The sequence below is a fragment of the Sphingomonas lenta genome, from assembly GCF_002288825.1.
Lineage (GTDB): Bacteria > Pseudomonadota > Alphaproteobacteria > Sphingomonadales > Sphingomonadaceae > Sphingomonas > Sphingomonas lenta.
The window spans coordinates 163,679-608,674 of record NZ_NSLI01000003.1; the positions used below are offsets into that span (position 1 = coordinate 163,679).

Consider the following 444,996-nt stretch of genomic DNA (forward strand, 5'->3'; position numbering starts at 1 on the left):
GCGCGCCTGCCCGACAGCTACCACGTATACATCGCCAGGATCGAGCCGGACGGCTCGCTGGCCGGCTTTTGGCAGGTCTACGTGGCTGGTTCGGTACGCATAACACCCAACGGAGTCGTGCCCAGTACGGAGAAGAAGCTGTCCGCGGTGCGGATGCGCCCCGGTCGCTACGTCTTCACGCGCGTGCTCCAGAACCTTCATTGGCAGGCGTGCATGTGGGCCGGGACACTCACGTTCGAGGTCAGGCCGGGCGTGGCGAGCTATATAGGCGAGGTCGATCCTAGACCGGTGCTGGACGGCATGGTCGCGCATGCGACGGCCGAGGGCTTGACCAGATCGCCCTACTCCGGCGGAGTGCATCAGTTCAGAGAGCGTTTCCCGCCGCTCCGCGCCATCGGCCCGACAGCCGAGCGTGTGTCGGAACTGGACCGCGACCGCGCACGCCTATTCAGGGCATTGTCGGCTCCGGTCGTCGCGCAAACGGCGGCCCCGCTCGAGTTCGCGTCCTACCAAGCATCGGGTCGCCTCTGTAGGTGAACGTAACGCTCGCCGACATCGCTGTCGTGATGCAATCGGACGGCGCGTATATGCGCCAAGAGCTCGCAAGGATAGTTCGACGGATTCGATCAGGTCGGATGAAGGCCGATGAAGCTCGACGAGCCGGCCTGTTCCGCCGACTCGCGCCTCTGCTCGAAAAAACGGGCTTATCGCTGGCGGCCATCTACGTCGCGGGTGCGCGGGCACGGCGAGGCCGTATCTAGTGCGGCGGAGCTGGTCGAGCTTCGGCCGTTCCTACGCGCTCGAACTCGCCGGCGACTCGGTCACGCTCCTGATCGACCGCGCGCCCGCGGTGACGCTGAGTTTGGCGGAATGGAACGCCGTCCGCGCCGGCTTGAACGACCTCGCGCGCGAGCGCGCCGCGGCGAGCGGCCCGACCGACATGGTCGATCGACCGCTCGTGCCCAACAACGGCAAGCCCTGGACGGAGGAACTGGATCGGGAGCTATGCCGCCGCTGGTACGCGGGCGAGGGCCTGGCCTCGCTCGCCGTCGTGCTCGGCCGCACCGAGGGCGGGGTCGCGTCGCGCCTCGTCCGCCTCGACTGCGTGGCCGACCGCGACGAGGCCCGCGCGCGGCGCTGACGGCGGTGGGGCGGGATGCTATATGCCCCCGGCGAGGAGATGACGTGATGAACGCGGTGAGGTTGGGCGACAGTCACTGGGATCTCGACGAGGTGGTCGGGCGCGCGGAGGCGGGCGAGACGGTCGAGATCATGCGCGGGGAGCGGGTGGTGGCGAAGGTCGTGCCGGTCGAGACCGGCGCGGTGATCGCTCCCAAGAAGCTTATGACGCCGGACGAGTGGAAGGCGTTCCTGCGCGAGATCGAGGAGTTCGCGTCGACGCTGAAATATGACCCGACCAACTCGGTCGAGGAGATGCGGAAACAAGCGCGCTACTGATGATCTACGCCGATGCGTCGTTCGTCGTGGCCGTGCTGGCGCAGGAGACCTATTCCGCGCTGGCCCGTGCCTTCCTGGCCGACCATGGCCCGACGGAGCTGGTCGTCAGCGCCTGGGCGATCACCGAGGTGGCTAGCGCGCTGGCCATGAAGGAGCGACGCCGCGACATCGATCGGCGCGAGCGCGAGCGGCTCGCTGCCGAATGGGACCGCCTCCGATCCATGATGACGCCGGCATCGATCGGCGAGGAGGATTTCGTATCGGCCGCCTCCCTCGTCGACGCCGACCCGCGCGGCTTGCGCGCCGGCGACGCGCTCCACCTCGCGATCGTGCGGCGCGCCGGGCACGCGCTCGCCACGCTCGACCGCGACCTCGCCGACGCGGCGGAGGCGATTGGCGTCGAGGTGATGCTGCGGCCACCGGCCTAGGAACCGCGCCGCGAAAAAAGGTACTGTCCTACAGGTTCCGCTTATGTTCCAACCTGGTCCATGAGCGATTCGACACTCCCGCCCGCCAGCGCTCCGGCGCTCCTTCCCACCGAGACGACCGACGTCGTGCCCGACGCGCACGGCTTCGATCCGGAGGCCTATGACTGGTACCCGGTCCTCCGCCGGCCGCGCGCCGACGGCTGGACGCACGCCAAGCAGCGCCTGTTCATCGAGGTGCTCGCCGACACCGCCAGCCCCAGACAGGCCGCCGCCGCGGTCGATATGTCGCTGGGCAGCGCCTACAAGCTGCGCCGCTCGCCGGGCGCGGAGGGCTTCGCCGCCGCCTGGGACGCCGCGATCCAGCAGGCGTCGAAGCGCCTGGTCGACATCGCCTTCGAGCGCGCGGTGGACGGCGTCGAGGAGCCGGTCTGGGACGCCGACGGGCGCGTCGTCGGCCACAAGACGCGCTACAACGACCGCCTGCTCATGTTCCTGCTGCGCGCGCACCAGCCCGAACGCTACCGGCACGCCGCGCGCGAGGTGCGGCAGTCCGATGAAGCACCCCCGCCCGCCTTGCCGCCCGTCGCCGAAGCGGTGACCCGGCTCGATCCCGTCAAGCCCGCGGAACCGCACGCGCGGCTCGAAGAGGACGTGCTCGAATGCCGGTTGCAGGTCGCGGACCTGAGCGGGGGCGAGCTGCCCCGCTGGCACCATCCCGACCCGTGGAACCACTCCTACAACGTTCGCGAGCGCGAACGGCAGGCCGAGGCGGATCGCAAGATCGACGCGCTGCTCGACGAGGCGCGCCGCTTGAACAATCCCCATCATGATCCGGAGGCGATCCGCCGCGAAGCCGAGGAGAGGGACGCGGAGGAGCTGCACGAGCGCCGGTCCCGCCGCGCCAAGCGCCGCGCGCGCGGTCGCGGGTGGTGACGCGTGGCGGGCATACGTTCTTGCGGTGTACTTTAGTGTACTTCCGCCGTGGCGCGCTTGACGGATCGGCCGATCGGGCCTACTGACAATAGTGTTAGTAAGGGATCAACCCCATGTACCAGACCGAAGCCCGCGAGACGTACAAGCGCGACTGGCGCACCGCGCTGTCGGCGCTGCGCAAGCTGCTCAAGAACGGCGACGACACCAGCCAAGTGTTCATCATCATGCGCGCGCTGAACGGCGCGGCGACGCCCAAGAACTACGGGCGGCTGCTGCGGACGGAGGCGGGCGCGCGCCTGGCCTATGAGCGCGTCGAGCTCGCCGCCGAGCGTTTCTCCGACCCCGCGCTGGTCGCGAGCTACGCGCCCGGCACGGTGGGCGCGGCCTATCGCGACTGGCTCGCCGAGACGGGCTATTCGGCGGAAGGACTGGCCGAGGTGTCGAACCTCGACAAGCGCGAGACGCCGATCCCGCACCCCTATGCCTGGTTCGGCCGCCGCACGCGCGACGTGCACGACGTCTGGCACGTGATCACCGGCTACAAGGCGGACGAGACGATGGGCGAGGCGGCGCTGGTCGCCTTCTCCTACGCGCAGACCAAGGGCATGGGTTGGGCGCTGATCGCCGTCGGCGCGGCGCTGAAGAGCATCCGCGAGACGGGCGGGACGCTGTTCGCGAAAGCGGTGCTGGAGGGCTACCGGCTCGGCAAGCGCGCGAACTGGCTGCTCGGCGAAGACTATGAAGCGCTGATGCACGAGCCGCTCGACGCCGCGCGCCGCCGGCTGAACATCGGCGAGCCCGTCGCCTACAAGCGCGCGCAACGCGAGCTGGGCGCGGAGCTCGCCTCTTACGCGAGCAGACAGAAGGCCGCGCTCGCCTAATAAGGACGCGGCGGCTAGGACCGGGCGCGATGCTGTCGCGCCTGGTGCTCACCGACTTCCGCAACCACGCGCAGCTCGCGCTCGAGCCCGGCCCCGGCTTCGTCGTCCTCACCGGCGAGAACGGGTCGGGCAAGACCAACATCCTCGAAGCCGTCTCCCTGCTCGCGCCCGGCAAGGGCTTGCGCCGCGCCGCCCTGTCCGACATGGCGCGCCAGGGCGGGCCGGGCGGCTTCGGCGTCGCCGCCACCGTGGGCTGGGACGTGGAGGTCGCCACCGGCGCGCTCGCCGCCGCGCCCGAGCGCCGCGTCACGCGGATCAACGGCGCGCCCGCGACCGCCGCGACCCTGCCCGAGTGGCTGACGGTGCTGTGGCTTACCCCCGCCACCGACCGCCTGTTCGTCGAGCCCGCGGGCGAGAGGCGGCGCTTCCTTGACCGCCTCACGCTGGCGCTCGCCCCCGCGCACGCCACCCACGCCGCGCGCTACGAGGCGGCGATGCGCGCGCGCAACCGCCTCCTGTCGGAAGACCGCCCGCCCGACCCCGACTGGCTCGCCGCCCTGGAGGCGCAGATGGCCGAGCACGGCGCCGCGCTCGACGCCGCCCGGCGCGAGGCGGTCGCGCTCCTCGCCGAGCGCCTCGCGACCCAACCGCCCGGCCCCTTCGCGCGCGCCGGCCTGGCGCTGGAGGGCTGGACCGGCGACGCTCCCCGCCTGCTCCGCGAGCTACGCGAAGGCCGCGCGCGCGACGCCGCCGCCGGCCGCGCGCTCAGCGGCCCGCACCGCGCCGACCTCGCCGTCACCCACCTCGACAAGGGCCAGGCGGCCGCGCTCGCCTCCACCGGCGAGCAGAAGGCGTTACTCCTGGGGCTGGTGCTCGCGCACGCCGAACTCGTCGCCGACCGCACCGGCCGTCCGCCTGTGCTCCTGCTCGACGAGGTCGCCGCCCACCTCGACCCGCAGCGCCGCGCCGCGCTGTTCGAACGGCTGGCCGGGCGCGGCCAGGTCTGGATGACGGGCACGGAGCCCGCCTTGTTCGAGGGCGTGGACGGCGCCGCGGTTCGTTACGCGCTCGGCTGAACCCCCGCTGTCACCTAAGCTCACGCGCCGTTCAAGCCCGCGCGCCTAATCCGCCGCCCGAGCGTGGGGACGTTCGGAGTGTAGCTTTATGCGTATCCTCGCCACTCTCGGCCTCGTCGCCGCCACCCTGTTCCCCATCGCGTCGGGCGTGGCGGGGCGGTGATCGGAGACGGGCCGGACATGCGCCGCTCCCGCCCCCGTGGCGGGGGCGGTCGCTATCCCCGATCGCCCCGCCGCGGACCGGTGCGCCACCCGCGGCCTGCCATGTCATCAGGGCCGCTTCAGGCGACGCTCAGGCTGTTACGCGCGCTGCTCACGCAGCTGCGGCGCTGAAGTCGGGTGACGTACGGGCCGACGCGGGAGCAAGTCCCGCGTCGTCGGACGGGCTGGAGCCCGCCGACCGGCCCGAGGAGCTGAAGAAGGGCTCAGCCCTTCTTCAGCTCCTCGGGCTTGTGCACCGCCTCCTTGCCCGATTTGTCGCTCTTCACCCGATATTGCGGCTCGCCCTTGGTCGCCTTGGCGGTGTGCCCGCCGGCCTTGGTGGTGCCCGTCTCCTTCTTGACCACCGTGCCCGACGTCTGCCCCTGCGGCGTGTCCCACTTTACATGGTCGCCGGCCTTGAAGCTCTTGGTCATGTCCGTCTCCTCGCGTCTTCCATGACGTGAACAGGGCGGCGATGGAGGGGTTCCGACCGAACATGGAACCAAGAAGTCCCAGCGGCACTGACGCCCATCGGATCGGGAGCGGCGTCATGGACCGAAAAGACCAGCTCGAAGGGGAGAACACGGACCAGCGTCGGCGGATCGGCGCGGTCGAGTTGGCCGGCGGGGCCGCGGTGGTCGTGGGCGGGCTGCTCGCCGCCCGTGCCGTCGCGACGCGGCGTGGTCCGTCAGCCGACAGCGCGTACAGGCCGCTCGACACGCCCAAGCCGGTCGCCGACGGCGTCTGGACCGTCGATAGCGGCCCCTTGAAGCCCGCGGGCGTGCCCGTGCCGCTGCGCATGACGGTGCTCAAGCTCGCGAACGGCGACCTCGTGCTGCACTCGCCGACGCGCTACTCGGCCCGGCTCGCCCGCGAGCTGGAGCCGATCGGGCGCGTGGCGCACCTCGTCGCGCCCAACAGCGCGCACTGGATGTTCGTGCGCGACTGGCAGGCCGCTTACCCCGACGCGACCACCTGGGCGGTGCCGGGCCTGCGCGATCGCGGGCAGGTCAAGCGGTCGGGCGTGCGCCTCGACCATGATCTCGGCGACGACGCGCCGGACGCCTGGGCCGGCGAGGTGCGGCAGGGGATCGTGCCGGGCGGGCTCGGCTTCCGCGAGGCGTGGCTGTTCCACGAGGCGTCCGGCACGCTGGTGCTGACCGACCTGGTCCAGAACATCGAGCGGGAGCGCATGCCGCCCGTCGCCAAGTTGCTCATGCGCTTGGCGGACGGCGACGACGGACGGCCGGCACGACACCTTCGCGCCGTGCTGAGGCTCGGCGGGCGCGGGACCAAGGACGCGCTCCGGCGGCTGCTCGACCTCGATCCCGTGCGCGTGATCTTCTCGCATGGCCGCCCGTTCGAGGAGCGCGCCGCCGAGCGCCTCAGGCGGGCGTTCAAGCCGCTGCTCTGACCGTCCCGCCGCGGCCCGGGCCGGGGCTCATTGCGCTTCCGTATTGCACCCCGAATCCCTATATGCTCGCTATGGCAAGCTCCCCTCAGAACAGCGAATACGGCGCCTCCTCGATCAAGGTGCTCAAGGGCCTCGACGCGGTGCGCAAGCGTCCGGGCATGTATATCGGCGACACCGACGACGGGTCGGGTCTCCACCACATGGTGTTCGAGGTCTCCGACAACGCGATCGACGAGGCGCTGGCGGGGCATTGCGACCGCATCGACATCACGCTCAACCCGGACGGCTCGGTCAGCGTGACCGACAACGGGCGCGGCATCCCGACCGGCATCCACCCGGAGGAGGGCGTGTCGGCGGCCGAGGTCATCATGACCCAGCTCCACGCCGGCGGTAAGTTCGAGAACACCTCGGACGACAACGCCTACAAGGTGTCGGGCGGCCTGCACGGCGTGGGCGTGTCGGTGGTGAACGCGCTTTCCGAGTGGCTCGACCTCACCATCTGGCGCGACGGCGAGGAGCATTACATGCGCTTCGCCCACGGCGACGCGGTGGCGCCGCTCAAGGTCGTGGGCCCCGCGGAGAGCAAGAAGGGGACGCGCGTCACCTTCCTGCCGTCTCCTGAGACGTTCAAGATCACCGAGTTCGATTTCGACAAGCTCGAGCACCGCTATCGCGAGCTCGCGTTCCTCAACTCGGGCGTGCGCCTGTTCCTCACCGACGCGCGCCACGACGAGCCCAAGACCGTCGAGTTGTACTACGAGGGCGGCATCGCCGCCTTCGTGAAGTGGCTCGACCGCGCCAAGACGCCGCTTTTCCCCGCGCCCATCGCCATCACCGGCCAGCGCGAGGCGATCGGCATGGACGTCGCGCTCGAGTGGAACGACAGCTATTACGAGAACGTCCTCGCCTTCACGAACAACATTCCCCAGCGCGACGGCGGCACCCACGTCGCCGCCTTCCGCGCCGCGCTGACGCGCACGCTCAACAACTATGCCGAGAAGTCGGGGCTCCTGAAGAAGGAGAAGGTTACCCTGACGGGGGACGACATGCGCGAGGGCCTGACCGCGATCGTCTCCGTCAAGTTGCCCGACCCGAAGTTCAGCTCGCAGACCAAGGACAAGCTCGTCAGCTCCGAGGTGCGCCAGCCCCTGGAGGCGCTGATTGCCGACAAGCTCGCCGAGTGGCTGGAGGAGAATCCGGCCAACGCCCGCTCGATCGTCCAGAAGGTGATCGACGCCGCCGCCGCGCGCGAGGCCGCCCGCAAGGCGCGCGAACTCACCCGCCGCAAGGGCGCGATGGACATCGCCTCTTTGCCCGGCAAGCTCGCCGACTGCCAGGAGCGCGACCCCGCCAAGTCCGAGCTGTTCCTCGTCGAGGGCGACTCCGCCGGCGGCTCCGCCAAGCAGGGCCGCAACCGCCACTTCCAGGCGATCCTGCCGCTCCGCGGCAAGATCCTGAACACGGAGCGCGCGCGCATCGACCGGATGCTCACCTCCAAGGAGATCGGCACGCTGATCACCGCGATGGGCACGGGCATCCGCGACGACTTCAACCCCGACAAGCTGCGCTACCACAAGATCGTTATCATGACGGACGCCGACGTCGACGGCGCGCACATCCGCACGCTGCTCCTCACGCTCTTCTACCGCCACATGCCGCAGATCATCGAGGGCGGTTACCTCTACATCGCGCAGCCGCCGCTCTACAAAGCGACGCGCGGCCGGTCGGAGGTGTACCTCAAGGACGACGCCGCGCTCGACGACTATCTCGTCGACGCGGGCATCCAGGCGCTGGGCCTGGAGACGGCGGGCGGCATGCGGTCGGGCAATGACCTGCGCGGACTGATCGAGCACGCCCGGCGCATGCGCACGCTGATGCGCTACGTGCCGCGCCGCTACGACCCGGCGATGATCGAGGTGCTGGCGCTGGGCGGCGTGCTCGACCCCGCGAGCGACCGCGCCACGCGCGAGGAGGCGCTGGTCGAGGTCGTACGGCTCCTCGACGCCAACGACCCCGAGGCGCGCTGGTCGGCGCGGCTGACGGAGGACGGCGGCGTGCACTTCCAGCGCCTGTGGCGCGGCGTCACCGACCACCATATCGTCGAGGCCGGGTTCCTGGTGTCGGCGGAGGCGCGCAAGCTCCATGCATTGGCCGCCGAACAGTCGGACGCCTATGCGCGCCCTGCCCAGCTCGTGCCGCTGAAAGGTGCGCCGCAGCCCGCCGAGACGGACGAGGACGGCGAGACGGTGACCGCCACCCGCGCCGGCACGCGCGTGTCGCGGCCGAGCGAGCTGCTCGACGCCGTGCTCCAGGCGGGCCGCAAGGGCCTCGCCATCCAGCGCTACAAGGGCCTGGGCGAGATGAACGCCGAGCAGCTCTGGGAGACGACGCTCGACCCCGCGAACCGCTCCATGCTCCGCGTGTCGTCGGCGGACGTGGAGGGCGCCAACGAGATCTTCACCCAATTGATGGGCGAGGTGGTGGAGCCGCGCCGCGAGTTCATCCAGGACAACGCCTTGAACGTCGCCAACCTAGACGTGTGATGGACCCTCATCGTTCGACGGCGGCGACCGAGGGCGTCGCGGTCCGCATCACCCGCCTACGGTTCGACGACGAGCCGCTGGGAGACGTGGCGCTGCCGAACGGCGCGATGCGGCTCACCCGCGGCCTCGGTTCCGGCCTCGCCGTCCGGCCGGGCGACCCGCCGGGCCGGCTATGGGCCGTCGGCGACCGCGGGCCGAACTTCAAAGCGGACCTGGCCCGAGCGCACGGCCTCGACCTGCCGCCCACGCCGCGCGGGGCGAAGATCATGCCGCGCCTCGACATCGGTCCCGCGCTGGTCGAGCTGGAGCTCGACGGCGACGCGGTCCGCGTCCGGCGCGTGCTGCCGATCACGGACGGGGAGGGGCGGCCGATCGGCGGGCTGCCCGTGCCCGCGGGCTCGCACGCGCGCGCCGAGCCCGCGCTGGGACTCGACGGCCGTCCGCTCGGGACCGACCCGTCGGGCGCGGATACCGAAGGCCTGATTGCGCTCCGCGACGGCGGTTTCTGGGTGGGCGACGAGTACGGCCCCTCGCTGCTGCGCCTCGACGGGACGGCCCGAGTTCTCGTCCGCTGGGTGCCGGAGGGTTGCGAGGCGCACTACGCCGGCGCGCGCTATCCGGTCGAGGGCCGGCTGCCGGCGCTCGCCGCGTCGCGCCACATCAACCGCGGGTTCGAGGCGCTGGCGTCGTCGCCCGACGAGCGGCTGCTCCATCTCGCGTTCCAGAGCCCGCTCGCGCACCCGGACGCCGCCGCGCACGAGGCGGCCCAGCATCTGCGCCTCTGGACGCTCGACGCGGGGACGGGCCGGCCGCTCGCGCAGCACCTCTACCCGCTCGACCCGCCCGAGCGCTTCCGGCGCGACGTGGCGGAGGGGTCGTTCGAGCGGTCCGACATCAAGGTCAGCGAGCTCGCCGCGTTCGCGGACGGTCGGCTCGTCTGCCTGGAGCGCGGCTCCGCCTCGACCAAGCTCTATCTGGTGTCGCCGGACGGCGCGCCGGCGCTGCCGCCCGAGCACCTCGATCCGGACACCCGGCCGACGGTCGAGGAGCTGAGCGCCCGCGACCCGGACATGGCCGGGCTGCCGGTGCTCGCCAAAACGCTGCTGCTCGACACCGACGACCACCCGGAGATCGGGCGCGACCTGGAGGGCATCGCGCTCATCGGCCCGAACGAGCTGGTGCTCGTCAGCGACAACGACTTCGGCGTCGAGGGCGCCGAGACGGGGTTCTGGCGCGTTGAGTGGGCGTGACGCGCGATCCGGGCCGGCGCGTGGTCCGGCCCGGACGGTTGCTCAGCCCGCGGTGACCGCGACGAGGTTGTCGTCGCTGTTGCGGTCGACATACTTATTATACGGGTCCACCCCCGCGAAGGCCGGCTTGGACGCGGTGACGATCCGGACGCGCTGGCGGCCCGAGCCGATCGGGCGGCGTTCGAGCAGCAGCACGTCGGCGCGCGCGAACTCGCCCGCGCCCGGCCGCTTCGCGAAGGCGCCCACCTCGATCTCGTCGGCGAGCCGCGCGCGCGTCTCCGCGCCCTTGCCGTCGGCATAGGCCTTGCCCGCCTCCACGTCGACCGCCGTCTCCCAGCGGCCGTCGGGCAGCCGGCGCGTCGTGGCCCCGCTCGCCTTCAGGTCGTAGATCGTGATGCGGCGGAGCAGGTCGATCACCAGCTCGCGTTCGGCGGGCGTGCGGGCGAGCGACAGAAAGCCGTCCACCAGCTCGGTCGATCGCGGATAGGGCGCACCGCGGAAGCGGTGGCGGGCGATGAGCCCCGCGAGCATGCGGTTCACGCGCGCCTCGCCCAGCCGGTCCTGGAGCAGGTACATGACCACCGATCCCTTGCGGTAGTGGATGTAGCCCTGGTTCTCCATGCGCTCCATGGGCAGCTCCTCCAGCGCCTCGCCGCCGCGCGAGCGGAGATAGTTGTCGAGCTCGTATTTCAGGAAGCGCCGGATCTTGTCGTCGCCGTAGAGCTGCTTCATCACCATCAGCGCCGAATATTGCGCCAGCGTCTCGACCCAGATCGTGCCGCCCTGCTGGTCGGCGCCGACGACCTGATGGCCCCAATATTGGTGCCCGATCTCGTGCGCGGTGACGTAGCTGACATAGTCGATCTTCTCGGGGTCGCTGGCGTCCGCCAGAAAGCCGATGCGCTCCGAGTAGGGGACCGTCCCCGCAAACGCCTGCGCGAAGCTGGCGTAGCCGGGGAACTCCATCACGCGCGCATAGGGGAATTGGTAGGGCCCGAAATTCTCGCGGTAGTAGCGGAGCGACCGCGCCATTGCGTCCAGCATGCGGTCGACATTGTACGGGTGCCGGCGATCGTAGAAGACCGACAGCTGGACGCCGTCCGCGACGGCGTCCTTGCGGGCGTAATCCGCCGACTGGATCGAGAAGAAGGCGAGAATGGGCGCGCTCGACACGTAGCGCGCGGTGCGCCGACCGTCCGCGGTCACGTCGGACACGAGCCGGCCGGGCGCGATCGGCGTCTGGCCCGCGTCGGTCGACACCGTGATGTCCGAGCGGACCCAGTCGGCGTCGGCGATGTAGTTGCGGCGCACGCCCTTCGGGTCCTCCAACCTGGCGGGGCGCAGCTCGGCGGGCAGGCCGTGGGAGCGCCGCTTGACGCGGTCGGAGAGCAGGCCCTGCCGGCTCATGCCGATCTGCGGCAGGATCTCGAAATTGTTGAGGAAGGTGCCGTTGGCGACGAGCTGCGGGTCCTCGGCGTTCGCCACCATGCCGCGGCGCTCGCGCGTGGTGCGGAAGCCTATGGCGCCGCCGGCGCCCGCGGGCAGCGGACGGTCGAAACGGTAGATGCGGTGCTTGAACGCGCGGTCGTCGGAGACGAGGCGCGCGCCGGGGACCGTGATCGCCGCGATCTCCGTCCAGCGGTCGGGCAGGCGGACATGGATGTCGGACAGCGGCGCGCCCGTATCGTTCACGAAGCGGTACTCGCCGGTGGCGACCATGCGGCGCTCGGCCGGCCGGAGGTCGACGTTCATGCGCACGTCGGTCAGCGACGGCTGGGGCAGGTTCTCGTACCGGAGATACTTCTTCTCATAGGCGGCGAGCCGCGCCTCGTCGTCGTCGCGGGTGCGGTACTCGTTCACCACGTTCATGTCGCGGTAGAGGTGCGCGCCCGTGCCGGCCGCGACCAGCAGCGCGGCCGCGAGCGCCGCGCCCGCGGGCGAGGCCAGGCGCGCGGGCAGCTGGCCCACGCGCCGCCGGAGACGCGCCTCCGTGCCGCGTCGCCAGAGCAGGTGCGCCAGCACCGCCAGCGCGATCGCCCAGGCCCCCCAATAGAGGCGCAGCCACCAGGCCCGCGCCGCGCCCAGCCGGTCGCCGTTCATGTCGGACAGCTGCACCTGGCCGGTCGCGCCATAGTCGTAGAGCGGGTGCTCCCAGCCGATGTTGGTGAGCGTGATGCTGGCGACGAGGTAGCCGACCATGATCGCCCAGCCGACATATTTGTTGGGGCTGAGCGCCTGGACGAACACCGCCAGCACGGCGAGGATCACGAAGCTCACCGTCATCGGCAGGACGTACCAGCCGAAATACTGGCCTAGCGCCAGATCGTCGCCGCCGCGCGCGACCTGCACCGCCAGCGCGACCAGCACCGACACCAGCAAGGTCGCGAACAGCACGCCCGCGACCGCCAGCGTCTTGGGGAACATATAGGCCCAGTTCGGAAGCGAGGTCGCGTCCACGATCTCGTGCATGCGCCGCTCGCGGTCGCGCCAGACCAGCTCGCCCGCATAATAAATGGCGATAATGATCGGGATCAGGCTGAAGCTGCCCAGCAATATGTCGATGAGCCAGAAGGTGCGCGGGCGGATGGGCGTGCCGAACATCTCGCCGCCGAAGAGGAGGCCGCCCACGGCGTTGAACGCGCCCACCAGCAGCAGGACCAGGAACGCCGGGCTGCGGAACACGAGCCGCATCTCGAAGCGCACGCGCGCCCAGAAGCGCGCCCATGCGGCGGCGCGCGGGCGGACCGGGGGCAGCCGGTCGACGACGCGCGGCTGGGTCGCTGCGAGCTTCTCCTCGCGGCGTTCGGCGCGGCGGAGCGCCCGCTTGGAGGCGCCGCGCTCGGCGAAGCTGAATCGCCAATAGGCGACGCCCAAGCCGAGCAGGCCCAGGCCGATCGCGAGCAGGCGGTTCCACAGCAGCGCGCCCTCGAAGGGCGGCATGCCCGCGTTCGACTCCGACGCGGTCCAGTATCGCGTCACCTCGCCGAACGCGGCGATGCCGAACGGCTCGAAAAGGGCAGCCGTTTGGCGCAGCTCCGGATTGGAGCCGACCACGCCGTTGATGACGAAGTAGAGCACCAGAAAGACGACCACGCCCATGTAGCTGTAGGTCATCGACCGCGTCATCGTCGCGACCGCGAAGAAGATGGCGGCGGTCAGGAATAGGTCGGGCAGCGCGAGCAGGAAATAGGCGTAGGCGTAGTCGGCGAGGCGGTTCGGCCCCAGCGTCTCCCCGTCGATCCACGGCATGAGCGAGCCGAGGAAGATCGCCAGCGGCACCGCCGCGAAGGCGATCGCCGCCGCGCCGAACGCGCCCAGGAAGCGCGCGAGGAGGTAATCGAACTTCTTGACGCGCGTGGAGCGGACCATCGGCCCGAACCCGCTCTCGTCGTCGCGCACGATCACGTTGGCGACGAAGGCGGTCGTCACGAACATGAAGAACAGGGACATGATCAGCGTGGTCTGCGCGATCGCGACCGGCGCGTTCTTGTGGATGTTCCCGCCGGAGCCGATCTGGATCTGCTCCACCGTGACCGACCCGAAGGTCAGCAGGAAGAACAGGATGGAGACGACCCAGAAGACGGGATTGCGGAGCTGATAGCCGAGCTCGAAGCGGGCGATGGCGCCGAACATGGCTCAGGCCGCCTTGGGAAGGGCGGCGGCGGGGCTGCGGCGCGAGCGCGTGAGCGTCGAGAAATAAACGTCCTCCAGGCCGCCCACCGTGAGCTCGAACCCGTCGCCGGGATGCGTGTCGGACAGCACGTGGATGATCGTGCGCCCGGCGAACAGGCGCGTGGAGATGATCTCGTGGCCCTCGCGGTGCCGCTCCAGTTCGTCGCGGCCGATCGTCTTGGCCCAGACGCGGCCGCGCGTCGCCTCAATCAGCTGGAGCGGCGCGCCTTCGAGCTGGATGCGCCCCGCCGCCAGCACCGCCATGCGCGGGCAGAGGTCGGCGACGTCCTCGACGATGTGCGTCGACAGGATCACCACCACGTTCTCGCCGATCTCGGCGAGGAGGTTGAGGAAGCGGTTGCGTTCCTCCGGGTCCAGCCCCGCGGTGGGCTCGTCGACGATGATGAGCCGGGGGTTGCCGATCAGCGCCTGGGCGATGCCGAAACGCTGCCGCATGCCGCCGGAGAAGCCCGCGATCGCCTTTTTGCGGACGTTCCACAGGTTGGTCTGGTTGAGCAGCGTCTCGACGGTGTCGCGGCGCTCGGACGCGGAGGCTATGCCCTTCAGCACCGCCATGTGGTCCAGCATGTCGTACGCCGACACGCGCGGGTAGACGCCGAAATCCTGCGGCAGATAGCCCAACGTCTCGCGCAACCGCTCCGGCTCCGCGACCACGTCAATGTCGCCGAAAGTGATCCGGCCCGAGGTCGGGGTCTGAAGTGTGGCGACAGTCCGCATCAGCGTCGATTTGCCCGCGCCGTTGGGTCCCAGAAGGCCGAACATGCCCGTCGGAACTACTAAGCTCACATCGTCCAGGGCGCGCGTGCCGTTGGCGTAGACGTGGGTGACGCCGGTCAGTTCGAGCATGTGGTTCCCCCTTGTACCCGATCCACTCTAGCATACGTGTATTAGTTGCATAGGGCGGTACGCGGCTTTTCGGCCGCTACGTGCGGCCGAACTCGAAGCTCAAGGACCTGAGCCATCCGCCCCAGCGATCTATCGGCCGGGACGGCATGAACATCCCTGGCATGTGCGGGAGCGCTTCGTCGCAAGCCCGCCCACAATCGTTTGCTATCGGTTTCGGATCGGATTAACCTGCATCGTACCGATCCACGGCCGCGATCGGAGGGGTATAAGATTTCGGAGGGGACATGATGAGCCAGACCAAGCTGAGCGCGCGCACGGCCCTGCTGCTGAGCGCGTCGCTACTGCCGATCGCGCCGGCGCTGGCGCAGGAAGCGCCGCCCGTGGCGCAGGCGGGCACCCAGGGTCAGACGACCGGCCAAGGTCCCGGCACGCCCGAATCGCCCCAGCCCGTGAGCGAGCAGCCCGTCGACGAGTTCGACCCGCTGACCGAAGTGGTCGTCACAGGACAGACGACGCGCGACCGCCCGCTGATCACCTCGTCGGCCGACATCACCTTCGCCGACCGCGGCGACATCGACCGCCGAGCACCGCGCTCCACCGCCGACCTGCTCGAGCTGGTGCCCGGCATCTTCGTCGAGGGCACGGCGGGCGAGCTGTCCAACAACTACTCGGTGCGCGGCCTACAAGGGGGCGGTCAACGCTTCATCCAGCTGGAGGAGGACGGCTTCCCGATCATCTACCAGGGGGGCGGGGCGGACTTCTTCTTCCAGCAGGATCTGACGATCGACCGGCTGGAAGCGGTCAAGGGCGGCTCGTCGGGCGTGCTCACGGTGAACGGCGCGGGCGCGACCATCAACTTCATCTCGCGCCGCCCGAACTTCACGGAGGAGCAGGGCATCCTGCGTGTGCAGGCGGCCGACTTCGGCCTGAAGCGCGCGGAGTTCTACTATTCGACGCCGCTCGTCGCCGACCAGCTCGCGTTCAACATCGGCGGCTTCGTCCAGAGCAACCCCGGCTTTCGCGAGAACCCGTTCGACTATGACGGCTACCGCCTGAAGGCGATGCTGGAATACCGGTTCGGCGAGGGCGGCTTCTTGAGGTTCACCGGCAAGATCGGCGACATCAAAGCCGCATATTATGCCACACAGCCCTATGCGTTCAATGACGGCGAGCCGGGCGGCATCCCGGGCCTCGATACGCAAAGCGGCAACATCGGCGGCGACGCGTTCACGCGCATCTCGGTGCCCGTGTCGACCTTTGTCGAGGCGGACGGCTTCCGCGATTTCCGTTACTCGGAAGGCGTACGCGTCAAGACCAAGCAGGGCCGCATCGACTTCGAGGCGCCGCTGACCGACTCGATCGACCTGTTCGCGCGCGGCCGCTACCTTGACCTCTCCTACGACTTCAACGGCCTGTTCCCGGGATCGGGCACGGGCAACGCAGGTCTCGCCAGCGCGGTGACGTACCTGACGCCGGGCGCGGCTTCGCCGATCAACGACCTGCTCACCGCGGGCCGCGCGGCATTTCCGACCGCGGCGCGCTTCGGCGTCCGCAACCTGCGCACGGGCGTGGTGCTCGGCTCCAACCAAGCTGCCGAACTCAATGCGCTGAACGGCAACGGCTTCCTGCAGCAGACGACGCTCAACCATGACTTCCAGGAAGGCCACGATTTCGGCGTCAACGCCGGCGCGCGCTGGGAAGCCGATTTCGGCGGCGTCCAGAACTCGCTCACCCTCGGCGTGATCTATTTCGACGTAGCGCGATCGCAGAACCAGTCGGCCACCGCCGCCGTCGTCAACGACGTGCGCACCAACAGCGACATCTACGACATCGTCGCCTTGAACGCCGGCAATCAGGTGATCGGCACGTTGTCGGACAACGGCCTCATCTCCTACGGCAATTGGGGCGCGGGCATACGGCGGCGCGAGGACGAGTCTTTCTCGATCTACGCGAACGACGAGATCGCGATCGGCGACCTGCGCGTGGATGCGGGCATCCGTTGGGAGCAGCTCGACAGCCGCTACGACGAGGGCAACGCCGCCGCGGTGAACCAGCCCGTGCCCGCCGGCGTAGGCGGCGTGGTGCGCACGGTGGGCTTGACGTTCAACGGCACCTTCACGACCGTGGAGCGCGAGCAGGACAAGGTCGCCTGGACGGTGGGCGCGAACTACCTGATCACGCCCAACCTGTCGGTTTACGCCCGTTACGCCGACGGCTTCCAGACCAACAACACGGACCCGATTACGCAGATCGAGCTCTACGAGGCGGGCGTTCGCTTCCAATACGGGCGGGTAATTAGCGCGAGCGCGACTTATTTCGAGACCTACTTTAACGACCAGTTCTACAACTTCATCGACCCGAGCGACCCCACGCGGCAGACGGCGTTCCTCGCGGACCTGCGCACCAAAGGCTTCGAGTTCGACGTCCAGTTCCGGCCCGTCGATTGGTTCCAGATCGACGCGTTCGGTGTGTTCCAGGACCCGACGTTGAACAACCTCAGCCTGAACGGCGTTCCCGACGATACGTTCAACGGCAACCGGCCGGAGCGCACGCCCAAGGAGCTGGTCACCATCTCGCCCATCGTGCGCATTCCGCGCGGGCTGGGCGATATCTTCGCGCGCTTCAAATATGTGGGCGACATCTTCGCCGACTCCGGCAACGGCGTCGCGCTGCCCGACTATTGGGTGACCAGCGCCGGCTTCAACCTGAACCTGACCGAGCGGCTGGAGGTGAACTTCGTGGCGGAGAACATCTTCGACGAGATCGGCCTGACGGAAGGCAACCCGCGCCAAGGCCAGCGGCAGAACATCTCCGACGGATTCTTCTACGCGCGCGGCATCCCTGGGCCCACCTATACGGGCTCCGTGACGTTCAGGTTCTGAGGTGACGACCATGCGGACGGCGGCGCGTCGGCTGCTGGTGGGCGCGCTGCTGCTCGGGTCCGGGGCGGCCGCGCAGGAGGCGGGTCGGCGGCCGGAGTTGGCCTATCAGCTCACCGAAGGGCAGAACATCAACGTCTTCGTGCGCAAAGGCCCGTCCGCCGCGCACATGCTGCTCCGCAACGGCTCGGACCCGCGCATCCTGGTCGCGTTCCCGGCAGGCAATAGCGGGGTGGGGCTGTGGTTCCAGCCCGTGGCCGCGCCCGCCACCTGGACGCTGGACGCGCCGCCGCAGCCGCTGACGCTCGAGGACGGCAAGGGCCGCCCGCTCCACGGCGTGCGTGCGGTCGCGACGGTCGCCGCGCCGAGGCTCCAGGTGAAGGAGGCGGTGCTCTCCAACGTTCGCTACCTGCGCGATTACCAGGCGATCGCGAAATACCCGCCGGAGGTCGCCGCCAAGGCGGTCGCGAGCGCGGACGGCCTGACCTGGGCGCGCGACCGGCTGGACGGTGCGCCCGGCTATCTGCTCCGCTTGCGCGTGCTGGAAGGGCGTGTCGAGGACGGCGCGATCGTCGCGCCCACGAACGGCCGCATCCGGCTGGAGATCATAGCGGCCACGGGCGATCCGCCACTGACCGGCCTGGCCGAGGGCGAACTGCTGAACGAGCGCGCGGCTCCAAACCCCGCCGCGCGCAATGCGCTCCGTTTCCTCAGCTACCGCGAGAAGTTCCTGGCGGGGTCCTGGCGCTTCAACACCTATTTCGGTCGCGACACGCTGATGTCGGTGCGCCTGCTCATGCCCGCGCTCCGGCCCGCGGCGATCGAGGCGGGGCTGAACTCGGTGCTCGCGCGCTTGAACGCCGCGGGCGAGGTCGCGCACGAGGAGGGGATCGGCGAGTTCGCCATCATGGAGCGCCGCCGCGCGAGCGAACGGGGCAACGCGCCCGACCTCGATTACTTCATGGTCGACGACGACTATATGCTCGCGCCCGTGGCGGCGAGCTACCTGCTCGATCGCTCCCCACGCGAGCAGGCGCGGGCGTATCTGGCGCGCTCTATCCCAAGCGAAACGGGTCAGGGCGGCACGGTGCGTGTTGGCGAGGCGATGGTGCGCAATCTCCGCTTCGTGGTGGCCCAAGCGCAGCCTTTCGCCGACCGGCCCGAATGGAGCCGGCTGATCGCGTTCAAGCCGGGCCGCCCCGCGGGCCAGTGGCGCGACAGCCACGAAGGGGTGGGCGGCGGACGCTACGCCTATGACGTCAACGCGGTGTTCGTCCCCGCCGCGCTCGACGCCGCGCGGCGGATGCTCGCGGCGGGGCTGCTCGACCCGTATCTGACGGACGCCGACCGTGCGGCGCTCGGCCAGGCGGCAAGCGCGGCGCAGGTCTGGCGCACCCGTGCGCCCGCGCTGTTCCGCGTGTCGCATCCGGCCGCGGCGGCCACGCCGGCGATCCGCGGCTACGCCCGCACCCTGGGCGTCCCGGCCGAGCCGGGGCTGCAGGCGCTCGGCCGCGGGCCGCTGACGTTCCACGCCATCGCGCTCGACGAGCGGGGGCGGCCGGTGCCGATCATCCACTCGGACGAGAGCTTCGACCTCCTGTTCGGCGAGCCGAGCGCGGCCGATCTCGACACCTATGTCGGCGCGATGATGCGGCCGTTCCCGGCGGGATTGATGACGCCGATCGGCCTACTCGTCGCCAATCCCGCGCTCGCGGGCGATGCGTTGCAGGCGCAGTTCACGCCTGCGCAATATCACGGTGCGGTCGTCTGGTCGTGGCAGCAGGCGCTGCTCGCGGCGGGGCTGGAGCGGCAGCTTGAACGGCGCGACCTGCCGGCCGCGACACGCGCGCGCCTCGAACGGGCGCAGGCGGAGCTGTGGCGCGCGATCGAATCCGCGCGCGCGGTGGCGAACTCGGAGCTCTGGTCCTGGGCGTACGCGCAAGGCCGCTACCAGGTCGTGCCGTTCGGCGCCGGGCGGAAGGACGTGGACGAGTCCAACGCGGCGCAGTTGTGGAGCACGGTGTACCTGGCGGTGCAGCCGCCGGGCGCTACGACGCTTCCAGAAAAGCGGTGATCGTCAATCGCCCGACCGTCGGGTCGGGCGACAGCGCCGAGCCTTCGCTGATCGCGCCGCTGTGGAGCAGCGAGCTCCTGTAGATCAGAGCGCGGTTGTAGCGCGCCTCGGCGTGCGCGAACCGCTCGAACAGCGGCGTGTCGCCCGCGACATAGGCCGGGGGAGGGGGCGAGCGGCGCAGCTCGGCTGCGAGGCGGCCGAAATAGGTCGGCGCGCGCGCCTCGTCGATCGTCTCGAACCCCGTCGAGCGGTGCCGGAAAAAAGCGGTGCCGTCGCCTCCCTCCGGCGACAGATAGTGGACCAGCGCGATCCGGCCCGGTGCGACGGCGTCGACGTGCGGCAGACGCTGCTGCATGGCGAGCTTGTCAGGCGCGGCGGTGACGATCGAGTAGCTCGCGTCGAGCAGGCGCATGCTCCGGGCGCAGCCGAACACCTCGCGCAGCACGGTCGCGATGACGGGCGCCTGAGCGGGCAGGTAGTCGGGTGGGAGCGATGCACGGATGCCGGGATAGTGCCGACCTGCGGGGCCGAAGGACGCGGCAACGGCGGCGGCGCGGAGCGCGTCCGGGTCGGGCGCGAAGCCGTCGACGACGACGAGCGGCTGGAGTTCGCGCCCGATCAGCCGCGCCTTGATGTCGGGTCCGCTCACCGCGCCGTGGCGCGCGCGGGCGTCCCGGCGCCGCCGCCGATGATCTGCGCCACCACCTCGTCGTGCTTGGGCAACGTCGGCGCGGCGCGCGCGACCACAGCCGCGATCTGCTCGAGCTGCGCGCGGTTCGTCGCCGGATCGAGCGTGTCGGCGAGCGGGTTGTAATCCTCCGCCTCGACGCCCTGGCCGTTCAGCACCGCGAGCCAGCTCGCGTCGCGAAACAGGTCGTCGGTGCCGATCATCAGCCGTCCCGACCGCCGATACTGCGCCATCTTCTCGGCCAGCGTGTCGGGGATCGCCATGTGCCGGCAATGCGTCCACAGCGCGTCCGACTTGCCGCTGGTGGCGTGGTAATGGAGGATCAGGAAATCCTTGATGTCGTCCATGTCCGCGCCGAACACCCTGTCGAACCGCCGGGCGAGGCCGGGATCCATGTCGCGGTCGGGGAACAGCGTCAGCAGCTTGGCGATGCCCGACTGGATCAGGTGGATGCTGGTCGACTCGAGCGGCTCCAGGAAGCCGGACGACAGGCCGATCGCGACGACGTTCCCGATCCAGCCGCGCTTGCGCCGCCCCGCGGTGAAGCGGAGGAAGCGCGGCTCCGCCAGCGCCTCGCCGTCCAGCTCGGCGAGAAGCGCCGCCGCCGCTTCATCGTCGGAGATGAACGGGCTCGCGTAGACGTAACCATTGCCCGTGCGATGCTGTAGCGGGATGCGCCATTGCCACCCGGCGGCGCGCGCCGTCGAGCGCGTGTAGGGCGTCGTCTCGGCGACGCGCGCGCAGGGCATCGCGACCGCGCGGTCGCAGGGCAGCCAGTGCGACCATTCGTCATAGCCCGCGCTCATGACTCCCTCGATCAGCAGCGCGCGGAAGCCGGAGCAGTCGATGAACAGGTCGCCCTCCAACCGCTCGCCGCGCTCCGTCGTGAGGGCGGCGATGTGGCCCGTTTCCGGATGGCGCTCGACATCGCGCAGCTTGCCCTCGACGCGCCGTACGCCGTCCGCCTCCGCGAGCGTGCGCAGGTGGCGCGCGTAGAGCCCTGCGTCGAAGTGGTAAGCGTACCCCAGCGTCGACAGGATCGAGCGCGCGTCGCCCTGCGGCTTGGCGAAGCGGTTCTCGTCCGCGAGACGGGTCGCGAGCGAGAAGGCGGAGAGCGGCAGGTCCAGGCCATCGGCGCGCGCCTTCAGCCAGCGATGGTGGAACGAGACCCCCGGCAGCTGCACGCCATAGTGTCCGAAAGGGTGAAAATAACGGTGGCCCGGTCGCGCCCAGTCGACGAACTCGATGCCGAGCTTGAAGCTCGCCTTGGTCGCGCGGAAGAACTCGGCCTCGTCCAACCCGATCAGCTCGTTGAACCAGTGGATCGTCGGTATCGTCGCTTCACCGACGCCCACCGTGCCGATCTCGTCCGACTCGAGCAACGTCACCCGGAGCCGCCGGCCGAAGCTCTTGGCGAGCGCCGTCGTCGTCATCCAACCGGCGGTGCCGCCGCCCAAGATGACCACGCGCTCGATCCGGTCCGTCATCGCGCTACCTCCGCGCGCACCGCCGGGTCGAGGTCGGGATAGCGTTCCAGGAGCGCGCTGGTCACGCCGTTGGTCCAGCCGAACCCGTCCTGCGTCGGATACTCGCCGCCGCCGCCGGGCTTGATCTCCTCCACGTCGTACTTCTCCAGCATGCGGCCCGTTTCGCGATACACCCGACCGACGGTCGCGAGCCAGCGCACGGCCACCTCGCGGGCGAGCGGCTCGTGGCCTGTCCGCGCCAGTCCCTCGACGGCGATCCATTGCAGGGGCGCCCAACCGTTGGGGCGGTCCCATTGCTGGCCGGTGACGACGAGCGTGGTACGCAGGCCGCCGGGCGCCAGCAGGCGCTCGCGCGTCGTCGCGGCGACCGCGCGGGCCTGATCAGCCGAGGCGAGCCCGACGAACAAGGGGTAGAGCGTCGCGGCCGAGAGCACCGTCGTCGGCCCGCGCGCGCTCAGGCTCCAATCGGCGTAGCGGCGCTCGCCCGGCAGCCACAAATAGCGGTCAATCGCCGCGCGCCGCCGGTCGGCGCGGCGGCCGAACTGGGCGGCGCACGCGGCGTCCGCGACCGCGCGGCACCTTTCGGCGATGCGGCGCTCGGCGGCGTAGAGCAGGCTGTTCAGGTCTATGGGCACGATGTCGGTGGTGCGCACGCTCGCCAGCGTGCGCCCGTCGCGGAGCCAGCGCGACGAATAGTCCCACCCGCTCTCCGCGCCCGCGCGCAGGTCGCGGTAGGTCTGCGCCGCCGGCCTGGGCGCCGCCTCGCGCGCGGTCGCGACGTCCTCGGCGTAGGACTCGTCGCGCGGTACGTCGCGATCGTCGCCGTAGCGGTTGAGCAGGCTGCCGTCCGGCATCCGTACCACGCGCGCGCCCTCCATCCAGAAGCCATGCTCGCGCCGCAGCGCCCGGAGCCGCCGCGCCGCCGTCGCCGGCTCCGCGTCGGCACCCAGGTCGAGCATGAGCGCGAAGAAGGGCGGCTGCGAGCGGCTGAGATAGTAGGTTCGCGTGCCGTTCGGGATGCGGCCGTAGCGCTCGACCAGGCTGGTGAAGCCGTCGAGCATGGACTCAACCAGCGTTCCCTGGCCATCGACACGCAGGCCCAGCATGGTGAAGTAGCTGTCCCAATAGTAGATTTCGCGGAAACGCCCGCCGGGCACGACGTAGGGCGCGGGCAGCGCGATCGCGGACCCGCCCGGCTCGGCGGTCTTCGCCGGCCGCGCGAGCGTGGGCCAGAGCCGACGAATGTGCTCGCGCAGAGGCAGGGCGCCAACGTCGTTGACGCCTGGCACGACGAAGTTGGCGAGCACGAAGCGCCGCAGCGCGTCGCCCGCGGGCCGATCGCGCCGGTAATCGGCCATGATCGCCGCGGGCGGGCGCTTAGGGACGACGTCGACGAATGTCTTGCCGTCGGGGAACACGCGCCCGAGCTGCACCGCCCGGAACAGCTCGCCATAGAGGTCGGCGGGCGTGCGCGCCTGCTCGGTCGGCGCGGGCGAGGTCTGGGCCGGCGCGCCAACGGCGGCGCAGGCGATCAGGAGGACGACGGCGTAGGGTATGAAGCGGATCACCGAAACCTCGAGAACGAACGCGCCCGACTCTATCGGCAAGCCGGCGCAAGGGGGAGTGCTTTCCGGCATGGAGCCTACAGGTCGAACGCTCCGCAGCCGCGACGATCGGTGCTATGCTTTCCGCGCGAGGCGAAGATGTTCGCCGTCGTCCCGAGCGGCGCGTCCGCGCCGTCCTGGGCAGGTCCGGAGCCGGCGCTGCGTTAGGCGGTGAGCCCGCCGTCTACGGATAGCGTCGCGCCCGTGATGAACGCGGCCTCCGTAGGACAGGAATGGCGCGATCGGGCCGGGAAAACCCGCGTTGTCGAACAGCAGCGACGAGCCGCGGCCGAGCCGCTCCGCCCCACCGACGCAACGCCCCAGTCCGCCGCGACCGTCACGTCGCCGCGAACCACCGTCGAGCGCCGCGCGCGGCGTTCGACGGCGCGGCCGAGGAAATTGACGGTGGACTCGCGGCCCAGTGCCTCCTCGGACCGGATCGCCTGCGCGACAGGCCGAGTATGAGGTTAGGGACGGTTAGGTGGTCAGACTGACGGACGGCATGCGGCTTATAATTGAGCGCGAAGCGCAGCCCACCCCGCGTACGCAGGCGTAGATCGGCTGACAGGTCGAGCGTTTCGAACCCCACCTCCTCTGCCGCCTTGCGCATGACGCGGGCGAGCAGGGCGGGCGTGGGCCATCCGGCAACGCGGCCATAGAGCACCCTGCGCGAACAAGAGGGCAAGGCCGTGCTCCAGCTTGACGCGCGGCGTCAGCTCGCGTTTGACATGCTCCAGCCCAGCGCTCGACCGTCGCGACGCGGATCGAGAGCGCTTTGCCGGACGCGTCGAGCGGCAGGCCGAGTGAAATCTGTAAGTCGCGCGTGCGGCTCAGAGTGCGCCGTTCCAGCAGAACGACCGCGCCGCTCTCGACGAGGCGGCGGGCGCTACTTCGCCTGCCCGCGGTTGCACGCGGAGATGCACGACATCCGGTGCATTTACCGGCCGCGGTCCGGTCGAACAGCCTTCGCCGGATCCGCGGGCTTCGAAACGCCGGGCAGTCGCACGACGAGCCTCTCGCGGCTGCCGACCTCCGGGCTGTTCTTCCCCAGCGTCGGCTACCTCTTGGACGGTTGGATTCTGCAGACGTGCGCACCGTAAATCGGGACATCGACCCGCGCCTTTTCTCGCGCGAGCTGTTCGCATCGTCCGAGTGGAGCTACAATTTCGGCCCGGTCGCCTTCACCTCGCCGTCCGGCTAACCAGAAGGCGAGGACTGACACGACCGACGACTTCGACCGCTTCGTACCTCACAACCGAGGTCAAGAACTTCCAGTCGGGCGACGAAGGCGACCCCAATGCGATCGCGCCCGGTTCGGTCGTCGCGCGCGACGCCGCGGGCGACCCGCGCCGCACGCCGGGCGGCATCCTGATCAAGGACCTGGCCGAACGAGCTGCCCAACGCCCCAAACTACACGATCAATGTCGGTGCGCAGTATGAGGCGGAGTTCGCGGGCGGGTGGAAGCTGATCCCGCGCGTGGACTAAACCTGGCAGGACCGGTTCTACGGCACGATCTTCAACAAGCCGTCCGACCGGTTCGGCAACTGGAGCCAAACCGACCTCAAGCTCGCGCTGATGTCGCCGAGCAACAAATGGCAGCTGCGCGCCTTCGCCAAGAACGTCGCGGATAATGACGACATCATCCGTATCACGCAGGAGGGACCGCTGGTCGGCCGCTTCCGCTCCATCTACACGCTGGAGCCGCGGACCTACGGCGCGGAGGTAGAGATCCGGTTCTGAGCGCTTCTTCCGCCCGACTCACATCCGGTTGCTGATTGCTACGTCGTTAGCGGTGGTCATGTCGTTCAGCATCGTCCCGTTCTCGCCCATGCTCTCCTCGCTGACGGGCGCGGTGGTGTTGCGCGACAGGCTGTCGTCGCGCGCCTCGCAGGCGGCCAGTCCCAGGACGAGGAGGATCAGGGCGGGGACGCGCGCAGTCATGTCATTCTCCGTGATGAGTGGCGGCCTCCATACGCGTGAGAAGCGTCAGGTGATCCGTTCGACCTGGGCCTCGCCAACCGCGCGCGTCGCGTAGCGCGCGACCGAGCGCGTCGTGAACGGCTTGGCGGTGACGGTGGAGACCGCCTGAAAGTCCGCCACCGCCTGTTCGGGCGTCAGCGTCAGCAACAGGTAGCCTTTGTTGTCTTGATCGCAGAATGCGACCTCCGGGCTCGCCTGCTCGATCAAGGTGCCGATGCCGGGCAGCAGGTCGCCGTAGGAGGGGCTGGTGACCGCGGTCGCGCCGAACTCGGCGGCGACGAGGCGGTCCGACGCGTCGTGGAGGTCGTTGGCCCAGGAGGCGTGACTGTCGCCCGCGAGCACGACGGGGCGGACGCCTGCGCGCGCGAAGCTCTGGTAGAGCCGTTCACGCGCGGGCGGGTAACCGTCCCAGCTGTCGAAGTTGAACGGGAGGCCCGCACGGTACGCCTGGGCGGTCCCCGCGACGCGCGCGCGATAGGCTTCGGGCAGGCGCTCCACTGCGGCGGCGTAGCGCTCGGGACCGAGCTGCTTCTCGAGATCGGGCCCGTTGATCCGCGCCATCAGCACCTGATTGCCCAGCAGCTGCCACGGCTTGCCCGCGCGCTTGGAGCGGGCGAGCGTGGTCTCCAGCCAGCGGCGCTGCCCTTCGCCGAGCAGCTCGCGTTTCGGATCGGCGCGTTCGGCGAGCATGGAGGCGTACTCGTCGGGCGCGGGCGCTGCGCCCTTGGGCGCGACCTGCTCCGACCGGGCGAGGAGGCGCGTCTCGACCATAGCGAGCGTCGCCAAGTCGCCGAACTCGAACGAGCGGTTGATCGCCTCCCAAGGACGGCCGGGCTTGGGATCGCGGATCGGCATCCACTCGAAATAGGCCTGCATGGCCGCGGCCTTACGTGCCTTCCAGTCGCCCTCGGTCGCGGGTTGGTGATTCTGCGCACCGTCGAGCCAGCCGTCGTTGGTGACCTCGTGATCGTCCCAAACCGCGATGGTCGCGGCGCGCGCGTGCATCGCCTGCGCGTCCGGATCGGCCTTCACCTGGGCGTGGCGGGCGCGGTAGTCGGCGAGGGTGACGATCTCGTGGCGCGGCTCGACGATCCGGCCGAGCTTGCGGCCGATCTCCGCGCCGTAGCCGTCCTCGCCATATTCGTAGATGTAGTCGCCCAAGTGCAGCACGACGTCGACGCGCGGCAGGTCGGCGATCGCGCGGTATGCGTTGAAATAGCCGCCCGGGTAGAGCGAGCAGGACGCCACCGCCATCACCAGGTCCGGCGTCGCGCCCACGGGTAAGGTGCGGAAACGCCCTACGGCCGAGCGCACGCCGCCCGGTCCCTCGAACCAGTAATGGTAATCGCGACCGGGCTTCAGTCCTGTCGCCTCCACCTTGACGGTGTAATCGCGCGCGGCGCGGGCGGAGACGCGGCCGGAGCGAACGGGCTCGGCATCTGGCGCGGTCGCGACATGCCAACGGAGCGGCACGTCGGCGGCAGTGTCCCCGGCGGGCGTGGCGCGCGTCCAGATGACCGCGCCGTCCCGCGCCGGATCGCCGCTGGCGATACCGTGATGGAAGTAAGCGGTCGGCGCTTGCGCCGAGCCCATCGAAGGCATCGTCAGCGCGGCACCCGATCCGAGCGTGGCCAAGGCTTGGCGGCGGTTGATCGTCATGAAGCGCACTCCCTCCCCGGACGGGCTAGGATGCGGTGGTGACGCGTCTGTTACGTCAGAGCAACAGCTCTTGCGGCGTGGCGCGGCCGACATGGCCGCCGCTGCGTCGGCGGGCGTACTCGGTCTCGGCGGTGTGGCGCACGTCGGGGTCGCGGTCGGTGAGGAAGCCCGCCAGCGACTCCTCCGTGATCTCGCGCCATTCCTTGCCGCGGTCGGGGCCGTAGCGGACGCGGGGCAGCAGGCCGGGCTCGCGCGACCAGGCGAGGAGCTGGGCCAGGCTCGCCTCGTTCAGCATGTCGCGAAGGTGGTGCGCGGTGACGTACGCGTCGGGAAAGGCGCGGTGGACGGGCAAGCCGCGCTCGTGCTGGAGTCCGTGCGGCTTGCGCCAGTAGCGCAGCACCTGGTTCGAGAAGGCGGGGCTGTCGGGCCAGAGACGGAGCGCGCACTTCCAGGTGCATACCCACTCGGCGTTCCGGGTGAGCGACGGGGTGCAATATTGCTGCTCGAAATCGGCGCGGTGCGCGGCGAGCGCGAGACGCCGGGGCCAGGGATCGAGCACGGGCCGCGCCACGTCGTGCCACCAGGGCGCGTCCGCCACGTCCTCGTCGCGGATATGGTGAACCGCCTGCGTGATCGGCGGGATCGGCCGGCCCGGGTTGACGAGGATGTTGCCCCCGTCGCCGTGGAGCTCCCAGCGGCCGTCCTCGCCCAAGGCGACATCCTGCCAGCCGATCTCGCACACCGCATGGGCGGGTGGCGCGTTGCCGGTGGTCTCTAGGTCGATGACGCGGACGATCTGGGGCTGGGACGCGGGACGCATTGCGTCCGATATGGGCGTCGCCGCGGGATTATCCAGCCAGCGCGGGCGTTCCCACGGGATCCATGTCGAGCTCGCGCACGCCGCGGCGCTGGCGGGCGCGCTCGACCAGGCCGCGCAGCCCCTCGCGCCGGTCGCGCGCCATGGGCACGTCGCGCAGAACGAACGCGCCGCCCACGGTGGACGGGTCGGACGAGGTCAGCGCGATGGTGCCGATGTCGACCATCTGGTTGAGCAGCGAATATTCCAGCCGCACGTCCTTGATGCGGTAGAGCTCGATCTCGTCCACCGTCTTGATCAGGATGCCGCGGCGGATGATGAGCCGCTGGTCGGTGACCTCGTAGCTGCTGCTGAAGTTCCGGAGCCAGCGCCAGCCCAGGATCAGCAGGCCCACGCCCACGAAGCAGAGCAGCAGCGTGCCCCAGCCGGCGAAGCTGCCGAACAGCCATCGCGCGGTCGAAGACCGGAAGCTGTCGATCGCGCGTTCGTGCGGGTAGGTCATGGTGATGACAGGGTAATTAGGGCCGCGGGGGTGTCAATCGGGTCGCGTAACGCCGCTCGCGGCGAGCTCGGCGTCGACCTGCGCCATGAGGCGAGTGAGCGCGGCGTCGTCGCGGGCCTCGGCGCGGACCGTCAGCAGCGCCTCGGTGTTGGACGCGCGGAGCAGCCACCAGCCGTCGGGCGTGGTCACGCGCGCCCCGTCGACCAGGTCGACTTCAGCGCCCTGCGATTTGAGCCGGTCGATGACCTCGTCCACGATGCGCAAACGGCGGATCGGGTCGACGGGGAAGCGCAGCTCCGGCGTGCTGACGTATCGGGGCAGCGCATCCACCAGCTCGGCGAGCGGACGGCCCGTCTCCGCCATGACCTCCAGCAGGCGCACGGCGGCGTATTGCGCGTCGTCGAAGCCGTACCAGCGGTGCGCGAAGAAGATATGACCCGACAGCTCGCCCGCGACCGGCGCGTCTTCGTCGAGCATCTTGGATTTGATGGAGCTGTGGCCCGACTTCCACATCAGGGGGCGACCGCCCAGCGCCTCCACGCGGTCGAACAAGGCGGCGGACGACTTCACGTCGGCGATGACGGTGGCTCCCGGCCGGTCGCGCAGCACGGGCTCGGCGAGGATCGCGAGCAGCAGGTCGGCGCGCACCGCCCGCCCGCGCCCGTCCACCGCACCGATGCGGTCGCCGTCGCCGTCGAAGGCGAAGCCGCAGTCGAGCCCATACTCCAGCACCGCGCGGCGCAGGTCGGCGAGGTTGGCCTCGACGCTGGGGTCGGGGTGGTGGTTGGGGAAGCGGCCGTCGATCCGCGTGTGGAGCAGGCGGTGCTCGCCCGGCAGGCGCGTCGCGAGCCGCTCGACGACGGGCCCCGCCGCGCCGTTTCCGGCGTCCCAGGCGACGCGGAAGGGCCGGCCGCGATGGTGGACGAGCAGGCGGTCGACATAGGCGTCGCAGATCTCGGCCTCGCCCACCGAGCCCGAACCGCTCGTCCAATCGCCCGCGGCGGCCAGCCTCGCGAGGTCGAGGATGTCGGGGCCGAAGAAGGACTGGTGGCGCAGCTTGAGCTTGAAGCCGTTATGGTGGACGGGGTTGTGGCTGCCGGTCACCTGCACGCCGCCGTCCACGCCCAGCGTCGCCTCGGCGTAGTAGAGCATGGGCGTGGGGCCGAGGCCGACGCGGACCACGTCGACGCCGCCTTCGCTTAGGCCGCGGACGAGCGCGGCTTCCAGGTCGGGCGAGGAGAGGCGGCCGTCACGGCCGACCGCGACCGAGCGGCCGTTGACGCGGCGCACGCGGGTCGCAAAGCTGCGGCCGACCGCGTAGGCATCACCGAGTCCGAGCCGGTCGCCCACGGGGCCGCGGACGTCGTACTCGCGCAGGATGGACGGGTCGAGGCGATGCGTCAGGTGCGCCGCCCCAGCAGGAGGTCACGTGCGGCGTTGATGCGGCGGGTAAGGTCCGCGGAGCCGCCGCGGTCGGGGTGGACGCCCGCGATCAGGCGCCGGTGCGCGGCGCGGATCGCGTCGGCGTCGGCGTCCTCCGCCACGCCCAGCACCGCGCGCGCCTCCGCCCGGTCGCGAAGCGCGCGGTGCTTGGCCGCGGGTTTGCGGAGCAGGAACCACACCGCCCAGATGACCAGGGCGGCGACGATCCATTTCATGCGGCGGCTTCGGCCAGCGCTGGCGCGCCCAGCTCCGGCAGCTGGAGCGCCGCCATCATCTCGCGCAGCTCCTGGCGAGCGGCGACGTGGGAGAGGCCCATCGAGCCGAACTCCTTGGAGTCGATCATGGTGAGGCCGGCGGGGAAGAGCTCACGGTAGATGACGCGTTCGCCGAGGCCGGGGATGATGCGGAAGCCGACGCGCTTGGCGAGCTCGGTCAGCGCGTCCGACACGCGCCGCATGTTGCGCGCCTCGATGTGCTGGAGGCGGTTCCTCAGCACGACCCAGTCGATGGTGGTGCCGTCGGCGCGCGCGCGCTGCTTGCGGGCGTCCCAGATGAGCTCGGCGTAGAAGCTCGGGCGCGTGACCTTGAACGTTTCCGGGTCTACCTGGCCGATCAGGTCGAAGTCGACGAAGCTGTCGTTCATGGGCGTGACCAGCGTGTTCGACAGCGCGGCGGCGATGCGGGCGAAGGGGTCGTCGCGGCCGGGGGTGTCGACGACGAAGAAATCCGCGCCGTCCGCCATCTCGTGCCACAAACGCTCGAACACCGCGTCCGTGTGGCCGTCGTGCGTGGCGTGGCGCGGCATGGGCAGGTCGGTGCCCGTGCGCCTGATCGTGGCCGCGCGGTTGTCGAGGTAGCGGCCGACGGTGCGCTGGCGGTGGTCCAAGTCGAGGCACGACACGCGCGCGCCCTTGGCGGCGAGCGCGATGGCGACGTGCACCGCGGTGGTCGACTTGCCGGTGCCGCCCTTCTCGTTGGCGAACACGATGATGTGCGGGCTGCTCACGTCCTGTGAAAACCTTGGTTGATCGGTCCTTATCGGCTCCATAGAGCCGCGCGGTCGAACGAACGAGAGGTTTTTACACGTGCAGACCGTCCGCACCCTCCACGCGCTCCGCGAAGCGGTGGCGGAGTTCCGCGCAGAGGGCGCGCGCGTGGCGCTGGTGCCGACCATGGGGGCGCTGCACGCAGGCCATATGGCGCTGATCGAGGCGGCGCGGGGGCCGGGCGTGCGCGTGGTCGCGTCGATTTTCGTCAATCCCAAGCAGTTCGGGCCGAACGAGGATCTGGCGCGCTATCCGCGGCGGGAGGCGGGCGACGCACGCATGCTGGCCGAGCATGGCTGCGACCTGCTCTGGGCGCCGGCGGTCGAGGAGATGTACCCGGACGGCTTCGCGACGACGGTGTCAGTGGCGGGCGGGCTGACGGACGTGCTCGACGGGGCCGCGCGGCCGGGGCATTTCGACGGCGTCGCGACCGTGGTCCTCAAGCTGTTCAATCAGGTGCGCCCGGATGTCGCCTATTTCGGCGAGAAGGACTGGCAACAGCTCGCCGTAGTCCGGCGCATGGCGGCGGATCTGGACTGCGGCGTGGAGATCGTGGGCGTGCCGACGCAGCGCGAGGATGACGGGCTCGCGCTGTCGTCGCGCAACATCTATCTCGACGAGGGCGAGCGCGCCCGCGCGCTGGCGCTGCCGCGCGCGCTGGGCGTGGCGGCGCGGGCGATCGGGCGGGGTGAGCCGGCGGACGCCGCGCTGGCGGACGCGCGGGGGGCGTTGGAGAGCGCGGGGTTCGACGTCGATTACGTGGCGCTGGTCGATGCGGAGACGCTGGGCGAGGCGGACGCGGGCAGGCCGCGGCGGCTGCTGGCGGCGGCGCGGATCGGGACGACGCGGCTCATCGACAACGTGGCCGTCGAAGAAGTTCAACGCGTTAACCTTTCGGTGACCATGTTCGGGTGAAAGTCGAGTCGTCACAGGCAAGTGACGGGGGGCTTCACATGGGCAACAGCCTGAAGAGCGCGAATTTTCTGATGGAGAGCCGGTTGCGGGACGCGGCGCGCGGGGACGCGCACGCCTTCTACGACCTGGGTGTGATCTATTCGACCGGCACCGGCGGCGCGGACCTCGACCTGATCGAGGCGCACAAGTGGTTCAACCTCGCCGCGGTGGCGGGGCTGGAGCCAGCCCAGGCGGCGCGCGCGGAGATCGCGGAGGATATGTCCGCCCGCGAGATCGCCGAAGCGCAGCGCCAAGCACGGGCTTGGCTCGGCATGACCAGAGCCCGAGCCGCCTAACTCTTCTTCACGGCCGGCTTCTTCGCCGCCGCCTTCTTCGGTGCGGCCTTCTTGGCTGGCGCTTTCTTCTTTCCCTTAGCCGGCGCGGCCGCCGCTCTCGCGTCGAGGAGCTGCGCGGCTTCCTCCAGCGTCAGCTGGGCGGGTTCGACCGTCTTGGGCAGCGTGGCATTGGTGGTGCCGTCCGTCACGTAGGGGCCGTAGCGGCCCTCCATCAGCTTGATCTCGGCCTCGGTGCGCGGGTGTGCGCCTAGTACGCGCAGGGGCTCGCGCGCCTGCCCGCGCTGCGGACGGCCGCCGCTGGCCGCTGCCTCGGCGAGCTTGACGACGGCGGCGTTCATGCCTGTCTCGAACACCTCGGCGGTCGAGGTCAGGCGGGCGTATTTGCCGCTGTGCGCGAGGTACGGGCCGTAGCGGCCGATCGACGCCGTGATCTCCTCGCCCGTCTCCGGATGTTTGCCGATCGTGCGCGGGAGGCTGAGCAGCTTGAGCGCCAGCTCCAGGTCGAGTTCGCCCGCGTCCTTGGGGATCGAGGCGCGCTTGGCGTCCTTGCCTTCGCCGAGCTGGATGTACGGGCCGAAGCGGCCCGCCTTGCGCTCGACGAGCAGGCCGGTGGCGGGATCGACGCCCAGCGTCTCCGGGCCGGTGTCCTCGCCGGCGGCCCCGCCCGCCTGGGCGAAACGGCGGGTGAACTTGCATTCCGGGTAGTTGGAGCAGGCGATGAACACGCCGAAGCGGCCGCCTCGAAGCGACAGTCGTCCTTCGTTGCAGTTGGGGCAGAGTCTGGGGTCCGCTCCGTCGGCGCGCTCGGGGAAGAGGAACGGTTCGAGGAACTGGTCGAGTGCGGCGGTGATGTCGCTCGGCTTCTGCTCCATCACGTCCGCGGTGCGCGGCTTGAAGTCGCGCCAGAAGGCGTCGAGCACCGCCTGCCACTGGGCGCGGCCGCCCGACACCTCGTCGAGCTCGTCCTCGAGCTCGGCGGTGTAGTCGTACGCCACGTAGCGTTCGAAGAAGCGCTCCAGGAACGCGGTCACCAGGCGGCCGCTCTCCTCGGCGAAGAAGCGGTTCTTCTCCGTGCGGACATATTCGCGGTCCTTCAGCGTCTTGATGATCGACGCGTAGGTGGAGGGGCGGCCGATGCCGAGCTCCTCCATGCGCTTGACGAGCGAGGCTTCGGAGAAGCGGGGCGGGGGCTGGGTGAAGTGCTGCTCGGCGTCGACGCCCTGCTTGGCGGGCGCGTCGCCCTCGCGCAGGCGCGGCAGGCGGCGGGAGTCTTCATCACCCTCATCGTCGCGGCCTTCCTCATAGAGCGCGAGATAGCCGGGGAAGAGCACCACCTGGCCGGTGGCGCGCAGCACGTGGCGGCCGGTGCCGTCGGCGAGGTCGATCGTGGTGCGCTCGAGCCGCGCGGACGCCATCTGCGACGCCAGCGCGCGCTTCCAGATGAGCTCGTAAAGGCGGGCGTGGTCGCCGCTCCCTACCCGGTCGCGGCCGAAGTCGGTGGGGCGAATCGCCTCGTGCGCCTCCTGCGCGTTCTTGGCCTTGGTCTGGTACTGGCGCGGTTTGTCGGGGACGTAGTGCGCGTCGTAGCGGTCGGCGACCGCGCGGCGCGCGGCGCTGATCGCCGAGCCGTCCATCTGGACGCCGTCGGTGCGCATATAGGTGATGGCGCCGTCCTCGTAGAGCTGCTGCGCGATTCGCATCGTGTGGTCGGCGGAGAAGCCGAGCTTGCGCGCCGCCTCCTGCTGGAGCGTGGAGGTGGTGAAGGGCGGCGGCGGGTTGCGCGTCGCGGGCCTGGTCTCGACCGACTGGACGGAGAAGCGGCCAGCCTCGACGTCGGCCTTGGCGCGCATGGCGGTGCCCTGGTCGCCGATCGACAGGCGGTCGAGCTTGTCGCCGTTCCACGTGCTCAGCCGCGCCTGGAAGGGCGTGCCGTCCTGCTCGAATCGGGCGGTGACCGACCAATACTCCTGCGCCTTGAAGCGCTCGATCTCCCGCTCGCGCTCGACGATGAGGCGCAAGGCCACCGACTGGACGCGGCCCGCCGACTTGGCGCCGGGCAGCTTGCGCCACAGCACGGGCGAGAGGGTGAAGCCGACGAGATAGTCGAGCGCGCGCCTGGCCTTGTAGGCGTCGATCAGGTCCTGGTCGAGCTCGCGGGGCCTAGCCATCGCCTCGGTGACGGCCTGCTTGGTGATGGCGTTGAACGTGACGCGCTGGACGTCCTTGGGCAGCGCCTTGCGCCCGCGCAGCACCTCCTGGACGTGCCAGGAGATCGCCTCGCCCTCGCGGTCGGGGTCGGTGGCGAGGATCAGCCGCTCCGCGTGCTTAGCCTCGTCGGCGATGGCGCGGAGCTGCTTGGCCTTGTCGGCGTAGTTCTCCCACTCCATCGCGAACCCTTCGTCCGGGTTTACCGACCCGTCCTTGGGCGGCAGGTCGCGGACATGGCCGTAGGAGGCGAGCACGCGGTAGTCGCGGCCGAGATACTTTTCGATGGTTTTGGCCTTGGCGGGCGATTCGACGATGACGAGCTGCATGGGGTGTTTTGGGCGTCCTTACGTGTACGCGCGAGGGTGGGGAGCCGGCGACGGCGGCGTCAAGCGGCGGGGCGAAGGTAACGAAGGTAAGCGGGCGTCGGCGCGAAATCACGACGAACCGTTGCGACGGGGCCGGGTCGATCGCGGAACGACCTTGTCCCACGGTTCGCCGCAAACCGTCTTTTCGCGGCCTGGCCGGGGCGGCTAAACCCTGGGCCACGCGGGTGGGGGGCCATCAGCGGCGAGTGCGTGTCGAAGTCCATGAGTACGAAGTTCGATCCCGAACACCTCCTGGCGGCCGAGCGGGCCGAGGCGGATGCGCGGCAGGCGATCGGCAGGGCGAAGCGGATCGTCAAGCGCTCGCGCGACCTGCTGTTGGGCCGGCATGTGGGTTCCGAGCCGATCGGCGGCGGAACGGAGCCGATCGACGGACGTCGCGGCGCGGGCGAGTCGGCGGTTGACGCGGCCGAGTAGGGTTCGACCGGCCGGCCGAAGTTTACGGACGTTGAGGCGTGGACGCTTACTGTGGCCGCTTGCGCCCGCGACGCCGCCGCGACGCGTCCGGAACGCGACGGTGAAGCGACGCCGGGGCGACCGGCGCGCGACGACGGCGCGACACGGAGGCGACACGGCCGCGCCGCCCGCGCGTCCGTGTCGCGGCACGTTTGTACCTCGACGCGCCGCGTGAGCGACGCACGCAAGGCGGGATTGAAGCGGCGGGAGCGGGGCTCCCGTGTCGAGTCGGGCCGGTGCATGCGCGGACGCTGGCACGGGTCGATGCTTGTAGGACAGGGGAGTGTGAGACGAAAAGAGAGCGTCCGCAATGGGTGGAAAGCGGACGCAACTCGCGCAGCATTCGGTTTGGCTATAGTGTAGCCGATCAGCACGGACCGTGCCAGAAAACATCCTGCAGAGGCTCCGAATAGCAGCCGATCGGCATAGGGAGGCGTCGCTCATTCTGCGCCACGTGATAGCCCCAGCCGCCGTCGAAGTAGGGCTTAACCGAGATATCCACGCCCCAAGAGTGGACAGTAACCGAGTGCGGCTCAAGGCTCGCTATTGTCGGCGGCCACCTACCAACCGGGACGTCTACCCAATCGTTCGGCGGCCTCAGCGGATGATGGGTCGCCAACATGCGAGCCTCGTCCCTGATCGCCCGCAACTTGTCAGGATCGGAAACCGGCGCAACGCAGCCGCCGACCAAAGCAGCGCTGAACAGGCTCGTGCATACGGCCATGAGCTTTCTTCGCTGCTTCATCGCCGAACTTGAGCACATTAGGGTGCATGTCCGCTATGGGTCGAAAGCGGACGGGCGAGTTCCTCCCCGGAACGGGGAGGGGGACCGCGCCCGTAGGGCGTGGTGGAGGGGTCTCTCGACGGGAACCGCCCTTCGCAGCCGCCCCTCCACCATGCTGCGCATGGTCCCCCTCCCCGTTCCGGGGAGGAACTGGGTACGTCACTGCTACGCTGGTGAGGCCCGAGGTCGTCAGCGCCGCGGCGAAGCCGCGTCGTCGATCAGCAGGGCCGGACGAGGGCCGGCCCGCTGTCGGCCGGACCGCGCCTGAAGGCGCGCGGGGCTAAGCTCGCTTAGCCCCGCGCGGCGCGGTCAGAGGATGAGGTCCGCTCCCGTCATCTGCCCGTTCACGTACAGCACCCAGTCCGCCACGCGGTCGCCGTTCACGTCAGCGCTGAGCGTGGTGAGGCCCGTGGAGGAGCTGTAGCTGCCGATCAGCTGGCCCGACACGCCGGTGAAGGACGACACGATCGTGAACGCCTGGTCGCCCGACACGTTGGTGCGCGCGTCGATCAGCGACACGTCGATCTTGTCCGTGCCCGACACGAAGTCGTACACACGGTCGATCGCGCCCGAGCGGCTGTCGGCGGTGGACCTGAACACGAAGCGGTCCGCGCCCGTGCCGCCGTAGAGTGCGTCCGCGCCGCCGCCGCCCTGGATCACGTCGTTGCCGGCGTTGCCGCGCAGCGTGTTGGCGTATTCGTTGCCGATCATCGTATCGGCGCCCGAGCCGCCGTTGGCGTTCTCCACGATCACGCCGACCGCGATGGCGACGTTGCCGGTCAGGCCGCCCACGTTCGAGAAGGCGCCGTCGTTCAGGTCGATGCGCTGCGTCTGCGTGTAGCCGGAGAAGTCGAGCGTATCGACGCCGCCCGCGTCCCACACCGCGAAGATCACGGGCGTGGACGCCGACGTGGCCGTGTAGAAGTCGCGGCCCGTGGTGGAGTTGAACCCGTACACGTCGTTGCCCGTGCGCGTGCTCGTGTTCGCGCCGTAGAGCCGCTGGATCGCGGCGATGTCGTCAACGAGCGGTGCGGCCGCGTAATAGCCGCCGTTGTTGCCGCCCGTGTTCGTCTCCGACCAGTAGCTCATCAGCGTGTACTGGCGCGTGTCCTCGTAGTAGATCGCGCTGTTGCTGTACGTCGGCGAGCCGGTGCCGGCGTTGTAGTCGCCGGGATGGCCCAGGCCCAGCGCGTGGCCGACCTCGTGGGTGAGCGTGTGGCGGCCGTAGTTGAGGTGCGCGGGCGACGCGTTGTAGCTGATCGAGCTGTTGACCCACACGTCGCCGCCCACACCCGAGCCGGGGTAGTAGGCGAACGCCGCCGCGCCGTCCGCGCCGGACGAATAGTTGCCGAACAGCATCTGCGCGGAGTTGCTGTAGCCGGTGGAGTCCTGCTGGCGCGTGAAGGTGAGGTTGGCGACGTCCGACCAGCTCTGGAGCGCGCGCTGCGTTTGCGCGATCTGGGTGGCGTTGAAGCGGGTGAAGCCCGCCGTGTCGTCGGGCATGGTCGCGGGCGCGGTCGAGCGGAACGCGTAGGTGATCGTCGCCGCCTGGCCGATGACGCCCGAGCCGTTCCAGGTCTGGCCCGCGCGGCCGATCTGCGCCGCGGCCTCGGCGGTGGTGAAGCTCTGCTTGTTGTTGGGGCCGTAGCCGCCGCGGTCGTCGGCGTTGAGCGCGTAGTTCGGGCCGGACGCCGCGCCCGCGTCGTCCTCCTCCTTCTTGGCCGCGAACGCGCGTGGGCCGGCGAAGCCCACGGCCGGGCGGGCGATATCCAGGTCGGGCAGGAACTCGCCGTCTTGCAGGCGCGCCATCAAACGTTCAGGTCTCATGCAACCCCTCCTTTTATGTGGCGGTCGTCATGCGCATCGAAGAACATGCCGACCGGGCGTCCCGCCGGTTTCTCGGCCGGTCGGGACACCGGGGTGGAGTGTTCACCCTGTTTCTGGCCCTGGCAATCGGCGCGCAGCCGCTGGGCGCGTGCGGAGGGACGATGAGCGATCAAGCGCCCGGAAAGAACGCCAGCCTGCGCCTGGCCGAGCCCCCCGAGCTGGCGGGCGAATGGCGGATCACCGGCGGGACGGCGGGGCCGTGCTCGGTGCGGCTGGAGGTGGCGCGTGTGGAGGCGGCGAACGCGCACGCGCTGACGGACGCGGGCGGGTGCCTGGAGGGGCTGGTGGGGAGGCCGGTCGCGGGCTGGCGGCCAGCGCCGGACGGGATCGAGCTCGCTGGGCCGGACCGGCTGGCGGTGGTGCTGTTCGCGTGGACGGGCGACGCGGCGGTGGCGAGCGGGCCGGGCGGGCGGGTGCTGACGTTGCGGCGGGTGGAGTAGCGGGTCAGCGCCGCGGCGAAGCCGCGTCGTCGATCGACACGGCGGGACAAGCGCCCGCCGGTCGTCGGCCGGGCCGTCTCCTTTTTGCCGGGGCTAAGCTGCGCCTATCCCTCGGCGGAGGCGGCCAGCGGCGGTGTCTGCTGATGCTGCACGACCCGCCAGACCTCATGCTCCAGCCGCCGGATCACCGAGGTGCAGTGCGCCTCGTAACCGTTATGCCCTTCCTTCTCCGCGCGGACGCGGTAGGCGATGACGATCAGCCCTTCCTGCGGACGCGAGACTTGGCGCTGGTCGAGCTCGGCCCGGTCCCAGACGGGGGTGGACTTGACCGCCTCCTTCGCCTCGCGGCCGGCATAGACGTAAGGCGGGTGGGGGAGGACCATCAGGACCTGGTCGTCGACCTTCTCCTCGTAATTGTCCGGCCCCTCGATCCACAGGCTCTGCTCGAAACCCCAGAGACGTTCGTCGTCCATCTACATGCCTCCATATGTCGAGGCGTAAGCGGGCGGGGGCGGGGGAGGTTCCCGGAGGTCAGCCGGCGAGGCTGACGCGGCCTCCAGCATGGCGTTCCAATCGGCCGGCCAGCTCCAGCTCGAGCAGCACCATGTGGACCACCGCCGGGTCGTGGCCCGATTGGCGGATCAGTTCGTCGGCCGCGACGGGAACGGGGCCGAGCAGGCCTGCGACGTCGCGGCGGGCGCGGTCGTCGGCGTCGGCGGGCGGGGGTGCGCCCCAACGCTCGCCCGGCGCGCGGACGGCGCGGGGGTCGATGGGGCGGATCTGTTGCATCACGTCGTCGGCGTTCTGCACGAGGATGGCTCCTTCGCGGATCAGGAGGTTGCAGCCCTGCGCGCGCGGGTCGAGCGGGCTGCCTGGCACGGCCATGACCTCGCGCCCGGCCTCCGCGGCGAGGCGGGCGGTGATGAGCGAGCCGGACTTGGGCGCGGCCTCCACCACGACCGTGCCGCCCGACAGGCCGGCGATGATGCGGTTGCGCGACGGGAAGTTGCGCGCTCGGGGCTCGGTGCCGGGCGGCTGCTCGGCGACGAGCAGGCCCTGCGCGGCGACGCGCTCCTGCAGCTCGGCGTTCTCCGGCGGGAAGACCACGTCGATGCCGCTGGCGATGACGCCCACCGTGCCGGTCGAAAGCGAGCCGACATGCGCGGCGGTGTCGATGCCGCGCGCGAGGCCGGAGACGACGGTCGCGCCCGCTTCGCCCAGCCTGAGGGCGAGTTCGCGCGCGAACCGGCAGGCGGCCGCCGATGCGTTGCGCGCGCCGACGATCGCGACACAGGGGCGCGCGGTCAGGCCCAAGTCGCCGCGGACGATGAGTGCGGGCGGTGCGTCGTCCAGCTCGGCGAGCAGCGGCGGGTAATCGCGGTCGTCGAGGAGCAAGTACCGCGCGCCGAGCTTGGCGACGCGCGCGACTTCCGCCGCGACCGCGCGCGGGTCGGCGAGCTCGGGCGCGCGCCCGCCGCCGCGCCGGGCGAGCATGGGCAGCGCCTCAATCGCGGCGGCGGCGGAGCCGAATCGGGCGAGTAGCTGGCGATAGGTGACGGGGCCGACGCCGTTCGTGCGGATCAGCTGGAGCTTGTCGGCGATGGTGTCGGCGACTGGCAGGCCTAGGTCAGCCACGCTTGCCGACCTTGGGCTCCGTGCCGTCAAGCAGGCGGCCGATATTGTCGCCGTGCTTCCATAGAACGATCAGCGCCAGCGCGATGAGGAGCAGCGTCAGGTCGAACCGGCCCAGCGCCGCCGAGGCTACGGGCGCGCTGACGGCGGCGGCCATGCCGGCGAGCGACGAGATGCGCACCGTCGCGAGTAGGCCCAGCCATATGACGGCGTAGACCAGCCCGAGCGGCCAGTGGAGCGCGAGCACCACGCCCATCAAGGTCGCCACGCCCTTGCCGCCGCGGAACCCGAGCCAGACGGGGAAGCAGTGGCCGATCAACGCGCCCGCGGCGGCCAGCAGCTGCTCGCCGGGCGCGAACGCCTGGGCGAGCCATACGGCGGCGGCGCCTTTCAGCAGGTCGAGCAGCAGGGTCGCCGCGGCCAGCCCCTTGCGGCCGGTGCGCAGCACGTTGGTCGCGCCGATATTGCCCGAGCCGACCCGGCGCAGGTCGCCCGCGCCGCCCAGCCTGGTCAAGATCACGCCGAAGGGGATCGAGCCGAGGAGATAGCCGCCGACCAGCGCCAACGTCGGGGCGACCCATAGGATTTGCGTCTGCATGGGCCCCTCCTCCTCGTGCGGTGATTATTTTAGCGCAAGCCGTTGCGGACCGGCAACAACTTACCGCAGCCGCTTGCGGGCGGGGGCCGCGCCCGTCAAGGCGTGGGCGCGATGGACGAGCGGCCGATCCTGTTCTTCGATTCCGGGGTGGGCGGGCTGTCGATCGTCGAGCCCGCGCGCGCCGCGCTGCCCGCCGCGCCGTTCGTGTACGCGGCGGACTCGGCGGGCTTTCCGTACGGCACGAAGAGCGAGGCGGAGATCGCAGGCCGCGTGCCGGCGCTGCTCGGGCGGCTGGTCGAGCGCTACCGGCCCAGGCTCGTCGTGATCGCGTGCAACACCGCGTCCACCATCGCGCTGCCCGCGGTGCGCGCCGCGCTGGACCTGCCGGTGGTCGGCACGGTGCCCGCGATCAAGCCCGCCGCCGAACTGTCCGCGACGCGGGTGATCGGCGTGCTGGGGACGGAGGCGACGGTGCGCCAGGCCTATGTGGACGACCTGTCGGCGCGCTTCGCGGGCGACTGCCTGGTGCTGCGGCACGGGTCGGCGGAGCTGGTCGAGTTGGCGGAAGCGAAGCTTCGGGGCGAAGCCGCACCCGCGGACGCGTACGCCCGCGTGCTGGCGGGGCTGTTCGATCAGCCGGGCGGCGACCGGATCGACGTGGTGGTGAACGCCTGCACGCATTTTCCGCTCGTCGAGGCGGAGCTGGAGATCGCCGCCCCGCATCCCGTCCGCTTCGTCGACGGCGGGCCGGGGATCGCGCGGCGGATCGCGCATCTGACGGCGGGACAGGGATGGCCGGCCCAAGATGGGCGAACGGGGCGGCTCGACGGCGTGGCCGTCTTCACGCGGCTCGGCGAACGGGAGCGCGCGCTGCTTCCCGCGCTCGAGAGCCGCGGGTTCGGCAGGGCGGAAGCGCTCTAGGCGTCAGCCGCGGAGAAGCGCGGCGTAGCGGTCGGCGAGCTCGAGATGGATTTGGCGCGCCGCGTCGCTCGACGCGCGCTCGGCGACGGCGCGCTCCTGGCGCTCGCGCCGCGTATAGTAGCTGATCCGCGCCGCCGCGGCTTGGTTCGTCATGACGTTTCCCCGACCCGCAATATGCGTCGAATAATTCCTTACAACACGGAACCGAACGCCGACGCCCGCGTTTTGCGCAGCTTTTTCGTGCTCCGTCAATAACAAGGGACAATTTGCGAGTCGTTAGCGCTGGCGGCGGGGCGCTGGCGGGACTAGATGCGCGCGCATGGACACCCCCGGCCACCAGGCCCGGCCCGTCGATTACGGGCGCGTCTTCAGCCAAGCGATCGACCGGTTGCACGCCGAGGGCCGCTACCGCGTGTTCATCGACATCCTCAGGAACAAGGGCCAGTTCCCCAACGCGCGCTGCTTCGCGGGGCATAACGGCCCGAAGCCGATCACCGTGTGGTGCTCGAACGATTACCTGGCGATGGGGCAGCACCCCAAGGTGATCGCCGCCATGGAGGAGGCGCTACACGACGTCGGCGCGGGCTCGGGCGGCACGCGCAACATCGGCGGCAACACGCACTACCATGTCGATCTGGAGGCGGAGCTCGCCGACCTGCACGGCAAGGAGGCGGCGCTGCTGTTCACGAGCGGCTACGTGTCGAACGAGGCGACCTTGTCGACGCTGGCCAAGGTGCTACCCGGCTGCGTCGTCTTCTCCGACGAGCTGAACCACGCGTCCATGATCGCGGGCATCCGCAACTCGGGCTGCGAGAAGCGCGTGTTCCGGCACAACGACTTGGTGCACCTGGAGGAGTTGCTCGCCGCCGAGCCGGCGGACGCGCCCAAGCTCATCGCGTTCGAGAGCGTTTATTCGATGGAGGGCGACGTCGCCCCCATCGCCGCGATCTGCGACCTCGCCGACAAGTACAACGCGCTCACCTATCTCGACGAGGTGCACGCGGTGGGCATGTACGGCCCGCGCGGCGGCGGCATCTCCGAGCGCGAGGGCGTCGCGCACCGGCTCACCGTGATCGAAGGGACGCTGGGCAAGGCGTTCGGCGTGATGGGCGGCTACATCGCCGCGGACCGCACGGTGGTGGACGTGATCCGCTCCTACGCGCCGGGCTTCATCTTCACGACCTCGCTGTCGCCGGTCTTGGTGGCGGGCGTGCTGGCGAGCGTGCGGCACCTGAAGAGCTCCGCTAGCGAACGCGAGGGGCAGCAGGCGGCCGCCGCGACGCTGAAGGGCATGCTGACGGACGCCGGCCTGCCCGTGCTGCCGGGCGACACGCACATCGTGCCCGTGATGGTCGGCGATCCCGTAAAAGCCAAGCGGATCAGCGACATCCTGCTCGCCGAGTACGGCGTGTACGTGCAGCCCATCAACTATCCCACCGTGCCGCGCGGGACCGAGCGGCTGCGCTTCACGCCGGGGCCGGCGCATGACGAGCGGATGATGCGCGAGCTGACGGACGCGCTCACCGAGATTTGGGACCGGCTGGAGCTGAAGCTCGCCGCGTGAGCGACGGTTGGACGCTCGCCGCGAGGGAGGCGGAGGACGGCGAATATACGGTCCGGACGCGGGCGGCGTTGCCCGATCCGGCGGAGCGCGCCCGCTACCCCGTCGCGATGTGGATCACATGGCCTTGGGGCCCGATCGCGTCCGAGGCCGAGGAGGACGCGATCATCGACGAGATGATCCGTTTCGAGAACGCGGTGCACGAAGCTGCGACACGGGGCGGCTGGGGCATGCTGGTCGCGGTGGTGACGAACGGCGCGGGGCGCGAATGGCTTTGGCACGCGGCGCATGCGGACGAGTTCGTGGGCGAGATGCGCGGCGCGCTGCAAGGTCACCCGACCTACCCGTTCGAGGTGCGCGCCTGGGACGACCCGACGTGGAAGGCGGCGCGCGAGCTGAACCCGCGAGCGGGGATGCACTAGGCGGCGAGCAGGCCCGCCAGGATCGTGAGGCTACCTAGCCCGAGCGAGAGCGGCGCGCGCAAACTCATCCAATCGGGTGGCGCATCTCCGCTGGCGACGAGGCGGCGATCGACGAGGAGGGTCGCGAGGATCGCGATGCCCAGGCCGGTAAGCGCCGCGGCGAATCCGCCTAGGACGATCAGGATGCCGAGCGCCAGCACGGCCAGGGACGGGACGACCGCCACGGCCGCGAGCGCGCCCTGGCCTTGATGACGCCGCATCGCGAACCCCCACCATATGCCGCCCAGGAAGCTGAGAATCAGGCCCGCGTAACCAAAGGCGAGGGCTTCGCCGAAATGGTGCTCCGTGCCCCTCGCGACCAGCACCACGGCCGCAATCTGCGGCAGCAGTCCGGCGTAGCCGAGCAGGTGGGCGGCGCGGGACACGCGCGGGCGGGAGACGTCTGTCACGCGAGCGTGATGACGGCGTCCGCGCCGGGAACCTCGATGGGCTCGCCAAAGGGGATCACGCGCTTGGCACCGTAGTCGCCCGCTTCCGGCTCGGCCATGACGTGCGTCTTGCGGCCGTTCACGTCGACCACCCAGTAATGCGGCACACCCGCTTCGGCGTAACCGGCCCGCTTGCGCCCTAGATCATTGCGCAGAGTCGTGTCGGCGATCTCGACGGCCATGAAGAGGCTGGCGACTTCAAAGATGAAAGGGCCGATCTTCGCGTTCCTGAAGACGCCGACGTCCGGCAGCCGCACGGTCCGTCTGGCGAAGCGTACGGTCGGCTCGGGACCGACGAGCCACTCGGGGCCGAGCGCCGCGAAAATGGAAGTGAGCTGCCGCGAGACGTCCTGCTGCACCATCCAGTGCGGAATGTTGGCTGCCGACATCCGGATGATCTCTCCCTCGATCAGCTCGACCTTGCCCACCCATTCGCTGATCGGGGGATGCTGCGCCAGTTGCAGGAACTCTTCCGCCGTGAAGCGGACGGGAGTCTCCTTGTACTCGGCGATACGCTCCGCGCGGGTCATGCTGTCGACATAACACACGCACACGCGGGGAGGTAGCGCGGCACCGCGTTTCGCCCTAGATGGAGCGCACCCCGACATTATCAGGCCGCACCTTGCGCCGAGGAGCCCGCCCCATGAGCACGCAGCCCGCCACCCTGACCGATCTCCAGCCCGACGGCTTCTTCTCCCGCGACCTCGCCCAGGCGGATCCCGCGATGTTCGGCGGCGTGGACGCGGAGCTTCGGCGGCAGCAGACGCAGATCGAGCTGATCGCGTCCGAGAACATCGTGTCGCGCGCCGTGCTGGAGGCGCAGGGGTCGGTGTTCACGAACAAGTACGCGGAAGGCTATCCGGGCAAGCGCTATTACCAGGGGTGCGGGCCTTCGGACGAGGTGGAGATGCTGGCGATCGAGCGCGCCAAGCAGCTTTTCGGGTGCGGTTTCGCCAATGTCCAGCCGCATTCGGGCGCGCAGGCGAACGGCGCGGTGATGCTGGCGCTGGTACGCCCAGGCGACACCATCCTGGGCATGAGCCTGGACGCGGGCGGGCACCTGACGCACGGCGCGAAGGCGGCGATGAGCGGCAAATGGTTCGACGCGGTGCAGTACGGCGTCGATCCGGAGACGCACCTGATCGACTACGGGCAGGTCGAGCGGCTCGCCGTCGAGCGCCGGCCGAAGCTCATCATCGCCGGCGGCTCCGCCTATCCGCGCGTGATCGACTTCGCGGCGATGCGCGCGATCGCCGACAAGGTGGGCGCGTTTCTCATGGTCGACATGGCGCACTTCGCGGGCATCGTCGCGGCGGGGCTGCACCCCTCGCCGTTCGGGCACGCGCATGTGGTCACCACCACCACGCATAAGACGCTGCGCGGGCCCCGCGGCGGCATGGTGATGACCGACGACGAGGCGCTGGCCAAGAAGATCAACTCGGCGGTGTTTCCGGGGCTGCAGGGCGGGCCGCTGATGCACGTAGTGGCCGCCAAGGCGGTGGCGTTCGGCGAGGCGCTGCGCCCCGACTTCAAGAGCTACATCGCCGCCGTGGTGGAGAACGCCAAGGTGCTCGCGGCCACGCTCAAGGAGCGGGGCGCGGACCTGGTGGCGGGCGGGACCGACACGCACCTAGCGCTGGTCGATCTCAGGCCGCTGGGCATCACCGGCCGCGACGCGGACGAGGCGCTGGAGCGGTCGGGGATCACCTGCAACAAGAACGGCGTCCCCAACGACCCGCTGCCGCCCGTCAAGACGAGCGGCATCCGCGTGGGCAGCCCGGCGGGCACGACGCGCGGCTTCGGGCCGGCCGAATTCCGCGAGATCGGCCACATGGTCGCCGACGTGCTCGACGGCCTGCGCGCGAAGGGCGAGCACGGCGATCCGGCCGTCGAGGGACAAGTGCGCGAGCGGGTCCAGGCGCTGTGCGCGCGCTTCCCGATCTACAACTGAGGAGCGATCCGATGGCGAGCACCGAAGACAAGAAGCTGGGCAAGGACATGGCCAAGTACGGCGCGATCGGCGCGCTGGTCGCGATCCCCGTGCCGTTCGTGGGCCCGATCATCGGCGCGGCGGCGGGCGCGGGTTACGCCTGGTACCGCTCGAACAAGCGGAAGGGCGGGTTCTAAGTTGCGTTCGACGCGCTCGCGCCACCGTAAGGTGGCCGGATAATGCGCTGCCCGTTCTGCGGCCACGACGACAGCCAGGTGAAGGACAGCCGCCCCACCGAGGATGGGGCGGCGATCCGCAGGCGGCGGCAGTGCGAGGGCTGCGCCGCGCGCTTCACGACGTTCGAGCGCATCCAACTGCGCGAGCTGACGGTGGTGAAGTCGGAAGGCCGGCGCGAGCCGTTCGACCGCGATAAGCTGCTGCGCTCCGTCTCGGTCGCCGCGCGCAAGCGGCCGATCGACCCCGTGCGCCTGGAGAAGCTGGTGTCGGGCATCCAGCGCCGCCTGGAGACGAGCGGCGACAGCGAGGTGAGCGCCGAGCGGATCGGCGGGATGGTGATGGACGGGCTGAAGGGCCTCGACTCGGTCGCGTACATCCGCTTCGCCAGCGTGTATCGCGATTTCTCGGAGGCGCGCGACTTCGAGGCGTTCGCGGGCACGGTCAAGGAGGCGGCGCCCGAGTGACCGACACGGCTTCGACCGCGCCGCCGCCTGCGATCGTCCTCGTCCGGCCGCAGCTGGGCGAGAATATCGGCAAGGCGGCGCGCGCGATGCTCAACTTCGGGCTGACCGACCTCCGGCTCGTCTCCCCCCGCGACGGCTGGCCCAACCCGGCGGCGGGCCCTGCGGCGAGCGGGGCGGACTTGGTGCTCGAGCGAGCACGCGTATTCGAGACGGTGGCCGACGCGGTGGCGGATTGCGCGCACGTCTACGCCACCACGGTCAGGAAGCGCGGGGTAACGAAGCCCGTGGTGACGCCGGAAGAGGCCGCGCGCGCGATGCGGGCGGAGCCGGGCCGCTCGGCGTGGCTGTTCGGGCCCGAGCGGTCGGGGCTGGAGACGGACGACGTGGCGCTCGCGCGTACGATCCTGACGGTGCCGATCAACCCCGAGTTCGGGTCCCTGAACCTAGCGCAGGCGGTGATCCTGTGCGCGTACGAATGGTCCAAGAGCCAGGAGTTGACGCAGCCGCCGCAGGTGGAGCTCGACCCGCCCGCGCCGCAAGCGGAGCTGGAGGGCATGATCGCGCAGCTGGAGGGCATGCTGGAGGCGTCGGGCTATTTCTTCCCGCCCGACCGCGTGCCGGCGACCAAGCGGACGCTCAGGACGCTGCTGACCAAGCCGGGCTGGTCGAGCCAGGAGGTCAGGACGTTCCGCGGCGTGCTGTCGGCGCTCGGCGGCGCTAAGAAGCCGAAGCCCTGAGCCGGTCCCAGGCCTCGAGCTCATAGGCGATGGACGCCTCGACGAGGCGGTCCCAGATTGCGGCTATCTCGTCGGCGGGCAGTCCGGCGGCCTCCGCCCGGCCGCGTGCGTTGGCGATCACCTCAGCCTTGCGGCGCTCGTCGCGGACGGCTCCGCGCTCCGGCTTGATGCGCGCGGCGGCGTCCATGTACGCGAAGCGGCGCGCGAGCAGGTCCACGAGCTCGCGGTCGGTCGCGTCGACGCCGGCGCGGACCTCCGCCATAGTCCGGCAGCGCTCGGGCGGTTGGATGGGCATGGCGCGGCCATGGGGCGGCCCGCGACGCCTGTCCAGCGCGCCCGAGCGGGAGACGGGGCCGATTTGCCGGGCGGCGCGCCTGCTGTTATGGTCGGGTGACACGCGTATCTCGGAGGTAAGTCGATGGAGTTGATCGCTGCGATGCTTATGGTCGCCGGCCAGACGGCCGCGACGCCCGCGGAGCCCAAGCCGGTCGAGCCCAAGAAGGTCTGCCGCCGCGAGACGTCGACGAGCAGCCGCCTCGATGTCAGGCGTGTCTGCAAGACGCGTGCGGAGTGGGACGCGCAGGAGCGCGCGGAGCAGCGTAACCTGCAGCGTCAGAACGATTGGGGTCGGGCGGGCAGCGCGGGCTGACGCAGGCGTCCCCCGCCCCGCCGACCCATTCGTTCGACCACAAGGAGTGCCCCGCATGACCGCCCTGTTGCTTCTCGCCGTCCTTCTGCAGACCTCCGGCCAAGCGGCCGACGCGGAGAAGGCGGACCCGGTCGTCTGCCGCCGCGAGGCCCCGATCGGCTCGCACGTCCCGGGCCGGCGCGTCTGCAGGAAGCGGTCGGAATGGGCCGCCAAGAGCACCAGGGTCGGCCAGGACGGGCGCGTGGTGCCGCAATGGCAGGGCAATGCGGGATTCAGCCCCCGCAACTGACCCGCCCGTCGGTTGACCTTCGCCGCCCGGCCTGCTAGCGGCGCACGCTTCGCGATCGGCCCCGCATCCCGGTGAAGCGGCGGCCCCACCCCGACTTGTCGGCCAGTGGAGCGATACCGGGAAGAACGTAGTCGCAATCGTCAAGGAACAGGAAATGTCGAAGCGCGCCAGCGCCAAGTATAAGCTCGACCGCCGGATGGGCGAGAACATCTGGGGTCGCCCGAAGAGCCCGGTCAACAAGCGCGAATACGGCCCCGGCCAGCACGGCCAGCGCCGCAAGGGCAAGATGTCGGATTTCGGCATCCAGCTGCGCGCCAAGCAGAAGCTGAAGGGCTATTACGGCGACGTCACCGAGAAGCAGTTCAAGGCGGCGTACCAGGAAGCCGCCCGCATGAAGGGCGACACCAGCCAGAACCTGATCGGCCTGCTCGAGCAGCGGCTCGACATGATCGTGTACCGCGCCAAGTTCGCCCCCACCATCTGGGCGGCGCGCCAGCTGGTCAGCCACGGCCATGTCCGCGTGAACGGCGTGAAGTGCAACATCGCGTCGCGCCGCTGCTTCGTCGGCGACGAGATCACGCTGGGCTCCAAGGCGCAGGAGATGGCGTTGGTGTTGGAGGCGCAGAGCCTGGCCGAGCGCGACATCCCCGACTACGTCGCGCCGGACGGCGCGGCCAAGGTCACCTTCGTGCGCGTCCCGACGCTCGACGAGGTGCCCTACCCGGTGAAGATGGAGCCGAACCTCGTGGTCGAGTTCTACTCGCGCTAAGGCGCAGGGCGGCTTGCGCCACCCTGGCGCAAGACTCGCCCAAGCCCGGCCGGCGCGAGCGCGCTCGCGACCGACGACGCGGCTTCGCCGCGGCGCTGCCGGGCTCAAGAAACTTGCGAAAGGGCGGTCCCGCTAGGGGCCGCCTTTTTCGTCTGTGGAGGCCGACGCGGGAGCAGGTCCCGCGCCGTCGGACGGGGCTGCGGCCCCGCCGGCCGGGCCGCTCGGATCGTGCGGCGGGGCGGATTTGGAACAGACGGCCGTGCGTTCGGGTTGGACCTGGGTATCTGTTTCCCGCCTTGCACGATCGGAGCGGCCATGGGCACCAACGCCACCATCAACCCCATCCTCCTCACCACGGGCCTGTGCATCCTGGCCTCGATCCTGCTCGCGATCATCGGTTTCGTGCTCCGCAGCCGCGGCAAGCTGCGCGCGCAGGGGCCGGCGCTGGCCTGGGCGATCCTGACGATCCTGCCTCTTTTCGGCGCGGGTGCGGCGATGTTCACCAAGCACGAGGTGGAGCATGCGGTGGGCGTCACCAACTCTGGCGATAATGCGGAAAACGTGAAGTCCGCTCCTTGAGAAGCGGACGTTCGGGGCGGAGAACGTGAAGTCCGCGCCCTGATCTAGTCGGCCCCGCGCGCGGCCGCTAAACGCCTGCGCCATGACGAATGCGCCTCCCCCGCCCGAATGGGCGCCCCATGACGCGGTCTGGATCGGGTTCCCGTCGCATCCCGAGCTCTGGTTGGACGACCTGGAGCCCGCGCGCGCCGAGGTCGCGGCGTTCGCGCGCGCGGTCCACGCCGGCGGATCGGGGGAGCGCGTGATCCTGGTCGCCGCCGACGCGGAGGCCGGCGCGGCGGCCACCGACATGTGCCCCTTCGCCGAGGTGGTGCTGGAGCCGTTCGGCGACATCTGGCTGCGCGACACGGGGCCGATCGTCGGCGGCGAGGGCGGCGCGCACGCGTTCCGCTTCAACGGCTGGGGCGGCAAGTACGACCTGCCGGGTGACGACGACCTCGCGCCCCGGCTCGCGGCGCGGGCGGGGCTGCCGGTGGCCCAGGCCGAGTGGATCCTGGAGGGCGGCGCGATCGACGGCGACGGGACGGGCACGGTCGTCACCACGCGCCAGTGCCTGCTCAACCCCAACCGCAACCCGCAGATGGGCGAGGCCGAGGTCGAGCGTCGGCTGCGGGAGGATCTGGGCTTCAGCCGCGTGGTGTGGCTGGAGGAGGGGCTCTTGAACGACCATACCGACGGCCATGTCGACAACCTCGCGCGCTTCGTCGCGCCCGGCCGCGTGGCGATCCCGGAGGCGACGGAGAACGACCCGAACTGGCAGGTCTATCAGCACGCGGTGCGCGACGCGCGCGCGGGCGGGCTGGAGGTGGTGATCGTGCCGTCGCCCGGACGCGTGCTCAGGGACGAGGAGATCGTGCCGGCGAGCTACATGAACTTCTACGTCGGCAATGCGACGGTGGTGGTGCCGATCTACGGCGCGGCCAACGACGAGGCGGCGGTGGCCGCGATCGGCGCGCTGTTCCCCGACCGGGTGGCGATCGGGTTGAGGGCGGACCATATCCTGACGGGAGGCGGAAGCTTCCACTGCATCAGCCAGCAACTGCCGAGGCGTACGTGACCGAACTGACCGTGGGCGCGCTGCAGCTCGCCTTTTCCAACGACCTGGAACGTAACATCGCCGACGTCTCTCGCCTGGTGCGCGAGGCGGCCGCCAAAGGCGCGCAGGTGGTGCTGCCGCCCGAGCTGTTCGAGGGCGAGTATTTCTGCCGCGTCGAGGACGAGGGGCTGTTTGCCAATGCTAAGCCCGCGGGCGAGCACCGCGCGGTGCTGGCGATGCGGGAGTTGGCGCGGGAGCTCAAGATCCACATCCCGACCAGCTTCTTCGAGGCGGACGGGCCGCACCACTACAACTCGCTCGCGATGATCGGGCCCGCCGGCGAGGTCCAGGGCGTGTACCGCAAGAGCCATATTCCCGACGGGCCGGGTTATGAGGAGAAGTTCTACTTCCGCCCCGGCAATACCGGGTTCAAGGTGTGGGAGGGGCCGGGCGCGAAGCTGGGCGTGGGCGTGTGCTGGGACCAATGGTATCCGGAGACGGCGCGCGCCTTGATGCTGATGGGGGCGGAGATCCTGTTCTACCCCACCGCGATCGGCTCCGAGCCGCACGACACGTCGCTCGACACCGCCAGGCTGTGGCGGCGCGCGATGGTGGGGCATGCCGTCAGCAACGTCGTGCCCGTCGTCGCCGCCAATCGCGTCGGGACCGAGCACGGCCAGACCTTCTACGGCACCAGCTTCATCTGCGACGAGCGCGGGGACGTGTTGGCCGAGCTCGACCGCGAGGAGGAAGGCGTGATCACCGCGACGCTCGACCTCGACCGCGTCAAGCGCCACCGTGCGGCGTTCGGCTTCTTCCGCGACCGGCGGCCGGAACTGTACGGGCGGCTGACGCAGGACGTCTAGGCGGGCCGCAACTCCAGCGCGCGGGCGAACACGGCCTCGAACATGGGCGCCGTCAGCTTGCCCGTGTTCTGGTTATAGCGCGAGCAGTGGTAGCTATCGAGGAGGACGCGGCCGCCGGGCGCGGAGTGCTCCGCCAGGTGGCCGAACTTGGTCTGGGACGGCTTCAGGCCGAGCACGCGCGTGGCGGTGTCGTGGGCGATCTGGCCCAGCGCCACGAACACGCGCGCATGGGCGAGCGCCTGCACGGGGCCTTCCAGGAACGGGCGGCAGGTGCGGACCTCGGCGGGGGTGGGCTTGTTCTCCGGCGGCAGGCAGCGCACGCCGTTGACGATGATCGCGCCGTTCAAGCGGAAGCCGTCGTCGGGGCTGGCGCGGTACTCGCCGGTCGCGAGGCCGAACTTGGCGAGCGTGGCGTAGAGCAGCTCGCCCGCGTAATCGCCCGTGAAGGCGCGCCCCGTCCGGTTCGCGCCGTGCTTGCCGGGTGCCAAGCCCACGATCGCGAGCCAGGCTTGCGGGTCGCCAAAGGCGGGGACGGGCGCGTTCCACCAGTCCGGATGCCCGCGGCGGCACTCTTCGCGGAACGCGACGAGGCGCGGGCAGAGCGGGCAGTCGTGCGGAGGTTCGGTATGGGGAAGCGGCGACGGAGCCGGCCCGTCGAAATACTCACCTTCGTGCTGAGCTTGTCGAAGCACCGCTTTTCTCGCCACCGTGGAAAGAAGAACAGCCGTTGGGCTACGCCCGCCTGCGGCCCGACAAGCTCAGGGCGAACGGATGTATTTAGCTGAAACGAGGCCCTAAGCGCGACGCATGGGGACGGCAACCTATCTGGTGGCCTTAGGCTCAAACCGGCGGAGCAGGTGGGGCTCGCCGGAGCGGACGGTCGCGGCGGCGCTCGACGCGATCGGCGGGGTGATCGCCGCGTCGCCGCTGCTCGGCACGCCCGCCATGGGGCCGTCGTCCAGGCGTTTCGTCAATGCGGTGGCGCTGGTCGAGAGCGCGGAGGAGCCGCCGGCGATGCTCGAACGGCTGAAGCGGATCGAGCGCGGCTTCGGACGGCGGCCCGGCCGGCGCTGGGGCGCGCGGGTGATCGACCTCGACCTGATCGGCTGGTCGGGCGGCACCTGGGCGGGTCCGGGCCTCGTCGTGCCGCACCCGTCCTTCCGCGAGCGTCGCTTCGTGCTCGCGCCCTTGGCGGCGGTCGCACCCCGCTGGCGCGATCCGGTGACGGGGCGGACGGCGCGGCAGTTGCTGGCGCTGGTTGACCGGCGGCGACCGCGCTCCTAGGTCCGGCTCGCCTCGTGGGTCCGTAGCTCAGTCGGTAGAGCAAGCGACTTTTAATCGAGAGGTCCCGGGTTCGAGCCCCGGCGGACCCACCAGGCGACCCGGCCGGACCTGAGCCCGGCCGGAGCCGCATCACATCAGGCCTTCTTGCGGCCGCGCTTCGGGTTGGCGGCGGCTTCCTTGTCCTCCTCTTCGTCGCCCTGCTCCTCGCCGGCCTCGGTCAGCGCTTCGCCCAATGCACGGATCTTGTCGCCGTTCTTGTCGGCGCGGTCGGCGATCTTGACGGTGTTCTGGCCGAGCCGGTGCAGGAGCGCGTGGATGCGGTCGGCATCCGGGTTGTCCTTCTCGAGCTGCTTCCGGAGCGACTGCAGATCGCGCAGGATGCCCTTGGCGCCGGTCACGTCCGTGTCGGCGAGCGCCGTCTCCCAATCCTCCACCAGGTGTGCGCCCTTGTCGGGCTTGGTCTGCTCCAGCCCCTTGTTGACCGCGTTCATGGTGGCCGCGAACTTGATCGCCATTCCTTGTCCTTTCCCTCCGCCGCGTGCGTGCGGCGCGGGGGAGGGAAGGCTTGGGCGAACGGGAGGTTCCGCCGCTTAGGGGCCCATTTCGGCGAGCCGACGCTCCCAGGCGAGCGCGTCCTGGACGATGGTGTCGAGGTCGTCGCGCTCGGGCCGCCAGCTGATCGTTGACAGGATCGCGCCGTTGTCGGCGACGAGCTCCGCCGGGTCGCCCGCGCGGCGGCCCTCCAGCTTGCGCTGAATCTTCATGTTGGTAACCCTGTCCACCGCGTCGAGCACTTCGAGCACGGAGAAGCCGCGGCCGTAGCCGCAGTTGAGCGTGTGGCTCTCGGCCGGGCGCTCGACCAGCAGCGCGAGCGCGGCGACGTGCGCCGCGGCGAGGTCGGAGACGTGGATGTAGTCGCGCACGCCCGTGCCGTCGCGGGTCGGGAAGTCGGTGCCGAACACGGCCACGTGCGCGCGCTTGCCGGTGGCGGCCTCGGCGGCGATCTTGATGAGATGCGTCGCGCCTTGCGTCGACTGGCCCGAGCGGCCCTCGGGGTCGGCGCCGGCGACGTTGAAGTAGCGGAGTGCGCAGTAATTCATCGGGTGCGCGAAGGCGACGTCGCGGAGCATGTGCTCCGTCATCAGCTTCGACATGCCATAGGGGTTGATGGGCCGCTGCGGGTCGCTCTCCTTGATCGGCACGCGCTCGGGCGTGCCGTAGGTCGCCGCCGTCGAGGAGAAGATGAAGTGCGGCACGCCGGTCACGACCGCGCTCTCGATCAGCGCGCGCGAGGCGGCGGTGTTGTTGCGGTAGTATTTGAGCGGATCGCTGACGGACTCGGGCACGACCACCGAACCGGCGAAGTGCATGATGGCGCGGACGCTATGATCTCGGATGACGTCGCGCACGCGCCCGTCGGCGACGTCCGCCACCTCCAGCGTCGCGCGCGGGTCGACGGCCCAGTCGAAGCCGGTGACGAGATTATCGACGACTACGACCTCGTAGCCCGCGTCCAACAGCGCGAGCACGGCGTGGCTGCCGATATAGCCTGCGCCGCCCGTCACCATCACCTTACCGTTCAGCGCCGCCATATCCACTCCCTGGACCGTCGTTGCCGGCCCCCTAGCGGCTTCCTATCTTCGGCGAAACCAACGGAGATCAGACATGACCGAATATGCGACGCTGGCCGGCGGCTGCTTCTGGTGCACGGAGGCGGTGTTCAAGGACGTGATCGGCGTCGAAACGGTCGAGAGCGGCTATATCGGTGGGCGCGTGCCCAACCCCACCTACAAGCAGGTCTGCGGCGGCGACACGGGCCATGCGGAGGCGATCCGCGTCGGGTTCGACCCGAATCAGGTGAGCTACGCCGACCTGCTCGACATCTTCTTCGCGACGCACGATCCGACGCAGCTCAACCGGCAGGGCAACGACGTCGGCACGCAGTATCGCTCGGCGATCTTTCCGCATTCGGCGGAGCAGGAGGCGGAAGCCCGCGCCGCGATCGAGCGGGCGCAGGCGGATAGTCCCAAGCCGATCGTGACGACGATCGAGCCCTTGTCCGAGTGGTACACGGCCGAGGGCTACCACCAGGACTATTGGGAGACGTCCGGGCGGTCTAACCCGTACTGCATGGCGGTGATCCCGCCCAAGCTGCAGAAGCTGCGCAAGAGCTTCGCGGCGCGGGCGAAGTCGATGGCGAACGCTTAGGCTTTCGTAGCTATATTCCTTCACCCCGGACATGGGTCCCCAGCAAAGTATTACTTTGCCGGGCGCCCTGTTCCGGGGTCCATCGTTGTCCGCGCGCATCGGTCGCCGGTGATGAGCGGCCGCTTACCTCTTCCTGGCGACCGGATCATGCGCACCACGATGGACCCCGGAACAAGTCCGGGGTGACGGGACTGTACGTATCAGCGGTACGCCGCCCTGGTCAGCCGATCGTTGATCGCCTCGCCGATGCCGTGCGCCGGGATCGGCGCGACGGCGATGCGAAGTTTCGTGGCCGCGTCGGCGCGGTGCAGCGCGTCGAACAGGCGCGCGGCGGCTTGCGTGAGGTCGCCTCCGGATGAGAGCGTCTCGTCGCCCGCGATCGGGCCGAAACCGATGTGCCACTCGTCCGCGTCGGCGGCGGTCACGTCGAGGCGCACGGGTTTGCTCGGGGCGTAGTGGCTGAGGAGCTGGCCGGGGGCGGTGATCGCGTCGCCGACGCGCTCGGCCAGAGGGCCGAGGACGGCGGCGACCTGCTCCGCGGTGATCGGGCCGGGGCGCAGGATCGTGCGACCGCCGACGATGGTCGACTCCAGCCCCGCCTCCGTCGGTCCGTCGTCGAGGATCAGCGGCACGGTCGCGCCCAGGCTGGCGGCGACGTGCTCGGCGCGGGTGGGGCTGATATGCCCTGAGCGGTTGGCGCTAGGGGCCGCGAGCGGCATGCCGGCGGCGCGGAGAAGCGCCTGCATCGCGCGATGGGCGGGGACGCGGATCGCGACGGAGGGAAGGCCGGCGGTGACGAGCGACGCGACGGGCGCGCCTTCGCGCAACGGCAGCACGAGCGTGAGCGGGCCGGGCCAGAAGGCCTGCGCCAGCGCGCGCGCGTCCGCGTCGAACACGGCCAGCGCCTCCGCCGCCGCCGGGTCGGGCACATGGACGATCAGCGGGTTGAACGAGGGCCGGCCCTTGGCGGCGTAGATGCGGGCGACCGCTTCGGCGCGCGTGGCGTCGGCGGCGAGGCCGTAGACCGTCTCGGTCGGTACCGCGACGGGCTGGCCGTCGATGATCAGGCGCGCGGCTTCGGCCAGGGCGGGCTCGCCGAAGGGCAGGATGCGCGGGGCTGGATCGGGCATGGCGCGCCGCTATATCGGCCGCATCACCCCTTACGCCAGAGGAACGGGCATGGTCTTCACCCCCGCCGTTGCGGAGCAGCGTTTCGTGCTCGATCACGTCGTCGGCGTCGGCGAGCTCGGCGCCGAGCCGGACATCGTCGACGCGGTGCTGGAAGGCGTGGGCCAGTTCGCGGAAGGCGAGTGGGCGCCGTTGAAGCGCGTCGGCGACGTGGTGGGCGCGAAGTGGTCGGAGGATGGCGTGCGTATGCCCGACGGCTTCCCCCAGGCGTACCGCGCGTACGTGGAGGGCGGCTGGGGCACGATCGGGGTGCCGGAAGCTTATGGCGGGCAGGGTCTGCCCTTCGCGATCCAGACCGCCGTTTTGGAGACGCTGGGTGCCGCCAACATGGCGTTCGCGCTCTGCCCCACGCTGACGGTGGGTGCGGTCGAGGCGCTGCAGCACCACGGGACGCCCGAGCAGCAGCGACTCTACCTGCCCAAGCTCGCGACGGGCGAGTGGACGGGGACGATGAACCTGACGGAGCCGCAAGCCGGGTCGGACGTCGGCGCGTTGCGCGCGAAGGCGGAGCCGCGGGACGACGGTACGTGGTCGATCACCGGCACCAAGATCTATATCTCGTTCGGCGACCACGACATGGCGGACAACATCGTCCACCTCGTGCTCGCGCGCACGCCGGACGCACCGGCGGGAACCAAGGGCATCTCGCTCTTTCTCGTCCCTAAGTACCGGTTGAACGAGGACGGGACGGCCGGCGCGTTCAACGACGTCCGCGTGGTGTCGATCGAGCACAAGATGGGGCTGCACGCCTCGCCCACCTGCGTGCTCAGCTTCGGCGATCATGGCGACTGCGTGGGCGAGCTGATCGGGCCGGTGGGCGGCGGCATGCGCGCCATGTTCACCATGATGAACAATGCGCGCCTGAACGTCGGGCTGCAGGGCGTGCAGGTGGCCGAGGCCGCGACGCAGAAGGCGGTGAGCTACGCGCTGGAGCGGGTGCAGGGCGCACGCAACGGCGCTCAGGCGCGCATCGTCGAGCACCCGGATGTGCGCCGTATGCTGCTGCGGATGAAGGCGCAGACGCAGGCCGCGCGCGCGCTCGTCTACTACGCCGCGGGCATGGTCGACCGGGCGTACAAGGGCGACGCCGAGGCGAAGGGCAGGCTCGAGCTGCTGACGCCGCTCGCCAAGGCGCACGCGACCGACATCGGCTGCGAGGTGTCGAGCATCGGCATCCAGGTGCACGGCGGCATGGGTTACGTCGAGGAGACGGGGGCGGCGCAGTTCTTCCGCGACGCGCGCATCACGCCCATTTACGAGGGCACCAACGGCATTCAGGCCGCCGACCTCGTCGGGCGCAAGCTCGGCCTCGACAATGGCGGCGTGTTCGCCAGGCTGGTCGAGGACATGCGCCGCGACGCCGAAGCCGAGGACCTGAAGGCGCTGGTCGAGACGTGCGACACGGTCGGGCGCAGGCTCGCCACGGCGGAAGCGGACGACAAGCTCGCGGCCTCCTACCCCTTCCTGACGATGCTCTCGACGGCCGTGTGCGGCTGGTTGATGGAGCGGCAGCTGCGTGCGGCCGGGGACGACGCGTTCGGGCGCACCAAGACGGCGGTGGCGCGCTTCTACCTCGACCAGGTCGTGCCCGAGGCGCTGGGCCTGCGCGCCGCCGCGACGCAGAGCGCGGCGCCGCTCTACGCGATCGAGCCGGAAGCCTTCGCCGCGTGAGTTTCGACGCCGACGCCTATCTAGCGCGCGTGCGACTGCCCGCGCGGCCGACGGCGGACAGCTATGGGCTGGTCGCCGTGCAGCGCGCCCATAGACTGGCGATCCCGTTCGAGAACCTGGACGTGATCCTCGGCCGCGGGATCGCGATCGACTCCGCGGCGGTGTTCGGCAAGCTCGTGACCGCCAAGCGCGGCGGCTACTGCTTCGAGCATAACCGGCTGTTCCTCGATGCGCTGGAGGCGTTCGGGTTCGAGGCCAGGCCGCTGCTCGCGCGCGTCTGGCTGAACGGGGAGGATACGCCGCCGCTGACGCATACGCTGAGCCTGGTAGCGTTGGACGGACAGGAGTGGATCGCCGATCCCGGCTTCGGCGGCAGCTACGCCCCGCCCATGCCGCTCGCCGACGGCGCGGAGGCGGAAGCGCCCGACGGCGCGCGGTTCCGGCTTCAGCGCGACGAGACGCACGGCTGGATGCTGCTGCGCCGGGGAGACGCGGAGACGACGGACGGGCGTGGGGCGGGCGAGGGCTGGCGGCCGCAGTACAGCTTCACCACGGGCGAAGTATGGGACGCCGATCTGGCGATGGGTAACTGGTGGAGCTCGACCGCGCCCGCCAGCCGCTTTCGCCAGCTGGTGATCGCCTCCATCGTGCTGCCGCGCGGCTTCGCGAGCCTGACCGACCGCCGCTATCGCCGCCGCGCGGGGACCGAGGACGCTGCGGGCGAGATCGACGATCCGCGCGTGTATCGGATGCGCATGAGCCTGATGTTCGGGATCGATCTGTCGAAGGACGAGGTGGCGGGGCTCAAGCTCTTCGCGGACGCATGACGCTCGTCTCCGTCGTCGTGCCCGTGTTCAACCGGGCGCATGTGGTGGGCGACGCGGTGGGCAGCCTCCTGCGGCAGACGCACGCCGAGCTGGAGGTGGTGGTCGTCGACGATGGTTCGACTGACGCCTCGGTTGCGGTCGTCGAGGCGTTCGGCGACGGCCGCGTGCGCGTCGTGCGGCACGAGGCGAACCGCGGCATCCCGCACGCGCGCAACACGGGGCTGGAGGCGGCGCGGGGGCGCTACATCGCTTGGCTCGACAGCGACGACGTGGCGCGGCCGACGCGGATCGCCGAGCAGCTGGCGTTCCTGAAGGCGAACCCGGAGGTCGCGCTGGTGGGCGCGTGCGCGGGCAAGCTCCGCGCCGATGGGCGGCGCAAACGCGGCGTGCGCGTGCCGCCGACCGAGCACGCGGTGATCGCGCCCTGGCTGCTGTTCCGATCCGCCTTCCAGCAATCGGCGGTGATGGCGCGGGCGGACGTGCTGCGACGCTTCCCGTACCGGCCCGACCTGCCGGTGTGCGAGGACCTGGACCAGTTTCAGCGAATCGCGGCCGAGCACCGCGTCGCCAACTTGGCGGCCGTGCTCGTCGATCGGCGCGTGCACCCCGACCAGACGATCCGGCGGCGGCAGGACGCGATCAAGGCGATGAAGCTGAAACTCGCGCCGCCCTGGCTCGAGCGGTTGGGGATGCGGTTCGGGTCCGACGACGTGGCGCGGCACGTGCAGCTGGGGAACCGGAAGCAGGCGAGTGTGCCGGCGGACGCGGACTTCCTGCGCTGGGCGGAGGCGTGGCTGCACGGTTTGCAGGCCGCTAACGCGTGGACGGACGCGTACGACGGGCAAGGGCTGGCGGTGGCGGGCGGCTGGTTCTGGGCGCTGGCCTGCGCGGATGCGGCATCCACAATCGGGCGCGGGCGGGCGTTGGGGCGGTTCGCAGGGTCGGAGCTCGCGCGCGGGTTGACGGGCGAGGCGGGCCGCCGGTGGTTGCGGGCGGCGCTGGGCGTGTGGCGGGGTTAGGCCCGCTCGCGCTCCATCAGCTCGTCGACCTCGAGGCCGAGCAGGCGGATGTGGTCGCGGATGCGCGGCCAGTGCTGGGTGATGAACGTCTCGCGCTCGGCGACGCGCAGGCGGTCGGCGGCGCCGGCGAGGACGAACATGCCCACGCCTCGGCGGACCTCGACGTAGCCGTCGTCCTGGAAGCTCTGATAGGCTTTGGCGACGGTGAGCGGGTTCGCGCCGTACTCGGCGGCGAGCGCCCGGACCGAAGGAAGCTGGTCGCCGGCGCCGTAGCGGCCGCGCAGGATGGCGGCGGCGATATGGCCCCGAAGGCGGAGATAGACCGGGCTGTCCTCGCTGAACGCTGTCATACCGAGTTAGTACAGCAGCCCGGAACTCGCGTCGAGTCCTTCGGCCTCACCATTGCGTCAGTATGCGGGATAGGTCGGGACGCGGCCGTTCCTCCAGCGGCCTTGACGGCGTGCCGATGAAGACGAAGCCGACGATCCGCTCGTGCGGCTTCCCGAACGCGTCGCGCACCGCGTCGCTCTCGGACGCCCAGCCGGTGAGCCAGCCCGCGGCATAGCCGTGCGCGTGCGCGGCGTGGAGCAGGTTCATCACCGCCGCGCCCGCCGACATCTCCTGCTCCCAGCGCGGAATGGGCCGTTCGTCGCTGGGCGACGAGAGCACCACGACCAGCGCGGGCGCTTGAGCCGCGAACTGGGCGAGGCCGTCGAGCTCGCCGGGCTTGGGCTCGCCTTCCGCGGTGCGCGCTTCGACCAGCAGCTCCGCCAGCGCGGCGCGGCGTTCGGGGCCGACCAGCACGAAGCGCCAAGGGGAGAGCTTGCCGTGGTCGGGCGTGCGCGCGGCGATCTCGACCATGGTGCGGAGCTCGTCCGCGGAAGGGCCGGGCGCGACGAGGTCGCGGGGCTTGCCGGAGCGGCGGGTCCGGAGCGCGGACAGGTAGGAGGAGCGGTCGTTGAGCATCGCGCGGGCATGTAGCGCGCGGGGGCGATATTTACACGGGCGTGCGAGCCGCTAGGGTTCAGCGCCTGTAAACAGACCGGGTTCCAGGCCGGACCCGGCGTTTCCTGTTGTTCGGAGAGCGTGCCTTGCCCATCATCCCGTCGATCGCCTTGGGCTTTCTGCTGCTGCTGATCGGCGGCGGCGCCTATGCGGCCACGACCCGCTCGCCAGAGTTCCTGGGCCATCCCAAGGGGCTCTACGTCCTGTTCTTCGCCGAGATGTGGGAGCGCTTCTCCTTCTACGGCATGCGGGCGCTCTTGATCTTCTACCTGACCAAGCACTGGCTGTTCGACGACGGCAAGGCGAACCTGATCTACGGCGCGTATCTCAGCCTCGTCTATGTCACGCCCGTGCTGGGCGGTTGGGTGGCCGACCGCTATCTCGGCCAGCGCAAGGCGACGCTCTACGGCGCGCTGCTGCTCACCTTCGGGCACTTCCTCATGGCGTTCGAGGGCGGCGGCGGTCAGGCCGATCCGGCGATCAACATCTTCTGGCTGGCGCTCGCCTTCATCATCGTGGGCTCAGGCTTTCTGAAGGCCAACATCTCGGTGATCGTGGGCCAGCTCTATCCGCTGACCGACGTGCGGCGCGACGGCGCGTACACGATCTTCTACATCGGCATCAACGTGGGCGCGACGCTGGGCGTGATCCTGGCGGGCTGGCTGGGCGAGACGTATGGCTGGGCCTACGGGTTCGGCGCGGCGGGCATCGGCATGCTTTTGGGCCTGGTCGTGTTCGTGCTGGGCAAGCCGCTGCTGCTGGGCAAGGGCGAGGCGCCGCGGCCGCTCACCAAGTCGACCGAATGGTCGCTCTACGGCGTCGGCCTGGCCGCCGTGGCGGTGATGTGGGCGCTGATCCAGTATCAGGACGTGATCCAGACGCTGCTGATCGTCTCGGGCGTGGCGCTGCTGGGTTACGTGCTGTTCGAAAGCTTCAAGCTCGAGCCGCACGCCCGCGACCGCATGTTCGCGGTGCTGTTCCTGATCGCGCTCAACCCCGTCTTCTGGGGCCTGTTCGAGCAGGCGGGCGGGTCGCTCAACCTCTACACCGACCGCTTCGTCGACCGCGGCGGCGTGCCCGCGTCGCTGTTCCAGTCGATCAACCCGATCTACATCGTGCTCCTGGGGCCGATCTTCGCCGGGCTCTGGGTATGGCTGGGCCGGCGCGGGCTGGAGCCGTCGGCGCCCGCCAAGTTCGGCTTGGCGCTCTTGCAGGTGGGCCTCGCCTTTCTCGTGTTCGTCTGGGGCGCGCGTTCGGTCGGGCTCGCGGTCGCGACGCCCGTCTTCTTCGTGTTCGCGATCTACTTCCTCCAGACCACCGCCGAGCTCTGCCTGTCGCCCGTCGGCCTATCGGCGATGAACCGGCTGGCGCCCAAGCACCTGGCGAGCCTCATCATGGGCGCGTGGTTCTACATGACGGCGGTGGGTAACTTCGTCGCGGGCAAGATCGGCGAGGCCACCGGCGGCGAGTCGGGCGAGATGACCAAGGAGGGGACGCTCGCGGTGTACGACACGATCGGCTGGTGGACGATTGGGATCGGTGTGGCCGTGCTGGCGGTGTCGCCGGTGATCCGGCGGCTGATGCACCTCGATACGCTGCGCGACGACGATACGCGCGTCAGCGACCACGCGATGCTGGGCGAGGCCGAGCTGGCCGAGCCGCAGGCGGCCGGCATCCGCACCCGGGGCGAGACCAAGCCGGCGTGACGGCGGGATGAGCGACCCCGGATGAGCGATTGGGGCTGGGTCGCGGCCGCGGCGGCGGCGTTCGTCGGCTCGCACCTGTCGCTCAGCCACCTGTTCCGAGGTCCGCTCGTGGCGGCGCTGGGGTCGCGCGGGTTCCTGCTCGTCTACTCGCTCGTCGCGGCGGGCACGCTGGGGTGGCTGGTCTCCGCTTACCGGGCGAGCGCGCTGACGCCGCCGTTATGGCCGGTGGGCGACGCGATCTGGGCGGTGGCGACCGTCGTCACCCTGGTGGCGAGCGTGCTGTTCATGGGCTCGCTCGTCCGCAACCCCGCCTTTCCCAGCGGCGGCCCGCCCGCCGAGCCGCCGCGCGAGGCGCGGGGCGTGTATGCGGTGACGCGGCATCCGATGATGTGGGCGTTCGCGCTCTGGGGCCTCGCGCACATCGCCGTTCATCCGGTCGCGGCGCAGATCGTGCTGGCGGGCTCGATCGTGGTGCTGGCGCTGGCGGGGAGCGCGCTCCAGGACCGCAAGAAGCTCGCGCGCGAGCCGGGGTGGCGGGCGTGGGAGGCGCGGACGAGCTTCTGGCCGTTCGCCGCGATCGCGGGCGGCCGCGCGCGGCTGGGCGGGTTCGGGGGGCACGCGCTGGGCGGCGGCGTGGTGCTGTGGCTGGGCGCGACCTGGGCGCACATGCCGCTCGCGGGCTGGGCGGCGGGGGTGTGGCGCTGGATCCATGGGTGAGCGGCGCTAGTCTTTTCGACTATTCAGTATGGCCGGTCAGATTTCCTAAATAGCGTGCGACGTCACCAGAATGGAGCATGGACATGCTGCCCCCGTCCGGCATCCGCGCCGCGTCCGCCGCGCCCTCCTTTCCCAATGACCCGAGCGCCGCGGCGCGTCAGGCGCTGGCCGCCGCCAAGCCGGGCGATGGCGCGGTCGACGTCGCCGAACTCGGGTCGCAGATCGCCGCGCTCCGGGCGCAGAACCCGCAACTGGCCGACTCGGCGCGCGCGCATATCGAGCGGACGTTGACGCCTACGCAGCGCGGCGAGCTGTCGCGCGCGATCGACCGGGTGCCCGCGCCTGAAAAGGGGCCCGGCGCCGGAGAGCTCGCGCTCGACGTGACGCAGATCGGTCTCGACATTGCGGGGCTGCTCGATCCGACGCCGGTCTCGGACGGGGCGAACACCGCCATCTCGCTGTTCCGGGGCGACTGGGCGGGCGCGGGCATCTCCGCGCTGGGGATGATCCCCTATCTCGGCGACGCGGCCAAGCTCGGCAAGCTGGGCAAGTGGGGCGAGACGATCGCCAAAGCGGTCGACTTCGCGCGCGTGAACCCGGGTTTCGCCGCGAGGATCGCGCCCGCGCTCGAGGGGATCGCGTCCGCGATCCGCCAGGCGCCGCTCGACAAGCTGCCCGACGGCGCGCGCCAGGCGCTGGAGGGGATCGCGACCAAGATCGAGGGCCACCTCGCCGAAGGCGCACGGGTCGCGGACGCGGCGCGCACCTCCGGGATCCCGGAGGCGAAAGTCCGCGAGATCGTGGCCACGCCCAAGGGCGAGCGGCCGTCACCGTCGACCTACATGTCGGACGCAGACATTGCGGCGCACCTCAAACCCTTCCAGGAGTCGGGCGCGGTGCGCTTCACGTCCAAGTCCGGCGTCGAGAAGTACGGGACGTTGGGTCCGGCGAACGGCACCTTCACCATCCCGCGCAGCGAGCTCGACCGGGTGCTGAAGGAGACCGGCGGCGATCTCGCCCAGGTGGAGGCGAAGCTGGGCCTCGATCCGGGCACGCTGTCGAACGGCGACACGTTGATCGCGTTCATCAAGCCCGGCGACCTGAACAACCTGCGCGTGCCGAGCGGCAACGAGGCGGGAGCGAACACCTATTGGGTGCCGGGCGGTCGTACGTCGGGTGGCGTGCCCGAGGCCACGGTCGACGTGCCCGCGGGGACGCGCTACACCCCCATCACGCTCGCACCCTGACCCGAGGAGTTGGCCGATGAGGATCATCGAAGGCGAGGAAAAGATCACCACCGGCCCCCGCGCGCCGGACGACGCCGATACGGTGCGCGGCGAGGGCTGGATCGCGGTCCGGCGCGACGGCGGCCATTTCCTGGAGTACGACGCCGGCGAGATCCAGTCGCGCGACGTCTCGCTGCCGATCAGCGCGGAGGAGTTCGACCGGCTGCGCGTCGACCACTCGCAATTCCTGCCGATCGTCTACGCGCACGGCGGATAGGCGGTGATTTAGAGCCGCACCATCGCCATCGCCCTTTCGCCGTATCGCGGCCCCGCCGTCCCGCCTCGGGGAGCGGCCTCGTCCAGCCGCTGTAGGTCATCTGCGCTGAGCTCCAGGTCCGCCGCCGCCATCGAGTCCTCCAGCGTTTGGCGGCGCTTGGAGCCGGGGATGGGGACGATGTCCTCACCCTGCGCGAGCAGCCAAGCGAGCGCGACCTGGGCGGGGCTGCGGCCGTGGGCTTCGGCGACCTCCTTGACGACCTCGACCACGGCCATGTTCTTGGCGAAGTTCTCCTCGGAGTAGCGCGGGTCCTGGCGACGATAGTCGCCCTCCGGCAGGTCGTCGCGGCTCTTGATCTGTCCGGTCAGGAAGCCGCGGCCGAGCGGGGAGTAGGGGACGAAGCCGATGCCGAGCTCGCGGCAGAGCGGCAGGATCTCCTCCTCCACGTCGCGTTCCCAGAGCGAGTATTCGCTCTGCAGCGCGTGGATGGGGTGGACGGCGGCGGCGCGGCGGATCGTGTCGGGGCCGGCCTCGGAGAGCCCCAAGTGGCGGACCTTGCCCTCGACCACCAGCTCGCCCATCGCGCCGACCGTCTCCTCGATGGGCACGTTGGGGTCGACGCGGTGCTGGTAGAAGAGGTCGATCGTCTCCACGCCGAGGCGCTTCAGCGACCCCTCGCAGGCGCGCTTCACGTTGACCGGCGTCGAGTCGACGCCCGACATGCGGCCGCGCTCGTCGTAGCGGAAGCCGAACTTGGTCGCGATGACGACGCGGTCGCGCTTGCCCCGGATCGCTTCGCCGACCAGCTCCTCGTTGCGGCGGGGGCCGTAAATTTCGGCGGTGTCGAAGAATGTGACGCCCAGCTCGATCGCGCGGTGGATGGTGGCGATGCTCTCGCGGTCGTCGGCCTGGCCGTACATGTTGGCGCCCACGCCCGCCATCGGCATGCAGCCCAGGCCGAGTGCGGAGACCTCGAACTCAGGGCCGAGCGAGCGGTACTTCATGGGCGGGTTCCTCCGGCGTGTGGGCGGAAACGACGGTGGTGGCCGCCAGGTCCATCGACACGTTGCCCAACGTCCGGAAGATGTCCGGGAAGGTCTCGACGGCGATCAAGAGGCCTAGCGGCTCGATCGGTACGCCGAGCGCGACGCAGACGGGAGCTACCGAGGCGAAGAAGCTGATCTGCGCGGGCAGGCTGATCGAGCCCAAGGACACGAGCGCGCCGGTGAGCACGGCCGCGGCGAGCGCGCCGGGGGCGACCGGGTAACCGAACCAGCGCGCGATGTAGATGGCGATGGCGACGTTCATCGCGGGCTGCGTCGCGCGGAACATGGCGACCGCGAGCGGGAGGGCGACGCCGGCCTTGGCTTCCGCGATGCCCAAGGTCCGCGCGCCGGCGAGCATGGCGGGGAGGCTGGCGAGCGAGGATTGCGTGGAAATCGCCACCGCCTGCGCGGGCGCCAGCGCGCGGGCGAAGCGGAGCGGCGAGGTGCGGCCTCCGATCCAGGCGATCGGGTAGGCGAGGAGCATGATCACTGCGCCGATCGCCGAGACGATCAGGATGTAGTGGACGAGCGCGCCGAACGCGGTGACGCCCGCGCGCGCGCCCACACCGTAGGCGAGCGCGAACACGCCGATGGGCGCGAGCCACAACACCCAATCGATGATCACCAGCATGGTGTCGCGGATCGCGGCGAAGGCGCGCACCAGCACGCCGCGCGCGGCCGGGTCGATGCGCGTCATCGCGAACGCAAAGGCGAGCGTGAAGATGATGAGCGAGAGCAGCGCGTTGTCGACCGCCGCCTTGACGACGTTGGTGGGCACGATGGTGGAGAAGAACTCCGCGAGCGGCGGGGGCGGCGTCACCTGCTCCGCGCCGCCCAGCGCCTGCCGGAGCGAGGCGGCGGCCTCGGCGGGGACAGGGAAGAGGTCGAGCAGCACGGGCGTCAGCAGCGCGGAGACGGTGCCGGTAACGAACACGAGCGCCAGGATCAGCCCGATCATGCGCGCGGTGACGCGGCCCGCCCCGGCGGCCACGGCCGTGTCGGCAACGGCGGTGACGAGCAGCGCCACGACGAGCGGGATCACCGTCATCTGCAACCCTGCGAGCCAGGCGCTGCCGAGCGGACCGGTGACCAGCAGCGCGCTCTGGGCGGCCGTCGGCGACAGCGCGGCCGCGCCGATGCCGACGAGCAGGCCGGCGACGAGGGACAGGAGGATCAGCGTGGCTCGCGACATGCTCGCTCTTTGGTTATGGAGGGCGCTGGAAAGGCGCGGAAAAGACTGCGCATAGCGAACGGCTCAGGGCGGGAATGGCAAGAAAATATTTCGGGACCGATGGGATCAGGGGACTGACCAACCGGAGCCCCATGACCGCGGAGACGGCGATGCGCGTCGGCATGGCGGCGGGCGCGTACTTCCGGCGCGGGGGACACCGGCACCGCGTGCTGATCGGCAAGGACACGCGCCTGTCGGGCTATATGCTCGAATCGGCGCTGGTGGCGGGCTTCACCAGCGTAGGCATGGACGTGATCATGACGGGGCCGATGCCGACGCCCGCCGTCGCGATGCTGACGCAATCGATGCGCGCCGACCTGGGCGTGATGATCTCGGCCAGCCACAACCCCTATGCCGACAACGGCATAAAGCTGTTCGGGCCCGACGGCTTCAAGCTGTCCGACGAAGCGGAGGAGGAGATCGAGGCGCTGATCGAGGGGGAGGTGCCCCTGTCGGACGCGGGCGACATCGGGCGCGCGCGCCGGATCGACGACGCGCAGGGGCGCTACATCCACTTCGCCAAGGCCACCTTCCCCGAGGACCAGCGGCTGGACGGCATGAAGGTCGTCGTCGACTGCGCCAACGGCGCGGCGTACCGCGTCGCGCCCTCGGCCTTGTGGGAGCTGGGGGCGGACGTGGTCGCGATCGGCGTGGAGCCCAACGGCCGCAACATCAACGACCGCGTGGGCTCGACGGCGCCGCAGACCTTGTCGGAGACGGTGGTGGCGAGCGGCGCGGCGATGGGGATCGCGCTGGACGGCGACGCCGACCGGCTAATCGTGGTGGACGAGCGGGGCCAGGTCGTCGACGGCGACCAGCTGATGGCGACGATCGCGACCGCCTATGCGCGCCAGGGCAAGCTCAAGGGCGGCGGGCTGGTCGCGACCGTTATGAGCAACCTGGGGCTGGAGCGGCACCTGGCGGCGCAGGGCATGGGGCTGGTCAGGACCAAGGTGGGCGACCGGCACGTGCTCGAGGCGATGCGCGCGCGGGGCTACAATGTCGGCGGCGAGCAGTCGGGGCACATCATCCTGTCCGACCACGCCACCACGGGCGACGGGCTGGTCGCGGCGCTGCAGGTGCTCGCCGAGGTCAGGCGCGCGGGCGCGCCGGCGAGCGAGGTGCTGCACCGGTTCGAGCCGCTGCCGCAGCTGCTGCGCAACGTACGCTTCGGGGGCGGCAAGCCGCTGGAGGCGGAGGCGGTCAAGGCGTGCATCGCGGAAGCCGAGGCCGAGCTGGCGGCGCGCGGGCGGCTGGTGATCCGGCCGTCGGGTACGGAGCCGGTAATCCGCGTAATGGCGGAGGGCGAGGATCGGGGCCAGGTCGAGCGTGTCGTGACGCGCATCTGCGACGCGGTGCGGAAGGCGGCGGCTTGAGCGAACACGCTTACAAGCCGCCCCGCGTGCTGATCGTCGCCGGGTCGGACTCGGGCGGCGGGGCGGGGATCCAGGCCGACATCAAGACCGTCACGATGCTGGGCGGTCACGCGATGACGGCGGTCACCGCGCTGACCGCGCAGAACACGTTGGGGGTGCAGGGCGTCTTGCCCGTGCCGGCGACGTTCGTGGTCCAGCAGATGCGCAGCGTGCTCGACGACCTGGGCGCGGACGCGGTGAAGATCGGCATGATCGGATCGGCGGAGACGGCGCACGCCGTCGCCGACGAACTGGAGCGGCTGGACGTGCCGGTCGTGTTCGACCCCGTGATGGTGGCGACGAGCGGGTCGGTGCTGGCGGATGCGGAGACGATCGCGGCGTTCGAGCGGCTGATGCGGATCGCGTCGGTGGTGACGCCGAACCTGCCCGAGCTGGAGGCGCTGGGCGGCGAGGCGGCGGTGCTGGCGCACGGGTGCCACCTCGTCGCGAAGGGCGGGCACGCCGAGGGCTATTATGTCGTCGACCGCGTGCTCGCGCCCAACGGCGAGGAGCTGGCGCGGCTGGAGGCCAAGCGCTTCGACACGGAGGACACGCACGGCACCGGATGCACGCTGGCGAGCGCGCTCGCCTGCGGGCTGGCGGCGGGCATGTCGATCGAGCAGGCGTTCGAGCAGGCGGTGCGGTTCGTGCGGATCGCCATCCTCTCGGCTCCCGGCTTCGGGCAGGGGCATGGGCCGGTCGGGCACACGCTGGGGCATAACCCGTACGAGCAGCTGGAAGGATGAGCAAGGCGCTGGCCGCGTTCGACCGCGGCTTTCCCGGGCCGCTCGCCGGGGTGGACGAGGTGGGGCGCGGGCCGATCGCGGGGCCGGTGGTCGCGGCGGCGGTGGTGCTGCCCGAATCGGGGTGGCCGGAGGGCATCCGTGATTCGAAGAAGTTGAGCGCGAAGGCGCGCGAGTGGCTGGACGGGCTGATTCGCGGGTGCGCGGCGGTGGGCGTGGCGGTGGTCGGGCCGGAGGAGGTGGACCGGCTCAACATCCACCACGCCACGCTCGCGGCGATGGCGCGGGCGGTGGCGGCGTTGCCCGTGCGGCCCGCGCATGTGCTGGTCGACGGCAAGTTCCTGCCCCGACTCGATATTCCCGCGACGGCGTTGGTGGGCGGCGACGCAAAGAGCCTGTCGGTCGCCGCGGCGTCGATCGTCGCCAAGGTGCTGCGCGACCGGATCATGGTCGAGGCCGCCGAATCGCATCCCGAGTTCGGCTGGTCCTCGAACAAGGGCTATCCGTCGCCGGAACACGTCTCGGCGCTAAAACGACACGGTCCGTCGCCGCTGCACCGGCGCAGCTTCGCGCCTGTCGCCGCGCAAATTTTAACCATGATGCAGTCCCGCCACACCCCCACTGATTGAGTATGGATTGAGAGCGGCGGCCCAACATCTAGCGGGGTCGTGCGACGTTCCGCCCCATTAACGCGATCTCAACCCGCGTCGTTAACCAATGCCCGCTTGACGGAATCCGGGGTCGGCGGGGATGGTGGGGCTCAACACGGGTGGGGACGTCATGGGAGCGATCGATACGATCGCGCGGCTCGGTCGCGCGACATGGGAAGACTCGCGCCTAGCGCTTAGCGACGCGCTGCCGCTCGACCAGATCGTCATGGGCGACTGCATCGCGGCGATGAAGGCGCTGCCCGACAAGTCGGTCGACATGATCTTCGCCGATCCGCCCTACAATCTGCAGCTGGGCGGCGAGCTGTTCCGGCCGGACGGCAGCCACGTCGACGCGGTCAACGACGATTGGGACAAGTTCGACAGCTACGCCGCGTATGACGCGTTCACGCGCGGCTGGCTGGCGCAGGCGCACCGAGTGCTCAAGGACACGGGCACGATCTGGGTGATCGGGTCGTACCACAACATCTTCCGCGTGGGCGCGGCGGTGCAGGATTTCGGCTTCTGGATCCTGAACGACATCGTGTGGCGCAAGGCCAACCCGATGCCGAACTTCAAGGGCACGCGCTTCACCAACGCGCACGAGACGCTGATCTGGGCGTCGAAGGGCGAAGGGTCGAAGTACACGTTCAACTACCGCTCGATGAAGACGCTGAACGACGAGCTGCAGATGCGCTCGGACTGGGAGTTCCCGATCTGCGGGGGCGCAGAGCGGCTGAAGAAGGGCGGCGTGAAGGTGCATCCGACGCAGAAGCCCGAAGCGCTGCTGTACCGGGTGCTGCTGGCGTGCACCAAGCCGGGCGACGTGGTGCTCGACCCGTTCTTCGGGACGGGGACGACGGGCGCGGTCGCGAAGCGGCTGGGGCGGCGCTGGATCGGGATCGAGCGCGAGCCGGAATATTGCGCGGCCGCCGTCGAGCGGATCGACGCGGCGCTGCCGCTGGACGAATCGGCGCTGGCGACCATGCAGAGCCCCAAGGCCGCGCCCAAGGTAGCGTTCGGCAAGCTGGTCGAGACGAACATGCTGGCGCCCGGATCGGTGATCACCGACGCGAAGCGCCGCTGGTCGGCGACAGTGCGCGCGGACGGATCGCTGATGAGCGCGTGCGGGCAGGTGGGGTCGATCCACAAGCTGGGCTCGACGCTGCAGGGCGCGCCGGCGTGCAACGGGTGGATCTTCTGGCACTACGAGGGCGCGGACGGGCTGAAGCCGATCGACGAGCTGCGGCAGACGTACTTGCTCGCCACTCAACCTTGAAGCGCCCTCCCGTTCGCCCTGAGCTTGTCGAAGGGCTGTTCTTCTTGCTGTGAGGAGAGCAAGGACGGCGCTTCGACAGGCTCAGCGCGAACGGTAGTTTATGGCGTCCCCCCTCCACCTCCGCCCCGTGCAGTTCGTCGACACGCCCGTGGGGCGCGACGGGGAGGTGGCGCGGCTGGCGGGGGGCATGCAGTGGTTCGCGGCCTATGAGGTGACGGAGGGCGGGGCCAAGCGCACCGTCTCGATCCCCCAGTTCGAGCGGACCTTGTGGGCGGAGGACGAGCGCGCGGCGGCGCTGCATCGCGCGATCACCGCGCCCAGGCCGGCGCTGCAGCTGGGGAGCCGCACGCTCCGGTTCGACCAGAGCCAAGTCATGGGCATCCTCAACGTCACGCCCGACAGCTTCTCCGACGGCGGTCGGCACACGGGCGAGCATGGGGCCGACCCGGTCGCGGCGGGCGTGGGCATGGCGGCTGACGGCGCGGCGGTGATCGACGTGGGCGGCGAGTCCACGCGGCCCGGCGCGCAGCCCATATGGGAAGAGGACGAGCGCCGGCGCGTCCAGCCGGTCGTGGAGGGGCTCGCGGCGGCGGGGACGCTGGTGTCGGTCGATACGCGCAAGGCGTTGGTGATGGAGGCGGCGCTCAGGGGTGGCGCGGCGATCGTCAACGACGTGTCCGCGCTGTTGTGGGACGAGCGCGCGCTGGAGGTGGTCGCGCATGCGGGCTGCCCCGTGGTGCTGATGCACTCGCCCGAACCGGAGAAGGGGCCGCACGGCGGCAGCGGCTATGTGGACGTGCTGACGGAGGTGTTCGACTGGCTGGAGGCGCGCGTGGCGGCGGTGGCGGCCGCGGGCGTGCCGCGCGACCGGATCATCGTCGATCCGGGCATCGGCTTCGGCAAGTCGCTCTCCGACAATCTCGCGTTGCTGAACGGGCTCGAGATGTTCCACGGGCTGGGCTGCCCCCTCGTGCTGGGGGCGAGCCGAAAGCGCATGATCGGCGCGCTGTCGAACGAAGCGCCGGTCGAGCGGCGGCTGGGCGGCTCGGTCGCGCTGGCGCTGGCGGGAGCGCAGGCGGGGGTGCAGCTGCTGCGCGTGCACGACGTGTTCGAGACGGTGCAGGCGCTGCGGGTTTGGCGAGGGATGCGGGATCAGGCGCTGGTCGCACGCGGCTAGCGAGGTAGCCGCGAGACGACCGAGCCTGGCCGGCCTAGCTTCAGCTAGGGTCGACGACGCGGCTCCGCCGCGGCGCTGCTCGCTCAGCTGGTCGGCATCCAAAACATCACGGGCGCGTTCGGCGCGATGATGAGGGGCTCCGCATCCCAGATCGCCTGCGCCGCGGCGAAGCCGCGTCGTCGAACCTCGCTAAAGCGAGGCCGGCCGCGCTTGGGCGAGTCTTGCGCCAGCCTGCTGGCGCAAGCCGCCCTGCGCGCATGATCGTCGATGCCCGCCCACGGCTGACCAAGATCGTCCACGACGTCTGGAAGCCGCTGCTGGTCCTGTTTGTCTGGGACTGCCTCGTCACCGGCTTTTACATCTGGTCGCCCTTCCGCGCGCCGGAACTGCCGCTGACGCTGTTCGGTACGGCGCTGGCGTTGTTCCTGGGGTTCCGCGACAACTCCGCCTATCAGCGCTGGTGGGAGGGGCGCGTGCTGTGGGGGGCGATGATCAACGCGTCGCGGAGCTTGGCGCGGCAGGCGCGCAACTTCTTGCCCGATCCGGACGCGCGCGACCTGAAACGGTCGATCGTGCTTCGGCACGTGGCCTATGTGAACGCGCTCCGGTGCCAGCTGCGCCAGCATGTCGACTTCCGCGAGGGCGAGCTGCTGCGCTTCCTGTCGCGCGGCGAGGCGGAGCCGGCGTTACGACGGACCAACGTCGCCAACGGCCTGCTCGACGGGACGGGGCGTAGGATCGAGGACGCGCGCAAGCGGGGGTGGATCGACTCGATCCAGCAGGCCTCGATGGAGTCGGTGCTGGTGGACATCGCCAACGCGCAAGGGGGCATGGAGCGGCTCAAGAATACGCCGCTGCCCAACCAGTACCGCTTCTTTCCGCAGCTCTTCACGCGATTGTTCTGCTTCGTGCTGCCGATCGGGCTCGTCGAGACGCTGGGGATCGCGACGCCCGTGGGCTCGACGCTGGCGGGGCTGATGTTCCTGGCGGTGCTGCAGATCGGCGACGACCTGGTCGATCCGTTCGCGGACAGCGTCCACGACGTGCCGATGAGCGCGATGTGCCGGACGATCGAGATCGACCTGCTGGAGGCGATCGGGGACCCGGCGCCGGAGCCGCTGAAGCCGGTGAAGGGGGTGCTGTGGTAGGCGCCGGGCGCACGTAGCTAGCGCGAGCTAGCTACGAGACGCCCAAGCCCGGCCGGCCTCACACCGTGAGGACCGACGACGCGGCTTCGCCGCGGCGGTAGTGACTTCCCCACCCACGCCGCGGCAAAGCCGCGTCGTCGATCGACACGCGCGGACTGGGGCCGCGCGGACGGGGCACCCCGCAAAGTAATACTTTGCGGGGACCCCCGTCGGCCGAGCTTGGGCGAGTCTTGCGCCGAGGCGGCGCAAGCCGCCCTGCGCTAGAGCAGATAACCCCCGTCGCTCACCAGCGTCGCGCCCGTGATCGTAGCCGCGGCGTCCGACAGCAGGAACGCGATCTGCTCCGCCACCTCCTCCGCTTTGGCGTAGCGGCCGAGCGGCGTCGCCAGCGCGGCGAGTTCCGCGAACGCCGCGTCGCGGCCGATGGCGCGGGCGCGGTCGGCGAACATGGGGACGACGTCCCAGACGGGCGTCTCCACGCCGGCGGGCGCGATGCCGTTCACGCGGATGCGACGGGGCGCGCCTTCCTTGGCGGCGACGCGGGCGAGGTGGAGGAGCGCCGCTTTGGACGCGCCATAAGCGGCGACGCCCGGTTCGGGCTTGAGGCCCGCGGCGGACGCGACGGCGACGATCGCGCCGCCGCGCTCGTGCATCGCGCGCATCGCGGCGCGGATCGTCAGGAACGCGCCGTCGAGATTGATCGACAGAATGCGCCGCCACTCATCGAACGGGTGGTCGGATAACGGCGCGGCCCCGGCGACGCCCGCATTGACCACCGCCAGGTTCAGGCCGGAGAGGTCGAGCGCGTCCCAGAACGCCTCGTCGCGCACGTCGCCGGGCGCGCGCACGACGGCGCAGGGAAGGCCGACGCGGGCGAGCGCGGCCTCGTCCAGGTCGACCAGGATCAGGCGCGCCGCGCCGTCGGCGGCGAGGCGCTCGGCGGTGGCGAGACCGATGCCTGAGGCTGCGCCGGTGACGAGGGCGGTGCGGTGCGTGAAGCGGGGCATGCACCCGCTTCAGCACGGGCGGTGCGGCTCGGGAAGGGCCGCGTCGACCAGAAGGCGACCTACGCTACGGCGCTTCTCCGATCCGCTTGGACCAACGCCCCGACTTCCTCGGCGGTGAGCGGCACGGCAAACTCGACGCCGAACTGGCGGCCGTCGCGGCGCACCACGCGCGCGGCGCGGGCGCGGTCGCCGACGCGCAGGAACACGGTTACGCCGATCGCGGCGGGCCTGGTCGCGGTGACCAGCGCGCCCGACACCGACAGGTCGAGGATGTTGCAGTGCACGAGCTCGTGGCCCAACCGCATGCAGGTCGGCAGGAACAGCTTGAAGCGCTGGCTCGCGCGGAGCCGCCGGACGTTCGATCCTTCCATCGGAATCACTCCTTCGCTCCCCCTGGGCCACGCTTCTAGCGCGGGAGCGGGTGCCTGAGCCTTTCCGGGATTGGCTAACGCCCCTTTCACCTTGTTTTCCGCAACCTTCGCGCGCGTCGTCGGTTCGCTTGCCCACCGACCGGGCCCGTTGCGCCCGGCCTTCCTGATTCGGCATCGGAGGAAGCATCATGAGCGACACTCGTCCTTTCGCCCCCAAGCCCTTCGCCGTCGTGACCGGCGGATCGAGCGGCATCGGCCTGGAGCTGGCGCGGCAGTTCGCCGACAATGGTTACGACGTGCTCCTGAGCGCGGAGGATGCGACGGAGTTGCAGCAGGCGCGCGCGCAGATCACCGGCGGCGGCGCCACGGTGACGACGCACGCGTCCGACCTGGCGACCGAGGAGGGCGTGGACAGCCTCCTCGGCGCGATTGGCGGGCGCGACGTGGACGCGATCGCGATCAACGCGGGCGTCGGGCTGGGCGGCCGGTTCGCCGAGACCGAGCTCCAGCGCGAGCTCAAGATGATCGACCTGAACGTGCGCGGCGCGGTGCAGCTCGCCAAGCCGATCGTGCAGCGGATGGTCGCGCGGGGCCAGGGGCGCATCCTGTTCACCTCGTCGATCGCGGGCACGATGCCCGGCACGTTCGAGGCGGTGTATGCGGGCACCAAGGCGTTCGACCGCTGGTTCGCGCAGGCCTTGCGCGAGGAGCTGAAGGGCACGGGCGTGACCGTGACGGCGCTGATGCCCGGCACGACCGAGACCAACTTCTTCCGTCGCGCCGACATGATGGACACGGCCGCGGGCACGCAGTCGAAGGACGACGCGGCGCTCGTCGCCAAGGCGGGCTTCGACGCGATGATGGCGGGCAAGGATCATGTGATCCCGACGTCGAAGAACAAGGTGATGGCGTTCATCGCCGAGTCGCTGCCCGATCCGATCGCGGCGAAGATGCACCGCGGGCTGACGGAGCCGGGCTCGGCGGACAAGAAGTCGAACGCGGCCCCGCTCGCGGTCGGCGCCGCGGCGCTGGGCGTGGGCGCGGCGCTGTTCGCGTACTGGCGCAACGGGCGGAACGAGGCGGAGCCTTACGCCGAGGGCGCGGGCGCGCAGGACGCGGCGCGGCCGGCGGTGGGCCAGCCCGCGTCGGGCACGACCACCGCGCCGGATCCGACGGGCGGCCCCGCTTCGGGCACGGGCGCGCAGCCGGGGGCCACGCCGCTGCCGGCGGACGTGCCGACGGCGACGGAGATCCGGGTGGGGGCGTAAGCGCCGCGGCGAAGCCGCGTCGTCGGACGAGTCGGGCGAGAGGGGCTCGCCCGCTCGCCGGCCGGGCTCGGGCGAGTCCTAGCGCGAGGCGCGCTAGGCCGCCCTACGCCGCATTGTCTATCCCGAGCTCGCCGAGCTTTCGGTACAGCGTCGAGCGCCCGATCCCCAGCCTGCGCGCGACCTCCGTCATGCGCCCCCGATAATGCCCGATCGCGAGGCGGATCACGTCCGCCTCGATCTCGTCCAGCTGGCGCATGTTGCCGTCGGGGCGGAACAGCGTGACGCCGCCGCTCGTCGCGAGCCCGCCCGCCGGGCCGGCGGCGACGCGGGAGCTGGCGGCGGCGATCTGGGGGAAGTCGGCGCGGGTGAGCGCCGCACCCTCGCAGAGCACGGCCGCGCGGAACAGCGCGTTCTGGAGCTGGCGGACGTTGCCCGGCCAGTGATAATGGCTGAGCAGCTGCAGCGCCTCGTCGGTGATGCCGAGCGGTTTCAGCCCCGGCTGCTTGGCGATGCGCGCGAGCAGGTGGCGGGTCAGCGCCGGGATGTCGCCGGTCCGTTCGCGCAAGGGCGGGATCGAGACCTGGACGACGTTGAGCCGGTAGTAGAGGTCCTCGCGGAAGCGGCCCGCCTCCACTTCGTCCAAAAGCTTCTTGTTGGTGGCGGCGATGACGCGGACGTCGACGATGCGCGCGTGGCGCGCGCCGATCGGGTGGACCTCGCCGGACTGGAGCACGCGGAGCAGCTTGACCTGCGCGTCCAGCGGCATCTCGCCCACTTCGTCCAGGAGGATGGTGCCGCCGTCGGCGTCCTGGAAGCGACCGATCTTGCGCTCGAACGCGCCGGTGAACGCGCCCTTCTCGTGGCCGAACAACTCCGACTCGACGAGGTTGGGCGGCAACGCGCCGCAGTTGACGGTGACCATCGGCTTCTTGGACCGCGGGGAGGCGGCGTGGACGGCTTCCGCCACCACCTCCTTGCCGACGCCCGATTCGCCTTCGATCAGCACGGGGACACGCGCGCGCGCCGCCTTGGCGGCGATGGCGAGCGCGGCGCGGAACTGGGGGGCGGAGCCGACGATCTCGTCGAACGCGAGCAGCGCCGGGATCTTCTCGGTCAAGGGGCGCAGCTCGCCCGCGCCGTCGCCCGCGACCGCGGCCTCGAGCGCCGCCATGAGGCGTTCGGGCGCGAGGGGCTTCACGAGGAAGTCGGTCGCGCCGCCGCGCATCGCGGAGACGGCGGCGGCGACCGAACCATTGGCGGTGAGCACCAGGATGGGGAGCGCCGGGCGGCGCGCGCGCAGCTCGGTGATGAGCTCCGCCGCCGCGTCATCGTCGGCCCAGTGGTCGAGCAGGATCGCGTCGAGCTGCATCCCGTCCTGCGTGCCGAGCGTGGCGATCGCCTGCTCGCCGGGCGTCGCGAAGATCGTGCGCCACCCCGCGCGCGCGGCGAGCGCGGCGACGAGCCGGCGCTGGGCGGGCTCGTCGTCGATCAGCAATAACAGGCGCTGGCCGTTGCGCGTCATCCACGTGCCTCTTGTGGTTGGACGCGGACGAATAGCGGGCGTCGGTAAAGGCCCGCTTAAACCTGTTCGCGACTAGGTTCGGACGGCGGGCTTGAGGCGGCGGGGGCAGGGCCCTAAGGTCCCCGCCGGCAGGAGTTCAGGACAGACGGGACCGATGGCGCATAACGACGATCTGAAGAGCCACGAACGTACGTACCACCGCATCATGGCGATGTTGAAATGGGGAACGGTCGCGACGGCGGTGATCGCCGCGATCGTGATCTGGCTGATCTCGGGCTGATCGTGAAGATCGCCGTCCTGACCGAACGAGCGGACGGCGAGAAGCGCGTCGCCGCGACGCCGGAGACCGTCAAGAAGCTCGTCGGCTTAGGCGCCGAGCTGGCCGTGGAGGCGGGCGCAGGACGCGCCGCCTCGTCCGAGGACGCCGCCTACGAGGCCGCGGGCGCGCGCGTCGGCGACCGCGCGGGCGTGCTGGCCGGCGCGGACGCGGTGCTGGGCGTGCAGGGGCCGGACCCGGCCTCGCTCGCGGGCGCGAAGCCGGGCGCGTGGGTCGTGGCCATGCTCAACCCGTTCGGCGCGCGCGAGCGGGTGGACGGGTACGCCGCGGCGGGGCTCGAGGCGCTGGCGATGGAGTTCATGCCGCGCATCACGCGCGCGCAGTCGATGGACGTGCTGTCGTCGCAGTCGAACCTGGCGGGCTACAAGGCGGTGCTCGACGCGGCGGCCGAGTACGGCCGCGCGTTCCCGATGATGATGACGGCGGCGGGCACGGTGTCGGCCGCGCGGGTGTTCGTGATGGGCGTGGGCGTGGCGGGCCTGCAGGCGATCGCGACCGCGAGGAGGCTCGGCGCGGTGGTGTCGGCGACCGACGTGCGCTCTGCGACGCGCGAGCAGATCCTGAGCCTGGGCGCCAAGCCGATCTTCGTGGAGGGCGTGGCGGGGATCGAGGGCGAGGGTGCTGGCGGCTACGCGGGCGAGACCAGCCCCGAGTACCAGCGCGCACAGGCCGAGCTGGTGTCGAGCCACATCGCCAAGCAGGACATCGTCATCACCACCGCGCTGATCCCCGGCCGGCCCGCGCCGCGCCTCGTCTCCGACGCGCAGCTCGCGAGCATGCGGCCGGGATCGGTCGTGGTGGACTTGGCCGTCGAGCAGGGCGGCAATGTCGAGGGCGCGGTCGCGGGGCAGGTGGTCGAGCGCCACGGCGTGCGGATCGTCGGGCATCGCAACGTGCCGTCGCGCCTCGCGGCGGACGCGTCGGCGCTCTACGCGCGCAACCTGTTTAATTTCCTGTCCGCCTTCTGGGACAAGGAGCAGGGCCGGCCGGTGCTGCCCGACGGCGACGAGATCGGCGACGCGGTGCGGCTGACGCGCGGTGGGCAGGTGGTGTCGGCGAGGTTGCTCCAGTGATCCTCCCCCGCAGGGGGAGGGGGACCAGCGCAGCTGGTGGAGGGGCGTCTCGACGCGAGATGCCGCCCGAAGTGCTGCGCGCCCGCAAGCTCCGGCGGGAGATGAGCTACCCCGAAGTGCTGCTGTGGCAACGGCTGCGCGGCTCGCCGCTCGGGATCAGGTTTCGTCGGCAGCATCCGATAGGGCTCGACTACACCGCCGATTTCTACTGCCCGGCGGCCAAGCTGGTGGTCGAGGTCGACGGCGAGGCGCACTCGGCGGCAGGCGCGCCGACGCGCGATGCGGTGCGTGAAGCGTACATGCGCTCGCGCAGGCTGACGGTGGTGCGCGTGCCCGCGCGCGACATCCTGCGCGACGCGGATGGGACAGCCGACGCGATCGTGACGCTCGTCGCGACCGCCCCTCCACCACCGCTTCGCGGCGGTCCCCCTCCCCGTTCCGGGGAGGATCGAAGCGGAGCGGATCAGGAGTAGTTCATGGACTTCATCGCCATCTTGTCGATCTTCGTGCTGGCCTGCTTCGTGGGCTACTTCGTCGTCTGGTCGGTGACGCCCGCGCTGCACACACCGTTGATGGCGGTGACCAACGCGATCTCGTCGGTGATCATCGTGGGCGCGCTGATCGCGGCCGCGGCGGCGGGCGCGCCGGGGGCGAAGTGGCTGGGGCTGCTGGCCGTCGTGCTGGCGAGCGTCAACATCTTCGGCGGGTTCGCGGTGACGGAGCGGATGTTGGCCATGTACAAGAAGAAGGGCCAGTAGATGTGCCAAGATCTGCTGTTGAACGGGACGATTTACCACTGCGGCATGGATTCCGCGCCAGAGGAGGTGCGTACTAGTCCCTGGATCGCTTTGGCTTACCTAGTCGCGGGTATCTGCTTCATACTTGCGCTGCGGGGGCTTTCGGGCCCAGCCTCAAGTCGGCGCGGTAATCGCCTTGGCATGATCGGGATGACGATCGCCGTCGTGGTCACGTTCATCACACACGTGCCGACATGGGCGGATCCGGAATTCTACTCGGTCCCCTATGGCCGCGACTATCTGGCGCTGATCGACTGGACGGCGACACTGGAGATCCTCGCCGCCATCGCCCTCGGCGCGGCGATCGGCTTTACTACCGCCAAGCGCATCGCGATGACGGCGATGCCGCAGCTAGTCGCAGCCTTCCACTCGCTCGTCGGCCTGGCGGCAGTGCTGGTCGCGATCGCGGCGTACCTCAACCCGCAGGCGTTCGGGATCGCCGACCTGGTCACGCCCATGATCGGTCAGCCCTTCGCCGTCATCGACCCCGTCAGCCGCGTCGAGATGGGGCTGGGCGTCGCGATCGGTGCGATCACCTTCTCGGGCTCGGTGATCGCGTTCCTCAAGCTGAACGGCAACATGGGCGGCAAGCCGATCCTGCTGCCCGGCCGCCACGTCATCAACATGGGCGTGCTCGCCGCGATCGTGGCGCTGATCGCCTATTTCACGCGCGACCAGTCGCCGGCCGTATTCTGGACGATCACGGTCCTGTCGTTCGCGATCGGCTTCCTGCTCATCATCCCCATCGGCGGCGCGGACATGCCGGTCGTGGTCAGCATGCTGAACAGCTACTCCGGCTGGGCGGCCGCCGCGATGGGCTTCACGCTGCACAACACCGCCATGATCATCACGGGCGCGCTGGTGGGCGCGAGCGGAGCGATCCTCTCCTACATCATGTGCCGGGCGATGAACCGGAGCTTCATCTCCGTCATCGCGGGCGGCTTCGGCGCGGTCGCCGATACGGGCGGCAGTCAGGCGATCGACCGGCCGTGGAAGCGCGGCAGCGCGGAGGACGCGGCGTTCCTGATGCGCGAGGCCGAGCAGGTCATCATCGTCCCCGGATACGGCATGGCGGTCGCGCAGGCGCAGCACGCGCTGCGCGAGATGGCGGACCGGTTGAAGGAGGAGGGCGTGCGCGTGAAATACGCGATCCACCCCGTCGCCGGCCGCATGCCGGGCCATATGAACGTGCTGCTGGCGGAAGCGAACGTACCTTATGACGAGGTGTTCGAGCTGGAGGACGTCAACGCCGAGTTCGCGCAGACGGACGTCGCCTTCGTGATCGGCGCCAACGACGTGACCAACCCCGCCGCCAAGACCGACAAGAGCTCGCCCATCTATGGCATGCCCGTGCTCGACGTGGAAAAGGCCAAAACGGTCCTGTTCATCAAGCGCTCGATGGGCGGCGTCGGCTACGCCGGCGTCGACAACGAGCTGTTCTATCGCGACAACACGATGATGCTGCTCGCCGACGCCAAGAAGATGGTCGAGGAGATCGTCAAGGCGCTCGGGTGATGCAGATTGCTCCGGACCGGATGGAGTTCGGATTGCCTGTCGCGCCCTTGTCCCGGACGAACGGACCCGTGGAAGGACCCGCCGCGCCTATCGGCCGCCGCTTCGACGCGGTGCTGATCGGATCGGACGTCTCCCGCGGCGACGCCTCGGTGCGCGCCGCGGGCGGATGCTCCGTGGCGGCCTTCGGATGGGGCGAGGAAATCCGAATTGCCGGCAGGCCGGTGCTGGTGATCGAAGCGCAGGGGGCGGACGAGCAAACGATTGCTGACGCGCTGCCCGACGTCGCGCGCTTCGCGGTCGAGCGGGGATGCCGCGTCGTCGCCGCGTTCGACCGCGAGGCGATCGACGTCGTCGCGGCGTCGCTGCTCGGCGCGGGCGTCGAGCTCCTGTGCGATCCCGACCTGCCGGAGCGGATCGAAGCGCTGCTGCGCGCGTCCAACGGACGGGACGATCCCGAACCGCTGCTGCGCGAGGAGGGCGGGGAGAACGGCGCGGCGTTCGGCGTGGAGCCGCCGAGCGAGCCCGTCGCGGAGCCGCGCGACCTGCGCCGTGCGATCCGGTCCAGGCGGCTGCGCGACGAGTTCTTCATGCCCGGCCTGTTCGCCGACCCCGCCTGGGACATGCTGCTCGACCTCTACGCCGCCGAGTTGGAGGACCAGCCCGTCTCCGTCTCCAGCTTGTGCATCGCCGCCGCGGTCGCGCCGACCACCGCGCTCCGCTGGATCGCGCGGATGCAGGAGGACGGGCTGCTGCAGCGCAAGCCGGACGCGAACGACCGCCGGCGCGCGTTCATGGTGCTGACGGAGGTCGCGCGCTTGGGGATGCGCCAGTACCTGCTCGCGGTGAAGCGGGCGGGGTTGAGCGTGGCTTGAGGTTGCACGGCGCACGATAGGGTGGCAGGAGCGCGGGGCCGACGGCTAAGCCGCCGGCTTCGGGGCACCCCGCAAAGTAGTACTTTGCGGGGACCCCTCGTCGGTCCGGTTCGACTGCGTCGACCGGCCGGCCGCGGTCGGCCGTGTGCTTCGCGCAGCGGCGCGGTCGTGGCCGCGCCTCGGCCGATCGGGCGCTTAGCTCAGCTGGTAGAGCGGCTCGTTTACACCGAGTAGGTCGGCGGTTCGAACCCGTCAGCGCCCACCATCCTCCGGCTCGAACGCCTCGATGATCGGGCAGGGGCCCGCGCCGCCTCCGCCGCAGCGCCGGGCCAGGCGGGCGAGCGCCGCCCGCGCTTCCTGCAGCTCCGCGATCTTCGCGTCGAGGGTGGCCATGCGGCGTTCGGCCAACGCGTGCGCGCGGGCGCGGTCCTCGGTCGCGTCGAGACTAAGCAGCTCGCCGATCTCGTCGAGCGTGAATCCCGCCCCCTGCGCCGCGCGGATGAAGCGCAGCCGACGGACCGCGTCGGCGTCGTAGCGGCGCACGGAGCCGGGCGCGCGGTCGGGCTCGGGCAGCAGGCCGCGGCGCTGGTAGTAGCGCACCGTCTCCACGCCTACGCCGCCCGCTTCCGCCAGCCCCGCGATCGTCAGCGCCACCTCTTGACTCCGTACCATGCTACGGACCCCATGTGGGTAGGGCGACACCATCGACCAAGCCCGGAGCGCCCCCATGAAGACCGCCACCCTGTACCGCATGGCCATCGGCCACCACGAATGTCCGCACGGATTGAAGGCGCGGGACCTCCTGCGGCGGCGCGGCTACGAGGTGGTCGAGCATCTGCTCGATACGCGCGAACGCGTAGACGCGTTCAAGGCGGCGCACGGCGTCCGGACGACGCCGCAAGCGTTCATCGGCGGCGAGCGCGTCGGCGGTTACGACGACCTCCGCCGCTTCTTCGGCCTTCGCGTGCCCGACCCCGAGAAGCCGAGCTACCGCCCCGTCGCCGCGCTGTTCGCGGTCACCGCGCTGATGGCGCTCGCCGCGAGCCACGCCGCGTTCGGCACCGCGCTGACGGTGCGCGCGGCCGAGTGGTTCGTGGCGTTCAGCATGTGCGTGCTGGCGGTGCTCAAGCTGCAGAACGTCGAGCGGTTCGCGACGATGTTCCTGAACTACGACCTGCTCGCCAAACGCTGGGTGCCTTACGCCTATCTCTACCCGTATCTGGAGGCGCTGGCGGGCGTGCTGATGGTGGCGGGCGCGCTCGACTGGGTGTCGGTGCCCGTCGCGCTGTTCATCGGCGGGGTGGGCGCGGCGTCCGTGTTCAAGGCGGTGTATGTCGATCGACGAGAACTTAAGTGCGCGTGCGTCGGCGGCGACTCGAACGTTCCGCTGGGCTTCGTGTCGCTCACGGAGAATGTCGGCATGGTCGCGATGGCGCTGTGGATGCTGCTCGGCCCGGCCATGCGGATGGCGTGAACGGTCAGTAATCCGTCGGCGGTGCGACGATCGCCACGGGCTGTTCGGCGGGCTCGGGTTCGCTCAAGACCGTCGTCCTCGGCGACTCGATGCGCATGACGGCGGGCATGGGCGTCGGCTCGGCTTCGAAGGGGGGCAGCGGGCCTTCGAGCTCGGCGAGCAGCTCGGAGTCGTCGAACGCGTCCGGTTCGGGTGCGGGCGGGGGTTCGGCGCGGGGCGGCTCGGCGATGACGTCGGGGCCCCAGCCGATCGGCGTGAAGGTGGGCGGCGCAGGCCGCGTGGGCTCGGGCGGCGCATAGGCGGGCTCGCGCCACCCGGCCGGGGCCGCGAAGCGGTAGAAGGGGTTGATCGCCGACACGGTGTGCGTCGCGATCAGCGAGCCGAGCATCATGCTCCCGCTCGCCGCGCCCAGCGCGGCGGCGAGGCGCTTGCCCGTGAGCATCCGGCGGCGGGGGGGCATCAATAGGTGACCAGCTTGACCTTGTCGCCCGGGCGCAGCGCCTGGTTCGGTTCGAGCCGGTTGAGGACCAGGAACCGTTCCAGCCGGTAGTCCGGATAGGCCATGCGCGCGCTCAAGGACGCGGGCGTGTCGCGGGACCCGACGGTGACCACGCGGACGTAGCGCGGGCGGATCTGGGCGGCCTCGCTCGACGACAGGCGGCGGAGCGAGCCGAAGGTCTGCTCCAGCGCGCCGGGTCCGCGGCCGGCCTGCGACAGCGTGACGAAGTGGACCGCGCGGGTGGGGGCGAGCTGGTAGGCGAAGACGGTCACGTCGACGGGCGTGTTGCCGCTCTGCGCACGGAGCTGCGTATAGGCGGCGGGGATGCCGTTCACCGTGGTGCGCTGCGCGGGTGCGGCGCCGGTCGCGCCGCCGCCCAGGCCGCGAACGACGTTGGCGACATAGGTCCCCAGATCGCCCTGGAAGGGCGCGGTCGAGAACTGCGCCTGCCCGCCCGAGCCCTGGATGGAGACGGCCTCCGTGCCGTTCTGCATCGTGAAGCCCTGGGGCACGGTGAAGGCGATGCCGAGGCTGGGGTGGAGGAAGCTGTTGCCTTCGATCACGCCCTGCTTGGGGTCCTCGCCGTACATCATGCCGTCTATCGCGGCGAGGAACGCGTCGCGGTTGCGCGTGGGGGTAGCGACGCGAACCGTCGCGGCCTGCTGCTGCGCGCGGCGGATGCGTGAGGCGGGCTCGGGGTGGGTGCTGGCCCAGCCGGGCAGCGAGCGCGCCTCGCCGCGGAGCGCGCCCTGGAGCTGGTTCTGCTCGGCCAAGGACTCGAGCATGGTCGAGAGCGCTAGCGGGTCGTAGTTGGCGGACGCGAGATAGCGCACGGCTAGGTCGTCGGATTGAGTCTCCTGCGAGCGCGAGAAGCCGAGCGTGTCGAGCTGGAACAGCGAGGGCACGCTGCGCGCGGCGAGTCCGCCGAGGCCGGAGTTGCCGAAGAGCGCGCCCAGGCCGAGCTGGCCCAGCGCGCCCAGGATCGAGTTGCGCTGCGCGCGCGTCTGCCGCGAGCGCGAGTGGCGCGCGGCGACGTGGGCGACCTCGTGGCCCATGACGGCGGCGAGCTCCGCCTCGTCGTTCATCAGCGCGACCAGGTCGCGCGTGACGTACACGTAGCCGCCCGGGATGGCGAAGGCGTTGTTGACGGGCGAGTTCAGGAGCGTGACGTTGAACGCGCCCGGGCTGTTCGAAAGGCCCGACTGCGTCGCGATGCGCTGGCCGATCTGCTCGACGTAAGCCGCCTGCCGGCCCGTCAGCGCACCGCCATATTCCTGGATCAGCCCCTGGTTCGCCTGCGCGCCCTGCTGGCGTTCCTGGGCGGTGATGGGCTGGGCCCGGCCGTACTGGAGCGCGCTGGATTGCGCGTAGACGGGCGCGGCGAGGAGGAGGGAGAGGGCGAGCAGGCGACGCATACGGGACCTCTGGAACGCTGGAACACTGATCCAGGTTGAACCCGAAACGACCGGGTGCGGTTCCGCTACAGCGCCCGCACCAGCTTCACCGCGCGCGCGACCCAGGGCGGGTCGGCCACGACTTGCTGGCGCGCCCCGTGGCCGGGCGGCAGGACGAGCAGCTTCCGCCCGCCCTCGCGCCCGATCAGGCGGCCGAACAGGAAGCGGCCGGCGGGGCGGGGCACGAGCACGTCGCGGTTCATTGCGTCGCCGAAGCGATCGGGCCCGAGCGTCTCGCACCAAATCTCGTCGCCCGCGCGATAATCGCCGACACCCTGGCTCACCATCACGGCGACCGCGCCCGGCGTAGGCGCGGGCGGGAGGGCGGCCTGCGCGCGCCGGGGGGCATGCGCCCCGGCGGCGTCGAGCAGCGCCGCGACCGGCAGCTCGACTCGGTCGGGCAACTTGACCAGGTCGGCGGGCTCGACCTCGAGCGCCGCGGCGATACGGCGGAGCCAGGGCAAGGACACGGTGCGCGTGCCGCATTCGAGCCGCCCAATCGTCTGCGGCGTGGTGGGCGGGTCGCAGCGCTGCGCCACCTCCTCCAACGTCAACCCCTTGGCGCGTCGGACCTCTCGAATGGCGGTGATCAAGGAAACGGCTCCTAACCAGCGTGGTTTCCATCTGTCCTACAGGATCGCCGTCGTGGCAAGCCCGGTGCGACTCGGGCGAAGGAGGGCGTGTGATGCGGGCGTTGGCGGAACGGAGAACGGCGGGCGGGCGGAGCGTGATGGTGAACCTGCGCGAGTCGCCGCTCGCCTGGCTGATGGCGCGCGAGCTCGTCAGCTTGCGGCAGTTCGAGGCGGGGGAGCGGCTGCGCGGTGATTATGAAATGGCGAAGCTCGGGCCGCGCGTGACGATGCGCTGGGTCCCGCGCGTGGACGGGGTGGGGCAGGGGCTCGACCCGACGACGGCGCAGGTCGCGGCCAGGCGCCGGTTCGACGGGACGATGGCGGCCGTCGGACCGGGGCTCAACGACATACTCTGGCGCGTCGTCTGCGCGGGCGAGGCGCTGCCCGCGGCGGAGAAGGCGCTGGCGTGGCCGGCCAGGGCGGGGCGGCTGGTGCTGACGCTGGCTTTGGATCGGGTGGCGGACCACTACCGCTTGCCTTAGTCCTCCCACATGGCTCTTCGAACAATACGAGGTTCGCGATGATCATTTATGGTTCGACCATCTCGCCTTTCGTCCGCAAAGCCGTCGTGTTCGCACGCGAGAAGGGCGTGGAGGTCGAGCTTCGTCCCGGCGGCATGGGCCGAGGCGGCGACGAGTTCGAAGAGGCGTCGCCCTTCCGCAAAATGCCCGCCTTGCGCGATCCGGGCGCGGACGGCGGGCGCGACTTCACGATCTCGGACTCGACGGCGATCGTCCAGTACCTCGAAGCGAAGCATCCGGAGCCGAACCTGATCCCGACCGACGCGATCGGGCGCGCGCGGGCGATCTGGTACGAGGAGTTCGGCGACACGATCGTGATGGCGGTCGGCGGCAAGCTCTTCGGCAACCGCTTCGTGCGGCCCAAGCTCCTGAAGGTCGAGGGCGACCTGGCAGCGGCGGATGCGGCCGAGCGCGACGAGCTGCCGCCGATCCTCGATTATCTGGAGCGCTGCGTGCCCGACAGCGGGTTCCTGGTCGAGGACCGGCTGACGCTGGCGGACATCGCGGTCGCCTCGCCGTTCGTGAACTATGGCTGGGTGGGCGTGGCGGTGGACGGGACGCGTTACCCGCGCACCGTATCGTACCTCGACAACATCCTGGCCAGGCCGAGCTTCGCCGATCTGGTGGCGAAGGACGGCGCGGTCGTGCAGCGGCTGTCGGCGGCGTGAGGCTGCGTTTCACCAAATGCCACGGGTCGGGGAACGACTTTCCCCTGGTGGACGCGCGCGCGCTGACTTTGTCGGACGCGGAGTGGGCGGCGGCGGCGCGGGCGCTCGCCGACCGCGCGGGACCGGTAGGGGGCGACGGGCTGCTGCTGCTGGTCGAGGGCGACGGCGACTGCGCGTTCGGGATGCGGATGTTCAACGCGGACGGATCGGAGGCGGAGACGTGCCTCAACGGACTGCGCTGCGTCGCGCGGGCGGGGTTCGAGGCGACGGGGCTCGACCGGGCGCGGGTGCGGCTGCGCACGAGCGAGGCGGAGGTGGCGCGCGACGCCGAGCTCGCGCCCGGCGTCTACACGGTCGAGGAGCGCGCAGGGCCGGCGGGGCTGGACGTGCGGGACTGGCCGATGCGGTCGGGCGTCGAGCGGATCGTCGACGCGGTCGTGCCGCCCCTGTCGGACATGCTGCGGTTCACGGCGGTGGCGATGCCCAATCCGCACTTGGTGTGCTTCGTGGACCGGGTGGACGAGGCGGAGTTGGTGCGGGTGGGGCTGGTCTGCGAGGCCGCGCCCGATTGGCTGCCGAACCGGGCGAACGTCAGCTTCGTGGAGGTCAGGCCGGGCGGGCTGTTCGTGCGGACGCACGAGCGGGGCGTCGGGCTGACGGACGCGTGCGGGAGCGCGATGGCGGCGTCGGCGGTAGCGGCGGGGCTGACGGGGCGCATCCCGTTCGGGACGAGGTTCACCGTGTGGAACCGCGGCGGGCCGGTGCGTGCGCGGGCGGACGCGGACCTTCGCGTTACGCTGTCGGGTAACGCCACGTTCGAGTGGGAAGGCGAGTTCGACCTTGAGATGGGCGAGTTTCAGGTGCTTCGACGCTTCGACGACGAGGTCGCCGCCTGGAACGCGGCTGCGCGGGAGCCGTTGGTCACCTCCTGAACGAGGAGTTTGAACGATGACCGACCACAAGAAGAAGGGCGAGCACTCGAAGACCGGCGACGCGCGGGGCGGCGGCAACGAGAAGCAGGAGAACGACGGCGGCAACAGCCGCACCGGGCACAAGCAGAACCAGGGTCACGGCGGCCACAAATAGCCGCCCGCGGCTAATCGAGTCGGCGGGCGAGCCGCTGCAGCGCGGGCCTGACGCGCAGGAAGCGCAGATAGGCCCTGTCCAGCACGCGGAGCGCCCGCGGGTTGCGCGCGAGGAGCCCGAGCGGGCGCAACAGCGGGATGGCCCGCCACATGGCGGCGAAAGCGGCCGCGCCCGACAGCATGCGGTCGCCCTCCCGCGCGTGAAGCCGCTCCAGCATCGCCGCCCGGTCGATCGGGCAGGCCGCGCCGTCCGACAAGTCGATGAAGCCGATCCGCCCGCGCCGGTCGAGGCGGCGCATCAGTGCGATCTCGCGCGTGCACAGCGGGCATGCGCCGTCGTACCAGACCGTGACCTGCTCCATGGTGGTCCTATACCGGGGCTGAGGGCAGGCGCATAGGAGCAGCATGTATGGGCGCGGCGGAGGCGGACGCGAGGCGCGCGAGGGTCGAGGTGCGGTCCCGCGCCGAGTGGCGGGCGTGGCTCCTCGCGCACCACGCGCAAGCGGAGAGCGTCTGGCTGGTCGGCTGGAAGAAGGGGCGTGGGCCTTACGTGCCCTATGGCGAGCTGCGCGACGAAGCGTTGTGCTTCGGCTGGGTGGACAGCCGGCCCGCCAAGCTCGACGCGGACCGCTCCATGCTGCTGATGAGCCCGCGCAAGCGCGGCAGCGGCTGGTCGGCGGTCAACAAGGCGCGCGTCGCGGCGCTGGAGGCGGCGGGGCTGATGCACGCGGCGGGGCTCGCCAAGATGGACGCCGCCAAGCGCGACGGGAGCTGGAGCAAGCTCGACGCAGTCGACGCGTTGACCGTCCCTGATGATCTGGCGACGGCGCTCGACGCGCACCCGCCCGCGGCCGAGCGCCTCGCCGCCTTTCCGCCCTCGGTCAGGCGCGGCATCCTGGAGTGGATCGCGCAGGCCAAGCGGGCGAAGACGCGTGCGATGCGCGTCGAGGAGACGGCGCGGCTGGCAGCAGAGAATGTGCGGGCCAACTGGGCGGGTCGGAAGCGGTCAGGCGGAGGGGGCGGCGACCGGCAGGCCTAGCCGCGCGAGCTCGGCGAGCGTGCTCACCGCGTTGCGGTGGTGGACGAACACGCCGCCCATCTCTTCCCACAAGTGGCGGTGGGTGGGCGTGTCGTCGATCAGCACGTCGCCGGCCCGGCCGTGGTCGCGCTTGTCGCGCGCTATGCAGGTGATGATCGGCGTGCCGGGGAAGTGGCGCGCCGCCCAGCGCTCCTTCTGCGCCTCCGCCCAGCCGCCGCGCGGGCAGCCGGTGAGGATGATGGGACGGAGGTGCGCGACGGACTCGAACAGCAGCCTAGCGTCCGGCATCAGGGGTAGGGTGCCGTAGAAGTCGGGCGTGGCGCCGATGCGGGCCCAGAACTTGCCGGGGCCGAAGCGGCGCTGATGATCATGCGGCGGCATGCCGAGCAGCGCGGTGGCGGCGCGGTCGAAGTCGGCGAGCACGCCGTCGCAGTCGAGAAAGAGTTGCACGGTCAAAATCGCGCCGGGATCAGGGTGACCGGCACGGGCTCCGGCAGCGCCTCCCAGCCGAGCCGGGCGAGCACCTCGTTGCTCTGGACCGCTGTGCGGCCGCGGGCGCGGTCGAGCGACCATGTGACATGGTACGTGGAGCCGTCCGGACGATCGGTGGTCCCGCCGATCTCGACCACGAGCGCCTGCAGGCCATCGCCGTCGTCGACGCGGCCGACGATCAGACCTTCGCGATCGGTGGGAAGCGGGCGGGGCCCCGCCTTGCGGGAGGCGAGCGTGACGTGGTCGGCGACCAGGTCGGGCCAGCGCGGCGGGAAGCGGCGGAGCAGCTCCTCGCGCTCGGCGCGGTCGAGCTTCCAGCCGGTGACGAGACCGTCGGCCATGGCCCTCAGCTACCGCGCGGCGGGCCCTTGGGGCCGCGCGGGGGCGGGCGGCGCTTCGTCTCGACGACGGGCGGCTTGCCGGGGCCGCGGGGCGTGCGCGGCGCGGGTCGGCCGGCGGCCGGGCGCGGAGCGGCGGCGCGGGCGGTCGCGGCGGGGGCGACGGCGTAGCCCTCCTTCTGCAGGCGCGTGAAGGCGGCGCGCACGCTGGCGGCGACCGCGGCGCGCACGGGTTCGGGCAAGTCGGCGAGCGTGGTGTTGGGGTGCACCGCGCCGATGTCGCGCACCAGCGCGTTCGGCACGCCTCCCGCCGCTTGGCGGAACGCGGCGACCGCGTCCAAGACCGCGGACACGATCACGTCATGCATGACGTCGGTGGCTGACCTGCTCATGCCCGGGTGAACGGGCGAGCGCCGCCGCGGTTGCGCGGACGCCCGCGCGGGCGCTACGAGCGGGCATGGCTTCGCCCCGGCCCCACACCCTGCGCGGCGCGATCGCGCGGCGGACGGAGGCGATGCTCGGCGCGGACGACGTGGCGTTCGCGGACGGCGACCATGGGCTGTTCGGGCCGGGTTCGGCGAGCTGGCGCGTGCACGGCGACTTCGCGTCCATGCTGATCGGGGGTGTGGCGGCGTTGCTGATGCAGATGCTACATCCCCAGGCGCTGGCGGGCGTTTGGGACCATTCGGACTGGCGTCGCGACATGGCGGGGCGGCTGCGGCGCACTGCCAGGTTCGTGGGCGTGGCGACCTATGGATCGAGCGCGCAGGTGGAGGCGGCGGTGGCGCGGGTCCGGCGCATCCACGCGTCGGTGCGGGGCGTCCTGCCCGACGATACCCCCTACGCCGCGGACGAGCCCGCGCTGCTCCGCTGGGTGCACGCATGCGAGGTCGACTGCTTCCTCCGCGCGCACCTGCGCTACCGCGACCCGCGGATGACGGGGGCGGAGCAGGACCGCTACCTGGCCGAGCAGGCGCGGCTGGCGCGCATGCTGGGGGCCGAAGACGTCCCGGAGACGCGCGACGCGCTCGCCCGCCACCTGCGCAACGTGCGGCCCGAGCTCCGCGCCGACGCGCGCACGCGCGAGGTGTCGCGGCTCATGCTGGCCCAGCCTTCGCCCAGCCTGCTCACCGCGCCGGTGAACGGCGTGCTGCTGCGCGCGGGCGTGGACCTGCTGCCGCCCTGGGCCAAGCGGATGCACGGGCTGAAGCTGCCGCCCGGCCGGGCGGCGGCGGTCAGGCTGGGGGCGCTGGGGTTGGGCTCCGTGCTGCGTTGGGCGACCGCGCCGCGGTGAAGAAGTCGGGCGGGAGCCCGAGGCGGCGCAGCGCCCGGGCGGGCGGGCCGGAGGGGAAGTCCACGCGCTCGGCCAGCGCGCCGAAACGCCGGAGCAGCGCCGCCTCCGACGCGCGAAAGCCGCGGCCCAGCCGGAGATGCGCGCGCAGCGGCTCGGGAACCAGCGCCACCGCGCCGCGCACCATCAGCCGCTGCACGGGCCGCAGCGGGCGCGGCAGCACGGGGGCGCCGCGCATCAGGCCGAGGAACTCCCCGAGCACGGGCGACGGCTCGAGCCGCGGCGCGGCTCGCGCGAGCAGCGCCTCCCAATCGGCGAGCGACCGCGGCGGGTCGGGCACGCCGTAGAGACGTGCGGCGGGCGCGCCCTCGGCGAAGGCGCGCGAGAGGTCGGGCGGCGCGAGCGGCGCGGCATAGGCGTGGTAGGCGCCGGCGAAGCCCCAGACGGCGGTCGCCTGCACCCAGCGGAGCAGCTCGGGATCGTCGGCGCGATAGGGCAGGCCCGCGGCCGTGACGCCCGTCACGCGTTCGTGCGCGCGGCGGACGCCCGCGATCATCGCCTCCGCGGCCGAGCGCGCGCCGTAGACGGTGGCCATGGCGGCGAGCCCCGTGCGCCGGAGGCGGCCGACGGGGTCGGTGCGGAAGCTGGAATGGTCCCACACGCCCGCGCGCACCGCGGGTTCGGCGAGCTCCAGGATCACCGCGGCGACGCCGCCCGTGAACAGCGCCACCGGGTTGCGGAACACGCGCCAGGAGACGGAACGGGCGTCGACCAGCGCCGGCTCGCCCGGCGGCCGCGCGAAGTCGAAGGCGGGCACGCCCGGTCCCTCCAGCATCGCGCGCGCGAGTGGGTCGAGGAGGCGGCCGAGCAGGCGGGCGGGATCCATGGAGGCGTCGAGATGGGCGCGGGCGGGGGCGGGCGTAAGGTCCCCGAATGAGAAGCGCCCCGCCGGGGGGACGGCAGGGCGCTGAAGGGCCGACGCTCGCGGGGGGGGGGGGGGGATTAGAGCATCAGCAAACCCCCAAACGCGCGATCGGCGCATCGGTTCACGCGTCCGCGAAAAAAATTTTCGCCGGACCGTTCGCGCCCCGGCCGCGCGCGTGGCATGGGGACGACGCCGCTCCGACCGCGAGGCCGACCGCTCTTGCCCCAGCCGATGCCTCCTCCCGCCCCGCGCCGCCCGGTCGAGCGGTGGCGCGCCGCGTGGGTCGAGCGGCTGCGCCGGTCCGGGGGGCGACGGGCGGCGGGCGCGGCGCTGGCGCTTCTGACGGAGGCGGCGCTGGTGCTGCTGCTCCTGACGATCGCGCCGCGCCTGTCGGGCGACGAGAAGGAGGAGCGGACGACCGTGTTCGCCTTCAGCCGCGACCGCGAGGAGGCCGTGCCGGCCGAGGCGCCGACGCCGCCCGACGAGGCGCGGCCCGCGGACGAGCGCGCCGCGCTCGAACCGGTATCGGAGCCCGCCGATGCGCCCGCCAACACGCCGGCGGTGTCGGTCCCCGAGCCCGCGCCGCCGCCGCCCGTGCCCACGCCTGCGCCGCCCACCTCGCTTCCCGCGCCCGTCATCCTCCTCACGCGCGAGCAGATGGCGGCGGCCGACATCGCGCGCGGGGCCGCGCGCCCGTCCGCGATCGCGCCGCCGCGCCGCGCCGTGGCGGGACCGCCGAACGTCGGCGGCGCGATGGGCGCGGACACGCCGCGCGTGGACGGGACGGGGCCGAACGGCGAACCGCTCTACGCGGCGTCCTGGTACCGCGAGCCCTATCCGGAGGAGCTGCGCGGCTACCTGTCGACGTCGCGCGGGCCGGGATGGGGGCTGATCGCGTGCCGCACGGTCGCCGACTACCGCGTGGAGGACTGCGTGGCGGTGGGCGAGTACCCGCAAGGCTCCAACATCGCGCGCGCGGTGCTGGCGGCCGCCTGGCAGTTCCGCGTCCGCCCGCCGCGGCTGGGCGGCATGCCCAAGGTCGGCGAATGGGTGCGCATCCGCATCGATTACGAGCTGCGGGGGCGGTGAGGAGGAGGGCGTTCGATCTCGGTCGCGCGCCACAAGCCCGCCTTCGCCAGAGCGGAACGTCCGCTACCGCTGGAGAGCGGAACGGCCGCTTGTAGGCGGCGGACGTAGCAGGCGGCCGCTTGTTCACGGCCGAGAGTCGACGCGACGGCTATGCGGACGAGCGTCACGCCATGCTGAGGCCGGTCGGCCAGAGTCGTTTGTTCGAGAGCCTTCCCTACTTCGCCGGAGCCGGGCAGGCATCGGATAGAGTTGAAGGTTCTAGCCGCACACGCGCCAATGTCGCCGTGAACGAGCCGGCGGTGGCGATGGACAAAGGTGTTCCGACCCTTGCGAGGTTCGCGCCTGCGGAGGCGAAGCAGCGTAGCGGTATGTGTAACGTCGTCGGTCTCCCGAGCGGCACCGTCTTGATCGCCGAGGTCAGGTCGAGCGCGCGACCGCCCAAAGCCACCGACACCGGCGCGGTCGGGGCGGCGTCGACGCGCCAGTCGATCGCGAGCGAGAAGGCGCCCGTCAGCTGGCGCGTGAGGTCGGCGGCGGGGCCGTCGATCGTGACGGCGCCCTGGCCCTTGCCGGTCCAGACGAGCCGACGGGCGTCCTCCTGCGCGCGGAGATCGACCGCGCGGGCGGAGACCGCGCCCGCTGGGCTCGCCTCCGCAGGCGCGGCGACGGGACGCGCGCCGCCCGCGTCGGCCAGCGTCAGCGTCCAGGGCGCCAGCGCACGGCCCGCGTCGAAGTAACGGTCGACGTTGAGCGCCGCGGCGACGTCGATCCCCGGCGCTTCGGGCAGCGCGGGAACGGTCCGCCGGTCGGCGTAGGTTAGGCCGTGTCCATAGGGCCAGAGCGGGTTCGTGACGGGCGCGGCGGCCGTCGCGGGCCAAGCGAAGGAGAGCTTGCCGCTGAAGTCGCGGCGTGGGCGCCCGTCGCGGCCGGCCACCAGCACGTCGGCGACGCCGCCCCCCTCCGACCCCGGCAGCCAGGCCGCGACGAACGCGTCGGACGCGTTCAGCTCGGGGTTGGTCCAGAGCGGGCGGCCCGACAGGAACACGGACACGACCGGGACCCCCGCCGCCTTGAGCCGCTTCAGGAGCGCGAGGTCGGTCGCGCCTGCGGGCTGATAGTCGAGCGTGGGCACGTCGCCCTGGAACTCGGCGTAAGGGTCTTCGCCGTAGACGACGATCGCCACGTCCGGCTTGTCGGCGTACTTGCCGTCGGCGCTGAGCGTGGCGGTGCCGCCCGCGGCGCGGATCGCCTCCGATAGGCCGGCGTAGATCGACTGCGCGCCGGGGAAGTCGGCGGGCGTCGTGCCCGTGCCCTGCCAGGTGACCGTCCAACCGCCCGCCTGCTTGGTCAGGTTGTCCGCGCCGTCGCCTGCAACGAGCACGCGCGCGCCCGGCTTGATCGGCAGGACGCCGCCGTTGTTCTTGAGCAGCACGAGCGACTTCGCCACCGCCTCGCGCGCGAGCGCCCGGTGCGGCGCGGAGCCGATCACCGACACGTCGACCGGTCTACGGCCGCCGTCGAGCAGCCCCAGCTTCACCTTGACGCGCAGGTTGCGGCGCACCGCGTCGTTGAGGCGCGCCATCGGCACCTTGCCTGCCTTCACCTGCGCGACGAGGCTGTCGAACAGACCCTTCCAGCTGTCGGGCGCCATGTATAGGTCGAGGCCTGCGTTGATCGCAGCGGGGCAGTCGGTCGTGGTGCAGCCGGGGATCTGGCCGTGCGCGTTCCAGTCGCCGACGATCAGGCCGTCGAAGCCCATCCGTTCTTTCAGCACGTCGGTCAGCAGCGACTTGTTGCCGTGGTGCTTGGTGCCGTTCCAGCTGGAGAAGCTCGCCATGACGGTGAGCGCGCCCGCTTCGATCCCGCGCGGATAGCCCTGGGCGTGGAGGCGGACGAGCTCGGCTTCGGGCAGGATGGCGTCGCCCTGGTCCTTGCCGCCGCGCGTACCGCCGTCGGCGAGGAAGTGCTTGATGGACGCGGCGACGCGATCGGGCGCGACCGGCTTACCGGCGGCGAGCGGGCCTTGCAGACCCAGCGTCATCTCGCCGGCGTAGCGCGCGACCAGGGCAGGGTCTTGGGCATAGCCCTCGTAGGTGCGGCCCCAGCGCGTGTCCTGCGGCACGGCGAGCGTGGGGGCGAAGGTCCATTCGATGCCCGTCGCTGCGACCTCGGCCGCCGTCGCCTCGCCGATGCGCCGCACCAGCGCCGGATCGCGCGCCGCGCCCAAGCCGATATTGTGCGGAAAGACCGTCGCGCCCGGTACGTTGTTGTGACCGTGCACCGCGTCGACGCCGAAGATGATCGGTATGCCGACACCCGTTTTGGTCGACGCGTCGCGGAACGCCTGGACCATCGCACGCCATTCCTGCGGGCTCGCGCGCTCGTTGCCGTTCGGCCCGGAGTTTCCGCCCGCGAGGATGGACCCGAGCGGGTGGCGGGCGAGGTCGGCCGGGGTGATGGCCGAGATGTCCGCCTGGATCACCTGGCCGACCTTCTGCTCGACGCTCATGCGCGCGAGGAGCGCGTCGATGCGCTTCTCGGTCGCGGGATCGCTGAGCGTGTCGGGACTGCTCGCGGCGGGCCAGAGTGCGGGGTTGGCGGTCGAGCCGCTCTGGCCCGATGCGGGCAGGTGCGCGGCGCTCGCGGCGAGCGCGATCAGCAGGCCCAGACGACGGGACATTATTCCCCTCCCAATCTTGTGAACGTTATCAAGAGCCGTTGTGCCGCAGCTTCGCCGCTACTTCAAGCGCCTTGGCGCATCTCGCCGGACGAGAGCGACGCAGGCGCCCGCGACGACGATCAGCGCCGCCAGGAGGGCGAGGAGCGGGCCGAAGCCGCGGCCCGGCACCAGGGAGATCGCGAGCAGCGGCGCGACGATGGCGGGCAACGTGTTGGCGAGGTTGAGCAGCCCCAGGTCGCGGCCGCGTCGTCCGGGCGTGGGGAGGAGCTGCATGGCGTAACCCGAGTGGAGCGCCAGGAACACGGCGCCGCCGCAACCGAACAGCGCATAGCCGATCGCGGCGGGAAGCTGCGTCGCGCTCGCCGCCATGAGCGCCAGACCCAGCGCAGTCGCCGCGGCGGCGGCGAGGAGGAAGGGCTTGCGCGGACCGAGCCGGTCGGAGATGCGCCCGGCGGCGAGTGCGATCGGAAAGGCGAGCGCCAAGGCCAGCGCGGACAAGCGCGCCACGCCCGCTTCCGACGGGGCGTCGGGCAGGGTCTGGAAATAGTAGAGCAGGAAACCGAACATCACGTTGCCCGCGACCTGCACCAGCAACCGCGCGAGCCACAGCAGCGCGAAATCGCGTCTGGCCGCGGTCCGTCGCGGAGCAGGTTCCGCCAGCGGCTGGTCCGGGTAAGCCGGCGTCCGGAGCAGGAGCAGGGGCGCGGTCAGCGCGAACACGATCGCGCAGACCACGCCCAGCCGCGCCGCCTCCGTCGGCAGGCCCGGCAGGGTGGCGGCCACGCCCGCGAGCGCGCCCGCGGGCGGCCCTGCGCCGAGCAGGCCGCCGAGCAGACCCTTGCGCCGGTCGGGCACCTCGTCGGCCGCCCAGGCGGCGAGCGGCGCGAGCAGGGCGTTGAGCGCGAGCTGGTAGGCGGCGACGGCGGCGACGATCTCCAGCGGCGACGCGGCGGCGTGCAGCAACGCGTAGCTCGCGAGCGTGAGGCACAGGCCCGCCGCCGCCCAGGCGCGGCGCGTGCCCACCACGTCGCTGGCCCAGCCGACGAGCAGGTTGGAGAGGCTCGCGGCGCCCGCGCCCGCCAGCGTCGCCGCGCCCAACCATTCGATCCGCGCCTCGCCCGCGATCGCGGCCAGCTTGACGGGCAGCAGCAGCGTCAGGAAGGGCGCGTAGGCGACGACGCCGCCCGCGTTCGCGAGCGCGAACAGCAGGAGGAAACGGTCGCCCGGCTCAGCGGCGCGGCGGGGCCGTGGATCCACGAACGATCAGATCGAAGGGGAGCACGCTCGGCTCGTCGCCGACCGCCTCGCCCGTGGTGGCGCGGATCAGCAGCTCGGCCGCGCGCGCCGTCATCGCGGCGATGGGCTGGCGGATGGCGGTCAAGGACGGCGCGCTGAACTTCACGATGGGGGTGTCGTCGAAGCTGACGATCGACAGGTCGCCCGGCACGTCGAGCCCGGCCCCGCGCGCGACCTCCAGCGCCGCCAGCGCCATCTGGTCGCTGCTCGCCAGGATCGCCGTCGGCGGTTCCGGGAGCGCGAGCAGCCGGCGCGTCGCGGCGAGGCCGGACGCGAAGGTGAAGTCGCCGGGTGCGACCAGGTCCGGACGCTCGACCGCGCCGCCCGCGCGCACCGCCGCCCGATAGCCGTCGAGGCGCGCGGCGCTCAGCGCGTACTCCTCGCTGCCGGTGATGAAGCCGATGCGGTGGTGGCCCAGGCCCAGCAGATGCTCGGTCGCCGCGGCGGCGGCGCGGGAATCGTCCATGGAGATGGCGAAACCGGGGCCTTCGCCGGTCGAACCGATGCGGGCGAAGGGGATGCCTTTGCTCGTCAGCAACTCCGTAATTTCCGGGTTGTCGCCGTGCGGCGGCGTCAGGATCACGCCGTCGGGGTGCAGCGCGGAGAGCGCGGAGCTGATCTCGCGCTCGACATGCGCGCTGTGCGTGTCGACCAGCTCGAAGATCATGCGGTAGTCGTGCTCGGCGCATTCGAGCATGCCGCCCAGGAGCATCTGGTCGACCCAATCGGTGCCGTCGCCGCTGCGCCAGCCCTCGATGGTGCGGTCGCGGTCGTTGAGCGCGAGCAGCAGGTAGGAGCGCGACCCGCCCATGCGCCGCGCGGCGATGCTGGGGACGTAACCGAGCCTGGTGATCGCCTCGCGCACGCGCTCCTTCACCGCGTCGCGGACGTTGGGGCCGTCGTTGATGACGCGTGAAACCGTTTGCAGCGAAACGCCGGCTTCGGCTGCGACGTGCTTGATGGTGACGGTCCGGGCACGCGTGGGCACGGGAGTTCCTTTCGGGACATGTCTGCCAGCGGAGCGCCGCCGGACGCAAGACGGGCGGATCAGGGTATGGGCGCGGCGCAGTTCTCGGCGATGAAGCGGCCGTGCGGGGGCAGCTGGCCGACGGCGCGGGCGAGGCTGTCGGCCGCGCGGTCGAGCTCGCCGGGCAGGTCGGGGGCGGGAAGCCGGTCGAGCGTCGGGTGGTGGGTGCGCGGGCGCACGCCCATGCCGTCCATCACCGATTGCCAGCTGACCGCACGGAACAGCTCGTCGACGCCGTCCGCAAGCGTGCCGTTGACGCGGAACAGGGCTAGCTTGGCGGCGAGCGTGGGCGGAAGCTCCATGGCCGCGCACTCGCGCCAGAAGGGCGTGTCGTCGCGCTCGGTGGTGCAATAGTGGAGGATGATAAAGTCGCGGATCTCCTCATAGTCCGCGGTCATCCGGCGGTTATACTCGGCCTGCAGCTCGGGCGCGAAGGCGAGGTCGGGCATGAAGCGGAAGAAGAACTCCATGCCGCGGTAGATGAGGTGGATCGCGGTCGATTCGAGCGGCTCGATGAAGCCGGAGCTCAGGCCTATGCTGAGGACGTTGCCGTTCCAGATCCGGTCGCGGACGCCCGTGCGGAAGGGGACGGGCATGGGATCGGTCACGAGCTCGCCTTCCACCTGGTCGAGCAGGCGCGCGGTCGCCTCGTCGTCGCTCATGTGGCGGCTTGAGAAGACGTGGCCGTTGCCGGTGCGGTGCTGGAGCGGGATGCGCCAGCGCCAGCCCGCCGCTTGCGCATGGGCGAGCGTATAGGGCGGGGGCGGGCCGACATTCTCCGTCTGCACCGCGATCGCGCGGTCGCAGAGGAGCCAGTGCGACCAGTCGGTGTAGCCGACGCCCAGCGTCTTGCCGATCAGGAGCGCGCGGAAGCCCGAGCAGTCGATGAAGAACTCCGCCGAAACGGTGCGGCCGTCCTTCAGGATCAGGCGGTCGACCGCGCCGTCGGGGCGCGTCGCGACGTCGGTGACGATCCCCTCGGTGCGCCGGACGCCGCGCGCCTCGGCGAAACGGCGCAGGAACCGGGCCACGCGCTTGGCGTCGACGTGGAGCGCGTAGGCCGCGCCGCCGACCGGTGTGCGCCGCGCGGCGTGGGGCAGGACGAAGCGGCCCTCGCGCGCCATGACGCTGGCCGGCGCGAAGTCCTGGAGCTGGCGCCGGTAGCCGCCGTGCGCGGCGCGGAGCCATAGCTGGTAGAAGTCGCCCTCGATCGGCATGCCGATCGCGCCGAAGGGATGGAAATAGCTGTGCCCGAGCCGCAGCCAGTCGCGGAACTCGATGCCGAGCTTGAAGCTGGCCTGGCACTCGCGGACGAACTCGCTCTCGCTGACGCCCAGCTTGGCGATGAGCTGGAGGAAAGGCGGGATGGTGCTCTCGCCCACGCCGATCGTGCCGATGTCGTCGGACTCGACCAGCTCCACCGCGATCTCCGGGTGGAGGTGCGCGATCATGGCGGCGGCGATCCAGCCGGCGGTGCCGCCGCCGACGATGCAGATGCTGCGTAAGGGGGCGGGGCGGTTGGTCATCGATCGAGCGTCTGGAGAAACTGCGCGTGGGTGGGGGTGCGGCGCACGGCGTCGGCGACGCTCGCGCGCATGCGGTCGAGCGCGCCCGAGACGCGGCCCATGTCCGCGCCGGCCACGGCGGGGTTGATGCTCGCGGGCAGGCGGTCGAAGCCCGTGTACATGGCGAGCCAGCTGGCGGGGTGGAACATCTCCCAACGATAGCGGACGAACTCGCCGCGCGCGTCCCACAGCGCCATCTTGCGTCGGAGCGTCTCGGGCACGGGCATGGCCTGGCAATGCCGCCAGAAGGGCGTGTCGTCGCGGCGGGTAAGCTTGTAGTGGAGGATGATGAAGTCGCGCACGCGCTCCATCTCGCGCGCGGTGGCGTCGTTGAACTCGTCGGCGAGGGCGGGGGCCATGTCGCGGTCGGGGAAGAGCTCCTTGAGCCGTTCGATGCCCGTCTCGATCAGGGCGATGCTGGTGGACTCGAGCGGTTCGAGGAAGCCCGAGGCCAGGCCGAGCGCCACGACGTTGCCGCGCCAAGCCTGCGTGCGGCGGCCCGAGCGGAAGGGGATGCGGCGCGGCTCGATCAGCGGCTCGCCGGGCAGGTCGGCCATGAGCGTGGCGGTGGCCTCGTCCTCGCTCATCAGCGCGCTCGAATAGACGAGGCCGTTGCCTGCGCGGTGGCGGAGCGGGATGCGCCACTGCCAGCCGGCGCTTTTCGCGTGGGCGCGGGTGTAGGGCGGCGGGTCGGCGGCGGCGTTCCCCGTCTGCACGGCGATGGCGGCGTCGCAGGGCAGCCACTCGCGCCAGTCCTCGAAGCCGACGCCCATCGCCTCGCCCAGGAGCATGGAGCGGAAGCCGGTGCAGTCGATGAACAGGTCGCCCTCGACCCGGCGGCCGTCCGCGAGGCGCAACGCGGCGACGCCGGCCGGACCCGGCTCGACCTCGGCTACGACGGCGTCGATCCGCTCGACTCCCGACGCTTCGGCGTAGGAGCGCAGGTGCTTGGCGAAGAGCGAGGCGTCGAGGTGGATCGCCCAGTCGTACACCGCGAGCGGGGTGGGCGGATTGGGCTGGGGCAGCGCCATGCGGCCGTGCTCGGCCAGGCTGGCGCCCAGCGAGTATTCGGTGATCGGGCGGGGGTCGCCCTCCATGCGGCGGCGAAGCCAGAGGTGGTGGAAGGCGACGTCGCCGTAATCCTGGCCGTACAGGCCGAAGGGGTGGATGAAGCCTTCGCCGACGCGATGCCAGTCCTGGAACAGGATGCCGAGCTTGGCGGTGGCGCCTGTCGCCTGCATGACGCTCTGGTCGGTCATGCCGAGCTTGGCGTAGAAGCGGCGGATCGTCGGGATCGTCGCCTCGCCGACGCCGATCGTGCCGATCCCGCTCGACTCGACCAGCGTGATCTTGAGACCCGTGCCGACGAAGTGCCTGGCGAACGCGGCCGCGGCCATCCAGCCGGCGGTGCCGCCGCCGACGATCACCAGTTCGCGCACCCGGTCGGGCGATCGTTCAATCATGCTTCCTCCCGCCGCACCCAGCCTATCCCATCGACGGTTCGGAAAAAACGGCCGGCGGTACTGCGCACGCCGCCGGCCAGGGGGAGAGGATCAGAAGCGGAACCGGACGCCGGCCGAGTAGCGCGGCTCGAACTCGTTGAGGTGGCTCAGCTGCCGCGCGTCGTTGTCGAACTGGTAGTAGTAACGCTCGATCTCGCCGAAGATGTTGGACCCGTTCGCGTAGACCGAGATGTTGGGCGTCACCGCAAAGGTGATGTTCGCGTCGACATACTCCGTCGTGTCCTGGAAGATCGGTATGTCCTGCACCTGGCCCGTCAGGCGCGGGCTGCGCCGGTTATAGGCGATGCGAGCCTGGAGCCGCCCGTCGTCGTAGAAGAGCGCGGCGTTGTAGATGTGCTTGGAGTTGTCGAAGAACGGGAAGTCATCCCCGTTCCGCTGCACGTCCGCATCGCCCCGCGAGCTGTCCGCATAGGTGTAGTTAGCGTCCAGGCCGAAGTTGCGGACGAAGCTGTCCGTCTGGAGAAAGTCGCTCAACGCCAGCTTGGCCGCGACCTCGACGCCCTGGACCTTGCCGCCCTCACCCTGGATCGGGCGAGTGAAGGGCAGGTTGGTGCGGCGGATCACGCCGTCGCTGTCCGGGAATGCGCCGTCGTTGAGCGTCTGCGTGGTGACAAAGCTGTCGATGTCGAGCCGGAACGCGCCGACGTTGAGCAACGAGGCGCGGCCCACATAATACTCGACAGCCAAGTCGTAGTTCTTCGAACGCCAGGGGTTCAGGTTCGGGTTGCCGCTCGAGTTGGCGCTGGTCGCCTCGCGCACGCCGATCGGGGCGCGGCCCGGGCCGCCGGGCGAGTCGTTGGTGGCGATGGTGAGGCCGCCGCCGTAGTTGCCCAGATCGAGCGGGATCATCGTCTCGGCGAACGCGGCGCGCAGCCTCAGATTGTCGGTGACGTTCCACTGGACGTTCACCGTCGGCAGGAAATCGATGTACGTCCGGTCGTCGAAGAAGTCGCCGAGATCCTCGTTGGTGTCGCCATAGGGGATGGTCGGGCCGGTGACGTTCTGGCGCACCTTGAGCTTGGTGCGGATCATCTTGATGCCGGCGTTGGCGACGATGTCCGGGCCGAACTCCATGTTGAGGTTGGCGTAGCCCATCTGCTCGTAGAAGTTCACGTCATAGGTCGAGCCCGGGATGATCACCGGGAAGGCGTTGCCGAAGACGCGCTCCTGGAAGGCCAGCGGATCGTTGAAGTCGCGCGGATCGGCGACCCACACGCCTGGGAACCCCTTGGTGACCGAGCCGAAATCCTCGAGGAAGTAGGTGTTATTGTTCGCCGCGAGGTTGGTCGGGCGGTTGGCGGTGTAGCCCTGGAACACCGTTTGCGGGTTGGTCGCGCTGACCGGCAGGGCGGGGTTGAAGCTGGGATTGGGCACCTGCTCGCCCGCCGTGCAGCCGGCGAAATTGTCGAGGACGACGTCGATCGCCTTCCACTGCACGGCGCAGCCGTTCGGGTCGGACGCGCCGTTCCCGGCGTAGAGCCGCGAGAAGAGATGGTAGACGGAGATCTCCGTCCTGCGGCGGCTGGCGCGCGCGCCGATGTCGACGCGCTTGATGAAGCCGCCGGCGAGCTCGCCTTCCTTTGAATAGTCGTATGCGCCGTCGAAGCGGAAGGCGTAGATGTCGGACTTGTTGCGGTTGTTGCCCTCCGACGAATAGGCGGCGACCGTGTAGCTGTTCAGGTTCGCCATATAGTCGCGTAGGGTCGCGTTGGGGCCGAGGCCGCCGCCGATCGGCCGGTCGAACCCGCTCCACACGATGCTGTTGCGGCCGGAGACGTCGATGTTCAGCTGGGGATCGCGTGCGTAGCCGAGCGGGTTGGGGTCGACGTAGCGGCCGCCGCGCGAGCCCACCACCCCGTTGGTGAAGCGCCCGGCGTACTGGGACGCGATGTTGGCCGGGTAGAAGGGACCGCGCGTCGGGTCGGCCGAGTTGCGGAACAGCGTGAACGTGTGGTCGGTCGATCCGTCGGCCGTGCTCTGCCGCCAGTTGGACAGGTCGCCCTGCACCTGCCCGTTGGTATTGAGATAGTCGGCGTCGGCGTAGATGCCGCGGACCGAGAAGGTGAACGGCCCGCCCTTGTCCCAATCGAGCGCCAGGTTGAAGTTCTTCGACTCCGACTTGATCGAGCGGTTGATGGAGAAGGAGTTCACCCACCATGCATCGAGCGCGTAGGCGTCCACGTCGTACACGGTCTGGCCGTTCGGCCGCCCGGGGAGGCCGGTGTCGTTGAAGCTGGTGGGGTTGGTCCAGCCCAGGCCCGTCCAGCGGTTGGAGATGTTCATGCCCGCGCGCAGGTCGTGCTCGATGAAGCGGGTGTAGAAGCCTTCGCCGGTCAGCGTGACGCCGTCGTCGACCTCCCACTGCACGGCGCCGGACACGCCGAGGCGCTGGCGCTCCACCTCGCGATGGAACGTCTCATAGCCGTGCGGCGCCACCCAGTTGGGGCCGTTGCCGCCCCAGTCGTTGTTGAGAAACTGCCCGCCGCCGAAGCCGGCATAGTTGTTGCCGAGCGTGAAGTCGCTGTACGCCGCCGTCACCAGCGCGCCGAACCGGCCGCGGCGGTAGCTGGCGAGGCCACTGACGAGGTAGTCGTCCTGTCGCGTGTCCTCGCCCGTATGGTACTCCGCCTGGCCGGACAGGGTGAGGCCGTCCTGGAAGTCGAACGGGCGGCGCGTGCGCAGGTCGATCGTGCCCGACACGCCGGACACGGCGTTGCGCAGGTCCTGCGACTTGTACACGACCACGCCGCCGAGCAGCTGCGCGGGGATGTCGTTGAGGTTGGGTTGCGCGGTGCCGAGATTGGCGGGGGAGAGGTACTGCTCTCCGTTCAGGAGCGTGACCACCTGGGGCAGGCCGCGGATGTTGGCGGTGGCACCTTCGCCGGCGGAGCGCTGGATCTGGACGCCCGGGATGCGCTGGATCGAGTCGACGATGGTGACGTCGGGCAGCTTGCCGATGTCCTGCGCGGAGATGGCGTCGACAATCGCGTCCGAGTTGCGCTTGATGTCGATCGCGCGCGCCTGGCTCGCGCGGATGCCGGTGACGACGATGTCCGTCCCCTCGCCGGTGACGGGCGCGCCGTCCTGCGTCTGCTCGCTGGGCGCGCCGGCCTCGACGGGCGGCTCGTTCGTGGGCGGCGACACGTCCTGCGCGAAGGCCGGCGACGCCAGGGCGCTGCTCGCGAGCAGCGTAGCCGCGTGCTTGATGTTCCTCATGACCTTCCGTCCTCCCCTTGCGCTTCTTGCCGGGCCCGGTTCCGCTGGAGAGGCGAGCGGCCGCATCGGCCATCGGCGGCCGCCCGACATCGGTCGCGCCGCCATCTCCTCTCCCGCGCGGAACGCGTTCCGGCGTTTCCACCCGGCCTTTTCAGCACAAGTTGATAACGTTCACAAGTGGAGATTGCTTCGGTCCAAATACGTGGTCGGGGGCGGTCGGGGCCTGACGCGTCACGAGCGCCGGCCCGCGAACGTTGGGCCGATCGACCGGTCGGCGTAGCGCGGTTCGCACCCGGTCACGCGTCGGAACCGATGTCGGGAGCATCTTCTGGTGGGAGCTATCGACGCTAGGCTTCGACGCGTCCGCCGGTCACGCCATCCTCGCCGCCTCGTTTACATCGGGCCCGACCGCGGTCGCGCAAGCGATCCGACCCATGGCGACATAGTCCGGCTTGCCCGTGCCGAGCACCGGCGGCGCGTCCGTCACACGTATGTCGCGCGGCGGCATCAGCTCGGTGACGCCGTTTGCGCGGCCCCACGCCTGCAAGCTCGGCGCATCGGCGTCGCGCCTGGTGGTGAACAGCACGAGCTGCTCGCCTTTTCGCGAATCGGGGCGAGTCACGACCGCGTGCTGATGGCCGGGCCAGGCGCGCGAGGCGTAGCCCTCGACGGCGGGGAGCGACACCATCTCGCCGCCGATCTCGGCGAAGCGCTCGGCGCGGCCGCGGATCGTGACGAAGCCGGCCTCGTCGGTCGTCACGATGTCGCCCGTGTCGTGCCGGCCGCCCTCGGGCGGTTGCAGCAGGCCGGGCGCGTCGGCCTTGAGGTGGCCGGCCACGATATCGGGGCCGCTGACGTGGAGGCGGCCGCCCCCAAGCCCCCCCAAGTCGATGCCGGGCACGGGCTCGACCCGCGCCTCTACGCCGGGCATGAGGCGGCCGACGCTGCCGGCCTGGAAGTGCATGGGTGTTCACCGCGATGACGGGCACGGCCTCGGTCGCGCCGCAGCCTTCCAGGATGCGCGGGCCGAACTTCTCGGCGTAGGTGGCCCGCGTCTCGTCGCGCACGCGCTCGGCGCCCGCGAAGATGCAGCGGAGCGAGTCGGTACGCGTGAACGAGCGTCCGGTTTCAGGGTCGCCCCAAGCGGGACCGAACGTCCGCATCCGGGCCTCCGCCGACGAGGCGGATACTTCGCAGGACCGTGCGGGGCGAGCTATGCTGACCGCCGGATCCAAGCGTCCGCCTTTCCACTGGACAAATCGGTGGTAGCGCTCACAATGGGCTGGGTCCGTACGAATGCACAGCGGCTGCGGCCCTACACGGCCGGAGAAATGGCGTGGGGAGGATGAAGATGGACGCGAAACCCAGAAGAGTCGCTACGTGGCTGACCGGTCTGGCGCTGCTCCTCCAGCCGGCGGTGGCGCCTGCCCAGACCAACGCTTCCCCCGCGGTCCGGCTCAGCGTCCGCGCGGACCAGCCCGGGGCCAAGATCGAGCGCGACATCTTCGGCCAGTTCGCCGAGCATCTCGGCACCGGCATCTACGAAGGCGTGTGGGTTGGGCCGAACTCGGCGATACCGAACATACGGGGCATACGCAGCGACGTCGTCCAGGCGCTGCGCGCCATCAAGGTTCCCAATGTCCGCTGGCCCGGCGGCTGCTTCGCCGACGAGTATCACTGGCGCGAAGGCATCGGGCCGGCCGCCGAGCGGCCCGCCCGCCTGAACGCGAGCTGGGGCGGCGTGATCGAGCCCAACACGTTCGGCACGCACGAGTTCTTCGACTTCGCCGAGCAGCTGGGCGCCGAGGTCTTCCTGTCCGTCAACATCGGTTCGGGCACCGTCCAGGAGGCGGCCGACTGGATGGAGTATCTGACCGCTGACAAGCCCACCGCGCTGGCGCAGGAGCGCGCGCGCAACGGCCGCCGGGCACCGTACAAGGTCAAGTATCTCGGGCTCGGCAACGAGAATTGGGGCTGCGGCGGCGCCATGTCCGCGACGCATTACGTCGAGGAGATGAAGCGGTACGCGCATTACTCACGCAACCTCGACCCGGCCCAGACCGGCGCGAACGCGATGAAGCGGGTCGCCGTCGGATGGGACAGCGGCAACAGCGACTACACCGAAGAGGTGATGAAGGCCTGGAAGGGCAAGGTGTGGAGCTGGGACATCGAAGGCGTGTCGCTGCACGCCTACACGATCCCGAACAGCTGGGAGCGCAAAGGTCCGAGCGTCGGCTTCGGCGAGGACCAATATGCCAAGGGGATCAAGGCCACCCTTCAGATGAAGGACTGGATCGGCAAGCAGAGCGCGATCATGGACCGCTACGATCCCGAAAAGAAGCTCGGCCTGTACGTGGACGAGTGGGGCATCTGGGTCGATCCCAACCCCGGCAGCAATCCCGGCTTCCTCCAGCAGCAGAACACGCTTCGCGACGCGATCATCGCCGCGCTGAACCTCAACATCTTCATGCGCAACGCCGACAGGGTGCGCGGCACCAACATCGCGCAGATGGTGAACGTGCTCCAGGCCATGATCCTGACGGACGGCCCCCGCATGGTGCTGACGCCGACCTATCACGTGTACCACATGTACGTCCCGTTCCAGGGTGCGACCGTCGTTCCGGTGAGCTTCGAAGCCGGCAGCTACCGCTTCGGCGACGTCGAGGTGCCGCGCGTCGACGCCGTCGCCGCCCGCGACGCGTCGGGCGGGCTGTGGCTGGCGCTCACCAACGTCGACCCGAACCGCCCGGCCCGCTTCAGCGCCTCCGTCGCGGGCGTGCCGGCCCGCAGCGCGCAGGGTCGGATCCTCACCGGGACGGCGGTCGACGCCCATAACGGCTTCGCCGATCCCGACCGGGTGGCGCCGCGGCCGTTCAGCGGTCGCGCATCCGGCGGGCAGCTCCATTTCGATCTGCCGGCGAAGTCGATCGCGGTGGTGCAGGTCAGGTAGCGAAGCGCTCGCAACCCCGCTCCACCGACGCGATAGAGACACGCCTCGTGACCGGGAGATCCACCATGAGCATGATGTCGCGAACCCGGTCCGTCCCGCGCCCGCCGCGCCGGGCGGCCACGCTGCTCGCGGCGTTCGCGATCGCCGCGGCCGGCCTTTCCGCGCCGGCATGCGCGCAGGACGACCGCATGACGCCGATCGCGACGCCCGCGCAGCCGGGGGCGATCGCGCTGAACACCGGCCCCTTGCCGGGCGTGATCGCGCAGGAGTCCTGGCATCGCCAATATGGGAGCGTGTTCGCCCGCAACGTGACGGTGGCGACGCTCACGCCGTTCCCGCCCGACCGGGCCAGGGCGACGGGTGCGGCGGTGATCGTCGCGCCCGGCGGCGGCTTCCGCACCCTGTCGATGGAGAATGAGGGCTGGAACGTTGCGCGAGCCCTGGCCGCAAAGGGCGTCGCGGCGTTCGTGCTGAAATACCGGCTCAACCAGACGCCGGCCGACATGGCCGGGTTCGAGGAGTCGATGCGACGCATGTTCTCCGGCGCGCCCCGCGCGTCCCGGACCTCCTCGGGCGATCCGGCCGCGGGCTTGGCTGCGCAGGTCGCCGACGCGCGCGCCGCCTTCGCGCTCGTCCGGGCGCGGGCACCGCAGTGGAACATCGATCCCGACCGGATCGGGATGCTGGGCTTCTCCGCCGGGGCCATGCTGACGGTGGCGACGGCGCTTTCCGCGTCGGACGCCAGGCCGGCATTCATCGGCAACATCTACGGCCCGCTCGCGCCGACGGCGGTGCGGTCGGACGCGCCGCCTTTGTTCGTAGCGCTGGCCGCCGACGATCCCCTGTTCGGCGACGGCGGGTTCGGCTTGGTCGAGAGCTGGAGGCGAGCCAGGCGGCCGGTCGAGTTCCACCTGTACGAGCAGGGCGGGCACGGGTTCGGCATGTACCCGAAGACGACCACCAGCACCGGCTGGTTCGACGCCTTCGTGCGCTGGATCGGGATGCATGGGCATCTCGGTCCGGCCCAGCCCTAACACCCCCGTCGAGCAGCGGCTCGTTCGGACGGTGACCGACCCGCGACGGCGGTTCCGATGCGCCCTGTCGTGCCCGCGGGCGACGACGCCCGACCAGGAGGAGAGGAACGCCCATGTTGAGCCGCCGCGACATGCTGCTCGCCGGAGCCGGTGCAGCCTTGCCGAGCCCGGCCGTCCACGCCGCGGAACCCGGCAGCTGGCCCGCCTATCCGGCCGAGGAGATCGATCTGTGGCCCGGCATCCCGCCCGGCGCCCCATCGGTCCTGCCCAGAGAACAGGTGATCGAGACCGGCAGCGCCCAGCATCCCGGACGCATGGTCAAGGGCATCGTCCGTCCGCGCATGAAAGTGTTCCGGCCCGCCAGGCCGAACGGCGGAGCGTTGTTGGTGACGCCCGGCGGCGGCTATTCGGTCATCGTCATCGACGCCGAGGGCTATCAAGTCGGCCCCTGGCTCAGCGCGCGCGGCTGGACCGTTTTCGTGCTGTACTACCGCCTGCCGGGCGAGGGCTGGGCGAACCGGGCGGACGTACCGCTGGCCGACGCGCAGCGCGCCATGCGGCTGATCCGGTCGCGCGCGGCGCGATACGGCTTCGACCCGGCCAGGGTGGGCGCGCTCGGCTTCTCCGCCGGCGGCCATGTCTGCGGCGACTTGGCCACTCGGCATGACGCGAGCCTCTACCAGCCCGTCGATGCCGCCGACCGGCTGAGCGCGCGACCCGCGATCGCCGCGCCGATCTATGCCGTCCAGTCGATGAGTTCGCCGCTCGCGCACGCCGGCTCACGCGACATGCTGCTAGGACCGGACCCTTCGCCCGCGACGCGGCGGGCGCACGGGCCGGCGCACAACGTCACCGCCGCCACGCCGCCCTTCTTCCTGGCCCATGCCGAGGACGACCCCATCGTTCCGGTCGAGAACAGCGTCGAGATGCGCGCCGCGCTCAGAGCGGCGGGTGTGGACGTCGAAACGCATCTGTTCACCGCCGGCGGGCACGGCCTCGACCTTCCCGGTCCGGCGGGAGAACCCGCGAGGCGTTGGAAAGAGCTGTTCATCACCTGGGCACGGGCACAAGGAATCGGCTGAACCCGCACCGGCCGTCGACTCCGCGCACATGCGGAGACGCGGCATCTTGTGAGCGGATCTCCAGCAGCACCGCTCCTCGGAACGACGCGAGCACGGGCCGCAATGGCGGCAACGGAGCGTGCAGTGCAGTAGAAGGCTAAGGATCGGCGGCCGGGTTAGGACCGGGAGTCCTCAGCCGCCATGCATAGATCACGAACACGGTGCGAACGCCCGCTCGCGACGTATCAGCGCGCATTCACGCCGGATCCTCGCTCCACCGACTATGCTTTTTCATCGTCGGCGGCGTCCGCCAAGTTCTGCCTAAGCCGGTAAGAACGGACGTCCGCTTCTGGGGGAGAGCCCTCGGCGCGCTGTACGTCGGATCGTGGGTTCCTGCCGTCGGAGAGACTTCGACTTCCCCGTTCACCCCGATCGAGGGCCACGGAAGTCCGCTTCCAACCTTTAGCGAACCGTCAGTTCGTCTCCACTACGTTCGATCAGCGACGCCTCGCCGTTGTGGTGTAGATGAGAGAGCGCCATGCGACGGCAACGCATGTCCGAGTTGATCTGACGCTCGACCCAGCGTCGCCAGCCCAGGTCAGCGAGCGCGATCCGCTCTGCCTCCAAGATGCTCGCGTTGTGCGCCTCACGAAGCGACTTGATGTGCATGATCCAGCGGTTTCGTTCGTGCATGGGTCGTAACGCTAGGAGGCCGATGGCCCGCTAGCTACCCCAAGCCGCTATTCGCGCCGGGGTTCGCTTCAGACCCATAGCGGCCTCTCGATGTCTGCGATAAAGTCCGCACGGGCTGAATACTGGGACGACAGAATGGCAGAGAAGATCGGCTCAGGGGAAGATCGCTACCTCGCGCCAGGAACGAGGGTGCGTCGCGACGCCTATTGGAACGGCGACGAACACCTAATGTCGGAGTTCGGCGTTGTTGTTCATTGCTGGCTTGATGACGAGATCGGCTTGTTCGACTGCTATATCGCGTTTTTCGGTGATGCCTTGCCGACTGGGGAGCCAGCCGAGAAGCCGTACGTCCTTAGGTATGCGGCAGTAAGCTTGGCCGCACTTGTGGAATGAACGCTGCTCGCGACGTCTACTCTCCACTCGTAGCGGACGTCCTGTCGGACTTCAGCCAAAGCTCGGCTTGGGTCGGAGCCTGCCAACAGCGTCCATCACCTTCAAACGTCTTCCCGGAACACCGCCATACTCGGTCGTGGAGCGCCGCCCGTTCGCATCCTTGATGGTGATGGCGAACCTGCGATCGAGAGGGGCTGACCAGTAGCGCACCGTTGCTTCGCTTAATTCATCGACAAAACCACCGGCTCTCGTGCACAGCTTCGCAAAAGACTCAGCAAGCCAAGAACAACGGCCGGCATTCGCTCCCACGTCTCAGGAAAAGCGGGTTGCCTTGCGATCATGGCTGCAACCGGATGGAGCACTGCAAGCCCGGTGATCACCGGGACAGGACCGAGCCGCGCCTTTTTCGAACCCGCGACGAAGTTGGCGTCTGGAGCGGGTCGGAAGGCAAGCCTCGCGCGCACTTGGTTCGACCGTTGCCCGCCGGGACGGACATCAGGACGCGCCCGCGTCGACGAACCAGGTGTGGCCGGTGCATCTGCGGCTCTCGTCCGCCGCCAGCCACAGGGCCAACTCGGCCACGTCGACCGGCGCGAGGTGCTCCTTGATGCACTGGCGCTCGAGGTAGTCGGCGAACTTCTTCGGATCCCGGGCGCCCTTGGCGAGCTGGCGCTCGGTCAGCACCCAGCCCGGCGCGATCGAGTTGACCCGGATCCGCCTCGGTCCGAGCTCCCGCGCCAGCGAGCGCGTCAAACCCTCCACCGCCGCCTTGGCCGCGGCGTAGACGGGTACGCCCGGCGCCCCGACCATCCAGCTGATCGAGCCGAGGTTGACGATCGAGCCGCCGCCGGCCGCGGCCATCGCGGGCGCGAGCTCCTGCGCCAGGAAGAACTGGTGCCGCAGGTTCACCGCGATGCGGTCGTCGAAGTAGGCGGACGTCACCGTCCCGAACGCGTGGGCCTCGTCGTTGCCGGCGTTGTTGATCAGCACGGTGAAGGGGCCGAACTCCGCCGCCAGCCGCCGGACTTCGCGGAGCGCGCCGTCGATGTCCGCCAAGTCGACGACCGCGGGCGACGGCCTCACGCCGGTCCGGGCCTCGACCTGCCGGCACAGCTCCTCCGCGGCCGCGGCGTCGCGATCGACCAGCGCGACGCGTGCCCGCTGCGCCGCGAAGGCCTCGACGATCGCGGCCCCGATCCCGCCGCCGCCGCCGCTGACCAGCACCGCGCGCCCCTCGAGCGACGGGTAGGTCGCCACTTCCCTCAGCCCGCGAACGGCGTGACCGGCACGCCGGCGACGTCGGTCGCCATGCTGAACACGCTGCCCGAGAGCGGCGCGGCCGCGAGCTGGGTCGCGGACAGCCGGATGCGCGCGCTGGTCACGTACAGCGTCCTGAGGTCCGGTCCGCCGAACGCGCAGCTGGTCGGTCGCGGGACAGGAACGGCGACCGTGCGGTCGAGCGAGCCGTCGGGGGCGTAGCGGCGCACCTCCCAGCCGTCCCAGATCGCGACCCAGAGGTATCCGTCCTCATCCACGGCCAGGCCGTCGGGGACGCCATGGGACGCGTCGCACTCGACGAGCGCGCGCCGGTTCGCGACCGTGCCGGACGCGAGATCGTAGTCGTAGACGAAGATCGTCGCGGCGCCCGAGTCCGCGAGGTAGAACCGCGTCGCGTCCGGGCTCCAGCCGAGCCCGTTGCAGATGTGGAACCCGCGCTCGACCGCATGGAGCGCGCCGTCGACGTCGAGCCGGTACAGGGTGCCCTGGCCGGGGCTCGCGTCGAGCGCGAGCGTGCCCGCCCACAGGCGTCCGGCGGGATCGCACTTGGCGTCGTTGAAGCGGCGGCCCGTCATGTCGGTCGGGACCGCGACGTCCGTGGTGTCGCCGCTATGCAGGTCGATGCCGCGGATGCTGCCCTGCATCGTCGCGACGAACCCTCCGCGGCGGCGCGGCACGACCGCGCTGACGAGCTCGGGGGTGCGGACCGAGCGGGTGCCGCCGTTGGCGGGCGTCGACACGTTGATCGCAGGCGCGAGGATGTCGACCCAGAGCAGCGCGTCCTGGTCGGGCAGCCAGGCGGGCGCCTCGCCCAGAAAGGCGCCGGACGGGAAGGCGCAGGATAGGGCCGCGTCGACGCCGCGGATCGGTGTGTTGGCGGCAGCGATCGACATGAAGGTCTCACCCACGTTTCCGGACGTCCTGCGCGCGGCCTCGATCACGTCGCGCCCGAGCGTGTGGAGGCGCTCGGCGGTGAGCCGATTGGAGGTGCCCGTGATGCTGATCGCGCCGAGCGCCACGCCGCGGTGATCGAGGATGGGCGCGGCGACCGCGCTCACGCCGATGAACTGCTCCTCGATGGAGACGGCGTAGCCGCGCGCCTTTACCAGGTCGAGTTCGCGCTGGAGCTCGTCGGGATTGCTGATGGTGTTGGGCGTGAGCGCGTCGAGCGGACGGCCGTTCAGGAACAGCCTGAGGTCCTTAGGCGGCAGATAGGCCAGGATCGCCTTGCCGATGGCGCTGGCCGGGGCGGAGAGCCTGCTGCCGACCCCGTTCCCCAGCCGCATCGGCCGCGGGTACTCGCGCTGGTCGATGATGAGCACGGCCTCGCCGTCGAGCAGGCCCAGCCGGGTCGTCTCCGAGACCGCCTCGCGCAGGCGTTCGAGCTCGGGTTCGGCGGCGCCCCTGAGGTCGAACTCGCTCCAGACGCGGTGCGCCATCTCGAACAAGCGGTTGCCGAGGCGATAGGTCTGGTCGCGCTCGTCCAGCTTCAGCATGCGCGCCTCCTGGAGCGCCTGGAGGATGCGGTGGAGCGAGCCCCGCGGCATCCCGCTGTACTGAAGTATTTCCGTGAAGCGCAGCGGCCGCGGCGCGTCCGCGACCATGTTCAGGAGCGAGAACGCCTTGGCGAGAGCCTGCGCCCCGGAGACGCCGCGCGCGTCCTCCGCTCGCTCCCCCCGATGCTCCCCATTGTCGTTCAGCGGCTCCGCCACCGTCTACCCCCTCGACTATGTCCTCTTCGTCTATATGCTGGAACTCTGTTTCCATCAAGGGAGATCGACGATGAGGATAACCGCCGTGCAGCACTGGCTGGTGCGCATGCCGTTCAGCGAGGACATCCTCTGGGCGTCCGGCCGCCGCACGGGGGCCACGCGCCTCGTGGTCAGGATCGACACCGACGCCGGCGTGGTCGGGTGGGGGGAGACGATCTGCCTCATCGAGCCGGTCCGGGCCGTGTTCGAGAGGGTCGTGGCGCGACTCGCGGTCGGCTACGACGTCGCGCAGGTCGAGCGTTTCGGGCGGCACGTGCTGGGCGCCGGCTACTACCACCACAAGCGCGCCGCGGTGATGGCGATGGCCGCCATGGAGATGGCGATGTGGGACGCGCTGGGCCGCCGCGCGGGGCTGCCGCTCCACGCGCTCTGGGGCGGGCTGTGGCGCGACCGCGTGCCGGCCTCCGCCTACCTTTTTCTGCCGACGCCCGCCGAGTGCGCCGACAAGGCGCAAGCGTTCCTCGACCGCGGCTACGGCACGTTCAAGGTCAAGATCGGCTTCGACGAGCGCAGCGATCTCGCCCTGCTGGAGGCGGTCCGCGAAAGGGTCGGCGACCTGCCCTTGCGCGCGGACGTGAACGGCGCCTGGTTCGTCCCCACCGCCAAGCGCCAGCTCGCGCGCATGGCTCCGCTCGACCTCGCCTATGTCGAGCAGCCGCTTCCCCTCGACGACCTTCCCGGTCATGCGGCGCTGAGGGCCGGGTCGAGCGTCCCGATCGCGTTGGACGAGAGCGCGTACACGCTCGAGGACGTGGCCGCGGTGGTGCGCGCGGACGCGGCCGACGTGGTGCTTCTGGACCCGCATGAGGCGGGAGGGCTGTGGCAGACGGTCAAGTCGGCGGCGCTCTGCGAGGCAGCGAACCTGCCGGTGACGCTGCACAGCGGGGCCGAGCTCGCCATCTCGCAGGCCGCTTATGTCCATCTCGCGGCATCCATCCCGAACATGGTGCTCGCGATCGACACGGAGCGGGCGTACCTCGCCGACGACGTCGCGCCGAACGCGGTCGCGCTCAGGGACGGCGCCTTTGACGTGCCGCTCGAGCCCGGGCTCGGCGTCGATCCCGACATCGAGAAGCTGGAGCGGTACCGGGTGGACGCGATCGAGGGCGCGTACCTGGACGACGCGCGACCGGGCTGGTTTCCGACTAAACCGCAGTATTGACCACGATGCGGAACTCTGTTTCTATACAGGTCTGGCGATCACAGCGGCCGGACCACGGCTCGACGGGGGAGGGAACATGAAGACCGCGTTTCTGAGTGGGGCGGCGCTCCTGGCGGTCGCGGGGTCGCCGGCGGTGGCGCAGGAGCTCGGCGCCTCGACGGGACAGGCGACGGGCGCACCGGCCTCACCGGCCGAGCAGACGCCTTCGGAGGCGGGCACGACCGGTCTCGACGCCGACCCGGGGGTCGGCGACATCATCGTCACCGCCCAGCGCCGCGAGGAGAACGTCCAGAAGATCCCGGTCGCGGTCTCGGTCGTGGGCGGAGCCGCGCTCGAGCGGGCGAACATCACCAACCTGGGCGACATCACCGCGCTGGTGCCCAGCGTCACGTTCAGCGCCGGCAACGAGCTGCGCAACAACTCCATCCGCATCCGCGGCATCGGCACCGACGTGTTCTCGACCGGCGTGGAGCCGAGCGTCTCGACGGTGGTCGACGGGGTGGTCCTGCAGCGGCCCGGCTCGGCGTTCAGCGACCTGGGCGACATCGAGCGCATCGAGGTGCTGCGCGGGCCCCAGGGGACGCTGTTCGGAAAGAACTCGTCGGCCGGCGTGGTCAACATCATCACGCGCGGGCTCGATTACGACGCCTTCAACGGCAACGCCCAAGTGCTGCTGGCCGAGGACGCCGAGGTCAGGCTCAACGCCGCGATCGGCGGGCCGATCGCCGAAAACGTGGCGTTCCGCTTCGCCTCGTTCTTCCGGGCGCAGGACGGCATCAGCCGCAACCTCTTCTACGACGACGACGTGAACGGCGCGGAGGCGTTCGGCGCACGCCTGAAGCTCGGCATTCGTGCGACCGGGACGCTGACGCTGCTGCTCCAGGGCGACTATTCCAAGATCGACGCGAACTGCTGCGCGCTGCCGCTGCGGATCGCCACCAACAATCCGCGGCAGATCTCCACCGGCACGGCCGTCGGCCCGACCAACCGGAACGTGAACAACGACGTCGACCCGTTCGTGCGCCAGGAGAACTACGGCGGCTCGCTCACCGCCGACCTCGAGCTGGGCGCGTTCACCCTGACCAGCATAACCGCCTATCGCGAGTTCAAGAACGACAGCGACGTGGACCTGGACAACACCCAGTCGCGGCTCGTCGTGTCCAACTTCAACATCGAGTCGAGCGATACCTTCACGCAGGAGGTGCGACTGACCTCGCCGCCGTCCGACGTGATCGACTTCGTGGTCGGCGCCTATTATTTCGACGGCTCGGCGTACAACTTCCTGGACCGGCGCGGGCTGAACATCTCGGCGGTCACGTCCATCAACCCGGACGGCACCGTCAATCCGATCGCGCCGGGCGACCAGGCGCGGCTGACGGGCTTCTCCATCGTGGACACGGAAAACGTGTCGGTGTTCGGACAGGCCAACCTGCACCTGGGCGAGCGGCTGACGCTGACCGGCGGCCTGCGCTACTTGCACGAGGAGCAGCGCCTGCGCTTCCTGCGCCCGGTCGCGGGCTTCTTCAACGGCCGCAACGCCGCCGTGACCAATCCCGTCCTGGGTCCGCTCGACGGCCGCTACGAGGACGACGCGCTCATCGGCAAGGCGAGCGCCACCTACGAGTTCACCGACACGATCACGGGCTATGTGAACTACAGCACCGGCTACAAGAGCGAAGGCCTGGCCGCGACCCTCGGTCTGTCGGCCGCGCAGTTCGCGAACCTGCCGGCGCCGGCGGAGACCTCCGAGCTGATCGAGGCGGGGCTGAAGACGCAGCTCTTCGACCGTCGGCTGCTGTTCAACGTCACGGCGTTCCGTACGCGGTTCGACGATTACCAGGGCCAGGTCTATAACCCCGCGGCGGGGTTGGTCGTCCTGACCAGTGTGGGCGGCGTCAAGGTCGACGGGTTCGAGGTCGAGTTCCAGGCCCGTCCCGTCGAGGGGCTGAACTTCAGCGGTGGCGTGACCTATCTCGACGCCGAGTTCCAGGACGTGCCGAACGGTCCCTGCTTCACCGGCCAGACCGCCGCGCAAGGCTGTCGTCCCAATCCGCAGGGGGTCAACGTTCAGGATCTCGACGGCAAGCCGTTCGTCAACGCGCCCAAGTGGCGCTACACCGTGTCGGGCCGCTACGAGGTGCCGACCGCGTCCGACATCAGGCCCTACCTCCAAGCCGATTGGCGCTGGCAGTCGCGCGTGCTCTTCGACCTCACGCAGAACCCCAACCAGATCCAGGGCTCCTACGGGGTGTTCGACGCGACGGTCGGCGTCACGCTCCTGGACGACCGCTACGACGTGAGCCTGTTCGTGAAGAACCTGTTCGACAAGCAGTACGTCGCCAACATAACCGCGGTGGGGGCCGCGGGCGGGGCGAACGCCTACGCCCAGCAGCTCCCGCGCGACTTCGACCGGTACTTCGGCGTGTCCGCCCGGACGAGGTTCTGAGGATGCGTCCGGCGCATCCCCGAGCGGGCGGGGCGAGGCCGCCGGCATGACCGCGATCGACGCCTTGGTGGTCGCGCTCTACATCCTGGGCACGCTCGCGATCGGCGTCATGGCCGGGCGTCGCACCCGGACCCCGTCGGACATGTTCGCGGCCGGCGGCCAGTCGCCCTGGTGGATGGCGGGCATGAGCGGTTTCATGACCCTGAAGTCGGCCGGCACCTTCGTCGTGTGGGGTGGCCTCGCCTATCGCGAGGGCGTCGTCGCCATCTCGATCAACACCATGATCGGCTTCTCGGGCCTCGCGGTCGGCTGGCTCGTGGCCGGACGATGGCGGCGGCTGGGCGTCGCCACTCCGGCCGAGTTCGTGCAGCTCCGCTTCGGCGACGGCGCCGTCCAGTTCTACACCTGGTCGATGCTGCTCATCCGCGTCTTCAGCACGGGCGTCGCGCTATACGCCGTCTCGGTCATGTTCGCCGCGCTCGTGCCGCTCGATCCGGGCACTCCGCTCCGCGACGACGCGACCGGCAACCTGTCGGTTTCGGCCACGATCGTCATCTTCGGCGCGATCATCCTGTTCTACACGGTCGTCGGTGGGCTGTGGGCGGTGCTCATGACCGACGTGCTCCAGTTCGTGGTGCTGCAGCTCGCGGTCCTGTTCGTGGTGCCGCTCCTGCTGCTCCACCTCGGCCAGGTGCCGCACGCCCCGGTGCCGGACGGCTTCTTCGAGCCGACCTCCGAGCGCTACGGCCTCCTGTTCCTGGCGGGCTGGGCGGCGGTGCACTTCTTCTTCATCGGGGCCGAATGGGCGTTCGCGCAGCGCTACATCTGCGTGCCGACCGACCGCGACGCGAAAAAGGCGGCCTACCTGTTCGGCGGGCTCTACCTCGTCAGCCCGACCGTGTGGCTGATCACGCCCGTCCTCTACCGCCTGGTCGACGCCAACGCGAACCCCGAGCAGGCCTACATCCTGGCCAGCCGGCTGGTGCTTCCGGTGGGTATGCTCGGGCTCATGATGGCCGCGATGTTCTCGGCGACCGCGAGCGCGGTGTCCGCCCAGATCAACGTGTTCGCGGGCGTCCTGTCCGAGCAGTTCTACCGAAGGCTGGTGGCGCCCCAGGCGTCCGACCGGCACATGATGGGTGTCGGGCGACTGTTCACCTTCCTGATCGGCGCGGCGCTGGTCGGCGTCGCGCTCTTGATCCCCTATGCCGGCGGCGCCGAGAAGATCGTGCTGACGATCACCGCGATGCTGCTCGGACCGCTGATGGCGCCGACGATCTGGGGCCTGCTGACGAGCCGCATCGGGCTGCCCGCGCTGCTCACCGCCGCGCTGACGAGCTTCGCCGCGGGGCTAGCCATCAAATTCGCGCTGGCGCCCGGCACGGCGCTGGCCGGCCTCTGGCTGGCGCAGTGGATGAACGCCAATCCGCGGCTGGCGGAGGTCGTGGTCGGGGCCGTGCTTCCGAACCTCATCCTGGCCGCGGCCCATTTCTCCGCGCGGGGCGTCCGCCCCGGGTGGATCGAGGTCCAGCGCCGCGCGGCGCTGTACCGGCCCTCGCCACCGGCCGAGGGCGGACACGGCTCCGCAGGCGTCGTCCCGCTCTCGCTCGGCGGTTCGGGCCTTCTCATGCTGTTGCTGCTGCTCGTCGGCGACGAGGGCCGCATCGCGCTGGCGCTGTTCGGCACCGCCATGCTCGCGCTCGGAGCCGCGAGCTGGTGGCTCCCGGATCGGCGGCGACGACGCGCCGCGCCGCCTCGACCGCGTCCGGCTTGAAGCGGACGCGGTTGTCCGATCGAGGTGGTTCGGGCGGATCCCGCCTGGAGAGGAAGCCGCGGCGAACCGCGGCGAAGGAGGAGAGGTGACGATGCTTACACGTAGAGGTGCGCTTCGCGTCGGGGCCGCGGCCCTGCTTTCCACGGCGGCCGTTCCGCAGCTCGGCTGGGCGCAGACCGCGCGCTACACGGTCAGGACCGATCTGCCCAAGCAGACGATCCAGGGGCTCGGCGTGGAGATCCAGAGCGATTCGATCGGCTCAGGCAATGACGGCCTTCCCGACGCGCGGACGTCGGTGCCGCACGACCTGACCGCTTCCGAGCGCACCCGGCTGGCGACCGACCTGATCGGGCGCGGCCATGGGTTCCGCTACATCCGCCTGGCCGGCGGGCTGTACCTTCGGGGCCTGAGCGCCGACCGCAAGAACCTGCGGGGCCGGTGGCCCGAGCAGATGCAGGAGCTCGCCTCCCTGATCTCGACGTCGGGCGCCGAGGGCGTCAATTTCGAGTACTGGTCGCCGCCGACCTACTGGAAGACGGGCGACAGCTATATCGGCGGCAAGCTGAAGCGGTTCGACTCGGCCTTCCTGAACGACTTCGGCGACGCCGTGGTCCGCGACATCAGCTACCTCAACAACAACGGCGTGAAGGTGGTGAAGTTCGGCCTTCAGAACGAGGCGCCGCACACGGTCACGACCTATTCGCACGCGAACTACACCGACGCCGAGTACATCTCGACCTTCAACATCGTCGCGGCGAAGGTGCGCGCGGCCCATCCGACGGTCAGGATCCACGCCAACAGCTGGGACGGCCAGAGCCGGGCGAGCCTGCGCAACGGCCTGAACCTCGACCTCGTCGACGAGTGGACCTGGCACCGGATCGGCAAGGACTCCAACGACCAGATCGACAACGCCAGCCTGTTCAACGCGAACAAGCTCGGCAAGCCGGCCTATAACAACGAGTTCGAGTACCTCGACAACATCACGTCCGAATGGCGCATGGTGAACACGGCCCAGTCCATCATGAACTGGTTCACCTTCGTGAACTCGCCGACCTGGTATTGGCTGCACGCCCTCAAGCCGACCTACAACACCGAAGCCCAGGGCTACGCGCTCGGCTATTGGCGGCCGGCCGACGACAACGACTTCAGCAAGTTCGGCAACATCCAGAAGGGCCACTTCGACTACGAGCTGCGCAACTGGCGGGCGATCGTCGGCTTTCTCGAGTGGATGCCCTGGAACTCCGTCCGCTACCAGGTCGATGAGCCCACGGTCCGCCGCGACCAGCGTATCCTCGCCTTCCGGCAGGGAGGTCGGACGGGCAAGATGGTCGTCGTCGTCACGAACCGGGGCACCGCGCCGTTCACGTTCGACGTGGACGCGAACGTCGCGAGCGGCTTCACCGGCTACCGCTACTCGCTCGCCGACTGGAAGCGGAACGTAGGCACGCGCGCGAGCGGGACGTTCTCGGCCACGGTGCCGGCCAAGGCGATCGAGTTCTGGGTGCAGAACTGAGGACGTCGTGACGGCCGGGGCGGCGTGCGCCGCGCCCGGCCGGTGCCGCAAAGGAGGTGGGAACGTCATGCCGTCCACACGCCCGACCATCCGGAAGAGGCAGCGTCGAGCCGCAGCCGGGCAGGTCGTGCTCCTCGTCCTCTCGGCGGCGTGCGTGCTGGCCTGGTTCCTCTGGTCCTCCGGTCTCTTCCGCGAAACCCCGGCGAGCGATGCACGGGACCGAGTGCGGATCGTCCGCGGGTCGGAGCCGGTCCGCGAACCCGAAACCGACGAGATCATCGTCGAGCCGGGCGAGGAGGCCGTGGCGCGTTCCGAACGGACGGCGGCCCCACCTCCTCCAGGCGGTGCCGAGAAGGCCGACATGCGCTCGATACCGTCCGGCGGTGGCGTTCGGTTCGAACCGGTTCGAGACGATGCAGGTCTGCGGGGCTACAGGATGAGCGGCGTTCCTGACGATCTCTCGAACCTCGGCTTCCGTGAAGGCGATCTGCTCGTGCGGATCGACGGACGGGAGTCGGCGTCGGTTCCGGTCGAGCCCGGTCCGGGCGCGCTTCTCGCGCCCGGCATCATCGTCGACGTCGAACGCGACGGCAGGGAGATCTCGTGGCGGCTGGGTCCGAAGCCTCTGTGACTCTTTCGGGATGACGCTCGAGAACCATGCGCCGGCATGCCACGGTCCCAACGCCAGCGGCGCGGCTATGTGCGTGGGACCAGACCGTCAAGCTCATGAGGCCGGGATGCGGATGTGAACTGGACCGCGCGGATGCATCCTCCCGCCGGTCATGCGCACAATCCGGATTCGGCGCATGTGGAGCATGGTGACAGGACGGAGGCGGACGGATGAGCGCCTTCATCGGCCATCCCGAGCTGTTCGAGCAGGACTCGCAGGCCGGCAACCTGCAGCAAAGCCGCGCCGTCGGCTCCGGATCGCTGAGCATGTTCCGATCCCTGCAGCCGGCGGGAACCTATCACGCCTGGCCGCATCCCAGTTCGCCATGATCCTGGTACTGGGCGCTGATTGCTGGTGCGCTCTGAGCCACGATGTCGGGCGCCATCGTTGGCGGGCCTTGCCCGGCAGGGCGTTGGTGCTGCCGCCAGAGATCGCCGCCGATTTTATGGTCGACAGTCCCGTCGAGGACGTGCCGCCGAGGGCGAGGCAATTACCGCCTCCTCGTTTACAAGTCCCCGTCGACCATTGTGGGGGGGGGATCACGGCGATGAGCGGGCCAGCCGCTTCACCGGGAGAACCGCTCCAACACGACCGAGCGCGTTGCGTCCGGCCGTTCGAGATGCGGGAAGTGCCCGACGTCCGCCCAGCGCTCCTCCTTGTGACCATTGAGAAACACTCGCTCCTGGCCGGAGGCCGATGCCGGAACTTCGCGGCCGTTCGAGGCGACCGCATGAACGGCAGCCGTTGGCGGAACCGGACGTAGAACGTTTACGCGTCACGAACGCGGCTCGACGGCATCGGGTGAACGCGTCCAAGAGCGCCCTTAAGTGTGACGTACGCCGGATGCGGGACGGATCGCGCGCGACCGCTCGCCCGCTTGCTCATCGCCTGCGTGCACGGCCATTGCCCGCTCGAGCTCACGGGCGCGTTCGCGCTGATGGAGGGGCCGGATGCGGAGGGCCAAGCGCCGGCGCGCGTGCGCGAGGCGTTGGCGGCGGCTTAGCCGGCGAGCTGCGCCCAGCTCAGATCGAAGCGGGCGAGGTATTTGCGCAGACGATCGGCGTCGTTGGTGGACCCGCGCCGCGCGCGAGAGGCGGCGAACAGCGTGCGCCCGGCCTCCGACAGCGATCGGCTGCGGCGGCAGGTGGCGACGACGTGCGCGAGCTGGACGCGGTCGAACGGGTCGAGCTCGGCGAGCGCCTCGCCGGGCAGCAGCGCCTCGAGGTCGTCCGCCCCGCCGTCCGCGGCGCCCCAGAGCCGGCGGAGGCGGGCGATCTCCGCCTCCGCGCAGTCGAGGTCGATGCGCCCTTTGGGCGCGAAGGTCGCCATGCGCGTGACGCTCGCCGCCAGGTCGCGGAAGTTGCCGGGCCAGCGCGCTTGCACGCCGGTGGCGAAGGCGAGGTAGCGCTCGCGCGCCTCCTTGTTGAAGGTGACGCGCGTGCCCTCGCGCTCGGCGAAGCGCTCGAGCTCGTAATCGAGATTGGGCGCTATGTCCTCGCGCCGGTCGGCGAGGCCCGGCAGCGCGTAGGTCCAGAGGTTCAGCCGGGCGTAGAGGTCGTCGCGGAACGTGCCTTGCGCCACGCACGCGCCCAGGTCGCGGTTGGTGCCGGCGATGAGCTGGAAGTCGGACCCGACCTCCTTGTCGCTACCCACCGGCAGGAAGCGCTTGTCCTCGATCGCGCGGAGGATCATCGCCTGCTCGTCCAGGCCGAGCTCGCCGATCTCGTCGAGGAACAGCATGCCGCCGTCGGCCGAGCGGAGCAGCCCCGGCCGGTCGGCGACCGCGCCGGTGAACGCGCCTTTCCTGTGCCCGAACAGCGCGGACATCGCCCCGTCGCCCTTCAGCGTCGCGCAGTTCACCTCGACGAACGGACCGCGCACCTGATGCTTCAGGCGCTTGAGTTCGTAGATGCGCCGCGCGAGCTGGCTCTTGCCCGCGCCCGTCGGCCCCATCAGCAGCACGGGCGCGCGCGACCGGATCGCCACCTGCTCGATCTCGTCGATCATGCGATTGAACGCGGCGTTCCCCGTGTCGATGCCCGATTTCAGAAACGACGTGCTCTCCGCGCTGGCGGCGGCGAAGCGGGTGGCGATGCTGTCGTAGCGCGACAGGTCGAGGTCGATCGCGGTCCAGGTGCCCGCCGCGTCCGCCGTGCCCCGCTTGGGCTGGGTTTGGAGCAGGCGGCCGGGCAGGTAGTGCGCTTCGGTGAGCAGGAACAGGCAGATCTGCGCCACGTGCGTGCCCGTGGTGATGTGGACGAGATAGTCCTCCGCCTCCGGGTCGAACGGGTAGGCGCGCGCGAAGTCGAGGAGCTTGCCGTACACCTCCTCGAAATCCCAAGGATCGGCGAAGTCGAGCACGTGCGGCTCCATCCGCGTCTCGGGCGAGACGGAGGCGATGTCCGCGGCGACATAGTCCGCGAGCCGCCCGTGCTGCGACCCGTGAAGCAGCACCAGCCGATCGACGCGCAGGTCCTCGTGCATGGTGAGCCCGACGGTGGGCCGCCACTTGCCCCAGCGCGACGGGCCGAACTTGCTCGCGTCGAGCGTGGAGCCGAGAAAGCCGAGAACTACAAGCGGGCGCATGCTGATATGCTAGGATAAGCAGCTATCCGTGTCGATACGGAAGCAGCCTTCGCGAGTTGATGAGCCTGATCCGCTCGCCCGGCCAGTCTTCCGCAGGCCTGCTCGCTGTTTCAGTGACTTACACGATTTCGTCCGCCGTCCCGCAGCGAATTGGCACGCCTTCTGCAAAGTCCTCGGCATCGGATCGGGCATCCCGGTCCGAAGAGGCGGAGAGAAGGGGCGGCCGGAATGGGCCGGCCGCCCCCGAAGCCGAAACAGGGCGTAGCTCAGGTGCGTCAGAGCGCCCGCCTTGGGAGCGGGAAGTCGCTGGTTCGAGTCCAGCCGCCCTGACCAGTTTGGAGGTTGGACGATGGCCAACAAGGGATTGTTCGCGAGCGCGGTGGCGAAGCTGCTGCCCCGCGCCGACACGGTGAACCGGGAGGCGGCGCCGGCCTATGCGCTGGAGCCGCGGGCCCGGCTGGCGCAGCTCGCGGCGACGGGGACGCTCGCCGACAGCTTCTACGCGTCGGCCGAGCAGCACCTGGCGGAGGCGCTGGAGGCGGCGCGCGCGGTCGATCCGCTGTTCGCCGCCAAGGCGGCCGTGTACGCCCGCCGGAGCGGCGCGATGAAGGACATGCCGGCGCTGCTGGCGGCCTATCTTACGGTCGCTGAACCCGACCTCGCGATGGCGGTGTTCGACCGCACGATCGACACGGGCCGGATGCTGCGCTCCTATGTGCAGATCCTGCGCTCGGGCCAGGTCGGGCGGACGTCGCTGGGCACGCGGCCCAAGCGCCTGGTCAAGCAGTGGCTGGAACGCGCGTCGATGCGCGACCTCATGGCGGCCGCGACGGGCACGAGCCCCTCGCTCGCCGACGTGGTCCGCATGGTCCACCCCCGGCCCGCGGACGCGAAGCGGCGCGCCTTTTACGGCTGGCTCCTGGGCAAGCCGTACGACGTGGCGGCGCTCCCGGCCGAGATCGCGGCCTTCGAGGCGTGGAAGCGCGATCCGACGAGCCCGCTGCCGCCCGTGCCGTTCGAATGGCTCACCGCCTATCCGCTGTCGGCGGAGCGGTGGGGCGAGTTGGCGACGCGCATGGGTTGGCAGGCGCTCCGGATCAACCTCAACACGCTGGCGCGCAACGGCGTGTTCGGCGTGCCGGGGGTGACGGAGGCGGTGGCGGCGCGGCTGTCCGACGAGGACGCGATCGCCCGGACCCGCGTGATGCCGTACCAGCTCCAGATGGCGCTGGGCTCGGTAGGCGAGGGCGTGCCGCTCAAGGTGCAGGCCGCGCTGGAGAAGGCGCTCGAGCTGACGCTGTCTTCCGTGCCGGCCGTGCCCGGCCGCGTGGTCGTCTGCCCGGACGTGTCCGGGTCGATGAGCTCGCCGGTGACCGGCTATCGCAAGGGCGCCTCGTCCAAGGTGCGATGCGTCGACGTGGCGGCGCTGGTCGCGGCGGCGGTGCTTCGGTCCAACCGGGACGCGCGCGTGCTGCCCTTCGAGGAGCGCGTCGTCGATGTGCGGCTCGACCCCAACGCCCGCGTCGCGGCGAACGCCGCGAGGCTGGCGGCGGTGGGCGGGGGCGGGACGAACGTGTCCGCCCCGCTGGCGACGCTGAACGCGGAGCGGGCGGCGGTCGACCTGGTCGTGATCGTATCGGACAACGAGTCTTGGGTGGACGCCGGCGCCTCTGGCCGAAATGGGGGAGGCGCGACCGCGACGATGCGCGAATGGGACCGGCTGGTCCGGCGCAACCCGGGCGCGAAGCTGGTGTGCATCGACCTGCAGCCGTACGGCACGACGCAGGCGTCGGGCCGCCCGCAGATCCTTAACGTCGGGGGCTTCTCCGACGCGGTATTCGATACGGTGGCGCGCTTCGCCCGCGGCGAGACGCGCGACTGGGTAGGCATTGTCGAAGCAACGGAGGTGTGAATTCAAAGGCCGTGGCGAATGCGGGCGAGAATACATTGCCTGGCTCGGGTGAGCACCTGGCCCATAACCAGGGACGGCGGTTCGACTCCGTGCGAGAATCTCGTCAACTCCTCGTCGCCACGGCCGATCTTATCAACACGGCGAATGCCGAACGGGACTACATCCTGTCACGATGGCCCCTCGGGGCGGTCTCGTTCGATCCTCGTCGCCGTGACCTGAACATGCCGGCGAATGCCGGCGGGACTACATGGTAAGGCCGCAAGGCCGAGCGGTTCAAATCCGCGCGTCCCGCCAAACCTCGTCGCCGGCACCGAAGAACGATCCGGCGGATGCCGGCGAGACTACATGGCACGCCCGAGACGCCGGTGCGAACCCGGCCGGACCTCCCGGTCCGTCGTCTAGAGAGCAGGACATGGGCCTTACGTCTCGCCACCACCTCGCCGCCGGGGCATGCTGACAAGAAAGGAGGCCCGACATGGCCCAGAGCAACTACGAGTTCCAGCCCGTCGAGGGCGGCGTGCCGATCAAGATGTGGACGCGCGGCGTGCCCGTGGACGACCGCGCGCGCGCGCAGCTGGCGGCGGCGGCGAAGATGCCGTTCATCTTCCGCCACGTCGCCGCCATGCCCGACGTCCATGTCGGCATCGGCGCGACCGTGGGATCGGTGATCCCGACCAAGGGCGCGATCATCCCGGCGGCGGTGGGCGTCGACATCGGCTGCGGCATGATGGCGGCGCGCACCTCGCTCAACGCGAGCGACCTGCCGGACAACCTGGAGGGCGTGCGCGCGGCTATCGAGCGGGCGGTGCCCGTCGGCCGCAGCGTCGGGCGGGGCAAGCGCGACACGGGAAGCTGGGGCTCGCCCCCGCCGGAGATCGTCGCCGCCTGGGCGACGCTTGCGGAGCGGTTCAAGCGGATCGTCGCCAAGTACCCGAAGCTGGAGAAGGCGAACACGCTGGTCCACCTCGGCACGCTCGGCACGGGCAACCACTTTATCGAGGTCTGCCTCGACGAGGAGGCGCGCGTATGGGTGATGCTCCACTCCGGCTCGCGCGGCGTGGGCAATGCGATCGGCAGCTGGTTCATCGAACTGGCGAAGGAGGACGCGCGCCGCTGGCACCTGAACCTGCCGGACCAGGACTTGGCGTACTTCCCGGAGGGGACCGAGCATTTCGACGACTATGTCGAGGCGGTCGGCTGGGCGCAGGACTATGCGGCGCTGAACCGGCGCATGATGATGACCAACGTCATCGCCGCGTTGCGCCGGGAAATCGTCAAGCCGTTCGAGGCGGAGCTGGAGGCGGTGAACTGCCACCACAATTACGTCACGCGCGAGAACCATTTCGGCGAGAACGTGCTGGTGACCCGCAAGGGCGCGGTGCGCGCGGCCAAGGGCGTGATGGGCATCATCCCCGGGTCGATGGGCGCCAAGTCCTTCATCGTGCGCGGGCTCGGCAACCCGGAGTCGTTCCACAGCTGCTCGCACGGCGCGGGCCGCGTGATGTCCCGCACCCAGGCCAAGCGCGAGGTGACGCTGGAGGAGCACGCGGCCGCCACCACGGGCGTGGAGTGCCGCAAGGACGAGGGCGTCATCGACGAGAGCCCCCGCGCCTACAAGCCGATCGAAGCCGTCATGGCCGCGCAGAGCGACCTGGTGGAGATCGTCCACACGCTGAAGCAGGTGGTGTGCGTCAAGGGGTGATCGGGTGAAGGAGGCGTAGGTTCAATCGACGTCGCCTTCACCCGCTCGAAGCATAGGAGGTTCGAATGCGTCGCACGCTGGTCTGCGGCCGCTGCGGCGGGCCGCTTACGCGTCCGTTGATTATCTGGTCGACCAAGGATCCGGCGACGCCCGCACCCGTCCATCGGGACGGCGCGGCGCTCACCGAGCCCGGTGCGGCGTACAAGTCCTGGCAAGCGCAGCAATGGTCGTCCGACGGCACGCGCGTGCCGCTCGACTTTACGCCCCAGTACTGGATCAATCCGCTCGATCTGACCGAGGCGGTGAGGGCGGTTACCGATGCCCGCCGCTTGAACGGCTGCTGCGGCCTGGACGGGTGCGACGGACCGAACCAGCGCTGCGAGTGCGGCGCGGAGATCGGCACGCTGCGGTCGGACTGCTGGACCGACCACGTCTTCATCCCGGAACCGGACGCGACCGATTTGGTCGACGTCGGCGAAAGCAAAGTGACATGATCATCATGGACGGATCGGAGGGCGAGGGCGGCGGGCAAGTGGTGCGGACCGCCTGCGCGCTGTCGCTCGTCACCGGCGAGCCGTTCCGTGTCGTCAACGTGCGGGGCGGGCGGGAGAAGCCGGGGCTGATGCGCCAGCACGTGACCGCGGTCGAGGCCGCGTGCGCGATCGGCGGGGCGACATGCGAAGGGCTGCATGTCGGCTCGGCGGAGATCGGTTTCCGCCCGGGCCGCGTCACGCCGGGCGAGTATCGCTTCCGCGTCGGTACGGCGGGGTCGACGGGGCTGGTGCTGCAAACGGTGTTGCCGCCGCTGATGCTGGCCGATGCGCCTTCGCGGCTCGTGCTGGAAGGCGGCACGCACAACATCTACGCGCCGCCGTTCGACTTCCTGGCGCGGAGCTTCCTGCCGGTGATCAACCGCATGGGGCCGCGCGTCGAGGCGCGGCTGGTGCGCCACGGCTTCTTCCCGCGCGGCGGCGGCCGGATCGAGGTGGATATCTACCCCGCACCGCTTCAGCCGATCGAGTGCGTCGAGCGCGGTGCGCCCGGGGAACGGTCGGCGACGGCCGTGTTCGCCGGCCTGCCGTTCGACATCGCCGACCGCGAGATCAAGGCGGCGCGCAAGGTCCTCGACGACTGGCCGGAGGACGCGTTCGCGGTGCGCGAGCTCCCCGCCGATCAGGGGCCGGGCACGATCCTGCTGCTGGAGGCGGCGTTCGAGCACGTGACGGAGGTGGTGAGCGGCTTCGGCAAGCTGGGCGTCTCGGCGGAGTCGCTGGCCAGGACGGCGGCCGGTCGGATGGCGGGCTACCTCGCGTCGCACGCGTTCGCGGGTCCGTACCTGCAGGATCAGCTGCTGCTGCCCTTCGCGCTGGCCGGGGGCGGCGCGTTCACCACCGTTAAGCCGAGCGGGCACAGCCTGACCGGCCGCGAGGTGATCGAGCGCTTCTTGGGGAGGCGCTGCGTCTTCCAGCAGCAGGGGTCGGGCGCGCATCTGGTGACGGTGCGGTGACCGGATTGCGCGCGTAACGAATTTCGGCTAGGGGCCGCGCGCCGCGCGACACGTGCGGCCCAAGGAGATGAGCATTGCTGGAACCGACCCGTAACGGGTGCGCGGTTCGCGGCGAGGGCCTCCGCTAAGCGTCCGCCGGACGCTGCGGCGACGCCCGCCGCAGCCGATACGCCCTTCGATCCGAACCGAAGAAGACCGGTGCGTTCGCGCGCCGGCTGGTGGACCTATCATGACCGAACACGATATCGTCCGGGGCTTGGTGCTCCGGATCGGGCGCGGCGTCCCCGCGTCCGCGCCGCTCGCCGCGGCGGTGCTGGAATGGGCCGAACCGCACCTCGACTGGCTGCTCGCCGGGAGCGCGCTGGACGGGGACGGGGACGGAGACGGCGCGGCCAAATGGGATCGGTTGCTCGCGCGCTTGGCGCAAGCGGCGGCGCCGGACGAGGCGCGTCCGCACGCGCTGCAGCTCGCGGATGCGCTCGCCGAGCTGTTGACGCTCGAGCCGTTCGACGCGGCGCTGCTCGCGCTGATGGTCGCGTGCGACCGCCTGCCGCGCGTCGGCGCGGTCGCCAGGAGCGCGGGCCGGCACGGCCGCGACCTGCCCGCGCTGCTCGGCGAACTCGCGGGAGCGGAGCCGCACGACGCCGAACGCGCGGTGCGGCGCAGCGCCGTGCTGCGCCTGGGGCTGGTCGGCTTCGTCGTCAATCGACAAGGCGAAGTGGAGGTCGACGTCCGATGGGCGCTCGAACGCCTGCTCGATCGGGCGCCCGGTTCCGGCCCCGAGATGATCGACGCGTTGGTGGGACGGCGCCAGACCGCCGCGCTCGCGCTCGACGATTTCGCACATGTGGTCGACGCCGACCTCCTCGTGCGCCTGCTTCGCGGCGCGGTCGCGGAGCGCGCGCCGGGGGTCAACATCCTCATCCACGGCCCGCCCGGCACCGGCAAGACCGAGTTCGCGCGCGCGCTGGCGCAAGCGGCGGGCGTCGTCCTCCACGCGGTCGGCGAGGCGGACGAGGACGACGAGGAACCGGACCGCTGGCAGCGCGTCGCGGCGCTCGGGCTGGCGCAGCGCTTGCTGGGCCAAGCGGGCGAGGCCGTGCTGCTGTTCGACGAGATGGAGGACCTGATCGGCGAAGCCCGGCCCTCGGGCGGCGACTGGTTCGCCAAGCGCGAGGGCAGCAAGGTCTTCGTCAACCGCCTGCTCGAGGCGAACCCGGCGCCCGTGATCTGGACGACGAACGCGATCGGCAACATCGACGGCGCGATCCTGCGGCGTATGAGCTTCGTGCTGAAGCTCGACCTTCCGTCGCCGGGCGCGGCGCGGCGTATGCTCGCCCGCGTCGCGGCGGACGAGGGGGTGGTCGCCGACCCGGCCGTGGAGCGACTGATCGACGCCGCGCCCGAGGCCGCGACCGTGCTTCGCGTCGCCGCACGCGCGGCCCGGCTCGCGGGCGAGGACGGGAGCGAGCGGCCCGCGCGCGTGCTCGTGGAGGCGCTGCGCGGCGGCGAGCTGCCGCCCGGTGGGGCGGACGCGCCCGACCTGGACCTGTTCGAGTGCGACACGCCGCTGGACGCGCTGTTCGATCGGATCGCGGCGGGCGGCGCGCTGGACGTGTCGCTGCTGCTGACCGGGCCGCCCGGCACGGGCAAGACCGCGCTCGGGCATCATCTGGCGCGACGGCTCGACCGCCCGCTGCTGGTGAGGCGCGCGTCCGACCTCCTGTCGAAGTGGGTCGGCGAAACGGAGGCGCGCCGGCGCGGCGGCGTGCTGCTGCTCGACGAGGCGGACTCGCTCCTGTTCGACCGGACCACGGCGCGGTCGAGGTGGGAGGTGGGGCAGGTGAACGAACTCCTGACCTGGCTCGACCGGCACCCGCTGCCGGTCGTCGCGGCGACCAACCATCCCGGCCGGCTCGATCCGGCGACGCTCCGGCGCTTCGTTTTCAAGCTAGACCTGCGCCCGCTGGGTCGCGACCGCGCGGTGCGGGCGTTCGAGCGGTTCTTCGGGCGGGCCGCGCCGGCCTCGCTCGCCGAGGTGGGGGGGCTCACCCCCGGCGACTTCGCGGTGGTCGCGCGGCAGCTCCGGCATGCGCCGGCCGAGAGCGGCGAGGAGATCGCCGCGCGGCTGGATGCGGAGGTTCGGGCGCGACCGGAAGCGGCGGCGCCGATGGGGTTCTGAGCGATGCGGGTGGGTTAGTGCCGGCTCGTTCGTAGCGAGTTGGGCCAGAACGACATCCCCGGTCGGCGCTTAATCCGACCCGAGCAGCCGTAGCTGAAAGAAGGTCTGATTTCGAGAAGGAGCGCCCGCCCCCGGGTCCTTCTAGCCGCTACATCGCCGGTCTGCCTCAGTTGAAACGCCTTCGCACGTGGCGGCGGGCGATGGCCGCGACGTCATTGATGCCCGCGAGCGTTAAGGTGCGCTCGAACTCCTCGGTAAGTAGCGTTAGTACACGGTCGACCCCGGCCTCGCCGCCTGCCGCCAAGCCGTAAAGATATGGCCGCCCGATCGAGCACGCCGTAGCGCCCAGCGCGATCGCTTTGACCGCGTCCGAGCCTCGGCGGACACCGCCGTCGCAGATGACGTCCGGGCCGCCGCCCACCGCCTCGCGAACCGCCTCGATCTGGTCGACGGGTGCGGGCGCGCCGTCGAGCTGGCGGCCGCCGTGGTTGGAGATCATCACGCCCGTCGCGCCCGACGCGATCGATCGGCGCGCGTCCTCGGGCGTCATCACCCCCTTGATCGCGAGCGGGCCGTTCCACTCCCGCGCGAGCCATTCGACGTCGCGCCACGTGACCGAGCGGTCGAACTGCCCGCCGATATAGTCGAATAGGCTCATCGGGCCGCCGGCCAGCGCGTCGATCTTGTGGCTGACGTTCGCCAGGTCGAACTTCTTGCCCGTCAGCGCCGGCAGCGACCAGGACGGGTGGAGCGCGAAGCTGAGCATCGACCGCCAGGTGAGCCGCGGGGGTAGGGACAGCCCACTCACCCGATCGCGCTCGCGGTTGCCGGCGACAGGCGTATCGACGGTGAGCGCCAAGCCGTGAAAGCCCGCCTCCCGGCACCGCGCGACGAACTCCGCCGTCAGCCCGCGATCCTTGAAGATGTAGATCTGGAAGACCTTGGGTCCGTCGAAGGCGTGGGCGAGATCCTCCAACCGCGTGGTGCCCATCGTCGAAAGGCCGTAGACGAGACCGTGCCGCGCCGCGGCGCGCGCCACCGCCAGCTCGGCATGGTCGTGGAACATGCGGGTGAGGCCGGTGGGGGCCAGCATGAGCGGCCAGCGCGACGGCTGGCCGAAGACCGTCGTTCCCGTTCGGATCGCGGACACGTCGTTGAGGACGTCGGGGACGAGCTCGTAATCGGCGAAGGCGGTTTCGTTGCGACGCAGCGACCGCTCGTCGTCGGCGCCGCCATCGATATAGTCGAATATGGGTCGCGGCAGTCGGCGGCGCGCCAGTAGACGCAAGGCGGCGACGTTGTTGGCGCGCTCGGGCCGTCCTTTGATCAACGATCGCCTTTCGATCCGCGATCAGCGGAGGCTGTCAGAAGCGGGCGCTCAAGTCCAAACCATTCGTGTGAGGCCGCGCCGCCCTGGCGTGGTCGCCCGGGCGGCTGGTCGGATCGGCGCTCCCCATTGTCAGCGCGCAAAAAGGTCGCCGATCGAGGCATCAAAATGGTCGCTCATCGCATGACCAGCGGCGTGAGGATCTCGCGATCGGATCGCGTCGGCGATGGTGTGGTGCTGGCGGAGGATGGCTTCGCGCTGCTCGGGCGTGACGCGGGTGCGCCAGGCGGTCGGTACCGCCACTGTCATCAACGGCTCGAAGGAGCGGACGATCTGGTGGAATAGCGCGTTGCCGCCGGCGCGCGCGATCGCCTGGTGGAAGCGGATGTCGTGGCGCGTGACCTCCCTCAGATCGTCGCCCGCCGCCGCCATCGCGTCTGCGTGGCGGGCGATCTCGCCGGCGTCGGCCTCGGAACGGTGCTGGGCGGCGAGCTCGGCGGTGCGGAGCTCGAGCGTGCGCCGGACGTCCCAGACCTCCGCGACCGACACCTGGGCGGTGGCGACTGCGTGGTCCATCGACGTGCCCATGACCGAGCCGTCGATCGCGCCGACGCGCGCGCGGCGGCCGTTGGCGACGTCGATGACGCGGAGCGCCGCGAGCGCGCCGAACGCCTCGCGCATCACGGCGCGGCTCACGCCCAGCTCGGCGGCGAACCAGCCCTCGCCGGGCAGCGTGTCGCCGACCTTGAGGTCGTTCGCGCGGATGTGCTCGCGGACGCGGCGGAGCGCGTGGTCGACGAGCGAGCCGCCTTCCGTGACGGCGCGGGCGGCCGTGCTCACGCCGCGACCTCGAGCTGGCGCAGCTGGGTGGGCGGCACGCCCCAGCGGCGCGAGAAGGCGCGGGTGAAGCTGGCGTTGTTGTTGTACCCGCAGCGATAGCCGATCGACGACACGGGCAGGTCGGTCGCGAGCAGCAGGCGGCGCGCGCCGGCGAGGCGGTTCTCGGCGAGCGCGTCGGCGACCGAGCAGTCGAACATGAGCCGGAAGCCGCGCGTGAGCTTGGCGCGGTTGAGGCCGCAGGCGCGGGCGATCGCGTCCAGCGTCAGCTTCTCGTGCCAGCGCTCGTCGACCAGGCGGCGCGCGGCGACGATGCGCACCGCATCGCCCTCGCGAAGCTCGCCGGCGCCGTCGGCGGGAACGAGCGCGCCCTCGCCGAGTGCGGTGAAGACGGCGCAGAGCAGCTCGATGCTCTTGGCGAGGCGCATCGTCTCGCGGGCGGGTTCGGGCAGCGAACAATCGCGCACCGCCAGCGCGATCGCGCGCAGGTCGGCGGGCAGGTGCCAGGGCGTGTCCAGGTCGGGCGAGAGGCCGAACAGGCGGCGGCAGGCGGTCTCGGCGACGGCGAAGACGAGCGCGGCCTCCGACAGCTCCGCGGGGTCGGGGTCGCGCGTCGCGGTCACCAGCGCAGGGGCGGAGGCGTCGAGGCCGGTGAAAAGCAGGACGAGCCGGTCGTCGGGCCATTCGGGCGCGACGGTGCCGGAGCCGACGAACGACAGCATCTCCGGCGAGACTTCGATCCTGTGCTTCGCCATTCGTCCCCGGCCTCGCGCTTGTGTACGACGATCAGCTTGGACCTATCCGACAGGTAGGTCAAGACCTGTCGGATAGGTGCTCGGTCGCGGAGGTCGGGGCGTTGCGCACGGCGAGCGCGAACGCGAGCACGGCCATGACGCCGGTCACCGTGCCGACGATCGCCAGCGCGGGCGCGAGATGAGCCTCGCCGCCGAGCAGCTCGCTCACCGCGGTCACCAGCGTGGGCGCGATGCCGAAGCCGATCAGGCCGGCCACCGCGACGAACAGCCCCACGGTGAGCCCGCGCGCCTCGTTGGGGATCAGGGTCGTGATCGCCACGGAGGTGATCAGCCCCGTGATCGTGCCGCAGAGCACGAGCGTCCCGAACAATATCGCGAACAGCGTCACGTCGCCCGCGACGGGGAAGATCGCGGCGGGCGCACCGATCGCGGCGGCGACGACCGCACCGAGCAGGACGCCCCCGCGCCGGCCGCCGCGCTGCCCCCAATCAGCGGCGAGCCCGCCCAGCACGGCGCCGCCGAGGCCGGTGCCGAGGATCAGCGCGCCCATCCAGCCGGCGAACTGGTCGGGCTGGAGCCCGAACTCGCGGCCGAGCACGGGCGCGGCCCAGACCAGGGCGGCATGGTCGGCCATGACGACGCTGACCTGGCCGATGAAGAGCGGCACGAGGAAGGCGGCGCGGGCGCGCAGCTCGCCCGCGACGACGCGCAGCGGCGCGCCCGCGGCGGCGGCGACCTCGCGTCGCGGCGGCTCGCGCAGCGTGAGGAGCGGCAGGAGGGAGACGAGCAGCAGCCCCGCAAGCGCCAGGTGCGCGGCGCGCCAGGGCACGAGGCCGAGCGCGCCGTCGCCGAACAGGCCGAACAGCGCGCCCGTCAGCGCGAAGCCCGCTGCGATGCCGACCGTCTTGCCCAAGGTCACGACCGTCATCGCGCGGCCGCGCCGCTCCGGCGTGCAGAGGTCGGCGCCGAGCGAGAGCGCGGCGGTGAGCGCGCCGGTGGTGCCGATCCCCGTCAGCATGCGCGCGACGAGCAGCGACCCGGTCCCGGACGCGTAGGCGGTCATCAGCGTGCCCGCCGTCCAGACCACCGCGAGCGCGAACAGCAGGCGCACGCGGTTCCAGCGGTCGACCAGGATGCCGACGGGCACGGAGAAGAGCACCAGCGGCAACGCGCCGCTGACGCCCTGCACGAGACCCAGCGCGTGGTCGCTGAGCGCGAGATCGGCCTTGGCGGGCTCGGTCACCGTGCCGAACGAGCCCAGCGCGGCGAACCCGGAGGCCATGGCGATCGCGAGCACGGCGAGCGGCCAGGCGGCGCGGGCGGGGATGGGGGCGGTCTGGGCTGCGGTGGCCATCAGAAAGGGGTTCCGTAGGGGGAAGTGGTCGACGTTAGAACCTAGTCGTCACCCCGGACTTGTTCCGGGGTCCATCGTCGTCCGCGCAATCCGTTTGCGGGCGCGCACGACCGTTTGCCCCCACGCTCGCGGGCGGTTCGTCCGGACAGCGATGGACCCCGGAACAAGTCCGGGGTGACGGAGGCGGGTGGAGAGCGGGGCCGCTGGTGCTCACAGGGCGAAGATCTTGCCGGGGTTGAACAGGTCCTTCGGGTCCAGCGCCCGCTTGAGCGTCCGCATCACGTCCACCGCGTCGCCCAGCTCCGCCACCAGCCAGTCCTGCTTGCCCAGCCCGATGCCGTGCTCGCCGGTGCAGGTGCCGTCCATCAGGAGCGCGCGCTCGACGAGGCGGCGGTTGATCCGCTCCACCTCCTCCATCTCGTGGGGTGCTGCGGGGTCGACCGAGAAGATCACGTGGAAGTTGCCGTCGCCGACATGGCCCAGGATGGTGGCGGGCACCGACGATTGCTCCAGGTCCGCGCGCGTCTCGAGGATGCACTCGGGCAGGCGGCTGATCGGTACGCACACGTCGGTGGTCCAGCCGACCGCGCCGGGACGCATGTTGACCGCGGCGTAATAGGCTTCGTGACGCGCCTTCCAGAGCCGGGCGCGTTCCTCGGGCCGGTTGGACCAGCTGAAGTCGCTTCCGCCATTGGCGGCCGCCAATGCGCCGACATTCTCGATCTGCTCGGCCACGCCCGCGGGCGAGCCGTGGAACTCGAAGAACAGCGTCACGACTTCGGCCAGGTCGAGCTTGGACCAGCGGTTGACGGCGCGGATCTGCGCCTCGTCGAGGATCTCCACGCGGGCGAGCGGCACGCCGAGCTGGATCGACTGGACCACCGTGTCGACCGCGCCTTGCAGCGTGTCGAAACCGCACACGGCCGACGAAATCGTCTCCGGGATTGGATGAAGGCGGAGCGTCACCTCGGTGATGATGCCGAGCGTGCCTTCGGAGCCGACATAGAGGCGGGTTAGGTCGTAGCCCGCCGCCGACTTGCGCGCGCGGCGGGCGGTGCGGATGACCTGGGCGTCGGGCGTGACCACCGTCAGCGACAGCACCGCCTCGCGCATCGTGCCGTACCGGACGGCGTTGGTCCCGCTGGCGCGCGTGGAGGCCATGCCGCCGATCGTGGCGTTGGCGCCGGGGTCGATCGGGAAGAACAGGCCCTGGTCGCGCAGGTGCAGGTTCAGCTCCTCGCGCCGGCAGCCCGCCTGGACGGTGCAGTCGAAATCCTCGGCGTTCACTTCGAGGATCGCGTTCATCTCCGACAGGTCCACGCTCACCCCGCCGCGCACCGCGAGCGTGTTGCCCTCGATCGAGGTGCCCGCGCCGAAGGGGACAATCGGCACGTCCGCTTGCCCGCAAAGGCGGACGAGGTCGACCACGTCCTCCGTCGAGCGCGCGAACACGACGGCGTCGGGGAGCATGGGGGTGAAATGCGCCTCGGAGCGGCCGTGCTGCTCGCGCATGGCGTCGGTGAGGTGCGCTTGCACGCCGAAGCGGTCGACGAGGCGGGCGAGGAACGCCGGGTCGAGCGGCGCGCGGGGCGGGAGCGGGTCGTGGCGCATGGCGCTAGAACCGCACGGTCCCGCGCACGCCGACGCGACGGCGCAGGCCCTGGATGGCGACGTTATTCTGGAGCGGGGCGGGCAGCCCGGCGCGGCGGAGCAGCGAGGCGTCGACGTAGGTCTCGATATATTCCTCGTCGAACAGGTTGGTCGCGTAGGCGGCGACCTCGAACTTGTCGTTGCGCCAGCCGATGCTCGAGTTGACGAGGTAGTAGGGCTCGAGCAGCGGGATCGAGTTCACGTCGAGCGAGCCGCCGACGCGGTCGCCCTTGGCGATCACGTTCGCGTCGAAGAACAGGCGCTGATCGTCGCGGAACGGCACCTCAACGTTCGAGCCGATCGTGTAGTTGGCGTCGGGCACGAACAGGATGCGGTCGCCCGGATAATCATAGCCGGTGATCCGCCGGAACTCGGTCGCGTCCTTCACACGCGCGTTGAGCAGCGTCGCATTGGCGTAGACGCGCCACCAGTCGGTTACGCGGAAGCTCAGCTCGGCCTCCGCGCCGTAGCTCTTCACGTCGCCGGAGTTGAGGTTGACGGCGACGAAGCCGACCGGCTGGCCGGTCGCCGGGTTGCGGATGGTCGACGGCGCCAGTGCGTTGGAGCCGATAAAATCCTTATAGTCGTTATAGAAGACGGCGACGTCCGCCGACAGCCGTCCGCCCAACGCGGTGGTCTTGGCGCCCGCTTCGTAGGTCCACACCTTGTCCGAGCGGTAGACGAGGTTGGGCGCCCCCGGACCGTTCTGGCCGCCGCCGCGCACGCCGCGCGCGACCGACAGGTAGGTCATGAAATCGGGGTTCCAGCGCTTGGTCAGCGTGACGCGGGGCTGAAGGTTCTCGTCCTTGTAGGCGGCGGGGAGCCCCGCGGTGGACGCGTCGAGCGTCTGCCAGTCGTAGCGGAGGCCGACCGCCAGATCGAGGCCGTCGCCGAGCTCGAGGAAGCCCGTGCCGAACACGGCGACGTTCTCGTTCTTCGAGTCCGCGGCGACGGGGGCCGTGAAGTTCAGGGGCACGATCCGTGTGGTGCCCGAGGAGTCGGTGGTCGTGCGGCTGTAGAACACGCCGACGAGCGTGGAGAAGGCGTCGGTCCAGCGTGTGTCGAAGCGCGCCTCGCCCGTATAGGTCTTGAGCGTGCGCCGGTTGGTGCTGCGCAGGAAGTCGACGGGGCCGAAATCGCCGTCGCTGGCGCCTTCCGTGTCGCTCTGGTTGTAGGCGCCGATCAGCGTGGCGGTGGTGTTCAGCGAGTCGATCTCGAACTCGCCCTTGGCGTTCACCGCATAGTATTCGACGGTCGCCAGGCTGCGCTGGTTGGTGCGGCCCTCCAGCGAATAATCGCGCGGGCCACGGACGGGGTAGTAGGGCGTCTGCCCGCCGAACACCTTGTCGTAGCTGCCGTTGACGGTGAACGTGGCCCAGGACGCCGGCAGGAAGCGGATCGTCGCGTTGACGCTCTCGGTCTCCAGCGGGTTCTGGTCGCCGCCCGCCAGCACGTTGCGCGCGAAGCCGTCGGCGGTGGTGTAGCCGGCCGCGACGCGGAACTGGAGCAGGTCGGGGACGATCGGCCCCGACACGCTGCCCGACACGGTGGCGAAGTTGTCACCCGTCGCGAGCGCGCCGTCGACGCGGCCGCGCCACTCGTTCGACGGCTGGCGGGTGATGACGTTGATCGCGCCGCCCAGCGTGTTGTTGCCGAACAAGGTGCCCTGCGGCCCGCGCAGCACCTCCACGCGAGACACGTCCACGAGCGGCGTGTTCAGATAGGTGGTGTTGGGCTGGTAGATGCCGTCGATGAAGATGCCGACGCCCGGCTGCACGGTGTCGATCAGCGTGGTGCCGATGCCGCGGATCGACAGCTGCGCGCGCGTGACGGAGTCCGAGTTGATGTTGAGGCCGGGCGTGTAGGCGGCGACGTCGCGCACCAGCACGATCTGCTGCTGCTTGATCGCGTCGCCGGAGATGGCGGTGACCGCGATCGGCACGTCCTTCAGCGACTCCTCGCGCTGGCGGGCGGTGACGACAATGTCGCTGGGCGCGGGCGAGGTCGGCGCGTCCGCGTCGATCTGCGGATCGGCGGGCGTGCCCTGGTCGCTGGACTGCGCGCCCTGGCTGTCCTGCGCCCAGACAGGCGCCGCGGCGAGCGCGAGGGCGGTGGTGGCGAACAGGGCGGTCAGGCGCATGCAGGTCTCTCCAACGGCGGTGGATCGACGCCCACCTGTCAGAAAGGTCCTAGCAGGCGAGAGTACCTGTCAGAAAGGTCGCACGGCTTTGCCGATCGGCTCGGAGGCTTGGCCGATCGGCGGGGCTCACCAGCAGGTATAGCCGCCGTCGGCGAGTACGATGCTGCCCGTCATGAGGCTGGCGGCGTCGGAGGCGAGGAACAGGACCACGCTCGCCACCTCCTCCGGTTCGCCGAGGCGGCCCTGGGGCGTGCCGTCGATCCAGCGGCGGTACATTTCGCCCGTGCGGTCGGCGAAGGCGTTGAGCGGCGTCGCGATGTAGGTGGGCGCGACCGCGTTCACCCGTACGCCGCGGGGCGCCCACTCGGCGGCGAGGCTGCGGGTGAGCTGGTGCACGGCGGCCTTGGACGCGTTGTAATAGCTCTGCGGCTGGGGACGGTTGACGATGAAGCCCGACATGGAGCCGATGTTGACGATGCTGCCCTTGCCCGCCGCCAGCATGTGGCGGCCGAAGGCGCGGGCGCACCAGAAGGTACCGTTCAGGTTCACGTCGAGGACGTTGAGCCAGTGCTCGTCCGCCACCTCCTCGGCGGGCGTCTCCGAGCGCGCGATGCCGGCGTTGTTGACGAGCACGTCCTGCGGTCCGAGCCGGTCGGCGACCTCCGTGACCTGGTTCGATCGCGTGACATCGAGGACGACGCCGTCGGCGGGATGTTCCTTGGCGCGGAGCTCCTCGAGCGCGCGGTCCAGCAGCGCGGCGTCGCGGTCGGCGATCGTGACGCGCGCGCCGGCCTCGGCGAGCGCGTCGGCGCAGGCGAGGCCGATCCCTTGCGCGCCGCCAGTGACGAACGCGGTCCGGCCGTCGAGGCGGAAGCGGTCCAAGTACATGGGATGATCCTTCAGGGCAGGAAGCGGGCGGCGGGCATGACCGGCTCGTCCACCGTGCGGTCCTGGCCAAGCTGGTGGACGTGCCGACTCTCGCGCGTGAACTCGGGCCAGGGCAGCGTGCCGTCGCGGGCGAACTCGACCCAGATCCGGTGAACGCGGGTCGCGAGCTCCTGCGGCGGGTCCTCGCCCAGGAGCCCTTCCGGGCCCGTGCAGCTGGCGAGGCTGTCGAAGACGAAAGGCAGCTCCACGCCGTGCGCCGCGCCGAGCTCGCCGCCGTAGCGGGGCGAGCGCCAGTCGAACTCGTACATCCAGGTGCGGCCCTGATGCTCCTCGGCGAAGCGGCGCGCGGGCCAGCGGAAGACGAGGTCGTTGAGCGCGCGCGCCAGCACGCGGCCGGGCCGGTCCCGCCCGAGACCGTACGCCTTGAGCACGGCCCAGGCATTGGGCTGCGAACGGCGCAGCACGAGCCAGGCGAGCGCGCGGCCGACCTTCTCCCGCACGCCGGTGGGCACGAGGTAGAGGTTCATCTCTTCGGCGTTCGTGCCGATGAGCACGTCCACCTGCGATCCCGCACCCTTCTTCAACGCCTCCAGCGGGCGGTCCGGCAGCACGTCGTCGCCGTGGACGGGGACGAAGCGGCTGATCCCGAACACGGGCTCGCGGCCGTCGCTCCCCCGCAGGTTGAGGCGCGTGGTGGGCAGCGATATCTTCTCCACCGCGTCCAGCGCGTCGCCCGGCGCGACGGAGGCGAAGCCGGCGCGGTCGGGGGCGACGCGGAGCAGCTTGGCGAGCTTGCGGACGAGGCGCTGGGCGACGGGAATCTCCCGCGTCATCGCGCCGTGGCCGCTCTGGATGACCGCGCGGCGGAACAGGCCGGCGGCGAGCGGGGAGCTGACGAGGTCGGCGATCGCCATCGCGCCAGCCGACTCGCCGAACACGGTGACGTTGTCCGGGTCGCCGCCGAACAGGGCGATGTGGTCGCGCACCCATCCGAGCGCCGCGATCATGTCGCGCAGTCCCAGGTTGGTCGGCACGCCGGGCACGGGCAGGAAACCGTCCACGCCGAGCCGGTAGTTGATCGCGACATAGACCACGCCGTCGCGCGCGAAGGTCGCGCCGTCCTGCACGCTCGCGTTCTTGGACCCGACCAGGAAGCCGCCACCGTGGATCCACACCATGACCGGCAGGCCGCTCGCGCCGTGGGCGGGGCGGAGCAGGTCGAGCGTCAGGTAGTCGCCGCCGGGCGTCCAGCCCGACCCGATCAGCGGCGCGACGTCCAGGCCCGGCAGCCCCCGCCCGCGCTGCGGCGCGTTCGGACCGGGCGCGGTGCAGTCGCGCACGCCGGTCCAGGGCCGGACGGGTCGGGGCGGCTCGAAGCGGTGCGCGCCCACCGGCGGTGCGGCATAAGGTATGCCGGTGAAACGCTCCACGGCGCCGCGCTGCTCGCCGCGAACGGCACCGGCGGGAAGGGTGAGCTGGACGGGCTGGGCGGGGAGCTCAGGCATGCGCCCCCGCTAGCAGATCAACGCGCGGGTGCGCGTCGCGCCGCTTTGCAGCCAGAAAGGAAGACGATGCAGCACGGCTCAGCGGTAGCAGGTCCCGGCGCTCGGCCGCTTCTTGGCGATCGTCGTCGTGCAGGGAGCCCGCCAAGACGGTTCTCATGCTGCGATGTTTAGATGCAAGCGGACAGGCCAGGCCGCGCGGTACGCGTGAACGAGCGTCCGGTTTCAGGGGCGTCCCAAGCGGGACCGAACGTCCGCATCCGGGTCTACGCCGCTCTCGGCGGGAACAGCGCAAGCATGTCGACACGTCGGACCAACAAGTCCTCCAGGGTGTAGCGGTCGAGCACGGCCATAAACGCGGTCAGCGCTTCAGCCAGCACTCCGGTCAGACCGCAAGCCGGCGCGATGACGCAGTCGCCGCAGTCGACCAGATCGAGACCCTCTTCCGTGTGCCGGACCAGCAAAGGCGAGGTCCAGCGGCGAGTGGCCCATCGCTCGTCTCCACGGAGCCGGGTCGGCACGTCGTCGATCACGTGCAGGTCTCGACGACCGGTCAGCGCTCATGGTGCTCGCAAGCGAAGATAGGCTCGTGGACAGCTAAGTCGCCGGGCGGCCATGAAGCTCGATCTCGACGATCACGAAGATGAGCCGGCCTCCGACGAGCGGGCACCCGCTCGTCTGCGCCGACGCAGTTTGGTATCACGCGGGGCGCTTCCCTAGTCTCCGATCAGCCCGCAACGTGAACGGTGGCGAGGCTGCGGGTCACATGCTAATCGGGAGGGATGTCGGGTAGAGCGTCGCCCAGGAACGATCAGGCTCGGCAGCCCACCTCCTACGACGTGGCGCAGGCGGCGGGCGTGTCGCAGTCGGCGGTGTCGCGTTGTTTCCGGCCCGGCGGCAGCATCGCCCCCGAGACTCGCGCGCGCGTGCTGAAAGCTGCGCGCGAGCTGGGGTACCAGCCCAACGCCATCGCTTCAGGCCTGAAAGCGAAGCGGTCTAACCTCGTCGCCGTGCTCATCTCCAACCTCACCAACCTCTATTATCCCGAAGTGCTGGCGGGGTTGTCGCGGCGGCTGAACGCCAGCGACAACCGCGTGCTCCTTTTCGCGCTGGAGACGGAGGACGAGGTGGACGCCGCGCTCGACCAGGTGTGGCGCTACCGTGTCGACGGCGCGATCGTGGCGGCGCGGCTCCAGGCGGCGCAGCTCAGGGCGTTCCAGCGCCACCGCGTGCCCGTGGTCCTCTACAACCGCCTGTCGGACGGGCCCGACCCCGTGCCCAGCGTCGCCTGCGACTCGCCGGGCGGCGAGCGGATGCTGGTCGACCGGCTGCTCGCGGGCGGCCACCGGCGTTTCGGCCTGATCTGCGGGCCGGAGGACAACACGGTCGGCCGGAGCCGCGTGGAGGCGGCGCGGGCGCGGCTGGGCGCGGCGGGGCTGACGCCCGCGGTCACGGGTGGCTCGTTCGACCATGACAGCGGCGCGCAGGGTTTCCGACGGCTGATGACGCAGAGCGGCAACGCGCTGGACGCGGTGATCTGCGCCAACGACCTCATGGCGATCGGCGCGATCGACGCCGCGCGCGAGGTGTACGGCCTCGACGTGCCGCGCGACGTGTCGGTGGTCGGCTTCGACGGCGTGGGACCTGCGGCCTGGGCGAGCTACCGCCTGACCACGGTTCGCCAGCCCGTCGACCGCATGACGGAAGCCGCGGTGTCGATGCTGCTGGAACGCGTCGCCGATCCCGAGCTGCCGCCCGAGGTGCGCACCTTCGCGGGCAAGCTGGTGCCCGGCGGCTCGGCCAGACTGGGCTGAGCCGCCGGGATCCGATCAGAAGCGTATGCCCGCCTTGACGCCGTAGGTGCGCGGCAGGCCGTACACGCCGTTCAGCGAACGGTTGCCGCCGAACGCCACGCGGTTCAGCACGGCCGTGTTCTCGAGGTTCTCGACGAACGCCTGCAACGTCAGCCGCTCGTCCGCCGTGAGGAAGGTGAGGCGCAGGTCGGTGCGCGTGAACGCGTCTTGCCGGCCGAAGTTCGGCGTGAAGGCCGTGTTGATGAAGTCCGACGAGAAATAGGACTGCACGCTCGGCGTCAGCCGGCCCCCGCCGAGGTCGATGTCGTAGGCGACGCCGAGCTGGATGGTGTACTCCGGCGACAGGGGCGTCTGCGACTTCACCTTGCGCCCGTCCGCCAGCCGGCCGGCGATGATGTAGTTGTAGACCGGCAGGTTGCCGCCCTGGGCCGCCGCGACCCCGCCCGACAGGAACACCTGCTGGAAACGCGCGGGATCGGTGACCGGGTTGGGGAAAGGCGCGCCCTGCGGCCCGATGCCGAACGCGTTAGCGTTGAGCTGGGCGTTGTAGGCCGCGATCTGCGCGGCGGTGGCGCCCGCAGGCAGCGCCGCCGGCGCGGGGCAGCCGCCCGCCACCACGGCGCACAGCCCGTTGCCGAACGTGCCGGTGACGAAGTCGGTGTCCTTGGCATTCAGATAGTTGAACGCGGCCTGGAAGGTGAGCTCCGGCACGGGCTTGAAGATGCCGTCGATCTCCACGCCGTATGCCCGGCTCTTGCCGGCGTTGGTGATGATGGACAGCACGGTGAGCCCGTTCGGCGCCGGCACCGAGGTCTGCACCTGCAGGTCGGTAAAGTCGTTGTAGAAGAACGCCAGGTTCAGCTGCACCGTGTCGCCCGCGAAGCGGTTCTTGAAGCCGACCTCGTAGGCGGTGACCTCTTCCGGCGCGAACGGCAGCACCTCGCCCGGCGCAACGCCCGGCGTGCCGGCGGGCGCGAGCACGTTGTTGAACCCGCCCGAGCGCACGCCCTTGGACACGCTGGCGTAGATCATGTTGTCGGGCGTGATCTGGTAGTCGACCGCGCCGCGCCACGTGTCGAAATCGAACTTGGCCCGACCGCAATTGATGCCGATCCCGTTGGCGCTGTTGAGCGCCGTCGAGCCGGGCTGGGCCGGGTTGTTGCCGCCGAGCTGCGTCCCGCCCGCGGGGTTGCAGGCGTAGTTCACCGGCTGGTTCAGGTCGAAGACGAAATAGGGCGCGACCGTCGGCGTCGCCGGGTTCTGCTGCGCGCCCTGGCCGACGCCCGCCGCGTAGCGCTTGCGGTCGCTGGTCCGGCGATAGCCCGCGGTGAAGCGGAGCGAGTCGAACAGCGTGTACGACGCCTGGACGAAGCCCGCGTAGGACTTGGTCCGGACGCGCACCGGCGAGAAATTGTCGGACCGGTTTGAGGCGATGGGCGTGTTGTTCGGGAAGGCCCCGCCCGGCAGCAGCGTGTTGGAAAAGAGCGACAAGGACGGCTGTCCCGCGACCGGATAGCCGGGCACAAAGTTGTCGGAGAAGAAGATCTCCTCCACGTCGTCGTCATAGTAGAAGCCGCCGATGATCCACTGGAACGGCGAGGTCGTGTCGTTCGACAGGAGCTGCAGCTCCTGCGTGATCGTCTGGACCTTGGTCAGGTTGCTGTCCACCGCGATCGGCGCGGGCGAGAAGTCGTTGTCCGATTGCCGCAGGGCGTAGAAGTCGGTGTAGCTCGAAATCGAGCGGAAGCGCACCGGCCCGATGTCGTAGTTGATCAGCGCGGAGAACTGCGTCTGCTCCGTCTTGCGGCGCACGTCCGCGTCGAAGTTGATACGGTACGGGTCCCGCTCGATCGGCACGCCGATGTCGCCGCCCGCCACGTCCGGCACGCCGTCGCGGAAGCGCGAGTTGAACGGCACGGGGATGGGGTTGGCGAAGGTGCTGGGGAAAGCCGTGCCGTTGAACCCGTTGGGGAAGGTCAGCACGCGCCCGCCCGGCAGCGTGATGCTGCCGCCCGGACCGCGCACCAGGCTCGGGTCCGCGAGCGTGCCGATCGACTTGTACCCGAAGGCCGAGATGCCGTTGCCGCCCTGCCGGTAGTAGGAGCCGAGCAGCTGGATCTCGAGGTCGCTTTCCGGCGGCGCGACGCGCAGGATGCCGCGCACGAACGCCGCGTCCTCGTCGCCCAGGTCGTCGCCGGTGGACGTGTTCTTCACGTAACCGTCCTGATACTCGTACGCCCCCGCGACGCGCGCGGCGATGCCGTCGGTCAGCGGCACGTTGACGAAACCCTCGACGCGCGCGCGGTTGAAGCGGCCGTAGAGCGCGTCGACGCCCGCCGAGAACTCGTCCTTGGGCGTCGCCGAGTAGATGGCGATGTTGCCGCCGAAGCTGTTGCGGCCGTAGAGCGTGCCCTGCGGCCCCTTCTGCACCTCCACGCGCTCCAGGTCGACGAAGGCGGCGAGCGCCTGGCTGGTGCGCGACTGGTAGATGTCGTCGATGTAGAAGCCGATGCGCGGGTCGGAATTGGCGCCGATCGCCTCCGTGAACACGCCGCGGATCGCGGGCCGGGCGTCCGATCCCGACCGGCCGATGCGCACGCCGGGCGCGATCTGCTCGATGCGGTTGATGTCGGTGACGTTGGCCTGCTTCAACGCCTCGCCGGAGACCGCGGTGATCGACAGCGGCACGCGCTGCAGGCTTTCCTCACGGCGCTGCGCGGTGACGACGATGTCGCCGATCTGGGCCGAGTCGGGCCCCGTGTCGGTGCTGTTGGGCTGGGCGGCGGCCGCGTCGGCACCCGCGACGCCGGCGCCCGTCTGGCCCTCCTGCGGCGAGGGCGGCGGATCGGTCTGCGCCAGCGCGGGCGACGCCAACAGCGCCAGCACCCCCGCGCCCATGAGGAACGCCGCGCGGCGGCCCCCGTTCGACATGCCGGCGTTCGACGTGCCGGTCGACTCGACGCGCTGCTTCCGCATAGCCCCTCTCCCTGTGTCGCGGGCGTGTCCCATCGCCCTATGTCACCCAGAGGCTATGCCTGTCCGAACAGGATTGCAATCGCAGTCACCAAAGATTGCTGGCGCATGTCGCTTTTCTGACACATGTTGCATCCGCGCGCCTGCGCTGCACAGCTTCTTACGTTTCCGCCTGCGCCGATACGGCTTGATTGCGGATGCAGCCCGTTGCAGGATGTGCGGGAGAACATAGCGGAGGAGGGCGGCCATGGGGGTGACCAGGGCGGAGGACGTGCCGCTGGGCCGCCGCGTCGCGGCGTTCGCGCTGCTCATGGTGTTCGAGTTCTTCTACGGCTGGTCGTGGAACACGGTGGACGTGCTCCGCCCGCAGATCCGCGAAGCGCTGGGGCTCACGCTGACGCAAGCCGGCTCCGCCTACACTGCCCAGAGCATCGGCGCGCTGATCGGCGCGGTGGTGCTGGGCCAGCTCGCCGACCATTTCGGGCGGCGGCGCACGCTCTTCGTGGTGGTGGTCGGCTTCTCCGCCTTCGCGGCGCTGGGCACGATGGTGACGAGCTACCCTCTGCTCCTCGCGCAACGCTTCCTCTTGGGGTTTTTCCTGGGCGCGATCTTCCCCGTGCTGATCGCGACCTACATGGGCCTGTTCCCCAACCATCTGCGCGGCAAGCTCGCGAGCTTAGGCCAGGGGACGTATAACCTGTCGGTGATCGCGCTGGGCCAGGCCTATCGCATCTACGGCGAGGGCGGCGACTGGCCGACCCTGCTCTGGGCGGGCGCGATTCCGTCGCTCGTGCTGGCGCCGCTGCTGTTCGTGATCGTGCCCGACGACCGCCGCGTGCGCGCCTGGGGGGCGGAGGAGGCCGCGCCGCCGCTCGCCAAGCTCCCCGTCATGGACCTGTTCGGGCCGGGACTGCGCCGCACGACCCTGCTCCTGTTCCTGCTCGTAGGCCTCAACTTCTTCGCCTACCAGGCCTTCGCCGGCTGGGTCACGACGTACCTGAAAGAGGTAAAAGGCTTCGACGCGAACATCGCCGGCGACGTGATCTCCTGGCAGTTCATCGGCGCGGTGATCGGCGGCTTCTTCTGGGGCTGGTTCGCGGACCGGTACGGCCGGCGGCTCGCCGGGATCGGCTTCTTCGTCGGCGCGCTCTCGGTCGTACTCTACCTGACCGCGTTCGACTCGCCGGGCGCGCTTCGGATCGGCGGCGCGCTCTGGGGCTTCATGATCACCGCGTCCGTCGCCTGGGCGCCGTGGATGAGCGAGCTGTTCCCGGCGCACCTGCGCTCCACCGCCATGTCAATCTTCAACTGGGGGCGGATCATCTCGATGACCGCGCCCCTGGTGACGGGGTTGATCGCCGACGAGTTCGGGCTTGCGGCGGCGATGCTCCTGTCGGCGATCGGCTTCGGCCTGGGCGGCGTGGTGTGGCTGATGCTGCCCGAGACGCTCAACCGCCGCCGTGCGCCCGGGGCGCAGGCGCTCCCCGCGTGAATATCCCTGAACGCGCGCCCGTCACCCGCCTGCGCGGCCGTACGACGGCCGAGGTGCGGGTAGGGGAGGGCGCGCAGGACCTGCCCGGCTTCGAGCCGAAATGGCGCGACATCGTCCATTATATCGTCGGCATCACCGAGGAGATCTGGACGGACGCCGCCGTCGACCGCATCCGCGCGACCTACGCCGAGGACTGCGTAATCCACACCAGCATGGGAACGACGCGCGGCGTGGACGGCGTGGTCGCGGGCACGGTGCAGTCGCTCTGGGCGTTCACCGACTTCTCGACCGAGCACCTGAACGTCGCCTGGTCCGAGGACGAACGCGGCTTCTACACGAGCCACTTGGGTTTCGCTCGGTCGGTCAACACGGGCGCGACGCTCTACGGCCCCGCGACGAACGCCAAGCTGGCGCGACACTTCGTCGCCGACTGCATCAGCCGCGATAACAAGATCCACACCGAATGGCTCGCGCGCGACAACCGGACGGGCCTCATGCAGATGGGGCTCGACCCGCAGGCGGTCGCGCGCCTGCTCGCCGAACTGCCCGCGCCCGAGCCGCTCCTGTCGCTGCCGCCGGACGCGCCCGGCCTGCCGGAGCCCGGCGATCCCGCGATGCCCGCGGGCTGGGCGGCGCGGCTGTTCGCGCACTGGAACGCGCGCGCCTTCGCGGCCGGCGCGGGCTTCTACGCCGCCGACGCCGTCGCGCACTGGCCAGGCCTGCAGGAGGCCACGGGTCCGCGCGCGATAGTGCAGCTCGTCATCGGCCTGCTCGCCAGCGTCCCCGACGGCCTGTTCCGCGTCGAGCATGTGTGCTGGACGCAGGAGGACGACGGCCCGGTCGTCGCGGTGCGCTGGCGGCTCGACGGCACCTCGTCGCCCTACGGCGCGGTCGGCGACATGCCCGCAGGCCGGCCGGTCGCGATGATCGGCATGTCGCACTTCCGCCTGAACGGCGATCTGATCGTGGAGGAATGGAGCGTGTTCGACGACGTGGCGCTGATCGTGCAGGCCTACCGCGCATGAGCTGGGATCAGGACCCGCAGGTACTGTCGCCCGTCGGCCGCCCCATCGCCGAGCTGCTGGAGGAGGGCCCGCGCCGCCAGGAGCTGCCGGGCTTCGAGCCCGTCTACCGCGACTTCGTCGACTACATCATCCGCTGCACCCACCGCATCTGGGAGGGCAAGAACGCCGGGCTGTGCCGCACGCACTACGGCGAGGACTGCCAACTCCACACGCTGACCGGCCCCGTCGTCGGCGCGGAGGCGGTGGTCCGGAACACGGTGGGCGCGCTCGCCACCTTCTCGGACCGCATCGTCGTGGGCGAGGACGTGATCTGGTCGGAGGACGCGCCCGACGTCTTCTACAGCTCGCACCGGATCATGAGCCGCTCGACGCACATGGGCGACGACGCGGTGTTCGGGCCCGCGACGATGCGCTCGAACGGCGTGATGACGATCGCCGACTGCCTGTGCCGCGAGAACCGCATCGTCGAGGAATGGCTGGTCCGCGACAATCTCCGCGCCTGCTGGCAGCTCGGCCTCGACCCGCGCGAGGTGGCGGCGCGGCTCGCGGCGGCCGATCGCGAGGGCGACCAGTCCCGCCACGCCTGGCGCGCGGAGAAGATTGCGGAGGTGCGTGGGGCGGCCCCCGTCGACGTGCCCGACGGCCACCCGGCCGCCGTCCCCGTCTGCGCGCTCGGCCTCGCGTTCGCGCAAGACCTGTACGGCGACGCCGCGGCCGCGCTGTCGCCCGCCGCGGAGGTACGCTGGCCGTCGAACCGCCACGGCTTCGGCCGCGGCTACTGGATCGGCTGCCTGACGCAGCTCGCCGCCACGCTCCACGACCTCGCCTGGCGGCCCGAGCACGTCGCGGCGCGGCCGCTGCCGGGCGGGGACGTGGCGGCGGCGGTGCGCTGGTCGCTCGCGGGCCGGCACGCCGCACCGGGCGTCTGGGGACCGCCCACGGCGCGCGAGATCCTGGTCATGGCCGTCTCGCATTATCGCTTACGCGGTGGCCGTATCATGGAGGACGTGACCGTGTTCGACGAGCTCGCCATACTGCGCCAGGTCGAGGGAGGGCTGGGGGCGTGAGCGCGGCGGACGATCTCGTGACGCTTTTCGGCGGCCGCCGACCTGCGGGCGGCGTGCTCCAGAACTGCCGCATGGAGGCGGGCGGCGGCGACTTCTACGGTGAGGAGGCGATCCTGGAGCGCTGCCGCGCCGTCCCGGTCGAGTTGGTCGTCGCCGTGCCGGTATCCGGACCGCGCGGGATAGCGCTCTTCGGCGACGGCGTGGCGGTCGTGGCCGATCTCTACGGCGAGCGGATCGGGCGCATCTGGGTGGTGGGCGCGACCGGGCCGGCCGAGCCCGAGCCGGCGGTGGCGGTCCCGTTCGACCCCGACCTCGCCCAGGCGCGGGGCGGCGTGTCGGTGGACGCGGCCGACCACCCGGACGTCGACGAGGCGCTGCTCGACCGCCTCGCCTCGACAGGCATGCGCTTGGTGGAAGAGGCGTCGGCGGACGGCCCCGCCTATCGCGTCCGCGCCTTCCTGATCCGCGCCTGGGGCGAGGGCAGCCGCGGCGCGGGGCTGTTCGCGCTGCATCGCCTCGGGCCGGGACCCGTGCGCACCTCCGGCTTCGGCTACGCCGCCGTGCTGGTCGACGGCGCGGAGGAGCATATCGTGCGCGACGGCGCCGATCGTACCACCGCCTGACCACGTGCGCGCGACGCCCGTCCTGCTCGCCGGCAACATGTGCGACGGTCGGCTCTGGACCGACTCGGTGCGCGCGTCGCTGCCGGGCGCGGTCGACGCCGACCTCTCCTGGGACGACTCGATCCGCGGCATGGCCGAACGCGCGCTCGCGGCGGCGGACGGGCCGCTGCTTCCTGTCGGCTTCTCCATGGGCGGCATCGTCGCGCTGGCGATGGCGGACCTCGCGCCCGACCGCATCGCCGGGCTCGTGCTGCTCGACACCAACGCATCGGCCGACCTGCCCGAACGCGCCGCGGCGCGCCCGCGCCAGCAGGCCGACGTGCTCGGCGGCGGCCTGGAACGGGTCCTCGTGGAGGAGCTCAAGCCCAACTATCTGGCGGCGGCGAACCGCGGCGACCGCGCGCTCCTCGACCTGCTCCGCGACATGGGGATGGCGCTCGGGCCGGACGTGTTCGTCCGCCAAAGCGAGGCGCTGCGCACGCGCCCCGACCTCCGCCACGTGCTCCCCGCGCTCGACGCGCCGGTGCTGCTCCTGTGCGGCGAGGAGGACCGGCTCTGCCCGCCCGACTGGCACCAGGACCTGGCCCTATCGGCGCGCGACGCCGTGCTCCACGTCGTCCCGGACGCCGGCCACATGCTCCCGCTCGAGCGCGCGGACGCGCTCGCCCACCACCTGACCGCTTGGCTGAAGGAACACGCATGACCCGCATCGCCACCACCCATGTCGGCTCGCTGCCCCGGCCCAAGCCGGTGTCCGACATCCTGGTCGCGCTGGAGCGCGGCGAGACGGTCGACGCCGCCGAGGCCGACCGCGCCTTCCAGGCCGGCGTCGACGAGGCGGTGCGTCGTCAGGTGGAGGCCGGCGTGACGATCGTCTCCGACGGCGAGATGGCTAAGATCAGCTACGCCACCTACATCAAGGACCGCATCACCGGCTTCGACGGCGACAGCCCCAGGCGACCGCCCGCCGACCTGGAGGCGTTCCCCACCTTCCTCGAACGCCAGGCCAAAGGAGGCGGCACGCCCACCTATCGCCGCCCCCGCTGCGTCGGCCCGGTGCAACCGAAGACCCTTGCTCCGCTCCACGACGACGTGCGCCGGTTCAAGGCTTCGCTCGCCGCACACGGCGACCCCGCCGGCTTCATGAACGCCGCCTCGCCGGGCGTCATCGCGCTGTTCCAGCCCAACGATTTCTACCCTACCGACGACGATTACCTGGAGGCGGTCGCGGAGGCGATGCGGCCCGAGTACGAGGCGATCGTCGCAGCCGGGCTGATCCTCCAGCTCGACAGCCCCGATCTCGGGCTCGGCCGGCACATGATGTACAAGGACCGGAGCGACCCCGACTATCTCGAGCGCATCGGCCGCCACGTCGCCGTGCTCAACCACGCGTTGCGCAATGTACCCGCGGACAGGGTGCGGATGCACGTCTGCTGGGGCAATTACGAGGGGCCGCACCACTGCGACGTCGAGATGGCGGTGATCCTGCCCACGCTGATGACCGCCAAGCCCGCCGGCCTCTTGTTCGAGACCGCCAACCCCCGCCACCAGCACGACTGGGAGGCGTTCGCCGACCAGCTGTCGACCATCCCCGACGACAAGGTGCTCATCCCCGGCGTGATCGACTCGACCACCAACTTCATCGAGCATCCGCGCGTCGTCGCCAACCGCATCCGCCAGTTCACCGACCTGGTGGGCGCCGACCGGGTGATCGCGGGGACCGATTGCGGCTTCTCGACCTTCGCCGGCTTCGGCGTGGTCGACCCGGAAATCGCCTACGCCAAGCTCGCCGCCTTGGCGGAAGGCGCGGAGATCGCGTCCAGGAGGCTCGCCGCGTGAACCTCAAGGCGAGGCTCGCGGCGGGCGAGTTCCTGCTCGGCACCTTCCTCAAGACGCCGTCGCCGATCCTCGTCGAGGTGCTGAGCGACTGCGGCCTCGACCTGCTCTGCCTCGACGCCGAGCACGCGCCCTTCGACCGGCTGCAGATCGACGCCTGCGTCCACGTCGCGCGCGCGGGCGGGCTGCCCGTGCTGGTGCGCACGCCCAGCGCCGCGCCGGAGCACATCCTCAACGCGCTCGACTGCGGCGCGGACGGCGTGCTCCTGCCGCACATCCGCAGCCGCGCGGAGGCGGAAACGGCGGCCAAGGCCTGCGCCTACGGCCCGGGCGGGCGCGGCTACGCCGGCTCCTCGCGCGCCGCGCGCTACGGCCGCGCGGCCATCCCCGAGCACCTGGCGACGAGCGCGGAGCGCACGGTCGTCGTCGCGCAGATCGAGGACGTGGAGGCGCTGGACGAACTCGACGCCATCGCCGCCACGCCCGGCATCGACGCGCTGTTCGTCGGCCGCATCGACCTGACGATCGCGCTGGGCCAGACCTCGTCCGACGCGCCGGAGGTGATCGAAGCGGTGAACCGCGTCGTCGCCGCCGGCCGCGCCGCCGGCCGACCCGTCGGCATGTTCGTGCCCCGCGACGCGGACGTGGCGGGCTGGCGCGAGAAGGGCGCGACGCTCTTCCTGCAAGGCTCCGACCACGGCTTCCTCCGCACGGGCGCGGCGGCGCTCAGGCGGGCGGTCGAGAGTCATGGTCTGGCCGAGCGAGGCTAAAGCGTCTCAGCCCCTCACGTCACCCCGGACTTGTTCCGGGGTCCATCGCTGTCCAGGCGATCCGCTCGAGGGACGTGGTGCGACCGGGCAGTCATACCCGCTACCGTCTCGCGCGTCCGACGATGGACCCCGGAACAAGTCCGGGGTGACGAAGGGGCAACAAAGGGGGTGACGGGAAGGAGTAGCCGGCTCAGCTGAGCCGGATCGGAGTTCAGGTCCCGCGCACCACGAACAGCACCGCGCCTCGATCGCTCACGAGTCGGCGCGCGGGCCCGACCGGCACCGTCATCGTATCGCCCTGGCCGAGCGCGACCCGCTGGCCCTCGACGTCCACCACCGCCCCGCCGCGATGGACGAAGACCACCTCCGGCCCGGTCGGCACTCCGTCCGCCGCGTCGCCGGCCGCGAGCTCGATGCGTGACAGCGTGAACCCGTCCGTTGCCGCCAGCGCGCCGCCCTCGCCGATCAGCAAGCGCTCGCCCGGCGCGGGTCCGGCGGGCGCGCGGGCGATGACGGCTTCCGCGTCCGCCGGCGTCATGCGGCGGAGCGACTCGACCATCTCGCGGCTGGTCGGCGGCATGGGCGCGACGCCCGGCGGCGGCGTTTCGCCGCGCGTGGTGTCCACGAGGGCGCCGTTCTCCAGCAGCACGAGGCCATAGTCGCGCGCCATCTCGAACACGCGCGGCGCCCAGGTGACGCGGCCGGGATCGTCGCCGCCCAGCACCGACCAGAGGAAACCGGGCTCGTCGTCGGGCGAGCCGATGTTGGTGAAGCCGCGGAACGCCTTGATGGGAAAGCTCACCGCGTCGCCCGGGCTCGCCTCGACGCTCGCGTCCTCGCCGTTCTCGCCGAAGTCGAAGCGCCAGCGGCCCGTGTGTACCACGAACACCTCGGCGGTATCGTGGCTGTGCTGCGAGTTGACGCAGTTCGCCGGCTGACGCGCGCCGCCGATGTTGAAGCCGTGCGGTTCGGCGATATGGACGTGCTGGTCGGGATTTTCGGAGACGCCCGGCCCGATGATGGTGAAGTTCTCCTTCGCCTCCGATCCCGGCGTGCGCGTGTCGATGAAGGCGTTGAGGCAGGGCCGGAGGTCGCGGTAGCGCACGACGCGCCCCTCCAGCGTCTCCGCGGTCCAGCGCGTTCCGACGTCTCCGGTAGCGACCCCGTCCATCTTTTCCTCCCCGCTCGGCCGTTCACACTTGAAGTGCTTTGCATTCGCAGTCAATAACAAGTCATGGGGCGGATGCGGACGGAACCGGCGATTTTCGGGCGCATGTCCGAGCCATGGCTCGCGCCCGACCACCTGCTCCGCGCCGGCGTACCCGTCGAAGAGGGCGTCGGGGCCGATTTCGTTGCCACGCGACTCGCGGGGCCGCTCGCGGCGGCGCTGCCCGGCCACGAAGTGCGGGTCGACCTGACGCTGGCGGGGACGTTCGACGGCGCGCACTGGCGCGCGTGGAGCGGCCACCTGCTCGGCCTGTTCGAGCGGCCGCTCTGGGGCGTGCCGCCGACCGACCGGCTCGCCTACTTACGCTTCGGCTGCTTCGAGCGCGAGGAGGGCGGACATGTCGCCGAGACGCTGCTGCTCCTCGACCTGCCCTCGCTCATGCGCCAGGCGGTATGCTGGCCGCTGGCCGAGCCGCCCGGCCCCGATCCGCTGGCCCCTGCGCCGCGAACGGCTGACGGCGACGCCGCGGCGAGCCTCGCACGCGTCGAGGCGATGATCGCCGGGCTGATGCGCTACGACGGCCGCTCGCTCGCCAGCATGGGTATGCGCGAGCACTGGGTGCCGCAGTTCAACTGGTTCGGCCCCGCCGCGATAGGCTCTTTCCGAGGCCATACGGACTATGAGCGCGGCCACCAGGGCCCGTTCCTCCGCGCCTTTCCCGACCGCGTCGGCGGCAACCACCGCGCGCGCATCGCCGAGGGCGCGCTGGTGGCGTCCACCGGCTGGCCGAGCATCCGCGCGACGCACGGGGGCGACGGCTGGCTGGGGCTGGCCGCGACGGGTCGCGCGGTCACGATGCGCGTGATGGATTTCTGGGCGGTCGAGGACGGGCTCATCACCGACAATTGGGTGATGATCGACGTGCCCGATCTGCTGGCGCAACTCGGCGTCGACCTGTTCGGCGCGCTCAACGGGAGTGGGACGAATGGCTGAATGGCTGAAGCGGGGCGGTGCCATGGCGGGGCGGGCGGAGCTCGACCGGCAGGTGCGCGAAACGGTGGAGCGCACGCTCGCCGACATCGAGGCGCGCGGCGACGCCGCCGTGCGCGAGCTGAGCAACAAGTTCGACCGCTGGGACCGCGACGACTATCGGCTGACCGATCGCGAGATCCAGGACTGCATGGACCAGCTCTCGGGCCAGGACCTGAAGGACATCGAGTTCGCTCAGGCGCAGGTTCGCAACTTCGCGCAGATCCAGCGCGACTCGATGCTCGACGTCGAGCAGGAGACGCTGCCGGGCGTGGTGCTCGGCCACAAGCACATCCCCGTGAATGCCGCGGGCTGCTATGTGCCCGGCGGCAAATACCCGCTGCTGGCCTCCGCGCACATGAGCGTCATCACCGCCAAGGTCGCCGGCGTCGGCCGGGTCATCACCTGCGCCCCGCCGTTCGAGGGCAAGCCCGCACCCGCGATCGTCGCCGCGCAGGCGATGGCGGGCGCGGACGCGATCTACGCGCTGGGCGGCATCCAGGCGGTGGGCGCGATGGCGCTCGGCACGCAGTCGATCGACGCGGTCGACATGCTCGTCGGCCCCGGCAATGCCTTCGTCGCGGAAGCCAAGCGCCAGCTGTTCGGCCGCGTCGGCATCGACCTGTTCGCCGGCCCTACGGAGACGATGGTCATCGCTGACGAGAGCGTTGACGGCGAGATGTGCGCGACCGACCTGCTCGGCCAGGCCGAGCACGGGCCGGACAGCCCCGCGATCCTCATCACCAACTCGCGCAAGCTGGCCGAGGACACGATGCGCGAGGTCGAGCGGTTGCTCCGGATCCTGCCCACTGCGCCCATCGCGTCGAAAGCGTGGGAGGCGTATGGCGAGGTCGTCGTTTGCGAGGACGAGGCGGAGATGGTCCGCGTCGCCGACGACTACGCCAACGAGCACGTCCAGGTCATGACGCGCGACCCGGACTACTTCCTACAGAACATGACCAACTACGGCGCGCTGTTCTTAGGCCCGCGCACCAACGTCGCCTATGGCGACAAGGTGATCGGCACCAACCACACGCTGCCGACGCGCAAGGCGGCGCGCTACACGGGCGGGCTGTGGGTGGGGAAGTTCCTGAAAACCTGCACCTACCAGAAGGTGCTCACCGACGAGGCGTCGACCTTGGTGGGCGAATATTGCAGCCGGCTGTGTGCGCTGGAGGGCTTTGCGGGCCACGGCGAGCAGGCCAACCTCCGCGTGCGCCGTTATGGCGGGCGCAACGTGCCCTATGCGGGCCGCGCCGAGCCGCTGGAGGTCGCCGCCGAGTGACATTGCCCCGAACGCCCTCCTTCCGCCTCGACGGCCGCCGCGCGCTGGTGACGGGAGCGGGTAGGGGCATCGGCCTCGCCGCCGCGGCCGCGCTGGCGGAGGCGGGGGCGGCCGTGACGCTGGTCGCGCGCACGGGCGCGGAGGTGGAGGCGGCCGCCCGCGAGATGGGGAATGCGGACTGGGCGACGCTCGACGTGCTGGACCTCAGCGCAACCGCCGCCTTCTTCGCCGAGCGGCCCGCCTTCCACGTCGTCGTCAACAACGCGGGCACCAACCGGCCCAAGCCGCTCTGGGACGTGACGCCGGACGATTACGACGCGGTGCTCGACCTCAACCTCCGCGCGGCCTTCTTCGTGGCCCAGGGCGCGGCCAAGGCGATGATCCGCGATCGTCTGGCCGGCAGCCTGATCCACATGGGGTCGCAGATGGGTCATGTCGGCGGCCCGAACCGCTCGCTCTACTGCGCCAGCAAATGGGGGCTGGAGGGCATGAACAAGGCGTTCGCGCTCGACCTCGCGCCGCACGGCATCCGGTCCAACACGATCGCGCCGACCTTCATCGAAACGCCGATGACGCGCCCTTTCCTCGACGACGAGGCGTTCCGCGCGTCCGTGCTCGCCAAGATCAAATTGGGGCGGCTGGGAACCGTGGAAGATCTGATGGGTGCAATCGCCTTCCTCGCCTCCGATGCCTCATCCATGGTGACCGGGACCAGCCTCGTCGTCGACGGCGGCTGGACCGCCGATTGAGCTACCGCTTCCACGCCGCCGCGCTGCCAGGCGAGTGGATCAACGACCCCAACGCGCTGTTCTTCGCAGACGGCCGCTACCACCTCTACGTCCAGCATGCCGCCGACGCGCCCGAGTTCAAGGCGGTGGGCTGGGCTCATCTCTCCAGCCCCGACCTTATGGATTGGCGCTGGGAAGGCGTGGTGATGCCGCCCGACGAGCGCGCTTCGATCTACTCGGGCTCGATCGTCGCAGCGCAGTCGCCGCGGCTGTTCTTCACCCGGCACGAGCGCGAGGGTCCCTGGCAAACGCAGCATAGCGCCGTGCTCCGGCCTGACGGCCGGAGCGTCGGCGCGCCGTCAGGGCCGATCGGCCCGGCTGGGCGCAACATGCGCGACCCGTTCGTCTTTCGCGGCCCGGATGGGTGGCGGATGCTCGTCGCACGCCCTTGCGACTGGACCGCGTGGCGCGACGACTCGCCCTCCGTGCTCGAGCTCTGGGGATCGCCCGACCTCGATCGCTGGGAAAGGCTGGCGACGATCGGCTCCTGGTCGCCGCCCGGCGTCATGTGGGAGGTGCCCGCACTCCTCGATTTCGGCTCCGTCCAGGCGCTGATCCTGTCGCTCGTCGACCGGCGCGCGGACACGGCCGAGTGCGAAGTGCGTTACTGGCTCGGGCGAATGACCGACCTGGGCTTCGCGCAAGCGCCGAACTTCCCGCCAGATGGCGTGCTGCTCGACCACGGGCCCGACTTCTACGCCGCCATCCCCAACGCCGCCGAGGGCTGGCCGACGCCCGACCGCGTCGTCGTCGGCTGGGCCTCGAACTGGCGCACGGCGCGGCTGGCGCCCTGGCCCGACGCGCGGGGCGGCGGCCCCATCGCGATGCCGCGCCATGTCGAGCTGGCGGGCGATCGCCTGGCGTCGCGTCCGGCGATCAGCCGGGAACCGACATCTCGCGGTTTCCTGGCCACGGGCGGGCGCGTGCAGGTCTCGCGCGGGGACAGCACGGTCGAGGTCTCGGTGGCGGACCGCCATGTTGTGGTTCGTCGCGTCGCTCCCGGCCTACCTCGCTTCGAGCGCGCTGCCGCCACGGCCCCCACGCGCGGTGGGGAGGCGCTACTCTTCATCGACGGCCCGTTGGTGGAGCTGTTCTGGAACGGCATTGCGGTGACTGCCGCCATACCCGGTGACGGTGACGTTCGGATCGCGTGGGGTCTCGTCAAAGCAGCTGCCGTGGACTGACATCAGTTCATTGGTGAGGGTCGGAAACCGTGCTTCGAACTCGAGGCACTGCGTATTGGAGCTGATTTCCGTCCACGTGATCCACCCGCCATCATCGTAGATGGCGTTCCGGGTTTCTGCATCGACCAGGCGATCGTCCGTAGACAGCCCAGAATGAGCCGAGATCAGCCAGCTGAACGACCATCCGATTTCGGGGAGCGCCTCCTCAGCGCTTGACGGCCGTCATGAGTTCATCGGAGCCGCGACCCGGCCGTCATTCCGATGGGCACTGGTGAGCCGGTCAGCGCCGAAGTGAGCGCTGGGCAGCATTCCAGACATCCTTGGGCAGACTCCTCCGGGCCAGCTTGGACGCCAACGTCGCAGGTTCCAGGCTTGAGGCCATGAATCGGATCATCGCCGCGCTCTTGCTGCTCGCAACCGCATCCGGTCCGAATGCCCGACCGGAACCGAGAACGCCGGGCGAAGCCTTCGCGGTGGAGCGCTAGACTGTATCGATCCGTCCCGACCTCGCGACCACCGCCGTTTCCGGTACGGAGACGATCGTGCTGCGCGCCACCTCCGACCGGGTGGCTCGGCTGGTGTTCTCGGCCAACGCGCTTCGGATCAACGGGGCGAGGGTCGAGGGCGCCGCGGGTTCCGTCTCGTCGGGCAAGGAACGGGTCGTGTTCTACTTAGCCCATACTTTGCGGAAGAGAGGCGAGGTCCCGCTGCGCTTCCGGATCGACGGCACGCCGGCGCGGGACGTCACGATGATGCCGGGCGGCATCTACACCGGCTGCTTCGCGGGCGACTGGATGGTCTGCCTTGAGGACGCGCCGGGCGACGAGACGCATCCGGCGATCGACCCGGCTCTACTCGCCTTACCTCCTTGCGATCGCCGCGGGCGCTTTCGTGCACGGATCGGTCCGGACCGCGCAAGGAGCGCTCGCCCATCTGAACGCCAGGGAAACGAAGGCCGACTTGGCCGAACTGTTCGCGAGCACGCCCACCATGGCGACGTTCTTCTTCCACTCGCAGGTATGAGCCGCCGTTCTGATCCGGGTAGGCTCATCGATGATGCCGTGCGACGAGTCTTCAGCCGCGCCGCGCGACGGTCGCCTCACGCAGCCTGACGAGTACCTCGTGTGCTGGGACGCTGGGACCGCTCTCGACGCTTCAAGCGCGGGAGAAGCAGCGGCATTTCTTCCCACGGAAAACCTTTCACGCTTGCCTGAACTCCGAGGTGCGAGGACTAGCACTCGGCGCCCGCCAACTCATACGGCGAAATCTCCGCCGTTCCGATAAGATCGGGGCGGTAAGCCCGACCAGCGGCGGAACGCTCTGGAGAAGCCGGCCGGGTCCGCGTAGCCGACCTCCTCCGCGATGCGCTCGGCGCTCATGTCCGATGCGCGCAGCAGGTGCGCGGCGCGCGTGAGGCGGAGATGCGCGACATGGCGCATCGGCGAGCGGCCCAGATCGGCGGCCGAGAGCTGGCGCAGCCGCTCCTCGCTCAAGCCCAGCTCCGCCGCGAGCGTGGGCACATTCCAGGGACGCGCCGGGTCCGCCTCCACCTTGGCCCAGAGCCGGTCGAGCCTGCGCTCGCGCCCCGGCCGGCGCAGCAGGCGTTCGAGGTGGAGATGGACGAGCTCGCTCCAGTGCCGCACGGCGACGGGATCGGCGGCGCCGCGGGCCTCGCGCACCAGCCCGAGCAGCGCCGCGCGCAGCGGCTCGGGATCGAATTCCAAGAGCAAGGGCGACGTCTCGGCCGCGACGGGCAGCGTGCCCGCGCCGCGCCCATAGGTGGCCCAGCCGACCGTCCAGCGGGCGCCGGCGCGATAGGCGTGGCCGGATTTGGCGGGCAGCACATAGGCCTGTCCGCGCCGGCACGGTCGCCACCGGCCGTCGACCCAGACCTCGCCTTCTCCCCCGAAGCAGCAGAGCACGGCGGCTTGGCGCGGCCTGCGCCGGACGAAACGGAAGCCGGGGCGGGCGAGCGAGACGCCTGCCGATACGATCGGCCGCTCGCCGAGCGGGCCGCCTGGCGATGCGACGACGTATTGCTCGCGCGTGTCCGGCCCGACGGTTTGGGTTTCGGCAAAGTCGGGTTGGGCCGGGAGCATGGCGCAAGCCTGGCACGACCGGCATATCGGCGCAATCGGAGGTGCCGTTTCCATGTCGGACGTCGATCCTTCCTCCTTGCGCGCCGAACTCCTGGAGCGCGGCTTCGCGCGGGTGCCGGGCGTGCTGTCGCCCGACGAGGTCGGGCGCTTGCGCGAGGTGACGGACGGCCTGCTCTCGGAGCATGCGGCGCGCAACGCGGCCTACAAGGCGCAAGGCAGCATGATCCCCGTCACCAAGCACCCGGCGCTCGCCGACTTGGTGGCGCACCCGCGCGCGCTGGGCGTGCTGGCGCGGCTCGGCTGGCCGCGGCCGAGCTTCACGGACGGCTACGTCATCTCCAAGCCGGGCGGGTCGCCGCCCCTGTTCTGGCATTATGACTGGTTCGCCTGGGAGGACGGCGCGGGTGCGGGCGAGGTGCCGCCGCAGTTGTTCGCCATGTATTACCTCACCGACACGAGGCGGGAGAACGGGTGCCTGCGCGTGATCCCCGGCTCGCACCGCCGACATAACGCGCTCCACGACCTGCTGGTCGAGCCGCACGGGGCGGCGCTGACCGCGGCCGCCGACTTGTCCGATCCCGCCTTCTCCGAGCGGCCGGACGAGGAGGACGTGCCCGTGGCCGCGGGCGACCTGCTCGTCGGCGACGCCCGGCTGCTCCACGCCGCGCACGCGAACGGGACGGCGGAACGGCGCACGCTGATCACCCTCTGGTACCAGCCCGACTTCGCCGCCTTGCCGGAGCGCGTTCAGGCGCAGCTGGCCATGCAGGTGCGCCGACCGGGCGAGGGCTGGCCCCGGCAAGCCCGCGCCAAGCTGGAGGCGCTCTTCCCGAGCTACGCCGGTGGAGCCGAGCCCTATCCGCGCCAGCTCTACCGCCGGCCCGAGGAGGTCGCCGCATGATCGACACGCAAGCGTTGCGCGCCGCCTACGACCGCGACGGCTTCGTCGCGGTCGAGGGGCTGCTCTCCCCGGACGAGGTGGCGGGCCTGAAGGCGGAGGCGGCCGCCATCGCGCGCGGGCTGCGCGGGCCGCTGATCGGCGCGGAGCCGCGCGACGGCGCGTCCGACGACGAGGTCATGGCCGACATCCTGGCGATTCACTTCCCGCACAAGACCTCCGTGGTCGTGCTGGACGCGGTGAAGCACCCGCGCATCGTGGAGGTGGTCACGGCGCTGATCGGGCCCGACGTCAAGTCGATGCAGACCATGTTGTTCATGAAGCGCGCGGGCAAGCCGGGCCAGGCCTGGCACCAGGACGAGCACTTCATCGCGACCCGCGACGGGTCGCTGATCGGTGCGTGGATCGCGCTGGACGACGCGACGGTGGAGAACGGCTGCCTTTGGATGCACCCCGGCTCGCACCGCGACCGCGTGCTCTACCCGATGCGGCCGCACCACGACCCGCGCTTCGACCATTCGGACGAGATGTACGGCTTCCCGTACGCGCGAGAGGGCGGCGTGCCGGTCGAGCTCAAGGCGGGCGGCGTCGCCTTTTTCGACGGCTACGTCCTCCACCGCTCGCTCGACAACCGGGCGGGAGGCGGCTTCAGGCGCGCGCTGGTGACGCACTACATGAACGCCCGGTCGCTGCTGCCCTGGGCGACCGACGGCCGGCGCGCGCCCGTGGACCATCGCGACGTCGTGATGGTGGCGGGCGAGGACCCTTACGCCTGGAAGGGCGTGGAGGACCTGATGTTCCCGTACGTCCGCGCCGACGATCCGGAAAAGGCCAAGACCCTGTTCGCGCAGCTGCACGCGGAGGCGGAGCGCCGTCGCGAGGCGCGCCGCGCCGCGGCTTGAGGAGCACCCCCATGAACATCGACCTCACCCCTGACCAGATCGAGCGCTATCGCCGCGACGGGTTCGTCGTGCTCGAACGCGTGCTGGACGAGGCGGAACTGGAGCTGTGGCGCGCGCAGGTCGGCGAGGCGGTGGACGAGCGCGTGACGCATCAGAACGGGCTCAACAACCGCTTCGACGGCGCGGACCCCTTCTACGCCAAGGTGTTCACCCAGGCGCTGCGCCTGGCGGACACGCACGCCGGCGTGCGCGACTTGGTTGTGGACGAGCGGCTGGGCGCGCTGGCGGGCGAGCTGGTGGGCGCGGACGCGATGCGGATGTGGCACGACCAGGCGCTGGTGAAGGAGCCCTACGCCAACCAGACCGCTTGGCACCGCGACACGCCCTACTGGTCGTTCCACAGCCCGGACGCGATCAACTTCTGGGTGGCGCTGGACGACGCGACGCTCGCGAACGGCTGCCTCTGGTACCTGCCCGGCACGCACCGCATGGGCGACTACCGCCTAGTCAAGATCGGGTCGAACATGGGCGACATGTTCGCCGAATACCCGGAGATGGCGGCGATCGAGGCGGTGCCCGCGCCGTGCCCGGCGGGGTCGATCGTGGTGCACAACGCGATGGTGGTGCACGGGGCGGGGCCGAACATGACGCCGCGCCGCCGCCGCGCGATGACGACGGCCTATTTCCCCGACGGCTGCACGTACAACGGCCGTCCGGACACGCTGCCGCTGGCCTATTCGCGCACGCTGCGCGAGGGCGACCCGCTCGACGACGACCGCTTTCTGCCGCTGGTGTGGAGCCGCGACGGGCGGCGCGGCGTGGACGCGATGCGCCCCGTCGCGGCGCGGGTCGGGGAGGGCGAGGCCACGCTGACGCTCCCCGCGCTGGAGGCGTTGCTGCGCTCGAGGCCCGCGCCGGCGCGCGCGCTGCGGCTCGACTTCGGCGAAGCGGGGGCGATCACCTGGGGGCCGGAGGGAACGGCGCCGGCGGCGACGCTCACGACCGACCTGCTGACCTTGGAGCGCGTCCGCGACGGCGCGCTCGACCCGCGGGTCGCGTACATGGCGGGTCGGCTCAAGGTCGAGGGCGACGAAGAGGCGGTGCGCGAGCTGCGGGCCGTCTATGCCTGACCATCCCGGCTTGCGAGAGAGGAGACGGCATGGCTGAGGCCGATCCCCGGGGCGAAACCAGCGCGTTTCACCGCATCGACCCCGGCGCCTACCCGCGCCCACAGTTGCGCCGCGAAGGCTGGGTGGACCTATGCGGTTCCTGGGGCTTCGCGCACGACGACGGTGACCGGGGCGTGGCGGAACGTTGGTTCGAGGGCGGCGCACCTGCGTTCGACCGTGCGATCATCGTCCCCTTCCCGCCGGAGAGCCGGGCAAGCGGCATCGGCGACCCCGATTTTCATCCGATCGTCTGGTACCGCCGCACGATCCGCGTCGGGCCCGCCCAGCGTACCGGCCGCGTGCTGCTCCACTTCGGCGCGGTCGACTACCGCGCGCGCGTCTGGGTGAACGGACGCCTGGCGATCGAGCACGAGGGGGGGCACACGCCGTTTTCGGCCGACATCACCGGCCTGCTGGAGCCCGGGCCCGAGCAGGTCGTGGTGGTCCGCGCCGAGGATTTGCCCGACGACCTCGGCCAGCCTCGCGGGAAGCAGTACTGGCAGGAGAAGCCGGACTGGATCTGGTATCACCGCACCACCGGCATCTGGCAGCCCGTGTGGCTGGAACCCGTGCCGACGGCGAGGGTGGCGGAGCTGCGCTGGACGCCCGACCTCGACCGCTTCGGCGTCGACCTGACCGTCCGGTTCGACGGCGCGCCGCCCGAGGGCGCGCGCCTTCGCGTTCGGCTCTGGGGCGACCGGCCGCGGCGGCTGCTCGCGGACGACAGCTATCTCGTGGGCGGCTCCGAGCTGTCGCGCACGATCCTGCTCGACCCCAACGAGTCGATGCGGTCGAGGTGGCGGCTCACCTGGGCGCCGCACCACCCGCGCCTCGTCGATGCGGAGTTGACGCTTGAGGACGGGACCGGCCGTCCGATCGACCGCGTGGAGAGCTATTTCGGCCTGCGCTCGGTCGAAGCGCGCGACGGGCGTTTCCTCCTGAACGGCTCGCCCGTCTTCATGCGCCTCGTGCTCGCCCAGAACTACTGGCCGGACACGCACCTGGCGGCCCCCTCGGCGGACGCGCTCAGGGAGGAGGTGCTGCTGGCCAAGTCGATGGGCTTCAATGGCCTTCGCATCCACCAGAAGATCGAGGACCCGCGCTTCCTCTACTGGTGCGACAAGCTCGGCATGATGGTGTGGGGCGAGGCGGCCAACGCCTTCGTGTTCCACGACCGCGCCGTCGAGCGGCTGAGCGCCGAGTGGATGGCGGCGGTCCGGCGCGACTACAGCCACCCGTGCATCGTCGCCTGGGTGCCGCTGAACGAGAGCTGGGGCGTGCCGAACCTCGATCACGACCCCCGCCAGCGCAGCTTCACGCTCGGGCTGTACCACCTGACGCGGGCGCTGGACGGCACGCGCCCGGTGATCGGCAACGACGGCTGGAGCCACGCGGCCGGCGACCTGTTCGGCGTCCACGACTACGCGCCCGACGCCGCGACGCTCGGCGAGCGCTACGGCTCGCGCGAGGCGATCGAGCGGACGTTCGCGCAGGTGCGCCCGCACCATGCCCCGCTGCTGTCGGGCGGCCACGCGCTTTCCGACGAGCCGGTGGTGGTGAGCGAGTTCGGCGGGCTGACGTTCAAGCCGGAGGTGGGCGAGACCTGGTTCGGCTACGGCACGCACGTGGACGCGGACGCGTTGCTCGCGCACTACGCCGAGCTCACCGGCGCGCTGCTCGACTCCACGGCGCTCGCCGGCTTCTGCTACACGCAGCTGACCGACACCGAGCAGGAGACGAACGGGCTGGCCACCGTCGACCGCGTGCCGAAGATCGCGCCCGAGAAGCTCCGCGCGGTCAATGGGCGTCCCAGCCGCGCAGTGCCGAGCGAGATCCTGGACGCAGTGATGATGGCCGAGGTCGAGCGCCGCCGCGCGGCGGGGCGGGACGGGCGGTGAGGCTGTCCGGCCTGAGCGTGGAGGGCCGCGTCGCTGTGGTGACCGGCGGCGCGGGCGGGATCGGGCGCGCGTTGGTCCTCGAGCTACGTCGTCGGGGAGCCGCCCACGTCGCCGTCGTCGACCGGAATATGGCCGGCGCGGACGCGGTCGCGTCGGAGGTGGGCGGCAGCGCCTGGCAGTGCGACGTCGGCCGCGAGGCCGACGTGCGGGGCGTCGTCGAACTGGTCGGGGCGAGCGCGGGCCCGGTGGGGTTGTTCTGCTCCAACGCGGGCGTGCTCGAGCGCGACCCCGACGTCGAGGATCCGACGTCTGCGTCCGAGGAGGCTTGGGAGCGGAGCTGGCGCGTCAACGTCATGGCCCATGTCTACGCCGCGCGAGCTTGCCTGCCCGGCATGCGCGAGCGGGGCGAAGGGTGGTTCCTGCAGACGGTGTCGGCCGCGGGGCTGCTGTCGCAGATCGGCGCCGCAGCCTACTCGACCACCAAGCACGCGGCGCTCGGGTTCGCGGAGAGCCTGGCCATAGCGGTCAGGGAGCACGGGGTCGGCGTCTCCGCGCTCTGCCCGCAGGCGGTCGGCACGGCCATGGTCGAAGGGCGCGAGATGTGGGGCGCGGACGTCGACGGGGTGGCGACGCCCGAGCACGTCGCCGCGTGCGCGATCGACGGCGTGGAGGCGGGGCGGTTCATGATCCTGCCGCACCCGCAGGCGGCCGGGTACGTGCTCGGCAAGGCCCAGGATCACGACCGCTGGATAGACGGCATGGCCAGGCTGAGGGGCCGGCTATCGTGAGCAGCCGTCCCCAAGTCAGGGGTGCGGTCGAACCCTGTTCCCGCTGCCACATCTAAAGTCCCCGCCGAGAGATCGGCGGGGGCGTTCTCGCTGGCGGCACAGCCGGAACGCGTCATCGAGCACGGGGGAGCAGAGGCTGGCCCGAGTCCCGTTCGGCGTACCCGTCACGCTGGACGGGATCGGTCCCAAGCTCGTGAAGCGCGTCGACGGGATGCCGCTCGGTTCCAACGCGCGCGAGCTCCGGGTTGAATTCCAGGGCTTGCGCGCCGCCGGGTCGCGACGGACACCCACGTCGCCGAGCGGCTCCGGAGCCGGTCGTGGCGCTGGCCGGTCGGATCGCGGGAGCCCGCGACCGTCACCTTCGTCTGGTACGCATCCGCCATCCGGCGGCGAGCGTCTCGTAGAAGACGTCGCCGGCGTCCACGAACTCGGCGAAAACGCAGAACGCGAGATGGTAGGGAAAGGGCCGCCTAGGCGGCCATCTCAGCGTGGAGGAGGGCGGCAGCGGGATCGCGGCGAGGACGAAGAGGCGCCGCTCGAGCGGCCTTTCGAGCCGGGTACGGTGCTGGAAACCCGGTAGCGTGTGGGACGCCATGCCGCACGTCCTTGAGTCGGGGTTATGCCGACATGAACGCCCTCGAGGTCTGCCGCCTCGCATGAACCCGTTCCATCTCTCAGGCGAAGTCGCGGTCGTCACGGGCGCCAACACCGGCGTCGGCCAGGCGCTCGCGCTCGCGGGGGCCAGGGCTGACGTGGTCACCGTGGGTCGCTCGCCCGCGCCAACGAATGGGCGGCCCGCGGCGTGCCGGTGAACGCCATCGCGCCGGCCTATATCGCCGCCAACAACACGGCGGCGCTCCAGGCCGGCGAGAACCGCAGCAAGGCAATCCTCGACCCCATCCTCACCGGGCGCTGGGACTCGCCCGCGGACCTGGGCGGCGCGGCCGTGTTCCTGGCGGTGGACGGCTGTTGGCCGGCAAGGTGGTGCCCGTCCCGAGCTCAGTCGAGGGAGGGCGGTTCGTCGCGTTCGGCGAGGTCGTGCTGCGCCTGCTCCCGCCGGGGCGCGAGCTCTTGCTCCAGTGGCCGCAGCTCGACGTCTGGGTCGCTGCGCTCCGCACTCGCGGCGATCGGTGCTATACCGTCGGCATCACAGGCGGGAGATCGTGCGGTGGCGGGAGGGCTTGCGGTTGTCCTGAGCGGCGGGGGCGCGAGGGGCGCGTTCCAGGTCGGCGTGCTCGACGAGCTCGTCACCCGCCGCGGCGTCGAGATCGACATCTTCGCGGGCGTGTCGACCGGCGCGATCCAGGCGCTCGGCGGCGCGCAGGACGACATCCCCGGCCTGCTCGACGCGTGGCTGGGCCTGCGCGGGAACAAGGACGTCTATGTCGGCCGCGGCGGGATCATGGGCGGGCTGCTGGGCAACGACTCGCTCTACGACGCCCGGCCCTTGCGCGCCCGCTTGAAGGCGTTCGCGGACGAGGAGCGGCTGCGCGCCACGGGCAAGAAGCTCAGGCTGGGCGTGGTGAGCCTGACCTCCGGCGCGTTCCGCGTCGTCGCCGAGAACACGCCGGGGATCGCCGACTGGGTTTACGCGAGCTCGGCCATGCCCGTGTTCTTCCGCCCGCTGGTCACGCGCGCCGCCGACGGCGCGGAGGAGCAGTGGGTCGACGGCGGCGTGCGCGACGTCACCCCGCTCGACGCCGCGCTGGAGCAGCGGCCGCGCGCGGTACTGGTCGTGCTGGCGTCGCCGCCGACCCCCGCCGCGTCCGCGCCGCGGCGCTACTCGGACCTCGTCTCCGTGGGGCTGAGGTCGGTGTCGATCCTGCAGTCGGAGGTGGTCGCCAACGACACGGCGAACGCGTCCTTGATCAACGACCTGATCGCCGCGCGCGAGCGTCAGGAGGTGCTGCTGACCCAGGCCGGCCTGAGCGCCGAGGCGCAGCGGCGGATCCTGGCGCCGCTCGACGCGGAGCTCCAGCGCTACCGCTTCGCGCCCATCCGGATCATCGCGCCCGACCGGGAGGTCGCCGAAACGCTGGAGTTCGATCCGGCGCGCATCCGGGCGGCGATCGACGCGGGCCGACGCGCGGCCGCGGCGTCCTGGGCGGGCCTGGAGCCGGTGCTCCGCGGCTGAGCGGCGCGGGCCGGCGATGGTTCGCCCGCTTGCGCCGGGCGTGCGCGCCGACTAACCGGCTATTTGTCCGAGTAGAAGAGGTGAACCGCATGCAGGTCAACGGTGCGATGCTGATCGGGGCGGGCGAGGCGTGGACCGAGCGGCGCTTTTCGGCGCCCGGCGGCGACACCGGTTTCAGCTCCGCGGGGCCGGACGAGGCGGCGCGGGCCTGCGCGCTCGCCGAGGCGGCGTTCCCCGGCTTCTCCGAAACCGATCCGGCCGCGCGCGCGGCGTTCCTGGAGGGGGTGGCGGATGCGATCGGCGAGATCGGCGACGCGCTGATCGAGCGCGCGATGGCCGAAACGGGCCTGCCGCGCGCGCGGCTGGAGGGCGAGCGGGGGCGGACCACCGGCCAGCTCCGCCTCTTCGCCGAAATGCTCCGCCGCGGCGACTGGGCGGACGCGACGATCGATCCCGCCATGCCCGACCGCCAGCCGCTGCCGCGCCCGGACCTGCGCCGCCGCAACGTCGCGCTGGGGCCGGTGGCGGTGTTCGGCGCCAGCAACTTCCCGCTCGCCTTTTCGACCGCGGGCGGCGACACCGCCTCCGCGCTGGCGGCGGGCTGCCCCGTCGTGGTCAAAGGCCACCCCGCGCATCCGGGCACGGGCGAGCTCGTCGCGCGCGCCGTCCGGCACGCGGTCGCGCAGGCGGGGCTGCACGAGGGCGTCTTCTCCTTCCTGCCGGGCGAGACGAACGAGCTGGGCGGCGCGCTCGTCGCCGATCCGCGGATCAAGGCGGTGGGCTTCACCGGGTCGCGGGGAGGCGGGCTCGCGCTGATGCGCATCGCGGCGGCGCGGCCCGAGCCCATTCCCGTCTACGCCGAGATGAGCAGCATCAACCCCGTGATCCTGCTGCCCGCCGCGCTGAAGGCGCGCGCGGAGGCGCTAGGGCCGGCGTTCGTCCAGTCGCTGACGATGGGGGCGGGGCAGTTCTGCACCAATCCGGGGCTGGTGCTCGCCGTGGCGGGCCCCGCGCTCGACCGCTTCGTCCGCGCCGCCGCCGACGCGCTGGCCGCCGCGCAGCCGCAGCGCATGCTCACCCCGGGCATCCGCCAGGCCTATGAGCAGGGCGTGGAGGCGCTGGAGCGGCACGCCGCCGTGGAGCTCGTCGCCAGGGGCTGCGTCGGCGAGGGCCAGGACCAGGCGTCGGGCGCGCTGTTCCGGACGGACGCGGCGGGTTTCCTGGGCGACCAGGCGCTCGGCCACGAGGTGTTCGGCTCCTCGTCGGTCGTCGTCGCCTGCCGCGACCTGGACGAGATCGCGCGCGTTCTGGCGGAGGTCGAGGGCCAGCTCACCGCCACGCTCCACCTCGACCCGGCGGACGAGCCGCTGGCGGCGCCGCTCGTGCCGCTTCTTCAACGCAAGGCGGGGCGCATCCTCGCCAACGGCTGGCCCACGGGCGTCGAGGTCGCGCACGCGATGGTGCATGGCGGGCCTTTCCCCGCCACCAGCGACGGGCGCACCACGTCGGTCGGCACGCTGGCGATGCAGCGCTTCCTGCGCCCCGTCTGCTACCAGGGCCTGCCCGACGGCCTGCTCCCGCCCGCGCTCCGCGACGCGAACCCTTGGGGCCTGCCGCGCCGCGTCGACGGCGAGTGGCGGGGCGCATGAGCCGGCTGTCGCTCGTCCAGTTCCGCGACGCGGACGGCGCGCGCGGCGTCGCGGCGCTGGGCGACGACCGCGCGGCCCGGCGCGTGGAGGGCGTCGCCTCCGTGCTGACGCTCGCCGAGCGCGCGCTGGAGGCGGGTCTCGACCTGGCCGGCGCGGTCGCGCGGCAGGGGCTGGGCGGACCCGTCGACCTCTCCGAGGTCGCGCTGCTGCCGCCCGTCGACCATCCCGATCCCGCGCATCTCTGGCTGACGGGCACGGGGCTCACGCATCTCGGCTCGGCGGAGGGCCGCGACAAGATGCATCGCGACGCGGCCGCCGCGGGCGCGCCGACCGACTCGATGCGCATGTTCCTCATGGGCGTGGAGGGCGGCAAGCCCGCGCCCGGCGCCGTCGGCGCGCAGCCCGAATGGTTCTACAAGGGCGACGGCTCGCAGCTCGTGGCGCCGGGCGCGCCGCTCGCCGCGCCCGCATTCGCGTCGGACGCGGGCGAGGAGCCGGAGATCGCGGGCATATATCTGATCGACCGCGACGGCGCGCCCGTGCGGCTCGGCTTCGCGCTCGCCAACGAATTCTCCGACCACGTCGTCGAGCGCGGCAACTACCTGTGGCTCGCGCATTCCAAGCTGCGGGAGGCGGCGATCGGCCCCGAGCTGCTGGTGGGCGACCTGCCCGCCGACGTGCGCGGCGCGAGCCGCATCCTGCGCGGCGGCGCGACCCTGTGGGAGAAGCCCTTCCTGTCGGGCGAGGCGAACATGAGCCACAGCCTCGCCAATCTCGAGCACCACCACTTCAAATACGCACTGTTCCGCCGGCCGGGCGACGTCCACGTCCACTTCTTCGGCACCGCCACCCTGTCGTTCAGCGACGGCGTCCGGACCGAGCCCGGCGACGTCTTCGAGATCGAGGCCGAGCCCTTCGCGCTGCCGCTCAGGAACCCCGTCGCCGTCGCCGAGTCCGCGCCCGTCACGGTCCGCGCGCTCTGAACGCGCGGGGCGGCCCCGCTCTCGACAAGGGGCGTGCCGGCGGCCTAGCGTCCGCGACGAAAGGGGAGGGGCGCGTGGCGCGTTCGGACAAGCCGCCCGCGGGCAAGCGGATCCACGGCTCCATCGCCGAGGATCTGGGCGTCGCCATCGTGACGGGCCGCTACCAACCCGGCGACGTGCTGTCGGGCGAGGTCGAGTTCTCCGAACGGCTCCGGGTGTCGCGCACCGCGTACCGCGAGGCGGTCCGCATCCTCGCCGCCAAGGGACTCCTTGAGAGCCGGCCCAAGACGGGCACGCGGATCACGGAGCGGAGCCGCTGGAATTTGCTCGACCCCGACGTGCTCGCCTGGACCTTCACCGCCGAGCCGAGCCGCGATTTCATCCGCGACCTGTTCGAGCTGCGCATGGTGGTCGAACCCGCCGCCGCCGAGCTCGCCGCCGAACGGCGCACGGGGCGCGACCTCGCCCGCATGGGCCACGCGCTGGGCGACATGGAGCGCTACGGCCTGGCGACGGAGGAGGGCCGCGCCGCCGACCGCATGTTCCACCACGCCATCCTGGAGGCGACGGGCAATGCGGCGCTGACGACGCTGTCGAGCTCGATCGGCGCGGCGATCAGCTGGACCACGCGCTTCAAGCAGCGCAAGCGCAAGCTGCCGCGCGATCCCATCCCCGACCACCGCGCCATCTACGACGCCATCGCCGACGGCGACCGCGCCGCCGCCCGCGCCGCGATGACCGAGCTCGTCAGGCTGGCGCTGATCGACACGGAGCTGGCGCTGTAAGAGCGAAGCGCCCTTGAAGCTCAGTGATTGTCCCGCGGCAGCCCGGCTTCCTGCGCCAGCCGCTGGAACTGCTCCGCCCCCTCCAGGATCGCCCCCGTCTCCAGCTGCCCGACCAGCGAGCGCTGGATCGCCTGCCAGGGCGTCTGCGACTTGGGGTAGCGATAGCCGCCCGCCTCGGCGAGCGCGCGGCGGCGCTCGGCCAGCTCCTCGTCGGAAATGAGCACGTCCGCCGTGCCGCGCTTCAGGTCGATGCGCACCCGGTCGCCCGTGCGGATCAGCGCCAGGCCGCCCATCGCCGCGGCTTCCGGCGACGCGTTCAGGATCGACGGCGAGCCGCTGGTGCCCGACTGACGGCCGTCGCCGATGCAGGGCAGCGCGTGCACGCCCTCGCGGATCAGATAGGCGGGCGGGCGCATGTTCACGACCTCCGCCGCGCCCGGATAGCCGATCGGCCCCGCGCCGCGCATGAACATCAGCGTTTCCGGCGTGATGTCGAGCGACGGGTCGTCGATGCGCGCGTGGTAGTCCTCCGGCCCGTCGAAGACGACCGCCGGTCCCTCGAAGGCGTCCGGGTCGTCCGGGTTGCAGAGATAGCGTTCGCGGAACTCCGCGGAGATCACGCTGGTCTTCATGATCGCCGAGTCGAACAGGTTGCCGCGGAGCACGATGAACCCGGCCTCCTCCTTTAACGGCTCGGCGAAGGGCCGGATCACGCGCTCGTCCTCGATCACGGCGTTCCGGCAATTGTCGCCGATCGTGCGGCCGTTGACGGTCAGCGCGTCCTCGCGGATCAGCCCCTGGCGCATCAGCTCGGCGACGACCGCCGGCACCCCGCCCGCGCGGTAATAGTCCTCGCCCAGATACTCGCCCGCGGGCTGGAGGTTGACGAGCAGCGGCACATGGTGGCCGTGGCGCTGCCAGTCGTCGATCGACAGCTCGGCGCCGACGTGGCGCGCGATCGCGGCCAGGTGGATGGGCGCGTTGGTGGAGCCGCCGATCGCGCTGTTCACCACGATCGCGTTCAGGAACGCGTCGCGCGTCAGGATGTCGGACGGCTTCAGGTCCTCGTGCACCATCTTGACGATGCGGCGGCCCGTCTCATAGGCGACCTGCTGCCGGTCGCGGTACGGCGCGGGGATCGCGGCGGAGCCGGGCAGCGACATGCCCAAGGCTTCGGTCAGCGAGTTCATCGTCGTCGCCGTGCCCATGGTGTTGCAATAGCCGGTCGACGGCGCGGAGCTCGCCACCAGCTTGATGAAGCCCAGCTCGTCGATCTCGCCCGTCGCCAGCAGCTCGCGCGCGCGCCACACGATCGTGCCCGACCCCGTCCGCTCGCCCTTGTGCCAGCCGTTGAGCATGGGGCCGACCGAGAGTGCTACCGCGGGGATGTTCACCGTCGCCGCCGCCATGAGGCAGGCGGGCGTCACCTTGTCGCAGCCGATCGTCAGCACCACGCCGTCGAGCGGATAGCCGTAGAGCACCTCCACCAGCCCCAAATAGGCGAGGTTGCGGTCGAGCCCCGCGGTGGGGCGCTTGCCCGTCTCCTGGATGGGGTGGACGGGGAACTCGAACGGGATGCCGCCGGCTTCGCGGATGCCCTCGCGCACGCGCTCGGCGAGCACCAGGTGGTGGCGGTTGCAGGGGCTGAGGTCGGAGCCGGTCTGGGCGATGCCGATGATCGGCTTGCCGGAGCGCAGCTCTTCGAGCGACAGCCCGAAGTTGAGGTAGCGCTCCAGGTAGAGCGCGGTCATGTCGACATTGTCCGGATTGTCGAACCAGGCGCGCGAACGGAGCTTGCCTGGCGCCTTCGTCTTCTCGATCATCGTTCCATCCCCGGGCGCGGCGTTGACGCGCCAGGGACCGGCATATAGTCAGACAAAAAGCAGGGCACAACGCCGATCTCGGGCGCAGCGACGGGGAGGGGAGACATATGGCCGGACCGATCGGGACCGCCCCAGCCGACGGGACGCGTCCCGCCGCGTCCGGCTCCAATTACGGCCCCGCGCTGACGCTGCTCGCCAGCCTCTTCTTCATGTGGGGCTTCATCACCGTCATTAACGGGACGCTGCTGCCGCATCTCCGGAGCGTGTTCGACCTCAACTACACGCAGACGACGCTGATCGAGAGCGTGTGGTTCATCGCCTATTTCTTCGCCTCCATCCCGTCCGCCAAGCTGATCGAGCGGATCGGCTATCAGAAGTCGATGGTGGTCGGCCTGCTCGTCATGGCCGCGGGCGCGCTGGGCATGGTACCTGCGGCGCGCATCCCGTCCTTCGAGGTGACGCTCACCGCGCTGTTCGTGATCGCCAGCGGCATCACGCTGCTCCAGGTCGCGGCCAATCCTTACGTCGCGGTCGTTGGCCCGCCCGAGACCGCGTCGTCGCGGCTCAACTTGGTGCAGGCGTTCAACTCGCTCGGCACCACGCTGGCGCCGCTGTTCGGCGGCTACCTGATCCTCGGGCGTACCGCGGGCGGCACGGCGGAGGCAGGGCGCGTGTTGACCCCGGCCGAGCGGCTGGCGGACGCGCAATCGGTGATCCTGCCCTATCTGATCGTAGCCGCGGTGCTGGTCGGGCTCGCGGTCGTGATCGCGCGCTTCCCGCTGCCCGCCATGGGCCAGGCGACCAGCCGGGTCGCGCGCGAGGAGCGCAAGCGCCACTCGCTCTGGAGGCACCGCAACCTGGTGTTCGGCGTCCCCGCCATCTTCATCTACCTCATCGCGGAAATCGGGGTGGGCAATTTGTTCGTGAACTTCGTCAGCCAGCCCGACATCGGCAACCTCACCAACCAGCAGGCGTCCAACTACCTGTTCCTGCTCTGGGGCGGGATGATGGTTGGTCGCTTCGTCGGCAGCGCGCTCATGCAGAAGATTCCCGCGGAAACGGTGCTCGCCGCCTTCTCGGTGGGCGCGTTCGTCGTGATGCTGGCCACGGTGTTCACCACCGGCCCGGTGGCCATGTGGTCGCTGATCCTGGTCGGGCTCTTCCACTCCATCATGTTCCCGACCATCTTCACCCTCGGCATCCGCGGCTTGGGCCCGCTCACCGAAGAAGGGTCGGGCCTGCTCATCATGGCGATCGCGGGCGGCGCGCTGGTGGTGGTGCAGGGCTGGCTCGCCGACCGCTACGGCCTGCAACCGTCGTTCCTGCTGACCGCCGCGTGCGAGCTCTACATCCTGTTTTACGCGCTCTGGGGCGCGAAGCCGACGCGCGCGCTGCCCGACGTACAGGCGGTCCCGCAGAACTGAGCTGCGTCAGCGCAGCCGGCGCGCCCAGATGTTGCGGTACTCGATCAGGTCGCCATGGTCCTGGAGCGTGATCGGCAGCGCGGCGGCGTGCGGCTTGTACTCCGGCTTGCCGATATAGACCGTCGGCCCGGCGAGCTCGGCGTCATGCTGCACCAGCACGCCGTTGTGGAACACGGTGACGCGCGCCGGTCGCACGAGCCGGTCGCCGTCGAAACGCGGCGCGCGGAACACGATGTCGTAGCTCTGCCAGCTGCCGGGCGGGCGCGACGCGTTCACGAGAGGGGCGTGCTGCTTGTAGAGCGAGGCCGCCTGCCCGTTCACGTACGTCTTGGCCCGATACGAATCGAGCACCTGCACCTCGTACAGCCCCATCAGGAACACGCCGCTGTTGCTGCGCGCCTGGCCTTCCTTGTCCGAAGTGGGCGTGCGCCATTCGACGTGGAGCTGCACGTCGCCGAACCGCTCCCTCGAGGCGATGTCGCCCGTCTTGGGCGTCACGCGCATCGCACCGTTCTGGACGGTCCACTTGGCCGGGCCGCCGTCGGCGCCGACCCAGCCGGCGAGCGAGCGGCCGTCGAACAGTACCACGGCGTCGGACGGCGGGCGGCCCTCCGGCGCCTCCACGGCGGGGGGCACGGGCGACCAGCGCTCCGTGTCCTCCGGCTTCATGCCCGCCTGCACAAGCATGAGCAGCGGGGCCGTGAGCAGCATCATTTCAGGCCCGCCAGATAGTCGGCGATGGCGGCGGCGGCCTGCGGCTTCTGCGCGGGCCAGGCCATCTTGTTGCCGGGAACGGTGCCCTTGGGGTTGGTGAGGAAGGCGATCAGCGTCGCGCGGTCCCAGGTCTTGCCGTACTTGGCGAGCGCGGGCGAGTATTTGTAGTTGGGCAGCGACCCCGCGCGGCGGCCGACGACGCCGTGCAGGCCGGGGCCGACGCCCGGCCGTTTGTCGGGGGTGATCGAGTGGCACGCCACGCAGCCGCCGAACTGGGGCGGGCGGGACTGGGCGGCGGCGGGGCTCGCCACGGCGAGGGCCAGGGCGGCGGCGAACAGGCTACGCAACATCGACGGCACTCCTATCGGGGTGGGATACGCGGCGGCGCTCGGCGAGCCAGATCGCGGCGAACACCACCAAGAGCACGAGCGGGATCAGCGCCACCGCCTGGAACGATTGGGTGGCGGCGGCGACGTCGGCCGTGCGCTCGTCCGCGCCGCCGGTCAGCGCCTCCGTCCGCGCTCGGTCGTAGATCGCGCCGAGGCGGGGCAGGACGAGGCTGATCGCCAGCGCGCCCGCCGTGCCCATCAGCCCGACGAAGAAGGTGCCGCCGCGCGGGTAGCGCTCCGACACGGCGGCGATCATGGTGGGCCACATGAAGCACACGCCGGCGCCCCAGAGCGTGGCTGCGACCATGGCGGTCACCGGGCTGTCGGCGCGCGACAGCGCGAACAGCCCGACGGCGGCGAGCGCGGACGAGACCCAGAGCAGCCCCACCGCCGACAGGCGATGCGCGAGCGGGCCGGCGAAGTGGCGCGCGACGAACATGAGCGCGCTGACATAGACGAGGAGCAGGATGCCGCGCATGCCGACCACGCGGCTCAGCGCCAGGTCGACCCACTGGCCGGGCGCGAGCTCGGTCGCGGCGGTCATGAACATGGTCGCGACCCAGACGAGGAAGGTGGGCCGGCGCGCGACTTCGCGCAGCATGTCCGCGAAGGGAACGCCCGCCTGCGCGTGCTCGGTGGCGGGGAAGGGCTCGCGCCACGCCATCGCGCCGAACACGAGCGCGGGAAGCGCGATCACCGCGATCGCCAGCTCCCAGGGCAGCGCCGCGGCGGTGATGGCGAGGCCGCTTAAGCCGCCCGCGATGATGCCCGCCGGCCACCAGGCGTGGAGGATGTTCATGCGCCCCGTCTTGTCGGCGGGGTAGAGCGCCATGACGAGCGGGTTGATCGTCGCCTCCGTAAAGCCCCAGCCGACGCCCTGCAGGCCCATGCCGCTCCAGAGCACCGGGTAGCGTAGGTCCGGCCCGACGGTCGCGGAGGCGAGCGTCAGCGCGGTGCCCGCGACAAAGGCGAGCGCCGCGAAGGTGAGGCCGCGGCGCATGGTGAGGAAGTCGAGGAAGGTGCTCGCCAGGAAGAGCGTGAGCGCGAATCCTAAGAAGCTCGCGCCCAGTGCGGAGGCGGCGAGCGTCGCGGCCTCGAGCGGTGCTACGGGGTCGAGCAGCTCCGCCTTGACCGACGACGCCGTCGCCGCGCGAAGCGACGCGGCGAGCCCGGCGGTGAACAGCGCCAGCGCGGAGACGACGAATAGGCGCCCCGGTCGGATGGTGCGCGTCATGGGCGGTCCTCCTGCTGGTCCAGGCCGAGAAGCCGGCGGTTGAGTCCGGGATCGCTGCCCGCGGCGAAGTCGTCGAAGGCGCGTTCCGGCCGGCGGATCATGTGGCGGCGGATGAAGGGCGCGCCCTCGCGTGCGCCGTCCTCCGGGTGCTTGAGGCAGCACTCCCATTCGAGCACCGCCCAGCCCCGGTAGCCGTACTGCGTCAGCTTGGAGAAGATGCCGCGGAAGTCGACCTGCCCGTCGCCCAGCGAGCGGAAGCGGCCGGGGCGGTCGATCCAGTCCTGATAGCCGCCATAGACGCCCGAACGCCCTGTCGGGTTGAGCTCCGCGTCCTTGACGTGGAACATGCGGATGCGCTCGTGATAGATGTCGATGAACCGGAGATAGTCGAGCGCCTGCAGCACGTAATGGCTGGGGTCGTAGAGGATGTTGGCGCGAGGGTGGCCGCCGACCTCCTGGAGAAAACGCTCGAACGTCACGCCGTCGTGCAGGTCCTCGCCGGGGTGGATCTCGTAACAGAGGTCGACGCCCGCCTCGTCGAACGCGTCCAGGATCGGCCGCCAGCGGCGTCCGAGCTCGGCGAAGCTCTCCTCGATCAGCCCCGCCGGGCGCTGCGGCCAGGGATAGACGAAGGGCCACATCAGCGCGCCGGAGAAGGTGGCGTGCGCGTCCAGCCCCAGGCGACGGCTCGCCCGGGCGGCGTGGCGCAGCTGTTCCTCCGCCCATTCACGCCGCGCGTCGGGGCGGCCGCGCACCTCCGGCGGCGCGAAGCCGTCGAACGCGGCGTCATAGGCCGGGTGGACGGCGACGAGCTGGCCCTGGAGGTGCGTCGACAGCTCGGTGATCTCGACGCCGGCCTCCGCGCAGACGCCCTTGATCTCGTCGCAGTAGTCCTGGCTCTCGGCCGCACGGGCCAAGTCGATGCAGCGCGGGTCCCAGGTCGGGATCTGCACGCCGACATAACCCGCCTCCGCCATCCAGCGCGCCGCGGACGCCAGCGTATCGAACGGCGCCGCGTCGCCCATGAACTGCGCCAGGAAGACGCCCGGTCCCTTCATCCCGCCACCTCCGTCCAGCGTCCGCCCGCCCCGCTGCTCGCCACCACCGCCTCCAGGAACGCCATGCTCGCCACGCCCAGCTCGATGCCTGGCGGGGCGGGGGCGTGAGGATCGCGGATGCGCGCGGCCGTGTCGGCGTAGATGTTGGCGAACGCCTCCAGATAGCCTTCCGGGTGGCCGGGCGGCGTGCGCGTGTAGCGCCGCGCCGCGTCCGACAGGCTGGCCATGCCCGCGATCACGCGCTCGGTCGGGCGGTCGGGCCAGCCGAACCATAGCTCGTTCGGGTTCTCTTGGCGCCAGGTGAGCGAGCCGCGCTCGCCGTAGACGCGGATCGACAGGCCGTTCGCCTCGCCCACGCAGACCTGGCTCGCGGTCACCGTGCCGCGTCCGCCGCCCGCCAGCCGGAACAGCGCCGCGCCGTCGTCGTCGAGCCTGCGGCCGGGGACATGCGTGACGAGCTCGGCCGCGACCTCGACGATCGGTTCGCCGGTGATGAACCGGACGAGGCTCTGCGCGTGCACGCCGATATCGGCGAAGCAGCCGCTAATGCCTGCGCGCGCCGGGTCGGTCCGCCACGCCGCCTGCGCGTTGCCGCCCAGCTCCTCAGGCCGCGAGAGCCAGCCCTGCAGATACTCGACCACCACGCGCCGGATCGGGCCGAGCGCCCCGGCCGCCACGCGCGCGCGCGCCTCCTGCACGAGCGGGTAGCCGAGATAGGTATAGGTGAGCGCGTAGGTCCGCCCGGTCCGCGCCACGCGCCCGGCCAGGTCCCGCGCTTGGCCAAGCGACAGGGTGGGCGGCTTGTCGCAGACGACGTGGAACCCCGCCTCCAGCGCGCGGACCGCGGCGTCGTAGTGGAGGTGGTTGGGGGTGACGATCGCGACGAGCTCGACGCGCTCGTCCGGCGGCAGCGCCGATTCCGCGGCGACGAGCGCGTCCAGGTCGCCGTGCACGCGCTCCGCCGCCAGGCCGAGCGTGCGGCCCGCCTCGCGCGAGCGCTCGGGGTCGGAGGAGAACACGCCGCCCACCAGCTCCAGCCGGCTCGCGATGGCGGCGGCGAGGCGGTGGACGGGTCCGATGAACGCGCCCGCGCCCCCGCCCAGCATCGCCAGACGGACCGGCCGCTCCCGCTCGGCTCCTCCCCCTTCATTTCTCATACAAACCACTTGCTATGTTTCGTCCGCCGGGTTGTAAAGCGTCGAGCGGGTCGGCGGTCGCGGCGGGATGGCGCGGGGTCGGACGACCCGGGGGAGGGTGGCTGGATGAGGCTGACGCGGCGCGCGGTGCTGGGAGCGGCGGGAGCCGCCGGCGTCGCGGCGTGCGGCGCGGCGCAGCAGGCGCGCACCTTCTCGCTCAACTATGCGCCGCACCAGGGCAGCTTCGCGAGCCGCGGCGCGTCGGTGCTCGACCAGATCGCCTACGCCGCGGACCAGGGCTTCCGCGCCTGGGAGGACAACGAAGCGCGCAAGCGGCCCGTAGCGGAGCAGGAGGCGATGGCGCGGCTGCTCGCGCGGCGCGGCATGACGATGGGCGTGTTCGTGGCCAGTATGCCGCAATGGGGCGAGCGGCGGCCCGTGCTGGGCGGCCGGGACGACGCCGACCGCGACGCGTTCCTCGCCGACATCCGGTCGGCCGTCGAGGTGGCGAAGCGGCTGAACGCCCGTTGGACGACGATCGTACCCGGCTTCATGGACGGCCGCGTGCCCGAGCCCATCCAGACGGCGCGCGTGACGGAGGCGATGCGCCGCGCGGCGGACATCATGGAGCCGCACGGGATCGTGATGGTGATGGAGCCGCTGAACACGCTGACCGACCATCCGGGCGTGTTCCTGCGCACGGTCGCGCAGGGCTATGCGATCGCCAAGGCGGTGGGGAGCCCGTCGGTCAAGGTGCTGGCCGACGTCTATCACGAGCAGATCCAGGCGGGTAACCTCCTCAGGACGCTGGAAGCCGCCTGGGACGAGATCGCCTATCTGCAATTCGGCGACAATCCGGGCCGCAAGGAGCCGGGCACGGGCGAGATCAACTACGGCGCGGTCGTTCGCTGGCTCAAGGGCCGCGGGTACAAGGGCGTGATCGGCATGGAGCACGGCAACTCGGTCGCCGGGCCGGCCGGGGAGGCCCGGCTGGTCGCGGCTTACAGGGAGATCGACCGGGCATGACGGCGGGAGAGGAAGGATGATAGATCGGCGTGACGCGCTGAAGGGCGTCGCCGCGATGTTCGGGGCCAATCTGTTCGCGCCGATCGGGCGCGCGCTGGCGCAGACCGCGCCCGCCGCGGCCGGCGCGATGGAGGCGCCGTCCGCGCCCGTGTTCGCGGGTCCGCAGCGCGCGTTGGTGACCGCCTTATCCGAGCGGATCATCCCCACGACCGACACGCCGGGCGCGATCGCCGCGGGCGTGCCGGCCTATATCGAGAAGCTGCTCGCCGACTGGGCGCTGCCGGGCGAGAAGACGCCGATCCTGGCGGGGCTCGACGCGCTGGACGCGCGCTCGCGCGCCGACTTCCGGGTCGCGGCGGCGCAGGCCAGCCCTGCGCAACAGGACGCGCTGCTCACGCTGTCGATGAACGACCAGGTGCCAGGCGCGGGCGCCAAGTTCTTCGAAGCGCTGCGGCAGCTGGTGATCACCGGCTACTACACCTCGGAAATCGGCATCACGCAGGAGCGCGTCTACGTACCGGTGCCCGGCCGCTACGACGGCGCGCACCCATACGCCGAGGTCAATCGGGTCTATTCGGGATGACGACGCATATGATCACCAGGCGGGGGGTGTTGGCGGGCGCGGCCGCGTGCGCGGCGGGCGCCGCTCTCGCGCAAGGGGCCAAGAAGCGCCTCGGGCGTGTCGGGCTCCAGCTCTACACGCTGCGCGAACCCTTCGCGAAGGACCCGCTCGGCACGCTCGAGCGGGTGGCCGGGATCGGCTATCGCGAGGTTGAGTTCGGCGGCGGCGGGTACGAGGCGATGGATCACGCCCGCCTGCGCGCGCGGATGGACAAGGTCGGGCTGACCGCGCCGTCGATCCATGTCGGCTACGAGGCCATGGCGACCGCGCCCGACCGTGCGGTGGCCATGGCGCGGACGCTGGGCGCGCGCACGCTGGTCGTCCCCTATATGGACGCGGCGCTGCGCACGCCCGCGCGCTGGCCGGGCGTCGTGGCGGACCTCAACCGCTTCGGCGCGTACGCGGCCAAGGCGGGGCTGGGCTTCGCCTACCACAACCACGATTTCGAGTTCACGGAGCGCGTGGGCGAGCGCAGCCTGTTCGACGTGCTGCTCGGCGAGCGCGACCCGGCGGTCGTCAAGATCGAGCTCGACCTGTACTGGGCGGTGCACGCGGGGCAGGACCCGATCGCGCTCATCCGGCGGCTGCCGGGGCAGATCTTCGCCTACCACGTCAAGGACCGCCGGCCCGACGGCTCGATGACGAGCGTGGGCGCGGGCGCTATCGACTTCGCGGGCATCTTCGCGCTCAACGACACGGCCGGCGTGCGGCACTTCTTCGTCGAGAACGACCGCGCGCCCGCACCCTTCTTCCCCGACGTGCGCGCGAGCTTCGACCACCTGCGCGCCTTGCGCTTCTAGGACCCGAGACATGGCAACCACGGACAGGTTCGACGCGATCGTGATCGGCTCCGGCGTCAGCGGCGGCTGGGCGGCCAAGGAGCTGACGGAAAAGGGCTTGAAGGTGCTCATGCTCGACCGCGGCGTTATGGTCGAGCACGGCGAGTACGCGCACGAGGGCAAGTCGGACGCCGAGATCCCGAGCCGCGACATCATGCCGCAGCGGCTGGTCGAGAGCGACTATTTCATCGGCAAGCACGGCTATGTCTCGCCCGCCAAAATCCAGCACCACAACAACGACCGGCTGGACCCCTATGCGTACGACGAGGGCAGCAAATTCTACTGGATCCGTCCCGGCGCGGTCGGCGGCAAGTCGCTGATCTGGGGGCGGTGGAGCTTCCGCTGGAGCCCGGAGGACTTCGAGGCCAACAAGCGCGAGAACGTCGCGCTCGACTGGCCGATCCGCTACGACGACCTCGCGCCCTGGTACTCGTACGTCGAGAAATATGCGGGCGTGTCGGGCTCGCGCGAGAACCTGTCCTATCTGCCCGACAGCGAGTTCCAGCCGCCCATGCCGATGAACGCGCCGGAGAAGTGGGTCAAGGCGAACCTCGAAAAGGCGTTTCCCGGGCGCAAGCTCATCAACGCGCGGCTGTCGAACCTGACGGAGGACAAGCCGGAGCAGGGCCGCACCAAATGCCAGATGCGCAACCAGTGCGGGCGCGGCTGCTCGTTCGGCGCCTATTTCTCGACCCAGGCGGTGACGCTTCCCGCCGCGCGCGCGACGGGGCGGCTGACGCTCCGGTCGGACGCGGTGGTGACCGGGCTCGACTATGATCCGGCGAAGAAGCGCGTGACCGCCGTCCGCGTGGTGGACGCGAAGACGGGTGCGGCGGAGACGATCCCGGCCCGGCTCGTCTTCCTGTGCGCGTCGGCGATCGCGTCGCTGCAGATCCTCATGAACTCGCGCCGGCCCGATGGCCGCAGCTGGTTCGACGGCAGCGGCACGCTCGGCCGCTACGTCATGGACCATATCCACCGCACCCACGCCTATGGCGAGGTGCCGGGCTTCACCGACATCGTCGAATATGGCCGCCGGCCGGGCGGCGTGTACGTGCCGCGCTTCCGCAACTTCGGCGGCGACGACGGGTCGGGTTTCGTGCGCGGCTACGGCTATCAGGGGAGCGCGTACCGCCCGGTGGCGTTGCCGGAAGGGTTCGGCGCGTCGATGAAGCACGGGATGCGCCGCTACGGACCCTGGCGCTTCGGCATGGGCGCGTTCGGCGAGTGCCTGCCCTACGAGGACAACCGCGTGTCGCTGCACCCGACCAAGAAGGACCGGTTCGGCGTGCCGTTGATGGTGTTCAACGTCACCTTCCGCGAGAACGAGCTCAAGATGATGCGCGACGCGCGCGAGCAGGGCGAGGCGATGCTGCGCGCGGCAGGGCTGGTGAACGTCGGCAGCGACGAGAAGGAGCACGTGCCCGGCGACGGCATCCACGAGATGGGCGGCGCGCGCATGGGCGCCGACCCGCGCCGGTCGGTGGTCAACAAATGGAGCCAGGCGCACGACGCGCCCAACCTGTTCGTCACCGACGGCGCGCAGATGACGTCAGCGTCGTGCGTGAACCCGTCGTTGACCTTCATGGCGTTCACCGCGCGCGCGGCGGATCAGGCGGTGAAGCAGGTCAAGGCGGGCGTGATTTGAAAACCGGACCGCGCGGGCGCGATGGACAGCCCGGCCCGCCGCCGCCCATAACGGCGCGGTGATCGACGACCTAGCGCTCCGCCCGCTCGAGCCCGCCTATCTCTCCGTCCTCAGGACCCGCGCCGCGATCAACGCGGGCGTGCTGCTCGCGCTCGCGCTCGGGGCCGAGATCGCCGTACGGTCGCAGGGCGGTCCGCCGGGGCTGGTCGCGGCGCCCGCGCTGCTCCTGGCGGCGTGGTCCGTGTTCCTCGCGCCGCAGCGGCGCTGGGCGCGCTGGGCCTATGCGTTCACCGAGACCGAGCTGCACGTCGCGCGCGGCTGGTGGACGCACGCGCACACGATCGTGCCCGTGCGCCGCGTCCAGCATATCGACCTCACCCGCGCGCCCCTGGAGCGCAAGCACGGCCTCGCCACGTTGGTGCTGCACACGGCGGGCACGGAGCACAGCCGCGTCGTCCTGCCCGGCCTCCTGCGCGAGGAGGCGGAGCGGATCCGCGACGACATCCGCGCCTCCATCGAACGGGAAGCCCGGTGAGCGGACCGCGCCGCCGCCACCCGGGCACGGTGGCGGTGCAGATGCTGCGCCAGGCGCCGTCCACGCTGCTCGGCCTGCCCGCCTTCTTCGCGGTCGCGGGCGGGCGGGGCTTGCGCGAAATCGCGCTCGTCGTGCTGGTCATGGCCGCCGTCAGTGCGGTCGTCGCCTGGGCGCAGTGGCGCGCCTTCACCTATCAGGTCGACGCGGACGGGCTCACCATCGCCGACGGCGTGTTCAGCAAGAGCCGCCGCACCATCCCGCGCTCGCGCATCCAGGACGTGTCGATCGAGCAGCACGCGCTGCAGCGGTTGTTCGGTCTGGCGCTGGTGCGGCTGGAGACGGGTGGGGGCGATAAGAACGAGGGCGCGATCGACAGCGTCTCGCTCGCCGAAGCCACGCGCCTGCGCGACCTGCTGCGCCAGGCGGAGGCTGGGGAGGCGGACGCGCCGGCCGAGCGCGTCCTCTTCGCCATGCTGCCGGGCCGCGTGCTCCTGATGGGCCTGTTCCGCTTCTCGCTCGTGTGGATCGCGGGCATCTACGCCGCGCTCCAGGCGCTGGACGGCTTCGTCAACCTCGATCGCGAAACGGTGCTGCGCTGGCTAGGCGTCGCCGAGCAGGAGATCAGGGCGGGGCGCACCGCGCTCCTGGCACTCCTCGCTCTCGTCCCTGTGGCGCTGCTGCTCGGGCTGGTCGCGGGCGTGGTGCGCACCGTGCTCGCGCAATGGGGGTTCCGGGTCACGGTGGCGGACGGGCGCTTCCGCAGGAGGCGCGGACTGCTGACGCGCTCGGAGGTGGTGGTCGCGGCGAAGCGCGTGCAGCTGTCGCTTGTCGAGCGCGGGCTGGTGAGCGGCCGGCTCGGCTGGGCGGGGCTCCAGTTCCAGACGCTGGGCGGCAGCGACGATCCCGGCGGCCGGCAGGAGATGGCGCCCTTCGCGCGCGACGCGGAGATCGCGGCCGTCGCCGAGGCGGCGGGCTTGCCGCTCATCGACCGCGACGCGCTCCGCCCGGTCGCCGCCGGCCATGTCCCGCGCATGCTGCTGAGCTACGTCACACTGCCGCTCGTCGCGGTGCTGGCGGCCTCGTTCTTCGAACCGGCGGCGCTGCTCGCGCTGCCCCTGTTCGCGATCCCCGTCGCGGCGGCACTGCTGGCGCGGCGGCGGCACCGCTTCGCGCTCGGCCCCGACACGCTTCAGGTGACGCGCGGCGTGATCACCGCGCGCGAGTGGGTGGTGCCGCTCGACAACGTCCAGGCGGTCACCGTGTCGCGGAGCTGGCTCCAGCGGCGGCTCGGCACCGCCACCGTGCATGTCGGCACCGCGGGCGCGCGGGGGGCTGCGCGGCCGGACGTGGTCGATGTCGAGGAGGGGGGGGCGGGCGCGCTCGCGCTAGCCCTGGTCCGGCCTCACCATTCGGCGAAGCTGCCGTCCTTGTAGCGCCACACGGGGTTGCGCCAGCGGTGCGGCTCCTTGGCCGCCTCGCGCACCGCCGCCTCGTCGATCTCGACGCCTAAGCCCGGCCCCTGCGGGATGGGGAGGTTGCCCTCGACGGGCGTCAGCGCGTCCTTGTTGGTGACGAAATGCAGGAGGTCGTGTCCGACGTTGTAGTGGATGCCCAAGGACATCTCCTGGATCGCGAGATTGGGCGTGCAGGCGGCGAGCTGGAGGCATGACGCCAGCGCCAGCGGTCCCAGCGGGCAGTGCGGCGCGACCGCCACGTCGTACGCCTCCGCCATCGCGGCTATCTTGCGGCATTCCAGGATGCCGCCCGCGTGGCTCAGGTCAGGCTGGATGATATCGACCGCGCCCGCCGCCAGGAACGGCTTGAAGTCCCAGCGCGAGTAGAGCCGCTCGCCCAGCGCGATCGGCGTGGAGACGAGTTGGCTGAGCTGCGCCAGCCCTTCCGGGTTCTCGGACAGCAGCGGCTCCTCGATGAAGAGCAGGCCCAGCGGTTCGAGCAGCTTGGCGAGCTGCTTCGCCATCGGCTTGTGCACGCGGCCGTGGAAGTCGAGGCCGACGTCCATGCCCTCTGCCTGCGCCGCGCGGACGCGCTGCACGACCTCGTCCAAGAGCTTGGGCGTGCCCAGGAAGTCGAGCTCGGCCGTGGCGTTCATCTTCACCGCCGTGAAGCCCTGCTCGCGACGCGCGGCCGCATTGGCGGCCACGTCGTCCGGCCGGTCGCCGCCGATCCAGGCGTATGCGCGGATGAACTCGCGCACCTGGCCGCCCAGCATCTCCCAGGCGGGGACGCCGTAGTGGCGGCCCTTCAGGTCCCACAGCGCCTGTTCGAGCCCCGCCAGCGCCGACATGAGCACCGGCCCGCCGCGATAGAAGCCGCCGCGGTACGCGACCTGCCAGATATCCTCGATGCGGCGAGGATCGTGGCCGATGAAGCGGTCGCGCAGCGCCTCGAACGCGCCGTCGACCGACTCCGCCCAGCCTTCCAGGCTCGCCTCGCCCCAGCCGAACGCGCCGTCTTGCGTCTCGACGCGGACGAACAGCCAGCGGGGCGGGACGACGAAGGTTTCGATGCGGGCGATCTTCAAGGCCGTGCTCCGTCAGACGTGAATAAATACGACATATCCGCCGGGCCGACGGACGCAAGCGTCACGCGTCGCGCAACGCCTCGGCGGGGCGAACGCGCAAGGTTGGCAGATTGCCCAACACGCCGACCAGGACGGTCGCGCCGGCCGCCGCGAGGATCGTGCCCCCGACCGCCCACCAGGAGGGCGCGAAAGGCAGCTCGAACAACCGCGTCATCACGAACCACCCGGCGGCCAGCCCGACGGCGAGCGCCACGCCCACGAGCAGCAGCGAGAGCAGCCCGTACTCGATCGCCTGCGCGCCCAAGACCTGCCGCCGCGTCGCGCCCAGCAGCTTCAAGACCACCGCGTCGGCGCGCCTGGTGCGTGCGGAGGCGGCGACCGCGCCGACGAGCACGGCGATGCCCGCGGCCACCGTCGCCGCCGCGGCGACGCGCACCGCCAGCGCGATGCGGCCGATCAGCTCGCCCACTTGCCCGATCACGTCGCCGACGCGCACCAGAGTCACCGACGGCAGCGCGTCCGCCACCGCGCGCGCGACCGCGCCGTCGCGCGCCGGGTCGGAATAGACGCTTGCCAAGACGCCGTGCGGCGCCTCCTCGATCAGGCCCGGCGAGAAGACGATCGCGAAGTTGAGGCCGAGCGCGTTCCAGTCGATCTGGCGCAGCGCGGCGACGCGCGCGGGCACCTCCACGCCGAGCACGAGCACGGTGATCTCGTCGCCGATCTTGAGGCCGAGCGCTTCGGCCGCGCGGTCCTCCAGCGAGACGAGCGGCGGGCCCTTGTAGTCGGCGGGCCACCAGCGCCCCTCCACGACGCGGTTGCGCGGCGGCACGGCGGTCGACCAAGTGATGGTGCGGTCGCCGCGCAGCACCCAGGCGCCCTCGGGCAGGTCGCCCATCTCGTCGACGCGCCGGCCCTTCAGCGCGATGATCGAGCCGCGTAAACTAGGCGTCGTCTCTATCCGGTTCGCCCCCGCAGCCGACGCGACGGCGCGGCGAAAGGCGGGCGCGTCGTCGGGTTGGAGGTCGATCGCGAAGAAGCGCGGCGCGCGCTCGGGCGCGGTGGAGCGCATGGCTTGGGAGAGGCTGGTGTTGATCGCCGCCAGCGCGACGAAGATCGAGAAGCCGAGCCCCAGCGCCACCACCAGCCGGTCGGTCTGCGCACCCGGCCGGTGGAGCCCAGAGAGCCCCAGCCGCATGAGCGTTCCCCGCGGCCGCGGCGCGCGGGCGGCGAGCCAGCGGACGAGGAGGCCCACGAGCCACAGCCCCAGGATCAGCGCCGCGGTCGCGCCCACGAACCAGCCCGCGAGCCGCCGGTCGGTCGCGGTCAGCACCGCCAGCGCGACCAGCGCCGCGACGAGCGACGCCATGGCGGCGATCGTGGGCGTGGGCGGCCAACGCCGGCGCGCCACCGCGTCGCGCAGCAGCGCGGCGGCGGGCACCGCGCGCGCGCGGGCCAGCGCGGGCAGCGCGAAGAGCAGCGTGACGATGATTCCCAGCGCCGCCGCCAGCCCGAGCGGGCGGGGGTAGAGGCCGAGCCGCGGCTGGACGGGCAGCGCCTCGCCCGCCACCGCGACGACGATCGCCGGGGCGGCGGCGCCGACCGCGAGGCCGAGCAGCAGCCCCAGCCCCGCCACCAGCCCGAGTTCGGCGAGGAACATGGATGCGATCAGCCCGGAGCGCGCGCCCAGCACCTTGAGCGTAGCGACCGTGCGCGTCTTGGCGGCGAGGTAGGCGGACACGCCGCTGCCCACGCCGACGCCCGCGATGGCGAGCGCGGCGAGGCCGACGAGCAGCAGGAATTGGCCGAGCTGGCCGATGCCGCGGCGCAGGCCCCCGCCCGCCTCGGTCGCGGTGCGCGCCGACCAGCCGGCGTTCGGGAAGCGCCGCCTGACCGCGTCGCCGAGCGCGGCCGCCTGCTCCGGCCGTTCGAGCGCGAGCCGGTAGCGGCTGGTGTAGAGCGTGCCCGGCTGGACCAGCCCCGTGCGGTCGAGCGTGGGCAAGTCGACGATGACGCGCGGCCCCAGGCTGAACCCCTCGCCGAGCGCGTCGGGCTCCTCGGCGATGACGCCCGTGATGGTCAGCCGCGCCTCGCCGACGCGGATCGGGTCGCCGACACGCAACCGCAGCCGGTCCGCCAGCGCCTCCGCGACGATCGCGCCGCCCGGCACGCGGCCGGGCGCGGGCGCGCCGGGTTCTAGGCGGAAGCGGCCGATCAGCGGCCAGTGGTCGTCCACCGCCTTGAGGTCGACGAGCGTCGGCGCGCCGCCCTCCGGCTCGACCATCGCGCGCAAGGACAGCGTCTCGGACAGGCGGCCGAGCGAGGAGAACATCGACTGCTCCTCGACCGTCGCGCGACGCTGCGACACGCGCAGCTCCAGGTCGCCGCCCAGCACGGTGCGTCCCTGGTCCGACAGCGCCGCCAGCATGCTCGCCGACACCGACCCGATCCCCGCCAGCGCCGCGGTGCCGAGCAGCAGGCACAGGCCGAGCAGCAACAATCCCCGCCCGCTGCGCTTGAGGTCGCGCCAAGCGAGGCGGAGGGCGAGCGTCACGCCGTCGCTTCTCCACACTCGCCCGTCACCCCGGACTTGTTCCGGGGTCCATCGTGGTGCGGGTGGTGACCTGTCCAGTTTCGCACGAACGGACCTCCCCACGCTCTCCAACGCTTCGCTCGGACAGCGATGGACCCCGGAACAAGTCCGGGGTGACGGGAGGGAAGGGCGAAGGTTCGACTCACGCTCGCCGCTCGTCCGACACGACCCGTCCGTCCGCCAGCCTCACCACCCGCGCGCATCGCTCCGCCAGTTTCGCGTCGTGCGTGATGACGAACAGCGTCGCCCCCCGCTCCGCACGGCGGGCGAAGAGCAGGTCCATGATCTCCGCGCCCGTCGCCGTGTCGAGATTGCCCGTCGGCTCGTCGGCGAAGAGCAGGGACGGCTCCGGCCCCAACGCGCGGGCGATGGCGACGCGCTGCTGCTCGCCGCCCGACAGCTGGGCGGGATAGTGGTGGAGGCGCTTGCCCAACCCCACCGCGTCCAGCTCGTCGCGCGCCCGGTCCCAGGCGTCGCGCGCGCCGCCCAGCTCCATCGGCACCGCGACATTCTCCAGCGCGGTCATGGTGGGGAGAAGGTGGAAGGCCTGGAGCACGATGCCGATCCGCCCGCGCCTGGCCACCGCCAGCGCGTCCTCGTCCAGCCGCGCGAAGTCGAGCCCGGTCACGACCACCTCGCCGCTCGACGGGCGCTCCAGGCCGGACAACACCGCCATCAGCGAAGACTTGCCCGACCCCGACGGCCCCAGCAAAGCCACCGTCTCGCCCGCCTCGACGGCCAGATCGATCCCGCGCAGCACCTCGACCTGCGCGGGGTGGCGGCCGAGGCGGAGCGTGAGGTTGCGCGCCTGGATCACCGTGGTAGCGCTGCGGCCGGAGGTGTCGGATGTCACGGGTGATGCGATACGGGCCGATTAGCGGGCTTGTCCACCTGTTGCTCGCGTTGCTGCTCGCCGCGCCGGTGCACGCCTCGCCCGAGCGGCCGCTGATCTGGGCGCTCGGCGACAGCCTGACCGCGGGTTACGGCCTGCCGCCGCGCGAGGGCTTCACCGAACAGCTCGAACGCGCGCTGCGCGGAGCGGGCGTGCCCGCCGAGGTCAGGAACGGCGGCGTGTCGGGCGACACGGCGGCGCAGGGGAGGGCGCGGCTGCTCTGGGGTTTGCGCGGGCTAAAGGCGCGGCCCGACCTCGTCATCGTGGAACTTGGCGCGAACGACATGCTCCGCGGCCTGCCGCCCCAGCAGACGGAGGCGAACCTCGACCGCATCATCTCCGAGCTGAAGCGGCGGGGCATCCCCGTGCTGCTCGCCGGCATGCGCGCCGCGCCGAACCTCGGGCCGCAGTACCGCGCGCGCTTCGAGTCGATCTATCCGCGGCTGGCGAAGAAGCACGGCGTGCCGCTCTACCCCTTCTTCCTCGAAGGCGTAGCGGGCAACCGCGCGCTGTTCCAGGGCGACGGCCTCCACCCGACCGCGCGCGGCGTGGACGTGGTGGTCAGGCGCATGCTCCCCGCCGTCCGCCGCGCGCTACGGCGCTAGGCGGCGACGCGCGCCTCGCGCGGCAGCTCGGCGGGCCAGCGGTCGGGCTCCAGCACGGGAAGCCGGTCGATCTCCTCGCCCGAGAGCCTGGTCGTGATCCCGTCCGCGCCCAGCTCGACGGCGTTCGGATCGATGGGATGCAGCTTCTCGCCCACGCCGCCTACGCCGCCGCGGCTGGCGACGAGGTAGACGATGTCGCGTCCCTCGCGGCTCAGCATCGCATCCACGACGGTCGCCAGCTTGTCGCCGTCCAGGTCGTTGATGGGCGCGTTCAAGAGCGTGCACGCCGACATAAGCGACGGCCCGCGCGTCCGCTCCGACCGTTTCATGGCCCGCCGGCTCCCGTCCGAGTAGCGCGCCTGGCGGCCGAGCCAGCGGTAGATGCCGACCAGGTTCACCAGGAACAGGAACGCGTTGGAGATCACCAGCGTCCGCCCGGCTTCCCCCTGGCTCCACCCCAGGAGGATCCAGCAAACGGCTCCCACCGTGAACACCACGAACCCCCAGCCCGTGACCCTCGCCCCCAGGTTGGATGCGGTCATCAGCGCCGCGACCGAAGTCGCCGCCAATGCCAGCCAGCCGGCGATCTCACCTATGTTGCCCATGCTGCTTGCGCGTGTCCCGTCCGTGGTCCCGCGCGTGAACGAGGGCGCGCGCCCGCCCGTTCCCGCCGGGCCGCCGTCCCTAACCTGGATTTAAGCATCGGCGGCCTAGTCGGTTGACCGAACAGCTTGCAGGAAGCGGAAAGTCGCCCCGTGGACCACTCACCCGCCGCCTTTCTCGCCGACGGCGAAGCGCAGCCGGACGAGCCCGCGCTCGCCCGGATCTTCGGCGACGTCCCGGCGCTCGCGGCCGCGCTGGAGCGGGCGGAGGCGCGGCTGCGCGCGCTGGAGGAGCATGCGCGCGTCACGGCCGAGATCAACCCGCTCATCCCCTGGACCGCCGATTCGTCGGGACAGGTGACCGACATCGGCGAACGCTGGTTCGACCTCACGGGCTACACGCCCGCCGACGCGTGCGCGCAAGGCTGGCGGGCGGCGGTGCATCCCGACGACCTGCCCGCGCTCACCGCCGCCATCGAGCGCACCGCGACGAGCCGCGTGCCGTACCAAGCCGAGTTCCGCATGCGCATGCGCGACGGTTCACTGCGCTGGATGCGCGCGCGCGCCAAGCCGCTCTGGAGCGCCGACGGCGGCGTCGAGCGCTGGTACGGCTTCGTCGAGGACGTGCACGATCGCGTGGCGGCGGAGCAGGCCAAGGCGCTCGGCGAGGAGCGGTTGCGCCTGGCCGTACGCTCCACCGCGCTCGGCATCTGGGACTACGACGTCGCCACGGGCGCGCGCGACTGGTCGCCCGAGCTCCGCGCCATGTTCGGCGTCCCCGACGGGACGCCGCCCGACTACGAAGCGTACCTCGCGCTCGTCCACCCGCAGGACCGCGACGCCGTGCGCGCGCGCCAGCACGCGGCGATGCGCGGCGACCTCCGACACATGTTCCGCGCCGAGTACCGGATCGTCCGCGCCGACACGGGCGCCGTCCGCTGGGTGTCGACCTTCGGCCACATCCTCCGCGACGGGGCGGGCCGGCCGGTGCGCGTGATCGTCACCTTCCGCGACGTGACCGACCGCCGCGAGGAGCAGGAGCGCCTGCTCTGGGCCGCGCAGCACGACGCCCTTACCGGGCTCGCCAACCGCGCGCTCTTCTCCAAACGGTTGGGCAAGCTGGTCGAGCGGGCGAAGCCGTTCGGCCTGCTGCTCCTCGACCTCGACCATCTGAAGCGCGTCAACGACACGCTGGGCCATGACGGCGGCGACGCCGTGCTCAAGGGGGCGGCCGACCGGCTGCTGGCCGCCGCGGGGGGCGAGGCCGTCAACACCGCCAGGCTCGGCGGCGACGAGTTCGGCCTGATCCTGCCGGGCGTGTCGAGCCGCGACGCGCTGGCGGAAGCGGCGGAGAACCTGCGCGGACGCTTGGCCGAGCCGCTCGTCGTCGACGGGCGCGGGCTCGACGCCCATGCCAGCATCGGCGGCGCGCTCTTCCCCGACCACGGCCGCGGCGCGGGCGCGCTGCTCAAGAGCGCCGACGTCGCGCTCTACGCCGCCAAGACGGAGGGGCGCGGCCGCGCCGAGCTCTACGACCGACGCCTGCGCGCGGGCGTGCTCCGGCGGGCGGGCATGGTGAAGCGCGCGCGCGAGGCGCTCGCCGCCGGGCGCGTCGAGCCGCACTACCAGCCCAAGGTCGACCTGAAGTCCGGCCGCGTCGTCGGCTTCGAGGCGCTGCTGCGCTGGCGCGACGGCGCCGGCCGCCTGCGCCCGCCCGCCGACCTCCAGGCGGCGTTCGAGGATTGGAACGTCGCCGCCGAGCTGTCCGACCGCATGCTGGCCCGCGTCGTGTCCGACATGGCGCGCTGGCGCGGGGAGGGCGTGGCGTTCGGCCGCGTCGCGGTGAACGTGTCCAACGCCGAATTCGTGCGCGGCGACCTGACCGGCCGCGTGCTCGATCGGCTGGAGCTCGCCGGGCTGCCCGCCGACAGGCTCGAGCTGGAGCTGACGGAGACGGTGCTGCTCGGCGACCGCGGCGTCGACGTGGAGCGGACGCTGCACGAGCTGGCCGACGCCGGCGTGCGCGTCGCGCTGGACGATTTCGGCACCGGCTTCGCCTCGCTCGTGCATTTGAGACGCTTCCCCATCCACGTCATCAAGATCGACCGCAGCTTCACCGCGGGCGTGTGCGGCGACGCGGGCGCGGCGGCGATCGTGCGCGCGCTGGTCGGGCTGGGCCGCGACCTCGGCATCGAGACGGTGGCGGAGGGCGTGGAGACCTCCGACCAGTTCCGCTGGCTGCACGAGGTCGGCTGCACGCTGGGCCAGGGTTACCTGTTCGGCCGCGCCCAGTCCGCCGAGCTCGTTCCGCCCATGCTTCGTTGAACGGGTCTGGCGCGACCGCGCACATCTGCTAGGCTCCCGGCGTAAACCGAATAGGGGGTACGACGCCGATGTCCGTCCTGCGCACGCCCGACGAACGGTTCGCGAGCCTTCCCGATTACCCGTTCCAACCCAATTACGACACCGTCGGCGAGGGCCTGCGCGTCCACTATCTCGACGAGGGCCCGCTCGGCGCGCCCGCCGTGCTTATGATGCACGGCCAGCCCAGCTGGTCCTACCTCTACCGCCGCATGATCCCGCCGGTCGTCTCGGCCGGCTATCGCGTGCTCGCGCCCGACCTCGTCGGCTTCGGCCGCTCCGACAAGCCGGCGGACCAGAGCGCCTATACGTACGAGAACCACGTCGCCTGGATGCTCGAATGGCTCGACCGGCGCGAGCTGTCGAACGTCGTGCTCTTCTGCCAGGACTGGGGCGGGCTAATCGGCCTGCGCCTCGTCGCCGCGCGCCCCGACCTGTTCGCGGGCGTGGTGGCGGGGAACACCGGGCTGCCGGAGGGCAGGGGCATGTCGCCCGCCTTTCAGAGCTGGCTCGACTTCAGCCAGAACGTTCCCGAGCTCCCCGTCGGCGGCGTGCTGCAGATGGGGAGCGGCCGCACGCTGACCGACGCCGAGGTCGCCGCCTATGATGCGCCCTTTCCCGACGAGACGTACAAGGCGGGCGCGCGCGCCTTTCCCCGCCTCGTGCCGCTGACGCCCGAGCACGCGTCGGTCGCGGAGAACAAGGCGGCCTGGGCCGTGCTGGAGCGGTTCGACAAGCCGTTCGTCACCTGCTTCAGCGACGCCGACCCCATCACCGCGGGCGGCGAGCGCGTGTTCCAGGGCCGCGTGCCCGGCGCGCAGGGCCAGCCGCACCGCACGATCAAAGGCGGCGGCCACTTCCTCCAGGAGGACGCGCCGGAGGAGCTGGCGGCGATCGTGGTGGAGCTGAGGGGGCGCGTGTAATCCAAATCCCTCCCCCGCATCGCAGATGCGGGGGAGGGGGACCGCTCGCGTAGCGAGTGGTGGTGGGGGTACAGCGCTATGCCGCATCCCGTTGTTCCCCCTCCACCAGCTTCGCTGGTTCCCCTCCCCCGCTGTAAGCGGGGGAGGAACTAGGGGCGAAACGCCTCCGGCTGGCACCCCAGCACCGGGTCGTACCGCACCGTGCGGCTCGTCAGCAGCGGCACGGATGCGGTCACCGCCTTCGCCCCCGCATCTTCGGCCAAGCGGATCGGCTCCATCCCCGGCTCGAAATCGCGGTAGCAGTCCTGAAGCGGCCGGTCGCCGATGAACCGGCACGCGCACGCCACGCGCGCGGCATAGCCGACGCCGAGCTCCATCTGCGGCCGCATCCGGTCCGCATAGGCGAGCGCGCCGCCCATCCCGGCAAGCAGGAGGACGGGCAAGCCGATGCCGAGCGCGCGCCTTGCTTTCATGGGCGCGAAGCCTAGGCTGGCGCGGTGCCCAGGGGAAGAGCGCCACTGATCGCGATGCTGGCGCTGGCCGCGGCGACCGGCTCGGCCGACGGCCAGGCCGCGCGCGATCCCCTGCTCGACCCGTTCTTCGCGCCCGAGCAGGGCGACACGCGCGCCGTGCTGGTGCTGAACGACGGCCGCGTCGCCGCGAAGCGCTACGCCCCCGGCTATTCCGACGCCAACCGCTTCATCAGCTGGTCGATGGCGAAGACGGTCACAGCCATGCTGGTGGGCGAACTCGTCGCCGACGGCCGCTTGGCGCTCGACGCCCCCGCGTCGGTCGCGGAGTGGCGCCAGCCGAACGACCCGCGCGGGGCGATCACGCTCCGGCACCTGCTCACGATGTCGTCGGGGCTCCGGCACACCGAGGTCGGCCGGCCGATCGAGAACTCTGACACCAACCAGGTGCTGTTCGTCGGCGGCACTGGCGACATGGCGGCGCGCGCAATCGCCCAGCCGCTCGAGGCCCGGCCCGGCGCGAAATACGAGTACAGCTCGCTCACCTCGATCATCCTGTCGGAGATCGTCGCGCGCGCGCTGACCGGCTCGCGCGACCCGCGCGAGCGCGCCAAGGCCTATCGCCGCTTCGCCGAGGAGCGCCTGTTCCGCCCCGCCGGCATCCGCTCGGTCGTGCTGGAGTTCGACGGCGCGGGGACGCAGGTGGGCGGCTCGATCGTCCATATGTCGCTCCCCGACTGGGGCCGGTTCGGGATGCTGCTCCTCGACGGCCGCAGCCTCGCCGGCGCGCCGGTAGTGGCGCCCGACTGGCTCGCCTTCATGAAAACGCCGGCCGCGACTAACCCCGGCTATGGCGGCCAGACCTGGCTTAACCGCGCGCGGCCGGGCGCGGCCGTCATGTTTCCCGACGCGCCCGCCACCGTCGCCAGCGCGGAAGGGCATCTGGGCCAGCACGTCACCGTCAGCCCCGACTCCGGCACGGGCCGCGGCGTGGTGGTCGTGCGGCTCGGCAACACGCCGGATGCCGAGGTGAAGGTCGGCCAGCGCCTCATCGGCCGCACGCTCGCCGAGCACTTCCCCCGCAGCCGATAGGAGCCGCACATGACGGACGTGCGCCGCAACGACGCCGAACAACGCTATGAGCTGGAGATTGACGGCCTGACCGCGATCGCCGCCTATCGTATGGAGGACGGCGCGGTCGCCTTCACGCACACGGTGGTGCCGCCCGAGCTGGAGGGGCGTGGCATCGGGTCGCGGCTGATCAAGGGCGCGCTCGACGACGTGCGCGCTCGCGGGCTCCGCTTCGTGCCGCTTTGCACCTTCGTCGCCGGCTATGCCGAGCGCCACCCGGAGGTGCGGGACCTGCTCGCCCGATGATCCGCATTGCCGCGCTCGCCTTCGCGCTCGCCGCGCCCGCCGCCGGGCAGGCGCCCGAGCAAGCGCGCCGCGTGACGATCACGCGCGACGACTGGGGCATCGCCCATATCCGCGGCCGCACCGACGCCGACGCGGTGTTCGGCATGATCTATGCGCAGGCGGAGGACGACTTCCCGCGTATCGAGGCCAATTACCTGACCGCGCTCGGCCGCACTGCAGAGGCGGATGGGGAAAAGGCGATCTGGGCCGATCTCCGCGCGCGCCTATGGAACGACCCGGAACAGCTGAAGCGCGGCTATGCCCGCAGCCCCCAATGGCTGCGCCGCCTGATGGACGCCTGGGCCGACGGGCTGAACCACTGGCTCGCCAAGAACCCCGGCCGCGCGCGCGTGCTCACCCGGTTCGAGCCCTGGATGGCGCTCTCCTTCACCGAGGGCAGCATCGGCGGCGACGTGGAGCGCGTGCCGCTGTCGCAGCTCGAAGCCTTTTACGGCCGCCGCGACGTCGCCTGGACGGCGGCCGAGCTCGGCCGCGAGGAGCGCGAGCCGAGCGGGTCGAATGGCATCGCGATCGGCCCGAAGCTGTCCGCGAACGGCCGCCCGCTGCTCCTCATCAATCCGCACACCTCCTTCTTCTTCCGCGCCGAGCAGCAGGTCACGAGCGGCGAGGGCCTGAACGCCTATGGCGCGGCGACCTGGGGCCAGTTCTTCATCTACCAGGGCTTCAACGAGCACGCCGGCTGGATGCACACGTCGAGCGGCGTCGACGCGGTGGACGAGTTCGCGCAAACGGTCGTGCGCCGCGACGGCCGCCTCTTCTACCGCTACGGCCGCGAGGAGCGCCCGGTCGAGACGCGCGCCGTCACCATCCGCTTCCGCCGGTCCGACGGCGGGGTGGGCGAGCGGAGCTTCACCACCTACCGCACGCACCACGGCCCGATCACCCGTGCGGAAGGCGGCCGCTGGATCGCCACCGCGCTGATGCACCGCCCCGTCGCCGCACTGGAGCAGAGCTATTTGCGTACCAAGGCCAAGAACTGGCGCGACTTCCAGCGCGTGTCCGAACGGCGGGCGAACTCGTCGAACAATACCGTCTTCGCCGACAGCGATGGTACGGTCGCGTTCACGCTGCCCCACTTCGTCCCCCGCCGCGACGACCGCTTCGACTACACCAAACCCGTCGACGGCGCGGACCCCGCAACCGACTGGCGCGGCGAGCACGCGCTGGTGGAACTGCCGCAGATCGTGAACCCGAGGCTAGGCTGGATCCAGAACACCAACAACCACCCCTGGACCGCCGCCGGCCCGGACTCGCCGGTGCAGGCGCGGTACCCGAAGTACATGGACACGTTCGGCGAGAACCCGCGCGGTCTCCACGCGCTGGCGCTGCTCCAGCCCGCCAAGGCGGTGACGCTGCCCGGCCTGATCGGCATCGCCTATGACCCATACCTGACCGCGTTCGACCGGCTGCTCCCGCCGCTCCTCGCCGCGTACGACGCGCTGCCCCGCTCCGACGCGCGCCGCGCGCGTCTGGCCGAGCCCGTCGAGCGTCTGCGCCGCTGGGACCGGCGCTGGGGCTTGCAGTCGACCGAGACCTCGCTCGCGATCTTCTGGGGCGAGGCGCTGGGCGAGGCGGTCGCGCCCACCAGCCCGCGGACCCTACGCTACGACGCGATGGCGACCGCGCCCGCCGACACCCAGCTCGCCGCGCTGGAGAAGGCGGTGGCGCGTCTGCGTACCGACTTCGGCCGCGTCGCCGTCCCCTGGGGCGAGATCAACCGCTTCCAGCGCCTGACCGGCGACCTCGTCCAGCCATTCAACGACGCCGCCCCCAGCACGCCCGTGCCGTTCACGTCCGCCGTGTGGGGCTCGCTCGCCTCGTTCGGCGCGCGCCGCTACCCCGGCACCAAGCGCTACTACGGCACGCTCGGCAACAGCTTCGTCGCCGCCGTCGAGTTCGGCCCCCGCGTCCAGGCCCGCGCGGTCAGCGCCGGCGGCCAGAGCGGCGATCCGCGATCGGAGCACTTCAACGACCAGGCCGGGCTCTACGCGGCGGGGAACCTGCGCCCCGTCTACTTCCACCCGGAGGACCTCACCGGCCATATCGAACGAACCTACCGACCGGGGGAGTAGGCGCAGCTTCTGCACCCGCTCCGTCATGCCGGACTTGTTCCGGCATCCATCGTCGTACGCGCGCTCCGGCCGGATCGTTCGCACCACGATGGACCCCGGAACAAGTCCGGGGTGACGAAGGGGGTAGGGTCAGAGCCCGCGGAGCGCCTCCACGAGCCGGTCCACCTCGTCCGCGCTGTTGTAGTGGCACAATCCCACCCGCACGAGCCCGCCCGCTTGCTCCAGTCCCAGCCGCCGGATCACCTCGACGGCGTAGAAATGGCCCGACCAGGCGAAGATGTCCCGCTTGGCCAGGTGCGCGGCGACCGCGTCGGGGCGATACCCTTCGATCGTGAACGAGAAGGTCGGCACGCGCCCTTCGACTCCCGGCGGCCCCCACAGCTTGAGCCCCGGCACCCTCGCCAGACCGTCGAGCAGCCGCCGGCTCAGGTCGCGCTCATAGTCCGCGATCGCCCGCATCGCGGCTAGCAGCCGCTCGCGCCGCCCATTGTTGCGCGGCGCGACTTCCTCACCCAGCCACTCCAGATACTCGATCGTGCCCAGTACGCCCGCTTGGCTTTCGAAGGAAGGCGTCCCCGTCTCGAACCGGTGCGCGGGCGGATCGATCGAGGCGGGGCGCACCTTGTACGCCTCCAGCCGCGCCATGACGTCGGCGCGTCCCCAGAGCACGCCCTGGTGCGGCCCGAACAGCTTATAGGGCGAGCAGGCCAGCATGTCGCAGCCCAGCTCGCGCACGTCGACGGGCAGGTGCGGCGCCAGCTGCACCGCGTCCACGAACACCAGCGCCGACGAGTTGGCGCGAACAATCCGGACCACCTCCGCCACGTCGTTGACGGTGCCCAGCGCGTTGCTCGCCCCGCCCACCGCGACGAGCCGCGTCCTGTCGGATAAAAGCCCCGGCAGCTCGTCCAGCCGCAACCGCCCGTCCGCCGGATCGAAGTCGAGCCAGCGCACCGTCATGCCCCGGTCCGCCGCGACGGCGAGCCACGGTGCCACGTTCGCGTCGTGGTCGAGCCGCGTCACGACCAGCTCGTCGCCCTCGCGCCACTCGCGCGCCAGCGCACGGCTCACGGCAAGGGTCAGCGACGTCATGTTCTGCCCGAACGCGATCTCGCCCGGGTCGCCGCCGAGCAGGTCGGCCATCGCCGCGTGCGCCTCCTCGGCCAGCGCGTCCGTGTCGCGGCTCGTCGCGAACACCCCGCCCGAGTTGGCCGTGCCCGTCTCCAGGTGCTCGACCATGCGCGCGATCGCTTGCGCGCAGACCTGCGTGCCGCCCGGCGCGTCGAAATAGACGCGGTCGGGCACGGACAGGGCGGGGAAGCAGGCGCGGACGGCGTCGATCGGGAAAGGCATAGCCGCCCTATGCCGCCGCCCACCCGTGCCCGCCAGTACCCGTTGCGGCCGGCGCGCGCGCGGCTATCGTGCGCCGCGACCTAGTCGGGAGACCCCTCATCGTGACCAAGACCGCGCGCCGCCTCCTCGCCGTCCTGCTGCTCGGCGCCGCGGCGCAGCCCGTCGCGGCGCAGCAGGCGCCCGCGGCCATCGCCGTACCGCCGCTCGCCTTCACCGAGCGCACGCTGCCCAACGGCCTCAAGGTCATCGCCATGCGCGACACGACCACGCCCAACGTCACCGTGCAGGTCTGGTACGACGTCGGCTCCAAGCACGACCCCGAGGGCCGCTCCGGCTTCGCGCACCTGTTCGAGCACATCCTGTCGCGCAAGACGGTGAACATGCCCTACAACATGATCAACCGGCTGACGGAGAATGTGGGCGGGCAGCGCAACGCGTCCACCTGGTTCGACCGCACCAACTATTACGAGATCGTTCCCGCTCAATACCTCGAGACGATGCTCTGGACGCATGCCGAGCGCATGGCGCGGCCCGTGGTCGACGCCGAGGTGTTCGAGACCGAGCGCAACGTCGTGAAGGAGGAGTTCCGCCAGCGCGTGCTCGCGCCGCCCTACGGCCGCCTCAGGCTCGTGATGGACGAGAACAGCTACGACACGCTCCCCAACCGCCGGCCGGGCATCGGCAGCCTGGAGCAGCTGGACGCCGCCACGCTCGCTGACGCGCGCGCGTTCCACGAGGCCTATTACGGCCCGGACACGGCGACGCTGATCGTGTCGGGCAATTTCGAGCCCGCGCAGCTGAACGCGCTGGTGGACAAGTACTTCGCCAGCATCCCGCGCCGCGCGAAGGCGATCCCGCTCACCATCACCGCGACCGAGAAGCCGCGCACCGGCCCCCGCGCGGTCACCGCCTACGCGCCCAACGTGCCGCTGCCGCTGGTGGCCAGCACGTGGCGCGTGCCGGGGTCGTCGCACCCCGACATGGCGGCGCTGGAGGTGCTGGACGCGATCCTGGCGACGGGCGACAGCTCGCGGCTGAAGCGCGCGCTGGTGTACGACAAGCAGATCGCGACCGCCGCGCAGACGCAGCTGTCGGACGTGGAGGACGGCGGCTTCTTCGCACCCACCGTGACGCTCGCCGGCGGCCGTTCGGTCGAGGAGGCGGAGGCGGTGCTCGCCCAGGAGATGGCGCGCGTCCGCGAGCAGCCTGTCACCGCCGCCGAGCTCGCCGAGGCCAAGAACGAGATCCAGGCGGCGGCGTTGCGCGAGCGCGAGACGTTCAGCGGCCGCGCCTTCGCGCTCGGCGAGGCGCTGGTGCGGACGGGCGATCCCCGCGCGCTCGACAAGCGCCTGGCGGCCGTGCGCCGCGTCACCGCCGCCGACGTGCAACGCGTGGCGCGCCGGTACCTCGCCCCCGAGAAGCGCGTCGACATCCGCTACCTCGATGAGAAGCAGCGGCCGGCGGGCCAAGCCGACGATTGGGCGAACCCCACGCCCATGCCGCGCTGGTCCTCGCCGCCGCCCGCCACACGTACCCCGCTCGCGTTGGCACCCGAAGGGCAGCGCCAGCAGCCGCCCGGCCCCGCCGCCGCCGTGCCGACCACGCCGCCGACCATGGCCGAGACGCGGTTGGCGAACGGGATGCAGGTCGTCACCGCGCGCACGGGGCAGGTGCCTGTCGCGACCATGGCGCTGGTGTTCACCGGCGGCTCCGCGACCGAGCCGCGCGCCCGCGCGGGGCTCGCAGGGCTGACGGCGGAGGTCGCGACCAAGGGCACCGCGACGCGCTCGGCGGAAGCGCTCGCGGCCGAGATGGAGCGGCTAGGCGCGGAGCTCGACGCGTCTGTAGGGCCGGACGGCACGGTGCTGAGCGTCACCGCGCCCGTTGCCACGCTGGAACAGGCGGGCGCGATCCTCGCCGACGTGGCGCGCAACGCCGCCTTCCCACAAGGGGAGTTCGACCGCGAGCGCCGCCAGTCGCTCGACGAGCTGTCGGTAGCGCTCAAGAACCCGGGCGCGCTCGCCGCGATGGCGATGCAGCCCGTGGCGTTCGGGAGCGCACCCTATGGCGCGGTGCCGACGCCCGCCACGATCGGCGCGCTCACCCGCGACGAGCTCGCCGCCTACGCCAAGCAGTGGTGGCGGCCCGACCTCGCCACGCTGGTCGTGACGGGCGGCGTCGACCCGGCCGTGGCGGCGCGGACGGCCGAGCGGCTGTTCGCCGGCTGGCAAGCAGAGGGTGCCGCACCTGTGCTTCCTGCCGCGCCGGCGGGTCGGGCGGGGAAGGGCCGCGTCGTCGTGATCGACATGCCGGGCGCGGGGCAAGCGGCGGTGCTGGCGGGCGTGCGCACGCTCGACCGGCGCGACCCGGCCTATCCCGACCTGACGGTGGCGAACGCGGTGCTCGGCGCGGGTTCGAACGGGCGCTTGTTCCAGGAGGTGCGCGTCAAGCGCGCCCTGTCCTACGGCTCGTACAGCCAGCTCGCCGCGCGCGCCGACGACAGCCTGCTGGTCGCTCAGGCGCAGACCAAGAACGAGAGCGCGCCCGACGTGGTCGGCATCCTGATGACGGAGATCGACCGCCTCGCCGCCGAGCCGCTGGACGCGGAGACGATCGCGCAGCGCAAGGCGTTCCTGACGGGCGGCCTCGGCCGTCAGGCGGAGACGAGCCAGGGCTTCGCGGCCACAATCGCCGGGCTGGTGCAGCAGGGCCTGCCCGCGGGCGAGGCGGCGCGGCTCATTGAACGGATCGAGGCGGTCACGCCCGAGCGCGCGTCCGCGGCGGCGCGGGCGAACCTCCGGCACGACGCGGCCAGCGTGGTCGTGGTGGGCGACGCCAAGCTGTTCGTCGACAAGCTGCGTGCCGCTTACCCGCAGCTGGAGGTGATCCCTGCCGCACAGCTCGACCTCGCCGGCGCGCAGCTCGTGAGCCGATGATCCGCGTTGGGCTGATCGGCTACGGTCTCGCCGGGTCCGCCTTCCACGCGCCGCTCGTCGCGGCCGAGCCGCGGATGCGGCTGGCGGCGGTGGCGAGCTCGCGGCCGGACGCGGTGCGCGCCGCGCTGCCTGACGTGGCGGTCGTGGCGGATGCGGATGCGCTGGTCGCCGATCCGTCGGTCGACCTCGTCGTGGTCGCCACGCCCAACCAGCTCCACGCGCCGCTCGCGCGCGCCACGCTGGAGACGGGTAAGCACGTCGTCGTCGACAAGCCGTTCGTCACCGACCCGGCCGAGGGCGAGGCGCTGATCGACCTCGCCCGCGAGCGGGGTCGCGTGCTCAGCGTGTTCCACAACCGGCGCTGGGATGGCGACTTCCTCACCGTCGAGAAGCTGGTGCGCGCGGGCGTGCTGGGCGACGTCATGCTGGCCGAGTTCTGCTGGGACCGCTTCCGCCCTGACATCAAGCGGGGCTGGCGCGAGCAGCCCGGCGACGGTGCGGGCCTGCTCGCCGATTTGGGTCCGCACCTCGTCGACCAGGCGTTCCGCCTGTTCGGGCCTCCGCAGGCGGTGCGGGGCGACGTCGCCGCGCAGCGCGGCCAAGCGGCGGTGGACGACTGGTTCGACCTGACGCTCTTCTACGGGCGGACCCGCGTGCGCCTGTCCGCCTCCACGCTCGTCGCCGATCCGCGTCCGCGCTTCGCGTTGCACGGCACGAAGGGCGGGTTCGTGAAGTACGGCATCGACCCGCAGGAGGCCCGTTTACGCGCGGGCGGGTCGATCAGCGCGCCCGGCTTTGGCGAGGACGGGGACGACCTGCGCGGCCGCCTCACGATCGGCGACGCCGCGCCGGAGCGCGTGCCGACCGAGCGCGGCGATTGGCGGCGCTTCTACGCGGGCGTCGCGGACGCGATCCTCGACGGCGCACCGCCGCCCGTCGATCCGGCCGAGGCGCTGGCGGGCCTGCGCCTCCTCGAACTGGCGCGGCGCAGCGCCGCCGAGGGTCGCACGCTCCCGCTCGGCTGAGGTCGTTACGGGAACGAAGGCGCGCCGGCGCGGTTCGAGGGCCCGACACCTCAGGAGAAGAGCCGATGCCGAGCGCCGACGGGGCGAAGCCGCTGGTCGTCATCACGGGCGCGGCGGGCAATATCGGCCGCTCGCTCGCGAAGGCATTGGCCGACCGCTATCGCGTCGTCGGCCTCGACGTGACCGATACGGGCACCGACTTCCCGCTGATCGAAGTCGACCTGACGAAGGACGAGTCGGTCTCCGTGGCGCTCGCGCGGCTCCGCGAGGAGCACGGGTCGCGGATCGCCAGCGTGATCCACCTGGCCGCGTTCTTTGACTTCACGGGCGAGGACAAGCCGCAGTACCGCGCCGTCAACGTCGAGGGCACGCGCCGTCTGCTACGCGCGCTCCAGCCGCTCGAGGTCGAGCAGTTCCTCTATTCCAGCACCATGCTCGTCCACCGGCCCGGCAAGCCCGGCGAGGCGATCGACGAGTACCAGCCGATCGAGCCCGGCTGGGCCTATCCGAAGTCCAAGGCCGAGGCCGAGCAGGTCATCGCGCAAGAGCACGGGCGCATCCCCTACGTCCTGCTGCGGCTCGCGGGGCTGTACGACGAGGAGACCTCCGTCCCCACGCTCGCCAACCAGATCGCGCGCATCTACGAGCGCGACTTCCAGAGCCATCTCTACTCGGGCGACGTCCGCGCGGGGCAGGCGATGATCCACCGCGAGGACATGATCGACGCGTTCGTCCGCGCCGTCGACCGCCGCGCGGACCTGCCGCCCGACGCCGCCATCCTGGTCGGCGAGCGCGAGGCGATCGGTTACGACGACCTGCAGGACCGGCTGGGCAAGCTCATCCATGGGGAGGAGGATTGGGAGACGATCCGCGTCCCCGCGCCCGTCGCGGCGGTAGGCGCCTGGGCGCAGCTCAAGGCCGAGCCGATCGTCCCCGACGCGCTGGACGAGGGCGAGAAGCCGTTTATCCGCCCGTTCATGACGCGCATGGCGAGCGACCACTACGCGCTCAGGATCGAACGCGCCGAGAGCTGGCTCGGCTGGCGGCCGCGGCACCGGCTCTCCGACACGCTGCCCGCGACCGTGAAGCGGCTGAAGCGCGACCCGCTCGCCTGGTACAAGGCGAACAAGCTCAATCCGCCCGACTGGATGGAGGACGCCGCGGTAGCGGGCGAGAACCCGGAAGCGCTGCGTCGGGCCCATGAGGAGCGGTATCGCGCCCAGCACCGCGACACGCGCTGGGCGCATTTCGCGAACATCGGCTTGGGCGCCTGGATCCTGACGCAACCGGTGATGATCGAGGTGCGCGAGCCCTGGCTGTTCTGGTCGGAGATCGTGCTGGGCGCCGCGCTGATGGTGACCGCGTCCCTGTCCTTGAGCTGGCGGCTCGGCTGGGCGCGCTGGGCGACCGCCGGCGTGGCGGCGCTCATCATGGCGGTGCCCTTCGTCTTCTGGACCCGGAACCCCGCCGCCTTCCTGTCCGACACGATCGTCGGCCTCATGGCGTTCGGCTTCGCGATCTGCACCAAGCCGGAGGTCGGCCCGACGCCGCTCGCGGCGCTGACCGGCCCCACCACGCCGCCCGGATGGAGCTACAACCCGTCCAGCTGGACGCAGCGCATGCCGATCATCCTGCTCGCGCTCGTGGGTCTGCTGGTGAGCCGCTACCTGTCCAACTACCAGCTCGAGCAGATCGAGAACGTGTGGGAGCCCTTCTTCCCCGGCTCCGCCGCCGACCCGCAGAACGGGACGGAGGAGGTGATCACCTCCAGCGTGTCCGAGGCGTTCCCGGTGCCCGACGCGGCGCTGGGCGGCTACACCTACGCGCTCGAGATCCTGACGGGCATCGTCGGTACGCAGCGGCGCTGGCGCACCATGCCGTGGCTCGTCGTGCTGTTCGGCCTGATGATCGCGCCGCTCGGTATCACGTCGATCTTCTTCATCATCATCCAGCCCATCGTGATCGGCACCTGGGCGACGCTGACGCTGATCGCGGCGGCGGCCATGCTGATCCAGGTGCCCTTCAGCCTCGACGAGCTGCTCGCCACCATCCAGTTCATCCGCCGGCGGGCGAGGGCGGGGCGGCCCTGGCTGCGCGTGTTCCTGTTCGGCGACACGGACGAGGGGACACGCGACCAGCCGGCGGACGAGTTCGACCGGGGCCCCGGCGCGGTGTTCCGCGACATGTGGACGGGCGGCGTCAGCCTGCCCTGGAATCTGGCGCTCGCGGCGCTGGCCGCGGCGATGCTCCTGTTCACGCGGCTGACCTTCGGGGCGGAAGGGCTGATGGCGGACCTCGACCACCTGATCGGCTCGCTCGCGCTGACGGTGATCTCGATCGCGGTCGCCGAGGTCGCGCGGCCAGCGCGCTTCCTGCTCGTTCCGCTGGGGTTGGCGCTGTTCGCGACGCCGTTCATCGCTGGAGCGGGCACCGGCCACATGATCGCCAGCATCGCGGTCGGGGCCGCGCTGATCGCGCTAAGCCTGCGTCGCGGCGCGATACGGAACCGTTACGACCGCTGGAACAAGTATCTGATCTGACCGCCGGGGCCGGGCGGCGCGCTCGTCGCGCCGATCGCGGCTTTCGTCGCCCGCTCCGCCGCCTCGTCGCCCCGCCCGTCGCAGGCCGCGGGACAAGCGGCCGGCCGCCCTCCCATCGCCCCGCCCGTTCACAGGAAGGAGCGAAGCGGTGGTCGAGTTGGTTTCGGACGGGCAGGCTTGGGAAAGCATCAACGCGGCGGTGTCGGGCGATGGGAACATCATCGCCTATACGCGCCACACGGGCAGCATCGGGCAGCTCGTCGTAGTGAACCGCGCGACCGGCGTCGAGACGCTGATCGGCGGGATCGAGGGCGGCGAGAACGTCTACGGTTCCGGCACCTGGGGCGACATCACCGTGTCGGCCGACGGGCGCTACGTCACCTTCCTGTCGGGCGAGCCGGAGATCACGGGCGAGGACGACGATCCGATCATCGACGGCGAGGTCAGCCACCGCAACGACGTCTACATCCACGACACCGCCACCGGAACGACGACCCGCCTGGGATCGGCGGGCGAGCTGGACGGCGTCGTCGACGGGCTTTGGCCGAACCAGATGGCGACGTCGGCGGACGGGAGCCGGATCGCGTTCGCCGGCTGGACCTATGACGGCGACTACGGCGTGCGCGGCTACGTCTATCTCCACGACAAGGCCACGGGCGCGACCACGCTCGTCGAAGGTCCGCGCGGCGGCGACGGCACGGGCATGACCGGCCAATATTCCGACATCCAGGTGAGCGGCGACGGCGGCCACGTCTTCTTCCATATGTGGCCGACGGGCGAGCTCTGGGCCTATGACGTCGCGACCGGCGTCCAGACGACGCTGCCGATCGACCTGCAGAACGAGGAGCAGTGGAACGGGCTCAAGACCCATTCCTTCTCGGTCTCGCACGACGGGATGACCGTGGCTTTCTCGACGTACGACGCCGACGGGCGGCTGCAGGTCGCGATCCATGACCGGCGCACCGGCGGGACGGAGCTGGTCACCAGCTCCGCCGAGGACCATCATTTCGCCGTCAACCCGCAGCTCTCGGGCGACGGGCGCTTCCTGCTCTACTCCGCCAACCACGAGTTCGAAACGAACGTCTCGTTCGCGTGGCAGGACATCTACGTGCTCGACCGCACCACGGGCGAGACCAAGCTGCTCACCGGCGGCGACTTCGGCGGGGTCGCCCCGCAGCCGGGCAGCTACGCGGCGCACTTCTCGGGTGACGGGCGCACGATCGCGGTGGAGACGACGGGTTTCTGGGACGAAGCGTCGGCCCACGACTTCAACGAGCGCCCGGACGTGTACGCGTTCGACAATCCGTTCCTCCCGAGCTCTCCGTCGAACCGCGCGCCCGAGCCGAAGGACGATGCGATCTCGGTCGGCGAGGACGCGGAGGTCCTGTTCGACGCGTTGGCGAACGACGCGGACCCGGACGGCGACGCGATCAGGATCGTGGACGTCGCGGGCGGGGCGGTCGAGAACGGGTCCGTCTGGCTGACCGCCGACGGCCGCATCGGCGTCCGCCCGGTCGCCGGCCTGGGGCTGGGCGAGGGCGAGACCTTGGACCAGGTGGTGACCTACACGGTGCGGGACGCGCGCGGCGCGACCGGGACGGCGCAGCTGACCGTCAACGTGACGGGCGCGAACGACGCGCCGCTGGCGGTCGCCGACGCGATCGCGGTGGCGGAGGACGCGACCTCCGCCAACCTCTGGGACGCGCTGCTGGCGAACGACTCGGACCCTGACATGAACGACACGCGCACCATCGTATCGGTGGACGCGACCGGGTCGCTGGGCGGGGTCGTGTTCGACGCGACGGCGCGCACGCTGCGCTACGTCGCGTCCGGCTTCGACGCCCTCGAGGCGGGACAGACCGCCGCCGACACCTTCACCTATACGATCCGCGACGCCGCCGGCCAGCTCAGCACCGCCACGGTGACCGCCACCGTGACCGGCGTCGCGGAAGGCGACGGCTGGATCTACGGGACGCCGCTCACGGATCGTCTCCAGGGCGGCGTGGGCGACGACCGGATCGCGGGCCTCGCGGGCGCCGACACCCTGCTCGGCGGCGGTGGCGACGACGTGCTCGTCGGCGGCGCGGGCTCGGACGTGATGACCGGGGGATCGGGGCGCGACGTGTTCCTGTTCGACGCCGCGGGTCCGGGCGGGCGCGACCGGATCACCGACTTCGACGCCGGCGACTTCCTCGTCTCCCGCGCCGCGCTGCCCGACGGCAACCGCGACGGGCGCATCGACTCGGGGGGCGACCGGGTGTTCAACTTCGGCGACGGCACGGTCGCGATCACGACGGCGAACGGCGCGGCCGTGCGCTCGCTCGAGTATGACGGCGTGTTCCGGAAGGACGGCGTGGACTACCATGTCTACAGCCTGCTGCGCAGCACGGCCGATCCGCTGACGGCGCTCGACAACCTCTGACGAGGGTGCGCGGGGGTTCCCGCCGCATGCCGGGCCCGGTCGCGACGGCGATCGGGCCCGTTCGCGCGCTACTCATGCACGTTGACGCCGGCGCTCGGAATGTGGCACTCGGCCCGAACAGCGCGACGCCGTCGTCCCGCGGGTGTAGCTCAATGGTAGAGCAGAAGCTTCCCAAGCTTACGACGAGGGTTCGATTCCCTTCACCCGCTCCAGCTTCCCCGGCGATCTAGCGCGCACCCTCCCGACACCCCGTCCCGAATTGATGCGGCCTTTTCGCGCGCCGGCCGCATCGGGTCATTGAACTGTCACCCGCCCGACCTAATCGCTGGCCGATCAAGAGCCGGGGCGTCGTCGCCACCTGGCCTGCAGGGAGCAGCGTGAACCATGCCGACCAGCGTCTTCGTGAACGAATTCCATTACGACAACGCCGGGTCCGTACCAGGCGATCGAGGGCGCGGACGCGCTGGCGATCGTGACCGAGTGGGACGCGTTCCGCGCGCTCGACCTCGGGCGCGTCAAGTCGCTGCTCAACGAGCCGGTGCTGGTCGACCTGCGCAACATCTACAATCCCCATGAAGTGGAGGCCGCGGGCTTCGCCTATACCGGCGTGGGCCGGCGATGAGCCTTCGGCCCGACCCCGTTCTGGTCACGGGCGCGGCGGGCTTCATCGGCCACGCCGTCGCGCATCGGCTGCTCGGGCGCGGCGAGCGCGTGATCGGGCTCGATATCGTCAACGACTATTACGACGTCGGGCTCAAGGAGGCGCGGCTCTCCACGCTGAACGGCCACGCGGCGTTCGACTTCCACCGGATCGACGTCGCGGACGCCGACCAGGTCGCGGCGCTGGTCCGCGACGCGGGGGTGCGTCGGGTCGTCCACCTCGCCGCGCAAGCGGGGGTCCGTTACAGCCTGGAAAACCCGTTCGCCTATCAGCGGTCGAACCTTCAAGGCCATCTCGCCGTACTGGAGGCCTGCCGCCACGCGCCCGGCTTCGAGCATCTCGTTTACGCCTCGTCGAGCTCCGTCTACGGCGACAAGCCGATGGGCGGCGAGGGGTTCACCGAGGACGAGCCGGCGACGGCGCCCGTATCGTTCTACGCGGCGACCAAGCGCGCGTGCGAGCTGATGAGCGCGAGCTACGCGGCCCTGTACAAATTCCCGCAGACGGGGCTGCGCTTCTTCACCGTCTACGGCCCCTGGGGGCGGCCGGACATGGCGATCTTCGGCTTCACCCGTAAAATACTCTCCGGGGAGCCGATCGAGGTCTATGGCGAGGGGCGCATGGCGCGCGACTTCACCTATATCGACGACATCGTCGACGGCGTGGTCGGCGCGCTCGATCGGGCACCGGCGTCGGGTGAGCACCGCGTCCTCAACATCGGCGACAGCCATCCGGTCGGACTAATGGACATGATCGGCAGCCTCGAGCGTGCGCTAGGCCGCGAGGCGGTCAAGATTATGCGTCCCATGCAGCCGGGCGACGTGACCGCGACGTTCGCCGACGTGTCGCGGCTGCGCGCGCTGACCGGCTATCGGCCGCGCGTCATGCTCGACGAGGGCATCGATCGTTTCGTGAGCTGGTATCGCGAGTTCTACCGGGCCTGAGCCGCGGTCGATCAACCAGAGCTGATTGTAAATCTTTGCTTAGTTAACACACTGTATAGCAGAGCGGATTTCTGCTATCCCATGATCATCCATAATAAATGGGGGCGATCATGTCGGTTTTGATGGGCATCGCGCTGTTCTGGTTGGCGATCGCGGCCATCAACTTCGCGATCCTCATCGGCGCGCGATACTCGGTACGGCTCTACGACGCCCTATACGGTCCGCAACCGATCGAGGTTCCGGTCGAGCGCCGCCCCATCGCCGCCGCCAATGAGACGGAGATACGGCTCGCCGCCTGAGCGCGGCGTAGGCGGACGGCTCAGCGGCGCGTCAGCGGCGGCAGTGCAGGCTCGGCCTTGAGCACCGGCGGCTCGGTCTCGAGCCGGCCCGCCGGGTCGCGGATCGGACGATCGGACCGGTTGTCGCGCACAACCAAACCTTCGAGCGAAGACAGGGCGGGGGTGATGAGCGGTATATCGCCCTTGCCGCGCACACGCTCGAAGTTCTCGGTGGGGTCGTAGGCGCGGATATCCGGCACGAGCAGCGGCCCTTCGAGCCGGCCCATGGCGGCGAGCAGGTTGGCGCGCGCGATATACTCGTTCGCCTGCACGGTGATGAGGTTGAGGCGGGTGTTCAGCAGGTCGCGCAACAGGTCGAGCACGTCGAGCGTCGTCCGCGCGCCCGCCTTTTCCTGCTCCAGCGCGCCCTCATAGGCGCGCCGCGCGGCGTCCTCCGCGCGGGTGTAGTTCACGATCGCCGCGCGCGCGGCGGTCAGCTGGCTCCAACTCGACCCCACGCCCAGACGTACGTCGCGCAGCGCCTGGTCGATCAGTCGCCAATCGGCCTCGTTCGCCTCCAGCGCGGCGCGCTCGTTGGCGCGGCGCAGCCCCGAGTCGATGAGTGGCATCGAGAAGGTCAGGTCGCCGCGCAGCTGCGTCGTGCGCAGGTCGCTGGAGTAGGGCGTCGTGGTGCCATAGGCGGCGCTGCCGCGCAGGTCGAGGCGCGGGCGCTGCTCGGCGCGCGCGGCCGCGACGCCGGCGCGCGAGATCTTCTCGCGCGACTGGGCGGCGCGGATCAGCGCGCTGTTGACCTCGGCATAGTCGTAGGCGGCCTCCACGGTTTCCGCGCCGAGCGGCAGCGGCTCGGGCTCGGCCAACTCGATGGCGGCGGGGGCGCCCACGGCGTTCAGAAAGTCGGCGCGGCTCGCGTTGAGGCGACCCTGGGCCTCCAGGAGCTGCGCCCGGCCGAGCTCGACGCGCGTTTCGATCTGCTGAAGGTCGGTCGACGTGATCTCGCGCACGCGGAAGCGCTCGGCGGAGTCGCGGTACTGGCGACCGAGAAGGTCGAGGTTCTGCTGCGAGATGTTGACGAAATTCGTCTCGCGCTGAACGGAGACGAACGCGGTCACCACGTCGAGGAGGATCTGCGCCTCCTGAAGCCGCAGCGAGTCGCGACCCAGCGCGATCTCCGCGCGCGCCTGCTCCTCCGCGCTACGCAGGCGGCCGAAGGTGAAGAGCGGCTGGTTAAAGACGGCCTGCGCCGTGTTCGAGAAACCCTGACGGCCGTTAAAGGTGCGCGGCAGGATCTCGAACCGGTCGCGCTGATAGGATTGCGCCGCGGCCAGGTCGAGCTGCGGCCCGAACTGCGCGCGCGCGGCGGGCAGGCGGTTGTCGGTCGACCGGAGGCTCGCGCGCTGGGCGAGCAGGTTGGGATTGGTCGAATAGGCGACGGCGATCGCCTCGCGCAGCGTCGCCACGGGCTGGGCGACGGGACGCGCCGCCACGGCGGGATCGGCCTGCTCGGGCAGGCTAGGCGCGTAGACGGGCGGACGCGGCCCCGTGGGGATGCCGTCCTGCTGTGCGGCGGCCGCGCTCGCCATCGCGGCGAGCGAGGCCGCTCCCATGACGGCGCAGCGCCGTCCCCCCTTCGTAAACACCTCTAGCCCTCGACGGTCAGTTGTTGTCGTTGAACGATCGCGCCAGCTGGTCGCTGAGCGGTTTGGTAAGATAGGACAGCATCGAGCGGTTGCCCGTCTCGATATAGACTTCCGCCGGCATGCCCGGCTTGAGCTGGATGCGGCGTTGCTGCGACAGCGCGGCCTCGTCGATCTCCAGGCGTACCTGGTAGTAGCTGGCGCCCGTCCGCTCCTCGTCGGTGCGCTCGGCGGCGACCACGGCGACGCGGCCCGGAATCTCGGGCGTGCTGGTCGCGCTGAAGGCGGAGAAGCGGATGCGCGCGGGCTGGCCGGCGCGCACTTGATCGATATCGGCGGGGCTGACCATTGCCTCGACCACGAGCTTGTCGTCGTCCGGCACGATCTCCATGATCGTCTCCGCGGGCCTCACCACGTCGCCGATCGTCGCGAAGGCGAGCTTGTCCACCGTGCCCGCATAAGGCGCGCGGATGACCGAGCGCTCCTGGACGTCGCCGGCCGACACCGAGCGGACCTGCTGCTGGTTCAGCGCGGCGTTGACCTGGGCGAGCTGCGTGCCCGCCTCCGAGCGGCGCGTTTGACCGAGCTGGATCAGCTGCTCGCGCGCCTCCGTGATGCGCGCCTGGGTTTGCGCGATCTGCGCGTTCAACGCGGCGATCTGCCCTTGCAGGTCGACCTGGGTGCGCTCGAGCTGGTTCAGGCGGCTGATCGTGACCAGGTCCTTTTCCCAGAGGTCCCTCACGCCCTTGCGCTCCGGTTCGATGAGCGCCGTCTGCTGGCGCATCGCGTTGATCTGCGCGCCATAGCTGGCGATCTGCTGCTCATTCTGCGCGATACGGGCGGTGAGCTGGGCGCGGATGCCCGCCTGCTCGGCCTGGCGGATAGCGAACAGCTTCTGCTCGTCGGCCAGCGCCTTGCGCGCGCCGGGGTCGTTGCGGCGGAGCTCGGCCGGGATCGACATGCCGGACGCGCCGAGGCGCTCGGCCTCGAGCCGCGCTCGCTGGGCGAGGAGCTGATCGACCGACAGCTCGGACAGCTGCGCGTCGGCGCCGGAGACGGTGTCGTCCAGGCGCATCAGGATCTCGCCCTTTTCGACATGGTCGCCGTTCTTGACGTAGATCTCGGAGATGATGCCGCCCGTGGGGTGCGCGACGCGCTTGACGCGCGACTCCACGGCCACGGACCCGCCGCCCATGACCGCGCCGCCGATGGGCACGAAGGCGGCGGCCGAGCCGATGCCGAACACCAGCACCGCGATGGCGATGAGCGCCAGCCGCAGCTTGCCGCGGATGGTCGTCTCGGGATCATAGGACGGCCCGCCATAGGGCACGAGCTGTCCGGAAAGGGCGGGAAGTCGTGTGGCCATGTCTCTCAAGCCTCCTCGGCCGCGGCCGGCGCGGCCGCCGGGCCGCCGCCGGCGACCGCCGCGCTACGCTGGTGCTCGCGGATGGGCACGGGCCGGGCGGTAATCTTGGCCAACACCTCGTCGCGCGGACCGAACGCCTCGATGCGGCCCTCGCGCATAAAGCAAACCTTGTTGACCTGGGCAAGCGCGGAGGGGCGGTGCGCGATCAGCACCGCGATGCCGCCGCGGTCGCGGATCGCCCGCACCGCGCGCTCCAGCGCCTGCTCGCCGGCGGCGTCCAGGTTCGAGTTGGGCTCGTCGAGCAGCACCAGGAACGGGTCGCGGTAGAGCGCGCGGGCGAGGCCGATGCGCTGGCGCTGGCCGGCGGACAGCTCGGAGCCGTCCGCGCCCACGGGCGTCTCATAACCCTGCGGCAGCGACACGATCATCTCGTGCACGCCCGCGACCTGGGCGGCGGCGATCACCGCCTCCGAGTCCGGCTCGGGTTCGAAGCGGGAGATGTTCTGGGCGACCGTGCCCTCCAGCAGCTCCACCGTCTGAGGGAGGTAGCCGATGAACTCGCCGAGCGAGTCGGGGTGCCACTGGTCGAGCGTCGCGCCGTCGAGGCGTACCGCGCCGCGCGCCGGCCGCCACACGCCGATCAGCGCGCGGCCGAGCGACGTCTTACCGGCGGCGCTGGGCCCGATCACGCCGAGCGCGTCGCCCGCCTCCAGCCGGAAGTCGGCATTCTGGACGGTGACGCGCTGGGTGCCCGGGGGCGCCACCACCAGCTGCTGCACGAGGAGCTCGCGGGTGGGGCGGGGCAGGATGGTCGACACGGCCGGCTCGCCCGGCACGCGGCCGAGCAGGTCGGCGAGCCGCGCCCAGCCCTGGCGCGCGGCGGAGAAGTTGCGCCAGTTCGCGATGGCGCCGTCCACCGGCGCGAGCGCGCGGCCGGCGAGGATGGAGGAGGCGAAGATCACGCCGCCGCTGGCCTCGCCATCGATCACGAGGAGCGCGCCCACCGTCAGCACCAGCGACTGGAGCAGCAACCGGAAGACGCGGCCGATGCCGCCCAGCACGCCGACCGCGCGGCCCATGCGGTCGTTGGCGGCGAGGAACTGGTCGTTGATCTCCGCCCAGCGCTCCTGCATCCGGGTGCGCATGCCGAGCGCGGAGAGCACCTCCACGTGGCGCAGGTTCGACTCTGCGGCGCCGTTGCGCAGCGCCGAGAGCTGCGTCAGCGCCGCCACGGGCTGGCGCGTGCGGCGGTCGGTCAGCGCCGTCAGCGCGATCAGGATGATGGCGCCCACCAGCGCGGTCACGCCCAGCCAGTAGTGGAGCATGAACAGGATCAGGAGGAAGAACAGGATCCAGGGCAGGTCGATCAGCGCCGCCGGCCCGGCGCTGGCGAGGAAGCCGCGGACCTGGTCGAGGTCGCGCATGACGGTTAAGCCGTCGCCCGGCATCCTGGCGCCGCGCAGCCGCGCCTCGGCGATGGCGCCCTGGACGCGCAGCGCGAGCTGACGGTCGAGCCCGGCGGCGACGTCGGACAGGATGCGCTGGCGCATCGTGTCGAACAAGCCCTGGAACGCGTACACCACGACCAACAGGGCGAGCAGCGAGAGCAGGGTGGGCACGCTGTTGCTGGGCAGCACCGAGTCGTACACCATCATCATGTAGATGGAGCCGGCGAGCAGCAGCACGTTGAGCACGGCGCTCAAGATCGCGACCGTGATGAAGGCGGTGCGGTAGCGCGCCACCGCCGCTTTGAGTTCGTTCCGCCCGCCGTTCAAACCCGTCATGTAAACCCCGTACCGCGCTTCCGAAGCCAGCGAACTGGCCGCGGCGCCGTCCCGCCCCGTCTAGCCTAATCAGTGGACGTCGGCGGAGCGAAGCCGCCGTACGTGATCCGACCTTATTGATTTTCGCCAATTTCCGCCAGTCGTTTCCGACGAGCTGCGACGGGCTGGACGAAAAGGACGGTTTTCGGCGCGGGCGGGGACGGCGTCGGGGCCGGCCCCGGCTCAGGCGGCGAGGGCGGCGCGGAGCTTGTCGACGAGGTCCGTGCGCTCCCAGGTGAAGTGGTCGCCGTCAGCGTCGCGGCCGAAATGGCCGTAGGCGGCGGTGCGCTGGTAGATGGGGGCGTTGAGCTTCAGGTGCTCGCGGATGCCCTTGGGCGTCAGGCGCACGAGTTGCGGCAGCACCGCCTCGAGCTCGGCCGCGTCCACCGTGCCGGTGCCGTGGAGGTCGACATAGACCGAGAGCGGCTCGGCCACGCCGATCGCGTAGGAGAGCTGGATGGTGCAGCGCTTGGCGAGGCCGGCCGCGACCACGTTCTTGGCGAGGTAGCGCGAGACGTAGGCGGCCGAGCGGTCGACCTTGGTCGGGTCCTTGCCCGAGAACGCGCCGCCGCCGTGGGGCGCTGCGCCGCCGTAGGTGTCGACGATGATCTTGCGGCCCGTGAGCCCCGCGTCCCCGTCCGGCCCGCCGATCTCGAAGCGGCCGGTCGGGTTGACGTAGATCTTGGTCTCGTCGGTGATGAAGCCCTGCGGCAGGACGTCGTGGAACACGCCCACGACATAGTCGCGGAGCTGCTTGTACTTGGCCGCGTCCGAGCCGGGCTTGCCGTCGTCGCAATAACCCGGCGCGTGCTGGGTGGACACGACGAGCGCGGTCGCGCGGACGGGCGCGCCGTTCTCATAGTGGAGCGTCACCTGGCTCTTGGCGTCCGGCTCGAGGAAGGGCGCGGCGCCCGAATGGCGATCCTGCGCCATGCGCTCGAGGATGCGGTGCGAGTAGTAGAGCGTGGCGGGCAGGAAGTCGGGCGTCTCGTCGGTGGCGTAGCCGAACATGATGCCCTGGTCGCCCGCGCCCTCGTCCTTGTTGCCGCCCTCGTCGACGCCCTGCGCGATGTGCGCGGACTGGCCGTGCAGGTTATTCGAGAAGTCGAGCCGCTCCCAGTGGAAGCCGTCCTGCTCGTAGCCGATGCGCTTCACCGTCTCGCGGACGACGCGCTCGATCTCGTCCTGGACGCCGGGCGCCCACTGGTCGTTCTCATAGACGCCGCGGCCGCGGATTTCGCCGGCGAGGACGACCTTGTTGGTGGTGGTCAGCGTCTCGCAGGCGACGCGCGCCTCCGGGTCCTTGGAGAGGAACAGGTCGACCACCGCGTCCGAGATCTGGTCGGCAACCTTGTCGGGGTGGCCTTCGGACACGGACTCGGAGGTGAAGATGTAGGATTGGCGCATCGACGGTCCCAGCTGATATAAAGAAAGCTTTATATGAGCCGTTAGCGGCGGCGGGCGCGGAAGGCAACGGCTCCGAGGAGGAGCGCGAGTTCCACGATGAGCGCGAGGAGGTTGCCCAGCCGCGCGAAGAGCGTGGGCGGGAGCGGCGGCGGGACCGGCAGCTCAATCGCGCCGGCCGTCTCATGCGGGATCGTGGCGAGGAGACGACCGTCGGCGGCGATAATTGCGGAGATGCCCGTGGGCGTCGCGCGGATGATGGGCAGCCCCTCCTCAATCGCGCGCATGCGGGCCTGCGCCAAGTGCTGGGGTGGGCCCCATTTCCCAAACCAGGCGTCGTTCGACGGGTTGAAGATGAAGCTGGGGCGCTGCCGGTCGTCGACGACCTCGCCGGAGAAGATGATCTCGTAGCAGAGCTGCATGCCCACGGGGCCGAGGCCGGGCAGGGCTAGGTTGTGCGGGCCGGGGCCGGGCGAGAAGTCGAAGTCGCCGGGGACGAGGCGGCGGAGGCCTAAGGGCTCGAGCAGCCAGGGCATGGGCAGATACTCGCCATAGGGGACGAGGTGCGCCTTGTCGTAGCGGCCGATCAGCCGGCCCCTGGCGTCGATCGCGAAGACGGAGTTCGTCGCGGACGCGATGCGCTCGTCGGGCGTGAACTCCAATGCGGTGCCGCCGGTTACGACGAGGTCGCGGGGGCCGAGCACGCTGGCGATGCGCCGCCTGGTCCAGGGCGCGGGGCGGCCGGCATAGACCCAGCCGGGATAGCCGTCCTCGAGCAGGTCGCGCACGACGCCCTCCGGCCAGACGACAAGGCGCTGGCGCGGGCCGGGTTCGCCCGAGCGCTCCAGCAGCGCGCGGAGCACCCGCTCGCCGTCGTCGGGGCCGCGCTCGTGCTGGCCGATATTGGGCTGCACCACGCGGACGAGCGGGCCGCCGGGCACGGCGTCGGGCGCGCGGGTGAGCGGGGCGGACAGCGCGGCGAGCGCGGTCACGCCCAAGCCGATCGCGGGCATCGTCCAGCGGCGGCGGAGCAGGAGCAGGAGGCTGACTGCCAGCGCGACGGTGAGGCCGGAGAGGGCGTAGGTGCCGACCCAGGCGGAGAGCCGGGCGACGCCGATGACCGGTAGCCAGACGACCGAGACGGGGTCCCAGGCGTAGCCGGTGAACAGGACGCCGCGGAGGTACTCGGTGGCGATCCAGGCGGCGCCGAAGGCGAGCACATAAGGCGTGTCGGCCTTCTTACCGCGGAAGCGCCAGGCAATCCCCGCCGCCATCGCTGGATAGACTGCCAGATAGACGGCGAGCGCGACCGCGGCGAAATAGCCGAGCACAGGCGGCATCGCGTCCTGGAAATCGAAGGCGTGCTGGAACCAGTTGTTGTTGACGGTGAAATGCCCGACGCCGAACGCGTAACCGCGCCACAGCGCCGACTTCAGCGAAGGCGCGTGGTGGACGATCCACGCCCAGGCGGCGAGGCAGAGGAGCGTCAGCGGCCAGAGCTGGAGCGGCGCGAACCCGGTCGCGGCGATCGCGCCGAGAGCCAAGGACAGGAGGGCGGGATAGCGGAGCACGCCGCCGCTATGGGGTGCGTTCGTTACGCCCGCAATGCCGGGGACGGCGCGCTGCGGACCGCCGGATGCCGGGCGGAAGTTCACGACTTGGACGTCATTGACACGGGATCGCCTATCTCTGGCCTCCTACCTCGGTCGCGAGCAGGTCGGGTCGGCGCTATGTCGTTGATCACGCAGGATTAAGAGCGCGTCGGCGAGTTTGACAAGCATTGACGCCCGGCGAGGGCGGGAAGCAGTGGGTGAGGCGAGGCGGCCGCGCATCCGACAGCTTGGATCAGAAAGCGCGGCTGTAGGACAGCCCCAAGCCGCGAGGCCGCTCGGAGAATGTGGAAGGGCGTGACGCGTGGGCGTGGGTGGCTTATCGTCGGGTCATGACCTTGCGACCGTTCCACCTCGCCTTTCCCGTCCACGACCTCGACGCGGCGCGCGCCTTTTACGGGGGCGTGCTCGGGTGCGGGGAGGGGCGGTCGAGCGACAGCTGGATCGACTTCGACCTGTTCGGGCATCAGATCGTGGCGCATCTCGACCCCTCAGCGCGGGCCGTTGCGGTCGAGAACGCGGTGGACGGGCATCATGTGCCGGTGCCGCATTTCGGCGTGGTGCTGCGGATGGAGGACTGGGAGACGCTGGCCGAGCGGGTGCGCGCGGCGGGGGTGCGGTTCGGGATCGAGCCGCATGTGCGCTTCAAGGGCCAGGCGGGCGAGCAGGCGACGATGTTCTTTCTCGACCCCAGCGGCAACGCGCTGGAGTTCAAAGCCTTCGCCGACGACGCGATGATCTTCGCGACCGAGCTCAAGAAGGTGGCGGCGTGAGCGCGCCGGTCGAGGTCGACCTGCCGCACCAGCTGGGGCGCGAGGAGGCGCGGCGGCGCATCGAGCGGAGCTTCGGCAAGCTGTCGGGCTGGATACCGGGCGGGCAGGTGACCGAGCATCGCTGGGAAGGCGATACGCTGACCTTCACCGTCGCGGCGATGGGGCAGCGGGTGCATGCGCGGCTCGACGTGCGCGACGCGCTGGTCCACGCGCGGATCGAGCTGCCGCCGATGCTGGGGATGTTCGCGGGGCAGATCGGGGCGGCACTCAAGGCGAACGGGCCTAAATTGCTGCGCTAGGGCGCACGCGCCGAGCGCAGCTCGAAGCGAGACGCCCAAGCACGGCCGGCGGGGCCGAGGCACCGTCCGACGACGCGGCTTTGCCGCGGCGGGCCAGTTCACTCCAACGTAGCGGACTGCCCCTCTCCCCTCGCTGCTGCGCAGCTTCGCCCCTCTCCCCAGAGGGGAGAGGGGGTTAGCGCGCCGCTTGCTGTTGGGGTGCGCTGACTCGCCAGATCACGTTGCCTACGTCGTCAGCCACCAGCAGCGCCCCCGTCCGGTCCGCCTCCACCCCTACAGGCCGCCCGCGCGCCTTGCCGTCCGCCGTCAGGAACCCCGTCAGCAGGTCCACGGGCTTCGCGCCGCGGACGGGGAAGCCGTTGGGGCCAAAGGGTACGTAGACGACCTTGTAGCCCGACGGCGGCTTCCTGTTCCACGAGCCGTGCTCGCCGACGATCGCGCCCTGGGCGAAGCGGGGGCCGAGCCGGAGGCCGTCGGTGAAGGTCAGGCCGAGCGCGGCGACGTGCGGGCCCAGCGCATAGTCGGGGCGCTTGCTGTACTGCTGGAGCGCGGGGTTGCGGGGCTCGACGCGGCGGTCGGGATAGCCGCCCCAATAATACCAGGGCCAGCCGAAATGGTCGCCCAGGCCGACCTGCGTCAGGTAATCGGGCACGAGGTCGGAGCCGAGCATGTCGCGCTCGTTGACGACGACCCAGGGCTCGTTGTTCTGCGGGTTCACCGCCATGCCGACGGGATTGCGCAGGCCCGCCGCGAAGACGCGCCAGCGTTTGTCCTCCGGCCAGACTTGGAGGATGTTGGCGCGGTAGCGTTCGCGCTCCAGCCCCTTCTCGGCGATGTTGGAGTCGGAGCCGACGGAGACGAGCAATGTCCGGCCGTCGGGCGCGACGATGACGTCGCGGGTCCAGTGGTTGCCGGCCGGGTTGAGCCTCACCACCAGCTCGGGACGGGCGGTGATGCGCGTCTGGCCGTCCTGGTAGGGCACGCGGACCAGCGCATCGGTGTTGGCGACGTAGAGCGATCCCAAGTGCAGCACCATGCCGAAGGGCGAGTTGAGCCCCGTCATGAAGGGCGTCTTGAGCTCGGCCACGCCGTCGCCGTCGGCGTCGCGGAGCAGGGTGATGCGGTTCGCCGACGGCGTGCCGGCTCCCGCACGGCCCATGAGGAAGCGCATCACGCGGTCGACGAGGCTGCGCTGCGGGCGCGGCGGCGAGTTGGTCTCGGCGACGAGCACGTCGCCGTTGGGCAGGCGGTAGAGCCAGCGCGGGTGGTCGAGCCCGGAGGCGAAGGCCTGGACCTGGAGGCCGGCGGGCGCGACGGGGCGGGCGGAGCCCCAGCCCACGGGCTCGGCGATCTCGACGGTGGGGATCGACTGGACGCGCGGCTCGCCGATCTGCGGGCGGACGCCGGCGACGGCCTCGACGGGAAGGCGCGCGGTGTCGGGCCAGGCGAGCCAGGCGAAGATGCCGCCTCCGGCGACGGCCAGGAGGGCGAGGACGATCAGGATGCGGCGGAGCATGGGAGAGAGGTAGGCGGGGAGGGGCGTGTAGGAAAGGCGTTAAATCCTCCCCTGAAAGGGGAGGTGGCGCAAAGCGCCGGAGGGGTGTTCCCGGTCGCGAGCGTAGCGTCACGCTCGCGACCGGGGACACCCCTCCACCACCGGCCCAAGTGGGCCGGCGGTCCCCCTCCCCTTTCAGGGGAGGATCAAGTAGGCGCTCAGCTGCGCTGAGCGGCTGCGCGCTTCAGGTCGAAACGGTCGGCGTTCATGACTTTCACCCACGCCGCCGCGAAGTCGCGCACGAACTTCTGGCCCGCGTCGGCCATCGCATAGACCTCCGCCAGCGCACGTAGCTGGGAGTTGGAGCCGAACACCAGGTCGGTGCGCGACGCCGTCCAGCGGGGCTCGTGGGTGATACGGTCGGTGCCGACGAACTCCTCGTCCGACTCCTCGCTGACCTGCTTCCAAGCGGTGCGCATCTCGAGCAGGTGGACGAAGAAGTCGTTGGTCAGCGTGCCGAGCCGGTCGGTGAACTGGCCGTGCTTCTCCGCCTTGGGGTGGTTGGCGCCCAGCACGCGCAGGCCGCCGACCAGCACCGTCATCTCGGGCGCGGTGAGGCCGAGCAGCTGCGCGCGGTCGACCATCAGCTCCTCGGTCGGCACGTTGTAGCGGACCTGGAGATAGTTGCGGAAGCCGTCGGCCTTGGGCTCGAGCACCGCGAAGTTCTCCGGGTCGGTCTGCTCCTCCAGCGCGTCGACGCGGCCCGGCGTGAACGGCACCTCGACCGCGTGGCCCGCGGCGGCCGCCGCGCGCTCCACGCCCACCGAGCCGCCCAGCACGATGAGGTCGGCGATCGAGACCTTCTTGCCCTGGTCGGCGACGCGGGCGTCGAACTCGGCCTTGATGCGCTCATAGACGGCGAGGACGCGGGACAGCTCCGCCGGCTCGTTCACCTCCCAGTCGCGCTGCGGCGCGAAGCGGATGCGCGCGCCATTGGCGCCGCCGCGGCAGTCCGACTGGCGGAAGGTCGAGGCCGACGCCCAGGCGGTCTTGACGAGGTCCTGCACCGACAGGCCGGAGTCGATAATGGCGAGGCGGAGGCCCGCCACGTCGTTGTCGTCGATCGGCTGGTAGTCGGCCTCAGGCAGCGGGTCCTGCCACAGGAAGTCCTCGGCCGGCACCTCCGGCCCGAGGTAGCGGCTCTTCGGCCCCATGTCGCGGTGGCAGAGCTTAAACCACGCCTCCGCCCAGGCCCGGCCGAAATAGTCGGGGTCGGCGCGGAACTTCTCCATGATCTGCCGGAAGCCGGGATCGACCTTGAGCGCCATGTCGGCGGTCGACATCATGGTCGGGACGCGCTTGTTCGGCGTGTGCGCGGCGGGCGCCTGCGTCTCCTCCGGGTTGCCGGCGGGCTGCCACTGCCAGGAGCCGGCGGGCGACTTCACCAGCTCATACTCGTGGTCGAGCAGCATGTCGAAGTACGTCATGTCCCATTGGGTCGGCGTGGGCGTCCAGGAGCCCTCCAGGCCCGAGGTGATGGTGTGGTCGCCCATGCCGCTCTCGTGGCTGGACGACCAGCCCAGGCCCTGCATGGCGATGTCCGCGCCTTCCGGCTCGGCGCCGACATGGTGCTTGGGGTCCGCGGCGCCGTGCGCCTTGCCGAAGGTGTGGCCGCCGGCGGTCAGCGCCGCGGTCTCCTCGTCGGTCATGCCCATGGCGTTGAACGTCGCGCGGAGGTCGCGCGCGGAGCCGACGGGGTCGGGCTTGCCGCCCGGACCCTCGGGATTGACGTAGATGAGGCCGTGCTGGATCGCGGCGAGCGGCGTCTCGAGCGTGAGCCCCGCCTCGTCGTCGATGCGCGTCTGGCCGAGCCACTCCTCCTCGGTGCCCCAATAAACGTGCTCGGGCTCGAACACGTCGGCGCGGCCGCCGCCGAAGCCGAGCACGGGCCCGCCCATCGACTCGATCGCGACGTTGCCCGCCAGGATGAAGAGGTCGGCCCAGCTGAGCGCGGCGCCGTATTTCTGCTTGACCGGCCAGAGCAGGCGGCGGGCCTTGTCGAGGTTGCCGTTGTCCGGCCAGGAGTTGAGCGGGGCGAAGCGCTGCTGGCCCGACGACGAGCCGCCGCGGCCGTCGCCGGTGCGGTAGGTGCCGGCCGCGTGCCACGCCATGCGGATGAAGAACGGGCCGTAATGACCGTAATCGGCGGGCCACCAGGGCTGGCTGTCGGTCATCAGCGCGGTGAGGTCGCGCTTGACCGCCTGGTAGTCGAGCTTGAGGAACGCCTCCGCGTAATCGAAGTCGTCGCCGTACGGGTTGGGCGTGCCCGGGTTGGAGCGCAGGATCTCCAGGCTGAGCTGCTCGGGCCACCAGTCGCGGCTGGTCTGGCCGAGCAGGCGGCGCATGGCGGCGGGCTGCTTCTGCGGATCGTTGATGGGGCTGGTCGAGGTGATGGCGTCCATGGTCGGGGCTCCATTATCGCGGGGGCGCGGATGGTTTCGCAATTATGCCCGGCGGTCAGATTTATCGAGCGATTTAATCCGATCCTGTTCAGCGAACCACTCGATTAACGAGGGCTGCGGCGGCCGATTTCGGTGGGACGCGATAGGGATCGACCGACAAGTTGACGCGGGTTGATGCGTGGACGGCGTTCGACCCGGCCAAGCAAACTGGAGAAGCCCGGAAATCCGCGCTGCGCGTACCGGCGAGCAGCCACGGTCTCGGCGTGAACGGCGCGTAGGTGGTGTATCGGTGGCGCGTCGGCGGCGCGCAGAGGTGGCCTCAGTAGCGCGCGCGAGCCGCGTCGATGTCGCCCGTTTGTAGCGTCGGTGTCGCGTCGCAGAGGCGGACGAGCGCCCGACGCTGCGCGCGGTCGCCGCCACCGTGCCGCAGCGCGCGAGCGCGGCCACGAAGGCGCGCTGCACCTTCGATGTCCATCCGTTCGCGCCGCGGTACGCGGTCCGGACGGGGGTGAAGAGGAGGAGGCCGTCGGGCGCGTCCTCCGGGTTTGGGGCCGAGTCGTTCTGGTACATAGCGGGAACGCTGACACGAGTGGGGGCTTGTAGGAAAGCCCCGAAGCGGTGCGCCCGCTTGTTTTGTTCGCGGAGGCGCAGAGGCGCGGAAAGAGTCAAGAAGCGGGTTTGCCCTCCACCGGACGGGCAGGGATCACCAATCGGTTGGGCCTGTCCCGCCTTGCAGTCTTCAACCAGCAAACAGTCGATCCTTGGTGCGCCCTCACCTGGCAAGAAGCGCAATCCCGGCTCAAAGCCGTGAAAATGAGAGAAGTAGGAAGTCTCTTTCCGACTTATTACGGACACAAGGTCGTGCGGTATGCTGCCGACGTGCGTGATGCTTGGCTCAGGTTACGTGGCGAGCTGACGATGATCTTGGTGATCGGCGGCATCTTCGCCGCGTTTATCGCCGCCAGCGTCTACTCGCAGATCGGACCCGCCAAGGATGAATATGGTGAGGTGGTCAGATTTGGAAGCTATGCGCACGACTTGGGGAACAGGCCGACGCTGATCGTGCGTACTGTTGATGGCCGGCAGCACGAGCTTAAAGCATCACCGGAATCGTTGCGTCACTGCGAAGTCGGTGGGAGCGTACGGCTCGTCCGAAAGGCACATAGCTTGCGGGTGGACCCGCGAGGCTGCCAGTAGCGCTGAACATCCCCGTTTCACCTATTGCGGACTTTCCGGCAGATCGCCCTTCAAATGTGCGTACCGCTCTGACAAGTTTGACGCCCGTTCAGTAAGCTTCTGCTTCGGCGGTCGTCACTCGCGACCAGAACAATGCGGTCATGATGGCCACCAGCGGCGACCAGAGCGCGAGCGCTATCACCCATCCGCCGTCGCGCAACGTCAATGCCGCTAACGGAGAATGGTTGGTGGGATCGGGATGCGGCACCGCTTCTTCCAGAAAGGTCAGCACAGCAACGGAGAGGACCACGGCAAGGAGAAGGGCCGATAGGTAGCAAGCCCAACTGCGCCACCCGAAGCGCTCCAAGACGATGGTGATAGGCGGGGCTGTGACCCACATGAACCCGTAGCTGAGTGCGAATGCGATCGCGATGCTGGCGAGCGCGTCGGAGAGGCCGAAACGTGGCTCCACCAGGAACACGCTTAGGAACAGGAACACGGGGGCCGGCGCGACGAGTAGTGCCGCAAGAACACGTTTCATCATCATATCTGAACCTCGGGATCGCTGACGCCTGGCGTACATCGTGGGCCGACCCCTAATGGCGCAGGTGCGTGCAGGTAGGATGCACCTTCTGTCCGCTTTCCACCCTTAGCGGACGTCAGTCGACCCATCGTCCTGCCTTGCCTGCTCTGCATCCGTCGCCGTGCGGGCGCTCCGCTGTGATCGCGTGGACGACGATGGACCCCGGAACAAGTCCGGGGTGACGGGTGGGGCACGTGGTGCCGCGGAGGCGCCGACTAGTCAGCTGGAAGAAGCTCGGCCCGCCTTCAGCCGAAGCTCTGCGTTCCGTGCTTAGGCTTCCTCCTCTTCCGGCACGGGCATCGGCGGGTGCAGCCTGAGGCGGTTGATCCGCCGCTCGTCGGCCTCCGTCACCTCAAGCTTCCACCCCGAGGGATGGTCGACGCATTCGCCCGCTTCCGGCACGCGGCCGGCGAGGACGGCGGCTAGGCCGCCCAGCGTGTCGACGTCTTCCTCGGCCTCGCCCAGACGCGGGTCGATGAGCTCGGCCGCGTCCTCCAGCTCGGCGCGGGCGTCGGCTTCCCAGGCGCCGCCGGGGAGCGGCACGATCAACGCCTGGGGCGCCTCGTCATGCTCGTCCTCGATCTCGCCGACGATCTCCTCGATCAGGTCCTCGATCGTGACCAGGCCCTCGGTGCCCGAATATTCGTCGAGCACGACCGCGAGGTGGACGCGCTTGCCCCGCATGTCGGCCAGCAGGTCGAGCGCGCCGCGCGACATGGGGACGAACAGGGGCTCGCGCATGAGGGTGGTGATGGCGGCGGGCGGGGCCGCGCCGGTCGCGAGGATCGCGAACACGTCCTTAACGTGGATCATGCCGACGATGTGGTCGAGCTTGCCGCGATAGACGGGGAGGCGCGAGTGGCCGGCCTCGGCGAAGATGCGAACCAGCTCGTCGAAGGGGGTCGCCTCCTCGACGGCGATGATGTCGGCGCGGGGCACGCCCACGTCGCCCGCGTCGCGCTCGCCGAAATGGAGGAGGTTGCGGACCATCTGCCGCTCGAGCGGGGACAGGTCGCCGGCGGCGTCGGGGGCGGGATCGTCCTCGTGCCGGTCGATCGCCTCCTCGAGCTGCTCGCGTAAGCTCTCTTCCTGGTCGCCGCCGAAAATGGCCTTTTTCAGGCCGGTCCAGATACTGTCGGAGTCGCGCTCGCCGGCGCTACTAGGGCCCTCGGGCATGGTGGTTCGTTCAGTCCTCGCGCACCAGATAGGGATCGGGCAGGCCCAGGGACGCCAGCGCGTCGCGCTCGATCGCCTCCATGGCTTGCCCCTCCTCCTCGGTCATGTGGTCATATCCTAGCAGATGCAGGACCCCGTGCACCAGCAGGTGCGTGGCGTGGTCGGCGACGCCGATGCCGCGCTCCGCCGCTTCGCCCGCACAGACGCCGTGGGCGAGGACGATGTCGCCCAAGAGGACCTCGCCGTCGTCCGAGTTCTGCGTGACCGTCTGGAGGAGGTCGGGCTGGATCATGGGAAAGGAGAGGACATTGGTCGGCTTGTCCTTGCCCCGGTACTGGCGGTTGAGCGCGTGCACCTCCGCGTCCGACGCGAGGCGGACGGAGATCTCGATCAGCGTAGGGGAGGCGAGGAGTTCGCCGTAGGGCGTGCGCTCGATCGCGGCGCGGGCGGCGCGTTCGGCGAGCGCGTCCCAGTCCCCGTCCGGCCAGGGGTCCTCGCGGGAGAGGGCGATCTCGATCACGCGTTCGGGCCCTCATAGGCTTCGACGATGCGGCCGACGATCGGGTGGCGCACCACGTCCGCGGCCGAGAAGCGGCTCATGGCGATGCCCTCCACGCCTTCCAGTCGGCGCACCGCGTCGGCGAGGCCGGAGGCGGCGACGCCGCCGGGTATGTCGACCTGGTTGGGGTCGCCGCAGATCACCATGCGGCTGTTCTGGCCGAAGCGGGTGAGGAACATCTTCATCTGAGCTGGCGTGGTGTTCTGCGCCTCGTCGAGAATAACGAAGGCGTCCGCCAAGGTCCGGCCACGCATGAAGGCGATGGGGGCGATCTCGATCTCGCCGGAGCTGATCCGGCGCTCGACCTGTTCGGCGGGAAGGCAGTCGTAAAGTGCATCGTACAAGGGCCGGAGATAGGGGTCGACCTTCTCCTTCATGTCGCCCGGCAGGAAGCCCAGCCGCTCGCCCGCCTCGACCGCGGGGCGCGAGAGGATGAGGCGCTGAACGGAGCCGGTGATGAGCTGCGCGACGGCTTGGGCGACCGCGACGTAGGTCTTGCCGGTGCCGGCCGGGCCGAGCGCGAAGATCATGTCGTTGTTGGTCAGCGCGCGCATGTATGCGGCCTGCGCGGGGGTGCGGGGCACGATCGTCTTCTTGCGCGTGCGGATCATGATGCCGGGCACGCGGTCGGCGGCCTCGGCGCGGACGATGCCGTCGAGCACGGGCTCCGACGCCATCGCAATCGACGCGTCGACGAGCCCCGTGTCGACCTCCTCGCCGCGGCCGACGCGGGCATAGAGGTCCTGGAGCACGTCGCGCGCGAGCGCCACCTGCTCCGCCGACCCTTCGAGCTGTACCCGGTTGCCCCTGGCGGTGACGTAGACGCCTAAGCGGTTCTCCAGCGCGACGAGGTTCTGGTCGTATTGCCCGAACAAGGCGGCCAGGTGCTGGGGGCGCTCGAACACCAGCTCGACGCGGGAACGGTCGCCGGACTGGGCGGGGACGGGTTTGCGACTCATGCGGCTCCTTGGGTTGGATGGCCCAAGTGGGAACGTACGAGCCGCGCGAAAAGGCGCAAGCTAGCGGGCGAGCCAGTCGCGCATCGCGGCGGTGACGGCGTCCGGGCGCTCCAGCGTGGACAGGTGGCCGCTGCCGGGAACTTGCACCAGCGTCGCGTGCGGGATCGCGTCCGCCATCTCGCGCGCCACGGCGGGCGGGGTGAGCGCGTCCTCCTCGCCGACCAGCACGAGAGTGGGGACGGCGATCTGGAAGAGCATCGGCCGAGAGTCGGGCCTTGCGGCGATCGCGCGCTGCTGGCGGCGATAGGCGTCCGCGCCCACGCGCTCGCCCATCGCGACCACCGCGCGCCGGAGCTCGGACGACGCGCCGGCCGCGAGCAAGGTATCGAGCCCGGCCTGCATCACGCCGCCCATGCCGATCCGGTCCAGGGCGGCGACGGTGTCGGCGCGCTTCTCCGCCTGTTCGGGCGTGTCGGGGCGGGCGCTGGTGTCGAGCAGCGCGAGCTTCTGCACGCGCTCGGGCGCCTGGCGCATGATCTCGAAGGCGAGATAGCCGCCCATCGACAGGCCGGCGAGCGCGAAGCGATCCGGCGCGTCGGCGAGGACGCGCGCGGCCATGGCGGGGAGGCTGTCGTCCTGAAGCGTGTCCGCCACTCGCATGTCGGCGGGACCCGATAGGGCGGTGAGCTGCGGCGCCCACAATCCTTCGTCGCAGGCGAGGCCGGGCAGCAGGACGAGCGGGGTCATGCGGCGAGCCTCACGCGCTCGACGCCCGCAAGCGAGTTCGGGTCCGCGCGGACCAGCTCGACCTCGACCAGGTCGCCGACCTGCGCGTCGGTGTGAAGGTGCACCGACTGCAGCCAGGGCGACTTGCCGAGCATCTGGCCGGGGAGCTTGCCGCGGCGCTCGATCAGGACTTGGCAGGTGCGGCCGACGCTCTCGGCATTGAACGCGTGCTGGTCGCGGTTGAGCGCGCTCTGTAAACGCTGGAGGCGCTCGTCCATCACCTCGGGCGAGACCTGCGCGTCCATGTCGGCGGCGGGCGTGCCGGGGCGGGGGCTGTACTTGAACGAGAAGGCTTGGGCGTAGCGTACCTCGTCGACGAGGCTCAGCGTGTCGGCGAACTCGGCCTCCGTCTCGCCGGGGAAGCCGACGATGAAGTCGCCTGACAGCGCGATGTCGGGCCGCGCCGCGCGGACGCGATCGAGCAGGCGGAGATAGCTGTCGCGGCCGTGCGAGCGGTTCATCGCCTTGAGCACGCGGTCGTTGCCCGCCTGCACGGGCAGGTGAAGGAAGGGCATGAGCTTCTCGACGTCGCGGTGCGCGTCGATCAGGCCTTGGCTCATGTCGTTGGGGTGGCTCGTCGTGTAGCGGATGCGCGCCAGGCCGGGCAGCCGGTCGAGCGCGCGGATCAGGTCGTGGAGGCTACGGCCGTCGTCTTCCCAGGCGTTGACGTTCTGCCCGAGCAGCGTGATCTCCTTGGCGCCCGCGTCGACCAGCGCGCGCGCTTCGTCGAGGATCTGGTTCCAAGGCCGCGAGACCTCCGCGCCACGGGTGTAGGGGACGACGCAGTAGGTGCAGAACTTGTCGCAGCCTTCCTGCACCGTCAGGAAGGCGCTCGGGCCGACGCGGCGGCGGTTCGGCAGCGCGCCGAACTTGCTGGCGATCGGCATATCGGTGTCGAGCGCGGGCGCGCCCTTGGCGGCTTGCGCGACCAGCTCGGGCAGGTTGTGGTAGGTCTGCGGGCCGACGACCACGTCCACCTTGGCGCGGCGCACGATCTCCTCGCCTTCCGCCTGCGCGACGCAGCCGGCCACCGCGATCATCGGCTTGCGGCCGCCTTTCCGGAGGCGGCCGATGTCCGAATAGACCTTCTCCGTCGCCCGCTCGCGGATGTGGCAGGTGTTGAGAATCACCAGATCGGCCGCGCCCGCGTCGTCGGTCGGCGCGAGGCCCCGGGCGGCCATCAGCTCGCCCATGCGCTCGCCGTCATAGACGTTCATCTGGCAGCCGAAGGACTTGACGTGAAAGGTTTTCGGGTCGGTCATCGCGGGCGCCCTGTACCTCTTTCGGCGACGCTCCGAAAGCGCCGGGAAATTACCTCCGATTCGGAGCGATCCGGTTGGCGGGCGGAAAGCGCGAGATAGGCTGTTCATCGACGCGGGTACCGTCCGGAGCCGCGCAAGGGGAGCACGCAAGCCGGTCGACGGGGGTGAAATGAGAAAAGTCATGATGGTAGCGTTCGCGGGCGCGCTGGGCGGATGCGGCGCGTTCGGCGCGCAACCGGTCGCCTGCACGGCGGAGAGCGCGGCGGAGCCGGTGGTCGGCATCGTCCGTGAGCAGTTGGAGAAGCGGCTCGCCGACGAGCTGAAGAACGGCGACGGCAAGCGGATGGTGTCGCTGGCGAACATCCGCGCCAGCGTCGGCGAGCTGCTGATCGAACTGACGGACGTGCGCACGTCCAAGAAGGACCCGAACAGCACCAAGCGGTTCTGCGCGGCGACGCTGGCGGTGAAGTTCCCGGCCGACATGCTCACCGACGCCGACCGCGCGCGCGACTCGGCGGGGATGGGCGACGTGTCCGACCTGGCGGACGAGAACGACGTCGGGCGGGAGGCGAACCGCTTCACCACGCCCATCGAGTTCGAGATTCAGCCCACCGACGACGGGTCGAAGGTGTTCGCCGAGACGGCGACCGATAACGCGATGTTCGCCTTCGCGAGCGAGGTGGTTGGCGCGGGGCTGATGCGCTCGCGTCTCGAGAACGCCAAGCGCGAGGAGCAGCAGGCGCAGGCGGCCGCCTCCGCCGAGCAGGATGCGGCGCTGGCCGAGCAGCGCCAGGCCAATCTCGCTTCGGTGCGCACCGACAACCAGCTGGCGGCGCAGACGATCGGGGCGATGTGGAAGGCGCTCGATTCCGGCACGCGCCAGCAGCTGCTACCCGTACAGCGCGCTTGGATCCGCAAGAAGGACGCGGATTGCCGCGTGGAGGCGGCGTCCGCCTCGACGGACCCGGCGGAGATGGAGTCGGCGCGCGTCGCCTGCGACACGCGGGCTACGCGCGAGCGGATCGACTGGCTATCGCAGTACCGCAGCGCCGAGCCGGTCTACGCGCCGACGCCGGCACCTGCGTCGACGAGCGACACGGACGCGTACGATCGGACGGACATCTAGCCGGTCGTCGCTTAGGCAGCTGCCAAGCGCGCGCCGTTCGCGCGGATCGCTTCGACGATTCGGCCGCGCGCTTCGGCGGATATGGCTTTACGGTCGCCGGCCGTGCCTGGGTCGAAAGGCTCGAGCAGGTGCACGGTGAGGGGAACTACGCCCGAGCGGCCCAGGATACGCAGGCCGTTGCTGATCCCGTGCTCGCCCGTGGCCTCGGTCCAGGCGATCTCCGGGGCGGCGGGGCCGTAGTCGACGAAAACCGGCTGCACGATTACGCCGGGCGGGGGTGGGTCGAGCGCCTGGAAGAGGGCGGGCTTGAAAGGCAAAAGCGTGACGCCGTCGCTCGTCGTGCCTTCGGGGAAGATGGCGACGGGGCCGGCCTCCAGCGCTCGGCGGGTGTCTGCGATCTGTTGCGGGATGGCGGCGCGGCTGGTGCGGTCGACGAAGACCGTGCGGTTGAGGCGGCAGAGCCAGCCGACGAGCGGGACGCTCGCGAGTTCGGCCTTGGCGAGGAAGGCCGCGCCCGTCGCGCCGCCGATCACCATAATATCGAGCCAGCTGCAATGATTGGCGACGATGAGGACGCGGCCGCGCGGGGGCGGGGCGGTCCAGCGCGCGCGGACGCCGACGATCCAAGCGACGCCGCCGAGAAAACGGGGCGGCCAGGGGGAGGGGAGGCGCAGCAGTCGCCACGTCCCATGCGCGGCGACGCAGAAGAGGAGCCAGCCGACGAGCCCGAGGAGGCGGGCGGCGATGCGGAGGGCTCTCACCCCTTGCGGTCTAGCGCGACGCCGTAGAGCTCCATACGGTGGTCGACGAGGCGAAAGCCGAGCTTCTCGGCGATCGCTTTCTGCAGCTGCTCGAGTTCGGGATCGACGAACTCGATCACGCGGCCCGTCTCCACGTCGATCAGGTGGTCGTGGTGCGCCACGTCCGCCGGCTCATAGCGCGATCGGCCGTCGCCGAAATCGTGGCGGTCGAGGATGCCTGCCTCCTCGAACAGGCGCACGGTGCGGTACACGGTGGCGATGGAGATGCCCGGGTCGATCGCGGACGCGCGGGCGTAGACCTTCTCCACGTCCGGGTGGTCCTCCGCTTCCGACAGGACGCGCGCGATGACGCGGCGCTGTTCGGTAATGCGCAAGCCTTTCTGGTTGCAGAGTGTTTCGAGGTCGATCTTGCGCGCCATGATGTAACGTCCGGAAAACTGGTCCCGGCAACATAGGCGTTCGGCCTTGTTGCGAAAAGCGCTACCGACTCGCAATAAGGGCGGGTTACCTTCTTCTTCTCGTCACCCCGGACTTGTTCCGGGGTCCATCGTGGGGCGTGCGATACGGCGCAGGGGCGTGCAAGGCCGTCTGATCCCATACCCGTCAGCGGTCCGCGTGGACAACGATGGACCCCGGAACAAGTCCGGGGTGACGGAGGAGGGTCAGTAAGTCCGGTCCAGCGCTAGGCTGTAGGTATGCGCGTCGTGGAGGTCGCCGCCGACGCCGCGGTAGTAGCCGCGCCGCTCGCCCACTTTGGCGAAGCCGTGGTCGGCGTAGAGGCGGGCGGCGGGGTTGCCGGAGCGGACCTCCAGGTGGAGCTTGCCGCAGCCCGCCCCGCGCGCTTCGGCGATCGCGGCGCGTAGCAGCGCGCCACCGACGCCGCGGCCGCGATGCGCGCGCGACACGGCGAGGAGGAGCAGCTCGGACTCGTCGGCGATGCGGCGCGTCATCGCGAAGCCGGCGGGCTCGTCGTCCATCTCGGCGAGCAGCAGCGAGACGCCGGGCAGCGCGAGCACGCCCAAACACTGGTTGCGCGTCCAGGCCTCGCCGTACGCCGGATCGAACGCGTCGGCCATGAGCGCGTCCACCGCGCCGATGTCGCGCGCGCCGGCGGTGCGTAGGGTGAGTGCCCGCGTCGCCATCAGGCCGCCTTGACCTTCGCGTCGGGCGCGCGGCCGTAGAGCGGGCGAGGGGGCAGGGAGGCGAGCGTAGGGGGCAGCCGCCACGCCTCGCCCGCGTCTGGCAGGAGGTCGGCGGCGTCGAGGTCGGGTCGGAGCGCCAGCAATCGGTGGACGCCCGATCCGGCGAGCGGCGTGTCGCTCAGCCGTTCGATCGCGGTGTCGGGTTTCAGGCTGGCCATGTCGCCCATCGGCAGGAGGTCCCGGTCGTAGGTCCGCACGAAGACCTCACCATGTCCGCCTTCGAGCACCGCCGCAACCCGTTGGATGTCGGGCCGCGGCGCGATTGCCTGGGCCGCGACGAGCGCGAGCGAGGAGTAGCCGCGGACAGGTACGTCCCAGCCGAGGCCCAGCGCGCGGGCGGCGGCGAGGCCGACGCGGACGCCGGTGAAGCTGCCCGGGCCGCAGTCGACGAGCACGGCGTCGGCCCGCCCGCCGCCCGGCAGCTCGGCGATCATGGGCAGGAGGCGCTCGGCATGGCCGCGGCCGACCTCGTCGTAGAGGCGCGCGACCGGCTGTCCGTCCGCGAGGAGTGCGACGGAGCAGGCTACGGTGGCGGTGTCGATGACTAGGGTGCGGGGAGGGGGTGCGGCCATTCTACCATTCTCGTCACTCCGGACTTGATCCGGGGTCCATGCGCGGCACCTATGTTCGCGAAGGCGCTTGCGAACAAGCGGACGCGCGTGGATGCCGGATCAAGTCCGGCATGACGGCAGTAGAGAAGTGAGGTTGCTCAGACGATCCGGTTAAACCGCTCGAACGCGGGTCGGGGGCTGCGATCGAAGATGGTCGACGGATCGCCGTAGCCCAGCGTGGATATGAAGTTCGTCGTCACGCGCGGCTGGTCGGCGAAGAACGCACGGTCGACGGCCTCGCGGTCGAACCCCGACATCGGTCCCGTGTCCAACCCCAGCGCGCGGGCGGCGAGGATGAAATAGGCGCCCTGGAGCGAGGAGTTGCGGAACGCGGACGCCTCGCGCGCGGCCTGGTCGCCGGTGAACCAGCTGCGCGCGTCGGTGTGGGGGAAGAGCTCGGGCAGGTGCTCGTGGAACTCCAGGTCCATGCCGATCACGACGCTGACCGGGGCTTTCCGGATCTTCTCGCCGTTGGTGCCGCTGGCGCAGGCGGCGAGGCGTTCCTTCGCGTCCTGCGTCATGCACCAGACGAAGCGGGCGGGCGACTGGTTGGCCGAGGTCGGGCCCATCTTCACCAGGTCGTAGAGCGCGCGGACCTGATCCTCGGTGACGGGGCGGTCGAGGAAGCCGTTGTAGGTGCGGGCTTCGACGAAGAGCTGGTTCAGCGCGGCAGCATGGAGCGGTTCGCGGGAGTGGGGCTCGCGCGTCATACCGCGCGGACCTCGGTCACCTCGGGGACGTAGTAGCGGAGCAGCTGCTCGATGCCGTTCTTGAGCGTCGCGGTGGACGACGGGCAGCCCGAGCAGGCGCCCTGCATGCGGAGGAACACCTTGCCCTTGTCGAAGCCGCGATAGACGATGTCGCCGCCGTCGTTCGCCACCGCGGGCCGCACGCGCGTGTCGATCAGCTCGCGGATCTGGGCCACGATGTCGGCGTCGGCGGGATCGTCGGCGAAGTCCTCCTCCGCGGGCGGCACGCTGAAGCCGGCGGCGCTGGGGCCGTGGAACAGCGGCATCTCGGCCGAGAAATGGTCGAGCAGGATCGCGAGCACGTCCGGCTTGAGGCTCGCCCAATCGACGCCGGGTGCGGCGGTGACCGACACGAAGTCGCGGCCGAAGAACACGCCCGTCACGTCGCCTAAGCCGAAGATGGCCTCGGCGAGCGGGCTCGCCTCCGCCTCCTCGGGCGTGGCGAAATCGCGCGTGCCGGCGTCCATGACGGTGCGGCCGGGCAGGAACTTGAGCGTCGCCGGATTGGGCGTGGTCTCGGTCTCGATCAGCATGCGCGCCATGTGGCGCGGGCGGGGCGGGGGATCAAGGAAAGGAAAGCTTGGGCGCCCCCCGGAATCACGGCCAAGTCACTGGCGGTTCAGGTTCCCGATCCCTAAACAGGGCCGGTATGGCGTTTTTCCCGCGCGCGCTCCGCGTCTCGTTCCTCCCCCTTCTCCTCGGGTTAGGTCTCCCCGCCTTCGGGCAGCAGGCGGGGCCTGCGCAGCAGGTCGCGCCGCTCGCGGCCGCGCCCAAGGCGCAGACGCCGCCGGGCGTCGATCCGGCGCCCTGGCTGTTCAAGGGATCGGACATCCCGCCCGACCCGGCCTGGAGTTTCGGGACGCTGCCCAACGGCGTACGCTACGCCGTGCGCAAGAACGGCGTGCCGCCGGGGCAGGTCGCGGTGCGCGTGCGCATCGACGCGGGGTCGCTCCATGAGACGGATGCCGAGCGCGGCTACGCGCATTTCCTGGAGCACCTGACGTTCCGCGGCTCGCGCCACGTGCCCGACGGCGAGGCCAAGCGCGTGTGGCAGCGGCTGGGCGCGACCTTCGGCTCGGACTCGAACGCGCAGACCACGCCGACGCAGACGCTCTACAAGCTCGACCTGCCGGGCGCGACGCCGCAGGGGCTGGACGAGAGCCTCAAGATCCTGGCGGGCATGGTCGCGGCGCCCACCATCACCGACGCCTCCGTCAATGCCGAGCGCCCGGTGGTGCTCGCCGAGCAGCGCGAGCAGCCCGGGCCGCAGGTGCGGATCAGCGACACGATCCGGCAGACCTTCTTCGCGGGGCAGCCGCTCGCCGACCGCTCGCCGATCGGTTCGGTGAAGACGCTGGAGGGTGCGACCGGCAAGTCGATGGCCGCGTTCCACGGGCGCTGGTACCGGCCGGACCGTACGGTGGTGATCATCTCGGGCGACATGGACCCGAGCGTGTTCGCGGCGGGCGTCGCCCGGCACTTTGGCGAGTGGAAGGCCTCCGGCCCTGCCCCGCGCGAGCCCGATTTCGGCAAGCCCGACCCGTCGCAGCCCGCCACCCAGACGATCGCCGAGCCCGGCCTGCCGACCCTGGTCGCGATGGCGGTGGTCCGGCCCTGGACCTACCGGGACGACACGATCGAGTTCAACCAGCGCCGCATGGTCGATACGCTCGCCGCGCGCGTCATCAGCCGCCGGCTCGAGCAGCGCGCGCGGGCGGGCGGCAGCTTCCTCCAGGCGGGCGTGTCGGTCGACGACGTGTACCGGTCGGGCAACGCCACGTCGGTCAACATCGTGCCCGTGGGCGACGACTGGGCGACAGCGCTCAAGGACGTGCGCGCGGTGATTGCCGACGCGAAGACCACGCCGCCGACGCAAGGAGAGATCGACCGCGAGCTCGCCGACTACGATACGGCGCTCCGGACGCAGGTCGAGACCGCGCGCGTCGAGGCGGGCGCGCGCCAGGCGGACGACATCGCGGAGGCGTTGGAGATCCGCGAGGTCGTGGCCGGCCCTGAGACGTCCTACGGCATCTTCAAGGGCGCGCGGGCGAAGAACATGTTCACGCCGGCCGCGATCCTTCAGTCGACCAAGAAGATCTTCGACGGCGTCACCCGCGCGGTCGTCAACACGCGCCAGCCCGACCCGACCGCGCAGGCCAAGCTTGAACAGGCGCTCAAGGCCGATGTGACGGGCCTGGCGGGCCGGCGCGCGCAGGCGCGCAACGTCAGCTTCGCCGACCTGCCCGCGCTGGGCGCGCCCGGCCGCGTGACCTCGCGCGTCCGGGAGGAAGGGCTGGAGCTGGAGCGCGTAACGTTCAGCAACGGCACGCGGCTGCTGCTCTTCACCAACTCGGGCGAGACGGGCCGCGTGTACGTGCGCGTGCGCTTCGGCGGCGGGCGCAACGCGCTTCCCGTCGATCGGCAGACGCCGGCCTGGGCGGGCGAGCTCGCGCTGGTGGCGAGCGGCATCGGCAAGCTCGACCAGAACGACCTGGAGAGCCTCGTCGCGGGCCGCCGCGTCGGGTTCGACTTCGACGTGGGCGACGACGCGTTCTCGTTCAACGCGATGACCAACTCGGCCGACCTGGCCGACCAGCTTCGGCTGTTCGCGGCCAAGCTCGCCGCGCCGGGCTGGGACGCCGCGCCCGTCCAGCGCGCCCGCGCGGTCGCGCAGGCCGCCAGCCGAGGTTACGACGCGTCGCCCGACGGCGTGATCGGCCGCGAGCTCGACGGACTGCTGCGCGACGGCGACCCGCGCTGGACCGCGCCGACGCCGGAGCAGATCGAGCGGCTCAACGCCGCCGACTTCCGCCGTCTATGGGAGCCGCTGCTGCAACAGGGGCCGATCGAGGTCTCGGTATTCGGCGACGTGGCGCCCGACGCCGCGATCGACGCGGTGGCGAAGAGCTTCGGCGCGCTGAAGCCCCGCTCGACGACGCCCGTGCCGGCCAAGCCCGTGCGTTTCCCCGCGCACGTCGCCAGCCCCGTGGTCCGCACGCACACCGGCCCCGACAACCAAGCCGCGGCGGTGATCGCCTGGCCGACGGGCGGCGGGATCGAGGGCATCGCGGAGAGCCGCCGCCTCGACGTGCTGGCCCAGGTGTTCAGCGACCGGCTGTTCGAGCGGCTGCGCCAGGCGGAGGGCGCGAGCTACTCGCCCCAGGTGCAGAGCCAATGGCCCGTCGGCCTGCCCAGCGGCGGCCGCCTGATCGCGGTGGGCCAGGTGACGCCCGACCGCGTGCCGCTCTTCTTCCGCATGGCGCGAGAGATCGCCGCCGATCTGGCCGCGCGCCCGATCGCCAAGGACGAGCTCGACCGCATTCTCAGGCCCATGGGCCAGTACATCCTGCGCGCGTCGAGCGGGAACCAGTTCTGGATGCAGCAGCTCGCCGGCGCCGCCTACGACCAGCGCCGCGTGGAGGCGACCAAGCGCGTGGCGGAGGATTATGTCACGGTGACGCCCGAGCTGCTCCAGCAGACCGCGGCGAAGTATTTGCAGCCGGAGCGGGACTGGACCATGGCGGTGCTGCCGAAGGGGGCGAGGTAGGGGGCTCGGCACCTCTCTCCCCCAAATCTCACTTTCTACTTCCCCGGCACAGGCCGGGGCCCAGGCACGGTGCCCTCACTTTGGCGGGAGTACCCGTCGCATTGGGCTCCGCTACGGACGCTAGGTGCCCTTGCTTGGGAGCGCACCGTGACTGGGCCCCGGCCTTCGCCGGGGAAGGTAGAAGAGAGATCGGATCGAGGACGCGCCCTTTACCCCCGGTACAGCCCGTCCAGCCTTCCCCCGTACACGCCTTTGAGCACGTGGCGTCTGATCTTCATCGATGGGGTCATCTGCTCGTTCTCGATCGTGAAAGGCTCGTCGGCGATCACGAAGCGGCGGACGCGTTCGATGACGGACAGGTCCTTGTTGACGCGCTCCACCGCGGCCGAGAGTGCAGCGCGGTAAGTCGGGTTCTCGGCCAAGGCGGCGAAATTGCACGACGCACCCTCGCGCGCGCAGAAGCCCTGCGTCCACTCGGCGTCGGGCACGACCACCGCGACCATGTAAGGCCGGCGGTCGCCGTAGATCATGGCTTGGGCGATTTCGGGTTGGAGGGTCAACATCCCCTCAACCTTCTGTGGTGCGACGTTGTCGCCCTTGTCGTTGACGATAAGGTCCTTTTTGCGGTCGGTGATCTTGATGCGGCCGTGGTCGTCGATCAGGCCGATGTCGCCGGTGTGGAGCCACCCGTCCTTGAGCACGCGCGCGGTCTCGGCGTCGTTCCGCCAGTAGCCGTGCATCACCAGCTCGCCGCGAACCAGGATCTCGCCGTCCTCGGCGATCCGCACCTCGGTGTCGTCCAGCGGCGGGCCGACCGTGTCCATGCGCACGCCCGCGCGCGGCCGGTTGCACGAGATGACGGGCGCAGCCTCCGTCTGGCCATAGCCCTGAAGCAGGGTCACGCCCAGCGAGTGGAAGAATACGCCCACGTCCGGGTTCAAGGGCGCGCCGCCCGACACCATCGCCTTGATCCGCCCGCCGAACTTCTTGGCCACCTTGGGCTTGAACAGCGTGTCGACGAGGAGCTTGGTCGCGCGGTCACCGATCCCGAGCGTGCCCTCATAGTCCTTGCGGCCGACCTCGAGCGCCTTGTCGAGCATCCATTGCGACAAGCGGCCCCCTTTCTCGATCGCCTTGCCGATGCGCTGGTGCAGCACCTCGAACAGGCGCGGCACCACGAACATCAAGGTGGGGCGGACCTCCTCCATGTTGCTGGCGAGCTTCTCCAGCCCCTCGGCGTAGTAGATCTCGCCGCCGACGCCGATCGGGAAGAACTGGCCGCCGGTGTGCTCATAGGCGTGCGAGAGTGGCAGGAAGGAGAGGAAGACCTCCGGATCGGCGATGCCGAAGTCTTCCGCGATCACGGCGGTGCAGCCGGCCACGTTGTGCAGGATCGCGCCGTGATGCTGTTGCACGCCGCGCGGGGAGCCGCCCGTGCCGCTGGTGTAGATGATGCACGCCAGATCGGAACGTTCGAAGTCGGCGGCGCGCGCGGCCTCCGCCGGGTCGGCGGGGTGGCCCGCGATGAGGTCGCGCCACGCGTGGAAGGCGACGCCCGTCTGACCGATGCGCATCTCGTCGATGCCGATGACGACCTGCGCGGTGGACGCGCGCACGACGGCGGGCATCAGCGTCTTGGCGAGCTTGGCGGTCGAGACGATCACCGCCTTGGCGCCCGAATTCTCGATGATGTGCGCGTGGTCGCGTTCGGTGTTGGTGGTGTAGGCGGGCACCGTCACCGCGCCCGCGGCCATGATGGCGATGTCGGCGATCAGCCATTCCGGCCGGTTCTCCGACACCAGCATGACGCGGTCGCCGCGCTCCACGCCGATCGCGCGCAGGCCCGCCGCTAGGCTGGCGACCTGGCGCGCGGCCTCGGCCCAGCTGGTCGACGTCCATTTGCCGCCGGTCTTGCGCCACAGAAACGGCTTGTCGCCCCGGGCGGCCGCCCGCGCGAAGAACATCGCGACGAGGTTGGGGAAATGCTCCAGTTTGTCCATCAGCCCTCTCCTGCGCGCCCGTGTACCCGGGCGTCGCTCATGGAATCAGCGCGGTCCCGACGCTGCGCGGATCGGCGGCGCCCCGCCAGCCCGCCGCCGTCAGCTCCGCCGCGTTCGCCTTCAGCCCCAGCGAGTCGACGCGTACGCGGTGGCCGAGCCGCTCCAGCTCGGGCTTCAGCGCCTCGCGCGCGGTGCCCTGTTCGAGGATCAGGCCGTCGCGGCTGAAATAGATCAGGCCCTCGCCGATCGCTTGTTGCGCCGGCATGCCCCAGTCGAGATGCGCGATCAGCGCTTTGGCGACCTGCATGATGATCGTCTTGCCGCCCGCGGCGCCGACGGTGAAGACGGGCTTGCCGGACGCGTCGTAGACGATGGTGGGCGACATGGACGATAGCGGGCGCTTGCCGCCTTGGACGCGGTTGGCGACGGGCAGGCCGCCCACCTCGGGCGCGTGTGTAAAGTCGGTGAGCTCGTTGTTGAGGACCAGGCCGTTCGCGACGACGTTGCTGCCGAACGCGCTCTCGACGGTCGAGGTGACGGTGGCGACGTTGCCGGCGGCGTCGACCGCGATGAAGTGGGTGGTGCCGGCGGGCTCCGTCTGCACCGCGGGCCTGCGCGCGGGCGCGCCCGGCGGATTGCCGGCGGGGTAGGCGCCGAGCGCGCGCAGCGGCGAGATCAGGCGCGAGCGGCGCTGGAGGTAGCCGCGGTCGACGAGCCCGCGCACGGGCACGGCCACGAAATCCGCGTCGCCCAGATACTTCTCGCGGTCGGCATAGGCGAGCTGCATCGCTTCGGCGATCAGGTGCCATGACTGGGCGTTGTTGGGCCCCAGCGCCTTGAGGTCGAACCGCTCCAGCATGCCGAGGATGCCGAGCACGGTGGTCGCTCCGCTAGAGGGCGGGCCCATGCCGCAGATGCGCCACATGCGGTAGCGGCCGCACACCGGCGGGCGCTCCTTGGCGCGGTAGGCGGCGAAGTCGGCGGCCGTCATGTCGCCGGGCGCGCCCCTGCTCGCGTTCACCGCGGCGACGAGCGCCTGGGCGTTGGGACCGTTGTAGAAGGCGTCCGGCCCCTCCGCCGCGATCCGGCGCAGGAGCGCCGCGAGCGCGGGATTGCGCAGCGTCGATCCTTCCGCGACGGGCTTGCCGTCGGGCGCGTAGATCGCGCGGATGGCGGGGAAGTCGCCCCAGGCGGGCGCGAGCTGCGCCGACCGCGCGGCGAGCGGCGCGGTGACCTGGAAGCCGCCGTCCGCTAATCGGATCGCCGGCTCGAATAGGCGGGGCCAGGCGAGCTTGCCCCATTTGCGGTGCGCCATCGCCATCAGGCGGACGTTGCCCGGCACGCCGACCGACCGGCCGCTCAGCACCGCCTGGCGATAGGGCATGGGCTTGCCGTCGGGCCCGAGGAAACGCTGCGGCGTGGCGGCCGCCGGCGCGGTCTCGCGGCCGTCGATCGTCTGGAGCTTGCGCGCCTTCGCGTCGTGGTGGAGGATGAAGCCGCCGCCGCCGATGCCGGACGATTGCGGCTCGACCACGGTCAACGCCAGCATCATCGCCAGGGCCGCGTCGGCCGCGCTGCCGCCGGCGCGCAGGATTTCCTGGCCCGCTTGGCTGGCGCGCGGATCGGCGGAGGTGACGGCGCCCTGCGCCAGCGCGGGCAACGGCAGGATGAACGCGAACAGCGCGAGAAGGTAACGGATCATCGCGGCGGGACCCTAACGGCGTGGGGGCCGCGCGCAAGCGTTACGCTGCGTCCGCCCCTACGGCATCCGCCACGCTCGCGAACCCGTCGCGCGCGAGCAGCGCGTCGAGGTCGCGGGCGATGCGGGCGAGCAGGCCGGGACCGTCGAAGACCAGGGCCGTGTAGAGCTGCACTAGGCTCGCGCCCGCCCGGATGCGCGCGTAGGCGTCCGCACCCGAGCCGATCCCGCCCACGCCGACCAGCGGCAGCGCACCGCCGGTCGCCCGACGGAAGTCGGCGAGCCGCTGTGCGGCGAGGTCGCGCAAGGGGCGGCCCGACAGCCCGCCGGCCTCCGCCGCACATCGTGAGCGCAGGCCGGGCCGCGTGACCGTGGTGTTGCCGACCACCAGCGCGTCCAGCCCATGTTTCAGCGCCGCGGCCGCGATCTCCTCGACGTTGGCGTAGTCGAGGTCGGGCGCGACCTTCAGGAATAGCGGCGTCGCGCCCTTGGCCTTGCGCGTGACGGCGAGCAGCTCGTCGAGCGCCGCGCCGTGCTGCAGGTCGCGCAGGCCGGGCGTGTTAGGCGAGCTGATGTTGATGGTGACGTAGTCCGCGACCGCCGCCGCGCGGGCCACGCCCAGCGCATAGTCGGCGATGCGGTCGGTGGAGTTTTTGTTCGCGCCGACGTTGATGCCCAGCACGCCGGCCCGCCGCGCCGCGCGGGCGCGCGCGAGCCCCGCCTCCAGCCCGCGATTGTTGAAGCCCAGCCTGTTCACCACCGCCCCGTCCTCGACCAGGCGGAACATGCGGGGGCGGGGGTTGCCGGGCTGAGGCAGGGGGGTGAGCGTGCCGATCTCCACCGATCCGGCCCCTAACGCGAACAGCCCGTCGATCGCGCGGCCGTCCTTGTCGAGCCCCGCCGACACGCCGACGGGATTGGGGAAGTCGAGGCCCGCCACCCTGATCCCCAGCCGCGGCGACGTGACGGGCCTGCGCCCCAGCGGCGTCCCCACCTTGGCCCATGCCGCGAGCGAGGCGACCGTCAGGTCGTGCGCACGTTCGGGAGGGAGCGCGAACAACATCGGGCGAAGCGGGTGGATCATGCCCTTCGCCATCGCATCGCATCGTTGCTGCGTCAAAAAAGCGACGGAAACGTATGTTTACGTCGAATCCGTACAATAAAACCGTTGGAAAATTTCGCATACAGTAGCTGCGACCCGAGGGACGGGCCGAAAGGCCCCGTTCCGATCCTAACGGCCCGATCCTCGGAAGGGGGTCGGGCCGCTTTTCATGCCGCCGTGTCGCCAAAGTCGCTGGTACGTCCGAAGGGGGTGTCTTGCGATGAACGGGATGGAACTGGACTATGCGGTGCCGGCGCCGGACCTCGCGCCGTATGTGACGCTGTTCTACCGCTTCCGGGCCGAGGTGCCGCTGTTCGAGGACGTGGAACGCGCCGACCACGCGCAGTTCCGTTTCCGCCTGTCGCCGGGCGTGGCGACCTATCGCTTCGCGACCGGCCCCGAATATCGCGCGCCGGCCATCCACTTTCTCGGCGCGACCTGCTCGCCTACCCGTACGCGCGCCGAAGGGCCGGTGCTCGTCTTCGGCATGGGGGTGACCCCGCTCGGCTGGGCGGCGATGCTGGGCCTGGACGCGTCGGCGGGCGCGAGCCGGGTGATCGATGCGGAGGCCGCGCTCGGCCCCTGCGTGCGCGAGACGGCCGACAGGCTGCGCGCCGCCGCCGATCAGGGGGTGGACGCGATGGTGAGGGAGGCGGAGCCGCTGCTGCGCGGCCTAGTCGCGCACGGCGACGACCGTACCGCGACCTTCTGCGAGGCGGTGGACAAGTGGCTGAGCGGCGCGCCGTCGCCCGTGCTCACCGAGCTGCTCGACGCGACGGGCATGACGCTCCGCCAGGCCGAGCGGCGTTGCAAGCAGCTCTACGGCCTCGCGCCCAAGGCGCTGGCGCGCAAGTACCGCGCGCTCCGGGCCGCCAACGCCATCGCCGTGCGCGACGTGTCGACCGACCAGATCGTCGCGGAAGGCTTCTACGACCAGAGCCACCTCATTCGCGAGCTCAAGCAGTTCATCGGCCGCACGCCCGGCCAGATCCGCGCCGATCCCGGCCCGCTCGCGCGGCTGACGATCGACCAGCGGCGCGCGCTGCACGGCCGCGTGGCGCCCATCATCTCCGACACCTGATAACGACTCGCAACAAAGCGGGAACGGTTGACCGGCCCCGCCCGCATCGCCATCTGCCAATCGGAACAGATCGGTCCGATTAGCACCATGCGCCTTTCCTCCCTCGCCGACTACGCCGTCGTGCTGATGTCAGCGGCCGCCCGCCATTGCGGGGCGACCGCTCGGCTGAACGCGAGCGTGCTCGCCGCGGAAACGGGCGTGCCGCTGCCGACCGCGCAGAAGCTGGTGAGTCGCCTGTCGGCCGCGGGTCTGCTCCAGAGCGCGCGCGGCACGGGCGGCGGCTTCCGGCTCGCTAGGCCTGCCGCCGCAATCAGCCTCGCCGACATCGTGGAGGCGGTGGAGGGGCCGATCGCGCTTACCACGTGCGTCGATCACGAGCGCGACGATTGCGCGCTCGACCACCACTGCTCCGTCAAGCCGCACTGGGGCGTCGTCAACCAGGCCGTCCGTTCCGCGCTGGCGAACGTCAGCCTCGTCCAGCTCTCGACCGCGCCCGCCGCTTCGGCGCAGCGCCTGAAGGTACTCGCATAATGGTCACCAAGAACGCCGAAGCCTACGCCGCCGTATCCAAGAAGTACGAGTGGGGCTTCGCCACCGACATCGAGCAGGACTTCGCGCCCAAGGGGCTGTCGGAAGGCACGGTCCGCTATATCTCGGCCAAGAAGAACGAGCCTGAGTGGATGCTCGAGTGGCGCCTCCAGGCCTTCCGCCTGTGGCAGCGAATGGAGCATCCCGACTGGTCGAAGCTCAACGTGCCCCCGATCGACTATCAGGACGCCTACTATTACGCCGAGCCCAAGGCGCGCGCGACGATCAAGTCGCTCGACGAGCTCGACCCCGAGATCCGCCGCACCTATGAGAAGCTCGGCATTCCGATCGAGGAGCAGAAGGTCCTCGCTGGCGTGGAGGGCGCGCGCAAGGTGGCGGTCGACGCGGTGTTCGACAGCGTGTCGGTCGCGACCACCTTCCGCGAGGAGCTGAAGGCGGCGGGCGTCATCTTCCTGTCGATCTCGGAGGCGATCCGCGAGTACCCCGACCTCGTGCGCAAGTGGCTCGGCAAGGTCGTGCCGCAGCGCGACAACTACTTCGCGACGCTTAACTCCGCGGTCTTCTCCGACGGCACCTTCGTCTACGTGCCCGAAGGCGTGCGCTGCCCGATGGAGCTCAGCACCTATTTCCGCATCAATGCGGAGAATACGGGCCAGTTCGAGCGCACGCTGATCGTCGCCGACAAGGGCGCGTACGTCAGCTATCTGGAGGGCTGCACCGCTCCTCAGCGCGACGAGAACCAGCTCCACGCCGCCGTGGTCGAGCTCGTCGCGCTCGACGACGCGGAGATCAAATATTCGACCGTCCAGAACTGGTATCCCGGCGATGAGAACGGGAAGGGCGGCATCTACAACTTCGTCACCAAGCGCGCGCTCTGCCAGGGCAAGCGGAGCAAGGTGAGCTGGACGCAGGTCGAGACGGGCTCCGCGATCACGTGGAAGTACCCGAGCTGCGTGCTCGCGGGCGAGGACAGCGTGGGCGAGTTCTACTCGGTCGCCGTCACCAACAACCGCCAGCAGGCGGACACCGGCACCAAGATGATCCATCTGGGCCGCGGCTCGCGCTCGACGATCGTGTCCAAGGGCATCAGCGCCGGCCGTTCCGACAACACCTATCGCGGCCTCGTGCGCGTCGCGCCCACCGCGGAGGGCGTGCGCAACTTCACCCAGTGCGACAGCCTGTTGCTCGGCGACCAGTGCGGCGCGCACACCGTGCCGTACATCGAAGTCCGCAACCCGTCGGCGCAGATCGAGCACGAGGCGACGACCAGCAAGATCAGCGAGGACCAGCTCTTCTACGCGATGAGCCGCGGGCTCGACCAGGAGGCGGCGGTCGCGCTGATTGTCAACGGCTTCGCGCGCGAGGTGCTGCAGCAGTTGCCCATGGAGTTCGCGGTGGAGGCGCAAAAGCTGCTGGGTATTTCATTGGAGGGCTCGGTCGGATGAGCGACGCGGGAAGCGAGGCGGATGTCGGAAGCTACATCCGACAGCTCGGGCATGAAGGCAAAGTACGGCTTGCCGAGGACGGGAAGACGCCGCTGCTGCCGCTCCGTGTCGAGGCACGTGGTGCCCCCGTCGAGACCGCACACCAACATATAATCAGGAAGTCTGATGCTTCAGATCGATAATCTCCACGCCGAAATCGACGGCAAGCCGATCCTCAAAGGCCTGACTCTCTCCGTGAGCGCGGGCGAGGTGCACGCGATCATGGGGCCGAACGGGGCGGGCAAGTCGACGCTGGGCTATGTGCTGGGCGGCCGCCCCGGCTACGAGGTCACGGACGGTTCCGTAACGTTCGACGGGCGGGATCTGCTCGGGATGGAGCCGCACGAGCGCGCCGCCGCCGGGCTGTTCCTCGGCTTCCAATATCCGGTCGAGATCCCCGGCGTGTCGAACGTCCAGTTCCTGCGCGAGTCGCTGAACGCGCAACGCGCTAGCCGCGATGAGAAGCCGCTCTCCGGGGGCGAGTTTCTGAAGCTCGCCCGCGCGGAGGCCGCCAAGCTCGACATAAACGCCGAGATGCTGAAGCGCCCCGTCAATGTCGGCTTCTCCGGCGGCGAGAAGAAGCGCAACGAGATGGTGCAGATGGGGATCATTGATCCCAAGCTCGCCATCCTCGACGAGACGGACAGCGGCCTCGACATCGACGCGCTCCGCATCGTCGGCGAGGGCATCAACCGCGTCATGAGGCGGCCGGACAAGGCGGTGGTGCTGATCACCCACTATGAGCGCCTGCTCGAGTATGTCGCGCCCGACTTCGTCCACGTCCTCGTCGACGGCCGCGTCGTTCGCTCGGGCGATATCGAGCTCGCCCGCGAGCTGGAGCGCGAGGGCTACGGGGCGGTGTCGGCGTGATCTGTGCATCCAACCAAATCTTCCCCCGCCCACGGCGGGGGAGGGGGACCGCCGCAGGCGGTGGAGGGGGAGCAACGGGATGCGGCATCGTCCTGTATCCCCTCCACCACGCCGCAAGCGGCGCGGTCCCCCTCCCCCGCTGTAAGCGGGGGAGGAGTTAAGCTTATGACCCTTCTCACTCTCCCCTCCACCCGCCAGGAGGCGTTCCGCTGGACGGACGTCGACGGCATTGCGGCCGCCGCGTCGCTGCCGCGCGCCGACGCGGGACCGGCGGACGCGTTCTGGCTCGACCTGCCGGGCGACCGTCTGCTGTTCGTCGACGGCGAGCTTCACGCTTCCTCGCGGCTCGGGCGCGCCGAGCTCGCGGAGGTGGCCGCGTCCGACCACCCGCTGGGCAGCCGGGCGTCGGGCCGCGGTTGGCGGCTCGCGCTGTCGGCGGATGCGGTCGCCGACCCGGTGCAGGTCGTCCACCTCTCCACCGGCGGCGACAACCACCTCGCCGCCGAGATCCTGCTCGCCGACGACGCGGTAGGCACCGTGGTCGAGACCTATGCGGGTCGCGGCTGGGCCAATCGCTTCGCGCGGCTCACGCTCGGTAAGGCGGCACGCCTCCAGCGCGCGGTGCGGCTGTTGCAGGACGAGGGCTTCGCCTCCACGCGCGACGAGGCCGAGCTGGGCACGGGCGCTAGCCTCGTCCAGATCGCGCTCGGCGCGGGCGGCGCGGGCAGCCGCATCGACGCGCAGGTCGTGGCGGGCGAGGGCGCCTTCGCCGAGTTCGGCGGCGCGCTGCTCACCCGCGGTACGCAGAAGCAGGAATGCGCGGTCGCGGTCCGCCACGCCGAGCCCAATGGGCAGAGCCGCCAATACTGGCGCGCCGTCGCCGCCGACCAATCGGCCGCGAGCCTTGCCGCCCGCGTCGAGGTCGCGCGCCACGCGCAGAAGACCGACGGCGAGCAGTCGCTTCGCGGCATCCTGCTGAAGCGCACCGCGACGGTGAACCTCAAGCCCGAGCTGGAGATCTTCGCCGACGACGTGAAGTGCGCGCACGGCGCCACGGTCGGCGAGCTGGACGAGCGCGCGCTGTTTTACATGCAGTCGCGCGGCGTGCCGCGGGCGCGGGCGCAGGCGATCCTGACGCGCGCCTTCGTCGCCGACGCGATCGAGCGGATCGGGAACGAGGTGGTCGCGGACGCCTTCATGGCCGACGCCGACGCTTGGCTGGAGCGTGCGCTGTGACGGACGTGCTCGCCGCGGAGCGGCCGCTCGACACCGTGCACGACTTCCCCGCCATCCCGGCGGGCTGGGCGTATCTCGACACGGCGGCCACCGCGCAGAAGCCGCGGCCCGTCATCGACGCGATCGCGCGGGCTTATGGCGAGACCTACGCCACCGTGCATCGCGGCGTGTACCAGCGTTCGGCCGACATGACGCTGGCCTACGAGGCCGCGCGGCGGCGCGTGGCGGAGTTCGTGGGCGCGGGTTCGCCCAACGAGATCGTCTTCGTCCGCGGTGCCACGGAGGCGATCAACCTCGTCGCGACCTGCTGGGCCGCCCAGCAGCTCAAGAGCGGCGACCGCGTCCTCCTGTCGATGCTCGAGCACCATTCGAACATCGTGCCGTGGCAGATGGCGGCCGAACGGGTGGGTGCGGCGATCGACGTCGTCCCGCTCACGTCCGACGGTCGCATCGATCTCGATGCGATGGAGCGGATGATCACGCCCGCCCACAAGATGGTCGCGCTGGCGCATGTATCCAACGTGCTGGGCAGCGTCTTGGACGGCCGCCGCGCGTCCGAGATCGCGCACTCCGTCGGCGCCAGGATCCTGCTCGACGGCTGCCAGGCGGTGCCGCGCATGCCGGTTGACGTGGCGGCGCTCGGCTGCGACTTCTACGTCTTCTCCGCGCACAAGCTTTACGGTCCTACCGGCATCGGCGCGCTCTGGGCGAGGCCTGAGCTGCTGGACGCCATGCCCCCTTGGCAGGGCGGCGGTGCGATGATCGATCGCGTCACGTTTCAGCGCACCACCTACGCGCCGCCGCCCGGCCGGTTCGAGGCGGGGACGCCGCACATCGTCGGCGCGCTGGGGATGGCGGCGGCGATCGACTATGTGGAGGGGATCGGGCTCGACCGCATTCACGCGCACGAGGCCGCGCTGGTGAAGGACGCGCGCGAGGCGTTGTCGCAGTTCAACAGCGTGCGCCTGCTCGGGCCGGAGGACTCGGCCGGCATCGTCTCATTCACGGTCGAAGGGGTGCATCCGCACGACGTCGGCACCATATTGGACGAGGGCCGGGTGGCGATCCGCGCGGGCCACCACTGCGCGCAGCCGCTGATGGATGCGCTGGGGCTCGACGCGACGGCGCGGGCCAGCTTCGGCGTGTACAATGGCCCGGAGGACATCGAAGCGCTGGCGCGGGGCTTGGAGCGGGTGACGAGGATTTTCGGATGAGCGAGCGGTTCACCGTGGAAGAGGTCGACAGCGTCGAGACGCCGCCGAAGGCGCGCGTGGAGGACGCGCGCGAGACGTTCGAGCGCAAGCGCGATTACCTGGACGGCTTCCTGTCGCAGAAGCCGCGGGCGGAACTGAAAGGCGAACCCGGCGGCGCGCTGTACGAAGGCGTCGTCGAGGCGCTCAAGGAGATCTACGATCCCGAGATCCCGGTCAACATCTACGACCTGGGGCTGATCTATGGGGTCGAGGTGACGGAGGACGGCCACGCGGTCGTCACCATGACGCTGACCACGCCGCACTGCCCCGTCGCCGAGTCGATGCCGGGGGAGGTGGAGCTGCGCGTGTCGGCGGTGCCGGGCATCGCCACCGCCGAGGTCAACCTCGTCTGGGACCCGCCCTGGGACCCGCAGAAGATGTCGGACGAGGCGAAGCTCGAACTGGGAATGCTGTGATGGCCACAACGCTCCGCCCGCGCCCCGCAGCGCTCAACCTGACGCCCTCGGCGCACGCGCGCATCGCCGACCTCATGTCGCGCGCGCCGGACGGGGCGGTGGGCGTCAAGCTCTCCACGCCGCGCCGTGGCTGCTCGGGGCTCGCCTATTCGGTCGATTACGTCACTGAGGCCAAGCCGTTCGACGAGCGCATCGACACGCCCGGCGGCACGCTGTTCGTCGACGGCGGGTCGATCCTGTACCTCGTCGGCAGCACGATGGATTGGGTCGAGGACGACTTCACCGCGGGCTTCGTGTTCCAGAACCCCAACGCCAAGGGCGCGTGCGGCTGCGGCGAGAGCTTTACGGTTTAGGACAGAGCTTGCCCGTCTGCTTGCAGTAGGCGGTACGTATGCCGTTCTTCAGGTCCATGTCGCGGCCCATCTTCGCCTGGGCGGCCGCGATCGCGGGCAGCTCCGCGGCGCGGTAGCGCGCGGCGGCGGGGCTGCGGTTGAAGGCGAGCACGGCGCGCATGTCCTCGATCGAGAGCCGGCGGGCATATTCCTCGCCCATCGCCGCGTAGAGCCGGGCCGAGCCGGCGGCGAAGGTCGACGCGCCCACCTTTCTGAGCTCGGCCCGTTCGCCCTCCGACAGCTCGGGATGCTCGGCGACCAGATCCTCGGTGTCCTTGGCCGCGATAGCGGGCGCGATGGACGCGAGCGTTCCCGACCGCGCCACCTCTTCGCCCAGGGACAGCGCTTCGGCGGACGGCGCGGCCTGCGCCAGCAGCAGGGCCAGGATCAGCATGGGAAGCGCCTCCGAGCATCGTTGCGGAGGCGAGACTAACCGCGGCCGCGGGCGGCGGCTAGGGCGTGTACTCGACCCCCGCATGGGCCATCACGGAGCCGAAAAGGGCCGGCAGGTAGGAGCGAGGAGGAGGCGATGCACTCGCATCGTCGACGACGAGCGACGCCCCTGCCGGCCCTTTTCGGCCCGCCGCTCCGCGGTCGCCCGGAGAGGGCCAGGGGCGGCGTCGGACGGCTTGCGCGTAGCTTCAGCTACGCGTCTGCGCCGCCCTCCTTGCCCCTGGCCCTCTCCGGGCGATGCTGGCCCATGCGGGGGTCGAGTACACGCCCTAGGGTCTCAGCGCCGCGTCGTCGCCGTCGCCCAGCTCCTCGTCGTCGAGCTCGTCCTCGTCGAAATCCTCCTGAAGATCGTCCTCGGCCATGTCCTCCTCGTCCATGTCGACGTCGTCGTCGGTGTCGCCGACCTCGCCGTCTTCCATGTCGAGTTCGTCGAGCGGCTCCTCGTCCAGGTCCTCGTCGCCGAGATCGGGGTCGAGGTCGGTGAGGATGGTGCCGTCGGTCGGGCCGTCGCGCGTCGCCTCCAGGATCTCGGCGCGCTGGCTCTCGTCGTAACCTTCCTCGTCGAACGTGTCGTCGCCCGAACCCATGCCGGGCTGGCGCAATCCCGCCATAGCCTGCCTCCACATATCGCGGAGTTCCGCTCCGCTCGCCAAGCTAACATCGGTCAAGGGCCGGCGGTTCCATGAGCGGACGGCCTGTTCCCGGAAGCCGCGCGCGTCTATATGGCCGCCATCCTTCTGTAACGGACGCTTCCACATGCTCGACACGCCGTCGGCCCAGGTGCCGACCCTCTCTTTGAACCAGCAGGCGACGGACCCGCAGGGCTTCGCCGACCAGCTGGGCCAGTCGTTCCGTCGCTTCGGCTTCGCGATCGTCGCCGACCACGGCATTCCCGACGATCTGATCGCGCGCGCCTGGGACCAGACCAAGAAGCTGTTCGAGCTGCCGGAGGAGGAGAAGCGGCGCTATCACGTGCCCGGCGGCGGCGGGGCTCGCGGCTACACGCCGTTCAAGACGGAGATCGCCAAGGACGCGAAGGTGGTCGACCTCAAGGAATTCTGGCACGTCGGGCGCGAGCTGCCGGAGGGGCACCGCTATGCCGACACCATGGCGCCCAATATCTGGCCGGAGCGCCCGGAAGGGTTTCGCGACACGTTCATCGAGCTGTTCGGCGCGTTCGACACGGCGGGCGACAAGCTGCTGTCGGGCATTGCGCGCCACCTCGGGCTGGAGGACCGCTGGTTCGACCGGGCGGTGAAGGACGGCAATTCGGTGCTGCGCCTGCTCCACTATCCGCCGATCCCGGCCGACGCGGAGGGCGTGCGCGCCGGCGCGCATGAGGACATCAACCTCATCACGCTGCTGCTCGGCGCGGAGGAGGCGGGGCTCGAGCTCCTCGACCGCGACTCCGGACGCTGGCTGGCGGTCAAGCCGCCGGAGGGCGCGATGGTCGTGAACGTCGGCGACATGCTGCAGCGGCTGACCAACCACGTGCTGCCGTCGACCACGCACCGCGTCGTCAACCCGCCGCCCGAGCGCCGCGGCCATTCGCGCTATTCCATGCCCTTCTTCCTGCACCCGGCGCCCGACTTCCTGATCGAGTCGCTGGAGGGCACGGTGACGGCGGAGAACCCGAACCGTTATCCCACGCCGATCACCGCGCACGATTACTTGCACGAGCGGCTGGTCGAGATCGGGCTGATCAAGAAGTAGGCCGCGGTGGCCGGGCGCGTCCGGCGCAAGCTCGGCCTGGCGCAGGCCGAGGAGCTCGCCGCGCGCGAGGTCGAGCCCGGTGTCTGCGCCCTCTGCGGGCGGCCGCTGGGGGCGAAGGTGGAGTGGCACCACTTGGTCCCGAAGTCGGAGGGCGGGCGGGTGACCGCGCCCGTCCATCCGATCTGCCACCGCACGATCCACGCTTTGGTGTCGAACAAGGACCTGGCGGGCGAGTACGCCGACGTCGACGCGCTCCGCGCCCGGCCGGACGTGCAGCGCTACCTCCGCTGGATCGCCGACAAGCCGCCCGACTTCCACGCGCCGACGCGGCGGTCGCGGGGCGAGTAGCGCGGCGGAAGTACACTAAAGTACACGCCAAGAACGCCGCGGCGCGCGTCCGCCGTCCGACTCGGGCGGGCGGAATCGGATCGGCTTAGCTTCGCATACTTCGCGCCCGTTCGGACATTTCGTTGCTCCCTTGCGCAACACTATCACGTGCGGCTCGGGCTAGTTCTCGACAGGGTCAAAGAGCGAGCCGCGAGGCTGGCCGGCGATCTCCAACATTGCAAGCGGGCGGCCTTGACCCGGAACTCGCCCGGTGATGTTATGTTGTAACTGGAACAGCACAGGAGAGGTCAGCCATGCGCCGCAATCCCGCCTTCGCTCTCGAGCATCGCCCGATGGGCGAGCTCAACATCACGCCGCTGATCGACGTGATGCTGGTGCTCTTGGTCATGTTCATCCTGGCGGTGCCGGCGGCGACGCACGAGGTGGAGGTGGACCTGCCGCAGGGCGGTACGCCGCCGCTGGATCGGGTGGAGCACCGGCTGGAGCTGCTGCGCGACGGGAGCCTGAGGCTGGACGGCGTCGCGATGACGGACAGCGCGGCCGCGGCGCGGCTGCGGGCGCTGGCGGATGACCCCAAGGCGCTGCTCGTGTTCCGGGCGGACGGGCAGGCGCGCTACGAGCGGGCGGACCAGGTGCTGGCCGAGGTGAAGCGGGCGGGCGTGACGCGGCTAGGGTTCGAGGGGCTGGCGGCGTTCAGGCAATAGGGGCGGGCAGACGCTCCGCCCCAGTCGCCGATCATGTCGCGGGCGCCTCCTCCGTGAAGCCGGCCTGCGTTTCAGGGCGTCGTTTAAGGCTGGCGATCTCCCAGCTCTTGATAAGCCAGAATGCGGAGAAGACATAGATGCCGGCGACCTCGATAGCAAAGACGAGGTATGACTTCTCCTGCGCCGGAAAGAACTGATGAATGATCCAGATGCTTGCTGGAACGGCGATCATTAACGTTCCAAGCGTCTTGTATGCCCGCGCGAACCAAGCGCGCCGATTCGGATCGTCAATATGCCTCAGCGTTTCGGCCGAGCGAAATACGCAGACGTAGGCGATAAGCAAGAAGAACAGGACCGCGCTGGTTCCGTGGATGTAACCGGTCCAAGTAGTCCGCGCGCCTTCGGGCCACGTCATCGGGAAGAGCGCGATCAGCACAGCCGCGATACCTGCGCAGTTAAGCGCGATATTTTCCTTCGTCGAATAGCCGCGGTAGAAATGAAGAAAAGCGCCGATCGCGCAGAGCACGCCGACGAACACGTCGCGCAGCGCTCCGTTATCGAAGTGATAATAGGCGCTGATCGAACTCTGTAGCTGCGTCGGCCCGCCTGCGATCCAGAGGACGATGAGAAAAGCGATCGCGATCCCCGCCAGACCGCGGCGCAGCGAGAAGTAGCTGGACGAAATGTTGTGAGGGTCGTCGGCGTGCGGCACGACTGCCGGGAACGGGTCGGCGATGTTGGTGGCCATAGTGTCTCCTCCTCTTTCGAGGGAGCCGCGGGAGAGGGTTCTGCAACCCGAACCGGTCCTTCTTCGCCGAAGCTGATCCCTGATCTTCAGCGTACGCCCGAACGGCCGCTGCGACCAGCGAGATCAGGTCCGAAACAGACCTATTCGGGGCCGATAGCGAGGAGGCACGCACGTTCTCGGGGTCATGCGCTCGGTCCCGCCGGTCTCATGCCACGCTGCGGACCGGCGCGCAGTCGCGCCATCTGAGAGATGAAGCGGCAGCGCGGCATTTCCGGCGAGCTTCAGGCGGGCAGGCTCGATTATCTAAATCGGCTCTCAGGAGTGAAGCGGCGGGAGGCGACCGTAGTGCGGGCTGGGCTGAGCCGACGGCGCGCTCACTGCCGCTCCAGCACCGCGATCTCGCGGCTTTTGACGAGCCAAAAGGCGGCGAAGACGTAGACGCCGGCGGCCTCGACGAAGAACAGGAAGGGCGGGTCCTCGCGCCGGGGTAGGAGGAGGTGCACGCCCAGCACCGTGAGCGGCAGCAGCACCATGAGCAGGCCCAGCAGGCGGTAGGTCCGGCGGAACGCGGCGGCGCGCGCCTGGTCGCGCATCAGCGCTAGCGTGTCGCCCGAGCGGAAGAGCGGGACGTAGGCGATGAGGAGGAAGAAGGTGATCGCGGCGGCGTTGTGGACGAGCCCCACGGGCGTGTCGCGCGCGCCCGGCGGCCAATCCATCGGTGCGAGCGCCACCGCGACCGCGGCCAGCCCCGCGCCGTTCAGCGCCCAGTCCTCCGCGGTCGAGTAGCCGCGATAGAGGAGCAGGAACGCGCCGATCGCCCAGAGCACGCCCACGAACACGTCGCGCGTCGGCCCGCCGCCGTCGCTGTGGTAATAGGCCGAGAGCGACCCCTGCACCGAGTCCGCGCCGCCGATGATCCAGAGCGCGACCGGAAAGGCGAAGGCGAGCAGCGCCATGCCGCGACGGAGCATGAAGTAGCTGGCCGAGATATTGGCGAGGATGTCGTCCGCCTTGTCCGGCGGGAGATTACCGGGGGCGGGCGGGGGTGGTTTGTGCGGGTGGACGAGGGAGGCGCAGACGTCTTCGGGGGTCATCCGACCTAGTTCAGATTCAGCTTGTGCTGCACACTCGCGTGAAAACGCGTATCGTGAAGCGAGCCACCTTTTTTCTCTAGTGGTGTAGCTAGCGATGAAAGTTGCGTGATCAGCTTGTTGCGATCATCGATACTAGCCCAATTAATTAGCTTGGTTCCTTGATGCGCTGCTGCTTCTAGCGATGGCATGGCGATGCGCTCAACTGCAGCAGATGCCTCATAGACTAGTCGTGACTCTGTAGCGCTTTCCCCAAAGGTCATTCTAGCTTGCTCTAGCACAAGTGCAGAAACGGCGATGTCAGCAACAACCTTTCGGGCTGGGATGTCCTCACTTGAAGCATCTACTGTCTCGACTACATGCATAGAACCATTACGAAGAACAAAATCAGCTAGCAGGCCTTCAGCAATTTGGTAATTTGGCACCACGCGATGTGCAGTAATATCTTCGCCCTTTCGCGCTAGAACGCGTTCGGAGCGAAAGGCCGATCTCAAAATGCTTACAAGCTTCGTCCTTTTTCGTGTTAGCTTCAAGCGCGCAGGCTCGGGTTCTACCAGATTGCGCAAGAGTTTAGAGGCCCACTCCTCGTAATTAGTGGCAGTCAACGCCACAAAAGGTAAAGGATTGGAGAAGTGCAAGGGGCTTAACGCGTTTAGCATTTCTACGCGCGAGGTTGTCTCAACGCGACCTTGTTTCCGCGATAAGGCATCAAGCTCTTGAAGCTGCTTTAGTAACGCGCGCAACTTATCTGGATCCAGGGCTGCTGAGAGCGCACGAAGTTTGTCGAGACGTCGTGGGACTCGGATGTCGATCCCATCTTCTGAGAAGATTGCCACAGCCGTGTTCAACCGCTCATCCCGAGCCGAGTCGGTGAGCTGCACTACGGCATATTCATATTTGCCACTCATGCGTTATGCGCGCTTGCAGCGACGCGATACGGGCATTCCGCCGAGCATCTGACCACGCGTCACTGAGTCCCTCTTTCTGCTCTCGATCAATCCAATCCTCAGGCATTTCGCCTAAGATACGTTGAACCACATTCCCTGGCACCGCTGCAATCCGGCTGAGCATCTCATACGCCGAGTCGAGGTGGATGCCGTGTAGGTTGCGGACGGTGCGCCCTACCTTCACTGTGTTCTCGTTATCAACGGGAAACCGGTCGTTCTGGAGGCTCAGCATGCGAGCAGCCGCAAAATCGATGCCGCAGATTCGCTGGAGTCCCCCGTCGCGGTAAAGGACAAAATTCCGGAGCGTGCGATCCGGATTGTCGATGAAGAGGTCGTACGTCCATAGGCCTGCGAGGTAGCGGCCTAGCCATGGAAACGGCCTTCCTGTTTCGTCATGTTGTGCTCTCGTGAGGTACACTGCCAGTTCGACCTCATCGGCCACCGATCTTGGGCTAAGTGATCCGAAAAAGGTATCGCCACTATCGTTCTCAATGATGGCGCAATCTGCGACAGAGATGCCAAGGTGGCTGGCCATTCGTGTGCAGAACCATTCCGTTGCCCGAACCCTGCGTCCGCCGACATCGTCTTTACAATAGTATAGCCCTCCATCGTCCGTTATGCAGCGAAACGCTAGGTCGGCTCCGATAGGAAGATTAGGTAAAGGGGTGCTGATCCTCCTATTAAACATGCCAATCTGTTGGGGTCCGGACACGCGTGTACCTTCGCCAAGCCACACCGGCGGCGCAAGATCAGATCGAAAGCGACTCTCTGAAGGCAACGCGCGTCCCCAACTTTATTCGGCAGCCACACCCGCTCGCGAGAACATATCCCCACCGGCGTCCGCCACACCCGCATCCTCGTTCGCCGCGGCGCGGCTCTTCGCCTTCTGGCGCTTGTCGAACGAGTCCCACACGTCGTTCCACTGGCCCTTGGTCGCGGCCTTGGAATATTCGGTCGCGCGGGTTTCGAAGAAGTTTGCGTGCTCGACGCCGTTGAGGAGCGGGGTGAGCCAGGGGATCGGGTGCTCGTCGATCATGTAGATCGGCTTCAGGCCCAGCTGGCCCATGCGCCAGTCGGCGATGTAGCGGATGTACTTCTTGATGTCCTTGGCGGTCATGCCGTTGACCGGGCCCATCTCGAAGGCGAGGTCGATGAACGCGTCCTCCAGGCGGATGGTCGTCTGGCATACGTCGGCGATGTCGTCCTTGACCGCCTTGGTCAGGCAGTTCCGCTCCTTGGTGAAGGCGTGGAACAGGCGGATGATGCCCTCGCAGTGGAGGCTCTCGTCGCGGACCGACCAGCTGACGATCTGGCCCATGCCCTTCATCTTGTTGAAACGCGGGAAGTTCATCAGCATCGCGAAGCTCGCGAAGAGCTGCACGCCCTCTGTGAAGCCGCCGAACATGGCGAGCGTGCGGGCGATGTCCTCGTCATTGTCGACGCCGAACTTCTGTAGATAGTCGTGCTTGTCCTTGAGCTCGCCGTATTCGAGGAACGCGCCGTACTCGGATTCGGGCATGCCGATCGTGTCGAGCAGGTGGCTGTAGGCGGCGATGTGCACCGTCTCCATGTTGGAGAACGCGGTCAGCATCATCTTGATCTCGGTCGGCTTGAACACGCGGCCGTATTTCTCGTGGTAGCAGTCCTGCACCTCGACATCGGCTTGCGTGAAGAAGCGGAAGATCTGGGTGAGCAGGTTGCGCTCCTGCCCGTCGAGCTTCTGCGCCCAGTCGCGGCAGTCCTCGCCCAATGGCACCTCTTCGGGGAGCCAGTGGAGCTGCTGCTGGCGCTTCCAATACTCGAACGCCCAGGGATACTCGAAGGGCTTGTACTGCTTGGAGGCTTGGAGGAGGGGCATGGTGGTACTCCGGGTCAGAAATAGAAGTCGATCAGGATGACGGCGGAAAGGGCCAGGAGAGGCAGCGCGACCATCCGCACGATCCTGGCGTCGCCGAGGAAAGCCTTGGCGAACAGGTGCGGGAACAGCAGACTGCCCACGCTGTACGCGAGGACCATCCAGTAGAGGACGGGTTCGCGCTTCATGGCGCCGTGCTCCAGCGGTGGAGCGCGGTGGCATAGGCGAAGAGCATGAGACTGCCGGCGGCCGCCATGGTGCCGGCGATGAGGTGGGCGTAGCGGCCGCGCTCGGACCGGCCGCGCAGGCGCGCGAACAGAACGATCGCGACGAGGGCAAAGACGGTCGCGACCGCGTACATGATGACGGTACCTGTGCTCATGCGCTGCCCACCTCGTGTTCCGCCGCGCCGTCAGACGGGACCGCTACGCGGCCCCGCTGCCCGCCGCGACGACTCCTTGGCTTGCTTGCGCAAGCCAAGGGCGTCCGCACCTCATTGGCAAGCCAAGCACTCGTCATAGTCGGTGCTCTCGCCCAAATCGAAGCGCGGCTTGTCGATCGTGTTGTCCGCCTCGACGCCGCCCTGGCCCTCGGCACCCGCGAAGCCCGCGCGCTGCACTGACTTAGAGCGGAGATAGTAGAGCGACTTGATGCCGAGCTCCCAGGCGCGGAAGTGGAGCATGAGGAGGTCCCACTTCTCCACGTCGGCGGGGATGAACAGGTTCAGTGACGCCGACTGGTCGATATAGGGCGTGCGGTCGGCGGCGAGCTCGATCAGCCAGCGCTGGTCGATCTCGAAGCTGGTCTTGTACACGTCCTTCTCGTCGGCCGACAGGAAGTCGAGGTGCTGGACGGAGCCGCCATGCTCCAGGATCGAGTTCCACACCGCGTCGGCGTTCTTGGACTTCTCGATCAGCAGCTTCTCGAGATACGGGTTCTTGACCGCGAAGGAGCCCGACAGCGTCTTGTGCGTGTAGATGTTGGCCGGGATGGGCTCGATGCACGCGGACGTGCCGCCGCAGATGATGGAGATGGACGCGGTGGGCGCGATCGCCATCTTGCAGCTGAAGCGCTCCATCACGCCCACGTCCGCGGCGTCGGGGCAGGGGCCGCGCTCGTGGGCGAGCACCATCGACGCCTCGTTCACCTGGGCGTTGATGTGCTTGAAGATCTTGAGGTTCCAAGACTTGGCCATCGCGCCCTCGAAGGGGAGGCCGCGCGCCTGGAGGAAGGAGTGGAAGCCCATGACGCCCAGACCCACCGACCGCTCGCGCGCGGCGGAGTAGGCGGCGCGCTCCATGCCGGGCTCGGCGCGGTCGATGTAGTCCTGGAGCACGTTGTCGAGGAAGCGCATCACGTCCTCGATGAAGCGGCGATCGTCCTTCCACTCGTCCCAGGTCTCGAGGTTGAGCGAGGAGAGGCAGCACACCGCGGTCCGGTCGTTGCCGAGATGGTCCTTGCCCGTCGGCAGCGTGATCTCCGAGCAGAGGTTCGAGGTCGAGACCTTGAGGCCCAGCTCGCGGTGATGCTTGGGCATCGCCTTGTTCACATGGTCGGAGAAGACGATGTAGGGCTCGCCGGTCGCGAGGCGGGTCTCGACGAGCTTCTGGAACAAGGCGCGGGCGTCGACCTTGCCGCGGACACTGCCGTCCTTGGGCGACTTCAACTCCCACTCCGCGCCGTCGCGCACTGCCTCCATGAACGCGTCGGGGATGAGCACGCCGTGATGGAGGTTGAGCGCCTTGCGGTTGAAGTCGCCCGAAGGCTTCCGGATCTCCAGGAACTCCTCGATCTCGGGATGCGAGATGTCGAGGTAGCAAGCGGCGGAACCGCGGCGGAGCGAGCCCTGGCTGATGGCGAGCGTGAGGCTGTCCATCACGCGGACGAAGGGGATGATGCCGCTGGTCTTGCCGTTAAGGCCGACGGGCTCGCCGATGCCGCGGACGTTACCCCAATAGGTGCCGATGCCGCCGCCGCGCGACGCGAGCCAGACATTCTCGTTCCAGGTCTCGACGATGCCGTCCAGGCTGTCGGGGACCGAGTTCAGGTAGCAGCTGATCGGAAGGCCGCGCCCGGTGCCGCCGTTCGACAGCACGGGGGTCGCCGGCATGAACCAGAGGCGCGAGATATAGTCGTAGAGCCGCTGCGCGTGCTCCTGGTCGTCGGCATAAGCCGAGGCCACGCGGACGAACAGGTCCTGGATCGTCTCGCCGGGGAGAAGGTATCGGTCCTTCAGCGTCTCCTTGCCGAAGTCGGTCAGGAGCCCGTCGCGGCCGTGGTCGACCTCGAGCGGGAAGGGGCGCTTGGCGGGCGCCTTCGCCTGGTTGGGGGCGGCGGCGCTCGCCGCCGGGCTCTCCATCGTCTCCGTGCTCACGTTCTCGGCCCCTTGCGTGTCGCGAAAATCCATACGCCGCGCTCCCGTCTTTCCCTGTTTTGTTCCGAATCGCCGGCGCGCACCTCTCCTATCACCGGAGTCGCCCCCGGCGAGAACAAAAGGTGATCATGTGCGTACCGTCGATCCGCTCGACCCAGTGCCGTCTATAACGCTTGCACCAGCACTTGGGTCCTCTCCCGAAACGAACCGCAACAGATTGTGGAAATCCGCCACGCGATGCAAGGGGGTGAATAGGTCGTCAACCGGACCGAAGACGGGGCGACCGGGTCCGCGACGCGCGGATTTCCGCCGGGTCCGCGATCCGCAAGGGAACGGAGCTGGAACGAAAATAATTAGATGTGGAAGGACCGGTCCGGTTCCGCTTGCCGGAACGGGGCCGATGCGGTAACGACGTCGTGCGGACCGGGCCCCTCTGGCGGCGGCTTTTCAGCCCCCCGCGATGTCGGACCGCATCGAGCGTGCTCGGTGCCGGTTCGGGGCGACGTCGCTCCCCCACCACTCGGAAGGCCGAGCGCCTCGATCTGTCGCAAGCACGATGGAGAGGTGGATGACCAACTATGTCGATCGGTTGAGGAAGGCGCACCAGGCCCTGTCGGACGCGATCCGTCGCGAGGCCGCGAGGCCGGGCGCGGACATGCTCGCGCTGGCGGTGCTGAAGAAGCGGCGGCTGCTGATCAAGGACCGGTTATCGGCGCTGCTGCGCGAAGCGACGGGCCTGCGCACCGTGCGCCGCGCGCGCGCCCGGCGCATGCAGCGCGCTTGACGGAGGTCTGAACCCGTCGCCGGTCCGACCGGGACCGGCGGCCACCAATGATCCGGGCCCCTCTGGCGACCGTCCGAGCCGACGGCCGCGATGTCGGATCGCACTGACGAGGAGGCTTTGATGGATTGGCTCTTCGCCGAGTTCCTCGGCACGCCCGCCTGGATGTGGCTGGGCTTTCTGGGCGTCGTGGCGGCGCTGCTCGCGCTGGACCTGGGCGTTCTCCACCGCAAGCGGCGCGAGATCGGCGTGGGGGAGAGCCTGATGCTCTCCGCCTTCTACATCGCGCTGGGGCTAAGCTTCGGCGGCTGGGTCTGGTGGTACATGGGCCCGGACGCGGGCATGAACTACATCACCGGCTTCGTGGTCGAGAAGAGCCTGGCGATGGACAACGTGTTCGTGATCGCCATGATCTTCGGCTATTTCGCGATCCCGAGGGCGTACCAGCACCGCGTGCTCTTCTGGGGTGTGCTGGGCGTGATCGTGCTGCGCGCGATCATGATCGGGCTGGGCGCGACGCTCGTCGAGCGGTTCGAATGGGTGCTCTACGTCTTCGCGGCCTTTCTGATCGCGACGGGCGTCAAGATGTGGATGATGGCGGACAAGGAGTATGACGTGGGCGCGTCGCCCGTGCTCCGCTGGGTTCGGCGGCGGTTCCGCGTGACGGACGGGCTGGAGGGCGAGCGCTTCTTCGTGAGCCGCGCCGATCCGGCCACGGGCCGCGTCCGCCGCTACGCCACGCCCTTGTTCCTGGCGCTCATCATGATCGAGTTCGTGGACGTGGTGTTCGCGGTCGACTCGGTGCCGGCCATCTTCGCCATCACCACCGACCCGTTCATCGTCTACACGTCCAACATCTTCGCCATCCTGGGGCTGCGCGCGCTCTACTTCGCGCTGTCCGCCATGGTGGCGCGGTTCCACTATCTCAAATACGCGCTGTCCGTGCTCCTGATGTTCATCGGCTCCAAGATCTTCGCCGCCGACCTGCTCGGCCTCGATAAGGTGCCGCCGGCCGTGTCGCTGTCGGTCACCTTCGCCATCCTGGGCGCGGGCGTCGCCTACTCGCTGTGGAGGACGCGCGACCGGCCGTACGGGCCGGCGGAGGCGCGACGATGAGCTACGACCGGTTCAGAGCGCTGCTGCTGACGGGCTGGGCGGCGTCCGCGGCGCTGTTGCTGACGCTGGCGCTGGCGGTCGGGACCGCGGCGGAGCGCGTCTAGGCGGCGGGCGCGACGCAGTCGAGCGGCGCGCCGTTCGCCGGCGTCCAGCTGATCCGCGTGGGCTCGCCGCTGAGCGTGCCCGCCTCGCCCGCGTAGAGGAAGCCCGTCTCGGCGCGGCGCTGCGGCAGCTCGACGACGCGCCCGTTCGGCTCGACCAGGCGGGCGCGGCGATCGAGGAAGGTGGCGGTGACGGACGCGCCCGTCTGGCAGCGGAACATGACGGTGCGCGGGTCGGGCAGGTTGACGGGGCGGAGCGGCATGCAGCCCGCGAGCGGCAGAATGACGAGGATCAGGCGGGCGTGGCTGGGCATGGTGATCTCCTTCGGTTCGGGCCTGTCTAAGCGCTCCGCCGCGATCGGGGAACGCCCGCCCGCAGCGCCGAGCCGCGGATTCCAGGGTGGGGCCGTCGAACAGCGCGTGGCCCCGGCGCAGCATGTCGCGGGCGCCGCCGCGGTCACGACCGCGCCCGCACCCAATCGACCAGCGCGCGCTTGAGCGCGGGCGCCACCGAATAGTCGGTGAGCTTCGAATAGTCGGTGACGCCCGGCGGGTTGGGCGTGAGCAGATGGCCGACCTCCGGCAGCGCGACATAGTCGACCTGCACGTTGCCCGCGCTGCGCATCGCCTCGGCGAGCCGGCGGCCCTGGGGCGGGGTGACCTGCCAATCCTCCATCGACTCCAGGATCAGCGCGGGCTTGGTGACGGCGCGGGCCGCCGCTTCGCCGTCATAGTCGAGGAGGTCGGCGAGCGAGGGTCGCGACTCCATGAACGCGATGTCCTTGGCGTAGGCCTCCGCGACGGCGGCCTCCCATTCGGCGTTGGTCTGGCCCGGCTTGCGCGGCGTCTCGATGCGGACCTGCCCGCGCATCATCTCACGGCCGGACAGGGCGGGCGCGCCCGCGACGGCGATGCCCGCCACCAGCGGGTCGGTCGCGGCGAGGCGCATCGCGAACACCGCGCCCTCGCTGTGGCCGAACACGTAGACGCGGCGGCGGTCGACGCCCGGCTGCTCGGCGGCGCGGTGCAGGATGAGCTGCGCGTCGGCCTGGAGGTCGAGCGAGCGCGCGACCTTGTGGTCGCCGGTGGACAGGCCCGTGTTGCGCTCGTCGAAGCGGACCACGCCGACGCCCGCCGAGAGCAGCGCCTGCGCCAGATCGTCGTGCGGACGGTAGCGGCCGTCGAAGCCCGAGAAGTCGCGCGACTGGCGGCCGGTGCCGCTGATCAGCATGACGACGGGCGCGTCGCCCCGCGCGTCGGCGGGAAGCAGCAGTTCGCCCGCCATCCGGTGCCCCTGCGGTGAGAGGGCGGCGAGCTCCGTCCACTTCGCCGCGGCCACGGCGGGTGCGGGGGCGGGCGGGGTGACTGCGGCTTCGGGCGAGAGCATGGCGGCGGCGAAGAGCAGCAACATGGACGACCTCCGAGCTGTTATAGGATGGTGATACACTCGCTGACCGTCCGGCGGAACGGCGGCTCGGGCGGCTTCGTCGCAATTTGGGCGAAGAGGCGCGGCGTTGCGCGCGCCGACGCGGCCGCGCTACAGCCCCGCGCCATGACCATCATCCGCGAAGCAGACCTGATCGAGAGCGTCGCTGACGCGCTGCAGTTCATCAGCTACTACCATCCCATGGATTACATCCGCGCGCTGGGCGAGGCGTACCGCGCCGAGAAGTCGCCGGCCGCCAAGGACGCGATCGCGCAGATCCTGACCAACAGCCGCATGTGCGCGGAGGGGCACCGGCCGATCTGCCAGGACACCGGCATCGTCACCGTGTTCGTGCGCTGGGGGCAGGAGTGCCGGCTGGAGTCGGCGCGGAGCCTACAGGAGGTGATCGACGAGGGCGTGCGCCGCGCCTATCTCCATCCGGAGAATCGCTTACGCGCCTCCATCCTTGCCGACCCGGCCTTCACGCGGCGCAATACCAAGGACAACACGCCCTCCGTGCTACACGTCGAGATGGTGCCGGGCGCGACGGTGTCGATCGACGTCGCGGCCAAGGGCGGCGGGTCGGAGAACAAGTCCAAGTTCAAGATGATGAACCCGTCCGATTCGATCGTGGACTGGGTGCTGGAGATGGTGCCGCAGATGGGCGCGGGCTGGTGCCCGCCCGGCATGCTGGGCATCGGCATCGGCGGCACCGCGGAGAAGGCGATGCTGCTCGCCAAACAGTCGCTGATGGGCCAGATCGACATGGGCGTTCTAAAGGAGCGGGGCCCACGCGACGACCTGGAGGCGCTCCGGATCGAGATCTTCGACAAGGTCAACGCGCTGGGCATCGGCGCGCAAGGGCTGGGCGGGCTGGCGACGATCCTGGACGTCAAGATCCTCGACTGGCCGACGCACGCAGCGTCCAAGCCCGTCGCCATGATCCCCAACTGCGCTGCGACGCGCCACGCGCATTTCACGCTCGACGGATCGGGGCCGGTCTATCTGGAGCCGCCAAAGCTGTCGGAATGGCCGGAGGTGAACTGGACGCCCGACAAGGCGGCGATCCGGGTCGACCTCGATACGCTCACGCCGGAGGTGGTGCGGAGCTGGAAGCAGGGCGACCGGCTGCTCCTGAACGGCAGGATGCTCACCGGCCGCGACGCCGCGCACAAGCGGATCAAGGACATGCTCGACCGGGGCGAGCAGTTGCCCGTCGAGTTCCGCGGGCGCGTGATCTACTATGTCGGTCCCGTCGATCCGGTCGGCGAAGAGGTGGTCGGCCCGGCCGGCCCCACCACCGCCACGCGCATGGACAAGTTCACGCGGATGATGCTCGAGCAGGGCCTGCTCGCCATGGTCGGCAAGGCGGAGCGCGGGCCGGCGGCGGTCGACGCGATCCGGGACCACCGGTCGGCGTATCTGATGGCGGTGGGGGGCGCGGCCTATCTCGTCGCGCGGGCGATAAAAGGGTCGAAGGTCGTCGGCTTCGAGGACCTCGGCATGGAGGCGATCTACGAGTTCGAGGTGGAGGACTTCCCCGTCACCGTCGCGGTGGATGCGGAGGGGGAGAATGTGCACCGGCTCGCGCCGCTCGCGTGGCGGAAGCGGATCGCGGAGGAGGGGTTGTTGCAACCGGCCTGAGTTTAAGCGCCGCGGCAAAGCCGCGTCGTCGACCGTAGCTTCGCTACGCCGGCCGGGCTGGGGCGTCTCGCTTCAAGCTTCGCTCGGCGCGTGCGCCCTGCGCATGTGAAAAGGACCTGCCGGGCGTCTCCCGACGACCCGACAGGCCCCTTTGCATGGTCAGCGGCCGGAGAGCTCCAGCCCGGGAGACCATGAAGCCGCTTTCGGTTCAGGCCGGACGCCTTGATCGGGGAGGATGCCCCGAGCGCCCGAAACCGTTCGAACCTTAGCGGCCAGTCCCCCGAACGAACTGAACCGACCCCATTGCTGAACCATGAGACATCGGATCACCTCCTTTCGCTTGTGGATAGCCAAATGCGGGTGTTCCCACCCGCCCGGTCAATGTGCGACGGGGTTCCGGGTTCCGCAAGAGGTGTTTGCGATCAGCTGCGGCAGTCCTCGGTGACGCGTGCCACTTCGGGATAGGCGGGCACGACGAGCGGCGCTTGGCCCGAACGTTCCACGGTGAAACGCCCGCGGCTGAAGGCGAGCGCGTCGAGCAGCGGGTCGCTCGGCGTGAGCGCGGCGGCGGCGTAGGGGAGCGCGCCGCCCGTCGGTTGCAACGCGAGCTGGCGCGTGGCGCTGGTGGTGCGCAGCGTCGCCTGAGCCGGCTGCGTCCCGGCGACCGACAGGTAGACGCGCCGCTCGCCGAGGTCGCAGCGCAGCGTCAGGCGCGCGTCGGCGTTGGCGTCCCCGAACAGCGCCACGGAGCCGCGCGCGTCGCGGCGGTAGTTCCAGGTGCCGGGCGTCAGCGGCCAGTCGCGCCAGTCGGGGCCGAGCGCGGGCACCGGCGGAGGCGGCGGGGTGGGCGCGGCGGCGACGGGCGTCGGGGCGGGCGCGGGCGCTGGCGGGCGGCTCGCGGGGACGCAGGCGACGATGAGGAGCGGGAGGAGGGTGACGGAACGCTTCATGGGCGTAGCCTAGGCGTAAGCGCTTCGGTCCCTCAAGCCCGGGCGCGTCGGAACCGGGCGTGGGCGAGGCCGGTTGAGGGACGGCAAGCAGGAGACCCCGATCGATGGCCACGCCCGACGCCCCCACGCAGCAGCTCGCCCAAGCGGCGCTGTCCAGCAGCATGAAGGTGGAGAGCCGCGACGGCGACGTGACCGGCTCCGTCTACTCGTTCCTGGTGCACAAGGACTCGGGGCGCGTCACGCACGCGGTGCTCAGCCTCGGCGGCTTCCTGGGCGTCGGTAAGAGCTACTACCCGCTGCCCTTCGAGCTGCTGCAGTTTGACCCCGTGCGTGACCGCTACGTCGTCACGGTGGACAAGCGCATGCTGGAGGGCGGGCCGAGCTGGGCGTCGAACGCGCCGGTGTTCGACCAGGCGTACGCCGACCGGGTGGCGAGCTACTACGGGGTCAGGGCGGAGCGGCTGGCCTAGGCCGCGGCGGGCACCGGGGCGGGGGCGAGGTACTGGTGGATGGACGATACGACCACCGATCCCTCGCCGACCGAGGAGGCGACGCGCTTGACGCTGCCTGAGCGCACGTCGCCGATCGCGAACACGCCCGCCCGGCTGGTGGCGTAGGGCGACACCGCCGACACGCCGTCCGGGGCGTGGCCCGTGCGCACGAAGCCCTTGGCGTCGAGCTCCAGGCAGTCGGCGACCCAGTCGGTGTTGGGCTCGGCGCCGATCATCACGAACAGGTTGCCGATGTCCTTGGTCTCGGACGCACCCGTGTCGCGATCGGTCCAGGTGACCCGGCGTAGGTACTTGTCGCCGTCGAGCGCGGTGATCTCGGTGCGCGCGTGAAGCGTGATCTTGGGCGACTGCTCGATGCGTTGGACGAGGTAGTCGGACATAGTCTCAGCCAGCCCCGGCCCACGCACCAGGATGTGCACGTGGCCGACGGTGCGCGACAGGAACACCGCCGCCTGCCCCGCCGAGTTGCCGCCGCCGATCACCGCCACTTCCTCGCGGCCGCAGATCTGCTGCTCCAAGGCGGTCGCGGCGTAGTGGATGCCCGCACCCTCGAACCGCTCGTAATTCTCGACCGCCAGCTTGCGGTAGCGGGCGCCGGTGGCGACCACGACGCTCCTCGCCTGGATCGCGCCGCCGTCGTCCAGCTCGAGGCGGAAAGGCTGGTCGTCGCAGGCGAGCCGGCGGACGCCGCGTGAGATGGCGAGGCGCGCCCCGAACTTCTGCGCCTGGATCTGCGCGCGGCCCGCCAGCGCCTGGCCGGAGATGCCGGTGGGGAAGCCGAGATAGTTCTCGATCTTGGACGAGGTGCCCGCCTGGCCCCCGGGCGCGATGCTCTCGACCACCACCGTGTCCAACCCCTCGGACGCGGCGTATACGGCCGCCGCGAGCCCGCCCGGCCCAGCGCCGACGACCGCGACGTCGAATACATGATCGGGATCGATCGCTTCCGTCAGCCCGAGCCGGTCGGCGAGTGCGGCGTTGGAGGGATTGCGCAGCACCGAATGGTCCGGGAGCATGACGACGGGCAGCGCGTCGTCGCCCACGTCCAGCCCGTTCAGCACGCGGCCCGTGTCCTCCACCTCCGCGTCGATCAAGCGGTGCGGGTAGCCGTTGCGGCTGAGGAAGCGCTGGAGCCGGAGCGTGTCGCCGTCATGCGCCGCGCCCACCAGCACCACGCCGCCCTGCGCGTAGCGGATCAGGCCCACGCGCCGGAGGATGAAGGCGCGCATGATGATCTCGCCGATGTCGGGCTCGGCGGTGATCAGGCGGCGGAACTCGGCGCGCGGCACGCGCAGCACGCGGCTGGGGCGGCCCGTGCGGCCCCAGACAAGGATCTCGCGATCGTTGAAGAGGTCGAGCTCGCCGGTGAACTGGCTGTCGCCATGGACGGTGAAGACGTTGGCGTTCCCGTCCTCGTCCAGGTCGTAGATCTCGATCGCGCCATCCACGACGACCCAGAAGTCGACGGAACGCTCGCCGCGCGAGAAGAGCACGGCGCCGGCCGGCAACGCCCGCTCCTCGCCATAGGGGCGGACGCGGTCCATCTGCTCGCGCGTGAGCTTCGGAAGGGTTTGCGCTTCGCGGGCGTACGGGTCGGTGGGGTCGACGCCCGCGACCTCGACGGGGTTCGTGCTCATTCGGGTTCCTCCCCGCGTTCAGCAGCCCATGTAGGGCCGAAACGGTTGAGGCTCCAGTGCCGCCCGTGCGTTGCGGCCGCATGACGAAGACCTCCTCGCGCGCCGCGCTGCTCCACGTCGCGATCCAGGACCTGCACGCGGGCAAGGCGGCGCAGGTCGAGCGGCTGCCGGCGTTGGCGGAAGCGGCGCGCGATCCGGCGCTAAAGGCGCTGCTCGCGGCCGAGGTGGAACGGGTGCGCGAGCAGGCGGCGCGGCTGGCGGAGGCGGGCGGCGACATGGGCGGGCCGGCGAACTTATGGATGGGCGGCATCCTCGACGACGCGGAGCGGGACGCGCGGACCCATCAGCCTGGGCCGCTGCTCGACGTGGCGCTGGTGGGCGCGGTCCGAAAGGCGAAGGCGGCGGAGATCGTGTCGTCCGAAACCGCGGTCGCGTTGGCGCGGGCGGAGGGGCTCGGTGCGATCGGGGCGGCGGTGGCGGCGAACCGGGCGGAGGAGGTGGAGAGCGACCGGGCGCTGAAGGAGCGGTTGGGGGTGCTGGCCGGCACCGCATCATGAACCGTCATGCCGGGCTTGACCCGGCATCCACGCGCGTCCGCTGCTCACGAGCGCACCGTCCGCAGACAAGGACGCGCATGGACCCCGGGTCAAGCCCAGGGTGACGGAGTGGGTTCGGTGCTAGGGCGCTACCGCCCCCGCCCGGCCATGGTCGGCTTGACCAGATGCTCGATGAAGTTGCGCAGCTCCAGCGACCGCCGATCGCGATTCGCCAGCTCGTCGTCTACCCCCAACCGCCAGCGCAGGTCGCGGCGATCCGGCTCGCGCGCGAGCGCGTCGAGGAGCGCGGATTGCAGCTCCACCTCGGCGCGGTCGCGCACCAGCCCGGCCTCGACCAGGTCGTCCGCGTCGCGGCGGAGCGCGGCGGCCATGTCGGATAGCGGCAGCTCGGGATGGTATTGCACGCCCCAGAACACGCCCGGGCCCATGCGGATTTCCGCCGCCTGGACCTCCGTCTCGTTGTTGCGGGCCAAGAGCAGCGCGCCGTCGGGCAGCCGCTCGACCTCGTCGTTGTGGATGGTGATCGCATCCCAGGCGGGCGCGCGGCCGGCGAGCAGCGGGTGCGCGCGGCCCTGGTCGGTCGGCGTGATGCGGCGCGTGATCCCGGCCTCGCGCCGCTTGCCCATCGAGCGCACGACGCCGCCCGCCGCGGCGGCGGCGACCTGGAGCCCGGCGCAGGAGCCGAAAGACGGCGTGCCGCTGGCGAAGACGCGGCGCATGAACTCGATCTCGCGCCGAGCCTCCGGCGTGTCCTCGTAAACGTGGAGCGGCGAGCCGGTCAGGAACACTGCGTCGTAGCCGGCGAGCGTTTCCCGATCAGGAATTTCATCGTCCGCGTCTGCGGGGGTGGCGCGCTCCACCTCTGCCCCGGGCGCGAGCTGCAGCAACAAGTCGCGGAACGTCTCGCCCGAGCTACGCCCGACATTCGCGCGGCGGCGCTCGCGCGCGTCGGGCGGCTCGCTTTCCGCGACGAGAAACCTCATGCGCGGTCGATCCAATCCTTCAGCGTCATCTTCGTCGTGGGCGCGATCTCCGCCTTCATGCTGCCCCGCATGATCTCCAGCGCCCATTCGGCGCGCTGGGCGTCGCTGGCGGCGGTGCAGTCCTCCGGCACCCACAGCTCATATTCGCGCATGTGCGCGTCGGCGGCGGTGAACAGGATGCAGATGTCGGCGGCGACGCCGGTGAGCACCAGCCGGCTCACCTCCAGGTGCGGCAGCAGCACGGGAAGGTTGGTCGCGTAGAAGCCGCTGAACTGCGGCTTGATGATGAAGAAGTCGTCTGCGCGGGGCTCCAGCTTCTCGGCGAGCGCGCGGCCGCGGCTGTTGCGGCACATCTCGACCAGGCGCGAGCGCTCGGAATGCCACTGGTCGTAATTGTCGTTGACGTAGACGACGGGCACGCCTGCCTCTGTCGCTTCGTCGCGCAGGCGCGCGATCGCGTCGGCGGCGGCTTCGGCGGCGGGGCGCATCTTCTCGCCGCCGCCGAAGTCGAGCGTGTTGAACATGTCGATGATGAGGAGCGCGGTGCGCCCGGCGGCGGGCTCGCGCTCGGTCGTGCACGCCTCGCCGCCGCTCTGGTCTTCGCCTTGTTCGGCCATGCCAGGCCTAGCGCGTCATATCGGCGCTTAGTTCCCGGCGATCGCGGCGAGCTGCGCCTCGTTGGCGCGGGCCGCGTCCGTGCGCACCATCTCCGGGTCGAGCTCCGCGCCGACGGGGATGCCGTCGGTCACGACCACGGTGGTGCCGATGTCCGTCACCTCGAACAGCTTCTGGGCGAAGGCGGTGGGCAGGCGGATGCAGCCGTGCGACGCGGGGAAGCCCGGGTTGCGCCCCGCGTGGAGCGCGATCCCGTCCCAGGTCAGCCGCTGCATGTACGGCATGGCGACGCCGTAGATGTTGGACGTGTGCTTCTGCGCTTTTTGCAGGATAGGGAAGACGCCGGTGGGCGTATCGTCGCCCGGCTTGCCGGTGGAGACGGCGCTGGCCGCGACGAGCGCCTCGCCGCGATAGACGAAGGCGCGCTGGAGGGGGATGCTGATCACCACGGTCACCGGCTCGACGGAGCCGGTGTCGGCCCAGACGAACTTGCCGGGGGGAAGCTCGGCGGCGGCGACCTCGATCGCGACCGCTCCATCGCCGGACGACCCGTCATTGGCTTTCGCGTTCGCCGGGACCGCTCCCAGGGCCAACGCCGCTCCGATCATCACCTTGAACGCTGTACGCATGATCTGAACCCTCGAACCGTTTCCCCTCCTCTCAAGCCGCAGAACGCGCTTCGTACTCGTTGGTGCCGACCCATATTTTTCGCGCCAGGATGGAACAAATCACGACGAACGGAGGCGAAGACAGGGCGACCTGCTCCGAAACGATCGGAATTTCCGTGGCGGATCAGCTATATAAGTCGGACCGATAACGGGTGGGGATGCCTAGATGCAGGAAGAATTCGACGTTCTGCACGCGCGCCGCGCGCTCCTGAAGAACGGGCTGGTGCTGGCCGGCTCGCTCGCGGTGCCCTCGGCGGTGGCGATCGCCGCCGACCGCAAGCTGACGTCGAAGGACCTGGCTCCCGTCACCGCGCCGCCCGCGCCCAAGCGCGCCGCGATCGCCCCGCGCCCCGTCACCTCTCCCCGCGTCGTCCGCCCGGAACTGATGCGCAAGGCCATGGCCGCGCTGGAGCGGCACGGGAACCGCGTGAAGCGCGACCGCATGGCGATCGTGGACTTCGCCGCGAAGTCGAACGAAGCGCGCTTCCACTTCATTGACCTCGCCAGCGGCAACTCGACCTCGTCGCGCGTATGCCACGGCAGCGGCTCCGACCCGGCGCATACGGGCTGGCTCCAGCGCTTCTCGAACGTGCACGGCTCCAACGCCACGTCGGAGGGCGCGTACGTCACGGCCGATTACTACTACGGCAAGCATGGGCGTTCGCAGCGGCTGCACGGGCTCGACCGCACCAACTCGAACGCGCTGGAGCGCGCGATCGTGATCCACGGCGCGTGGTACGCCAACGCGGACGTGCTCCGCTCGCGCGGCGTGCTGGGCCGCAGCCAGGGCTGCTTCGCCTTCGCTGAGAACGAGTTGGCGTCGGTGTTCGACCGGCTCGGGCCGGGCCGGCTGATCTACGCCGCCAAGGTCTGACCCGCGATAGTCCGACCGAGGGTCCGGCGGAGCCGCCGCGCGGCGCCGACCGCGCGCGAGGTCAGCAGCGCCTCGACGCCGGCGAGCCCCAGACCGAGTTCCGGCGGGCGTACCGCCCATAGGTCGGCGAGCGATAGGGCGCCGCTCCGTAAGGCGGTCCGGCCGACGCGCGTCCAGCGCCTGGCCGTCTCCCAACGGATGAGCCGCGCGTCCTCCGCGTCGACGGGGCGCGTCGCGAGGAAGTGCGCCTGCGCACGCGCGACCGCGTCGCCGAGCGCCGCGAGCGTGGCGCGGTCGGGCACGGGCTCGAACAGCATAAGGTGCCGCACGATCAGTGCCGCGGCGGCGGGCGCGTCCGCGCCGAACAGCGGCTCGTGGATCTCCAGGAGCGTGCGCTCGGCGCCCTCGTGCATCGTCGCCGTGAAGCGCTGCGACGCGGCGGCGCCGTGGATGCGGTAGTCCAGGAGCACGGCGTCTAGCCGCGCGATCCGCCCGTGCGCGAGCAGCCGGTTGTAGAGGTCGAAATCCTCCGCATAGAGCCGGTCGGTGCGCGTGAACGGCCGGAGCCGCTTCGCCACGTCGGTGCGGATCATCATCGTCGACCAGACGAGCGGGTTCTCGATCCGGAGCAGCCATTCGATGAGCGCGGGCGTGGTGTTGGGCGCGTCGTTCGGCGTCCGCCGACGCCCGTCCTCCAGGAACGCCGCCGCCGTGCCCAGCGCGACGACGTCGTTATGTGTTTCAAGATAGGCGACCTGACGCCGCAGCCGGTCGGGGCGGCACAGATCGTCATGGTCGAGGCCCGCGACGTAGCGCCCGCGCGCGTGTTCGAGCGCCAAGTTGCGCGCGCGCACCGGGCCGCCGTTCGCGGGCGAGCGCAACGCGCGCACGCGCGGGTCGGGCCAGTCGCGGAGCAGCTCGAAGCTGCCGTCCGCGGAGCAGTCGTCGACGACGACGAGCTCCCAGTCGGTGAAGGTCTGCGCCTCCAGGCTGCGCAGCGTCTCGGGCAGCAGGGCCGCGCCGTTGTAGGCGGCCATGACCACGCTGACGGTCGGGGTCATGCGACGGCCCGGAGCGCGGGTTCGAGCAGCTGGTCGACGATCATCGCGCCCACGTCGTTCTGCCACAGCCACAGGCCGTTCGCCTGGCCGGAGAAGCTCGCCTCGCCGCCGAGCTTGCCCCAGGGCACGAAGCCGGCCGCGAGCCCGATGCCGTAGACGCCCGGCACCGCCGCGCCGTCCGCGCCGAGCACGCGGCAGTGGCGGTCGACCATGGGGCGGTCCCGATCGGCGGCGAGCGGCAGGCCCATGCCCGCCTCGTCGAGCAGCGGCAGCACGCGGGGGCGGTAGCCGAGCGCGGCGATCACGAGGTCGGCCCCGCGCACGATCGCGCGCGCGTCCTCGTCTTCGTCGCCGCCGATCCGGTGCAGGCGGACGCGCGGGTCGGCCGCGCGGCCGTCCACCTCCAGCATCCGCAGCAGCAGCTGGCGCGCCTCCAGCCGGAAGCCGGCTAAGCGGTAGACGAAGCCCGACACGGGGCAGACGTCGCGGTCGGTGAAGTCCGTGTAGCCCTCGGCGTGCGCGGCCTCGACCGAGTGGTAGAAGGGGCGAAGCGGGCGGCGGTGGAGCAAGGTGACCGCGCCCGCGCCGAGCGCGAGGCCGGGGCGGCTCCGGAGCAGGAGCGCGACGGCGGTGAGGGCGCTGGTCGAGCCGCCGATCACCGCGATGCGCGGCGCGCGCTTGTTCTGAAGCAAGGCTGCGACGTGCTGGAGGCCGCCGGAGCTAAGCACCTCGTCCGACTGGAGCAGGCGGCCGTCGGCGAGTTCCAGGAGCGGTGCGCCCGCCACCTGCTGCGTCGCCAAGCGGTCGAGCGGCTGGTGGCCTCCGGTCGCGATCACGAGGTTGCGCGCCAGCCGTTCGGATCCCGCCCCGTCGGTGACGCGGCGCAGCGCCACGCGCCAGAGATCGCCCGCGCGGGTGGCGGACACGACCTCGTGGCCCGTCAGCACCTCGCCGCCTTGTCCGCGGACGATGCCGCCCAGCCGCTCGCCGGTGGCGGCGAGGAGCGGGCCCACCTCGGCGAGCGGCACGCCCAGACCGTCGGCGTGGCGCTCGACGGCATGGGCGGCGGGGTGGTCGGCGAGCGAGGCGAGTTCGGGGTGCGGATTGCCGCGCACGGCCGTCAGGAAGGTCTGCGCGGTAGAGTCGGAGTTGATGGCGTAGCGCGCGAGCCTGCCCTGGCCGAGGCCGGCGCTCCGCTCGACGAGCACCAGCCCTTGCGACAGCGCCTCCAGCCGTCCGCTCTTGGATGCGGCGGTGAGGAGCGCGGTGCCGGCCGGCCCACCGCCGGCGATCAGCGCGGACGCGATCGGGGGTGCGGCGCGGACGGTCGCGGGCGTGGTGCGGCCCAGGCGCCCGCACGCGGCGGCGAGCGCGGCGGCGGCGCGGCGGGCGTCCTCCACCGTCATCGCGTCGGTGATCGGCAGCGACAGCAGCCGGCCGCCCACCGCGTCGGCGACGGGCGTGGGCTCGATCAGCGCCGAGTCGCGGAACCAGGGCTGCTGGCCTAGATGCGGCGAGAAGTAGCGGCCGACGCCGATCCCTTGCGCCTCCAGCGCGGCGGCGATCGCGTCGCGGCGTTCCGCTACTCGGTCAGGAAGCATGACGGGCATGAACTGGCTCGCGCGGCGCAGGCCCGCGACGCGCTGCAGGCCGAAGCCGGCGAGCGACCCGCGATACGCCTGCTCCAGCGCGGCGCGATGCGCGCAGGCCGCGTCGAAGCCGGCCAGCTTCGCGCGCGCCATCACCGCGATCACCTCGGGCAGCTTGGCGTTGACACCCGGGCCCGTGGCGGAGCGCGGTTCGCCGAAGCCGAAGCTCGCCATGCGCCGTAGCCGCTCGATCAGCTGGACGTCGCCCGAGTGGACCAGTCCGCCTTCCGCGACGGAGAAGGGCTTGGTCGCATGCATCGAGAACACCACCGGGAAGGGCGCGTCGGCACCAAAGCCGACGCCCGCCTCGTCCAGCGTGCCGAGCGAGGCGGCGGCGTCGACCACCACGCCGACGCCGAAGCGCTTGGAGAACCAGCGATAGCGGTCGAGGTCGATCGCGTTGCCGAAGGTGGCGTAGGGCACAACGACCGACACGCGTCCGGCGTAAGCGTGGAGCAACCGCTCCTCATCGCGTGGGCAGGCGGACCAGTCGTCCGGGTCGATGTCGCAGACGAGCGGCGTCAGCCCCGCCCATTGCGCGGCGTGCGCGGTGGCGGCGAAGGTCAGCGCGGGCACCAGCGCGAGCGATTCCGGCCGCGGCCGGGCGCCCGCGGCATCGCGGATCGCGATCATCAGGCCCAAGGTCGCGTTCGCCACCGCCAGGCACGCGCCCCGGCCGCCGAACAGCCGCTCCGTCGCCTCGGCTTCGAAGGCGCGGACCTCGGGTCCGTTGTTGCTGAACACGCCCGACGCCTCCACGCGGCGCAGGTCGGGGCCGAGCTCGCTCAGGCGCGGCGGGTTGGGGGCGATGAGCGGAAGAGGGGTCATGCGGGTTCCCGGCCTGTTTCGGCCGGCGGGTATGCGGCGTGACGCCCTAAGAACCCGTTAGGGAGGACTTGCGCGGCCGGGGCCGCTCGGGGCAGAGATGCCGGAGCGGCCGTTTGGGGCCGCGGGGGTGGTTTTTCCGTGCGTTCCGAAGTGCTTCCCGCGCCGTTGAGGGCGCTGCCGCTCAAGATGCTGGGCGCGATGCTGGGCGCCACTGCGCTGGGGCTGGCGACCCTGTTCTCCGCCGCGGGCGGCAAGATGACGCCCTGGGCGATGAACCAGAGCGTGCGCTTCGGCGTGCTGTTCGTGGTGATGCTGGCGCTGTCCTACATCCGCGCGGAGACGTGGAAGCGGATCGCTTATCCGGGCTACGCGATCGCGCTCGTGATGCTGATCGTCGTGGAGGCGATGGGCCATGTCGGCATGGGCGCGCAGCGCTGGATCGACCTCGGCATCATCCGCATCCAGCCGTCCGAGTTCATGAAGCTGGCGGTCGTGCTGAGCCTCGCGCGCTTCTTCCACGGCGTGCCGCCGCGCTACATCAGCCAGCCGACCGTGCTGGTCGTACCCGCCTTGCTGATCGGCACGCCCATGGCGCTCGTGATGCTGCAACCCGACCTCGGCACCGCGCTGATGATCACCTTCTCCGGCATCGCGATCATGTTCCTGGCGGGCATCCAGCTGCGCTGGTTCATCGGCGGCGCGGCGCTGGTCGGGGCGATGCTGCCGGTGGCGTGGAATATGCTACATGAGTATCAACGTAACCGTGTGCTGATCTTCATGGATCCGGAGTCGGATCCGCTGGGCACGGGCTACCACATCTCGCAGTCCAAGATCGCGATCGGGTCGAGCGGGCTGTTCGGCAAGGGCTATCTCCAGGGGTCGCAGAGCCATCTCGACTATCTGCCGGAGAAGCACACCGACTTCATCTTCGCGACGATGATGGAGGAGTGGGGGTTGTTCGGCGGCCTCCTGACGCTCGCCGCGTATGGCTACGTCATCTGGTGGGGTTTCGGCCTCGCCCAGCGCTGTTCGACGGTGTTCAACCGGTTGGTGGCTATGGGATTGAGTTTCACGCTTTTCCTCTATGTCGGCATCAACCTGTCGATGGTGATGGGCTTGGCGCCGGTGGTGGGCATCCCGCTCCCGCTGTTCAGCTATGGCGGGTCGGCGATGATGACGGTGATGATCCTATTGGGGATCCTGCTCAGCATCCATCGGGAGGAGGGGCGGCGGTCGTCACCCGGCCTTCTCTGACCTCCACGGGCCAGGGCGTGAGCCGCTGGCCCATACAGGGCCCGCTCAGGCACGCCCCGGTCTCCGCATCGAAAATAGCGCCGTGCCAGCTACATAGCACCGAGCCGTCGGGCGCCAAATAGTCGTCGAGCTTCTGCGCGAGCGGCAGGCCGGCGTGCGGGCAGCGGTCGGCGTAGCCGAATACTCGGTCACCCCGCCGCACGACGAAGCCGTGGAAGCGGCCGGCGCGCATCTCCAGCACAAAGCCGCGCGCGCCGCCGTCGGGAATGAGCTCGAGCGGGCCGAGCGCGACGCCCGCGGGGGTGCTGTAGACGCGGGGAAGCATTACAGACAGTACAGTTGACCAATATCGTTTTTCGGCACGTCCCGACCCCCGATCGTCAGGGCAGCTTCGCCTTTGGGAAGTCGCTCCACACCTGGTCGTAGTCGAGCTGCGCGTGCTCGCAGGCGTAGGCGGTCGGACGGTAAGCCCAGCAGCTCTCCACCATGAACGCCATCGTGCCCTCGATCTTGTGCGGCTTCAGGTCGGCGTCCGACGCGCTCCGCCAGCTGGCGAGATCGGGGCCATGGCCGGCCATGAGGTTGTGGAGCGACAGGCCGCCGGGCCTGAACCCCTCCGCCTTGGCGTCGTACGCGCCTTGGATGAGGCCCATCGCCTCCGACATGACGTTACGGTGGAACCAGGGCGGGCGGAACGTGTCCTCGGCGACCATCCAGCGCGGCGGGAAGATGACGAAATCGGCGTTGGCGCGGCCGTGCACCGTCGACGGCGAGGTCAGCACGGTGAAGATCGACGGGTCGGGATGGTCGAACGACACGGTGTTGATCGTGTTGAAGCGGCTCAAGTCGTAGCGGCAGGGTGCCAAGTTGCCGTGCCAAGCGACGACGTCGAGCGGCGAGTGGTCGAGCTCGGTGACCCAGAGCCGCCCCATGAACTTCTGGATGACCTCCGTCTTGTCGTCGCGGTCCTCGAACCAGGCTTGCGGAGTCTCGAAGTCGCGCGGGTTGGCGAGCCCGTTCGCGCCGATGGGGCCGAGGTCGGGCAGGCGGAACAGCGCCCCGTAATTCTCGGCGACGTAGCCGCGGGCCTCGCCGTCGGGGAGGAGCGCGCGGAAGCGAAGCCCACGGGGGATGATGGCGATGTGGCCGGGCGCGACCTCCAGGCGGCCGAGCTCGGTCAGGAGCTCGAGGCGGCCGGACTGGGGGATGAAGAGGAGTTCGCCGTCGGCGTCGAAGAAGACGCGGTCGGTCATGTCCTTGTTGGCGTGGAATACGTGCACCGCGACGCCGTCGAGGTCGGCGGGGTGGCGGTTGGTGAGCATCGTCGTCAGACCATCGACTAGGTCGGTGCCGGGCGGCGAGTCGGCGACCGGGTCCCAGCGCAGGCGGTTGGGCGCGAGCGGCCCCGCGTCGTCGCCCGCGCTGAAGCGCTGTGCGCCCTCGTACGGCCGGAAGGGCGGGTGCTCGGCGGTGGGCCGCATGCGGTAGAGCCAGGAGCGGCGGTTCTCGTCACGCGGCGCGGTGAAGGCGGTGCCCGACAGTTGCTCGGCGTAGAGGCCGAAGGCGGGCCGCTGGGGCGAGTTGCGGCCGATCGGCAGCGCGCCGGGGACGGCTTCGGTGGAGACGTGGTTGCCGAAGCCGGGGATGTACGCCGCTTGCGTCGCGGCGGCGGTGATGGGGTGGGGTGCGTTCACTCTTCGAACTCCCGTTCTATCTTCCTCGTCACCCCGGCCTTGAGCCGGGGTCCCGCTTCTTCTTGCGACCGCGCCGCCCGTGGCGGGCGAAAGCGGGACCCCGGATCAAGTCCGGGGTGACGGAGGAGGGGCGGGACATCTCCCGCTCTCCCCGCCGCGCGTCGGTCGCGGCGAAGCCGCGCCCTGTGCGCGGCTCCGTCCACGCCGGCCGGGCTCGGGCGAGCGCCTTCGCGCTCGCATCGCGGTCGACGCTTACGCGTCGACCTTGATCACGCCTCGCCTGATCTGATCCAGCTCGATAGACTCGAACAGCGCCTGGAAGTTGCCGTTCCCAAACCCTTCGTTGCCCTTGCGCTGGATGATCTCGAAGAAGATCGGGCCGACCATGTTCTCCGTGAAGATCTGGAGCAGGATGCCCTCGTCGCCGACATTGCCGTCGATGAGGATGCGGTTCTTGCGAAGGCGCTCCAGGTCCTCGCCGTGGCCGGGCACGCGCTTGTCGACGAGCTCGTAGTAGGTCTCGATCGTGTCCTGGAGGCGGACGCCGCGTGTCCGGAGGCGTTCGACGGTGTCGTAGATGTTGTCCGTCGTCAGCGCGAGGTGCTGGATTCCCTCGCCCTTGTACTCGCGGATGAACTCCTCGATCTGGCTGTTCTCGTCCTGGCTCTCGTTCAGGGGAATGCGGATCGCCTTGTCGGGGGCGATCATCGCCTGGCTGAACAGGCCGGTCGCCTTGCCCTTGATGTCGAAATACTTCTGCTCCTCGAAGCCGAACAGGCGGCCGTAGAAGCTCGACCAGGTGCGCATCTCGCCGCGGCGGACATTGTGGGTCAGGTGGTCGAGCAGGTCGAGGCCGACATTGTTCTCCTGCTCGGCCTCCCGCCAGCCGGGCACCTCGTCCCATTCGGCGTATAGGTCCCGCCCGTCCTGCACGAGGTAGAGGTAGGAGCCGCCGATGCCCTCGATGGCGTAGGAGCCTTCGCCCAGCGTGCCGGCGGCGGCATCGACGGGCTTGGCGCCCTCGGCGATCGCGTGGCTATAGGCGCGCGCGGGGTCGGCGACGCGGAACGCCATGCCGCTGGCCGACGGGCCATGCGCCGCGCGGAACTCGGCCGCCTGACCGGTCCGCTCGCGGTTGAGGAGCAGGTTGATGCGGCCCTGCTTATAGCGGACGACGTCCTTGGTCGGATGGCGGTGGGCGGCGACGAAGCCCATCTGCTCGAACTGCGCGGCGAGCTTGTCGGGATCGGGCGAGGTGAACTCGCAGAACTCGAAGCCGTTCAGGCCCAGAGGATTGTCTTGGCGCGGATTGCTGACGTCCTGCATCGCTGTCCTCACTTGGTAACAGATGATACGATCGGTGCGCCGTTGCGCGTTCCGAGTCAAGCGTTACCAATAACCGTTATGACCGAACGCTCCCTAGTTCTGGACGAGTTCATCCCGTACCGGCTGTCGGTCACGTCCAACCTGGTGTCCGACACGATCGCGCGCACGTACCGCTCGCTGTTCGGGCTCTCCATCCCGGAATGGCGGGTGGTGGCGGTGGTCGCGGAGACGGGCGGCATGAGCCAGGGCGCGATCGGCGGGCGCACGCGCATGGACAAGGTGACCGTGAGCCGCGCCGCCATCGCGCTGGTCGAGCGCGGGCTGCTGGCGCGCGAGGGCAAGCCGGGCGACCGGCGCTCGCACCTCCTGAAACTGACGGCGGCGGGCGAGGAGCTGTACCGGGCGATCGCGCCCAAAGCGCTGGACCTGGAGCGGCGCATCTTCGAGAGCTTCGGCATGGCGGAGCTGGACGGGTTCGTCGCGATGCTCCGACGCATCGAGGCGGTTACCCTGGCGTTGGGAGAAGGAACGCCGAGGGAGGGTTGAACCCGCGCGCCCGCTCGTGCATGCCGGTCATGCCCTCCCCAGGCATGATGGCCGAAGCTGTGACGAGGAGGGTGTAGTTGACCGACATGCTGGACCGTGCGGGCCTTCGGGTCGCGGGCGTGCTGGCGCGCTTCGTCGAGGAGCGCGCGCTGCCGGGGACGGGTTTGGAGCCCGAGCGCTTCTGGGCGGGCGTGGCCGACATCTTCTCGCGTTTCGCGCCGGAGAATCGGGCGTTGCTCGCCAGGCGGGACGAGCTGCAGGCGCTGATCGATGCGCGCTACGCGGCGGGCGGGGCGGTGGACGAGGCGTTCCTCCGCTCGATCGGCTATCTTGTCCCTGAACCTGAGCCGTTCACGATCGGCACGACGGCTGTCGACCCGGAGATCGCGACGACCGCGGGGCCGCAGCTGGTCGTGCCGTCGCTGAACGCGCGGTTCGTGTTGAACGCCGCGAACGCGCGCTGGGGCAGCCTCTACGACGCGCTCTACGGCACCGACGCGCTGCCGGGCTCGCCGCGTCCGGGCGGCTATGATCCGGAACGTGGACTCCAGGTGATCGCGCGGGCCCGCGCGTTCCTCGACGGGGCGGTGCCGGGCTGGCGGGATGCGCTGGGCGGCGGCGCGCATCCGCAGCTGGTGGGGCGGCGTGGGCCGTCGCCGCTGTTCCGGCACAACGGGCTGCACGTCGAGGTCGTGGTGGACCGCGCGCACCCGATCGGGCGCGACGACCCGGACGGGGTGGCGGACGTGGTGCTGGAGAGCGCGCTCACCACGATCGTCGACCTGGAGGATTCGGTCGCGGCGGTGGACGCGGACGACAAGGTGGCGGCCTACGCCAACTGGCTGGGGCTGATGCGGGGCGACCTGGAGGAGAGCTTCGAGAAGGGTGGGCGCACGCTGACGCGGCGACTCAACCCCGACCGGGAGTATACGGCACCGGACGGGTCCACGCTGGCGCTGCCGGGGCGCAGCCTCTTGTTCGTGCGCAACGTCGGGCATCTCATGACCACGCCCGCGGTGCTGCTGCCGGACGGGAGCCAAGCGCCCGAGGGCGTGCTCGACGCGGTCGTCACGGCGCTGATCGGGATGCACGACCTGCTCGGGCTGGGCCGGTTCAGGAACAGCCGGGCGGGCTCGATCTACATCGTCAAACCCAAGATACACGGGTCGGACGAGTGCGCGTTCACGAACCGGCTGTTCGACGCGGTCGAGGACCTGCTGGGCCTCGCCCGTCACACGATCAAGGTGGGCGTTATGGACGAGGAGCGGCGCACCTCCGCCAACCTCGCCGCCTGCATCCACGCGGTCAGGGACCGGATCGTGTTCATCAACACGGGCTTCCTCGACCGGACGGGCGACGAGATCCACACCGCGATGCGCGCCGGGCCGATGATCCGCAAGGCGGAGATGCGCGCGGCGCCCTGGATCGACGCTTACGAGAAGCGCAACGTGGCGATCGGCCTCCAGTGCGGGCTGTCGGGCCGGGCGCAGATCGGCAAGGGCATGTGGGCCGCGCCGGACCGGATGGCCGACATGCTGGAGCAGAAGGGCGCACACCCTCGCTCGGGCGCGAACACGGCCTGGGTGCCGTCCCCCACCGCGGCGACGCTCCATGCGCTGCACTATCATGAGGTGGACGTGTTCGAGCGGCAGCGGGAGATCGCGCGCGAGGCGATGCCGGGGCTGGACGGGCTGCTGACCGTGCCGCTGGCGAACGGGCGCAACTGGCGGCCGGACGAGGTGCGCGAAGAGCTGGAGAACAACGCGCAAGGGATACTCGGCTATGTGGTGCGCTGGGTCGACCAGGGGGTGGGGTGCTCCAAGGTGCCCGACATCCACGACGTGGGGCTGATGGAGGACAGGGCGACGCTGCGCATCTCCTCGCAGCACATGGCGAACTGGTTGCTGCACGGGGTGTGTACCCCGCACGAGGTGGACCAGGCGTTCGCGCGCATGGCGGCGAAGGTGGACGCGCAGAATGCGGGGGATCCGCTGTACCGGGAGCTGACGCCGGACGGGCTGGCGTACCGGGCGGCGCGGGCGCTGGTGTTCGAGGGGGTGGGGCAGCCTAGCGGGTACACGGAGCCGTTGCTGCACGCGTATAGGCGGAGGGCGAAAGGGGCGGGGTAGCGCCGCGGGCGAAGCCCGCGTCGTCGGTCCTCGGTTTGGCCGAGGCCGGCCGCTCTTGCTCGTGTCCGCACCGAGCCATGCTCGGCGCAGCCGAGCGGCGAGGTGCCCAGGGCCGGAATCGAACCAGCGACACTGCGATTTTCAGTCGCATGCTCTACCAACTGAGCTACCTGGGCCCGAACCGCTTCCGCGTCGGAGCGCGGCCTTTAGTCGCGCTCGCCGGGGCTGTCCAGCCCTTCCGCGTCCTCGTCCGACACGGGCCTGCCAGGCAGGCGGTAGCCCTCGTCGAACCACATGAGCAGGTCGCGGTCGCGGTGGCCGCGCGAGCAGAAGGGGCGGTATTCGGGTGCGGCGGGCGCGCCGCAGATGGGGCACTTCATGACCGGTCCCATATAGGCATGCGGCCGGTGCGGCGCATCAGCTCGACGTCCCAGCCTTCCGCCTCGATGCGGGCGAGGACGGCGGGCGGCAGCTTGACCGGCCGGGGCGGGCCGGGGGGCTCGCGTTCGAGGCGGCGCAAGCTCGCGCGGGCGGCGGCGCCGATCGGATCGGCGCGCAGCAGCTCGGGGAGCGAGGCGCGGGGGCGGGGGCGGACGATCTGGAGGAAGCCGAAGCCGTTCACCGCCGTGCGCTCGAAAGGCTGGGGAAGCGCGGCGTCGACCGCGGCGGCGACCGCCTGACGCTCGGCCTTGCCCGACAGCGTCGGGAAGTCGATGCCGATCGAGCCGCCGATCCCGTGGCGACGAATCGCGGCGGCGGCGGCCTGGGCACCCGCGAGCGCCAGGCGGTCGAGCGGCGGGCCGCCGTCGATATCGAACAGCGTCATCGCGGGCGTGGGGCTCATGCGTAAGCTCCCGCCGGGGAACGCGATCTCGCCCGTTTCCGCCTCGTCGAGCAGCTCGGACCAGCCCGCGGCTTCCAGCGCATCGGGCTGGTGGGGAAGGAGCGTGCGGACGGGCAGGTCGGTGGCGGCGATGCGGTCGAGCAGGCTCGGGCCGGGGGCGGGCGCGTCGTCGGTGGCGACCGCTTTGGGGAGCTTGGGGCGGCCGGGCTCGGGGATCGCCTCGCGGACGACGCGGACAGTGAGGCGCGCGCCCTGCGTGACGGCGGGGGGCACGGGGTCGAGCGTCGCCTCCTCGCCGGTGTCGAGGGTGACGCGGCCCTGGCGGGCGGGGCCGAGCTCGACGAGGCGGGCGGGGGCGATCGTGCCGACCGCGAGGCGGCCGGGCAGTTCGATCGCGGCTTCGATGATGCGGTCGCCCTCGACCAGCGCGGCGCGGTTCTCGCCGATGCCGGCCTCGTACCACCATTCGATCATTGGCACTCAGCCAACGGGGAGCCCGGCCGCGCGGAGGAGGGCGCGCGTCTCGAACAGCGGCAGGCCGACCACGCCCGAATGGCTGCCGTGGAGGAAGCGGACGAAGCCTTCCGCGCGGCCCTGGATCGCATAGCCGCCCGCCTTGCCGAGCCCCTCGCCGCACGCGAGATAGGCGTCGATCTCCTGGGGCGAGAGCGGTTTCCAGGCGACGATCGTGTCGGACAGGCGGGTGCGGACCTTGCCTTCGGCGTTGATCACGCAGACGGCGGACAGGCAGTGGTGGCGGCGGCCCGACAACATGCCGATCAGCTCGCGCTGGAGCTCGACCGTGTCGGCGGGGAGCAGGATGCGGCGGCCGAGCGCGATCGTGGTGTCGCCGGCGAGGACGACCTCGTGCCCGCCGCGATCGACGGCGTGCGCCTTTTCCACCGCCATGCGGAGCGCGTAGGCGCGGGGGAGCTCGCGCGGGCGCGGGCTCTCGTCGATCGCGGGCGCGGCGACGCGGGCGGGCTCGACGCCCAGACGGCGGACGAGCTCGAGGCGGCGGGGGCTGGTGGAGGCGAGGACTAAATCCATCTTTCGTCACCCCGGGCTTGACCCGGGGTCCCGCTTGGTCCCGCCATCCGAGAGAAGAAGCGGGACCCCGGCTCAAGGCCGGGGTGACGAGGAGGGGAGGGGCGCAACCTCCCTATTTAAACCGGTAGGTGATCCGGCCCTTGGTCAGGTCGTAGGGGGTGAGCTCGACGAGCACCTCGTCGCCGACGAGGACGCGGATGCGATTCTTGCGCATCTTGCCGGCGGTGTGGCCCAGGATCTCGTGGTCGTTCTCCAGCCGCACGCGGAACATCGCGTTGGGGAGCAGTTCGACCACCTGGCCGCGCATCTCGAGCAGTTCTTCTTTCGCCAAGCAGGTTTCTCTTTCGAATGGGTCGCGCCGCGCCTTAGCCGCGCCCGCGCCGATTTGGAAGTTCACTAAAGTACACGCCAAGAACGAGGGCCGGCGGCGGAACGCTTCACACATTCCACGCCCGTTCGGCAATTCCGTTACGTCCGCCGGCAACTATGTTACGCGGCGAGCGTGCCTAGCCGATATGGGTGGGCGGGGCGGGTCCGGCAATGTCAAAGAGCGATGGGGCGGGAGCGTGGCGGGCGATCTCCAACATGGCAAGCCTCAAGCCGCGCGGCGCAGGCGGAAGCGATCCGCCTCGCTCGCCGCATGGCCGAGCCGGGCGAGTGCGGCGAGCGTGGCGGCGATACGCGGCTCGGCGCGGCGGCCCTGCGCGAAGCGGGCCGCGATGTCGGAAGCCGTGAGCGCGCCGCCGCTGCTGAGCGCGTCGAATACGGCCGCGGTCTGGCCGACCAAGTCGCGAGGGAAGGTCGGCTTGCGCGCGCGGGTGTCGGGTAGCAGCGCCTCCATCTGCTCGGGCCCGCCGGTCGGCAGTCGCGCGGCATTAGTGCGCCCGAGCTGGTAGTCCGGCCTGAGCCACTCGACATGGCCGCGCTTCTCGTCGGCGCGGCGCTCAGCGTTGAGCGCGACCAAGCGGGCCACGACCTCCTCCTCCTGGAGGTCGGCGGGCCAGCCGTACGCGTCGGCGACGGCGGCGTCGATCAGCCGGTGCAGGTCGATCAGCAGGTCGATGCGGCCGCGGGCACGCTGGTCCTGCTCGACGAGGTCGAGCGGCTTGCCGGCGGCGACCTTGTCGCGCAGGTTGTAGAGGTTGGTCAGCGTCAGGTCGGGGTATGCGGCGAGCACCTCCTTCCGGTTCGCGTCCAACTCTTCGGCGAGCCGGCCGATGTGGGCGCGCTGGGAGGGGTTGGCGACCGGGAAGGGGTAGGTGTCGAACACCAACGTGTTGTTGTACCGCGGTCGGTCTTCCAGCGTGCCCCCGAGCCGCAACGTCCAGACCAGATGCATGCGCGACGATAGGACGCCGAGCACGAACGGATCGTTAGAGGCGATCACCATCAAGCCCTGATCGGGCAAATGATCGCCCGGCACCCATATGAAGTTGCGGTGCTTAGCGGTGACCACCGTCGCGATATAGCGGTCGAGGCCGGCGATGCCCGAACGGAGATCTTCGTGCGGAAGCGCAAGCTTCCACCATTCCTCCCGTCGCCGTTTCACGCGGTTCTTCGCTCGACTGGGCCGAGCGGTGGTGAGGAGATGCTGATAGATCGCCGGAAAGCGCTGACGCACCTCTTCTTGCCCGAGATCGTGCAGGTCGAGGACATACCGGTCGCGGAACATGCCGGACTTTACATCACCCGACGCGATGAAAGGTCGGACATAGGGACGGAGATCGCCGGGGGTGGCGAGCAGCGTCAGCTCGCGTGCGGTAAGGACATATCCCTCACCGTGGAATTCTACGCCGCGCATGGACAGGTCGGCGTTGGCGCGGAGACCAGGCAAACTAGTCGCGCCGGCGGACAAGGTCAGATCGGGTCCAATAACGCCACGGCGGGCCACGAACTCGATCACCGGCGCATCCGTGTCGAGGCCGCGCTCCTCGACCACCGCCAGCAGCCCTCCTTCGGGCGCCCCCGCCTCCACCACCGTCATCGCAATCCTGACCGCGGCGGCGTCGCGCGTCGCCTTGGTCCAGGGATGGTCGGGGATCGCCAGCACGACGCCGATCGGCGACCGCCCGTCCATCCGTCGGGCGATTACGCGGCGGCTGAACTCCTGCGTGATCGAGTTGGTCGTGACCAGGCCGAAGCGCTTGAGGCGCCCGCCCTTCTCCGTCAGCCGTTCGGCGGCGCGGTCCCACCAGTACATGACGAAATCGGCCGAGCGACCCATCTTGGGATGGGCTTTCCAGAGAGCAGTTACGTACTCGTCTCCCAGCCGACCGCGCAGGTCCTTGCCGCCGATAAAGGGCGGGTTGCCGACGATGTAGTCGGCCTCCGGCCAATCGGGTCGGCGCGGGTCGGCGTAGCCGAGGCTGGCACCATCGGGGCCGAAGCGCTCGCCCCCATGTGCGAGGACGGCGTCGCCGCGGCGGATGGTGCTGAGCTCCTCCAGCACCGGGTCGGTGATCGCTTGGCGGTTGCGCAGCTGCCACTGAATGTAGCCGAGCCAGAGGACGAGTTCGGTGACGGCGGCGGCGCGATGGTTCAGCTCGATGCCGAAGAAATTTTTGGGGTGGACGGTTTCCGTCTCCAGCGCGAGCGCTTCCTGGCCGCCCAAGTCGACGAGCACCTCCAGCACCTCGCCTTCAAGACGCTTCATCAGTTCGAGCGCGATGTAGAGGAAGTTGCCCGTGCCACAGGCGGGGTCGAGGACGCGGGTGCGCGCCAGCTTGACGTGGAAGTCGTGGACGGCGCGGATCGCCGCCTCGCGGTCGCCCGCGCGCTCGCGCTCGACCGTGCCCAGCACATGCGCCCATTCGCGCTGCAGCGGCTCGATCACCGTGGCGTCGACGAGCCGTTCCACATAGGCGCGCGGCGTGTAGTGCGCGCCGAGGCGGCGGCGTTCCGCGGGGTCGAGCGCCTGTTCGACGAAGGTGCCGAAGATGGCGGGTTCGACCTGCGTCCAATCGTAGCGGGACGCCTCGTATAGTTCGCCGATCTCCTCGCGCTCGAGCGGGATGGCGCGTGCATGCTTGAACAACCCGCCGTTGAAGCGGCGCACGCGCTTCCTGAGCGCAGCCGACACTTCTCCCTTGTCCATGCCGGACCAGAGATCCTCCAGAAGCTTCGGAAAGCTGTCCGGGTTCGCGCGCGCGTCGTCCAGCAGTTCGGTGAAGTCGCCGGGATCGAGCAGGCGCACGTCCGGGCTCTGCGCAAATATGGTGAACAGGCAGCGCATGAGGAAGTCGGCCACCTTGCCGGGATCCTGACCGCGCGTTTCCAGCAAGCGGCTGACCTGCGCCAGGCGGCCGGCGATGTCGCGGGTGACCTTCGCGGACTCGCGCGCGGGATCGAGCGAGAGCGGATCGAGCCACACCGCCCGTAGCCTGTCGCGGACTTGCGCGTCGTACAGGTCGTCCAGGTAGACGCGGTAGGTCGCGCGGTCCGGGAACTGGCGGTACGCCTTACCCTGGCCGGAGAAGTCGGCGAATAGCTCGATCACGTGGCCCACGTCGCAGACGAGGATGAAGGGTGGCCAGCCGTGCGACGCGGGCAGGGCGCGGGCGTAGTCCTCCGCCTGGACGCGGGCGTTGCGCATCAGCAGGTCCCAACCGCGCGCGGCGCTGCGGCGGCCGCGCTCGGGCGGGGGCAGGCCCGGTAGCGCGGGCTGCTCGGGAGCGGGGTGGACCTCCTTGGGTCTGCCCGGCTCCCGGCTCTGCTTGGCTTCGAGCACGAAGCAGCCGCGCCGATAAAGGTCGATGCGGCGATGGCTGATGCGGCCGTCCGTATCGGTCGCATCCACGACGCGCTCGAAGACATAGTCGTTGCGGTAGTGGGTCGCGTCAGCCGGGTCGGGACGGGGCAGGCCGAGCAGGTCGCAGAGCTCCGTCAGGAACAGGACGTAGTTGGCGCGCTCCGCGCCGCCCTCGTTCGCGCGCCAGCGGGCGACGAACGCGTCGAGCGCGCGTGCGTCGATGTTATCAGTTGATGGAGCCCCCGCACCCATTCACAGCGTGAGTATCGCCCCGTGAGAGAACGATCTTCCGACGTACCGGGAACGCAACGAGACGATCCGAAACGGATGCAAAATCGATGAGGTGCGTCCCGCCGCGGCGGAGCCGCGTCGTTCGGGTGGCGTGCACGTCGGATCGGCAAAAAGAAAGCCCGCCAAAGGCGGGCTGAAGTAAGTCAGAGGTGCGTCGCGGCGGGGCCGCGCCGTCGGACGGCTCGGGCGGGGACGGGAGCCCCGCCCGGCCGCCGGCCGGGGCGCTGCGTAGGTCCTCCTCTCAGCCCTGGCCGCCGGCCAGTGCTGCGAGAAGGAGCAGCGCCACGATATTCGTGATCTTGATCATCGGGTTCACCGCCGGCCCCGCCGTGTCCTTGTACGGGTCGCCCACCGTATCCCCCGTCACCGCGGCCTTGTGGGCTTCCGAGCCCTTGCCGCCGTAATTGCCGTCCTCGATGTACTTCTTGGCGTTGTCCCAGGCGCCGCCGCCCGACGTCATCGACAGGGCGACGAAGAGGCCGGAGACGATCACGCCGAGGAGCATCGCGCCTAAGGCCGCGAAGCCGTTGGCCTGGCCCGCCACCGCGGTGATGATGAAGTAGACGGCGATGGGGCTGAGCACCGGGAGCAGCGAGGGGACGATCATCTCCTTGATCGCGGCGCGGGTGACGAGGTCGACGGTGCGGCCGTAGTTCGGGCGGCTGGTCCCTTCCATGATGCCGGGGTTGAGGCGGAACTGCTCGCGCACCTCCTCGACCACCGCGCCCGCCGCGCGGCCCACCGCGGTCATGCCGAACGCGCCGAACAGGTAGGGGAGCAGCGCGCCGAGCAACAGGCCGACGATGACGTACGGGTTGGAGAGGCTGAAATCGACGGTGAGGTCGGGGAAATACTCGTCCAGGTCGGTCGTGTAGGCACCGAACAGCACGAGCGCGGCGAGGCCCGCCGAGCCGATCGCGTAGCCCTTGGTCACCGCCTTGGTGGTGTTGCCCACGGCGTCGAGCGCGTCGGTCTTGTGGCGCACCTCGTCGGGCAGGCCCGCCATCTCGGCGATGCCGCCGGCGTTATCGGTCACCGGGCCATAGGCGTCGAGCGCCACGACCATGCCGGCGAGCGCCAGCATCGACGTGGCGGCAAAGGCGATGCCGATGATGCCCGCTAGCTGATAGGCGGCGACCACCGCCACGACGATGACGAGCGTGGGGAGCGCGGTCGCCTCGAGGCTGATGGCGAGGCCCTGGATGACGTTGGTGCCGTGGCCCGTCTCCGACGCGCGGGCGATCGACTTCACCGGGCGGTACTTGGTGCCGGTGTAGTATTCGGTGATCCAGATGATGAGCGCGGTGACCGCCAGCCCGATCAGCATGCACCAGAACAGGTCCATGCCGGTGAAGCTGTCGACGCTGGCCGAGCTGACGCCCGTCACGCCGGGCGCGGTCTCGCCGATCTCGTCGAAGCTGGTGGTGAGCTCGTCGCCCGCCGCGTCGAGGAACCCTGCGCCGCCGATGGTGCGGTCGAGGTCGCCCAGCGTGTAGCGGGTCGCGACGTAGATCGCCGGGATCGAGAGCAGCGCGGAGGCCCAGAAGCCCTTGTAGAGCGCGCCCATGATCGACTCGCCGCGGCCGAGGCGGACGAAATAGGTGCCGATGATGGAGGTGACGATGCACACGCCGCCGATGATGAGCGGCAGCGCCATGAGGCGGAGCAGCTCCTCGGAGGACGCCTGCACGAGGAGCGCGATGGAGATCATCGTCACGCCGAGCGTCACGACGTAGGTCTCGAACAGGTCGGCGGCCATGCCGGCGCAGTCGCCAACGTTATCGCCGACGTTGTCGGCGATGACGGCGGGGTTGCGGGGATCGTCCTCGGGGATGCCCGCCTCGACCTTGCCGACGAGGTCGGCGCCGACGTCGGCGGCCTTGGTGAAGATGCCGCCGCCGAGACGCGCGAAGATGGAGATGAGCGACGCGCCGAAGGCGAGTGCGGTCAGGGCTTCCACGATGATGCGGGCGTCGGGCGCGTAGCCCGCCACCTCGACCAGGTACCAGAAGAACACGGCGATCGCGAGGAGGCCGAGGCCCGCCACCAGCATGCCGGTGACGGCACCCGAGCGGAACGCGGCGGTGAGGCCGCCCTGGAGCGAGCCGCGCGCGGCCTCCGCGGTGCGGACGTTGGCGCGCACCGAGATGTTCATGCCGATATAGCCCGCGACGCCCGACAGGACGGCGCCGATCACGAAGCCGACCGCCGACGTGAGGCTCAGCGTCACCGCGACGACCACCGCGACGATGACGCCGACCACGGCGATGGTGGTGTATTGGCGGCCGAGATAGGCCTTGGCGCCTTCCTGGATGGCCGACGCGATGTCCTGCATCCGCTCGTTGCCGGCCGAGAGCTTGAGGAGCTGGCCGCTGGTGATCGCGCCGTAGATCACGGCGAGGATCCCGCACGCGATCGCGATGTACACGCTTGTCATGCCTTGGAACGTCCTTCCCTGTTACACCGCCCGGTGTGCCGGGTCGCTTAGGGGCGGGAAGCTATCAGCTAGCGAGGGTGACGCAAGCGCTTAACCGCCGTGCTCGTAGCCGAGGCGGGCGGGGAGCGGGACGGGTTCGCCGTCGCGGGTGAGCGTGAGGCCGGTGCCGGGGGCGAACGCGCCGACTTGGGTCGCAGGAACGGGCGGTGCGAAGCCGGGCGGGGCGGTGAAGAGGAGCTGGTAATCGTCGCCGGCGGTCGCGGCGGCGAGGGGGTCGCCGCGCGTGTCGCCGCAGTGGGCGCGGTACGCGGGGGAGAGGGGGACGGCGCTCAGCTCGATGGTGACCGCGAGGCCGGAGGCTTCGGCCATGCGGGCGGCGTCGATCAGGAGGCCGTCGGAGACGTCGCTCATGGCGTGGACGTGCGGGGCGAGGAGGCGGCCTTCCGCGAGGCGCGGGGTGGGGCGGCGATATGCACGGAGGAGTTCGGGCGGGCCGGGTTCGCCGCGCGCGATGGCTAAGCCCGCGCCTGCCTCGCCGATGGTGCCGGTGACCCAGAGGAGGTCGCCGGGGCGGGCCCCGGCGCGCGGAGGCGCGGAGGCGTTGCGGCCGAGCGCGGTGAGGGTCAGGACGCGCGGGGCGTTGGGCGGCAGGGTGACGGTGTCGCCGCCGATCAGCGAACAGGCGTGGGCGGTCAGCGCTTCGCGCAGGCCGGCGAAGAAGGTTTGGTCCCAGTCGGGGTCGCGCAAGCCGTAGTTGAGCAGCACGCCCTCCGGCTCCGCGCCCTTGGCGGCGAGGTCGGACAGGTTCACCGCGAGGAGCTTCCACGCGACGTCCTCCGGCGGGTCGATGGGGAGGTAATGGACGCCCTCGATCAGCGTGTCGGTGGTGAGCACAAGCCCGGCCACGACCGCGGCGTCGTCGCGAAGGTCGCGTGCCCCGGGGTGGAGGGGGAGGGTGCGGAGGAGGGAGAGGAGGTCGGACTCGGTCACGTGCCGGTCGTAACCTCATGGCTCCGGCGGTTGAAGTCAGCCCTCGCGCTTCGCCCCGTCCAGCGCCTGCTCGCGGCGTTCCGCTTCCGCGGCGTCGGCCTGCTTCTCGGCTTTGGTGCGGCCGAAGGCGGCGCGGTTGGCGGCGGCTTGGGTCTGGGCGTCGGTGCGGACCTTGGCCTTTCGGGCGCGGCGGAGGTTGACGACGTCGCCCATCAAGCCGCGCGGGCCTCTTTGGCCACGCCGTCGAGGACGCCGTTGACGAAGCCGGCTTCGCGACGCTCGTAGAAAGCGTGGGCGACGTCGACATATTCGCTGATCGCCGCGCCCACGGGGACGTCGGCGCGGGCGAGGAGCTCGTAGGTGCCGGCGCGTAAGATAGCCTTCATGGGCTTGTCGAGGCGGTCGAGCACCCAGCTCTCGGACAGGTGGCGGCTGATGAGGCCGTCGATCTCGGGGAGGCGCGCGCGCGTGCCCTTGACCAGGTCGTCGAAGAAGTCGACGTCCGCCTCGGCGTACTCGACGCCCTCGATCTCCGCGCCGATGCGGTGCTGGTGGAACTCGTGGAGGAGGGCGGGGACGGGGGTGCCCTCCATCTCGGACTGGTAGAGCGCCTGCACGGCGGCGAGGCGCGCGGCGGCGCGGGCGCGGGTGCGCGCGGCGTTGCGCGGATTGGGGCGGGTGCGGGTCTGGGACATGGACGGGCGCATGTAGGGGGTAAGGGCGAGGGTGTCAGCCCTTCTACTTTCCCCTCTCCCGCTTTCGCGGGAGAGGGACAGCGGCGTAGCCGCAGGGTGAAGGTAGTGTCCGGATCAAGAGCGGGCCCTCACCCTGGCTCACAAGCGAGCCTGTCCCTCTCCCGCGAAAGCGGGAGAGGGATGGGGATCAGCGGTTCAGGCGTAGGCGGAGGGCGACGGACTTGGCGTGGGCGGGGAGGCCTTCGGCTTGCGCCAGCGCGACGGTGGCGGGGCCTAGTTCGCGCAAGGACGTCTCGTCCAGCTGGAGGAAGCTGGTGCGCTTCATGAAGTCGAGCACCGACAGGCCGCTGGCAAAGCGGGCGCGGCGGCCGGTGGGGAGGACGTGGTTGGGGCCGGCCACGTAGTCGCCGATCGCCTCGGGCGTGTGGCGGCCGAGGAAGACGGAGCCGGCGTGGCGGACGCGCTCGAACAGCGGCTGGGGGTCGTCGACCGCGAGCTGGAGGTGCTCGGGGGCGAGGCGATCGCAGAGCGGGATCGCGTCTTCCAGGCGCTCGACCACGACCATCGCGCCGTTCGTCTCCCAGGCGACGCGGGCGACGGGTTCGGTGGCGAGCTCGCCGAGTTGCGCGTCGACGCTGGCGGCGACCGCTTCCGCAAAAGCCTGGTCATCGGTGAACAGGATGGATTGCGTGACGGTGTCGTGCTCGGCCTGGCTTAAAAGGTCGGCGGCGATCCAGTCGGGGTCGTTCTGCGCGTCGGCGACGACGACGATCTCGGACGGTCCCGCGACCATGTCGATGCCGACCACGCCGTAGAGCTGGCGCTTGGCCTCGGCGACCCAGGCGTTGCCGGGGCCGGTGACTACGTCCACGGGGCGGATCGGGCCGGCGCCGTAGGCGAGCGCGGCGACGCCCTGCGCGCCGCCGACGCGCCAGATTTCCGTGATGCCGCAGACATGGGCGGCGGCGAGGACGAGCGGGTTGACCCGGCCGTTTGGGGTGGGCGTGACCATCGCCAGCCGCTCCACGCCCGCGACGGCTGCTGGGATGGCGTTCATCAGCAAGGACGACGGGTAGGCCGCGCGGCCGCCGGGGACGTAAAGGCCCGCCGCGTCCACCGGCCGCCAGCGTGCGCCGAGCCGGACGCCGGCGTCGTCGGTGTAGGCGGTGTCGGCGGGGCGCTGGCGGTCGTGATAGGCGCGGATGCGTGTCGAGGCGAGCTCGAGCGCTTGGCGCAGGCCTGGGTCGAGCGCGTCGAACGCGCGCTCGCATTCTTCGGGAGGAATGGACCAGCCGGTCTCGAACGGGTCGTGGCGGTCGAAGCGGGCGGTGTAGTCGGCGACCGCCGCCTCGCCCTCCCGCCGCACGCGGTCGATGATCGCGGCGACGTCGCGGCCGACATCGGCGGCGGACTCGCGGCGGTCGTCGACGAGCGCGTCGAAGCGGACGGCGAAGTCGGGGTCGGTGGTGCGGAGCAGGATCATGATCGGTTTCCGTGCGCTTCGAGCCTAGTCGAGAAGCGGGTGCGCGTGCGTACCCTCCCGTTTCTCGACTGCGCTCGAAACGAACGGTGTGGGTGCGACCGCGCGGCGGAACGCGTCGACCAGCGGGACGACGTCGCCGCGGGTCTTCATGGCGGCGCGGTTGACGACGAGGCGGCTCGTGACCTCCGCGATCACCTCTACCTCGACCAAGCCGTTCTCGCGGAGCGTGCGGCCTGAGCTGACCAGGTCGACGATGCGCGGCGCAAGGCCGAGCGTGGGGGCTAGCTCCATCGCGCCGTTGAGCTTGACCGTCTCCGCCTGGACGCCGCGGGCGGCGAAATGGGTGCGGGTGACGTGCGGGTATTTGGTGGCGACGCGGACGTGGCTCCAGCCGCGGGGGTCGTCGGTCGCGGCCATGTCGGCGGGCTCGGCGACCGAGAGGCGGCAATGGCCGATACCGAGGTCGACGGGGGCGTAGAGCTCCGAATAGCTGAACTCGGCGAGCACGTCGGAGCCGACAATGCCGAGCTGCGCCGCCCCGTGCGCGACGAAGGTGGCGACGTCGAAGGCGCGCACGCGGATCAGCTCGATCGCGGGCGTGTCCGTGCGGAAGCGAAGCGCGCGGCTGTCCTCGTCGGAGAAGGCGGGCTCCGGCCGCACGCCCGCGCGCTCGAGCAGCGGCAAAGCTTCTGCGAGGATGCGGCCCTTGGGGACGGCGATGATGAGCGGGGCGGGCATGGGAGGGGCGGGCTTTACTTGCGGCGAGGTGGGGAGGCAACGTGCGTCGGCGAGGACGAATGGCCGACGAGCAGACCAACCGCGGGGCGTTCCTGATCCAGGAGCACTACTGCCGCAAGATGGGCGCGCCGATCTACGCGGGCATCTGCGCGGCGCTGGCCGCGGGGTTGTCGCGGGAGAGCCGGACGGGCGCGCGGGTGCTCGACTGGCCGGGCGAGCCGACGCGCGACGCCTTGCCGCTCAGGCTGATGGGCGGGCTCCACGCGCTGGTGCGGGCGGGGGCGGATGCGGCGCTCGCCGAGATGTTCGCAGGACGCGCCGCGCCGGACGCGGCGACGCTGAACGCGGTGCTCGCGCGGCACGACGACGCGGTGTCGCCCTGGCTCGACGGGCCGCCGCAGACGAACGAGCCGGGGCGCTCGGGGGCGCTGATGGTCGGCCTGTTGGAGGTGGCGCGGCGGTTCGGGCCGAGGCTGGAGCTGCTGGAGATCGGGTCGAGCGGAGGGCTCAACCTGCTGATCGACCGGTACCGGTTCGACCTGGGCGGCGTGGAGGTGGGGCCGGAAGGCTCGCCGGTGACAATCCGGCCCGAATGGCTGGGCGGCGTGCCGGAGGCAGCGCCGATCGAGATCGTCTCGACGCGAGGGTGCGACGTGCAGCCGTTGGACGTCGCCGATCCGGCGGTAGAGGCGCGGCTGCTCGCTTATGCGTGGCCGGAGGTGCCGGAGCGCGCCGAGCGGCTCCGCCAAGCGATCGCGATGGTGCGCGAGGGCGGCGTGGCGCTGAGCCGGGCGGATGCGGCGGACTGGGTGGAGGCGCGGCTGGCCGAGCCGCAGCCGGCGGGGGTGACGCGGGTGCTGATGCACTCGGTGGTGTGGCAGTATCTGCCCGACAGCGCCGCCGCGCGGATCAGGGCGGCGATGACGGCGGCGGGTGCGCGGGCGACGCCCGAGCGGCCGCTCGCCTGGGTGGCGATGGAGCCCGACCGGGCGATCGGCGAGATGATGGTGAGCGTGCGGGGCTGGCCGGGTGGGGACGGGTGGGCGGTGGTGGCGACCTCCCACGCGCACGGGGCCTGGGTCAGGCCGGGCGGGCCGGAGGGGCTGGACTCGGCGATGCTGGAGGACGCGTACCGGTTGAGGCTCTAAGTCCTCCCCCGCAACGCAGTTGCGGGGGAGGGGGACCAGCGAAGCTGGTGGAGGGGGAACAACGGGATGCGGCATCCCCCTGCACCCCCTCCACCACGCCGCAAGCGGCGCGGTCCCCCTCCCCCGCTGTGAGCGGGGGAGGAATTTGGGTTAGACGCCCCATCTCCGCATGGCGGCGATCACCGGTTCCGGCTTCTCCCAGGGTACGAAATGGCCCGCGTCCTCGATGCGCTCGATCGTGAGGTTCGGGACGTGGGGCTCCAGTTCGAGCTGGACCGGCAGCAGCGCCTTGTCCCCCATGCCCCAGATGACCAGCGTGGGCTGCGTCACGGGCGGGAAGGGGGCGTCGAGCCAGGCGGGGCGCTCGGCCTGCTCGTCGGGTTCGGGGACGACGAAGTTCGACGCGCGGTACCAGTTGAGCATGGCGGTCATGGCACCCGGTTGCGACCATTCGTCGAGATAGGCGGCCTTGTCGTCGCCTGCGACGGTGCTCGTCAGCACCTTGGCGAAGGTGGAGCCGAAGAAGCGCTCCAGCCCCGCGCCCGTCAGGCCCTGGTCGATCGAGGTGTCGCGGAAGGTGCGGATGTACTGCGACGCGCGGCGCTGGTCGCGGTCTTCGATCAGGCTGCGCTGGAAGACGTAGGGGTGCGGGGCGTTGACGATGACGAGCTTCGCCACCCGGTCGGGCCGGCCGATCGCCGCGCCCCAGGCGATGGCGCCGCCCCAGTCGTGGCCGACGAGCGTGAAGCGGTCGACGCCGTAATGGTCGGCGAGCGCGATCACGTCGGCGACGATCTTGGCCGCGGCGTATTCCTCGACCCCCTGCGGCTTGGACGAGCGGGCGTAGCCGCGCTGGTCGGGGGCGATCACGAAATGGTCGCGGGCGAGATCGGGGATGACGTGCCGCCAGGTGCGGTGCGACTCGGGAAAACCGTGGAGCAGGATGACGGCCGGCGCGTCGCGGCGGCCGGCGATGGCCACGTCGAGGTCGACGCCGGTGGGGAGGCTCACGCGGTCGTTGATGAGGCTGGTCATGGATAGCTCACCGTCTTGGGGACCTCGGGGATCGGAATCCATTCCTTGTCGTCGCCCGGCACGGCGGGGAACTCGCCGGCTTTCCAGGCGCGCTTGGCCTCCTCGATGCGGTCGCGCCTGGAGCTGACGAAGTTCCACCACACGTGGCGAGGCGTGCGGAACGCGTCGCCGCCGCAGAGCATGACGCGGCCGCCGACGGTGCCGGAACGTAAAGTCGCGGCGACGCCGGGCTTGAGGACGTAGAGGCGCTGCGGTCCGAGGGGCACGCCTTCCAGCGTCGCCTCGCCGTCGGCTAGGTAGATCGCGCGTTCCTCGGCCGCGGCGTCGATCGGCACCTGCGCGCCGGCGTCGAGCAGGATGGAGGCGTAGATGGTGCCGGCGTAGGTGATGGTCGGGGCGCGCTGGCCCCAGAGCTCGCCCATGATGACGCGCGCCCGGGCGCCGGCATGCTCGATGACGGGGAGATCGGCCGCGCCGACGTGCTGGAAGGCGGGATCGACCTCCTCCGCTTCGTCGGGGAGGGCTAGCCAGGTCTGGATGCCCGAGAGGACGGGGCCGTGCGCGCGTTCGTCGCCGGGCGAGCGTTCGGAATGCACGATGCCGTGGCCCGCCGTCATCAGGTTCACGGCGCCGGGCTCGATCCGCTGCATGGTGCCGAGCGAGTCGCGGTGGTCGATCGCGCCGTCGAACAGGTAGGTGACGGTGGCGAGGTTGATGTGCGGGTGGGGGCGGACGTCGATGCCCTGGCCGGTCGGCAGCGCGGCGGGGCCCATCTGGTCGAAGAACAGGAACGGACCGACCATAGTGCGCTCCTTGGCCGGGAGCGTGCGGTGGACCTTGAAGCCGCCGAGATCGTGGGTGACGGGCTCAAGCGTCTGTAGGACGAAGCTGCCTTGCATCGGTCTGCTCCAGCATGGCGAGGAGGTCGGTCGGGTAGATCGCCTCCGGCCAGTTAGCGATTTCGGCGCGCTCGAACCAGCGCCAGCTCTGCATGACCTCGCGCTCGAGGTCGGTGTGGAGCGCGGGATCCACCTCGTGCGCGCCCACGTCGACGCGGAAGTAGCGCTCGTCGGCAGTGACGGGCACGCCCTCGACGCTGACGAAGTCGACGACGCGGCGGGCGACTTGCGCGCCGGGGTCGAGGTCGAGGCCGGTCTCCTCGCGCAGCTCGCGCCGGGCGGCGGCCTCGTACGCTTCGTGCGCATCGAGCGCGCCGCCGGGGGTGACCCAGAAGGGCGCGCGGCCGGCGACGGTGAAGCGGAACAGGAGCACGCGGCCCGCGGCGTCCACCAGCAGGATGCGCGCGGCGGGGCGGGGGCGGCGCTCACTCACCGGGCGCGGTCGCCTTGATGGAGAGCGCGTGGATGCGCGTGGCGAGCAGGTCGGCGAGCGCCTGGTTGACGAGCCGCTGGCGCGCCACGCGGTTGAGGCCGGCGAAGCGGGGGCTCTCGATCGCGACCGCGAAGTGCGTCTCGCCGGTGCCGTCGTCGCCCATGTGGCCGGCGTGGTGGTGGCTCTCGTTGACCACCTGCAGCCGCGACGGGCTGAGCAACTCGTTGAGACGAATGGCGATCTGGTCGGCGACGGGGCCGGTGGCGGGGGTGTGCATCCGGCCTATATAGGCCGCTTTGTTCAGGGAGTGAGTTGGTTTCGTGACGCGCAAGCGCGGTGAGACGAAGGACCGGCCGGGAGCGCGCTTCCACGGCCGGGTCGAGGGTACGGGGCGGGTGTGCGACCACCCGCAATGCGCGGAGGCGGGCGAGTTCCGCGCGCCGCCGTTGGAGGGCGCGGGCGGATCGGATCGGCCGCCGCGGTTCCGCTGGTTCTGCCTGGACCATGTCCGGGCGTTCAATGCGGGCTACAATTTCTTCGACGGCATGACCGCCGACGAGATCCATCACGCGCAGCGGCCCTATGCCGGCTGGGAACGCGAGACGCGCGCCTTCGCGAACGGGGGCGGCGACCGCGGCCCGCGCTGGGCGGACTTCACCGATCCCCTGGACGCGATCGCCGCCCGCTTCCGCCGCACCGCCGCGCCCGAGCGGACCGACGGCAAGCCCTTGTCGGGGCAGGATCGCGAGTCGCTGAAGGTGCTCGGGCTGGACGCCGACGCCGACCGGCACGCGTTGCGCAAGCGCTACTCGGAGCTGGTGCGGAAGTACCATCCCGACCGCAACGGCGGCGACCGGAGCCACGAAGGCATGCTCCAGAAGGTGATCGCCGCCTATCAGCAGCTGCGCCAAGCGCCGGCGTTCGCCTAGGCGCCGCCGGCCGCGAGGCGCTTCGCGACCTCAGCCAGCTGATCGGCGGACGCGCCCCAGCCCGCCTCGAACCCCATCGCTTCGTGCTGCGCCCTGGCCTCGGCGGTCCAGTGGCGCGCGGTGGCGGTGTAGCGGGTGCCGCCGCCCTCGTCGGCGAACTCGTCCACCCGGACCATGAAGGGGCCGTGCGGCCGCCAGTCGGGGTCGAGCGCGTCGGTGGAGACCACGCGCTCACCGGGCCGCACCTCCAGGTACACGCCCTGGAGCGGCATCGCTTCGCCGTCGGGGCCGTGGAACATCATGCGCGACGCGCCGCCGGAGCGCAGGTCCATCTCCAGCACCTCGGCGCGCCAGGGGCGGGGGCAGAGCCATTCCTCGCCATGGTCGGTCCAGGCGCGCCACACCGCCTCGCGCGGCGCGTCGATCAGGCGGGTGACGGTCAGTTCGTGGGTGGTGTCGGTCACGCGGGCACTCCTTTGCGCGCCGCCTCAATGGCGGCGACGTCAATCTTCTTCATGGTCATCATCGCCTCGAAGGCGCGCTTGGCCTCGTCGCCGCCGGCTTGCAGCGCGTCGAGCATGACGCGGGGCGTGATCTGCCAGGAGAAGCCCCAGCGGTCGCGGCACCAGCCGCACTCGCTCTCCTGGCCGCCATTGCCGACGATCGCGTCCCAGTAGCGGTCGGTCTCCGCCTGGTCCTCGGTCACGACCATGAAGCTGACCGCCTCGTTGGGCCGGAAGTTCGGGCCGCCGTTCAGGCCTGAGAAGGCGCGGCCGAGCACCGTGAACTCGACCGTGATCTCGGAGCCCTGCTCCCCGCCGCCGGGGAAGTCGGTCGGCGCGGCCGCGGCGGGTCCGACATGGCTGTCGGGGAAGGTCGCGGCGTAGAACTCGGCGGCTCTGCGCGCCTCGCCGTGGTCAAGCCAGAGGACGGTGGTGAGCTTGTCGGCCATCGTGTCCTCCCTCAGAGCTCGACGACGGGCCGGAACCCGCCATAGACCATGCGCGCGCCGTCGAAGGGCATCGGGCCGGCCATGCGCTCGTCCGCCATCATCTTGGCCCAGCCGGCGTCGCGCGTCTCCTTGTCGGGCCAGGCGATCCAGCTGAACACGACACGCTCGCCGTCCCGGGCGTCGACCGCACGGCGGAAGTCGGTGCGCTTGCCGTCGGGAACGTCGTCGCCCCAAGCCTCGACGACGCGCGTCGCGCCGTACTCGGCGAAGATCGGCGCCGCCTTGCGCGCGTGGTCCAGGTACGCGTCGCGGCCGTCCTCCGACACGGCCGCCAGGAAGCCGTCGACATAGGCACCGTCGCGGCCGCCCTCGTCCATCATGGGCGCGAACCCGCCATAGATCATCCGCGCGCCGTCGAACGGCATCGGGTTCTTGGCCGGGTCCATGCGCGGGTCGGTGCCCATCATCTCCGTCATCTTGGCCATGGCGGCGTCGCGCGTCGCTTTGTCGGGCCACTCGATCCAGGAGAAGACGACTTTCTCGCCGCTCTGGACCTCCACCGCGCGGCGGAAGTCGGTGCGCTTGCCGTCGGGCACGTCGTCCTCCCAGCATTCGAGGATCCGGGTGGCGCCCAGCTCCATGAACACAGGGTCGGCGGTGCGGGCGTGCTCGATGAACTTGTCGCGGTTCCCGGCGGGAACGGCGATCACGAAGCCGTCGATATAGGTCATGGTGCTCTCCTTCAGGTCAGGCGAGGAGCGGGTCGGCGTGGCACGCCAGGATCGCGAGCGCGGTCGCCGCGAAGGAGGCGAGGCCGACGAGGAAGCTGCGGGTCGCGGTCACCGTGCGTCTCCGTCCGGTCAGGCGGCCTGGGCCGCGGGCTGGCCGGTCGCCGCCGTCGCGGCCTCCACGTCCATGTACATCGGCTCGAAGACGTGGCCGTCCGGATCCTCGAAGCTGCGGCCGTACATGAAGCCCATGTCCTGGGGCGGGCGCACGTCGCCGGTGCCGCCGGCGGCGACCGCGGCGTCGACGATCGCGTCCACCTCCTCGCGCGAGTCGCGCGACAGGCAGAGGAGCACCTCCGACGTCTCGCGCGCGTCGGCGATCCGCTTGGACGTGAAGCCCGCGTAGAAGGGGTGGGTGAGCAGCATGAAGCTGATCGTGTCCGACCAGACCATCATCGCGGCCTGGTCGTTCGAGAACCGCTCGTCGCGGGTGCAGCCGATCGCTTCGTAAAAGGCGGTGGAGCGCGCCAGATCGGCGACGGGCAGGTTCACGAAGATCATCTTGGGCATGTCACTCTCCTCCGGTCCGAATCGCCGTTTGCTTCTGATGCGCTACTCAGTTATAAAAAGCAACCATGAAGTTAGAAAAACTAACCGAGTCGCGGCGGAGCGAGGCGAAGCGGCGCTATGACGACGCCTGCGCAGCGACGCACGGGATGGACATCATCGGCGAGCGCTGGGCGTTGCCCGTGATGCGCGAGCTGATGCTGGGCCCGCGCCGCTTCTCCGAGCTGCGGCGCAGCTTGCCGAGCTTAAGCGCCAACGTGCTGACGCAGCGGCTGGAGGGGCTGGAGGCGGCGGGGATTGTACGGCGCGAGAAGCTGCCGCCGCCTGCGTCGGTGCAAGTCTATGCGCTGACGCCCTGGGGTCAGGAAGCGGGGCCGGTGTTCCAGGCGCTGGGGCGCTGGGCGGCGCGCTCGCCCGCCCATGACCCCACGCGGCCGTTCAGCGCGGTGTCGCTGATGCTGTCGCTCCGGACCATGTTCTCCGCCGAGCGCGCGGGCGACCTGTCGCTCAGCGCGGGCTTCCGGTTCGGCGAGGACCAGTTCCGCTTCACGCTCGAGCGGGGCCAGGTGGCGATCGGCCGCGGGCTGCCGGACGCGCCCGACTTCGTGCTGGGCGGCACGACGCAGGGCGTGGCGGCGCTCGTCTATGCGGGCGCGCCGGCCGACGCGCTTGAACGCGACGGCATGCTCACAATCGAGGGAGATCGTGGCGCGCTCGCGCGTTTCGCCACCCTGTTCCCGCCGCCAACGCGGGTCCCATCGAAGTAGTACTTCGATGGGGTCCCTGTAGGTGAGCGCGGGTTGACCTCCCACCATTCCGTTCGCAGGAGGACTGCGAACGGCAAAGGCGCTCCATGACCGACCTCCCCAACACCGTCCCCGACAACCGCGACCGCACGCTGCTCGCCACGCCCGACAAGACGGTGTCGGTGCGCGAGCTGTTCGGGATCGACAGCGACATGAACGTGCCCGCCTTTTCGGAAGCGGACGAGCGGGTGCCGGACCTCGACCCCGCTTACGTGTTCGACCCGGACACGACCTTGGCGGTGCTGGCGGGCTTCGCGCACAACCGGCGCGTCATGGTGCAGGGCTATCACGGCACCGGCAAGTCGACGCATATCGAGCAGGTGGCGGCGCGGCTGAAATGGCCGTGCATCCGCATCAACCTCGACGCGCATATCAGCCGCATCGATCTCGTCGGCCGCGACGCGATCGTGCTCCGCGACGGGCAGCAGGTGACCGAGTTCCGCGAGGGCCTGCTCCCCTGGGCGCTGCAGCACCCGGTGGCGCTCGTGTTCGACGAGTATGACGCGGGGCGGCCGGACGTGATGTTCGTGATCCAGCGCGTGCTGGAGACGGAGGGCAAGCTCACGCTGCTCGACCAGAACCGCGTGATCCGGCCCAACCCCTATTTCCGGCTGTTCGCGACCGCCAACACGGTCGGGCTGGGCGACACGAGCGGCCTCTATCACGGCACGCAGCAGATCAACCAGGGCCAGATGGACCGCTGGAACGTGGTGGTGGGCTTGAACTACCTGCCCGCCGCGACCGAAGCGCAGATCGTGCTCGCCAAGTCGGGCGAGTATGACAAGCCCGATGGCAAGAAGACGGTGGAGGCGATGGTCCGCGTCGCCGACCTGACGCGCAAGGGCTTCGTCAACGGTGACATCTCGACCGTCATGAGCCCGCGCACCGTGATCACCTGGGCGCAGAACGCGCTGATCTTCGGCGATGTCGGCTTCGCGTTCCGGCTGTCGTTCCTCAACAAGTGCGACGAGGCGGAACGGCCGCTGGTGGCGGAATACTACCAGCGCGTGTTCGGCAAGGACCTGCCGGAGAGCGTCGCCGGCAGGGCCTGACGTGACCCAGGAAACGCCCCTAGACCGCTTCAAGCACGTGCTCGCCGGGACCGCGCGGGCGGTGGCGGACGAGCCGGAGGTGGAGCTCGCCTTTACCGCGGACGCGCCGGCGCAGTCGGGCAAGCACCTGAAGGTGCCCATGCCCGCCCGCCAGCTGCCGCCCGACCAGGTGGCGGAAGCGAGGGGGTTCGCGGACGGGTTCGCGCTCCGCCTCAGGCACCACGACGCGGGGCTCCACGCGCGGGGCGCGCCCGCCGAGCCGGTGGCGCGGGCGGTGTTCGACGCCGTGGAGACGGCGCGCGTCGAGGCGCTGGGGTCGCGTGGCTATCAGGGCATCAGCGACAATTTGGGTGTGGCGCTCGACATGCGCCTCAAGTCCGACCCGATCTCGCGCGCGCGCACCGCGGCGGAGGTGCCGCTGTCGACGGCGCTGCAGTTGCTCGTGCGCGAGAAGCTGACGGGCGAGGCCGTGCCCGCGACCGCCGCGCCGGGGCTGGAGCTGGTGCGCGAGTGGATCGAATCTAAGTCGGACCTGTCCGCGCTTCGGCTCGCGCTCGACGACCAGCGCGCGTTCCAGGCGCTGGCGACCAAGCTGCTCGAGGACTTGGAGCTGATCGAGGGCGAGGTCGCGCCCGAGGAGGCGGACGAGGGCGGCTCGGAGGACGAGGGCGAGAACGAGGAGAGCCAAGAGGAAGGCGAGCAGTCGGAGGACGAAGGCTCGCAGGGCGAAGGTCAGGTCGAGGCGCGCGGCGAGCAGCAGCAGTCGGACCAGCAACAGGGCGAGCAGGCCGAGTTCGGTGACGACTTGGAGGACATGGACGGCGAGCCGGGCGACGAGGGCGAGGAGGGTATGCAGCCTATTCGCCCTAACCGGTCCTTTGCGGACTTCTCGCCGCAGTTCGACTACAAGGTGTGGACCGAGCGATTCGACGAGGTGGTGGGGGCCACCGAGCTGTGCGATCCGGAGGAGCTGCAGCGGCTGCGCGGCTATCTCGACCAGCAGCTCGTGCACCTGCAATCGGCGGTGTCGAAGCTCGCCAACCGGCTCCAGCGGCGGTTGATGGCGCAACAGTCGCGCTCCTGGGACTTCGACCAGGAGGAGGGGCTGCTCGACGCGGCCCGGCTCGCGCGCGTGGTGGTCAATCCGACGCACTCGCTCAGCTACAAGATCGAGCGGGATACCGATTTCCGCGATACGGTCGTCACGCTGCTGATCGACAACTCGGGCTCGATGCGCGGACGGCCGATCTCGATTGCGGCGATCTCGGCCGACATCCTGGCGCGCACGCTGGAGCGGTGCGGGGTCAAGACGGAGATACTCGGCTTCACGACGCGCGCCTGGAAGGGCGGGCAGTCGCGCGAGACGTGGCTCGCCGCGGGGCGACCGCCGCAGCCGGGCCGCCTCAACGACATCCGCCACATCGTCTACAAGCGTGCCGACGAGCCCTGGCGGCGCGCGCGCGCCAGCCTCGGGCTGATGATGCGCGAGGGGCTGCTCAAGGAGAATATCGACGGCGAGGCGCTGCTCTGGGCGCACAACCGGCTGATCGGCCGACCGGAAGAACGCAAGATCATGATGGTGATCTCCGACGGCGCGCCGGTGGACGACTCGACGCTCTCCGTGAATTCGGGATCGTACCTCGAGCGGCACTTGCGGCAGGTGATCGGCTGGATCGAGGGCAAGTCGCCTGTAGAGCTCGTCGCGATCGGCATCGGCCACGACGTCACGCGCTACTATCAGCGCGCAGTCACGATCATGGACGCCGAGCAGCTGGGCGGCACGATCATCGAACAGCTCGCCGCGCTGTTCGACGCGCGGTGATCAAATTCCTCCCCCGCCCACGGCGGGGGAAGGGGACCAGCGAAGCTGGTGGAGGGGGAGCTACGGGATGCGGCATCGTGATGTACCCCCTCCACCACGCCCTGCGGGCGCGGTCCCCCTCCCCCGCTGTAAGCGGGGGAGGAGTTAAGGCGTGATCGACCCACCTCCTGGCGGGTTCTTCGGCCCGGTGAAACGCTCGGTGACGATCGCCGGGCACGAGACGTCGGTCAGCCTCGAACCCGTCTTCTGGGCCGCACTGGAGCGTCAGGCCCGCGCGCGCGACGTGCCGCTGTCCGCGCTGGTGGCCGCAATCGACGCGGCTCGCATCAAGCAACGCGATCCGCCCAACCTCGCCAGCGCGATCCGGAGCTGGTTGTTCAGGTTCGGCCAAACTGAGAACAGTTCGCATTAGCGTTGACTCTGCGAACGACTCTCAATAGCGAGGATCTCCGAAAGGGGATCCAATGTTCATATCGCTCATGGCGCTGGCCGCCGGCCTGTCCGCCGGGACCGACCGCGCCGCCGTCGCCGCCGACGAGCCTGCGTCCGGTCAGGTCGTCGTCGTCACCGGCCGCCGCGAAGGCTACGCCGTCGAGGAGACGCGCACCGCCACGCGTACGCCGACCGAGCTCAAGGATGTACCGCAGGCGGTGACCGCGGCGACGGAAGAGCAGATCGAGGACCGCGCCTTCCGCTCGGTGTCGGACGTGCTGCGCGCGGTGCCGGGTGCCAGCGCGGCGCAGGGCGAGGGGCATCGCGACCAGGTGGTGCTGCGCGGCAACAACTCGACGGCCGACTTCTTCGTCGACGGGCTTCGTGACGACGCGCAATATTACCGTCCGCTCTACAATCTCGACCGCGTGGAGGTGCTGCGCGGCCCCAGCGCCATGACGTTCGGACGCGGCGGCGGGGGCGGGGTGGTCAACCGCGTCACCAAGCAGCCCTTGTTCGAGACGTTCGGCGCGGGCACCGCGTCCGTCGACAGCTTCGGCGCGTGGTACCTGGACGCGGACGCAAACCTGCCGCTGAGCGAGCAGGTCGCCGCGCGCGTCAACGCGTACCGCGAGGAGTTCCGCAACCACCGCGACGTGTTCGACGGCCGCGCCTTCGCCGTGAACCCGACGGTGCGCGCGCTGTTCGGCCCGAGCACCGGCGTCGCCCTTTCGTATGAATATGTCGACGACGCGCGCGTGGTCGACCGCGGCGTGCCGTCGCAAGGCGGCCGGCCGCTCCGGGGCTTCCGCGACACCTTCTTCGGCGTGGAGGGCGCGAACGAGCTCGGGCTCGAGGCGCACATCCTACGCGCTACCGCCGAGCACCGGCCGAGCGACGATTTCGGCCTCGTCAGCCGGTTGCAGTACGCCGATTACGACAAGTTTTACCGCAACGTCTTCCCCAACGGTCTCGCCGGCACCGCGGCCGCGCCGACGGTGGCGCTCGGCGCGTATTTCGACGCGCAGAAGCGCGAGAACCTGCTGAGCCAGACCGACCTGACCTGGCGCGCGTCGACGGGCGCGGCGCGGCACCTCATCCTCCTCGGCGTCGAGTTCGGCGACCAGCGCACGCGCTCCGACCGGCTGAACGGTTTCTGGGACGGCGTCGCGGGCGCCACGATGGGCGGCCGCCAGATCACCCGGCCGTTGACCGACCCGTTCACCGCGCCCGCGCCCGTGTTCCGCCGCGGCACGGGCGAGCGCTCCACGGCGAGCGAGGCGGACTTTTTCGCGCTGCTGGCGCAGGACCAGGTGACGATCGGCCCCGTCGAGATCCTGGCGGGCATCCGCTACGACCGGTTCAGCCTCAGGAGCGTCAACCTCTACACCGGCGAGCGCTTCCGCCGCACCGACGAGCTGTGGAGCCCGCGCGCCGGCCTTGTGGTCCACCCGGTCGAGTCCGTGTCGCTCTACGGCAGCTACGGCCGCTCCTACCTGCCGCAATCGGGCGACCAGTTCGCCTCGCTCGACCTCACCTCGGCGGCGCTGGAGCCGGAGAAGTTCGAGAACGTCGAGGCCGGCGTGAAATGGGAACCGCGGCCGGGCCTGCTGCTGGCGGGCGCGGTGTACCAGCTCGACCGCACCAACACGCGCGCGGCCGGGCCGAACCCGGGCGAGGTGGTGCTGACGGGCGCGCAGCGCAGCCGGGGGATCGAGCTGGAGGCGTCGGGCCGCGTAGTCCCGAACCTGACGGTGAGCGCCGCCTATGCGCTCCAGGAGGCCGAGATCCGCCGCACCACCGCCGCCGCGCCCGCTGGCCGGAACGTGGCGTTGGTGCCCAAGCACCAGGTCTCGCTCTGGGGCCGCTGGGACGCGACGCCGCGGCTGGGGCTGGGGGCGGGCGTGGAGCACCGGTCACGGCAGTTCACCTCCATCTCGAACGCGGTGGCGCTGCCGGCCTATACGCGCGTCGACCTCGCGGCCTTTTACCGGCTTTCCGACAAGCTGGAGGCGCAGCTGAACGTCGAGAACCTGTTCGACGACGGGTACTTTCCGACCGCGCATTCCGACAACAACATTTCCACCGGCGTACCGCTGAACGCGCGCCTGACGATCCGGGCGAGGCTGTGATGGCGAGCAAGCAGGCGCTGCGGCGCGCCTGGTTCCAGCTGCACAAATGGTTGGGGCTGCTGCTCGCGGCGCTGATCATCCCCATCTCGTTCACCGGCGCGGTGCTGGTGTGGCACGAGGAGCTGGAGCCCTGGGTGTACCCGGACCGCTACGCGACGAGCGGCGACGTGACGCTCGCGCCGGCGGCGTATCTCGAGGCGGCGCGGACGGCGATGAGGCCGGGCGAGCGGGTCGCTTCGCTCGCCATGCCCGATCACGGCGGCCCGGTGACCGTCGCGGCCGCGCCGGCCCATGCGCCCGATCGGCCCGGCCCGCCGCAGCGGACCAACATCTACCTCGACCCGCCGACCGCGCGCGTGCTGGAGGTGGCGCCCAACAACGCCGGGATCATGCGCGTCCTGCACGTGCTCCATGGCAGCTTGATGGTGCCGGGCGTGGGACGGCAGATCGTCGGTTGGGTGGGCGTGGCGATGATGGTATCGGCGCTCACCGGGCTGTGGCTGTGGTGGCCGATGACGGGGAGCTGGCGGCGCGGCTTCCGGTGGCGGCGGCACGCGAACACCGACACGAATCTGCACTACCAGTTCGGCTTCTGGGTTTCGCTGCCGCTGTTCGTGCTGTCGCTGACAGGCGCGTGGATCTCGTTCCCGGCGTTCTTCGGCCCGCTCTCGGGCGAAGCGCCGCGTCCGCGTCCGCGCCCGGCCGCGCCGCTGGAGGCGACTGCCCGCCCGGTCGAGGAGGTGTTGGCGCTCGCGGGCGGTGAGGTCAGGCAGGTTTCCTGGCCGACGGAGAAGAAGGCCGAATGGACGGTCCGGCTCGCGCGCGGCCAGGTCACTGTCGACGACCGCACGGGCGCGGCGAAGCGCGAGCCGCCCGCGCCCGAGGGCGTGATGCGGCTAATGCGGCGAGTCCACGACGGCACCGGCATGGGGCTGTTGTGGCGCTGGGCGATCTTCCTGGGCGGGATGATCCCCGTGCTGCTCGCGGTCACCGGGGTGATCATGTGGTGGCGCGCGCGCGGGTGGCGGGCGAAGGTGAAGCGGAGGCGGGTGAGGGCGGCGATGGCGTAGGCTACTTCGTCACCCCGGCCTTGAGCCGGGGTCCCGTTTCTTCCCACCGTTGAGAAGAAGCGGGATGCCGGATCAAGTCCGGCATGACGGAAAAGGACGGGAAGGCTAGCGGGCCTTCCCGGTTCCTACCGCCCCAACAGCACCCGCGCCTGGCCGGCGATCTGCGCGAGCATCGCGGCGCTGGGCTTCGCGACCAGCCGCGCGCGGTCGATCAGCGCCTTGAATTGCGCCACGCGCGCGGCGTTGCGGCGGAGCCAGTCTTCGACCTGTTCCTGCGGGTCGCCCTGCGCGCGGCTCAGGAATTCGAGGCGCAGCTGCTGGAAGTCGCGCGCGAGGCCTGCGATCAGCAGCCGCTCCCACGGATCGCTCGATACGATGCGCGCGGCGGTGGCCTGCGCCCAGTCGAGCCCGAGCGCCTGGCCCAGATGCGTGAAGGCGCGCGCCAGCGTGACCTCGTCGAGCCCGAGCCGCCCGCCGAGCTCGGCCAGGCCGATCGCACCGTCGAGCTCGAACAGGCGCACGACGCGGCCCGCCAGCTCGGACGGCGCGCCCGCCGCCTCCAGGCCGGAGCGGATACGCCCGCTCTGCATGCGCGCCTCCTCGAGCAGCAGCTGGCCCGTCGCGGCGTCGAGCTGGCGGACGCGCGGCGCGAGATAGGCGAGCACGTCGCCAGGCCCCACGCCCGGCACGACCACGCGGAGCAGGTCGGCGACGTGCGAGCGCGTCGCGGCCGCGACCTCGTCGAACAGCGCGAGGCGGCCCGACTCGGGCATCGGCGTCGTCTCGATCGCCGCCCATAGCTCGGGCAGGCCGAACAGCCGCTCGGCGACCACGAACATAGCGGCGATGTCGCCCGCGGCGGCGCCCTCCTCCTCGGCGAGCTCGAACGGGTGGAGCAGGCCCAGCCGGTTGACGATACGGTTGGCGAGCTTGGTCGCGACGATCTCGCGGCGCAGCCGGTGCGCGTCGATCGCGTCCTGGAACCGCTCGCGCATCGCGGGCGGGAAAGCGGCGCGGAGGTCAGGCAGCAGCGCGTCGTCGCTGCCCAGGTCCGCGGCTTCGATCGCGTCCTGCAGCGCGAGCTTGGCGGTGGCGAGCAGCACGGCGAGCTCGGGGCGGGTGAGGCCCTGGCCCGACTGGCCGCGGCGCAGCAGCTCCTCGTTGCCGGCGAGGCCTTCGACCTGGCGGTCGAGGCGGCCTGCCGTCTCGAAGATCTCGATCGCACGGACGTAGGACGGGGTGGCCGCCGCGCCGTCCGCCTCGGCGATGGACAGCGCCAGCGTCTGGAGGCGGTTGTCCTCAAGCACGAGGTGCGCGACGTCGTCGGTCATCGACGCGAGCAGCGCGTTGCGGTCGCCCTCGGCGAGGCGGCCCTCCATCATCTCGCGGTTGAGCGCGATCTTGATGTTGACCTCGTTGTCCGAGCAGTCGACGCCCGCCGAGTTGTCGATGAAGTCGGTGTTGATGCGCCCGCCGCGCGCGGCGAACGCGATGCGCGCCGCCTGCGTCACGCCCAGGTTCGCGCCCTCGCCGATCGCGGTGGCGCGGAGCTGCTCGGCGTCGACGCGGAGGCGGTCGTTGGCGGGGTCGCCGACGGCCGCGTTGTTCTCGGCCGCCGCCTTCACATAGGTGCCGATGCCGCCGAACCAGATGAGGTCGGCCGGGGCCTTCAGGATGGCGGAGATGAGCGCCGCGGGCTCGAACTCGGCCTGGGTGACGCCGAGCACGGCCTGCGCCTCGGGCGAGAGGCGGATCACCTTCTCGGTCCGCGCGTACACGCCGCCGCCGGCCGAGATAAGCGACTTGTCGTAATCCTCCCAGCTCGACCGCGGCAGCGCGAACATGCGCGCGCGCTCCTCGTACGAACGCGCGGGGTCGGGCGAAGGGTCGATAAAGATGTGGCGGTGGTCGAACGCCGCCACGAGCTTGATCGCGCGGGACAGCAGCATGCCGTTGCCGAACACGTCGCCCGACATGTCGCCGCAGCCGACCACGCTGATCGACTGCGTCTGCACGTCGACGCCCCGCTCGGCGAAGTGGCGCTGGACGGAGATCCACGCGCCCTTGGCGGTGATGCCCATCGCCTTGTGGTCGTAGCCCTGGCTGCCGCCGGACGCGAAGGCGTCGCCGAGCCAGAAGCCGCGCTCCAAGGCGATCGCGTTCGCCACGTCGGAGAAGGTCGCGGTGCCCTTGTCGGCGGCGACGACAAAGTACGGGTCGGGCCCGTCATGGACGCGCACGCCCTCCGGGTGGACGACCCGGCCCTCGACGAGGTTGTCGGTCACCGACAGCAATGTGCGGATGAAGACGCGGTAGCTCTCGGTCCCCTCCGCGAGCCACGCGTCGCGGTTGGACGGGGCGGGGAGCTGCTTGGGGTAGAAACCGCCCTTCGCGCCCGTGGGCACGATCACCGCGTTCTTCACGCGCTGCGCCTTCATGAGCCCCAGGATCTCGGTGCGGAAATCGTCGCGCCGGTCCGACCAGCGTAAGCCGCCGCGCGCGACAGGGCCGGCGCGGAGGTGGATGCCTTCGACGCGGGGGCTGTAGACCCAGATCTCGCGCCAGGGCAGGGGAGCGGGCAGGCCCGGGATGCGCGCCGAGTCGAGCTTGAACGCCAGCGCCAGCTCGGCGGCGGGCGCGAAGGCGTTGGTGCGCAAGGTGGCGGCGATCACCGCATTGATGGCGCGCAGGATGCGGTCGTCGTCGATCGCGGACACGGCGTCCAGCCCGCGCGCGACCTGCTCGTCGGCGGCGGCGACGTCGCCCTCCTCAGGCCCGTGCGCGGCGGCGAAGCGTTCGATCAGCGCTTTCGACACCGCGGGCGCGCGGCGCAGCGCGTCGACCACGGTGGCCAAGCCGTAGGGGAGCCCTGCCTGGCGCAGGTAGCGGAACCAGGCGCGGAACAGCACCACCGCGAAGGGCTCGACGCCCGCCTCGACGATCAGGCGGTTGAACAGGTCGTTCTCGGCGCGGCCCTCCAGCACGGCCGCGACCGCGCCCTCCAGCACGGCCACGTTCCCGATCGCGCCGCCCGCCTCGACCTCGAAATCGTGAAGGTAGGTGCGGTCCGCGTCGTTGAGCGCGGTGGGGATCTCCTCCACGACGCGGAAGCCGAAATTCTCGAGCACGGGCACCGCGTCCGACAGCGGCAGCGGGCCGCCGCGGCGGTATATTTTGAGCCGCGTCCGGCCTTCCTCGGCGACGATCCGGACCGAGCGCGAGCCCTCGTCGGTGAGCTGGTCGAGGCGCAGGATGTCGGCCGCGGCCTCCGCGCCCGAGCGCGCGGTGCGGTAGCCGTTGGGGAAAGCGTTGGCCCAAGTAAGCGCGAGCCGGGCCGCGGTGCGCTGCGGCACCTGCTCCGCCAGCGCCGCCTCGACCTCGGGCGCCCAGCCGCGGATCATGCGCGCGAGCCGCGCGTCCAGCTCCGCCTCGTCGGGCAGCGACGCGCCGTCCGTGATGTCCAGCGTGTAGCGGATGAGCGCTGTCACCTCGTCGATCTGGATCTGCCAGTTGAGGAGTTGGGCGCCGGCCGCTTCCTTCAGCATCTCGCCGATCGCGACCCGGCGCGCGGTATTGAGCTCGTCGCGCGGCAGCCAGACGAAGGCGTAGAGGTGCCGCCGTAGCGGCGAAGGCACGAGCACGAGCCGCGGACGCGGCCGGTCGGCGAGGCTCATGGAGGCGAGCGCGAGCGCCTCCAGCGCCTCCGGCTCGAACGCGACCGCCAAGTCGTGCGGCATCGCGCCGACGGCGTGCGCCAGCGCCTTGCCCGTATGGCCGCGCGGGTCGAAGCCGAACTTCTCCTCCAGCGCGCGCAGGCGCTCGCGAACGATGGGAACACTACGCGCGGGCGCAGAAAGCGCGGCGCTGGTCCACAGGCCGGAGTGGATCGACAGGCCCGTGACGCGCCCGCTGTCACGGATCGGCAGCAGGATCAGATCGAGCGGTACGGCGCGGTGCACCGCGGAGATATGGTTCGACTTGATGAGCAGCGGCGCCTCCGCCCCCTGCTCGAACCGCGCGAGCGCGAGGCGGCGCGAGGCTTCGTCGAGGATCTCCACCCGGTGTCGGTTGCGCGCGATGCCGAGCCGCGCGGCGTCGCCGTCCGCCGTCCAGCGCTCATGGCCGAGCAGCGTCAGGTGTCCGCCCGAGAACCAGCGCAGCAGCTCCGCGCCTTCGCCCGAGCCGAGCGATTCGGCGTCACGCGCGAGCGCTTCGCGCATCTGCGGCCAGTCTTCGACGGCGACGCGCACGTCGAGGAGCACGGCGGCGATTTCCGTCTCCAGCGCCGCGCGGCTGCGCGCGTCGACGCGCTCCAGCTCCAGGTAGATCATCGACTCGGGGCGGCCGCCCTCGCCCCCGTCACCGCCGATGCCGGTCAGCCGTCCGTGATCGTCGCGCGTGACGGGGACCACGGGGTGGATGATGCGGTCGATCGCGACGCCGCGCTCGCCGATCTCCGCCGCGATAGAATCGACCAGGAATGGCATGTCGTCGTTGATCACGCCCATGCGCATGCGCCGGCGCACGTCGTCGGCGGCGATCGCCTCCAGCGCGATGACGGGCTTGCCGGGGCGACGGTCCATCGCGGCCGCGACGAGAAAGGCGGCGGCCTCCGCCTGCTCGGCGTCCCCGAAACCCTGGAGCTCGGCGGGCAGCGCGCCGCGCACGAGGCGGTCGCGCAGCGCGTCCACCAGCGATTGATTTGCGTTGGTCAGCATGGGGCCGGCCTACGCCCGCCGCGCGGCCGGCTCAACCCTCCGTAACGGATGCGACGATTTCAGCCGAGCGCGCGGACGGCCCGGTCGGTCAGCTTGGGATCGTCGAGCTGGCCCACCACGTCGAGCCCACCTCCCGCCGACACGCGTGCGACGAGCACCACGACATGGCCCGGCTCGGCGGTCTGCTGGAGGTCGATACGGGCCAGGGGCGCACGGTCGGCGAGCACGGGCGCGGGCTTCGCCCGCGGCTTGGCGCGTGCGGCGCGGGCCTCGGCCACCACCGCCTTGATGCCGCCCGCGAAGCCGGACAGACACTCGGAAAGCTCGCCGGCACGCACGCCGCGGTCGCGGGCGTGGCCCAGCACGGTCGCGAACTCGGTCAGGCGCGTCTTGTCGTAGTCCGCGCCGAAGACGAGCTTGGCGACGGGCGTCATGGGCGCGCGCGCCTGCTCCTTGATGCCGGCTTCGGCGAGGATGCGAGCATAGGCGTCGCGGTCTTCCTCGGCGGCGAGCCCAAAATCGTGCGCGCGGCCCAGCGCCCGGTAGAGCGCGGCGCGGCTGCGCGTGTCGGCGGCGCGCACCGCGGCGGCCGATTCGCGCGCCATCATCAGCCGCGCGTCGAGCGTGGCGGGGGTTTCGCCCTCCTCGTCCTCGAAGCCGTGGCTGGGCCCGTCGGCCCAGACGGGCGCGTCGGTGGGCGCGGGCGCGGCGCGGACGGCGGCCGCGAGCTCGGCGTCGAGCGAGGCCTGGACGACCGGATCGGCCAGCTCCTTCCAGTTGATCACGCCGTAGATGAAGTCGATCGCCGCGCCGTCCGACGAGTAGGGCATCAAGATGCCGCGGTAGAGCGTGGTGTGCCCGCGCGTGTTGACGAACTCGGCCTCGAAGCCGATCGGCGCGCGATTAGCGATGATCTGGAGATAATGATCGGTCAGCCGCGAGAGCAACGAGCGCGACGGCACGTCGGCGACGCGGAGCGGATTGCCGACGATGCCGCACTCGTCGCGGAGCGACCGGCCGAGATAGGAGATGACCGGGTCCTCGATCCCGTCCGTGAAGTCGAGCAGCACGCTGTTGTCGCCGAAATCGGCGATGGCGGCCGGATCGAGATCGGCGATGGCGGGGAAGGGCTGGCCCTTCAGCAGCGACACCCAGTGATTATAGGCGCGCACATGCATGCGGCGCTCGTCGCCGCCCAGGTCGAACATCTGCTCGCCGACGCCCGACTCGTCCGTCTCCATCTCGACGTCCGCGCCCGCATCCAGACCGTGGCTCAAGTCCATGCCCTTGTCCCCTGGGGCGCCGCACCGATCGCGGGCCCCTGTCGCGGGCATGTTTGCCGGAACGATGGTAAACGCCGCGTAAAGCGGGCGAGCGCGCTTGCCAGCGCCCGCCTGTGCTGTTATTCGGCCGGCCTTCCAGCCGCGGGCCCCACGAGCCCCGCGTGGCATGGCGTGCCGCCTTAGCTCAGCTGGTAGAGCATCGCATTCGTAATGCGGGGGTCACAGGTTCGAGTCCTGTAGGCGGCACCATATCCCGATCACCAGTCGGCAGGTCAGCCGCTTCGATCAGCGTGGTGCATCCGCCTGATTCCCGCACGGCCCGTTCGCGGGCGGAGATCGCCCGGGCTTGGGCCGGGGGCGATCCGGCGATAAGGGCGGCGCTGAAAGGAAGGTCGCCATGCGCTTCGTCCAGATCGAGATCCTGCCGTCCGGCAAGGCGTTGATCGACATCGACAAGCTCACCCACGCCGTGCCGCAGGAGGAGGGCACCCGGCTATATGTCGGCGCGCAGCACCTGGACGTGCCGCACTCGCTCGACGAGCTGGAGAACGTGCTCGCCGGACGCGAGCGGACCGACGACGGGGAGGGCGGGGGTGCCGGCTTCCACATCCGCTGACACGTCCGGGGCGCGCCTAACCCGGCGGTAACCCTTGTTGTTTACACCGCGCGGCCGAGGAGGATCTCGCCGTGCGGATTTCGATCGCCACCAGGGTGACGGCGGCTTGCGCCGCGGTGCTGCTGCTGTCCGTGCTGCTCGTGGCCTCGGGGCTCAGGGTCGGCGGGCAGGTGCAGGCGGCGAACGAGGGCATCGACCAGCTGACGCACCTGCTCCGGCGGCAGGATCGCGAGGATCGGGCGCAACGGCGGCTCCGCCTCGCGCTCGGCGACGCGACGCGCGTCGCGGAGCAGGGCAAGCCCGTCGCGGACAGGCGCTGGGCGGAGCTCGCCGCCGAGCTGCGGGCGTTCGCCGTGCTGTCCGCGTCGTCGAACGGCGGCGACGCCGCCGCCCTATCCCCCGAGCTGCACGAGGCGCTGGCGCAGACGCGCGCGGCGGCGCTCGGCTTCGTGCCCACGGCGCGCGACCTCATCGAGGTCGCCCGGCGCGATCCCACGGCGATCAAGGCGGAGATGCCCGGCTTCCTCGGCGCGCTGAAGCGGCTGGAGGCGGAGCGGACGGAGGCGCGCGAGGCGCTCGGCCGCGCGATCGAGGAGGCGGTCGACGCCAACATCGCGTTCAGCCGCCGCAACACCGTCCGGCTGCTCGCCGGCGCGCTGGCGGCGGTCGCCGTGCTGTTCGCGATGGCGGTGTGGCTGCGCCTGCGCGTTCTGAAGCCCATCGTGGCGATCGCCTCGCGGTTGCGCGACTTCGACGACGAGCGGCCGGACGCGGCGGGCGTGCCCGGCCTGGAGCGCGCGGATGAGCTGGGCGACCTGGCGCGCGGGCTGTCCGAATATCGCGAGGCGGTCGAGGCGCGCCGCGCCGCGCAGCGCCGGGTCGACTTCCTCGCGCACCACGACGCGCTGACCGGATTGCCCAACCGGCTGCTCTTCGAGAACCGCCTCGCGCACGAACTCGCGCGCAGCCGCCGGACGGGCGATCAGGTCGCCGTGTTCGCGATCGACATGGACGGGTTCAAGGGCATCAACGACCGGTTCGGCCATGCCGGCGGCGACGAGGCGCTGCGCCGCGCCGCCGCGCTGCTGGCGGACTGCATCCGCGCCGACGACCTGGTGGCGCGGATCGGCGGCGACGAGTTCGCCGTGATCCAGGTCGCGCCCTCGCAGCCCGCCGCCGCCGAAGCGTTGCTGTCCCGCCTGTCGCGCGCGACCGCCAAGACCGCGGACGAGGAGGTGGCGATCCGGATGAGCGTCGGCGTGGCGATCTCCGGGCCCGACCAGGACGGCGACGAGCTCTACAACTCGGCGGACATGGCGCTCTACCGCGCCAAGGGGGACGGCCGGAACACCGCGCGTTTCTTCGACACGGGGCTGCAGGAGGAGATCAGGCTCAAGCGCCGGCTCGCCCGCGACCTCGAGGACGCGATCGAGGCGGGCGGTCTGTACGTCGTGTACCAGCCGATCGCGACCGCGGGGGCGATGCGCGTCGTCGGCCATGAGGCGCTGCTGCGCTGGCGGCATCCCGAGCTCGGCGAGATCGCGCCGGCCCAATTCATCCCCATCGCCGAGTCGACGGGGCAGATCGGTCGGATCGGCCTCTGGATGGCGGACCAGGCGATCGCGGCCGCCGCGACCTGGGATCCGTCGGTCGCGCTGTCGCTCAACCTGTCGCCCATCCAGTTCCGCGAGCCCGACCTGGGCGGCGCGCTGCTCTCGCTCGCCGAGCGTCACGGCGTCGCGGCCGACCGGTTGGAGTTCGAGGTGACGGAGAGCGCCACGCTGCTCGGCCACCATCGCGACGCGGTGCTCGCGACGCTCAGGCGGCTGCAGGCGGCGGGCGCGCGGATCGCGATGGACGATTTCGGCACCGGCCACTCCTCGCTCAGCAACCTCAAGGATTTCGGGTTCGACAAGCTCAAGGTCGACCGGAGCTTCGTCGCCGCCATGCTGACGCACCAGCCCTCGGCGTCGATCGTCAAGGCGACGATCGGATTGGGGCGGAGCCTGGGGGTGCGGATCGTCGCCGAGGGCGTCGAGACCGAGCGGCAGTTGGAGCGCCTGCGCGAATGGGGCTGCGACCAGGTGCAGGGCTATCTGATCGGCCGTCCCGCGACGCGCGACGAGGTGGACCGGCGGGCGTCGGTCGGCGTCCCTTAGAGCGTGCTCGCCAGCAGCTCGTTGACCCGCCGCTCGGCGTCGGCGAGCGCCCGGTCGACCGACTTGGTGCCCGCCACCGCGGACGCGACCTCCTCGCCGATCAGCCCCTCGATCGCGCCCTGGCGCTGGACGTAGGGCGGGAGCAGACGGCCGTTCGACGCGAGCGGCGCGATGTCGGCGCGGTGGGGCAGCGCCCGGAAGCGTGGGTCGTCGACCACCGCCTGCACGGCGGGCAGGTGTCCGGTGCGCGACCAGTCGAAATTGCGCTCCGCCATGAAGCGCAGCAGCCGGGCGATAGCGGCCTCCTGCTCGGGCGTGCGCTCGCGGCGCGGCATGACCCAGCTATGGCCGTCGACGAACGACGCCTCGCGCCCGAACAGGCGCGGGTAGGGGAAGACCGCATAGGCGCCGTAGAGCGGGCGGCCGGGCGTCTTCGCCTCCGCGTCGAAGGGGCCGATCATCCAGGTGCCCGTAGGAAACACGCCGCCCTCTCCCCCTAAGAAGCTCGCGATGGCGGCGGGGTTGTCCTGGTTGGTCGTGGTGAGGCCTTCGCGCTCCAGCGTGCGGAACAGCTCGAGTACGCGCTTCGCCTCGGGCGTCCGCAGCCGGACGTGGCGCGCGTCGGGGAAGATCACCGCCTCCTGCGCGAGGAGGTAGGTGTAGAGGTTGCGCGTGTGCGTGGCGGGGTCGTTGACCGAGCTCTGGACGAGATAGGGTTTACCCGTCGCCGCCTTGAAGCGGCGCGCATGGGCGAGCAACTCGTCGGCGGAGCGCGGCAGGACGGGGCGGCCGCCCTCCATCAATCCGGCTTGCTCGAACAGCCGTGTATTGACGTGGAACAAGCCACCCACCGTGTCCCAGGGGAGGCCGTAGACGCGGCCGTCCTTGACGACGCCGCGCTGGCCCGCCGCGGTGAAGTCGGCGGGCTGGAGTCCCGCCTGGGCGAGCACGCCGTCGAGCGGTTGGAGGAGGCCGCGGGTCTGATAGTCGGTGATCAGCCCCTGGTGCATCGTCACCAGGTCGGGCGGCTCGTTCGCCGCCATCTGCGCCGCGAGCTGCGCGTAGCCGGGCCAGGCGACGATGTTGATCTTGAGCTCGATGTCGGGGTTCTCGGCCCGGAAGCGGTTCAGGAGCGTCGTGACGATGCCGCATTCGCCCTCCGCCCCGCCGATGTCGAGCGAGCGGCCGTACTCGGCGCTGCAATCGCCGAAGAAGCGCTGGAGGTGGATCTCCGTGCGGTCCGGTCCTTGGGCGCAGCTGCCGAGCAGGAGCAGCGGGGCGAGCCACCGCCTCATTTGACCGCGCCGCCGATCGCGTTGACGATTTGGCGCTGGAACAGGACGTACACGATGAGGATCGGCAAGGACGCGAACACCGCCTGCGCCATCAGATAGCCGAGCCCGTTGGTCTGCGCATAGTTGGCCTGGGCGGAGGCGAGGCCGACGGTGAGCGTGAAGCGGTCGCTCGTCGTCGCCGAGATGAGCGGCCACCAATAGGCGTTCCACGAGCCGAGGAAGGTGAACACGCCGAGCGTCGCCTGGGCCGGCACGGTGAGCGGCAGCAGCACGCGCGCGAAGATCTGGAACGTCGACGCGCCGTCAAGCGCCGCCGCCTCGTCCAGATCGCGCGGCAGCCCGCGGAAATACTGCGTCATGAAGAACACGCCGAACGAGCCGACCAGCCCCGGCAGGATCAGGCCGGGATAGCTGTTGTGCAGGCCTAACCATGCGAACAGCCGGTGCTGCGGCAGGATCACCGCCTGTTCGGGGATGGCGAGGCCCAGCAGCACGAACACGAACAGCGTGCGCCGGAACGGGAAGTCGAGCCGCGCGAACGCGAAGCCCGCGAGCGACGAGAGCGCCAGCACGCCCGCCGTCGTGCCGAGCGACACGATCAGCGAGTTGAGCAACCAGCGGAACACCATGTCGCCCTTGAGGATCGCGCCGTAGTTCTCGAGCGTGTACGGCCCACGGAACGCCGCGCCCGTGTCCTGCAGGAGCTCGGCGTTGCTCTTCAGCGACAGAAGCACCGTCCAGACGAGCGGCGCCACCATCGCGGCCGCGCCCACCAGCGTCAGCACCAGCGCCAGCGGCGGCATGCGGTCGCGGTTCATCGCGCGTCCTCGCGCGGGCGCGCCGCCCAGTACTGCGCCAAGGTCGCCAGCAACACGAGCGTGAACAGGATCTCGGCCGCGGCGAGCGCGTAGCCCAGCTCCCAGCGGACGAACGCCACCTCGAAGATGAACAGCACCACCGGCCGCGACGCGCCGCTCGGGCCGCCGGCGGTGAGCAGCTGCGCCTGGCCGAACAGCTGGAGCTGCGCCGCGGTCTGGAGCATCACGACGAGGAGCAGCGTGCGGCGAAGCTGGGGAAGGGTGATGCGCCGGAACGTCGTCCAGCGGCTCGACCGGTCGAGCGCGGCAGCCTCGTACATGTCGGACGGGATCTGCTGCAGCCCCGCCAGGAACAGCATCATGGGCAGACCGATCGACCACCAGATGGTGGTGAGCGCGAGCGCCGGGATGGTGAGGTCGGGGTGGCTGAGCCAGGGCAGCGGCTCGCGGCCCAGCGCCTGCGCCACCTCGGCGAACAGCCCCGCGTCGGGCGTCAGCACGAAGCGCCAGATCAGCGTCACGATCGTGACGGACAGCACCGACGAGGAGAAGAACACGCCCCTCAGCACCGCCGCGCCTCGCGTCCGTCGGTTGAGCGCGACCGCCAGCGCCAGCGTGAGCGCGGTGAGCGTCGGCACGATCAGCAGCACGAGCTTGAACGTGTTGCGGAGCGCGTGGAGGAACACGGGGTCGGAGAGGAGCCGCCCGTAATTGCCGAGACCCGTCCACACCTTCGCCCCGAACAGGTCGGCGCGATAGAAGCTGAGCCCCATACCCATGAGCAGCGGGAAGATGAGCAGCGCGGCGTAGAGGATCAGGAATGGTGCGACATAGGCCAGCCCCTGCCAGCGTGCGGTCCTCACGCCCCCGCCTCGGCATGGTGGCCCACGCCTTGCGCGTCGAACAGATGCGCGCGCTCGCCCTTGATCCGCAGCCCCACCACGTCGCCGACGCGCACGCGGCTGTTGCCCTCGTCCTCGCCCGTGATCTCGTCGCCGCTGCGGAGCTTGGCGTAGACGAGCGTGCGCTCGCCCAGCCGCTCGACCAGCTCGACCTTGGCGTCGGTGGTGCCGCCGCCCGGCGCGGTGACCTCGACGTTCTCGGGGCGCAGGCCGAGCTCCAGCGTGCCGCCGCCGAAGCCGTTGAGCGCCACGCGCGTCTCCACCTCCGCGCCGTCGCCCAAGCGCACGCGGACGAGCGCGCCGTTGGCGACCGGTTCGACGGGCAGAAGATTCATCGCCGGCGAGCCGACGAAGCGCGCGACGAAGCTGTTGGCGGGGCGGAGATAAATCTCCATCGGCGCGCCGACCTGCTGGATGCGGCGGTCGTTCATGACGACGATGCGGTCGGCGAGCGTCATCGCCTCCGCCTGGTCGTGCGTCACCATGACGAAGGCGGCGTCGACGCGTTGGCGCAGATCGGCGAGCTCGAGCCGCGTACGCATGCGGAGCGCCGCGTCGAGGTTGGACAGCGGCTCGTCGAGCAGGAACAGCCGCGGGTGCTTCACGATCGCGCGGCCGATCGCGACGCGCTGGCGCTGGCCGCCCGACAGCTGGCCGGGGCGCTTGTCGAGGTGCGCCTCGATCTCCAGGATGCGCGCGGCCTCGGCGACGCGGGCGGCGATCTCGGCGGGGGGGACGTGCGCGTTCTTGAGGCCGAACGCCATGTTCCCGCGCACCGTCATGTGCGGGTAGAGCGCGTAGTGCTGGAACACCATGGCGACGCCGCGGTCGCCCGGCGGCAGTTGGTCGATGCGCCGCCCGTCGAGCCGCACCTCGCCCGCGTCCGCCGTCTCCAGGCCTGCGATGATGCGGAGCAGCGTCGACTTGCCGCTACCCGAAGGGCCCAGGAACGCGACGAACTCGCGCGGTTCGAGCGCCAGCGATATGTCGTCCAGCACCGGCGTCTTGCCGTACGCCTTGCGGACGTTGATCAGTTCCAGGCTATTCAATCGGCATCCTCTGAGTCGCGAGCGTAACGGGCGGATGCGGGCCCGTCACGCGCTTTCATGTGCTTGAAAACAAATCCGGCGCACGTCCGCGCCAACCTGGGTTAGTGAACCGTCTCGCCACCTCGGCCGGCGCGGATCGCCTCCGGCAGGCTAAGCGCCAGCGTCGCGCCCGAGATGACGGTGGCGATCTGGCAGTAGCTGCACAGCTTCTTGTTCTCGCGCCATTCCTGGGTCGCCAGCGCAAGGCAGGTCGCGAAGTCGGCCGCGGCCTTGCCAACCGTCACGTAGGACAGCGCCGGGTTCTGCCGGGCGCGGTCCTTGCCGCCCGCCGCCAGCGCCATCGCGGTTAGGCCGTAGTTGACGAGCATCATCGGCCCGTCCGGCTGCTGGAGCATGGAATAGGCGTAGTCGGACGCGTCCACCTTCTCCGCGTCCCAGATCTTGCCCGGAAGGATGTCGGGCAGGCGCTTCACCAGCCCCGTCTGGTACGCGGTCACCGCGCCCGCCAGCACCGCGCCCAACAGGCTCAGGCCGATGCCGATGCGGCGGTTGGTCAGGTCGGGGCCGGTCCCCTCGCGGAGCTCATGGCTGAGTTGGGACGGCTGGAGCAGTTCGGGCATGGTGGTCCTCCTCGCCCAGGCCAACGTTTCGGGCCGGCGGCGGCTCCCACGCGTCGCGCTGGCGCGAGAAGGGGAGGGCGAGCGAGGGCCGGACGTCGAGGTGCTCGCGATACGCTTTGACGCCGATCGGCTGGCCTCTCTGCGGGACGTCGAGGCGGAAAGTGCCGTGGAGTCGGTCCCAGAAGCTCAGGCCGCTCGACCAGTTCGAGCCCGTGCGGTCGGGCTCGGCCATGTGGTGGATGCCGTGCATGCGCGGCGTGGTGACGGCGAGCGCGAGCAGCCGGTCCCAGCGCTCGGGCAGGCGGAGATTGCTGTGATGGAACAGCACCGCGAGGAAGAACCAGCCGCGCCAGACCTCCAGCGCGCGCGGCGAAGCGCCCGACACGAGCACCTGGGCACAGCGGAAGGGTGCCGAGACGAGCATGTCGACCGCGTGGAAGCGGAGCGCGGTGGACGCGTCGAGGTCGAGGTCGACGTGATGGACGAGGTGGAGCCGCCACAACGCCGGTACCTCGTGCGTGAGGACGTGCCAGACATAGGTCGTGTAATCCATCAGCAGGAACCCGACCGCGTCGCGCGCCCAGGCGGGCCCCGGCAGCGCCTGCGCGACGCCGACGCCGTTCCGCTCGCACCAGCGCGCGAGCGCGCGGGAGGCGGGCGCCTCGACCGCGGACATGGCGGCCATGCTCATCGCGCCGAGCGCGACGTTCGTGGGAAGGCGGCCGCGGTCGGGGAGCGTGCGGTCGCGCAACGGCCGGCGGCGCTCGGCGACGAGGATGGCGAGGGCTGCGGCGCCGAGAAGGGTGGCGCCGGCGAGGAGGGTGGGGCTGACCTTGAGTCCCCCCACCGTCACCCCGGACTTGTTCCGGGGTCCATGCGCGTTCGCCTCGTTCGCGACTGTCTTCTCGACCAAGCGGACGCGCGTGGATGCCGGATCAAGTCCGGCATGACGGGGAGGAGGAGAGGCGGGCGCCTTCTTACCCCACATGCCGCTTCCCCAATTTCCGCGCCAAGGTCCGCCGGTGCATGCCCAACCGCCGCGCGGTCTCCGAGATGTTGAACCCCGTCTCCGCTAGCACCTCGTTGATCCGCTCCGCCTCCAGCGTCTTGATGCTCGTCGGCCGCGCGCCGATCGCCACGTCGGCGTCGCCCTCCGCCTTGTGGAACGCGGCCTCGATGTCGTCGGTGTTGGCGGGCTTGGGGAGATAGTGGCACGCGCCGAGCTTGATCGCCTCCACGGCCGTGGCGATGCTCGCGAAGCCGGTCAGCACGACGATCAGCATCTCCGGATCGTGCGCGTGGAGACGCTGCACCACCGTCAGCCCCGACGCCGCGCCGAGCTTCAGGTCCACGACGGCGTAGTCGGGCTCGAACGCGGCCAAGATCGCGTCCAGCTCGTCGGGCCCGTGCGCCACGCGCACCGCGTAGCCGCGCCGCTCGAACGAGCGGGCGAGCGTGCGGGCGAAGGTCTGGTCGTCCTCTACGAGGAGGAGGGTGCGCTGGTCCTGGTCCATCTCAACGACGCCTCGTTCGCTCCGATCGTGGCGAGCGGCAGGGTCAGCGTCACCGCCGCTCCGCGCTCCCGATTTTCCACATCCAGCCGCCCGCCGAGCTTGCGCGCGACGTTCGCCGTCAGGAACAGCCCGACCCCGTGCCCGGGTCCCTTGCTCGACTGGAGTGGGCGGCCGAGCGACGCGAGCAGGTCGGGCGCGAAGCCCTCGCCGCGGTCGAGCACCGTCACCTTCAGCGCGCCGTCCTCGCGCCGCGCCGCCAGCGTGACCTGGCCGGGCGACGCCTCGCGCGCGTTCTCGAGCAGGTTCCACACCGCCTGGCGGAGCGAGGGGTCGGCGATGATCCGCTCCTCCTCGTCGAGTGCCAAGTCGACGAACAGCGGCTCGCGCTCGTGCAGCGTGCGCCAGTCCTCGGCCAGCCCCTCCAGGAAGGCGCGCGCGCCGATCGGCTCGGGCGCCAGCCCGCGCGGCTCGCCCGCGGACGCGAGCACGCCCGTCACGATCGCCTTGCAGCGCTCGACCTCCGCTTGCGCTTCCGCGACCTCCTCCATCAGCGAAGGGTCGGCCTGGACGGCCGGCATGCGCCGCCAGTCGCCCAGGATCACGGACAGGCTGGCGAGCGGCGTGCCGAGCTCGTGCGCCGCGCCGCTCGCGAGCAAGCCCATGCGGACGATGCCGTCCTCCTCGGCCGCGCGGCGGCGCAGCTCGGCCAGGTTGCGGTCGCGCTGGCGGATGATCGCGCCGATGCGGCCGATGAACAGCACGAGAAGGACCGCGATCAGACCGTAGTTGAGCCACTCGCCCAGCAGGAACAGCGACCCCGCCTCGCCCTGCAGCGCGGGCGGCAAGCGAAGCGGGCGGTACACGGCCGTCAGCAGCGCGAAGCACGCGCCCGTCAGCACCACGAGCACCCAGGCCGACCAGGCCTCGAGCAGGATCGCGCCCAACACCACCTGGAGGAGGTAGAGTGCGGCGAACGGATTGGTGGCGCCGCCGCTGAGGTAGAGCTGCACGGTGAGCGCGCCGACGTCGACCACGAGCGACAGGAACAGCGCCCAGTTGGTCACCTCGCGCCGGCGGAGCAGCCGGACGCAGACGAGGTTGACCGCCGCCAGCGCCGCCACCGTCGCGACCATCGGCTCGACGGGCAGCGGCACGCCGAGCCGGTAGCGGACGATGAGGATGGTGACGAGCTGCCCCACCACCGCCAGCCAGCGCAGCTGGACGAGCTGGCGGAGATTGTCGGCCGCCGCGTCGACGCTGGGCGGCCGACGGCCGAGGGTGAGGAGCCGTGCGTCGGTCATCGCCGACCCCGCTCGTAGCGGACGAGGAGGTACAGGCCGACCGCGGTCAGGATCGCGAGCGCGAACCAGGTGAGGGCGTATTGCAGGTGCTGGTTGCGGAAGCGGACCTGGGTCAGGCCGCCCTTCGGAAAGTCGTCCGAACCGGACGCTACGGCGTCGATGAAGTAGGGTGCGACATTGCCCAGACCTCTCGCGCCGGCGATCGCCTGGACGTCGCGCGAGTACCAGCGATCGGCTCGCGGGTCGTTGCTGCGCAGGAACCCGCCGCCGGGCTCGGTTAGGCGAAGCAGGCCGGTGACGGTCACGGCCTCCTCGGGCCTGGTCACGGGCGCGCTCCGGTCCTGCGGCACGAAGCCGCGGTTGACGAGCAGCGTGAAGCCGCGGTCGGTCGCGAGCGGGGTGAGCAGCCAGTAGCCGGCGCCGTAATCGGTGACGGCCTGCACCAGCGTCTCGCGGTCGTGGAGGAAGCGGCCGGTCGCGTCGACCTTGAGGTACTCATAGCCCTGCCGGTCGACGCGCGGCCAGATCGTCGGGCCGGGCGCGGCGACCGGGGCCGCGTCCACCCGCGCCTCGACGCGCTCGATCAGGTCGAGCTTCCACGCGCGGCGCTCGAATTGCCACACGCCGAGCGCGACGAAGCCGGCCATCAACGCGAGGCCGGCGAGGACGAGCATGTAGAAGGTCGGGCGGGAGCGCCGCGCCGAGGTGGTCGCCATGCTACGACCCTAGCTCGTCACCCCGGGCTTGACCCGGGGTCCACGCGCGTTCCTGTCTGCAAGCGGTGCGCTCGTGAACGACGTACGCGCATGGATGCCGGATCAAGTCCGGCATGACGGCATGTGGGACAGGGCAGGGCGGACCCTCACCCCATCGCCTGTATCTGCTGCATGTCGGGCATCATGTTCGCGTTCAAATGATGCATGACCCACAATGATCCGGCCAGCGTGATCACCACCAGCACCGCCGTGAACACGAGCGCCATGAACGTCCAGCCGCCCTCCGACCTGGTGTTCATGTGGAGGAAGTAGACCATGTGCACCACGATCTGCACGAGGGCCGCGCCCATCACGAAGAGCGCGGTGGTCTGCTTGTCGAGCTGGCCCAGCATGACCAGCGCGAAGGGGACGGCGGTCAGGACCACCGACAGGCCGAAACCGATCAGGTAATCGCGGCGCGTGCCGTGCGCCTCGCCGGACGCGTGGGTGTTGTGCGCGCTCATCGCAGAACTCCGAGCAGGTAGACGAAGGTGAAGACGCCGATCCAGACGACGTCGAGGAAATGCCAGAACATGCTGAGGCACTGGACGCGGCGCTGATTGGCCTCGATCAGGCCGCGCCGGGCGACCTGCACCATCAGCACGACGAGCCAGACGAGGCCGAAGAAGACGTGGAGCCCGTGCGTGCCGACCAGCGTCCAGAAGCTCGACAGGAAGGCGGAGCGCTGCGGCGTCGCGCCCTCGTGGATCAGGTGCGCGAACTCGTACATCTCGATACCGAGGAACGCCGCGCCGAACAGGCCGGTAATCCCGAGCCAGCCAAGCACCGCGCGCTGCCGCCCTTCGCCCATCGCGATCATCGCGAAACCGTAGGTGATCGACGACAGCAGCAGCATGCTCGTGTTGAGCGCCACCAGCGGCAGGTCGAACAGCTCGGCGGGCGTCGGCCCGCCCGCATAGGCGGTGCCGAGCACGCCGTAGGTGGCGAACAGCACCGCGAAGATGAGGCAGTCGCTCATCAGGTACATCCAGAAGCCGAGCGCGGTGGAGCCTTCGGGATGGTGGTCCTCCTCCGTCAGGTAGAAGGAGGGACCGATCGGGGTCATGGCGCTCATGGGTTCAAGCTCCCGCCAGCGCGAGGACGTCGCGGTCCTGCTCGCGCGGGCTGTCGGGGTCGCGGGGTCGGGCTGCGCCCTGGAGCGCGCGGGTGCGCTCCCCTTCGACGCGGGCGACCTCCACGGCCGGAATGTGGTAGTCGCGGTCGTAGTTGAAGCTGTGCCAGATCGCGCCGCCGACGATCGCGGCGAGGCTGAGCGCCGCGAGCCACCAGATGTACCACACCATCGCGAAGGCGAAGGCGACAGACAGGCCCGCCAGGATCACGCCGGTCCCTGTGTTCTTGGGCATGTGGATCGGGCGGTAGCCGGCCAGCGGCCGCTCATGCCCCCGCGCCTTCATGTCGTAGAAGGCGTCGAGTTCGTGCGCCACCGGCGTGAAGGCGAAGTTGTAGGCCGGGGGCGGCGAGCTGGTGGACCATTCGAGCGTGCGGCCGTCCCAAGGGTCGCCCGTCACGTCGCGGAGCTCCTCGCGCTTGTAGATCGACCAGCCGAACTGGGCGAGCATGGCGGCGATGCCGCCCGCGATCAGCACCGCGCCGACGGCTGCGATGACGAACCAGATCTGCAGGCTGGGGTCGTCGAAGTGGCGCAGGCGGCGCGTCACGCCCATGAGGCCCAGCACGTAGAGCGGCGCGAAGGCGGTGACGAAGCCGACCACCCAGAGCCAGAAGCTGGCGCGGCCGAGACCCTCGTGCAGGCGGAAGCCGAACGCCTTGGGCCACCAATACTGGATGCCCGCGAACAGGCCGAACAGCACGCCGCCGATGATGACGTTGTGGAAATGCGCCACCAGGAACAGCGAGTTGTGCAGCACGAAGTCCGCCGGCGGGACCGCCAGCAGCACGCCCGTCATGCCGCCCACCACGAAGGTGAGCATGAAGGCGACCGTCCACATCATCGGCAGCTCGAAGCGGATGCGGCCGCGGTACATGGTGAACAGCCAGTTGAAGATCTTCGCACCCGTGGGGATCGAGATCACCATGGTGGTGATACCGAAGAAGCTGTTGACCGCCGCGCCCGACCCCATGGTGAAGAAGTGGTGGAGCCAGACGAGGTAGGACAGGATGGTGATGACCGCGGTCGCGTAGACCATCGACGTGTAGCCGAAGAGCCGCTTGCCGCTGAAGGTCGACACGATCTCCGAGAAGATGCCAAAGGCGGGGAGGATCAGGATGTAGACCTCCGGGTGGCCCCAGATCCAGATGAGGTTCACGTACATCATCGGGTTGCCGCCGTTGGTGTTCGTGAAGAAGGCCGTGCCGACGTAGCGGTCGAGGCTGAGCAGCGCGAGCGTGGCTGTCAGCACCGGGAAGCTGGCCACGATCAGGATGTTGGAGCAGAGCGACGTCCAGCAGAAGACGGGCATCTTCATCATGGTCATGCCCGGCGCGCGCATCTTCACGATCGTCGCGATCAGGTTGATGCCCGACAGCGTCGTGCCGACGCCCGCCACCTGCAGCGCCCATATGTAATAGTCGACGCCGACGTCCGGGCTGAAGTCGATGCCCGACAGCGGCGGAAAGGCGAGCCAGCCCGTGCGCGCGAACTCGCCCACGAACAGCGACATCATGATCACTACCGCGCCCGCGGCCGTCATCCAGAAGCTGAAATTGTTGAGGAACGGGAAGGCGACGTCGCGCGCGCCGATCTGGAGCGGGATCAGGTAGTTCATGATGCCCGTGATCAGCGGCATGGCGACGAAGAAGATCATGATCACGCCGTGGGCGGTGAACACCTGGTCATAGTGGTGGGCGTTGAGGTAGCCCTGCGATTCGCCGAACGCGACCGCCTGCTGCCCGCGCATCATCAGCGCGTCGGCGAAGCCGCGCAGCAGCATGACGACGCCCAGCACCATGTACATGATGCCGACCTTCTTGTGGTCGACGCTCGTGAACCACTCGCGCCAGAGATAGCCCCAGAGCCGGAAGTAGGTCAGCGCGCCCAAGAGCGCGACGCCGCCCAGCGCTACGACGCCGAAGGTCGCGACGATGATCGGCTCGTGCAGCGGGAACGACTCGAGCCCGAGCCGGCCGAAGATGGAGGATGTGGTCTCGGAGTGAGTGGGCGTGGACATGGTTCTGGCTCAGGACATGTTGCGGTTGGCGGGCGCGCCGGGCCGGGTGACGCCGGGCGCGTGCTCGCTGTTGTGGGGCGCGGTCATGTGCGGGGCGGGGGCGTGCCGCTCGCGCTGGAGCGCGCCCTCGGTCTTGTGGCCGCCATGCCCGTGGCCACCGCAGGGCCGGCCGGGCTCGACGCACTGGCCGACGATGCGGTCCCAGAGCGCGGGGTCGACGGCGGCGAAGCGGCGCACCGGCTCCTTCTCGGACGGCCTCGCCAGAGGCAGATAGCTGCCCGCCTCCATACGCCCGCCTGAGGCGCGCACGCGCTCGACCCACTGGTCGAAGCCGGACGCGTCGAGCCCGTGCAGCCGGAACTTCATGTCGGAGAAGCCCGCGCCCGAATAGTTGGCGGAGAAGCCTTCGAAGCTGCCCGGCCGGTTGAGCACGGCGTGGAGCTTCGTCTCCATGCCGGGCATGGCGTAGATCTGTCCTGCGAGCGCGGGCGCGTAGAAGCTGTTCATGACGCTCGACGCGGTGAGGCGAAAGCGGAGCGGGCGGTCGACGGGGACGGCGAGCTCGTTAACGGTAGCGATCCCCTGCTCGGGGTAGATGAACAGCCACTTCCAATCGAGCGCGACGACTTGCACCTCCAGCGGCTCCGCGCCCGCGGGCACGGGGCGCCCCTCGGCGATGCGCGCGATCGGGCGGTAGGGGTCGAGCAGGTGCGTGCTCGTCCAGGTCAGCGCGCCCAGCGCGATGATGATGAGCAGCGGCACGCCCCAGATGGCGAGCTCCAGCGTGGTGGAGTGGTCGAACTCGGGGTCGTAGGTGGCCGCCGTCTTCCGCTGCGCGCGGTAGCGCCACGCGAAGAACACCGTCATCGCCATAACCGGCACGATGATGAGCAGCATCAGCACCGTGGAGACCACAATCAAGTCCGCCTGCTGCCTCGCCACGTCGCCCGCCGGGTTCATGACGACCCAGTCGCAGGCGGCGAGCATCGGCAGGGCGGCGAGGGGGAGGAGACGGCTGGCGCGTACCATGACGCGGCCGATCTAGGGGGCGCGTCGTGCGCGTAGGATTGGACACTTTGTCCTATCCCAAGTCAGTGCCGCCCCGCGCATATGGGCCCGCGACCACCAGGACTCCGTGTAACCTATGACCGCCGCCGCCTTGAACTCCTCCGCCCTCGAACGCGACGCCGCGGTCGTGAATTCGGACGGCCACGCGCCCAAGCCTGGCGACATCGCGGTGGGCGTGATTATCGGCCGCACGTCCGAGTTCTTCGACTTCTTCGTCTACGCCATCGCGTCCGTGCTGGTGTTCCCGTCGCTGGTCTTCCCCTATGCCGACGCGCTGACGGGGACGATCTACTCCTTTGGCGTTTTCGCGCTCGCCTTCATCGCGCGGCCGCTCGGCACGCTCGGCTTCCTATGGCTCGACCGGCATCACGGTCGCGTCGTCAAGCTGACGGCCGCACTGTTCCTGCTCGGCGGATCCACCATGGCGCTCGCCTTTCTGCCCGGCCACGCGCAGATCGGCTGGTGGTCGGCGGCGCTCCTGGCAGCGTTCCGCATCGGCCAGGGCGCGGCACTCGGCGGCGCGTGGGACGGCCTGCCGTCGCTCCTATCCTTGAACGCTCCGGAGAACCGTCGCGGCTGGTACGCGATGATGCCGCAGCTCGGAGCACCCCTCGGCCTCATGGTCGCGAGCGGCCTGTTCGCCTTTTTCCTGACGACGCTGTCGGACGCCGATTTCCTCGGCTGGGGCTGGCGCTATCCCTTCTTCGTCGCCTTCGCGATCAACGTGGTGGCGCTTTTCGCCCGTCTCCGCATCGTCGCCACGCCCGAGTTCCAGCGCCTCTACGAGAGCCGCGAGCTCCAGCCGGCACCCGTCGGCGAGACGCTCCGCCGCCACTGGCGCACGGTGCTGCTCGGCGCGTTCGCCCCGCTCGCCAGCTTCGCGCTGTTCCACATGGTCACCGTGTTCCCGCTCTCCTGGGTGGTGCTGTTCACGCCCGAGGACCCGGTGCGCTTCCTCGTCATCGAGATGATCGGCGCAGCCGTGGGCGTGCTCGCGATCATGGCGTCCGGCCTCGTCGCCGACCGGCTCGGCCGGCGCGGGCTGCTCGCCGTCTCCGCCGCGCTGATCGCCGCCTATAGCGGCTTCGCGCCGCAGCTGCTGAACGGCGGCGACCTGGGCGAGGCCGTGTACATGATCGTCGGCTTCCTGCTCTTAGGCCTGGCGTTCGGCCAGTCGTCAGGCACGATGGCGGGCAGCTTCTCGCCCCGACACCGCTACACCGGCTCCGCACTCACCTCCGACCTCGCCTGGCTAATCGGCGCGGGCTTCGCGCCGTTTGCCGCCCTCGTGCTGTCGGCCGAGCTCGGCCTGATCGCCGCGGGCGCGTACCTGCTCTCGGGCGCGATCGCGACGCTGCTCGCGCTGGCGCTCAACCAGGAGTTCGCGCGCCGGTTCGTGTAAACGGAACGGGCCCGTGCGCCCGTCCGTTCTACGCGCATGACCAACGACCGAGACATCCCGCCCGAAGCCGGCCGCCGCGCCCGCGTCGCCAAGAACGGCGAGGTCCACGGATCGGGCATGGGCGCCGGCGGCGGCCAGCCCGGCGAGGAGTACGACACCGACGAGCATGGCGGCGAGGGTCCGAACCCGACCGGCGTCGGCACGGGCGACAAGGCCACGCCCGCGCAAGGCGCGGGCGACCGCGAGCCCGGCGGGCTCTAGCGGTCCAGCATCCCGCCCACCGCCTCGATCACCTGCCACGCCGCGAACGGCTTCTCCAACCGCGGCCGCGCCGCCATGTCCGGCGGCAGCGTCGCGGCGGCCTGCGCGCTCAGGAATAGGAACGGCACGTCCATCTCCGCCAGGCGCTGCGCGACGGGCAGGCTGTCGCCGTCCAGCAGCCTGACATTGAGCGTCGCCGCATGGGGCGGCGGCTCCTGTTCCAATCGCTCCAGCGCGTCCGACGCGGACGCCACCGGGCCGATGATCGCCGCGCCCGCCTGTTCCAGCGCTTCCGTGACGTAGCTGGCGATGAACCAGTCGTCTTCGACGACCAGCACCCGACGCTGTTCCAGTTGCGAATGCCCGTGCATGCGTCCTCGCCGTGTTGACGGACTTCACGCTGGCACTCGACCGCGCCCGAAACATCAACATGGGTCAACTTAGGCCGCTTTCTGCAGTGACACGGCATCTTGCGCAGGCTCCCGCCTAACAAGGATCAGGCGGAACCGCGCCCCGACCCGCCCGTTCCCCGGTTCCAACAGCGAAGGAGCATGTGTCATGGCCCAGAAAGGCGCGGGCGGTAATCCCGGCGCGGTGACCGAGAAGGGCGGCGATCCCGGCTCCGGCACCTCCAGCAAGACGACCGGCGGCAAGGGCTCGGGCGGGCGCTCGGGCGGCTCCAAGTCGGGCGGCGGCGGCAACTCGGGCGGCGGTTCCTCCGGCGGCCACGGCTGAGCGGGTGCGGCGCTTAGGCCTCGCGCTGGTCCTATCCTGCGCGGGGCTTAGCGCCTGCGCGGCGGACACGACGCTCCGCCGCGCCGACGGACCGCGCATCGCCGGGCGCACCTACGTCATCACGGGCGCGTCGTCGGGCTTCGGCCGCGGCGCCGCGGTCCGGGCGGGGTCGCTCGGCGCCAACGTCGTGCTCGCCGCCCGCCGCGGCGAGCTGCTCGAGGAGGTCGCGAACGAGATTCGCGGCGCGGGCGGCCAGGCGATCGCGGTCCCCACGGACGTCGCCGACCCCCAAGCCGTCGAGCGGCTGGCGCAGGCCGCCGAGGCGCGCTTCGGCCGTATCGACGTGTGGATCAACAACGCGGGCGTGCTCTCGATCGGCGAGTTCACCGCCGTGCCGCTCGCCGACCACACGCGCACGATCGACGTTAACCTGAAGGGCGTGATCCACGGCGCGCACGCCGCGATGCGCCGTTTCGTCGCCCAAGGCTATGGCACGCTGGTCAACGTAGGCTCGGTCGAGAGCGTTGTGCCCCTGCCGTACCACGGATCCTACGTCGCCTCGAAATACGGCATCCTGGGGCTGGGCCGCGCGCTCAACGAGGAGATGCGGCTCAAGAAGCTCAACAAGCGCATCCGCGTCTCGACGGTGATGCCCTTCGCCGCCGACACGCCGATCTGGCAGCACGCGGGCAACTATACCGGCCGCGTCCCCCGCATGATTATGATGGACGCGGCGCAGCCTGTCGCCGACGCGATCGTCTGGGCCTCTGTCCATCCCAAGGAGGAGCTGCCCGTCGGCTGGAAGGCGCAAGGCGCGGTGTCGGCGCACAACATCTTCCCCGACCTGACGGAGGTCGTGGCCGCCAACATCTACCACGACACGACGATGCGCGACGCACCTCCGGGGGCGCCGCCCAACTCGGGCAACGTCCACCGGCCTGAAGAGGAGGGAAGGGGCGTGAGCGGCGGCAACCGCGAGCGCATCAGGGCGGAGGACCGAGCGCGCGAGGCGGCGGAGCCGCGCTAATTGCCCGCCGAACGGATGAGGTGGAAGCTCGTCTGCCGCCCGTCCAGGTAGCGCACCGCGCGTCCGTCGAAGAACGCGTCCTCCTCGGTGCGGAACTGCACCGACTGTTCGCCCCATTCGGGCACCGCCTGCGTCTGCGACAACTCGATCGACCACGCCGTATTCGGCCGGAGCTTGTGTGCGCCGCGCTCGCTCGGGCGCTGGTCGTCCCAGAAGCCGATCGCCGCACCCGCGCCATGACCGTGATAACCGATCGGGTGCGAGTAGATGGTCGGGTTGAGCCCCTGCGCCACCGCCTTGGCGCGCGCCGCGAGCAGTATGTCGTTGCCGCTCAGCCCCGTTCGGAACGAGGAGGTGAGTGCATCCTGCACGCGGTTGTTCGCCGCCAGCCCCGCGCGCAAGCCCGCGGGCGCGTCCCGCTCGCCGGGGCGGAGCACATAGGCCAGGTGCTGCGTGTCGGTCGCCAGCCCCATGTGCATGATGCCGAAGTCGGTCCACAGCATGTCGCCCGGCCGGATGACCTCGTCGCCCTGAAGCTCGACGGCCGCGCCCTGGCGGAAGATGTGGAGCGACGGCTGGAACCACACGGTCAGGCCCAGCGCCGCCACGCGCTCGCGCATCCACCACACCACGTCCGCGGCCGTGGTGCGGCCGGGCGTGACCACCTTGTTCGACAGCGCCTCGCCGATGATCGCGTGCGCGGTGCGGACGATGCGCGGGTAGGCGGCCATCTCGGCGGGAATGCGCGTCTCGAGCCAGCCGATCGCGAGCGCGTCCGCGGGCACGACGCGGCCGCGATACGCCGCGGGCAGCGCCGCCATCAGCTCCTCGTGCTGGCTGTGCGTCAGCCCGTCGGCGAAGGCGGTGGCGGCCGACACGTTCACCGCAATGCGTCGGGGGTCCCGCGCCGCGACCAGCTCGCCCAGGCGCTTCCATTGGTCCGGCTGCTTCTCCGGCGTCCAGGCGGGCTCGAACAGGCCGCCCAGGCCGTAGCGGCTCACCGTCAGCCGCTCGACCGGCCGGCCTCCGCCCGGATCGTGGAAGACGAGGATCGTGCGCCGCCGCGCGTGGAAGATCTCGGCGTCGAGCATGGTCGCGACCACCGGGTCCTCCAGATACTCGCGCGCGACGAGCACCCACATGTCGACGCCGCGCTCGCGCATGAGCCGCGGCACGAGCGTGTCCAGCCGTTCCCTGAGCCAGGCGTTCCGCATCCGCGCCTGTTCGCGCAGGAGAGGAACGGGCGGCACCGCGGGCGCGAGCGTCTCCGCATGCGTCCCCGAGCGCTGCTGCGCGCCGAGCGGCAACGCGCAGCCCAGCAGCAGCGCGCCGATCAGCTTGGTCCTCACCATCCACCTCCCGCGTCGTCGCGGAGGTGTTAGCGCGCGCCCACCGCGTCGAGGAAGGTGGAAATGCCCGCGCGCAACGTCGCCAGCTGCTCGGCGGCGGCCTGGGCGGCGCGGCGGGTCTCCTCCATCTCGCCCATGACCTGGTCGGCGCATCGGCGGACCGCGTCGATCGTGTGCGAGACGTGGTCGGCGCTGAGCGCGGTCTCGTCGACCAGTTCGCCGATGCGGCGCACCGCGCCCGCCTGGCCGTCCATGCGCACGCGCACGCGCTTGGCCGAATCCGCCACCGCGCCGACGGCGGCGTGGGTCGTTTCGCCCGCCGTCAGCGCGCGGGCCGAAGTACGCTTGATCCGCTCGATCTGCTCCGTCACCTCCAGCGTCGCGCGCGCGGTCTGGTTCGCCAGCGACTTCACTTCCTGCGCGACCACCGCGAAGCCGCGGCCGGCGTCGCCCGCGCGCGCCGCCTCGATCGTCGCGTTGAGCGCAAGCAGGTTGGTCTGGCCCGCGATGTCGCGGATCACGCCGACGATGCCGTCGATCGCGTCGGTCGAGGATGCTTGGCCGCGGATCGCGGCGTCCGTCTCGGCGGTGTCGCGCACCGCTTCCTCGGCCAACCGGCCCAGGCCGTCGGCGTCGTCGCGCGCCTCGTCCACCGTGCGCGCCATGTCGGCGGAGCTCCTGGCGGCGTCGCGCATCGCGTCCGCGCTCTGCGAGGCGGCGGTGGCGACCTCGTTGCTCAGGCCCTGCATGCGCCGCGCGGTCTCGGCGGTGGAGTCGGATCGGAGCCCCACGGCCGCGCTCGCCTCGTCCAGCCGCTCGACCGCGGAGAGCACCTGCGACCGGAACAGCTCGGCGTGCCGCTCCAGCCGCGCCGCTTCCGCCCGTTTTTGCGCGACTACTATGCGTGTGAGGCAGAGTTCGTATTCGAGCGCGGACAGGCGCTGGAGCGCAATGATCGCGCCCGTCAGCTTGTCCGGCCGGTCGCGCCAGCGCTCCGCCAGATCGAGGAGCGCGTGCTCATAGGCGGCGTGGAATGCGCTCACCAGATCGCGGCCGGGCACGTCCAGCTCCGTGCAGAGGTCGCCTGCGCTCGCCACCATCTCCGCCCAGTCCTCGTCGATGGGCGTGGTGAACTTGCGCCGGATCCCTTCCGCCGATTGGGCGACCATTGCCGGCACGGCGTCGTCGGGGATGGCCGCGCGCACGGCGGGGTTGCGGCGCATCGTCCGCCAGAACACGGCGGCGACCTCCGTGGTCCCGCTTCCGATCTCTTCCCAGATTTCGCGCAGCAGGTCCGGCAGCCGGCCGTCGGCGTCGATCACCGCGCGCCGCGAGGCGATATCGATCCGCGACAGATTCTCGCCCGACCCCTCGACAGACGACATGCGACCCCTCCTAACCCGAAGCCGTCTAACCTGTATTTGGTTTCCGATCGGCTAACCGCTCAGCGCGGCAGCAGCTTGGGCAGCTCGGGCAGGAGCTCGCCCGCCAGGAAGCCGACCGGGCCCACGCTCGCGGCCAGCGCGCGGCCCGCCTCGCCGTGGAGCCACACGCCCCAGCCCGTCGCCTCGAACGGCGGGAGCCCGCGCGCGAGCAGGCCGCCGACGACGCCCGCCAGCACGTCGCCCGACCCGCCCGTCGCCAGCCCGATCCCGCCGCCGGCGTAGCGCAGGACGCGTCCGTCCGGCGCGGCGATCCAGGTGCGCGCGCCTTTCAGCGCCACGACCGCGCCGTAGCGCCGCGCGACGTCAAGGGCCTTGCCCTCCGGGTCGGCGGAGATGTCGGCGGCGTCGCAGTCGCACAGCTCCGCCATTTCGCCCCCGTGCGGCGTCAGCACCAGGCGGCCGGCATAGCCCCGCAGCTCGTCGGCGAGCGCGCCCGCGGCGGCGCAGGCGGCGGCGTCGAGCAGCAGCGCGACCTTCTCCCGGGGCTCGGCGGCGACGCGGACGACGAGCCGGCCCGCGGCCTGCCGGTCGATCATGCCGGGGCCGATCACCAGCGCGTCCGTGCGGTCGACTTCGCGGAACAGCGGCTCGGCGGGCTCCAGCGCGATCTCGCCAGCCTCGTCCTCGCCCACCGCGATCACCGCCGTTTCCGGGAACAGCGCGCCCAGCATCAGCGCGACGGACGGCACCGTCACCATGCGCGCCTTGCCCGCGCCGACGCGCAACGCTGCCTCCGCCGTCAGCCTGAGCGCGCCAGGAACACGCCGCGCGCCGCCGACGCACAGCACGCGCCCGCGCGTATTCTTGGTCGCCTCGCCTTGCGGTTGGGGCAGGGGGTTGGCCGCGCGCCACGCGGCGTCGAGCTCAACCACGCGCGGCCACCATCGCGTCGGGGGCGTCCGTCACCTCGACGGGGCTCTCCTCGACGGGCGCGGTCTCGTTGTAGCGGACGAGCTTCAAGCCTCCGAAACGCCCGTGATCAGAGTCGTAGGCGTACTCGGTCACCGAACAGTTCGCGACGTCGCCCGCGCGATCGATCGCCAATATCTCCTCCTCCGACAGGTTCTCGACCACGTAGCGCAAGCATAGCACGACCACCTGGTGCGCCACGATCATCACCCGCCGCCCCGCATAGTGCAGCGCGACGGTATCCATCAGCGAGCGCAGCCGAAAGATGACGTCGCACCAGCTCTCCCCGCCCGGCGGCCGGTGATAGAACTTACCGAGCAAGCGTCGGAACGCGGCCTGATCGGGCTCGAGCGCCGCGATGCCGCCGGTAGTCAAGCCGTCGAGAACCCCGAACTCCTTCTCGCGCAGCCGCTCGTCGGCGCAGATGCGCTCGTCCGGAGGACAGCCGCCGGCTTCCCGGAACAGCCGCGCCGTCTCCCGCGCGCGCAGGTAGGGGGAGGACAGCATCACCTCCGGCCGCCCATGCGCCTCGCCCCGCGCGAACCAGCGGCCGAGCGCGCGCGCCTGTTCCTCGCCGCGCGTCGACAGGGGCACGTCGACGTCGCGGATGGTCAGCGCGATCCGGTGGGCGCCGCTGGCATAGGCTTGCTCGCGCGCGACGTTGCCCGCGCTTTCACCGTGCCTGACGATCCAGAGCGCGGAGGGCCAGCGATCGGCACTCAAGCCAGCTTCAACCCCTCACGGTTCATCAGCGCCGTAAGGTGCTTGTTTTGCGCTTCCGACATCATGCCACGCAGCTTCGGGAAGAGGTCCTCCTCCTCGTCGCGCATATGGCCCTTGATCCACTGGTGGAACTCGCGGAGCTTGGGCAGCCAGGCGGGGTCCGACTTGGACATCTCGCCCAGGTCGTAGAAATACTGCTTCACATAGCCGTGCTCGTGGTTGAGGTGGTCCGCGCCCTCCTTCATCCCCATGTCGCGCATCTGCGCGTAGACCGAGTTCTCCTCCTGGAACGCGTGCTTGGAGATGGCGTGCTTCAGCTGCATCAGCAGAAAGGAGCGCCGCCCCGCCTGGCGGTCGGTCGTCTGCTCCAGCTGCTCGAAGATGGCGAGCGCGGCCTTGTGCTCGTTGGCGAGCGCCTGGTCCCAGCTGCCGCTGGCCACGGTCGGCGCCTGCACCGCCGCCTTGCGCGCGAGGTTGGCGAGCAGCCCCACCGCAAGCCCCGCCGCCGCGCCGATCGCCAGCGTGTATCCGGTATTCGATCCGTCGCCATCGCCGGTCCGCCGCGCTTCCGTCGCCATGTTCCGCACTCCTGATGAGGCGGAAACAACGATGGCGTGGGCGGGCCGGTTCCGGCGCTGATCTCCGTCATCGCGCGGGGCGGAAGCGCGTGCGAAGCGTTGCACCCGCCGATGCCCCAGCTTTCCCGCGCCACCATCCGCGAGACCGCCGCCGTGCTCGGCCAAGCGGTCGGCCCGCTCTTCGCGAAGGGCATGTTCGTCCGGCGTCCGAGCATCGTGCGCCTGCTCCACGACACGGGCGCGGAGCTGGCGGAGGTGCGCGCGCTGCAGGCGCTGCGCGCGCGGCACGGGCCGGGTCCGGTGATGCTCGCCACACCCGGCCGTCGCCTCGCGGTGGTGCTCGATCCCGCCCACGCCCGGCGCGTGCTCGACGAGACGCCCGAGCCGTTCGAGACCGACATGGCCGAGAAGCACGCCGCGCTCGCCCATTTCGAGCCGCGCGGATCGCTCGCCTCGCGCGGGGAGGATAGGGCGGAGCGCCGCCGGTTCAACGACCGCGTGCTCGACAGCGCCTGCCCCATCCACCACCTGGGCGGCGAGATGACCGCGATCGTCACCGCCGAGGCGGAGGCGCTGCTCGCCCGGGCCGACGAGGAAGGCGGCCTTAGCTGGGGCGCGTTCAAGGACGGCTGGCACTGCATGGCGCGCGGCGTCGTGCTCGGCCGGTCGGCGGCGGACGATAAGGAGCTCAGCCGGCTGCTGATCCGGCTCCGCGGAGACGCCAACTGGGCGTTCCTGAAACCTAAGCGCCGGAGTTTACGCGAGCGCTTCCAGGCGGCGGTGCGGGCGCATCTCGACCGCGCGGAGCCCGGCTCGCTCGCCAGCCTCATGCCCGCCGCGAACACGCCCCGCGCGGCGCCCGTCGACCAGGTCGCGCAATGGCTATTCGCCTGGGACGCCGCGGGCATCGCCACCTTCCGCGCGCTGACGCTGCTGGCGAGCTTGCCCGGCTATGCGCAATCCGCGCGTGACGAGGCGCTGCACGGCTCGCCCGAACTGCCGCTGCTCCGCGCGACGATCCTGGAATCGGTCCGCCTCTGGCCCACCACGCCCGCCATCCTGCGCGAGACCGACCGCGAGACGGATTGGAACGGCGCGACGATGCCAGCAGGGACGGGGCTGCTGATCCACGCCCCCTACTTTCATCGCGACGACCAGCGTTTGGCCTACGCCAACCGCTTCGCGCCCGAGCTGTGGCTTGGCGGCGATCCCGAGCGCGTCGGGCTCGTCCCGTTCAGCGCCGGCCCCGGCTTCTGCCCCGCCAAGCAGCTCGTCGAGTTTCTGGGGTCGCACATGCTCGCCCACCTTCTGGCGCGCATTTGGCGCGTGCCCGAGCGCCGCCGGCTGGAGCAGGGCAGGATGCCGCCCACCTTCGACCAGTTTTCACTGACGCTGAGCCTGACTTGATCCTCCCCGGAACGGGGAGGGGGACCGCCGAAGGCGGTGGAGGGGCGGTTGCGAAGGGCGACTCCCGTCGAGAGGCCCCTCCACCACTCGCTACGCGAGCGGTCCCCCTCCCCGCATAGCGGGGAGGATCAGATCAGTCCTCGTTCGGCCCGAACGGCCGCCGCCGCTCGAAATCGTAGCAATCCCCCGCTGCCAGCGCGTGCAGCCGGACGTCATGGATGCTCAGCGTCCGTTCGGGCCGCGCTTCCGCGATGTTGGAGTGCGTCACGCCCAGCCCGTCCACCACCGTCACCGCGCCCGACCCGATCACGCGGAAGCTGTCGCCGGTCACCAGGATCGCCGTGTCCTCGTCGACGCCGACGCCCAGCACGCGCGGGTTCTGCGCCACCGCGCCCAAGAGCCGCCCGATGCGCCCGCGCTCGGCGAAATGCTGATCGATGATCGCGTGGCTCATCAGCCCCAGGCCCGGTGCCATGTGCAGGTCGCCGATGCGGTGCGACACGCGGCTCGTGCCCTTCACCAGCATTGTGTCGCTCATCACCGCCGCACCCGCGCTCGTCCCCGCGACGATGCCGCCGCGCGCGTGGAGGTCGCGCACCGCCTGCTCGATCGGCGTGCCCGCGATCTGGCTGGAGATGCGCAGCTGGTCGCCGCCCGTGAAGAACACGCCCGCGGCATCCGCGAATACGTCGGCCATGCCGTCGAAGGTGTCGCCGCGCTCGTGAACATAGAGCTCGACCAGATCGCCGACGCCCAAATCCTGAAAGGCGCGCTCATAGGCGTCGAAATACCCCTCGGGCGCGTGGCTCGCGACCGTGGCGAGCACCAGCTTGCCGCCCGCAATATGGCCCGCGAGCTCGCGCAGGATGACGCGGTCGCCCTCCTTGTCCTCGTGCCCGCCGATGATGAGGAGCGGGCCTGGCCCGGTCTCACTCATCTAGCAGGTCCGCCAATTCCCGCGCCCGGAGCGCGGCGCGGGGCTCCATGTCCGATCCCGCCACCGCCAACGCGAAGTGGTCGGAATTGTGCGCCGCGCCGATCCGGCCTTGCCGGTCGAGCACGATCGCGCCCGCCTCGCCGTTCACGCGCGCGAGCTGCTGCAGCACCGCCTCGGCGGCGGCCTGCGGCCCCGACCCGTTCTCCATCGCCTGCGTGATCCGAGCCGCCAGCATCACGCGCACGATCGCCTCGCCGTCGCCCGACAGCGCCACCGCGCCGACCGCGTCGTCGGCGTAGAGGCCCGCGCCCGGCAGCGCCGTGTCACCCACGCGGCCCTCGGGCATGCCCTCCAACCCGCCGGTCGACGTGCCGGCCGCGAGGTGCCCGTGCATGTCGATCGCGACGCAGCCGACCGTGTCGCGCTCGGGGTTGGGCGTTTCCGCTGGATCGAGCTCGGCCAGGTCGATCAGCGCCACGCCGTGGTCCGCCGCGAAGCGCTCCGCGCCGTCGGCCACCATCAAGACCGGCGGCTTGCCCAGCACCACGCGCGCCGCTTCGATCGGATGCTTCAATCGTTTCACGCCCGCCACGCCGCCGATCGACAGGTCGCGCCCGTCCATGATGGAGGCGTCCATCTCGATCGCGCCCGACGCTTGGGGGCTGGAGCCGCGTCCGGCGTTGAACGTCGGGTCGTCCTCCAGGCTGCGGATCGCCGCCTCGACCGCCTGCACCGCGCCGCCGCCATAGCGCAGCACGGTCGCGCCCGCGTTCGCGGCCGCCAGGCAGCCGCGGCGGTTCGCTTCCTCCTTCTTCGGCTCGATCGTCTTCGCGCCGCCGTGGACGACCAGCAACCAGCGCGCGTCAGGCATGTTCGGGCTCCTCAAATACGGTCACCACCGGCTCGGGCTCGGCCGGGGCCGGCGGTACATAGGAGACGACCTGCCGCCAGATGCGTTCCACCTCCGTCGGCATGATCACGATCATGTCGCCGGGCTCCGCCTGCTCTAGGCAGACCTGGGTCGCCACCTCCTCGCTGGGCAGCCGGTGTAATTTCGACGGGTCGTGGCCCGCCGCGACCGCGCCCTCGGCGAGCAGCGCATTTATCGATCCCACGGGCCGCCCGCGCCCGTCCGGCGCCTCGCGGAACATGATCTCGTCGAAATAGCGGGCGGCGAGAGCGCCCATGCCGCGTATGTCCTCGTCGCGCCGATCGCCGGGGATCGAAACGACGCCGAACAGCCGTCGCCGGTCGGACCGCATCCGGTCGAGCAGCCGCCCGAGCGCGGTCACCGCCGCCTCGTTGTGCGCGTAGTCGACGATCACGCGCACGCCGTTGGGCAGGTCGTGGATGTTGAGGCGGCCGGGGCTCTCCTCGAACGAGCTGGTGAAATGGCCGAGCGCCCGTCGCACCACCTCCACGTCCAGCCCGTGCGACAGCGTCATCGCGGCCGCGGCGAGCGCGTTGGCGATGTTGAATTCCGCCGCGCCGCCCAGGGTCGCGGGGATGTCGGCGGCGTCGAGCAACGGCTCGCAGCGCCCGCCGCTCCACCATACCAGCGTGCCGCCGAGCGGTCCCGGCTCGCGCACCATCGCCATCCCGCCCGCCTCGATATGGCGGCGCAGCGCCCGGCGCATGTCCGGACCGCCTTCCATCGAGAACCATACGACCTTGCCGCCCGCATACCGCTCCATCCGCACGACCAGCGGGTCGTCGGCGTTCAGGACGGTATGCCCGCGCCGCGCCACCGCGACGGCGACGATCGACTTGACACGCGCCAAGTCCTCGATCGTGTCGATACCTTTCAGGCCCAGATGGTCCTCGGACACGTTCAGGACCGCGCCCACGTCCGCGCGGTCGTAACCGAGCCCTTCGCGCAGCATGCCACCGCGCGCCGTTTCCAGCACGGCGGCGTCGACCAGCGGGTTCCTGAGCACGACGCGCGCGCTCTTGGGCCCGCTGGCGTCGGCGGCGAGCAGCATGCGGCCGTCGACGTACACGCCCGACGTCGAGGTCATGCCGACGCGCATCCCCGCCTCGCACAGGATGCGAGACACCATGCGCACCGTGGTGGACTTGCCGTTGGTGCCCGTCACCGCGAAGACGGGGATGCGGCTGGGGGCACCGTCGGGGAACAGCGACTCGATCACCGGGCGCGCGACGTTGCGACGGCGCCCCTCCGAGGGCTGGAGGTGCATGCGAAAGCCGGGCGCGGCGTTCACCTCGACGATCCCGCCGCCCGTCTCGCGCACCGACCGGCTGATGTCGGGCGACAGGAAGTCGATGCCAGCCACGTCCAGCCCGACCACGGCGGCGGCCTGCGCGGCGATGGCCGCGTTATCGGGATGGATCACCTCCGTCCGGTCCACCGCCGTTCCGCCGGTGGACAGGTTGGCAGTGTGCCGGAGCCGCACTTCTTCGCCGAGGGGTGGTACAGTCTCAAGCGTGCGGCGATCCTTGGCGAGCAGCTGAAGCATTGCCTCGTCGACCTTGATGCGGGTCAGCACCTTCTCATGGCCGATGCCGCGGCGCGGATCCTCGTTGATGATGTTGATGAGCTGACGGATCGTGTGCACCCCGTCGCCGATCACGCGCGCGGGCACCCGCTCGGCGACCGCGACCACCTTGCCGCCGACCACCAGAATGCGATGATCGTTGCCGGGCAGCTGACGCTCGACGATCACGACGCGCGAGTGCTCGCGCGCCAAGTCGAACGCCGCGCGCGCCATCTCCTCGCTCGCGATGTCGGTGGTGACGCCGCGCCCGTGATTGCCGTCGAGCGGTTTGATGACGACGGGGTAGCGCAGCCGTTTGGCTTCCACCGCCGCCTGCTCCGCCGACCGCACCACCACGCCGCGCGGCACGGGGAGGCCCGCGTCGGCGAGCAGCGCCTTGGCCGCGTTCTTGTTCCCCGCCAGCTCCGCGCCGATCAGTGACGTGGCGCCCGTCACGCTCGCCCGGATGCGCCGCTGACGGCTGCCGGTGCCGAGCTGCACCAGCGACTGCTCGTTCAGCCGAAAGGCGGGGATGCCGCGCCGGCGCGCCGCGTCGACCAGCGCCTGCGTCGTCGGCCCATAGGCGGCCTTGACGACGAGCGGCTTGAGCGCGGCGAGGATCGCGTCGACCGACCCCGGCTCGCCGATCTCGGGCACGCCGAGCAAGCCCCAGTTCTCGACCGCCGCCAGCTCGGGCGGCAACAGGCTCGCCACCAGCCAGATCGCGTGTGCGCCCGCCGCGAGCCCCACGGCTTCGTCGCGGTAGCAGTAGAGCATGTTGTACACGCCCGGCCGTCCCCGGACGGAGCGCGTCTTGCCGCGCGTGATGCGGTGCCCGGCGAGGTTCTGGAGCGCGATCGCGACATGCTCGATCACGTGCCCCATCCAGGTGCCGTCGTTCAGCCGCCGCACGAACCCGCCCGGCTCGCCGTAGCTGCACCCGTGCTCCTGGAGCTGCGGCAGCAGCGCGACCAGCCGGTCGGTGAAGCCCGGCAGCCTGTTCGTCGGCCAGTCTTCCAGCTCGCCCAGGTCGAGCTGGATGCGGATCATGGGTGCCAGCGAGTATAGGTGCGGGCCGCGGTAGATCGAGCGTTCGAGGACGCGGAGCGGCGCGGTCATGTGCGCCGGCGCGTGACCCACAGACCCGTGGCCGCGATGCGCTCAACCTCGGCGTACGGCGCCGTGTCCAGGTCTTCCGAGAAGATGTCGGGGTCCAGCTCGTGATAACCCCAGTCGAACCGGCCGCGGTCGAGATCGGTCTCCAGGCGCTCCAGCAACACGTCGCGCCCGTCCACGATCGACACGCCCGTGTGCATCACGAACATGCCGCCGGGGTTGAGCAGCTCAACCGCCTCCAGCGTCCAGTCGAGCGACAGCTTGGCCCCGTACAGGTCGCCGCCGTCGCGATACTTGCGGCCGGCCTCGTCCATCATGAAGGGCGGGTGATTGACGATGAGGTCGAACGAGCCCTCCACGTCCGCCGGGCTGTTCGCCTCGACCTCCTGGTGGTCGAGCCCCGCGAACTCGGCGTTCACGCCCGCGAGCCGGAGCGCCTTGGGGTTGACGTCCGCCTGCGTCAGGTAGGGCCGGGTCGCGGCGCGCGAGGCGGTGATGCCACCCACGCCCGCGCCCGCCGCATAGTCGAGAATGCGCGCGCCGGGCTTGGGGTCACCCATCTTGGCGAGGATCAGGTCGGCGAAGCGGTAGCTGTCCGGGCCTAAGAACACCGAGTCCTCCGCCAGCGTCGGATAGGCGGAGTGGACGAACAGCGTGTCGTGCACGCTCGACACGCGATAGCGCGCCTTGAAGCGGCCGTCCTCCTGCTCCTCCAGGGCGTCCGCCGCACGCAGCAGTTCGAACAGCTCGGCCGGAATCACCTCGGGTTGGAAGGGGAGGGACCAGCCCATCACGTCCCTGACGTTCCGCGCCTCCTGCCGGTCGGCGCGCTTCACCACGCGCGCGTGCGTGCCCGGCGTGGCAGTGACGAAGCGGTAGCCCTGCGCGTCGAGCCAGCGCAGCACGGCAAGTAACCGCTCGCGGCCGTGGTCGGCGGCCTCATGTTCCCGCTCGGCCACCGCTTCGTTAACAAAAGTCAGGTTCATCACGCCCCCAGGGGTTCCGTAGAGCGCAGAACAGCCGGGAAGGGGCCGTGTTCCCGCGGCTTGCCTCACCCCGCGCCGGAGTGCAAAGCGCCCGCGATCAGGAGAGACTTGAATGCGCATCATTGACCACTTCGTCGCTGGCGGCGGCCTCGCGCCTGCGTCCCGCCATGGCGACGTGTTCGACCCCAATCTGGGCGAGGTTCAGGCCCACGTCGCGCTGGGCGACAAGGCGGTGCTCGACGCCGCCGTCCGGAACGCGCTCGATGCACAGCCGAAATGGGCCGCCGTCAACCCGCAGCGCCGCGCCCGCGTGATGTTCCGCTTCAAGGAGCTGGTCGAGCGCGAGATGGACGCGCTCGCCCGAACCTTGTCCAGCGAACACGGCAAGGTGCTCGCCGACGCCAAGGGCGACATCCAACGCGGGCTGGAGGTGATCGAGTTCTGCTGCGGCATCCCGCACGTGCTCAAGGGCGAGTACACGCAGGGCGCCGGTCCCGGTATCGACGTCTACTCCATGCGCCAGCCGCTCGGCATCGGAGCCGGCATCACGCCGTTCAACTTCCCCGCCATGATCCCGATGTGGATGTTCGGCGTCGCCATCGCCTGCGGCAATGCGTTCATCCTCAAACCCTCCGAGCGCGACCCCTCGGTCCCCGTGCGCCTGGCCGAGCTGATGCTGGAGGCCGGCCTGCCCGAAGGCGTGCTCCAGGTCGTCCACGGCGACAAGGAGATGGTCGACGCCATCCTCGACCACCCGGCGATCGCGGCGGTGAGCTTCGTCGGCTCCTCCGACATCGCGCACTACGTTTACCGCCGCGGCGTCGACGCGGGCAAGCGCGTGCAGGCTATGGGCGGCGCCAAGAACCACGGCATCGTCATGCCCGACGCCGACATGGACCAGGTCGTCGCCGACCTGGCGGGCGCGGCCTTCGGCTCGGCCGGCGAGCGTTGCATGGCGCTTCCCGTGGTGGTGCCCGTGGGCGAGAAGACGGCGGATACGCTCCGCGACAAGCTCGTCCCCGCGATCGAGGCGTTGCGCGTCGGCGTCTCCACCGACGAGCAGGCGCATTACGGCCCGGTGGTCAACGCCGCGCACAAGCAGCGCGTCGAGAACTGGATCCAGACGGGCGTGGACGAGGGCGCCGAGCTCGTCGTCGACGGCCGCGGCTTCACGCTCCAGGGTCATGAGAAGGGCTTCTTCATCGGCCCGACGCTGTTCGACCGCATGACGCCCGAGATGACGAGCTACCAGGAGGAGATCTTCGGCCCCGTCCTCCAGATCGTCCGCGCGCTCGACTTCGAAACGGCGGTGCGTCTGCCGAGCCAACACCAGTACGGCAACGGCGTCGCCATCTTCACCCGCAACGGCCACGCCGCGCGCGAATTCGCGGCGCGCGTCAACGTCGGCATGGTGGGCATTAACGTGCCCATTCCCGTTCCCGTCGCCTATCACACGTTCGGCGGCTGGAAGCGTTCGGCATACGGCGACGTCAACCAGCACGGCACGGAAGGCGTGCGCTTCTGGACGCGCGTGAAGACGGTGACGCAGCGCTGGCCCGACGGTTCGGCGCTGCCGGGCGGTTCCGAGGACGGCGGCCCGAGCCGCATCCAGGACGCGTTCGTCATCCCGACCATGGGCTGAGGCGAGTGCGCGCGCTCCTGCTCGCCCTGCTGCTGCCGCTCGCGGCCTGCGGCGGCCCCTCGACTGAAACCGGCCAGGACCCCTCGGCCGACGAGGGCGAGGGGAGCCAGCCTCTGGTGCAGGAGGGCGTGCCGGAGAACCTGGTCGACGATCCGCGCAACACGGCGGTGCCGCTCGATCCTCCGCCGCCCGACCCGAACCAGACGCCGCGGGCCGCCGCGAGCCCCGCGACGCTCAACGCTTTTCCCGCCGCCTTTCAGGGCCGCTGGGGCTTGGTCCCGAACGACTGCCAGCCCGGCCGCGTCGACGCCAAGGGATTGATGGAGGTCGGGCCCACCTCCTTGCGCTTCTACGAGAGCCGCGGGACCGTCCAGCGTCTGACGCAACCGCGCCCCGACCGGATCGAGGCGACGCTCGCCTTTACCGGCGAGGGGCAGGAGTGGACCGCAACGCAGGCGCTGACGCTGATCCGCGATGGCCTGGTCCTCGTCCGCGAGGAGCGGAACCCGCCGAGTTCGCTGCGCTACACCAAGTGCCCGGCCTGACCGCCGGACCCGGCGCGGAGCTTGCGCGTTCCGGGCGCATGAACGCCCTTTTCACTTCGGAGCGCGTCGACGCCGCGCGCTCGGCCGCTACCCTGTTCTTCGCCGCCGCCCAGCCGATCGCGGGCCAGGCCGCGCGCCTGACGGGAAGGGGCGAGCCCATCGAGGAGCAGTCCGCCAAGGCGCAGAGTCCCGTCACCCCCGCCGACGGCGCGTTCGTCATCTGGGCGCCGCTGTTCGCGGCGAGCCTCAACTACGCCGCGCGCGCGGTGGCCCGGTCCGACGACCCGCTGATCCGCCGCACGGGCTGGCTCACCGCCGCGGCCTATGCCGGCGACACGGCGTGGGAGCTGTGGGCGCAGTACCGCAACGTCGGCTGGCGAAGCGTCGCCATCATCGCCGCGACCGCCGGGGCGGCGAACGCGGCGATGCTCACCGCCGCTCGCGCCGAGGAGGACGAGCCGAGCCGCGACCTCGTGCTCAACTCGGTCGCGCCGCTCGCGGGCTGGCTCACCGTCGCCACCGCCGCCAATCTCGGCGGCGCGCGGATCGCGGAGGGCGGTCCCGCCGACCGCCCGGCGCAGACGCGCGTGGGGGTGGCGCTGACCGCTGCGGCCGCCACCGCCGCGTCCGTGCTCAGCTACGCCAGCCGCGGGAACCCGTTCTATGCCGGAGCGGCGGCTTGGGGGCTGGGCGGCGTCGCGGTGCGCAACCTGCGCGAGCGGAACGGCCCGGTGCTCGTCGCCGCGCTTGCCGGGCTGGCCGCGGCCGCGGGTGCGACGTTCGCCGCGCGGCGGAGGGCTTAACAGCGTCGTTCAATCCGCTAGAGCGGCCCGCATGACTCAATTCGACCTCACCGACGAGCAGCGCGAGATCCAGGAGCTCGCGCGCCGCTTCACCGCCGACCGCTTGACCCCCAACGCCGCGCACTGGGACGAGCACCACATCTTCCCGCGTGACGTGATCAAGGAGGCCGCCGAACTCGGCTTCGCGGCGATCTACGTCTCCGAGGAGTCGGGCGGCATCAACCTCGGCCGCCTCGAGGCCGCGCTCATCTTTGAAGCGATGAGCTACGGCGACCCGTCCACCAGCGCCTTCATTTCCATCCACAACATGGCGACGTGGATGATCGACCGCTTCGGCTCGAAGACGGTTAAGGACAAGTACCTGCCGAGCCTGGTCACGATGGACCAGCTCGCGAGCTATGCGCTAACCGAGCCCGGCTCGGGCTCCGACGCGTCCGCGCTCAAGACGCGCGCGGTGCGCGACGGCGACCACTACGTCATCACCGGCTCCAAGCAGTTCATCTCCGGCGGCGGCGAGAATGAGGTCTACGTCACCATGGTCCGCACCGGCGCGGAGGGACCCAAGGGCATCTCCTGCCTGGTGATCGAGCGCGACATGCCGGGCGTCAGCTTCGGCGCCAACGAGCGCAAGCTCGGCTGGCACAGCCAACCGACGCGCCAGTTCATCCTCGACAATGTCCGCGTGCCCGCCGAGAACCTGGTGGGCGGCGAGGGCGAGGGCTTCCGCATCGCGATGATGGGCCTGGACGGCGGCCGCCTCAACATCGGCGCGTGCTCGCTGGGCGGCGCGCAGCGCTGCCTGGACGAGGCGATCGCCTACACCAAGGACCGGCAGCAGTTCGGCAAGCCCATCGCCGACTTCCAGAACACGCAGTTCACGCTCGCCGATATGGAGACCGAGCTCCAGGCCGCGCGCCAGCTGCTTTATACGGCGGCTGCCAAGGTCACCGACAATGCGCCGGACAAGTCGAAGTTCGCCGCCATGGCCAAGCGCTTCGCCACCGACGTGGGCAGTCAGGTGGTCGACCGCGCGCTCCAGCTCCACGGCGGCTACGGCTATCTCCAGGATTACCCGATCGAGCGCTTCTGGCGGGACTTGCGCGTCCACTCGATCCTGGAGGGCACCAACCAGGTCATGCGCATGATCGTCGGCCGCGAGCTGACGCGGCAATGACTCCGGAAGTGAAGACCGCCGGCGACGGCTGGGCGCGCGCGACGACCGCGATGGGCGAGGCCATGACCAGAGCGCTCGCCAAGCCCGTCGGGATAGGCGCCACCCGCGCCTACGACCCGCTCGCCATCGCGAGCGCCATGGCCGAGTTCGGCGCGAGCTACACGCCCGCCAAGCTGTTCGATCTGCAGATGGACGCCGCCAAGCAATGGGGCGAGTTCTGGCGCAACGCGTTCGCACCTAACGATGCGCCGCGCGAGCGCCCGCGCGACCGGCGGTTCAGCGCGCCCGAGTGGGAGAGCGATCCCTGGTTCCGCGGTATCCGCGATGCGTACCTGCTCGCCTCCGCGCAGTTGAAGCGGCTGGTGCAGCAGGGTGAGGGCGATCCCAAGGGCAAGGCCATGGTCGGCTTCCTGCTCGACCAGTGGGTCAACGCGCTGTCGCCCGCCAACTTCCCGCATCTAAACCCGCAAGTGATCGAGCGTACGGTCGCGACCGGCGGCGCGAACCTTGCGCACGGCTTCGCCAACCTCTTGGAGGATGTCGCCAGCGGCCGCGGGCTCGTCACGCGCCGCACCGATCCGGATGCGTTCCGCAAAGGCGAGACGATCGCTGCGACACCCGGCCAGGTCGTCTTTCAGAACGAGCTGTTCCAGCTCGTCCAGTACACGCCCACGACCGCGGACGTCGCTGCCGAGCCGCTGCTCTACGTGCCGCCGCTCGTGAACCGCTTCTACATGATCGACCTGGTACCCAAGTCGAGCCTGGTGAAGTGGCTCGTCGACCAGGGCCGCACCGTATTCGTCATCTCCTGGGTCAATCCGACCGATGCGCATCGCGGCAAGGGCGTCGAGGATTACGTGCTCGACGGCATTGTCGCCGCGCTGGCCGTCGTGCGCGAGCGTACGGGGGCCAAGCCCGACCTGTTTGCCTTCTGCCTCGGCGGCACGCTCGTCGCGATCGCGCTCGCCTGGCTGGCGGCGCAGGGGCGGGGCGGCGAGGTCAATTCGGCGACGCTGATCGGCTCCATGGTCGACTTCGCCGACATGCGCGACTGGTCGGCCTTCGTGCACGAAGCGCATCTGGACGCGCTCGACGACCACTTGGCGGCGCAGGGCTATATCGACTCAGTCGAGCTGCAACGGCTGTTCGCGGCGATGCGCGCGAACGACCTGATCTGGTCGTCGGTGGTGAGCCACTATCTGCTCGACGCGCCCGCGCCGCCCTCTGACCTGCTCTATTGGTTCGAGGACGGCGCGCGCATCCCGGCGGCGTTCCTCACATCGTATAATCGCAAGCTCCTGTTCGAGAACGCGCTGACCAAGCCCGCCGGGTTCGAGGTCCGGGGCCAGCCGATCGACTTGGCGGCGATCGAGACGCCGATCCTCTCGATCGCGCTCAAGGACGACCACGTCTCGGCGTGGAGCGCGGTGTACGACGGCGCGAAGCTGCTCCGCGCCGAGTTCCTGCTCGGCGGCTCGGGCCACAACGCCGGCGTCATCAACCCGCCGGCCGCGAACAAGCATGGCTTCTGGACCAACGACGCGCGGCCCGACACCGCCAAGGAGTGGCTGGAGACCGCGACCCGCAACGAGGGCTCGTGGTGGCCCTGGTGGGACGCGTGGCTCTCCGCCAAGGGCGGCGGCGAGCGCGTGCCTGCGCGCGAAATCACCGACGGCATCGAACCCGCGCCCGGCTCCTACGCTAAGGCGTCGTGATGACCGTTATGTCTGACACGATCCGCGCTTACCGCGACGGCGCCGCCGGCCGCCTCCGTTTAAATCGCCCCAAGGCGCTCCACGCGCTCGACCTATCGATGGTCGACGGCATGACGCGCGCGCTGCTCGACTGGCGCGAGGACCCGGAGGTCCGCATCGTCCTGATCGACCATGCCGAGGGACGCGGCTTCTGCGCGGGTGGCGACGTGGTCACCATCGCCAACGCGGTCGCGGACGATGAGGCGGCGGCGCGGCGTTTCTTCTTCCAGGAGTACCGGCTTAACCACCTCATGTACACCTACCCTAAACCCGGGGTGGCGTTCATGGACGGGGTGACGATGGGCGGCGGCGTCGGCATCTCCTGCCCGTGCCGCTACCGCGTCGCGACCGAACGCACGGTGTTCGCGATGCCGGAGACGACGATCGGCATCTTCCCCGACGTCGGCGGCGGCCGCTACCTGTCGCGCCTGCGCGGACGGCTGGCGCAGTACCTCGCGCTGACCGGCGCGCGGCTCAGCGGCGCGGAGTGCAAGGCGCTCCGGTTGGCGACGCACTACATCCCCTCCGACCGGCTCGACGAGGCCAAGGAGCGCATCGCCGCCGATCCTTTCCGTGCGGAAGCGATTCTGGATGAGTGTTCTGATTTGATCGCGCCCGAAGCGCCGATCCTGAAGCGTCTCCAGCTGATCGACCGCTGCTTCGCCGCCGACGATTTGGAGAGCATCCTCGCCTGCCTGGACGCCGAGGAGGACCCCTGGGCGGCCGAAACGGCGGCCACCATCCGCGCCAAATCCCCCACCGCCTGCGCCGTGTCGCTCCGCATGCTCATCGAGAGCCCCAAGCAGCCGCACTTCGTTGACGAGATGCGCATGGAATACGGGCTGATGGTCCGGATGATTTCGTTCCCGGATTTTCGGGAAGGTGTTCGCGCTTTGCTGATCGACAAGGACGGTGCGCCGGACTGGCAACCTCCCGCCGACCCTGACCGCTTCTTCGAACCATTGCCGCCCGAGCAGGCCTGGAGCCCCTTATGACATCGTACGAAACTCTCCTCGTCGAGAACCGCGGCCCCGTGACGCTCGTTACGCTGAACCGCCCCCAGGCACTCAACGCGCTGAACAGCCAGGTCTTGTCCGAGCTGCTGGAGGTGACCCGCGCGTTCGACGTTGACGCATCCCAGGGCTGCATGGTGGTTACCGGCTCCGGAAAAGCCTTCGCGGCCGGAGCGGACATCAAGGAGATGCAGGCGCAAGGGTTTGCCGACATGTACGGCCACGACTTCTTCGCGGGCTGGGATCAGTTCACGCGTACGCGCAAGCCGATCATCGCCGCGGTGGCCGGCTACGCGCTGGGCGGCGGGTGCGAGCTGGCGATGATGTGCGACTTCATCCTCGCCGCCGACACCGCCCGGTTCGGCCAGCCGGAGGTCAAGCTCGCCGTCAGCCCCGGCATGGGCGGCTCGCAGCGCCTGACGCGCGCCGTGGGCAAGGCCAAGGCGATGGAGATGTGCCTCACCGGCCGCATGATGGACGCCGCCGAAGCCGAGCGCGCCGGCCTCGTCAGCCGCGTCGTCCCCGCGGCCGAGCTGATCGAGGAGGCGGTCAAGACCGCGACCGCCATCGCCGGCATGGCCCCGCTCGCGGTGCTCGCCAATAAGGAGATGGTCAACGCCGCCTTTGAGACGGGCCTCCAGCAAGGCGTCCAGTTCGAGCGCCGCCTGTTCCACGGCCTGTTCGGTACCGAGGACCAGAAGGAGGGCATGGCCGCGTTCGTGGAAAAGCGTCCCGGTCAGTGGAAGGGCAAGTGATGGCGCGCGTCGCATTCATCGGCTTAGGCAATATGGGCGGCGGCATGGCCGCGAACCTGGCGAAGAAGGGCCACGACGTCCGGGCGTTCGACCTGTCGGCGGACGCGCTCACGCGCGCGGAGGCGGCGGGCTGCCTTCCCGCCGAGAGTGGCCAGGCGGCGGTCGAGGGCGCGGAGGCGGTGATCACCATGCTGCCCGCCGGGAGCCATGTGGAGGCCGTGTACGACGACCTGGTCGGCCGCGTGGCGGCGACCGCGATCCTGATCGACTGCTCCACGATCGACGTCGACACCGTCAAGCGCGTTGCCGAGCGCGCCCGCGAGCGGGGTTTGCAAGCGGTCGACGCACCCGTCTCCGGCGGCATCGCCGCCGCGAACGCGGGCACGCTCACCTTCATGGTCGGCGGCTCGGACGAGGCGTTCGAGCGCGCCGAGTCGTATCTCGCCGACATGGGCAAGGCGGTGATCCACGCCGGCGGTAACGGCGCGGGCCAGGCGGCGAAGATCTGCAACAACATGCTGCTCGGCGCGGAGATGGTCGCGACCTGCGAAGCGTTCCTCTTGGCCCAGAAGCTCGGGCTCGACCCGCAGCGCTTCTACGACATCGCCAGCGTCAGCTCCGGCCAGAGCTGGTCGATGACGAGCTACTGCCCCGTCCCCGGCGTCGGGCCCGAGACGCCCGCCGACCGCGGCTATCAGGGCGGCTTCGCGGCGGCGCTGATGCTGAAGGACCTGCGCCTCGCGATGGAGGCGGCGAAGAGCGCGGGCGCGGACACGCCGATGGGCGCGCGCGCGGCCGAGCTGTACGAGCGCTACGTGGAGGCGGGCGAAGGCGGCTCCGACTTCTCCGGCATCATCCGGATGCTCGGACGCTAAGGCTAGCGGTCAGAAGGCGAACCGTTCCAGCTGCTGCTCCGAGATCAGGCGGTCATACTCGCCCCTGAGCGCGGCGAGCTCGGCGCGCACGGCCTCGATCTCCGGTAGTGGCACCCAGAAGCGGACGCCGTCGAGCGGCGCGTCGAACTCGTCGTCGTCGGGCGCGGGCTCCCGCGCGAGCGTCGCAAGCAGCTCCGCGATTCGCCGGAAGTGCTCGATGGTGAGCGCGACCTGCGACTCCGGGTCGCGATCCTGCGTCGCGGACAGCATCCTCTCCGCCTCGGACAAAGCTTGGCTGCGGGCTTGCTGGATTTCGGACGGCGACATGCGGGGCCAACTCCTGCGGGAACCATCGCGCTACCACGCCGTGGTTAACCGGGCGTAAGCGGCGTCCGCGCGCGGTCAGGTCCCGACCGCGTCCGGCCCCAACGCCGGGTCGAGATCGCGCGGGCGCACGAAGCGCGTCAGCGTCGCGCCGCCCGGCCTGACCGCCGCCCAGTCGCTCGCGTCGAACCGCATCTCCGCGACGCTCGCGGTCGGGTACTTCTCCTCCACCGCGTCGCGCAGCCCTTCCGTGCCGTCGGGAACCAGCGCGAGGACCAGATCCTCCAGTCCGGGATTGTGCCCGACCATCAGCACCCGCTCCACCGAGGCAGGCAGGCCCTGTACCACCTCCAGCAGCGTCGCCGCGCTGGCGAGGTAGATGCGCCGGTCCTCCACCACGTCCGGCAACGGGCCGTAGCCGCTCGCGAACCCGTCCAGCGTCTCGACGACGCGCACCGCGGGGGAGGCGATGAGATAGTCGAATGAGACGCCCTGGCCGCGCAGGTGCCGGCCCACCGTCACCGCCGCGCGCCGCCCGCGCGCGTTCAGCGGCCGGTCGAAGTCGCGGCCCACCGGATCGTCCCAGCTCGACTTGGCGTGGCGCAGCAGCGTCAGCGTCTTCATCAGGACTCCCCGGTGAGTTCGCCCGCCCCTTGCCCCATCCCCAAGCCGGATGAAAGCCTCGCCCCGACGCTGGCGACCGCTTCGTCCAACGTCACCCGCCTGACCGCCACGCCCGGCGGGAAGGCGTCGAGCAGCCGGCTCGGCACCGCCGCCGACAGGAGCACGAAGACGCCGCGGTCGTCCGCCCGCCGGATCAGCCGACCGAACGCCTGGGCGAGCCGCGCGCGCACGATGCGGTCGTCATAGGCCGACCCGCCGCCCGCGAGCTTGCGCGCGGCGTGCAGCACGGTCGGCTTGGGCCAGGGCACGCCCTCCATGACGACGAGCCGGAGCGAGTGGCCGGGCACGTCCACCCCGTCGCGTAGCGCGTCCGTGCCGAGCAGAGAAGCGTGCGGGTCGTCGCGGAAGATGTCGACCAGCGTGCCCGTGTCGATCGGGTCGACGTGCTGCGCGTGCAGCGCCAGCCCCTCGCGCGCCAGCCGGTCGGCGATGCGTCCGTGCACCGCCCGCAAGCGCCGGATCGCGGTGAACAGCCCCAGCGTGCCGCCCTCCGCCGCGACGATCAGCCGCGCATAGGCGTTGGCGAGCGCGGGCAGGTCGCCCCGCTTCACGTCGGTGACGACGAGCACCTGCGCCTGGTTGGGGTAGTCGAACGGGCTCGCCGCCTCGAAGCGCGTCGGCGCACGGCCGAGGTGCGGCGCGCCGACCCGCGCCTCCGCCGTCTCCCAATCGCCGCCGCCCGTCAGGGTCGCGGAGGTGACGAGCACGCCGTGCGCGGGCTTGAGCACCGTCTCGGCGAAGGGGCGCGTCGGGTCGAGCCAGTGGCGGTGCAGCCCCACGTCGAACTCGCGGCCCTCGACGCGATCGACCGACAGCCAGTCGACGAAGTCCGGGTCCGCCGGTCCGCCCACGCGCGCGAGCAGCGCGAGCCAGCCGCCGACCATCTCCGCGCGCCAGCTTAAGCTAGCGATCGCGCCCTCCACCCTGGCGCGCGCGGGCGCGTCCATCCAGTCGGGCGCCTCCGCCAGCACCGCCTCCAGCCTGCGCCCCAGCGCCACCATGGGCCGGAGCAGCGCGTCGAGCGCGTGCGCCGCCGGCCCCGCCGCCTCGAGCAGGGCGCCGTCGGGTTCGGCGAGCTCCGTCTCCAGGCCGTAGCCGGCGTCGTCCCCGCCCTCGGCGCGCGCGAAGGCGAGGCCGCGCACCGCCGCGAGCAGCGCCTCGATGGGGCCGAAAGGCTGCCCCTCCGCCAGTCGCCCGAGCCAGCCGTCGCCCGCCAGCGCCCGCGCCGCCTCGACGGCGTCGGCGATGGCGCGGCCGCCTTCCTCGTCGTAGCTCGCCACGTCCGACAGCCTGGCGGCGAGCCCGCGCCGGCGGCCGCGGCCCGTGCTCTCCGGCCCGAGCACCCAGCGGCGGAGCTCGATCGTCTCCGCGCCCGTCAGGTGGACGGAGAACATCGCGTCGGCGGCGTCGTGGAGGTGGTGGCCCTCGTCGAACACGTAGCGTGTGGGGCGCGTCGCGCTCTCCCGCCCGCGCGCGGCGTTGACCATGACGAGCGCGTGGTTGGCGATCACCAGGTCCGCCTCGGCCGACGCCCGCGCCGCGCGCTCGATGAAGCAGCGGCGATAGTGCGGGCAGCCGGCATACACGCACTCGCCGCGCCGGTCGGTCAGCGCCGCTGGGGCGTTGCGGCGGAACAGGGTGGGCAGCCAACCCGGCAGGTCGCCGCCGACCATATCGCCGTCCGCCGTGTACGCCGCCCAGCGCGCCACCAGATGCGCCAGCACGGCCGCGCGGCCCTGGAACCCGCCCTGCAGCGCGTCCTCCAGGTTGAGGAGGCACAGGTAGTTCTCGCGTCCCTTGCGCGTGACGACCCGCGTGCGGCGCACCGCCGGGTCGGGGAAGAGCCGCGCCGTCTCCGCGCCGAGCTGCCGCTGGAGCGCCTTGGTGAAGGTCGACACCCATACCGCGCCGCCGGCCTTCTCGGCCCAGAGCGAGGCGGGGGCGAGATAGCCCAGCGTCTTGCCGATCCCCGTTCCCGCCTCGGCGAGCACGAGGTTGGGCGCGTCGCGGCCGGTGCGCGGCGCGAACGCCTGCGCGGCCGCGGCGGCGTAGGCGCGCTGCCCCGGCCGCTGCTCCGCGCCCCGACCGGTGAGCGTCAGCAGGCGCGCCTCCGCGTCCCCCGGCTCGACCGCGACCGCGCGCGGGGCGGGGCGGGGGGCGGTCTCCTCCCATTCGGGCAGCTTGGAGAAGAGCCACTTCTCGTTCGCCTGGGGCCTGGAGACGACGTGGTGGACGAGCGGTCCCCAGGGCCAGCGCAGGCGGAACAGCGACTGCGCCGCCGTCCACGCGCCCTCGCGCTCGGGCCACTCGCCTTCCGGCGTCGCCAGCAGCCGCTCGGTCGCGGCGAGCAGGAAGGCGGCCACATCGGCGTCGCTTTCCGGCGCGTCCATGCCGAGCGCCCGCGCCAGCCCGCCCGGCGTCGGCACCGCGAAGCGCGCGGGGTGCATGAAGGCGAACAGCTCGAGCAGGTCGAGACCCGACAGCTCGGCATAGCCGAGCCGCTGGCCGGTCAGCGGTGCGTTGAGCACGATGACGGGCGTCTCCGCCGCGATCCGGATCGCCTCGCCCCGCGACACCTCGCGGGTGGCGCCGCCCTCGGCCACCCAGATGCCGGCGTGGCTCGCGTGCAGCGCAGGGTGGGGCAGGGCGGGGACCACACGTCCGGCTTACGCGTGAGGGGAACGGAATGGAAACGCGAAAAGCTGGGCGGGCGGGCCGGCGGTCGAGATTGACGCGTGGGTACGCGGGCGGGGTCAGGTTCGCGTCGGCTTTTCCGCGGTTTTCCGCCGTTCTCGCGGGTGAGTTTGACGACTTTGACACGGAAACGCCTGTTTGACGGTGTTTTCGGCGGGGAACGAGCGATGGTGATGGGCTAAGTCACTGGAATTACGTCTATAGAACGCGTCGGTGAAGTTGACGCGTCTGGACGTGTGCTCGTCGCCTGCGCGCTGTCGGAGGCGGAAGTACACTAAAGTACACGCCAAGAACGCTCGGCGGCTCGTTGCGAGTGAGTAGCAGTAGGAGCTGGCGGATCGCTCGCGTCGCACGCGGCTTCTTAGTGGGACGAACGATGTCAAAGAGCGAATCGTGACGGTAGGATCGTCGCAGCTTGTAGGACAGCGGTTTTCGTCATGTCCGTGCTCGACCCATAGCGGGCGTCGGCTGGGTAAGGCATCCTGCACTTAAGACGATTACAACGAGGTCAAAGGGTGACCGCCGCGTCTGGAGAGCGATAACGACGATGATCGATCCCGATCGCATCATCCGCATTGAGGGCGAAGGCCTGCTGCCGCCCGCGTACGAGCCTCAGATCCCCGCCGGGATGCGCGAGGACGAGAAGGTGCGTGTGATCCCGCCCTGCCCGCCGTGGCGGAGCCAGACCGCTGCAGAGTTGGTCGACGTATTTCATGGTCGCTCGCCTCAGGACCAACGCTACTGGTTTTTCAGGGAAGCTTACGAGAGCAAGCTGCCGGACGGGATGACTTGGGAGGGTGACCCAGGACCGGGTCAGCCTCACTTCGGTAGTGGCTGCGGCTTGGATCGGGTGCCAGACAACTCCGTGTTTCGGTTCCACACTTCAACCGCACGCATCAAGATGCCCGACCTTTGGAATTATCGTGGCATGCTGGTGATGAGCGGGCGGCTGCTGGAGCTGTTCCGCGAGGTGGACGCCGACGCCCTCGTCTGGAAGCGGCTGCTGATCCGGGGGAAGGACGGCGGCACGGTTCCGGGCGACTTCTACTTGGTCGACGTCGTCCGCAACATCCCGGCGATCGACATCGCGAACTCGATCGTCGAGTACAGAGGACCGAGCGGGCCATACCCGCCAGCGCTGGTGGGGTATGTCTCATGCCGGGTCCGGGACGATCTTGACCCATCGCTGCATGTGTTCCGGCAGACCAAATTCGGATTGTCCGGTGGTTACAGGGTCATCGTGAGCGCGGCTTTGCGCCGTCGTCTGCTCGACATCAAGCCGAGTCTGACCAACATGCACTTCACCGCCTGCGGCGACCTTTAGGAGTACCGACGCGGGTGATCCCATCCAGACAGACGCAAATAGCAGGTCCGCGCCCGTAAGCGTCCGCATGTCCGGCTATGACTTATCGGCATTCCACGCTTAGCTGACGGTCAGAGCACCACGCGCTGTTCCGGGTTAGCGACTTTTACGCCACGCCGCGGCGAAGCCGCGTCGTCGGACCTAGCTGGAGCTAGGCCGGCCGGGCTGGGGCGTCTCGCTTCGAGCTTCGCTCGGCGCGTGCGCCCTGCGCCTTACCGGCTCGCGTACCTCCCGGCATCCCCGCCCGCCATCCGCACCCGATCCCGGTTATACACGTCGGGCCGGAACACCATGTCCTGCCCCTCGGCCGCGACGGTCAGGTAGGTGATGTAGACCGGCACCGGCTGGGCGAGGTCGACGCGCTTCTCGGGCGTCGTGGCCTTGGTCGAGACCGGCTTGCCGAACAGCCAGCGCGCGAGGCGGGGCGCGTCCTCCAGGCGGACGCAGCCGGACGAGAAGAGCCGGTCGTCCTCGCGCAGCAGCGCCTTTTCCGGCGTGTCGTGGAGGTAGATGCCGAGCGAGTTGGGGAACATGAACTTGATGCGCCCCATGGCGTTGTTCGGCCCCGGCAGCTGGCGGACACGCGCGTCGATGCGGCCCTCGCGGACCGCGCGCCAATCGATCGTCGCCGGGTTCACGACGCGGGCGTTGTCCGACCAGTCGGACAGCGCCTCGAAACGCTTGGCCTTCAGGAACCCCGGCCCCTGCTCGACCGCGCCGGGCGCGACGCGCAGGCGGACGAGGTCGGGCGGCAGGTTCCAGTACGGGTTGACGCTGGCGTAGCGGATCAGGCCCGCCATGATCGGCGTGGGCTCGGTCGGCTTGCCGACCACCACGCGCATGGAGCCGACCGCGCGGCCGTTCTCATACATCCACAGCCGCGCCGCCGCCGCGTCGACGAGCACGTAGCGGCCCGGTTGCGCCGCGCCCGGCAGCACGCGCGCGCGGTCGAGGTTGGCGCGCACCAGGTCGAGCGTCGCGTCGTCGGCGTAGCGCATCTGGTCGGTCGCCGCGCGGCGGAGGCCGGCATAGACCGGGTTCATCCAGCCCATGCCGTCGACATGGGCGGCGAGCGACGGCGCGGCGGCCGCCTGCTCCAGCATCGCCCGCATCGTCGGCGCCTGCGGCCGGAGCTCGGCGTCGGCGAAGTGCATGCCGATGTCGCGGGGCGCGCGCATGTCGCGGGCGAGCTGCGCGAAGGAGCGCGACAGCGCCATCTCGGCGCGGGCTAGCGCGCGGGGCGAGCCGCCCTCCGCCCGTTCCAGCGCCCTCGTCAGGTCGCGTGGGCGGTAGTCGCCGGGGTCGAGCCCGTCGAGCTCGGCGGAGGCGATCAGGTCGAGCAGTCGCTCCGCCTCCGGCCCGATCGCGCCGCCGCGGATCCAGAGCGGCTGGTTGCCGCGGGCGCGGTAGAAGGCGCGGATTTCGCGCGGGGCGTCCGCGTCGGCGATCTCGGCTGCTAAGCTGGAGGGAGCCTGCGCGAACGCAGACGACGGCGACCCGAGGGCCACCGCCGCCGTGCAGGCTCCGATGAACAGGGCGCGGGCCGAGTGCCCAAGCGCCGAACGCAACAGGTTCATAGGCCTCCTAATTCAGTCCGCGTCGTCAGCCGCGCTCGCCGGCCCGCGACGGCGGCGGCGTGTAGGCCGGAGCCGGCTGCTGCTGCATCATCGCCATGTCGGGAAGCGTCTGCGCCTGCGCAAGATGCTGTTGGATGATCGGAGAGGTGTTCGAGGCGAACTGGCGGAACGGCGGCAGGTCGCCCTGCGACGCGTAGTTCTGCATCAGCGTCAGCGCCTCCTGGTGCGACGTGATCTGCGCCTGCTTGTAGGCGGCGTCGAACTGGCCAGGCTGGGCGGTGCGGAGCTGGTCGAGCAGCGCCTGGTGGTTCGGCATCAGCGTGGGCGGGGGCGGGGTGAGGTTGTTCGCCGACGCGAGCTGCGTCAGTTCGGCGGTGGTGCGCGTGTGGTGGTCGATCATCGTCTGGGCGTAGGCGCGGACCTGCGGGTTCTGCGACATCTGCAGCGCCATCTGGCTCGACTGGATCTCGAACTGGTCGCTAGACGCGGCCATCGCCATGAAGCCCGGCGCGGACAGCGGCGAGCTGGGGTCGACGGCGGCCGCGGCGGTCGTCGAGCTATCGGTGGTCGTCTGGGCGCAGCCGGCGAGCAGTGCGAGGGCCGCGGCGCTTGCGAGAAGGGCTTTCATCTTGTTTCTCCTGTTTTTCTCGGGCGACTTGCTGCCGCGAATACGCGTTTGGGGTGGCAGATGTTCCCGTAACGACCGGCTCGCGCGCGAACGCGGCCCGATGCTATGTCCGGACCCATGTTCCGCACCCGCGCCTCGCTCCGCGCCGACCTCCTGGCACTTGGGCTCCGGCCGGGCGACGCCGTCCTGGTCCACGCGGCGATGAGGGGGGTGGGGCCGCTGCTGAACGGTCCGGACGCGCTGATCGGGGCATTGTCCGACGCGGTCGGGCCGGACGGCACGGTGCTCGGTTACGCCGACTGGGACAGCGTCCATACCGACCTGATGGACGAGCAGGGGCGCGTGCTTCCCGAGTGGCGCGATCATGTGCCCGGCTTCGATCCGGCCCGATCGCGCGCGGTGCGGATGAACGGCGCATACCCCGAGTTCCTGCGCACCACGCCCGGCGCGCGGCGCAGCGGCAATCCGGGCGCGTCGGTGGTGGCGCTGGGCGGGCAGGCCGAGTGGTTCACCGCCGACCACCCGCTCGATTACGGCTACGGCCCCGGATCGCCGTTCGCCAAGCTGGTGGAGGCCGGGGGCCGCGTGCTCATGGTCGGCGCGCCGCTCGACACCGCGACCCTGCTCCACCATGCCGAGCACCTGGCGTGGGTGCCCGGCAAGCGCGTGCTCCGATACGAGACGCCCTTCGCCACGCCTGCGGGCGTCGAGTGGCGCTGGACGGAGGAGTTCGACACCAGCGAGCCCGTGGTGGACGGCTTGGCCGAGGATTATTTCGCGGAGATCATCCGCGCCTTCCTCGCCGCGGGGACCGGCGTGCGAGGGTCGATCGGCGGGGCCGCGGGTGTGCTGATGGACGCCGCGCCCCTATGCGCGTTCGGCGTCGCCTGGATTGAGGAGCGGCTGGGGACCGCTTAGTCGACCGTGCCGACCTTCTTCGCGCCGCGCCACACCTCGCAGACGGGGCAGTCGCCGTCGCGCTCGGCCGCGCGCATGGCCGCATGGTCGCACGGCGCGTCCATGTCCTTGCCCTTGATGATCCGGCCGTTGCTCTCGTTCAGCTTGTAAACGCGGTAGTGCGCCATCGTCCCTCCACCCCGCGCGCACCCATACACGCTATCCCGCTGTAAATCCAGAGTTGCTGGATCGACTATGGCCGCCCGTGCACGCAGGGTCCGCGGGGTCGCTCAGCGCCCCTCCAGCTTGTCCCGGAGCCCCGCCAGCGGGCCGAGCGGCTTGGCCTCCTCTTCGGTCAGCACACCGGCCTCGCGCAGCGCCGCGGCCGCGCCCGGGCTGCGCGGGAAGGGGTCGAGCGCGAGCGCCATCGTCTCCGCCGCCGCCTCGCCGAGGTCGATGCGGTCGCCCGTATAGGGCACGCTGTCCAGCGCGTCGGCGGAGAGCTCGACCTCGTCGCCGGCGTCCTCCTGCTCCGGTACGAACAGCAGCTCGGCCGCCTCGTCCACATGCGTCGTGACCGGCTCGCCCGTGACCGAGCAGGCCTGCACCAGGTCGGCCTCGACGCGCCCGCGCGCGGTGATCCCCGCCGCCTCGCGCCGGATCGCGAAATGCGCGCGGAGGCGGTCGATCGAGACGAGGTCGAAGCGTTTCGCGAGCGCCGCGCGCTCGTCGGGCGTGGCGGTCATCTCGACCACCCGCTCGCGCTCGTGGATCTGGTCGATGCGCTCGGGACGGCTGAACTCCGGCGTCACGGCAGATGTCCTTCGACGATTTGCGGGATGGGCACGGCGCGCAGCCGTTCGTGGAGCGCGAGCAGCTCGGAGCGGACATGCGCCAGCGCAGGCGCGTCGGGCGCTTCGCCGCGGTAGAGGTTGCGCGTGATCGCGCCGTCGATGTCGCCGGCGGCGATGCCGTCGCGGAATGCGCCGAGACGGCCGCCGAGCATGCTCATCATCTTGCCGACGTGGCGGCCGACGGTGATGTCGCCGATGCCGAGCTGGCGGAGCTGGTTGTCCATGTCGTCGACGAAGCGCTCGGCGAGTCGGGCCGCGGGTTCCGCGCCCTGGGCGTGGTCGTCCTCCATGCGGAGCAGCACCAAGGACAGCACGGCCGCGACCATGTCGAACCGGCCGTCCACCGTGTCGGGCACGCGGCCCTCCAGATACCAGTGCGGCTCGCGCGCGCGCAGCACCACCGCGTTGTAGAGCAGGAACGTCGGCTCATGGTCCTGCCGGCCGAACAACCTGTTGATCAAACCCAATTCCGTGGTCCTCGAACATCCCCCGCGCTTGCCCGCGCGGGTGCGATGGCATATCGAACCGAACCGCGTTTCGATCAACGGCTAGGGCCGCCACGCGCGCTCGAACCCTTGGCCTGTACCCCTGGAGTATTCGATGAAGCCGCTTCTCGTCCGCTCGGTCCTCCTGGCCGGCCTGCTCGCCGCCGGCGCGTGCACGCCGCTGCGTTCGCACCAGGGTTACGTGATCGACGCCGACCTCGTGAACTCCGTCCAGCCCGGCGTCGACAACCGCCAGTCGGTGCTCCAGACGCTGGGGCGGCCCAGCTTCACCGGCCAGTTCGACAATGCCGACTGGTATTACGTCGCGCGGGACAGCAGCAATCTCGCCTTCCGCAACCCGCGGCCGCGCGAGCAGATCACGCTGCAGATCAGCTTCGACCAGGCGGGCAACGTGTCCGCGATCCGCCGTTCGGGCATGGACCAGGTCGCGTCCATCAACCCCTCACGCAAGGAGACGCCGACGCTCGGGCGCGAGCGCGGCTTCTTCGAAGAGCTGTTCGGCAATATCGGCACCGTGGGCGCACCGGGCGCCGCGGGGGCGGCGGGAGGCGGGCGCACGACGCCGTAAAAGCTGCACGCCGGCTTACAGGCGCGTTCCCGTATCGTTCAGCGCGACCCGGTTACATCCCTCCTCAAGACGGGCGATCAGCAATCCCGTCGTGTGAGGAGTGAGATCATGCGTAAACTGATCACCGCCGCCCTGTTGGCCGCCACCGCCCTGGTGCCGGCGGCCGCCCAGGCGCAGGGGCGCGGCGAGCTGCGCCGCGACCGCCAGGAGATCCGCGAGGAGCAGCGCGAGCTGCGCCGCGCGTACCGCTACGGCGACCGCGAGGACATCCGCGACGCCCGCCGCGACCTGCGCGAGGCGCGTCGCGAGTATCGCGAGGACCTGCGCGATTACCGTCAAAACGATTGGCGCCGCAACGACTGGCGCCGCAACGACTGGCGCGACTACCGCCAGCGCAACCGCGCGCTCTACGCGGGCGGGAACTGGCGCGCGCCGTTCGGCTACAACAGCTTCCGTCCCGGCGTGCGCATCGGCGCGCCCTACTACACGCAGCGCTACTGGATCAGCGATCCGTACCGCTACCACCTGCCCCGGCCGGTGGGCTTCCAGCGCTGGGTGCGGCACTATGACGACCTGCTGCTCGTCGATACGCGGCGCGGCGTCGTGGTGGACGTGATCCGCGGCTTCTACTGGTAAGCCGCGGGAGAAAGGGGCGGCCCCGAGGGGCCGCCCAGCATTGGCCGCGCCGCGTGCTACGCATCGGCGCGGCCGTGCCTTTCGGCACCGATCCCGAAAGGGGAAGGGATCTGCCCGCCATAACGTCGCGCGGGCGCTCTTGATCCACGTCAGGAAAGCGTCGAAGCTGCCCGTTCGGGGGCTTCGCGGGGGCGCGGGTGGACTGGGTGCTGTGGGGGCTGGACGCGGTCACGCGCGAGGTGCTGCTGTTCGCGGCGTTCGGCTTCCTGGTGGGCGGCATCGACGACCTGCTGGTGGACGGCGTTTACCTCCTGCGCCGCGCGCTAGGCCGGGATCGCCGCCTGCGGCTGGATCGGCTCCCGCCGCCGGATAGGCCGGGGCGCTTCGCCGTCTTCGTGCCCGCCTGGGACGAGGTGGCGGTGATCGGCGCGATGCTGGACACGGCGCTGGCGCGCATCCGGCACGCCGATTTCAGCATCTATGTCGGCGCCTACCCGAACGACCCCGCGACGATCGCGGCGGTTCGGGAGGTCGCCGGCCGCGACCCGCGCGTCCGCTTGGTCGTCGGACCGCGGTCGGGGCCGACGACCAAGGGCGACAATCTGAACGTCCTGTGGCGCGCGCTGCGGCGCGACGACGAGGAGGGTGGCGCGGAGACGCGCGCGGTCGTGCTCCACGACGCCGAGGACGTGATCCATCCCGCGGAGCTCACCGTCTTCGACGCGCTCCTGGACCGCTACGCCGCCGTTCAGGTTCCGGTGCTCCCGCTCGTCCGATCCGACGCCTGGGCGATCTCCGGGAGCTACGCGGACTTTTTCGCGGAGGCGCATGGCAAGGCGATGGTCGTGCGGAACGCCGTCGGCGCGGGCATGCCGCTGGCGGGCGTGGGTTGCGCGATCCGCTGCGACGCGCTCGCCGCGTTGGCGGAGGAGCGCGGCGGCGATCCGTTCGCCGCCGACGCGCTGTGCGAAGACTATGAGCAGGGGCTTCGCTTGGCCCGCCTAGGCTTTCGCGGATGCTTCGCGAGGGTCGCCGACGAGCGCGGCGGGCTGGTGGCCACGCGGGCCTATTTCCCCGACGCACTCGATCCCGCGGTTCGCCAGCAAGCGCGGTGGATCACCGGGATCGCGCTCACCGGCTGGGACCGGACGGGCTGGAGCCGCCCGCTCGCATTGGCGGATCATTGGATGCGCGCCCGCGACCGGCGGGCTCCGGTAGCGGTGCTGGTGCTGGCGGCGGCGTATCTGGCCCTCATCTTGTGGGCCTGCACCGGCGCGGCTTACTGGGCGGTAGGCGAGGTGCGGCCGCCCGTCGACCCGGTGCTGCAACGCGTGCTGACGGTCAACGCGGGCCTGCTCGCCTGGCGGCTGTCGTGCCGGGTGGCGTTCACGGCGCGGCACTATGGCTGGCGCGAGGGGCTGCGCGCGATCCCACGGCTGTTCGTCGCCAACGCGGTGTCGCTGCTCGCGGTGCGTCGCGCGGTGTGGCGCTACGTCGCCATGCTGCGCGGGGCCGCGCCCGTCTGGGACAAGACCGCGCACCGGTTTCCCGACCTGCGCGCGGAGCCGGCATGAGGGCGGGACGTCCGTTCCGTTTCCTCACCATGGTGGTCGGGGGTTGGGTGGGACTGCGGGTCCTCGTCCTCTGGCCGGCGGGCGACCTGCCGATCGCCGCGCCGCATGTGGTCGGCCGGGCGGCGGCGAAGACGGTGGCGTTCAGGCCGGCTTATGCGGCGCCGGTCGCCGCTGCGAGGCCGGAGAGCTCCACGGCGGCTTCTACTTATCCGCGTCCGACGCCAAGGACACGAGCGACGGCGGAGCTGGGCGGTCCAACATCGCCGGGGTCAGCGGTGATCGTCCCGCCGTCCGAAGTATCCGAACCGGCGGCCACGACTACGCGGGGCACCGATGACAAGCCGATCATCATACCTCAGATCGCGCCGAACCAACCTGGGGCCAGCCGCTGGGGCGGTAGCGTGTGGGCGATCGCGCGGCCGAGCGGGCCCGCCGGCGGGCTCGGGTCGAGCCAGCTCGGCGGGAGTCAGGCGGGCGCGCGGGTCACCTATGCGCTCGGCGCGGCGCGGCGCGTCGCGCTCGTGGGTCGGGTCGCGACGCCGCTGGAGGGGCGTGGGCGCGAGGCGGCGCTGGGCGTCGAGCTGCGCGTGCCGGGCGCGGCGATCCGGCTGTTTGCCGAACAACGCTTCGCGCTCGACGACGGCGCGCGGGGCGGGCCGAGCGCCGGGATCATCGCCGGCGTCGACCGGAAGCTCGGGGCGGGGTTTCGGCTGGAGGCGTACGGCCAGGCGGGTGCGATCGAGCGGGACGGGGTGGAAGGCTTCGCCGACGGCGCGGCGCGGTTGACCCACGGTCTCGACGACACGGGAGGGGTCGCGGTCGACGTCGGCGCCGGCGCGTGGGGCGGGGCGCAGCGCGGGGCGGAGCGGGTGGACGTGGGACCGACGGTCGGCGTCTCGCTGCCGGTGGGCGGACGCCGGATAAGGGCCACGCTGGATTATCGGTGGCGCGTGGCGGGCCTCGCGCGGCCCGGTTCGGGGCCGGCATTGTCTTTAGGAACTGATTTCTAGGACCGGGCTTGCTAGACCCGACCCGCGCATGAACCTGTATCTTCCCATCGCCAACCTGTCGGTGAACGCGCTCGTGATCGTCGCGTTGGGCGGCGCGGTGGGCCTATTATCGGGCATGTTCGGGGTGGGCGGCGGGTTCCTCACCACGCCGCTGCTCATCGTCTACGGCATCCCGCCCACCGTCGCCGCCGCCTCGTCGGCGACGCAGGTGACGGGGGCGAGCGTGTCGGGCGTCTTCGCGCACTTAAGGCGCGGGGGCGTGGACCTGAAGATGGGCGGCGTGCTCGTCGCGGGCGGGGCGCTGGGCTCGCTGTTCGGGGCGTGGGTGTTCCGGCTGTTGCAGGCGACGGGACAGACGGACACGGTGATCGCGGTCACCTACGTCGTGTTGCTGGGCTCGATCGGCGGGTTGATGCTGCGCGAGTCGCTGCAGACGATCGGGGTCTCGAAAGGACGCCTGGCGCCGAGGCCGGCGAAGCGGCGTCACCATCCGCTGGTGGCGAGCCTGCCGCTGCGCACGCGCTTCTACGCGTCGGGGCTCTACATCTCGCCGCTGGCCCCGCTGCTGCTCGGCTTCGGGGTGGGGACGCTCACCATCCTGCTCGGCATCGGCGGCGGGTTCATCCTGGTGCCGGCGATGGTGTATCTGCTCGGCATGGCGACCGCCGTGGTGGTGGGGACCAGCCTGTTCCAGACGCTGTTCGTCACCGCGATCGCGACGCTCGTCCATGCGCTGACGACGGAGGCGGTCGACATCGTGCTCGCGGGCCTGCTGCTGATCGGCTCCGTCACCGGCGCGCAGCTCGGCGCGCGATTCGCGTCGCGGGCCAAGCCGGAATATCTGCGCCTCGCGCTGGCGATCATCGTGCTGCTGGTCGCGAGCCGCATCTTCTTGGGGCTCGTGTGGCGGCCGGAGGCGATCTTCTCCGTCGAGCCCGCATGAGGCGCGCGGCACTTCTCGCCGTCGCGGCGCCGGTCGTCATGGCGCAGGCGCCCGCGCCGACCCTGGTGCCCGACGTGTCGCAGCGCGAGATCGAGATCGTCTACAGCTTCACCGGCGCGGAGCTCCTGCTGTTCGGCGCGATCCTCTACCCGGGCGGGCGCGTGCCGCAGGGCCGGGTGCCCGCCGACATCGTCGTGGTGGTGAAGGGGCCGACCCAGTCGATCCGCGTGCGCGAGAAGCAACGGGTCGCGGGCATCTGGGTCAACGCCGAGGACCTGCGCTACCGGTCCGCGCCGTCCTTCTACGCCGTCGCCTCCTCCAGGCCGATCACCGAGATTGTCGATGCGCGGACGCGGGCGATCTACGAGCTGGGGCTCGATAGCCTGCAGCTCTCGCCCGCGTCGAGCGCCGCGCCGGAGGTGGAGAACCGCTTCGCCGAGGGGCTGGTCGAGCTCAGGCGGCGGACGGGGCTCTATTACGAGGCGCCGGGCGCGGTGGAGATCACGGGCGGCGTGCTCTACCGCGCGCGCGTGCAGATCCCGGCGCGCGTGCCGGTGGGACGCTTCACCGCGGAGACGTTCCTGATCCGTGACGGCCGCGTGCTCGCCGCCGCAGTGCGCGAGATCGACATCCGCAAATCGGGCTTCGAGCGCTTCGTCGCGCGGGCGGCGGAGCGGGCGTCGCTCGCCTACGGCCTGGTCGCGGTGGCGCTGTCGGTCGGGCTGGGCTGGTTCGCGGGCTGGGTCTCGGCAAGGCGCTGAGCCACGCAATCTTTACGATTGGAAGGGCATAGCGGGCGTCCTACCGCCCAGAGGACCAGCACACCCCATGAGCTTCATGCCCGGCGCCGACGCCTTCGCCCAGCCCATGCCGGCGCCCGCCGACATGGCGCCGCCCCAGGCGGTCGGACCGGTCGGCTTCGTGCTCGCCATCGCCGGGTCGAGCAGCCGCGCGCTGATCGACATCGCGTCGCTCCAGGCGCTGGCGGGCCACCCCGACCCGGTGGTCGCGACCACGGGCCAGGTCGGCACGCAGATCAAGATGCGCGTGGGGTCGGCGTGGCTGGTCGCCAACGTCCGCAGCCTCCAGCTCGATCCGACGGACAACGATCGGATCATGGCCGACATCGACTTCTTAGGGGAAGGCGACGAGGAGCGGCTGACGGGCAAGCTCTACAACTTCCGCCGCGGCGTGACCCGCTACCCGACGCCGGGCTGCGAGGTGCATCCCATCTCGACCGCGGACTTGAAGCAGATCTACGCCGCCGACGACCGCGCGCATATCGAGATCGGCGCGGTCTACCCGACCAGGGACACGCGCGCCGCGCTCTACGTCGACGCGATGCTGGGCAAGCATTTCGCGCTGGTGGGCTCGACGGGCACCGGCAAGTCGACGAGCGCCGCGCTCATCCTCCACCGCATCTGCGACCTCGCGCCGCAGGGGCATATCGTCATGATCGACCCGCACGGCGAATATTCGGCGGCGTTCCGGACCAACGGCGCGATCTACGACGTCAACAACCTGCAGATGCCCTACTGGCTGATGAACTTCGAGGAGCATTGCGAGGTGTTCCTCACCACGCAGGGCTCCGAGCGGCAGATCGACGCGGACATCCTGGCCAAGTGCCTGCTCCAGGCCAGGGCCAAGAACCGGATCGGGCAGGAGATCGCCAAGCTGACGGTGGACGCGCCCGTCCCGTACCTCCTCTCCGACCTGACCAACGGCATCAGCCAGGAAATGGGCAAGATGGACCGGGCGGGCGACACCGCGCCCTATCTCCGGCTCAAGACCAAGATCGAGGAGATCAAGGCGGACCCGCGCTACGGCTTCATGTTCTCCGGCATGCTGGTCGCGGACACGATGCAGCAGTTCCTCGCCCGCGTGTTCCGCCTGCCGGGCGACGGCAAACCCATCTCCATCATCGACGTGTCGGGCGTGCCGTCCGACATCACGTCCACGGTGGTCGCGGTGCTGAGCCGCATGACGTTCGACTTCGCGATCTGGTCCAGGAACGAGCCGAAGCGGCCCGTGCTCCTCGTCTGCGAGGAGGCACACCGCTACGTGCCGCGCCACGACAACGGGTCGTCGGTGGGGCGCATCCTGTCGCGCATCGCCAAGGAAGGCCGTAAGTACGGCGTCAGCTTAGGCCTGATCACGCAGCGGCCGTCCGACCTGGCGGACGGCGTGCTGTCGCAGTGCGGCACCATCGTCGCCATGCGCCTCAACAACGAGGTCGACCAGGCGTTCGTGCGCGCGGCGATGCCGGAAGGCGCGCGCGGCTTTCTCGACTCGATCCCGGCGCTCCGCAACCGCGAATGCATCATCTGCGGCGAGGGCGTGGCGGTGCCGATCCGCGTGAGCTTCGACGGGTTGGAGGAAAACCGCCGGCCCGCGTCGAGCGACCCCGTCTTCTCCGACCTGTGGCGCGACGTCGGCGGCGAGGAGGGGATCATCCACCGCACGATCCAGAAATGGCGCGCGCAGGGGAAGTAAGCGGGCCGTTGCGGCTATCTGGCGCGCGTAAGTATCCGAAGGTGCCGCGCCTGGCCGGGTTTCCTATACGTTATACTGAGCTAAGTTGTTGGAATTGCTGGTGCGACTCGCCGCTTTCCGTGGCGCGACTCGGGCGTTCGCGTCACCTTTGAGCCTATTTCAGGTGCGTTCGCGTCCTTTTCGGCGCGGCGAGGGCGTCGCGGATCGGGCGGGCGTTCGCGATATCAAAGAGCGGAGGTTCGACCTTAGCGCGATCACGCCCTTGTAGGACAGTCCGCGCCTTAGGAAAGCGGCGTCGCCAGCAGGCGGGCGACGCGGTCCTTAAACGCGCGGAGCTGTTCACCGGAGAGCGCTTCGACCTGGTCGAAGCTGATCGAGCGCGGGTTGACGGGGCGGCCGTGCTTCCAGACCTCCCAATGGAGGTGCGGGCCCGTCGAGATGCCCGTCGAGCCGACATAGCCGATCACCTCGCCGCGGCGGACGCGCTTGCCGGCGCCGACGGCGAAGCGGCTCAGATGGCCGTAGCCGCTGACGACGCCTTGCCCATGCGCCACCTTGATGAAATTGCCGTAGCCGCCCGAGCGGCCGGCGAACTGCACCACGCCGTCCATCGCCGAATGGATCGGCATGCCGTGGGGCGCGGCGATGTCGAGCCCCTTGTGCATGCGCAGGAAGCCGAGGAGCGGGTGGAGGCGCATGCCGAAGCCCGACGAGATGCGGCCGGCGACGGGCATGCCCATGAAGCCCCGGCGCTCGGTGCGGCCGGACGCGTCGAACCACCGGCCCGAGGCTTCCTGGCCGTCGGCACCGAAGCGGACAAGGCGCGTCCGCCGCCCGCCTTGGTCGAGACCGGCGTAGAGCAGCTCGCCCAGCCGCTCCTCGCCGGTGGCGGCGCGGCGGCGTGCGACGATGAGGTCGAAGCGGTCGGACGCGTCGATGTCGCGGCCGACGGAGAAGCGGGTCGCCAGCGCGCGCAGGTAAGCCTCGACCGCCTTGGGCGGCGCGCCCGCGGCGCGCGCGGAGCGGTACAGGCCGTCACCGACCACGCCCTGGATGCGCAGCGGCGTCTCGTCCACCGCGATCGGCCGGCGCGTCATGGCGAGCGCGCCCGCGGTGCGCTCGACGGAGACGTTGAGGTCGAAGCGCGCGCGCAGGCGCATCCGTTCGAGCGGGCGGGGTACTGTGCGCAGGGGACGGCGGCCGAGCGTCAGCTCGACGCGCGTGCCGGGCTCGAGATCGGAGAGCGGCACCGCGCTCGAAAGCAGCGCGGCGGCGGTCTGCGCGTCGGGGCGGCCCACGCCCGAGCGCAGCAGCACGCGCTCGAAGGAGTCGCCTTCGCCCAAGGTGGCGGCGAGCTCGACGCTAGGGCGCTCCGGCGCGTCGGCGAGCGGGCGAACGAGGTCGTTCGCGGCCATGCGGCGGCCGGTGTCGGCGCCGAGCCCGAGCGGCGCGATCGCCTGGGCGCGCGCCTCGTCCCACTCAGACCCGCTGAGCGGGGGCGCGACCGCGCCGGTGAGCGGACGAAAGCCGGGGTTGAGCGACCAGGCGGCGGCGCAGAGCGCGGTGCAGGTGAGGACGCCGCGCCACCAGTCGGGGCGGCCCACGTTCTTGCCGAGGTCGGGCACCCAGTCGATCGCGGCGGCCTGCGCGCGCAGGCGATCGACCCGCGTCGGTTCGGGCGGGACGGCGCGGCCGAAATGGGGCGGCGCGAACGCGGCCGTCAACCGGACGGACGCGCCGCCGGCGAACTCCAGGCCGTGATCGTTGCGCAGGAACACGCGGGTGAAAGGCTCCGATACGGTCGCCGACCCCCCGGCGCGGGGGTCCGTTGTGACGCGGAGGTGCTAAAGTCAAATTAACCGAGCTGCGCGCGCGGTGGGATGTGTAGCGGGCGAGATGGGCGGCGGGAACTTCGCTGGATGTACAAGTTGTAGGAGAACAACTCCGGGCTTCCCCTTTAGCTATCACCCTGAACTAGTTTCAACGACTGGGTTCGGGAACGTAACGAGCTACGCGCCGTTATCGCCGCCGTGGCGGGTCCGTTCGGCCCGTCCGGCCTCCGAGGCGTTCACCGGACTCAATGTAGGAGAAGGCGTATGAAGAAAGCTCTCGTCGCCGCCGTAAGCGCGGCTTCGCTGTCGCTCGGCGCGTGCTCGACCACCGGCGCTAGCACGGGCGACGTCACCACGGGCGCGGGCATCGGCGCCGCGGCCGGTGCGGGCCTGGGCGCCGCGGTCGGCGGTCTGGGGATCATCGAAGGCGCGGTGCTGGGCGCGGCGGTCGGCGGCGTCGCCGGCGCCGTCTGGGGCGACCGCGACAGCGACGGCCGCGTCGACGGTTATTATCAGAACGGCCAATATTATGCGGGCGCTCCGGCGGGCTACAACCCGGCGCGTCGCTGCCCGACGTTGGCGGGCGGTGCGGCGACGGGCGCCGGCATCGGCGCGGTCGGCGGTGCGGGCGTCGGCGCGGTGGTCGGCGGCGTCGACCCGATCACGGGCGCGGTCGTGGGCGCGCTGGTCGGCGGCCTGGCCGGCGCGGTCTGGGCCGACCAGAACAACGACGGCTGCGTCGACGGCTACTACCAGAACGGGCAGTACTACACGGGCGCGCCGCAGCCGCAGCCGCAGGGCACGTACCAGCAGCCCGCGCCGAGCTATCCGCGCAGCGGCGAGCGCGGCTGAGCCGAAGCTCCACGCCAGTGAGGGAAGGGCGGCGCGGGAACGCGTCGCCCTTTTCTTTTTATCCCCTCCCGCTTTCGCGGGAGAAAGACAGGCTCGCTTGCGAGCGTGGGTGAGGGCCTGTTCTTTGGGATGCGCCCTTCCCAGGCCCTCACCCTGCTGCTTCGCAGCTGTCCCTCTCCCGCGCAAGCGGGAGAGGGCAAGGTTTTAGCCGCGCCGGAGCTTGCGGAAGGCGCGGGTGAGGGCGGCGGTGGTGACCGGCTTGGGCAGGACCAGCTTGGGCGGGTCGCAGGGGCGGCACTCGTCGGGCGAGCCGGTGACGAACATGACGGGGACGGGACCCAGCGCCTCCTCGATCCGCTCCACCGCGTCGGGGCCGCGGCCGGCGGCGAGCTTGACGTCCGACGTGATGAGGTCGGGCCGGTGGTCGAGCGCGCGGGCGACCGCGTCGTCCTCGGTCGTCGCCACGTCGAACGATGTCGCACCTTGCTCGGCAAGTATCATCTCGATGTCGAGCGCGATCAGCGGCTCGTCCTCGATGATCAGCACGTGGCACATGCGGGTACCGACTCCAGTAACTCAGGTTAGTCGGCAAACCCGCTACTCTGGATAAGGGTCCGAGGAAAATACTGATTCGCCGCAACTTTTCGGTGAGCGCCGTCCGGCGCGGCCGATCGCATGGGGCATTGCATCGGCGCGCCCGAGGCCCGATGTTGCTTCCATGAGCGCGCGCGAACGGGTGGGCGGCGGCCAGGTGACCGCCGTGCTCGGGCCGACCAACACGGGCAAGACGCATCTGGCGGTCGAGCGGATGTGCGGCCATTCCAGCGGGATCATCGGCTTTCCGCTCCGGCTGCTCGCGCGCGAGGTTTATGACCGCGTCGTCCGGATCAAGGGCCCCGAACGCGTCGCGCTGATCACGGGCGAGGAGAAGATCCTGCCGCCGGACGCGCGCTGGTTCCTGTGCACCGCCGAGTCGATGCCGACCGACCGCGAGGTGAGCTTCCTCGCGCTCGACGAGGCGCAGCTGGGGGCGGATCCGGAGCGCGGCCACGTCTTTACCGACCGGCTGCTCCGCGCGCGCGGGCGCGAGGAGACGATGATCCTAGGGTCCGAGGCGCTCAGGCCGATGGTGCGCGCGCTGGTGCCGGACGCAGAGATCGTCGAGCGGCCGCGCTTCTCCACGCTGACCTACGCGGGCGCGAAGAAGATCAGCCGGCTGCCAAAACGCTCGGCGATCGTCGCCTTCTCGGCGGAGGAGGTGTACGCGGTCGCGGAGATGCTGCGGCGCCTGCGCGGCGGGGCGGCGGTGGTGATGGGGGCGCTGTCCCCGCGCACTAGGAACGCGCAGGTGCAGATGTTCCAGGCGGGCGAGGTCGACTATCTCGTCGCGACCGACGCGATCGGCATGGGGCTCAACATGGACGTGGCGCATGTCGCGTTCGCGTCGTTGAACAAGTTCGATGGCCGCCGCCAGAGGCGGCTTACCGTCGCCGAGATGGCGCAGATCGCGGGGCGCGCGGGGCGGCACCAGCGCGACGGGACGTTCGGCGCGATCACGGAGGAGGGGCCGGGCGCGTTCCTGCCTGAAGAGGTGCTCGCGATCGAGGAGCACCGTTTCCCTAGGCTCGAACAGCTCTACTGGCGCGAGGGCGAGCCGGACTTCTCGAGCGTCGACGCGCTGGTGGCGAGCCTGGAGCGCAAGCCCGAGCCGGGCGTACTGCGCGCCGCGCCGCAAGCGATCGACCTGGCGGTGCTGAAGAGGCTGGCGGACGAGGACTGGGTACGCGAGCGGGCACGGCATCCGTCCATGGTCAAGCGGCTATGGGCGGCGTGCGGCGTGCCGGATTTCCGCAAGGTCGGGCTCGACCCGCATGCGCGTTTCGTGTCGCGGCTGTTCGGTTACTTGAGCGAGGGTGGGGGACATATCCCGCACCAATGGTTCGCCGACGAGATCACGCGGCTGGACACGGTGGCGGGCCACGTGGAGACGATCGCGGGGCGGATCGCGGCGGCGCGCAGCTGGGCGTATATCGCGCACCGGGCGGACTGGCTGGCCGACCCCGCGCACTGGGCGGAGCGGACGCGCGGACTGGAAGAGCGGTTGTCGGATGCGCTCCACGCGGGCCTGACGCAGCGCTTCGTCGACAAGCGCACGACGGCGCTGATCCGCCAGATCGGCGCGGACGCGGGCGTGCTGCCGGTGGTGGTCGGGCCGGAGGGCGAGGTGTCGGTCGAGGATCATCACTTAGGGACGCTGGAAGGCTTCCGCTTTACCGTCGCGCCCGACGCGCGGGCGGCGGACAAGAAGCTGCTGCTCGCGGCGGCCGAGAAGCGGTTGAAGGGCGAGCGCGACAAGCGGGGCGCGTCGCTGGCGGACGCCGAGGATGCGACGATCACGCTGGACGACGTAGGCGGGCTGCACTGGGGCGGGCATCGCGTGGCTCTGCTCGCGCCCGGACCGTCGCTCGCCAGGCCCAAGCTGGTGCTGGAGCGCGACCTCGACTGCCTGGAGCGCGGGGCGCAGGGGCGCGTGCGCGAGCGGCTGGAGCGTTGGGTCGCCGAGCGGGTGGCGAAGCGTGCGCCCGTCTTGCGTGCGCTCGCCGAGCTGGCGCGCGATCCGGGGGCGACGCCGCACTTGCGCGTCGTGGCGGGCGCGCTGGAGGCGGCGGGCGGGATCGCCGCGCGGCTGCCATTGCGCGAGGCGGTGGACGCGCTCGCGCCCGACGAGCGCAAGCGGCTGCGCGGGCTGGGCGTGACGATCGGGGCGATGGACTTGTTCGACGCGCGGCTGCTGAAGCCGGAGGCGGCGCGGTTGCGGGCCACGCTGCTCGCGGTGCGCGGGCAGGCGGTCGAGCTGCCGCCCGCGGGTGCCACGGTACTGGCGCGGGGCGTGCCGGGCGCGGTGCTCGCTAGCGGGTTCCGGCCCTTGGCGGCGCAGGCGGTGCGCGTCGACCTGGTCGAGCGGATCGCGCGGGCGGCGCACGAGGGGCGGCAAGGCAGGAAGCCCTTCGCGCCCGACCCGGCGCTGGCGACGTCGATCGGCTTGGAGCCGGCGACGATGGAGCGGCTGATGGCGGAGCTGGGGTTCCGGGCGGCGAAGCCCGCGGGCGAGGAGGCTCGGCCGCAATGGGTGTGGCGCGGTCGAGCACCGACCCGGCGGGAGGAGCGGCCTACGCCTGCGCCCGACAACGCCTTCGCCGCGCTGGCGGGCTGGGGGCGTCGTTGAGCGCGGGCGCCATGCGGCTCGACCGCTTCCTGTGGTGGGCCCGGCTGGCAAAGACGCGGTCCGCCGCCCAGGCGATCGCGGAGGGCGGGCACTTCCGGATCAGCGGGCGCGTGATCGAGAAAGCGCACTGCCCGGTGCGCGTCGGCGACGTGCTCACCTATCCGGCGCACGGGCGGGTGCGGGTGGTGCGCGTGGAGGCGCTGCCGACGCGCCGCGGACCGGCTCTGGAGGCGCAGGGGTGCTATACGGATCTAGCTGAGGGGGAGCAGGTAACAGGGAACAGGTAGCAGGTAGCAGGTGTCGGGCCCTGTTCCCTGCTCCCTCCTTCCTGCTCCCCCCTCACTGCAAACGTCTCGCAACAAAGCCGGAACGATTGACGACGCCCAAGCGCTCTGCATAGCAGGGCCGAACGCCTTAGGAGCCTAGCCGAGCAATGACCTACGTCGTCACCGACGCCTGCATCCGCTGCAAGTACATGGACTGCGTCGAGGTGTGCCCGGTGGACTGCTTCTACGAGGGTGAGACGATGCTGGTCATCAACCCGTCCGAGTGCATCGACTGCGGCGTGTGCGAGCCCGAATGCCCCGCCGAGGCGATCCTGCCCGACACCGAGTCGGGGCTGGAGCAGTGGCTGGAGCTCAACGCGACCTTCTCGGCCAGCTGGCCCAACGTCACGCGCAAGGCGGATCAGACCCCCGCCGACGCCGACGAGCACAAGGGCGAGGCGGGCAAGTACGAAAAATATTTCACGCCGAATCCGGGTGCCGGCGACTGATCCACGGCTTTCATGGTTAATCGGGTCAGCCCTTCTGACTGATCCGGCTGGTTTTTCCGCGCAAGCTATGTTAAAGGACCGTGACGGACGCGACGTGGCGTCCGGCAGGAGTGTAACTTAGCCCTTCCCCAAGCGCCGGCATTGCGACGGGTCGCACCTTTCCTATGTCGCTGCGCTGACGGTTCTAGTTTCCGGAAAGGTCCGTTGATGGCTTCCAAGGCCCTGTCCTTCGATGTCGGCGATTATGTCGTGTATCCCAAGCACGGCGTCGGCCGCGTGATCGAGCTGCAAAAGCAGGAGATCGCCGGCGCGTCGCTGGAGCTGTACGTTCTGCGTTTCGAGAAGGAGCGCATGACGCTCCGCGTCCCCACCAACAAGGCCGAGTCGGTCGGCATGCGCAAGCTGTCGAGCGACAAGACGCTGCGCGAGGCGCTGGAGACGCTGAAGGGCAAGCCCAAGGTGAAGCGCACCATGTGGTCCAGGCGGGCGCAGGAATATGAGGCGAAGATCAACTCGGGTGACCTGGTGTCGATCGCCGAGGTGACGCGCGACCTGTTCCGCGCCGACGACCAGCCGGAGCAGAGCTATTCCGAGCGGCAGATCTTCGAGGCCGCCTGCTCGCGCCTCGCGCGCGAGCTCGCCGCGATGGAGGAGACGGACGAGAAGAAGGCGCAGGAGAAGATCTTGGACATCCTCCGCGCCGCGGCCGCGATCTACAACAAGGAGAAGCCGGCGGCGTAAGCCTCGCGGTTTCGGTGACCTGAGAAGGGCGGTCCCGGTAGGGGCCGCCCTTTCCGTTTGTGCGGTTCCCGACTGTGTGTTACCTTCCTAGCACACGAACGGGAGGATCATCATGCGCATACTCGGTTTGCTGGTCATGCTGCCGCTCATCGCCTGTTCGGCGGGCAAGGCGGAGTCGGGCGAGGCGGCGGAGGCGCGGGGTAGGGGGCCGACGCGCGACTATGACGTGTCGGGCTTCACGGCGGTCAATCTACGCGGTGCGGACGACGTCGAGGTGCGTGTCGGGCCGGGCTTCTCCGTCCGCGCGCAGGGGCCGGAGGAGGAGCTCGACCGGCTGGAGATCGTGCGCGACGGCGACACGCTGCAGGTAGGGCGCAAGAGGGGCTCGGGCTGGAACTGGGGCAAGTCGGAGGGCGTCACCGTGTTCGTCACCATGCCGAGCATCGCCGCGGTGGGCCTCGCCGGATCGGGCGACCTGGCGGTGGACCGCGTCGACGGCGAGCGGTTCAAGGCGTCGCTCGCCGGGTCGGGCAACCTGTCGCTCGGCGCGTTGCGCGTCGAGGACGCGGAGCTGTCGCTCGCCGGATCGGGCGACCTCACGGGTGCGGGCGTCGCGCGGCGGCTCGCGGTCAAGCTCGCGGGATCGGGCGACGTCGACGCGCGCCAGCTCACCGCATCGGAGGCGGTGGTGTCGCTCGCCGGGTCGGGCGACGTGCGCGCGACGGTGAACGGGCCGGTCAACGTCAACCTGGTCGGATCGGGCGACGTGGAGCTGGGCGGCGACGCGCGCTGCACGATCTCGAAGCGCGGATCGGGCGAGGTGCGCTGCCGCTGATTGACGTGGGCCACGCGCGGGTGCGAGCAAGGGGCATGATCCGCCTCCCGCTCGCGCTCGCGCTCCTCGCCGTTCCCGCCGCCGCGACGCCGCAGAGCGTCGACCCGCGGGGGCCGGCCGAACGCCGAGAACTGGTCGGCAGCTTCGACCGGGTACGGATCGACGGGCCGTTGGAGGTCGTGTTCCGGCCCGGATCGCCGTCCGCGCGCGTGATCGGCGACCGGCGCGCGATCGAGGACGTGGACATAAGCGCGGACGGCTCGACGCTCCGGCTGCGCCGCTTCGGGCTGAATGCCGACGACGGCGCGCGCGTCGCGTCCGGCGCACCGATCCGGGTGGCGTTATCGTCGCCCGCGCTGCGGGCGGCGTCGGTGTCGGCGGGCGCGCGGCTCCAGGCGGCGCGGATGCGCGGGCCGCAGGTGGACCTGGCGGTCAACGGCGCGGGCGCGATCGAGGCGGGCGAGGTCACGGGCGACCAGCTGTCGGCGATCCTGGTCGGGCCGGGGACGATCACGCTGTCCGGCAAGGCGCGGACGGCGCGGCTGGCGGTGAACGGGCCGGGGCGCATCGACGCGTCGGGGCTGGAGGTCGGCGACCTCACCGTGCTGCAGGACGGGCCCGGCGAGACGAAAGCGGCGGCGCGCTACACGGCCAAGGTGACGAACGCCGGTCTGGGCCTGGTGGAGGTCGCGGGGCGGCCGAAATGCACGGTCAGCGCGCGCGCCGGCGGGCCGGTGCGGTGCGGGAAATGAGCTAATCCTCCCCCGCTGGGAGCGGGGGAGGAACTTAGGTTAGAGCAGCGCCAGCTCCGCTAGCCTGCCCACCAGCGACGGCGGCAGCGTCGCGACGCCCGTGTCGTCGCCCGCTAGGTCGATCGGCGCGTCGGCGTGCTCGAGGTAGCGCCAGCCCTGATGCGCGCGCTTGGGGCGGGCCTGGACGACGATCACTTCCGGGTCGAGGTGGATCGCGCAGCGGCCGCCCTCCGCCTCGCCGAAGCGGATGATGGGCGAGCGGGCCACCAACTGGTGCTTGACGATCCAATAGAGCGAGCCCTGACCGGCCACCTCCTCGTGCCGCTTGGGCAGGAAGCGCGTGGACAGGAAGCACTGCCCCGACGCGCCCCGCGCGCGCCAGCGGGCGGCGAGCTGGTCGACGGAGGTGACGCCGAACGCGACCTTGGTGAGATGTAGCGGCATTTCAGTTACTTGGCGTCGCGCAAGGGATTAGCAAGGCTAGTCCCGCGCAATCGGCGACGCCGAGCGGCCGGCGCGGCCAGCAGCCGCGACCGACGAAGCTTGGGCTTCGCCCAAGCTGCTGGCACGCAGGCGGAACGGTGCTGTACGTCGGGTAAGAAGCGGGACCCCGGCTCAAGGCCGGGGTGACGGGAAAAGGGCGATCCCTATCCCACCAAACCCGACGCCGTCGCCAAGCCCAGGAAGGCCAGAAAGCCGATGGAGTCGGTTATCATGGTGACGAAGATGGACGAGGCTACCGCAGGGTCGGCACCCGCGCGTTCCAGCGTGAGCGGGGCGAGTACGCCGACGGCCGCGGCTACGACTACGTTGGTCATCATGGCGGCGGCGATCACCAGCCCCAGCCTGGTTGCGTCGGAGACACCCAGCGTGAGTGAAAAGACTAGACTGACCCCCAGCCCGATTAGCAGCGCGACAGTGGCGCCGTTGAGGAAGGCGACGCGCAGCTCGCGCCCGATCGCGCGGGCGGTGTTGGAACGGGTGAGCTGATTGGTGGCGAGCGCGCGCACCGTCACCGCCAGCGTCTGCGTGCCCGCGTTGCCGCCGACGCCCGCCACGATCGGCATGAGGGCGGCGAGCAGAGCCATTTGGGCGATGGAGCCGCCGAACAGGTACACGATGGAGGCGGGAACGAGCGCCGTGAACAGGTTGGAGATGAGCCAGCGGACGCGGCTCTTGTAGCTGTCGAGCACGGGTTCGTTGATGTCGCCCTCGTCGACGCCCGACAGCAGCAGCGCGTCCTCCGACGCCTCTTCCTGGATAATGTGGACGATGTCGTCGACGGTGATCATGCCGACGAGCCGCCCCGCGCCGTCCACCACGGCGGCGGAGATGAGCGCGTACTTTTGGAAGCGGAGCGCCACCTCCTCCTGGTCCATGTCGACGGGGATCAGCGTCTGTTCGCGGGTCATCACGTCGCCGATGCAGATGCTGCGCGGCGTCCGGAGCACCCAGGAAAGTTTGCACGTTCCGATCGGGCGATGGCCGGGATCGACGACGTAGATCTCCCAGAAGTCGGTGGTGAGCTCGTCGTGGCCGCGTAAGTAGTCGAGCACGTCGCCGACCGTCCAATGCTCCGGCACCGCGATCAGCTCGCGCTGCATCAGGCGACCGGCGGACTCCTCGGGATAGGAAAGCGCTTCCTCGATCGCGGCGCGCTCGTCCGGCTCCATGGCGCGCAGGACCTCGCGCTGGTCCTCCGGCTCCATGTCCTCGATGATCGCGACGGCGTCGTCCGTGTCGAGCTCGGACGCGATCTCGGCGACCTGGGCGGGCTCGAGTTCGTCGATCAGGTCCTCACGGACCCAGTCGTTCATCTCCGCGAACACGTCCGCGTCGAGCAGGTCGGCGACCGCGACCGCGAGCGCGGGGCGGCGGTCGGCGGGGGTGAGCTCGAACAGGTCGGCGACGTCGGCGGGGTGGAGCGGCTCGACGAGCGCGCGCGCACCCTCCGCGTCGCCCGCCTCGACGCGGTCGAGCACCTCCTCCACGAACTCGGGGCGCAGCCGATCGTCCTCGTCCAGCTGCGTGTCGTCGGCGGCGGCCGCGGGGTGCGGTCTCACGTCGCTCATGGCCGCCCTCCCTCCGTGCGAATGGCTCGGCCCGCCTCTAACAGCCCCCGCCCGATTTGCCAGCGGGGCGGGGCGACACTAGGTGCGCGGGCCGAGACATCAGGAGTTGCACTCATGGCCGACCAGTTCAGCACGCTCACCTTCACGCTCGATGGGGGCGACGTCGTGATCCGCCTGCGGCCCGACCTGGCGCCGAACCACGTCCAGCGCATCGGCGAGCTGGCGAACGAGGGTTTCTACGACGGCGTGGTGTTCCACCGCGTGATCCCGGGCTTCATGGCCCAGGGCGGCGATCCCACGGGCACGGGGATGAGCGGGTCGGACAAGCCCAACCTCGCCCAGGAGTTCAACAAGGAGCCGCACGTGCGCGGCACCTGCTCGATGGCGCGGACCAACGACCCGAACTCGGCCAACTCGCAGTTCTTCATCTGCTTCGACGACGCGCGCTTCCTCGACGGCCAGTACACGGTCTGGGGCCAGGTGGAGCAGGGCATGGAGCTGATCGACGCGCTGCCCACCGGCGAGCCGCCGCGCAACCCCGGCAAGATCGTGCGCGCCCGGGCGGAGTGACGGGCCCCCGCCGGCGGCGGGCCGGTAGGGAACCAACGGCGCGCTGAACGGTACGGAAGCTAACTCAGGTTGCTTCCGGACCGGGGCCATGTCGAATACGCATTATCTGCGGGACAGGGCGAAGGCCTGCCGCGCGCTGGCGCTGGAGGTCGGCGACGCGGACACCGCGCGCGACCTTTTCGCGCTCGCTAACTTGTATGACGAGCAGGCCGCCTCGCGCGTTCGCGACGAGCGGCCGGTCGACGCGGCGCCGCTCGATCCCGAACTGCTGCGGGGCGGCGCGGAGACGTTGCTCTACTGCCACGATCGCGCGGCGGACTTTCACGCCGCGGCCGCGTGCGCGCGCCGCCCGGAGGACGCGGCCAGCTTCCGCGAGCTGGCGCGCCTCTTCGACCGGCGCGCGGAGACGGTGCTGCCCTCGCTCTGACGCGGGGCGGGCTAGGCCTCCTCCGCCATCTCGCGGCGAGCGCCGGTCAGCATCTTGCGCGCGATCTCGCGGACGGCCTCGTCGTCCTTGGTGCCGTCGCGGGCATAGTCGCCCAGGTGGTCCAGGCTGCCCTCGATATAGTCGAGCAGGCCGGGATGCCGGCGCTCGACATATTCGATCGTCTTGAACAGCACGTGCTCGGCCGCGATCTCGCGGCGGCGGGCTTGAACGGCGGTGTCGGTCTGGTCGGTCATGATGTTCTCCGTTCCGGGAGGAGCGTGAACGCGGGAACCGCCGGGACGTGCCCGCGGTTCGCATCGGCGCAGGGCAAGTCGGAGCGTGGGCGCATGGGTTGGTCGTTTCCCATCGGATCGGTGAAGGGCACGGTGGTGCGCGTCCACCTGACGTTCCTGCTGCTGCTCGGCTTTATCGGCTTCGCGAATTACGCGCGCGGCGGCTCCGCGGCGGCGGTGGGGAGCGTGGTCTACATCCTGCTCCTGTTCCTGTGTGTGCTGCTGCACGAATTCGGTCACGTGTTCGCGGCGCGGCGCTACGGCGTGCAGACGCCGGACGTGACGCTGCTCCCGATCGGTGGCGTGGCGCGGCTCGAGCGCATCCCGGAGAAGCCGGGGCAGGAGCTGGTGGTGGCGCTCGCCGGGCCGGCGGTGAACGTGGTGATCGCGGCCGTGCTGTGGCTGGCGGTGGGCGGGTTCGGGGAGGGGGCTTTCAGCCTGACCGACCCGCGCCAGGGGCTGACCGAGCGGCTGCTGGCGGCGAACCTGTTCCTGGCGGGGTTCAACCTGATCCCCGCCTTTCCGATGGACGGCGGGCGCGTGCTCAGGGCGCTGCTGGCGTACCGCATGGGCTATGCGGAGGCGACGCGGATCGCGGCGGGAGTGGGGCAGTTCACCGCCTTCCTGCTCGGCATCTACGGGCTGTTCTCGGGCAACCCGCTGCTCGTGTTCGTGGCGCTGTTCGTCTATCTGGGTGCTGCGGGCGAGGCGGCGGCGGTGCAGACGCGCGAGGCGGGCCGCGGGCTGCTCGCGAGCGACGCGATGATCAGCGAGTTCCAGACGTTGCGCGAGACCGACGGCATCGCCGACGCCGCCGACGCGCTGATCCGCACGACGCAGCACGAGTTCCCGGTGGTGGACGCGGACGGGCGGCTCCAGGGCGTGCTGACGCGCGACTGCATCATCAAGGCGCTACGCCAGCGCGGAGCGGACGCGCGCGTGGGCGAGGCGATGCGGCGCGACATCCCCCAGGTCCATTGCCGCCAGGCGCTGCCCGCCGCGATCCGCGCGCTCGAAGGCCAGAGGCTGCCCGCGATCGGCGTGGCGGACTCGAACGGGCGGCTCGTCGGCTACATCACGCCGGAGAACCTGTCGGAGCTGATGATGGTCGCGCCCGCGCGTCAGCCTCGGCGCTCCGCGCTCAACCCGTGGAGCGTGCGGCCCGCGAACTCCAGGGGATGAACGAAAACCGTCAGAACGCGTCGAAGGTGCCCGCCACCACGCCGCCGAGCGTACGGCCCAGCGGCTGTCCCGCGTCGGGGGTCGACCGGCGCATCGCGTAGAGCAGCTCCAACGTTTCGAGCTCCAGGTCGATCGCCAGCGGCAAGCGCCCGGCTCCACCGTCGCGCACCAGCGCCACGCGCCGGAAGCCGTAGGTGCCCGCGTCCGCGGGAGCGCGCGCGAGATCCCAGCGCCACCCGGGCGACCGCCGCACCACGCCTTCGCCCTCCAACAGCGCCAGATCGGCGACGAAGCTGAAGAAGATCTCGTCGCCCCGCCGCTCGCTGCGGATAAACGCGTCGACGGGGGCGTTGTTCTTCGATCCGTCCGGTAACAGATCGCGCGGCGGAAGCGCTTCGCGCAGCCACGCCGTGAGCATCCGGTAAGTTGGCACAGGATCGGCGGCGGGGTCGAGCACGGGCGCGACGTCCATCCCGTGATCGGTCAGTACGGCCCCGAGGGCGGCGAGGCGGTCGTCACGGGAGCCGAGGAACCATCGGAGGTTCGCCTCCGCTTCCGCCTCCGTCAGCTTCGCGACCGGTCCCGGGTGCGGCGGCGTGTTGGGCGGGTAATGGTCGAGCGCCGCGGCCAGCGGACCCGCCGTCCCCTTTCGCCCGCCGCCGAACAAGCCCCTCAGGAAATTCGTCATGGCCGAGGCTTAGACCGCCGTCCCGGCGATGGCCAGGAACGTCAGAACCAACCCTTGACGCTGTCGAACAGGCCCCGGCCTGCGGCGTCCCCGCCGAGCGCGCCGAGCGCTCCCCCGACGATGCCGCCGACCACCGTGCCGACGCCCGGGAAGATGGCGGTTCCGATAGCCGCCCCCGCCACCGCGCCGCCATAGCCTCCCGCCGCCCCGCCGGCGAGGCCCGAGACGGCGCGGCCGGTGTTCTCGCCTACGCGGCCGCCGTCCGCACGGAAGGCGCCGCCCACCTCGATCGCGTCGACCACCAGGCCGACGGGTCGCGCGACGCGGCCGACGGTGTCGAGCGTTCGGCCCGCGGCGCGCATCGTCCGATTGTCCGCGAGGCGCTCGCCGTCGAGCGTGGCTTCGGAGATGGTGCGGGGCGTCGGGCCGGTGCGTCCGACCTTGGACTCGACCTCCACGCGCTCGTTGAAGCGCGGATCGGCGTTGGTCCTGGTGCCGACGACATCGAGCCTGCGCTGTCCGTCTTGTACGACGACTTGGGTCTGCACGTCGAAGCCCTGCGCCCGAAGCCGGTCGGCGATCGCGGTCTCCGCGGCCGTGCCGTTGATGTTGTTGGCGGTCCCGACGCCGTGCCCACTGCCGCGGCCCACGCTGCCGGGCGGGGGCACGTTGTTCGGCGGATTGATGGCGAGACCGTTGCGGTCGAGGATCTGCGTGAGACCGGGCGTGAACCCCACCTTGCCCGTCCAGGCGCTGCGGGTCGGCTCCCATTGAACCGACAAGATCGGGTTGTCGATCAGCGTGCGCGTGCCCGCGGCGGTCGCGCCCTGCGCGGCGCCGGTGACTGTCGGGCCGGGAACGCCGTTCGACCCATCCCGCGCCGCCTCGGCCACCTGACGCTCAAACTCGCCGGCGACCGCGGGGCTGTGCTGCGCCAGCTCGGCCGAGATCTGCTGAAAGGCGGCGTCCGCGCGCGAGAAGTCGTGGCGCGCGGCCTGGGCGACCTGCGCCGCCAACGCGGCGGTGTCGACCGCGCCCGTGCGCGGGTCGGTCGCCTGGGCGACAAGGCTCTCCGGGCGGCCCGAGCCGCTCGGCGCGCGCGTGACGTCAGGCGGCGTGACGGGGGCGGACTGGTTGCGCGAGCTCGCGGCGGCATCGGTCAGCATGGGACGGCGCTCCTGTCGATGCGGCTTGATGGCCCTCTCCGACGCGCGGCGCCATCATCGGAACGACTACGCGGCCGGTCCGACGCCGGTTCAGCCTTCGCCCAGCGTGCGGATCAGCCAGTCGTGGAACATACGCACCGGCTTGGTGCGGAGCGCGCGGGGGCGGCAGACGAACCAGTAGCTGTACGGGCTCTCCACCTCGATGCCGAACAGCTTGACGAGCCGGGGGTCGTGCGCGTCGACGAAGTGGCTCTCGTGCATGAAGGCGACGCCCAGGCCTTGCGCCGCGGCCTCCAGCATCAGCGCGCCGGAGTCGAACTGGTCGACCGCCAGCGGCTCCACGTCCTCGACGCCCGCGGCGTGGCGCCAGGCGGCGAAGGTGTCGGGCATGTCGCGGTGGAGCAGCACGGTGACGCGCCCGAGGTCGGCGGGCGCGGCGATCGGGTCGGGACCCTCGACCAGGCTGCGCGCGCCGATCGGGTAGACGCGGTTGCGGTCGAGGCGCTTGGCGTAGAGCGCGGGATCGATCTCGCGGGCGAGCGCGATGGCGGCGTCGAGCCCCTCGCCGAGGCGGGCGATATTGTGGCCGGCGGTATCGATGTCGAGGTGGAGCTCGGGATGCGTTTGGCGGAGCTCGCCGAGGCGCGGGAACAGCCGCTGCGAGGCGAAGAGGGGGAGGATGCCGAGGCGCAGCCGCAGCACCTCCGTGCCGCTGGTCATCGCCTCCACGGCGTCGGAGAGCTGGTCGAGCACGGGGGCGATCTGCTGCAGCAGCTTCTCGCCGTCGGCGTTGGGGACGGTCGCCTGGTGGCGGCGGTCGAACAGGGGTCGGCCGACGAAGCGTTCCAGTGTCTGCACGCGGCGGCTGAGCGCGGGCGGCGACAGCGCGAGCTCGGCGGCGGCGGCCTTGACCGAGTTCGTCCGCGCTACCGCGACGAACGCTTCGATCGCGCCCAGGGGCGGCAGTCTGCGCATCCTCTTCCCTCCCGGTTCCCGCCGGTCCCGACCCAATTATCGGATGATTGCAGATCCTGCAATCGTGGTTGCGGCATTTCGCACTTGCAACATTTCGCCCTGCAATCCATTTCAGCAAGGCCTTTCAGGCATCCTCTCCTAAAAACTTTCCGGGTCGGCCGCTTCTTGAAGCGCCGGCCCTTTTTTCGTTTCGGCCGCGTAACCTCTTGGCGGGATCGGAACCGGCTCCCTATCTCGCGCGCTTCGGGGTCCCATTCCGGGACCGCGTGAGGAAGCACATGGCAGATCAGGAACCGCGGCGCATCCAGGTCGCGAACGCGCGGCCGGAGGATTCGGGCAGGGGCTTGGCGCACCTGCCGCGCGCGCTGATGGCGGCGCTGGGGCTAGCCGAGGGCGACGTGATCGAGATCGTCGGCAAGAAGACGACGCCCGCGCGCGCCGTCTATCCCTATCAGGAGGATGAGGGGCTCGACATCCTGCGCATCGACGGCCTGCAGCGCGCCAACGCGGGCGTCGGCTCGGGCGATTACGTCGAGATCCGCAAGGTCGAGTCCAAGCCCGCGACGCGCGTGGTGTTCGCGCCGGCGCAGCAGAACCTGCGGCTGCAGGGCTCGACGCTGGCGCTGAAACGCACCTTCTACGGCCGGCCGCTCGTGTCCGGCGACATCGTGGCGACCGCGGGCCACCAGCGCGTCGACAACATGAACCCGGCGGTGCGCAGCTTCATCAACCAGCCGGCCTATGCGCTGCAGGAGATCAGGCTGCTCGTCGTGTCCGCGACGCCCAAGGGCGTGGTGCACATCGACGAGAACACCGAGGTCGAGCTGCGCCCCGAATATGAGGAGCCGCAGGCGGCGAGGCGCGCGGACGTCACCTATGACGATATCGGCGGCATGGGTCCGACGATCGATCAGCTGCGCGAGATGGTCGAGCTGCCGTTGCGCTACCCCGAGCTGTTTCAGCGCTTAGGCGTCGATCCGCCCAAGGGCGTGCTGCTTCACGGACCGCCCGGCACCGGCAAGACGCGGCTCGCGAGGGCGGTCGCGAACGAATCGGACGCGCAGTTCTTCCTGATCAACGGGCCGGAGATCATGGGCTCGGCCTATGGCGAGTCGGAGGCGCGGCTGCGCGAGGTGTTCGAGAACGCTAACAAGAACGCGCCGTCGATCGTCTTCATCGACGAGATCGACTCGATCGCGCCCAAGCGCGGCAACGTCACCGGCGAGGCGGAGAAACGGCTGGTGGCGCAGCTGCTGACGCTGATGGACGGGTTGGAGGCGCGGGCGAACCTGGTGGTCATCGCCGCGACCAACCGGCCGGAGGCGATCGACGAGGCGCTGAGAAGGCCGGGCCGGTTCGACCGCGAGATCGTGGTGGGCGTGCCCGACGAGCGCGGGCGGCGCGAGATCCTGGGCATCCACACGCGCGGCATGCCGCTCGACGGCGGCGTGGACCTCGCCGAGCTGTCGCGCACGACCTACGGCTTCGTCGGCGCGGACCTGGCGGCGCTCGCGCGCGAGGCGGCGATCGAGGCTGTCCGGCGCATCATGCCCAAGCTCAATCTCGAAGAGCGGACGGTGCCGCCCGAGGTGCTCGACCAGCTCTCCGTCAACCGCGACGACTTTCTGGGCGCGCTGAAGCGCGTCCAGCCCTCGGCGATGCGCGAGGTGATGGTGGAGGCACCGCGCGTGCGCTGGGAAGACGTCGGCGGCTTGGACGAGGCGCAGATGCGCCTGAAGGAGGGCGTCGAGCTGCCGCTCAAGGACCCGGACGCGTTCCGCAGGCTCGGTATCCGGCCCGCCAAGGGCTTCCTGCTCTACGGTCCGCCGGGTACGGGCAAGACCCTGCTCGCCAAGGCGGTCGCGCGCGAGGCGGAGGCGAACTTCATCGCCACCAAGTCGTCCGACCTGCTGTCCAAGTGGTACGGCGAGTCGGAGCAGCAGATCGCGCGGCTGTTCCAACGCGCGCGGCAGGTGGCACCCACCGTCATCTTCATCGACGAGCTCGACAGCCTGGTGCCCGCGCGCGGCGGCGGATTGGGCGAGCCGCAGGTGACCGAGCGCGTGGTCAACACCATCCTCGCCGAGATGGACGGGCTGGAGGAGCTGCAGTCGGTGGTCGTGATAGGTGCCACCAACCGGCCGAACCTGGTCGATCCGGCGCTGCTCCGGCCCGGCCGCTTCGACGAGCTGATCTATGTCGGCGTGCCGAACGCGGAGGGGCGGCGGCGCATCCTGGCGATCCAGACGCAGAAGATGCCGCTCGCTCGCGACGTGGACCTGGACGAGGTGGCGCGGCGGACCGAGCGCTTCACCGGCGCGGACCTGGAGGACGTGGTGCGGCGCGCGGGCCTGATCGCGCTCCGGCGGTCGCTGGGCGCGCGCGAGGTGTATATGGCCGACTTCGAGGCGGCTCTGCAGGAGTCGCGCGCGACGGTGACGCCGGAGATGGAGCGCGATTACGAGCAGATGACGTCCAGGCTGAAGCAGGATGCGGCGGCGGTGCAGCCGATAGGTTTCATCGCGCCGGGGCAGTTGCAGGCGCGCGGAGAGAAGCGGCCCTAAAATCCTCCCCCGCATCGCAGATGCGGGGGAGGGGGACCGCGCCGCTTGCGGCGTCGTGGAGGGGGTGCGGAGTGATGCCGAATCCCCCGCGGCTTGTTTCGCAAGCCGGCTCCGGTCGGCGACAAGCCCCCGGCTTGTCGCTGATCGACCTACGCCCCCTCCACCAGCTACGCTGGTCCCCCTCCCCCGCCGTGGGCGGGGGAGGAATTAGGCTACCGCAGCACCCGCCACGCGTACGCCATCAGCGCCGCGCACCCCGCGCCCGCGATCCAGTAGGGCAGCGCGTGGTCGAGCTCGTACAGCGCGATGCCGATGCTGGGGCCGAGCACGAAGCTCGCGCCGTTGACGCTCGTCACCTTGCCCGCGACCGAGCCTTGCGCCTCCGGTCCCACCGCCAGCGATGCGCCCGCGGTGAAGCCGGGGCGGACGAAGCCGAACCCCAGGCACGCCAGCGCGAAGGCCACCGCGATGCCGTAGAGCGTGCCGGCGAGCCCGAGCAGCGCCGATCCCACCGCGGCCACTGCCAGCCCGGCGAGCACGAGCTGGCGTGGTTTCAGGTTCAGGAGCGGGATGATGCCCCATTGCGCCAGCAGCGCCGCGCCCGAGCCCATGATGAGGACGAGCCCCGTCGGCTGGAGCGCCTGGGCGGGGGCGAGGTTCAACCGGTCGATGACAAGGAAGCCGATCGCCTGGCCGCCCATCGCCTGGGCATGGCCCATGATCAGCCCGACGATCACCCAGGCGCGGATACGAGGGTCGAAATAGCCGACGGGCTCGGGCGCCTGCACCTCCTCGCGCGCGACGGACGCGCGCACGGTGGCACCCGTGGGCTGGCCGCCGATCGAAGGGTAGGAACTCATCGAGCCGCGCCCCTCCGCGCCCGCCGGCCGGTCGTCGGGCAGGATCCGCCGAACGGCGAAATAGACGAGCACGCCGAACGCGGCCCCGATGAACGCGGGGCCCGCCAGCCCGATCTCGACCGCGCCGACGTCGCCCAGCACCAAGTACGGCGCGACCGCCGGCCCGACGATCGTGCCGAGCCCGAAGGCGGAGGCGAGAAGCGTCAACGCGCGCGTCCGCTCCTCACGCGTGGTCGACCCCGCCACGAGCGCCTGGACGGCGGGCGGGGCGGCCGCGCCGAAGCTGCCGTAGATGAGCCTTCCTAAGATGAAGAGCAGGAACGCCGCCGTCCCGCCGATCCAGCCGTTGATCCCCGCCACCAGGAAGACGCCGCAGATGAGCAGCGAGAAGACGAACCCGCCCATCCCCGTCAGGATCATCGCGCGCCGGCCGTGCCGGTCGGAGCGGTTGGCCCAATAGGGCGCGAAGATCACCCAGAGCAGCGCCGAGACCGAAAAGGCGGCGGCGACCGCGCTGTCGGGCACGCCGAGCGACCGGCCGAGCGCGGGGAGCACCGACTGCAGCGCGGTGTTGCCCGCCGCGATCGTCAGCATGACGGTGAACAGGACGAGGAAGCGGCGGTCGACGGCCGCGCTCACGCCTCGCGCTCCCAGACGTAGCTGCGCTCCACGCGCGCGACGTCGACCCGGTAGTTGCTGTACCAGCGCGCGCGGCCGAGCTCGCGCACCGCCGCGTGCTCCGGGTGGTCGCGCCAGGCGATCGCGGAGGCGTCGTCGGCCCACCAGCTGATCGTGACGCCCATCCCGTCGGGTCCGCGCACGCTGTCGATCCCGCGATAGCCGGGCTGGGCGGCGGCGAGCCGGTCCATCGCCTCGGCTGCGGCGGCGTAGCCCGCTTCGTCCGCGCCGTTGCGCGTCGATTGGAAGATCACCGCGACGGTTCCGATGCGGGACGGTCCGAGGCGGTCGGGGAGCATGGGGCGGGCATACGCGCTGGGACCTCCCACGCAACCCTCCCGCTTGAACAACGTTCACGAAAATGTGACGGGCGGATTCCGTGTCCGAGACAGCGAAAAGGAGCCTCATGCCGCAATCCGCCGGAACCGCGCTGCTCAAGCGCCGCAGACCCGCGGGCGTGCCGACGCCCTGGGGCATGTTCCTCCAGGGCTTCATCAAGCACCCGGTAATGGTGGGGTCGATCATCCCCTCGTCCGACCGGCTGATCGCCAAGATGCTGCGGCGGGTAGATTGGGCGGACTGCAAGGTCTTCGTCGAATATGGGCCGGGGGTGGGCACCTTCTGCCGCCCGATCCTGGAGCGGATGGCGCCGGACGCGCAGCTGATCGCGATCGACACGAACGAGGACTTCATCAGCTACCTGCGCCACACGATCGTCGACAGCCGCTTTTCCGCGGTGCACGGGTCGGCGGCGGACGTGGAGGAGATCGTGCGCGGGCACGGGCATGCGCATGCCGACTACGTACTGTCGGGCCTGCCCTTCTCGACGCTGCCGCCGGGCGTGGGGCCGGCGATCGCGTCCGCCACGCAGCGCGTGATCCGACCTGGCGGGGCGTTTCTGGTGTACCAGTTCTCGCCGAAGGTCCGAGACTTCATTGCGCCGCATTTCGAGCGGATCGAGCATGATATGGAGTGGTGGAACGTGCCGCCCGCGCAGCTGTATTGGGCGCACAAGGATTAGGCTCGGCTACGCCCGAGCCGGTGCGCGAGGCGAAGCCTAGCGCAAATCCTACGCGCGGCCGGCGGGGCTACAGCCCCGTCCGACGGCGCGGCTTTGCCGCGGCGCTGACGAGAGCGCATCCCCCGCGGCTTGCTCTGCAAGCCGGCTCCGGTCGGCGACAAGCCCCCGGCTTGTCGCTGATCGACCTACGCCCCCCTCCACCAGCTTCGCTGGTCCCCCTCCCCTGCTGTGAGCGGGGGGGGGGGGGGAAACTGGATTACTCGCCCGGTCCTAGGTTGAGCCCCCGCGACACGCTCGGGTCCACCACGCCCACCAACAAATACGCCAGGAACTGCCGCACGCGCGTCACCGGGCCGGTGCGCTCCTTGTAGCGCTCCGCCGTGACCTCCTCCGACCGCGCGATCTCGCCGTCGACATAGGCGCGGACATGGGCCGCGAAGGCGGGGTCCTCCACGCGCAGCATCAACTCCAGGTTGATGAACAGGCTGCGCATGTCGAAGTTTGCCGAGCCGATATGGACCGCGTCGTCGACGACGTAGAGCTTGGTGTGGAGCTTGGCGGGCTGGTATTCGAAGATGCGCACGCCCTTCCTGAGCAGGCCCGCATAGGTGAAGCGCGCCGCCTGGACGGTGGCGGTGTTGTCCGACTTGGCGGCGGTGACGACGCGCACCTCGCGGCCTCGGCGGCCCGCGCGGTCGAGGCGGCGGAGCATGGTGGGGGAGGGGGTGAAATACCCCGCGACGATATCGATCCGGTGCGCGCGGCGCATGTCGGCACGCACGCTGCGCGCCCAGGGCGAGAGCCGCCGCGTCGGCCCGCCGATCAGCCAGCGCAAGCGCCCCTGCTTCTCGCTCCATCGCCGGAGCGCGCGGTTGAGCTGGCGCAGGCGCGCGCGCGGCTCGCGAACCCAAGCCTCGAGCCCGTCGAAATAGCCCTGGAGCCGCCCGGCCGCGGGGCCCTCGACGAGAAGGCCCAGGTCGCGCCAGCAGGCGGACGGGTCGTCGCCAAAATAACCGTCCTCGACGTTGAAGCCGCCGACGATGATGCTGGGCCGCGACTGTTCGGCGTCGGCGAGCGCGAGCTTCTGGTGATTGCGGAGCAGGTAGCGGCGGCCGAAGCGCGGCTGGAAGAAGCAGACGGACGCGCCCGCGTCGCGCAGCGGCTCGAAAAAGGCGCTGGGCGCTTCGGAGCCGAACCCGTCGATGATCACCTTCACGTCGACCCTGCGCCGGGCGGCGGCGGCCAGCGCGTCGCGCACCTCGCGGCCGGACGCGTCGTCGGCGTAGATGTAGAACAGGATGCGCAAGGACCGCTTCGCGCCGCGGATGAGCCGGAGCAGCGCGTCGAACCGCGCGGCTCCGGTGGTCAGCAGCGTCAGCCGGTTGCCGTCGACGGTGAAGCGGGGCTCGTCCGACCCGATATGCCGGCCCCGACCGGGCGCGAACGCGACATGCTCAGCGTGCATCAACTCGCCGAACGCGCGGCGGTCGCCTATGTTGCCGGAGCGCATGGGGGCGTTTTCCTTGACTTTTCGAGGCGTCGCCGCTAGCTGCCCGCCTTTCCCGTTTCGTTACTAGCGAGGTCTCCCGCCCATGGCGCGCGTCACCGTCGAGGATTGCGTCGACAAGGTTCCCAACCGGTTCGACCTGGTGCTGTTCGCCGCCCAGCGCGCGCGGCAGATCTCCGGCGGCGCGGAGCTGACGATCGACCGCGACCGCGACAAGAACCCGGTGGTCGCGCTCCGCGAGATTGCCGACGAGACGGTCCGGCCGGACCAGCTGGAGGACGGCATCGTCCAGTCGCTCCAGCGCGTGCAGATCGACGACGAGGACGAGGCGGACGCGCTGGGGTCGCTTTCGGCCTCGGCGGAGGCGTTGCGCCTTACCGCCGCTGCTCCGCCGCGGAACCAGAATATGGGTGGGGATTACGAATGAGGCCCGAGCTTAGCGCGAAGCGCTAAGCGAGGATCAGCCGAACTCCGGCCGGCGACCGCGCGAGCTCGTCCTCGCGCGAGTCGTCCGACGACGCGGCTTCGCCGCGGCACTTCTCCATTGACGGCAGCTCCCGCGCCGGCTGCTGATTAGTTCACGCGAAGACGCAAAGGCGCGAAAAGAACATGTGCGGCGCTGCGGGTGTGCTTACCCGGTGATGGCGGCGAGTCGGGTAGTACGACGCGGCTTCGCCGCGGCGCTGCGGCGACGGTCGGTCCAAGCCCGCAAGCATTCCGTGACTGGACCCCGGCCTTCGCCGGGGAGGAGTCAAGCGGAGGTTGGCTCCTCCTGGCCCTTGAACCCCTGCGCGATCACGTACCATTCCGAGCTATCCTTGCGACTAGCCGGCGGCTTCGCATGCTTCACCGTCGCGAACCGCCGCTTCAGCTCCGCCACCAGCCCATGGTCGGCACCCCCCGCCAGCACCTTCGCCACATACGCGCCGCCCGGCCGCAGCACGTCGCAGGCGAAGGCCATGCCCGCCTCCACCAGCGCCATGGTGCGCAGGTGGTCGGTCTGCGGGTGGCCCACCGTGTTCGCGGCCATGTCGGACAGCACCAGGTCCGCTTGGCCGCCCAGCGCCTCCTGCAATAGCTCCGGCGCGCGGTCGTCCATGAAGTCCATCTGCAGGATTGTGACGCCGTCGAGCGGGTCGACGGGCAGCAGGTCGATGCCGACCACCGCAGCACCCGGCGCGGCCTTGCGCACGACCTGGCTCCAGCCGCCCGGCGCCAGCCCCAAGTCGACGACGCGGCGCACGCCCTTGAGCAACCCGAACCGCTCGTCGAGCTCGATGAGCTTGTACGCCGCGCGGCTGCGATAGCCCTCCGCCTTGGCGCGGCGGACATAGGGGTCGTTCAGCTGGCGCTCGAGCCAGCGCGTCGACTGGGCCGATCGCCCGCGCGCGGTGCGTACCCGCTGGCGTCCGCCGCTGCTTCTCATGGTTTCGGCGTTCCCATCAATCGGCGTAAGATGCCCTCGCGGATACCGCGGTCGGCGATGCCGAGGCGCTCGGCGGGCCAGAGGTCGAGGATCGCCTCCAGGATCGCGCAGCCCGCCACCACCAGGTCGGCGCGCTCGGAGCCGATGCAGGGGAACTTCGCGCGCTCGGGGACCGACATGCCCGACAGCTCGGTGCTGATCGCCCGCATCGCCTGGGCGGGCACGATCAGCCCGTCCACCAGCGCGCGATCGTAATGGTCGAGGCCGAGGTGCACGGAGGCGAGCGTCGTCACCGTGCCGCTGGTGCCGAGCAGCCGCGGGCGGGTCGGCGAGGCGGGCAGGCGCGCGACGAACGGCGCGAAGCTCTCCCGCACCAGCTCGCGCATATGGGCGTAGGCGGCGAGCCGCTCCGCCCGGTCGCCGCCGCCGCCCGCGCTCTCCGTCAGCGACACGACGCCCCAGGGCGCGGAATGCCAGTCGAGCACGCTCGGGCCGGCGGCGTCCGCGTCGATCAGCACGAGCTCGGTCGACCCGCCGCCGATGTCGAACACGAGCGCGGGACCGTCGCCGGGCTCCAGGAGCGCATAGCAGCCGAGCACGGCGAGCCGCGCCTCCTCCTCCGCCGAGATGATGTCGAGGTGGATGCCCGTCTCCCGCCGCGCGCGCTCGATGAACTCCGGGCCGTTGGCGGCGCGGCGGCACGCTTCGGTAGCGACCGAGCGCGCAAGCGCGACGTTGCGGCGGCGCAGCTTGTCGGCGCAGACGCGGAGCGCCGCGATGGTGCGCTCGATGGCGTCGTCGGAGAGCCGGCCGGTCAGCGCCAGCCCTTCGCCCAACCGCACGATGCGCGAGAAGGCGTCCACCACCGCGAAACCCGAGCCTTGCGGGCGCGCGATCAGGAGGCGGCAGTTGTTGGTACCGAGGTCGAGGGCGGCGTAGTGCCGCGGCTCGGCGCGCGGGCCCCGGTCCCGCTCGTCGCGGGCGGGCCGGTCGGGGGCCGAACGGGCGGGCGCGGGCGCCTGCCGGTACGGCATCGCGGGTCGATCCCCCATGCCGTGTCGATCCAATCGTTCTTGTTCTTCCGTCGCGGGCGGACCCGCTCGGTGCCTGGGCCCTAGCTAGCGAGGATGCCGGTCCGGAACAAGGGCGGGGCGGGCGATCGCGGGCCCGGTTCGAGACGCTTGACCCGCCCCGACGCCCGGCCTATCTGCGCCCGCCTGTTGCCCCGTCGTCTAACGGCAAGACTACGGACTCTGACTCCGTCAATCGTGGTTCGAATCCACGCGGGGCATCCAAGCCACCCGATCTCAGCGCGTTATCGGTCCCGTTCGGCGACCCGCTTCCGCGACGGCGGCGGTCTGTGCGGCGACGATGGTCGATACCTGGGCGTCGGTCAGCGGCATGCGGAACTGGACGCCGAAGCGGCGATCCTCCGTCCACATCACCTGGGCGGTGCGCGGCGCGCCGTCGAGCATGAGCTGGACGGTGTCGCCGGGCCGCGGCGGCTCGGCGGCGTGGACCAGCGCGCCCGTGGCCGACACGTCGAGCAGGTGCGCGCGGCGGCCCGCGCCCGCCGCGTCGCGCAGCTCGGTCGGCTGGAACAGCTTGCTGCGCGGCTTCCCGCGCAACCGCCGCACGTCGTCTTCGCGGTCCGTCACGATATCTCCCCCAATCCGCGGGCAGGAAGCCACGAACCGGTGGATTGATCCACCAGAAATCTTTCCAACTTGGCGATAACGTATCTGGTTAGCGCAGCTTAACCTGCGTCAGGCCGCCTCGGCGATGGCGCGGGCGGCCTCGGGCGAGTTCCATTCATAGGCGCCGAGCCGCCGCCAGACCTCGCGCCCTTGCGCGTCGTAGAGGATGGTCGCGGGCAGGTTGACGCCGTAGGCGGTGCTGAGCCCGACCTCCGGATCGAGATAAGGCTGGAGGTGGCGGAAGCCGCGGGACGCGAAGAAGGGCCGCACCTTGGCCGCGCCGTCCAGGTCCTGGCTGACCGTGAGCACGCGCACCCGGTCGCCGAGCGCGCCCGCGGCCGCGTCGAGCGTCGGCATCTCCGCGACGCAGGGCGCACACCAGGTGGCCCACAAATTCACCAGCAGGGGCTTGCCGCGGAAGTCGGCGAGGCGGACGGGCTTGCCGTCGGGCGCGGTAAAGGCGACGTCCGGCGCGGCCTCGCCCTTGCGGCTCCGGTCGAAGGCGCCCGACTTGGGCGCGGAGGCCGGTGCGGGGGCGCTCGCGACCTCGTCCGACGCTACGCTGTTCGCTTGTGCGGGCGCTTGCGTCTCTTTATCGCAGCCGGCGGCGACCAGCGCCGATCCCAGGAGAAGAACGACGCCCGGGCGTGACGACATTGGCGGCTCCAACATGATGTGGGGCGGGCGCTTCGAAGGCGGCCCGGCGGCGGTGATGCGCGAGATAAACGCGTCGCTCCCCTTCGACAAGCGCATGTGGCGGCAGGACGTGGCGGGCAGCCTGGCGCACGCCGCCATGCTGGGCGCGCAAGGCATCATCGCGGACGAAGACGCGGCGGCAATCAATCGCGGGCTTCGCGAAGTCGCGGCCGATTACGAGCGCGACGGCGTGCCGGACGACCTCGCGTTGGAGGACATCCACATGCTGACCGAGGCGCGGCTGGCCGAGAAGATCGGCCCCGCCGCCGGCCGCCTCCACACGGCGCGCTCGCGCAACGACCAGGTCGCGACTGACTTCCGCCTCTGGGTGCGCGACGCGATCGACGAGACGCTGGCCGCGATTGCGCGGCTCCGGGCGGCGCTGCTCGCGCGGGCGGAGGAGCATGCGGCGAGCGTCATGCCCGGCTTCACGCACCTCCAGTCCGCGCAGCCGGTGACGCTGGGCCACCACCTCATGGCGTATCACGAGATGGCGGGGCGCGACGCGAGCCGGTTGCGCGACGCGCGGGCGCGCATGAACCTGTGCCCGCTGGGAAGCGCGGCGCTGGCGGGGACGGGGTTCCCGATCGACCGGCACGCCACGGCGGCGGCGCTCGGTTTCGACGGGCCGACGCGCAACTCGCTCGACAGCGTCTCCGACCGCGACTTCGCGCTCGACTATCTCCAGGCGGCGGCGCAATGCGCGCTCCACCTGTCGCGACTGGCGGAGGAGTTCGTGCTCTGGGCGTCGCAGCCCTTCGGCTTCGTCTCGCTCTCGGACCAGTGGTCGACGGGCAGCTCGATCATGCCGCAGAAACGCAACCCCGACGCGGCCGAGTTGGTGCGCGGGCATGCGGGGCGGATCGTCGGCGCGTGCACGAGCCTGATGATCACCATGAAGGGTCTGCCGCTCGCTTATTCCAAGGACATGCAGGACGACAAACCGCCCGTGTTCGAAGCGCACGACCTGTTGGCCCTGTCGCTCGCGGCGATGACGGGCATGGTCGAGAGCGCGACGTTCCGGACCGAGCGGATGCGCGAGGTGGCGGAGAGCGGCTTCTCGACCGCGACCGACCTCGCCGACTGGCTGGTGCGCGAGGCGGGCGTGCCGTTCCGCGAAGCGCACCACGTCACCGGCCGCGCGGTGGCGGCCGCCGAGCGGGCAGGCGTCAAGCTCCACGAGCTGCCGATGGCCGAGCTCCAGGCGATCGACGCGCGGATCGGCGAGGGCGTGTACGAGGTGCTCTCGGTTGACGCGTCGGTCCGCAGCCGGCGCAGCTACGGCGGCACAGCGCCCGATCAGGTCCGCGCCCGCATCGCCGAAGCTAGGGAGCAGCAGTCGTGAAGCATCGCATCCTCCTGCTCGCGCTTCCGCTCCTCGGCTGCGGCTCGGCGGCCGAGCTCCGCCCCGCGCCGGGCGACGCGCTGCCCGTGGCGCCCTATGGCGCGAACGCGACGCCGACGCCCGAACAGCTCCTCACCCCCACCACCCAGCAGCGCCCCGAGCGCTCCACCGAGCTGCTCCGCCGCTCGGAGGAGCGGCGCTCGGACGAGTTCGACCTGCCGCCCGAATAATGGACCACTTCCACTATCGCGACGGCGTCCTCCACGCGGAAGACGTAGCCCTGACCCGCATCGCCGACGAGGTAGGGACGCCCGTCTACGTCTACTCGGCCGCGACCTTCCGCCGCCACGCGCGCGTGTTCCGCGAGGCCTTCGCGGGGCTGCCCGACGTGCACCTCGCCTATGCGATCAAGGCGAACCCGAACCTCGCCGTGCTGCGCCTGCTGGCCAGTGAGGGCTACGGCGCGGACGTGGTGTCCGGCGGCGAGATGGCGCGCGCGCTCGCGGCGGGCGTGCCCGCGGCGGGCGTCGTCTTCTCGGGCGTCGGCAAGACGCCGGGCGAGCTCGCGGCGGGGTTGGACGCCGGGATCGGCCAGTTCAACCTGGAGCTGGAGGAGGAAGGCGAGGTGCTCGCCGACCTCGCCCATTCGCGCGGGGTCCGCGCGCCCGCGGTGCTGCGCGTCAACCCGGACGTGGACGCCGGCACGCACGCCAAGATCTCGACGGGTAAGCGCGAGAACAAGTTCGGCGTCGCGATCAGCGAAGCGCCCGCCATGTTCGCGCGGCTGGCGGCACGGCCGGGTCTCGACCTTCGTGGCGTCGCCATCCATATCGGCAGCCAGCTCGCCGACCTCGCGCCGCTCGAAGCCGCGTACCGTCGCATCGGCGAGCTCGTCGCCGAGCTCCGGCGCGCCGGCCACCGCATCACGCGCGTCGACCTCGGCGGCGGGTTGGGCGTACCCTACCGCCACGACGACATACTCCCGCCCCCGGCTGCGCTCGGCGAAATGGTCGCGCGGGTCACCAAGGGCTGGGACGTGCAGCTCCAGTTCGAGCCCGGCCGCGTCATCGCAGGCAATGCGGGCGTGCTCTTGACGCGCGTCGTATGGGTGAAGCCCGGCGTCGCGCACCCTTACGTCATCGTCGACGCGGCGATGAACGACCTGGCGCGGCCCGCGCTCTACGACGCATACCACGAGTTCATCGCGGTCGAGCCCGGCGGCGAGCGCATGACCGCCAACATCGCCGGCCCCGTGTGCGAGTCGGGCGACACCTTCGCGATGGGTCGCGAGATGAACCGCGTCGCGCGCGGCGACCTCGCCGTGTTCCGCACCGCGGGCGCGTATGGCGCGACCATGGCGTCGACCTACAACAGCCGCGCGCTCGTGCCCGAGGTGCTCGTCGACGGCGACCGCTACGCCGTCGTCGCCGACCGTATCCTGCCCGAGACGATCATGGCCGCCGAGCGCGTGCCGGACTGGCTCTGACCCTCCCGCGACGCTTCGACCCTCCCGTTCGTTTCGAGCCTGGTCGAGAAACGGGTTCGGGCGTGATCCCTGGAGCGTTTCTCGACTGAGCTCGAAACGAACGGAAGGAGGGTAGGTGGAGTGGAAGGCTGGGGTAGTTTGCCGGTCTGGATCCGCACCGATCGCCGCCCGGTGATGCTGCTGGGCGAGGGCGAGGCGGCGGACGCCAAACGCCGGTTGCTGGAACGCGCGGGTGCTGCAGTGGTGGGCGAGGAGGGTAACGCACGTCTCGCAGTGATCGCGATCGAGGACGAGGCGGAAGCGCTGGCTGCCGTCGAGCGCCTTCGCGCGCGCGGGCTGCTCGTCAACGCCGTCGACCGGCCGGAGCTGTGCGACTTCACGCTGCCCGCGGTCGTCGACCGCGCGCCCGTGCTCGTCGCGATCGGCACGGGGGGCGTGTCGGCGGGGTTGGCGGCGGCGCTCCGGCAGCGGCTGGAAGCGTTGATCCCCGCCGGTCTCGGCGAGCGGGCCCGCGCGCTGTTCGTCGCCCGCGACTCCTTACGCGCGCGCTTCCCCGATCCCGCCGCGCGCCGCCGCGCGCTGGGGGCCGCGATGGCGCCGGGCGGGCCGCTCGACCCGTTGGGGGAGGGCGATGCGGAAGCGTGGCTCGCCGACCCGGAGCCCGCCGAACCCGCGTCGCTCCGCATCATGCTCGCCAGCCCCGACCCCGACGACCTGACGCTTCGCCAAGCGCGCGCGCTGGCGAACGCGGACCGGCTATATTACCGTCCGGGCGTGCCGCCCGCGATCCTCTCCCGCGCCCGCGCCGACGCCGAGCGCATCGCCACCGACCGTCCGCCCGCCGCCGGCGTGTTCCTGGAGATGGCCCCGGAGACGGCGGCGTGAGCGGCTTCGCCTACCGCGTCGACCGCGAGCATGTGGAGCGCATCGACATCCATCACGCGCTCACCTGCGACCGGGGCGAGCTCGTCTGGGTGCATCTGACCACGGGCGACGACCGCGCGCGCAAGTGGCTGACCGAGCGCGCGGCGCTATCCGACTATGTCGTCGACGCGCTCACCGCCGCGGAGACGCGACCGCGCTGCGACCAGTTCGAGGACGGCGCGCTCGTCAACCTGCGCGGCCGCTCCGACGAGGAGCTGGGCGCGGGCGACCCGCTCGCCTCCGTCCGCATCTGGGCGACCAAGGGCCACGTCTTCTCCGTGACGCGCCGACGCCTGTCCGCGCTGGCCGAGGTCGAGCGCTGCGTGGAAGGGGGCAAGATCCACGATCCCGGCGACCTCATCGCCGAGTTCGCCACCGCCATCACCGCCGACCTGGACCCGGAGGTCGCCGACCTCGGCGACCGGCTCGACGCCTGCGAGGAGGGGCTGAACCAGGGCAAGATCTTCGAGCTGCGCCAGACCGTGAACCGCGTCCGGTCGGAGGCGATCGGGTACCGCCGCTTCCTCAACCCCCAGCGCGCCGCGATCGAGAAGCTGGCGGGCCTGCCCGGCCACTGGATCGAGCCCGACGACCGCCTCCACCTCACCGCCGCCGCGGACCGCGCCGCGCGCATGGCCGAGGAGCTGGAGGCGATCCGCGAGCGTTCCGCGCTGGTCCACGACGCCTTGACCGACATGCGCGCGGAACAGCTCGACCAGCGCGGGCTCGAGCTGTCGGTCGCGGCGCTCGTGTTCCTGCCGCTGACCTTCATCACCGGGCTCTACGGCATGAACGTCGAGGGGCTGTGGTTCGCCGACCGGCCCTGGGCGTTCAACGCCATCGTCGGGCTGTGCGCGGTGATCGCCGTCGCCATCACCGGCTGGTTTCTGCGCAAGAAGTGGGTTTCGCGCTGACGGGCGCGGCCGCTATCCTGGCGCGACCGAGACGAGGGGAAGAACCATGAAGCGCCTGTTCACCGCCTGCGCCCTGCTGATCGCACCGCCGCTCGGCGCGCAGGAGACCGCGCCGCCCCCGCCGCCCGCCTGGCCGCACGAGGCCGACATCCCCAAGCCCAAACCGGTCAGCGTACCGCTGGCGGGCACCGCGACCGACGACCCCACGCGCTACTTCCTGGCGAACGGCCCGAGCGCCGGCGCGCTGTCGCCCGACGGCGAGCGGCTCGCATACATCAGCCGCGTCACCGGCCAGCCGCAGGTCTGGGTCGTGGACGCCGCCGGCGGGAGCCCGCGCCAGCTCACCTTCGGGCTGGGCGTCGACGGCATGAGCTGGACGCCCGACGGCCAGGGGCTGATGTACGTCGCCGACAAGGGCGGCGACGAGCGCTACGGCTTCTACTGGGTCAGCGCCGACGGCACGCGGGAGCGCGTGCTGGTGCCGCCCAGCGCCGCCTTCACAATGCCCGGCGACTACACCGCCGACGGCCGCGGCCTCGTCTACGCCACCACCGCGCGCGACGGGAAGAGCTTCGACCTCCACGTCGCCGCGCTCGACGGCTCGGGCTCGCGGCCGGTCCGCCAGGGCCGCATGGGCTACTACCCCAGCCAGGTGCAGCCGAACGGCACGCTCGCGATCGTGTCCGAATCGCGCGGCGAGACGGGGCAGGACGTGTACCTGGTCGACCTCGCGACGGGGTCAGAGCGGACGCTGTTCAAGCCTCGCCAGGCTTCCGCCTACCGCTCCTTCGCCTGGACGCCGGACGGGCGTGGTTTCTACATGGTTACCGACCAGGACCGCGACTTCCAGGCGCTGGCGCATCACGACCTCGCTTCGGGGCGCACTCGGATCGTCGAAGCGCCCGCGCACGACGTGCGGAGCGTCGCGGTCAGCCCCGACGGCCGCTTCCTCCTCTGGACGACCGACGAGGGCGGCGTGCACCGCCTCCACGCGCGCGACCTGCGCGACGGGCGCGACCTGCCCGCGCCCCCGCTGCCCGCGGGCCTGCTCTCCGCCGAGTTCGCGCGCGGCGCGCCCGTCGCCCATATCGAGGTGAGCGGACCGCGCACGCCCGGCGAGCTATGGGTGTGGGACCTCGCATCAGGCCGGTCGCGCCGCGTCGTCGAGCCCAACGCCGCCGGCCTGGACCTCGCCGCCATGGTCGAGCCGCGGCTCGTCACCTTTCCCGCCCGCGACGGCGTGCGGCTGTCCGGGCTGCTCTACGAACCGCGCGACGTCGCCGGCCGCGCGCCCGTCTACCTTCAGCTCCACGGCGGCCCGTCGGCGCACGCCGGCGCTTACTGGCAACCCTCGACGCAGTATCTGCTGGCGCAGGGCGTGGCCGTGCTCGACTTCAACTATCGCGGCTCGACGGGGGCGGGAAAGAAGCACTCGCACCTCAACGACTTGCGGGAGCGCGGCAAGGAGATCGACGACGTCGTCGACGCGGTCCGCTGGATTGGGCGGCAGCCGGGGCTCGACGGCGCGCGCGTGGCGGTGGGCGGCGGATCTTATGGCGGCTACCTCACCAACGCGCTGATGGGCCGCCACCCCGACCTGTTCGCCGCAGGCGTCAGCCAGGTGGGCGTCGCCGACTGGGTCGCGAACCTGGAGCGCGCCTCGCCCCAGCTCCAGGCGTCCGACCGCCTGGAATATGGCGACGTCCGCGATCCCGCCGACCGCAAGTTCCTCCAGTCCCTGTCGCCGATGAACTGGGTCGCGAAGATCAGGCGTCCCTTCCTGGTCCAGGTCGGCGCCAACGATCCGCGCAACGGCCCGCAGGAGCAGGACGCGTTCGTCACCGCCATCCGCGACGCGGGCGGGCAGGTGATCTACCGCCGTTACCCGGACGAGGGCCACGGCATCGTCAACCTCCCCAACATCCTCGACTGGAACCGCACCAAGGCCGCCTTCCTGGTCGAGCATCTCCGGCCGCGGCGGACCGCGGCGCGTTGAACGGGGAGGGCTGCTCGTACCGGCGTCGCCTGCGCGCCTTTCAGGCGATGCGGGGCGATCCGCCCGATCCCGGTTTCATCGCCGATCTCGAGTTCCTGGAGAACCGTGACCTCGACCTCTCGGTCCGCCTGGGCGCGATGCTGGCGTTCAACGCGCTGGTGATCACGGTCGGCACCCACCCGGTCTCCGCCTCGCCCGGCGCGCCGCTCAGCGTCGACGCGGCGACGCAGCCCTGGCTGACGCTCGCCAGCCTGGCCGGCATCGCGCCGGTGGTCGTGTCGAGCTATCTGTGCCTGCGCGCGATCTTGGTGGGCGAGGAGTTCGACGCGGAAGGGTTGGACGGCGACGAGGCGCTCCGGCAGCGCCTGTTCGCGAGCTTCGTCCACTCCATCGACGCGCAGGGCCGCCGGCTCCGGCGCGCGGTGCGCTGGACGATTGCGGGCGGGGTCGCGACCATGATCGTCTGGGCCGCGATCCTCTCCGTGAAGATGGGCTAGGCCGCCAGGCTAGCCCAGGCGCCGGCGATCTCGCCTAAGTCGGCGGCGACCTCGCGGAAGGGGGCGGGGTCGTCCTCCAGGCTCGCGGCGAGCACCTGGCGGCGCGCGCCGGCGTAGACGGTCGCCAGCGTGCGCGACACGTCGCCGCCCGCCTCGAAATCGAGCCCGGCCTCCAGCGCGAACAGGATGGCGGTGGCGCGCGTCACGCGCTCGCTCTTGACCCCGCGGTTGCGCGCCTCCGCGGCGAAGGCGGCGCCGCGCAAGGAGGCGATGAGCTCCTCGTAGAGCAGGCGCACCAGCCCCGCGCCGTTCGCCGCCTGCGCGGCGCGGCCGGCCACGTCGATGCGGCGATAGGTGCGCTCGGGATCGGAGAGCGCGGCGCAGGCGTAGGCGATCACTGGTCGCTGCGGTTCCACGCCTTGATCTGGTTCTCCATGAACGTCATGGTCGATTTGTACGCCGCGACGCGCGCGTCCATGCCGGAGAACTGGCGGGTCAGCCGCTCGCGCATCTGCTCGGCCTGCTCCGTCGCCCGCTCGCGTTCCTGCTCCAGCCGCGTCTTCTGCTGACCATAGGTCTGGGCCGACGCGTCCAGCCCCGTCCTGAAGCCTATCGCCTTGGTGGGCGCCACGCGCTCGGCGATCAGGTTGAGCTGCGCGGACAGCCCGTCGGTCGAGCCGGTCCTGGGCGGCGCGAAGATCGCCTCCACCGCTTCCGGATAGTCCGCCAGCGCCTTGGCGAGCCGCGCGGAGTCGACCACGAGCGAGCCGTCGCGCTGCGTGGCGACGCCCAGGTCCGCCAGCGTGCGCGGCGCGCCGGCCCGGCCCTCCGGGATCAGCGCGGCGGTGGTCAGCCGTGCGAGGTCGCGCTGCAACGCCTCCACCGCACCGTCCATCCGGAGCGCGCCCGTGAACGGGTCGTTCTGGTCGCGGACGATCCCGAGCATCTCGTTGTACGCGTCCACGAAGTTGGTCACGCCCTCGCTCAACGAGGACGACGCCCGTTTCGCGGAGATCTCGACCGGCGCGGTCGTGGCCGACAGGAGCTCCAGCTTGATGCCCGGCACGAGGTCGGTGATCGTGTTGGAGGGGCGCCGGTACTGCACGCCTTCCAAGGTCACGATCGCGTCCTGCCCGCGCACGCCCGTATAGGCGCCCTCGGAGGACGGGGTGACGCCCGTGTCGACCGTGAAGCCCCTCAGCGTCTCGCCGTTGTTGACGTAACCGGGGTCGAACAGCGTCGGCGCGCGGTTGGGCGTGTCGGTCGCCTGGACGGTGAACGCCTTGTCGGCGCCGTCGCTGCTCTTCAGGACCAGGCGGGAGCCGGCCCCGTCGGCGACGAGGGTGGCGGTGAGCCGGCCGGCGAGACCGGCGTCGGCGTTGATCTGATCCGCGACGTTCTGGAGCGTCCGGCCCGGCGCGATCGTCAGCGTCACCTCCTGCGGCGCGGCCTCGGTCCCGGCGCCGGTGAAGCTGATCTTGAGCGTGCCTTCCTTGAACGTGGTCGCGGCGGCGTAGCTCTTGTTGGTCGTCGAAGCCTGGGCGGAGGCGAGCTGGACCACGCCCACCGCGGTTTCCATGTCCTTCAGCGTCGCGCCGGGCAGCGTCGAGACCGCGACGGCGTTCGGGTTCGCGCTGATGGGCTGGGTCGCCAGCGAGCCGCCGGAGACGAGGGCCTTCAACGCGCTGTTGAAGCCGGTGATCGCGCTGCGGATCGTGGAAATGCCGGAGATCTGCGCCTCCAGCTTCTCCTCGCGGCGCGTGAACTCCTTGGTCTTGACGCTGAACTGCGCGTCGACGAGCGACGTGACCAGCGCGCCCAGGTCGATGCCGGAGCCGGAGCCCAGGACCTTGGTGATCGATTCGACGGCCATGCGCTTGTCCCCCGGGGTGTTCTGAAGAGGATACGGCCGCGGCCGCGCGGACTTTAGTGAGGCGTGCCGTTCTCGTCGAAGCGCGCGGTCGGCGGCACCTCGATCGGCGGCAGGGCCGCGCCGCCGCCCGCCGCCTCGTCCAGCTGGAACACGAAGGCGAGCACGGTGGCGATGGCCAGGTACAGGTCGTCGCGGACCTCCTGGCCCTCGCGGCTGGTGTAGTAGACGGCGCGGGCCAGCGCGGGTGCCTCGAGCACGGGCACCGCCGCTTCTTTCGCGATCTCGCGGATGGAGAGCGCGGTCGCGCCCCGTCCCTTGGCGACGACGACCGGCACTTGGTCGCGCCCGCGGTCGTAGCGGAGCGCCACGGAGAAGTGCGTAGGGTTGGTGAGCACGACGTGCGCCTCCGCGACCGCCTTCCGCGCGCCGCCGCGCAGGATCTCGTAGCGGCGCTGGCGCTGGTGCGCCTTGGCTTCGGGCGAGCCCTCGGTCTGCTTGTGCTCGTCCTTGACCTCCTGCTTGGTCATGCGGAGCTTCATCATGCGGCGGATGGCGGAGAGCGGCACGTCGAAGCCGGCGATAAGCACGAGCCCGAACGCCATGGCGACGAGCACGCCCGTCAGCATGCCGCCCAGCGCGTCCACCGCTTGGGTAAGCTCCGACGAGCTCAGGCCCCGCGTCGTGTCGACGATGCCCGACAGCGTCCACCAGCCGATCGCGCCCAGGAGCACGACCTTGAGCAGCGACTTTCCGAGCTCGATCCAGCCGTTCATGCCGAACATGCGCTTCAGGCCGGACAGCGGATTGATGCGGTTGCCCTTGGGGGCCAGCAGCTTGGCGTTCCAGCCGAGCGAGCCCAGGCCCGCCTGGCTCGCCACCGCGGCGGCGATCGAGACGGCGAAGAGGCTTCCGAGCGCGGGCAGCAGTCGCCAGCCGGCTTCGGCGAGCGGTCGCCAGGGCGAGAAGTCCTCGACGTCGGCGCGGCCGAACTGCAGGCTGGCGGTCATCACGCCCTTGCACGCGGCCATGAGCGAAGGCCCGAACAGCGCGATCCAGCCCACGCCCGCCATCATCACCAGCGCGGTCGCGAACTCGCGCGATTTGAGAATATCGCCCTTCTCGACCGCGTCCCGTACGCGTTTCTGTGTCGGGACTTCCGTCCGATCGCCGCCCTCCGACATCAGCCGAGCACCAGCTTATCGGCGGCGGACAGGCTTTCGCGGACGATGACGACCATGTAGTCGCCCATCGCCGGGAACGAGATGGCGAGCGCGACGACGCCGACGGCGAGGCTCATCGGCAGGCCGACCGCGAACAGGTTCAGCGACGGCGCGGAGCGCGAGATCATGCCGACGACCAGGTTGAGCGCGAGCAGCAGGAAACCGACGGGCAGCGCCAGCAGCAGGCCGGCCACGAACGCGTAGCCGCCGAAGATCGCGATCGCCTGCAGCCGCTCCGCGCCCATCCAGGCCTGGCCGGGGGGAAGGGCGGCGTAGCTCCTCACGATCATGTCGACGAGCACGAGGTGGCCGTCGAGCGACAGGAACAGGAGCGTCAGCATGATCGTGAAGAACTGGCCCAGCGCGGGGCTGGAGCGGCCGTTCTGCGGGTCGACCGACTGCGCGAAGCCCAAACCCATCGACCCGCCGATCAGCTCGCTCGCGATGAGCGGCGCGGCGAAAGCGATCTGGAGGATGAAGCCGATGGCGAGGCCGACCAGCGCCTCCGCCGCCACGCTGATGAACGTCGCCAGCCCGAACAGCTGCGCGGGCGGGGTCACCGGGTGGACGCCCAGCACCAGCACGCCCACCGCGCCCGACAGCGCCACGCGCACCGGCAGGGGCACGCCGACCGCGCCGAACACGGGAGCCGCGACGAAAGCTGCGCCCACGCGCACCATCACGAAGACGAGCGCCCAGAGCTGGGGTTCGATGGAGAGGCCGAAGCCGAGCATGACTCAGGTCGATAATGTACGGGTCGCCACGTCCACCTCAGCACCGTCACCCCGGGCTTGACCCGGGGTCCACGCGCGGCACTTCGATTCGCGAAGGTCATCCGTGAACGAGGGGACGCGCGTGGATGCCGGATCAAATCCGGCATGACGGCGAGAGGAGGCGGCGAAGGGAGAGGTCACCGAACCAAATCCGGAATCCGCTCGTAGATGCCCAGCGTGAAGTCGCTGAGCAGGCCCAGGATCAGCCCGCCGAAGATCATGATGGAGAACGCCACCACGACGAGCTTGGGCACGAAGGACAGCGTCTGCTCGTTGATCGAGGTCGCGGCCTGCACCATGCCCAGGATCAGGCCGGCGAGGAGCGCGGGGATCAGGATCGGGGCGGCGGCGAGCGCCAGCACCCACATCGTCTGGTTGGCGACGGTGAGGAAGTAATCGGCGTCGACCACGGCGCTAACTCGCGAAGCTGTTGGCGAGGCTGCCCATGGTCAGCGCCCAGCCGTCCACCAGGACGAAAAGGAGCAGCTTGAAGGGCAGGGAGATGATCTGCGGGGACAGCATCATCATGCCCAAGGACATGAGGACCGTCGCGACCACGAGATCGATGACGATGAAGGGCAGGAAGATCAGGAAGCCGATCTGGAACGCGGTCTTGAGCTCGCTGGTGACGAAGGCGGGCAGCAGCACGGCGTAGGGCACGTCGGCGGACGACTTGTACGGGCCCGACTTGGCGAGCTCGGAGAACATGGTCAGGTCCTTCATGCGCGTCTGCTTGACCATGAAGGCGTGGAGCGGCGCGCCCGCGGCCTGGATCATGTCCGTGCCCTGGAGCTGGCCGGAGGCATAGGGCTGGATCGCGTTCTGGTTGATCTGGCTGATGGTGGGCGCCATCACGAACAGCGACAGGAACAACGACAGGCCGATCAGCACCTGGTTGGGCGGCGTCTGCTGGAGCCCCAGCGCCTGGCGGAGCACCGCCAGCACGATCACGATGCGCGTGAAGCTGGTCATCATCAGGAGGATGCCCGGCAGGATCGTCAGCAGGCCCATGATGATAAGGACCTGCAGCGACAGCGACAGCGAACCGCCCCCGCTCTGCTGCTGGCTCAGCTGGCCCAGCGCGCGGTCCACCGCGTCGCCGACGCCGGGCGCGGCCGGGGCAGCGGGCGCGGCCGGGGCGGCTTGCGCGAAGGCGGGCATGGCGACGAACATCGCGAGCAGCACCGCCAGCACCACGAACACCGCGCCGAAGCCGCCGCGCGTCTTGCGCGTGGCTTGCGTGCGGACCGAACGGACGAGCGCGGGCCCCCTGCCGAGGCGAGTGACGGTGATCACGCGTCCACCTTATCGACGAGAGTAACACCGCCGCGCCCGACGGACACGAGCAGGCGCTTGCCGTCGAAGTCGAGTACGGCGAGCCTGAGGCCCGGCGAGATCATCATGGTCTCCTTGACGGAGATCATGCGCGTCGGTGCCTTGCCCGGCATGCGCGCCTCGAGGCGGCGCCAGAGGTAGAGCGAGCCGATCATCAAGCCGCAGACCAGCGGCAGCAGCACGATCAGCTTGAGGACGTAGGACCACATCATGGCGGCTCAGCCCCGCTTGTCGGGGGAGACGAGCTCGGTCATGCGCACGCCGAAGCGGTCGCCCACCGTCACCACCTCGCCGCGGCCGATCAGCGTGCCGTTGACGAAGACGTCGAGCAGTTCGTTGGCCGCGCGGTCGAGCTCGATCACGCTCGACTCGCCCAGCGCGAGCAGCTCGCGCAACGTCAGGCGGGTGGAGCCGATCTCCACGGAGAGCTTCACGTCGACGTCCTGGAGCAGCCGGAAATTGGCCGCGACGGCGCCGTCGACCGGGAAGCCGCCGGTCATGTCGTTCATTCGTCAGTTCCTTGGCGATGATGCAGCTTGGTGAGGCGTACGGCCGCCTGGCCGTTCGATTGGCCCACGATTCCCGACGCGAAGCGGTCGCCGCCGACCATCACCGGCACTTCCGCGCCGAAGCTGATGGGGATGACGTCGCCGGGCTTCAGGTTCATGAGCATGGAGAGCGGTACGACCGGCTCGGCGAGCACGGAGCGGACCGGGAAGGTCACGTCCATCGCCGCGCGGGTCAGCGTGTTGCGCCAGGCGGGATCGGGTTCGGCCTTGTCGAGCACCTTGCCCGTCAGCGTGGGGCCGTGGGGCTTCAGCGCGTCGACGGGGTAGAGCAGGTCGAGATAGACCGGCGCGCCGTCGCCCGCGGCCAGGCCGAAGCGCGTCACGATCAGCGCGTCCTCGGCCGGTACGCCCAGCAGCGCGGGGTTGGCCTCCACGCGCCCGACCGAGAAGCCGATGGGGGCCAGCGGCTCCCAGGCTATCGACAGCGGACGCGCGACCATGCCGCCCAGCCGGGCCACCATCGCCTCGGCGGCGGGGGAGAACTCGGCGGGCATCTCGGCGGGCACCGCGCCCGCGCCTCCGAAGAACAGGTCCAGGAGTTCGAACACGAACTGTCCGTCGAGGACGCACAGCGCGGCGCCCTCCACGGTGCTCATCGGCAAGGGAAGATAGGCGGTCAGACCCTCGGCCCGCTCCGCGCGATAGTCGCCGAAGCGCTGCACGGCGAGCGGCTCCGCCCAGACCCTGAGCTCCCGCCGCAGCAGGGGCTCGAACAGCCCGCGCAGCTGGCGGGCGAAGCGGGCGGACAGGTGCTGCACCGTGTGCAGGTCGCCGAAGGGATTGATCTTGGTCTGGCCCAGCACGCCACCGCTGGCGCGCGCGGCCCCTTCCGAGCGCGCACGGGCGCGACGCTCGGCCGGGGCGGCGGCGGTCAGGTCGGTGGTGTTCGGGCTGTTAACCATGCCCGGTCACTGAACAACGAAGTTGGTAAAATAAACGTTACTGACCCCGCCAAAGCCTTCCTTCTGCTCCAGCGTTTCGTTGATCGCGTGGACGAGCCGGCGCTGCAGCTGGCGTTTGCCGTCGCTGGTGAAGACCTGCTCCTCCGTCGTGTCGCCCAGCGTCATCAGAATGGCCGAGCGGATGGCTATGTCGTTGGTTTTCAGCCGTTCGACGACCGTGTCGTCGTACGGCGTCGACACCGCCACGCCCACCTGGACGAAGTGGACGGAGTTCTGGAGATTGGAGGTGAACTCCTTCTCCATGGCGAAATAGTTCGACGCATATTTTTCGCCGCCGGGCACCTCGGGCACGGGCTTGCCGGCGGGGCCGTCGGCCGGCTTGGCTTCCGATTCGCCGCCGCTCTTCCCGCCTTCGCCTTCCGCGCCGTCGCCCGCGCGCTTCTGCTCGCTCTTCAGCACCAGCTTGGGCTTGGGCTTGTCGTCCTCGGCATGAGCCGCACCGGGGCCGCCAGGCACTAGGCCGGAGCCCGCGGCGAACACGCCGGCGCCCACGCCGCCGCCGACGAGCAGCAGCCCGCCCAACGCGAACACGAGGATCTTGCCCAGCTTGCCCTTCTTCTTGGCCGGCTTCTCTTCAGCCGCGTCACTCATCATTCAGTCCTTTCGATCAGGCGATACGGTGGTCGGTGTCGTCCTCCGCCGCCGGCTCGCTCGATCGCGCGCGGGCCGGGGCAGGGGAGGAGGGGAGGGGGCGGTCGGGCGCGTGGCGGCCGTGCCGCTCCGCGCCGTCGCCGCCGACGGAAGTCTGGCCGAGCTTGAGCCCGCGCGCCTCCGCGGCTTCCGCCAGCTTGGGCTGCGCCTCCTGCAGCATGGCGCGCGTGGCGGCCTGCTCGGCGGCGAAGTGGACGTGGACGGCGTCCCCGTCGCGCTTGACCGATACGTCGATCCGGCCCAGCGCCTCGGGGACGAGGCGGATACGCGTGTCGGACGCGTCGACCGCGTCGCGCAGCCGCTCGATCCGCTCCACCATCGCGAGCGGCCATTGCTCGTGACGTACGTCGAGTGGGGCCGACGCGGCCTCGACGACGGCGGCGGGTGTGGGCCGCGTCCCCTGCAGCTCGCCGATAAAGGCCTGCGCGGCGACGTCGAGCGCGACGGGCCGCCGCACCTCGCGCGACGCGCGGTGGATCTCGGCGGCGAACATCCGCACCGCCGGCCCGATCACGGGGGCGGAGGCGGTCGGCGCGATGACGGGCGCGGCCTGGACGGGTCGTGCAGGCGCTTCGACGGCGCGCGGCTCGGCCTGTCGCGTCGGTGCGTCGGGCGCGGGCAAAACGTCGGCGACCTGGACGACGCCCGTCGCGGCGGCCGGAGTCGCGGGTGCTGTGCTGGGCTGAACGGCCGCCGTCGCGGCAGAGGTCAGAACCGGCGGCGCGAGCGCCGCGACATCGGAAGCGACCGGCGTTCCAGGAACGGACGCGATCGTCGGAGCCGAAGGTACCGGAACCGGTGCGGGCATGCTCGCGACCGCCTCGTCGGGCACGGTCGGCGCGTTCGCGGCCGCGGCGATCGTCGATGCGGAGGCGGTCGCCGGCGGCACGGCGACCTGCGTCGCCGCCGAAGCTGAAGCCCTGCCGGCAGCAACCGCCGTTAATGACGCGTGCGCCGCCGTCGGAGCCGTCGCGACCAGTGCGGGCGCCACCATCGGGTCCGTCATGGGGACGAGATCGGGTCCAATCGCCGGTGTCAAGAGTTGCGGAAGCGGTACGGACGCGAACCGCACCGGACGGTCGGACGGTCCGCTTGGAGTAGACTCCTCGGTCGACGCCCGATCATGTGTCGGCATCACCTCGACAGGAGGTACGGTTCTCGGTTCCGCGAATGGAATCACGAGTTCCGGCGCGTGCGCGTCCCGTGCGGTCGCGAGGTGCTCCCGGACGTCGCCCACGTCGATCGCCCGCGTCGCGACCCGGTCCGGATCGGCGTCGGCCGCGATCTCCACCGTCATCTCCGCGGGGCGGGGCAGGACCGGGCGCTCGGGCCGGCTCCTCAGGACACGCGCGATCGGCACCGGCACGTCGACGATCGGCGGCTCCGCTGAAGCGACGCTCGTGCGTGGCGCGACCGGCGTGGCGGGCGATGACGGGAAGGAAGTCGGCTGCATCGGGTCGGGCCTCGTCGCGGGCGGCGGCACCGGGGTTTGCACGGGGCCGTCGGCGCGCTCGGCGTCCGGCGCGGGCGGAACTCCGCCGGTCACCGCCGCCAGCAGCGCAAGGCCCGTGTCGGGGTCGCCTTCCGGCAAGACGCTGCCGGGATCGGCCGTTTTCTGCCGTGCGTCGCCACCGCCCGGCTTCGCCTGCACCAGCTCCGCCAGCGACGACGCGAACGCCTGCCCGTCGCCGCCGGCGGCGGGAACCGACTTGCCGGCGAGCAGCGAGGTGAGCGCGGATAAGGGTTGGATCATGGGTGGCGAAGTCCGGTCGGGATTGGTCGAGCTTAGGATCAGCAAGGACCGTGCCGTTTCTTGTGGTGCGGCTGGTCCTCGAGAGAGCGCGCCTCGCGACGGAGCGCTTCGAGGCGCGCGCGTTCGAGCAGCTTCTCAACCGCGCTCTGGTCGCGCTTGGCGGCGCGTGCGCCCTCGACGGCGCGCTCGGCCTCGGCTTCCGCCATGGCGAGGCGGTTGGCGGCGACCTGCGCCGATTTATGGAGCCGCTCGCGATAATGCGACTGGGCGAGCAGCGTCGCCGCGCCCCCGCTTGTGGGCGCGACCGCGGCGGCGAGCTGCGCGATGCGGGCCGACATCGCCGCTTCGGACGCGACCTGCGCGTGCGCGCGGGCTTCGTCGGCGCGGGCGAGCGTCAGCTGGAGCGAGCGGACGCGGTGGATGCGCCCGAGCGTATCCTTAGCCATCACCGAAGACGCCGGTCAGCTCGGTCACGGCCTCGTCGAGCGTCACGACCTGGTCGGCGTCCTGGCGGATATATTCTGTGATCGCGGGGTGGTGCGCGATGGCGGCGTCGATCGCCGGGTCCGCGCCCGCGCGGTACGCGCCCATCAGCACGAGGTCGCGATTTTCCTCATAGGTGGCGAGGTGGCGGCGCAGCGTGCGCGCGGCGAGCTGGTGCGGCTTGCCGACCACGTCGGTCATCACGCGGCTGACGGACGGGCCGACGTCGATTGCTGGGTACACGCCGCGCTCGGCGAGCGCGCGCGACAGCACGATATGGCCGTCCAGGATCGAGCGCGCCGAGTCCACCACGGGGTCGTTGCCGTCGTCGCCGTCGGCGAGCACGGTGTAGATCGCGGTGATCGACCCGCCGGTGCGCGCGCAGGTGCCCGCACGCTCGATCAGGTTGGGCAGCATGGCGATGGCCGACGGCGGATAGCCGCGCGCCGAGGCCGGTTCGCCCAGAGCCAGCCCGATCTCGCGACCGGCGTGCGCGACGCGGGTGAGCGAGTCCATGATGAGGAGCACGCGCTTGCCCTCTTCGCGAAACGCCTCCGCGATGGCGGTAGCGCGCAGCGCCCCGCGGATGCGCAGCACGGGCGAGTGGTTGGCGGGGACCGCGACGACCACCGACCGCGCACGCGCCTCGCCGGCGACCTTGGTCTCCAAGAAGTCGGCGACCTCTCGCGAGCGTTCGCCGATCAGGCCGATCACGACCACGTCCGCCTTGGCGGCGCGCACCATCATGCCCAGCAGCACCGACTTGCCGACGCCCGATCCCGCCATGATGCCGACGCGCTGGCCTTGGCCGAGCGTCAGCAGGCCGTTGATCGCGCGCACGCCCACGTCGAGCGGTTCGAGCACGCGGCCACGGTCGAGCGGCGACTGGATGCGGCCGGCGAGCGGCCACTTGCGCGCGCCACGGATAGGGCCGAGCCCGTCGATCGGCTTGCCCGCCCCGTCGACGACGCGGCCGAGCAGCGCGGAGCCCACCTCCGCCTCGCCCGGCGGGCCGATCGGGCGCACGCGCGCCTGGGGCAGGAGAGGGGCGGGGCCGCCCAGGTTCATGAGCAACGTGCGCCCCTGGCGGAAGCCGATCGCCTCCGCCTCGATCTCGTGGCCACCATGACCGCCCACCCTGCACACGGTGCCGACGGGAACGGTCAGCCCGACCGCTTCCATCAGCAGGCCGTCGAACGAGGACAGCCGGCCGGAGACGACGGGGGCGGGCGCGGAACCCGCGCCGCCCAGCGCGTCCAGATATTCGTCGGCGAAGCGCGTCAGCACGAGGGCGAGCCCGTCGGCAACGGCACGCGGTCGATCGCCTGGGCGAGCTGTTCGAGCCAGAGCTCCGGCCCGTCCTCGACCACGGTGGACGCGGCCTCCAGCACGAACGACCCGCGATCGACGTTCGCGTCGCCGGCGGCGAACACGTTGTCGGGCAGCTTGCCCTCGAGCAGCTGGACGTCGTCGGGATGGACGCGCAGCAGCGCGGACTCGCTCTTCTCGGCGAGCAGATCGGTCGCAGCGACGACGCGGCGGCTGAGCAGATCGGCGGATACGCCGACCTCGCCGACCAAGCGGCCGACCAGCAGCATCACCGTCGCGCGTAAGCGTCCGGCCATCGCGTCGCGGTCGATGCGCCCGGCCTGGCCCAGCGCCTCGACGAGGCTCCCCAGCATCGCGCGGTCGCGTTCTTCGGCTTGCGCGAGCGCGGCGGTCGCGGCGGCGAAACCCTCCGCGTACCCCGCCTCGCGCGCCGCCTGGAGCGGGTCGAGCACCGGCTCGTCCAGCGACGGGTCGAGCGGGTTCCAGCCCTCGGTCGGGTCGCCGTCCGGGTCGGCCGGCGAGAAGTGCTTGGGCCCCGTGCCCGCGGGTTTGGGCGCGAAGTGCCGAGGCGCACGCGGCGCGGCGGCGGCGAAGCCCGGCTCGGGCTCCATGACCGCGCGCAGCCGCTCGGCCGGCGCGGCGTGGCGGGGCACGAAGCCCGCGACGAACTCAGACATACTCGTCCTCGCCTGCGCCCATCATGATCGTGCCGTCCTTGGCCAGCGCGCGCGCCATAGCGATGATCGACTTCTGCGCCTCCAGCACGTCGGCCAGCTTCATCGGACCGCGCGCCTCCATCTCGTCGCGGATGCCGTCCGCCGCGCGCTTCGACATGCAGCCGAAGAAGCGCTCGCGGGCGATCTCGTCCGCGCCCTTGAGCGCGCGGGTGAGCACCTCGCCGTCGATGTTGCGGATGAGCGTGCCGAGGTTCTTGTCGTCGAGCTCCAAGAGGTTCTCAAAGACGAACAGCGCCTCCTCGATCTGCTTGGCGATGTCGCGGTCGATCTTGAACAGCTTTGGCATGACGCGCTGCTCGGTCGACTTGCGCGCGCTAGACAGCACCTTGGCCGCCTCCCGCGCGCCGCCCAGCACCACGCCGCCGCCGCGGTTCGCCGAACCCGTCCGGTTCGCGAGCATCGCGCGCAGCGTCTCCACGGCGTCGGGCGTGATCGGCCCCAGCCGCGCGATGCGGTGGAGGATATCGGGCTGCACGGCTTCGGGCAGCTTCTCCAGCACCTGGCCGCCCACCTCGGGCTTGAGGTTCGCGATGAGCACGGCCGCGATCTGCGGGTGCTCCTTCTCGACCATGGAGGCGATCTCGGCCGCGTCGAGCCAGTCGAGCAGCTCGAGTTCGCAGATCGCTTCCGGCGGCGTGATGCGGGCGAGCAGCGACGAGGCCTTTTCCGGCCCCAGCGCCTTGTGCATCACCGTCTCGATCCGTGGGCGGGGATCGAAGCTGATGCCGTTCCGCTCGCGGGCGCGGCCGACGAAGTCGTCGAGCACGTCGTCCACCTCCTGCTCCGACACGTCCGCGACGCTGAACATCGCGGAGCCGAGCTGGCGGACCTCCTCGGGGTCGAGCTTCTGGAGGATGGCCGCGGCCTCCTCCTCGCCGACCAGCATCATCAGCACGGCCGCGCGCTCCACGCCGGTGAAGCTGCGCGCGCCGGGGGCGAGCGCGGTGGTCATGACTTGGCTTCCGTCTTCATCATGTCGCGCACGGCCAGCGCGGCGCGCGCGGGGTTATCGCGGGTGAAGCCGCGGACGGCGCCCAGGCGCTCGTCGAAGCTGCGGCTGCTCTCGATATGCTCCAGCGTGACCGGGTTCTGCACCTCGACGCCGCCCGGGATCGGGTTGCCGTCGGCGTCGAGCGTGAGCGCCCTGGCGGCCTCCGCCTTCTTGGCCGCGGCCTCCGCCTCCTGCCGCTTCGTGATGGCGCGGACGATCGGCCGCACGCCGAACAACAGCACCAGGAGCGCGATCAGGATCGCGGTGGCGTTGCGCGCGATCACCGGCACCCAGGCGTTGTCGTACCAGGCGGGTCCTTCCTCCGTGCCCGCCGCGCCCGCGAACTTGCGGCTGATCACCGTGACGTTGTCGGCGCGCTGCGGATTGAAGCCCACCGCGCTCTTCACCAGGTCGGAGATCTGGGCGATCTCCGCCGGGGTGCGGCGTCCGCCCTCCGGATCGCGGAGCAGTACGGCGACCGACAGGCGCTTCACGCCGCCTGGCGCGGCGCGCGTCACCGAGACCTCGCGGTCGAGGTCGTAGGCGCGCTGGAACCGGTCCTGCTGCTTCATCGGGTTGGGCGGCGGGCCGCCGGCGACCGGCTGAGCCTGCGGCGTGCCGGGCGTGCCGACGGCCGGCTGCGGCGCCTGCATGGTGCTGGCGGGCGGCGGCGTGTTGGACAGCGCGCCCGGAATGCCGCCGGGGTTGGCCGGGTCTTGCTGATAGCCGGTCCAGTCCCCCGTCTCGGCGCGGAGCGCGCCCTGCTTGTCGTAGGTCTCGCGGGTCGCCTGCGTCTCGTCGAGATCGACGTCCGCCTGGACCTCCGCGGTGAAGTTGCCCGCGCCGACCAACGGCGTGAGCAGCTGCTGGAGCTGCTGGCGGTACTTCTCCTCGACGCGGCGCTGGAACTCGATCCGCTTGTCGGAGCCGTTGGCGCCTTCTCCGCCCGACTTGGACAGGAGGCCGCCGAGCTGGTCGACGACCGTCACGTCGCTGGGCTTCATGCCCGGCACGGACGAGGCGACGAGGCTGACGATGGACGCGACCTGCGCGTCGGACAGCGCGCGGCCGGGCTGCAGCTTGACGACCACGGACGCGGACGGGTTCGCCTTGTCGCGGACGAACACCGTCGACTCCGGCATCGCCAGGTGCACGCGCGCCTCGGCCACCGCGTCGATCTCCTGGATCGAGCGGGCGAGTTCCGTCTCGCGCGCCTGGCGCAGGCGCTCGCCCTCGACGGCGCGGGATACGCCCATCGGTAGCTGGTCGAGGATGGCGTAGCCGCCGGGCGCCGCCTTGGGCAGGTTCTGGCTGGCGAGCAGCATGCGCGCCCGGCTGTAATCCTCTTCCGCGACGGTGAGCGCGCCCGTGCCGTCGTCGATCGCGGACGGGATGTTCGCCTGCTCCAGCGCGGCGGTGACCGCGGCCTTGTCGGCGTCGGGCAGCGACGGGAACAGCGTCTTCTGCGGCGGCGAGGACAAGGTCGCCCAGGCGAGCGCGGCCGCGCCGACCAGGCCGACCGCGGCCACCGCGGGCCCGGCGCGCCGGACGGCGGGCTGCGCCATCAGGCCCTTGATCTGCTGGAGCGGGTTGGCGAACCGCTCCGGTACGGCCGGGGTCGCCCCGGCGGGTGCTAACGCTTGCGCCATCTTACACCGGCATGCTCATGATGTCCTTGTACGCGGCAAGGATCTTGTTGCGGACCTGGAGCGTCGCCTCGAAGGCCACGGAGGCCTCCTGTCGGGCGAGCATCACCTTGGCGATGTCGACCGTCTCGCCGCGCTCGTACATCTCGGAGAGCGAGCTCGCGCGGTTCTGCGTGTCGTTGACCGACTTGACCGCCTGCTCGAACGTCGCCGTGAAGCTCTGCGCGTCGGCCGGCGTCTCGGCGGGCGAGGACGGCACCGCGCCGGCGCGCGACAGCGCGGCGTTGCGCTCGAGGATCTGGGCGCGGATCGCCATGACGCGATCGACGCCGCTGAGGCCGGAGATGGCGTTCATGCCGCACCCGCCCGGGCGAACTCCTCGCCCTGTTCACGCGCCTTGGCGAGGCGGTAGCGGAGCGTACGCTCCGAAATGCCGAGGCGGCGCGCGGTTTCGATCCGGCTGCCTCCGCACGCCGCGAGCGTCTCGCGGATAGCGGCGAATTCGCTCATCTGAACGACCTCCCCCAATGTGGTCCCACCAGCGTCGGACCGTGCCGGCGCGGCCGACGCGGCCGGCCGATCGAAGATGATGTGCTCGGGCCCGATCGCGTCGCCGCCGGCGAGCAGCAGCGCGCGCTGGACCACGTTCTCGAGCTCGCGGACGTTGCCCGGCCAGTCGTGGCGGCGAAGCATGTCGACGGCGGCCGCCGTGGGCCACGGCACGGTCGCGCGGTGGCCCGCATGGCGCAGCACCATGGTTGCGGCGAGCGCGGCGATGTCGGCCGGGCGCTCGGCCAGCGCCTTGGTCGAGAGCGGAAACACGGACAGGCGGTAGTAGAGGTCGGCGCGGAAGCGGCCGGCGGCGACCTCCGCCTGCAGGTCGCGATTGGCGCAGGCGACCACGCGAACGTCGACGGGGACGGGCGTCACCGCGCCGATCGGTACCACCTCGCGCTCCTGGAGCGCGCGGAGCAGCTTGGCCTGGAGCGCCAGCGGCATCTCCGCGATCTCGTCAAGCAGCAGCGTGCCGCCGTGCGCGGCGCGGAAGAAGCCTTCGCCGCCCGAGCTGGCGCCGGTGAACGCGCCCTTCTGATGGCCGAAGAGCAACGCTTCGAGCATCGATTCCGGCAGCGCCGCGCAATTGATGGCGATAAAGGGACCGTCGCGGCGCGGCGAGTTCATGTGGATCGCGCGGGCCAGCACCTCTTTGCCGGTGCCGGTCGGGCCGTTCACGAGCACGGTGATGTCGGCGCCCGAGACGCGCTCGGCCAGCGCGAACAGCGCCAGGCTTTCCGGGTCGGCGGCGGTGGGGACGTCGGGGCCGGCGGCGATGGCGCGGACGAGGCCCATGCCGATCTCCCCGTCCCGCGGCCCGAAGGCTACGCGGGCGGGCTTGCCGTCGCGGAACGGGCGACAGGACGGCGCGCCCTCCGCCTCGGCGACGACGATCGTGCGGGCGGGCAGGGACACGGCCTCGCCGTCCTCGACCAAATGGAGGTCGCGGGCGCCGGGCTGCCCCTCATCGGTCGACCCGATCGCGAACCCGGCGGTGCGCAAGCCGGAGAGCAGCGCGTAGCGCCTGCTCAGGACCGCGGCCGATGGAAAAATCCTTCTCATGCAATTCCCCTGTGGTGAGTGGGGGATGCGCGCCGAATGGTTAACGCGGCGTAAAATCGCCGCCCTTCCGGCAGAATTTTTCCGGGTGCGCGTCGCCCGCACGGGCGGGCCGCGCGCGCGAGGGGTCTGCGTTTTTCGTCCTAAAGCTCCGGCGGCGGCGGCCGTTTCCCCATTCGGCGGCTCGGCCTTCCGCTGATGGGGGGCGGCGGGGATACGCCGAACACTTACGGAGATCAGTGATGACCGTTATCGGAACCAACACCTCGGCGACCCGCGCGGGCAACGCGTCGCGCCTCGCCAACATGCAGCTCCAGACGGCGATGGAGCGCCTGTCGACCGGCAAGCGCATCAACTCGGCCAAGGACGACGCCGCCGGCCTCGCCATCTCCTCGTCCATGTCGGCGCAGATCCGCGGCATGAACCAGGCGGTCCGCAACGCCAATGACGGCATCTCGCTGGCGCAGACCGCCGAGGGCGCGCTGAACGAGGTCACCTCCATGCTGCAGCGCATGAAGGAGCTGGCCACCCAGTCCTCCAACGGCACGCTGCGCGACAGCGACCGCACCGCGCTCCAGGCCGAGATGACGCAGCTGACCGCCGAGATCGCGAGCGTCAGCAAGACGACGACGTTCAACGGCGTCAACCTGCTCGACGGGTCGGTCACCGGCGTCAAGCTGCAGACCGGCATCAACGCCGGCGAGTCGATCAACATGAGCATGGTCAAGGCCACGTCCGGCGCGCTCGGTCTTCAGGCCGAGAAGGTCGGCCTCGCGGTCAACGCGGCGCTCGCGGCGGGCGACCTCACGATCAACGGCCAGGACGTCGGCGCGGTCGCGACGGTGGACGCCCTGGCGGTCGCGAACGCGATCAACGGCTTTACCGGCACGACCCGCGTTACCGCCAAGGCGGAGAACTGGGTGACCGCCGACGTCAGCAACATCCCGGCGACCGGCACGTTCACGATCACGCCCGGCACGGGCACCGCGGTCGCCGTGACGCTGACCAGCGCGGAGAACAACGTCGACGCGCTGGCGGCCAAGATCAACCAGGTGTCCGGCACGAACGGCAACATCGCCGCTTCGGTCGAGAACGGCCGCCTGAAGATCGTCAGCAAGAACGGCAGCAACATCACCATGAGCGGCACCACGTCGTTCCTGACCAACGCCAAGGACATCACCGACGCCGCCGTGACCCCGGTCACCGCCGCCGTCGAGGGTCGCCTCACGCTGACGGCGGAGGCCGGCGCGTCGCTCAACATCGCGGGCACGGCCGCCGCCGACGCGGGTCTGGGTACCGGTCAGATGAGCTTCTCGGCCGTCTCCATCGCCAACCAGACCGGCGCCGTGGCTTCGCTGGCGGTAATCGACGCCGCGATCGAGAAGGTCTCGGCCGGCCGCGGCGACCTGGGTGCGGTGCAGAACCGCCTCCAGTCGACGGTCAACAACCTCACCAACAACGCGACCAACCTGACGGACGCCCGTAGCCGCATCGAGGACACCGACTACTCGGCCGAGACGGCGCAGCTCGCCAAGGCGCAGATCCTGAGCCAGGCGTCGACCGCGATGCTCGCCCAGGCGAACCAGAGCCAGCAGGGCGTGCTCAAGCTGCTCGGCTAAGCGAAAAGGCCCGGCGCCGGCACCTCCCCCCAAAACGGGTGGCGGCGCCGACCTTCAGGACCCGTCCTCCCGGACGGGGCCCGCCAGACCCCGGCGACTCAGAGACGAGGCGCCGGGGTCTTCGCGTATCCGCAAACCCATGTTGGTCCGCCGCGGCAAGGGGTTGCCGCCGCGCGCCGGAGCGGCGGAACGTCCGTCCCCGCCGGCGGTAGGGAAGGGGCCGGCCACGAGCGCCGGCTTTCCCGAACCGGAGCATGAACCATGGCGGACGACAATCTAAAGGCGCTGATCGCGCAGGGCCTGACCGCGATGCACGCGGGCACGAAGGTGGCCGAAGGCGCCACGCAGGAGATCCAGGACGACGCGCGCAGCCCCGAGCTACGCCAAGCGCTGGAGCAGGGCTCGCAGCAGTCGCGGCAATGGGCGCAGCGAATCGAACAGGCGTTAACGGAGGTGGGCGGCCCAACCAGCGAGAACAGCAACCCGATCCTGGAAGCGCATTACGAGGTGAGCAAGCGCATCCGCGGGCAGGCGCCCGACGACCAGTCCCGCGACCTCGGCATCATCGCCAACGGCCAGCTCGCGCTCCATTACTGGATCGCGGCGTTCGGCACGATGCGCAACTATTGCGAGAAGGCGGGCATGAGCCAGGCCGCGCAGAACTTCCGCCAATGCCTGGACGAAGCCAAACAGGCGGACGAGCGGCACAACGAGATCGCCGAGCAGCTGCTCAGACGGCCGGCGATGGCCTGATCGGCGCACCCCTCGCAATCCGGATCCGGCCTGCCAAGCATGGGATCCGGATCGCATCGGGCGTCCGCGTTAGCACCATGGTGACCGGGCGCGCATATCATGCGCCCCGTGTCGAACGCCGCACGGGACGAATATCCGGGCCAGACTGCTACGCCCGCGCAGCTATGCTCGCTGGCGGACGAGTACCGACTGGCGGCGAAGGCGTTGGCGCCGCTCGGGCGATCGGGTGATCCGCGGTCGCGATCACCGTTCCGGCTCGTCGCGTTGCAGGCCATCGAACTCTACCTTAACGCGGCGCTGATCCATTACGGGCACGACGCCGTCCTCATCAGGGGATTGCAACACGACATGGCCAAGCGGGCCGAACTCGTCGCGGCCGGCCTGCGGTTGCGGCGGAGAACCGCCGGCCATCTGGTGCAGTTGGGCAAGCGTAGAGAGTATCTGCTCGCCCGTTACGACCCGTCCTCGGGAACCCTCTTGTCGGAGGTGAACAGGGTGACCGCCACCTTGGACGAGGTCGCGCGCAAAGTCGCGACTCTGCTGAACCAGGTACGACCCTCGGCCTAAAAGGGATCGTTCCATATCCGGAACGCTAAGGCCCGCCCCCGCGTTACCCCGTCCTCATTGTAGGAGGTGTAACATGGCCGACGTGAACCGGGACGAGAACGTGTCCGTCTCCCGCGCAAACTTCAACGTGGGCGGCATCATCGCCGCGATCGCGCTTCTGCTGCTGGTGCTCGGGCTGCTGAAGTATTTCGGCGTGTCGCCGATCTGAACCTCAACCCCTCTCCCGCTTTCGGGGGAGAGGGGAGGGATTATCCCGCCAACGCTCTCTTCAGCCGATCATGCGCGCTCTTCTTGATCTGGCACACGCGCGCTTGGCCGACGCCGAGCACCTGGCCGATCTCCTCGAGGTTGAGTTCCTCGACATAGTAGAGCTGGATCACCAGCTGCTCGCGCTCGGGTAGGCCCGCGATCGCCGCGACCAGCGCGTCGCGCTGCTCGCCCTCCGCCAACGCGTCGAACGCGTCGGGCTCGGAAGACGCGAACCAGGGCAGGTCGTCCTGATAGACGTCGTCGATCGACTCCAGCCTGACCCCGTCCGCCGCGGCGTATTCCTGGCGCAGCTTGTCGGGCGTGACGCCCAGCCTGCCTGCGACCTCCGCGTCGCCCGGCGCGCGGCCCAGCTCCAGCGTCAGCTGCTCGACGGCGCGGGCGTATTCGCGACGGCGGCGCATTGCGCCGCGGCTGCCCGTCGCCTGGCGGCGGAGCTCGTCGATCATCGCGCCGCGCAGCCGCGTCGTCAGATACTGGCGGAACTCGGGACCCGAGCGCGCCTCCGCCGACGCCAGCGCCTCGACCAGCGCGACCAGGCCCACCTGGACCAGGTCCTCGACGTCCACGCTCGTACTCATCGAGCCATGGACGTGCCAAGCGAGCCGGCGGACGAGCGGCAGGTGCTGCCGGATCGCGTCATCGGTGCCGCGGTTCGGCTTATAAGTGACGGGTTGGGCGTTATCGAACGAACCGGGATTGTACAGGCTCATGCGGGCAGGGCTCCGGGCGCGCCGATCACGGCGACGACTTCGACCTGTTTCTCCTCGGGCACCTCGAAGAAGGAGAGCACCGGGGTGTCGGGCAGGCACGACTTCATCAGCTTGCGGATCGCGACGCGAATGGCGGGTTGGACGACGAGTGCGAAGGGCTTGGCTTCGCTGAGGAGCGGCTGGGCGGCGCGACTGACCGCGTCCATGATGCGGCGGCCGAGCTCGGGCTCGATGACGTGGCGGCCGGGGTCGGCGCGCATCGCCTGGCCGAGCAGCCCTTCGAGCTGCCCCTCCAAGGTCATGACGCGCAAGGGCTCGCGGACGCCGCACAGCTTCTGGACGATGAGCCCGCCCAGCTCCGGCCGGATCAGCTCTACGATCTCGTCGGCCTGCGCGCTACGCTGCGCGGCGGCGGCGACGGCGGACGCGATGCGGCGGAACTCCTTGAGGCTGACGCCCTCGGCGAGCAGGCCCTTGAGCACCTGCGTCAGCGTGGTCAGCGGCAGCGGCTGCGGCGTCAGCGAGCCGACCAGCTGCGGGTTGCGCTCCTTCAGGCCGTCGAGCAGCGCCTGGACCTCGTCGGGGCCCAGCAGGTCGGCGGCGTTCTGGCCGAGCGCGTGGTTCAGGTGCGTCGCGACCACCGTGCCGGCGTCGACCACCAGATAGCCCATACCGGTCGCGGCGTCGGCGTCGCCGGGCGCGATCCAGGTCGCCTCCAGGCCGAAGGTCGGATCGCGCGCAACCTTGCCGCGCACGGGGCCGACCGCCTGGCCGGTGTCGAGCGCCAGCATCTCGTCGGGCGAGACCTGGTCCTCGCCCACCACGATGCCGCCGACGAGGAGGCGATAGGTATAGGGAGCCAGGTTGATGTCGTCGCGGACGCGCACCTGCGGCACGACGAAGCCCAAATCCTTGGACAGCTGGCGGCGAACGCCCGTGATGCGGCCCATCAGCGGCGCGCCCTTGCGCTCGTCGACGAGCGGCACGAGGCCGTAGCCGATGTCGAGGTGCACCTGCATGCCGTCCGACACGTCCGACCAGTCGATGCGCGACGTGTCGACGGGCTCGGGCGCGGCGGCAGGGGCGGGCGGGGGAGGGCGGCGCTCGATCTGGCGCAGCTTCCACGCCGCGAAGCCGGCCACCGCGGCGGCGGGCAGAATCACGAGGTGCGGCATGCCCGGGAACACGCCGAGCAGGCCGAGGATGACGGCGACGGGCGTCCAGGTGCGCGAGGAGCCGAACTGGCCGCCGATCTGGCCCGCCAGGTCCTTGTCCGACGACACGCGCGTGACGATGGCGGCGGCGGCGATGGAGAGCATCAGCGCCGGCAGCTGCGCCACGAGCGCGTCGCCGATCGCGAGCAGCACGTAAGCCTTCGCCGCGTCGCCGATCGACATGCCGTGGCTGACGGGGCCTAAGATCAGGCCGCCGATGACGTTGGCCGCGAGGATCAGCAGCGCGGCGATGGCGTCGCCCTTCACGAACTTGGACGAACCGTCCATCGAGCCGTAGAAGTCGGCCTCGGTCGACACCTCGACGCGGCGCGCCTTGGCCTCGTCGGGCGTCATCAGGCCGGCGTTCAGGTCGGCGTCGATCGCCATCTGCTTGCCGGGCAGCGCGTCGAGGGTGAAGCGGGCGGACACTTCGGAGACGCGGCCCGCGCCCTTGGTCACGACGATCAGGTTGATGATCATCAGGATCGCGAAGACGAAGATGCCGACGACGTAGTCGCCGCCGATCAGGAACTCGCCGAACGCCTCGATGACATGGCCGGCGGCGGCCGAGCCCTCGTGCCCGTGCACCAGCACGATGCGGGTGGACGCGACGTTGAGGCCCAGGCGGAACAGCGTGGCGAACAGCAGCACCGTCGGGAAGGCGGAGAAGTCCAGCGGCTTCTGCGCATTCAGAGCGACCATCAGCACCGCGAGGCTGATCGCGATGTTCACGACGAAGAACACATCGAGCAGCGCCGCCGGGATCGGCACCACCATGATGACGACGAGCATCAGGATGGCGAGCGGCAGGGCGGAGCCGCGGGCGTGGGGGAGGAACTTGCCCATCGCCTCAGGCCCCCATCGTCGCGAGCATCATGTACGCCAGCCGGGCGTTCTCGGGCGTCGGGCGCATGACGTTCAGCGCGGTGCGCGGCCGCTCGGGCTCGTCGCCGAAGCGCGTCATCGCCGCCTTGGCCCAGGCGAGCGCGTCTCCCGCGCTCTCCGAGCCGGTGATCACCGTGCCGCCGTTCGTCTCCAGCGCTTGGCTCGCATAGCCGACGGGGCTCGACGCGGTCGCGGCGCCGTCGCCGAGCTTGGCGGCGAAGCGCTCGTAGATCTGCTCGAGCGAGCGGGGCTGGCCGCCGCGGTCGTAGAAGATGTTGCGGTTGGCGCGCGCGGCGGCGGGGAACAGCGCCGCGCCGTTCGCGTCCGGATTGGACTGCATGGTCGACAGGAACTTGCTCGCCCCGCCCAGGCCCAGGAAGTGCGCTATATAGAGGTCGGTGCCGGTCGCGGGGCGGCCGAGCTTGCCCTCCAGCGCGGCCTTGTTGTCGGACGCGTGGCTCGCCGCCATCAAGGACGCCGCCGCCGGATCGTTGCGCAGGTTCAGGATCGCCTGGCGCGTCGCGGGGTCGCCCACCGTGAACCGGCCGGAGCCGTTGCGCCCGATCGCGTCGGCGGCCCAGCCGAGCCCGTGCTCGTGGCCGTGGCGCTTCACCACGGCGAGCCAGCTCTGGTCGATGAACTGGTACAGCCCGGTCGCCGACGAGGTGCGCGCGCGGGCGGTGGCGTTGAGCCCGGATTCGATCTTCGCCTGGCCGAGCAGGTAGTCGAAGTCGATCCCGGTGCGGCTGGAGGCGAAGGCGATCGCCTGCTGGACGCGGTTGGCGGAGATGGCGTTTATGGTCATTGCAGCGATGAGTGCTGCAAGGGGTGTGCCAAAGTGCAGCGCGAGAGACGGGGTAGCGAAGCTACATCGCACTCGCGCCAGCTCGGCCGACCTCGCGCGACGCGAGGATCGACGGCGCGGCTTTGCCGCGGCGTGTGCTGTTATGGAGAAAAGTCGCGGCAGAGCTCCAGGTCGCGTGCCCTGGCCCACAAACAGCGCCACCCCGGCGTAGGCCGGGGCCCAATAACGGCCACCTTACGAGCGGGAGTGCCCACGCCCGAGGACCATCGTGACTGGGCCCCGGCCTACGCCGGGGTGGAGCTAGAGCTTAGGAACTGGATCTACGCGAACGCGCGCACCGTGGGCCGATAACCGGCCGCCGCATCGCCGGTCAGGATCTGCAGGCGGCGGCGAACATTTGCCGCCATCAGGTTCGCATAGATGCGGCAGGTCTCGTTCAGGCGGTTCGCCTCGTCGGCGAGCTCGCGCAGCTCCGCGCCGACGGGACCGGTGCCGGCCGCCGCGATCGCCTCGATACCGGCGAGCTTGCGCGTGGTCGCGCGCTCGAGCGCGACGACGTTGTTCGTCTTCAGCGCCGCGATCTCGTCGTGCAGCGCGTCGATCACCTGGAGCAGCGCCTTACGCTTGGTCATCACCAGTCCAATTCAGCTTGAATGCGAGGAGGCGGTCGGCGACCGTGGCCGGGGCCAGGGGGAACCTGCCCTCGGCGATGGCGCGGCGGATGCGCGATACGCGCTCGCTGTCCACCGGGGGCACCGAGGCGAGGTCGCGGGCGACCTGGCCCAGGCCCGACGCGGCGGGCTGCGCATCGGTCCGCGCGGGCGTTTCGGCCGCGCGGAGCGGTGCGGCGCGCTCGACGCGTCCGACGTTCCGATCTCCAACCGTGAAAGGCTTGCCGCCTACCGAGTCCACCATGTCCGCACCTGTCCTTTAGCGGTGTCGGATGATGATACGGCAGGACGCGCGGAATATTTAGTCCCCTAACGGACCCAGCCCGGCAGCGTCGCCCGACCGCCCTCGACGGCGACCGCCTGGACGGGCGCGCGGGCGTCCGCGACGCGGACCATGAAGCGGCCGCCGGGGGCCGCGTCGCCCATCGCCACGCCCTCGCGCGAGATGGTGAAGCCGGCGGTTCCGGCCTCGATCACGACGGGATCGCCGCGGCGGATGACCGGCGCAAGCCGGTCATCCGCCCGGCCGGCGGGCGTAGCCCGTCCGACGGCGGGAGCGGTCGCGGCGGCCGCGACCGGCGCGGACCGCTTCACCGGCACGAAGATGCGCCAGTCCGGCCCGGAGCAGGCGACGACCACCGCGTCCTGCGTGGGCGAGCGCCAGGAGAGCGCGACGGTCGGGCAGGCGGCGAGCTTGAGCCGCGGGTCGACGGGCGCGCGCGCGCCGCCCTCCTCGCCGACGGCGTGGCCGGTGAAGGCGGCGACCGAGCGGTCGAGCGCAGCGGTGTTCTGGAACGCCGCGGTTCCGGCGAGCAGCAATAGGGGAAGCATCGGATACTCCATCAGGGGCGCTCGCCGGCGAAGGCGAGCGTCACGGTCGCGGTGCGGCCGCGGGGACGAGGATCGGTGGACAGGCGAAGGCGGCGGGGCGGGACGACGCCCGACAATAGCTGCGCGACGGCGCGGGCGCGGTCGAGCGCGAGCAGCGCGGGACCGCCCGGGCCCGTATCGGCGGCCGAGCCGTCGACCGCGGCGGTGACGGTCAGCTCGACGCGCGGATCGCGGACGTTCTCGCGCGCCCAGGCGATGAGCGGCGCAGGGTCGGCGATCGCGGCGGAGCCGGTCCCGAAGCGGACGGCGAACGAGGTTACCGGCATGAGCGGGGGCTCGCTCGGGGCGAACGCGTCGCGCAACGAGCGGCTGAGCTCCTCGCGCTTGGGCGCAGCAGTCGCCTGGACGAGCAGCATGAAGCCGAGCAGCAGCAGCGCCAGGTCGGCGAGCGTCATCAGCCAGAGCGGCTTAGGCACGACGGGTTCGGGAAAGTCGTTCACGCCGCGGCGCTCAGATGCGTGGGCGCTTCACGCGCGGCGAGCGCGGTGAGCGGCGCTTCCAGGCGGGTGCGCTCGAACGCCTCCGCGCGGGCGAGCGCGCGCAACCGCGCGGCGATGGGTGCGGCGATGAGGTTGGCGAGCACCGCGCCGTAGAGCGTCGCTAGCAGCGCCACCGCCATCGCGCCGCCGATCCGGGCGGGGTCGCCCATTTTGGCGAACATCTGGGCCAAACCGATGAGCGTGCCGATCATGCCCATGGCGGGCGCGACCTCGGCCACCCCCGACCAGACGTCGGCGGCGGCGAGGTGGCGTTCTACTCGTGCGCGTCGCGCGTGCGCGAGGGCGGCGGCCACGTCCGCGCCGTCCGCGCCGTCGACGATCGCGGAGATCGCGTCGCGGACGTCGCGGTCGGCCACGACGAAGCGGTCGAGCGCGTGCGTCCCGTGCTTGCGCGCGACGCGGTCCTGCAGGTCGATCTGTTCGAGCAGGGGATCGGCGGAGAAGGGCACGCGGAACAGCGTCAGGAGGCTGCCCAGCGCGCGCCGCAGATGCGAGGGCGGCGCTCTGAGCAAGGTGGCGAGCGCGGTGCCGCCGAGCACGAGCGCGGCGGCGGTGGGGTCGAGGAACTGGTCGAACGCGAGTGTCACGCGGGAGGTTGATGCAAGCGGTGGGCCAAGTGAGTCTTCCTTATTCCTCCCCCGCAACGCAGTTGCGGGGGAGGGGGACCGCGCCGCTCTTGCGGCGTGGTGGAGGGGGTACAGGGCGATGCCGCATCCCGTTGCTCCCCCTCCACCAGCTGCGCTGGTCCCCCTCCCCCGCCGTGGGCGGGGGAGGAATGACGGGAAGGAGACCGGCAACATTGCCGCCCGACCGGCAAGCCTTTGCCGCCCGGACCCGCCGCACCCGCCTGTCCGCCCTCCCAAACGCATTTGGCATGCCCTTTGCGAGAACCCCGCTGCGCAATGGTGCGCTCGGGAGGCCGATGGTGGCGTTCGACAAATTATTCGGGGTGCACGGCGCCGCGCTGCAGGTCCGCTCGCAGCGCATGGGCATGCTGGCGTCCAACATCGCCAACGCGTCCACGCCGAACTTCAAGGCGCGCGACATCGATTTCAACGCCGCGCTCGGTTCGATGGAGGGCGGCCGTCCGACGCTGGACGGCGCGGTCAAGTACCGCGTGCCGACCCAGCCTTCGATGGACGGCAACACCGTCGAGCTGTCGCTGGAGCAGACCGCGTTCGCCGAGAACGCCGTCCAGTACCACACGACGCTGGCGTTCCTGAACGGGCGCATCGGCACCATCACCCGCGCGCTGAAGGGGGAATAAGATGGATCGTCCCTTGTCGATCTTCCAAGTCGCCGGGCGCGCCATGTCGGCGCAGCTCGTGCGCATGAACACCACCGCGTCCAACCTGGCCAATGCCGGCGGGATCGCGGGGTCGGAGGCCACCGCCTACCGCTCGATGAAGCCCGTGTTCCGGACGACCTTCGACAAGGCGTCGGGCATGGCGACCGTCGACGTCGAGAAGGTCGTGACGGCCGGCGAGGTGCCGACCAAGCGTTACGACCCGTCCAACCCGCTCGCCGACCAGGACGGCAACGTCTTCGACGCGGCGGTGGACGAGACGCGCGAGCTGGTCGACATGATGGAGACCGCGCGCACCTATCAGAACAACGTCGAGGTGATGCAGACGGCCAAGTCGCTCATCGTCGACACGCTCAAGCTGGGACGCTGATCATGGCGAGCTCCTTCGACGCCACGCTCAAGAACCTGGGCATCGCCGCGCAGACGACCGCGAACCAGGTCAAGGGCAAGGGCAGCCAGACGCTCGGCCAGGCCGACTTCCTGAAACTGATGACCGCGCAGATGAAGAACCAGGATCCGTTCGATCCGGTCGACAACACGCAAATGGTCGCCCAGATGGCGCAGTTCTCCTCGCTCGCTGGCATCTCCGAGATGTCGACGACGCTGAAGACCATCGCCGACAAGCTGAACGCCACCACGGCGGCCGACGCGATGGCCTATGTCGGGCGCACCGTGCTGACGGAGGGCTCGGTCGCTTATGGCCGCACCGACGGAGGCATCGCGGGCGGCGTGGAGCTGGCCGCCGACGCCGACGTGGTCGAGGTCTCGATCGCCGACGCCGAAGGCCGGACGCTCAAGACGCTGCAGCTCGGCAAGCAGAAGGCCGGCGCGGTCGAGTTCGACTGGGACGGCAAGACCGACGGGGGCGAGGACGCCGGCCCCGGCCCGTTCGCCGTTTCGACCTACGCCGCGGGCGCGAACGGCGCGGTCGTCGCCGAGCCGCTCGTCTGGGCGCCCGTCCAGTCCGTCTCGCTCAGCTCAGGCTCACCCGTGCTCGACGCGGCCGGCGTCGGCCCCATCCCCGTCACCGCCGTCCGCAAGATCGGCTGATTCCTCTCTCGCTCAGGAGTAACCCATGACCTTCTACACGTCGCTCTCCGGCCTCAAGGCCATGCAGACCGAGATGGGCACCATCTCGCACAACCTCGCCAACGTCGCGACCAGCGGCTTCAAGAAGTCGCGCACCGACTTCGCGGACGTGATCGCGTCCAACCTGTCGACCGATCCGCGCAAGGCGATCGGTTCGGGCGTGGTGGTGAAGACCAACACCCAGCAGTTCACCCAGGGCAATCTCACCTCGACGGGCAAGGCGCTCGACCTCGCCATCTCCGGAGACGGCTTCTTCGCGGTGAAGACGGGCTCGCTCGACGGCGCGGTCTCCTTCACGCGCAACGGCGCGTTCGCGGTCGACGTGAACCGCTACGTCGTCGACGCGCAGGGCTCGTACCTCCAGGCCTATCCCGTCGATGCGAATGGGGAAGTGTCGGCGACGGGGGTGGATGGTCTTCAGGCGATCCAGATCCCCGCGGTGAACGGCGTGCCGATCGCGACGGAGAACGTCTCGCTCAACAAGAACTTCTCGAACGCGGCGGTTCCGCCGACGGTGGCGTTCAACCGCGGCAACGCGTCCACCTACAACAGCTCCACCTCGACGCGCATCTACGACGAGGAGGGCAACGCGATGACGTTGACCAACTATTACGTCCGCCAGGAGGACGCGACCGGCACGCCCACGAACGACTGGACCGTGTACAGCTATGTGGGCGACACGCAGCTCCTGGTCGGCGGCGCGCCCTCGACGACGCTGAGCTTCGACGCGACGGGGGCGCTCGCCACGCCGACCGCACCGATCGACTATGATCCGTTCACGCCCAAGGGCATGACGACGACCCAGCCGCTGGCGATCAACTTCGCCGGCTCAACGCAGACCGCGTCTCCCTTCTCCGTCCAGGGCAAGAGCCAAGACGGTGCCACCGTGGGCGAGTTCACCAGCGTCACCGTGGACAAGACGGGCCTGCTGTCGGCCGCCTTCTCCGACGGCGCGATCGTGCCCTTGGGCAAGATCCCGCTCGCAGGCTTCACCACGCCCGAGGGCCTGCGCCAGACGGGCAACAGCTACTGGACCTCGACCGCCGTATCGGGCGTGCCGATGCTGTCGGTCGCGGGCGACGACGGGCGCGGTTCGGTCATGTCGGGCACGATCGAGGGCTCCAACGTCGACATCACGGAGGAGCTGGTCGGCCTGATCGCCGCGCAGCGCAACTTCCAGGCGAACGCCAAGGCGCTCGACACCTCGGCGCAGATCGCCACCACCATCTTCAACATCCGCTCGTAAGCGAGAAGGGGCGGGGACTCGGGTAGATGGACAAGCTGGTCTACACGGCGGCGACGGGCCTGCGCGCGCACATGCAGGCGCAGGCGGCGATCGCCAACAACATGGCGAACGTGTCCACCACGGGATACCGGGCCGACCGCGTCGTGTTCGACCGGATCGAGCTGAAGGGCGGCGGGGCGGCCTTGCAGGCGCGCACGCCGACCTCCGAGGAGATCACGGACGCCGACCGCTCGCCGGGCGCGATCCAGACGACCGGCCGCCCGCTCGACATCGCGATGCAGGGCGACGCCTGGCTCGCGGTGCAGGCGGCGGACGGCACGGAGGCGTACACCCGGCGCGGCGACCTGTCGGTCACCGAGGCGGGCGTGCTCCAGACCGGCGACGGGTTCCTGGTGATGGGGTCGGGGGGCCCCATCACCTTGCCGCCTGCCGACAAGGTCGCGATCGCCGCGGACGGTTCGATCACCATCGTGCCGCGCGGGGGCGACCCGAACCAGCCCCAGGCGATCGACCGGCTCAAGCTGGCCGACCCCAGGGGCTCGAACACGGTCAAGGGCCTGGACAACCTGCTGCGCGTGCGCGGCGGGGGCGTGCTGCCGGAGGACCTGGACGCCAAGGTCCAGACCGGCGCGCTGGAGGGCTCCAACGTCAACATGACGCAGGCGCTGGTCGACATGATCGAGAACCAGCGCTCCTACGAGGTGCAGGCCAACCTCCTGAAGGAGGCCCGCTCCATGGACGAACAATCCGCGTCGCTGATGCGGCTGCCTAGCTAAGAAGGAATAGGATCATGGGTTCCGCCGCCATGCACATCGCGCGCACCGGGCTCGACGCCCAGGACATGCGCATGCGGGTCATCTCGAACAACCTCGCGAACGTCAGCACAACGGGCTACAAGCGCGACCGCGCGGCGTTCGAGACGCTGGCGTACCAAGTCGTCACCGCGCCGGGCGCGCAGTCGACCGCGGAGACGCGCTACGCCGTCGGCCTCAACCTCGGCACGGGCGTACGCCTCCAGGGCACGGCGCGCATCGACACGCAAGGGTCGGTGAACATTACCGGCAACTCGCTCGACCTGGCGCTGGACGGCGACGGCTACTTCCAGGTGCAGCTGCCCGGCGGCCAGCTCGGCTACACCCGCGCCGGCAACTTCTCGCGCTCCCCGGAGGGGATGATCGTCACCGCGCAAGGCTATGTGGTGCAGCCGGGCGTCAACGTGCCCGAGGGCACGACCAACATCACCGTCGGCGAGGACGGCACCATTTCGGCGACCGTCGCGGGCCAGACCGATCCGGTCGAGCTCGGCCAGTTCCCGGTCGCCACCTTTCCGAACTCGGCCGGGCTGCAGGCGACGGGCGACAACTACCTCGTCGAGACCGCCGCGTCGGGTCCGGCCAACCTCGGCGCCCCGAACATCGAGGGCCGCGCGCGCATCCGCCAGGGGATGCTGGAGGCGTCCAACGTCAACGTGGTCGAGGAGCTGGTCGACATGATCGAGACGCAGCGCGCCTATGAGGTCAACTCCAAGATGATCTCGGCGACCGACGACATGCTCAAGTACATTAACCAGAACGTCTGACCATGGCGACCAGAACCTCCTTCTCCGTCCAGGCGGCGCAGTGGTGCGAGCTCATGCTCGCCGGCGTCGCGGGCGCGCTCCTCGTGGCGGGGCTCGCGCCCGACGGCGCGGACGCGCAGCTGTTCGGCCGCAAGCAGCCCGCGGAGGACTATTCCGCCGCGCGGCCTGCGCCGCCCGTCGCGCCCGCCGCCACCGGCTCGATCTTCCAGGTCGCCGACGGCTACGCCGCGCTCTACGAGGGCTGGCGCGCGCGCCGCGTGGGCGACCCGCTCACCATCGTGCTCGTCGAGCGCACCGCCGCGTCCAAATCGGCGGGCACGCAGCTCGATTCGGACGGCGAGTTCGGGCTGCGCGCGCCGCTCACCGGGCCGCTGTCGGTGTTCAAGCCGACGGACGCCCGCGCAGGCGGCGACCGCTCCTTCGAGGGGGTAGGCACGGCCAACCAGGCCAACTCGCTGTCCGGCGAGGTCTCGGTGACCGTCGCCGAGGTCTATCCGAACGGCACCATGCTGGTGCAGGGGCAGAAGCGCGTCACGCTGAACCGCGGCGACGAGTTCATCCGCATCAAGGGGCTAGTGCGCATCGCGGACGTGGACGTGAACAACCGCGTCGCCTCCACCCGCGTCGCCGACGCGCAGATCAGCTACACCGGCAGGGGCGACGTCGCCCGGGCGAGCCGCCAGGGCTGGCTCAGCCGCTTCTTCCAAGTCGTCAGCCCGTTCTGACGGCCTGGTTAGCGGCTTGGTAACCATAGCCGGGGCACAAGGTACGCCATGACCATCATCCGCCTCCTGCTCGCCGCGCTGGTGATCCTCGGCCTGGCCGCGCCGGCGCACGCCGACCGCGTCAAGGACCTGGGGACCTTCCAGGGCATCCGATCGAACCAGCTCACCGGCTACGGCGTCGTCGTCGGCCTGCCGGGCACGGGCGACGACAATCTCGAGTACACGGTGCAGTCGCTCAAAGCGGTCGCATCGCGCTTCGGGTTGCAGCTGCCGCCCGGGGTCAACCCGCCCGCGAAGAACGCGGCGGTGGTGATGGTGACGGCCGATCTGCCGCCCTTCGCGAAGCCCGGGCAGAAGCTGGACATCACCGTGGCGTCGCTGGGCAGGGCCAAGAGCCTGCGCGGCGGCAGCCTTGTGCTGACGCCGTTGCTCGGCGCGGACGGGCAGATCTACGCCATGGCGCAGGGCAACCTGGCCGTGGGCGGCCTGGGTGCCGAGGGCGCCGACGGCTCCAAGATCGTGGTCAACATTCCTTCCAGCGGCCGCATCCCCGAGGGCGCGACGGTGGAGCGCGCGGTGGCGACCGGCTTCGAGCAGTCGCCCGTGCTGACCTTCAACCTGCAGCGCGCGGATTTCACCACGGCCCAGAACGTCGCGGGCGCGATCAATCGCGCGCTCGGATCGGGTGCGGCGCAGGCGATCGACGCCGTGTCCGTCTCCGTCCAGGCCCCCGCCGGCGCGCAAGGCCGCGCGCAGCTGATGGCGCAGATCGAGAATCTCGACGTGGTCGCGGCCGAGCCGCCGGCCAAGGTCATCGTCAACGCCCGCACGGGCACCGTGGTCATCAACTCGGCGGTCCGCGTCGGTCCGGCGGCGGTGACGCACGGCAAGCTGACGGTGCGCATCGACGAATCGCAACGTGTCGTCCAGCCGGAAGGCTTCAGCGACGGCGTCACCGCGGTCGAGCAGCGCTCGAACGTCCAGGTCGAGGAGGAGAAGCGCCCCATGTTCCTGCTCAACCCCGGCCCCAAGCTCGCCGACGTGGTGAAGGCGGTGAACGCGATCGGCGCGTCGCCCGCGGACCTCGTCGCGATCCTGGAGGCGCTCAAGGAGGCGGGCGCGCTCAAGGCGGAGCTCATCGTGCTATGACCTTAATCACCGCACGCACCGGTATCGGGTCCGGCCTCGGCCGCGCCGAGACCAAGGAGAACCTCGACAAGGCGGGCCGGCAGTTCGAGTCCGTGTTCACGGGGCTCATGCTGGCCAGCATGCGAAAGGCCAAGCTCGCCGACCCGCTGTTCGACTCGAAGGCGATCGACACGTTCCGCGACATGCAGGACAAGCTCGTCGCCCAGAGCATGGCGGAGCACGCGCCCATGGGCATCGGCCGCGCCATGACGGAGTTCCTGTCGCGCTCGCAACCCGATCTTAACGCCGAGCCCGAAAAGGTGGCCGAATGAGCGATCTCCTGTCCATCGGTGCCAGCGGCGTGCGCGCGTACCAGAACGCGCTGACCACGACGTCCGAGAACATCGCCAATAGCGGCGTCCAGGGTTACTCCCGTCGCCGGACCGAGCTCCAGGAGATCGCGGTCCCGCCCTCCGGCTATTCGCCCACCAAGCTGACGCGCGGCATGGGCGTCGCGGTGACGGGCATCGCGCGCGTCGCCGACGCCTACACGGCCGCCGCGGCGCGCGCCGCCGGTTCCGACCTCTCGCGCACGGAGGCGGGCATCGAGTGGCTGGGCCGGATCGAGGACGCGCTGACCGGCGCAGGCCTGCCCGCGCGCGTTACCGGCTTCTTCAACTCGGCGCGCCAGCTCGCCGCCGACCCGTCCTCGATCGCCGCGCGCGCGGTGATGCTGGAGCAGGCGGCGGCGGTGGCGGGCTCGTTCCGCGCCACGGGCGCGGCGCTCGACAAGGTTCAGGCGCAGATCGACGAGACCGCGCGCGACCTCACCGACAAGCTCGACGGCTTCGGCCGCGCGCTGGCGGTGATCAACGAGAAGATCGGGCGCATCACGCCCGGCTCCTCCGCGGCCGCGGCGATGGCGGACGAACGCGACCGGCTGCTCGACGCGATGAGCGGCCTCGCCGACGTCAGCGTCGCCATCGACGACATCGGCCGCGCGACCGTGCGGCTGGGGGCGTCCAACGGCCCCGTGTTCGTGACGGGCGCCATGTCGGGCGACGTAGCCTATTCGCGCGCGACGACGGGCGTCGCGTCCTTCGCCGTCTATCTGGCGGGCCAGGCCGACGCCATCCAACCGAACGGCGGATCGCTGGGCGCGATCGTCGACGCGGCCGGCCGCACCTTCGACGCGCGCACCCGCGTGGAGCAGCTCGCCCAAGACCTGGCCGACGCGGTCAACGACAACCAGGCGAACGGCTTCGACCTGACGAACGGTCCCGGCCCCGACATCTTCGTCGGGACCACGCTGGCGACGTTCAACGTGTCGCCGACCGTCGAGCCCGAGAACATCGCGGCCGCCGGCGCCGCCAACCGTCCGCGCGACGCGTCCAACCTCGAAGCGTTGCAGCAGGCGCGCGCGTCGCTCGGGTTCGAGGCGAAGCTCGCCGACATGACCACGATCAACGCGACCGCGCTCAACCAGCGCCGGCTGGTCGCCGACGCGCAGGCGGCGATCCGCGATGGCGCGGTGGCCGCGCGCGAGGCGGTGTCGGGCGTCGACCTCGACCGGGAGGCGGTGGACCTGATCCGCTTCCAGCAGGCATACCAAGCGTCCAGCCGCGTGATCCAGGTCGCCCGCGAGACGCTGCAATCGATCCTGGAGATCCGCTGATGCAGGTGCCCACCAACCGCTTCTACGACGCGGCCGCGCGCAACATGGGCCGGCTCGCGTCGCGCGCCGACGCGCTGCAGGTGCAGATCGCCACGGGCAAGCGCTTGGCCGCGCCGTCCGACGACGCGCTCGCCTATCGCCGGCTCGAGGGTCTGCGCCAGGCGAAGGCCGACGACGCGACTTACGGCGCGAACCTGAAGCTCGCCGGCAGCGTGCTCGCCCAGGCGGACACCGTGCTGGGCGAGGTCAACGGCCAGCTGCAGCGCGCGTCCGAGCTGGCGATCCGCGCCGCCAACGGCACGATGAACCCGGGCGACCGCAAGGTCATCGCGATCGAGCTCAACGACATCGCCGAGGCGCTGGTGCAGCTCGTCAATACGACGGACGGGCGCGGGCTGCCGCTGTTCGGCGGCGCCGGCGGCGAGGCGGCGGCGACGCTGCAGCCGGACGGGTCCTACACGCTCGCGCAGACGGTGCCGACGGCGATGCCGGTGGGCGACGGCCAGACGATCCAGGCGAACGACGCGGCGGACCGCGTGTTCGGCTTCGAGGGCAAGAAGGGCCCGACCGACGTGATCGCCGTGGTGGCCGACATCGTGGCGGTGCTGGAGGCGGGCGGCGAGATGACCGACGACCTCAAGGCGGACATGGCCGCGGCGCTCGACCAGACGGAGACCGCCCAGGCGTCGCTCGGCGCACGGGGCGCGCGGATCGACATGCTCGCCGCGCAGATGCAGGCCACCGCCGCGAACCGCGAGGAGGCGCGGTCCGGGCTGGAGGACGCGGACATCACAGAAACCGTGACCGAGCTGCAGAAGACCATGACGATCCTGCAAGCGACGCAGGCGAGCTTCGCCAAGCTGTCGAGCCTGTCGCTGTTCGATTATCTGCGCTGACCTCCGCACCGGCGCACGCGCCGCTCCCTTCGTCATCCCGGGCTTGACCCGGGGTCCCGCTTTCTCGCCCACAGGCCGGAGAAGAAGCGGGGCCCCGGCTCAAGGCCGGGGTGACGTCCTTAGGGCGTTCCGGGATCGGGTCCGACCAACGGACGACGGCACGGGGCCAAAAACCCGCTCCCGCTAACCTCTTGTCCACCTCTCACGGTTAACGGTCGTCGTACCGCTTGGGGGAAGTAACCAGTTCCATGTTTCCGGCTATCGGCTTCGTCGTCCTCATCGCCATGGTGTTCGGCGGGTTCGCCATCACCGGCGGCGCGCTCGGGCCCGTCATGCACGCGCTCCCGCACGAGATGCTCATCATCGGCGGCGCCGCCCTGGGCGCGCTCATCATCGGCAATTCGGGCGCCGAGCTCAAGGCCATGGGCTCCGGCCTGGGCAAGGTCTTCAAGGGGCCGAAGTACAAGAAGCAGGATTATCTGGACGTCATCTTCCTCGTGTCCAAGCTCATGAAGATGCTGCGGACCGAGGGGCCGATCGCGCTGGAGCCGCACGTCGAGGACCCCAAGTCCTCCGCGCTGTTCGCCGAATATCCCCGGCTTCTGGCCGACCACACGCTCGTCAACCTGATCGCCGACACGCTGCGCCTCGTCGTGGTTTCGTCGGGCACGCTCGACGTGCACGCGGTGGAGGACGTGGTCGACAACGCCATCAAGACGCACCACCACGAGGTCGAGGGGCCGCAGCACACGCTGCAGAACCTGGCGGACGCGCTGCCGGCGCTGGGCATCGTCGCCGCGGTGCTGGGCGTGGTGAAGACCATGGGTTCGATCGACAAGCCGCCCGCCATTCTGGGCGGCATGATCGGCTCGGCGCTGGTCGGCACCTTCCTGGGCGTGCTCCTCGCCTACGGCCTGGTCGGGCCGATCGCCAACAGGCTGAAGCAGGTGATCGACGCGGACGCCGCGATCTACCACGTCGTGAAGCAGATCATCATCGCCTCGCTTCACGGCCACCCGCAGCCGCTCGTCATCGAGGCCGCGCGCTCGGGCATCGCCCACAAGAACCAGCCCGGCTTCGCCGAGGTGTTCGACGGGCTTCGGGGAAGGTAAGCCATGGCCGCGCGCGCGCCGCATGGGCACAACCAGCCGCCCAAGATCATCTACAAGAAAGTCTATATCGAGGGCGGGCACGGTCATCACGGCGGCGCCTGGAAGGTGGCGTACGCCGACTTCGTGACCGCCATGATGGCGTTCTTCCTGCTCATGTGGCTGCTCGGCGCGACCGACGAGAAGAAGCGCAAGGGCATCGCCGACTTCTTCGCGCCCACGCTCCTCAACTCGCAATCGAACGGCATGGGCGGCAACGGGCCCGCCGGCGGCGAGTCGGTGGTGAGCAGCAGCCGCGTCGGCCCCAAGCCCGGCACGGGCTTCATGCAGGCGATCATTGACCCGGCCCAGAACGACGGCGGCCCCAAGCACGGCACCGGCGACAAGGGTTCGCTGCGCAACCCCAAGGTCGTGGCCGAGGACCGGAAGAACTTCGAGGCGCTCAAGAAGCAGGTCGAGGCCGAGATGCGCGCCAACGGCTCGCTCGCGCAGCTCGCCAAGCATGTCCGGTTCGTCATGACGCAGGACGGCATGCGCATCGACCTGATCGACGACGCGGACTATTCGATGTTCGACCTGGGCACGACCACCTTGGAGTCGCAGGCGTCGCAGCTGATCGGCACCATCGCGGGCGCGATCGGGCGGACGGCGAACCCCATCATGATCCGCGGCCACACCGACAGCGTGGCCTATGGCGACCCCAGGGCGATGAATAACTGGCTGCTCGCGTCGGGCCGCGCGGAGGCGACGCGCCGCCGGCTGCTAGCGGGCGGCATCCCCGAGCGCCGCTTCGAGCGCATCGAGGGCGTGGCGGACCGCGAGCCGATCATCGCCAAGGACCCGTACGATCCGCGCAACAGGCGCGTGGCGATCACGTTGTTGTACCGGAAGGGTAGCTTCGGGTCGTAGGGCGCACGCGCCCAGCGGAGCTGGAAGCGAGACGCCCGAGACCGGCCGGCGTCGACCCACCGACGACCGACGACGCGGCTTCGCCGCGGCGGGCCTGCAGAAGCAAAAAGGGCCGGCTCACCATCACGGTGAGCCGGCCCTCTTGCGCTTACGATGGGGTCACTCCCCCGCCGGCTGCACCTTTTTCCGGCCCCGGGTCGGCGCGGGCTGCTCGGGCTGAGCCTGCTCTCCGCCGCCGCCGCGCGTCGACTTGCGGCCGAGGCCGATCTGCTTGGCCATGGCGCGGCGCGACTCCGAATAGCTCTCGGCCACCATCGGGTAATCGGACTTCAGGCCGTAGCGGTCACGATACTGGTCGGGGGTGAGCCCGTGGGTCGCGAGGTGGCGGCGCAGCGTCTTGTAGGGCTTGCCGTCGATCATCGAGATGATGTGGTCGCGCGACGACAGGGACTTGCGAACGGACACGGCCGGCGTGTACTCGGTCTGCGGCTCCGCGCTGGGCGTCTCCGCCGAACTGCCGGTGAGTTCGGACACGGTTTCGTGCATCCGGCGCAGGAACGCGGGCACTTCGTCGGCCGAAATGCGCGTATTCGGGTTGCCGAGCCAAGCGATCGTCAACTCGGTGGCGAGTTCCAGCGCATTGGTGTCGGACTGATCTTCGGACATGAGGTACTCCTGGGGGCAATTCTTAACTAAGTATCTGACTTTCCGGCTCGGTCAACATGGATTTATGCTTTTCCGAGCCATTGGACACAATAGTCGCGGTTGCGTTAATCTGATTTCGAAATCCTTTGCTCACCACCGCTCCCGCGGCTAAGGCTCGGCCGACCCGGGGAGATGCTGATGCCAGGGATCGGACGGGATTGGGCCGCGCGTGTCGCGGTCGGCGTGGCGGGCCTCTTCGCGGCGTCCTGCTCGGAGCCGGGGCTGCTCGACCCGGCGGGTCCGGTCGCGCGCGGCGAGCGCACCATGTTCGTCAACGCCAGCGTGATCATGGCGATGATCATCGTGCCGATCATCGTGCTCACCTTCTACTTCGCGTGGCGCTATTCGGCGAAAAACCCGCGCGGACGTTACACGCCCGAGTGGTCCTATTCGGGCCGGCTCGAACTCCTCGTGTGGTCGATCCCGGCGCTGGTGATCATCTTCCTCGGCGGCATCGCCTGGATCGGGAGCCACGAGCTCGAGCCTTCGCGTCCCATACGATCGGACGTGCCGACGTTGGAGGTGCAGGTCGTCTCGCTCGATTGGAAATGGCTGTTCATCTATCCCGAGCAGGGCGTGGCGAGCGTCAACTATCTCGCCATCCCGGCAGGCACGCCCGTGCGCTTCCGCGTGACCTCGGCGACGGTGATGAACAGCTTCATCATCCCGCGGCTGGGTTCGCAGATCTACGGCATGGCGGGAATGGACGGGAAGCTCCACCTCCTGGCCGACGAGCCGGGGCGCTATCGCGGTCTGTCCGCGCATTACAGCGGCGAGGGGTTCTCGGAGATGATGTTCCTGGCCGACGCGATGCCGCGCGAGCGGTTCGCGGCGTGGGTGCGGGGGACCAGGCGCACGGGGCCGGTGCTGGACGGGCCGGAATATCTGAAGCTCGAGCGTACGGCCGCGACGTCGAAGGCGTACACCTACCGCGCGGTCGTGCCCGGGCTCTACCAGGCGGCGCTGCGCCATTCGGGAACGCCCGCGCGCGAGCAGTCGCGCTCGGGCCGGGAGGACTAGTATGGCCGAACACTCGCGCGAGGCGGCGGAGTGGTCGCCGATCACCGGCAAGCTCGCCTGGAACTCGATCCCCTGGGAGGAGCCGATCCCGCTGATCGCGGCCGCGGCGGTGGGGTCCGTGCTGTTCGGCACGCTGATCTGGGTCTGGCGGGCGGGCTATGTCCCGTATCTCTGGCGCGAGTGGATCACGTCGGTCGATCACAAGCGCATCGGCATCATGTACTGCATCTTCGCGCTCGTGATGCTGATCCGAGGCTTCTCGGACGCGGTGCTGATGCGGACGCACCAGGACCTCATGTACAACAATGGCGGCTATCTGCCCGCCGAGCATTACGACCAGATCTTCACCGCGCACGGCGTGATCATGATCTTCTTCGTGGCCATGCCGTTTCTCACGGGGCTGATGAACTTCGCGGTGCCGCTCCAGCTCGGCGTGCGCGACGTGGCTTTTCCGACGCTCAACAACGTCAGCTTCTGGCTTACCGCGAGCGGGGCGCTGCTCGTCAACATCAGCCTCGTCGTCGGCGAGTTCGCGAAGACGGGCTGGGTCGTCTACCCGCCCTTGTCGGAGCTGCGCTTCTCGCCCGGGGTGGGCGTCGACTATTATCTATGGGCGTTGCAGATAGCGGGGGTGGGGACGCTGCTCGCGGGCGTGAACCTCGTCACGACCATCCTCAAGATGCGCGCGCCGGGGATGGGGTACACGCGCATGCCGATGTTCTGCTGGACGTCGCTGGCCGCGAACCTGCTGATCGTCGCGGCGTTCCCGATCCTGACCGCCACCATGGCGATGCTGCTGCTCGACCGCTACCTCGACTTCCACTTCTTCACGAACGAGCTCGGCGGCAACGCGATGATGTTCGTGAACCTGGTCTGGGCCTGGGGGCATCCAGAGGTGTACATCCTGGTGCTGCCCGTGTTCGGCATCTTCTCGGAAGTGGTCTCGACGTTCAGCTCTAAGCCGTTGTTCGGCTACCGCTCCATGATCGTGGCGACCATGGTCATCTGCGTGCTCAGCTTCATGGTGTGGCTCCACCACTTCTTCACCATGGGCGCGGGCGCGGACGTGAACGGCGTGTTCGGCGTCACCACCATGAT

At 70.6% G+C, this 444,996-nt stretch carries 430 protein-coding genes, 7 tRNA genes and 3 pseudogenes (2 of these 440 only partly in view); 223 read left to right on the forward strand and 217 right to left on the reverse strand.

Translation table 11 applies throughout. The features are described 5' to 3' along the window. The 7 genes from CKY28_RS08085 to recF all read left to right on the forward strand — a co-directional run. A protein-coding gene (locus CKY28_RS08085; protein ID WP_141243881.1) for a hypothetical protein crosses the window boundary here: on the forward strand, positions 1–537 show its 3' portion. The gene continues 123 nt to the left of window position 1, outside the view; 537 of the gene's 660 nt are visible here — the last part of the coding sequence; the start codon falls outside the window, past its left edge; its stop codon occupies positions 535–537. Positions 538–760: 223 nt separating this feature from the next. Beyond that, entirely contained in the window at positions 761–1,141 is a 381-nt protein-coding gene (locus CKY28_RS08090; protein WP_095997846.1) for a hypothetical protein, read from the forward strand. A 47-nt stretch (positions 1,142–1,188) separates the two neighbouring features. After that, entirely contained in the window at positions 1,189–1,458 is a 270-nt protein-coding gene (locus CKY28_RS08095; protein WP_095997847.1) for a type II toxin-antitoxin system Phd/YefM family antitoxin, read from the forward strand. Further along, the gene (locus CKY28_RS08100) at positions 1,458–1,886 is read left to right on the forward strand and encodes a type II toxin-antitoxin system VapC family toxin (RefSeq protein ID WP_095997848.1); all 429 of its coding nucleotides are present in this window, start codon (positions 1,458–1,460) and stop codon (positions 1,884–1,886) included. The genes CKY28_RS08095 and CKY28_RS08100 overlap by 1 nt, the downstream gene beginning before the upstream one ends. Before the next feature lie 60 nt (positions 1,887–1,946). After that, positions 1,947–2,819 carry a hypothetical protein gene (locus tag CKY28_RS08105; protein WP_095997849.1) on the forward strand — a complete coding sequence of 291 codons (873 nt, stop codon included), beginning with the start codon at positions 1,947–1,949 and terminating at the stop codon, positions 2,817–2,819. Positions 2,820–2,932: 113 nt separating this feature from the next. Continuing rightward, positions 2,933–3,700 (forward strand): Coq4 family protein, encoded by a 768-nt coding sequence (locus tag CKY28_RS08110; RefSeq protein ID WP_095997850.1) that lies wholly within the window; start codon positions 2,933–2,935, stop codon positions 3,698–3,700. Positions 3,701–3,729: 29 nt separating this feature from the next. Then, a complete protein-coding gene (recF, locus tag CKY28_RS08115) occupies positions 3,730–4,776 on the forward strand; it encodes a DNA replication/repair protein RecF (RefSeq protein WP_095997851.1) in 1,047 nt (348 codons plus the stop codon). A gap of 425 nt (positions 4,777–5,201) precedes the next feature. Here recF and CKY28_RS08120 read toward each other — a convergent pair whose 3' ends face one another. Continuing rightward, a complete protein-coding gene (locus tag CKY28_RS08120; RefSeq protein ID WP_095997852.1) occupies positions 5,202–5,411 on the reverse strand; it encodes a hypervirulence associated TUDOR domain-containing protein in 210 nt (69 codons plus the stop codon). Between the two features lie 116 nt (positions 5,412–5,527). On the opposite strand from CKY28_RS08120, the gene CKY28_RS08125 reads away from it, so the two are divergent. The 3 genes from CKY28_RS08125 (at position 5,528) to CKY28_RS08135 (ending at position 10,184) form a co-directional block, all read left to right on the forward strand. Next, positions 5,528–6,391 carry a DUF4336 domain-containing protein gene (locus CKY28_RS08125; RefSeq protein WP_176473012.1) on the forward strand — a complete coding sequence of 288 codons (864 nt, stop codon included), beginning with the start codon at positions 5,528–5,530 and terminating at the stop codon, positions 6,389–6,391. Positions 6,392–6,462: 71 nt separating this feature from the next. Next, the gene (gene gyrB / locus CKY28_RS08130) at positions 6,463–8,934 is read left to right on the forward strand and encodes a DNA topoisomerase (ATP-hydrolyzing) subunit B (protein WP_095997853.1); all 2,472 of its coding nucleotides are present in this window, start codon (positions 6,463–6,465) and stop codon (positions 8,932–8,934) included. Then, positions 8,934–10,184: an esterase-like activity of phytase family protein gene (locus tag CKY28_RS08135; RefSeq protein ID WP_095997854.1), complete on the forward strand. Its 1,251-nt coding sequence runs from the start codon at positions 8,934–8,936 to the stop codon at positions 10,182–10,184. Before gyrB ends, CKY28_RS08135 begins: the two co-directional genes overlap by 1 nt. Positions 10,185–10,226: 42 nt before the next feature. On the opposite strand, the gene CKY28_RS08140 is transcribed toward CKY28_RS08135, so the two are convergent. Both CKY28_RS08140 and CKY28_RS08145 read right to left on the reverse strand, forming a co-directional pair. Next, on the reverse strand, positions 10,227–13,817 hold the full coding sequence (locus CKY28_RS08140; protein WP_095997855.1) for an ABC transporter permease/M1 family aminopeptidase: 3,591 nt from the start codon (positions 13,815–13,817) through the stop codon (positions 10,227–10,229). Between the two features lie 3 nt (positions 13,818–13,820). Next, on the reverse strand, positions 13,821–14,723 hold the full coding sequence (locus CKY28_RS08145) for an ABC transporter ATP-binding protein (protein ID WP_095997856.1): 903 nt from the start codon (positions 14,721–14,723) through the stop codon (positions 13,821–13,823). A 284-nt stretch (positions 14,724–15,007) separates the two neighbouring features. On the opposite strand from CKY28_RS08145, the gene CKY28_RS08150 reads away from it, so the two are divergent. Beyond that, positions 15,008–17,605: a TonB-dependent siderophore receptor gene (locus CKY28_RS08150; protein WP_095997857.1), complete on the forward strand. Its 2,598-nt coding sequence runs from the start codon at positions 15,008–15,010 to the stop codon at positions 17,603–17,605. 10 nt (positions 17,606–17,615) lie between these two features. Beyond that, positions 17,616–19,676, forward strand: a complete 2,061-nt coding sequence (locus tag CKY28_RS08155) for a hypothetical protein (protein WP_095998559.1) — start codon at positions 17,616–17,618, stop codon at positions 19,674–19,676. Here CKY28_RS08155 and CKY28_RS08160 read toward each other — a convergent pair. From CKY28_RS08160 to treF, 3 genes are read right to left on the reverse strand one after another with little or no spacing between them, the layout of a single operon-like run. Then, on the reverse strand, positions 19,651–20,325 hold the full coding sequence (locus tag CKY28_RS08160) for a DUF6445 family protein (protein ID WP_095997858.1): 675 nt from the start codon (positions 20,323–20,325) through the stop codon (positions 19,651–19,653). The two genes, CKY28_RS08155 and CKY28_RS08160, sit on opposite strands and share 26 nt — an antisense overlap. Further along, complete coding sequence (locus CKY28_RS08165) at positions 20,322–21,851, reverse strand: tryptophan halogenase family protein (RefSeq protein ID WP_095997859.1); 1,530 nt, start codon at positions 21,849–21,851, stop codon at positions 20,322–20,324. Before CKY28_RS08165 ends, CKY28_RS08160 begins: the two co-directional genes overlap by 4 nt. Further along, positions 21,848–23,419 carry an alpha,alpha-trehalase TreF gene (treF, locus tag CKY28_RS08170; RefSeq protein WP_245841719.1) on the reverse strand — a complete coding sequence of 524 codons (1,572 nt, stop codon included), beginning with the start codon at positions 23,417–23,419 and terminating at the stop codon, positions 21,848–21,850. The genes CKY28_RS08165 and treF overlap by 4 nt, the downstream gene beginning before the upstream one ends. A 1,612-nt stretch (positions 23,420–25,031) precedes the next feature. Here treF and CKY28_RS18635 point away from each other — a divergent pair. Further along, entirely contained in the window at positions 25,032–25,196 is a 165-nt protein-coding gene (locus CKY28_RS18635) for a hypothetical protein (protein ID WP_176473013.1), read from the forward strand. Between the two features lie 18 nt (positions 25,197–25,214). On the opposite strand, the gene CKY28_RS08175 is transcribed toward CKY28_RS18635, so the two are convergent. From CKY28_RS08175 to CKY28_RS08205, 7 genes are read right to left on the reverse strand one after another with little or no spacing between them, the layout of a single operon-like run. Beyond that, complete coding sequence (locus CKY28_RS08175; protein ID WP_095997861.1) at positions 25,215–25,397, reverse strand: hypothetical protein; 183 nt, start codon at positions 25,395–25,397, stop codon at positions 25,215–25,217. 45 nt (positions 25,398–25,442) lie between these two features. Then, on the reverse strand, positions 25,443–27,095 hold the full coding sequence (locus CKY28_RS08180; RefSeq protein WP_095998560.1) for an alkaline phosphatase D family protein: 1,653 nt from the start codon (positions 27,093–27,095) through the stop codon (positions 25,443–25,445). A gap of 55 nt (positions 27,096–27,150) precedes the next feature. Next, positions 27,151–27,915 carry an exonuclease domain-containing protein gene (locus tag CKY28_RS08185; protein WP_095997862.1) on the reverse strand — a complete coding sequence of 255 codons (765 nt, stop codon included), beginning with the start codon at positions 27,913–27,915 and terminating at the stop codon, positions 27,151–27,153. Positions 27,916–27,943: 28 nt separating this feature from the next. Beyond that, positions 27,944–28,414: a PH domain-containing protein gene (locus tag CKY28_RS08190; protein WP_245841720.1), complete on the reverse strand. Its 471-nt coding sequence runs from the start codon at positions 28,412–28,414 to the stop codon at positions 27,944–27,946. Between the two features lie 33 nt (positions 28,415–28,447). After that, positions 28,448–29,818 carry a phosphoglucomutase/phosphomannomutase PgmG gene (gene pgmG / locus CKY28_RS08195; protein ID WP_095997864.1) on the reverse strand — a complete coding sequence of 457 codons (1,371 nt, stop codon included), beginning with the start codon at positions 29,816–29,818 and terminating at the stop codon, positions 28,448–28,450. Next, positions 29,815–30,072 carry a DnaJ domain-containing protein gene (locus CKY28_RS08200; RefSeq protein WP_095997865.1) on the reverse strand — a complete coding sequence of 86 codons (258 nt, stop codon included), beginning with the start codon at positions 30,070–30,072 and terminating at the stop codon, positions 29,815–29,817. Before CKY28_RS08200 ends, pgmG begins: the two co-directional genes overlap by 4 nt. After that, positions 30,069–30,905, reverse strand: a complete 837-nt coding sequence (locus CKY28_RS08205; RefSeq protein ID WP_095997866.1) for a division plane positioning ATPase MipZ — start codon at positions 30,903–30,905, stop codon at positions 30,069–30,071. The genes CKY28_RS08200 and CKY28_RS08205 overlap by 4 nt, the downstream gene beginning before the upstream one ends. A gap of 37 nt (positions 30,906–30,942) precedes the next feature. Here CKY28_RS08205 and panC point away from each other — a divergent pair, with 37 nt between their 5' ends. Together panC and CKY28_RS08215 are read left to right on the forward strand one after the other, a co-directional pair. Then, entirely contained in the window at positions 30,943–31,818 is an 876-nt protein-coding gene (panC, locus tag CKY28_RS08210) for a pantoate--beta-alanine ligase (protein WP_095997867.1), read from the forward strand. A 38-nt stretch (positions 31,819–31,856) separates the two neighbouring features. Then, the gene (locus CKY28_RS08215) at positions 31,857–32,153 is read left to right on the forward strand and encodes an SEL1-like repeat protein (protein ID WP_095997868.1); all 297 of its coding nucleotides are present in this window, start codon (positions 31,857–31,859) and stop codon (positions 32,151–32,153) included. Here CKY28_RS08215 and topA read toward each other — a convergent pair. After that, positions 32,150–34,687 carry a type I DNA topoisomerase gene (gene topA / locus CKY28_RS08220; RefSeq protein ID WP_095997869.1) on the reverse strand — a complete coding sequence of 846 codons (2,538 nt, stop codon included), beginning with the start codon at positions 34,685–34,687 and terminating at the stop codon, positions 32,150–32,152. The two genes, CKY28_RS08215 and topA, sit on opposite strands and share 4 nt — an antisense overlap. Before the next feature lie 261 nt (positions 34,688–34,948). Here topA and CKY28_RS08225 point away from each other — a divergent pair, with 261 nt between their 5' ends. Beyond that, positions 34,949–35,161, forward strand: a complete 213-nt coding sequence (locus tag CKY28_RS08225) for a hypothetical protein (protein ID WP_095997870.1) — start codon at positions 34,949–34,951, stop codon at positions 35,159–35,161. 1,132 nt (positions 35,162–36,293) lie between these two features. Here the strand turns inward: CKY28_RS08225 and CKY28_RS08235 are convergent. Further along, entirely contained in the window at positions 36,294–37,811 is a 1,518-nt protein-coding gene (locus tag CKY28_RS08235) for a serralysin family metalloprotease (RefSeq protein WP_095997872.1), read from the reverse strand. A gap of 161 nt (positions 37,812–37,972) precedes the next feature. Here CKY28_RS08235 and CKY28_RS08240 point away from each other — a divergent pair, with 161 nt between their 5' ends. Continuing rightward, a complete protein-coding gene (locus CKY28_RS08240) occupies positions 37,973–38,311 on the forward strand; it encodes an AprI/Inh family metalloprotease inhibitor (protein WP_176473015.1) in 339 nt (112 codons plus the stop codon). A 104-nt stretch (positions 38,312–38,415) separates the two neighbouring features. Here the strand turns inward: CKY28_RS08240 and CKY28_RS08245 are convergent, their stop codons facing one another. From CKY28_RS08245 to plsY, 3 genes are read right to left on the reverse strand one after another with little or no spacing between them, the layout of a single operon-like run. Beyond that, positions 38,416–38,784, reverse strand: a complete 369-nt coding sequence (locus tag CKY28_RS08245) for a DUF4440 domain-containing protein (protein WP_095997874.1) — start codon at positions 38,782–38,784, stop codon at positions 38,416–38,418. 58 nt (positions 38,785–38,842) lie between these two features. Continuing rightward, a complete protein-coding gene (gene dprA, locus CKY28_RS08250) occupies positions 38,843–39,946 on the reverse strand; it encodes a DNA-processing protein DprA (RefSeq protein WP_245841722.1) in 1,104 nt (367 codons plus the stop codon). Next, on the reverse strand, positions 39,939–40,541 hold the full coding sequence (plsY, locus tag CKY28_RS08255; protein ID WP_095997875.1) for a glycerol-3-phosphate 1-O-acyltransferase PlsY: 603 nt from the start codon (positions 40,539–40,541) through the stop codon (positions 39,939–39,941). The genes dprA and plsY overlap by 8 nt, the downstream gene beginning before the upstream one ends. A 111-nt stretch (positions 40,542–40,652) precedes the next feature. Between plsY and murI the strand changes: the two genes are divergently transcribed. Beyond that, on the forward strand, positions 40,653–41,462 hold the full coding sequence (murI, locus tag CKY28_RS08260; RefSeq protein ID WP_095998562.1) for a glutamate racemase: 810 nt from the start codon (positions 40,653–40,655) through the stop codon (positions 41,460–41,462). A gap of 3 nt (positions 41,463–41,465) precedes the next feature. Here the strand turns inward: murI and CKY28_RS18640 are convergent, their stop codons facing one another. Beyond that, positions 41,466–41,615: a hypothetical protein gene (locus CKY28_RS18640; protein ID WP_176473016.1), complete on the reverse strand. Its 150-nt coding sequence runs from the start codon at positions 41,613–41,615 to the stop codon at positions 41,466–41,468. 166 nt (positions 41,616–41,781) lie between these two features. Here CKY28_RS18640 and hemA point away from each other — a divergent pair, with 166 nt between their 5' ends. Together hemA and CKY28_RS08270 are read left to right on the forward strand one after the other, a co-directional pair. Continuing rightward, a complete protein-coding gene (gene hemA / locus CKY28_RS08265; protein ID WP_095997876.1) occupies positions 41,782–43,026 on the forward strand; it encodes a 5-aminolevulinate synthase in 1,245 nt (414 codons plus the stop codon). Continuing rightward, positions 43,023–43,445, forward strand: coding sequence for a DUF695 domain-containing protein (locus tag CKY28_RS08270; protein WP_176473017.1), 423 nt, complete (start codon positions 43,023–43,025; stop codon positions 43,443–43,445). The genes hemA and CKY28_RS08270 overlap by 4 nt, the downstream gene beginning before the upstream one ends. Here CKY28_RS08270 and CKY28_RS08275 read toward each other — a convergent pair. Next, positions 43,442–43,894 (reverse strand): DUF3429 domain-containing protein, encoded by a 453-nt coding sequence (locus CKY28_RS08275; RefSeq protein ID WP_245841724.1) that lies wholly within the window; start codon positions 43,892–43,894, stop codon positions 43,442–43,444. The two genes, CKY28_RS08270 and CKY28_RS08275, sit on opposite strands and share 4 nt — an antisense overlap. Beyond that, the gene (locus CKY28_RS18945; protein ID WP_217989572.1) at positions 43,891–44,463 is read right to left on the reverse strand and encodes a Uma2 family endonuclease; all 573 of its coding nucleotides are present in this window, start codon (positions 44,461–44,463) and stop codon (positions 43,891–43,893) included. The genes CKY28_RS08275 and CKY28_RS18945 overlap by 4 nt, the downstream gene beginning before the upstream one ends. A gap of 113 nt (positions 44,464–44,576) precedes the next feature. On the opposite strand from CKY28_RS18945, the gene glyA reads away from it, so the two are divergent. From glyA to CKY28_RS08295, 4 genes are read left to right on the forward strand one after another with little or no spacing between them, the layout of a single operon-like run. Next, positions 44,577–45,884, forward strand: coding sequence for a serine hydroxymethyltransferase (gene glyA, locus CKY28_RS08285; RefSeq protein ID WP_095997880.1), 1,308 nt, complete (start codon positions 44,577–44,579; stop codon positions 45,882–45,884). 11 nt (positions 45,885–45,895) lie between these two features. After that, on the forward strand, positions 45,896–46,060 hold the full coding sequence (locus CKY28_RS18645; RefSeq protein ID WP_176473018.1) for a hypothetical protein: 165 nt from the start codon (positions 45,896–45,898) through the stop codon (positions 46,058–46,060). Between the two features lie 42 nt (positions 46,061–46,102). Continuing rightward, positions 46,103–46,564, forward strand: coding sequence for a transcriptional regulator NrdR (gene nrdR / locus CKY28_RS08290; RefSeq protein ID WP_095997881.1), 462 nt, complete (start codon positions 46,103–46,105; stop codon positions 46,562–46,564). Beyond that, a complete protein-coding gene (locus CKY28_RS08295; RefSeq protein WP_095997882.1) occupies positions 46,561–47,301 on the forward strand; it encodes an RNA methyltransferase in 741 nt (246 codons plus the stop codon). Before nrdR ends, CKY28_RS08295 begins: the two co-directional genes overlap by 4 nt. On the opposite strand, the gene CKY28_RS08300 is transcribed toward CKY28_RS08295, so the two are convergent. Next, entirely contained in the window at positions 47,282–47,596 is a 315-nt protein-coding gene (locus CKY28_RS08300) for a chorismate mutase (RefSeq protein ID WP_095997883.1), read from the reverse strand. The two genes, CKY28_RS08295 and CKY28_RS08300, sit on opposite strands and share 20 nt — an antisense overlap. Before the next feature lie 123 nt (positions 47,597–47,719). On the opposite strand from CKY28_RS08300, the gene CKY28_RS08305 reads away from it, so the two are divergent. The 6 genes from CKY28_RS08305 (at position 47,720) to aguB (ending at position 51,489) form a co-directional block, all read left to right on the forward strand. Beyond that, positions 47,720–47,950, forward strand: coding sequence for a hypothetical protein (locus CKY28_RS08305; RefSeq protein WP_095997884.1), 231 nt, complete (start codon positions 47,720–47,722; stop codon positions 47,948–47,950). Positions 47,951–48,005: 55 nt separating this feature from the next. After that, on the forward strand, positions 48,006–48,239 hold the full coding sequence (locus CKY28_RS08310) for a hypothetical protein (protein WP_095997885.1): 234 nt from the start codon (positions 48,006–48,008) through the stop codon (positions 48,237–48,239). 154 nt (positions 48,240–48,393) lie between these two features. Next, entirely contained in the window at positions 48,394–49,008 is a 615-nt protein-coding gene (gene rpsD / locus CKY28_RS08315) for a 30S ribosomal protein S4 (RefSeq protein WP_095997886.1), read from the forward strand. 315 nt (positions 49,009–49,323) lie between these two features. Further along, positions 49,324–49,587 carry a hypothetical protein gene (locus tag CKY28_RS08320; protein ID WP_095997887.1) on the forward strand — a complete coding sequence of 88 codons (264 nt, stop codon included), beginning with the start codon at positions 49,324–49,326 and terminating at the stop codon, positions 49,585–49,587. Positions 49,588–49,669: 82 nt separating this feature from the next. After that, positions 49,670–50,644 carry an agmatine deiminase family protein gene (locus CKY28_RS08325; RefSeq protein WP_095997888.1) on the forward strand — a complete coding sequence of 325 codons (975 nt, stop codon included), beginning with the start codon at positions 49,670–49,672 and terminating at the stop codon, positions 50,642–50,644. After that, positions 50,641–51,489, forward strand: coding sequence for an N-carbamoylputrescine amidase (aguB, locus tag CKY28_RS08330; RefSeq protein ID WP_095997889.1), 849 nt, complete (start codon positions 50,641–50,643; stop codon positions 51,487–51,489). The genes CKY28_RS08325 and aguB overlap by 4 nt, the downstream gene beginning before the upstream one ends. On the opposite strand, the gene CKY28_RS08335 is transcribed toward aguB, so the two are convergent. After that, a complete protein-coding gene (locus tag CKY28_RS08335; RefSeq protein ID WP_095997890.1) occupies positions 51,486–52,181 on the reverse strand; it encodes a uracil-DNA glycosylase in 696 nt (231 codons plus the stop codon). The genes aguB and CKY28_RS08335 overlap by 4 nt on opposite strands. A gap of 115 nt (positions 52,182–52,296) precedes the next feature. Here CKY28_RS08335 and folK point away from each other — a divergent pair, with 115 nt between their 5' ends. Further along, the gene (folK, locus tag CKY28_RS08340) at positions 52,297–52,773 is read left to right on the forward strand and encodes a 2-amino-4-hydroxy-6-hydroxymethyldihydropteridine diphosphokinase (protein ID WP_095997891.1); all 477 of its coding nucleotides are present in this window, start codon (positions 52,297–52,299) and stop codon (positions 52,771–52,773) included. A 16-nt stretch (positions 52,774–52,789) separates the two neighbouring features. Next, positions 52,790–52,865: transfer RNA gene (locus CKY28_RS08345), tRNA-Lys, on the forward strand. 42 nt (positions 52,866–52,907) lie between these two features. On the opposite strand, the gene CKY28_RS08350 is transcribed toward CKY28_RS08345, so the two are convergent. Beyond that, complete coding sequence (locus tag CKY28_RS08350; protein WP_176473019.1) at positions 52,908–53,288, reverse strand: hypothetical protein; 381 nt, start codon at positions 53,286–53,288, stop codon at positions 52,908–52,910. A gap of 75 nt (positions 53,289–53,363) precedes the next feature. Next, on the reverse strand, positions 53,364–54,365 hold the full coding sequence (galE, locus tag CKY28_RS08355) for a UDP-glucose 4-epimerase GalE (protein ID WP_095997892.1): 1,002 nt from the start codon (positions 54,363–54,365) through the stop codon (positions 53,364–53,366). 73 nt (positions 54,366–54,438) lie between these two features. Here galE and msrA point away from each other — a divergent pair, with 73 nt between their 5' ends. Then, entirely contained in the window at positions 54,439–54,981 is a 543-nt protein-coding gene (msrA, locus tag CKY28_RS08360) for a peptide-methionine (S)-S-oxide reductase MsrA (RefSeq protein ID WP_095997893.1), read from the forward strand. A 200-nt stretch (positions 54,982–55,181) separates the two neighbouring features. On the opposite strand, the gene CKY28_RS08365 is transcribed toward msrA, so the two are convergent. Next, positions 55,182–56,111, reverse strand: a complete 930-nt coding sequence (locus tag CKY28_RS08365; protein ID WP_095997894.1) for an L-threonylcarbamoyladenylate synthase — start codon at positions 56,109–56,111, stop codon at positions 55,182–55,184. A gap of 49 nt (positions 56,112–56,160) precedes the next feature. Between CKY28_RS08365 and CKY28_RS08370 the strand changes: the two genes are divergently transcribed. From CKY28_RS08370 to CKY28_RS08380, 3 genes are read left to right on the forward strand one after another with little or no spacing between them, the layout of a single operon-like run. Next, positions 56,161–57,840 (forward strand): acyl-CoA dehydrogenase family protein, encoded by a 1,680-nt coding sequence (locus tag CKY28_RS08370; protein WP_095998564.1) that lies wholly within the window; start codon positions 56,161–56,163, stop codon positions 57,838–57,840. Further along, complete coding sequence (locus tag CKY28_RS08375; protein ID WP_095997895.1) at positions 57,837–58,667, forward strand: arylamine N-acetyltransferase family protein; 831 nt, start codon at positions 57,837–57,839, stop codon at positions 58,665–58,667. The genes CKY28_RS08370 and CKY28_RS08375 overlap by 4 nt, the downstream gene beginning before the upstream one ends. Continuing rightward, positions 58,664–59,686 carry a glycosyltransferase family 2 protein gene (locus CKY28_RS08380; protein WP_095997896.1) on the forward strand — a complete coding sequence of 341 codons (1,023 nt, stop codon included), beginning with the start codon at positions 58,664–58,666 and terminating at the stop codon, positions 59,684–59,686. Before CKY28_RS08375 ends, CKY28_RS08380 begins: the two co-directional genes overlap by 4 nt. On the opposite strand, the gene CKY28_RS08385 is transcribed toward CKY28_RS08380, so the two are convergent. Both CKY28_RS08385 and CKY28_RS08390 read right to left on the reverse strand, forming a co-directional pair. Next, the gene (locus CKY28_RS08385; RefSeq protein WP_095997897.1) at positions 59,683–60,036 is read right to left on the reverse strand and encodes a GntR family transcriptional regulator; all 354 of its coding nucleotides are present in this window, start codon (positions 60,034–60,036) and stop codon (positions 59,683–59,685) included. The genes CKY28_RS08380 and CKY28_RS08385 overlap by 4 nt on opposite strands. Positions 60,037–60,082: 46 nt before the next feature. Then, positions 60,083–60,652: a nitroreductase family protein gene (locus tag CKY28_RS08390; RefSeq protein ID WP_095997898.1), complete on the reverse strand. Its 570-nt coding sequence runs from the start codon at positions 60,650–60,652 to the stop codon at positions 60,083–60,085. 125 nt (positions 60,653–60,777) lie between these two features. On the opposite strand from CKY28_RS08390, the gene CKY28_RS08395 reads away from it, so the two are divergent. The 4 genes from CKY28_RS08395 to CKY28_RS08410 all read left to right on the forward strand — a co-directional run bounded on the left by CKY28_RS08395 (position 60,778) and on the right by CKY28_RS08410 (position 64,617). Continuing rightward, positions 60,778–62,397: a peptide MFS transporter gene (locus CKY28_RS08395; protein WP_095997899.1), complete on the forward strand. Its 1,620-nt coding sequence runs from the start codon at positions 60,778–60,780 to the stop codon at positions 62,395–62,397. Between the two features lie 21 nt (positions 62,398–62,418). Continuing rightward, positions 62,419–63,114, forward strand: a complete 696-nt coding sequence (locus CKY28_RS08400; protein ID WP_095997900.1) for an NnrU family protein — start codon at positions 62,419–62,421, stop codon at positions 63,112–63,114. Between the two features lie 83 nt (positions 63,115–63,197). Further along, the gene (locus CKY28_RS08405) at positions 63,198–64,361 is read left to right on the forward strand and encodes a hypothetical protein (protein WP_176473020.1); all 1,164 of its coding nucleotides are present in this window, start codon (positions 63,198–63,200) and stop codon (positions 64,359–64,361) included. A gap of 16 nt (positions 64,362–64,377) precedes the next feature. Then, a complete protein-coding gene (locus tag CKY28_RS08410; protein ID WP_095997902.1) occupies positions 64,378–64,617 on the forward strand; it encodes a hypothetical protein in 240 nt (79 codons plus the stop codon). Between the two features lie 8 nt (positions 64,618–64,625). Here the strand turns inward: CKY28_RS08410 and CKY28_RS08415 are convergent, their stop codons facing one another. Both CKY28_RS08415 and CKY28_RS08420 read right to left on the reverse strand, forming a co-directional pair. Then, the gene (locus CKY28_RS08415; RefSeq protein ID WP_095997903.1) at positions 64,626–65,621 is read right to left on the reverse strand and encodes an aldo/keto reductase; all 996 of its coding nucleotides are present in this window, start codon (positions 65,619–65,621) and stop codon (positions 64,626–64,628) included. Beyond that, positions 65,596–66,855: a dicarboxylate/amino acid:cation symporter gene (locus CKY28_RS08420; protein WP_095997904.1), complete on the reverse strand. Its 1,260-nt coding sequence runs from the start codon at positions 66,853–66,855 to the stop codon at positions 65,596–65,598. Before CKY28_RS08420 ends, CKY28_RS08415 begins: the two co-directional genes overlap by 26 nt. Positions 66,856–66,929: 74 nt before the next feature. Here CKY28_RS08420 and glmM point away from each other — a divergent pair, with 74 nt between their 5' ends. The 6 genes from glmM to CKY28_RS08450 all read left to right on the forward strand — a co-directional run bounded on the left by glmM (position 66,930) and on the right by CKY28_RS08450 (position 73,303). After that, positions 66,930–68,270 (forward strand): phosphoglucosamine mutase, encoded by a 1,341-nt coding sequence (gene glmM / locus CKY28_RS08425; protein WP_095997905.1) that lies wholly within the window; start codon positions 66,930–66,932, stop codon positions 68,268–68,270. After that, the gene (gene thiD, locus CKY28_RS08430; RefSeq protein ID WP_095997906.1) at positions 68,267–69,055 is read left to right on the forward strand and encodes a bifunctional hydroxymethylpyrimidine kinase/phosphomethylpyrimidine kinase; all 789 of its coding nucleotides are present in this window, start codon (positions 68,267–68,269) and stop codon (positions 69,053–69,055) included. Before glmM ends, thiD begins: the two co-directional genes overlap by 4 nt. Beyond that, positions 69,052–69,681, forward strand: a complete 630-nt coding sequence (locus tag CKY28_RS08435) for a ribonuclease HII (protein WP_095997907.1) — start codon at positions 69,052–69,054, stop codon at positions 69,679–69,681. Before thiD ends, CKY28_RS08435 begins: the two co-directional genes overlap by 4 nt. 151 nt (positions 69,682–69,832) lie before the next feature. After that, positions 69,833–70,978 carry a site-specific DNA-methyltransferase gene (locus CKY28_RS08440; protein WP_095998565.1) on the forward strand — a complete coding sequence of 382 codons (1,146 nt, stop codon included), beginning with the start codon at positions 69,833–69,835 and terminating at the stop codon, positions 70,976–70,978. Between the two features lie 100 nt (positions 70,979–71,078). Next, on the forward strand, positions 71,079–72,155 hold the full coding sequence (gene folP / locus CKY28_RS08445; protein WP_095997908.1) for a dihydropteroate synthase: 1,077 nt from the start codon (positions 71,079–71,081) through the stop codon (positions 72,153–72,155). A 257-nt stretch (positions 72,156–72,412) separates the two neighbouring features. Next, positions 72,413–73,303 carry a bestrophin family protein gene (locus CKY28_RS08450; RefSeq protein ID WP_095997909.1) on the forward strand — a complete coding sequence of 297 codons (891 nt, stop codon included), beginning with the start codon at positions 72,413–72,415 and terminating at the stop codon, positions 73,301–73,303. Positions 73,304–73,563: 260 nt separating this feature from the next. Here CKY28_RS08450 and CKY28_RS08455 read toward each other — a convergent pair whose 3' ends face one another. Then, positions 73,564–74,310: an SDR family NAD(P)-dependent oxidoreductase gene (locus CKY28_RS08455; protein ID WP_095997910.1), complete on the reverse strand. Its 747-nt coding sequence runs from the start codon at positions 74,308–74,310 to the stop codon at positions 73,564–73,566. A 59-nt stretch (positions 74,311–74,369) separates the two neighbouring features. Then, a complete protein-coding gene (locus CKY28_RS08460; RefSeq protein ID WP_095997911.1) occupies positions 74,370–74,681 on the reverse strand; it encodes a PilZ domain-containing protein in 312 nt (103 codons plus the stop codon). Positions 74,682–74,869: 188 nt separating this feature from the next. Here CKY28_RS08460 and CKY28_RS08465 point away from each other — a divergent pair, with 188 nt between their 5' ends. After that, positions 74,870–75,949 carry an SDR family NAD(P)-dependent oxidoreductase gene (locus CKY28_RS08465; protein ID WP_095997912.1) on the forward strand — a complete coding sequence of 360 codons (1,080 nt, stop codon included), beginning with the start codon at positions 74,870–74,872 and terminating at the stop codon, positions 75,947–75,949. 103 nt (positions 75,950–76,052) lie between these two features. Here the strand turns inward: CKY28_RS08465 and CKY28_RS08470 are convergent, their stop codons facing one another. Beyond that, the gene (locus CKY28_RS08470) at positions 76,053–77,471 is read right to left on the reverse strand and encodes a sigma-54-dependent transcriptional regulator (protein WP_095997913.1); all 1,419 of its coding nucleotides are present in this window, start codon (positions 77,469–77,471) and stop codon (positions 76,053–76,055) included. 154 nt (positions 77,472–77,625) lie between these two features. Here CKY28_RS08470 and CKY28_RS08475 point away from each other — a divergent pair, with 154 nt between their 5' ends. The 7 genes from CKY28_RS08475 to CKY28_RS08505 all read left to right on the forward strand — a co-directional run bounded on the left by CKY28_RS08475 (position 77,626) and on the right by CKY28_RS08505 (position 82,330). Then, positions 77,626–77,751, forward strand: coding sequence for an aa3-type cytochrome c oxidase subunit IV (locus CKY28_RS08475; protein WP_095997914.1), 126 nt, complete (start codon positions 77,626–77,628; stop codon positions 77,749–77,751). 2 nt (positions 77,752–77,753) lie between these two features. After that, positions 77,754–78,881 (forward strand): NAD(P) transhydrogenase subunit alpha, encoded by a 1,128-nt coding sequence (locus CKY28_RS08480; protein WP_095997915.1) that lies wholly within the window; start codon positions 77,754–77,756, stop codon positions 78,879–78,881. Positions 78,882–78,940: 59 nt separating this feature from the next. After that, complete coding sequence (locus CKY28_RS08485; protein ID WP_095997916.1) at positions 78,941–79,354, forward strand: endonuclease domain-containing protein; 414 nt, start codon at positions 78,941–78,943, stop codon at positions 79,352–79,354. A 3-nt stretch (positions 79,355–79,357) separates the two neighbouring features. Continuing rightward, positions 79,358–79,639 carry an NAD(P) transhydrogenase subunit alpha part 2 gene (locus CKY28_RS08490; protein ID WP_095997917.1) on the forward strand — a complete coding sequence of 94 codons (282 nt, stop codon included), beginning with the start codon at positions 79,358–79,360 and terminating at the stop codon, positions 79,637–79,639. 45 nt (positions 79,640–79,684) lie between these two features. Beyond that, on the forward strand, positions 79,685–81,193 hold the full coding sequence (locus CKY28_RS08495) for an NAD(P)(+) transhydrogenase (Re/Si-specific) subunit beta (RefSeq protein WP_176473021.1): 1,509 nt from the start codon (positions 79,685–79,687) through the stop codon (positions 81,191–81,193). Positions 81,194–81,261: 68 nt separating this feature from the next. Next, positions 81,262–82,065 carry a helix-turn-helix domain-containing protein gene (locus CKY28_RS08500; RefSeq protein WP_095997919.1) on the forward strand — a complete coding sequence of 268 codons (804 nt, stop codon included), beginning with the start codon at positions 81,262–81,264 and terminating at the stop codon, positions 82,063–82,065. Between the two features lie 189 nt (positions 82,066–82,254). Further along, positions 82,255–82,330, forward strand: a tRNA-Val gene (locus CKY28_RS08505). Here the strand turns inward: CKY28_RS08505 and CKY28_RS08510 are convergent. Next, positions 82,318–82,737, reverse strand: a complete 420-nt coding sequence (locus tag CKY28_RS08510) for a MerR family transcriptional regulator (RefSeq protein ID WP_176473022.1) — start codon at positions 82,735–82,737, stop codon at positions 82,318–82,320. The two genes, CKY28_RS08505 and CKY28_RS08510, sit on opposite strands and share 13 nt — an antisense overlap. A gap of 55 nt (positions 82,738–82,792) precedes the next feature. On the opposite strand from CKY28_RS08510, the gene CKY28_RS08515 reads away from it, so the two are divergent. Then, entirely contained in the window at positions 82,793–83,539 is a 747-nt protein-coding gene (locus tag CKY28_RS08515) for a MauE/DoxX family redox-associated membrane protein (protein ID WP_245841726.1), read from the forward strand. Positions 83,540–83,543: 4 nt separating this feature from the next. Here the strand turns inward: CKY28_RS08515 and CKY28_RS08520 are convergent, their stop codons facing one another. The 3 genes from CKY28_RS08520 to CKY28_RS08530 form a co-directional block, all read right to left on the reverse strand. Beyond that, positions 83,544–83,999, reverse strand: coding sequence for a hypothetical protein (locus tag CKY28_RS08520; RefSeq protein WP_141243884.1), 456 nt, complete (start codon positions 83,997–83,999; stop codon positions 83,544–83,546). Then, positions 83,999–85,453, reverse strand: coding sequence for a M48 family metalloprotease (locus CKY28_RS08525; protein ID WP_095997922.1), 1,455 nt, complete (start codon positions 85,451–85,453; stop codon positions 83,999–84,001). Before CKY28_RS08525 ends, CKY28_RS08520 begins: the two co-directional genes overlap by 1 nt. 65 nt (positions 85,454–85,518) lie before the next feature. Then, positions 85,519–86,085, reverse strand: coding sequence for a helix-turn-helix domain-containing protein (locus CKY28_RS08530; RefSeq protein WP_095997923.1), 567 nt, complete (start codon positions 86,083–86,085; stop codon positions 85,519–85,521). 92 nt (positions 86,086–86,177) lie between these two features. Between CKY28_RS08530 and CKY28_RS08535 the strand changes: the two genes are divergently transcribed. From CKY28_RS08535 to CKY28_RS18650, 4 genes are read left to right on the forward strand one after another with little or no spacing between them, the layout of a single operon-like run. Beyond that, on the forward strand, positions 86,178–86,606 hold the full coding sequence (locus CKY28_RS08535; protein WP_095997924.1) for a DUF6456 domain-containing protein: 429 nt from the start codon (positions 86,178–86,180) through the stop codon (positions 86,604–86,606). Positions 86,607–86,644: 38 nt separating this feature from the next. Further along, positions 86,645–87,313 carry a glutathione S-transferase family protein gene (locus tag CKY28_RS08540; RefSeq protein ID WP_095997925.1) on the forward strand — a complete coding sequence of 223 codons (669 nt, stop codon included), beginning with the start codon at positions 86,645–86,647 and terminating at the stop codon, positions 87,311–87,313. After that, positions 87,310–88,245 (forward strand): diaminopimelate epimerase, encoded by a 936-nt coding sequence (gene dapF / locus CKY28_RS08545; protein WP_095997926.1) that lies wholly within the window; start codon positions 87,310–87,312, stop codon positions 88,243–88,245. Before CKY28_RS08540 ends, dapF begins: the two co-directional genes overlap by 4 nt. A gap of 16 nt (positions 88,246–88,261) precedes the next feature. Continuing rightward, positions 88,262–88,399, forward strand: a complete 138-nt coding sequence (locus CKY28_RS18650; RefSeq protein ID WP_176473023.1) for a hypothetical protein — start codon at positions 88,262–88,264, stop codon at positions 88,397–88,399. Positions 88,400–88,409: 10 nt separating this feature from the next. Here CKY28_RS18650 and CKY28_RS08550 read toward each other — a convergent pair whose 3' ends face one another. Then, positions 88,410–88,760: a thiol-disulfide oxidoreductase DCC family protein gene (locus CKY28_RS08550; RefSeq protein ID WP_095997927.1), complete on the reverse strand. Its 351-nt coding sequence runs from the start codon at positions 88,758–88,760 to the stop codon at positions 88,410–88,412. 47 nt (positions 88,761–88,807) lie between these two features. Here CKY28_RS08550 and CKY28_RS08555 point away from each other — a divergent pair, with 47 nt between their 5' ends. Continuing rightward, positions 88,808–89,437: a YdeI/OmpD-associated family protein gene (locus CKY28_RS08555; protein WP_095997928.1), complete on the forward strand. Its 630-nt coding sequence runs from the start codon at positions 88,808–88,810 to the stop codon at positions 89,435–89,437. On the opposite strand, the gene CKY28_RS08560 is transcribed toward CKY28_RS08555, so the two are convergent. From CKY28_RS08560 to CKY28_RS08570, 3 genes are read right to left on the reverse strand one after another with little or no spacing between them, the layout of a single operon-like run. Then, positions 89,405–89,887, reverse strand: coding sequence for an HAD family hydrolase (locus CKY28_RS08560; RefSeq protein ID WP_095997929.1), 483 nt, complete (start codon positions 89,885–89,887; stop codon positions 89,405–89,407). The genes CKY28_RS08555 and CKY28_RS08560 overlap by 33 nt on opposite strands. Positions 89,888–89,889: 2 nt before the next feature. Further along, positions 89,890–90,270 (reverse strand): hypothetical protein, encoded by a 381-nt coding sequence (locus tag CKY28_RS08565; protein ID WP_095997930.1) that lies wholly within the window; start codon positions 90,268–90,270, stop codon positions 89,890–89,892. A gap of 5 nt (positions 90,271–90,275) precedes the next feature. After that, on the reverse strand, positions 90,276–90,659 hold the full coding sequence (locus tag CKY28_RS08570) for a hypothetical protein (RefSeq protein ID WP_095997931.1): 384 nt from the start codon (positions 90,657–90,659) through the stop codon (positions 90,276–90,278). Between the two features lie 65 nt (positions 90,660–90,724). Between CKY28_RS08570 and CKY28_RS08575 the strand changes: the two genes are divergently transcribed. Then, complete coding sequence (locus CKY28_RS08575; protein WP_245841728.1) at positions 90,725–91,561, forward strand: oxygenase MpaB family protein; 837 nt, start codon at positions 90,725–90,727, stop codon at positions 91,559–91,561. On the opposite strand, the gene CKY28_RS08580 is transcribed toward CKY28_RS08575, so the two are convergent. Continuing rightward, a complete protein-coding gene (locus CKY28_RS08580; RefSeq protein ID WP_217989573.1) occupies positions 91,503–92,444 on the reverse strand; it encodes an oxygenase MpaB family protein in 942 nt (313 codons plus the stop codon). The genes CKY28_RS08575 and CKY28_RS08580 overlap by 59 nt on opposite strands. A gap of 270 nt (positions 92,445–92,714) precedes the next feature. Between CKY28_RS08580 and CKY28_RS08585 the strand changes: the two genes are divergently transcribed. After that, entirely contained in the window at positions 92,715–93,572 is an 858-nt protein-coding gene (locus CKY28_RS08585) for a hypothetical protein (RefSeq protein WP_095997932.1), read from the forward strand. Positions 93,573–93,786: 214 nt separating this feature from the next. Here the strand turns inward: CKY28_RS08585 and CKY28_RS08590 are convergent, their stop codons facing one another. The 7 genes from CKY28_RS08590 to CKY28_RS19080 form a co-directional block, all read right to left on the reverse strand. Further along, positions 93,787–96,252, reverse strand: coding sequence for a glycoside hydrolase family 3 protein (locus tag CKY28_RS08590; RefSeq protein ID WP_095997933.1), 2,466 nt, complete (start codon positions 96,250–96,252; stop codon positions 93,787–93,789). A 57-nt stretch (positions 96,253–96,309) separates the two neighbouring features. Continuing rightward, on the reverse strand, positions 96,310–97,509 hold the full coding sequence (locus CKY28_RS08595; RefSeq protein ID WP_095997934.1) for an MFS transporter: 1,200 nt from the start codon (positions 97,507–97,509) through the stop codon (positions 96,310–96,312). After that, entirely contained in the window at positions 97,481–98,536 is a 1,056-nt protein-coding gene (locus CKY28_RS08600) for a LacI family DNA-binding transcriptional regulator (RefSeq protein ID WP_095997935.1), read from the reverse strand. The genes CKY28_RS08595 and CKY28_RS08600 overlap by 29 nt, the downstream gene beginning before the upstream one ends. A gap of 59 nt (positions 98,537–98,595) precedes the next feature. Further along, positions 98,596–100,101: a tryptophan halogenase family protein gene (locus tag CKY28_RS08605; RefSeq protein ID WP_095997936.1), complete on the reverse strand. Its 1,506-nt coding sequence runs from the start codon at positions 100,099–100,101 to the stop codon at positions 98,596–98,598. After that, positions 100,098–101,603: a tryptophan halogenase family protein gene (locus CKY28_RS08610; protein WP_095997937.1), complete on the reverse strand. Its 1,506-nt coding sequence runs from the start codon at positions 101,601–101,603 to the stop codon at positions 100,098–100,100. The genes CKY28_RS08605 and CKY28_RS08610 overlap by 4 nt, the downstream gene beginning before the upstream one ends. 90 nt (positions 101,604–101,693) lie before the next feature. After that, complete coding sequence (locus tag CKY28_RS08615) at positions 101,694–104,879, reverse strand: TonB-dependent receptor (protein WP_095997938.1); 3,186 nt, start codon at positions 104,877–104,879, stop codon at positions 101,694–101,696. A gap of 370 nt (positions 104,880–105,249) precedes the next feature. Next, positions 105,250–105,843 (reverse strand): hypothetical protein, encoded by a 594-nt coding sequence (locus CKY28_RS19080; protein WP_245841730.1) that lies wholly within the window; start codon positions 105,841–105,843, stop codon positions 105,250–105,252. Between the two features lie 387 nt (positions 105,844–106,230). On the opposite strand from CKY28_RS19080, the gene CKY28_RS08625 reads away from it, so the two are divergent. The 3 genes from CKY28_RS08625 to CKY28_RS08635 all read left to right on the forward strand — a co-directional run bounded on the left by CKY28_RS08625 (position 106,231) and on the right by CKY28_RS08635 (position 109,945). Continuing rightward, positions 106,231–107,829, forward strand: a complete 1,599-nt coding sequence (locus CKY28_RS08625) for an alpha-N-arabinofuranosidase (protein WP_095997939.1) — start codon at positions 106,231–106,233, stop codon at positions 107,827–107,829. Between the two features lie 65 nt (positions 107,830–107,894). Next, entirely contained in the window at positions 107,895–108,863 is a 969-nt protein-coding gene (locus CKY28_RS08630) for an alpha/beta hydrolase (protein WP_095997940.1), read from the forward strand. Between the two features lie 113 nt (positions 108,864–108,976). Then, positions 108,977–109,945 carry an alpha/beta hydrolase gene (locus CKY28_RS08635; RefSeq protein WP_095997941.1) on the forward strand — a complete coding sequence of 323 codons (969 nt, stop codon included), beginning with the start codon at positions 108,977–108,979 and terminating at the stop codon, positions 109,943–109,945. 441 nt (positions 109,946–110,386) lie between these two features. Here the strand turns inward: CKY28_RS08635 and CKY28_RS08640 are convergent, their stop codons facing one another. After that, positions 110,387–110,617 carry a hypothetical protein gene (locus CKY28_RS08640; RefSeq protein ID WP_095997942.1) on the reverse strand — a complete coding sequence of 77 codons (231 nt, stop codon included), beginning with the start codon at positions 110,615–110,617 and terminating at the stop codon, positions 110,387–110,389. Between the two features lie 135 nt (positions 110,618–110,752). On the opposite strand from CKY28_RS08640, the gene CKY28_RS08645 reads away from it, so the two are divergent. Beyond that, the gene (locus CKY28_RS08645; RefSeq protein WP_095997943.1) at positions 110,753–111,010 is read left to right on the forward strand and encodes a hypothetical protein; all 258 of its coding nucleotides are present in this window, start codon (positions 110,753–110,755) and stop codon (positions 111,008–111,010) included. A gap of 495 nt (positions 111,011–111,505) precedes the next feature. Here CKY28_RS08645 and CKY28_RS08650 read toward each other — a convergent pair whose 3' ends face one another. Both CKY28_RS08650 and CKY28_RS08655 read right to left on the reverse strand, forming a co-directional pair. Continuing rightward, positions 111,506–112,267 carry an SDR family NAD(P)-dependent oxidoreductase gene (locus tag CKY28_RS08650; protein WP_245841732.1) on the reverse strand — a complete coding sequence of 254 codons (762 nt, stop codon included), beginning with the start codon at positions 112,265–112,267 and terminating at the stop codon, positions 111,506–111,508. 5 nt (positions 112,268–112,272) lie between these two features. Beyond that, complete coding sequence (locus CKY28_RS08655) at positions 112,273–114,000, reverse strand: SMP-30/gluconolactonase/LRE family protein (protein ID WP_095997945.1); 1,728 nt, start codon at positions 113,998–114,000, stop codon at positions 112,273–112,275. Positions 114,001–114,070: 70 nt separating this feature from the next. On the opposite strand from CKY28_RS08655, the gene CKY28_RS08660 reads away from it, so the two are divergent. The 7 genes from CKY28_RS08660 (at position 114,071) to CKY28_RS19270 (ending at position 122,628) form a co-directional block, all read left to right on the forward strand. Next, positions 114,071–115,222, forward strand: a complete 1,152-nt coding sequence (locus CKY28_RS08660; protein ID WP_176473024.1) for a mandelate racemase/muconate lactonizing enzyme family protein — start codon at positions 114,071–114,073, stop codon at positions 115,220–115,222. 76 nt (positions 115,223–115,298) lie between these two features. Beyond that, positions 115,299–117,668, forward strand: a complete 2,370-nt coding sequence (locus tag CKY28_RS08665) for a TonB-dependent receptor (RefSeq protein WP_095997947.1) — start codon at positions 115,299–115,301, stop codon at positions 117,666–117,668. Positions 117,669–117,714: 46 nt separating this feature from the next. Further along, on the forward strand, positions 117,715–119,442 hold the full coding sequence (locus tag CKY28_RS08670) for a sodium:solute symporter family transporter (RefSeq protein WP_095997948.1): 1,728 nt from the start codon (positions 117,715–117,717) through the stop codon (positions 119,440–119,442). Between the two features lie 91 nt (positions 119,443–119,533). Beyond that, entirely contained in the window at positions 119,534–120,955 is a 1,422-nt protein-coding gene (locus CKY28_RS08675; protein ID WP_141243887.1) for a hypothetical protein, read from the forward strand. A 127-nt stretch (positions 120,956–121,082) separates the two neighbouring features. Beyond that, complete coding sequence (locus CKY28_RS08680) at positions 121,083–121,586, forward strand: hypothetical protein (RefSeq protein ID WP_095997950.1); 504 nt, start codon at positions 121,083–121,085, stop codon at positions 121,584–121,586. A gap of 209 nt (positions 121,587–121,795) precedes the next feature. Beyond that, positions 121,796–121,954 carry a hypothetical protein gene (locus CKY28_RS18655; RefSeq protein ID WP_176473025.1) on the forward strand — a complete coding sequence of 53 codons (159 nt, stop codon included), beginning with the start codon at positions 121,796–121,798 and terminating at the stop codon, positions 121,952–121,954. Between the two features lie 548 nt (positions 121,955–122,502). After that, positions 122,503–122,628 (forward strand): hypothetical protein, encoded by a 126-nt coding sequence (locus tag CKY28_RS19270; RefSeq protein ID WP_281253229.1) that lies wholly within the window; start codon positions 122,503–122,505, stop codon positions 122,626–122,628. On the opposite strand, the gene rtcR is transcribed toward CKY28_RS19270, so the two are convergent. After that, positions 122,625–124,211: an RNA repair transcriptional activator RtcR gene (gene rtcR / locus CKY28_RS08685; protein WP_095997951.1), complete on the reverse strand. Its 1,587-nt coding sequence runs from the start codon at positions 124,209–124,211 to the stop codon at positions 122,625–122,627. The two genes, CKY28_RS19270 and rtcR, sit on opposite strands and share 4 nt — an antisense overlap. A gap of 255 nt (positions 124,212–124,466) precedes the next feature. Between rtcR and CKY28_RS08690 the strand changes: the two genes are divergently transcribed. The 6 genes from CKY28_RS08690 (at position 124,467) to CKY28_RS08715 (ending at position 131,514) form a co-directional block, all read left to right on the forward strand. Beyond that, positions 124,467–124,544 (forward strand) — tRNA-Pro (locus CKY28_RS08690). Positions 124,545–124,560: 16 nt separating this feature from the next. Next, on the forward strand, positions 124,561–126,123 hold the full coding sequence (locus tag CKY28_RS08695) for a vWA domain-containing protein (RefSeq protein WP_095997952.1): 1,563 nt from the start codon (positions 124,561–124,563) through the stop codon (positions 126,121–126,123). 475 nt (positions 126,124–126,598) lie between these two features. Continuing rightward, complete coding sequence (locus CKY28_RS08700; protein WP_095997953.1) at positions 126,599–127,825, forward strand: RtcB family protein; 1,227 nt, start codon at positions 126,599–126,601, stop codon at positions 127,823–127,825. Between the two features lie 65 nt (positions 127,826–127,890). After that, positions 127,891–128,319, forward strand: coding sequence for a hypothetical protein (locus tag CKY28_RS08705; protein ID WP_095997954.1), 429 nt, complete (start codon positions 127,891–127,893; stop codon positions 128,317–128,319). Continuing rightward, positions 128,316–129,332, forward strand: a complete 1,017-nt coding sequence (gene rtcA, locus CKY28_RS08710) for an RNA 3'-terminal phosphate cyclase (RefSeq protein WP_095997955.1) — start codon at positions 128,316–128,318, stop codon at positions 129,330–129,332. Before CKY28_RS08705 ends, rtcA begins: the two co-directional genes overlap by 4 nt. Before the next feature lie 229 nt (positions 129,333–129,561). Further along, positions 129,562–131,514 (forward strand): AAA family ATPase, encoded by a 1,953-nt coding sequence (locus tag CKY28_RS08715; RefSeq protein WP_095997956.1) that lies wholly within the window; start codon positions 129,562–129,564, stop codon positions 131,512–131,514. A gap of 166 nt (positions 131,515–131,680) precedes the next feature. Here CKY28_RS08715 and CKY28_RS08720 read toward each other — a convergent pair whose 3' ends face one another. The 9 genes from CKY28_RS08720 to CKY28_RS08760 form a co-directional block, all read right to left on the reverse strand. Then, on the reverse strand, positions 131,681–132,844 hold the full coding sequence (locus CKY28_RS08720) for an alpha-hydroxy acid oxidase (RefSeq protein WP_245841734.1): 1,164 nt from the start codon (positions 132,842–132,844) through the stop codon (positions 131,681–131,683). A gap of 129 nt (positions 132,845–132,973) precedes the next feature. Beyond that, entirely contained in the window at positions 132,974–133,681 is a 708-nt protein-coding gene (locus tag CKY28_RS08725; RefSeq protein ID WP_095997957.1) for a FadR/GntR family transcriptional regulator, read from the reverse strand. Further along, positions 133,678–134,433, reverse strand: a complete 756-nt coding sequence (locus tag CKY28_RS08730) for a helix-turn-helix domain-containing protein (protein WP_095997958.1) — start codon at positions 134,431–134,433, stop codon at positions 133,678–133,680. Before CKY28_RS08730 ends, CKY28_RS08725 begins: the two co-directional genes overlap by 4 nt. A 58-nt stretch (positions 134,434–134,491) precedes the next feature. After that, positions 134,492–135,787 carry an MFS transporter gene (locus tag CKY28_RS08735; protein WP_095997959.1) on the reverse strand — a complete coding sequence of 432 codons (1,296 nt, stop codon included), beginning with the start codon at positions 135,785–135,787 and terminating at the stop codon, positions 134,492–134,494. Between the two features lie 210 nt (positions 135,788–135,997). Beyond that, entirely contained in the window at positions 135,998–137,398 is a 1,401-nt protein-coding gene (locus CKY28_RS08740) for an FAD-binding oxidoreductase (protein WP_095997960.1), read from the reverse strand. Positions 137,399–137,402: 4 nt separating this feature from the next. Then, entirely contained in the window at positions 137,403–139,577 is a 2,175-nt protein-coding gene (locus CKY28_RS08745) for a TonB-dependent receptor (RefSeq protein WP_095997961.1), read from the reverse strand. A 126-nt stretch (positions 139,578–139,703) separates the two neighbouring features. Beyond that, entirely contained in the window at positions 139,704–140,465 is a 762-nt protein-coding gene (locus tag CKY28_RS08750) for an SDR family NAD(P)-dependent oxidoreductase (RefSeq protein ID WP_095997962.1), read from the reverse strand. Between the two features lie 11 nt (positions 140,466–140,476). Then, on the reverse strand, positions 140,477–141,970 hold the full coding sequence (locus CKY28_RS08755; RefSeq protein WP_095997963.1) for a carboxylesterase/lipase family protein: 1,494 nt from the start codon (positions 141,968–141,970) through the stop codon (positions 140,477–140,479). A gap of 263 nt (positions 141,971–142,233) precedes the next feature. Then, positions 142,234–142,500: a hypothetical protein gene (locus tag CKY28_RS08760; RefSeq protein ID WP_342747157.1), complete on the reverse strand. Its 267-nt coding sequence runs from the start codon at positions 142,498–142,500 to the stop codon at positions 142,234–142,236. A gap of 249 nt (positions 142,501–142,749) precedes the next feature. Between CKY28_RS08760 and CKY28_RS08765 the strand changes: the two genes are divergently transcribed. Continuing rightward, entirely contained in the window at positions 142,750–143,781 is a 1,032-nt protein-coding gene (locus CKY28_RS08765) for a LacI family DNA-binding transcriptional regulator (RefSeq protein WP_095997964.1), read from the forward strand. 15 nt (positions 143,782–143,796) lie between these two features. Here CKY28_RS08765 and CKY28_RS08770 read toward each other — a convergent pair whose 3' ends face one another. Then, positions 143,797–146,757: a TonB-dependent receptor domain-containing protein gene (locus tag CKY28_RS08770; protein WP_176473026.1), complete on the reverse strand. Its 2,961-nt coding sequence runs from the start codon at positions 146,755–146,757 to the stop codon at positions 143,797–143,799. A 244-nt stretch (positions 146,758–147,001) separates the two neighbouring features. Between CKY28_RS08770 and CKY28_RS08775 the strand changes: the two genes are divergently transcribed. From CKY28_RS08775 to CKY28_RS08805, 7 genes are read left to right on the forward strand one after another with little or no spacing between them, the layout of a single operon-like run. After that, positions 147,002–148,246 carry an MFS transporter gene (locus CKY28_RS08775; protein ID WP_095997966.1) on the forward strand — a complete coding sequence of 415 codons (1,245 nt, stop codon included), beginning with the start codon at positions 147,002–147,004 and terminating at the stop codon, positions 148,244–148,246. Continuing rightward, complete coding sequence (locus CKY28_RS08780) at positions 148,243–149,271, forward strand: nuclear transport factor 2 family protein (protein WP_095997967.1); 1,029 nt, start codon at positions 148,243–148,245, stop codon at positions 149,269–149,271. The genes CKY28_RS08775 and CKY28_RS08780 overlap by 4 nt, the downstream gene beginning before the upstream one ends. Beyond that, the gene (locus tag CKY28_RS08785) at positions 149,268–150,338 is read left to right on the forward strand and encodes an ester cyclase (protein WP_095997968.1); all 1,071 of its coding nucleotides are present in this window, start codon (positions 149,268–149,270) and stop codon (positions 150,336–150,338) included. Before CKY28_RS08780 ends, CKY28_RS08785 begins: the two co-directional genes overlap by 4 nt. Next, positions 150,335–150,961, forward strand: coding sequence for a hypothetical protein (locus CKY28_RS08790; RefSeq protein ID WP_095997969.1), 627 nt, complete (start codon positions 150,335–150,337; stop codon positions 150,959–150,961). Before CKY28_RS08785 ends, CKY28_RS08790 begins: the two co-directional genes overlap by 4 nt. A 4-nt stretch (positions 150,962–150,965) precedes the next feature. Further along, a complete protein-coding gene (locus CKY28_RS08795; protein ID WP_095997970.1) occupies positions 150,966–151,664 on the forward strand; it encodes an alpha/beta fold hydrolase in 699 nt (232 codons plus the stop codon). Beyond that, positions 151,661–152,800: a cobalamin-independent methionine synthase II family protein gene (locus CKY28_RS08800; RefSeq protein ID WP_095997971.1), complete on the forward strand. Its 1,140-nt coding sequence runs from the start codon at positions 151,661–151,663 to the stop codon at positions 152,798–152,800. Before CKY28_RS08795 ends, CKY28_RS08800 begins: the two co-directional genes overlap by 4 nt. Next, positions 152,797–153,567, forward strand: a complete 771-nt coding sequence (locus CKY28_RS08805) for an HpcH/HpaI aldolase family protein (RefSeq protein ID WP_095997972.1) — start codon at positions 152,797–152,799, stop codon at positions 153,565–153,567. The genes CKY28_RS08800 and CKY28_RS08805 overlap by 4 nt, the downstream gene beginning before the upstream one ends. Before the next feature lie 211 nt (positions 153,568–153,778). Here the strand turns inward: CKY28_RS08805 and CKY28_RS08810 are convergent, their stop codons facing one another. Beyond that, a complete protein-coding gene (locus CKY28_RS08810; protein ID WP_095997973.1) occupies positions 153,779–154,738 on the reverse strand; it encodes a cupin domain-containing protein in 960 nt (319 codons plus the stop codon). Between the two features lie 102 nt (positions 154,739–154,840). Between CKY28_RS08810 and CKY28_RS08815 the strand changes: the two genes are divergently transcribed. The 5 genes from CKY28_RS08815 (at position 154,841) to CKY28_RS18220 (ending at position 160,133) form a co-directional block, all read left to right on the forward strand. Further along, positions 154,841–155,728 (forward strand): ester cyclase, encoded by an 888-nt coding sequence (locus tag CKY28_RS08815; RefSeq protein WP_176473027.1) that lies wholly within the window; start codon positions 154,841–154,843, stop codon positions 155,726–155,728. After that, positions 155,721–157,049: a histidinol dehydrogenase gene (hisD, locus tag CKY28_RS08820; protein ID WP_095997975.1), complete on the forward strand. Its 1,329-nt coding sequence runs from the start codon at positions 155,721–155,723 to the stop codon at positions 157,047–157,049. Before CKY28_RS08815 ends, hisD (CKY28_RS08820) begins: the two co-directional genes overlap by 8 nt. After that, the gene (locus tag CKY28_RS08825; RefSeq protein WP_095997976.1) at positions 157,046–157,798 is read left to right on the forward strand and encodes an SDR family NAD(P)-dependent oxidoreductase; all 753 of its coding nucleotides are present in this window, start codon (positions 157,046–157,048) and stop codon (positions 157,796–157,798) included. The genes hisD (CKY28_RS08820) and CKY28_RS08825 overlap by 4 nt, the downstream gene beginning before the upstream one ends. Further along, complete coding sequence (locus CKY28_RS08830) at positions 157,795–159,021, forward strand: glycoside hydrolase family 32 protein (RefSeq protein WP_176473028.1); 1,227 nt, start codon at positions 157,795–157,797, stop codon at positions 159,019–159,021. The genes CKY28_RS08825 and CKY28_RS08830 overlap by 4 nt, the downstream gene beginning before the upstream one ends. Before the next feature lie 542 nt (positions 159,022–159,563). Beyond that, positions 159,564–160,133 (forward strand): hypothetical protein, encoded by a 570-nt coding sequence (locus CKY28_RS18220; protein WP_141243889.1) that lies wholly within the window; start codon positions 159,564–159,566, stop codon positions 160,131–160,133. Positions 160,134–160,274: 141 nt separating this feature from the next. Here CKY28_RS18220 and CKY28_RS08840 read toward each other — a convergent pair whose 3' ends face one another. After that, positions 160,275–161,120: an AraC family transcriptional regulator gene (locus CKY28_RS08840; protein WP_141243890.1), complete on the reverse strand. Its 846-nt coding sequence runs from the start codon at positions 161,118–161,120 to the stop codon at positions 160,275–160,277. Between the two features lie 52 nt (positions 161,121–161,172). On the opposite strand from CKY28_RS08840, the gene CKY28_RS08845 reads away from it, so the two are divergent. From CKY28_RS08845 to CKY28_RS08865, 5 genes are read left to right on the forward strand one after another with little or no spacing between them, the layout of a single operon-like run. Beyond that, positions 161,173–162,021: a phytanoyl-CoA dioxygenase family protein gene (locus CKY28_RS08845; RefSeq protein ID WP_176473029.1), complete on the forward strand. Its 849-nt coding sequence runs from the start codon at positions 161,173–161,175 to the stop codon at positions 162,019–162,021. Next, positions 162,018–162,920 (forward strand): phytanoyl-CoA dioxygenase family protein, encoded by a 903-nt coding sequence (locus CKY28_RS08850; RefSeq protein WP_095997980.1) that lies wholly within the window; start codon positions 162,018–162,020, stop codon positions 162,918–162,920. The genes CKY28_RS08845 and CKY28_RS08850 overlap by 4 nt, the downstream gene beginning before the upstream one ends. A gap of 11 nt (positions 162,921–162,931) precedes the next feature. Continuing rightward, entirely contained in the window at positions 162,932–164,050 is a 1,119-nt protein-coding gene (locus CKY28_RS08855) for a phytanoyl-CoA dioxygenase family protein (RefSeq protein ID WP_095997981.1), read from the forward strand. Positions 164,051–164,079: 29 nt separating this feature from the next. Continuing rightward, positions 164,080–165,987 carry a glycoside hydrolase family 2 protein gene (locus tag CKY28_RS08860; protein WP_095997982.1) on the forward strand — a complete coding sequence of 636 codons (1,908 nt, stop codon included), beginning with the start codon at positions 164,080–164,082 and terminating at the stop codon, positions 165,985–165,987. Next, positions 165,984–166,775 (forward strand): SDR family NAD(P)-dependent oxidoreductase, encoded by a 792-nt coding sequence (locus CKY28_RS08865; protein ID WP_217989574.1) that lies wholly within the window; start codon positions 165,984–165,986, stop codon positions 166,773–166,775. The genes CKY28_RS08860 and CKY28_RS08865 overlap by 4 nt, the downstream gene beginning before the upstream one ends. Positions 166,776–167,130: 355 nt before the next feature. Here CKY28_RS08865 and CKY28_RS08870 read toward each other — a convergent pair whose 3' ends face one another. Continuing rightward, positions 167,131–167,370 (reverse strand): hypothetical protein, encoded by a 240-nt coding sequence (locus tag CKY28_RS08870; RefSeq protein ID WP_095997983.1) that lies wholly within the window; start codon positions 167,368–167,370, stop codon positions 167,131–167,133. A 61-nt stretch (positions 167,371–167,431) separates the two neighbouring features. Between CKY28_RS08870 and CKY28_RS19085 the strand changes: the two genes are divergently transcribed. The 6 genes and pseudogenes from CKY28_RS19085 to CKY28_RS08890 all read left to right on the forward strand — a co-directional run bounded on the left by CKY28_RS19085 (position 167,432) and on the right by CKY28_RS08890 (position 172,326). Then, entirely contained in the window at positions 167,432–167,587 is a 156-nt protein-coding gene (locus tag CKY28_RS19085; protein ID WP_245841736.1) for a hypothetical protein, read from the forward strand. Continuing rightward, positions 167,554–167,757, forward strand: a pseudogene (locus tag CKY28_RS19350) (SDR family oxidoreductase); the annotation flags it as partial. The gene CKY28_RS19085 and the pseudogene CKY28_RS19350, both read left to right, overlap by 34 nt. A 186-nt stretch (positions 167,758–167,943) precedes the next feature. Then, positions 167,944–168,909 (forward strand): patatin-like phospholipase family protein, encoded by a 966-nt coding sequence (locus tag CKY28_RS18955; protein ID WP_217989586.1) that lies wholly within the window; start codon positions 167,944–167,946, stop codon positions 168,907–168,909. 89 nt (positions 168,910–168,998) lie between these two features. Beyond that, positions 168,999–170,558: an aldehyde dehydrogenase (NADP(+)) gene (locus tag CKY28_RS08880; RefSeq protein WP_095997984.1), complete on the forward strand. Its 1,560-nt coding sequence runs from the start codon at positions 168,999–169,001 to the stop codon at positions 170,556–170,558. Further along, a complete protein-coding gene (araD1, locus tag CKY28_RS08885; protein WP_095998572.1) occupies positions 170,555–171,541 on the forward strand; it encodes an AraD1 family protein in 987 nt (328 codons plus the stop codon). The genes CKY28_RS08880 and araD1 overlap by 4 nt, the downstream gene beginning before the upstream one ends. Positions 171,542–171,615: 74 nt before the next feature. After that, positions 171,616–172,326, forward strand: coding sequence for a FadR/GntR family transcriptional regulator (locus tag CKY28_RS08890; protein ID WP_095997985.1), 711 nt, complete (start codon positions 171,616–171,618; stop codon positions 172,324–172,326). 20 nt (positions 172,327–172,346) lie between these two features. Here the strand turns inward: CKY28_RS08890 and CKY28_RS08895 are convergent, their stop codons facing one another. Then, the gene (locus tag CKY28_RS08895; RefSeq protein WP_095997986.1) at positions 172,347–174,149 is read right to left on the reverse strand and encodes an IlvD/Edd family dehydratase; all 1,803 of its coding nucleotides are present in this window, start codon (positions 174,147–174,149) and stop codon (positions 172,347–172,349) included. A 107-nt stretch (positions 174,150–174,256) separates the two neighbouring features. Between CKY28_RS08895 and CKY28_RS08900 the strand changes: the two genes are divergently transcribed. Further along, entirely contained in the window at positions 174,257–175,573 is a 1,317-nt protein-coding gene (locus CKY28_RS08900; protein ID WP_095997987.1) for a sugar MFS transporter, read from the forward strand. A gap of 6 nt (positions 175,574–175,579) precedes the next feature. Here the strand turns inward: CKY28_RS08900 and CKY28_RS08905 are convergent, their stop codons facing one another. From CKY28_RS08905 to CKY28_RS08925, 5 genes are read right to left on the reverse strand one after another with little or no spacing between them, the layout of a single operon-like run. Continuing rightward, positions 175,580–176,287: a 3-keto-disaccharide hydrolase gene (locus CKY28_RS08905; RefSeq protein WP_095997988.1), complete on the reverse strand. Its 708-nt coding sequence runs from the start codon at positions 176,285–176,287 to the stop codon at positions 175,580–175,582. Next, entirely contained in the window at positions 176,284–176,637 is a 354-nt protein-coding gene (locus tag CKY28_RS08910) for a c-type cytochrome (protein ID WP_095997989.1), read from the reverse strand. Before CKY28_RS08910 ends, CKY28_RS08905 begins: the two co-directional genes overlap by 4 nt. Continuing rightward, positions 176,627–177,910 (reverse strand): MFS transporter, encoded by a 1,284-nt coding sequence (locus CKY28_RS08915; RefSeq protein ID WP_095997990.1) that lies wholly within the window; start codon positions 177,908–177,910, stop codon positions 176,627–176,629. The genes CKY28_RS08910 and CKY28_RS08915 overlap by 11 nt, the downstream gene beginning before the upstream one ends. Next, entirely contained in the window at positions 177,907–178,968 is a 1,062-nt protein-coding gene (locus tag CKY28_RS08920) for a sugar phosphate isomerase/epimerase family protein (RefSeq protein ID WP_095997991.1), read from the reverse strand. Before CKY28_RS08920 ends, CKY28_RS08915 begins: the two co-directional genes overlap by 4 nt. Beyond that, positions 178,965–180,125 (reverse strand): Gfo/Idh/MocA family protein, encoded by a 1,161-nt coding sequence (locus CKY28_RS08925; protein ID WP_217989575.1) that lies wholly within the window; start codon positions 180,123–180,125, stop codon positions 178,965–178,967. Before CKY28_RS08925 ends, CKY28_RS08920 begins: the two co-directional genes overlap by 4 nt. A 105-nt stretch (positions 180,126–180,230) precedes the next feature. On the opposite strand from CKY28_RS08925, the gene CKY28_RS08930 reads away from it, so the two are divergent. Genes CKY28_RS08930 through CKY28_RS08955 form a run of 6 tightly spaced genes read left to right on the forward strand, consistent with a single transcriptional unit; the run spans position 180,231 to position 186,207 of the window. After that, the gene (locus CKY28_RS08930) at positions 180,231–181,130 is read left to right on the forward strand and encodes a hydroxypyruvate isomerase family protein (protein WP_095997993.1); all 900 of its coding nucleotides are present in this window, start codon (positions 180,231–180,233) and stop codon (positions 181,128–181,130) included. 16 nt (positions 181,131–181,146) lie between these two features. Next, entirely contained in the window at positions 181,147–181,713 is a 567-nt protein-coding gene (locus tag CKY28_RS08935; protein WP_095997994.1) for a gluconate 2-dehydrogenase subunit 3 family protein, read from the forward strand. Then, positions 181,710–182,552, forward strand: coding sequence for a sugar phosphate isomerase/epimerase family protein (locus tag CKY28_RS08940; RefSeq protein ID WP_245841738.1), 843 nt, complete (start codon positions 181,710–181,712; stop codon positions 182,550–182,552). The genes CKY28_RS08935 and CKY28_RS08940 overlap by 4 nt, the downstream gene beginning before the upstream one ends. Before the next feature lie 10 nt (positions 182,553–182,562). Next, positions 182,563–184,239 (forward strand): GMC oxidoreductase, encoded by a 1,677-nt coding sequence (locus CKY28_RS08945; protein WP_095997995.1) that lies wholly within the window; start codon positions 182,563–182,565, stop codon positions 184,237–184,239. A 58-nt stretch (positions 184,240–184,297) separates the two neighbouring features. After that, positions 184,298–184,774 (forward strand): PH domain-containing protein, encoded by a 477-nt coding sequence (locus tag CKY28_RS08950; protein WP_095997996.1) that lies wholly within the window; start codon positions 184,298–184,300, stop codon positions 184,772–184,774. Continuing rightward, positions 184,771–186,207: a PH domain-containing protein gene (locus tag CKY28_RS08955; RefSeq protein ID WP_095997997.1), complete on the forward strand. Its 1,437-nt coding sequence runs from the start codon at positions 184,771–184,773 to the stop codon at positions 186,205–186,207. Before CKY28_RS08950 ends, CKY28_RS08955 begins: the two co-directional genes overlap by 4 nt. On the opposite strand, the gene dgoD is transcribed toward CKY28_RS08955, so the two are convergent. From dgoD to CKY28_RS08970, 3 genes are all read right to left on the reverse strand, one after another. Further along, positions 186,177–187,316, reverse strand: coding sequence for a galactonate dehydratase (gene dgoD, locus CKY28_RS08960; RefSeq protein ID WP_095997998.1), 1,140 nt, complete (start codon positions 187,314–187,316; stop codon positions 186,177–186,179). The genes CKY28_RS08955 and dgoD overlap by 31 nt on opposite strands. Positions 187,317–187,377: 61 nt before the next feature. Continuing rightward, positions 187,378–189,870, reverse strand: coding sequence for an ABC transporter permease (locus CKY28_RS08965; protein ID WP_095998574.1), 2,493 nt, complete (start codon positions 189,868–189,870; stop codon positions 187,378–187,380). 181 nt (positions 189,871–190,051) lie between these two features. Then, on the reverse strand, positions 190,052–190,762 hold the full coding sequence (locus CKY28_RS08970; protein WP_245841739.1) for an ABC transporter ATP-binding protein: 711 nt from the start codon (positions 190,760–190,762) through the stop codon (positions 190,052–190,054). On the opposite strand from CKY28_RS08970, the gene CKY28_RS08975 reads away from it, so the two are divergent. Then, on the forward strand, positions 190,756–191,406 hold the full coding sequence (locus tag CKY28_RS08975) for an arylesterase (RefSeq protein WP_095998000.1): 651 nt from the start codon (positions 190,756–190,758) through the stop codon (positions 191,404–191,406). The genes CKY28_RS08970 and CKY28_RS08975 overlap by 7 nt on opposite strands. On the opposite strand, the gene CKY28_RS08980 is transcribed toward CKY28_RS08975, so the two are convergent. After that, the gene (locus CKY28_RS08980) at positions 191,403–192,011 is read right to left on the reverse strand and encodes a PRC-barrel domain-containing protein (protein WP_095998001.1); all 609 of its coding nucleotides are present in this window, start codon (positions 192,009–192,011) and stop codon (positions 191,403–191,405) included. The two genes, CKY28_RS08975 and CKY28_RS08980, sit on opposite strands and share 4 nt — an antisense overlap. Positions 192,012–192,161: 150 nt before the next feature. On the opposite strand from CKY28_RS08980, the gene CKY28_RS08985 reads away from it, so the two are divergent. Together CKY28_RS08985 and CKY28_RS08990 are read left to right on the forward strand one after the other, a co-directional pair. Continuing rightward, positions 192,162–194,333 carry a putative bifunctional diguanylate cyclase/phosphodiesterase gene (locus CKY28_RS08985; protein ID WP_176473030.1) on the forward strand — a complete coding sequence of 724 codons (2,172 nt, stop codon included), beginning with the start codon at positions 192,162–192,164 and terminating at the stop codon, positions 194,331–194,333. A 68-nt stretch (positions 194,334–194,401) separates the two neighbouring features. Beyond that, positions 194,402–195,292, forward strand: a complete 891-nt coding sequence (locus tag CKY28_RS08990) for a haloalkane dehalogenase (protein ID WP_095998003.1) — start codon at positions 194,402–194,404, stop codon at positions 195,290–195,292. A 149-nt stretch (positions 195,293–195,441) separates the two neighbouring features. Here the strand turns inward: CKY28_RS08990 and CKY28_RS08995 are convergent, their stop codons facing one another. After that, positions 195,442–195,765, reverse strand: a complete 324-nt coding sequence (locus CKY28_RS08995; RefSeq protein ID WP_095998004.1) for a hypothetical protein — start codon at positions 195,763–195,765, stop codon at positions 195,442–195,444. Between the two features lie 24 nt (positions 195,766–195,789). Between CKY28_RS08995 and CKY28_RS09000 the strand changes: the two genes are divergently transcribed. From CKY28_RS09000 to CKY28_RS09010, 3 genes are read left to right on the forward strand one after another with little or no spacing between them, the layout of a single operon-like run. Then, positions 195,790–196,854, forward strand: a complete 1,065-nt coding sequence (locus CKY28_RS09000; RefSeq protein ID WP_141243891.1) for a serine hydrolase domain-containing protein — start codon at positions 195,790–195,792, stop codon at positions 196,852–196,854. Positions 196,855–196,863: 9 nt separating this feature from the next. Next, positions 196,864–197,139 carry a GNAT family N-acetyltransferase gene (locus CKY28_RS09005; RefSeq protein WP_095998006.1) on the forward strand — a complete coding sequence of 92 codons (276 nt, stop codon included), beginning with the start codon at positions 196,864–196,866 and terminating at the stop codon, positions 197,137–197,139. Continuing rightward, positions 197,136–199,271 carry a penicillin acylase family protein gene (locus CKY28_RS09010; RefSeq protein WP_095998007.1) on the forward strand — a complete coding sequence of 712 codons (2,136 nt, stop codon included), beginning with the start codon at positions 197,136–197,138 and terminating at the stop codon, positions 199,269–199,271. Before CKY28_RS09005 ends, CKY28_RS09010 begins: the two co-directional genes overlap by 4 nt. Before the next feature lie 129 nt (positions 199,272–199,400). On the opposite strand, the gene CKY28_RS09015 is transcribed toward CKY28_RS09010, so the two are convergent. Beyond that, positions 199,401–200,624, reverse strand: coding sequence for a cysteine desulfurase-like protein (locus CKY28_RS09015; protein WP_095998008.1), 1,224 nt, complete (start codon positions 200,622–200,624; stop codon positions 199,401–199,403). A gap of 101 nt (positions 200,625–200,725) precedes the next feature. Here CKY28_RS09015 and CKY28_RS09020 point away from each other — a divergent pair, with 101 nt between their 5' ends. The 8 genes from CKY28_RS09020 (at position 200,726) to CKY28_RS09055 (ending at position 211,451) form a co-directional block, all read left to right on the forward strand. Next, complete coding sequence (locus CKY28_RS09020; RefSeq protein ID WP_095998009.1) at positions 200,726–203,560, forward strand: M16 family metallopeptidase; 2,835 nt, start codon at positions 200,726–200,728, stop codon at positions 203,558–203,560. Further along, positions 203,557–204,585, forward strand: coding sequence for an oxidoreductase (locus CKY28_RS09025; protein ID WP_095998010.1), 1,029 nt, complete (start codon positions 203,557–203,559; stop codon positions 204,583–204,585). Before CKY28_RS09020 ends, CKY28_RS09025 begins: the two co-directional genes overlap by 4 nt. Before the next feature lie 65 nt (positions 204,586–204,650). Continuing rightward, the gene (locus tag CKY28_RS09030; protein WP_095998011.1) at positions 204,651–207,125 is read left to right on the forward strand and encodes an NAD-dependent epimerase/dehydratase family protein; all 2,475 of its coding nucleotides are present in this window, start codon (positions 204,651–204,653) and stop codon (positions 207,123–207,125) included. A 148-nt stretch (positions 207,126–207,273) separates the two neighbouring features. Beyond that, entirely contained in the window at positions 207,274–209,547 is a 2,274-nt protein-coding gene (locus CKY28_RS19275; protein WP_141243892.1) for an Ig-like domain-containing protein, read from the forward strand. A 138-nt stretch (positions 209,548–209,685) separates the two neighbouring features. Beyond that, a tRNA-Gly gene (locus tag CKY28_RS09040) sits at positions 209,686–209,759 on the forward strand. Positions 209,760–209,962: 203 nt separating this feature from the next. Further along, complete coding sequence (locus tag CKY28_RS09045; RefSeq protein WP_095998012.1) at positions 209,963–210,169, forward strand: UDP binding domain-containing protein; 207 nt, start codon at positions 209,963–209,965, stop codon at positions 210,167–210,169. After that, a complete protein-coding gene (locus tag CKY28_RS09050) occupies positions 210,166–211,152 on the forward strand; it encodes an SDR family NAD(P)-dependent oxidoreductase (protein ID WP_095998013.1) in 987 nt (328 codons plus the stop codon). The genes CKY28_RS09045 and CKY28_RS09050 overlap by 4 nt, the downstream gene beginning before the upstream one ends. A gap of 110 nt (positions 211,153–211,262) precedes the next feature. After that, the gene (locus CKY28_RS09055) at positions 211,263–211,451 is read left to right on the forward strand and encodes a hypothetical protein (protein WP_141243893.1); all 189 of its coding nucleotides are present in this window, start codon (positions 211,263–211,265) and stop codon (positions 211,449–211,451) included. 20 nt (positions 211,452–211,471) lie between these two features. On the opposite strand, the gene CKY28_RS09060 is transcribed toward CKY28_RS09055, so the two are convergent. From CKY28_RS09060 to lnt, 5 genes are all read right to left on the reverse strand, one after another. Then, positions 211,472–213,055 (reverse strand): TolC family protein, encoded by a 1,584-nt coding sequence (locus CKY28_RS09060; RefSeq protein WP_095998015.1) that lies wholly within the window; start codon positions 213,053–213,055, stop codon positions 211,472–211,474. A gap of 49 nt (positions 213,056–213,104) precedes the next feature. Then, on the reverse strand, positions 213,105–214,451 hold the full coding sequence (locus CKY28_RS09065) for an HlyD family type I secretion periplasmic adaptor subunit (RefSeq protein ID WP_095998016.1): 1,347 nt from the start codon (positions 214,449–214,451) through the stop codon (positions 213,105–213,107). Positions 214,452–214,456: 5 nt separating this feature from the next. After that, on the reverse strand, positions 214,457–216,235 hold the full coding sequence (locus tag CKY28_RS09070) for a type I secretion system permease/ATPase (RefSeq protein ID WP_095998017.1): 1,779 nt from the start codon (positions 216,233–216,235) through the stop codon (positions 214,457–214,459). A gap of 222 nt (positions 216,236–216,457) precedes the next feature. Beyond that, the gene (metK, locus tag CKY28_RS09075; RefSeq protein ID WP_095998018.1) at positions 216,458–217,681 is read right to left on the reverse strand and encodes a methionine adenosyltransferase; all 1,224 of its coding nucleotides are present in this window, start codon (positions 217,679–217,681) and stop codon (positions 216,458–216,460) included. Positions 217,682–217,722: 41 nt separating this feature from the next. Continuing rightward, positions 217,723–219,249, reverse strand: coding sequence for an apolipoprotein N-acyltransferase (lnt, locus tag CKY28_RS09080; protein ID WP_095998019.1), 1,527 nt, complete (start codon positions 219,247–219,249; stop codon positions 217,723–217,725). 371 nt (positions 219,250–219,620) lie between these two features. Here lnt and CKY28_RS09085 point away from each other — a divergent pair, with 371 nt between their 5' ends. Continuing rightward, the gene (locus CKY28_RS09085) at positions 219,621–220,061 is read left to right on the forward strand and encodes a VOC family protein (RefSeq protein ID WP_095998020.1); all 441 of its coding nucleotides are present in this window, start codon (positions 219,621–219,623) and stop codon (positions 220,059–220,061) included. Next, the gene (locus CKY28_RS09090) at positions 220,058–220,360 is read left to right on the forward strand and encodes a polyhydroxyalkanoic acid system family protein (protein ID WP_095998021.1); all 303 of its coding nucleotides are present in this window, start codon (positions 220,058–220,060) and stop codon (positions 220,358–220,360) included. The genes CKY28_RS09085 and CKY28_RS09090 overlap by 4 nt, the downstream gene beginning before the upstream one ends. A 175-nt stretch (positions 220,361–220,535) precedes the next feature. Here CKY28_RS09090 and CKY28_RS09095 read toward each other — a convergent pair whose 3' ends face one another. Both CKY28_RS09095 and katG read right to left on the reverse strand, forming a co-directional pair. Continuing rightward, positions 220,536–221,876, reverse strand: coding sequence for a PQQ-dependent sugar dehydrogenase (locus CKY28_RS09095; RefSeq protein WP_095998022.1), 1,341 nt, complete (start codon positions 221,874–221,876; stop codon positions 220,536–220,538). 197 nt (positions 221,877–222,073) lie between these two features. Continuing rightward, positions 222,074–224,317 (reverse strand): catalase/peroxidase HPI, encoded by a 2,244-nt coding sequence (gene katG, locus CKY28_RS09100; RefSeq protein WP_095998023.1) that lies wholly within the window; start codon positions 224,315–224,317, stop codon positions 222,074–222,076. Positions 224,318–225,031: 714 nt separating this feature from the next. Here katG and CKY28_RS18230 point away from each other — a divergent pair. Next, positions 225,032–225,514, forward strand: a complete 483-nt coding sequence (locus CKY28_RS18230) for a hypothetical protein (protein WP_176473031.1) — start codon at positions 225,032–225,034, stop codon at positions 225,512–225,514. A gap of 88 nt (positions 225,515–225,602) precedes the next feature. On the opposite strand, the gene CKY28_RS09105 is transcribed toward CKY28_RS18230, so the two are convergent. The 6 genes from CKY28_RS09105 to miaB form a co-directional block, all read right to left on the reverse strand. Then, a complete protein-coding gene (locus CKY28_RS09105; RefSeq protein WP_095998024.1) occupies positions 225,603–226,040 on the reverse strand; it encodes a hypothetical protein in 438 nt (145 codons plus the stop codon). 306 nt (positions 226,041–226,346) lie between these two features. Beyond that, entirely contained in the window at positions 226,347–227,252 is a 906-nt protein-coding gene (locus CKY28_RS09110) for a hemolysin family protein (RefSeq protein ID WP_095998025.1), read from the reverse strand. Positions 227,253–227,262: 10 nt separating this feature from the next. After that, positions 227,263–227,772 (reverse strand): rRNA maturation RNase YbeY, encoded by a 510-nt coding sequence (ybeY, locus tag CKY28_RS09115; protein WP_095998026.1) that lies wholly within the window; start codon positions 227,770–227,772, stop codon positions 227,263–227,265. Further along, entirely contained in the window at positions 227,769–228,770 is a 1,002-nt protein-coding gene (locus CKY28_RS09120; protein WP_095998027.1) for a PhoH family protein, read from the reverse strand. The genes ybeY and CKY28_RS09120 overlap by 4 nt, the downstream gene beginning before the upstream one ends. A gap of 60 nt (positions 228,771–228,830) precedes the next feature. Then, complete coding sequence (locus CKY28_RS09125; RefSeq protein WP_095998028.1) at positions 228,831–229,517, reverse strand: alpha/beta fold hydrolase; 687 nt, start codon at positions 229,515–229,517, stop codon at positions 228,831–228,833. Beyond that, on the reverse strand, positions 229,514–230,818 hold the full coding sequence (miaB, locus tag CKY28_RS09130; RefSeq protein ID WP_095998029.1) for a tRNA (N6-isopentenyl adenosine(37)-C2)-methylthiotransferase MiaB: 1,305 nt from the start codon (positions 230,816–230,818) through the stop codon (positions 229,514–229,516). The genes CKY28_RS09125 and miaB overlap by 4 nt, the downstream gene beginning before the upstream one ends. Before the next feature lie 181 nt (positions 230,819–230,999). Here miaB and CKY28_RS09135 point away from each other — a divergent pair, with 181 nt between their 5' ends. Next, on the forward strand, positions 231,000–231,944 hold the full coding sequence (locus CKY28_RS09135; protein WP_176473032.1) for a lysozyme inhibitor LprI family protein: 945 nt from the start codon (positions 231,000–231,002) through the stop codon (positions 231,942–231,944). Between the two features lie 11 nt (positions 231,945–231,955). Here CKY28_RS09135 and CKY28_RS09140 read toward each other — a convergent pair whose 3' ends face one another. The 6 genes from CKY28_RS09140 to CKY28_RS09165 form a co-directional block, all read right to left on the reverse strand. Then, on the reverse strand, positions 231,956–232,705 hold the full coding sequence (locus CKY28_RS09140; RefSeq protein WP_095998031.1) for a lysophospholipid acyltransferase family protein: 750 nt from the start codon (positions 232,703–232,705) through the stop codon (positions 231,956–231,958). Continuing rightward, positions 232,702–233,124 carry a Fur family transcriptional regulator gene (locus CKY28_RS09145; protein WP_095998032.1) on the reverse strand — a complete coding sequence of 141 codons (423 nt, stop codon included), beginning with the start codon at positions 233,122–233,124 and terminating at the stop codon, positions 232,702–232,704. Before CKY28_RS09145 ends, CKY28_RS09140 begins: the two co-directional genes overlap by 4 nt. 243 nt (positions 233,125–233,367) lie before the next feature. After that, positions 233,368–233,847 carry a GNAT family N-acetyltransferase gene (locus CKY28_RS09150; RefSeq protein WP_095998033.1) on the reverse strand — a complete coding sequence of 160 codons (480 nt, stop codon included), beginning with the start codon at positions 233,845–233,847 and terminating at the stop codon, positions 233,368–233,370. Then, positions 233,847–234,479, reverse strand: a complete 633-nt coding sequence (tsaB, locus tag CKY28_RS09155; RefSeq protein WP_095998034.1) for a tRNA (adenosine(37)-N6)-threonylcarbamoyltransferase complex dimerization subunit type 1 TsaB — start codon at positions 234,477–234,479, stop codon at positions 233,847–233,849. The genes CKY28_RS09150 and tsaB overlap by 1 nt, the downstream gene beginning before the upstream one ends. A gap of 137 nt (positions 234,480–234,616) precedes the next feature. Further along, positions 234,617–235,228 carry a malonic semialdehyde reductase gene (locus CKY28_RS09160; protein WP_095998035.1) on the reverse strand — a complete coding sequence of 204 codons (612 nt, stop codon included), beginning with the start codon at positions 235,226–235,228 and terminating at the stop codon, positions 234,617–234,619. Beyond that, a complete protein-coding gene (locus CKY28_RS09165; protein ID WP_095998575.1) occupies positions 235,225–235,800 on the reverse strand; it encodes a NifU family protein in 576 nt (191 codons plus the stop codon). The genes CKY28_RS09160 and CKY28_RS09165 overlap by 4 nt, the downstream gene beginning before the upstream one ends. A gap of 116 nt (positions 235,801–235,916) precedes the next feature. On the opposite strand from CKY28_RS09165, the gene CKY28_RS09170 reads away from it, so the two are divergent. Beyond that, positions 235,917–238,814 (forward strand): M16 family metallopeptidase, encoded by a 2,898-nt coding sequence (locus CKY28_RS09170; protein WP_095998036.1) that lies wholly within the window; start codon positions 235,917–235,919, stop codon positions 238,812–238,814. Positions 238,815–239,023: 209 nt separating this feature from the next. Here CKY28_RS09170 and CKY28_RS09175 read toward each other — a convergent pair whose 3' ends face one another. From CKY28_RS09175 to CKY28_RS09185, 3 genes are read right to left on the reverse strand one after another with little or no spacing between them, the layout of a single operon-like run. Beyond that, complete coding sequence (locus CKY28_RS09175; protein WP_095998037.1) at positions 239,024–240,814, reverse strand: AMP-dependent synthetase/ligase; 1,791 nt, start codon at positions 240,812–240,814, stop codon at positions 239,024–239,026. A 37-nt stretch (positions 240,815–240,851) separates the two neighbouring features. Continuing rightward, entirely contained in the window at positions 240,852–242,516 is a 1,665-nt protein-coding gene (gene ggt / locus CKY28_RS09180) for a gamma-glutamyltransferase (RefSeq protein ID WP_095998038.1), read from the reverse strand. Positions 242,517–242,556: 40 nt separating this feature from the next. After that, the gene (locus tag CKY28_RS09185; RefSeq protein ID WP_095998576.1) at positions 242,557–243,597 is read right to left on the reverse strand and encodes a quinone-dependent dihydroorotate dehydrogenase; all 1,041 of its coding nucleotides are present in this window, start codon (positions 243,595–243,597) and stop codon (positions 242,557–242,559) included. Positions 243,598–243,835: 238 nt separating this feature from the next. On the opposite strand from CKY28_RS09185, the gene CKY28_RS09190 reads away from it, so the two are divergent. The 8 genes from CKY28_RS09190 to CKY28_RS09225 all read left to right on the forward strand — a co-directional run bounded on the left by CKY28_RS09190 (position 243,836) and on the right by CKY28_RS09225 (position 250,857). Then, positions 243,836–244,696: a helix-turn-helix domain-containing protein gene (locus tag CKY28_RS09190; protein WP_095998039.1), complete on the forward strand. Its 861-nt coding sequence runs from the start codon at positions 243,836–243,838 to the stop codon at positions 244,694–244,696. Positions 244,697–244,783: 87 nt separating this feature from the next. Continuing rightward, a complete protein-coding gene (locus tag CKY28_RS09195) occupies positions 244,784–245,227 on the forward strand; it encodes an SUF system Fe-S cluster assembly regulator (protein WP_095998577.1) in 444 nt (147 codons plus the stop codon). Then, the gene (gene sufB / locus CKY28_RS09200) at positions 245,227–246,690 is read left to right on the forward strand and encodes a Fe-S cluster assembly protein SufB (RefSeq protein ID WP_095998040.1); all 1,464 of its coding nucleotides are present in this window, start codon (positions 245,227–245,229) and stop codon (positions 246,688–246,690) included. Before CKY28_RS09195 ends, sufB begins: the two co-directional genes overlap by 1 nt. A gap of 165 nt (positions 246,691–246,855) precedes the next feature. Further along, complete coding sequence (gene sufC, locus CKY28_RS09205; protein WP_095998041.1) at positions 246,856–247,599, forward strand: Fe-S cluster assembly ATPase SufC; 744 nt, start codon at positions 246,856–246,858, stop codon at positions 247,597–247,599. 165 nt (positions 247,600–247,764) lie between these two features. Next, on the forward strand, positions 247,765–248,835 hold the full coding sequence (locus tag CKY28_RS09210) for a SufD family Fe-S cluster assembly protein (RefSeq protein WP_095998042.1): 1,071 nt from the start codon (positions 247,765–247,767) through the stop codon (positions 248,833–248,835). 5 nt (positions 248,836–248,840) lie between these two features. Continuing rightward, positions 248,841–250,049 carry an aminotransferase class V-fold PLP-dependent enzyme gene (locus CKY28_RS09215; RefSeq protein ID WP_095998578.1) on the forward strand — a complete coding sequence of 403 codons (1,209 nt, stop codon included), beginning with the start codon at positions 248,841–248,843 and terminating at the stop codon, positions 250,047–250,049. Continuing rightward, a complete protein-coding gene (locus tag CKY28_RS09220) occupies positions 250,046–250,504 on the forward strand; it encodes an SUF system Fe-S cluster assembly protein (RefSeq protein ID WP_095998043.1) in 459 nt (152 codons plus the stop codon). The genes CKY28_RS09215 and CKY28_RS09220 overlap by 4 nt, the downstream gene beginning before the upstream one ends. Further along, positions 250,504–250,857, forward strand: a complete 354-nt coding sequence (locus CKY28_RS09225; RefSeq protein WP_095998044.1) for a HesB/IscA family protein — start codon at positions 250,504–250,506, stop codon at positions 250,855–250,857. Before CKY28_RS09220 ends, CKY28_RS09225 begins: the two co-directional genes overlap by 1 nt. Here CKY28_RS09225 and CKY28_RS09230 read toward each other — a convergent pair. Both CKY28_RS09230 and CKY28_RS09235 read right to left on the reverse strand, forming a co-directional pair. Beyond that, complete coding sequence (locus CKY28_RS09230; protein ID WP_095998045.1) at positions 250,847–251,290, reverse strand: hypothetical protein; 444 nt, start codon at positions 251,288–251,290, stop codon at positions 250,847–250,849. The genes CKY28_RS09225 and CKY28_RS09230 overlap by 11 nt on opposite strands. A gap of 328 nt (positions 251,291–251,618) precedes the next feature. Beyond that, positions 251,619–251,960: a DNA primase gene (locus CKY28_RS09235; RefSeq protein ID WP_095998046.1), complete on the reverse strand. Its 342-nt coding sequence runs from the start codon at positions 251,958–251,960 to the stop codon at positions 251,619–251,621. Positions 251,961–252,105: 145 nt separating this feature from the next. Here CKY28_RS09235 and CKY28_RS09240 point away from each other — a divergent pair, with 145 nt between their 5' ends. From CKY28_RS09240 to CKY28_RS09250, 3 genes are all read left to right on the forward strand, one after another. Then, the gene (locus tag CKY28_RS09240; protein ID WP_095998047.1) at positions 252,106–253,062 is read left to right on the forward strand and encodes an isopenicillin N synthase family dioxygenase; all 957 of its coding nucleotides are present in this window, start codon (positions 252,106–252,108) and stop codon (positions 253,060–253,062) included. A 36-nt stretch (positions 253,063–253,098) separates the two neighbouring features. Beyond that, complete coding sequence (locus tag CKY28_RS09245; protein ID WP_095998579.1) at positions 253,099–253,410, forward strand: HNH endonuclease family protein; 312 nt, start codon at positions 253,099–253,101, stop codon at positions 253,408–253,410. 293 nt (positions 253,411–253,703) lie between these two features. Further along, positions 253,704–254,114, forward strand: a complete 411-nt coding sequence (locus CKY28_RS09250) for an ExbD/TolR family protein (protein WP_095998048.1) — start codon at positions 253,704–253,706, stop codon at positions 254,112–254,114. Positions 254,115–254,145: 31 nt separating this feature from the next. Here CKY28_RS09250 and CKY28_RS09255 read toward each other — a convergent pair whose 3' ends face one another. The 8 genes from CKY28_RS09255 to CKY28_RS09270 all read right to left on the reverse strand — a co-directional run bounded on the left by CKY28_RS09255 (position 254,146) and on the right by CKY28_RS09270 (position 261,162). Then, a complete protein-coding gene (locus CKY28_RS09255) occupies positions 254,146–254,862 on the reverse strand; it encodes a DUF998 domain-containing protein (protein WP_095998049.1) in 717 nt (238 codons plus the stop codon). Between the two features lie 374 nt (positions 254,863–255,236). Further along, complete coding sequence (locus CKY28_RS09260; protein ID WP_095998050.1) at positions 255,237–255,956, reverse strand: hypothetical protein; 720 nt, start codon at positions 255,954–255,956, stop codon at positions 255,237–255,239. A 5-nt stretch (positions 255,957–255,961) separates the two neighbouring features. Further along, the gene (locus tag CKY28_RS18235) at positions 255,962–256,861 is read right to left on the reverse strand and encodes a DUF3037 domain-containing protein (RefSeq protein ID WP_176473033.1); all 900 of its coding nucleotides are present in this window, start codon (positions 256,859–256,861) and stop codon (positions 255,962–255,964) included. After that, the gene (locus tag CKY28_RS18240; RefSeq protein ID WP_342747158.1) at positions 256,845–257,588 is read right to left on the reverse strand and encodes a HipA family kinase; all 744 of its coding nucleotides are present in this window, start codon (positions 257,586–257,588) and stop codon (positions 256,845–256,847) included. The genes CKY28_RS18235 and CKY28_RS18240 overlap by 17 nt, the downstream gene beginning before the upstream one ends. Before the next feature lie 105 nt (positions 257,589–257,693). After that, entirely contained in the window at positions 257,694–258,758 is a 1,065-nt protein-coding gene (locus tag CKY28_RS09265) for a ribonucleotide-diphosphate reductase subunit beta (RefSeq protein ID WP_095998051.1), read from the reverse strand. A 14-nt stretch (positions 258,759–258,772) separates the two neighbouring features. Then, positions 258,773–258,943, reverse strand: a complete 171-nt coding sequence (locus CKY28_RS18660; RefSeq protein WP_176473034.1) for a hypothetical protein — start codon at positions 258,941–258,943, stop codon at positions 258,773–258,775. Then, a complete protein-coding gene (locus CKY28_RS18245; protein WP_141243897.1) occupies positions 258,940–259,137 on the reverse strand; it encodes a hypothetical protein in 198 nt (65 codons plus the stop codon). Before CKY28_RS18245 ends, CKY28_RS18660 begins: the two co-directional genes overlap by 4 nt. A gap of 111 nt (positions 259,138–259,248) precedes the next feature. Next, entirely contained in the window at positions 259,249–261,162 is a 1,914-nt protein-coding gene (locus CKY28_RS09270; protein ID WP_095998052.1) for a ribonucleoside-diphosphate reductase subunit alpha, read from the reverse strand. 535 nt (positions 261,163–261,697) lie between these two features. Here CKY28_RS09270 and CKY28_RS09275 point away from each other — a divergent pair. Both CKY28_RS09275 and CKY28_RS09280 read left to right on the forward strand, forming a co-directional pair. After that, the gene (locus tag CKY28_RS09275; RefSeq protein ID WP_176473035.1) at positions 261,698–261,913 is read left to right on the forward strand and encodes a YdcH family protein; all 216 of its coding nucleotides are present in this window, start codon (positions 261,698–261,700) and stop codon (positions 261,911–261,913) included. Between the two features lie 120 nt (positions 261,914–262,033). Beyond that, the gene (locus tag CKY28_RS09280; protein ID WP_095998054.1) at positions 262,034–263,026 is read left to right on the forward strand and encodes a TerC family protein; all 993 of its coding nucleotides are present in this window, start codon (positions 262,034–262,036) and stop codon (positions 263,024–263,026) included. 100 nt (positions 263,027–263,126) lie between these two features. Here CKY28_RS09280 and CKY28_RS09285 read toward each other — a convergent pair whose 3' ends face one another. Continuing rightward, positions 263,127–263,441, reverse strand: a complete 315-nt coding sequence (locus CKY28_RS09285) for an MliC family protein (RefSeq protein WP_095998055.1) — start codon at positions 263,439–263,441, stop codon at positions 263,127–263,129. 143 nt (positions 263,442–263,584) lie between these two features. After that, positions 263,585–264,538 (reverse strand): alpha/beta hydrolase family protein, encoded by a 954-nt coding sequence (locus CKY28_RS09290; RefSeq protein ID WP_095998056.1) that lies wholly within the window; start codon positions 264,536–264,538, stop codon positions 263,585–263,587. 141 nt (positions 264,539–264,679) lie between these two features. Between CKY28_RS09290 and CKY28_RS09295 the strand changes: the two genes are divergently transcribed. Continuing rightward, complete coding sequence (locus CKY28_RS09295; protein WP_095998580.1) at positions 264,680–266,197, forward strand: fumarate hydratase; 1,518 nt, start codon at positions 264,680–264,682, stop codon at positions 266,195–266,197. 422 nt (positions 266,198–266,619) lie between these two features. Here CKY28_RS09295 and CKY28_RS09300 read toward each other — a convergent pair whose 3' ends face one another. Further along, positions 266,620–267,147 carry a hypothetical protein gene (locus CKY28_RS09300; RefSeq protein ID WP_095998057.1) on the reverse strand — a complete coding sequence of 176 codons (528 nt, stop codon included), beginning with the start codon at positions 267,145–267,147 and terminating at the stop codon, positions 266,620–266,622. Between the two features lie 104 nt (positions 267,148–267,251). On the opposite strand from CKY28_RS09300, the gene CKY28_RS09305 reads away from it, so the two are divergent. Continuing rightward, positions 267,252–267,617, forward strand: a complete 366-nt coding sequence (locus CKY28_RS09305) for a PRC-barrel domain-containing protein (RefSeq protein WP_095998058.1) — start codon at positions 267,252–267,254, stop codon at positions 267,615–267,617. Here CKY28_RS09305 and CKY28_RS09310 read toward each other — a convergent pair. After that, entirely contained in the window at positions 267,614–269,296 is a 1,683-nt protein-coding gene (locus CKY28_RS09310) for an FAD-dependent oxidoreductase (RefSeq protein ID WP_095998059.1), read from the reverse strand. The genes CKY28_RS09305 and CKY28_RS09310 overlap by 4 nt on opposite strands. Before the next feature lie 80 nt (positions 269,297–269,376). Between CKY28_RS09310 and CKY28_RS09315 the strand changes: the two genes are divergently transcribed. Further along, positions 269,377–269,853 (forward strand): DUF892 family protein, encoded by a 477-nt coding sequence (locus CKY28_RS09315; protein WP_095998060.1) that lies wholly within the window; start codon positions 269,377–269,379, stop codon positions 269,851–269,853. A gap of 128 nt (positions 269,854–269,981) precedes the next feature. On the opposite strand, the gene CKY28_RS09320 is transcribed toward CKY28_RS09315, so the two are convergent. Genes CKY28_RS09320 through CKY28_RS09330 form a run of 3 tightly spaced genes read right to left on the reverse strand, consistent with a single transcriptional unit; the run spans position 269,982 to position 272,080 of the window. Next, positions 269,982–270,836, reverse strand: coding sequence for a type 1 glutamine amidotransferase (locus CKY28_RS09320; protein ID WP_095998061.1), 855 nt, complete (start codon positions 270,834–270,836; stop codon positions 269,982–269,984). After that, the gene (locus CKY28_RS09325; RefSeq protein WP_095998062.1) at positions 270,833–271,453 is read right to left on the reverse strand and encodes a cysteine hydrolase family protein; all 621 of its coding nucleotides are present in this window, start codon (positions 271,451–271,453) and stop codon (positions 270,833–270,835) included. Before CKY28_RS09325 ends, CKY28_RS09320 begins: the two co-directional genes overlap by 4 nt. A 27-nt stretch (positions 271,454–271,480) precedes the next feature. Then, positions 271,481–272,080 (reverse strand): L,D-transpeptidase family protein, encoded by a 600-nt coding sequence (locus CKY28_RS09330; RefSeq protein WP_245841741.1) that lies wholly within the window; start codon positions 272,078–272,080, stop codon positions 271,481–271,483. Between the two features lie 205 nt (positions 272,081–272,285). Between CKY28_RS09330 and CKY28_RS09335 the strand changes: the two genes are divergently transcribed. Further along, positions 272,286–272,993 (forward strand): murein L,D-transpeptidase catalytic domain family protein, encoded by a 708-nt coding sequence (locus CKY28_RS09335; RefSeq protein WP_095998063.1) that lies wholly within the window; start codon positions 272,286–272,288, stop codon positions 272,991–272,993. Here CKY28_RS09335 and CKY28_RS09340 read toward each other — a convergent pair. Both CKY28_RS09340 and CKY28_RS09345 read right to left on the reverse strand, forming a co-directional pair. Beyond that, positions 272,975–274,054: a glycosyltransferase family 2 protein gene (locus CKY28_RS09340; RefSeq protein WP_095998064.1), complete on the reverse strand. Its 1,080-nt coding sequence runs from the start codon at positions 274,052–274,054 to the stop codon at positions 272,975–272,977. The genes CKY28_RS09335 and CKY28_RS09340 overlap by 19 nt on opposite strands. Further along, complete coding sequence (locus CKY28_RS09345) at positions 274,051–276,531, reverse strand: DegT/DnrJ/EryC1/StrS family aminotransferase (RefSeq protein WP_095998065.1); 2,481 nt, start codon at positions 276,529–276,531, stop codon at positions 274,051–274,053. Before CKY28_RS09345 ends, CKY28_RS09340 begins: the two co-directional genes overlap by 4 nt. A 138-nt stretch (positions 276,532–276,669) precedes the next feature. Between CKY28_RS09345 and rodA the strand changes: the two genes are divergently transcribed. Further along, entirely contained in the window at positions 276,670–277,785 is a 1,116-nt protein-coding gene (gene rodA / locus CKY28_RS09350; RefSeq protein ID WP_342747159.1) for a rod shape-determining protein RodA, read from the forward strand. Here rodA and CKY28_RS09355 read toward each other — a convergent pair. The 3 genes from CKY28_RS09355 to hppD form a co-directional block, all read right to left on the reverse strand. Continuing rightward, positions 277,736–278,110, reverse strand: a complete 375-nt coding sequence (locus CKY28_RS09355; protein WP_095998066.1) for a Rieske (2Fe-2S) protein — start codon at positions 278,108–278,110, stop codon at positions 277,736–277,738. The genes rodA and CKY28_RS09355 overlap by 50 nt on opposite strands. Positions 278,111–278,165: 55 nt before the next feature. Next, a complete protein-coding gene (gene hmgA, locus CKY28_RS09360) occupies positions 278,166–279,479 on the reverse strand; it encodes a homogentisate 1,2-dioxygenase (protein ID WP_245841743.1) in 1,314 nt (437 codons plus the stop codon). Positions 279,480–279,731: 252 nt separating this feature from the next. Then, the gene (gene hppD, locus CKY28_RS09365) at positions 279,732–280,805 is read right to left on the reverse strand and encodes a 4-hydroxyphenylpyruvate dioxygenase (RefSeq protein ID WP_095998067.1); all 1,074 of its coding nucleotides are present in this window, start codon (positions 280,803–280,805) and stop codon (positions 279,732–279,734) included. Positions 280,806–280,883: 78 nt separating this feature from the next. On the opposite strand from hppD, the gene CKY28_RS09370 reads away from it, so the two are divergent. Both CKY28_RS09370 and CKY28_RS09375 read left to right on the forward strand, forming a co-directional pair. After that, on the forward strand, positions 280,884–281,351 hold the full coding sequence (locus CKY28_RS09370) for a MarR family winged helix-turn-helix transcriptional regulator (RefSeq protein WP_176473036.1): 468 nt from the start codon (positions 280,884–280,886) through the stop codon (positions 281,349–281,351). Positions 281,352–281,437: 86 nt separating this feature from the next. Next, a complete protein-coding gene (locus CKY28_RS09375) occupies positions 281,438–283,480 on the forward strand; it encodes a malate synthase G (protein ID WP_095998068.1) in 2,043 nt (680 codons plus the stop codon). Positions 283,481–283,583: 103 nt separating this feature from the next. Here CKY28_RS09375 and CKY28_RS09380 read toward each other — a convergent pair. The 12 genes from CKY28_RS09380 to hisG all read right to left on the reverse strand — a co-directional run bounded on the left by CKY28_RS09380 (position 283,584) and on the right by hisG (position 295,756). Then, positions 283,584–283,656 (reverse strand) — tRNA-Phe (locus CKY28_RS09380). Positions 283,657–283,686: 30 nt separating this feature from the next. Then, the gene (locus CKY28_RS09385; protein ID WP_095998069.1) at positions 283,687–283,860 is read right to left on the reverse strand and encodes a DNA gyrase inhibitor YacG; all 174 of its coding nucleotides are present in this window, start codon (positions 283,858–283,860) and stop codon (positions 283,687–283,689) included. After that, the gene (locus tag CKY28_RS09390; protein ID WP_095998070.1) at positions 283,857–284,798 is read right to left on the reverse strand and encodes a ribonuclease; all 942 of its coding nucleotides are present in this window, start codon (positions 284,796–284,798) and stop codon (positions 283,857–283,859) included. The genes CKY28_RS09385 and CKY28_RS09390 overlap by 4 nt, the downstream gene beginning before the upstream one ends. A gap of 6 nt (positions 284,799–284,804) precedes the next feature. Then, the gene (locus CKY28_RS09395) at positions 284,805–285,374 is read right to left on the reverse strand and encodes a Maf family protein (RefSeq protein ID WP_095998071.1); all 570 of its coding nucleotides are present in this window, start codon (positions 285,372–285,374) and stop codon (positions 284,805–284,807) included. A gap of 112 nt (positions 285,375–285,486) precedes the next feature. After that, positions 285,487–285,705, reverse strand: coding sequence for a translation initiation factor IF-1 (gene infA, locus CKY28_RS09405; protein WP_003049127.1), 219 nt, complete (start codon positions 285,703–285,705; stop codon positions 285,487–285,489). Between the two features lie 264 nt (positions 285,706–285,969). Next, entirely contained in the window at positions 285,970–289,374 is a 3,405-nt protein-coding gene (locus CKY28_RS09410) for a class I SAM-dependent DNA methyltransferase (RefSeq protein WP_095998072.1), read from the reverse strand. A gap of 280 nt (positions 289,375–289,654) precedes the next feature. Continuing rightward, positions 289,655–291,850: a sodium-translocating pyrophosphatase gene (locus CKY28_RS09415; protein ID WP_095998073.1), complete on the reverse strand. Its 2,196-nt coding sequence runs from the start codon at positions 291,848–291,850 to the stop codon at positions 289,655–289,657. Positions 291,851–291,940: 90 nt separating this feature from the next. Beyond that, entirely contained in the window at positions 291,941–292,840 is a 900-nt protein-coding gene (thiL, locus tag CKY28_RS09420; protein ID WP_095998074.1) for a thiamine-phosphate kinase, read from the reverse strand. Between the two features lie 36 nt (positions 292,841–292,876). Beyond that, positions 292,877–293,053, reverse strand: coding sequence for a DUF4169 family protein (locus CKY28_RS09425; RefSeq protein ID WP_095998075.1), 177 nt, complete (start codon positions 293,051–293,053; stop codon positions 292,877–292,879). Next, positions 293,053–293,535, reverse strand: coding sequence for a transcription antitermination factor NusB (nusB, locus tag CKY28_RS09430; protein ID WP_095998585.1), 483 nt, complete (start codon positions 293,533–293,535; stop codon positions 293,053–293,055). Before nusB ends, CKY28_RS09425 begins: the two co-directional genes overlap by 1 nt. Positions 293,536–293,722: 187 nt before the next feature. Beyond that, positions 293,723–295,018, reverse strand: a complete 1,296-nt coding sequence (gene hisD / locus CKY28_RS09435; RefSeq protein WP_095998076.1) for a histidinol dehydrogenase — start codon at positions 295,016–295,018, stop codon at positions 293,723–293,725. Positions 295,019–295,042: 24 nt separating this feature from the next. After that, a complete protein-coding gene (gene hisG, locus CKY28_RS09440; RefSeq protein WP_095998077.1) occupies positions 295,043–295,756 on the reverse strand; it encodes an ATP phosphoribosyltransferase in 714 nt (237 codons plus the stop codon). A gap of 59 nt (positions 295,757–295,815) precedes the next feature. Here hisG and CKY28_RS09445 point away from each other — a divergent pair, with 59 nt between their 5' ends. Next, complete coding sequence (locus CKY28_RS09445; protein ID WP_095998078.1) at positions 295,816–296,904, forward strand: DUF2332 domain-containing protein; 1,089 nt, start codon at positions 295,816–295,818, stop codon at positions 296,902–296,904. Positions 296,905–297,054: 150 nt separating this feature from the next. Here CKY28_RS09445 and CKY28_RS09450 read toward each other — a convergent pair whose 3' ends face one another. Genes CKY28_RS09450 through CKY28_RS09465 form a run of 4 tightly spaced genes read right to left on the reverse strand, consistent with a single transcriptional unit; the run spans position 297,055 to position 299,548 of the window. Further along, positions 297,055–297,939 carry an alpha/beta fold hydrolase gene (locus tag CKY28_RS09450; RefSeq protein WP_095998079.1) on the reverse strand — a complete coding sequence of 295 codons (885 nt, stop codon included), beginning with the start codon at positions 297,937–297,939 and terminating at the stop codon, positions 297,055–297,057. Next, a complete protein-coding gene (locus CKY28_RS09455; RefSeq protein WP_095998080.1) occupies positions 297,936–298,838 on the reverse strand; it encodes a pirin family protein in 903 nt (300 codons plus the stop codon). The genes CKY28_RS09450 and CKY28_RS09455 overlap by 4 nt, the downstream gene beginning before the upstream one ends. Beyond that, positions 298,807–299,271, reverse strand: a complete 465-nt coding sequence (locus tag CKY28_RS09460; protein WP_095998081.1) for an NUDIX hydrolase — start codon at positions 299,269–299,271, stop codon at positions 298,807–298,809. The genes CKY28_RS09455 and CKY28_RS09460 overlap by 32 nt, the downstream gene beginning before the upstream one ends. Further along, positions 299,264–299,548 carry a BolA family protein gene (locus tag CKY28_RS09465; protein ID WP_095998082.1) on the reverse strand — a complete coding sequence of 95 codons (285 nt, stop codon included), beginning with the start codon at positions 299,546–299,548 and terminating at the stop codon, positions 299,264–299,266. Before CKY28_RS09465 ends, CKY28_RS09460 begins: the two co-directional genes overlap by 8 nt. A 43-nt stretch (positions 299,549–299,591) precedes the next feature. On the opposite strand from CKY28_RS09465, the gene CKY28_RS09470 reads away from it, so the two are divergent. Then, positions 299,592–300,200 (forward strand): J domain-containing protein, encoded by a 609-nt coding sequence (locus CKY28_RS09470; RefSeq protein WP_095998083.1) that lies wholly within the window; start codon positions 299,592–299,594, stop codon positions 300,198–300,200. Here the strand turns inward: CKY28_RS09470 and CKY28_RS09475 are convergent. From CKY28_RS09475 to CKY28_RS09490, 4 genes are all read right to left on the reverse strand, one after another. Further along, positions 300,197–300,664 (reverse strand): SRPBCC family protein, encoded by a 468-nt coding sequence (locus CKY28_RS09475; RefSeq protein ID WP_095998084.1) that lies wholly within the window; start codon positions 300,662–300,664, stop codon positions 300,197–300,199. The two genes, CKY28_RS09470 and CKY28_RS09475, sit on opposite strands and share 4 nt — an antisense overlap. After that, positions 300,661–301,152 (reverse strand): VOC family protein, encoded by a 492-nt coding sequence (locus CKY28_RS09480; RefSeq protein WP_095998085.1) that lies wholly within the window; start codon positions 301,150–301,152, stop codon positions 300,661–300,663. Before CKY28_RS09480 ends, CKY28_RS09475 begins: the two co-directional genes overlap by 4 nt. Before the next feature lie 11 nt (positions 301,153–301,163). Then, positions 301,164–301,883, reverse strand: coding sequence for a DUF1428 domain-containing protein (locus CKY28_RS19355; RefSeq protein ID WP_095998086.1), 720 nt, complete (start codon positions 301,881–301,883; stop codon positions 301,164–301,166). A gap of 129 nt (positions 301,884–302,012) precedes the next feature. Then, positions 302,013–302,450, reverse strand: coding sequence for a VOC family protein (locus CKY28_RS09490; protein WP_095998087.1), 438 nt, complete (start codon positions 302,448–302,450; stop codon positions 302,013–302,015). A 65-nt stretch (positions 302,451–302,515) separates the two neighbouring features. On the opposite strand from CKY28_RS09490, the gene CKY28_RS09495 reads away from it, so the two are divergent. The 6 genes from CKY28_RS09495 (at position 302,516) to CKY28_RS09520 (ending at position 309,761) form a co-directional block, all read left to right on the forward strand. Continuing rightward, complete coding sequence (locus CKY28_RS09495) at positions 302,516–303,214, forward strand: winged helix-turn-helix transcriptional regulator (protein ID WP_095998088.1); 699 nt, start codon at positions 302,516–302,518, stop codon at positions 303,212–303,214. A gap of 86 nt (positions 303,215–303,300) precedes the next feature. Next, positions 303,301–304,305, forward strand: coding sequence for a cobaltochelatase subunit CobS (gene cobS / locus CKY28_RS09500; RefSeq protein ID WP_095998089.1), 1,005 nt, complete (start codon positions 303,301–303,303; stop codon positions 304,303–304,305). Between the two features lies 1 nt (position 304,306). Next, positions 304,307–306,127 carry a cobaltochelatase subunit CobT gene (gene cobT, locus CKY28_RS09505; protein ID WP_095998090.1) on the forward strand — a complete coding sequence of 607 codons (1,821 nt, stop codon included), beginning with the start codon at positions 304,307–304,309 and terminating at the stop codon, positions 306,125–306,127. 151 nt (positions 306,128–306,278) lie between these two features. Then, complete coding sequence (locus CKY28_RS09510; RefSeq protein WP_095998091.1) at positions 306,279–306,539, forward strand: ribbon-helix-helix domain-containing protein; 261 nt, start codon at positions 306,279–306,281, stop codon at positions 306,537–306,539. Between the two features lie 52 nt (positions 306,540–306,591). Then, on the forward strand, positions 306,592–308,691 hold the full coding sequence (locus tag CKY28_RS09515; RefSeq protein ID WP_245841744.1) for a TonB-dependent receptor: 2,100 nt from the start codon (positions 306,592–306,594) through the stop codon (positions 308,689–308,691). Then, positions 308,691–309,761, forward strand: a complete 1,071-nt coding sequence (locus CKY28_RS09520; protein ID WP_095998092.1) for a PepSY-associated TM helix domain-containing protein — start codon at positions 308,691–308,693, stop codon at positions 309,759–309,761. Before CKY28_RS09515 ends, CKY28_RS09520 begins: the two co-directional genes overlap by 1 nt. A gap of 125 nt (positions 309,762–309,886) precedes the next feature. Here the strand turns inward: CKY28_RS09520 and CKY28_RS09525 are convergent, their stop codons facing one another. Both CKY28_RS09525 and CKY28_RS09530 read right to left on the reverse strand, forming a co-directional pair. After that, positions 309,887–314,479 carry an NAD-glutamate dehydrogenase gene (locus CKY28_RS09525; protein ID WP_176473038.1) on the reverse strand — a complete coding sequence of 1,531 codons (4,593 nt, stop codon included), beginning with the start codon at positions 314,477–314,479 and terminating at the stop codon, positions 309,887–309,889. 59 nt (positions 314,480–314,538) lie between these two features. Then, the gene (locus CKY28_RS09530; protein ID WP_095998093.1) at positions 314,539–315,762 is read right to left on the reverse strand and encodes a PAS domain-containing protein; all 1,224 of its coding nucleotides are present in this window, start codon (positions 315,760–315,762) and stop codon (positions 314,539–314,541) included. Positions 315,763–315,935: 173 nt separating this feature from the next. On the opposite strand from CKY28_RS09530, the gene CKY28_RS09535 reads away from it, so the two are divergent. The 3 genes from CKY28_RS09535 (at position 315,936) to CKY28_RS09545 (ending at position 318,537) form a co-directional block, all read left to right on the forward strand. Then, positions 315,936–316,011, forward strand: a tRNA-Thr gene (locus CKY28_RS09535). Positions 316,012–316,159: 148 nt separating this feature from the next. Then, positions 316,160–316,378 carry a hypothetical protein gene (locus CKY28_RS09540; protein WP_095998094.1) on the forward strand — a complete coding sequence of 73 codons (219 nt, stop codon included), beginning with the start codon at positions 316,160–316,162 and terminating at the stop codon, positions 316,376–316,378. Between the two features lie 71 nt (positions 316,379–316,449). After that, positions 316,450–318,537 carry a putative bifunctional diguanylate cyclase/phosphodiesterase gene (locus tag CKY28_RS09545; protein ID WP_141243898.1) on the forward strand — a complete coding sequence of 696 codons (2,088 nt, stop codon included), beginning with the start codon at positions 316,450–316,452 and terminating at the stop codon, positions 318,535–318,537. Here CKY28_RS09545 and CKY28_RS09550 read toward each other — a convergent pair. From CKY28_RS09550 to cyoA (CKY28_RS09610), 13 genes are all read right to left on the reverse strand, one after another. Further along, the gene (locus tag CKY28_RS09550; RefSeq protein WP_095998096.1) at positions 318,534–319,832 is read right to left on the reverse strand and encodes an ABC transporter substrate-binding protein; all 1,299 of its coding nucleotides are present in this window, start codon (positions 319,830–319,832) and stop codon (positions 318,534–318,536) included. The genes CKY28_RS09545 and CKY28_RS09550 overlap by 4 nt on opposite strands. Further along, the gene (locus CKY28_RS09555; RefSeq protein ID WP_095998097.1) at positions 319,829–320,650 is read right to left on the reverse strand and encodes a carbohydrate ABC transporter permease; all 822 of its coding nucleotides are present in this window, start codon (positions 320,648–320,650) and stop codon (positions 319,829–319,831) included. The genes CKY28_RS09550 and CKY28_RS09555 overlap by 4 nt, the downstream gene beginning before the upstream one ends. Next, positions 320,647–321,513 carry a carbohydrate ABC transporter permease gene (locus tag CKY28_RS09560; protein ID WP_245841746.1) on the reverse strand — a complete coding sequence of 289 codons (867 nt, stop codon included), beginning with the start codon at positions 321,511–321,513 and terminating at the stop codon, positions 320,647–320,649. The genes CKY28_RS09555 and CKY28_RS09560 overlap by 4 nt, the downstream gene beginning before the upstream one ends. Next, a complete protein-coding gene (locus CKY28_RS09565) occupies positions 321,510–322,601 on the reverse strand; it encodes an ABC transporter ATP-binding protein (RefSeq protein WP_095998098.1) in 1,092 nt (363 codons plus the stop codon). The genes CKY28_RS09560 and CKY28_RS09565 overlap by 4 nt, the downstream gene beginning before the upstream one ends. 101 nt (positions 322,602–322,702) lie before the next feature. Beyond that, on the reverse strand, positions 322,703–323,221 hold the full coding sequence (locus tag CKY28_RS09570; protein WP_095998099.1) for a vitamin K epoxide reductase family protein: 519 nt from the start codon (positions 323,219–323,221) through the stop codon (positions 322,703–322,705). Then, a complete protein-coding gene (locus CKY28_RS09575; protein ID WP_217989576.1) occupies positions 323,184–324,074 on the reverse strand; it encodes a sterol desaturase family protein in 891 nt (296 codons plus the stop codon). The genes CKY28_RS09570 and CKY28_RS09575 overlap by 38 nt, the downstream gene beginning before the upstream one ends. A 124-nt stretch (positions 324,075–324,198) precedes the next feature. Beyond that, complete coding sequence (locus CKY28_RS09580; protein ID WP_095998101.1) at positions 324,199–324,735, reverse strand: response regulator transcription factor; 537 nt, start codon at positions 324,733–324,735, stop codon at positions 324,199–324,201. Further along, positions 324,702–326,036 carry an ATP-binding protein gene (locus CKY28_RS09585; protein ID WP_095998102.1) on the reverse strand — a complete coding sequence of 445 codons (1,335 nt, stop codon included), beginning with the start codon at positions 326,034–326,036 and terminating at the stop codon, positions 324,702–324,704. The genes CKY28_RS09580 and CKY28_RS09585 overlap by 34 nt, the downstream gene beginning before the upstream one ends. Beyond that, on the reverse strand, positions 326,033–326,752 hold the full coding sequence (locus CKY28_RS09590) for an SURF1 family protein (RefSeq protein ID WP_425442497.1): 720 nt from the start codon (positions 326,750–326,752) through the stop codon (positions 326,033–326,035). The genes CKY28_RS09585 and CKY28_RS09590 overlap by 4 nt, the downstream gene beginning before the upstream one ends. 146 nt (positions 326,753–326,898) lie before the next feature. Beyond that, complete coding sequence (gene cyoD / locus CKY28_RS09595) at positions 326,899–327,255, reverse strand: cytochrome o ubiquinol oxidase subunit IV (RefSeq protein ID WP_095998103.1); 357 nt, start codon at positions 327,253–327,255, stop codon at positions 326,899–326,901. Then, positions 327,252–327,866, reverse strand: a complete 615-nt coding sequence (gene cyoC, locus CKY28_RS09600; protein WP_095998104.1) for a cytochrome o ubiquinol oxidase subunit III — start codon at positions 327,864–327,866, stop codon at positions 327,252–327,254. The genes cyoD and cyoC overlap by 4 nt, the downstream gene beginning before the upstream one ends. 4 nt (positions 327,867–327,870) lie before the next feature. Next, positions 327,871–329,943 (reverse strand): cytochrome o ubiquinol oxidase subunit I, encoded by a 2,073-nt coding sequence (cyoB, locus tag CKY28_RS09605; RefSeq protein WP_095998105.1) that lies wholly within the window; start codon positions 329,941–329,943, stop codon positions 327,871–327,873. A 9-nt stretch (positions 329,944–329,952) separates the two neighbouring features. After that, positions 329,953–330,972, reverse strand: a complete 1,020-nt coding sequence (cyoA, locus tag CKY28_RS09610) for a ubiquinol oxidase subunit II (RefSeq protein WP_245841748.1) — start codon at positions 330,970–330,972, stop codon at positions 329,953–329,955. Between the two features lie 115 nt (positions 330,973–331,087). Here cyoA (CKY28_RS09610) and CKY28_RS09615 point away from each other — a divergent pair, with 115 nt between their 5' ends. Both CKY28_RS09615 and CKY28_RS09620 read left to right on the forward strand, forming a co-directional pair. Continuing rightward, entirely contained in the window at positions 331,088–332,413 is a 1,326-nt protein-coding gene (locus CKY28_RS09615; protein WP_095998106.1) for an MFS transporter, read from the forward strand. Between the two features lie 36 nt (positions 332,414–332,449). Then, complete coding sequence (locus CKY28_RS09620; protein ID WP_095998107.1) at positions 332,450–332,674, forward strand: hypothetical protein; 225 nt, start codon at positions 332,450–332,452, stop codon at positions 332,672–332,674. On the opposite strand, the gene CKY28_RS09625 is transcribed toward CKY28_RS09620, so the two are convergent. After that, entirely contained in the window at positions 332,671–333,045 is a 375-nt protein-coding gene (locus tag CKY28_RS09625) for a response regulator (protein ID WP_095998108.1), read from the reverse strand. The genes CKY28_RS09620 and CKY28_RS09625 overlap by 4 nt on opposite strands. 187 nt (positions 333,046–333,232) lie before the next feature. Here CKY28_RS09625 and CKY28_RS18665 point away from each other — a divergent pair, with 187 nt between their 5' ends. Together CKY28_RS18665 and CKY28_RS09630 are read left to right on the forward strand one after the other, a co-directional pair. Then, the gene (locus tag CKY28_RS18665) at positions 333,233–333,409 is read left to right on the forward strand and encodes a hypothetical protein (RefSeq protein ID WP_176473039.1); all 177 of its coding nucleotides are present in this window, start codon (positions 333,233–333,235) and stop codon (positions 333,407–333,409) included. 4 nt (positions 333,410–333,413) lie between these two features. Continuing rightward, entirely contained in the window at positions 333,414–334,436 is a 1,023-nt protein-coding gene (locus tag CKY28_RS09630) for an SDR family NAD(P)-dependent oxidoreductase (RefSeq protein ID WP_217989577.1), read from the forward strand. Here CKY28_RS09630 and CKY28_RS09635 read toward each other — a convergent pair. The 5 genes from CKY28_RS09635 to CKY28_RS09655 are packed head-to-tail and all read right to left on the reverse strand — an operon-like array spanning position 334,433 to position 339,440. Further along, positions 334,433–335,788 (reverse strand): M24 family metallopeptidase, encoded by a 1,356-nt coding sequence (locus tag CKY28_RS09635; protein WP_095998109.1) that lies wholly within the window; start codon positions 335,786–335,788, stop codon positions 334,433–334,435. The two genes, CKY28_RS09630 and CKY28_RS09635, sit on opposite strands and share 4 nt — an antisense overlap. A 26-nt stretch (positions 335,789–335,814) precedes the next feature. Further along, on the reverse strand, positions 335,815–337,170 hold the full coding sequence (locus CKY28_RS09640; RefSeq protein ID WP_095998110.1) for a methyl-accepting chemotaxis protein: 1,356 nt from the start codon (positions 337,168–337,170) through the stop codon (positions 335,815–335,817). Between the two features lie 59 nt (positions 337,171–337,229). Next, on the reverse strand, positions 337,230–338,102 hold the full coding sequence (locus CKY28_RS09645; protein WP_095998111.1) for an NAD(P)H-hydrate dehydratase: 873 nt from the start codon (positions 338,100–338,102) through the stop codon (positions 337,230–337,232). Beyond that, complete coding sequence (locus CKY28_RS09650) at positions 338,095–338,862, reverse strand: histidine phosphatase family protein (RefSeq protein ID WP_095998112.1); 768 nt, start codon at positions 338,860–338,862, stop codon at positions 338,095–338,097. Before CKY28_RS09650 ends, CKY28_RS09645 begins: the two co-directional genes overlap by 8 nt. Beyond that, positions 338,859–339,440: a hemerythrin domain-containing protein gene (locus tag CKY28_RS09655; RefSeq protein ID WP_095998113.1), complete on the reverse strand. Its 582-nt coding sequence runs from the start codon at positions 339,438–339,440 to the stop codon at positions 338,859–338,861. The genes CKY28_RS09650 and CKY28_RS09655 overlap by 4 nt, the downstream gene beginning before the upstream one ends. Positions 339,441–339,551: 111 nt before the next feature. Here CKY28_RS09655 and CKY28_RS09660 point away from each other — a divergent pair, with 111 nt between their 5' ends. After that, positions 339,552–340,847 (forward strand): cytochrome P450, encoded by a 1,296-nt coding sequence (locus CKY28_RS09660; RefSeq protein WP_141243899.1) that lies wholly within the window; start codon positions 339,552–339,554, stop codon positions 340,845–340,847. A 133-nt stretch (positions 340,848–340,980) separates the two neighbouring features. Here the strand turns inward: CKY28_RS09660 and CKY28_RS09665 are convergent, their stop codons facing one another. Genes CKY28_RS09665 through CKY28_RS09680 form a run of 4 tightly spaced genes read right to left on the reverse strand, consistent with a single transcriptional unit; the run spans position 340,981 to position 346,381 of the window. Next, positions 340,981–341,784 carry a cyanophycinase gene (locus CKY28_RS09665; RefSeq protein WP_095998115.1) on the reverse strand — a complete coding sequence of 268 codons (804 nt, stop codon included), beginning with the start codon at positions 341,782–341,784 and terminating at the stop codon, positions 340,981–340,983. Beyond that, positions 341,777–342,655 carry an isoaspartyl peptidase/L-asparaginase family protein gene (locus CKY28_RS09670; RefSeq protein ID WP_095998116.1) on the reverse strand — a complete coding sequence of 293 codons (879 nt, stop codon included), beginning with the start codon at positions 342,653–342,655 and terminating at the stop codon, positions 341,777–341,779. Before CKY28_RS09670 ends, CKY28_RS09665 begins: the two co-directional genes overlap by 8 nt. Beyond that, positions 342,648–345,398: a cyanophycin synthetase gene (cphA, locus tag CKY28_RS09675; RefSeq protein WP_095998117.1), complete on the reverse strand. Its 2,751-nt coding sequence runs from the start codon at positions 345,396–345,398 to the stop codon at positions 342,648–342,650. The genes CKY28_RS09670 and cphA overlap by 8 nt, the downstream gene beginning before the upstream one ends. Next, positions 345,395–346,381, reverse strand: a complete 987-nt coding sequence (locus tag CKY28_RS09680; RefSeq protein WP_176473040.1) for a methyltransferase — start codon at positions 346,379–346,381, stop codon at positions 345,395–345,397. Before CKY28_RS09680 ends, cphA begins: the two co-directional genes overlap by 4 nt. A gap of 112 nt (positions 346,382–346,493) precedes the next feature. Here CKY28_RS09680 and CKY28_RS09685 point away from each other — a divergent pair, with 112 nt between their 5' ends. The 8 genes from CKY28_RS09685 to mmsB are packed head-to-tail and all read left to right on the forward strand — an operon-like array spanning position 346,494 to position 354,942. Beyond that, entirely contained in the window at positions 346,494–348,023 is a 1,530-nt protein-coding gene (locus CKY28_RS09685) for a CoA-acylating methylmalonate-semialdehyde dehydrogenase (protein WP_095998118.1), read from the forward strand. Between the two features lie 5 nt (positions 348,024–348,028). After that, a complete protein-coding gene (locus CKY28_RS09690; RefSeq protein ID WP_095998119.1) occupies positions 348,029–348,568 on the forward strand; it encodes a hypothetical protein in 540 nt (179 codons plus the stop codon). A 38-nt stretch (positions 348,569–348,606) separates the two neighbouring features. After that, positions 348,607–349,371: a hypothetical protein gene (locus CKY28_RS09695; protein ID WP_141243900.1), complete on the forward strand. Its 765-nt coding sequence runs from the start codon at positions 348,607–348,609 to the stop codon at positions 349,369–349,371. Positions 349,372–349,402: 31 nt separating this feature from the next. After that, on the forward strand, positions 349,403–350,545 hold the full coding sequence (locus CKY28_RS09700) for an acyl-CoA dehydrogenase family protein (protein WP_095998121.1): 1,143 nt from the start codon (positions 349,403–349,405) through the stop codon (positions 350,543–350,545). A gap of 8 nt (positions 350,546–350,553) precedes the next feature. Next, entirely contained in the window at positions 350,554–352,260 is a 1,707-nt protein-coding gene (locus CKY28_RS09705) for a PHA/PHB synthase family protein (RefSeq protein WP_176473041.1), read from the forward strand. Next, complete coding sequence (locus tag CKY28_RS09710) at positions 352,260–353,294, forward strand: enoyl-CoA hydratase/isomerase family protein (protein ID WP_342747163.1); 1,035 nt, start codon at positions 352,260–352,262, stop codon at positions 353,292–353,294. Before CKY28_RS09705 ends, CKY28_RS09710 begins: the two co-directional genes overlap by 1 nt. Beyond that, entirely contained in the window at positions 353,291–354,067 is a 777-nt protein-coding gene (locus tag CKY28_RS09715; RefSeq protein WP_095998123.1) for an enoyl-CoA hydratase, read from the forward strand. Before CKY28_RS09710 ends, CKY28_RS09715 begins: the two co-directional genes overlap by 4 nt. Then, positions 354,067–354,942 (forward strand): 3-hydroxyisobutyrate dehydrogenase, encoded by an 876-nt coding sequence (mmsB, locus tag CKY28_RS09720; RefSeq protein ID WP_095998124.1) that lies wholly within the window; start codon positions 354,067–354,069, stop codon positions 354,940–354,942. Before CKY28_RS09715 ends, mmsB begins: the two co-directional genes overlap by 1 nt. A gap of 9 nt (positions 354,943–354,951) precedes the next feature. Here the strand turns inward: mmsB and CKY28_RS09725 are convergent, their stop codons facing one another. The 3 genes from CKY28_RS09725 to CKY28_RS09735 form a co-directional block, all read right to left on the reverse strand. Next, positions 354,952–355,269, reverse strand: coding sequence for a hypothetical protein (locus CKY28_RS09725; protein WP_095998125.1), 318 nt, complete (start codon positions 355,267–355,269; stop codon positions 354,952–354,954). A gap of 75 nt (positions 355,270–355,344) precedes the next feature. Continuing rightward, positions 355,345–355,890, reverse strand: coding sequence for a SixA phosphatase family protein (locus tag CKY28_RS09730; protein WP_095998126.1), 546 nt, complete (start codon positions 355,888–355,890; stop codon positions 355,345–355,347). Then, positions 355,890–358,607, reverse strand: a complete 2,718-nt coding sequence (locus tag CKY28_RS09735; protein WP_095998127.1) for an ATP-dependent DNA helicase — start codon at positions 358,605–358,607, stop codon at positions 355,890–355,892. The genes CKY28_RS09730 and CKY28_RS09735 overlap by 1 nt, the downstream gene beginning before the upstream one ends. Before the next feature lie 584 nt (positions 358,608–359,191). Between CKY28_RS09735 and CKY28_RS09740 the strand changes: the two genes are divergently transcribed. Next, entirely contained in the window at positions 359,192–359,968 is a 777-nt protein-coding gene (locus CKY28_RS09740; protein WP_095998128.1) for an imm11 family protein, read from the forward strand. Positions 359,969–360,219: 251 nt separating this feature from the next. Here CKY28_RS09740 and CKY28_RS09745 read toward each other — a convergent pair whose 3' ends face one another. Together CKY28_RS09745 and CKY28_RS09750 are read right to left on the reverse strand one after the other, a co-directional pair. Then, positions 360,220–361,584, reverse strand: a complete 1,365-nt coding sequence (locus tag CKY28_RS09745) for a L,D-transpeptidase scaffold domain-containing protein (protein WP_095998129.1) — start codon at positions 361,582–361,584, stop codon at positions 360,220–360,222. A gap of 25 nt (positions 361,585–361,609) precedes the next feature. Further along, on the reverse strand, positions 361,610–362,212 hold the full coding sequence (locus tag CKY28_RS09750; protein WP_095998130.1) for a DUF4142 domain-containing protein: 603 nt from the start codon (positions 362,210–362,212) through the stop codon (positions 361,610–361,612). A gap of 117 nt (positions 362,213–362,329) precedes the next feature. Here CKY28_RS09750 and aac(3) point away from each other — a divergent pair, with 117 nt between their 5' ends. Further along, positions 362,330–363,130: an aminoglycoside 3-N-acetyltransferase gene (aac(3), locus tag CKY28_RS09755; protein WP_176473042.1), complete on the forward strand. Its 801-nt coding sequence runs from the start codon at positions 362,330–362,332 to the stop codon at positions 363,128–363,130. On the opposite strand, the gene CKY28_RS18670 is transcribed toward aac(3), so the two are convergent. The 3 genes from CKY28_RS18670 to CKY28_RS09765 form a co-directional block, all read right to left on the reverse strand. Further along, complete coding sequence (locus CKY28_RS18670; protein WP_176473043.1) at positions 363,127–363,297, reverse strand: hypothetical protein; 171 nt, start codon at positions 363,295–363,297, stop codon at positions 363,127–363,129. The genes aac(3) and CKY28_RS18670 overlap by 4 nt on opposite strands. Positions 363,298–363,399: 102 nt before the next feature. Further along, positions 363,400–363,921 carry a YceD family protein gene (locus CKY28_RS09760; RefSeq protein ID WP_245841750.1) on the reverse strand — a complete coding sequence of 174 codons (522 nt, stop codon included), beginning with the start codon at positions 363,919–363,921 and terminating at the stop codon, positions 363,400–363,402. Beyond that, positions 363,918–364,430, reverse strand: coding sequence for a ubiquinol-cytochrome C chaperone family protein (locus tag CKY28_RS09765; RefSeq protein WP_425442498.1), 513 nt, complete (start codon positions 364,428–364,430; stop codon positions 363,918–363,920). Before CKY28_RS09765 ends, CKY28_RS09760 begins: the two co-directional genes overlap by 4 nt. A 133-nt stretch (positions 364,431–364,563) precedes the next feature. Between CKY28_RS09765 and CKY28_RS09770 the strand changes: the two genes are divergently transcribed. From CKY28_RS09770 to CKY28_RS09800, 7 genes are all read left to right on the forward strand, one after another. Next, entirely contained in the window at positions 364,564–365,037 is a 474-nt protein-coding gene (locus CKY28_RS09770; protein ID WP_095998133.1) for an outer membrane protein assembly factor BamE, read from the forward strand. A 108-nt stretch (positions 365,038–365,145) separates the two neighbouring features. Then, positions 365,146–365,673, forward strand: a complete 528-nt coding sequence (locus tag CKY28_RS09775; RefSeq protein WP_095998134.1) for an RcnB family protein — start codon at positions 365,146–365,148, stop codon at positions 365,671–365,673. Positions 365,674–365,870: 197 nt separating this feature from the next. After that, the gene (locus tag CKY28_RS09780; protein WP_425442499.1) at positions 365,871–367,247 is read left to right on the forward strand and encodes a glycosyl transferase family protein; all 1,377 of its coding nucleotides are present in this window, start codon (positions 365,871–365,873) and stop codon (positions 367,245–367,247) included. After that, a complete protein-coding gene (locus tag CKY28_RS09785) occupies positions 367,244–368,257 on the forward strand; it encodes a hypothetical protein (protein ID WP_095998135.1) in 1,014 nt (337 codons plus the stop codon). The genes CKY28_RS09780 and CKY28_RS09785 overlap by 4 nt, the downstream gene beginning before the upstream one ends. Before the next feature lie 28 nt (positions 368,258–368,285). Beyond that, positions 368,286–369,200: a sulfite exporter TauE/SafE family protein gene (locus tag CKY28_RS09790; protein ID WP_095998136.1), complete on the forward strand. Its 915-nt coding sequence runs from the start codon at positions 368,286–368,288 to the stop codon at positions 369,198–369,200. Then, the gene (locus CKY28_RS09795; RefSeq protein ID WP_095998137.1) at positions 369,197–369,961 is read left to right on the forward strand and encodes a TIGR02186 family protein; all 765 of its coding nucleotides are present in this window, start codon (positions 369,197–369,199) and stop codon (positions 369,959–369,961) included. Before CKY28_RS09790 ends, CKY28_RS09795 begins: the two co-directional genes overlap by 4 nt. 67 nt (positions 369,962–370,028) lie before the next feature. Continuing rightward, a complete protein-coding gene (locus CKY28_RS09800) occupies positions 370,029–371,693 on the forward strand; it encodes an ATP-binding protein (protein WP_095998138.1) in 1,665 nt (554 codons plus the stop codon). 281 nt (positions 371,694–371,974) lie between these two features. Here CKY28_RS09800 and CKY28_RS09805 read toward each other — a convergent pair whose 3' ends face one another. After that, the gene (locus CKY28_RS09805) at positions 371,975–373,471 is read right to left on the reverse strand and encodes a M23 family metallopeptidase (RefSeq protein WP_095998139.1); all 1,497 of its coding nucleotides are present in this window, start codon (positions 373,469–373,471) and stop codon (positions 371,975–371,977) included. A gap of 318 nt (positions 373,472–373,789) precedes the next feature. Between CKY28_RS09805 and CKY28_RS09810 the strand changes: the two genes are divergently transcribed. Then, complete coding sequence (locus CKY28_RS09810) at positions 373,790–374,377, forward strand: hypothetical protein (protein ID WP_095998140.1); 588 nt, start codon at positions 373,790–373,792, stop codon at positions 374,375–374,377. A gap of 204 nt (positions 374,378–374,581) precedes the next feature. On the opposite strand, the gene CKY28_RS09815 is transcribed toward CKY28_RS09810, so the two are convergent. Then, positions 374,582–374,932, reverse strand: a complete 351-nt coding sequence (locus tag CKY28_RS09815; protein WP_095998141.1) for a response regulator — start codon at positions 374,930–374,932, stop codon at positions 374,582–374,584. Positions 374,933–375,095: 163 nt separating this feature from the next. Here CKY28_RS09815 and CKY28_RS09820 point away from each other — a divergent pair, with 163 nt between their 5' ends. The 6 genes from CKY28_RS09820 to CKY28_RS09845 all read left to right on the forward strand — a co-directional run bounded on the left by CKY28_RS09820 (position 375,096) and on the right by CKY28_RS09845 (position 380,706). Next, the gene (locus CKY28_RS09820; RefSeq protein WP_095998142.1) at positions 375,096–377,603 is read left to right on the forward strand and encodes a helicase-related protein; all 2,508 of its coding nucleotides are present in this window, start codon (positions 375,096–375,098) and stop codon (positions 377,601–377,603) included. Next, positions 377,600–377,890 carry an RNA-binding S4 domain-containing protein gene (locus tag CKY28_RS09825; RefSeq protein WP_425442500.1) on the forward strand — a complete coding sequence of 97 codons (291 nt, stop codon included), beginning with the start codon at positions 377,600–377,602 and terminating at the stop codon, positions 377,888–377,890. The genes CKY28_RS09820 and CKY28_RS09825 overlap by 4 nt, the downstream gene beginning before the upstream one ends. A 146-nt stretch (positions 377,891–378,036) precedes the next feature. Beyond that, positions 378,037–378,378 carry a ferredoxin FdxA gene (gene fdxA / locus CKY28_RS09830; RefSeq protein WP_095998144.1) on the forward strand — a complete coding sequence of 114 codons (342 nt, stop codon included), beginning with the start codon at positions 378,037–378,039 and terminating at the stop codon, positions 378,376–378,378. Between the two features lie 207 nt (positions 378,379–378,585). After that, a complete protein-coding gene (locus CKY28_RS09835) occupies positions 378,586–379,119 on the forward strand; it encodes a CarD family transcriptional regulator (protein ID WP_095998145.1) in 534 nt (177 codons plus the stop codon). 112 nt (positions 379,120–379,231) lie between these two features. Further along, the gene (locus tag CKY28_RS09840; protein ID WP_095998146.1) at positions 379,232–379,954 is read left to right on the forward strand and encodes a head GIN domain-containing protein; all 723 of its coding nucleotides are present in this window, start codon (positions 379,232–379,234) and stop codon (positions 379,952–379,954) included. A gap of 35 nt (positions 379,955–379,989) precedes the next feature. Next, entirely contained in the window at positions 379,990–380,706 is a 717-nt protein-coding gene (locus CKY28_RS09845; protein WP_095998147.1) for a GIN domain-containing protein, read from the forward strand. 39 nt (positions 380,707–380,745) lie between these two features. Here CKY28_RS09845 and CKY28_RS09850 read toward each other — a convergent pair whose 3' ends face one another. Continuing rightward, positions 380,746–381,150, reverse strand: a complete 405-nt coding sequence (locus CKY28_RS09850; protein WP_095998148.1) for a DUF1489 family protein — start codon at positions 381,148–381,150, stop codon at positions 380,746–380,748. A 203-nt stretch (positions 381,151–381,353) separates the two neighbouring features. Beyond that, positions 381,354–382,778, reverse strand: a complete 1,425-nt coding sequence (gene mgtE, locus CKY28_RS09855; protein WP_095998149.1) for a magnesium transporter — start codon at positions 382,776–382,778, stop codon at positions 381,354–381,356. 114 nt (positions 382,779–382,892) lie between these two features. On the opposite strand from mgtE, the gene CKY28_RS09860 reads away from it, so the two are divergent. Further along, positions 382,893–383,348 (forward strand): peptidylprolyl isomerase, encoded by a 456-nt coding sequence (locus CKY28_RS09860; RefSeq protein ID WP_095998150.1) that lies wholly within the window; start codon positions 382,893–382,895, stop codon positions 383,346–383,348. An 88-nt stretch (positions 383,349–383,436) separates the two neighbouring features. Next, positions 383,437–383,775: a hypothetical protein gene (locus CKY28_RS09865; RefSeq protein WP_095998151.1), complete on the forward strand. Its 339-nt coding sequence runs from the start codon at positions 383,437–383,439 to the stop codon at positions 383,773–383,775. Between the two features lie 11 nt (positions 383,776–383,786). Here the strand turns inward: CKY28_RS09865 and CKY28_RS09870 are convergent, their stop codons facing one another. Continuing rightward, on the reverse strand, positions 383,787–384,029 hold the full coding sequence (locus CKY28_RS09870; protein WP_095998152.1) for a hypothetical protein: 243 nt from the start codon (positions 384,027–384,029) through the stop codon (positions 383,787–383,789). Between the two features lie 93 nt (positions 384,030–384,122). On the opposite strand from CKY28_RS09870, the gene CKY28_RS09875 reads away from it, so the two are divergent. Continuing rightward, positions 384,123–385,250 (forward strand): site-2 protease family protein, encoded by a 1,128-nt coding sequence (locus CKY28_RS09875; RefSeq protein WP_095998153.1) that lies wholly within the window; start codon positions 384,123–384,125, stop codon positions 385,248–385,250. A gap of 10 nt (positions 385,251–385,260) precedes the next feature. Here CKY28_RS09875 and CKY28_RS09880 read toward each other — a convergent pair whose 3' ends face one another. The 3 genes from CKY28_RS09880 to CKY28_RS09890 all read right to left on the reverse strand — a co-directional run bounded on the left by CKY28_RS09880 (position 385,261) and on the right by CKY28_RS09890 (position 388,079). Beyond that, positions 385,261–385,938, reverse strand: coding sequence for a hypothetical protein (locus CKY28_RS09880; protein ID WP_095998154.1), 678 nt, complete (start codon positions 385,936–385,938; stop codon positions 385,261–385,263). A 41-nt stretch (positions 385,939–385,979) separates the two neighbouring features. After that, complete coding sequence (locus tag CKY28_RS09885; protein ID WP_095998155.1) at positions 385,980–387,104, reverse strand: hypothetical protein; 1,125 nt, start codon at positions 387,102–387,104, stop codon at positions 385,980–385,982. Positions 387,105–387,194: 90 nt separating this feature from the next. Then, a complete protein-coding gene (locus CKY28_RS09890; protein WP_095998156.1) occupies positions 387,195–388,079 on the reverse strand; it encodes a LysR substrate-binding domain-containing protein in 885 nt (294 codons plus the stop codon). 278 nt (positions 388,080–388,357) lie between these two features. Between CKY28_RS09890 and CKY28_RS09895 the strand changes: the two genes are divergently transcribed. Then, the gene (locus tag CKY28_RS09895) at positions 388,358–390,643 is read left to right on the forward strand and encodes a CDC48 family AAA ATPase (RefSeq protein ID WP_095998157.1); all 2,286 of its coding nucleotides are present in this window, start codon (positions 388,358–388,360) and stop codon (positions 390,641–390,643) included. Between the two features lie 212 nt (positions 390,644–390,855). Here the strand turns inward: CKY28_RS09895 and CKY28_RS09900 are convergent, their stop codons facing one another. Beyond that, positions 390,856–392,097, reverse strand: coding sequence for an MFS transporter (locus tag CKY28_RS09900; RefSeq protein WP_095998596.1), 1,242 nt, complete (start codon positions 392,095–392,097; stop codon positions 390,856–390,858). A gap of 41 nt (positions 392,098–392,138) precedes the next feature. Further along, positions 392,139–392,480 (reverse strand): antibiotic biosynthesis monooxygenase family protein, encoded by a 342-nt coding sequence (locus CKY28_RS09905; RefSeq protein ID WP_095998158.1) that lies wholly within the window; start codon positions 392,478–392,480, stop codon positions 392,139–392,141. Positions 392,481–392,587: 107 nt separating this feature from the next. On the opposite strand from CKY28_RS09905, the gene CKY28_RS09910 reads away from it, so the two are divergent. Further along, a complete protein-coding gene (locus CKY28_RS09910) occupies positions 392,588–393,202 on the forward strand; it encodes a class I SAM-dependent methyltransferase (RefSeq protein WP_095998159.1) in 615 nt (204 codons plus the stop codon). Positions 393,203–393,458: 256 nt separating this feature from the next. On the opposite strand, the gene CKY28_RS09915 is transcribed toward CKY28_RS09910, so the two are convergent. Continuing rightward, the gene (locus CKY28_RS09915; protein WP_095998597.1) at positions 393,459–394,667 is read right to left on the reverse strand and encodes a phospholipase D-like domain-containing protein; all 1,209 of its coding nucleotides are present in this window, start codon (positions 394,665–394,667) and stop codon (positions 393,459–393,461) included. A gap of 127 nt (positions 394,668–394,794) precedes the next feature. On the opposite strand from CKY28_RS09915, the gene rpoZ reads away from it, so the two are divergent. Further along, positions 394,795–395,136 carry a DNA-directed RNA polymerase subunit omega gene (rpoZ, locus tag CKY28_RS09920; RefSeq protein ID WP_095998160.1) on the forward strand — a complete coding sequence of 114 codons (342 nt, stop codon included), beginning with the start codon at positions 394,795–394,797 and terminating at the stop codon, positions 395,134–395,136. A gap of 324 nt (positions 395,137–395,460) precedes the next feature. Here rpoZ and CKY28_RS09925 read toward each other — a convergent pair whose 3' ends face one another. Both CKY28_RS09925 and CKY28_RS09930 read right to left on the reverse strand, forming a co-directional pair. Further along, positions 395,461–396,135, reverse strand: coding sequence for an RlmE family RNA methyltransferase (locus CKY28_RS09925; protein WP_095998161.1), 675 nt, complete (start codon positions 396,133–396,135; stop codon positions 395,461–395,463). After that, positions 396,132–397,187: a Ppx/GppA phosphatase family protein gene (locus CKY28_RS09930; RefSeq protein ID WP_176473044.1), complete on the reverse strand. Its 1,056-nt coding sequence runs from the start codon at positions 397,185–397,187 to the stop codon at positions 396,132–396,134. The genes CKY28_RS09925 and CKY28_RS09930 overlap by 4 nt, the downstream gene beginning before the upstream one ends. 169 nt (positions 397,188–397,356) lie before the next feature. Here CKY28_RS09930 and CKY28_RS09935 point away from each other — a divergent pair. Next, a tRNA-Gln gene (locus tag CKY28_RS09935) sits at positions 397,357–397,430 on the forward strand. Positions 397,431–397,442: 12 nt separating this feature from the next. Here CKY28_RS09935 and CKY28_RS09940 read toward each other — a convergent pair. Together CKY28_RS09940 and CKY28_RS09945 are read right to left on the reverse strand one after the other, a co-directional pair. After that, positions 397,443–397,793: a PilZ domain-containing protein gene (locus CKY28_RS09940; protein WP_176473045.1), complete on the reverse strand. Its 351-nt coding sequence runs from the start codon at positions 397,791–397,793 to the stop codon at positions 397,443–397,445. 108 nt (positions 397,794–397,901) lie between these two features. Continuing rightward, positions 397,902–398,489 carry a TlpA family protein disulfide reductase gene (locus CKY28_RS09945; RefSeq protein WP_095998164.1) on the reverse strand — a complete coding sequence of 196 codons (588 nt, stop codon included), beginning with the start codon at positions 398,487–398,489 and terminating at the stop codon, positions 397,902–397,904. A gap of 16 nt (positions 398,490–398,505) precedes the next feature. Between CKY28_RS09945 and argH the strand changes: the two genes are divergently transcribed. The 7 genes from argH to CKY28_RS09980 all read left to right on the forward strand — a co-directional run bounded on the left by argH (position 398,506) and on the right by CKY28_RS09980 (position 405,690). Next, a complete protein-coding gene (gene argH / locus CKY28_RS09950) occupies positions 398,506–399,873 on the forward strand; it encodes an argininosuccinate lyase (protein ID WP_095998598.1) in 1,368 nt (455 codons plus the stop codon). Beyond that, positions 399,870–400,103 (forward strand): hypothetical protein, encoded by a 234-nt coding sequence (locus tag CKY28_RS09955; RefSeq protein WP_095998165.1) that lies wholly within the window; start codon positions 399,870–399,872, stop codon positions 400,101–400,103. Before argH ends, CKY28_RS09955 begins: the two co-directional genes overlap by 4 nt. Then, complete coding sequence (lysA, locus tag CKY28_RS09960) at positions 400,103–401,359, forward strand: diaminopimelate decarboxylase (protein ID WP_095998166.1); 1,257 nt, start codon at positions 400,103–400,105, stop codon at positions 401,357–401,359. Before CKY28_RS09955 ends, lysA begins: the two co-directional genes overlap by 1 nt. Before the next feature lie 174 nt (positions 401,360–401,533). Next, positions 401,534–402,244 carry a precorrin-2 dehydrogenase/sirohydrochlorin ferrochelatase family protein gene (locus CKY28_RS09965; protein ID WP_095998599.1) on the forward strand — a complete coding sequence of 237 codons (711 nt, stop codon included), beginning with the start codon at positions 401,534–401,536 and terminating at the stop codon, positions 402,242–402,244. Further along, positions 402,241–403,197, forward strand: coding sequence for a CorA family divalent cation transporter (locus CKY28_RS09970; RefSeq protein ID WP_095998167.1), 957 nt, complete (start codon positions 402,241–402,243; stop codon positions 403,195–403,197). Before CKY28_RS09965 ends, CKY28_RS09970 begins: the two co-directional genes overlap by 4 nt. Positions 403,198–403,243: 46 nt before the next feature. Beyond that, entirely contained in the window at positions 403,244–405,193 is a 1,950-nt protein-coding gene (locus CKY28_RS09975) for a S9 family peptidase (RefSeq protein WP_095998168.1), read from the forward strand. Then, on the forward strand, positions 405,190–405,690 hold the full coding sequence (locus CKY28_RS09980; RefSeq protein ID WP_141243902.1) for a hypothetical protein: 501 nt from the start codon (positions 405,190–405,192) through the stop codon (positions 405,688–405,690). The genes CKY28_RS09975 and CKY28_RS09980 overlap by 4 nt, the downstream gene beginning before the upstream one ends. Here the strand turns inward: CKY28_RS09980 and CKY28_RS09985 are convergent. The 18 genes from CKY28_RS09985 to CKY28_RS10070 form a co-directional block, all read right to left on the reverse strand. After that, on the reverse strand, positions 405,687–406,106 hold the full coding sequence (locus CKY28_RS09985; protein WP_245841752.1) for a flagellar export chaperone FliS: 420 nt from the start codon (positions 406,104–406,106) through the stop codon (positions 405,687–405,689). The two genes, CKY28_RS09980 and CKY28_RS09985, sit on opposite strands and share 4 nt — an antisense overlap. Further along, positions 406,085–407,563: a flagellar filament capping protein FliD gene (fliD, locus tag CKY28_RS09990; RefSeq protein ID WP_095998170.1), complete on the reverse strand. Its 1,479-nt coding sequence runs from the start codon at positions 407,561–407,563 to the stop codon at positions 406,085–406,087. Before fliD ends, CKY28_RS09985 begins: the two co-directional genes overlap by 22 nt. A gap of 53 nt (positions 407,564–407,616) precedes the next feature. Beyond that, the gene (locus tag CKY28_RS09995; protein ID WP_095998171.1) at positions 407,617–408,744 is read right to left on the reverse strand and encodes an EscU/YscU/HrcU family type III secretion system export apparatus switch protein; all 1,128 of its coding nucleotides are present in this window, start codon (positions 408,742–408,744) and stop codon (positions 407,617–407,619) included. Beyond that, a complete protein-coding gene (gene fliR, locus CKY28_RS10000; protein WP_095998172.1) occupies positions 408,744–409,517 on the reverse strand; it encodes a flagellar biosynthetic protein FliR in 774 nt (257 codons plus the stop codon). Before fliR ends, CKY28_RS09995 begins: the two co-directional genes overlap by 1 nt. Positions 409,518–409,693: 176 nt before the next feature. Further along, complete coding sequence (locus tag CKY28_RS10005; RefSeq protein ID WP_095998173.1) at positions 409,694–409,966, reverse strand: flagellar biosynthetic protein FliQ; 273 nt, start codon at positions 409,964–409,966, stop codon at positions 409,694–409,696. Between the two features lie 4 nt (positions 409,967–409,970). Further along, positions 409,971–410,759 (reverse strand): flagellar type III secretion system pore protein FliP, encoded by a 789-nt coding sequence (fliP, locus tag CKY28_RS10010; RefSeq protein WP_425442510.1) that lies wholly within the window; start codon positions 410,757–410,759, stop codon positions 409,971–409,973. A gap of 89 nt (positions 410,760–410,848) precedes the next feature. After that, positions 410,849–411,103: a flagellar biosynthetic protein FliO gene (locus tag CKY28_RS10015; RefSeq protein ID WP_095998175.1), complete on the reverse strand. Its 255-nt coding sequence runs from the start codon at positions 411,101–411,103 to the stop codon at positions 410,849–410,851. A gap of 6 nt (positions 411,104–411,109) precedes the next feature. Beyond that, positions 411,110–411,400, reverse strand: a complete 291-nt coding sequence (gene fliN / locus CKY28_RS10020) for a flagellar motor switch protein FliN (RefSeq protein WP_095998176.1) — start codon at positions 411,398–411,400, stop codon at positions 411,110–411,112. Then, a complete protein-coding gene (locus CKY28_RS10025) occupies positions 411,397–412,362 on the reverse strand; it encodes a flagellar motor switch protein FliM (RefSeq protein WP_095998177.1) in 966 nt (321 codons plus the stop codon). Before CKY28_RS10025 ends, fliN begins: the two co-directional genes overlap by 4 nt. A gap of 6 nt (positions 412,363–412,368) precedes the next feature. After that, complete coding sequence (locus CKY28_RS10030) at positions 412,369–413,013, reverse strand: flagellar basal body-associated FliL family protein (RefSeq protein ID WP_095998601.1); 645 nt, start codon at positions 413,011–413,013, stop codon at positions 412,369–412,371. Positions 413,014–413,029: 16 nt separating this feature from the next. Beyond that, on the reverse strand, positions 413,030–414,826 hold the full coding sequence (locus CKY28_RS18675) for a flagellar hook-length control protein FliK (protein ID WP_095998178.1): 1,797 nt from the start codon (positions 414,824–414,826) through the stop codon (positions 413,030–413,032). Positions 414,827–414,864: 38 nt separating this feature from the next. After that, positions 414,865–415,272 (reverse strand): hypothetical protein, encoded by a 408-nt coding sequence (locus CKY28_RS10040; RefSeq protein WP_095998179.1) that lies wholly within the window; start codon positions 415,270–415,272, stop codon positions 414,865–414,867. After that, on the reverse strand, positions 415,265–416,596 hold the full coding sequence (locus CKY28_RS10045; protein WP_095998180.1) for a FliI/YscN family ATPase: 1,332 nt from the start codon (positions 416,594–416,596) through the stop codon (positions 415,265–415,267). Before CKY28_RS10045 ends, CKY28_RS10040 begins: the two co-directional genes overlap by 8 nt. Further along, complete coding sequence (locus CKY28_RS10050; protein WP_095998181.1) at positions 416,590–417,315, reverse strand: FliH/SctL family protein; 726 nt, start codon at positions 417,313–417,315, stop codon at positions 416,590–416,592. The genes CKY28_RS10045 and CKY28_RS10050 overlap by 7 nt, the downstream gene beginning before the upstream one ends. Next, positions 417,308–418,327: a flagellar motor switch protein FliG gene (fliG, locus tag CKY28_RS10055; RefSeq protein WP_095998182.1), complete on the reverse strand. Its 1,020-nt coding sequence runs from the start codon at positions 418,325–418,327 to the stop codon at positions 417,308–417,310. The genes CKY28_RS10050 and fliG overlap by 8 nt, the downstream gene beginning before the upstream one ends. Continuing rightward, positions 418,324–420,015: a flagellar basal-body MS-ring/collar protein FliF gene (fliF, locus tag CKY28_RS10060; protein WP_095998183.1), complete on the reverse strand. Its 1,692-nt coding sequence runs from the start codon at positions 420,013–420,015 to the stop codon at positions 418,324–418,326. The genes fliG and fliF overlap by 4 nt, the downstream gene beginning before the upstream one ends. A gap of 1 nt (position 420,016) precedes the next feature. Then, positions 420,017–420,367 carry a flagellar hook-basal body complex protein FliE gene (gene fliE / locus CKY28_RS10065; protein ID WP_095998184.1) on the reverse strand — a complete coding sequence of 117 codons (351 nt, stop codon included), beginning with the start codon at positions 420,365–420,367 and terminating at the stop codon, positions 420,017–420,019. After that, positions 420,364–421,629, reverse strand: a complete 1,266-nt coding sequence (locus CKY28_RS10070) for a sigma-54 interaction domain-containing protein (RefSeq protein ID WP_095998185.1) — start codon at positions 421,627–421,629, stop codon at positions 420,364–420,366. Before CKY28_RS10070 ends, fliE begins: the two co-directional genes overlap by 4 nt. A 239-nt stretch (positions 421,630–421,868) precedes the next feature. On the opposite strand from CKY28_RS10070, the pseudogene CKY28_RS19360 reads away from it, so the two are divergent. The 5 genes and pseudogenes from CKY28_RS19360 to CKY28_RS19280 all read left to right on the forward strand — a co-directional run. Next, positions 421,869–422,282, forward strand: a pseudogene (locus CKY28_RS19360) (flagellin N-terminal helical domain-containing protein); the annotation flags it as partial. 693 nt (positions 422,283–422,975) lie between these two features. Then, positions 422,976–423,245, forward strand: a pseudogene (locus CKY28_RS19365) (flagellin); the annotation flags it as partial. 261 nt (positions 423,246–423,506) lie between these two features. Then, the gene (locus CKY28_RS10080) at positions 423,507–423,998 is read left to right on the forward strand and encodes a YciE/YciF ferroxidase family protein (RefSeq protein WP_095998187.1); all 492 of its coding nucleotides are present in this window, start codon (positions 423,507–423,509) and stop codon (positions 423,996–423,998) included. Positions 423,999–424,097: 99 nt separating this feature from the next. Further along, on the forward strand, positions 424,098–424,565 hold the full coding sequence (locus CKY28_RS10085; protein WP_095998188.1) for a hypothetical protein: 468 nt from the start codon (positions 424,098–424,100) through the stop codon (positions 424,563–424,565). Positions 424,566–424,638: 73 nt separating this feature from the next. After that, complete coding sequence (locus tag CKY28_RS19280; RefSeq protein WP_281253232.1) at positions 424,639–424,773, forward strand: hypothetical protein; 135 nt, start codon at positions 424,639–424,641, stop codon at positions 424,771–424,773. 40 nt (positions 424,774–424,813) lie between these two features. Here CKY28_RS19280 and CKY28_RS10090 read toward each other — a convergent pair whose 3' ends face one another. The 8 genes from CKY28_RS10090 to CKY28_RS10125 all read right to left on the reverse strand — a co-directional run bounded on the left by CKY28_RS10090 (position 424,814) and on the right by CKY28_RS10125 (position 431,098). Then, on the reverse strand, positions 424,814–425,545 hold the full coding sequence (locus CKY28_RS10090; RefSeq protein ID WP_095998189.1) for a sigma-70 family RNA polymerase sigma factor: 732 nt from the start codon (positions 425,543–425,545) through the stop codon (positions 424,814–424,816). Further along, positions 425,542–427,605 carry a flagellar biosynthesis protein FlhA gene (gene flhA / locus CKY28_RS10095; protein WP_095998190.1) on the reverse strand — a complete coding sequence of 688 codons (2,064 nt, stop codon included), beginning with the start codon at positions 427,603–427,605 and terminating at the stop codon, positions 425,542–425,544. The genes CKY28_RS10090 and flhA overlap by 4 nt, the downstream gene beginning before the upstream one ends. A 4-nt stretch (positions 427,606–427,609) precedes the next feature. Next, on the reverse strand, positions 427,610–428,449 hold the full coding sequence (locus CKY28_RS10100; RefSeq protein ID WP_095998191.1) for a flagellar biosynthesis protein FlgJ: 840 nt from the start codon (positions 428,447–428,449) through the stop codon (positions 427,610–427,612). Positions 428,450–428,769: 320 nt separating this feature from the next. After that, positions 428,770–429,081 (reverse strand): flagellar protein FlgN, encoded by a 312-nt coding sequence (locus CKY28_RS10105; RefSeq protein ID WP_095998192.1) that lies wholly within the window; start codon positions 429,079–429,081, stop codon positions 428,770–428,772. Then, positions 429,068–429,364, reverse strand: a complete 297-nt coding sequence (flgM, locus tag CKY28_RS10110) for a flagellar biosynthesis anti-sigma factor FlgM (RefSeq protein WP_095998193.1) — start codon at positions 429,362–429,364, stop codon at positions 429,068–429,070. Before flgM ends, CKY28_RS10105 begins: the two co-directional genes overlap by 14 nt. A gap of 65 nt (positions 429,365–429,429) precedes the next feature. Beyond that, on the reverse strand, positions 429,430–429,951 hold the full coding sequence (locus tag CKY28_RS10115) for a flagella basal body P-ring formation protein FlgA (protein WP_095998602.1): 522 nt from the start codon (positions 429,949–429,951) through the stop codon (positions 429,430–429,432). An 11-nt stretch (positions 429,952–429,962) separates the two neighbouring features. After that, on the reverse strand, positions 429,963–430,451 hold the full coding sequence (locus CKY28_RS10120; protein WP_245841754.1) for a hypothetical protein: 489 nt from the start codon (positions 430,449–430,451) through the stop codon (positions 429,963–429,965). Then, complete coding sequence (locus tag CKY28_RS10125; protein ID WP_245841756.1) at positions 430,448–431,098, reverse strand: motility protein A; 651 nt, start codon at positions 431,096–431,098, stop codon at positions 430,448–430,450. The genes CKY28_RS10120 and CKY28_RS10125 overlap by 4 nt, the downstream gene beginning before the upstream one ends. Before the next feature lie 335 nt (positions 431,099–431,433). On the opposite strand from CKY28_RS10125, the gene CKY28_RS10130 reads away from it, so the two are divergent. From CKY28_RS10130 to CKY28_RS10190, 13 genes are all read left to right on the forward strand, one after another. Beyond that, positions 431,434–431,778, forward strand: a complete 345-nt coding sequence (locus CKY28_RS10130) for a flagellar basal body rod protein FlgB (protein ID WP_095998195.1) — start codon at positions 431,434–431,436, stop codon at positions 431,776–431,778. 1 nt (position 431,779) lies between these two features. Further along, positions 431,780–432,187, forward strand: a complete 408-nt coding sequence (gene flgC, locus CKY28_RS10135; RefSeq protein ID WP_095998196.1) for a flagellar basal body rod protein FlgC — start codon at positions 431,780–431,782, stop codon at positions 432,185–432,187. A gap of 2 nt (positions 432,188–432,189) precedes the next feature. Further along, complete coding sequence (locus CKY28_RS10140; protein WP_095998197.1) at positions 432,190–432,867, forward strand: flagellar hook assembly protein FlgD; 678 nt, start codon at positions 432,190–432,192, stop codon at positions 432,865–432,867. 25 nt (positions 432,868–432,892) lie between these two features. Next, complete coding sequence (locus CKY28_RS10145) at positions 432,893–434,152, forward strand: flagellar hook protein FlgE (protein WP_095998198.1); 1,260 nt, start codon at positions 432,893–432,895, stop codon at positions 434,150–434,152. 26 nt (positions 434,153–434,178) lie between these two features. After that, a complete protein-coding gene (gene flgF, locus CKY28_RS10150; RefSeq protein ID WP_095998199.1) occupies positions 434,179–434,928 on the forward strand; it encodes a flagellar basal-body rod protein FlgF in 750 nt (249 codons plus the stop codon). A 14-nt stretch (positions 434,929–434,942) separates the two neighbouring features. Then, positions 434,943–435,731, forward strand: coding sequence for a flagellar basal-body rod protein FlgG (flgG, locus tag CKY28_RS10155; protein ID WP_095998200.1), 789 nt, complete (start codon positions 434,943–434,945; stop codon positions 435,729–435,731). Positions 435,732–435,784: 53 nt separating this feature from the next. After that, positions 435,785–436,456 (forward strand): flagellar basal body L-ring protein FlgH, encoded by a 672-nt coding sequence (locus CKY28_RS10160; RefSeq protein ID WP_245841821.1) that lies wholly within the window; start codon positions 435,785–435,787, stop codon positions 436,454–436,456. Positions 436,457–436,504: 48 nt separating this feature from the next. Continuing rightward, on the forward strand, positions 436,505–437,605 hold the full coding sequence (locus CKY28_RS10165) for a flagellar basal body P-ring protein FlgI (protein ID WP_095998202.1): 1,101 nt from the start codon (positions 436,505–436,507) through the stop codon (positions 437,603–437,605). Then, the gene (locus tag CKY28_RS10170) at positions 437,602–437,916 is read left to right on the forward strand and encodes a rod-binding protein (RefSeq protein ID WP_095998203.1); all 315 of its coding nucleotides are present in this window, start codon (positions 437,602–437,604) and stop codon (positions 437,914–437,916) included. Before CKY28_RS10165 ends, CKY28_RS10170 begins: the two co-directional genes overlap by 4 nt. Continuing rightward, positions 437,913–439,259 (forward strand): flagellar hook-associated protein FlgK, encoded by a 1,347-nt coding sequence (gene flgK, locus CKY28_RS10175; RefSeq protein WP_095998204.1) that lies wholly within the window; start codon positions 437,913–437,915, stop codon positions 439,257–439,259. Before CKY28_RS10170 ends, flgK begins: the two co-directional genes overlap by 4 nt. Continuing rightward, positions 439,259–440,155: a flagellin N-terminal helical domain-containing protein gene (locus tag CKY28_RS10180; protein ID WP_095998205.1), complete on the forward strand. Its 897-nt coding sequence runs from the start codon at positions 439,259–439,261 to the stop codon at positions 440,153–440,155. The genes flgK and CKY28_RS10180 overlap by 1 nt, the downstream gene beginning before the upstream one ends. A gap of 248 nt (positions 440,156–440,403) precedes the next feature. Then, positions 440,404–441,267, forward strand: coding sequence for a flagellar motor stator protein MotA (gene motA / locus CKY28_RS10185; RefSeq protein WP_095998206.1), 864 nt, complete (start codon positions 440,404–440,406; stop codon positions 441,265–441,267). Positions 441,268–441,270: 3 nt separating this feature from the next. Further along, the gene (locus CKY28_RS10190) at positions 441,271–442,173 is read left to right on the forward strand and encodes a flagellar motor protein MotB (RefSeq protein WP_095998207.1); all 903 of its coding nucleotides are present in this window, start codon (positions 441,271–441,273) and stop codon (positions 442,171–442,173) included. Between the two features lie 159 nt (positions 442,174–442,332). Here CKY28_RS10190 and CKY28_RS10195 read toward each other — a convergent pair whose 3' ends face one another. Continuing rightward, complete coding sequence (locus CKY28_RS10195; RefSeq protein ID WP_095998208.1) at positions 442,333–442,839, reverse strand: Ros/MucR family transcriptional regulator; 507 nt, start codon at positions 442,837–442,839, stop codon at positions 442,333–442,335. A gap of 177 nt (positions 442,840–443,016) precedes the next feature. Here CKY28_RS10195 and cyoA (CKY28_RS10200) point away from each other — a divergent pair, with 177 nt between their 5' ends. Beyond that, on the forward strand, positions 443,017–443,898 hold the full coding sequence (gene cyoA / locus CKY28_RS10200; protein WP_176473046.1) for a ubiquinol oxidase subunit II: 882 nt from the start codon (positions 443,017–443,019) through the stop codon (positions 443,896–443,898). A gap of 1 nt (position 443,899) precedes the next feature. Further along, positions 443,900–444,996: the 5' portion of a cytochrome o ubiquinol oxidase subunit I gene (gene cyoB, locus CKY28_RS10205; RefSeq protein WP_217989578.1), read on the forward strand. The gene runs 949 nt beyond the window's last position; the window shows 1,097 of its 2,046 coding nt (coding positions 1–1,097); it begins with the start codon at positions 443,900–443,902; its stop codon lies off the right edge, out of view.

Excerpts from the sequence above, each read along its gene's own strand:
- CKY28_RS08095 (WP_095997847.1), top strand. The coding sequence starts at position 1,189 with ATGAACGCGGTGAGGTTGGGCGACAGTCACTGGGATCTCGACGAGGTG.
- CKY28_RS08100 (WP_095997848.1), top strand. The coding sequence starts at position 1,458 with ATGATCTACGCCGATGCGTCGTTCGTCGTGGCCGTGCTGGCGCAGGAG.
- CKY28_RS08105 (WP_095997849.1), top strand. The coding sequence starts at position 1,947 with ATGAGCGATTCGACACTCCCGCCCGCCAGCGCTCCGGCGCTCCTTCCC.
- CKY28_RS08110 (WP_095997850.1), top strand. The coding sequence starts at position 2,933 with ATGTACCAGACCGAAGCCCGCGAGACGTACAAGCGCGACTGGCGCACC.
- recF (WP_095997851.1), top strand. The coding sequence starts at position 3,730 with ATGCTGTCGCGCCTGGTGCTCACCGACTTCCGCAACCACGCGCAGCTC.
- CKY28_RS08120 (WP_095997852.1), bottom strand. The coding sequence starts at position 5,411 with ATGACCAAGAGCTTCAAGGCCGGCGACCATGTAAAGTGGGACACGCCG.
- CKY28_RS08125 (WP_176473012.1), top strand. The coding sequence starts at position 5,528 with ATGGACCGAAAAGACCAGCTCGAAGGGGAGAACACGGACCAGCGTCGG.
- gyrB (WP_095997853.1), top strand. The coding sequence starts at position 6,463 with ATGGCAAGCTCCCCTCAGAACAGCGAATACGGCGCCTCCTCGATCAAG.
- CKY28_RS08135 (WP_095997854.1), top strand. The coding sequence starts at position 8,934 with ATGGACCCTCATCGTTCGACGGCGGCGACCGAGGGCGTCGCGGTCCGC.
- CKY28_RS08140 (WP_095997855.1), bottom strand. The coding sequence starts at position 13,817 with ATGTTCGGCGCCATCGCCCGCTTCGAGCTCGGCTATCAGCTCCGCAAT.
- CKY28_RS08145 (WP_095997856.1), bottom strand. The coding sequence starts at position 14,723 with ATGCTCGAACTGACCGGCGTCACCCACGTCTACGCCAACGGCACGCGC.
- CKY28_RS08150 (WP_095997857.1), top strand. The coding sequence starts at position 15,008 with ATGATGAGCCAGACCAAGCTGAGCGCGCGCACGGCCCTGCTGCTGAGC.
- CKY28_RS08155 (WP_095998559.1), top strand. The coding sequence starts at position 17,616 with ATGCGGACGGCGGCGCGTCGGCTGCTGGTGGGCGCGCTGCTGCTCGGG.
- CKY28_RS08165 (WP_095997859.1), bottom strand. The coding sequence starts at position 21,851 with ATGACGGACCGGATCGAGCGCGTGGTCATCTTGGGCGGCGGCACCGCC.
- CKY28_RS18635 (WP_176473013.1), top strand. The coding sequence starts at position 25,032 with ATGTCGCCGAGCAACAAATGGCAGCTGCGCGCCTTCGCCAAGAACGTC.
- CKY28_RS08175 (WP_095997861.1), bottom strand. The coding sequence starts at position 25,397 with ATGACTGCGCGCGTCCCCGCCCTGATCCTCCTCGTCCTGGGACTGGCC.
- CKY28_RS08180 (WP_095998560.1), bottom strand. The coding sequence starts at position 27,095 with ATGACGATCAACCGCCGCCAAGCCTTGGCCACGCTCGGATCGGGTGCC.
- CKY28_RS08185 (WP_095997862.1), bottom strand. The coding sequence starts at position 27,915 with ATGCGTCCCGCGTCCCAGCCCCAGATCGTCCGCGTCATCGACCTAGAG.
- CKY28_RS08190 (WP_245841720.1), bottom strand. The coding sequence starts at position 28,414 with ATGACCTACCCGCACGAACGCGCGATCGACAGCTTCCGGTCTTCGACC.
- CKY28_RS08200 (WP_095997865.1), bottom strand. The coding sequence starts at position 30,072 with ATGAAATGGATCGTCGCCGCCCTGGTCATCTGGGCGGTGTGGTTCCTG.
- CKY28_RS08205 (WP_095997866.1), bottom strand. The coding sequence starts at position 30,905 with ATGGAGCCGATAAGGACCGATCAACCAAGGTTTTCACAGGACGTGAGC.
- CKY28_RS08215 (WP_095997868.1), top strand. The coding sequence starts at position 31,857 with ATGGGCAACAGCCTGAAGAGCGCGAATTTTCTGATGGAGAGCCGGTTG.
- topA (WP_095997869.1), bottom strand. The coding sequence starts at position 34,687 with ATGCAGCTCGTCATCGTCGAATCGCCCGCCAAGGCCAAAACCATCGAA.
- CKY28_RS08225 (WP_095997870.1), top strand. The coding sequence starts at position 34,949 with ATGAGTACGAAGTTCGATCCCGAACACCTCCTGGCGGCCGAGCGGGCC.
- CKY28_RS08235 (WP_095997872.1), bottom strand. The coding sequence starts at position 37,811 with ATGAGACCTGAACGTTTGATGGCGCGCCTGCAAGACGGCGAGTTCCTG.
- CKY28_RS08240 (WP_176473015.1), top strand. The coding sequence starts at position 37,973 with ATGAGCGATCAAGCGCCCGGAAAGAACGCCAGCCTGCGCCTGGCCGAG.
- CKY28_RS08245 (WP_095997874.1), bottom strand. The coding sequence starts at position 38,784 with ATGGACGACGAACGTCTCTGGGGTTTCGAGCAGAGCCTGTGGATCGAG.
- plsY (WP_095997875.1), bottom strand. The coding sequence starts at position 40,541 with ATGCAGACGCAAATCCTATGGGTCGCCCCGACGTTGGCGCTGGTCGGC.
- murI (WP_095998562.1), top strand. The coding sequence starts at position 40,653 with ATGGACGAGCGGCCGATCCTGTTCTTCGATTCCGGGGTGGGCGGGCTG.
- CKY28_RS18640 (WP_176473016.1), bottom strand. The coding sequence starts at position 41,615 with ATGACGAACCAAGCCGCGGCGGCGCGGATCAGCTACTATACGCGGCGC.
- hemA (WP_095997876.1), top strand. The coding sequence starts at position 41,782 with ATGGACACCCCCGGCCACCAGGCCCGGCCCGTCGATTACGGGCGCGTC.
- CKY28_RS18945 (WP_217989572.1), bottom strand. The coding sequence starts at position 44,463 with ATGACCCGCGCGGAGCGTATCGCCGAGTACAAGGAGACTCCCGTCCGC.
- glyA (WP_095997880.1), top strand. The coding sequence starts at position 44,577 with ATGAGCACGCAGCCCGCCACCCTGACCGATCTCCAGCCCGACGGCTTC.
- CKY28_RS18645 (WP_176473018.1), top strand. The coding sequence starts at position 45,896 with ATGGCGAGCACCGAAGACAAGAAGCTGGGCAAGGACATGGCCAAGTAC.
- nrdR (WP_095997881.1), top strand. The coding sequence starts at position 46,103 with ATGCGCTGCCCGTTCTGCGGCCACGACGACAGCCAGGTGAAGGACAGC.
- CKY28_RS08300 (WP_095997883.1), bottom strand. The coding sequence starts at position 47,596 with ATGCCCATCCAACCGCCCGAGCGCTGCCGGACTATGGCGGAGGTCCGC.
- CKY28_RS08305 (WP_095997884.1), top strand. The coding sequence starts at position 47,720 with ATGGAGTTGATCGCTGCGATGCTTATGGTCGCCGGCCAGACGGCCGCG.
- CKY28_RS08310 (WP_095997885.1), top strand. The coding sequence starts at position 48,006 with ATGACCGCCCTGTTGCTTCTCGCCGTCCTTCTGCAGACCTCCGGCCAA.
- rpsD (WP_095997886.1), top strand. The coding sequence starts at position 48,394 with ATGTCGAAGCGCGCCAGCGCCAAGTATAAGCTCGACCGCCGGATGGGC.
- CKY28_RS08320 (WP_095997887.1), top strand. The coding sequence starts at position 49,324 with ATGGGCACCAACGCCACCATCAACCCCATCCTCCTCACCACGGGCCTG.
- CKY28_RS08325 (WP_095997888.1), top strand. The coding sequence starts at position 49,670 with ATGACGAATGCGCCTCCCCCGCCCGAATGGGCGCCCCATGACGCGGTC.
- folK (WP_095997891.1), top strand. The coding sequence starts at position 52,297 with ATGGGGACGGCAACCTATCTGGTGGCCTTAGGCTCAAACCGGCGGAGC.
- CKY28_RS08350 (WP_176473019.1), bottom strand. The coding sequence starts at position 53,288 with ATGGCGATCAAGTTCGCGGCCACCATGAACGCGGTCAACAAGGGGCTG.
- galE (WP_095997892.1), bottom strand. The coding sequence starts at position 54,365 with ATGGCGGCGCTGAACGGTAAGGTGATGGTGACGGGCGGCGCAGGCTAT.
- msrA (WP_095997893.1), top strand. The coding sequence starts at position 54,439 with ATGACCGAATATGCGACGCTGGCCGGCGGCTGCTTCTGGTGCACGGAG.
- CKY28_RS08365 (WP_095997894.1), bottom strand. The coding sequence starts at position 56,111 with ATGCCCGATCCAGCCCCGCGCATCCTGCCCTTCGGCGAGCCCGCCCTG.
- CKY28_RS08370 (WP_095998564.1), top strand. The coding sequence starts at position 56,161 with ATGGTCTTCACCCCCGCCGTTGCGGAGCAGCGTTTCGTGCTCGATCAC.
- CKY28_RS08380 (WP_095997896.1), top strand. The coding sequence starts at position 58,664 with ATGACGCTCGTCTCCGTCGTCGTGCCCGTGTTCAACCGGGCGCATGTG.
- CKY28_RS08385 (WP_095997897.1), bottom strand. The coding sequence starts at position 60,036 with ATGACAGCGTTCAGCGAGGACAGCCCGGTCTATCTCCGCCTTCGGGGC.
- CKY28_RS08390 (WP_095997898.1), bottom strand. The coding sequence starts at position 60,652 with ATGCTCAACGACCGCTCCTCCTACCTGTCCGCGCTCCGGACCCGCCGC.
- CKY28_RS08400 (WP_095997900.1), top strand. The coding sequence starts at position 62,419 with ATGAGCGATTGGGGCTGGGTCGCGGCCGCGGCGGCGGCGTTCGTCGGC.
- CKY28_RS08405 (WP_176473020.1), top strand. The coding sequence starts at position 63,198 with ATGCTGCCCCCGTCCGGCATCCGCGCCGCGTCCGCCGCGCCCTCCTTT.
- CKY28_RS08410 (WP_095997902.1), top strand. The coding sequence starts at position 64,378 with ATGAGGATCATCGAAGGCGAGGAAAAGATCACCACCGGCCCCCGCGCG.
- CKY28_RS08415 (WP_095997903.1), bottom strand. The coding sequence starts at position 65,621 with ATGAAGTACCGCTCGCTCGGCCCTGAGTTCGAGGTCTCCGCACTCGGC.
- CKY28_RS08420 (WP_095997904.1), bottom strand. The coding sequence starts at position 66,855 with ATGTCGCGAGCCACGCTGATCCTCCTGTCCCTCGTCGCCGGCCTGCTC.
- glmM (WP_095997905.1), top strand. The coding sequence starts at position 66,930 with ATGGCAAGAAAATATTTCGGGACCGATGGGATCAGGGGACTGACCAAC.
- CKY28_RS08435 (WP_095997907.1), top strand. The coding sequence starts at position 69,052 with ATGAGCAAGGCGCTGGCCGCGTTCGACCGCGGCTTTCCCGGGCCGCTC.
- CKY28_RS08440 (WP_095998565.1), top strand. The coding sequence starts at position 69,833 with ATGGGAGCGATCGATACGATCGCGCGGCTCGGTCGCGCGACATGGGAA.
- folP (WP_095997908.1), top strand. The coding sequence starts at position 71,079 with ATGGCGTCCCCCCTCCACCTCCGCCCCGTGCAGTTCGTCGACACGCCC.
- CKY28_RS08450 (WP_095997909.1), top strand. The coding sequence starts at position 72,413 with ATGATCGTCGATGCCCGCCCACGGCTGACCAAGATCGTCCACGACGTC.
- CKY28_RS08455 (WP_095997910.1), bottom strand. The coding sequence starts at position 74,310 with ATGCCCCGCTTCACGCACCGCACCGCCCTCGTCACCGGCGCAGCCTCA.
- CKY28_RS08460 (WP_095997911.1), bottom strand. The coding sequence starts at position 74,681 with ATGGAAGGATCGAACGTCCGGCGGCTCCGCGCGAGCCAGCGCTTCAAG.
- CKY28_RS08465 (WP_095997912.1), top strand. The coding sequence starts at position 74,870 with ATGAGCGACACTCGTCCTTTCGCCCCCAAGCCCTTCGCCGTCGTGACC.
- CKY28_RS08470 (WP_095997913.1), bottom strand. The coding sequence starts at position 77,471 with ATGACGCGCAACGGCCAGCGCCTGTTATTGCTGATCGACGACGAGCCC.
- CKY28_RS08475 (WP_095997914.1), top strand. The coding sequence starts at position 77,626 with ATGGCGCATAACGACGATCTGAAGAGCCACGAACGTACGTACCACCGC.
- CKY28_RS08485 (WP_095997916.1), top strand. The coding sequence starts at position 78,941 with ATGCCGCCCGAAGTGCTGCGCGCCCGCAAGCTCCGGCGGGAGATGAGC.
- CKY28_RS08490 (WP_095997917.1), top strand. The coding sequence starts at position 79,358 with ATGGACTTCATCGCCATCTTGTCGATCTTCGTGCTGGCCTGCTTCGTG.
- CKY28_RS08495 (WP_176473021.1), top strand. The coding sequence starts at position 79,685 with ATGGATTCCGCGCCAGAGGAGGTGCGTACTAGTCCCTGGATCGCTTTG.
- CKY28_RS08510 (WP_176473022.1), bottom strand. The coding sequence starts at position 82,737 with ATGGTACGGAGTCAAGAGGTGGCGCTGACGATCGCGGGGCTGGCGGAA.
- CKY28_RS08515 (WP_245841726.1), top strand. The coding sequence starts at position 82,793 with ATGAAGACCGCCACCCTGTACCGCATGGCCATCGGCCACCACGAATGT.
- CKY28_RS08520 (WP_141243884.1), bottom strand. The coding sequence starts at position 83,999 with ATGCCCCCCCGCCGCCGGATGCTCACGGGCAAGCGCCTCGCCGCCGCG.
- CKY28_RS08525 (WP_095997922.1), bottom strand. The coding sequence starts at position 85,453 with ATGCGTCGCCTGCTCGCCCTCTCCCTCCTCCTCGCCGCGCCCGTCTAC.
- CKY28_RS08535 (WP_095997924.1), top strand. The coding sequence starts at position 86,178 with ATGCGGGCGTTGGCGGAACGGAGAACGGCGGGCGGGCGGAGCGTGATG.
- CKY28_RS08540 (WP_095997925.1), top strand. The coding sequence starts at position 86,645 with ATGATCATTTATGGTTCGACCATCTCGCCTTTCGTCCGCAAAGCCGTC.
- CKY28_RS18650 (WP_176473023.1), top strand. The coding sequence starts at position 88,262 with ATGACCGACCACAAGAAGAAGGGCGAGCACTCGAAGACCGGCGACGCG.
- CKY28_RS08550 (WP_095997927.1), bottom strand. The coding sequence starts at position 88,760 with ATGGAGCAGGTCACGGTCTGGTACGACGGCGCATGCCCGCTGTGCACG.
- CKY28_RS08555 (WP_095997928.1), top strand. The coding sequence starts at position 88,808 with ATGGGCGCGGCGGAGGCGGACGCGAGGCGCGCGAGGGTCGAGGTGCGG.
- CKY28_RS08565 (WP_095997930.1), bottom strand. The coding sequence starts at position 90,270 with ATGGCCGACGGTCTCGTCACCGGCTGGAAGCTCGACCGCGCCGAGCGC.
- CKY28_RS08570 (WP_095997931.1), bottom strand. The coding sequence starts at position 90,659 with ATGAGCAGGTCAGCCACCGACGTCATGCATGACGTGATCGTGTCCGCG.
- CKY28_RS08575 (WP_245841728.1), top strand. The coding sequence starts at position 90,725 with ATGGCTTCGCCCCGGCCCCACACCCTGCGCGGCGCGATCGCGCGGCGG.
- CKY28_RS08580 (WP_217989573.1), bottom strand. The coding sequence starts at position 92,444 with ATGGATCCCGCCCGCCTGCTCGGCCGCCTCCTCGACCCACTCGCGCGC.
- CKY28_RS08585 (WP_095997932.1), top strand. The coding sequence starts at position 92,715 with ATGCCTCCTCCCGCCCCGCGCCGCCCGGTCGAGCGGTGGCGCGCCGCG.
- CKY28_RS08590 (WP_095997933.1), bottom strand. The coding sequence starts at position 96,252 with ATGTCCCGTCGTCTGGGCCTGCTGATCGCGCTCGCCGCGAGCGCCGCG.
- CKY28_RS08605 (WP_095997936.1), bottom strand. The coding sequence starts at position 100,101 with ATGACCAACCGCCCCGCCCCCTTACGCAGCATCTGCATCGTCGGCGGC.
- CKY28_RS08610 (WP_095997937.1), bottom strand. The coding sequence starts at position 101,603 with ATGATTGAACGATCGCCCGACCGGGTGCGCGAACTGGTGATCGTCGGC.
- CKY28_RS08615 (WP_095997938.1), bottom strand. The coding sequence starts at position 104,879 with ATGAGGAACATCAAGCACGCGGCTACGCTGCTCGCGAGCAGCGCCCTG.
- CKY28_RS19080 (WP_245841730.1), bottom strand. The coding sequence starts at position 105,843 with ATGCACTTCCAGGCCGGCAGCGTCGGCCGCCTCATGCCCGGCGTAGAG.
- CKY28_RS08625 (WP_095997939.1), top strand. The coding sequence starts at position 106,231 with ATGGACGCGAAACCCAGAAGAGTCGCTACGTGGCTGACCGGTCTGGCG.
- CKY28_RS08630 (WP_095997940.1), top strand. The coding sequence starts at position 107,895 with ATGAGCATGATGTCGCGAACCCGGTCCGTCCCGCGCCCGCCGCGCCGG.
- CKY28_RS08635 (WP_095997941.1), top strand. The coding sequence starts at position 108,977 with ATGTTGAGCCGCCGCGACATGCTGCTCGCCGGAGCCGGTGCAGCCTTG.
- CKY28_RS08640 (WP_095997942.1), bottom strand. The coding sequence starts at position 110,617 with ATGCACGAACGAAACCGCTGGATCATGCACATCAAGTCGCTTCGTGAG.
- CKY28_RS08645 (WP_095997943.1), top strand. The coding sequence starts at position 110,753 with ATGGCAGAGAAGATCGGCTCAGGGGAAGATCGCTACCTCGCGCCAGGA.
- CKY28_RS08660 (WP_176473024.1), top strand. The coding sequence starts at position 114,071 with ATGAGGATAACCGCCGTGCAGCACTGGCTGGTGCGCATGCCGTTCAGC.
- CKY28_RS08665 (WP_095997947.1), top strand. The coding sequence starts at position 115,299 with ATGAAGACCGCGTTTCTGAGTGGGGCGGCGCTCCTGGCGGTCGCGGGG.
- CKY28_RS08670 (WP_095997948.1), top strand. The coding sequence starts at position 117,715 with ATGACCGCGATCGACGCCTTGGTGGTCGCGCTCTACATCCTGGGCACG.
- CKY28_RS08675 (WP_141243887.1), top strand. The coding sequence starts at position 119,534 with ATGCTTACACGTAGAGGTGCGCTTCGCGTCGGGGCCGCGGCCCTGCTT.
- CKY28_RS18655 (WP_176473025.1), top strand. The coding sequence starts at position 121,796 with ATGAGCGCCTTCATCGGCCATCCCGAGCTGTTCGAGCAGGACTCGCAG.
- rtcR (WP_095997951.1), bottom strand. The coding sequence starts at position 124,211 with ATGCGCCCGCTTGTAGTTCTCGGCTTTCTCGGCTCCACGCTCGACGCG.
- CKY28_RS08695 (WP_095997952.1), top strand. The coding sequence starts at position 124,561 with ATGGCCAACAAGGGATTGTTCGCGAGCGCGGTGGCGAAGCTGCTGCCC.
- CKY28_RS08700 (WP_095997953.1), top strand. The coding sequence starts at position 126,599 with ATGGCCCAGAGCAACTACGAGTTCCAGCCCGTCGAGGGCGGCGTGCCG.
- CKY28_RS08705 (WP_095997954.1), top strand. The coding sequence starts at position 127,891 with ATGCGTCGCACGCTGGTCTGCGGCCGCTGCGGCGGGCCGCTTACGCGT.
- rtcA (WP_095997955.1), top strand. The coding sequence starts at position 128,316 with ATGATCATCATGGACGGATCGGAGGGCGAGGGCGGCGGGCAAGTGGTG.
- CKY28_RS08715 (WP_095997956.1), top strand. The coding sequence starts at position 129,562 with ATGACCGAACACGATATCGTCCGGGGCTTGGTGCTCCGGATCGGGCGC.
- CKY28_RS08730 (WP_095997958.1), bottom strand. The coding sequence starts at position 134,433 with ATGGCGAAGCACAGGATCGAAGTCTCGCCGGAGATGCTGTCGTTCGTC.
- CKY28_RS08735 (WP_095997959.1), bottom strand. The coding sequence starts at position 135,787 with ATGGCCACCGCAGCCCAGACCGCCCCCATCCCCGCCCGCGCCGCCTGG.
- CKY28_RS08740 (WP_095997960.1), bottom strand. The coding sequence starts at position 137,398 with ATGCGCCACGACCCGCTCCCGCCCCGCGCGCCGCTCGACCCGGCGTTC.
- CKY28_RS08745 (WP_095997961.1), bottom strand. The coding sequence starts at position 139,577 with ATGCGCCTGACCGCCCTGTTCGCCACCACCGCCCTCGCGCTCGCCGCG.
- CKY28_RS08750 (WP_095997962.1), bottom strand. The coding sequence starts at position 140,465 with ATGTACTTGGACCGCTTCCGCCTCGACGGCCGGACCGCGTTCGTCACT.
- CKY28_RS08755 (WP_095997963.1), bottom strand. The coding sequence starts at position 141,970 with ATGCCTGAGCTCCCCGCCCAGCCCGTCCAGCTCACCCTTCCCGCCGGT.
- CKY28_RS08765 (WP_095997964.1), top strand. The coding sequence starts at position 142,750 with ATGTCGGGTAGAGCGTCGCCCAGGAACGATCAGGCTCGGCAGCCCACC.
- CKY28_RS08770 (WP_176473026.1), bottom strand. The coding sequence starts at position 146,757 with ATGCGGAAGCAGCGCGTCGAGTCGACCGGCACGTCGAACGCCGGCATG.
- CKY28_RS08775 (WP_095997966.1), top strand. The coding sequence starts at position 147,002 with ATGGGGGTGACCAGGGCGGAGGACGTGCCGCTGGGCCGCCGCGTCGCG.
- CKY28_RS08785 (WP_095997968.1), top strand. The coding sequence starts at position 149,268 with ATGAGCTGGGATCAGGACCCGCAGGTACTGTCGCCCGTCGGCCGCCCC.
- CKY28_RS08800 (WP_095997971.1), top strand. The coding sequence starts at position 151,661 with ATGACCCGCATCGCCACCACCCATGTCGGCTCGCTGCCCCGGCCCAAG.
- CKY28_RS08810 (WP_095997973.1), bottom strand. The coding sequence starts at position 154,738 with ATGGACGGGGTCGCTACCGGAGACGTCGGAACGCGCTGGACCGCGGAG.
- CKY28_RS08815 (WP_176473027.1), top strand. The coding sequence starts at position 154,841 with ATGTCCGAGCCATGGCTCGCGCCCGACCACCTGCTCCGCGCCGGCGTA.
- hisD (WP_095997975.1), top strand. The coding sequence starts at position 155,721 with ATGGCTGAATGGCTGAAGCGGGGCGGTGCCATGGCGGGGCGGGCGGAG.
- CKY28_RS08840 (WP_141243890.1), bottom strand. The coding sequence starts at position 161,120 with ATGCTCCCGGCCCAACCCGACTTTGCCGAAACCCAAACCGTCGGGCCG.
- CKY28_RS08845 (WP_176473029.1), top strand. The coding sequence starts at position 161,173 with ATGTCGGACGTCGATCCTTCCTCCTTGCGCGCCGAACTCCTGGAGCGC.
- CKY28_RS08850 (WP_095997980.1), top strand. The coding sequence starts at position 162,018 with ATGATCGACACGCAAGCGTTGCGCGCCGCCTACGACCGCGACGGCTTC.
- CKY28_RS08855 (WP_095997981.1), top strand. The coding sequence starts at position 162,932 with ATGAACATCGACCTCACCCCTGACCAGATCGAGCGCTATCGCCGCGAC.
- CKY28_RS08860 (WP_095997982.1), top strand. The coding sequence starts at position 164,080 with ATGGCTGAGGCCGATCCCCGGGGCGAAACCAGCGCGTTTCACCGCATC.
- CKY28_RS08870 (WP_095997983.1), bottom strand. The coding sequence starts at position 167,370 with ATGGCGTCCCACACGCTACCGGGTTTCCAGCACCGTACCCGGCTCGAA.
- CKY28_RS19085 (WP_245841736.1), top strand. The coding sequence starts at position 167,432 with ATGAACCCGTTCCATCTCTCAGGCGAAGTCGCGGTCGTCACGGGCGCC.
- CKY28_RS08880 (WP_095997984.1), top strand. The coding sequence starts at position 168,999 with ATGCAGGTCAACGGTGCGATGCTGATCGGGGCGGGCGAGGCGTGGACC.
- araD1 (WP_095998572.1), top strand. The coding sequence starts at position 170,555 with ATGAGCCGGCTGTCGCTCGTCCAGTTCCGCGACGCGGACGGCGCGCGC.
- CKY28_RS08895 (WP_095997986.1), bottom strand. The coding sequence starts at position 174,149 with ATGATCGAGAAGACGAAGGCGCCAGGCAAGCTCCGTTCGCGCGCCTGG.
- CKY28_RS08900 (WP_095997987.1), top strand. The coding sequence starts at position 174,257 with ATGGCCGGACCGATCGGGACCGCCCCAGCCGACGGGACGCGTCCCGCC.
- CKY28_RS08905 (WP_095997988.1), bottom strand. The coding sequence starts at position 176,287 with ATGATGCTGCTCACGGCCCCGCTGCTCATGCTTGTGCAGGCGGGCATG.
- CKY28_RS08910 (WP_095997989.1), bottom strand. The coding sequence starts at position 176,637 with ATGTTGCGTAGCCTGTTCGCCGCCGCCCTGGCCCTCGCCGTGGCGAGC.
- CKY28_RS08915 (WP_095997990.1), bottom strand. The coding sequence starts at position 177,910 with ATGACGCGCACCATCCGACCGGGGCGCCTATTCGTCGTCTCCGCGCTG.
- CKY28_RS08920 (WP_095997991.1), bottom strand. The coding sequence starts at position 178,968 with ATGAAGGGACCGGGCGTCTTCCTGGCGCAGTTCATGGGCGACGCGGCG.
- CKY28_RS08925 (WP_217989575.1), bottom strand. The coding sequence starts at position 180,125 with ATGAGAAATGAAGGGGGAGGAGCCGAGCGGGAGCGGCCGGTCCGTCTG.
- CKY28_RS08930 (WP_095997993.1), top strand. The coding sequence starts at position 180,231 with ATGAGGCTGACGCGGCGCGCGGTGCTGGGAGCGGCGGGAGCCGCCGGC.
- CKY28_RS08935 (WP_095997994.1), top strand. The coding sequence starts at position 181,147 with ATGATAGATCGGCGTGACGCGCTGAAGGGCGTCGCCGCGATGTTCGGG.
- CKY28_RS08940 (WP_245841738.1), top strand. The coding sequence starts at position 181,710 with ATGACGACGCATATGATCACCAGGCGGGGGGTGTTGGCGGGCGCGGCC.
- CKY28_RS08945 (WP_095997995.1), top strand. The coding sequence starts at position 182,563 with ATGGCAACCACGGACAGGTTCGACGCGATCGTGATCGGCTCCGGCGTC.
- CKY28_RS08975 (WP_095998000.1), top strand. The coding sequence starts at position 190,756 with ATGTCACGGGTGATGCGATACGGGCCGATTAGCGGGCTTGTCCACCTG.
- CKY28_RS08980 (WP_095998001.1), bottom strand. The coding sequence starts at position 192,011 with ATGGGCAACATAGGTGAGATCGCCGGCTGGCTGGCATTGGCGGCGACT.
- CKY28_RS08990 (WP_095998003.1), top strand. The coding sequence starts at position 194,402 with ATGTCCGTCCTGCGCACGCCCGACGAACGGTTCGCGAGCCTTCCCGAT.
- CKY28_RS08995 (WP_095998004.1), bottom strand. The coding sequence starts at position 195,765 with ATGAAAGCAAGGCGCGCGCTCGGCATCGGCTTGCCCGTCCTCCTGCTT.
- CKY28_RS09005 (WP_095998006.1), top strand. The coding sequence starts at position 196,864 with ATGACGGACGTGCGCCGCAACGACGCCGAACAACGCTATGAGCTGGAG.
- CKY28_RS09010 (WP_095998007.1), top strand. The coding sequence starts at position 197,136 with ATGATCCGCATTGCCGCGCTCGCCTTCGCGCTCGCCGCGCCCGCCGCC.
- CKY28_RS09015 (WP_095998008.1), bottom strand. The coding sequence starts at position 200,624 with ATGCCTTTCCCGATCGACGCCGTCCGCGCCTGCTTCCCCGCCCTGTCC.
- CKY28_RS09025 (WP_095998010.1), top strand. The coding sequence starts at position 203,557 with ATGATCCGCGTTGGGCTGATCGGCTACGGTCTCGCCGGGTCCGCCTTC.
- CKY28_RS09030 (WP_095998011.1), top strand. The coding sequence starts at position 204,651 with ATGCCGAGCGCCGACGGGGCGAAGCCGCTGGTCGTCATCACGGGCGCG.
- CKY28_RS09050 (WP_095998013.1), top strand. The coding sequence starts at position 210,166 with ATGAGCCTTCGGCCCGACCCCGTTCTGGTCACGGGCGCGGCGGGCTTC.
- CKY28_RS09055 (WP_141243893.1), top strand. The coding sequence starts at position 211,263 with ATGTCGGTTTTGATGGGCATCGCGCTGTTCTGGTTGGCGATCGCGGCC.
- CKY28_RS09060 (WP_095998015.1), bottom strand. The coding sequence starts at position 213,055 with ATGGGAGCGGCCTCGCTCGCCGCGATGGCGAGCGCGGCCGCCGCACAG.
- CKY28_RS09065 (WP_095998016.1), bottom strand. The coding sequence starts at position 214,451 with ATGGCCACACGACTTCCCGCCCTTTCCGGACAGCTCGTGCCCTATGGC.
- CKY28_RS09070 (WP_095998017.1), bottom strand. The coding sequence starts at position 216,235 with ATGACGGGTTTGAACGGCGGGCGGAACGAACTCAAAGCGGCGGTGGCG.
- metK (WP_095998018.1), bottom strand. The coding sequence starts at position 217,681 with ATGCGCCAATCCTACATCTTCACCTCCGAGTCCGTGTCCGAAGGCCAC.
- CKY28_RS09085 (WP_095998020.1), top strand. The coding sequence starts at position 219,621 with ATGACCTTGCGACCGTTCCACCTCGCCTTTCCCGTCCACGACCTCGAC.
- CKY28_RS09095 (WP_095998022.1), bottom strand. The coding sequence starts at position 221,876 with ATGCTCCGCCGCATCCTGATCGTCCTCGCCCTCCTGGCCGTCGCCGGA.
- katG (WP_095998023.1), bottom strand. The coding sequence starts at position 224,317 with ATGGACGCCATCACCTCGACCAGCCCCATCAACGATCCGCAGAAGCAG.
- CKY28_RS09105 (WP_095998024.1), bottom strand. The coding sequence starts at position 226,040 with ATGATGATGAAACGTGTTCTTGCGGCACTACTCGTCGCGCCGGCCCCC.
- CKY28_RS09110 (WP_095998025.1), bottom strand. The coding sequence starts at position 227,252 with ATGCCCGAGGGCCCTAGTAGCGCCGGCGAGCGCGACTCCGACAGTATC.
- CKY28_RS09120 (WP_095998027.1), bottom strand. The coding sequence starts at position 228,770 with ATGAGTCGCAAACCCGTCCCCGCCCAGTCCGGCGACCGTTCCCGCGTC.
- CKY28_RS09125 (WP_095998028.1), bottom strand. The coding sequence starts at position 229,517 with ATGACCCCGCTCGTCCTGCTGCCCGGCCTCGCCTGCGACGAAGGATTG.
- miaB (WP_095998029.1), bottom strand. The coding sequence starts at position 230,818 with ATGACCGACCCGAAAACCTTTCACGTCAAGTCCTTCGGCTGCCAGATG.
- CKY28_RS09135 (WP_176473032.1), top strand. The coding sequence starts at position 231,000 with ATGATGGTAGCGTTCGCGGGCGCGCTGGGCGGATGCGGCGCGTTCGGC.
- CKY28_RS09145 (WP_095998032.1), bottom strand. The coding sequence starts at position 233,124 with ATGGCGCGCAAGATCGACCTCGAAACACTCTGCAACCAGAAAGGCTTG.
- CKY28_RS09150 (WP_095998033.1), bottom strand. The coding sequence starts at position 233,847 with ATGGCGACGCGGGCACTCACCCTACGCACCGCCGGCGCGCGCGACATC.
- tsaB (WP_095998034.1), bottom strand. The coding sequence starts at position 234,479 with ATGGCCGCACCCCCTCCCCGCACCCTAGTCATCGACACCGCCACCGTA.
- CKY28_RS09160 (WP_095998035.1), bottom strand. The coding sequence starts at position 235,228 with ATGACGCGCGAGCCCCACTCCCGCGAACCGCTCCATGCTGCCGCGCTG.
- CKY28_RS09165 (WP_095998575.1), bottom strand. The coding sequence starts at position 235,800 with ATGCTGATCGAGACCGAGACCACGCCCAATCCGGCGACGCTCAAGTTC.
- CKY28_RS09170 (WP_095998036.1), top strand. The coding sequence starts at position 235,917 with ATGGCGTTTTTCCCGCGCGCGCTCCGCGTCTCGTTCCTCCCCCTTCTC.
- CKY28_RS09175 (WP_095998037.1), bottom strand. The coding sequence starts at position 240,814 with ATGGACAAACTGGAGCATTTCCCCAACCTCGTCGCGATGTTCTTCGCG.
- ggt (WP_095998038.1), bottom strand. The coding sequence starts at position 242,516 with ATGATCCGTTACCTTCTCGCGCTGTTCGCGTTCATCCTGCCGTTGCCC.
- CKY28_RS09185 (WP_095998576.1), bottom strand. The coding sequence starts at position 243,597 with ATGATCCACCCGCTTCGCCCGATGTTGTTCGCGCTCCCTCCCGAACGT.
- CKY28_RS09190 (WP_095998039.1), top strand. The coding sequence starts at position 243,836 with ATGAACGGGATGGAACTGGACTATGCGGTGCCGGCGCCGGACCTCGCG.
- CKY28_RS09195 (WP_095998577.1), top strand. The coding sequence starts at position 244,784 with ATGCGCCTTTCCTCCCTCGCCGACTACGCCGTCGTGCTGATGTCAGCG.
- sufB (WP_095998040.1), top strand. The coding sequence starts at position 245,227 with ATGGTCACCAAGAACGCCGAAGCCTACGCCGCCGTATCCAAGAAGTAC.
- sufC (WP_095998041.1), top strand. The coding sequence starts at position 246,856 with ATGCTTCAGATCGATAATCTCCACGCCGAAATCGACGGCAAGCCGATC.
- CKY28_RS09210 (WP_095998042.1), top strand. The coding sequence starts at position 247,765 with ATGACCCTTCTCACTCTCCCCTCCACCCGCCAGGAGGCGTTCCGCTGG.
- CKY28_RS09220 (WP_095998043.1), top strand. The coding sequence starts at position 250,046 with ATGAGCGAGCGGTTCACCGTGGAAGAGGTCGACAGCGTCGAGACGCCG.
- CKY28_RS09225 (WP_095998044.1), top strand. The coding sequence starts at position 250,504 with ATGGCCACAACGCTCCGCCCGCGCCCCGCAGCGCTCAACCTGACGCCC.
- CKY28_RS09230 (WP_095998045.1), bottom strand. The coding sequence starts at position 251,290 with ATGCTGATCCTGGCCCTGCTGCTGGCGCAGGCCGCGCCGTCCGCCGAA.
- CKY28_RS09235 (WP_095998046.1), bottom strand. The coding sequence starts at position 251,960 with ATGGCGGGATTGCGCCAGCCCGGCATGGGTTCGGGCGACGACACGTTC.
- CKY28_RS09240 (WP_095998047.1), top strand. The coding sequence starts at position 252,106 with ATGCTCGACACGCCGTCGGCCCAGGTGCCGACCCTCTCTTTGAACCAG.
- CKY28_RS09250 (WP_095998048.1), top strand. The coding sequence starts at position 253,704 with ATGCGCCGCAATCCCGCCTTCGCTCTCGAGCATCGCCCGATGGGCGAG.
- CKY28_RS09255 (WP_095998049.1), bottom strand. The coding sequence starts at position 254,862 with ATGGCCACCAACATCGCCGACCCGTTCCCGGCAGTCGTGCCGCACGCC.
- CKY28_RS09260 (WP_095998050.1), bottom strand. The coding sequence starts at position 255,956 with ATGACCCCCGAAGACGTCTGCGCCTCCCTCGTCCACCCGCACAAACCA.
- CKY28_RS18235 (WP_176473033.1), bottom strand. The coding sequence starts at position 256,861 with ATGAGTGGCAAATATGAATATGCCGTAGTGCAGCTCACCGACTCGGCT.
- CKY28_RS18240 (WP_342747158.1), bottom strand. The coding sequence starts at position 257,588 with ATGTTTAATAGGAGGATCAGCACCCCTTTACCTAATCTTCCTATCGGA.
- CKY28_RS09265 (WP_095998051.1), bottom strand. The coding sequence starts at position 258,758 with ATGCCCCTCCTCCAAGCCTCCAAGCAGTACAAGCCCTTCGAGTATCCC.
- CKY28_RS18660 (WP_176473034.1), bottom strand. The coding sequence starts at position 258,943 with ATGAAGCGCGAACCCGTCCTCTACTGGATGGTCCTCGCGTACAGCGTG.
- CKY28_RS18245 (WP_141243897.1), bottom strand. The coding sequence starts at position 259,137 with ATGAGCACAGGTACCGTCATCATGTACGCGGTCGCGACCGTCTTTGCC.
- CKY28_RS09270 (WP_095998052.1), bottom strand. The coding sequence starts at position 261,162 with ATGGATTTTCGCGACACGCAAGGGGCCGAGAACGTGAGCACGGAGACG.
- CKY28_RS09275 (WP_176473035.1), top strand. The coding sequence starts at position 261,698 with ATGACCAACTATGTCGATCGGTTGAGGAAGGCGCACCAGGCCCTGTCG.
- CKY28_RS09280 (WP_095998054.1), top strand. The coding sequence starts at position 262,034 with ATGGATTGGCTCTTCGCCGAGTTCCTCGGCACGCCCGCCTGGATGTGG.
- CKY28_RS09285 (WP_095998055.1), bottom strand. The coding sequence starts at position 263,441 with ATGCCCAGCCACGCCCGCCTGATCCTCGTCATTCTGCCGCTCGCGGGC.
- CKY28_RS09290 (WP_095998056.1), bottom strand. The coding sequence starts at position 264,538 with ATGTTGCTGCTCTTCGCCGCCGCCATGCTCTCGCCCGAAGCCGCAGTC.
- CKY28_RS09295 (WP_095998580.1), top strand. The coding sequence starts at position 264,680 with ATGACCATCATCCGCGAAGCAGACCTGATCGAGAGCGTCGCTGACGCG.
- CKY28_RS09300 (WP_095998057.1), bottom strand. The coding sequence starts at position 267,147 with ATGAAGCGTTCCGTCACCCTCCTCCCGCTCCTCATCGTCGCCTGCGTC.
- CKY28_RS09305 (WP_095998058.1), top strand. The coding sequence starts at position 267,252 with ATGGCCACGCCCGACGCCCCCACGCAGCAGCTCGCCCAAGCGGCGCTG.
- CKY28_RS09310 (WP_095998059.1), bottom strand. The coding sequence starts at position 269,296 with ATGAGCACGAACCCCGTCGAGGTCGCGGGCGTCGACCCCACCGACCCG.
- CKY28_RS09315 (WP_095998060.1), top strand. The coding sequence starts at position 269,377 with ATGACGAAGACCTCCTCGCGCGCCGCGCTGCTCCACGTCGCGATCCAG.
- CKY28_RS09320 (WP_095998061.1), bottom strand. The coding sequence starts at position 270,836 with ATGAGGTTTCTCGTCGCGGAAAGCGAGCCGCCCGACGCGCGCGAGCGC.
- CKY28_RS09325 (WP_095998062.1), bottom strand. The coding sequence starts at position 271,453 with ATGGCCGAACAAGGCGAAGACCAGAGCGGCGGCGAGGCGTGCACGACC.
- CKY28_RS09330 (WP_245841741.1), bottom strand. The coding sequence starts at position 272,080 with ATGCGTACAGCGTTCAAGGTGATGATCGGAGCGGCGTTGGCCCTGGGA.
- CKY28_RS09335 (WP_095998063.1), top strand. The coding sequence starts at position 272,286 with ATGCAGGAAGAATTCGACGTTCTGCACGCGCGCCGCGCGCTCCTGAAG.
- CKY28_RS09340 (WP_095998064.1), bottom strand. The coding sequence starts at position 274,054 with ATGACCCCGACCGTCAGCGTGGTCATGGCCGCCTACAACGGCGCGGCC.
- CKY28_RS09345 (WP_095998065.1), bottom strand. The coding sequence starts at position 276,531 with ATGACCCCTCTTCCGCTCATCGCCCCCAACCCGCCGCGCCTGAGCGAG.
- CKY28_RS09355 (WP_095998066.1), bottom strand. The coding sequence starts at position 278,110 with ATGCTTCCCCGCGTCTACAGCACCCCCGCGGGCGTCGCGCTCGGCCCG.
- hppD (WP_095998067.1), bottom strand. The coding sequence starts at position 280,805 with ATGCAGGACGTCAGCAATCCGCGCCAAGACAATCCTCTGGGCCTGAAC.
- CKY28_RS09370 (WP_176473036.1), top strand. The coding sequence starts at position 280,884 with ATGACCGAACGCTCCCTAGTTCTGGACGAGTTCATCCCGTACCGGCTG.
- CKY28_RS09375 (WP_095998068.1), top strand. The coding sequence starts at position 281,438 with ATGCTGGACCGTGCGGGCCTTCGGGTCGCGGGCGTGCTGGCGCGCTTC.
- CKY28_RS09385 (WP_095998069.1), bottom strand. The coding sequence starts at position 283,860 with ATGAAGTGCCCCATCTGCGGCGCGCCCGCCGCACCCGAATACCGCCCC.
- CKY28_RS09390 (WP_095998070.1), bottom strand. The coding sequence starts at position 284,798 with ATGATCGAATGGTGGTACGAGGCCGGCATCGGCGAGAACCGCGCCGCG.
- CKY28_RS09395 (WP_095998071.1), bottom strand. The coding sequence starts at position 285,374 with ATGGATTTAGTCCTCGCCTCCACCAGCCCCCGCCGCCTCGAGCTCGTC.
- CKY28_RS09410 (WP_095998072.1), bottom strand. The coding sequence starts at position 289,374 with ATGGGTGCGGGGGCTCCATCAACTGATAACATCGACGCACGCGCGCTC.
- CKY28_RS09415 (WP_095998073.1), bottom strand. The coding sequence starts at position 291,850 with ATGACAAGCGTGTACATCGCGATCGCGTGCGGGATCCTCGCCGTGATC.
- CKY28_RS09425 (WP_095998075.1), bottom strand. The coding sequence starts at position 293,053 with ATGGGCGACGTCGTCAACCTCCGCCGCGCCCGAAAGGCCAAGGTCCGC.
- nusB (WP_095998585.1), bottom strand. The coding sequence starts at position 293,535 with ATGTCCCAGACCCGCACCCGCCCCAATCCGCGCAACGCCGCGCGCACC.
- hisD (WP_095998076.1), bottom strand. The coding sequence starts at position 295,018 with ATGATCCTGCTCCGCACCACCGACCCCGACTTCGCCGTCCGCTTCGAC.
- hisG (WP_095998077.1), bottom strand. The coding sequence starts at position 295,756 with ATGCCCGCCCCGCTCATCATCGCCGTCCCCAAGGGCCGCATCCTCGCA.
- CKY28_RS09445 (WP_095998078.1), top strand. The coding sequence starts at position 295,816 with ATGGCCGACGAGCAGACCAACCGCGGGGCGTTCCTGATCCAGGAGCAC.
- CKY28_RS09450 (WP_095998079.1), bottom strand. The coding sequence starts at position 297,939 with ATGACCAGCCTCATCAACGACCGCGTGAGCCTCCCCACCGGCGTCGAC.
- CKY28_RS09455 (WP_095998080.1), bottom strand. The coding sequence starts at position 298,838 with ATGCAAGGCAGCTTCGTCCTACAGACGCTTGAGCCCGTCACCCACGAT.
- CKY28_RS09465 (WP_095998082.1), bottom strand. The coding sequence starts at position 299,548 with ATGCACACCCCCGCCACCGGCCCCGTCGCCGACCAGATCGCCATTCGT.
- CKY28_RS09480 (WP_095998085.1), bottom strand. The coding sequence starts at position 301,152 with ATGGCCGACAAGCTCACCACCGTCCTCTGGCTTGACCACGGCGAGGCG.
- CKY28_RS19355 (WP_095998086.1), bottom strand. The coding sequence starts at position 301,883 with ATGACCTATATCGACGGCTTCGTGATCGCCGTTCCCGCCGGGAACCGC.
- CKY28_RS09490 (WP_095998087.1), bottom strand. The coding sequence starts at position 302,450 with ATGCCCAAGATGATCTTCGTGAACCTGCCCGTCGCCGATCTGGCGCGC.
- CKY28_RS09495 (WP_095998088.1), top strand. The coding sequence starts at position 302,516 with ATGAAGTTAGAAAAACTAACCGAGTCGCGGCGGAGCGAGGCGAAGCGG.
- cobS (WP_095998089.1), top strand. The coding sequence starts at position 303,301 with ATGACCGACCTCCCCAACACCGTCCCCGACAACCGCGACCGCACGCTG.
- CKY28_RS09515 (WP_245841744.1), top strand. The coding sequence starts at position 306,592 with ATGTTCATATCGCTCATGGCGCTGGCCGCCGGCCTGTCCGCCGGGACC.
- CKY28_RS09520 (WP_095998092.1), top strand. The coding sequence starts at position 308,691 with ATGGCGAGCAAGCAGGCGCTGCGGCGCGCCTGGTTCCAGCTGCACAAA.
- CKY28_RS09525 (WP_176473038.1), bottom strand. The coding sequence starts at position 314,479 with ATGCTGACCAACGCAAATCAATCGCTGGTGGACGCGCTGCGCGACCGC.
- CKY28_RS09530 (WP_095998093.1), bottom strand. The coding sequence starts at position 315,762 with ATGGACTTGAGCCACGGTCTGGATGCGGGCGCGGACGTCGAGATGGAG.
- CKY28_RS09540 (WP_095998094.1), top strand. The coding sequence starts at position 316,160 with ATGCGCTTCGTCCAGATCGAGATCCTGCCGTCCGGCAAGGCGTTGATC.
- CKY28_RS09550 (WP_095998096.1), bottom strand. The coding sequence starts at position 319,832 with ATGAGGCGGTGGCTCGCCCCGCTGCTCCTGCTCGGCAGCTGCGCCCAA.
- CKY28_RS09555 (WP_095998097.1), bottom strand. The coding sequence starts at position 320,650 with ATGAACCGCGACCGCATGCCGCCGCTGGCGCTGGTGCTGACGCTGGTG.
- CKY28_RS09570 (WP_095998099.1), bottom strand. The coding sequence starts at position 323,221 with ATGCCCGAACTGCTCCAGCCGTCCCAACTCAGCCATGAGCTCCGCGAG.
- CKY28_RS09580 (WP_095998101.1), bottom strand. The coding sequence starts at position 324,735 with ATGGACCAGGACCAGCGCACCCTCCTCCTCGTAGAGGACGACCAGACC.
- CKY28_RS09585 (WP_095998102.1), bottom strand. The coding sequence starts at position 326,036 with ATGACCGACGCACGGCTCCTCACCCTCGGCCGTCGGCCGCCCAGCGTC.
- CKY28_RS09590 (WP_425442497.1), bottom strand. The coding sequence starts at position 326,752 with ATGGCGACCACCTCGGCGCGGCGCTCCCGCCCGACCTTCTACATGCTC.
- cyoD (WP_095998103.1), bottom strand. The coding sequence starts at position 327,255 with ATGAGCGCGCACAACACCCACGCGTCCGGCGAGGCGCACGGCACGCGC.
- cyoC (WP_095998104.1), bottom strand. The coding sequence starts at position 327,866 with ATGAGCGCCATGACCCCGATCGGTCCCTCCTTCTACCTGACGGAGGAG.
- cyoB (WP_095998105.1), bottom strand. The coding sequence starts at position 329,943 with ATGTCCACGCCCACTCACTCCGAGACCACATCCTCCATCTTCGGCCGG.
- cyoA (WP_245841748.1), bottom strand. The coding sequence starts at position 330,972 with ATGGTACGCGCCAGCCGTCTCCTCCCCCTCGCCGCCCTGCCGATGCTC.
- CKY28_RS09615 (WP_095998106.1), top strand. The coding sequence starts at position 331,088 with ATGACCGCCGCCGCCTTGAACTCCTCCGCCCTCGAACGCGACGCCGCG.
- CKY28_RS09620 (WP_095998107.1), top strand. The coding sequence starts at position 332,450 with ATGACCAACGACCGAGACATCCCGCCCGAAGCCGGCCGCCGCGCCCGC.
- CKY28_RS09625 (WP_095998108.1), bottom strand. The coding sequence starts at position 333,045 with ATGCACGGGCATTCGCAACTGGAACAGCGTCGGGTGCTGGTCGTCGAA.
- CKY28_RS18665 (WP_176473039.1), top strand. The coding sequence starts at position 333,233 with ATGGCCCAGAAAGGCGCGGGCGGTAATCCCGGCGCGGTGACCGAGAAG.
- CKY28_RS09635 (WP_095998109.1), bottom strand. The coding sequence starts at position 335,788 with ATGGTGAGGACCAAGCTGATCGGCGCGCTGCTGCTGGGCTGCGCGTTG.
- CKY28_RS09640 (WP_095998110.1), bottom strand. The coding sequence starts at position 337,170 with ATGTCGTCTGTCGAGGGGTCGGGCGAGAATCTGTCGCGGATCGATATC.
- CKY28_RS09655 (WP_095998113.1), bottom strand. The coding sequence starts at position 339,440 with ATGGCGACGGAAGCGCGGCGGACCGGCGATGGCGACGGATCGAATACC.
- CKY28_RS09660 (WP_141243899.1), top strand. The coding sequence starts at position 339,552 with ATGCCCCAGCTTTCCCGCGCCACCATCCGCGAGACCGCCGCCGTGCTC.
- CKY28_RS09665 (WP_095998115.1), bottom strand. The coding sequence starts at position 341,784 with ATGAGTGAGACCGGGCCAGGCCCGCTCCTCATCATCGGCGGGCACGAG.
- CKY28_RS09670 (WP_095998116.1), bottom strand. The coding sequence starts at position 342,655 with ATGCCTGACGCGCGCTGGTTGCTGGTCGTCCACGGCGGCGCGAAGACG.
- cphA (WP_095998117.1), bottom strand. The coding sequence starts at position 345,398 with ATGACCGCGCCGCTCCGCGTCCTCGAACGCTCGATCTACCGCGGCCCG.
- CKY28_RS09680 (WP_176473040.1), bottom strand. The coding sequence starts at position 346,381 with ATGAACCTGACTTTTGTTAACGAAGCGGTGGCCGAGCGGGAACATGAG.
- CKY28_RS09685 (WP_095998118.1), top strand. The coding sequence starts at position 346,494 with ATGCGCATCATTGACCACTTCGTCGCTGGCGGCGGCCTCGCGCCTGCG.
- CKY28_RS09695 (WP_141243900.1), top strand. The coding sequence starts at position 348,607 with ATGAACGCCCTTTTCACTTCGGAGCGCGTCGACGCCGCGCGCTCGGCC.
- CKY28_RS09700 (WP_095998121.1), top strand. The coding sequence starts at position 349,403 with ATGACTCAATTCGACCTCACCGACGAGCAGCGCGAGATCCAGGAGCTC.
- CKY28_RS09710 (WP_342747163.1), top strand. The coding sequence starts at position 352,260 with ATGACCGTTATGTCTGACACGATCCGCGCTTACCGCGACGGCGCCGCC.
- CKY28_RS09715 (WP_095998123.1), top strand. The coding sequence starts at position 353,291 with ATGACATCGTACGAAACTCTCCTCGTCGAGAACCGCGGCCCCGTGACG.
- mmsB (WP_095998124.1), top strand. The coding sequence starts at position 354,067 with ATGGCGCGCGTCGCATTCATCGGCTTAGGCAATATGGGCGGCGGCATG.
- CKY28_RS09725 (WP_095998125.1), bottom strand. The coding sequence starts at position 355,269 with ATGTCGCCGTCCGAAATCCAGCAAGCCCGCAGCCAAGCTTTGTCCGAG.
- CKY28_RS09730 (WP_095998126.1), bottom strand. The coding sequence starts at position 355,890 with ATGAAGACGCTGACGCTGCTGCGCCACGCCAAGTCGAGCTGGGACGAT.
- CKY28_RS09740 (WP_095998128.1), top strand. The coding sequence starts at position 359,192 with ATGATCGATCCCGATCGCATCATCCGCATTGAGGGCGAAGGCCTGCTG.
- CKY28_RS09745 (WP_095998129.1), bottom strand. The coding sequence starts at position 361,584 with ATGAACCTGTTGCGTTCGGCGCTTGGGCACTCGGCCCGCGCCCTGTTC.
- CKY28_RS09750 (WP_095998130.1), bottom strand. The coding sequence starts at position 362,212 with ATGAAAGCCCTTCTCGCAAGCGCCGCGGCCCTCGCACTGCTCGCCGGC.
- CKY28_RS18670 (WP_176473043.1), bottom strand. The coding sequence starts at position 363,297 with ATGGCGCACTACCGCGTTTACAAGCTGAACGAGAGCAACGGCCGGATC.
- CKY28_RS09770 (WP_095998133.1), top strand. The coding sequence starts at position 364,564 with ATGAAGCCGCTTCTCGTCCGCTCGGTCCTCCTGGCCGGCCTGCTCGCC.
- CKY28_RS09775 (WP_095998134.1), top strand. The coding sequence starts at position 365,146 with ATGCGTAAACTGATCACCGCCGCCCTGTTGGCCGCCACCGCCCTGGTG.
- CKY28_RS09785 (WP_095998135.1), top strand. The coding sequence starts at position 367,244 with ATGAGGGCGGGACGTCCGTTCCGTTTCCTCACCATGGTGGTCGGGGGT.
- CKY28_RS09790 (WP_095998136.1), top strand. The coding sequence starts at position 368,286 with ATGAACCTGTATCTTCCCATCGCCAACCTGTCGGTGAACGCGCTCGTG.
- CKY28_RS09795 (WP_095998137.1), top strand. The coding sequence starts at position 369,197 with ATGAGGCGCGCGGCACTTCTCGCCGTCGCGGCGCCGGTCGTCATGGCG.
- CKY28_RS09800 (WP_095998138.1), top strand. The coding sequence starts at position 370,029 with ATGAGCTTCATGCCCGGCGCCGACGCCTTCGCCCAGCCCATGCCGGCG.
- CKY28_RS09810 (WP_095998140.1), top strand. The coding sequence starts at position 373,790 with ATGAAGAAAGCTCTCGTCGCCGCCGTAAGCGCGGCTTCGCTGTCGCTC.
- CKY28_RS09815 (WP_095998141.1), bottom strand. The coding sequence starts at position 374,932 with ATGTGCCACGTGCTGATCATCGAGGACGAGCCGCTGATCGCGCTCGAC.
- CKY28_RS09820 (WP_095998142.1), top strand. The coding sequence starts at position 375,096 with ATGAGCGCGCGCGAACGGGTGGGCGGCGGCCAGGTGACCGCCGTGCTC.
- fdxA (WP_095998144.1), top strand. The coding sequence starts at position 378,037 with ATGACCTACGTCGTCACCGACGCCTGCATCCGCTGCAAGTACATGGAC.
- CKY28_RS09835 (WP_095998145.1), top strand. The coding sequence starts at position 378,586 with ATGGCTTCCAAGGCCCTGTCCTTCGATGTCGGCGATTATGTCGTGTAT.
- CKY28_RS09840 (WP_095998146.1), top strand. The coding sequence starts at position 379,232 with ATGCGCATACTCGGTTTGCTGGTCATGCTGCCGCTCATCGCCTGTTCG.
- CKY28_RS09845 (WP_095998147.1), top strand. The coding sequence starts at position 379,990 with ATGATCCGCCTCCCGCTCGCGCTCGCGCTCCTCGCCGTTCCCGCCGCC.
- CKY28_RS09850 (WP_095998148.1), bottom strand. The coding sequence starts at position 381,150 with ATGCCGCTACATCTCACCAAGGTCGCGTTCGGCGTCACCTCCGTCGAC.
- mgtE (WP_095998149.1), bottom strand. The coding sequence starts at position 382,778 with ATGAGCGACGTGAGACCGCACCCCGCGGCCGCCGCCGACGACACGCAG.
- CKY28_RS09860 (WP_095998150.1), top strand. The coding sequence starts at position 382,893 with ATGGCCGACCAGTTCAGCACGCTCACCTTCACGCTCGATGGGGGCGAC.
- CKY28_RS09865 (WP_095998151.1), top strand. The coding sequence starts at position 383,437 with ATGTCGAATACGCATTATCTGCGGGACAGGGCGAAGGCCTGCCGCGCG.
- CKY28_RS09870 (WP_095998152.1), bottom strand. The coding sequence starts at position 384,029 with ATGACCGACCAGACCGACACCGCCGTTCAAGCCCGCCGCCGCGAGATC.
- CKY28_RS09875 (WP_095998153.1), top strand. The coding sequence starts at position 384,123 with ATGGGTTGGTCGTTTCCCATCGGATCGGTGAAGGGCACGGTGGTGCGC.
- CKY28_RS09880 (WP_095998154.1), bottom strand. The coding sequence starts at position 385,938 with ATGACGAATTTCCTGAGGGGCTTGTTCGGCGGCGGGCGAAAGGGGACG.
- CKY28_RS09885 (WP_095998155.1), bottom strand. The coding sequence starts at position 387,104 with ATGCTGACCGATGCCGCCGCGAGCTCGCGCAACCAGTCCGCCCCCGTC.
- CKY28_RS09890 (WP_095998156.1), bottom strand. The coding sequence starts at position 388,079 with ATGCGCAGACTGCCGCCCCTGGGCGCGATCGAAGCGTTCGTCGCGGTA.
- CKY28_RS09895 (WP_095998157.1), top strand. The coding sequence starts at position 388,358 with ATGGCAGATCAGGAACCGCGGCGCATCCAGGTCGCGAACGCGCGGCCG.
- CKY28_RS09900 (WP_095998596.1), bottom strand. The coding sequence starts at position 392,097 with ATGCTGACGATCGCGGCGGGCAACACCGCGCTGCAGTCGGTGCTCCCC.
- CKY28_RS09905 (WP_095998158.1), bottom strand. The coding sequence starts at position 392,480 with ATGCTCCCCGACCGCCTCGGACCGTCCCGCATCGGAACCGTCGCGGTG.
- CKY28_RS09910 (WP_095998159.1), top strand. The coding sequence starts at position 392,588 with ATGCCGCAATCCGCCGGAACCGCGCTGCTCAAGCGCCGCAGACCCGCG.
- CKY28_RS09915 (WP_095998597.1), bottom strand. The coding sequence starts at position 394,667 with ATGCACGCTGAGCATGTCGCGTTCGCGCCCGGTCGGGGCCGGCATATC.
- rpoZ (WP_095998160.1), top strand. The coding sequence starts at position 394,795 with ATGGCGCGCGTCACCGTCGAGGATTGCGTCGACAAGGTTCCCAACCGG.
- CKY28_RS09925 (WP_095998161.1), bottom strand. The coding sequence starts at position 396,135 with ATGAGAAGCAGCGGCGGACGCCAGCGGGTACGCACCGCGCGCGGGCGA.
- CKY28_RS09930 (WP_176473044.1), bottom strand. The coding sequence starts at position 397,187 with ATGGGGGATCGACCCGCGATGCCGTACCGGCAGGCGCCCGCGCCCGCC.
- CKY28_RS09945 (WP_095998164.1), bottom strand. The coding sequence starts at position 398,489 with ATGTCGTCACGCCCGGGCGTCGTTCTTCTCCTGGGATCGGCGCTGGTC.
- argH (WP_095998598.1), top strand. The coding sequence starts at position 398,506 with ATGTGGGGCGGGCGCTTCGAAGGCGGCCCGGCGGCGGTGATGCGCGAG.
- lysA (WP_095998166.1), top strand. The coding sequence starts at position 400,103 with ATGGACCACTTCCACTATCGCGACGGCGTCCTCCACGCGGAAGACGTA.
- CKY28_RS09965 (WP_095998599.1), top strand. The coding sequence starts at position 401,534 with ATGCTGCTGGGCGAGGGCGAGGCGGCGGACGCCAAACGCCGGTTGCTG.
- CKY28_RS09975 (WP_095998168.1), top strand. The coding sequence starts at position 403,244 with ATGAAGCGCCTGTTCACCGCCTGCGCCCTGCTGATCGCACCGCCGCTC.
- fliD (WP_095998170.1), bottom strand. The coding sequence starts at position 407,563 with ATGGCCGTCGAATCGATCACCAAGGTCCTGGGCTCCGGCTCCGGCATC.
- CKY28_RS09995 (WP_095998171.1), bottom strand. The coding sequence starts at position 408,744 with ATGTCGGAGGGCGGCGATCGGACGGAAGTCCCGACACAGAAACGCGTA.
- fliR (WP_095998172.1), bottom strand. The coding sequence starts at position 409,517 with ATGCTCGGCTTCGGCCTCTCCATCGAACCCCAGCTCTGGGCGCTCGTC.
- CKY28_RS10015 (WP_095998175.1), bottom strand. The coding sequence starts at position 411,103 with ATGATGTGGTCCTACGTCCTCAAGCTGATCGTGCTGCTGCCGCTGGTC.
- fliN (WP_095998176.1), bottom strand. The coding sequence starts at position 411,400 with ATGAACGACATGACCGGCGGCTTCCCGGTCGACGGCGCCGTCGCGGCC.
- CKY28_RS10025 (WP_095998177.1), bottom strand. The coding sequence starts at position 412,362 with ATGGTTAACAGCCCGAACACCACCGACCTGACCGCCGCCGCCCCGGCC.
- CKY28_RS10030 (WP_095998601.1), bottom strand. The coding sequence starts at position 413,013 with ATGAGTGACGCGGCTGAAGAGAAGCCGGCCAAGAAGAAGGGCAAGCTG.
- CKY28_RS18675 (WP_095998178.1), bottom strand. The coding sequence starts at position 414,826 with ATGATCCAACCCTTATCCGCGCTCACCTCGCTGCTCGCCGGCAAGTCG.
- CKY28_RS10040 (WP_095998179.1), bottom strand. The coding sequence starts at position 415,272 with ATGGCTAAGGATACGCTCGGGCGCATCCACCGCGTCCGCTCGCTCCAG.
- CKY28_RS10050 (WP_095998181.1), bottom strand. The coding sequence starts at position 417,315 with ATGTCTGAGTTCGTCGCGGGCTTCGTGCCCCGCCACGCCGCGCCGGCC.
- fliG (WP_095998182.1), bottom strand. The coding sequence starts at position 418,327 with ATGACCACCGCGCTCGCCCCCGGCGCGCGCAGCTTCACCGGCGTGGAG.
- fliF (WP_095998183.1), bottom strand. The coding sequence starts at position 420,015 with ATGGCGCAAGCGTTAGCACCCGCCGGGGCGACCCCGGCCGTACCGGAG.
- fliE (WP_095998184.1), bottom strand. The coding sequence starts at position 420,367 with ATGAACGCCATCTCCGGCCTCAGCGGCGTCGATCGCGTCATGGCGATC.
- CKY28_RS10070 (WP_095998185.1), bottom strand. The coding sequence starts at position 421,629 with ATGAGAAGGATTTTTCCATCGGCCGCGGTCCTGAGCAGGCGCTACGCG.
- CKY28_RS10080 (WP_095998187.1), top strand. The coding sequence starts at position 423,507 with ATGGCGGACGACAATCTAAAGGCGCTGATCGCGCAGGGCCTGACCGCG.
- CKY28_RS10085 (WP_095998188.1), top strand. The coding sequence starts at position 424,098 with ATGCGCCCCGTGTCGAACGCCGCACGGGACGAATATCCGGGCCAGACT.
- CKY28_RS19280 (WP_281253232.1), top strand. The coding sequence starts at position 424,639 with ATGGCCGACGTGAACCGGGACGAGAACGTGTCCGTCTCCCGCGCAAAC.
- CKY28_RS10090 (WP_095998189.1), bottom strand. The coding sequence starts at position 425,545 with ATGAGCCTGTACAATCCCGGTTCGTTCGATAACGCCCAACCCGTCACT.
- flhA (WP_095998190.1), bottom strand. The coding sequence starts at position 427,605 with ATGGGCAAGTTCCTCCCCCACGCCCGCGGCTCCGCCCTGCCGCTCGCC.
- CKY28_RS10100 (WP_095998191.1), bottom strand. The coding sequence starts at position 428,449 with ATGACCATAAACGCCATCTCCGCCAACCGCGTCCAGCAGGCGATCGCC.
- CKY28_RS10105 (WP_095998192.1), bottom strand. The coding sequence starts at position 429,081 with ATGACCAAGCGTAAGGCGCTGCTCCAGGTGATCGACGCGCTGCACGAC.
- flgM (WP_095998193.1), bottom strand. The coding sequence starts at position 429,364 with ATGGTGGACTCGGTAGGCGGCAAGCCTTTCACGGTTGGAGATCGGAAC.
- CKY28_RS10115 (WP_095998602.1), bottom strand. The coding sequence starts at position 429,951 with ATGCTTCCCCTATTGCTGCTCGCCGGAACCGCGGCGTTCCAGAACACC.
- CKY28_RS10130 (WP_095998195.1), top strand. The coding sequence starts at position 431,434 with ATGGTGGCGTTCGACAAATTATTCGGGGTGCACGGCGCCGCGCTGCAG.
- flgC (WP_095998196.1), top strand. The coding sequence starts at position 431,780 with ATGGATCGTCCCTTGTCGATCTTCCAAGTCGCCGGGCGCGCCATGTCG.
- CKY28_RS10140 (WP_095998197.1), top strand. The coding sequence starts at position 432,190 with ATGGCGAGCTCCTTCGACGCCACGCTCAAGAACCTGGGCATCGCCGCG.
- CKY28_RS10145 (WP_095998198.1), top strand. The coding sequence starts at position 432,893 with ATGACCTTCTACACGTCGCTCTCCGGCCTCAAGGCCATGCAGACCGAG.
- flgF (WP_095998199.1), top strand. The coding sequence starts at position 434,179 with ATGGACAAGCTGGTCTACACGGCGGCGACGGGCCTGCGCGCGCACATG.
- flgG (WP_095998200.1), top strand. The coding sequence starts at position 434,943 with ATGGGTTCCGCCGCCATGCACATCGCGCGCACCGGGCTCGACGCCCAG.
- CKY28_RS10160 (WP_245841821.1), top strand. The coding sequence starts at position 435,785 with ATGCTCGCCGGCGTCGCGGGCGCGCTCCTCGTGGCGGGGCTCGCGCCC.
- CKY28_RS10165 (WP_095998202.1), top strand. The coding sequence starts at position 436,505 with ATGACCATCATCCGCCTCCTGCTCGCCGCGCTGGTGATCCTCGGCCTG.
- CKY28_RS10170 (WP_095998203.1), top strand. The coding sequence starts at position 437,602 with ATGACCTTAATCACCGCACGCACCGGTATCGGGTCCGGCCTCGGCCGC.
- flgK (WP_095998204.1), top strand. The coding sequence starts at position 437,913 with ATGAGCGATCTCCTGTCCATCGGTGCCAGCGGCGTGCGCGCGTACCAG.
- CKY28_RS10180 (WP_095998205.1), top strand. The coding sequence starts at position 439,259 with ATGCAGGTGCCCACCAACCGCTTCTACGACGCGGCCGCGCGCAACATG.
- motA (WP_095998206.1), top strand. The coding sequence starts at position 440,404 with ATGTTTCCGGCTATCGGCTTCGTCGTCCTCATCGCCATGGTGTTCGGC.
- CKY28_RS10190 (WP_095998207.1), top strand. The coding sequence starts at position 441,271 with ATGGCCGCGCGCGCGCCGCATGGGCACAACCAGCCGCCCAAGATCATC.
- CKY28_RS10195 (WP_095998208.1), bottom strand. The coding sequence starts at position 442,839 with ATGTCCGAAGATCAGTCCGACACCAATGCGCTGGAACTCGCCACCGAG.
- cyoA (WP_176473046.1), top strand. The coding sequence starts at position 443,017 with ATGCCAGGGATCGGACGGGATTGGGCCGCGCGTGTCGCGGTCGGCGTG.